400 protein-coding genes, 8 tRNA genes, 18 pseudogenes and 1 riboswitch (1 of these 427 running past the window's edge) are annotated in these 458,811 nt (G+C 63.0%); of the genes and pseudogenes, 236 read left to right on the top strand and 190 right to left on the bottom strand.

What is annotated here, in order from left to right:
• On the bottom strand, positions 1–256 hold the start of the coding sequence (locus tag QFZ30_RS12465; protein ID WP_307076635.1) for a hypothetical protein. Its footprint begins 269 nt before the window's first position; 256 of the gene's 525 nt are visible here — the first part of the coding sequence; the start codon lies at positions 254–256; its stop codon lies beyond the left edge, outside the window.
• Positions 257–396: 140 nt separating this feature from the next.
• On the opposite strand from QFZ30_RS12465, the gene dinB reads away from it, so the two are divergent.
• From dinB to dnaE, 23 genes are all read left to right on the top strand, one after another.
• Positions 397–1,557 (top strand): DNA polymerase IV, encoded by a 1,161-nt coding sequence (dinB, locus tag QFZ30_RS12460; protein WP_373462840.1) that lies wholly within the window; start codon positions 397–399, stop codon positions 1,555–1,557.
• Between the two features lie 281 nt (positions 1,558–1,838).
• Positions 1,839–2,213 carry a DUF3040 domain-containing protein gene (locus QFZ30_RS12455; protein ID WP_307076632.1) on the top strand — a complete coding sequence of 125 codons (375 nt, stop codon included), beginning with the start codon at positions 1,839–1,841 and terminating at the stop codon, positions 2,211–2,213.
• Positions 2,214–2,625: 412 nt separating this feature from the next.
• The gene (mraZ, locus tag QFZ30_RS12450) at positions 2,626–3,054 is read left to right on the top strand and encodes a division/cell wall cluster transcriptional repressor MraZ (protein ID WP_306904637.1); all 429 of its coding nucleotides are present in this window, start codon (positions 2,626–2,628) and stop codon (positions 3,052–3,054) included.
• A 169-nt stretch (positions 3,055–3,223) separates the two neighbouring features.
• Positions 3,224–4,216, top strand: a complete 993-nt coding sequence (gene rsmH, locus QFZ30_RS12445; protein WP_307076629.1) for a 16S rRNA (cytosine(1402)-N(4))-methyltransferase RsmH — start codon at positions 3,224–3,226, stop codon at positions 4,214–4,216.
• The gene (locus QFZ30_RS12440) at positions 4,213–4,914 is read left to right on the top strand and encodes a hypothetical protein (protein ID WP_307076627.1); all 702 of its coding nucleotides are present in this window, start codon (positions 4,213–4,215) and stop codon (positions 4,912–4,914) included. Before rsmH ends, QFZ30_RS12440 begins: the two co-directional genes overlap by 4 nt.
• A 42-nt stretch (positions 4,915–4,956) precedes the next feature.
• Complete coding sequence (locus QFZ30_RS12435) at positions 4,957–6,759, top strand: peptidoglycan D,D-transpeptidase FtsI family protein (protein ID WP_307076625.1); 1,803 nt, start codon at positions 4,957–4,959, stop codon at positions 6,757–6,759.
• An 83-nt stretch (positions 6,760–6,842) separates the two neighbouring features.
• Positions 6,843–8,483 (top strand): UDP-N-acetylmuramoyl-L-alanyl-D-glutamate--2,6-diaminopimelate ligase, encoded by a 1,641-nt coding sequence (locus tag QFZ30_RS12430; RefSeq protein WP_307076623.1) that lies wholly within the window; start codon positions 6,843–6,845, stop codon positions 8,481–8,483.
• Between the two features lie 6 nt (positions 8,484–8,489).
• On the top strand, positions 8,490–9,956 hold the full coding sequence (locus tag QFZ30_RS12425) for a UDP-N-acetylmuramoyl-tripeptide--D-alanyl-D-alanine ligase (protein ID WP_307076621.1): 1,467 nt from the start codon (positions 8,490–8,492) through the stop codon (positions 9,954–9,956).
• A complete protein-coding gene (mraY, locus tag QFZ30_RS12420; protein WP_307076619.1) occupies positions 9,953–11,062 on the top strand; it encodes a phospho-N-acetylmuramoyl-pentapeptide-transferase in 1,110 nt (369 codons plus the stop codon). The genes QFZ30_RS12425 and mraY overlap by 4 nt, the downstream gene beginning before the upstream one ends.
• Positions 11,044–12,621, top strand: a complete 1,578-nt coding sequence (gene murD, locus QFZ30_RS12415; RefSeq protein ID WP_307076618.1) for a UDP-N-acetylmuramoyl-L-alanine--D-glutamate ligase — start codon at positions 11,044–11,046, stop codon at positions 12,619–12,621. The genes mraY and murD overlap by 19 nt, the downstream gene beginning before the upstream one ends.
• 2 nt (positions 12,622–12,623) lie before the next feature.
• The gene (ftsW, locus tag QFZ30_RS12410) at positions 12,624–13,967 is read left to right on the top strand and encodes a putative lipid II flippase FtsW (protein ID WP_307076616.1); all 1,344 of its coding nucleotides are present in this window, start codon (positions 12,624–12,626) and stop codon (positions 13,965–13,967) included.
• A 6-nt stretch (positions 13,968–13,973) separates the two neighbouring features.
• Positions 13,974–15,074 (top strand): undecaprenyldiphospho-muramoylpentapeptide beta-N-acetylglucosaminyltransferase, encoded by a 1,101-nt coding sequence (gene murG / locus QFZ30_RS12405; RefSeq protein ID WP_307076614.1) that lies wholly within the window; start codon positions 13,974–13,976, stop codon positions 15,072–15,074.
• Positions 15,071–16,447: a UDP-N-acetylmuramate--L-alanine ligase gene (gene murC, locus QFZ30_RS12400; protein ID WP_307076612.1), complete on the top strand. Its 1,377-nt coding sequence runs from the start codon at positions 15,071–15,073 to the stop codon at positions 16,445–16,447. The genes murG and murC overlap by 4 nt, the downstream gene beginning before the upstream one ends.
• Positions 16,440–17,423, top strand: coding sequence for a cell division protein FtsQ/DivIB (locus QFZ30_RS12395; RefSeq protein ID WP_307076611.1), 984 nt, complete (start codon positions 16,440–16,442; stop codon positions 17,421–17,423). Before murC ends, QFZ30_RS12395 begins: the two co-directional genes overlap by 8 nt.
• A gap of 189 nt (positions 17,424–17,612) precedes the next feature.
• The gene (gene ftsZ, locus QFZ30_RS12390) at positions 17,613–18,854 is read left to right on the top strand and encodes a cell division protein FtsZ (protein ID WP_307076609.1); all 1,242 of its coding nucleotides are present in this window, start codon (positions 17,613–17,615) and stop codon (positions 18,852–18,854) included.
• Positions 18,855–18,862: 8 nt separating this feature from the next.
• The gene (locus QFZ30_RS12385) at positions 18,863–19,552 is read left to right on the top strand and encodes a polyphenol oxidase family protein (RefSeq protein WP_307076608.1); all 690 of its coding nucleotides are present in this window, start codon (positions 18,863–18,865) and stop codon (positions 19,550–19,552) included.
• Complete coding sequence (locus QFZ30_RS12380; protein ID WP_307076606.1) at positions 19,545–20,285, top strand: YggS family pyridoxal phosphate-dependent enzyme; 741 nt, start codon at positions 19,545–19,547, stop codon at positions 20,283–20,285. The genes QFZ30_RS12385 and QFZ30_RS12380 overlap by 8 nt, the downstream gene beginning before the upstream one ends.
• Before the next feature lie 86 nt (positions 20,286–20,371).
• Complete coding sequence (locus QFZ30_RS12375) at positions 20,372–20,902, top strand: cell division protein SepF (RefSeq protein ID WP_307076604.1); 531 nt, start codon at positions 20,372–20,374, stop codon at positions 20,900–20,902.
• 121 nt (positions 20,903–21,023) lie between these two features.
• Positions 21,024–21,311 carry a YggT family protein gene (locus QFZ30_RS12370; protein WP_307076602.1) on the top strand — a complete coding sequence of 96 codons (288 nt, stop codon included), beginning with the start codon at positions 21,024–21,026 and terminating at the stop codon, positions 21,309–21,311.
• A 177-nt stretch (positions 21,312–21,488) separates the two neighbouring features.
• On the top strand, positions 21,489–22,184 hold the full coding sequence (locus QFZ30_RS12365; RefSeq protein ID WP_307076600.1) for a DivIVA domain-containing protein: 696 nt from the start codon (positions 21,489–21,491) through the stop codon (positions 22,182–22,184).
• A gap of 90 nt (positions 22,185–22,274) precedes the next feature.
• Positions 22,275–22,847 (top strand): signal peptidase II, encoded by a 573-nt coding sequence (gene lspA / locus QFZ30_RS12360; RefSeq protein WP_307076598.1) that lies wholly within the window; start codon positions 22,275–22,277, stop codon positions 22,845–22,847.
• The gene (locus QFZ30_RS12355; protein WP_307076596.1) at positions 22,840–23,766 is read left to right on the top strand and encodes an RluA family pseudouridine synthase; all 927 of its coding nucleotides are present in this window, start codon (positions 22,840–22,842) and stop codon (positions 23,764–23,766) included. Before lspA ends, QFZ30_RS12355 begins: the two co-directional genes overlap by 8 nt.
• 35 nt (positions 23,767–23,801) lie before the next feature.
• The gene (gene dnaE, locus QFZ30_RS12350; protein ID WP_307076594.1) at positions 23,802–27,359 is read left to right on the top strand and encodes a DNA polymerase III subunit alpha; all 3,558 of its coding nucleotides are present in this window, start codon (positions 23,802–23,804) and stop codon (positions 27,357–27,359) included.
• Positions 27,360–27,395: 36 nt separating this feature from the next.
• Here the strand turns inward: dnaE and QFZ30_RS12345 are convergent, their stop codons facing one another.
• Positions 27,396–27,896, bottom strand: a complete 501-nt coding sequence (locus tag QFZ30_RS12345; protein WP_307076592.1) for a flavin reductase family protein — start codon at positions 27,894–27,896, stop codon at positions 27,396–27,398.
• Between the two features lie 138 nt (positions 27,897–28,034).
• Here QFZ30_RS12345 and QFZ30_RS12340 point away from each other — a divergent pair, with 138 nt between their 5' ends.
• The 3 genes from QFZ30_RS12340 to nrdR all read left to right on the top strand — a co-directional run bounded on the left by QFZ30_RS12340 (position 28,035) and on the right by nrdR (position 30,636).
• Complete coding sequence (locus QFZ30_RS12340; protein ID WP_307076590.1) at positions 28,035–28,583, top strand: hypothetical protein; 549 nt, start codon at positions 28,035–28,037, stop codon at positions 28,581–28,583.
• 9 nt (positions 28,584–28,592) lie between these two features.
• Positions 28,593–29,969 carry a histidinol dehydrogenase gene (gene hisD, locus QFZ30_RS12335; RefSeq protein WP_307076589.1) on the top strand — a complete coding sequence of 459 codons (1,377 nt, stop codon included), beginning with the start codon at positions 28,593–28,595 and terminating at the stop codon, positions 29,967–29,969.
• Positions 29,970–30,129: 160 nt separating this feature from the next.
• The gene (gene nrdR / locus QFZ30_RS12330) at positions 30,130–30,636 is read left to right on the top strand and encodes a transcriptional regulator NrdR (protein ID WP_307076585.1); all 507 of its coding nucleotides are present in this window, start codon (positions 30,130–30,132) and stop codon (positions 30,634–30,636) included.
• 128 nt (positions 30,637–30,764) lie between these two features.
• Here the strand turns inward: nrdR and ppgK are convergent, their stop codons facing one another.
• Together ppgK and map are read right to left on the bottom strand one after the other, a co-directional pair.
• Positions 30,765–31,568, bottom strand: coding sequence for a polyphosphate--glucose phosphotransferase (gene ppgK, locus QFZ30_RS12325; RefSeq protein WP_307076583.1), 804 nt, complete (start codon positions 31,566–31,568; stop codon positions 30,765–30,767).
• A 71-nt stretch (positions 31,569–31,639) separates the two neighbouring features.
• Positions 31,640–32,518, bottom strand: coding sequence for a type I methionyl aminopeptidase (gene map, locus QFZ30_RS12320; protein WP_307076581.1), 879 nt, complete (start codon positions 32,516–32,518; stop codon positions 31,640–31,642).
• Between the two features lie 134 nt (positions 32,519–32,652).
• Between map and QFZ30_RS12315 the strand changes: the two genes are divergently transcribed.
• Positions 32,653–32,820 carry an SPOR domain-containing protein gene (locus QFZ30_RS12315; RefSeq protein WP_307076579.1) on the top strand — a complete coding sequence of 56 codons (168 nt, stop codon included), beginning with the start codon at positions 32,653–32,655 and terminating at the stop codon, positions 32,818–32,820.
• Between the two features lie 67 nt (positions 32,821–32,887).
• Here the strand turns inward: QFZ30_RS12315 and panB are convergent, their stop codons facing one another.
• Positions 32,888–33,793, bottom strand: coding sequence for a 3-methyl-2-oxobutanoate hydroxymethyltransferase (gene panB, locus QFZ30_RS12310; RefSeq protein ID WP_307076577.1), 906 nt, complete (start codon positions 33,791–33,793; stop codon positions 32,888–32,890).
• A 266-nt stretch (positions 33,794–34,059) separates the two neighbouring features.
• Between panB and glnA (QFZ30_RS12305) the strand changes: the two genes are divergently transcribed.
• From glnA (QFZ30_RS12305) to QFZ30_RS12285, 5 genes are all read left to right on the top strand, one after another.
• The gene (gene glnA / locus QFZ30_RS12305) at positions 34,060–35,400 is read left to right on the top strand and encodes a type I glutamate--ammonia ligase (RefSeq protein ID WP_307076575.1); all 1,341 of its coding nucleotides are present in this window, start codon (positions 34,060–34,062) and stop codon (positions 35,398–35,400) included.
• Between the two features lie 9 nt (positions 35,401–35,409).
• Positions 35,410–38,421 (top strand): bifunctional [glutamine synthetase] adenylyltransferase/[glutamine synthetase]-adenylyl-L-tyrosine phosphorylase, encoded by a 3,012-nt coding sequence (locus tag QFZ30_RS12300; protein ID WP_307076573.1) that lies wholly within the window; start codon positions 35,410–35,412, stop codon positions 38,419–38,421.
• Positions 38,422–38,488: 67 nt separating this feature from the next.
• Entirely contained in the window at positions 38,489–38,932 is a 444-nt protein-coding gene (locus QFZ30_RS12295; RefSeq protein WP_307076571.1) for a VOC family protein, read from the top strand.
• Positions 38,933–38,937: 5 nt separating this feature from the next.
• Entirely contained in the window at positions 38,938–39,459 is a 522-nt protein-coding gene (locus QFZ30_RS12290) for a GNAT family N-acetyltransferase (RefSeq protein WP_307076570.1), read from the top strand.
• Between the two features lie 558 nt (positions 39,460–40,017).
• Complete coding sequence (locus QFZ30_RS12285; protein WP_307076568.1) at positions 40,018–40,650, top strand: DUF3800 domain-containing protein; 633 nt, start codon at positions 40,018–40,020, stop codon at positions 40,648–40,650.
• Between the two features lie 107 nt (positions 40,651–40,757).
• Here the strand turns inward: QFZ30_RS12285 and QFZ30_RS12280 are convergent, their stop codons facing one another.
• Both QFZ30_RS12280 and QFZ30_RS12275 read right to left on the bottom strand, forming a co-directional pair.
• A complete protein-coding gene (locus QFZ30_RS12280; protein WP_307076566.1) occupies positions 40,758–41,231 on the bottom strand; it encodes a hypothetical protein in 474 nt (157 codons plus the stop codon).
• 128 nt (positions 41,232–41,359) lie between these two features.
• On the bottom strand, positions 41,360–41,872 hold the full coding sequence (locus QFZ30_RS12275) for a helix-turn-helix domain-containing protein (protein WP_307076564.1): 513 nt from the start codon (positions 41,870–41,872) through the stop codon (positions 41,360–41,362).
• A gap of 52 nt (positions 41,873–41,924) precedes the next feature.
• On the opposite strand from QFZ30_RS12275, the gene QFZ30_RS12270 reads away from it, so the two are divergent.
• A complete protein-coding gene (locus QFZ30_RS12270) occupies positions 41,925–42,161 on the top strand; it encodes a helix-turn-helix domain-containing protein (RefSeq protein ID WP_307076562.1) in 237 nt (78 codons plus the stop codon).
• A 165-nt stretch (positions 42,162–42,326) separates the two neighbouring features.
• Positions 42,327–42,836 carry a hypothetical protein gene (locus QFZ30_RS12265; protein WP_307076559.1) on the top strand — a complete coding sequence of 170 codons (510 nt, stop codon included), beginning with the start codon at positions 42,327–42,329 and terminating at the stop codon, positions 42,834–42,836.
• Positions 42,837–42,938: 102 nt separating this feature from the next.
• Here QFZ30_RS12265 and QFZ30_RS12260 read toward each other — a convergent pair whose 3' ends face one another.
• Positions 42,939–43,130, bottom strand: a complete 192-nt coding sequence (locus tag QFZ30_RS12260) for a hypothetical protein (protein WP_307076557.1) — start codon at positions 43,128–43,130, stop codon at positions 42,939–42,941.
• Between the two features lie 53 nt (positions 43,131–43,183).
• On the opposite strand from QFZ30_RS12260, the gene QFZ30_RS12255 reads away from it, so the two are divergent.
• A complete protein-coding gene (locus QFZ30_RS12255; protein WP_307076555.1) occupies positions 43,184–43,429 on the top strand; it encodes a helix-turn-helix domain-containing protein in 246 nt (81 codons plus the stop codon).
• Positions 43,430–43,437: 8 nt separating this feature from the next.
• Here QFZ30_RS12255 and QFZ30_RS12250 read toward each other — a convergent pair whose 3' ends face one another.
• Positions 43,438–43,629: a hypothetical protein gene (locus QFZ30_RS12250; protein ID WP_307076553.1), complete on the bottom strand. Its 192-nt coding sequence runs from the start codon at positions 43,627–43,629 to the stop codon at positions 43,438–43,440.
• A 252-nt stretch (positions 43,630–43,881) separates the two neighbouring features.
• On the opposite strand from QFZ30_RS12250, the gene QFZ30_RS12245 reads away from it, so the two are divergent.
• Entirely contained in the window at positions 43,882–44,991 is a 1,110-nt protein-coding gene (locus QFZ30_RS12245) for a hypothetical protein (RefSeq protein ID WP_307076551.1), read from the top strand.
• Between the two features lie 97 nt (positions 44,992–45,088).
• On the opposite strand, the gene QFZ30_RS12240 is transcribed toward QFZ30_RS12245, so the two are convergent.
• Positions 45,089–45,307 (bottom strand): hypothetical protein, encoded by a 219-nt coding sequence (locus tag QFZ30_RS12240; RefSeq protein WP_307076549.1) that lies wholly within the window; start codon positions 45,305–45,307, stop codon positions 45,089–45,091.
• Positions 45,308–45,395: 88 nt separating this feature from the next.
• Here QFZ30_RS12240 and QFZ30_RS12235 point away from each other — a divergent pair, with 88 nt between their 5' ends.
• From QFZ30_RS12235 to QFZ30_RS12225, 3 genes are all read left to right on the top strand, one after another.
• Entirely contained in the window at positions 45,396–45,602 is a 207-nt protein-coding gene (locus QFZ30_RS12235) for a hypothetical protein (RefSeq protein ID WP_307076547.1), read from the top strand.
• Between the two features lie 72 nt (positions 45,603–45,674).
• The gene (locus tag QFZ30_RS12230) at positions 45,675–45,800 is read left to right on the top strand and encodes a hypothetical protein (protein ID WP_307076545.1); all 126 of its coding nucleotides are present in this window, start codon (positions 45,675–45,677) and stop codon (positions 45,798–45,800) included.
• Between the two features lie 4 nt (positions 45,801–45,804).
• Complete coding sequence (locus tag QFZ30_RS12225) at positions 45,805–46,047, top strand: helix-turn-helix domain-containing protein (RefSeq protein WP_307076543.1); 243 nt, start codon at positions 45,805–45,807, stop codon at positions 46,045–46,047.
• On the opposite strand, the gene QFZ30_RS12220 is transcribed toward QFZ30_RS12225, so the two are convergent.
• From QFZ30_RS12220 to QFZ30_RS12165, 12 genes are all read right to left on the bottom strand, one after another.
• Positions 46,044–47,060, bottom strand: a complete 1,017-nt coding sequence (locus tag QFZ30_RS12220; RefSeq protein ID WP_307076541.1) for an ATP-dependent DNA ligase — start codon at positions 47,058–47,060, stop codon at positions 46,044–46,046. The two genes, QFZ30_RS12225 and QFZ30_RS12220, sit on opposite strands and share 4 nt — an antisense overlap.
• 1,128 nt (positions 47,061–48,188) lie before the next feature.
• On the bottom strand, positions 48,189–48,389 hold the full coding sequence (locus tag QFZ30_RS12215; RefSeq protein WP_307076539.1) for a phage holin: 201 nt from the start codon (positions 48,387–48,389) through the stop codon (positions 48,189–48,191).
• Positions 48,386–48,697 carry a hypothetical protein gene (locus QFZ30_RS12210; protein ID WP_307076537.1) on the bottom strand — a complete coding sequence of 104 codons (312 nt, stop codon included), beginning with the start codon at positions 48,695–48,697 and terminating at the stop codon, positions 48,386–48,388. Before QFZ30_RS12210 ends, QFZ30_RS12215 begins: the two co-directional genes overlap by 4 nt.
• Positions 48,698–48,708: 11 nt before the next feature.
• Positions 48,709–49,350, bottom strand: a complete 642-nt coding sequence (locus QFZ30_RS12205) for an N-acetylmuramoyl-L-alanine amidase (RefSeq protein ID WP_307076535.1) — start codon at positions 49,348–49,350, stop codon at positions 48,709–48,711.
• Between the two features lie 7 nt (positions 49,351–49,357).
• A complete protein-coding gene (locus QFZ30_RS12200) occupies positions 49,358–49,735 on the bottom strand; it encodes a hypothetical protein (protein WP_307076533.1) in 378 nt (125 codons plus the stop codon).
• Entirely contained in the window at positions 49,728–50,243 is a 516-nt protein-coding gene (locus QFZ30_RS12195) for a hypothetical protein (protein ID WP_307076531.1), read from the bottom strand. The genes QFZ30_RS12200 and QFZ30_RS12195 overlap by 8 nt, the downstream gene beginning before the upstream one ends.
• A gap of 14 nt (positions 50,244–50,257) precedes the next feature.
• Entirely contained in the window at positions 50,258–51,139 is an 882-nt protein-coding gene (locus QFZ30_RS12190) for a hypothetical protein (protein WP_307076529.1), read from the bottom strand.
• Positions 51,140–52,495: a hypothetical protein gene (locus QFZ30_RS12185; RefSeq protein WP_307076527.1), complete on the bottom strand. Its 1,356-nt coding sequence runs from the start codon at positions 52,493–52,495 to the stop codon at positions 51,140–51,142.
• An 18-nt stretch (positions 52,496–52,513) separates the two neighbouring features.
• A complete protein-coding gene (locus QFZ30_RS12180; protein ID WP_307076526.1) occupies positions 52,514–54,697 on the bottom strand; it encodes an SGNH/GDSL hydrolase family protein in 2,184 nt (727 codons plus the stop codon).
• On the bottom strand, positions 54,694–56,847 hold the full coding sequence (locus tag QFZ30_RS12175) for a hypothetical protein (protein WP_307076524.1): 2,154 nt from the start codon (positions 56,845–56,847) through the stop codon (positions 54,694–54,696). Before QFZ30_RS12175 ends, QFZ30_RS12180 begins: the two co-directional genes overlap by 4 nt.
• A gap of 111 nt (positions 56,848–56,958) precedes the next feature.
• Positions 56,959–57,774 carry a hypothetical protein gene (locus QFZ30_RS12170; protein ID WP_307076522.1) on the bottom strand — a complete coding sequence of 272 codons (816 nt, stop codon included), beginning with the start codon at positions 57,772–57,774 and terminating at the stop codon, positions 56,959–56,961.
• A 14-nt stretch (positions 57,775–57,788) separates the two neighbouring features.
• A complete protein-coding gene (locus QFZ30_RS12165) occupies positions 57,789–60,926 on the bottom strand; it encodes a phage tail tape measure protein (protein ID WP_307076521.1) in 3,138 nt (1,045 codons plus the stop codon).
• A 48-nt stretch (positions 60,927–60,974) separates the two neighbouring features.
• Here QFZ30_RS12165 and QFZ30_RS12160 point away from each other — a divergent pair, with 48 nt between their 5' ends.
• A complete protein-coding gene (locus tag QFZ30_RS12160; protein ID WP_307076519.1) occupies positions 60,975–61,160 on the top strand; it encodes a hypothetical protein in 186 nt (61 codons plus the stop codon).
• Between the two features lie 287 nt (positions 61,161–61,447).
• On the opposite strand, the gene QFZ30_RS12155 is transcribed toward QFZ30_RS12160, so the two are convergent.
• From QFZ30_RS12155 to QFZ30_RS12035, 25 genes are all read right to left on the bottom strand, one after another.
• Positions 61,448–61,966, bottom strand: a complete 519-nt coding sequence (locus QFZ30_RS12155) for a hypothetical protein (protein ID WP_307076517.1) — start codon at positions 61,964–61,966, stop codon at positions 61,448–61,450.
• A gap of 84 nt (positions 61,967–62,050) precedes the next feature.
• Positions 62,051–62,572: a phage tail tube protein gene (locus tag QFZ30_RS12150; protein WP_307076515.1), complete on the bottom strand. Its 522-nt coding sequence runs from the start codon at positions 62,570–62,572 to the stop codon at positions 62,051–62,053.
• A gap of 2 nt (positions 62,573–62,574) precedes the next feature.
• Positions 62,575–62,718, bottom strand: a complete 144-nt coding sequence (locus QFZ30_RS12145; protein ID WP_307076513.1) for a hypothetical protein — start codon at positions 62,716–62,718, stop codon at positions 62,575–62,577.
• 54 nt (positions 62,719–62,772) lie between these two features.
• Complete coding sequence (locus QFZ30_RS12140) at positions 62,773–63,186, bottom strand: hypothetical protein (RefSeq protein WP_307076511.1); 414 nt, start codon at positions 63,184–63,186, stop codon at positions 62,773–62,775.
• A complete protein-coding gene (locus QFZ30_RS12135) occupies positions 63,183–63,572 on the bottom strand; it encodes a hypothetical protein (protein ID WP_307076509.1) in 390 nt (129 codons plus the stop codon). The genes QFZ30_RS12140 and QFZ30_RS12135 overlap by 4 nt, the downstream gene beginning before the upstream one ends.
• A complete protein-coding gene (locus QFZ30_RS12130; RefSeq protein WP_307076507.1) occupies positions 63,569–63,964 on the bottom strand; it encodes a DUF6093 family protein in 396 nt (131 codons plus the stop codon). The genes QFZ30_RS12135 and QFZ30_RS12130 overlap by 4 nt, the downstream gene beginning before the upstream one ends.
• Positions 63,961–64,344 carry a Gp19/Gp15/Gp42 family protein gene (locus tag QFZ30_RS12125; protein WP_307076505.1) on the bottom strand — a complete coding sequence of 128 codons (384 nt, stop codon included), beginning with the start codon at positions 64,342–64,344 and terminating at the stop codon, positions 63,961–63,963. Before QFZ30_RS12125 ends, QFZ30_RS12130 begins: the two co-directional genes overlap by 4 nt.
• A gap of 171 nt (positions 64,345–64,515) precedes the next feature.
• Positions 64,516–65,421 carry a phage major capsid protein gene (locus tag QFZ30_RS12120; RefSeq protein ID WP_307076503.1) on the bottom strand — a complete coding sequence of 302 codons (906 nt, stop codon included), beginning with the start codon at positions 65,419–65,421 and terminating at the stop codon, positions 64,516–64,518.
• Positions 65,422–65,438: 17 nt separating this feature from the next.
• Complete coding sequence (locus QFZ30_RS12115; RefSeq protein ID WP_307076501.1) at positions 65,439–65,927, bottom strand: hypothetical protein; 489 nt, start codon at positions 65,925–65,927, stop codon at positions 65,439–65,441.
• A 67-nt stretch (positions 65,928–65,994) separates the two neighbouring features.
• The gene (locus QFZ30_RS12110; protein WP_307076499.1) at positions 65,995–67,206 is read right to left on the bottom strand and encodes a hypothetical protein; all 1,212 of its coding nucleotides are present in this window, start codon (positions 67,204–67,206) and stop codon (positions 65,995–65,997) included.
• Positions 67,206–68,546, bottom strand: coding sequence for a phage portal protein (locus QFZ30_RS12105; RefSeq protein WP_307076497.1), 1,341 nt, complete (start codon positions 68,544–68,546; stop codon positions 67,206–67,208). The genes QFZ30_RS12110 and QFZ30_RS12105 overlap by 1 nt, the downstream gene beginning before the upstream one ends.
• Positions 68,547–68,556: 10 nt before the next feature.
• Complete coding sequence (locus tag QFZ30_RS12100) at positions 68,557–69,180, bottom strand: terminase TerL endonuclease subunit (protein WP_307076496.1); 624 nt, start codon at positions 69,178–69,180, stop codon at positions 68,557–68,559.
• A complete protein-coding gene (locus tag QFZ30_RS12095) occupies positions 69,140–70,201 on the bottom strand; it encodes a terminase (protein WP_307076494.1) in 1,062 nt (353 codons plus the stop codon). Before QFZ30_RS12095 ends, QFZ30_RS12100 begins: the two co-directional genes overlap by 41 nt.
• Positions 70,191–70,616, bottom strand: a complete 426-nt coding sequence (locus tag QFZ30_RS12090; protein ID WP_307076492.1) for a hypothetical protein — start codon at positions 70,614–70,616, stop codon at positions 70,191–70,193. Before QFZ30_RS12090 ends, QFZ30_RS12095 begins: the two co-directional genes overlap by 11 nt.
• Before the next feature lie 496 nt (positions 70,617–71,112).
• Complete coding sequence (locus QFZ30_RS12085) at positions 71,113–71,328, bottom strand: hypothetical protein (protein WP_307076490.1); 216 nt, start codon at positions 71,326–71,328, stop codon at positions 71,113–71,115.
• A gap of 170 nt (positions 71,329–71,498) precedes the next feature.
• Positions 71,499–71,720 (bottom strand): hypothetical protein, encoded by a 222-nt coding sequence (locus QFZ30_RS12080; protein ID WP_307076488.1) that lies wholly within the window; start codon positions 71,718–71,720, stop codon positions 71,499–71,501.
• 336 nt (positions 71,721–72,056) lie between these two features.
• A tRNA-Trp gene (locus tag QFZ30_RS12075) sits at positions 72,057–72,125 on the bottom strand.
• 779 nt (positions 72,126–72,904) lie between these two features.
• A complete protein-coding gene (locus QFZ30_RS12070; RefSeq protein WP_307076486.1) occupies positions 72,905–73,300 on the bottom strand; it encodes a hypothetical protein in 396 nt (131 codons plus the stop codon).
• Positions 73,297–73,905, bottom strand: coding sequence for a DUF7341 domain-containing protein (locus QFZ30_RS12065; RefSeq protein ID WP_307076484.1), 609 nt, complete (start codon positions 73,903–73,905; stop codon positions 73,297–73,299). The genes QFZ30_RS12070 and QFZ30_RS12065 overlap by 4 nt, the downstream gene beginning before the upstream one ends.
• Positions 73,906–73,960: 55 nt before the next feature.
• A complete protein-coding gene (locus QFZ30_RS12060) occupies positions 73,961–75,262 on the bottom strand; it encodes a replicative DNA helicase (protein ID WP_307076482.1) in 1,302 nt (433 codons plus the stop codon).
• Positions 75,259–76,260, bottom strand: a complete 1,002-nt coding sequence (locus tag QFZ30_RS12055) for a hypothetical protein (RefSeq protein WP_307076481.1) — start codon at positions 76,258–76,260, stop codon at positions 75,259–75,261. The genes QFZ30_RS12060 and QFZ30_RS12055 overlap by 4 nt, the downstream gene beginning before the upstream one ends.
• 58 nt (positions 76,261–76,318) lie before the next feature.
• Positions 76,319–76,726 (bottom strand): hypothetical protein, encoded by a 408-nt coding sequence (locus tag QFZ30_RS12050; protein WP_307076479.1) that lies wholly within the window; start codon positions 76,724–76,726, stop codon positions 76,319–76,321.
• Positions 76,726–77,076 carry a hypothetical protein gene (locus QFZ30_RS12045; protein WP_307076477.1) on the bottom strand — a complete coding sequence of 117 codons (351 nt, stop codon included), beginning with the start codon at positions 77,074–77,076 and terminating at the stop codon, positions 76,726–76,728. Before QFZ30_RS12045 ends, QFZ30_RS12050 begins: the two co-directional genes overlap by 1 nt.
• Before the next feature lie 10 nt (positions 77,077–77,086).
• Complete coding sequence (locus tag QFZ30_RS12040) at positions 77,087–77,215, bottom strand: hypothetical protein (RefSeq protein ID WP_307076476.1); 129 nt, start codon at positions 77,213–77,215, stop codon at positions 77,087–77,089.
• Positions 77,212–77,409: a helix-turn-helix transcriptional regulator gene (locus QFZ30_RS12035; protein ID WP_307076474.1), complete on the bottom strand. Its 198-nt coding sequence runs from the start codon at positions 77,407–77,409 to the stop codon at positions 77,212–77,214. Before QFZ30_RS12035 ends, QFZ30_RS12040 begins: the two co-directional genes overlap by 4 nt.
• A gap of 103 nt (positions 77,410–77,512) precedes the next feature.
• Here QFZ30_RS12035 and QFZ30_RS12030 point away from each other — a divergent pair, with 103 nt between their 5' ends.
• Together QFZ30_RS12030 and QFZ30_RS12025 are read left to right on the top strand one after the other, a co-directional pair.
• Positions 77,513–78,040, top strand: a complete 528-nt coding sequence (locus QFZ30_RS12030; RefSeq protein ID WP_307076472.1) for a helix-turn-helix domain-containing protein — start codon at positions 77,513–77,515, stop codon at positions 78,038–78,040.
• Between the two features lie 166 nt (positions 78,041–78,206).
• Entirely contained in the window at positions 78,207–79,085 is an 879-nt protein-coding gene (locus QFZ30_RS12025; protein ID WP_307076470.1) for a tyrosine-type recombinase/integrase, read from the top strand.
• A 119-nt stretch (positions 79,086–79,204) separates the two neighbouring features.
• Here QFZ30_RS12025 and glnA (QFZ30_RS12020) read toward each other — a convergent pair whose 3' ends face one another.
• Positions 79,205–80,629, bottom strand: a complete 1,425-nt coding sequence (glnA, locus tag QFZ30_RS12020; RefSeq protein ID WP_307076468.1) for a type I glutamate--ammonia ligase — start codon at positions 80,627–80,629, stop codon at positions 79,205–79,207.
• Positions 80,630–80,891: 262 nt separating this feature from the next.
• On the opposite strand from glnA (QFZ30_RS12020), the gene QFZ30_RS12015 reads away from it, so the two are divergent.
• Complete coding sequence (locus QFZ30_RS12015) at positions 80,892–81,329, top strand: RDD family protein (protein ID WP_307076466.1); 438 nt, start codon at positions 80,892–80,894, stop codon at positions 81,327–81,329.
• Positions 81,330–81,365: 36 nt separating this feature from the next.
• Here the strand turns inward: QFZ30_RS12015 and QFZ30_RS12010 are convergent, their stop codons facing one another.
• The 4 genes from QFZ30_RS12010 to lipB form a co-directional block, all read right to left on the bottom strand.
• Positions 81,366–81,716, bottom strand: coding sequence for a DUF3817 domain-containing protein (locus QFZ30_RS12010; protein WP_307080226.1), 351 nt, complete (start codon positions 81,714–81,716; stop codon positions 81,366–81,368).
• A gap of 129 nt (positions 81,717–81,845) precedes the next feature.
• Positions 81,846–82,598 carry a DUF4191 domain-containing protein gene (locus QFZ30_RS12005; RefSeq protein ID WP_307076464.1) on the bottom strand — a complete coding sequence of 251 codons (753 nt, stop codon included), beginning with the start codon at positions 82,596–82,598 and terminating at the stop codon, positions 81,846–81,848.
• A gap of 87 nt (positions 82,599–82,685) precedes the next feature.
• Complete coding sequence (lipA, locus tag QFZ30_RS12000; RefSeq protein WP_307076462.1) at positions 82,686–83,693, bottom strand: lipoyl synthase; 1,008 nt, start codon at positions 83,691–83,693, stop codon at positions 82,686–82,688.
• On the bottom strand, positions 83,690–84,358 hold the full coding sequence (lipB, locus tag QFZ30_RS11995; RefSeq protein WP_307076459.1) for a lipoyl(octanoyl) transferase LipB: 669 nt from the start codon (positions 84,356–84,358) through the stop codon (positions 83,690–83,692). Before lipB ends, lipA begins: the two co-directional genes overlap by 4 nt.
• A gap of 132 nt (positions 84,359–84,490) precedes the next feature.
• Here lipB and QFZ30_RS11990 point away from each other — a divergent pair, with 132 nt between their 5' ends.
• Entirely contained in the window at positions 84,491–86,191 is a 1,701-nt protein-coding gene (locus QFZ30_RS11990; RefSeq protein ID WP_307076457.1) for a serine/threonine protein kinase, read from the top strand.
• 26 nt (positions 86,192–86,217) lie between these two features.
• Here the strand turns inward: QFZ30_RS11990 and QFZ30_RS11985 are convergent, their stop codons facing one another.
• Positions 86,218–87,111 (bottom strand): TIGR01777 family oxidoreductase, encoded by an 894-nt coding sequence (locus tag QFZ30_RS11985; protein WP_307076455.1) that lies wholly within the window; start codon positions 87,109–87,111, stop codon positions 86,218–86,220.
• A gap of 73 nt (positions 87,112–87,184) precedes the next feature.
• Here QFZ30_RS11985 and QFZ30_RS11980 point away from each other — a divergent pair, with 73 nt between their 5' ends.
• Entirely contained in the window at positions 87,185–90,676 is a 3,492-nt protein-coding gene (locus tag QFZ30_RS11980) for a S41 family peptidase (RefSeq protein ID WP_307076453.1), read from the top strand.
• A 114-nt stretch (positions 90,677–90,790) separates the two neighbouring features.
• On the opposite strand, the gene QFZ30_RS11975 is transcribed toward QFZ30_RS11980, so the two are convergent.
• The 5 genes from QFZ30_RS11975 to QFZ30_RS11955 form a co-directional block, all read right to left on the bottom strand.
• Positions 90,791–91,219, bottom strand: coding sequence for an OsmC family protein (locus tag QFZ30_RS11975; RefSeq protein ID WP_307076451.1), 429 nt, complete (start codon positions 91,217–91,219; stop codon positions 90,791–90,793).
• A 200-nt stretch (positions 91,220–91,419) separates the two neighbouring features.
• Positions 91,420–91,770 (bottom strand): hypothetical protein, encoded by a 351-nt coding sequence (locus QFZ30_RS11970; protein WP_307076450.1) that lies wholly within the window; start codon positions 91,768–91,770, stop codon positions 91,420–91,422.
• 184 nt (positions 91,771–91,954) lie between these two features.
• Positions 91,955–93,727: a 2-oxoglutarate dehydrogenase, E2 component, dihydrolipoamide succinyltransferase gene (gene sucB / locus QFZ30_RS11965; RefSeq protein WP_307076449.1), complete on the bottom strand. Its 1,773-nt coding sequence runs from the start codon at positions 93,725–93,727 to the stop codon at positions 91,955–91,957.
• A gap of 127 nt (positions 93,728–93,854) precedes the next feature.
• Positions 93,855–95,237 carry a dihydrolipoyl dehydrogenase gene (gene lpdA / locus QFZ30_RS11960; protein ID WP_307076446.1) on the bottom strand — a complete coding sequence of 461 codons (1,383 nt, stop codon included), beginning with the start codon at positions 95,235–95,237 and terminating at the stop codon, positions 93,855–93,857.
• A gap of 250 nt (positions 95,238–95,487) precedes the next feature.
• Positions 95,488–97,014: a leucyl aminopeptidase gene (locus QFZ30_RS11955; protein WP_307076444.1), complete on the bottom strand. Its 1,527-nt coding sequence runs from the start codon at positions 97,012–97,014 to the stop codon at positions 95,488–95,490.
• Positions 97,015–97,272: 258 nt separating this feature from the next.
• Between QFZ30_RS11955 and QFZ30_RS11950 the strand changes: the two genes are divergently transcribed.
• The 4 genes from QFZ30_RS11950 to QFZ30_RS11935 all read left to right on the top strand — a co-directional run bounded on the left by QFZ30_RS11950 (position 97,273) and on the right by QFZ30_RS11935 (position 102,593).
• On the top strand, positions 97,273–98,211 hold the full coding sequence (locus QFZ30_RS11950; RefSeq protein WP_307076443.1) for a proteasome assembly chaperone family protein: 939 nt from the start codon (positions 97,273–97,275) through the stop codon (positions 98,209–98,211).
• 72 nt (positions 98,212–98,283) lie between these two features.
• Complete coding sequence (locus QFZ30_RS11945; protein WP_307076441.1) at positions 98,284–99,636, top strand: MFS transporter; 1,353 nt, start codon at positions 98,284–98,286, stop codon at positions 99,634–99,636.
• Positions 99,637–99,719: 83 nt separating this feature from the next.
• Positions 99,720–100,925 (top strand): DUF4192 family protein, encoded by a 1,206-nt coding sequence (locus tag QFZ30_RS11940; protein ID WP_307076439.1) that lies wholly within the window; start codon positions 99,720–99,722, stop codon positions 100,923–100,925.
• A 345-nt stretch (positions 100,926–101,270) separates the two neighbouring features.
• Positions 101,271–102,593: an RNA polymerase sigma factor gene (locus QFZ30_RS11935; protein ID WP_307076437.1), complete on the top strand. Its 1,323-nt coding sequence runs from the start codon at positions 101,271–101,273 to the stop codon at positions 102,591–102,593.
• A 195-nt stretch (positions 102,594–102,788) separates the two neighbouring features.
• Here QFZ30_RS11935 and QFZ30_RS11930 read toward each other — a convergent pair whose 3' ends face one another.
• On the bottom strand, positions 102,789–103,010 hold the full coding sequence (locus QFZ30_RS11930; RefSeq protein WP_307076435.1) for a DUF7455 domain-containing protein: 222 nt from the start codon (positions 103,008–103,010) through the stop codon (positions 102,789–102,791).
• A 257-nt stretch (positions 103,011–103,267) separates the two neighbouring features.
• On the opposite strand from QFZ30_RS11930, the gene QFZ30_RS11925 reads away from it, so the two are divergent.
• Positions 103,268–105,376, top strand: coding sequence for a DNA gyrase/topoisomerase IV subunit B (locus tag QFZ30_RS11925; RefSeq protein ID WP_307076433.1), 2,109 nt, complete (start codon positions 103,268–103,270; stop codon positions 105,374–105,376).
• A 20-nt stretch (positions 105,377–105,396) separates the two neighbouring features.
• Here QFZ30_RS11925 and QFZ30_RS11920 read toward each other — a convergent pair whose 3' ends face one another.
• The gene (locus QFZ30_RS11920) at positions 105,397–106,404 is read right to left on the bottom strand and encodes a M56 family metallopeptidase (protein ID WP_307076430.1); all 1,008 of its coding nucleotides are present in this window, start codon (positions 106,402–106,404) and stop codon (positions 105,397–105,399) included.
• 6 nt (positions 106,405–106,410) lie between these two features.
• Positions 106,411–106,797, bottom strand: a complete 387-nt coding sequence (locus QFZ30_RS11915; RefSeq protein ID WP_307076429.1) for a BlaI/MecI/CopY family transcriptional regulator — start codon at positions 106,795–106,797, stop codon at positions 106,411–106,413.
• Positions 106,798–107,061: 264 nt separating this feature from the next.
• Here QFZ30_RS11915 and QFZ30_RS11910 point away from each other — a divergent pair, with 264 nt between their 5' ends.
• The 3 genes from QFZ30_RS11910 to cydD are packed head-to-tail and all read left to right on the top strand — an operon-like array spanning position 107,062 to position 113,238.
• Positions 107,062–108,651 carry a cytochrome ubiquinol oxidase subunit I gene (locus QFZ30_RS11910; protein ID WP_307080223.1) on the top strand — a complete coding sequence of 530 codons (1,590 nt, stop codon included), beginning with the start codon at positions 107,062–107,064 and terminating at the stop codon, positions 108,649–108,651.
• A 21-nt stretch (positions 108,652–108,672) separates the two neighbouring features.
• The gene (gene cydB, locus QFZ30_RS11905) at positions 108,673–109,722 is read left to right on the top strand and encodes a cytochrome d ubiquinol oxidase subunit II (RefSeq protein WP_307076427.1); all 1,050 of its coding nucleotides are present in this window, start codon (positions 108,673–108,675) and stop codon (positions 109,720–109,722) included.
• A gap of 6 nt (positions 109,723–109,728) precedes the next feature.
• Positions 109,729–113,238 carry a thiol reductant ABC exporter subunit CydD gene (gene cydD, locus QFZ30_RS11900; protein ID WP_307076425.1) on the top strand — a complete coding sequence of 1,170 codons (3,510 nt, stop codon included), beginning with the start codon at positions 109,729–109,731 and terminating at the stop codon, positions 113,236–113,238.
• 3 nt (positions 113,239–113,241) lie between these two features.
• Here the strand turns inward: cydD and QFZ30_RS11895 are convergent, their stop codons facing one another.
• On the bottom strand, positions 113,242–113,760 hold the full coding sequence (locus QFZ30_RS11895; RefSeq protein ID WP_307076423.1) for a DinB family protein: 519 nt from the start codon (positions 113,758–113,760) through the stop codon (positions 113,242–113,244).
• Positions 113,761–113,769: 9 nt separating this feature from the next.
• Positions 113,770–116,280, bottom strand: coding sequence for a DNA gyrase/topoisomerase IV subunit A (locus QFZ30_RS11890; protein ID WP_307076421.1), 2,511 nt, complete (start codon positions 116,278–116,280; stop codon positions 113,770–113,772).
• A 66-nt stretch (positions 116,281–116,346) separates the two neighbouring features.
• Here QFZ30_RS11890 and QFZ30_RS11885 point away from each other — a divergent pair, with 66 nt between their 5' ends.
• The 4 genes from QFZ30_RS11885 to QFZ30_RS11870 all read left to right on the top strand — a co-directional run bounded on the left by QFZ30_RS11885 (position 116,347) and on the right by QFZ30_RS11870 (position 121,769).
• On the top strand, positions 116,347–119,031 hold the full coding sequence (locus QFZ30_RS11885; protein ID WP_307076419.1) for a bifunctional acetate--CoA ligase family protein/GNAT family N-acetyltransferase: 2,685 nt from the start codon (positions 116,347–116,349) through the stop codon (positions 119,029–119,031).
• 42 nt (positions 119,032–119,073) lie between these two features.
• A complete protein-coding gene (locus tag QFZ30_RS11880; RefSeq protein WP_307076417.1) occupies positions 119,074–119,820 on the top strand; it encodes a DUF5998 family protein in 747 nt (248 codons plus the stop codon).
• Positions 119,821–119,887: 67 nt separating this feature from the next.
• Entirely contained in the window at positions 119,888–121,057 is a 1,170-nt protein-coding gene (locus QFZ30_RS11875) for an alkaline phosphatase family protein (protein WP_307076416.1), read from the top strand.
• The gene (locus QFZ30_RS11870; RefSeq protein WP_307076413.1) at positions 121,050–121,769 is read left to right on the top strand and encodes a thymidine kinase; all 720 of its coding nucleotides are present in this window, start codon (positions 121,050–121,052) and stop codon (positions 121,767–121,769) included. The genes QFZ30_RS11875 and QFZ30_RS11870 overlap by 8 nt, the downstream gene beginning before the upstream one ends.
• A gap of 4 nt (positions 121,770–121,773) precedes the next feature.
• On the opposite strand, the gene sepH is transcribed toward QFZ30_RS11870, so the two are convergent.
• Positions 121,774–123,150 carry a septation protein SepH gene (gene sepH, locus QFZ30_RS11865; RefSeq protein ID WP_307076410.1) on the bottom strand — a complete coding sequence of 459 codons (1,377 nt, stop codon included), beginning with the start codon at positions 123,148–123,150 and terminating at the stop codon, positions 121,774–121,776.
• A gap of 283 nt (positions 123,151–123,433) precedes the next feature.
• Between sepH and QFZ30_RS11860 the strand changes: the two genes are divergently transcribed.
• Positions 123,434–123,733, top strand: coding sequence for a DUF4193 domain-containing protein (locus QFZ30_RS11860; protein ID WP_307076407.1), 300 nt, complete (start codon positions 123,434–123,436; stop codon positions 123,731–123,733).
• A 48-nt stretch (positions 123,734–123,781) separates the two neighbouring features.
• Here the strand turns inward: QFZ30_RS11860 and QFZ30_RS11855 are convergent, their stop codons facing one another.
• Complete coding sequence (locus tag QFZ30_RS11855) at positions 123,782–124,270, bottom strand: DUF3093 domain-containing protein (protein WP_307076405.1); 489 nt, start codon at positions 124,268–124,270, stop codon at positions 123,782–123,784.
• Between the two features lie 112 nt (positions 124,271–124,382).
• Between QFZ30_RS11855 and dut the strand changes: the two genes are divergently transcribed.
• From dut to QFZ30_RS11835, 4 genes are all read left to right on the top strand, one after another.
• Positions 124,383–124,949: a dUTP diphosphatase gene (gene dut, locus QFZ30_RS11850; RefSeq protein ID WP_307076404.1), complete on the top strand. Its 567-nt coding sequence runs from the start codon at positions 124,383–124,385 to the stop codon at positions 124,947–124,949.
• Positions 124,950–125,062: 113 nt separating this feature from the next.
• Complete coding sequence (locus QFZ30_RS11845; protein WP_307076402.1) at positions 125,063–125,794, top strand: DUF3710 domain-containing protein; 732 nt, start codon at positions 125,063–125,065, stop codon at positions 125,792–125,794.
• Complete coding sequence (locus QFZ30_RS11840) at positions 125,787–126,140, top strand: hypothetical protein (RefSeq protein WP_307076400.1); 354 nt, start codon at positions 125,787–125,789, stop codon at positions 126,138–126,140. The genes QFZ30_RS11845 and QFZ30_RS11840 overlap by 8 nt, the downstream gene beginning before the upstream one ends.
• A complete protein-coding gene (locus tag QFZ30_RS11835; protein WP_307076398.1) occupies positions 126,137–126,892 on the top strand; it encodes a DUF3159 domain-containing protein in 756 nt (251 codons plus the stop codon). Before QFZ30_RS11840 ends, QFZ30_RS11835 begins: the two co-directional genes overlap by 4 nt.
• Here QFZ30_RS11835 and QFZ30_RS11830 read toward each other — a convergent pair.
• Both QFZ30_RS11830 and QFZ30_RS11825 read right to left on the bottom strand, forming a co-directional pair.
• Positions 126,859–127,641, bottom strand: a complete 783-nt coding sequence (locus QFZ30_RS11830; RefSeq protein WP_307076396.1) for a potassium channel family protein — start codon at positions 127,639–127,641, stop codon at positions 126,859–126,861. The genes QFZ30_RS11835 and QFZ30_RS11830 overlap by 34 nt on opposite strands.
• A complete protein-coding gene (locus QFZ30_RS11825) occupies positions 127,641–128,312 on the bottom strand; it encodes a potassium channel family protein (RefSeq protein WP_307076394.1) in 672 nt (223 codons plus the stop codon). The genes QFZ30_RS11830 and QFZ30_RS11825 overlap by 1 nt, the downstream gene beginning before the upstream one ends.
• Before the next feature lie 141 nt (positions 128,313–128,453).
• Between QFZ30_RS11825 and QFZ30_RS11820 the strand changes: the two genes are divergently transcribed.
• The 11 genes from QFZ30_RS11820 (at position 128,454) to QFZ30_RS11770 (ending at position 143,420) form a co-directional block, all read left to right on the top strand.
• Complete coding sequence (locus QFZ30_RS11820) at positions 128,454–130,400, top strand: APC family permease (RefSeq protein ID WP_307080221.1); 1,947 nt, start codon at positions 128,454–128,456, stop codon at positions 130,398–130,400.
• Positions 130,397–131,782, top strand: coding sequence for a class I SAM-dependent RNA methyltransferase (locus QFZ30_RS11815; protein WP_307076392.1), 1,386 nt, complete (start codon positions 130,397–130,399; stop codon positions 131,780–131,782). The genes QFZ30_RS11820 and QFZ30_RS11815 overlap by 4 nt, the downstream gene beginning before the upstream one ends.
• 164 nt (positions 131,783–131,946) lie before the next feature.
• Entirely contained in the window at positions 131,947–134,757 is a 2,811-nt protein-coding gene (gene acnA / locus QFZ30_RS11810; protein ID WP_307076390.1) for an aconitate hydratase AcnA, read from the top strand.
• A 129-nt stretch (positions 134,758–134,886) separates the two neighbouring features.
• Positions 134,887–136,860, top strand: coding sequence for a 1-deoxy-D-xylulose-5-phosphate synthase (dxs, locus tag QFZ30_RS11805; protein ID WP_307076388.1), 1,974 nt, complete (start codon positions 134,887–134,889; stop codon positions 136,858–136,860).
• Positions 136,857–137,474, top strand: coding sequence for a DUF402 domain-containing protein (locus tag QFZ30_RS11800; RefSeq protein ID WP_307076386.1), 618 nt, complete (start codon positions 136,857–136,859; stop codon positions 137,472–137,474). Before dxs ends, QFZ30_RS11800 begins: the two co-directional genes overlap by 4 nt.
• Positions 137,471–138,031: a hypothetical protein gene (locus QFZ30_RS11795; protein ID WP_307076384.1), complete on the top strand. Its 561-nt coding sequence runs from the start codon at positions 137,471–137,473 to the stop codon at positions 138,029–138,031. The genes QFZ30_RS11800 and QFZ30_RS11795 overlap by 4 nt, the downstream gene beginning before the upstream one ends.
• 43 nt (positions 138,032–138,074) lie before the next feature.
• Positions 138,075–139,052 (top strand): aldo/keto reductase, encoded by a 978-nt coding sequence (locus QFZ30_RS11790; RefSeq protein WP_307076382.1) that lies wholly within the window; start codon positions 138,075–138,077, stop codon positions 139,050–139,052.
• A 12-nt stretch (positions 139,053–139,064) separates the two neighbouring features.
• Positions 139,065–140,120, top strand: coding sequence for a nucleoside hydrolase (locus QFZ30_RS11785; protein ID WP_307076379.1), 1,056 nt, complete (start codon positions 139,065–139,067; stop codon positions 140,118–140,120).
• A gap of 124 nt (positions 140,121–140,244) precedes the next feature.
• Positions 140,245–141,054, top strand: coding sequence for an ECF transporter S component (locus QFZ30_RS11780; protein WP_307076377.1), 810 nt, complete (start codon positions 140,245–140,247; stop codon positions 141,052–141,054).
• Complete coding sequence (locus QFZ30_RS11775) at positions 141,011–141,808, top strand: energy-coupling factor transporter transmembrane component T family protein (RefSeq protein WP_307076374.1); 798 nt, start codon at positions 141,011–141,013, stop codon at positions 141,806–141,808. Before QFZ30_RS11780 ends, QFZ30_RS11775 begins: the two co-directional genes overlap by 44 nt.
• Positions 141,798–143,420 carry an ABC transporter ATP-binding protein gene (locus QFZ30_RS11770; protein ID WP_307076373.1) on the top strand — a complete coding sequence of 541 codons (1,623 nt, stop codon included), beginning with the start codon at positions 141,798–141,800 and terminating at the stop codon, positions 143,418–143,420. Before QFZ30_RS11775 ends, QFZ30_RS11770 begins: the two co-directional genes overlap by 11 nt.
• A 98-nt stretch (positions 143,421–143,518) precedes the next feature.
• Here QFZ30_RS11770 and QFZ30_RS11765 read toward each other — a convergent pair whose 3' ends face one another.
• From QFZ30_RS11765 to QFZ30_RS11725, 9 genes are all read right to left on the bottom strand, one after another.
• The gene (locus QFZ30_RS11765; protein ID WP_307076371.1) at positions 143,519–145,705 is read right to left on the bottom strand and encodes a 3-hydroxyacyl-CoA dehydrogenase NAD-binding domain-containing protein; all 2,187 of its coding nucleotides are present in this window, start codon (positions 145,703–145,705) and stop codon (positions 143,519–143,521) included.
• Positions 145,702–146,976 (bottom strand): thiolase family protein, encoded by a 1,275-nt coding sequence (locus QFZ30_RS11760; protein ID WP_307076369.1) that lies wholly within the window; start codon positions 146,974–146,976, stop codon positions 145,702–145,704. The genes QFZ30_RS11765 and QFZ30_RS11760 overlap by 4 nt, the downstream gene beginning before the upstream one ends.
• A gap of 200 nt (positions 146,977–147,176) precedes the next feature.
• Complete coding sequence (locus QFZ30_RS11755; RefSeq protein ID WP_307076367.1) at positions 147,177–148,508, bottom strand: HRDC domain-containing protein; 1,332 nt, start codon at positions 148,506–148,508, stop codon at positions 147,177–147,179.
• A gap of 26 nt (positions 148,509–148,534) precedes the next feature.
• Entirely contained in the window at positions 148,535–149,185 is a 651-nt protein-coding gene (locus tag QFZ30_RS11750; protein ID WP_307076365.1) for a DUF3000 domain-containing protein, read from the bottom strand.
• A 61-nt stretch (positions 149,186–149,246) separates the two neighbouring features.
• Positions 149,247–150,365, bottom strand: a complete 1,119-nt coding sequence (locus QFZ30_RS11745; protein WP_307080219.1) for a threonine aldolase family protein — start codon at positions 150,363–150,365, stop codon at positions 149,247–149,249.
• A 30-nt stretch (positions 150,366–150,395) separates the two neighbouring features.
• Positions 150,396–151,145 carry an SDR family oxidoreductase gene (locus QFZ30_RS11740; protein WP_307076363.1) on the bottom strand — a complete coding sequence of 250 codons (750 nt, stop codon included), beginning with the start codon at positions 151,143–151,145 and terminating at the stop codon, positions 150,396–150,398.
• Between the two features lie 32 nt (positions 151,146–151,177).
• Positions 151,178–152,545, bottom strand: a complete 1,368-nt coding sequence (locus QFZ30_RS11735) for a DUF6421 family protein (protein WP_307076361.1) — start codon at positions 152,543–152,545, stop codon at positions 151,178–151,180.
• A 153-nt stretch (positions 152,546–152,698) separates the two neighbouring features.
• Positions 152,699–153,202, bottom strand: a complete 504-nt coding sequence (msrB, locus tag QFZ30_RS11730) for a peptide-methionine (R)-S-oxide reductase MsrB (RefSeq protein WP_307076359.1) — start codon at positions 153,200–153,202, stop codon at positions 152,699–152,701.
• A gap of 14 nt (positions 153,203–153,216) precedes the next feature.
• Complete coding sequence (locus QFZ30_RS11725) at positions 153,217–153,708, bottom strand: hypothetical protein (RefSeq protein WP_307076357.1); 492 nt, start codon at positions 153,706–153,708, stop codon at positions 153,217–153,219.
• A gap of 219 nt (positions 153,709–153,927) precedes the next feature.
• Here QFZ30_RS11725 and QFZ30_RS11720 point away from each other — a divergent pair, with 219 nt between their 5' ends.
• Positions 153,928–155,160: an alpha/beta hydrolase family protein gene (locus QFZ30_RS11720; protein ID WP_307080216.1), complete on the top strand. Its 1,233-nt coding sequence runs from the start codon at positions 153,928–153,930 to the stop codon at positions 155,158–155,160.
• Here the strand turns inward: QFZ30_RS11720 and ybaK are convergent.
• The 3 genes from ybaK to QFZ30_RS11705 all read right to left on the bottom strand — a co-directional run bounded on the left by ybaK (position 155,157) and on the right by QFZ30_RS11705 (position 157,134).
• The gene (gene ybaK / locus QFZ30_RS11715; RefSeq protein WP_307076355.1) at positions 155,157–155,654 is read right to left on the bottom strand and encodes a Cys-tRNA(Pro) deacylase; all 498 of its coding nucleotides are present in this window, start codon (positions 155,652–155,654) and stop codon (positions 155,157–155,159) included. The two genes, QFZ30_RS11720 and ybaK, sit on opposite strands and share 4 nt — an antisense overlap.
• A gap of 21 nt (positions 155,655–155,675) precedes the next feature.
• The gene (locus QFZ30_RS11710) at positions 155,676–156,122 is read right to left on the bottom strand and encodes a SufE family protein (protein ID WP_307076354.1); all 447 of its coding nucleotides are present in this window, start codon (positions 156,120–156,122) and stop codon (positions 155,676–155,678) included.
• 94 nt (positions 156,123–156,216) lie between these two features.
• Positions 156,217–157,134 carry a sulfurtransferase gene (locus tag QFZ30_RS11705; protein ID WP_307076352.1) on the bottom strand — a complete coding sequence of 306 codons (918 nt, stop codon included), beginning with the start codon at positions 157,132–157,134 and terminating at the stop codon, positions 156,217–156,219.
• 218 nt (positions 157,135–157,352) lie between these two features.
• On the opposite strand from QFZ30_RS11705, the gene zapE reads away from it, so the two are divergent.
• Complete coding sequence (gene zapE, locus QFZ30_RS11700; protein WP_307076350.1) at positions 157,353–158,390, top strand: cell division protein ZapE; 1,038 nt, start codon at positions 157,353–157,355, stop codon at positions 158,388–158,390.
• Positions 158,391–158,513: 123 nt separating this feature from the next.
• On the opposite strand, the gene QFZ30_RS11695 is transcribed toward zapE, so the two are convergent.
• The 6 genes from QFZ30_RS11695 to QFZ30_RS11670 all read right to left on the bottom strand — a co-directional run bounded on the left by QFZ30_RS11695 (position 158,514) and on the right by QFZ30_RS11670 (position 159,498).
• Positions 158,514–158,771: an antitoxin gene (locus QFZ30_RS11695; RefSeq protein ID WP_307076348.1), complete on the bottom strand. Its 258-nt coding sequence runs from the start codon at positions 158,769–158,771 to the stop codon at positions 158,514–158,516.
• Positions 158,772–158,931: 160 nt separating this feature from the next.
• Positions 158,932–159,003: transfer RNA gene (locus QFZ30_RS11690), tRNA-Val, on the bottom strand.
• A 60-nt stretch (positions 159,004–159,063) separates the two neighbouring features.
• Positions 159,064–159,136: transfer RNA gene (locus QFZ30_RS11685), tRNA-Gly, on the bottom strand.
• A 56-nt stretch (positions 159,137–159,192) separates the two neighbouring features.
• Positions 159,193–159,267 (bottom strand) — tRNA-Val (locus QFZ30_RS11680).
• Positions 159,268–159,307: 40 nt separating this feature from the next.
• A tRNA-Cys gene (locus QFZ30_RS11675) sits at positions 159,308–159,378 on the bottom strand.
• Positions 159,379–159,425: 47 nt separating this feature from the next.
• Positions 159,426–159,498 (bottom strand) — tRNA-Gly (locus QFZ30_RS11670).
• 229 nt (positions 159,499–159,727) lie between these two features.
• Here QFZ30_RS11670 and QFZ30_RS11665 point away from each other — a divergent pair.
• From QFZ30_RS11665 to hisF, 14 genes are all read left to right on the top strand, one after another.
• Positions 159,728–159,799 (top strand) — tRNA-Val (locus tag QFZ30_RS11665).
• 93 nt (positions 159,800–159,892) lie between these two features.
• Complete coding sequence (locus QFZ30_RS11660) at positions 159,893–160,753, top strand: cytochrome (protein WP_307076346.1); 861 nt, start codon at positions 159,893–159,895, stop codon at positions 160,751–160,753.
• A gap of 78 nt (positions 160,754–160,831) precedes the next feature.
• Positions 160,832–161,431 (top strand): peptide deformylase, encoded by a 600-nt coding sequence (gene def, locus QFZ30_RS11655; RefSeq protein WP_307076344.1) that lies wholly within the window; start codon positions 160,832–160,834, stop codon positions 161,429–161,431.
• Complete coding sequence (fmt, locus tag QFZ30_RS11650; protein WP_307076342.1) at positions 161,428–162,348, top strand: methionyl-tRNA formyltransferase; 921 nt, start codon at positions 161,428–161,430, stop codon at positions 162,346–162,348. Before def ends, fmt begins: the two co-directional genes overlap by 4 nt.
• A complete protein-coding gene (locus QFZ30_RS11645) occupies positions 162,345–163,919 on the top strand; it encodes an RsmB/NOP family class I SAM-dependent RNA methyltransferase (RefSeq protein WP_307076341.1) in 1,575 nt (524 codons plus the stop codon). Before fmt ends, QFZ30_RS11645 begins: the two co-directional genes overlap by 4 nt.
• Positions 163,920–164,013: 94 nt before the next feature.
• Complete coding sequence (gene rpe, locus QFZ30_RS11640; RefSeq protein WP_307080214.1) at positions 164,014–164,694, top strand: ribulose-phosphate 3-epimerase; 681 nt, start codon at positions 164,014–164,016, stop codon at positions 164,692–164,694.
• Positions 164,695–164,734: 40 nt separating this feature from the next.
• Positions 164,735–164,889: riboswitch (FMN riboswitch) on the top strand.
• Positions 164,890–165,184: 295 nt separating this feature from the next.
• On the top strand, positions 165,185–166,252 hold the full coding sequence (gene ribD / locus QFZ30_RS11635) for a bifunctional diaminohydroxyphosphoribosylaminopyrimidine deaminase/5-amino-6-(5-phosphoribosylamino)uracil reductase RibD (protein ID WP_307080213.1): 1,068 nt from the start codon (positions 165,185–165,187) through the stop codon (positions 166,250–166,252).
• Positions 166,252–166,962 carry a riboflavin synthase gene (locus QFZ30_RS11630; protein WP_307076339.1) on the top strand — a complete coding sequence of 237 codons (711 nt, stop codon included), beginning with the start codon at positions 166,252–166,254 and terminating at the stop codon, positions 166,960–166,962. Before ribD ends, QFZ30_RS11630 begins: the two co-directional genes overlap by 1 nt.
• Positions 166,959–167,672 carry a 3,4-dihydroxy-2-butanone-4-phosphate synthase gene (ribB, locus tag QFZ30_RS11625; protein WP_307076337.1) on the top strand — a complete coding sequence of 238 codons (714 nt, stop codon included), beginning with the start codon at positions 166,959–166,961 and terminating at the stop codon, positions 167,670–167,672. Before QFZ30_RS11630 ends, ribB begins: the two co-directional genes overlap by 4 nt.
• A complete protein-coding gene (ribA, locus tag QFZ30_RS11620) occupies positions 167,669–168,427 on the top strand; it encodes a GTP cyclohydrolase II (protein ID WP_307076335.1) in 759 nt (252 codons plus the stop codon). The genes ribB and ribA overlap by 4 nt, the downstream gene beginning before the upstream one ends.
• 18 nt (positions 168,428–168,445) lie before the next feature.
• A complete protein-coding gene (ribH, locus tag QFZ30_RS11615; protein ID WP_307076333.1) occupies positions 168,446–168,931 on the top strand; it encodes a 6,7-dimethyl-8-ribityllumazine synthase in 486 nt (161 codons plus the stop codon).
• 95 nt (positions 168,932–169,026) lie between these two features.
• Positions 169,027–169,290: a phosphoribosyl-ATP diphosphatase gene (locus tag QFZ30_RS11610; RefSeq protein WP_028270786.1), complete on the top strand. Its 264-nt coding sequence runs from the start codon at positions 169,027–169,029 to the stop codon at positions 169,288–169,290.
• Positions 169,291–169,383: 93 nt separating this feature from the next.
• Positions 169,384–170,244 (top strand): ATP phosphoribosyltransferase, encoded by an 861-nt coding sequence (gene hisG, locus QFZ30_RS11605; RefSeq protein WP_307076331.1) that lies wholly within the window; start codon positions 169,384–169,386, stop codon positions 170,242–170,244.
• 72 nt (positions 170,245–170,316) lie between these two features.
• A complete protein-coding gene (hisF, locus tag QFZ30_RS11600; RefSeq protein ID WP_307076329.1) occupies positions 170,317–171,093 on the top strand; it encodes an imidazole glycerol phosphate synthase subunit HisF in 777 nt (258 codons plus the stop codon).
• Between the two features lie 120 nt (positions 171,094–171,213).
• On the opposite strand, the gene QFZ30_RS11595 is transcribed toward hisF, so the two are convergent.
• A complete protein-coding gene (locus tag QFZ30_RS11595; RefSeq protein ID WP_307080211.1) occupies positions 171,214–171,858 on the bottom strand; it encodes a TIGR03085 family metal-binding protein in 645 nt (214 codons plus the stop codon).
• Between the two features lie 112 nt (positions 171,859–171,970).
• Between QFZ30_RS11595 and hisI the strand changes: the two genes are divergently transcribed.
• The 11 genes from hisI to pyk all read left to right on the top strand — a co-directional run bounded on the left by hisI (position 171,971) and on the right by pyk (position 187,261).
• Positions 171,971–172,423: a phosphoribosyl-AMP cyclohydrolase gene (hisI, locus tag QFZ30_RS11590; RefSeq protein WP_307076327.1), complete on the top strand. Its 453-nt coding sequence runs from the start codon at positions 171,971–171,973 to the stop codon at positions 172,421–172,423.
• A 132-nt stretch (positions 172,424–172,555) separates the two neighbouring features.
• Positions 172,556–174,121 (top strand): anthranilate synthase component I, encoded by a 1,566-nt coding sequence (locus QFZ30_RS11585; RefSeq protein ID WP_307076325.1) that lies wholly within the window; start codon positions 172,556–172,558, stop codon positions 174,119–174,121.
• Positions 174,121–174,762, top strand: a complete 642-nt coding sequence (locus tag QFZ30_RS11580; RefSeq protein ID WP_307076323.1) for a Trp biosynthesis-associated membrane protein — start codon at positions 174,121–174,123, stop codon at positions 174,760–174,762. The genes QFZ30_RS11585 and QFZ30_RS11580 overlap by 1 nt, the downstream gene beginning before the upstream one ends.
• Positions 174,763–174,873: 111 nt before the next feature.
• The gene (locus QFZ30_RS11575; RefSeq protein ID WP_307076321.1) at positions 174,874–175,161 is read left to right on the top strand and encodes an HGxxPAAW family protein; all 288 of its coding nucleotides are present in this window, start codon (positions 174,874–174,876) and stop codon (positions 175,159–175,161) included.
• Positions 175,161–175,982, top strand: coding sequence for an indole-3-glycerol phosphate synthase TrpC (gene trpC / locus QFZ30_RS11570; RefSeq protein ID WP_307076319.1), 822 nt, complete (start codon positions 175,161–175,163; stop codon positions 175,980–175,982). Before QFZ30_RS11575 ends, trpC begins: the two co-directional genes overlap by 1 nt.
• A gap of 84 nt (positions 175,983–176,066) precedes the next feature.
• Positions 176,067–177,404, top strand: coding sequence for a tryptophan synthase subunit beta (trpB, locus tag QFZ30_RS11565; RefSeq protein ID WP_307076316.1), 1,338 nt, complete (start codon positions 176,067–176,069; stop codon positions 177,402–177,404).
• Positions 177,405–177,415: 11 nt separating this feature from the next.
• The gene (trpA, locus tag QFZ30_RS11560; protein WP_307080209.1) at positions 177,416–178,210 is read left to right on the top strand and encodes a tryptophan synthase subunit alpha; all 795 of its coding nucleotides are present in this window, start codon (positions 177,416–177,418) and stop codon (positions 178,208–178,210) included.
• Positions 178,211–178,214: 4 nt separating this feature from the next.
• The gene (gene lgt, locus QFZ30_RS11555) at positions 178,215–179,357 is read left to right on the top strand and encodes a prolipoprotein diacylglyceryl transferase (protein ID WP_307076313.1); all 1,143 of its coding nucleotides are present in this window, start codon (positions 178,215–178,217) and stop codon (positions 179,355–179,357) included.
• 263 nt (positions 179,358–179,620) lie between these two features.
• On the top strand, positions 179,621–184,237 hold the full coding sequence (gene gltB, locus QFZ30_RS11550; RefSeq protein ID WP_307076312.1) for a glutamate synthase large subunit: 4,617 nt from the start codon (positions 179,621–179,623) through the stop codon (positions 184,235–184,237).
• Complete coding sequence (locus tag QFZ30_RS11545) at positions 184,230–185,687, top strand: glutamate synthase subunit beta (protein WP_307076310.1); 1,458 nt, start codon at positions 184,230–184,232, stop codon at positions 185,685–185,687. Before gltB ends, QFZ30_RS11545 begins: the two co-directional genes overlap by 8 nt.
• Positions 185,688–185,770: 83 nt before the next feature.
• On the top strand, positions 185,771–187,261 hold the full coding sequence (pyk, locus tag QFZ30_RS11540; protein WP_307076307.1) for a pyruvate kinase: 1,491 nt from the start codon (positions 185,771–185,773) through the stop codon (positions 187,259–187,261).
• A 71-nt stretch (positions 187,262–187,332) separates the two neighbouring features.
• Here pyk and QFZ30_RS11535 read toward each other — a convergent pair whose 3' ends face one another.
• The gene (locus QFZ30_RS11535) at positions 187,333–187,938 is read right to left on the bottom strand and encodes an ANTAR domain-containing response regulator (RefSeq protein WP_267278698.1); all 606 of its coding nucleotides are present in this window, start codon (positions 187,936–187,938) and stop codon (positions 187,333–187,335) included.
• Positions 187,939–188,143: 205 nt separating this feature from the next.
• Between QFZ30_RS11535 and QFZ30_RS11530 the strand changes: the two genes are divergently transcribed.
• The 6 genes from QFZ30_RS11530 to QFZ30_RS11505 all read left to right on the top strand — a co-directional run bounded on the left by QFZ30_RS11530 (position 188,144) and on the right by QFZ30_RS11505 (position 193,183).
• Positions 188,144–188,225 (top strand) — tRNA-Leu (locus tag QFZ30_RS11530).
• 86 nt (positions 188,226–188,311) lie between these two features.
• Positions 188,312–189,442 (top strand): tyrosine-type recombinase/integrase, encoded by a 1,131-nt coding sequence (locus QFZ30_RS11525; protein ID WP_307076304.1) that lies wholly within the window; start codon positions 188,312–188,314, stop codon positions 189,440–189,442.
• Positions 189,443–190,277: 835 nt separating this feature from the next.
• The gene (locus tag QFZ30_RS11520) at positions 190,278–190,490 is read left to right on the top strand and encodes a hypothetical protein (RefSeq protein ID WP_307076302.1); all 213 of its coding nucleotides are present in this window, start codon (positions 190,278–190,280) and stop codon (positions 190,488–190,490) included.
• Positions 190,491–190,585: 95 nt separating this feature from the next.
• Complete coding sequence (locus QFZ30_RS11515; protein ID WP_307076300.1) at positions 190,586–191,518, top strand: hypothetical protein; 933 nt, start codon at positions 190,586–190,588, stop codon at positions 191,516–191,518.
• On the top strand, positions 191,515–191,976 hold the full coding sequence (locus QFZ30_RS11510; RefSeq protein ID WP_307076299.1) for a hypothetical protein: 462 nt from the start codon (positions 191,515–191,517) through the stop codon (positions 191,974–191,976). The genes QFZ30_RS11515 and QFZ30_RS11510 overlap by 4 nt, the downstream gene beginning before the upstream one ends.
• Positions 191,977–191,995: 19 nt before the next feature.
• Positions 191,996–193,183: an alpha/beta hydrolase family protein gene (locus tag QFZ30_RS11505; protein WP_307076297.1), complete on the top strand. Its 1,188-nt coding sequence runs from the start codon at positions 191,996–191,998 to the stop codon at positions 193,181–193,183.
• On the opposite strand, the gene QFZ30_RS22045 is transcribed toward QFZ30_RS11505, so the two are convergent.
• Positions 193,160–193,486 (bottom strand): winged helix-turn-helix domain-containing protein, encoded by a 327-nt coding sequence (locus QFZ30_RS22045; protein WP_373462893.1) that lies wholly within the window; start codon positions 193,484–193,486, stop codon positions 193,160–193,162. The two genes, QFZ30_RS11505 and QFZ30_RS22045, sit on opposite strands and share 24 nt — an antisense overlap.
• Positions 193,487–193,704: 218 nt before the next feature.
• Here QFZ30_RS22045 and QFZ30_RS11500 point away from each other — a divergent pair, with 218 nt between their 5' ends.
• Positions 193,705–194,211 carry a hypothetical protein gene (locus tag QFZ30_RS11500; RefSeq protein WP_307076296.1) on the top strand — a complete coding sequence of 169 codons (507 nt, stop codon included), beginning with the start codon at positions 193,705–193,707 and terminating at the stop codon, positions 194,209–194,211.
• On the opposite strand, the gene QFZ30_RS11495 is transcribed toward QFZ30_RS11500, so the two are convergent.
• Positions 194,165–194,488 carry an ArsR/SmtB family transcription factor gene (locus tag QFZ30_RS11495; RefSeq protein WP_307076294.1) on the bottom strand — a complete coding sequence of 108 codons (324 nt, stop codon included), beginning with the start codon at positions 194,486–194,488 and terminating at the stop codon, positions 194,165–194,167. The genes QFZ30_RS11500 and QFZ30_RS11495 overlap by 47 nt on opposite strands.
• 97 nt (positions 194,489–194,585) lie before the next feature.
• Here QFZ30_RS11495 and QFZ30_RS11490 point away from each other — a divergent pair, with 97 nt between their 5' ends.
• Positions 194,586–195,584, top strand: a complete 999-nt coding sequence (locus tag QFZ30_RS11490) for a sigma factor (protein WP_307076291.1) — start codon at positions 194,586–194,588, stop codon at positions 195,582–195,584.
• A 787-nt stretch (positions 195,585–196,371) separates the two neighbouring features.
• Positions 196,372–197,502 carry a C40 family peptidase gene (locus tag QFZ30_RS11485; protein WP_307076289.1) on the top strand — a complete coding sequence of 377 codons (1,131 nt, stop codon included), beginning with the start codon at positions 196,372–196,374 and terminating at the stop codon, positions 197,500–197,502.
• A gap of 905 nt (positions 197,503–198,407) precedes the next feature.
• On the opposite strand, the gene QFZ30_RS11480 is transcribed toward QFZ30_RS11485, so the two are convergent.
• The 3 genes and pseudogenes from QFZ30_RS11480 to QFZ30_RS11475 form a co-directional block, all read right to left on the bottom strand.
• On the bottom strand, positions 198,408–198,539 hold the full coding sequence (locus QFZ30_RS11480; protein ID WP_307076287.1) for a hypothetical protein: 132 nt from the start codon (positions 198,537–198,539) through the stop codon (positions 198,408–198,410).
• 105 nt (positions 198,540–198,644) lie between these two features.
• Positions 198,645–198,803 (bottom strand): annotated as a pseudogene (locus QFZ30_RS22040) (3'-5' exonuclease); the annotation flags it as partial.
• Positions 198,804–198,966: 163 nt separating this feature from the next.
• Positions 198,967–199,491 (bottom strand): MarR family winged helix-turn-helix transcriptional regulator, encoded by a 525-nt coding sequence (locus tag QFZ30_RS11475; protein ID WP_307076285.1) that lies wholly within the window; start codon positions 199,489–199,491, stop codon positions 198,967–198,969.
• 114 nt (positions 199,492–199,605) lie between these two features.
• On the opposite strand from QFZ30_RS11475, the gene QFZ30_RS11470 reads away from it, so the two are divergent.
• Entirely contained in the window at positions 199,606–200,397 is a 792-nt protein-coding gene (locus QFZ30_RS11470; protein WP_307076284.1) for an SDR family NAD(P)-dependent oxidoreductase, read from the top strand.
• A gap of 228 nt (positions 200,398–200,625) precedes the next feature.
• Positions 200,626–200,832, top strand: a pseudogene (locus QFZ30_RS22035) (helicase associated domain-containing protein); the annotation flags it as partial.
• 616 nt (positions 200,833–201,448) lie between these two features.
• On the opposite strand, the gene QFZ30_RS11465 reads toward QFZ30_RS22035, so the two are convergent.
• The 3 genes from QFZ30_RS11465 to QFZ30_RS11455 all read right to left on the bottom strand — a co-directional run bounded on the left by QFZ30_RS11465 (position 201,449) and on the right by QFZ30_RS11455 (position 203,264).
• On the bottom strand, positions 201,449–201,907 hold the full coding sequence (locus tag QFZ30_RS11465) for a MarR family winged helix-turn-helix transcriptional regulator (protein WP_307076282.1): 459 nt from the start codon (positions 201,905–201,907) through the stop codon (positions 201,449–201,451).
• Positions 201,908–202,250: 343 nt separating this feature from the next.
• Complete coding sequence (locus tag QFZ30_RS11460; protein ID WP_307076280.1) at positions 202,251–202,880, bottom strand: isochorismatase family protein; 630 nt, start codon at positions 202,878–202,880, stop codon at positions 202,251–202,253.
• Between the two features lie 147 nt (positions 202,881–203,027).
• Positions 203,028–203,264, bottom strand: a complete 237-nt coding sequence (locus QFZ30_RS11455; protein WP_307076277.1) for a hypothetical protein — start codon at positions 203,262–203,264, stop codon at positions 203,028–203,030.
• Positions 203,265–203,581: 317 nt separating this feature from the next.
• Between QFZ30_RS11455 and QFZ30_RS11450 the strand changes: the two genes are divergently transcribed.
• The 5 genes from QFZ30_RS11450 (at position 203,582) to QFZ30_RS11430 (ending at position 208,189) form a co-directional block, all read left to right on the top strand.
• Positions 203,582–204,040, top strand: a complete 459-nt coding sequence (locus QFZ30_RS11450) for an alpha/beta hydrolase fold domain-containing protein (protein WP_307080207.1) — start codon at positions 203,582–203,584, stop codon at positions 204,038–204,040.
• 429 nt (positions 204,041–204,469) lie between these two features.
• Entirely contained in the window at positions 204,470–205,303 is an 834-nt protein-coding gene (locus QFZ30_RS11445) for an alpha/beta fold hydrolase (protein WP_307076275.1), read from the top strand.
• A gap of 101 nt (positions 205,304–205,404) precedes the next feature.
• Entirely contained in the window at positions 205,405–205,848 is a 444-nt protein-coding gene (locus tag QFZ30_RS11440; protein WP_307076273.1) for a MarR family winged helix-turn-helix transcriptional regulator, read from the top strand.
• Between the two features lie 354 nt (positions 205,849–206,202).
• Positions 206,203–207,123, top strand: a complete 921-nt coding sequence (locus QFZ30_RS11435) for an NADP-dependent oxidoreductase (protein WP_307076272.1) — start codon at positions 206,203–206,205, stop codon at positions 207,121–207,123.
• Between the two features lie 109 nt (positions 207,124–207,232).
• Positions 207,233–208,189: an alpha/beta hydrolase gene (locus tag QFZ30_RS11430; protein ID WP_307076271.1), complete on the top strand. Its 957-nt coding sequence runs from the start codon at positions 207,233–207,235 to the stop codon at positions 208,187–208,189.
• Here QFZ30_RS11430 and QFZ30_RS22030 read toward each other — a convergent pair.
• Together QFZ30_RS22030 and QFZ30_RS11425 are read right to left on the bottom strand one after the other, a co-directional pair.
• Positions 208,179–208,592, bottom strand: coding sequence for a COG4315 family predicted lipoprotein (locus QFZ30_RS22030; protein WP_373462892.1), 414 nt, complete (start codon positions 208,590–208,592; stop codon positions 208,179–208,181). The two genes, QFZ30_RS11430 and QFZ30_RS22030, sit on opposite strands and share 11 nt — an antisense overlap.
• 570 nt (positions 208,593–209,162) lie before the next feature.
• Complete coding sequence (locus QFZ30_RS11425) at positions 209,163–209,312, bottom strand: hypothetical protein (RefSeq protein ID WP_307076269.1); 150 nt, start codon at positions 209,310–209,312, stop codon at positions 209,163–209,165.
• Between the two features lie 616 nt (positions 209,313–209,928).
• On the opposite strand from QFZ30_RS11425, the pseudogene QFZ30_RS22025 reads away from it, so the two are divergent.
• Positions 209,929–210,660 (top strand): annotated as a pseudogene (locus tag QFZ30_RS22025) (amidase family protein).
• Between the two features lie 119 nt (positions 210,661–210,779).
• On the opposite strand, the gene QFZ30_RS11420 reads toward QFZ30_RS22025, so the two are convergent.
• Positions 210,780–211,520: an SDR family NAD(P)-dependent oxidoreductase gene (locus QFZ30_RS11420; protein ID WP_307076267.1), complete on the bottom strand. Its 741-nt coding sequence runs from the start codon at positions 211,518–211,520 to the stop codon at positions 210,780–210,782.
• Positions 211,521–211,830: 310 nt separating this feature from the next.
• Positions 211,831–212,853 carry a CE1758 family FMN-dependent luciferase-like monooxygenase gene (locus QFZ30_RS11415; protein WP_307080205.1) on the bottom strand — a complete coding sequence of 341 codons (1,023 nt, stop codon included), beginning with the start codon at positions 212,851–212,853 and terminating at the stop codon, positions 211,831–211,833.
• A gap of 208 nt (positions 212,854–213,061) precedes the next feature.
• Here QFZ30_RS11415 and QFZ30_RS11410 point away from each other — a divergent pair, with 208 nt between their 5' ends.
• The 3 genes and pseudogenes from QFZ30_RS11410 to QFZ30_RS22020 form a co-directional block, all read left to right on the top strand.
• Complete coding sequence (locus QFZ30_RS11410; protein WP_307076266.1) at positions 213,062–213,685, top strand: FMN reductase; 624 nt, start codon at positions 213,062–213,064, stop codon at positions 213,683–213,685.
• Positions 213,686–213,765: 80 nt separating this feature from the next.
• On the top strand, positions 213,766–215,580 hold the full coding sequence (locus QFZ30_RS11405) for an MFS transporter (protein WP_307076264.1): 1,815 nt from the start codon (positions 213,766–213,768) through the stop codon (positions 215,578–215,580).
• Positions 215,463–215,744, top strand: a pseudogene (locus QFZ30_RS22020) (hypothetical protein); the annotation flags it as partial. The gene QFZ30_RS11405 and the pseudogene QFZ30_RS22020, both read left to right, overlap by 118 nt.
• A 280-nt stretch (positions 215,745–216,024) precedes the next feature.
• Here the strand turns inward: QFZ30_RS22020 and QFZ30_RS11400 are convergent.
• Entirely contained in the window at positions 216,025–216,588 is a 564-nt protein-coding gene (locus tag QFZ30_RS11400) for a TetR/AcrR family transcriptional regulator (protein WP_307076262.1), read from the bottom strand.
• 87 nt (positions 216,589–216,675) lie between these two features.
• Between QFZ30_RS11400 and QFZ30_RS11395 the strand changes: the two genes are divergently transcribed.
• From QFZ30_RS11395 to QFZ30_RS11385, 3 genes are read left to right on the top strand one after another with little or no spacing between them, the layout of a single operon-like run.
• Entirely contained in the window at positions 216,676–217,896 is a 1,221-nt protein-coding gene (locus tag QFZ30_RS11395) for an MFS transporter (protein WP_307076260.1), read from the top strand.
• On the top strand, positions 217,893–218,114 hold the full coding sequence (locus tag QFZ30_RS11390) for a hypothetical protein (RefSeq protein WP_307076258.1): 222 nt from the start codon (positions 217,893–217,895) through the stop codon (positions 218,112–218,114). The genes QFZ30_RS11395 and QFZ30_RS11390 overlap by 4 nt, the downstream gene beginning before the upstream one ends.
• Complete coding sequence (locus QFZ30_RS11385; protein ID WP_307076256.1) at positions 218,111–219,493, top strand: amidase; 1,383 nt, start codon at positions 218,111–218,113, stop codon at positions 219,491–219,493. Before QFZ30_RS11390 ends, QFZ30_RS11385 begins: the two co-directional genes overlap by 4 nt.
• 716 nt (positions 219,494–220,209) lie before the next feature.
• Here QFZ30_RS11385 and QFZ30_RS11380 read toward each other — a convergent pair.
• From QFZ30_RS11380 to QFZ30_RS11360, 5 genes are read right to left on the bottom strand one after another with little or no spacing between them, the layout of a single operon-like run.
• Positions 220,210–222,603: a bifunctional salicylyl-CoA 5-hydroxylase/oxidoreductase gene (locus tag QFZ30_RS11380; protein ID WP_307076254.1), complete on the bottom strand. Its 2,394-nt coding sequence runs from the start codon at positions 222,601–222,603 to the stop codon at positions 220,210–220,212.
• Between the two features lie 12 nt (positions 222,604–222,615).
• Positions 222,616–224,274, bottom strand: a complete 1,659-nt coding sequence (locus tag QFZ30_RS11375) for an AMP-binding protein (protein WP_307076252.1) — start codon at positions 224,272–224,274, stop codon at positions 222,616–222,618.
• 44 nt (positions 224,275–224,318) lie between these two features.
• Positions 224,319–225,224 (bottom strand): acyl-CoA thioesterase, encoded by a 906-nt coding sequence (locus QFZ30_RS11370; RefSeq protein WP_307076250.1) that lies wholly within the window; start codon positions 225,222–225,224, stop codon positions 224,319–224,321.
• Positions 225,225–225,229: 5 nt separating this feature from the next.
• A complete protein-coding gene (locus QFZ30_RS11365; protein WP_307076248.1) occupies positions 225,230–225,712 on the bottom strand; it encodes a cupin domain-containing protein in 483 nt (160 codons plus the stop codon).
• Positions 225,713–225,723: 11 nt separating this feature from the next.
• Positions 225,724–226,617, bottom strand: coding sequence for a fumarylacetoacetate hydrolase family protein (locus QFZ30_RS11360; RefSeq protein WP_307076245.1), 894 nt, complete (start codon positions 226,615–226,617; stop codon positions 225,724–225,726).
• Positions 226,618–226,753: 136 nt separating this feature from the next.
• On the opposite strand from QFZ30_RS11360, the gene QFZ30_RS11355 reads away from it, so the two are divergent.
• Complete coding sequence (locus QFZ30_RS11355; protein ID WP_307076243.1) at positions 226,754–227,152, top strand: RidA family protein; 399 nt, start codon at positions 226,754–226,756, stop codon at positions 227,150–227,152.
• 125 nt (positions 227,153–227,277) lie between these two features.
• On the opposite strand, the gene QFZ30_RS11350 is transcribed toward QFZ30_RS11355, so the two are convergent.
• On the bottom strand, positions 227,278–227,718 hold the full coding sequence (locus QFZ30_RS11350; protein ID WP_307076240.1) for an acyl-CoA thioesterase: 441 nt from the start codon (positions 227,716–227,718) through the stop codon (positions 227,278–227,280).
• 237 nt (positions 227,719–227,955) lie between these two features.
• On the opposite strand from QFZ30_RS11350, the gene QFZ30_RS11345 reads away from it, so the two are divergent.
• From QFZ30_RS11345 to QFZ30_RS11330, 4 genes are all read left to right on the top strand, one after another.
• The gene (locus tag QFZ30_RS11345) at positions 227,956–228,096 is read left to right on the top strand and encodes a hypothetical protein (protein ID WP_307076238.1); all 141 of its coding nucleotides are present in this window, start codon (positions 227,956–227,958) and stop codon (positions 228,094–228,096) included.
• A gap of 131 nt (positions 228,097–228,227) precedes the next feature.
• Positions 228,228–229,052 carry a PaaX family transcriptional regulator gene (locus tag QFZ30_RS11340; RefSeq protein WP_307076236.1) on the top strand — a complete coding sequence of 275 codons (825 nt, stop codon included), beginning with the start codon at positions 228,228–228,230 and terminating at the stop codon, positions 229,050–229,052.
• A 486-nt stretch (positions 229,053–229,538) separates the two neighbouring features.
• The gene (locus QFZ30_RS11335; protein ID WP_307076235.1) at positions 229,539–230,315 is read left to right on the top strand and encodes a cyclase family protein; all 777 of its coding nucleotides are present in this window, start codon (positions 229,539–229,541) and stop codon (positions 230,313–230,315) included.
• Positions 230,312–231,988 carry a thiamine pyrophosphate-binding protein gene (locus tag QFZ30_RS11330; protein ID WP_307076233.1) on the top strand — a complete coding sequence of 559 codons (1,677 nt, stop codon included), beginning with the start codon at positions 230,312–230,314 and terminating at the stop codon, positions 231,986–231,988. The genes QFZ30_RS11335 and QFZ30_RS11330 overlap by 4 nt, the downstream gene beginning before the upstream one ends.
• A gap of 89 nt (positions 231,989–232,077) precedes the next feature.
• On the opposite strand, the gene QFZ30_RS11325 is transcribed toward QFZ30_RS11330, so the two are convergent.
• From QFZ30_RS11325 to QFZ30_RS11305, 5 genes are all read right to left on the bottom strand, one after another.
• A complete protein-coding gene (locus QFZ30_RS11325) occupies positions 232,078–236,805 on the bottom strand; it encodes an NAD-glutamate dehydrogenase (RefSeq protein ID WP_307076232.1) in 4,728 nt (1,575 codons plus the stop codon).
• A gap of 172 nt (positions 236,806–236,977) precedes the next feature.
• Positions 236,978–238,555, bottom strand: coding sequence for a phytoene desaturase family protein (locus tag QFZ30_RS11320; RefSeq protein ID WP_307076230.1), 1,578 nt, complete (start codon positions 238,553–238,555; stop codon positions 236,978–236,980).
• A 16-nt stretch (positions 238,556–238,571) separates the two neighbouring features.
• A complete protein-coding gene (locus QFZ30_RS11315; RefSeq protein ID WP_307076228.1) occupies positions 238,572–240,320 on the bottom strand; it encodes a flavin reductase in 1,749 nt (582 codons plus the stop codon).
• Between the two features lie 59 nt (positions 240,321–240,379).
• A complete protein-coding gene (locus QFZ30_RS11310; protein WP_307076226.1) occupies positions 240,380–241,621 on the bottom strand; it encodes a styrene monooxygenase/indole monooxygenase family protein in 1,242 nt (413 codons plus the stop codon).
• 23 nt (positions 241,622–241,644) lie between these two features.
• Positions 241,645–242,433 carry an SDR family oxidoreductase gene (locus QFZ30_RS11305; RefSeq protein WP_307076224.1) on the bottom strand — a complete coding sequence of 263 codons (789 nt, stop codon included), beginning with the start codon at positions 242,431–242,433 and terminating at the stop codon, positions 241,645–241,647.
• Between the two features lie 166 nt (positions 242,434–242,599).
• Here QFZ30_RS11305 and QFZ30_RS11300 point away from each other — a divergent pair, with 166 nt between their 5' ends.
• The 7 genes from QFZ30_RS11300 (at position 242,600) to QFZ30_RS11280 (ending at position 249,976) form a co-directional block, all read left to right on the top strand.
• On the top strand, positions 242,600–243,580 hold the full coding sequence (locus QFZ30_RS11300; protein ID WP_307076222.1) for an AraC family transcriptional regulator: 981 nt from the start codon (positions 242,600–242,602) through the stop codon (positions 243,578–243,580).
• A 376-nt stretch (positions 243,581–243,956) separates the two neighbouring features.
• Positions 243,957–245,186, top strand: a complete 1,230-nt coding sequence (locus tag QFZ30_RS11295) for an MFS transporter (RefSeq protein WP_307076220.1) — start codon at positions 243,957–243,959, stop codon at positions 245,184–245,186.
• Positions 245,187–246,536: 1,350 nt separating this feature from the next.
• Positions 246,537–246,821: a DDE-type integrase/transposase/recombinase gene (locus QFZ30_RS11290; RefSeq protein WP_307076218.1), complete on the top strand. Its 285-nt coding sequence runs from the start codon at positions 246,537–246,539 to the stop codon at positions 246,819–246,821.
• Between the two features lie 51 nt (positions 246,822–246,872).
• The gene (locus tag QFZ30_RS22015; protein ID WP_373462891.1) at positions 246,873–247,082 is read left to right on the top strand and encodes an integrase core domain-containing protein; all 210 of its coding nucleotides are present in this window, start codon (positions 246,873–246,875) and stop codon (positions 247,080–247,082) included.
• 253 nt (positions 247,083–247,335) lie between these two features.
• The gene (locus QFZ30_RS11285; protein WP_307076217.1) at positions 247,336–248,580 is read left to right on the top strand and encodes a cytochrome P450; all 1,245 of its coding nucleotides are present in this window, start codon (positions 247,336–247,338) and stop codon (positions 248,578–248,580) included.
• Between the two features lie 2 nt (positions 248,581–248,582).
• Positions 248,583–248,786 carry a ferredoxin gene (locus QFZ30_RS22010; protein WP_373462839.1) on the top strand — a complete coding sequence of 68 codons (204 nt, stop codon included), beginning with the start codon at positions 248,583–248,585 and terminating at the stop codon, positions 248,784–248,786.
• Positions 248,783–249,976: an NAD(P)/FAD-dependent oxidoreductase gene (locus QFZ30_RS11280; protein ID WP_307076215.1), complete on the top strand. Its 1,194-nt coding sequence runs from the start codon at positions 248,783–248,785 to the stop codon at positions 249,974–249,976. Before QFZ30_RS22010 ends, QFZ30_RS11280 begins: the two co-directional genes overlap by 4 nt.
• Before the next feature lie 47 nt (positions 249,977–250,023).
• On the opposite strand, the pseudogene QFZ30_RS11275 reads toward QFZ30_RS11280, so the two are convergent.
• Positions 250,024–250,352: pseudogene (locus tag QFZ30_RS11275) on the bottom strand (recombinase family protein); the annotation flags it as partial.
• 35 nt (positions 250,353–250,387) lie between these two features.
• Here QFZ30_RS11275 and QFZ30_RS11270 point away from each other — a divergent pair.
• A complete protein-coding gene (locus QFZ30_RS11270; protein ID WP_307080203.1) occupies positions 250,388–251,065 on the top strand; it encodes a toll/interleukin-1 receptor domain-containing protein in 678 nt (225 codons plus the stop codon).
• 316 nt (positions 251,066–251,381) lie between these two features.
• Here the strand turns inward: QFZ30_RS11270 and QFZ30_RS11265 are convergent, their stop codons facing one another.
• The 10 genes and pseudogenes from QFZ30_RS11265 to QFZ30_RS11220 all read right to left on the bottom strand — a co-directional run bounded on the left by QFZ30_RS11265 (position 251,382) and on the right by QFZ30_RS11220 (position 260,248).
• A complete protein-coding gene (locus QFZ30_RS11265; protein ID WP_307076213.1) occupies positions 251,382–251,822 on the bottom strand; it encodes a hypothetical protein in 441 nt (146 codons plus the stop codon).
• 466 nt (positions 251,823–252,288) lie between these two features.
• Positions 252,289–252,482: pseudogene (locus QFZ30_RS11260) on the bottom strand (helix-turn-helix domain-containing protein); the annotation flags it as partial.
• A gap of 560 nt (positions 252,483–253,042) precedes the next feature.
• Entirely contained in the window at positions 253,043–254,065 is a 1,023-nt protein-coding gene (gene dmpG / locus QFZ30_RS11255; protein ID WP_307076211.1) for a 4-hydroxy-2-oxovalerate aldolase, read from the bottom strand.
• Positions 254,066–254,076: 11 nt separating this feature from the next.
• Positions 254,077–255,015: an acetaldehyde dehydrogenase (acetylating) gene (locus tag QFZ30_RS11250; protein WP_307076209.1), complete on the bottom strand. Its 939-nt coding sequence runs from the start codon at positions 255,013–255,015 to the stop codon at positions 254,077–254,079.
• An 11-nt stretch (positions 255,016–255,026) separates the two neighbouring features.
• Entirely contained in the window at positions 255,027–255,833 is an 807-nt protein-coding gene (locus QFZ30_RS11245; RefSeq protein ID WP_306904411.1) for a 2-keto-4-pentenoate hydratase, read from the bottom strand.
• A gap of 124 nt (positions 255,834–255,957) precedes the next feature.
• Positions 255,958–257,025, bottom strand: coding sequence for an amidohydrolase family protein (locus tag QFZ30_RS11240; protein WP_307080201.1), 1,068 nt, complete (start codon positions 257,023–257,025; stop codon positions 255,958–255,960).
• Positions 257,026–257,027: 2 nt separating this feature from the next.
• Positions 257,028–257,555, bottom strand: coding sequence for a 3-hydroxyanthranilate 3,4-dioxygenase (locus QFZ30_RS11235; protein WP_307076207.1), 528 nt, complete (start codon positions 257,553–257,555; stop codon positions 257,028–257,030).
• Positions 257,552–257,989 (bottom strand): RidA family protein, encoded by a 438-nt coding sequence (locus tag QFZ30_RS11230; RefSeq protein WP_307076205.1) that lies wholly within the window; start codon positions 257,987–257,989, stop codon positions 257,552–257,554. Before QFZ30_RS11230 ends, QFZ30_RS11235 begins: the two co-directional genes overlap by 4 nt.
• Complete coding sequence (locus QFZ30_RS11225) at positions 257,982–258,773, bottom strand: 2-keto-4-pentenoate hydratase (RefSeq protein WP_307076203.1); 792 nt, start codon at positions 258,771–258,773, stop codon at positions 257,982–257,984. Before QFZ30_RS11225 ends, QFZ30_RS11230 begins: the two co-directional genes overlap by 8 nt.
• The gene (locus QFZ30_RS11220; RefSeq protein ID WP_307076201.1) at positions 258,770–260,248 is read right to left on the bottom strand and encodes a 2-hydroxymuconic semialdehyde dehydrogenase; all 1,479 of its coding nucleotides are present in this window, start codon (positions 260,246–260,248) and stop codon (positions 258,770–258,772) included. Before QFZ30_RS11220 ends, QFZ30_RS11225 begins: the two co-directional genes overlap by 4 nt.
• Before the next feature lie 143 nt (positions 260,249–260,391).
• On the opposite strand from QFZ30_RS11220, the gene QFZ30_RS11215 reads away from it, so the two are divergent.
• The 7 genes from QFZ30_RS11215 (at position 260,392) to QFZ30_RS11185 (ending at position 267,420) form a co-directional block, all read left to right on the top strand.
• On the top strand, positions 260,392–261,486 hold the full coding sequence (locus tag QFZ30_RS11215; RefSeq protein WP_307076199.1) for a LysR substrate-binding domain-containing protein: 1,095 nt from the start codon (positions 260,392–260,394) through the stop codon (positions 261,484–261,486).
• A 164-nt stretch (positions 261,487–261,650) separates the two neighbouring features.
• Positions 261,651–262,193 (top strand): GNAT family N-acetyltransferase, encoded by a 543-nt coding sequence (locus QFZ30_RS11210; RefSeq protein WP_307076197.1) that lies wholly within the window; start codon positions 261,651–261,653, stop codon positions 262,191–262,193.
• A 510-nt stretch (positions 262,194–262,703) separates the two neighbouring features.
• A complete protein-coding gene (locus QFZ30_RS11205) occupies positions 262,704–263,246 on the top strand; it encodes an NADPH-dependent FMN reductase (RefSeq protein ID WP_307076195.1) in 543 nt (180 codons plus the stop codon).
• A gap of 33 nt (positions 263,247–263,279) precedes the next feature.
• The gene (locus QFZ30_RS11200; RefSeq protein ID WP_306904431.1) at positions 263,280–263,813 is read left to right on the top strand and encodes a flavin reductase family protein; all 534 of its coding nucleotides are present in this window, start codon (positions 263,280–263,282) and stop codon (positions 263,811–263,813) included.
• A 136-nt stretch (positions 263,814–263,949) separates the two neighbouring features.
• A complete protein-coding gene (locus QFZ30_RS11195; protein ID WP_307076193.1) occupies positions 263,950–265,089 on the top strand; it encodes an LLM class flavin-dependent oxidoreductase in 1,140 nt (379 codons plus the stop codon).
• Between the two features lie 43 nt (positions 265,090–265,132).
• Positions 265,133–265,990, top strand: coding sequence for an AraC family transcriptional regulator (locus tag QFZ30_RS11190; RefSeq protein WP_307076191.1), 858 nt, complete (start codon positions 265,133–265,135; stop codon positions 265,988–265,990).
• Positions 265,991–266,013: 23 nt separating this feature from the next.
• Entirely contained in the window at positions 266,014–267,420 is a 1,407-nt protein-coding gene (locus tag QFZ30_RS11185; RefSeq protein WP_307076189.1) for an amidohydrolase family protein, read from the top strand.
• Here the strand turns inward: QFZ30_RS11185 and QFZ30_RS11180 are convergent.
• A pseudogene (locus tag QFZ30_RS11180) lies at positions 267,417–267,794 on the bottom strand (integrase core domain-containing protein); the annotation flags it as partial. The gene QFZ30_RS11185 and the pseudogene QFZ30_RS11180 overlap by 4 nt on opposite strands.
• A 313-nt stretch (positions 267,795–268,107) precedes the next feature.
• Here QFZ30_RS11180 and QFZ30_RS11175 point away from each other — a divergent pair.
• On the top strand, positions 268,108–269,685 hold the full coding sequence (locus QFZ30_RS11175) for a phytoene desaturase family protein (RefSeq protein ID WP_307076187.1): 1,578 nt from the start codon (positions 268,108–268,110) through the stop codon (positions 269,683–269,685).
• 52 nt (positions 269,686–269,737) lie between these two features.
• A complete protein-coding gene (locus tag QFZ30_RS11170) occupies positions 269,738–270,220 on the top strand; it encodes a VOC family protein (RefSeq protein WP_307076185.1) in 483 nt (160 codons plus the stop codon).
• Positions 270,221–270,520: 300 nt separating this feature from the next.
• Here the strand turns inward: QFZ30_RS11170 and QFZ30_RS11165 are convergent.
• Positions 270,521–271,018 (bottom strand): annotated as a pseudogene (locus QFZ30_RS11165) (transposase); the annotation flags it as partial.
• A gap of 68 nt (positions 271,019–271,086) precedes the next feature.
• Between QFZ30_RS11165 and QFZ30_RS11160 the strand changes: the two are divergent.
• Positions 271,087–272,236, top strand: a pseudogene (locus QFZ30_RS11160) (IS3 family transposase).
• Positions 272,237–272,334: 98 nt separating this feature from the next.
• Positions 272,335–272,688, top strand: a complete 354-nt coding sequence (locus QFZ30_RS11155; protein WP_307076183.1) for a hypothetical protein — start codon at positions 272,335–272,337, stop codon at positions 272,686–272,688.
• Positions 272,689–273,026: 338 nt separating this feature from the next.
• On the opposite strand, the gene QFZ30_RS11150 is transcribed toward QFZ30_RS11155, so the two are convergent.
• On the bottom strand, positions 273,027–274,379 hold the full coding sequence (locus QFZ30_RS11150; protein WP_307076181.1) for a purine-cytosine permease family protein: 1,353 nt from the start codon (positions 274,377–274,379) through the stop codon (positions 273,027–273,029).
• Between the two features lie 661 nt (positions 274,380–275,040).
• Between QFZ30_RS11150 and QFZ30_RS11145 the strand changes: the two genes are divergently transcribed.
• The 10 genes and pseudogenes from QFZ30_RS11145 (at position 275,041) to QFZ30_RS11105 (ending at position 286,011) form a co-directional block, all read left to right on the top strand.
• Positions 275,041–276,273, top strand: coding sequence for a saccharopine dehydrogenase family protein (locus tag QFZ30_RS11145; RefSeq protein ID WP_307076179.1), 1,233 nt, complete (start codon positions 275,041–275,043; stop codon positions 276,271–276,273).
• Between the two features lie 936 nt (positions 276,274–277,209).
• On the top strand, positions 277,210–277,497 hold the full coding sequence (locus QFZ30_RS11140; protein ID WP_267278722.1) for a hypothetical protein: 288 nt from the start codon (positions 277,210–277,212) through the stop codon (positions 277,495–277,497).
• A gap of 12 nt (positions 277,498–277,509) precedes the next feature.
• A complete protein-coding gene (locus QFZ30_RS11135) occupies positions 277,510–278,928 on the top strand; it encodes a type IV secretion system protein (protein WP_307076177.1) in 1,419 nt (472 codons plus the stop codon).
• On the top strand, positions 278,921–280,432 hold the full coding sequence (locus QFZ30_RS11130) for an SCO6880 family protein (RefSeq protein WP_307076175.1): 1,512 nt from the start codon (positions 278,921–278,923) through the stop codon (positions 280,430–280,432). Before QFZ30_RS11135 ends, QFZ30_RS11130 begins: the two co-directional genes overlap by 8 nt.
• 239 nt (positions 280,433–280,671) lie before the next feature.
• On the top strand, positions 280,672–281,886 hold the full coding sequence (locus QFZ30_RS11125; protein ID WP_307076174.1) for an ATP-binding protein: 1,215 nt from the start codon (positions 280,672–280,674) through the stop codon (positions 281,884–281,886).
• A gap of 9 nt (positions 281,887–281,895) precedes the next feature.
• Positions 281,896–283,704: a type IV secretory system conjugative DNA transfer family protein gene (locus tag QFZ30_RS11120; RefSeq protein WP_307076172.1), complete on the top strand. Its 1,809-nt coding sequence runs from the start codon at positions 281,896–281,898 to the stop codon at positions 283,702–283,704.
• 124 nt (positions 283,705–283,828) lie between these two features.
• Positions 283,829–284,200, top strand: coding sequence for a hypothetical protein (locus QFZ30_RS11115; protein WP_307076170.1), 372 nt, complete (start codon positions 283,829–283,831; stop codon positions 284,198–284,200).
• Positions 284,201–284,288: 88 nt separating this feature from the next.
• Positions 284,289–284,630 (top strand): annotated as a pseudogene (locus QFZ30_RS22005) (ArdC family protein); the annotation flags it as partial.
• Positions 284,631–284,966: 336 nt separating this feature from the next.
• Entirely contained in the window at positions 284,967–285,440 is a 474-nt protein-coding gene (locus tag QFZ30_RS11110; protein ID WP_307076168.1) for an ImmA/IrrE family metallo-endopeptidase, read from the top strand.
• Between the two features lie 58 nt (positions 285,441–285,498).
• On the top strand, positions 285,499–286,011 hold the full coding sequence (locus QFZ30_RS11105; RefSeq protein ID WP_307076166.1) for a single-stranded DNA-binding protein: 513 nt from the start codon (positions 285,499–285,501) through the stop codon (positions 286,009–286,011).
• A 158-nt stretch (positions 286,012–286,169) separates the two neighbouring features.
• Here the strand turns inward: QFZ30_RS11105 and QFZ30_RS11100 are convergent, their stop codons facing one another.
• From QFZ30_RS11100 to QFZ30_RS11085, 4 genes are all read right to left on the bottom strand, one after another.
• Positions 286,170–286,772 (bottom strand): P-loop ATPase, Sll1717 family, encoded by a 603-nt coding sequence (locus QFZ30_RS11100; protein WP_307076164.1) that lies wholly within the window; start codon positions 286,770–286,772, stop codon positions 286,170–286,172.
• A 129-nt stretch (positions 286,773–286,901) separates the two neighbouring features.
• Positions 286,902–287,570, bottom strand: coding sequence for a hypothetical protein (locus tag QFZ30_RS11095; RefSeq protein ID WP_307076162.1), 669 nt, complete (start codon positions 287,568–287,570; stop codon positions 286,902–286,904).
• A gap of 1,288 nt (positions 287,571–288,858) precedes the next feature.
• Positions 288,859–292,434 (bottom strand): MobF family relaxase, encoded by a 3,576-nt coding sequence (gene mobF, locus QFZ30_RS11090; protein ID WP_307076160.1) that lies wholly within the window; start codon positions 292,432–292,434, stop codon positions 288,859–288,861.
• Between the two features lie 835 nt (positions 292,435–293,269).
• Positions 293,270–294,304, bottom strand: a complete 1,035-nt coding sequence (locus QFZ30_RS11085; RefSeq protein WP_307076158.1) for a DUF4192 domain-containing protein — start codon at positions 294,302–294,304, stop codon at positions 293,270–293,272.
• Here QFZ30_RS11085 and QFZ30_RS11080 point away from each other — a divergent pair.
• From QFZ30_RS11080 to QFZ30_RS11065, 4 genes are all read left to right on the top strand, one after another.
• Positions 294,303–294,665 carry a hypothetical protein gene (locus QFZ30_RS11080; RefSeq protein WP_307076156.1) on the top strand — a complete coding sequence of 121 codons (363 nt, stop codon included), beginning with the start codon at positions 294,303–294,305 and terminating at the stop codon, positions 294,663–294,665. The genes QFZ30_RS11085 and QFZ30_RS11080 overlap by 2 nt on opposite strands.
• Positions 294,666–295,499: 834 nt before the next feature.
• Positions 295,500–296,444, top strand: coding sequence for a TIGR02391 family protein (locus QFZ30_RS11075; RefSeq protein ID WP_307076154.1), 945 nt, complete (start codon positions 295,500–295,502; stop codon positions 296,442–296,444).
• 6 nt (positions 296,445–296,450) lie between these two features.
• The gene (locus QFZ30_RS11070; RefSeq protein ID WP_307076152.1) at positions 296,451–297,722 is read left to right on the top strand and encodes a hypothetical protein; all 1,272 of its coding nucleotides are present in this window, start codon (positions 296,451–296,453) and stop codon (positions 297,720–297,722) included.
• 449 nt (positions 297,723–298,171) lie between these two features.
• Positions 298,172–298,423, top strand: coding sequence for a helix-turn-helix domain-containing protein (locus QFZ30_RS11065; protein ID WP_307076150.1), 252 nt, complete (start codon positions 298,172–298,174; stop codon positions 298,421–298,423).
• A gap of 338 nt (positions 298,424–298,761) precedes the next feature.
• Here QFZ30_RS11065 and QFZ30_RS11060 read toward each other — a convergent pair whose 3' ends face one another.
• Complete coding sequence (locus QFZ30_RS11060) at positions 298,762–299,589, bottom strand: aldo/keto reductase (protein ID WP_307076148.1); 828 nt, start codon at positions 299,587–299,589, stop codon at positions 298,762–298,764.
• Positions 299,590–299,631: 42 nt separating this feature from the next.
• Positions 299,632–300,852: an MFS transporter gene (locus QFZ30_RS11055; protein WP_307076146.1), complete on the bottom strand. Its 1,221-nt coding sequence runs from the start codon at positions 300,850–300,852 to the stop codon at positions 299,632–299,634.
• Positions 300,853–301,011: 159 nt separating this feature from the next.
• Here QFZ30_RS11055 and QFZ30_RS11050 point away from each other — a divergent pair, with 159 nt between their 5' ends.
• Complete coding sequence (locus QFZ30_RS11050) at positions 301,012–301,458, top strand: MarR family winged helix-turn-helix transcriptional regulator (RefSeq protein ID WP_307076144.1); 447 nt, start codon at positions 301,012–301,014, stop codon at positions 301,456–301,458.
• Positions 301,459–302,456: 998 nt separating this feature from the next.
• Here QFZ30_RS11050 and pntB read toward each other — a convergent pair.
• The 5 genes from pntB to QFZ30_RS11025 all read right to left on the bottom strand — a co-directional run bounded on the left by pntB (position 302,457) and on the right by QFZ30_RS11025 (position 310,890).
• On the bottom strand, positions 302,457–303,932 hold the full coding sequence (pntB, locus tag QFZ30_RS11045; protein WP_373462838.1) for a Re/Si-specific NAD(P)(+) transhydrogenase subunit beta: 1,476 nt from the start codon (positions 303,930–303,932) through the stop codon (positions 302,457–302,459).
• Complete coding sequence (locus tag QFZ30_RS11040) at positions 303,929–305,491, bottom strand: Re/Si-specific NAD(P)(+) transhydrogenase subunit alpha (RefSeq protein ID WP_307076142.1); 1,563 nt, start codon at positions 305,489–305,491, stop codon at positions 303,929–303,931. Before QFZ30_RS11040 ends, pntB begins: the two co-directional genes overlap by 4 nt.
• A gap of 472 nt (positions 305,492–305,963) precedes the next feature.
• Positions 305,964–307,346: an aldehyde dehydrogenase family protein gene (locus tag QFZ30_RS11035; RefSeq protein WP_307076140.1), complete on the bottom strand. Its 1,383-nt coding sequence runs from the start codon at positions 307,344–307,346 to the stop codon at positions 305,964–305,966.
• Positions 307,347–307,387: 41 nt separating this feature from the next.
• Positions 307,388–308,701: a dihydrolipoamide acetyltransferase family protein gene (locus tag QFZ30_RS11030; protein ID WP_307076138.1), complete on the bottom strand. Its 1,314-nt coding sequence runs from the start codon at positions 308,699–308,701 to the stop codon at positions 307,388–307,390.
• Positions 308,701–310,890 (bottom strand): alpha-ketoacid dehydrogenase subunit alpha/beta, encoded by a 2,190-nt coding sequence (locus tag QFZ30_RS11025; protein ID WP_307080196.1) that lies wholly within the window; start codon positions 310,888–310,890, stop codon positions 308,701–308,703. The genes QFZ30_RS11030 and QFZ30_RS11025 overlap by 1 nt, the downstream gene beginning before the upstream one ends.
• Before the next feature lie 170 nt (positions 310,891–311,060).
• Between QFZ30_RS11025 and QFZ30_RS11020 the strand changes: the two genes are divergently transcribed.
• The 8 genes from QFZ30_RS11020 to QFZ30_RS10985 all read left to right on the top strand — a co-directional run bounded on the left by QFZ30_RS11020 (position 311,061) and on the right by QFZ30_RS10985 (position 321,130).
• Positions 311,061–311,603: a VOC family protein gene (locus tag QFZ30_RS11020; RefSeq protein ID WP_307076136.1), complete on the top strand. Its 543-nt coding sequence runs from the start codon at positions 311,061–311,063 to the stop codon at positions 311,601–311,603.
• A gap of 8 nt (positions 311,604–311,611) precedes the next feature.
• On the top strand, positions 311,612–312,280 hold the full coding sequence (locus QFZ30_RS11015) for a GntR family transcriptional regulator (protein WP_307076134.1): 669 nt from the start codon (positions 311,612–311,614) through the stop codon (positions 312,278–312,280).
• Between the two features lie 1,746 nt (positions 312,281–314,026).
• Positions 314,027–315,238, top strand: coding sequence for an amino acid ABC transporter substrate-binding protein (locus tag QFZ30_RS11010; protein ID WP_307076132.1), 1,212 nt, complete (start codon positions 314,027–314,029; stop codon positions 315,236–315,238).
• Between the two features lie 18 nt (positions 315,239–315,256).
• Positions 315,257–316,138, top strand: a complete 882-nt coding sequence (locus tag QFZ30_RS11005) for a branched-chain amino acid ABC transporter permease (RefSeq protein WP_307076130.1) — start codon at positions 315,257–315,259, stop codon at positions 316,136–316,138.
• Complete coding sequence (locus QFZ30_RS11000) at positions 316,135–318,078, top strand: branched-chain amino acid ABC transporter ATP-binding protein/permease (protein WP_307076129.1); 1,944 nt, start codon at positions 316,135–316,137, stop codon at positions 318,076–318,078. The genes QFZ30_RS11005 and QFZ30_RS11000 overlap by 4 nt, the downstream gene beginning before the upstream one ends.
• Positions 318,075–318,809: an ABC transporter ATP-binding protein gene (locus QFZ30_RS10995; RefSeq protein WP_307076127.1), complete on the top strand. Its 735-nt coding sequence runs from the start codon at positions 318,075–318,077 to the stop codon at positions 318,807–318,809. Before QFZ30_RS11000 ends, QFZ30_RS10995 begins: the two co-directional genes overlap by 4 nt.
• A gap of 78 nt (positions 318,810–318,887) precedes the next feature.
• Entirely contained in the window at positions 318,888–319,823 is a 936-nt protein-coding gene (locus QFZ30_RS10990) for an NAD(P)-dependent oxidoreductase (RefSeq protein WP_307076125.1), read from the top strand.
• Complete coding sequence (locus QFZ30_RS10985; RefSeq protein WP_307076123.1) at positions 319,820–321,130, top strand: M24 family metallopeptidase; 1,311 nt, start codon at positions 319,820–319,822, stop codon at positions 321,128–321,130. The genes QFZ30_RS10990 and QFZ30_RS10985 overlap by 4 nt, the downstream gene beginning before the upstream one ends.
• A gap of 223 nt (positions 321,131–321,353) precedes the next feature.
• Here the strand turns inward: QFZ30_RS10985 and QFZ30_RS10980 are convergent, their stop codons facing one another.
• From QFZ30_RS10980 to QFZ30_RS10950, 7 genes and pseudogenes are all read right to left on the bottom strand, one after another.
• Positions 321,354–322,388 (bottom strand): LacI family DNA-binding transcriptional regulator, encoded by a 1,035-nt coding sequence (locus QFZ30_RS10980; protein WP_307076121.1) that lies wholly within the window; start codon positions 322,386–322,388, stop codon positions 321,354–321,356.
• 295 nt (positions 322,389–322,683) lie between these two features.
• Positions 322,684–323,053: pseudogene (locus QFZ30_RS10975) on the bottom strand (ROK family protein); the annotation flags it as partial.
• A gap of 196 nt (positions 323,054–323,249) precedes the next feature.
• The gene (locus QFZ30_RS10970) at positions 323,250–323,639 is read right to left on the bottom strand and encodes a DUF3307 domain-containing protein (protein WP_307076119.1); all 390 of its coding nucleotides are present in this window, start codon (positions 323,637–323,639) and stop codon (positions 323,250–323,252) included.
• Between the two features lie 181 nt (positions 323,640–323,820).
• Positions 323,821–325,305, bottom strand: a complete 1,485-nt coding sequence (locus QFZ30_RS10965) for an amino acid permease (protein WP_307076117.1) — start codon at positions 325,303–325,305, stop codon at positions 323,821–323,823.
• A gap of 288 nt (positions 325,306–325,593) precedes the next feature.
• A complete protein-coding gene (locus QFZ30_RS10960) occupies positions 325,594–327,156 on the bottom strand; it encodes an MFS transporter (RefSeq protein WP_307076114.1) in 1,563 nt (520 codons plus the stop codon).
• Positions 327,157–327,195: 39 nt separating this feature from the next.
• On the bottom strand, positions 327,196–327,837 hold the full coding sequence (locus QFZ30_RS10955; protein ID WP_307076112.1) for an alpha/beta hydrolase: 642 nt from the start codon (positions 327,835–327,837) through the stop codon (positions 327,196–327,198).
• A 6-nt stretch (positions 327,838–327,843) separates the two neighbouring features.
• Positions 327,844–328,815 carry a ring-cleaving dioxygenase gene (locus QFZ30_RS10950; protein ID WP_307076109.1) on the bottom strand — a complete coding sequence of 324 codons (972 nt, stop codon included), beginning with the start codon at positions 328,813–328,815 and terminating at the stop codon, positions 327,844–327,846.
• Positions 328,816–329,030: 215 nt separating this feature from the next.
• Between QFZ30_RS10950 and QFZ30_RS10945 the strand changes: the two genes are divergently transcribed.
• A complete protein-coding gene (locus QFZ30_RS10945) occupies positions 329,031–329,498 on the top strand; it encodes a MarR family winged helix-turn-helix transcriptional regulator (protein ID WP_307076107.1) in 468 nt (155 codons plus the stop codon).
• 152 nt (positions 329,499–329,650) lie between these two features.
• On the opposite strand, the gene QFZ30_RS10940 is transcribed toward QFZ30_RS10945, so the two are convergent.
• The 4 genes from QFZ30_RS10940 to QFZ30_RS10925 form a co-directional block, all read right to left on the bottom strand.
• The gene (locus QFZ30_RS10940) at positions 329,651–330,334 is read right to left on the bottom strand and encodes a YoaK family protein (RefSeq protein WP_307076105.1); all 684 of its coding nucleotides are present in this window, start codon (positions 330,332–330,334) and stop codon (positions 329,651–329,653) included.
• A 115-nt stretch (positions 330,335–330,449) separates the two neighbouring features.
• A complete protein-coding gene (locus QFZ30_RS10935) occupies positions 330,450–330,974 on the bottom strand; it encodes a DoxX family protein (protein WP_307076103.1) in 525 nt (174 codons plus the stop codon).
• Between the two features lie 47 nt (positions 330,975–331,021).
• Positions 331,022–331,690, bottom strand: a complete 669-nt coding sequence (locus QFZ30_RS10930; RefSeq protein ID WP_307076101.1) for a hydrolase — start codon at positions 331,688–331,690, stop codon at positions 331,022–331,024.
• 94 nt (positions 331,691–331,784) lie between these two features.
• Complete coding sequence (locus QFZ30_RS10925) at positions 331,785–333,677, bottom strand: amidohydrolase (protein ID WP_307076099.1); 1,893 nt, start codon at positions 333,675–333,677, stop codon at positions 331,785–331,787.
• Between the two features lie 257 nt (positions 333,678–333,934).
• Between QFZ30_RS10925 and QFZ30_RS10920 the strand changes: the two genes are divergently transcribed.
• Entirely contained in the window at positions 333,935–334,480 is a 546-nt protein-coding gene (locus QFZ30_RS10920; protein WP_307076097.1) for a YceI family protein, read from the top strand.
• 238 nt (positions 334,481–334,718) lie between these two features.
• On the opposite strand, the gene QFZ30_RS10915 is transcribed toward QFZ30_RS10920, so the two are convergent.
• The 6 genes from QFZ30_RS10915 to QFZ30_RS10890 all read right to left on the bottom strand — a co-directional run bounded on the left by QFZ30_RS10915 (position 334,719) and on the right by QFZ30_RS10890 (position 342,245).
• Positions 334,719–335,804, bottom strand: a complete 1,086-nt coding sequence (locus tag QFZ30_RS10915) for a maleylacetate reductase (protein WP_307076096.1) — start codon at positions 335,802–335,804, stop codon at positions 334,719–334,721.
• A gap of 840 nt (positions 335,805–336,644) precedes the next feature.
• A complete protein-coding gene (locus tag QFZ30_RS10910) occupies positions 336,645–337,121 on the bottom strand; it encodes a nuclear transport factor 2 family protein (protein ID WP_307076094.1) in 477 nt (158 codons plus the stop codon).
• Between the two features lie 269 nt (positions 337,122–337,390).
• Positions 337,391–338,311 carry a dioxygenase family protein gene (locus QFZ30_RS10905; protein ID WP_307076092.1) on the bottom strand — a complete coding sequence of 307 codons (921 nt, stop codon included), beginning with the start codon at positions 338,309–338,311 and terminating at the stop codon, positions 337,391–337,393.
• A 10-nt stretch (positions 338,312–338,321) separates the two neighbouring features.
• Complete coding sequence (locus tag QFZ30_RS10900; RefSeq protein WP_307076090.1) at positions 338,322–339,398, bottom strand: maleylacetate reductase; 1,077 nt, start codon at positions 339,396–339,398, stop codon at positions 338,322–338,324.
• 2 nt (positions 339,399–339,400) lie between these two features.
• A complete protein-coding gene (locus QFZ30_RS10895; RefSeq protein WP_307076088.1) occupies positions 339,401–341,050 on the bottom strand; it encodes an FAD-dependent oxidoreductase in 1,650 nt (549 codons plus the stop codon).
• 232 nt (positions 341,051–341,282) lie between these two features.
• On the bottom strand, positions 341,283–342,245 hold the full coding sequence (locus QFZ30_RS10890; protein ID WP_307076086.1) for an AraC family transcriptional regulator: 963 nt from the start codon (positions 342,243–342,245) through the stop codon (positions 341,283–341,285).
• A 299-nt stretch (positions 342,246–342,544) separates the two neighbouring features.
• Here QFZ30_RS10890 and QFZ30_RS10885 point away from each other — a divergent pair, with 299 nt between their 5' ends.
• From QFZ30_RS10885 to QFZ30_RS10865, 5 genes and pseudogenes are all read left to right on the top strand, one after another.
• The gene (locus QFZ30_RS10885) at positions 342,545–342,835 is read left to right on the top strand and encodes a hypothetical protein (RefSeq protein WP_307076084.1); all 291 of its coding nucleotides are present in this window, start codon (positions 342,545–342,547) and stop codon (positions 342,833–342,835) included.
• Positions 342,836–343,049: 214 nt separating this feature from the next.
• On the top strand, positions 343,050–344,213 hold the full coding sequence (locus tag QFZ30_RS10880) for an LLM class flavin-dependent oxidoreductase (protein ID WP_307076082.1): 1,164 nt from the start codon (positions 343,050–343,052) through the stop codon (positions 344,211–344,213).
• On the top strand, positions 344,213–344,677 hold the full coding sequence (locus QFZ30_RS10875; RefSeq protein WP_307076081.1) for a MarR family winged helix-turn-helix transcriptional regulator: 465 nt from the start codon (positions 344,213–344,215) through the stop codon (positions 344,675–344,677). The genes QFZ30_RS10880 and QFZ30_RS10875 overlap by 1 nt, the downstream gene beginning before the upstream one ends.
• A 415-nt stretch (positions 344,678–345,092) precedes the next feature.
• On the top strand, positions 345,093–345,443 hold the full coding sequence (locus QFZ30_RS10870; protein WP_307076079.1) for a GNAT family N-acetyltransferase: 351 nt from the start codon (positions 345,093–345,095) through the stop codon (positions 345,441–345,443).
• Positions 345,444–345,580: 137 nt separating this feature from the next.
• A pseudogene (locus tag QFZ30_RS10865) lies at positions 345,581–345,934 on the top strand (DUF1622 domain-containing protein); the annotation flags it as partial.
• A 255-nt stretch (positions 345,935–346,189) separates the two neighbouring features.
• Here the strand turns inward: QFZ30_RS10865 and QFZ30_RS10860 are convergent.
• The gene (locus tag QFZ30_RS10860; protein ID WP_307076077.1) at positions 346,190–347,023 is read right to left on the bottom strand and encodes an alpha/beta fold hydrolase; all 834 of its coding nucleotides are present in this window, start codon (positions 347,021–347,023) and stop codon (positions 346,190–346,192) included.
• Between the two features lie 130 nt (positions 347,024–347,153).
• Between QFZ30_RS10860 and QFZ30_RS10855 the strand changes: the two genes are divergently transcribed.
• Positions 347,154–347,540: a Gfo/Idh/MocA family protein gene (locus tag QFZ30_RS10855; protein ID WP_307076075.1), complete on the top strand. Its 387-nt coding sequence runs from the start codon at positions 347,154–347,156 to the stop codon at positions 347,538–347,540.
• A complete protein-coding gene (locus tag QFZ30_RS10850; protein WP_307076073.1) occupies positions 347,513–348,070 on the top strand; it encodes a Gfo/Idh/MocA family protein in 558 nt (185 codons plus the stop codon). Before QFZ30_RS10855 ends, QFZ30_RS10850 begins: the two co-directional genes overlap by 28 nt.
• 267 nt (positions 348,071–348,337) lie before the next feature.
• On the opposite strand, the gene QFZ30_RS10845 is transcribed toward QFZ30_RS10850, so the two are convergent.
• From QFZ30_RS10845 to QFZ30_RS10835, 3 genes are read right to left on the bottom strand one after another with little or no spacing between them, the layout of a single operon-like run.
• Entirely contained in the window at positions 348,338–349,126 is a 789-nt protein-coding gene (locus tag QFZ30_RS10845; protein WP_307076072.1) for an SDR family oxidoreductase, read from the bottom strand.
• Positions 349,123–350,136 (bottom strand): inositol 2-dehydrogenase, encoded by a 1,014-nt coding sequence (iolG, locus tag QFZ30_RS10840; RefSeq protein WP_307076069.1) that lies wholly within the window; start codon positions 350,134–350,136, stop codon positions 349,123–349,125. Before iolG ends, QFZ30_RS10845 begins: the two co-directional genes overlap by 4 nt.
• A 16-nt stretch (positions 350,137–350,152) precedes the next feature.
• Positions 350,153–351,355: a phytanoyl-CoA dioxygenase family protein gene (locus QFZ30_RS10835; RefSeq protein ID WP_307076067.1), complete on the bottom strand. Its 1,203-nt coding sequence runs from the start codon at positions 351,353–351,355 to the stop codon at positions 350,153–350,155.
• Positions 351,356–351,611: 256 nt separating this feature from the next.
• On the opposite strand from QFZ30_RS10835, the gene QFZ30_RS10830 reads away from it, so the two are divergent.
• From QFZ30_RS10830 to QFZ30_RS10820, 3 genes are all read left to right on the top strand, one after another.
• On the top strand, positions 351,612–352,637 hold the full coding sequence (locus QFZ30_RS10830) for a LacI family DNA-binding transcriptional regulator (protein WP_307076065.1): 1,026 nt from the start codon (positions 351,612–351,614) through the stop codon (positions 352,635–352,637).
• 595 nt (positions 352,638–353,232) lie between these two features.
• The gene (locus QFZ30_RS10825) at positions 353,233–353,679 is read left to right on the top strand and encodes a hypothetical protein (RefSeq protein ID WP_307076063.1); all 447 of its coding nucleotides are present in this window, start codon (positions 353,233–353,235) and stop codon (positions 353,677–353,679) included.
• Between the two features lie 178 nt (positions 353,680–353,857).
• Positions 353,858–354,682 (top strand): DDE-type integrase/transposase/recombinase, encoded by an 825-nt coding sequence (locus QFZ30_RS10820; protein WP_307076061.1) that lies wholly within the window; start codon positions 353,858–353,860, stop codon positions 354,680–354,682.
• A gap of 1,328 nt (positions 354,683–356,010) precedes the next feature.
• Here the strand turns inward: QFZ30_RS10820 and QFZ30_RS10810 are convergent.
• A complete protein-coding gene (locus QFZ30_RS10810) occupies positions 356,011–356,880 on the bottom strand; it encodes a ThuA domain-containing protein (RefSeq protein ID WP_307076059.1) in 870 nt (289 codons plus the stop codon).
• A 118-nt stretch (positions 356,881–356,998) separates the two neighbouring features.
• On the opposite strand from QFZ30_RS10810, the gene QFZ30_RS10805 reads away from it, so the two are divergent.
• Entirely contained in the window at positions 356,999–358,291 is a 1,293-nt protein-coding gene (locus QFZ30_RS10805) for a C-glycoside deglycosidase beta subunit domain-containing protein (RefSeq protein WP_307076057.1), read from the top strand.
• 30 nt (positions 358,292–358,321) lie between these two features.
• Positions 358,322–359,800 carry a sugar phosphate isomerase/epimerase family protein gene (locus QFZ30_RS10800; protein WP_307076055.1) on the top strand — a complete coding sequence of 493 codons (1,479 nt, stop codon included), beginning with the start codon at positions 358,322–358,324 and terminating at the stop codon, positions 359,798–359,800.
• A gap of 61 nt (positions 359,801–359,861) precedes the next feature.
• On the opposite strand, the gene QFZ30_RS10795 is transcribed toward QFZ30_RS10800, so the two are convergent.
• Entirely contained in the window at positions 359,862–360,806 is a 945-nt protein-coding gene (locus tag QFZ30_RS10795; RefSeq protein WP_307076053.1) for a LysR family transcriptional regulator, read from the bottom strand.
• A gap of 232 nt (positions 360,807–361,038) precedes the next feature.
• Here QFZ30_RS10795 and QFZ30_RS10790 point away from each other — a divergent pair, with 232 nt between their 5' ends.
• The 13 genes from QFZ30_RS10790 to QFZ30_RS10730 all read left to right on the top strand — a co-directional run bounded on the left by QFZ30_RS10790 (position 361,039) and on the right by QFZ30_RS10730 (position 372,917).
• Positions 361,039–362,331 carry an ABC transporter substrate-binding protein gene (locus QFZ30_RS10790; RefSeq protein ID WP_307076051.1) on the top strand — a complete coding sequence of 431 codons (1,293 nt, stop codon included), beginning with the start codon at positions 361,039–361,041 and terminating at the stop codon, positions 362,329–362,331.
• Positions 362,332–362,384: 53 nt separating this feature from the next.
• The gene (locus tag QFZ30_RS10785; protein ID WP_307076049.1) at positions 362,385–363,344 is read left to right on the top strand and encodes a carbohydrate ABC transporter permease; all 960 of its coding nucleotides are present in this window, start codon (positions 362,385–362,387) and stop codon (positions 363,342–363,344) included.
• 3 nt (positions 363,345–363,347) lie between these two features.
• Entirely contained in the window at positions 363,348–364,184 is an 837-nt protein-coding gene (locus QFZ30_RS10780) for a carbohydrate ABC transporter permease (protein ID WP_307076046.1), read from the top strand.
• A gap of 3 nt (positions 364,185–364,187) precedes the next feature.
• On the top strand, positions 364,188–364,562 hold the full coding sequence (locus QFZ30_RS10775) for a nuclear transport factor 2 family protein (protein ID WP_307076044.1): 375 nt from the start codon (positions 364,188–364,190) through the stop codon (positions 364,560–364,562).
• Positions 364,563–364,589: 27 nt separating this feature from the next.
• Positions 364,590–365,363 (top strand): TIM barrel protein, encoded by a 774-nt coding sequence (locus QFZ30_RS10770; RefSeq protein WP_307076042.1) that lies wholly within the window; start codon positions 364,590–364,592, stop codon positions 365,361–365,363.
• Positions 365,360–366,919 (top strand): GMC oxidoreductase, encoded by a 1,560-nt coding sequence (locus tag QFZ30_RS10765; RefSeq protein ID WP_307076040.1) that lies wholly within the window; start codon positions 365,360–365,362, stop codon positions 366,917–366,919. The genes QFZ30_RS10770 and QFZ30_RS10765 overlap by 4 nt, the downstream gene beginning before the upstream one ends.
• 70 nt (positions 366,920–366,989) lie before the next feature.
• Complete coding sequence (locus QFZ30_RS10760) at positions 366,990–367,385, top strand: C-glycoside deglycosidase beta subunit domain-containing protein (RefSeq protein WP_307076038.1); 396 nt, start codon at positions 366,990–366,992, stop codon at positions 367,383–367,385.
• Positions 367,382–368,485 (top strand): sugar phosphate isomerase/epimerase family protein, encoded by a 1,104-nt coding sequence (locus QFZ30_RS10755; RefSeq protein WP_307076036.1) that lies wholly within the window; start codon positions 367,382–367,384, stop codon positions 368,483–368,485. The genes QFZ30_RS10760 and QFZ30_RS10755 overlap by 4 nt, the downstream gene beginning before the upstream one ends.
• 18 nt (positions 368,486–368,503) lie before the next feature.
• Positions 368,504–369,529 (top strand): sugar phosphate isomerase/epimerase family protein, encoded by a 1,026-nt coding sequence (locus tag QFZ30_RS10750; RefSeq protein ID WP_307076034.1) that lies wholly within the window; start codon positions 368,504–368,506, stop codon positions 369,527–369,529.
• Positions 369,530–369,540: 11 nt separating this feature from the next.
• Positions 369,541–370,311 (top strand): nuclear transport factor 2 family protein, encoded by a 771-nt coding sequence (locus QFZ30_RS10745; RefSeq protein WP_307076032.1) that lies wholly within the window; start codon positions 369,541–369,543, stop codon positions 370,309–370,311.
• A gap of 8 nt (positions 370,312–370,319) precedes the next feature.
• Positions 370,320–370,718 carry a C-glycoside deglycosidase beta subunit domain-containing protein gene (locus QFZ30_RS10740; RefSeq protein WP_307076031.1) on the top strand — a complete coding sequence of 133 codons (399 nt, stop codon included), beginning with the start codon at positions 370,320–370,322 and terminating at the stop codon, positions 370,716–370,718.
• A complete protein-coding gene (locus tag QFZ30_RS10735; RefSeq protein ID WP_307076028.1) occupies positions 370,715–371,899 on the top strand; it encodes a Gfo/Idh/MocA family protein in 1,185 nt (394 codons plus the stop codon). The genes QFZ30_RS10740 and QFZ30_RS10735 overlap by 4 nt, the downstream gene beginning before the upstream one ends.
• Positions 371,900–371,912: 13 nt before the next feature.
• A complete protein-coding gene (locus QFZ30_RS10730; protein ID WP_307076026.1) occupies positions 371,913–372,917 on the top strand; it encodes a sugar phosphate isomerase/epimerase family protein in 1,005 nt (334 codons plus the stop codon).
• Between the two features lie 81 nt (positions 372,918–372,998).
• Here QFZ30_RS10730 and QFZ30_RS10725 read toward each other — a convergent pair whose 3' ends face one another.
• On the bottom strand, positions 372,999–374,012 hold the full coding sequence (locus tag QFZ30_RS10725; protein ID WP_307076023.1) for a restriction endonuclease subunit R: 1,014 nt from the start codon (positions 374,010–374,012) through the stop codon (positions 372,999–373,001).
• 67 nt (positions 374,013–374,079) lie between these two features.
• Here QFZ30_RS10725 and QFZ30_RS10720 point away from each other — a divergent pair, with 67 nt between their 5' ends.
• Complete coding sequence (locus QFZ30_RS10720; protein ID WP_307076022.1) at positions 374,080–374,496, top strand: C-glycoside deglycosidase beta subunit domain-containing protein; 417 nt, start codon at positions 374,080–374,082, stop codon at positions 374,494–374,496.
• A 58-nt stretch (positions 374,497–374,554) separates the two neighbouring features.
• Here the strand turns inward: QFZ30_RS10720 and QFZ30_RS10715 are convergent, their stop codons facing one another.
• Positions 374,555–374,689, bottom strand: a complete 135-nt coding sequence (locus QFZ30_RS10715; RefSeq protein ID WP_307076020.1) for a hypothetical protein — start codon at positions 374,687–374,689, stop codon at positions 374,555–374,557.
• A 3-nt stretch (positions 374,690–374,692) separates the two neighbouring features.
• The gene (locus QFZ30_RS10710; RefSeq protein ID WP_307076018.1) at positions 374,693–375,955 is read right to left on the bottom strand and encodes an ROK family protein; all 1,263 of its coding nucleotides are present in this window, start codon (positions 375,953–375,955) and stop codon (positions 374,693–374,695) included.
• 107 nt (positions 375,956–376,062) lie between these two features.
• On the opposite strand from QFZ30_RS10710, the gene QFZ30_RS10705 reads away from it, so the two are divergent.
• From QFZ30_RS10705 to QFZ30_RS10685, 5 genes are all read left to right on the top strand, one after another.
• Positions 376,063–377,103, top strand: coding sequence for a Gfo/Idh/MocA family protein (locus tag QFZ30_RS10705; protein WP_307076016.1), 1,041 nt, complete (start codon positions 376,063–376,065; stop codon positions 377,101–377,103).
• Entirely contained in the window at positions 377,100–377,894 is a 795-nt protein-coding gene (locus QFZ30_RS10700) for a hypothetical protein (protein ID WP_307076015.1), read from the top strand. The genes QFZ30_RS10705 and QFZ30_RS10700 overlap by 4 nt, the downstream gene beginning before the upstream one ends.
• Before the next feature lie 181 nt (positions 377,895–378,075).
• Positions 378,076–379,557: an MFS transporter gene (locus QFZ30_RS10695; protein WP_307076012.1), complete on the top strand. Its 1,482-nt coding sequence runs from the start codon at positions 378,076–378,078 to the stop codon at positions 379,555–379,557.
• Between the two features lie 16 nt (positions 379,558–379,573).
• On the top strand, positions 379,574–381,142 hold the full coding sequence (locus QFZ30_RS10690) for a GMC oxidoreductase (RefSeq protein WP_307076011.1): 1,569 nt from the start codon (positions 379,574–379,576) through the stop codon (positions 381,140–381,142).
• An 83-nt stretch (positions 381,143–381,225) separates the two neighbouring features.
• Positions 381,226–382,188, top strand: coding sequence for a LysR family transcriptional regulator (locus QFZ30_RS10685; protein ID WP_307076009.1), 963 nt, complete (start codon positions 381,226–381,228; stop codon positions 382,186–382,188).
• A gap of 53 nt (positions 382,189–382,241) precedes the next feature.
• Here the strand turns inward: QFZ30_RS10685 and QFZ30_RS10680 are convergent, their stop codons facing one another.
• From QFZ30_RS10680 to QFZ30_RS10640, 9 genes are all read right to left on the bottom strand, one after another.
• Complete coding sequence (locus tag QFZ30_RS10680; protein ID WP_307076006.1) at positions 382,242–383,018, bottom strand: SDR family NAD(P)-dependent oxidoreductase; 777 nt, start codon at positions 383,016–383,018, stop codon at positions 382,242–382,244.
• Positions 383,019–384,017, bottom strand: coding sequence for a fumarylacetoacetate hydrolase family protein (locus QFZ30_RS10675; RefSeq protein ID WP_307076004.1), 999 nt, complete (start codon positions 384,015–384,017; stop codon positions 383,019–383,021). It lies immediately after the preceding gene.
• Between the two features lie 12 nt (positions 384,018–384,029).
• Positions 384,030–385,100, bottom strand: coding sequence for an amidohydrolase family protein (locus tag QFZ30_RS10670; RefSeq protein WP_307076002.1), 1,071 nt, complete (start codon positions 385,098–385,100; stop codon positions 384,030–384,032).
• Positions 385,097–386,221 (bottom strand): FAD-dependent monooxygenase, encoded by a 1,125-nt coding sequence (locus tag QFZ30_RS10665; protein ID WP_307076000.1) that lies wholly within the window; start codon positions 386,219–386,221, stop codon positions 385,097–385,099. The genes QFZ30_RS10670 and QFZ30_RS10665 overlap by 4 nt, the downstream gene beginning before the upstream one ends.
• A 65-nt stretch (positions 386,222–386,286) precedes the next feature.
• Positions 386,287–387,228 carry a cyclase family protein gene (locus QFZ30_RS10660; RefSeq protein WP_307080194.1) on the bottom strand — a complete coding sequence of 314 codons (942 nt, stop codon included), beginning with the start codon at positions 387,226–387,228 and terminating at the stop codon, positions 386,287–386,289.
• A gap of 95 nt (positions 387,229–387,323) precedes the next feature.
• Positions 387,324–388,286, bottom strand: coding sequence for a fumarylacetoacetate hydrolase family protein (locus QFZ30_RS10655; RefSeq protein ID WP_307075998.1), 963 nt, complete (start codon positions 388,284–388,286; stop codon positions 387,324–387,326).
• 3 nt (positions 388,287–388,289) lie between these two features.
• A complete protein-coding gene (locus tag QFZ30_RS10650; RefSeq protein ID WP_307075996.1) occupies positions 388,290–389,309 on the bottom strand; it encodes a VOC family protein in 1,020 nt (339 codons plus the stop codon).
• A gap of 2,245 nt (positions 389,310–391,554) precedes the next feature.
• Positions 391,555–392,700 carry a hypothetical protein gene (locus QFZ30_RS10645; RefSeq protein ID WP_307075994.1) on the bottom strand — a complete coding sequence of 382 codons (1,146 nt, stop codon included), beginning with the start codon at positions 392,698–392,700 and terminating at the stop codon, positions 391,555–391,557.
• 392 nt (positions 392,701–393,092) lie between these two features.
• Positions 393,093–394,175, bottom strand: coding sequence for a protein kinase domain-containing protein (locus QFZ30_RS10640; protein WP_307075992.1), 1,083 nt, complete (start codon positions 394,173–394,175; stop codon positions 393,093–393,095).
• Between the two features lie 512 nt (positions 394,176–394,687).
• Between QFZ30_RS10640 and QFZ30_RS22000 the strand changes: the two genes are divergently transcribed.
• The 3 genes from QFZ30_RS22000 (at position 394,688) to QFZ30_RS10630 (ending at position 396,272) form a co-directional block, all read left to right on the top strand.
• Positions 394,688–394,960 carry a colicin E3/pyocin S6 family cytotoxin gene (locus tag QFZ30_RS22000; RefSeq protein ID WP_373462837.1) on the top strand — a complete coding sequence of 91 codons (273 nt, stop codon included), beginning with the start codon at positions 394,688–394,690 and terminating at the stop codon, positions 394,958–394,960.
• The gene (locus QFZ30_RS10635) at positions 394,953–395,276 is read left to right on the top strand and encodes a hypothetical protein (RefSeq protein ID WP_307075990.1); all 324 of its coding nucleotides are present in this window, start codon (positions 394,953–394,955) and stop codon (positions 395,274–395,276) included. The genes QFZ30_RS22000 and QFZ30_RS10635 overlap by 8 nt, the downstream gene beginning before the upstream one ends.
• Positions 395,277–395,405: 129 nt before the next feature.
• The gene (locus QFZ30_RS10630; protein WP_307075988.1) at positions 395,406–396,272 is read left to right on the top strand and encodes an ImmA/IrrE family metallo-endopeptidase; all 867 of its coding nucleotides are present in this window, start codon (positions 395,406–395,408) and stop codon (positions 396,270–396,272) included.
• A gap of 736 nt (positions 396,273–397,008) precedes the next feature.
• Here QFZ30_RS10630 and QFZ30_RS10625 read toward each other — a convergent pair.
• Both QFZ30_RS10625 and QFZ30_RS10620 read right to left on the bottom strand, forming a co-directional pair.
• Positions 397,009–397,419 carry a hypothetical protein gene (locus QFZ30_RS10625; RefSeq protein ID WP_307075986.1) on the bottom strand — a complete coding sequence of 137 codons (411 nt, stop codon included), beginning with the start codon at positions 397,417–397,419 and terminating at the stop codon, positions 397,009–397,011.
• A gap of 67 nt (positions 397,420–397,486) precedes the next feature.
• Positions 397,487–398,806: a TIR domain-containing protein gene (locus tag QFZ30_RS10620; RefSeq protein ID WP_307075984.1), complete on the bottom strand. Its 1,320-nt coding sequence runs from the start codon at positions 398,804–398,806 to the stop codon at positions 397,487–397,489.
• A 394-nt stretch (positions 398,807–399,200) separates the two neighbouring features.
• Here QFZ30_RS10620 and QFZ30_RS10615 point away from each other — a divergent pair, with 394 nt between their 5' ends.
• The 6 genes from QFZ30_RS10615 (at position 399,201) to QFZ30_RS10590 (ending at position 405,633) form a co-directional block, all read left to right on the top strand.
• Positions 399,201–400,934, top strand: coding sequence for an L-aspartate oxidase (locus QFZ30_RS10615; protein ID WP_307075982.1), 1,734 nt, complete (start codon positions 399,201–399,203; stop codon positions 400,932–400,934).
• Positions 400,935–401,195: 261 nt separating this feature from the next.
• On the top strand, positions 401,196–402,092 hold the full coding sequence (locus tag QFZ30_RS10610) for an RNA polymerase sigma-70 factor (protein ID WP_307075981.1): 897 nt from the start codon (positions 401,196–401,198) through the stop codon (positions 402,090–402,092).
• Between the two features lie 43 nt (positions 402,093–402,135).
• Positions 402,136–403,131, top strand: a complete 996-nt coding sequence (locus tag QFZ30_RS10605) for a low temperature requirement protein A (protein ID WP_307075979.1) — start codon at positions 402,136–402,138, stop codon at positions 403,129–403,131.
• A gap of 107 nt (positions 403,132–403,238) precedes the next feature.
• Entirely contained in the window at positions 403,239–403,997 is a 759-nt protein-coding gene (locus QFZ30_RS10600) for an SDR family oxidoreductase (RefSeq protein ID WP_307075977.1), read from the top strand.
• 351 nt (positions 403,998–404,348) lie between these two features.
• Complete coding sequence (locus QFZ30_RS10595) at positions 404,349–405,092, top strand: SDR family oxidoreductase (RefSeq protein ID WP_307075975.1); 744 nt, start codon at positions 404,349–404,351, stop codon at positions 405,090–405,092.
• A gap of 97 nt (positions 405,093–405,189) precedes the next feature.
• Entirely contained in the window at positions 405,190–405,633 is a 444-nt protein-coding gene (locus QFZ30_RS10590; RefSeq protein ID WP_307075973.1) for a carboxymuconolactone decarboxylase family protein, read from the top strand.
• A gap of 616 nt (positions 405,634–406,249) precedes the next feature.
• Here QFZ30_RS10590 and QFZ30_RS10585 read toward each other — a convergent pair.
• On the bottom strand, positions 406,250–409,057 hold the full coding sequence (locus QFZ30_RS10585; protein ID WP_307075971.1) for a beta-glucosidase: 2,808 nt from the start codon (positions 409,055–409,057) through the stop codon (positions 406,250–406,252).
• A 284-nt stretch (positions 409,058–409,341) separates the two neighbouring features.
• Between QFZ30_RS10585 and QFZ30_RS10580 the strand changes: the two genes are divergently transcribed.
• Genes QFZ30_RS10580 through QFZ30_RS10570 form a run of 3 tightly spaced genes read left to right on the top strand, consistent with a single transcriptional unit; the run spans position 409,342 to position 412,986 of the window.
• Positions 409,342–411,018 (top strand): extracellular solute-binding protein, encoded by a 1,677-nt coding sequence (locus QFZ30_RS10580; protein ID WP_307075968.1) that lies wholly within the window; start codon positions 409,342–409,344, stop codon positions 411,016–411,018.
• Positions 411,019–411,028: 10 nt separating this feature from the next.
• A complete protein-coding gene (locus QFZ30_RS10575; RefSeq protein ID WP_307075966.1) occupies positions 411,029–412,051 on the top strand; it encodes an ABC transporter permease in 1,023 nt (340 codons plus the stop codon).
• Positions 412,048–412,986: a carbohydrate ABC transporter permease gene (locus QFZ30_RS10570; protein ID WP_307075964.1), complete on the top strand. Its 939-nt coding sequence runs from the start codon at positions 412,048–412,050 to the stop codon at positions 412,984–412,986. The genes QFZ30_RS10575 and QFZ30_RS10570 overlap by 4 nt, the downstream gene beginning before the upstream one ends.
• Before the next feature lie 26 nt (positions 412,987–413,012).
• Here the strand turns inward: QFZ30_RS10570 and QFZ30_RS10565 are convergent, their stop codons facing one another.
• Positions 413,013–414,014, bottom strand: coding sequence for a LacI family DNA-binding transcriptional regulator (locus tag QFZ30_RS10565; RefSeq protein ID WP_307075962.1), 1,002 nt, complete (start codon positions 414,012–414,014; stop codon positions 413,013–413,015).
• Positions 414,015–414,169: 155 nt separating this feature from the next.
• On the opposite strand from QFZ30_RS10565, the gene QFZ30_RS10560 reads away from it, so the two are divergent.
• The 4 genes and pseudogenes from QFZ30_RS10560 to QFZ30_RS10545 form a co-directional block, all read left to right on the top strand.
• On the top strand, positions 414,170–416,230 hold the full coding sequence (locus tag QFZ30_RS10560; protein ID WP_307075959.1) for a beta-galactosidase: 2,061 nt from the start codon (positions 414,170–414,172) through the stop codon (positions 416,228–416,230).
• Positions 416,231–416,239: 9 nt separating this feature from the next.
• The gene (gene yicI, locus QFZ30_RS10555) at positions 416,240–418,459 is read left to right on the top strand and encodes an alpha-xylosidase (protein ID WP_307075957.1); all 2,220 of its coding nucleotides are present in this window, start codon (positions 416,240–416,242) and stop codon (positions 418,457–418,459) included.
• Between the two features lie 495 nt (positions 418,460–418,954).
• Positions 418,955–420,556 carry an alpha-N-arabinofuranosidase gene (locus QFZ30_RS10550; protein ID WP_307075955.1) on the top strand — a complete coding sequence of 534 codons (1,602 nt, stop codon included), beginning with the start codon at positions 418,955–418,957 and terminating at the stop codon, positions 420,554–420,556.
• Positions 420,557–420,667: 111 nt separating this feature from the next.
• A pseudogene (locus QFZ30_RS10545) lies at positions 420,668–420,805 on the top strand (acetylxylan esterase); the annotation flags it as partial.
• A 95-nt stretch (positions 420,806–420,900) separates the two neighbouring features.
• Here the strand turns inward: QFZ30_RS10545 and QFZ30_RS10540 are convergent.
• Entirely contained in the window at positions 420,901–421,206 is a 306-nt protein-coding gene (locus QFZ30_RS10540; RefSeq protein WP_307080432.1) for a hypothetical protein, read from the bottom strand.
• Positions 421,207–421,859: 653 nt separating this feature from the next.
• Between QFZ30_RS10540 and QFZ30_RS21995 the strand changes: the two genes are divergently transcribed.
• Positions 421,860–422,129 carry a GNAT family N-acetyltransferase gene (locus QFZ30_RS21995; RefSeq protein ID WP_373462836.1) on the top strand — a complete coding sequence of 90 codons (270 nt, stop codon included), beginning with the start codon at positions 421,860–421,862 and terminating at the stop codon, positions 422,127–422,129.
• A gap of 419 nt (positions 422,130–422,548) precedes the next feature.
• Here QFZ30_RS21995 and QFZ30_RS10535 read toward each other — a convergent pair whose 3' ends face one another.
• A complete protein-coding gene (locus QFZ30_RS10535) occupies positions 422,549–423,418 on the bottom strand; it encodes a helix-turn-helix domain-containing protein (protein WP_307075953.1) in 870 nt (289 codons plus the stop codon).
• Positions 423,419–423,508: 90 nt separating this feature from the next.
• On the opposite strand from QFZ30_RS10535, the gene melA reads away from it, so the two are divergent.
• Together melA and QFZ30_RS10525 are read left to right on the top strand one after the other, a co-directional pair.
• A complete protein-coding gene (gene melA, locus QFZ30_RS10530; RefSeq protein WP_307075951.1) occupies positions 423,509–424,885 on the top strand; it encodes an alpha-galactosidase in 1,377 nt (458 codons plus the stop codon).
• A 275-nt stretch (positions 424,886–425,160) separates the two neighbouring features.
• Complete coding sequence (locus QFZ30_RS10525) at positions 425,161–426,963, top strand: cellulase family glycosylhydrolase (RefSeq protein WP_307075949.1); 1,803 nt, start codon at positions 425,161–425,163, stop codon at positions 426,961–426,963.
• 427 nt (positions 426,964–427,390) lie between these two features.
• Here the strand turns inward: QFZ30_RS10525 and QFZ30_RS10520 are convergent.
• Positions 427,391–427,803: pseudogene (locus QFZ30_RS10520) on the bottom strand (nucleoside deaminase); the annotation flags it as partial.
• A complete protein-coding gene (locus QFZ30_RS10515; RefSeq protein WP_307075947.1) occupies positions 427,761–429,179 on the bottom strand; it encodes a cation:dicarboxylate symporter family transporter in 1,419 nt (472 codons plus the stop codon). The pseudogene QFZ30_RS10520 and the gene QFZ30_RS10515, both read right to left, overlap by 43 nt.
• Positions 429,180–429,354: 175 nt before the next feature.
• Between QFZ30_RS10515 and QFZ30_RS10510 the strand changes: the two genes are divergently transcribed.
• Positions 429,355–429,708 (top strand): hypothetical protein, encoded by a 354-nt coding sequence (locus QFZ30_RS10510; protein WP_307075945.1) that lies wholly within the window; start codon positions 429,355–429,357, stop codon positions 429,706–429,708.
• 1,099 nt (positions 429,709–430,807) lie between these two features.
• Here the strand turns inward: QFZ30_RS10510 and QFZ30_RS10505 are convergent.
• From QFZ30_RS10505 to QFZ30_RS10495, 3 genes and pseudogenes are all read right to left on the bottom strand, one after another.
• The gene (locus QFZ30_RS10505) at positions 430,808–432,271 is read right to left on the bottom strand and encodes a protein adenylyltransferase SelO (protein ID WP_307075943.1); all 1,464 of its coding nucleotides are present in this window, start codon (positions 432,269–432,271) and stop codon (positions 430,808–430,810) included.
• Positions 432,272–432,482: 211 nt separating this feature from the next.
• Positions 432,483–432,641 (bottom strand): annotated as a pseudogene (locus tag QFZ30_RS22120) (IS256 family transposase); the annotation flags it as partial.
• A gap of 232 nt (positions 432,642–432,873) precedes the next feature.
• Positions 432,874–433,344 carry a hypothetical protein gene (locus QFZ30_RS10495; protein ID WP_307075941.1) on the bottom strand — a complete coding sequence of 157 codons (471 nt, stop codon included), beginning with the start codon at positions 433,342–433,344 and terminating at the stop codon, positions 432,874–432,876.
• Positions 433,345–433,807: 463 nt separating this feature from the next.
• Between QFZ30_RS10495 and QFZ30_RS10490 the strand changes: the two genes are divergently transcribed.
• Positions 433,808–434,389 carry a carboxymuconolactone decarboxylase family protein gene (locus tag QFZ30_RS10490; protein ID WP_307075939.1) on the top strand — a complete coding sequence of 194 codons (582 nt, stop codon included), beginning with the start codon at positions 433,808–433,810 and terminating at the stop codon, positions 434,387–434,389.
• Between the two features lie 5 nt (positions 434,390–434,394).
• Positions 434,395–435,294: an RNA polymerase sigma-70 factor gene (locus tag QFZ30_RS10485; RefSeq protein WP_307075937.1), complete on the top strand. Its 900-nt coding sequence runs from the start codon at positions 434,395–434,397 to the stop codon at positions 435,292–435,294.
• Between the two features lie 794 nt (positions 435,295–436,088).
• Here the strand turns inward: QFZ30_RS10485 and QFZ30_RS10480 are convergent.
• The 3 genes and pseudogenes from QFZ30_RS10480 to QFZ30_RS10470 form a co-directional block, all read right to left on the bottom strand.
• Positions 436,089–436,433, bottom strand: a complete 345-nt coding sequence (locus tag QFZ30_RS10480; protein WP_307075935.1) for a hypothetical protein — start codon at positions 436,431–436,433, stop codon at positions 436,089–436,091.
• A gap of 698 nt (positions 436,434–437,131) precedes the next feature.
• Positions 437,132–438,648 (bottom strand): annotated as a pseudogene (locus QFZ30_RS10475) (amino acid permease).
• Between the two features lie 320 nt (positions 438,649–438,968).
• Positions 438,969–440,201 (bottom strand): aminotransferase-like domain-containing protein, encoded by a 1,233-nt coding sequence (locus tag QFZ30_RS10470; RefSeq protein ID WP_307075933.1) that lies wholly within the window; start codon positions 440,199–440,201, stop codon positions 438,969–438,971.
• Between the two features lie 208 nt (positions 440,202–440,409).
• Between QFZ30_RS10470 and QFZ30_RS10465 the strand changes: the two genes are divergently transcribed.
• From QFZ30_RS10465 to QFZ30_RS10440, 6 genes and pseudogenes are all read left to right on the top strand, one after another.
• Complete coding sequence (locus QFZ30_RS10465; protein WP_307075931.1) at positions 440,410–441,318, top strand: LysR family transcriptional regulator; 909 nt, start codon at positions 440,410–440,412, stop codon at positions 441,316–441,318.
• Between the two features lie 119 nt (positions 441,319–441,437).
• Positions 441,438–443,090, top strand: coding sequence for a thiamine pyrophosphate-binding protein (locus tag QFZ30_RS10460; protein ID WP_307075929.1), 1,653 nt, complete (start codon positions 441,438–441,440; stop codon positions 443,088–443,090).
• A gap of 43 nt (positions 443,091–443,133) precedes the next feature.
• Positions 443,134–444,576: an aldehyde dehydrogenase family protein gene (locus QFZ30_RS10455; RefSeq protein WP_307075927.1), complete on the top strand. Its 1,443-nt coding sequence runs from the start codon at positions 443,134–443,136 to the stop codon at positions 444,574–444,576.
• A 12-nt stretch (positions 444,577–444,588) separates the two neighbouring features.
• Positions 444,589–446,361: an amidohydrolase gene (locus tag QFZ30_RS10450; protein ID WP_307075925.1), complete on the top strand. Its 1,773-nt coding sequence runs from the start codon at positions 444,589–444,591 to the stop codon at positions 446,359–446,361.
• A 53-nt stretch (positions 446,362–446,414) separates the two neighbouring features.
• A pseudogene (locus QFZ30_RS10445) lies at positions 446,415–446,924 on the top strand (alpha/beta fold hydrolase); the annotation flags it as partial.
• 870 nt (positions 446,925–447,794) lie between these two features.
• Positions 447,795–448,040, top strand: a pseudogene (locus QFZ30_RS10440) (SulP family inorganic anion transporter); the annotation flags it as partial.
• 25 nt (positions 448,041–448,065) lie between these two features.
• Here QFZ30_RS10440 and QFZ30_RS10435 read toward each other — a convergent pair.
• On the bottom strand, positions 448,066–448,848 hold the full coding sequence (locus tag QFZ30_RS10435; protein ID WP_307075923.1) for a hypothetical protein: 783 nt from the start codon (positions 448,846–448,848) through the stop codon (positions 448,066–448,068).
• Between the two features lie 1,638 nt (positions 448,849–450,486).
• Here QFZ30_RS10435 and QFZ30_RS10430 point away from each other — a divergent pair.
• Positions 450,487–450,933, top strand: a complete 447-nt coding sequence (locus QFZ30_RS10430; protein WP_307075922.1) for an IS30 family transposase — start codon at positions 450,487–450,489, stop codon at positions 450,931–450,933.
• Positions 450,934–451,230: 297 nt separating this feature from the next.
• Entirely contained in the window at positions 451,231–452,058 is an 828-nt protein-coding gene (locus QFZ30_RS10425; protein ID WP_307075920.1) for a hypothetical protein, read from the top strand.
• Between the two features lie 884 nt (positions 452,059–452,942).
• On the opposite strand, the gene QFZ30_RS10420 is transcribed toward QFZ30_RS10425, so the two are convergent.
• Positions 452,943–453,107, bottom strand: a complete 165-nt coding sequence (locus tag QFZ30_RS10420; RefSeq protein WP_307075919.1) for a hypothetical protein — start codon at positions 453,105–453,107, stop codon at positions 452,943–452,945.
• Positions 453,104–453,394 (bottom strand): hypothetical protein, encoded by a 291-nt coding sequence (locus QFZ30_RS10415; protein WP_307075916.1) that lies wholly within the window; start codon positions 453,392–453,394, stop codon positions 453,104–453,106. Before QFZ30_RS10415 ends, QFZ30_RS10420 begins: the two co-directional genes overlap by 4 nt.
• A gap of 714 nt (positions 453,395–454,108) precedes the next feature.
• Between QFZ30_RS10415 and QFZ30_RS10410 the strand changes: the two genes are divergently transcribed.
• Positions 454,109–454,708 carry a CE1759 family FMN reductase gene (locus tag QFZ30_RS10410; RefSeq protein WP_307075914.1) on the top strand — a complete coding sequence of 200 codons (600 nt, stop codon included), beginning with the start codon at positions 454,109–454,111 and terminating at the stop codon, positions 454,706–454,708.
• A 61-nt stretch (positions 454,709–454,769) separates the two neighbouring features.
• Here the strand turns inward: QFZ30_RS10410 and QFZ30_RS10405 are convergent, their stop codons facing one another.
• Positions 454,770–455,453: a TetR/AcrR family transcriptional regulator gene (locus QFZ30_RS10405; RefSeq protein ID WP_307075912.1), complete on the bottom strand. Its 684-nt coding sequence runs from the start codon at positions 455,451–455,453 to the stop codon at positions 454,770–454,772.
• 130 nt (positions 455,454–455,583) lie between these two features.
• Between QFZ30_RS10405 and QFZ30_RS10400 the strand changes: the two genes are divergently transcribed.
• Both QFZ30_RS10400 and QFZ30_RS10395 read left to right on the top strand, forming a co-directional pair.
• Complete coding sequence (locus QFZ30_RS10400; RefSeq protein WP_307075910.1) at positions 455,584–456,627, top strand: Atu2307/SP_0267 family LLM class monooxygenase; 1,044 nt, start codon at positions 455,584–455,586, stop codon at positions 456,625–456,627.
• 161 nt (positions 456,628–456,788) lie between these two features.
• Entirely contained in the window at positions 456,789–457,133 is a 345-nt protein-coding gene (locus QFZ30_RS10395; protein WP_307075908.1) for a DoxX family protein, read from the top strand.
• A gap of 358 nt (positions 457,134–457,491) precedes the next feature.
• Here QFZ30_RS10395 and QFZ30_RS10390 read toward each other — a convergent pair whose 3' ends face one another.
• Entirely contained in the window at positions 457,492–458,688 is a 1,197-nt protein-coding gene (locus QFZ30_RS10390) for an IS110 family transposase (protein WP_307075906.1), read from the bottom strand.
• Positions 458,689–458,811 lie beyond the last annotated feature (123 nt).

The following is a 458,811-nucleotide window of genomic DNA, read 5'->3' as shown; positions in this document are numbered from 1 at the left end:
CCACGGTGGCGCCGGGCATGAGCGGCAGGAGCTTTTGCGGGAAACCGGCGACGAGGGCCCCCACCGTAGCCGAGGTCCCCGGCGAAGCGGACGGACTGGCAGACACGGTGGCAGTGGACTGGCTGGTTGCTTGCGAGGACGTACCTGCGGACGACGTGGTCTCTCCAGGGGCCGCGGAACTGCACGCGGCGAGTACCAGCATGGTGCCGGCCGCAAGGGCGGCCAGACCTGCTGGCTTAAGATTTATGACCGTCACAGGGACATTCCTCCTGGTGTTGATGCCGGATTCAGCCTCCAGTTTAGTCAGTACCAGCGGATAGGATTGAAGTCGTGGGGCCTGAGCGGAACAATCAGCAAACCGAAGCGGGTCTTCGGGAGCTCAGGCGCAGCTCCATCATGCACGTGGATATGGACGCGTTCTTTGTATCCGTAGAGCTGCGCACCCGGCCGGAGCTCCGTGGCAAGCCGGTGATCGTTGGCTACCCGGCCGACCGTTCGGTGGTGCTCTCGGCGTCGTATGAGGCCCGTGCCTTCGGAGTGAAATCCGCCATGCCCATGGTGGTAGCGGCGCGCATGTGCCCCAAGGCGGTCATCATTGAACCGAGGCACAAGCTGTACTACGAGGTCTCCGCCCAGCTGATGGCGATCTTTGAATCCATCACGGAGCTCGTGGAGCCCCTCAGCGTTGACGAAGCCTTCCTTGACGTCGGCGGCGCGATCCGGCGGTTGGGTACTCCCCGCGAAATCGGGGAACTGATCCGACGCCGCGTGGCCAGCGAGCTGGGCATCACAGCTTCCGTAGGCATTGCTGCAAGCAAATTCGTGGCCAAGATTGCATCCACGCGCTGCAAGCCGGACGGGCTGCTGTTGATCGGACCCGAAGAGACCGTACTCTATCTTCACAGCCTTCCCGTGGGCGCGCTGTGGGGAGTCGGGGCCAAAACCGCGGACGTCCTCGCCCGGATGGGCATCAGGACCGTCGCTGACGTAGCGGCCACTCCGCTGGCTTCCCTGAAGAAGGTGTTGGGTGCAACCGGCGAGCACGTCTACCGGCTGTCATGGGGGATCGACCCGCGTCCGGTGACTCCCATCCGGCTGGAAAAGAGCATCGGGGCTGAGGAGACCTTTGCCGTGGATACCGCCGACGACGCCATCCTTCACCGCGAACTGCTGCGCCTCTCACACCGGACGGCGGAGCGGTTGCGCAGCTCGGGGATGGTGGCCAGGACCGTGGCGTTGAAGCTGCGCTACGCCGATTTCTCCACCATCACCCGTAGCCGGACGGTGCACACACCGGTGGACAGTGCCCAGCTGATCTATGCGGTGGCGGTTCAGCTCCTCGAGTCGCTCGGAGCCAGGACCATGACGGTGCGACTGGTTGGTATCCGTGCTGAGCAACTGGAAGATGCCGACCAGACATCCCTTCAGCTGAGCCTTGATCGAAGGGACGACAACTGGCGGGCGGCCGAGCAGGCGCTGGACCGGGTCAGCCGGAAATTCGGAAACAAATCCATCCTTCCGGCGCGGCTGCTGGATTCCGGAAAAGAGTCAGGATAGGCCTTGGAGACGGCCGCAAGATGGCCTCAAGATGGCCACAGGACTGCCGCAGGAAAGTCGTTGCCGTCTTTCAGAACGGCCCCCGACAAACTATCCTTATAGGTACATAGTTTTCAGATACTGCCGGACCTCTTGGACGTGCTGCCGCTCCCGCGACCACATGCCGTGGCTTCCCATCCCGCCACCGTTGGCGGACGGGAACCTCAACGGTATGCCGGTCGTTATCGGAGCAGAAGCACTGGCCGCGAAGCCCGGACGTTGGCCTACTTAAGGAGGTCGTGATGCCCCTCTCGGAGCACGAACAGAAGTTGCTTGAGCAGTTGGAGAAGCAGCTGCACGAGGACGATCCAAAGTTCGCGAATTCCATGGGTTCGGACCCAAGCCGCTCGTGGTCCACGCGCCATGTCGTGATCGGCGTCCTCGGCGCCCTCGCAGGGATCTTCCTTCTACTGGTCGGCGTCACGATCCAGAACATCTTTGTTGGCGTTCTGGGGTTCGTGGTCATGGGAGGCGGCGTCTATTTCGCCACGATGCGCAACACTGGGGCCGGCAAGCAGCGTTCCGCCGGCAGCGCAGGAAAGTCGGGCAAACCACGGAGTTCGTTCATGAGCAGCCTGGAAGAGCGTTGGGACGAACGGCGCCGCGGCGAATCCTGAGCCGGTGCAGTAAGCAATCCGGCAATCCCTCCACTTTCCTCCAGCCGGTCCATTAGCTTCAGCAGGAGGACCGCAGCAGAAGACCCGCCACGGCGGGTCTTCTGCTTTTAACCCCGAAATCCTGCCATTCACCCCGAATCCTGCGGCGTCCGGCCCCGGCGGTGGCAGCCCTGCAGGGATGGCAGGCTCCCGCCGTCGGGCGCTGGGAGGCGGGGGGCGCAGTAGAGCCGGACCCCTCCACTCTCCACCACCCGCAGATTCCGCGGGGATTCGGCGCTGGATTCCTCCAAATGGCGGAGAAACGGGCAATCTTGCGTTGACTGTGGGGGAAAGTGGAGTAATGTGGAGGACATAAGAGGGTAGTGCAACACAGGGGATGTGCAGTTCCTGAAGGCAGACGGGTGGTGGGCCAGTGTTTCTGGGCACCCACTCGCCGCGTCTGGATGAAAAGGGCCGGATCATCCTCCCCGCAAAGTTCCGTGAGGAACTTGCCAGCGGTCTGGTTCTCACAAGGGGCCAGGAGCGTTGCATCTATGTCTTCAGTGAGCAGGAATTTGCACGGGTCCACGAGCAAATGCGGGAGGCGCCTATTTCCTCCAAGCAAGCGCGGGACTACATCCGTGTCTTTCTCTCTGGAGCCTCGGATGAGGTACCTGACAAGCAGGGGCGCGTGACCATTCCGCCAGCGCTCCGGGAGTACGCAGGCCTCGGCAGGGAACTGGCCGTCATCGGCGCAGGAACCCGCGCTGAGATCTGGGACGCCCAGGCCTGGAACGAGTACCTGGCAGAGAAGGAGACCGCTTTCTCTGAAACCGACGACGCCATTCCGGGGATCCTCTGATCACCGGAACAGGACGGCGGACCGCTTCTTGAACGAGATCTCCAGCCGCCCATCGGACGGCCAACCTGGCTCACTTCCCCGGAGCCAGGCGGGCATAACGGTAGGCGCGGATGGGGATCTGGCCCAAGAAGCAACAACCAAAGCACTCACGGCAAGAAAGGACGAAGGCATGAACGACCACCCGAAGCCGACGTCCGAACGCCACGTGCCGGTCCTCAGGGACCGGTGCATCAATTTGTTGGCCCCCGGCTTTGAAGCCGCACGCCTGAGGGGTGAATCCCCGGTGGCAATCGACGCAACGCTTGGCATGGGGGGCCACTCCGAGGCCATGCTGCAGCGTTTCCCCGACCTGCACCTGATCGGAATCGACCGCGACGAAGAGGCCCTGGCCCTGGCCGGGGAACGGCTCGCCCCCTTCGCCTCGCGCACCGACCTGGTCCACGCTGTCTATGACGAGATCGGCGATGTCCTCGATGACCTGGGCTTCGCTGAGGTCCACGGCATCCTGATGGACCTGGGCGTTTCATCGCTCCAGCTGGATGAACGCGAACGTGGCTTTGCCTACTCCTTTGACGCCCCCCTGGACATGCGGATGGATACCAGCCGTGGCCAGACTGCAGCGGATGTGGTGAACAACTACAGCGAAGACGAACTGGTCAGGATTATCCGGAAGTGGGGCGAGGAGAAGTTTGCCGGCCGGATTGCCAACAGGATTGTGGCGGCCCGCGCCGTGAAGCCTTTTGCCACCACAGGTGAACTCGTGGAACAGATCCGCTCGGTGGTTCCGGCGGCGGCCGCAAAGTCCGGAGGCCACCCCGCGAAGCGGACCTTCCAGGCACTCCGGATCGAGGTCAACGAGGAACTTGATGTGCTGGAGAGGGCTGTGCCCGCTGCCGTGGGGGCCACTGCCCTGGGCGGGCGCATCGTGGTCATGTCATACCACTCGCTGGAAGACAAGATCGTCAAGAGCGTGTTCCAGGCGGGCTCCAAGTCGTCGGCTCCACTCGGATTCCCCGTTGAACTTGAGGAACACAAGGCCGAACTCAAGACCCTGACAAAGGGCACTGAGGTGCCCACCGCCGTCGAGATCGCTGAAAACCCGCGCGCCGCCTCAGCAAGGCTTCGTGCCGTGGAACGCATCAGAGCCAGGAGAGCAGCATGAGCACCGCCGCCGCCAAAAACTTTCCCGTCGTCTCCGGCAGCGCTGCCCCGGCGATCAGAACTGTCCCGGCCGGCGCCCCCGGTGACGGCCGTAAGGTCCGCACCCCGCTCTCCGTGGTGCGCTCCACGCCCAGGAAGCGGCGCGCCCCGTTTGTCGTCCTGTGCTTTGCCTTGCTGGCCATAGCCCTGGTGACGGTGCTGGTCCTGAACATTTCGGTCTCCACCGCCCAATACCAGCTCGTGGAACTGCGGGGCAAGCAGAGCACGCTGACCAAGCAGAACCAGGATCTGACACAGCAGGTGCAGAATTTCGAAGCTCCACAGAATCTGGCTGCGAAGGCCACAGACTTGGGAATGGTAGCGTCCACGGTCAAGGGCCAGATCGACCTTTCGACCCTCACCGTCACAGGCAAGGCGACCCCGGCCGTGAAGGGTGGTGCTGCCGGTGCCGTTATCCCGGCGCCGGCAATTGCCGGAGTGTTGACTGTGGTTCCGCCGGCAAGCACGGGCGAACCGCTGGTCAGCCGTAAGCCGGTCAGCGACGAGCCAGTTGCATCCCCGGCGGAACCACCAGCTGCGGCAGCCCCCGCGGAAGCTCCGGCGGCTGCACCTGTACCAGCACCAGCACCGGTGCCGTCTGTGGATCTTCACGGCGGTTCCGTCCCGGCTCCCGAGCAGAAGGCGCCGGGCAGCAACTGACAGGCTTTGAAGGGCAACTACGGCGAGCAGCAAGGAATCACGGTGGCGCAGAGGACCGGTAAGGCAACAACCGTAAAGGTGCCTAACGCCACAAAGCGCCTGCGCCTGGGCCTGGGGATAATGCTGTCACTTCTTTTGGTGGTCGGCGGCAAGCTTTTCCTGGTCCAGGGCCTGGACGTCGGCGGGATGGCTGAAGCTGCGCTTACTCTCCGCATGAAAGAGACGGTTCTCCCGGCGGAACGCGGAAGCATTCTGGACGACAGGGGTACCGTTCTGGCGAACAGCGTGATCCGCTACAACGTGGTGGTGGACCAGAAGGTCAACACCAAAACCGAGAAGTTCCCGCGCCTGGAAACGGTGGACGGGAAAGAGAAAATTGTTGAAATCAGCCGGGATCAGGGCATCAGCGAACTCGCCTCTGCCCTGGGAATGGCCACTGGCGACGTCAGGAAGGCCGTCACCGGCGACCAGCGGTACCACATCGTGGCCAAGGACCTTAAGCCGGACGATGAGGACCGCGTCTCGAAGCTACTGGTCCCCGGCGTCGTCACCGAAGGCGTGAGCAAGCGCGTCTATCCCAACGGTTCGGTCGCAGGCGGGATCATCGGTTTCCTCCAGGACGGCGCCACGGGCCAGGCCGGCATTGAGCAAACCCAGGATGGTGTCCTGAAGGGAACCGACGGCAAGAGGCTTTTCGAGACCGGAGCTGATGGCCTGAGGATTCCTGTCGGCGTGGATGAGTTGACGCCGCCGCAGGACGGCAAGGACGTCAAACTGACCATCGACTCGGACCTCCAGTATTTCGCGCAGCAGGCCATCCAGAGCCAGTCGGACAAGCTGGGAGCGGAATGGGGCACCATCATTGTGATGGATGCCAAGACAGGCAACCTCATCGCGATGGCCGACACCAACGCCCCGGATCCGAACGATCCGGGGCGGGTGGCTGCCAAGGACCGGGGGGTGCGCTCAGTCACGGCAGCCTACGAGCCCGGGTCGGTAGAGAAAATGATCACTGCCGCTGCGCTGATCGAGGAGGGAAAGTCCAGCCCGCTGGATACTTTTACGCTTCCGCCGTCCTACACCGTTGATGGCCAGACCTTCACTGATTCCTTTGCCCATGGGACCGAAGAACGGACCCTCGCAGGAATCCTCGGCTGGTCCATGAATACCGGCACCGTCAAGGCCGGCCAGCGCCTCACCAAGGACGAGAGGCACGACTGGCTGCAGAAGTTCGGGATCGGCGAAGCCCCGGACATCGGGCTTCCGGCCACGGCCTCTGGCATCCTGACTCCTGCCGACCAGTGGGACGCGCGGCAGGAGTACACCGTGCTGTTCGGGCAGGGCGTGTCGCAGTCCACGCTCCAGACGGTGCGGGCCTACCAGACCATCGCCAACAACGGCGTGATGCTCCAGCCGCGCCTGATCGACGCCTACATCGGAGCAGACGGAACCGAGGAAAAGGTGGAGCCTCAGCCCTCCCGGCAGGTTGTGTCAGACAGCACGGCGCAGCAGGTCCAGGACATCCTGGAAAGCGCGGTGACCGAGGGCCAGATCAAGGACGCTGCCATTGACGGCTACCGGGTGGGTGCCAAGACAGGAACCTCGGAATCGCCCTGCGACGACGGCAAGTCTGGCTTCTGCGGCTACACGGCCTCAATTGTCGGCATGGCGCCGATGGATGATCCTCGGTTTATTGTGGAGGTAATACTGCAGCGGCCCAAGGGCAGCATCTATGGCATCACACAGGGTCCGGTCTTCCGCTCGGTCATGAGCCAGGCACTGCGGACGTACAACGTCCAACCGTCAACCGGCGAACCTGCCAGGCTGCCGCAGTTCGCCAAGTAGCAGCAGGCCGAGCAGCGCCCACCAGCGCCCGCAAGGAAGCATTTCCGTGCGGGCATGATCCACTAGAAGCTTCGGAGATCCCCTTGTCAGAGCACAATGTACCCGGCAGCAAGACTGCCCCGGCCGGGGGATCCGCCACGGGCCGTTTCAGGCCGACGGCAGTTGCCGCGGTCCGTCTGGCCGACATTGGCGAATCGGTGGGGGTAGTGGTCCCGGGACCTTCCGCCGCCGTCAGCGTCACCGGGATCTCCCTGAACTCACGAACCGTGGAACCCGGCGACCTCTATGCGGCCCTGCCCGGCGCTGCACGCCACGGGGCGGACTTCGTGCCGCAGGCAATCGCCGCCGGGGCAGTGGCGGTTCTGACGGACGACGCCGGGGCACGCCTGCTGGCACTGTCGGCGGATGCTTCCGTCCCGGTGCTGGTGGTGGACGCCCCGCGCAACGTGGTGGGGCCGCTCTCCGCCATGATCTACCGGAGCCAGCCTGCCGCAGGTGGTACGCCCCGGCTGTTCGGCGTGACCGGCACGAACGGTAAGACCACCACCACCTACTTCACCAATGCCCTGCTGCGTGCCCTGGGCATGAAGACCGGGCTGATCGGAACTATCGAAATCTTGGCAGGCGGCGAACCCATTCCCAGCCTGCTGACCACGCCAGAATCCACAGACCTCCACGGACTGCTCGCGCTGATGCGGGAAAGAGGGCTGGACGCCGCTTCAATGGAGGTCTCCTCGCACGCCGTTTCCTTCCAACGCGTGGACGGTGTGGTCTTTGACGTTGCCGGCTTCACCAACCTCACCCAGGACCACCTGGACCTGCACGGAACCATGGACGACTACTTCAGCACCAAGGCTGAGCTTTTCACGCCGCGCAGGGCCCGGGCCGCGGTAGTGACAGTCGACGACGACTGGGGCCGCAGGCTTGCCTCCACGGCGGAGGTTCCGGTCACCACCCTCGCAACGGACCCCTCCGGGGGCCCAGCCGACTGGACGGTCAGTGAGACCACTGCGCGCGGACTGGGAACGGACTTCACCCTTCTGGGACCAGACGGGGCGTCGTTGCGAGTCCACACCGGACTGCCAGGCAGCTTCAACGTGGCAAATGCAGCGCTGGCGGCCGTTATGGTCATCACCAGTGGAGTGGACACCGCCGCGGTGCAGACAGCCCTGGATGACCATGATCCGTTCACGGTGGCGGTCCCGGGACGCATGCAGCTGGTCGCCGAGGTGCCGGCGGCCGTGGTGGACTTTGCCCACAACACGGATGCCTTGGCTCGCGCCCTGGAGGCAGTACGGCCGCCGATCCCGGGGTCCAGGCTGATTGTGGTGTTCGGTGCCACCGGACAGCGGGATCAGGGCAAGCGCCCGGCCATGGGGGCGGTTGCGGCGCGGCTCGCCGACACGGTCATTGTCACCGATGACGATCCCCACGACGAGGACCCAGCGGCCATCAGGGCAGACGTCCTGTCCGGCGCCCGGGTGGCAAAGGCGCAGGACTCGCTGGGCTGCAGCATCCTAGAGGTCTTTCCCCGCGATGCCGCCATCCGTCAGGCCGTTGATCTGGCCGGACCCCGGGACACGATTCTGGTCGCTGGCCGGGGGCATGAGGTCTGGCAGGAAGTCAAAGGTGTCAACGTTGCCCTCGATGACAGGGTGGAACTCCGGGACGCTTTGACAGCCAAGGGATTCACCGTTCTCCAAGACGACCGGATAGAGTCCTAGACCGAGATGATTGCATTTACTGCGGCGGAAATCGCCGAAATCACAAACGGCCATCTGGATGCCGATGCCGGGATCACACCCCTTACGGTGGTCACGGATTCGCGGGAGGCCACCACCGGGTCGCTTTATGTCGCGAAACCGGGGGAGCACGCGGACGGCCACGACTTCATCGGCGCCGCCTTCAGCAGGGGTGCATCGCTGGTCCTTGCAGAGCGTGCCGTGGCCGGCCCGGACGGCGTCAACTATCCCGCCGTGCTGGTCAAGGACGCCGTGCTGGCCCTGGGTGCCCTGGCTGCCGAGGCCGTACGGCGGATCCGTGCTGCCCGGCATGCTGCAGGCGAAGCCCTGACGGTGATAGGAATCACCGGGTCGGCAGGGAAGACGACCACCAAGGACCTGCTGGCAGGGATCCTCGCGCCGCATGGAACCACCGTTGCACCCCAGGGTTCATACAACGGCGAAATCGGCGTGCCGCTCACCGTGTTCCGGGCCGATACGGATACACGTTTCCTTGTGATCGAGATGGGCGCCACCGGCATCGGACATATCCGGTACCTGGCCGACATGGTGAAGCCGGACATCGGTGTTGTCCTCGGCGTCGGAACGGCCCACGCGGGCGAGTTTGGCGGAGTCGACAACATCGCACGGGCCAAGGGTGAACTGGTGGAGGCACTCCCGGCAACCGGGACAGCGATCCTAAATCTCGACGACGACCGCGTGGCCGCCATGCGCTCACGCACCAGCGCCGCTGTCCTGGGCTTCACAGCCGCCGGACACGCCGACGGTGCCGTGCAGGCGGATGCCCCGGACACAAACCCCGTGGGGAATCCTGAGTTCGACCTCATCCTCCCCAGCGGCGAACCGGATCTGCATGTCAGCAGCCAGCTGATCGGTGCCCACCACATGGGCAACCTGCTGGCCGCTGCTGCGGCCGCTTTTGCCGCGGGTATTCCCGGCAGGGACATCGCGGCCTCGCTCAGCACGCAGGCAGCAGCCAGCCGCTGGCGCATGGAACGGACGGAGCGTCCCGACGGCGTCACGGTCATCAACGACGCCTACAACGCCAACCCCGAGTCCATGCGCGCTGCCCTCCGCACCCTCGCGGACCTGGGCCGCGGCCGCCGCACATGGGCTGTCTTGGGAGCCATGCTGGAGTTGGGGACCGACTCCATCCGTGAACACACAGCGGTGGGCACGCAGGTTGTACGCCTGAATATCTCCCGGTTGGTGGTGGTGGGGCGCGAAGCACGTGCCCTCTATGTTTCCGCTGTCCAGGAAGGCTCCTGGGGAGACGAATGCGTTTTTGCAGAAACGCCTGATGAGGCGTACGAACTCCTGAACGCCGAACTTGAACCCGGCGACCTGGTGCTGTTCAAGTCCTCCAACAGCGTGGGACTGCGGCATTTGGGCGATCGGATAGCATTACCCCCACAAACCCCGGTACCTGCCAAAGAAGGGAGCGAGCTGCTGTGATTGCACTTCTGATCGGCGCAGGACTTGCCCTGTTGTGCGCCCTGGTGGGAACCCCGCTGTTTATCCGGTTGCTCGTCCGCAGGAGCTACGGGCAGTTCATCCGGGACGATGGACCCACCTCGCACCACACCAAGCGCGGCACGCCCACCATGGGCGGAACCGTGGTGGTGGCAGCGGTCCTGGTGAGCTACGGCCTGACCCACCTGATTATGTGGATGATGAACCCCAATTCCGCGGGTCCATCCGTCTCCGCCCTTATCCTGCTGTTCCTCATGGTCGGCATGGGACTGGTGGGTTTCCTGGATGACTTCATCAAGATCTCCCGCCAGCGGAGCCTGGGCCTGAACGTGAAGGCCAAGCTCATTGGCCAAGGGGCGGTGGGCGTCATCTTTGCCGTGCTGGCCCTTAATTTTCCCGATAACGACGGACTCACGCCCGCCTCCACCAAGATATCCCTGGTCCGGGACGTGCCGTGGCTGGACCTGGCGTTCGCCGGGACTGTGGTGGGTGCCATTTTGTTTGTCCTGTGGTCCAACCTGATCGTTACCGCGGCTACCAACGGAGTGAACCTCACCGATGGCCTTGACGGGCTGGCCGCAGGCGCCTCCATCATGGTGTTCGGGGCTTACACCCTGATGGGCATCTGGCAAAGCAACCAGGCCTGTGGATCACCCAGGCAGGCCGGCAGCGGCTGCTATTCGGTCCGCGATCCCCTCGACCTTGCCCTGCTCGCAGCCATCATGAGTGCCGCCCTGGTGGGCTTCCTCTGGTGGAACACGTCGCCCGCCAAAATCTTCATGGGCGACACTGGCTCCCTCGCGATCGGGGGTGCCATCGCCGGCTTCGCCATCCTGTCCAGGACCGAACTGCTCCTTGGCGCCATTGGCGGCCTCTTTGTGCTGATCACCCTGTCCGTGCTCATCCAGGTCGGATACTTCAAGGCCACCGGCGGTAAACGCTTCTTCAAAATGGCACCGCTGCAGCACCACTTCGAGCTCAAAGGCTGGGCCGAGGTCACCGTGGTGGTCCGGTTCTGGATCCTGGGCGGGCTCTGCGTGGCCGTCGGACTGGGTGTCTTCTACGCTGAATGGGTTGTGCTGCTGTGATTGTTTCCGCCCGCCTCAAGGGCCTCACCAGTTGGGATTCCGACTGGGCGGGGCTGCGCGTCGTCGTAACCGGCATCGGGGTTTCCGGCTTCGCCGCTGCGGACACCCTGATAGAACTCGGTGCCCGCGTCGTGGTGGTTGACGCCGCCACGAGTGAAACAGCCAAAGCCCAGGCCGACACGTTGAAGATCGTTGGTGCCGCAGACGTCCTCCTGGGGGAGCACGCCGTGAGCAGGGTCCCCAAGGTTGATGGCGCCGTGCCCGAACTGATCGTCACTTCGCCGGGCTGGCGCCCTGACCAGGCCTTGCTGGCGGCTGCCTCGCGTGCGCACATTCCGGTGTGGGGGGACGTCGAACTGGCGTGGCGTGTCCGGGAGCGGTCAGGCCGAAAGACAGCGGACTGGCTGACCATCACAGGGACCAACGGCAAAACCACCACGGTTGGCCTCACCGAAGCGATGCTCCAGGCCGCGGGCCTGAAGGCTATCGCCGTCGGAAATGTGGGAACGCCCATCCTGGATGCCCTCCGCGACCCCGTGGAGTACGACGTTTTTGCCGTTGAGCTTTCCAGCTTCCAGCTGCACTGGTCCGAGTCGCTCTCGCCGGTGGCAAGTGTCTGCCTCAACGTGGCCGAAGACCACGTGGACTGGCATGGTTCCTACACGTCCTACCTGGCTGACAAGGCAAAGGTTTATGCGCGGACACAAAAGGCGTGCATTTTCAACGCCGAGCAGATAGAGACTGAGCGGATGGTGGAAAATGCCGACGTCGTGGAGGGCTGCCGCGCTGTGGGCTTCACCACCGTCACCCCGGCCATCAGCATGCTGGGTGTCGTGGAAGGACTCCTCGTTGACCGCGCCTTCATTGCGGAGCGCAAGGACAGCGCAGCGGAGCTCGCCTCTATGGCAGACCTGGGTCCTCTTGCTCCGCGCCACATGGTGGCCAACGCCCTGGCCGCCGCCGCCCTGGTACGGGCATACGGCGTGGACGCCAACGCCGTGCGCCAAGGCATCCAGGACTACGTCCCCGGAAACCACCGCATCCAGCCCGTTGCCCGACGCAACGGCGTGCTCTGGGTCAATGATTCCAAGGCCACCAACCCACACGCCGCGGCTGCTTCATTGGCCACCTTTGAGAACGTGGTCTGGATCGCGGGCGGCCTCTCCAAGGGTGTCAGCTATGACGAACTGGTCCGGGACCATGCGGCCAGACTCAAGGCAGTGGTGCTGATCGGCAGTGAGACGGGGCCGCTGGCCGAGGCCCTGCGGCGACACGCGCCGGATGTACTCGTGATCCCTCCAGCGGCGGGCGACACTGAAAATATGCAGACTGCCGTAACGGGCGGAGCCATCGCAGGCAGCTCTCCGGATTCCGGTGAGGCCGTGATGTCCCGGGCCGTTGCGTCAGCGGCACAACTGGCCTCCTCAGGCGACACTGTGCTCATGGCTCCGGCAGCTGCTTCCATGGATCAGTTCTCTTCCTACGCTCACCGTGGCGATGCCTTCATCGAAGCTGTCCGCGAGCTGGTGGAAGGACAGGCCCAGACCGGCGAGGAGTAACAATGGTCAGCACGCCCACCCGGCCGTCGGCTTCCCAGCCGCGCACCGGGAAATCAGCTTCCTCCCGTCCGGCCAGGCCTTCAGCTGCAAAATCTACGCTGCCCGTGCGGATCCGGAGCTGGTATCGCGGTTTCTGGTCAGCTCTGGAAGGGAACGGCACCTCCCGGAACGGCTCCACCTACTACCTCATCCTGGGCTCCACGCTCGCCCTCACCGTTATCGGCATCATGATGGTCCTCTCGGCCTCCAGCGTGGAATCCATCGCCGCCGGGAAGTCACCATACGGGGATGCCCTGAAGCAGGGGATGTTCGCTGCCATCGGAATCTTCACCATGTTTGTCCTCTCGCGCATCAACGTGGTCTGGCTCAAAAGACTCGCGTGGCCGGTGTTGGGCATTGCGCTGGTACTCCTGGTCCTGGTCCAGGTCATCGGTGACGAAGTCAACGGAAACAAGAACTGGATCGATTTAGGCGGCATCACCTTCCAGCCGTCTGAGGCGTCCAAGCTGGCGCTGGCGCTCTGGATGGCCACCGTCCTTGCCGTTAAGGGGAAGCTGCTCCGCCGCTGGCAACACGTCCTCATACCTGCCGTGCCATTGGCTGGCGCCGTGATCGGACTGGTGCTGCTCGGCAATGACCTGGGCACAGCCATGATCATCATGATGATCACGGCCGCAGCACTCTTTTTTGCGGGTGTGCCGCTGTACCTTTTCGGGTTCGCCGCTGTGTTCGCCGGAGCCGGCATCGCAGCAATGGCCATCACCAGTTCAAACCGGGTGTGCCGGATCACCTCCTGGTGGACGGGCCAGTCCTGCGCGGACGGCATCGATGCCAATTATCAAGCCACCAACGGGTTGTATGGGCTCGCCTCCGGCGGCTGGTTCGGAGTGGGCCTTGGCCAGAGCAGGCAGAAATACAGCTGGATCCCGGAAGCCCACAACGACTTCATCTTCGCCATCATCGGGGAGGAACTGGGCCTCGTAGGCACCGTCGTCGTCCTTATTCTTTTCGCCGTCCTGGGTGCGGCCATCTACCGCGTTGTCGTGGCGCAGGAGGCCCTGTTCCACCGAGTCCTGGCCGGCACCATCATGGTGTGGCTGCTGGGGCAGGCCACCGTCAACATGTCCGTCGTGACCGGCCTGATGCCAGTCATCGGCGTGCCCTTGCCCTTCATCTCCTACGGTGGCTCGGCACTCCTGATGTCGCTGTGCGCCATCGGCGTGGTTTTGTCGCTCGCCCGGGAGCAGATGGCCCCAGCCATCCGGCCCAAGCGGATGCTGAAGTTCGGCACCCGGCGGGCCGGAGGATCCTCTGGGCGCAAAAAAACCGCAAGAAAGAGTACCTAACACCAGATGACTTCCAAGAACCTCTCCATAGTCCTGGCGGGCGGCGGAACCGCCGGCCACATCAGCCCGCTCCTGGCCATTGCGGCTGCGGTCCGCGCTGCCGCTCCGGAGGCCAGGCTGCTTGCCGTGGGCACGCCGTCCGGCATGGAGACCCGGCTGGTTCCTGCTGCCGGAGTGGAGCTTGCCACCATCGACCGCGTGCCATTTCCGCGGAGACCGTCCGTGGACCTGTTGCGGTTGCCCGCCCGGCTCGCCGGTGCAGTGCGCCAGGCCGGCAACATCCTGGACGCCGCCGCCGCTGACGTGCTGGTGGGCGTTGGAGGCTACGTTTGTACGCCGATGTACCTGGCCGCCCGGCGGCGTCGGATCCCCATCGTGATTCATGAAGCCAACACCAGGGCCGGCTTGGCCAACCGGGTGGGATCCCTGCTGACCCGGCACGTCGCCGTGGCTTTCGATACCACCCGGCTGCGTCATGCCCGGCACGTGGGAATGCCCATGCGCACTGAAATCTCCGGCCTGGACAGGACTGCCGCACGTGCCTCCGCACGCGAAGCCCTGGGCCTGGATCCCGCCAAGCCCACACTGATCGTCACCGGCGGATCGTCCGGCGCCCAGAGCATCAACCGCACGGTGGAAGCCGCTGTCGGGGACCTGGCAGCGGCCGGAATCCAGACGCTCCACATCACGGGCCGCGGCAAAACGGTCCTGGGCCCCGACGGCGAACCGCTCGCTGCCGCGGGTTACCGCCAGCTTGAGTATGTGGACGGCATGGAACTGGTCTACGCCGCCGCCGACGTCCTGCTCGCGAGATCCGGCGCCGCCACGGTCTGCGAAGTTGCCGCCGTGGGATTGCCTGCCGTTTTTGTCCCGCTGCCTATCGGTAACGGCGAACAGGCCCTGAATGCCGCCGGGTTGGTGGACGCGGGCGGCGCACTCCTCGTCCCGGACAGCGGCTTTACGCCGGAATGGGTCCGCACCGAACTCATCCCGCTGCTCAGCGACCACGCCCGGCTGGCCATCATGGCAGCCAACTCACACCGTCTTGGAATCAGAAACGCCGATCAGCGCATGGCTGGTCTTGTCTTGGAAGCGGTATCCCCATGACCCCCGCCAACGTCCACAGCCAGGCGTCCCTTGGCCGCGTCCACTTCATCGGAATCGGCGGTGTGGGCATGTCCGCGGTGGCCCGGATCATGGTTGCCCGCGGCGTCCCCGTCAGCGGATCCGACGCCAAGGACCTTCCGGTGATGGCAGATCTGGCAGCAGCCGGTGCGACTGTCGCTGTGGGGTACAGCGCGGCGAACCTTGGCGATGCCCAGACCATCGTGGCAGGCTCCGCGATCAGGGCGGACAACCCCGAACTGGTTGCCGCACGCGCGGCAGGACTGCCGGTACTGCACCGTTCAGAGGCCCTGGCGGCCACCATGGGGGACGACCTTGTGGTGACAGTGGCAGGCACACACGGCAAGTCGACCACCACGTCCATGATCGCCGTCCTGCTGCGGGGTGCAGGCCTTGACCCCTCCTTCGCCATCGGCGCCAACGTGCCGGCCCTGGGAGTCAATGCGGCCCATGGAACGTCCGGTGTGTTTGTCGCCGAAGCGGACGAATCGGACGGGTCCTTCCTGAACTACCGGCCGCGGGTGGCCGTGGTGACCAATGTGGAGCCGGACCATCTGGACCATTACGGCACCGCGGAAGCAGTGTATGAATCCTTTGACCGGTTCGCCGGACTGCTACCGTCCGACGGCGTACTGATCGCCTGTGCGGACGACGCCGGCGCCCTCGCCCTGGCGGACCGCACACTGGCGCGGGGCAATGCGCGCGTGGTCCTGTACGGCACGTCCGACCGGTCAGACCTGCTTCTGCACGACGGCGGTCCGGGGGACGTTGCGGTCTCCTCACCGACAGGACGGTTCGCCCTTGAGCTCCAGGTTCCGGGGCGCCACAACGCCCTGAACGCCGCGGCTGCCTTCGCCGTCGCCCTTGAACTGGGGGTTGATGCCCCGGCCGCTGCACAGGCTCTGGCGCACTTCTCCGGGGCATCGAGGCGTTTTGAACTGAAGGGCGAGGTGCGCGGCGTGCGCGTCTTCGACGACTACGCCCACCATCCCACGGAGGTCCGTGCCGCCCTGGCCGCTGCCCGCTCCGTTGCCGGGGACCACAAAGTCCACGTCCTTTTCCAGCCGCACCTCTTCTCCCGCACCAGGGAATTTGCCCGGGAGTTTGCCGAAGCGCTGAACCTGGCAGACACAGCGCTGGTGCTGGACATCTATCCAGCCCGCGAAGATCCCATTCCCGGCGTCAGCAGCCAGCTGATCGCGGAGCACCTGGAAGCGGGCGGGCGACTGGTGGAAAGCGGCGAGGCAGTGGCTGAAGTTGTGGGCGCCGCGGGCGCCGGCGATGTTGTACTGACCGTCGGGGCCGGCGATGTTACTGCCTTCGGGCCGCGGATCGTGGAGGCCCTGGGTGGCTAGTCCCCGCCGCCCCACATACACCTCCCCGGGCCGTGGCCGGCCCGGGCGGGGCGGGCTCCACAGCGGGTCCGTCCACGGCGGGCCAGGACGCGAATCGGCACCGGCGAAGGAACCGGACGTCATCTCTGCATCCAAGAGTGCCCCCGAACCGGCACCGCCGCCCGGGCGGAATACAGGCCGGAAAAAGGCGAAGAACGGGGATCCAGCCTCCGGCGGAGCGCGGACCGGGGAGCGGGGTCCCGCCGCCACCGGCGGCAATGTGCTGGCCTTCCCGGAGCCCCGTGGCCGGCGGCTCAAACGAAACATCATCATCGTGGCGTGCACGGTGACGGCCGTTGTTGCGGGGCTCCTGGCCGGGGCTGTATATTCGCCGCTTCTTGCCGTTGGCACGATATCGGTTTCGGGAACCAGGCTCCTTAGCACCGACCAGGTGCAGACCGCGCTCGAACCACTGCGGGGCAGGCCCCTTCCCCAGGTCAGCGATGAGGAAGTGAGCCGGCTCCTGGAACCGCTGATCCAAATCAAGTCAGTGTCCACCGAAGCGCGGCCGCCGTCTGAGCTGGTGGTGGAGGTGCAGGAACGCGTTCCGGTTGCCCTGGTCAAGCAGGGGGAGCAGTACCAGCTGGTGGACGTGGACGGCGTGCAGCTGGCTGCTACGGCGGATCCGGAGTCGGTCTCGCTCCCTGTGATCGACGGCGGAGCGGGAGCGATCGGCAAGGACCTTTTCCAGGCCACAGCGGCGGTCCTTGGCGCACTTCCTCCCGAAGTCCTGGCAAAGCTTTCCAATGCGTCCGCCCAGTCGGTGGACGCAGTGGAACTCAAGCTGGTTGACGGCCAGACGATCATCTGGGGCAACGCGGGGGAGAAGGAGCTGAAGGCCAAGGTGCTTGAAGCGCTCCTGAAGGCCCCGTCAGATCCGAAAAACCCCGTGAAGGTTTACGACGTCAGCGTGCCCCGGCACCCCGTGACGCGCTGAATCACCTTATTTTCCCGGTATTCCTACGACACGCGGTGCCGGTTATTGAATGTCTGAACCATAGGAAATAGCGTCACAGACATGAGTTACTTGACATAACTATAACCTTCAACTCGAAGGTTAAGGTTCAAAGCTTCAAGCCCGACTCCATCAGTTTTCGCAATAAGACACGAACAAGGGACACGTAACGTGGCAGCTCCGCAGAATTACTTGGCCGTCATCAAGGTCGTCGGCATCGGCGGCGGTGGCGTGAACGCAGTCAACCGCATGATCGAGGTCGGCCTCCGAGGTGTTGAATTCATCGCCATCAATACCGACGCCCAGGCCCTGCTGATGAGTGATGCCGATGTCAAGCTCGACGTCGGCCGTGAGCTGACCCGCGGACTCGGTGCGGGCGCCAACCCGGAGGTGGGAAAGCAGGCAGCCGAGGACCACGCCGACGAGATCGAAGAGGTCATCCGTGGCGCAGACATGGTCTTCGTGACCGCTGGCGAAGGCGGTGGCACGGGCACCGGCGGCGCCCCAGTCGTGGCCCGCATTGCCCGCTCCCTGGGTGCGCTGACCATCGGTGTGGTCACCCGGCCGTTCACCTTTGAGGGCCGCCGCCGCGCCGGCTCGGCCGAGGCGGGCATCGACGCCCTCCGCGACGAGGTGGACACCCTGATCGTGATCCCGAACGACCGTCTCCTGTCCATCAGCGACCGCAACGTCTCCGTCCTGGACGCCTTCCGTTCCGCTGACCAGGTCCTCCTGTCCGGTGTCCAGGGCATCACGGACCTCATCACCACCCCGGGCCTGATCAACCTTGACTTCGCGGACGTCAAGTCCGTGATGCAGGGCGCCGGTTCAGCCCTCATGGGCATCGGTTCGGCACGCGGAGAGGACCGCGCGGTGAAGGCAGCAGAGCTGGCCATCGCCTCACCGCTGCTGGAAGCCTCCATCGATGGCGCCCATGGTGTGCTGCTGTCCATCCAGGGCGGTTCTGACCTTGGCCTGTTCGAGATCAACGAGGCGGCCCGCCTGGTCCAGGAAGTTGCCCACCCCGAAGCAAACATCATCTTCGGCGCCGTCATTGACGACGCCCTCGGAGATGAGGCCCGGGTGACGGTCATCGCTGCCGGGTTCGATGACGTCAAGGCCACCTCGCCGTCCATGGACCAGTCCCAGCCCCAGGTGGCGCCCCAGCGGCCTGCCGCCCCGTCGGCTGCTCCCGCACCTGCCCAGGCACCCTCGGGAGGCGGCAGCCACCAGATGAACGTGCAGCCAGTCCACGCCGGAGTCGGCGCGTCCGGACTCAGCAACTGGGGCCAGCAGCGCCCGTCGGCGGTTCCAGCGGACTCAGGCTTCGACGTCGACCTGCCCTCGGTGGTGGAGCCCGACCTGTCCGGCCACCAGTCTGATGACCTGGATGTCCCCGACTTCCTGAAGTAGGCCGCGGATTGTTCGTTTGGCGGGCGGAAGTCCTCCCCGGAGTGTCTGTGGCGTTCACCGACGTCCGCGCCGGAAACCTGGCACTGCATGTGGGGGACAACCCCTCTGATGTGATGAGCCGCCGGGACGGGCTGGAGCGCGCAACGGGCATCGCCCCCGGCTCGCTCCGGTTCATGGAACAGGTACACGGCACCTCCGTTGCCCTGATGGAGGCCGACAGCCCCGCGCCCGTGGCGGACGCCATGGTCTCGCACGGCCTGCCGCTGGCTGTCATGGTGGCAGACTGCATCCCGGTAGTGCTGGTGGGCCAGGCTCCCGGCGGTCCGGTCCTGGCCGCCGTGCATGCCGGGCGCCCCGGGATAGCTCGGGGCATCATCCCTGCAGCAGTGGAGCGGATGCGCGCCCAGGGTGCCTCCGGGATCCTGGCATGGCTCGGCCCGTCAATCTGCGGCGCCTGCTATGAAGTCCCGAACGGACTGCGCGACGAAGTGGCAGCGGAGGTCCCCGCAAGCTGGTCATCAACGTCCTGGGGGACCCCCGGACTGGACCTCCCGGCAGGGGCGCGGAGCCAACTGGAGAGGGCCGACGTCGTTGTTGAGTATGCCGGGCCGTGCACCCTCGAGAACGAGGAACTTTTTTCCTACCGCCGGAACAATCGCACCGGCCGGTTCGCCGGACTGGTGTGGACACATGGATGAGGGCAGGGCAGTGGAGGACGCCGCAAGGGTGGCAGTGCTGTCAGAGCGCCTCGCTGCGGTCCGGCGCCGCATCGGATCCGCCGCCGAGGCTGCGGGCCGGACGGGGGATCTGCCCACCCTGATCGTGGTCACCAAATTCCATCCGGCGGAGGATATCCGCCGCCTGGCCGCGTTAGGCGTCAGGGATGTCGGCGAGAACCGGGACCAGGAGGCTGCCCGGAAGTCCACCGAGCTGGCGGAGCTTGGGCTCAAGTGGCATTTTGTTGGCCAGCTTCAAAGCAAGAAGGCCAAGTCAGTGGTCCGCTACGCCCACGCCGTCCATTCCGTGGACCGCCTGCAGCTGGTGGATGGCTTGGAGCGGGCGGTTGCCGCAGAGCAGGACAAGACCGGCCGCGGCCCGATTGACTGCTTCATCCAGGTCAGCCTCGACGACGACGCCGGCGCCCACCGCGGCGGTGCGGCACCTGCCGATGTACCCGTCTTGGCCGCACGGCTGGCTTCAGCTGACGGGCTGGTGCTGGCAGGTGTAATGGCCGTAGCCCCTTTGGGGGGCAGGCCGGCGGAATCCTTCGAAAAGCTGGCAGCCATTTCCTCCCGGCTCACGGCCGACCACCCCTCTGCCACAGCCATTTCGGCGGGCATGAGCCAGGACCTCGAGGTGGCTATCCGGTTTGGGGCGACACACCTGCGAATCGGTTCGGATATTCTCGGATCGCGTCCTACGGTGGGGTAGCGTCAAAGTATTGGAATGAATGGCGGGGATTCCAGTGCTGTCAAGTCAAAGCGTGGCCCGCCTACGGACACGATTAGGAGTCGACCATGGCCGGCGCTCTGCGCAAGACAATGATCTATCTTGGGCTCGCCGATGGCGATGAACACTACGAGTCCGAGCACCACACCACACGTAAGGACGAGGACGATTCAATGGAAGTTGACCGCGAGGAACGCCGCGCACCGGCACCCGTCCGCGATGTCAGCCGTGACACGTCGCATGCCCCTGAAGAGGAATACCGCGCACCAGTGACCCCCATCAAGCGTGCGGCATCAGGCCGCGAAGAAACCACAAGACTCCGCCAGATCACCACGATCCACCCGCGGTCCTACAATGACGCCAAACTTATCGGCGAAAGCTTCCGGGACGGCATACCCGTGATCATGAACGTCACGGACATGGGTGAGGCGGACGCCAAGCGCCTGGTGGATTTCTCGGCAGGGCTTGTTTTCGGCCTCCGGGGCAGCATCGAGCGCGTCACGAACAAGGTCTTCCTCCTGTCACCGTCGTACATTGAGGTCATCGGTGATGACAAGAAGGTCAGCGAGACCCAAGCCAGCTTCTTCAACCAAAGTTAGCCACTAAGCTTACAGCTGATGCCAGGCAGGTACACCTGTCTGGCATCTGTGCTGAAATAGACAAGAAACGTCGGCAGGACACAGCAGTATCCAGAATGGACAAGGAGATATGAGTTAAGTCATGGGAATTGTTTTTGGACTTGTCTATATCGCCCTTTTACTGTTCCTCGTGACGCTGGTCATCCGCCTGGTCTTTGACTGGGTCCAGATGTTTGCCAGGGAATGGCGCCCGCGGGGAGCTGCCCTGGTGGCAGCGCATGCGGTGTACTCGGTCACCGATCCGCCGCTCAAGGTACTGCGGCGGCTGATCCCGCCTTTGAGGCTGGGTGGCATCACCCTGGACATCGGGTTCCTGCTGCTGTTCATCGCCGTCAGTGTGGCGATGGGGATTACCAGGAGTTTCGCGTAAATTTTTCGATTAGACCTAGCAGCGCAGGCACAGATCCGGAAGGAACTGATACCTGCAACGCGAAGAAATCTCTGTTTGACACCACAGTGTTGAATTAGAGGAACCTGACCATATTTAGGTACCGTAGTTTTGACGGCCGGAAGGCCTACTGACTAACTAGACCAACGAGGTGACCAGATGGCTTTGACGCCAGAAGACGTTGTCAACAAGCGCTTTCAGCCGACCAAGTTCCGCGAAGGCTACGACCAGGACGAAGTAGATGACTTCCTGGACGAAATCGTCGTCGAACTCCGGCGCCTGAACCAAGAGAACGACGAGCTCCGCAAGAAGCTCGCCGAGGCCGGTTCCGGCGTGCCCGCCAGTTCTTCGGCGGCGGCACCGGTGGTCGAGAAGGTTCCCGCGCCCGTCAAGGCCGAGAAGGACGACTCCCGTGCCAAGGCCGAGGCTGAGGCAAAGGCGGCCGAGGCCAGCAAGAAGAAGGAATCGGAGCAGGCCGTCCCGGTGGCAACCGTTCCCGCTGCTGCTCCCGCGCAGGCTGGCAGCAACGCCTCTGCCGAATCCGCTGCCGGCTTGCTTGCGATGGCCCAGCAGATGCACGACCGTCACGTCGCCGAGGGCCAGTCGCAGAAGGACAAGATCATCGCCGAGGCCCAGATCGAAGCCAGCAGCCTGGTCAACGATGCCCAGGAGAAGTCGCGCAAGATCCTGGGTGCCCTGGAGCAGCAGCGTTCCGTCCTGGAGCGCAAGGTAGAGCAGCTTCGCGGCTTCGAGCGCGACTACCGCTCACGCCTGAAGGCCTACATCGAAGGCCAGTTGCGCGACCTTGATGCCCGCGGTTCAGTGGCTGCGCCGGAAGTCGGCGAAGCCAGCTAGTCCGTCAAGCACGTATTCTGAAAGCCGGTGGCTGGGGATTCCTCGGCCGCCGGCTTTTGAGATTTACATCGGTTTCCGAATGAAAGCACCATGACTGACGAACTTGCCGCTGACGCTGCACGCCCTGTTCCATCAACGCCACGGCCACGCCGGGCAGTTCTGCTGTCCCTCTTTGCGGGTTTTGCCGTGTTCGCCTACCTGCTGGACCAGCTGACCAAACTCTGGGTCACATCCAGCATGGTGGAAGGGGAGCGCATCCCGGTTCTGCCGCCCTTCCTGCACTGGTACTTCATCCGGAATTCCGGCGCCGCATTCTCGATCGGGGAAAACGTGACCTGGGTATTCTCGATCATCATGGTGGGCGTCTCCATTGCCATCCTGCTCCAGGTGCGCAAGCTTGGCTCTGCCTGGTGGTCGCTGGCCCTCGGCCTGCTCCTGGGCGGGGCATTGGGAAACCTGACGGACAGGCTGTTCCGTGAGCCGTCCTTTGGCATGGGCCACGTGGTGGACTTCATCCAGTTGCCCAACTTCGCAATCTTTAACATCGCCGATTCCGCAGTGGTATCAGCGGTGGCCATCATTTGCATTCTGACGCTGCGGGGAATTTCCCTTGACGGATCACGGCACGTCGCTGCCCACCGGGAAAAGGCCGGCGATGCCTGAGCGCGTTGTGGTGGCCGATGAACTCGGCGGAGTGCGGGCGGATGCGGGACTGGCCAAACTCATGGGTATCTCCCGCTCCCTGGCAGCGACGCTTATTGCCGAGGGCAACGTGGTCAGCCGGGGAAAATCAGTGGGCAAGTCCGCACGGCTGGTGGCCGGCGACGTCCTGGACGTCACGGTGCCGGTACGGCGTGACCCGCTCGAAGTGGTGGAGGAAGTTGTGGAAGGCCTGAAGATCCTGCTGGACGATGACGACTTTGTTGCTGTCGACAAACCGGTGGGCGTCGCCGCACATCCGTCGCCGGGCTGGGTGGGGCCCACAGTGGTGGGTGGCCTGGCGGGGGCCGGATACCGTATCTCGACCTCCGGCTCGCCTGAACGGGCAGGTATCGTGCACAGGCTCGATGTCGGCACGTCCGGCGTCATGGTGGTGGCCAAGACCGAGCGCGCCTACACGGCCCTGAAGCGGGCCTTCAAGGAGCGCACCGTGGACAAGGTTTACCACGCCGTGGTCCAAGGCCTTCCGGATCCCCTGGAAGGCACCATCGATGCCCCCATCGGGCGGCATCCGGGACATGACTGGCGTTTTGCCGTGATCGAGGACGGCCGGCCGTCCATCACGCACTACGAGGTCCTTGAGGCTTTCGGCAAGGCCACGCTCGTGGAGGTCCACCTGGAGACGGGACGCACACACCAGATCCGCGTGCATTTCGCAGCCCTGCGGCACCCGTGCGCCGGGGACCTGACTTACGGTGCGGACCCGCGGCTTGCGGCAACCCTGGGCCTGACGCGGCAATGGCTGCATGCCCGCCAGCTCGGCTTCGACCACCCCGCCACAGGGGAGCGCGTGACCGTCACCAGCGAGTACCCCCAGGATCTGGCCTATGCCTTGGAAGTCCTCGAGTCGGGCCAGGCGTAGCGGCTCAGGATTCTGCCAGCGCATAGAATAGTGCGGTGACTTCCAGCAATGATTCGTTCGTCCACCTTCACAACCACACCGAATACTCCATGCTGGATGGTGCCGCCAGGCTTGGTGAGCTCTTCGACGAGACCGAACGCCTGGGCATGCCGGCCCTCGCCACCACTGACCACGGGTACCTGTTCGGAGCCTTCGACTTCTGGAAACGCGCCACGGACCAGGGCATCAAACCGATCATCGGCGTCGAAGCCTACGTCACACCCGGCACCGCCCGGACGGACAAGAGCCGTGTCCGTTGGGGCGAGGAACACCAGCGCAAAGACGACATCTCCGGCGGTGGTTCTTACACGCACATGACGCTGCTGAGCTACAACAACGCCGGCATGCGCAATCTCTTCCGGGCCTCGTCCATCGCGTCCCTGGACGCCGTGTTCGGCAAGTGGCCGCGGCTCGACCGCGAGCTCCTGAACACGTATTCGGAAGGCCTCATCGCCACCACTGGCTGCCCCTCCGGGGAAGTCCAGACCCGTCTGCGGCTCGGCCAATACCGTGAGGCCCTGGAAGCCGCCTCGGAATTCCGCGACATTTTCGGGGCGGAGAACTACTTCTGCGAACTGATGGACCACGGCCTCGACATCGAACGCCGGGTCACCGGGGACTTGCTGCGGCTCGCGAAGGAACTCAAACTGCCCCTGGTGGCGACGAATGATCTTCACTACACGCACGAGCACGACGCCAAGGCCCACGAGGCACTGCTGGCCATCCAATCAGGTTCCACCCTGCTGGAGCCCACGTATGACAACGGCGGATCCCGGTTCGCGTTCTCCGGCAGCGGCTATTACCTCAAGTCGCCCCAGGAGATGCGGGAGCTGTTCAGGGACCACCCTGAGGCGTGCGACAACACGCTGCTGATCGCCGAGCGCTGCGAAGTCTCGTTCAATACAGGGGCCAACTACATGCCGCGGTTCCCCTGCCCGCCGGGTGAGGACGAAACGTCCTGGCTGGTCAAGGAAGTGGCCGCCGGACTGGACTTCCGGTACCCGGGTGGTGTCCCGGACAAGGTCCGCACGCAGGCGGACTACGAGCTGGAAGTCATCACCTCCATGGGGTTCCCGGGGTACTTCCTGGTGGTGGCCGACTTCATCAACTGGGCGAAGAACAACGGCATCCGCGTTGGACCGGGCCGTGGCTCCGGTGCCGGCTCCATGGTGGCCTACGCCATGCGCATCACCGACCTTGATCCGCTGCACCATGGACTGATCTTCGAGCGCTTCCTTAACCCGGACCGCGTCTCCATGCCTGACTTCGACGTCGACTTCGATGACCGGCGCCGCTCCGAGGTCATCGACTACGTCACTCGCAAATACGGTGACGAGCGCGTAGCCATGATCGTCACCTACGGCACCATCAAGACCAAGCAGGCGCTCAAGGACTCTTCCCGTGTGCTGGGCTATCCGTTCAGCATGGGCGAGCAGCTGACCAAGGCGCTGCCTCCGGCAGTAATGGCCAAGGACATTCCGTTGGCCGACATCCAGAACAAGGACTCCAAGCGGTACAGCGAGGCCGGCGACTTCCGCCAGCTCATCGGAACGGACCCGGAAGCAGCCAAGGTCTTCGAGACGGCCCTGGGTATCGAAGGACTGAAGCGCCAGTGGGGCGTGCACGCCGCCGGCGTCATCATGTCATCGGACCCCATCATCGATGTCATCCCCATCATGCGGCGCATCCAGGACGGCCAGGTGATCACGCAGTTCGATTACCCCACCTGCGAGGGCCTGGGCCTGATCAAGATGGACTTCCTGGGCCTGCGGAACCTCACGATCATTTCCGACGCCCTGGAGAACATCAAGCTCAACCGCGGCCACGACCTGGACCTGGACAGCCTGGCCCTTGATGACGCCCCGTCCTACGAGTTGCTGGCCCGGGGCGACACCCTGGGCGTGTTCCAGCTCGACGGCGGGCCGATGCGTTCCCTGCTCAAGTTGATGAAGCCTGACAACTTCGAAGACATTTCCGCCGTCCTGGCCCTCTACCGTCCCGGCCCCATGGGCGCCAACGCGCACAACGACTACGCCCTGCGCAAGAACGGGATCCAGGAAGTCATTCCGATCCACCCGGAGCTCAAGGAACCGCTCGCCGAAATCCTCGGCGGGACTTATGGCCTGATCGTGTACCAGGAACAGGTCATGGCCGTAGCGCAGAAGCTTGCCGGATATTCCCTCGGCCAGGCCGACATCCTCCGCCGCGCTATGGGCAAGAAGAAGAAATCAGAGCTGGACAAGCAGTTCGCCGGATTCTCGCAGGGCATGCAGGACAACGGCTACTCCATGGAGGCCGTGAAGACCCTCTGGGACATCCTGCTGCCATTCTCGGACTACGCCTTCAACAAGGCACACTCGGCAGCTTACGGTGTGATTTCGTATTGGACCGCTTACCTGAAGGCCCACTACGCGCCGGAGTACATGGCAGCATTGCTGACGTCCGTGGGCGACGACAAGGACAAGTCCGCGATCTACCTCAACGAGTGCCGCCGCATGGGCATCACGGTGCTCCCGCCGGACGTCAACGAGTCCTCGCTGAACTTTACGCCGGTGGGAAACGATATCCGCTTCGGCATGGGTGCCATCCGGAACGTCGGTTCCAACGTGGTCCAGGCAATGGTGGCTGCCCGGGAGAGTGAGGGGGCCTACACCTCGTTCAAGGACTTCCTCATGAAAGTCCCGGCAGTGGTCTGCAACAAGCGGACCATCGAATCCCTGATCAAAGCCGGGGCATTCGACTCGCTCAATCACCACCGCCGCGCCCTGGTGATGATCCACGAAGAGGCCATCGACTCGGTCATCACCCTCAAACGCAACGAGGCCATCGGCCAGTTCGACCTCTTCGCGGGGTTTGAGGAGGCCGAGTCCGAGGCGTCACTGACCATCGAGATCCCGGAACTTCCCGAGTGGGAGAAGAAGGACAAGCTGTCCTTCGAACGTGACATGCTGGGTCTCTACGTCTCCGACCATCCGCTGCAGGGCCTGGAGGGGGTGCTGAGCCAGCACGCGGACCAGTCCATCACGTCGGTGATTGCCGAGGACGGCCCGCACGACGGCGCCATCATCACCATCTCCGGAATGATCACCTCGCTGAGCCGCCGCATCGCCAAGGCCAGCGGCAACGCTTACGCCCGTGCCGAAATCGAAGACCTGGGCGGCTCCATGGAGGTCATGTTCTTCGGCCAGGTGTATGGCCCCATCGCCTCGGTGCTGGCCGAGGACCTGATCGTTGTGGTCAAAGGCAGGCTGCAGCGGCGCGACGACGGCGCGGTCACCCTGAACTGCATGGAACTGTCCGTCCCGGACCTCAGCGACAACATGAACGGTCCCGTGGTCATCACCATGCAGACCCATAAGGCCACCGAAGCGGTGGTGACCGAGCTGGGCGATGTCCTGCGGACCCACCGCGGCACCTCCGAGGTCCGCCTGCAGCTGCAGGGCGACACCCGGATGGAGGTCATGGGGCTGCCCGTCCACCTAAGGGTCAATCCCAGCCCGTCACTGTTCGGAGACCTCAAGGTGCTCCTCGGCCCGACCTGCCTGGATAGCTAGCCGGCAGACCTGCCGGCTAGCGGAGTTCGGCGGCTGCTAAATTTCGTAGTCCAGCGGCGCGGGCTGGCTGTAGCCGCCGGCGTGGTAAAGCAGCGGTGAACCGTCCTCTCCCACCTGTCCGTCCACCACCTCAACAACCACCACGGCGTTGTTCTCGAACGAGAGGCGCATTTGGATCTTGCCGATCAGCCAGCCGGCCACATCCTTCAGGACGGGAACGTCGTGCGGGCCAAGCTCCCAGTGGTCCCCACCGAAGCGGTCCTTTGTCTTGGCGAAACGATCGGCGAGCTCCTGGTTATCCAGGCCCAGCATGTGCAAGCCGATATGCGTGGTGTTGGCCACCGCCGGCCACGAACTGGAGCTGCGCGCCATATTAAACGTGAAGCGTGGCGGCTGGGCTGAAAGGGACGCCACGGATGTCGCGGTAAAGCCGTAGGGCTCGCCCTGGTAGTTCACGGTAATGATGGCGACGCCCGCTGCGTGGCGCCGGAACATTTCCTTGAATGTACGCTCGAATGGGGCGGGGTCTGCGGTCACGGTTAACGAACTCCCTGGTGTTTCTGAATGAGACTGGACTCTGCCTTCAAGAGTATGGGGCCGTTGCCGCACCGGGGAATCCTTTTACCCGCCACGTCCTTTGGTTGAGAGGCTTGAACATTTGTTAAGGTTTGTTTCATGACACAACGTACCCACCGGCGATCCGTCCCGCTGCCGTGGAGGTGGTTTGCTGCTGCGGCGGCAGCCGGAGTTCCCGTGGGGTTGCTGTGGTGGCTGCTGGCTCCCGGCGGCCTTAACCTCATCACACGCGACCCATCGCTCGGGAGTGGGGCGAACCCCGAGGTCTGGCTGCCGCGGGACCTGACCCTCGCCGGCCTCTTTGTCTTTGCCGGCTGTGTGGTGGCCGTATTCCTCATGGACAAACCCCGCAGTTCCCCCCAACTGGTCCTGGCCCTTGGCCTTGCCGGCGGTCTTGCAGGGGCCGTTATAGCGTGGCAGGCGGGCGTCTTCGCGGGCCAGGTATGGGGCGCCCCCGCGGATACTTCCGCCAACGCGAGCGTTGCCTTTTCGTTGCGATCCATGGCCGTGGTCCTGGTTTGGCCGGCAGCCACCGCCGTCTCCGTTTTTGCCATCAGCCTGCTCAACGAGCTGAGGCGGGCGCCGGACGGGACAGGCAGCCACAGTGGCGGCGCCCCGTTATCCGGAACCGCAGCGCCGGACGCGTAAAATGAGCCGGTGACCATTTCTCCTGAGTTTCCTGCCACCCCTCCCGCCGCGGCCGTCAGCTTCCGAACAGTTGATCTCCGGGGAAGGGGCCTGACACTCGCCGGATTGCGCGCCGCTGTTCCCCGGGCACAGCACCGGACGGTGGCAGATGCCGAGCAGACAGTCCTGGACATCATCGCTGACGTCCGCCAGCGCGGCTTTGCGGCCCTCAGCGACCTTGCGCAGCGGTTCGACGGCGTCGACCAGGAGCACCCGCTCGTACCGGCCGAAGCTTTGGCCCGCGCGCTGGATGAGCTGGATCCGGCCGTCCGTAGGGCGCTTGAAGAGTCCATCAGCCGAGCACGGCGTTTCGCTGACGGGCAGCGTCCCCGGAATATCGACGTCGAACTTGGCGACGGTGCCCTGGTGAGCCAGAACTGGGTGCCTGTTGCGCGGGTCGGACTTTACGTCCCCGGCGGCCTGGCCGTCTACCCGTCGTCGGTGATCATGAACGTGGTTCCCGCGCTGGCTGCGGGAGTGGAGTCCATCGCCCTCGCGTCGCCCCCACAGAAGGATTTCGGCGGCCTGCCGCACCCAACCATCCTGGCGGCGGCCGCCCTGCTGGGCATCGACGAAGTGTACGCAATCGGCGGTGCCCAGGCCGTCGCTGCCTTCGCGTATGGGGTGGACGCCACGGACGCAGGCCGGGCGCTGGAGCCCGTCGACGTGGTCACAGGGCCCGGAAACATTTTTGTGGCAACGGCGAAGCGCCTGGTCAAGGGTGTTGTAGGAATCGATTCCGAGGCCGGCACCACGGAAATCGCCATCCTGGCGGACTCCTCCGCGCAGCCTGCCTTGGTGGCCGCGGACCTGATCAGCCAAGCCGAACACGATCCCAAGGCCGCTTCCGTGCTGGTCACGGATTCCGAGGAGCTTGCCGCGGCTGTGCGGCGGGAACTGGACCGGCAGGCGGCAGCCACCAAGCACTCACAGCGTGTTTATGAGGCACTGTCCGGTCCCCAGTCGGGCGTTGTCCTGGTGGAGGACCTGGAGCAGGGCATCGCGGCATGTGACGCGTACGCGGCTGAACACCTGGAAATCATGACCGTGGACGCGGCCGCCGTGGCTGCCCGGATACGGAACGCCGGCGCCATCTTCGTGGGCGACTACAGTCCCGTCAGCCTGGGGGACTATTGCGCGGGATCCAACCACGTGCTGCCCACCAGCGGAACGGCGGCGTTTTCGTCGGGCCTGAATGTCACCACCTTCCTGCGCGCCATCCAGGTGATCAACTACAGCAGGACCGCACTGCAGGAGGTCAGCGGGCACATCGTCAGCCTGTCCGGCGCTGAGGACCTTCCGGCCCACGGCGAAGCCGTGACGGTTCGGTTCGAGCAGGCCCGCTGACTGCACCGGCATTATCGCTTTCAGGCACTACATGTGGTAATTACAAGCTTGTGATTACGCTACATGTAGTCGTAGACTGGTAGCTGAAGATCGGTCCACATGGCCCGCCCTGGGAACGGGCAGGGCCAACCGGCTTGGGAGAAAGCGAGAGAGGGACGCCATGTACTGTCCGTTCTGCCGCAATCCGGACTCCCGGGTAGTGGACAGCCGCATGGCTGACGATGGCTCCGCCATCAGGCGCCGCAGGCAGTGCCCTGAGTGCGGCCGCAGGTTTACCACTGTCGAAACCACCAGCCTCTCCGTGATCAAGCGCTCGGGCGTCGGCGAGCCCTTCAGCCGGAGCAAGGTCATCAACGGCGTACGGAAAGCGTGCCAGGGACGCCCTGTCAGTGAGGACGATCTTGCCCTTCTGGCGCAGGAAGTCGAGGAGCAGATCCGGGCCTCGGGTGCCGCCGAAATTGACGCCCACGAGGTAGGCCTGGCCATCCTGGGTCCTTTACAGAAGCTCGACCAGGTAGCCTACCTCCGCTTCGCCAGCGTCTATCAGGCTTTCGAATCACTCGACGACTTCGAGACGGCCATTTCACTTCTCCGCCATGAGTCGGAAGAGGGAACCAAGGACGTTGCCGAAAAAAGCTCGAAGAGCTCGGAGAAGAGCCCCCTCTAGTCTCCGGTGGTGGCAGCGGAGGGGAAGCCGCAGCCACCACCGGCACCAGGCTATTGCGCGCCGGTGCCACGGCTGGCGCCGGTGACGATCATGACACCGGCGGCGCCACCGGTACGAACATCCAACGGTTACTTGGTGAGCTTGTGCTTGATGGCGATTTCGATGGCCGCACCAACAATGCCTGCTTCATTCTTCAGCTTGGCCGGAACGATGGGCGTGCGGAGCTTCAGGTTCGGCAGGTACTCGTCGGCCCGCTTGGAGATGCCGCCGCCCACGATGAACAGCTCGGGGGAGAAGAGGAACTCCACGTGGGAGAAGTAGCGCTGCAGCAGCACGCTGTATTCGTCCCAGCTCAGGCCGTCCCGCTCACGCGCCACCGCCGAGGCCTTGCTTTCGGCGTCAAAGCCGTCGATTTCAAGGTGGCCGAGCTCCGCGTTGGGAACAAGCCTGCCGTCGAAGATGAAGGCAGAGCCTATCCCCGTACCGAGCGTGATCACCAGGACAGTTCCGTCCACTCCCGCACCGGCGCCGTAGCGGGCCTCCGCGAGTCCGGCGGCGTCGGCGTCGTTAATGACCTCCACCGGCCGGCCCAGCCGCAGGGTGAGGAGGGCATCGATGTCGGTGTTGAGCCAGCTCTTGTCCACGTTGGCCGCCGAGTGGACCACCCCGTGCTGGATGATGCCGGGGAACGTGACGCCAACGGGCGAACCGGCCTCCGGAGCCTCCGGGCGGGCGGAGAGCTCCGCCACTACTTTCGCCACCACTTCCGCAACGGCCTCCGGAGTGGCTGGCTGCGGGGTGGGCACGCGGAACCGTTCACCCAGGAGCTTGCCCTTTTTCAGGTCGACAATGCCGCCCTTGATTCCCGTGCCGCCGATGTCGATGCCGATCAGCGGGGCGTTCTTGTGCGACTTCTCGTCCTTCTTGGCCAATGTGGTTCCGTTCGTGGCAGTGGGCGGGCAGGGGTAGGTCGGCCGGACGGCTGACCGCGTTCAGGGCTTGATCAGGGCAGGGTCAGGATCTCGGCGCCGGTCTCGGTCACCAGCAGCGTATGTTCGAACTGGGCAGACCGCTTGCGGTCGCGGGTGACAACTGTCCAGTCGTCAGGCCACATGTCCCATTCCACGGTGCCGAGGGTCAGCATGGGCTCAATGGTGAAGACCATGCCTGCCTCGATCACCGTGTTGTAGGCCGGGGCCGCATCGTAGTGCGGGATGATCAGGCCGGTATGGAAGGCTTCGCCGACGCCGTGGCCGGTGAAGTCCCGCACCACACCGTAGCCGAACCGTTTGGCATAGGACTGGATGGCGCGGCCGATGACGTTGATTTCACGGCCCGGCGCCACAGCCTTGATGGCCCGGTTAAGCGACTCCTGCGTGCGTTCCACCAGCAGGCGCGATTCCTCGTCGACGTCGCCTGCCAGGAACGTGTAGTTGGTGTCGCCATGCACACCGTTGATGAAGGCGGTGATGTCGATATTGAGGATGTCGCCGTCCTGGACCACGGTGGTATCAGGTATGCCGTGGCAGATGACTTCATTCAAGGAGGAACAGAGGGACTTCGGGAATCCCCGGTAACCGAGAGTGGACGGGTACGCCTTGTGGTCCAGGAGGAATTCGTGGCCTACCTTATCCAGCTGGTCGGTGGTGACGCCTGGTTTGATGTGCTTCCCCACCTCAACGATGGCCTGGGCCGCGATCTTGCTGGCGATTCGGATCTTTTCGATGGTTTCGGCGGACTTGACCTCGGAGCCGGTGAACTTGGCCGGGCCGGGCTTGCCTACGTACTCGGGACGCGGGATGGATGCCGGAACGGGGCGCTGCGGGCTGACGGTTCCCTGGGTGAGGGTGCCGGTGGGTGCAGTCGAGGCTAGGGAAGGCATAGATTGATCATATAAGGCACCGCAGAACGCCATGTAACTGGGGGCCGCAACCGGGTCCGCGTAGGGGTTTACGTTACGTGGACCACGCAGCGGCGCCCCGCAGCCGGAACCTACCGTCGGAACGAGGAACAACGATGACTGAGTACTGGTACAACGTGAACACCCACGAAGTGGAAGAGGACGCCCTCTCGGACTGGAGCCAGCTGATAGGCCCGTACAAGACACGGGAAGAGGCCGAGCACGCCCTGGAGAAGGTGCGGGCCCGCAACGAAGCCTGGGAAAAGGGCGACGACGACGAGTGAAGCCGGTGCTGCTGGCGCCGTCGGCGGTCGAATCCTCCGCCTGCCTCCAGGAGCTGGAGGCACGGAACTAGAAGGAGTGCTCCGGTCCGGGGAACTGGCCTGACCGGACGTCGTCGCCGTAGGCCCTCGCAGCATCGTTGAGCGTGGTGCGGAGGTCCGCGTACTGCTTGACGAACTTCGCCATCCGGCCGCCCCGCAGGCCGGCCATGTCCTGCCAGACCAGCACCTGCCCGGTGGTGGCGTTGCCCGCGCCGATGCCGACGGTGGGAACACTGACGGCCGCATCAACGGCAGCGGCGGTGTCCGCGGGAACCATTTCCATCAACACGCAGAACGCCCCGGCCTCGGCCAGCGCCACGGCGTCGTCGATCAGCCGCTGCGCATCATCGCCGCGGCCCTGCACCCGGTAACCGCCGAGTACGTGCTCGCTCTGCGGGGTGAAGCCGATGTGTGCCATGACGGGAATGCCGGCCTGGACCATGGCCCGGACCGTCTCGGCGTAGAACTTGCCGCCTTCGATCTTGACGGCATGCACCAGCCCCTCTTTGAGGAAGCGGACACCGGTGGCGACTCCCTGCTGCGCTGACACCTCGTAGCTGCCGAAGGGCAGGTCGGCCACCACCAGGGCGCGTTTGGTGGATCGCGCCACAGCCCGGCACAGCGGGAGGAGTTCATCCACCGTGACCGGCAGGCTGGTTTCGTTGGCAAAAACGTTGTTGGACGCTGAATCACCCACCAGAAGCACCTCAATGCCTGCCTGGTCAAAGATCTCCGCGGTGTACTGCTCATACGCGGTCAGCATCGCAAAACGCGTACCGTCCAGCTTGGCCTGCTGGAGGTGGTGGATGCGGACCCTGGGTGCCGGCTTGGCGGCGGATTCCGACGGCGCCGGCTGCACCTGCGCAGATCCGTTTCCGTAGGGTGCGGGTACTTCAGCGGACGCGCGTGAGTCAGAGCTATTGCTTGAGGCCATGGCAAGAGCGTAATGCGGTACTCGCCGTCCTAGCTACCGCCGACCGGCGCCCTACGGGTGATTCCCGTCATATTCCGGGACCGGCACGGTGCCGTTCCGGCACCGGCGTTCAGCCTTGTGGGCGCTGTTCCGGTATTAACGCTATGTTACGAGGAGCGCCGGCTCCCGCATCGGCGCCGATTGCTTAGTAAGGTGATTGTGAACTGCTTCCGGCTTCCCCCTCTGCGGACCCGGAGTGTGAACGTTTGACCGGAGAAGAGGCCATCATGGACCGCCAGCAAGAGTTTGTCCTGCGCACAATCGAAGAGCGCGACGTACGGTTCGTACGTTTGTGGTTCACCGACGTCGTGGGTTCGCTCAAGTCGGTGGCACTTGCCCCGGCCGAGGTCGAGGGTGCCTTCGAGGAAGGCCTGGGCTTTGACGGGTCCTCTATTGAAGGACTGGCCCGGGTCTTCGAATCCGACATGCTGGCCCAGCCGGACCCCTCAACCTTCCAGATCCTGCCATGGCGAGGTGAGACGGAGCAGACCTCCCGGATGTTCTGCGACATCCTGACCCCTGACGGCGAACCGTCCGCGGCCGACCCCCGGAACGTCCTCAAGCGCAATTTGGCCAAGGCCGCCGACATGGGCTTCACGTGCTACACGCATCCGGAAATCGAATTCTACCTGCTCAAGTCCCAGGAACCGGGCCCTGACGGCTCGCCGATTCCCGTGGACGAGGGCGGCTACTTTGACCATGTGCCCGGCGGCGTAGCGCAGGACTTCCGCCGCACTGCGGTGACCATGCTGGAGTCCGTGGGCATTTCGGTGGAGTTCAGCCACCATGAAGCAGGTCCGGGCCAGAACGAGATCGACCTCCGCTATGCGGATGCCCTGCAGACCGCGGACAACATCATGACGTTCCGCACAGTCATCAAGGAAGTCGCCCTGCAGCAAGGCACCTATGCAACCTTTATGCCCAAGCCCTTTACGGCTCACCCGGGCTCCGGCATGCACACGCACTTCTCGCTGTTCGAGGGCGACACCAACGCGTTCTATGAGGCAGGCACGGAGTTCCAGCTGTCCAAGACGGCCCGGCAGTTCATCGCCGGCATCCTCAAGCACGCTCCTGAGTTCACGGCTGTGACCAACCAGTTCGTTAATTCCTACAAGCGGCTCTGGGGCGGCGGGGAAGCACCTAGCTACCTGAGCTGGGGTCACAACAACCGGTCGGCGTTGGTCCGCGTACCGCTGTACAAGCCCGGCAAGGGCCAGTCAGCGCGCATCGAATACCGTGGCATCGATTCCGCTGCCAACCCGTACCTCGCCTACGCAGTGCTGCTGGGTGCAGGCCTGAAGGGGATCGAAGAGGGTTACGAGCTGCCGGCAGCTGCCGAGGACGACGTCTGGTCATTGAGCTCCGCCGAACGCCGCGCCATGGGACACGACCCCCTGCCGGCAAGCCTCCACGATGCCATCCGCTCGATGGAGGAATCCGAGCTCTTGCCGCAAATCCTCGGGGAACAGGTCTTCGAGCACTTCCTGCGCAACAAGCGCGCCGAATGGCAGGACTACCGGCTCCAGGTGACGCCCTACGAACTGCAGCGCAACCTCGGCATCCTCTAGGCGGCGGGCGTGAGCCTCGCCCGGCGCCTCATCTCTGCCGGCTTCAGCGACCTTGAGAAGGGCGAGCGGTTTTTGGCTGCCCGTGAGCTGGACGGCCTGGACCAGGATAGGCTGTTCGCTGGCCTGCAGATGGCGGCTAACCCGGACACTGCCCTCCAATCACTTGTGCGGCTGATCGAAAAGCATCCGGCTCTGCGGGAGCTGGCAGCAGCGGATCCTGAGACCAGCGAGCCGCTCTACCGTGTGCTGGGTGCGTCCGAGGCGCTGGGGGAGTTCCTGATCCGGCACCCGGAGCACCTCGATGCCTTCGACGTCAGGCCGAGTCCGGAACCACTTCAGGCGGATCCGGAACAGCTCCGGGCTGCACTCCTGAAATCCGTCCGGGCCGATCCCAGGTCAGCCAGGCCGGTTGCCGGGCTATCCGGAAGCGAAGCCTATGCGGCGCTGCGGACGGCGTACCGGCGCGGAGTGGTGGACCTTGCGGTCAAGGACCTGTGCGCCGCTGATCCGCTGGACTTCATGCCGGCCGTCGGGGCCGAACTGGCAGACCTGGCCGGCGCTGCCATCGAGGCAGCCCTCGCGGTTTCACGTGCAGAGGCTGGTGAGCAGTTCGGTGCGGCAGATGTGGCGGACGTGGGCCTGGCGGTCATCGGGATGGGCAAATGCGGAGCGCGCGAACTCAACTATATTTCCGACGTCGACGTCATTTACGTGATCGAGACCGATGAGCTGGACGACGCGCGTGCCAGTACCATCGGCACGGCGCTGGCCAGCGGAATCTCCCGGGCTATCTCGTCCATTGCACGGGAACCCGGGCTGTGGGAAGTGGACGCCAACCTGCGGCCGGAAGGCAAATCGGGCCCGCTGGTGCGCACGCTCCCCTCCCATGAAAGCTACTATGCGCGCTGGGCCGAGACTTGGGAGTTCCAGGCGCTGCTGAAGGCGCGGACCATCGCCGGGGACACCGGGCTCGGCCAGCGCTACGAGAAGGCGGTGTCGCCGCTGATCTGGAACTCCGCCGGCAGGGAAGGGTTCGTCGAATCGGTACAGGCGATGCGCCGGCGGGTCACCGAACATATCCCGGTGGCCGAGGAACAACGGCAGATCAAACTCGGCCGCGGGGGACTCCGTGATGTTGAGTTCACCGTCCAGCTGCTCCAGCTCGTGCATGGGAAATCCGACGAATCGCTTCGCTGCCGGGATACCACCTCGGCCATCGCCGCGCTGTCGGCACGAGGCTATATCGGCCGGTCCGATGCTGCTGGATTTGACCATGCCTACCGCTACCTGCGGCTGCTGGAGCACCGGATCCAGCTGTTCCAGCTCCGCCGGACGCACCTCATGCCCGTCAACGAACCAGCCTTGCGCGCCCTCGCCAAGGCCGTACTGGGACCGTTCTCCAACGAGCGCCCCCACCCCGACGCTCTGCTGGCCGCCTGGCACAAGACCAAGCGGTCCGTGCGCGAACTGCACGAACGCATTTTCTACCGGCCGCTGCTGAACACCGCGGCCAAACTCAGCACCGAGGACGCAAGGCTGACACCGGAAGCCGCCCAGGGCCGCCTGGCCGCGCTCGGCTACGGCGACCCGCAAGGCGCCATGCGCCACATCGAGGCGCTCACCGCCGGTGTCAGCAGGCGGGCTGCCCTGCAGCGGCAACTGCTGCCCATTTTGCTTGACTGGCTCGCCGAGGGCGTTGATCCCGACGCCGGCCTGCTCGCCTTCCGTCGGGTCAGCGAGACCCTCGGCACAACACACTGGTACCTCGGCATGCTCCGGGACTCCAAGGCGGCAGCCGAGCGGCTCTGCCACGTCCTGGCCAACTCGCGGTTGATCTCGGATCTCCTGGAAGTTTCGCCGGAATCGGTGGCGTGGCTGGGACATGACAAGGAACTTGCCCCGCTGAGCTTCGAGGCGCAGTGGCAGGAGATCACCGCCAAGATGTCGCGCCACGCGGATCCGGAGAGTGCCATGCGGCTCATCCGCCTCATCCGCAGGAGGGAGATCCTGAGGATTGCCATCGCGGATTCGGCCGGACTGCTGGGCCAGGACAAGGTGGGTGCCGCGCTGGCAGACACTGACAGGGCGGCCGTGCTGGGCGCCCTCCGTGTGGCCGAGGGCATCGTCTCGGCCAAGGGACCGCTGAAAACTGCCGTGCTGGTGGTGGCCATGGGCCGCCAGGGCGGTCGTGAGATCGGGTATGGCTCGGACGCCGACGTGATGTACGTCCACCGGGCGCTGCCGGGTTACACCGAGGAGGAGGCACAGGCACAGGCATCCCGGATCGTGGCCAAGGTGTCCAACCTGCTCACCCAGCCGCTCAAGCCTGCCATCATGGCCGAGCGCGTCCTCCAGGTTGATGCCGACCTGCGGCCGGAAGGGAAGAGCGGGGCGATGGTCCGCTCCCTGGATTCCTTCGCGGAGTACTATCGCCGCTGGTCCCTCATCTGGGAAGCGCAGGCGCTGCTGCGGGCGCGGCCGATGGCCGGCGACGATGAGCTCGCCCGGGACTTCACAGAGCTCATCGACCCGATCCGCTACCCGGAGTCGATTTCGGAGCAGGACGTACGCGAAATCCGGCGGGTCAAGGCACGGGTGGAAGCTGAGCGGCTGCCCCGCGGAGCCGATCCCGCCCGCCACTTGAAGCTGGGCCGTGGGGGACTGAGCGACGTCGAGTGGCTGGTGCAGCTGCTCCAGCTCCAGAATGCAGGCAAGCACCCTGCGCTGCGGACCACGTCAACCGTGGAGGCGCTTGACGCAGCGGCCTCGCTGGACCTCATCGCCAAGGACGATGCCCAGCTGCTTGCAGACGCCTGGCGGCTGGCCAGCAGGATCAGGTCAGCCAATGTCATCTGGAGCGGCAAGGCTTCGGACCTGCTGCCGTCCTCCCGGCGGGACCTTGAAGCTGTTGCGCGCTGGTGCGGCTACGAACCGGGCAACGCTGCCGCGCTGGAAGAGGACTACCTCCGGCTCAGCCGGCGTGCCCGCGCCGTTTTTGAGAAGGTCTTCTACGGTCACTAGCCTCTTGCGGTGGCAGTCCATTCGGGGGCTGCTGACAGCTGCTGCCGCCCGATGCTAGGTTGAGCCCATGGCTACGCAAATCTACCTGAACCTTCCCGTCAAAGACCTCAAGAGGTCCGTCGACTTTTTCACCGCGCTCGGCTTCTCCTTCAACCCCGACTACACCGATGAGAACGCCACCTGCATGATCATCAACGAGAACGCCTTTGTCATGCTCCTCGTTGAGGGCTTCTTCAAAACCTTCACGTCCAAGGACGTTGCAGATGCGGCCGGCTCCACGGAGGCCATCATGGCCTTTTCGGTTGACAGCAGGGAAGCCGTGGACGAAACAGTCGGGAAGGCCCTGGCCGCCGGGGGTACACCGTCCCAGGAAGTCCAGGACTACGGCTTTATGTACAACCACAGCTTCCAGGACCCGGACGGCCACCTCTGGGAGGTCATGTGGATGGATCCTGCAGGTCCGCCCGCCGACAGCACCGCTACCGGCGAGAGCAAGAGCGCGCAGCCCTGAGCGGCGTGCTTGAATCTGTCTGGCTGATTTCCCTTCAGGACCTTGATGATGATGCACGCGCCATCCACCTGGGAGCTGTCGCGGGCCTTGAACTCGCCCCGGGACAACACGATTTTGTGGGCGACCCATTGCGCATGGTGCTGGCGGGCCTGGCCGAGGATTCACGCCGGCCCTATGTCATCGAGGCGGACGGGGATGCCGTCGGTGTCCTGACACTGCAGGCAGGTGCGGCGCGGCTGGCAGGCTGGCCCGACGACGACTCGGCGTGGCTGCTGAGGGGCTTCCTCATCGACAGACGGCAGCAGGGCCGGGGCCTGGGTCCGCTCGCAGCCGCCGCCGCTGTGGAAGCTGCTGCGAAACTCACGGCGAGGCAGGGAAGCGGTGAGGCCGGCGTCGTCCTTTCAGTCAACGAGCGGAATTCGGCAGGACTTTCCGCCTACCGCAGCGCCGGGTTTGTGGACCACGGACCATACCTGGGTGGTAGTTCCGGGCCGCAGCGGACGATGTACCGGAGCTTTGCAGGATAACTGCGAGGAATCCGTTGTCAAAAGGGCATTGCCTGGCGCTCCACATTGACCGATCATGTGGATTGGCAGTGTTCTTCAAACCTTGTTGGGGCAAGGCTTGATCAGTCTTCGTCTCGGGGGGCACTTGTCAGGGGGCTGGTTCCTGGTCTCAGCACGTCTGGAGCCAGCCTCCACCTTTTGGTCACAGCAGAGCCGGACGCAAAAGGGTCCGCAGTGGCTGCCGTTGCTGGCAGCCGCTGCGGACCCTTTGTGGACTAAAGCAGGTTCAGCCCGGGGTGATGCTAGACGCCGTAGTAGAGCTCGAACTAAACAACGCTGATTGGCAGTTGCTGGACGGCCTTGGGATCCGCTAGAGTTCGGGGTTTTCATGGTTGGTTGTTATGGCCCGAAATGGGCCTCTTGCGGACCTCTTGCGGACTTTCTGCGGACTGTAGCGTTAGGTGAGGTGGCTCCGCAGCGGAGGAAGACAGGAACGATTGGTTCTTTGTCATCCTGCTGATGCTAGTGAGCCCGCGCCCGACATCGGAAATTGTCCACCACGTCAGGCAGACTTGTTGGGTGCATATCTTCATAGATGATTCGGGCGACGGCGGATTCAAGTTCGATTCCGGATCAAGCAGCCACCTGATTATGGCTGCCTGCGTATTCCGCGACCCCCTGGAGATCGAGCGACTCAGCGCCAGCATGAAGAACTGCGCGGCCCACAACGGCATCCGTACGGAGTTCAAATACGCGAAGACCAAGGATCGAGCTAAGGACTGCTTCTTCGATTGCACGGCTGACATCAGATACCACATACGGGCGATCAGCATCGATAAGGCCCGGATCTACAGCGGCAAGCTGCGGGGAAGTCCAAGTGCTCTCAAGAGCTACGCCATACGACAGCTGCTGTCTAAGGGGTTCGGCACTATCCACGATGCGAAAGTCATCATCGACGGACAGGACACGAAAGCATTCGGCATCGACGACCACGCCTATTTGATGGACATGGCAAACCGCGGCCGGCCAGGTACTCTCACGAAGGTGGCATGGGCGGACTCGAGACAGAACGTCGGGATTCAGCTAGCCGACATGGTGGCCGGGGCCATCAACAGAGGTGTGAGGACACATAAGCCTGCCGACCCGGGTCACCTGCAGTTGCTCCGACCACGGACTTATCAGCCGAATGGAACGCTCTGGCACTTTAAATAAAAAGGCGACCCGTCGTCCTATCTTCGGGTAGAAGCACGCACACCATACGGAGACTATTCGGACGACGGGTCTCGGTGATTCAATTCTTGCATACCGCTATACACACATCAACCCGAGTTATCCACAGATTGCCCACAGCTTATCCACAATGCGGGGCGGCTGACTGCATCGTCAAATACCACGGAAGGCCGTGATGAATCGCCCGCGGGCTGCACGTAGTCTTCTCGGCTGACATCGCTCCAGATGTGCCCCTCAAGTTTGTTGATCAAGTCCAAGGCTGTCTTCCGAATTTCTTCCGGGCAGTGCAACTCGACTTCCGTCAGGTGAGCCCTGGCGGCCGCATCAGAGGGATTGTACCCATTATCAATGGGCATGACTCCATGTTGCTCCTCGTATGCTAGCGCGCCGGCAAGCTCGCTTTCGATGCTTGCTAGGAGTTCTTGGCAGCGCTTCCTGTTCTCGGAACGGGCCGCCGCCCTGTCCCCGAGTTTGAGCTTCACACGTTCAGAAACTACGTTCATACCTCCGGTGGCCAGGATGCCTGCTACCACTCCGCCGATGGCCCATATTTGTTCAGTCATTGCGCCATTGTGCCTTACGCCCCGGTAACCAATGACTGTGGGGGCCCGCTAGGCTTCGTGGGATGAACGACTCGGAAGTTTTCTGGCAGGCTGTTGCCGCCTCAGTCGGGCAGCACACCATGCTGAATTTACGCGAAGGGGTCCGCCTCGGGTTCGGCCACCCACTCGTCGCCTTTGTCCCGGTATTCGCGAATCCACTCCACTAGGCGCCTGACATCATCCTCGTGAAGCATGATGCGCTTTCCCACTCGCGAGTAGATACCGGAGGCGCGGCAGTAGCCACGGAGCGTGGACTTGCTGACGCCCACCTCGGGTGCGACTTCTTCCGGGGTCCGGAACAATGCTTTGACCTGCGGAGTGGCTGCGAGTTCCCGGGGTGGCCCGGGGAACGGCCGGGGGTTATCGTCTGGGAAGTCGCTAAGAGGCTGGAGTCCGCCTCTTGGTTCGGTGGGGAGTGACCGCAGCCAGTTAAGAAGTTCCTCGGCGAGGATGACCGGCTTGGTGTTTGCGTAACGGGCGATAAGGTCGTGCCGCCGTATGGCGATGCGAAGCGTGCTCGTGCTGTAGCCGGTTGCTCCCGCCGCCTCTTCAAGGCTGTAAGCGAGCTTGGACTTTTCGATGGGCGTCGGATCCACATTCATTCCGCCCGATACTAGGCCAAGGAGTGTGAGCACTGGTACGTATGCTCGACGGATGGACGATGCACCAATGCTGACAACTGCAGATCTTGCCGCGAGGCTCAATGTCTCCACCGAGATGGTCTACCGTATGTGCCGGACCCATCGGTGGCCGCACGCCAGGATCGGGCGACTTTACCGCTTCACGGAAGAGCACTACCAAGCCATAATCGCAACTCCAGAGCCTCCCGCACCCTGGACCAAGGAACGGAGGGACAACATCGCAAGGATGCTCCGGAAGCTCAGTGAATGACGATAGGGCACGCCTTCAGTGCGCACCCCCTGCTAGAAGTTCCATCTCGTACGGGGAATTTGCTATCGGCGCCAGGATGTCATCCAGCATCTTGCCTACCGCTTCTGCATCTATCTTCACCACGACCCAGACAGTACTGTCTGGGTACGACAACTTGGGGGAATCATGCAAAATGCCATTGGCGCGGTCGCGCTTGCAGCTATCCTGCTGACCGGGTGCAGCAGTGCGGGAACGCAGCCAGTCTCGGCCTCATCCCCGGCGCCATCTCCGGCGGCGACTACTAGCCAGACCCCCAGTACGCCAGCAGCCAGCAAGGCTGACTACGCAAAAGTTGCGCTCAAAGTCCAGACGGGCGTTGATGAGTACGTCAGTGACTGGAAAAAGAACACCTGCTCGAGCGGCTCGGTCGCTCAAGGTGATCCATTGTGCTTCACCATCGCCATGAGGGCAGAATCTGTGGCCAACATCGTAGGCATAAGCCTGAAGGGCGCGCAGCAGCCCAAGTCGCCAAGCTATCTCGGCACGCCCCCAGATGACCTGACAAAGATTCTCGGAACAACGGTGACCGCTTCGGACGAGGCAGTGAGCGCTGCGAAGGAATGGCGTGCTGCCAACTGCCCGACCGAGTACGCCTGCCAGAATAAGACGCGTGATGTTGGATATGGCGATGACTGACCTGAAGTCCGAGCTAGAGGCGTGGCAGCTGTATCTGAAGTAGTAACGGCCGAACCAAAAGTCCCTGGCCGCGCTTCCCGAAGTCCGTCGGCTGGAGCGGTGTCAGCGCTTGGGGGCCTCGGTGGGGAGGGATTCAAGCCATTCCTGCAATTCGGTGACCAGGATTACCGGCTTCGAGTTTGCATACCGGGCGGTCATGTCGCTATTGCGGAGTGCCCGCCGGATCGTGTCCGTGCTGTAGCCGGATGCCTCTGCGGCCTCGTCTATGGTGTACGCCAGCTTCTGAATAGTCATTCCGTCGACCGTAGACTGCCGGCTTGAAGCAGCATCCTCGGTAAGCTCAGCCCATGGATGACTCTCCTCTTCTTACGGCCGCGGATCTTGCTGCCGAGCTCCATGTGAACGTCGAAACCGTCTACAAGATGTGCAAATCCGGAAAATGGCCACACAGCCGGATCGGCCGGCTCTACCGCTTCACTGAAGATCATTACCAGGCCATCATCGGACCTACGGCGGCTCCCGATCGAAGGCGACGCACGCAGCGTGAGAACATTGCCCGACTGCTCCGGTCAACCTCTCAGGACTCGCTGTGAATTGCGGGTTATCTGGTGGGCGGTTCTGCGGGAAGGTCGTTTAGCCACTCATCAAGGTCTGCGTGTCGGATAACACCCTTGGTATTGGCGTAACGGGCGAGAAGGTTTCCGTCATAGACGGCCTGCTTCAATGTGCGGACTGAGTAGCCGCTCTGCTCCGCGGCTTCTTCGAATGTGTAGGCGAGTTTCTGTATCGTCATGCGGCTGATGCTATCGCTCTGAGCGTGACGGGCGCCATGATCGAGATTGTCTCGAGTCGGGCTCTCGGCTCCCTACCAACGGGATCGAAGATTAAGATCGGCTACTCCAGCTCGGGAGTATGATTCGATTTGAATCCAAGCGGTCCGACTGTAAGTCAGCAGCTTTTACTTGCCCTGCCGCTTAGTGGAAACTCTTGGGGGATAGCTATGGCCGCTAGACAAGTAAGCCGACCGCTGCGTTTTGTAGCGTCCATGTTCCTGCTATTGCTGTTTCTGGTGGGCGGCCACGTCATGCCCGCTCAGGCTACTACGGACACGACCGGCCCGGTGGTGGTCAGCTCGGCAATTACACCGACGACCGCGGATGTCTCTACTGGTGCCGGAGTCTTCACGATCAATCTGGAACTAACCGATGAAACAGGCGTTGACGCGCCATTGCTCCGGCTGATTCACTACCCCTCAGGCCAATACCAACTCCAACGACTGGCGCTCAGTACGGGCACGATCCAGCAGGGAGTGTGGGCGGGCACTATATCTGTCCCTCACGGCGCGGCCGCCGGCGATTGGACGCTTGAGACCGTGGGCCTAGCAGACACCCTTGGCAACAAGACGGGCGGGTTTGTAAAAATCGAGACCGTCGCCGTAGTGTCGCCTGCAGCGGACGGAGTAGGCCCGGTACTCCTCAGCAGTTATCTTTCACCTACCTCATTGGACGTCAGCGCCGGTCCGGCAACAGTAAACGTGAGCCTGCGAATCACAGATGACACGGGGGTTGCGGCGCCGCTTCTTCGGTTGATCCACTACCAGTCAGGCCAATACCAACTGCAGCGGCTTGTCCTTGGCTCGGGGACGATTCAGAGTGGCGTCTGGAAGGGATCCATAACCCTGCCGAAAGGGGCGGCAGCGGGAAAATGGGCACTTGAGACCGTGGGCCTAGAAGACACCCTTGGCAACAAGACGGGGGAATTCGTCCAGTTTCGGACTGTCGGAGTTATCTCCGCCGCCTCCGACAGCACGGGGCCGGCCATTCTCAGCAGCTACCTCTCACCCACCACTTTGAACGTGGCGGCAGCCGCTGCCACCGTTAACGTGAGCGTCCGCATCACCGACGACACCGGCGTGGATGCACCCCTACTGCGGCTGATTCACTATCCTTCGGGTCAGTACCGGCTCCAGCGACTTACACTCGGCTCGGGCACCATCCAAGGTGGCGTCTGGAAGGGTTCCATAACACTGCCCCAGGGCGCGGCCGCCGGTAAATGGTCCCTTGAAACCGTCGGTCTGGCCGACACTCTCGGGAACAAAACAGGCGAGTTTGTGCAGTTCAGGTCGGTCAGCGTGGTGTCGGCTGTCGCCGGGTGACGAGCGCTAATGACTACCTGCCCAACGGGGCATGTCGATTTAGTGGATGCACTGCCCGTGTCCTAATCGAGTTGCTCCCCGGCCCACTCATCCTCGGTCACATTGTGGACCTGCTCGGACTTGTCCCAGCGGCAGTGATACTCGCCGCAGCGGACCCACTCGTGGAGGACGTGGGTGTGCGTGCGACGGCGCGGCCGTAGACGACACGGACCTTCACCAGCGGCCGGGGGTCGAGCATGGTCACACGGCCGCCGGGTGCGCGTGCCAGGGCGCCACGGATGGCGCCGCCACGGCGCATAGACTCCAGATCCTCCACACCACCAATGGTAGTAACAATCGTGTTGGCGATGGTTGATCATCTGAAGATGACCCAAAATCTGCCTGTTATCTGACAGCCTCAGCGCATGACAAAACACTATCGCTCCATCATCAACATCACCGGCCTTGACGACATCGACATCGCCAGGTCCTTCGCACTTGGCGGGGTGCAGGACCTCGCAGAACAGGACGGCATCATCCTCAGTGAAGACGACGTCATAGGCCGGACCACCCTCGGCAGGTACGAGAAGGAAGGAAAGACCTACCTCCAAGCCATCCTCACCACCGACTAGCACCAACATGACGAAAAGCGCCCGCCCACCGAAGTGGACGGGCGCTAAGGTGGAGCGGTGAAACTCATCGGTATGATCCGCTCCAAAGAAACAAAGACCATCGAGGTCGAAGTAAGCTCCCTCAACGAGGGCCGGGCCCAGCTCGACGCCATGATTCCCGAAGGCTGGGAACTGCAGCACATCAGGACCGAGAAGTAGCCCCGTGACAGACGAGGTGCGACGCCGCTTCCTGACGGTGGAGCAGGTCGCCGAGGAACTCAACGTCGGGCTTCCCCTCGTCCGCAGCCTACTGAAGACAGGCGAGCTCCGAGGGATACAGGTCGGCGGCAGGGGCCTGTGGAGGATTGCGACGACGGATCTTGAGGACTACATCAGCCAGGCGTACCGCAGCACGGCCGAGAAGATCGCGGCCGGCGAAATACCCGATGAGGATCCAGAGTCCTAGGCCGACTTAGCAAGGTTTGGTGGTAGTTCGACCTTGTGAGGCTCCAGTTCGGGACGGGCCCTGATGTACCTAAGTGAGTTGCGGAAGGCATTGCCTGACCATGCCACGTCCGCTGAGACCTCCACCACCATAGGCTGAACCAAGGTCAGTGCGACAGGCCCCTTTTCCTTGCTGAATCTGTCCAGCATCCCTTGGCTGATTTCCTCCGGCCACGGATGAGCGCCAGCCGGCGGCATCAGGTAGCGGGCCAACTCACGGCCAACCTTCGCCGACAGGACAGAAGACCGCCCAACGATCCGCAGCTTCCCACCAACGGGGAGTCCAGCGATGATAACGGTCGGCTGACTCCGGCTGCCGATCACCGCGCCGCACACGACGTCGAGAACGTCGCGGTGCTTGACCTTGAGCCATTGCCGCTGGCCACCTTCATACGTCTGCACCGCGCCCTTGATGACGAGGCCCTCGATTCCTGCAGCCGGCATCTCATCAAACCAGGTCATGGCAAGATCGCGGTCCATTGTGGCAGGGGAGAGTGACAGCGGAGTCCGCCAACCCTCGGCCAGCGCCTCGAGCAGCTCGCGCCTACCAACAAGCGGCACCCCGCGGGTGTCGTGTCCGGCTGATGCCAACAGGTCGAAAGCAGCGAATGCTGCTGGCCAGTCCCTGGAGAGGGCAGTGAGCTTCGCTTTCGAGGTGGTCATGCGCTGCTGCAGCGCCTCAAAGTCCAAACGATCCTTGGACCAGATGACAGCTTCGCCGTCCACTACAAACCCGGGAGGGATCTGCTCGACCGCGGCAGCCACCAGATCCGGGAAGTAGCGAGACAGGTTCTTGCCCTGCCGCGACCACAAGGACACTTCGCCCTTCCCAACAAACACGGCCAGACGAAAGCCGTCCCACTTGGGTTCGTAGAGACAGCCGCCAGGTAACGCTCCGGCCGCCGGGATCTGGTCCACCGCCCTTGCCAGCGCCAGAGACAACGGAGGCCACAAGCCCTTCGGCAGACCATCCATGCTGGAAGTCTAAGTCCAGACGTACGGAAAAGGCCTCCGCCCTCAATGGGAACGTCAGGGGCACATGGGGGAAGTTAGCCACCGACGGCGTCGGCACGCCTCATCCCCTCCAACACGTCAACCCACCATGTCTAAGGTCTACCGAGCGGGCTGATTGAACATGACTTTGTGTGTCGAGGTTACAGTGTTTGTACAGGAACGCAGCGGGTAGCTCTCAGCCAGCAGGGGTACACCTTAGACATGGTTTACGAGGAACACAGGTGCCAGTGCTGCGGGGAGCTGACTGAGACATTATTTTGTGACGACTGCGAACGACATGAGGATGACGTGCTGATTGACGCGGGGGTGGCTTTCGCAGAAGCTGCACGGTAGCACTGACGCGAGAAAGAGTCCGCACGACTTGCCAGAAACAGAAGACCCCACCAGATACCGCGTACACGGAAAGAACTTCATCCGGCGCAGGCGCATGATCCACCCGAAGGATCGGATGTATGTCCCGCTGGTTCCGGGGTACATGACCTGGACTGTCGGCTTGCTCCTGTTTGCTTTGGTCGCAGTGATCACAATCGTCCTCACGTGGTGGGATCCGAGTCCCCTTTACGAGGTTGTTGGTAGTAGCAAGTGAGTTGACCATCTGAGTCGAGTGACGTTCCGGTTTTGTAGAGCTGGCGCAGAGGTCAAGCACAGTTTGAGCGGTTAAGACAGTTGTATGGCCTATCAAGAGCACCGCTGCCAGTGTTGCGGGGAGATTGCGGATACGGCTTTCTGCGAGGACTGCAAGGAGCACATGAAAGCCGACGCGGAAGCTTCTGCAGCCGAGGACGTGCCGGAATCAACTACCGGCCCAAACATGGATAGGTAGTTTCATGTGACCCGCACGTTGGCGTTGGTACCAATCTGTACCGCCTCCGCGGTTTTGACAGCTCAGGCACTCGACCGAAGGTGGAACTACTCGACGCATTTCAGGCGGCGCGTCATGACCGGCTTTCACGGTTATCTTCGGCTCGGTTCCAGACTACCCAAACCCTGGCTGTGATGACCGCGGGGCAACGCGCCGGAGGGATCTCTTGGGCACTCGAACGAACGAAAGGCCCCACCCTGGTGGGGCGCTTTCGTGGGTGTTACGTCTTACGCTTCGTGCTTGCCCTTGGTGGGTGTGTTCGCCAGCGCAAGCCCGTTGGACAGGCCCAGGAGCGCGCCGCCGAGTGCGAGCCATACGCCGAGCTGTTCGACGTTCACGAGGCCGTACACGAGGCCCACAGCGCCAACTGCGACGAGTACGCCGTAGATGTAGGCGCGGGCGGCTGGGCTGGTGATGATGTGGTTCACTTGTCGCCTCCCGCCGTAAGGGTGATCTGGAACTTGCCGATAGCTTCCTTGATCGCTTCCGTGATTAGTTCGGGAGTGATCGCCGGGTTCGCAGTGGAGGCGGACAGTGCCGCCGTCAATGCCGTGATCTGCGCGTTCTGCTCAGCCACGCGCCGCTCTACGCCGTTGATGATCGTCAGCAGTGGGAACTTGTCGCCCCATGCGTTGGGGAAGGTGATCTCACTGAACATGTGGCGGGTGGCGAACTCGCGGCCCTCCGGAGTGTTGTGCCAGTGGATCCCGTCAAGCTTTTCCTGGTTAGTCGGCATTGCGATGCTCCTTACGGGAGGGGGATGGAGAGGTCGATGAAGAACTGCTCGTCAGGGGTGTGGGCGGGCGCGGTGACAGTTCCCTGTGGCGTGACGCCGCCACCGAGAGCCTGCGCCGTGTAGCGGAAGAAGAGGGCCCAGTCGAACTGTGTTCCGGGGTCTGACCGGGATATGCCGGAGTCGCCGTGTGCGCAGAAGCCGGGCACACGGGCCCTTGCCTGCGCGCCGCTGATCCGGATTAGCGGGACCGTGATGCCCTTGCCTGCCATGTGCCGGACGAACTCTGCTGCGGCTATGGCCATGTTGCGGTAGATCCGGTCGCGGCGTTCGTTCGGGATGCTGTGCCATTTACCGGCCTGCACTGCTGCACTGATGCCCACGGCCCAGTTGTTCGTCTCGGAGTCCTGCCACGCCTCGTACTCGAACGGGACCATGTCAATGATCGAATCCGAGTCAACGAGCCGATGGTAGGAGCCGTAGTCGGCGCGGTTGGCGATGAAGCGGGCGCACGTCTCGGCGGACTGGTCATCGCCATCCAGGTCCATCGCGCACTCAGCCGTGTGGATGATGCACGTCCCGGACAGTCTCGCGCCACCCCTGCGCGGGTACGTGTACTGCGGGGTGCCGGGGTTGTAGTTGAGTAGGTAGCTCATGGTCGCCTCACTTCTGTAGCGTCTCGGGCCACTTGATCGGCACGCCGCCGAGATCGTGGACCTGTCCGCGGAGTCCATAGATGTATTCGCGGTAACCGCTGAAGGTCTCTTCCACACTGGCCTTGAACGTTTCGAACTCGGAGCGCAGGGTGCCGATGTCCCTCTTGTTTGCCTCGCGCTCGGTGTCGCGTTCCCGAACGGCCCTGTCCCGTTCCTCCTGCACGTCCTGCAAGAGGGTGCTTTGGTGGGTGAAGATCTGACCGGAGCCTGTCAGGTTGTTCGCTTCCGCCTGTGACTTGCGGTTCCATTTGGCGGCGAGGATGCCACCGGCAGAGCCGAGGACCAGTGCGATTGCGGGCATCCAGTCCCGCAGAAAATCAGTCATCAGATGTCGCTTCCCCCGGTGCCACGATGATTTCCGGGTGCGACTTTCCATGGTTGAGCATCCGTGCGATCCCCGCCGCGCTCAACGCCATGCCCGCCAAGATCGCGGCGAACAGGAAAGCTGTGTTGTCGTTGCCGTTCGGGAGGACCGGGACGCGGCCGAAGTAGTCAATGTAGGACAGCGCCCAGATGGAGAGCATGGCGGTCAGCATCCCCAGCGCCCGTGAATGGTCCACCCTAAACGCCGCCGCTATCAGCATGAACCCGGCAATGAACCACAGCACACCCCAGAGCGGCAGGGGCATGATCCGGATGACGAGATCCAGCCCCGGACTAGGCGCAGTCTTCAAGACGCCGATGTAGGCGAACCCGAAGCACAGGCAGATGATGCCCTTGCCGAGCATGATGGTTCCGCGGGGCCCGTACACTTTCGGGAGCATGTCCATGGCGTTGCGCCTAACCTTGCACATCCACTTGGGGCGCAGATACTTCTTCACACGGCTAAACATGGCGTGCGCGTCCTTTAGTAGTCGGCATTGAGGACCACCAAGCTTTCCGTGGTCACGTACCCCGCGCTGGTGGCGGGTGGCTGCGCGGCGGGTGCGCCGCTGATGCGGATCCGGCAGCCGGTCACGCTCGCGTCGAACAGCGCATATGTGGGTGCGGCGACCGTGAGGCTGTTGCCGGTGCTGATTTCCTTCAGCGTCACCGACGTTGCCGATGTGGCAATGACGGGAACGGCTCGCATGGTGGCCGGGAATGTGACCGCCATGTTTTGTGTGGCCGAACCCAGCACAACGGGTGTGCCGACGCGGACTGTGTGGACGTACCTGTTCAGGAGTAGCCGTTCGACTTGGCGGCCCCGGAGTTCCAGTGAGGGCGGGGCCGCGAGGTCGTCGGGCCAGTCCACCTGAATGAATGCGATCTGGAACGCGCCCAGTGTGAGCGGTTCCAGTGTCACTTCCAGGTACTCGGTTGATGGGTCGTCTACCGTTTCCGCGTAGGTGGCGGTCACGGCGGTTGTGGAACCCAGTGTCGTCACGATGCGGGACGTTGCTCCGATGCCATAGCGAAGGGTGCCGCCATCGGGGCCGTACAGCACGACGGTTACGCGGGCTGGCTGCCGGGAGAACCTGTCGCCGCCTTCGATCCGCTGCGTCAGCTTCGCACTGTTCCCGGCGCCCAGCGTGGTGACGTTCAGGGTCAGCCCGGACTTGCCCCTCAGCCACTTGTCCTGGCCGATGTCAGCCGGGAGTGTGGTGGGCTGACCTGTGGCCGCAGCAGCCCCGCCAAGTTCCAGCTTCCAGCGCGGCACGACGTAGCCCGTTGTGGACCGTGCCGCCGTGCCAAAGTCGGTAAAGAAGAAGTCCGGGTTTATCAGGTGGTTAGTAAATCCGGGCAGCATCTAGACCTCCACGGCTTGGATTGATTCGAGGATGCCGATACCGGCGCCCGCGATGGGGATGGTCCCCTGGGTCGCGTAGTTATACGCGGACGCGGTTGACCAGATGGTGTTGAGGTTTTCGTCCAGCAGCGCGGCGCGGTCGCTGACAATGTCCGTGATCTCGCGGGCCTTCGCATAATCGGCGGGGAAGAACACTCGCTTGAAGGCCAGGAGAGTTCCCGCCCCTTGAGCGTCGTAGTAGGAGCCGTAGTGACGGTCCCCAGTGTCCCCGAGTGTGGTACCGGTCAGGCGGAAGTACCCGGCGAAGCACCGGTCGGCGTCGAACGCAGCACCAAAGGAGGTCGTCGGGGTGTCATGCGGCAAGCCCTTATAGAGGACATAAGCGGCCTTCAGTGCTTCGATGTCGTAGCCAAGATGCCATAGCGCGTCAATGCCATACTCAACCCGGTCCGTGTCCACGGTTCCGGTCCCGACCATATCCCCGGATCTGTGGAATGCGTGGTCGGCGTACTCATGGCTCGTCCCGAAAGGCCAAACGGTCGATACCCTAGTGCTCGGCGTGGATTCGACCGCAAAGTAGTCGTACCCCTGAAGGACGCCGTAGGCCATGAAGTCGCGGGCCTGGGTTGCCACTGTCTCGTAAGCGGTGACGCCCGTCTCTTCGTAGAGCTCATGGAGATATTGGGCGGCGATCAGGTTCCAAGTGGTTGATGTCGTAGTGATGATGTCTGTCCCGTCTACCCGGTCGCAGAACCCGTACCAGGTGGTGCCGCCGACTGTGCGGGTGATCGGGTTGACGCCGTACTTGGGGAACCAGTGCGCGTTAGGGTCCGCGAGGCGCAGGAGGAAGTCCCCCGCAGCCACGGCGGATGTCAGGTACTTTGAATCCTTGGTGGCCTTGTAGGCCGCTAGCATTCCGCGGGCCGCCGTCGCGGTCCCAAACGGGGAGGCGCGAGAGTCCGTGGGGGCGAGCCGGAACCCGCCGCTGATGAGCTTGTTCGGGTCATCCCACTGAAGCGCCAATAGGTTGTCCGCGAACACGCGCACGCCCTCCATCGCGTGCCGGGGACGTGACGGCATGGTGGTTGCGTACAGTGCGAGGAATTTGAGTGCCTTGCCTGCTGCGGTGGAGTTGATCGGCTCACCATCGGCGGACTGGTACTGACCAGCCCAGTCCCCGTTCGGGTACTGGGTTCCATTGAGGGGTTTCCGGAGTTGCAGTGATCGGCGCAACCCGTTGCGAAGGCGTTCCCCGCGCTCGTCCGTGACGCAGCCCGTGAGGTAGGTGTAAACGTCCTCCAACACATTCTGCTCGGAGGTGTTCGCTTTCTGCTCGACATAATCTTCGATGGGCATGGTGCCTCCTAGAGTGCGTTACGCTGCGGTGCCAGGCAGGGTGGTGGGCCAGGCTTCGCTGGTATGGAATGTGACGGAGCCTTCGAAGGCGGTGTTGATGGGCATTGAGAGGACTCGTATGGAGCCAGCAAACGGGGACACGACACGGGTTGCGTTGGTGTCCAGCGTGGAAAGGACCCCGGCGCGGATGCTCGGCGCGTCGGGCCGGAACCCTACCGGGGCGGAGTAGATCGTGACGATTCCGCCTGTGGTGGTGCTGAGTCCTTGCACGTTCACCATGACCTGGCTGCCGAGGCGCCGGATCCAGATGTTGGTGGCGGTGACCCCGGCAGGAAGGGACGCCTTCACGTCCCGCCAGCCCGTATCCCCAAAGATCAGAACGCCGGCAGCGGTGGCCCGCGTCCCAACTGTTGTGTCGATGGTGACTTTCGCCGTTTCCAACACGACGATCCGCCCGTCCTGCGTTGAGGCGTCCCAGTTTGCCGCAGAGTAGGAAGCCCCGGACGTGAACGCCACCTTCGCGGAAACGATGTCACCGTTAGGGGCTATGACCCGCTGCCCCAGGGTGTAGGCGGTGGTCGCCTTCCATGCAGGGATGAACGTCGCGTCGGCGTAGGCTTTGGCTTCGGCAAGTGCAGCGCTGTCCGCCGCAGCCCACGCCGCACGGCTACTGCCCCGGATGAGTACCTCAGCGGTTTTGGCCTGTCCAAGGCTGTTCAGGTGGACACCGTCGCCGGAGTCGTAGAGCGCGTCCAACGAGCCGTTAGCGCCCGTCACAACCGACGCGACATCATAGGTGGCAAGTGCTCCGTTAGGCAGCGTGTCGAGCCATGTGTTATATGCCAGGCGCTTCGTCTTGATGTCCGCCGCCTCCGCGGCACGCGGTGCGATGTTGACATAGAAAATCTGGTCCGCTACCTGTGAGCGGATGACCTTCGCCACGTCCGTGTTGCGGGTCTGGAGATCCGCAAGGGTCGCCGTGCTGTAGACATCGTTGGAGCCGACGTTGAAGTAAAGCCGGTCCATCCTGCCGTAGACACGAGCCTTGCCCCACTTCCAATCCGACGAGTCATCCCATGAAGTCATGGCCGACCCGGAGTGCGCCAGCAGGACGGGGATGGCACCTTCGGCGTAGGCGTGACGCCAGCCGAACGCATCCCACACCGGGTGAGTGGTGCCTACACCCGCCGCAGTTGAAGATCCGAGGTAGCCGTAGACAGGGGTGTCCTCCGGGGTCAGCAGAGTCAGGTAGACATCCAGCGGCATCGTCGCAGACCACGTCATGGGCGAGGCGTCCGTGTAGGAAGCCGCACCGGGGACAACGCCGATATAGGCGCCGCCGTTGCCCACATGCGTTTCCTGGCCCTCCGGGGTGGTGTACCCGTAAGAGATCAGGTACTCGGTATGCGCCTCAATCTGGATATTCTTCGTGCCGATTGCCCAGCGGTAGGAGCCGTCCGTCAGTGTCGTGCGGGCCGGAAGCCCGAGGTCGGTGGGGGTCTCCGCGAAGTCGTTGGTATAGACACCTGCGGCGTCCTTCGCCCGCTTGCCAAAGTAGACGCCGACGAACGTAATGTCGCCCGCGTAGTTCGTCGATGTCTGGTCGTTGTAGTTGCGGAAGTACAGGCGGAAGCCGTCAGCGCCTGCCGCGATCTTGAACGGAGCCCGGACATGGCGGGCCGGTGCAACCTCCTTGAGTCCGCTATTACCGGGCAAGGAAACCTGGTAGAGAACCGTCTTCGTGTCGTGGTCGGTGCGCCGGAACTCGCCCCATGACGCGCCGCCGGATTCCGTGCCGCGTGAGAACACGCGGGGCTCAACGTCCGTACCCGAGACGCGCTGGATCGTGGAGTTGCCCACATCTAGAACTTCTACGGCGCCGTATGGGCTGATAGGTGAGCCTATTGCTGCTGCCACCGTCGAGTTCAGGAACTCATAAAGACCAGGGGTGGTTAGGTCGTTCAGATGCACGTCACCATCGAGGACTCCCCGGTACCATTTGGCAGCAGCCTCGGCGGCCTCCGCAGCGGCGTCGGCGTGGTCCTTGGCCGCGCCCTCAGCCCTGACACCCTCCGCAGTAATGGCACTGTTCGCCGCCGTGGAAATGGCGTTGAGATCCTGCCGCAGACCGTCGTCAGTCGCCGCGATCTTGTCCGTCGTCTCCAGGATCGGCAGGCTGTGCGGGGTGGTAAAGGTCGTCATGGTGTGGCCCCTTCCAGCGGGTCAGAATTGAACGTCGAATAAGTGGCCGTGTCCGGGAACAGGAGCCGCCACTGCTCATAGGTGAGGGTGTCCGCGTGGGCCGCCTCGAACTCGCCGTAGGTGGTGAACGTCGTGGCAGCGGTGATGATGCGGACCCCCAAGGACTGCATATAGGGTCCGTCCGCGCCGTTCTTCACGGACACGATCAACGCGGTCAAGGTGATGCCGAGGAGCTCCGGGGAGCTGATCGTGATGACATCGCCCAGTTGCCGGCGCGGGTCATATCCCACCCGCATCCCGGTAATTACCGGGGCGGGTTCGTTCACTTCGGCGGCAAGGGAGTCAATAATCCGTTGCACAAAGATTGTGTCCGCTTCCTTAGACACCCACGGCCCGCAATCATGCGCGAGGACGGGCGCATAAGCTGGCCCGGCAATGGCCGCGTCGAGCGTCTGCTTAGCCCAATCCGTTTTCCCGAACCAGCGGAGAAGCGGGAATGCTTCCTTGAACCAGCGCGGCCAGATCGTGGTGGACGTGGACGGGTAGCGGAGTTCCAGCTTCTTCCCAGTAGGGAGCGCCCCGGCAGTGTGCACCAGCTTGTAGGTGTTGACGTTGATCTGCTCAAAGGTCGAGGTCAGGTAGGAGGAGCCTGCCTCTTCGGTGGTTTCGCCAGCCAGTACCGCGCCCGTCACTGAACCGTGGCCGCTGTTCGACGGGGCCGACGCGCCCGGCTCGCCCAGGATTAGATAGTCCTGCGACAGGCCTACCCAGTCCGTGCCGGATGGTGGGCTGATGAACTCAGACTTGACCTGCCCGGATTCCAGCGTCTCCGTGTTCCCCTGATAGCCAAGTATGTTGTCCCAGCGCGAACAGCTGATTGTGGGGAGGTCATAGGAGCCCTCCACCTTGGACCGCACACCCAGCAGGGATGATGACCACGACAGGGAACGGAGATCGTCCACATCCGTCAGGGTTTGCACGCTGGCCTGCGCCTTGAGCCCCACCGAGGGAGCCCACTGAAACACGCCAGCCTCATCAATCCACATGCCCGTCAGCGTGGCCTTGCTGATCTGCTCCAAAACGTCGCGGCAGGTCGTCGGCTCGATTGTCGGCCCGGCATCCATCAACCCAAGGTGAGAAAGGTTCTCCATCCGGTAGCGGGCGGTCGGGGTGTAGTTGGTGTAGAGGTTTTCCGTGGATGTGGATGTATGCACGGCATGGAAGCCGGCGGCCCGTGAGTCCACGTCCGCGCTGATCGTGATACGCTCCATCACCGCCGCCGTGGGATCCGCAACCGAGCCTGTAGCCGTAGCTGCCGTATTGGTCCGCAGCGTCCACACGCCAGCCTTCACCAGCAAGGACACCCGAGTAGCAGCGCCCATCACGAGGGAACAAATCTGCACGCCATTCAGCCTGGCGATGGCCGTCCGCGAACCAGCGACGGCCAACTCCACATAATCCGTCGCACCGTAGTACGCCTTCATTGTGGTATTGCCGCTATGGTCCGCGCCCACCGTCATAGAGAACCGGACAGGCTCCGTCATGGGGTACGCGAGATGCGGGGAATATGTGTTCAGCACATCCGCCATCGAGACGCCAGAAGGGCCGTTGTAGGTGGAGCACCACGGCGTGGCCCCGGCGTCCGGGCCGCCAAGGACGCCAGCCGTCATAACCCCAACCTCGGGCCACATCGACGACTGCGCCGGGACGGACACGATGGTCCGGTTCTCCGCGGGCGGCGTGGCATAGAAGCCAGCCGCCCGCAACGCAGCGTCAGCGTAGTACAGGTGCTTGAGTCCCACAGCCCGGTAGTCCGCTGCTGCCCTAACCCTTGGCGGCATGATCCGCATCAACGGCTCATGAGAGAAGCGGGCATTCAACTTGTCATAGTCATCAATGATGGACGACTGCGGCAGACCGAACACGTCACCCGAAGTTTCGTCAACCGCGCCCGTGAACTGCTGCCAGTACGTGACGCCGTCGCCAGCCCAAATCTCCACCCGGTCACCAGTCTTCGGCAACCAGCCAGACGACTCATTCCACGGATTCACGGCCGTAGTCGACACGTCCGGGGCTTCATTCCACACGACACTGCCGGTTGCCTGCTTGATCCCGGACACCGCCGCTACCTGCTCGGGAAGATCGCCCACAAGGTCACGATCAACCGACCAGGACTTATGGTCCCGGACAACGCCGTTCACCAGTATGTAAGACGTAAACGCCGAGACATCCGAACTAACCAAGGAACCCGGCAGCATACGTTACCCCACTTCGGTGATTGTGAATGATGCGTCTGCGTACCGCCCGTAACCGGGCGTGCGGAGAGCTAGGACAACCTGCCGGTCAAGCCCGGAAACAACCGCCTTGAGGCAGCCCTGACCGTCAGACCAGTCGAACAGAGTGTCAGTCCACGTCATTGCCGGGCGTGCGGCCTGCGCCGTATTGATCGCCTGGACGTGGGCCTGTACCGCATTGGCTGGCGGGGTTGCCGTGACGGTGCAGCGCGTGGCCACACCAGCGACACCCTGCGCGGTTCCGGTACTGAAGGAGATGAACGCCCCGGCAGCGTCAACCCACCGGATCCGCACCGCAGCGTTGACACCTACCAGATAGGCGGACACCGTCACGGGCTGGCCGGGCAGGGCTGGAACCAGATCATTCCCGAAATAGAACGGCGTGGCCGGGGTGGCGTTCGTGAACGACCGCCCCGCCCAACCGTCCGCGCCCAGATTTAGCGGGCCCGTAGCAGTGACGCCGCCCGTGTAGAGCGTTGACGGATCACAAGACGCCTGAGCGGGGGTCAGGAGGTTCGTGACCGGGGCATCCGCGGACACCCAGATAAACGGGCCATAACCCCACTCACCGCCCGCAAAAGCAGCCAACGCCCCAACATCCCGAGGTGTCGCCGTAACCACGCCCACGGACCACTGACGACGCCGCAACGGCCGCGACACCTGAGCCTTCACCTTCCCGCCGAGAGTCCGCTCAAACGTGAACGGATCGTCAGCCGGGATCGACTGAGACGCCGGGCACTTCAACTCGATAAGCCGTCCGGGCGTGCCAAGATAAACGCTCACGGCGCCCTCGCTCTCTAGTTGCGGTTCATGTTGCGTTGCACTTCATTGACCGCCTGCGCGAACTCACGAGACCCGAGCTTTAGGACGCTCTGAACAGTGATATGCATGTCTGCCTTCGTGGCGTAGGCCTGCGCGGCGTGATCCCGGCCAGCGCGACCGCCACCCACATAGCCAGGCAGTTTCGGGAATGTGCCTGCGTTGATTGCGGCCAGTTCGCGGTTGTAGCGGTTGGACGAGGGGCCGTTGATGATCCACTCGTCTTTGTCCACGCGGGCTAGTGGGACACCGGCCGATGAGATCCCAAGGAACCCGTCAGTAGTGTCAGTGCCCGGCCCGTTAGATGGGAGTTTCCCGCCGCCCGAATAGCCGCGGACGCGTCCGCCAGTCGCGTGGTTGGACGGATCCAATGCCGCCATGCCAGGGTCATTCGCGTAACCACCGCCCCGCACCTGAGTCTCCAGGATGCGGATCTTGTGCTCGACCGTCGTTATGTTGACATGAACATTCTTGGGGATGTTATTGATCGCCCCGGTGGTCTGTTCCGCCATGCGCTTGGCTTCGTCAGCCATCCACGTGTTGATGTCAACGTTGTCTGGAACACCCAGCACATGACGTGCCAGATTGATGGCGTCATCACCGACGATGCCCATACCAGCCGCGGCGGTAAGTAGGGACTGATACGTGGTCCCTAGGTTCGCCTGCAACTCACCCTGCCCGACGCCGTCCTTGGCTTTAGCCTCAATCTCCGCCATACCCGTATTGGTGATGGTCTGGAACTGAGAGTTGAGTATTCGGCCGGCCTCAGTAGTTAGGTCAAAGTCGGTCTTAGCTGCATTGAGCGCCCCGCCAAGGTTGTACTGCTCAGCAGCCAGGGCCTTAGCCGCCTCAGCACCCATGCCTTCGGCAATGAGTTGATCCTCAATCGCCTTCGTGGCAGCCTCGACAGCACCCTTCGTGCCATCAATAGCCGCCTGATGGGCAGCGGTCGCTTCCCGTGCGCTCATCGTGATCAGCCCAGCAGCGAACAGCGCCTCGGTGAACTTGGCAAGATCGGCAACCGTGCCGTCAGCAGCCACGCCGATGTCCTCTAGAGCCTTCTCAACCTCCGCCGCCTGCTCCGCCGCAACTTCAGACGCTTTACCGGCGCCTTCAATCGAAGTGGCCGCACCGTCCGTAGCCTCGGTGCCTTTCAGCATGGCCTCGGTCAACGCCTCCTGAGAAACCTGCGTCTCACCATTCGCGGTCATGCTGGAAAGGATGGCGTCCTTGTATGCAGGGAAAAGCTCAATGAGCTCGCCTATGGGCTTCTTCTGCTTCTCGGCAGCCTCGGCCGCGACGCGAAAACCTGCCGCCGCGTCTTTCATATTCCCACTGGTCGCCATGGACGCAATCGCTTTATCCAGATTGCCGATAGCATCCTTAGCGACATTGATTCCAGACGTGGCGCCATTTCCAGACACGCTCGACCAGAAGTCGTTCATGTTGTCGTTGACCTGCGGGTTGAAGACTCGCTTCATTGCAGATTCAAGATCATTGACTGCGGTAAAGCTTGAGTTGCCAGGCTTAGTGACGCCATTGAATGCGGCATCAAGGGCGTCACGGGCCTTATCGCCATTAGTGGCAATGCCTGACAGTGCGTTGTTGAAATCTTCGACACTTGTCTTTGACCGGTCATTGTCGGTAGCGGTAGCCGCAAGAGTTGCAGCCGTCGCCAGCGCTGCATAGGCAGCCGCCGCAACACCAGCCACCGCCCCCGCCTTACCAACAGCGCTACGTGCCCTACTGCCGGCTGGTGCGAGCTTGTCAAACGCCTGCACCGAATCGAGGATCTTAGGCGTCAAGGTCAGGAACGCGCCGGCACCCAGTGCCGCAATGCCGACGACACCGCCAAGCACTGTCAGGACGCCCTTGACGGGCCCCGGGAGGTTGCCGAACGCCTGCGCCAGACCCGCAACAGACTCCGCCACGCCAGCAATGATCGGAAGCAGGACAGCGCCCGCATCTATCGCGGCATCCTTGATGTTATTCCAAGCAATTTTAACCTTGGACTCGGTCGTCTCGTACCGCTTCGCCGCCTCCGCAGCGAGCGCGGAGTTTGACTGCCAAGCAGAATCGCCTAGCTGCAGCGAATCAGCCAGCAGGTCGCCGGCGCCGGCGAGGCGAAGGATCACGCCTGTTTCTTCAGTGCCCTTGATCCCAAGGTCAGACATCGTCTGGATGACATCTCCGCCAGATGCCTTGACTCGGCCAAGGCCCTTGACCATCGAATCGACAGCGCGGACAGGGTCGGTCTCAAAGGCGGTAGCGAACTCCTTGGACGAAACCCCGGCAACCTTCGCCAGGTTGTCCAGACCTTCGCCACCCTCCTTCACGTCGCCATACATGCGCTGCATGACGCGGGAGATAACGCCGCCGCCAAGCTGCGCCTCGATACCCACTGAAGCCATAGCGTTCGACAGAGCCAGCACGTCAGACTCAGACGCGCCAACCAGCTTCGCCGCGCCAGCAATCCGCTTAGCCATGTCCAGGATCTCGGCCTCAGTGGACGCGCCTGCGTTACCAAGAGCCACGAGGGTGGCGCCGAAGCGCTCCACACCCTTAGACCCGTCGCGCTCCATAGTGCCCATGACGTTGGAAATCTGGGCGATGGACGTTGCGGCTTCTTCAGCGGTTAGGTTAGTCGTCTCGCCAAGGTCAACCATCGTCTTTGTGAAGCCGACGACATCTTCACGCTTCACGCCAAGCTGACCCGCGGCCTCAGCCACGCCTGCGATCTCCTCATGCGTGGCCGGGAGCGTCTTCGCCAGCCCGCGGAGGGATGCCTCAAGCTCGTTCATCTGTGCCGGTGACCCGTCAACCGTCTTAGTAACACCGGCCCAGGCAGATTCCCAATCCATCGCGGCCTTGCCAGCGAGCCCGAGCCCGGTAACTCCTGCGGCCCCAAATCCCAGTAGTGCCGCGCCTGAGAGTTCCCACGCCTCGCGGTTCTTGTTCGCTGACTGGACCATCTTGCCGAGATAGGTGTCCGCAGCCTTCGCAGAATCCTCTGCGCCCTTCTTGACCTTCTGAGTGGAAGCTGCCGCTTCCTCCATCGCCCGCTTGAATCCCTGGATCTCGGCGCTGAACGTCACTTTCACACGGCGATCAGCCACGGGAACCTCCACTGTTTAATTTTTCTGGGATGCCGTATGCTCACGGGCATGACACTGAAGCGCATTGCACTTATCGGGATACCGCTAGGCCTTCTGCTGGTGGTCATTGGTGCCGTTGGCTACGTGAACCAGAGCAGCGCCTACCTTCTGTTCTGGGTGGGCCTAATTGCCCTCGCTCTCGGTGTCGGGTCAGCCTTCGCTGCCGCGTGGCGCAAACGTCCTGCGGGTGACTAACTCCTCGTCAATCTCCTTGGCGTAGAACCGCTGCCCCGGTTCGGGCTTGAACTTCTCTTGCCCGGTGTGTTCCTCAACCGCAGCAGACGCGTAGCACGTGATGTCCGCAACTTCGTATAGGCCCGCGTTTGCTTCGTTGCGGCACTCAAACTTTGGCCGTCCACATGCACACATGCCCTCGACATACAGGGTGTACGCGAACTCAAGCAGCCGGTCCTTGAACTCGGACAGTGTGCCAAGATACGCGGACGGCGGGCGCTGGAAACGCTCAGCCGTTTTGAGGGCTGCTAGGACTCGCCACCATCGTCCCGTGTAGAGGGCTTCGGCAAAAAATCGGCGCTCACGGTGGGGAGTTCCGTGGATGCTTGGTGATATGCGGAGAGGATGAGGCCGAACTGTGCCGGGCCTAACTTCTTTTCCAGTCGCTTGACCTGATCGACGGTGACCTTGGGCGCGGTGATCGCATCGGACAGGACGATATACGCCAAGCCACTGGCGCCGGCGTCCGTGTTCGCCTTAGCAAACTCTCGTTTCTCTTCGTCGCCATGGCCGCTAACCCGGATCGTCAAGGCTGAGTCATGGAACTGCTGCGCGATCTTCTGATACTCGGCCCGAAGCTTACCGACGCCACCGCCCATGCTCGGGCCGTCCACGTCCTCAGTCTCGTCAGCGTTATTGATCTGCTCGCCCAGACGGTCAAGGTCAGCGATCAGGCCCGCCTTCTGGTAAACGGTCACGGCGCGCTGGGGACGTTCCGCGTCATCCAGCCAGGCGTCAAAGTCGAAATCTTGAGGGGTCTCAGTCATTGGATAGGCTCCATTTCTAGGGGTTAGGCTCGGGAAGTTGAGGATGGCGGCGCGGAGCCTAACACGCGCCGCCATCCGGTCTAACTAGGCGCCGGCTGCAACCGCAATGAAGGGGTAGCCAGTCTGCACTTCGGTCGGGATCCGGTACTTGATGAAGCCAGTTCCGTCCGTGCGCTGCGGGGTGTCCGTGGTGAACTCGGCGGCGAGGTAGATTTCATCGGTGGCAACCCAAGGAGTAGTCGCTTCCTTGTCCATCTGTCGGGCGATGGCGTAGAGGGTTGCGCCCTTGACCTTCAGAGCGGCCCAGCCAGTTTCCGCCGCGGTATCAAAGCCGCCGGCAGTGGCGAACTTCCGCCAGAGCGTGAAAGCGAGCTGGTAGTTTGACGCGCCGATAGCGTTTGCGTTTCCGCTCGCACCCAGTGCTTTCTCAGCAACCTTGTCAGAATCGACGGCGGCGAACGTGAAGTCGCTGGACAGGACATCCAATGACAGGTCAAGCCCGGCGTTCGCCTCCGTCACCGTCACCGTCTTGGTCGCCCAACCTACGGGCTTCGTGGTCATGATAGTGAACTTGGTCTTGCCGTCAGCAAGGACTTTTGCAGCCATGGTTAGGCCTCCTTTTTAGTGTCGGCCTTCGCCGGGGTGGATGATTTCGCGGGCTCAACCAACTTGAACTCGCCGGGGAAGTCTTCGAGGTAGGACTCAGGGACGGTCTGAATCTCACCGTTCTTGTTTTTGACATCGACAAACATGGCGCCTCCAGGGCATGAAAAAAGCGCCCTCGTCAGGCGCGTTGATGGGATGGGTTAGAGCTTGTGTGAGATGAGGGAGAACTCGTCAACCGCGTAGATCGGATGCCCGCCGCCGGTCAGTGTCACGTCCGTGTCCGTCTGCACATCCATGAGGACCGCCTGACGAAGCGGACTTGCGCGCCAGCCCGTAATCGTGGGCGTCTTGCGGCTCAGTGCTGCGCGGGCATTCCTTGCAATGATCAGCAGCGAGTCACCATTCAGACCGACATAGGTAGCCCGGATCCGCAGCGACAGCAAGTCGGGAACATCCCGCAACGAGTCGCCGTCAGGACCACCCGAGGACTCCTCGCCAAGATCGCCCCACAACACCACGTAGGGGTAGACGGGATCAGCCGGAACGGACCACATGTGAACCCGGACAGTGCCCGGCAGGAGGGCTTTGACCGCGTCGTAGTGTTCCTTGATCACAGCAGCCCCTCCGTCGCCTTGAACGCGTACTCGTAGAAGTTGGGGGCCTCTTCAAGCATCGCGTCTTCAGGGTTACGGACAGTGCCACCGCCGGGCTTCGATGTACCGAAATACGCGATGCCGGCGAGCGATGCAGAGCCGCCGCCACTGGGGCCGATCTCAGCCTCAATCACGCCGTCACCGCCGAAGATGTGTTCCTTGATGTCGTATGAAATCACTGCCGCCAACTGCTTGAAGTGCCGTGAGCTCCGCGCATCTTTCCGCATGATGTTCTTGGTGTTCAGCGCAGACTTGGCGACAACTCCGCGCATCTTCGGAACCATCAACGCAGGGATGGCACGGAAGGCCCGAGCCAGTCCGTCGAGTTCGGAAGTGTCCGCGCTCATGACGTAATCTCCTTGACGGGGATCCGGTACGCGGTGTCGTAGGTGTCCGGCGTGAACCCATCCACCCGATAGACCTTGCCGACCGTGAACGAATTCAGCAGTGACGTGAGGATTTCAACCTCGTGCCCGTCCAGGATCTCGGCAGCGTTCGCCGGGATGTGAACCTGCCTGGAGACGACGGTGAACGTCGCGCCGCCAGCCTCGGGGGATGACACTGCCGAGTCCTTCGACTGGACCTTGCACTTGCCCTCGTAGACCGTTGTGCGGGGCGTGGTTACGTTACCCGTGTCAGGGTCGGTTACTGGGGTGCCGACTGAGGTTATGCGGCACGTGTCCACCATTAGGGCCTCGGCTTCACGGCGGCCAGCAAGGACCGCGTCAGCCGCGCTCATGGCGCCCCGTAAGGCGTGATGGTGAACGCGTCACCGGATGAGCCGGGGAGCAGCAAGCTCCACTCCTCATCCGTCAGGCCCAAGAGCCCGGCGCTATTGGACGAGTCCGCAGTCTTGGTCGTCGAGTAGTCGTCAATCGCTACCGTCGTAGTCCGCAAACCTTCAGGGTTGTGAAGTTTGCGGATCACAGCGGCGGCGATGACGCGCAGGACCGTCGCGGCAGTTGGGCGACCTGCCACGATCAGGTCAAGCAGGTTCGGGATCCGCTCGTCGATCTCAGACTCAAGGTCATTAATCCACGCGCCAACCTGAGCCGCCTCACTTGCGGTGAGGGTGCGGCCATAGCGGACCTCAACGTCACTTACGGTTGCGTAAGCCATGACCGCGCCCCTTACTTACGTCGCCGGGTAGTTGCAGGCTTCTCCGGGGTCGCCTTGACCGGCTCGACCTTTGCGTCAGCATCGGTCCAGCCTTGGGAGAGGTAGGACGCTGCAAGGTCACCCTCACAGCGCACCACCGTCCCCGCTACCGGGTGGATCAGCCGGGACAACTTACGGGGTAGCGTTCGTGTACTCGACGAATGCGGCCGTGTCGTTGACGAGCCAGCCGTATTCTGCTTCAGCCAGGATGGCAACGAGGTTGTTCTCGAACAGTGAAACGAGTTCGCCGTTGATCGTGACGGTTGCCTCAGTGGAGACCTTGTAGGAGATGCCACCTACGGCGCCCCATGCGGTCTGTGACCAGTCGCCACCGAAGCCGATGACGGAGCCGGTAGCGTTGTAGACGCCCTCACCGATGAACGCCGAGCGGCCCAGAAGGCGGCCCTGACGGAACGGTGCAGCGTTGTCCACGAGCGGCGAGTCGATGTAGATCGGGCGTCCGCCAGCGTCAACAGCGCCGTTCAGGAGCGGCTCGAAGCGGTCGTCAAGGGCGAAGCCGGAAAGGCGCTTGCCGTCGTCAACCAGAAGCTTCAGACCGGCGTTGATGTCACCGTGGATGCCACCGGCAGCCTGGAGGGTGGTGCCCAGCTCGATGGTCTTCGTGGTCTGGGCCACGAAGGTCGAGAATGGGGTTGCGGTGCCGTGAAGTGCGGCGGCATCGAACGCGGTTGCGAACGCGTCGCCGACCTGGTTGCGGACGATGTTCATGTAGTTGCCCGGGTTGGCACGAACCACTTCAGCAGAAACCACCGAGATGACGGCGAGCTTCTTAGGGTCCATGTTCTTCAGTGCCAGCGCACCCTTAGAGGCGGGCTTCTGCGCACCTTCAGCGACCCAGCCGGCGGTCAGTTTGCCGGTAACGACGGGGATGGACTGGCCGGCAGCGCCAAGCTGGATCTGCGGGGCGAGCTGCTGGACAGCGGATGAGCGTGCGGCGCGTTCAAAGATCGCGGCGGACTGCTCACGGTTGAGGAAGCCGGAAAAGTCCGACGTGGTTGTTGCGGCGGTGATCGCCATGACGTGCTCCTAAAAAGTTAGTTGATGCCGAGTTTCGACTTGAGATCCGCAAGCAGCGGATCTCCGTTCAGCGCGTGATCCGGAACCTTCGCACCCTGGGAGGGGTCTGGCTTCGGGGTGCCGGGAGTGTTCAACCGGGCCATCAGAAGGTCAGCCTTCGCGGCTACTGCTTCCTCTGTGTCACCAGTCAGGAACTCGATGAGATCCGCGGGTACGCCCTTATGGAGGGCTACCGATGCGCGGATGTTCTCTTTGCGGAGCGCTGCAAGTTCGGCGGCGGATTCCTCGGCGGCCTGCTTGGTGCGCTCCAGTTCGGAGAGGTTGGCATCCTCGAAGCCCTTGAGCTTCGCGGACAATTCGGCGAGGTTGCGTTCGGCTACCTTGCGAGCTTCGCGCTCTGCCTGGATTGCCTTCTTGCCACCGTCCCCGAGTTCCTGGGATTCGACCACTGGAGATTCGGCGGGTGCCTCGGCCTCAGCGGCTGGTGTGGTTGTGTCTTCCGACATGGTTTGTCCTCCGTCGCGGTGGAAAAACCCCCGAGCGTCGCGCATGGGGGGAGAATTGGGGCTCGGCCTAGTAGCCGAGGATGTGTTTGCGGTATTCGCGTTCGACGCGTGCCGCAACTTCGGGCGTGACCTTCGCGGCCTTCGCATTTGTGAATGGGTTGCGGCCATTGCGTACTGCATCCCAGTTCGCTTGCGCGTCATAGATGCGGCGCTCAGCGGCGGTCATAGTCGCCCGGCTAAGCGGATCGCGGACGCCAGTGCGGCGGGCTTCCTCGACGGCGTTACGGACGCCTACGCGAGTTCCGCCGCGGCCTAGTGCGCCGAAGCCCTCAGCCTGTCCGCGGAGGACGCCTGTGGGGTTCTGGCCGCCGGGAAGGATGTATCCGTACCGCTCAAGCTCCGCGAGCGTGTCAGCGCGACTCAGACCCTTGCCGTAGATGGCTTCCGGGGTGAGTCTTGGACCGTTGCGGCCGAAATTCCCGTGACGAGTGGTGCCTTCGGTAGTGACCAGCCCGCCCGGCTTGACGCCGCGGTTCGCGTTGACCACCTGGAAGATGTCGGAACCGTCCCGGATGGCTTGCGCTTCCGCCTTGCCGTAGGTGCGGTCCTGCTCGGCAGCAGACAGGCCCTTGAAGTACTCGTAAGGGTCGTGGATCAGGCCCTCAGTCTCAGCGGCAGCAGTTGCCGTGGTCTGGACGTGGACGCAATCGCACTTGGGGTGGCGGTTGAAGCCGTTGTTCCAGCGGTAGAAACGGCCAGCGAGGATCGAGCAGCGCGAGCATGACGGCGGGTTGAGCATCCGCACGTAGCCGACATTCTTACGCGTCGCCGTATCGACGCCAGCGGCAGCGCGGCCCGAATCGGCAACCGTCGTCTGCGTCACCATCTCCAGGAACCTGCCGCCCTTACGGACTGCGGTGGGTACGTCCATGCCGCCGGCAATCAGGCCCTTCGTGTGAGGGACTGCCGTGTAGAGCAAGCCTTGGAGTGAGCGCCCATCGGACGCGAACCCGGCGAACGCCTCGGGGTTCACGAAGTGCTGCGGGGCCTCATAGAGACCCTGCGCCGCAAGCGTGGCCGCGCCATAAGACGCGCCCTGCACCGCGCCAGACTCCTGCACCAGCGAGACAGCGCCGACCAACCCTGGGAGCATTGACTGCCAGGATCCCGAGAGATCGCCAGAGTCAACACCAGCCCATGCGCGACGTGCCGCCAGCACTGCCACGGCCCGCAATCGCTGCATCCGCTTGTAGTGCTCGACGGTCGGCGCGGGAATCATTAGACCACCTCTTCAACGTCCTTTTCCAAGGAAGTCAGCGCTAGCCGGGACTGATTCACGAAGTAGTCGCGCTCACGAGCCTTACGGGCCTCGGACCACTGCAACTCATCCCAGACGCCTTCGCGTGAGATGACACCATTGCCAGCCGCGTACAGCTTCGACAGGGCATCAGCCTTCTGTGAGAATGTCGGGGTGCCGGCGTCGAACCATTCAGTTTTGATCTGGTTGGCAGCGGGCCAGACGCCAGTGCGGAGCCGCTCAGCAATGCCCTGAACCCAAGCCCAGCCATCGCCAAGCCCAGCCGCTTTGCCTTCGACGTTCATAATCAGGCGGGTTTCATCGGCGCGGATCGCACCCTCAGCCGCCGGGTTCACCGAAGTCTGACCAAAGTAGCGAGTAGGGAGGCCGGTAACCGAAGATGCGTCGTTGGCAAGGTGGTTGACCGTGCCCCAGAAGTTATCCAGGCTCGCGCCGTCGAACTGTCCGACCTTGGCGTCCTTGTTCCCATTGGCCCAGATCGCGCCCATATAGGACTCCCAGACGGGAATCGGCTTGCCTGTACCGTCCACGAAATCGCCCTTGGACATGCCCACAACCCACCGCTTAGGAATAGCGATGGACTCGGCGGCGACCTGCATGTTTGTCAGGGCCCGCGCTGCTGCGTCAACCAGCGGGATAACGTCCCGCATCTCCGACACGCCATCCCATTTACCGGCGCGACGGCGGTTGATGAACATCACGATAGGCACGCGGCCCAAGTTATGGTTGTCGCGGTCATACTCATCCCATTTGCCGGCGGACTTCGCCAGCCAGACGGTGGAGTTGGGCTGGTAGAGGGTCGCTAGGTTCGGCTCCGGGTCGTTCTCGGTGCCGCCGTAGAGCCTCAGCGCGGCTTCGATGCGGCGGGTACGCGGGTCAACCCTGACGGTCAGTTCGCGGGGCGATTCCACGCTAATCAGCGGGTGCGCTGCGTCGTCGGCGTTGGAGCCGACACACACGAATCCACGGCCGTAAATCAGCGTGTCCTTATGCAGTAGGCCCGACTCTGAATCGAGGTTGTTTGCATCCCAGTGCTCGCGGAGGATCTTCGACGCGCTCACGTCGCCGGGAAGGACGAACTCCTTGAGGCGAAGGCGCTGCTCGACGGAGTCAACCGTTACGCGGTTCCAGTTCAGGACCGTTTCAAAGCGGCGCAGCTCGGGCGGAACGGCGATGCCAAGGTGCTCAAGGCGCTGCGTGCCCTCGTAGTACTTGTCGTTCAGGTCATCCTTGGGGCTGAGTTCATCAGACTGCCGGCGCAACACCTCAACAAGTCCCAGCTCTTCGTTGGAGACGGCCATCTATTGCCCCCTAACGGAACACGAACATGCGGTTATCGGTCTCGATGCCATCCCAGCCGGATTCGCGGGCGTCCGCGGCGGCAGTGTAGGCGAGGATCTTCGCCATGACAGCGTCGATCTTCTGATGATTGGCGGGCTTACCTAGGACGTACTGCTGATTGAACTTGCCGAGCTTCTTCGCGTTCGCAGCGTGAGTGGTTGCAATCGGGCAGCCATCATGACGGAGACGCTTCTGCGCGAGGTCGATCTCGAAACGCTTGATCTCGGGGTACATGCGGGAGACCTTGTTGGTCGGCCACTCGAAGACGTGATTGTCGCCGTACTTGACGGACCACTCGCCAATTTCCGAATACCAGTCGTGAGGGTCGCAATAGAACCGCTCCACCTTGTACCGCTGGAAGAGTTCATCGACGGCGACGTGGACCTGATCGCGTGGGATGGATCCGTTTTCCTCCGCTGGATTCCAGACAGTCGGCCGCGAATCCGGGCCATAGCGCGGTGTGAAGCTGAAGCCGTCGATAGTCTCGGCCTGAATTGCGGTCCAGTCGTCATTCTCGGAACCGTCGAAGCCAAGGCAGATCGGCGTTCCGGGCTCAGGATTCGGCAGCCACAACATTTCCGGCATAAGCGGCATCCCACAAACCATCCTTCAGCCAGGAACCAAGGCCATGCACGATCCGGTTGCCGTAGAACCGCTCAGCCTGCGCAGGGTCCGTCTCCATCAGCTCCGCAGCCTCAGCCTCGATAGCATCCAGATCGACCCAAGGTGAGCCCTCGTAGACGTACCTATGGATGCGACGGCGGTGCTCTTTGTTCTTGTAGGACAGATCAGCCGGCGGCTTGCGATAGAAGCGGTAGATGTCAGTCGATTTAGACTCGGAAGTCTGTTGTGCTGTGGAGTTCTCGGACGGATCCCAAGGGTTCGTCCACTCAATCGAGCGGCCACCCATACCGGCGAGACCGCGGCGCATCGTCTGAGCCACACGGACCATCTTGTTTTGCACCGTGTAGATGCCGGACTCGTCAAAGTTCGCAAAGTTGATCGGGTTACCCAAGCGCGACATGGCCGACGACGTGACAGCTTCGATCTTGCCGTTATTTGGCAACCGAACGAACTGCTCACCCGTCTTCATGATCGAATCCAGGGCACCACCGCGGACCATTGCCTGCAACGGCCGGTAGACGTTGTCCACCTGCTCCTCAGAGGTCGCCACAAGCTGAATCAGCGACGTATTCCGGGGGATTCCCATCGCGTCGCCGGGCTCATACTCGAAAGAGAAATCACAGTCGCAACCGTGCGCATGGCAAGAATAGACCTCGCCGCCCTCAGCCCAACCGCCAAAAACGACAGGGCCCGCAGCTTCAAGCAACGTCACGGCAGCCGCAAGAGGCCCCTTACCCGTCTTCTGCGGCGCAACCACCTGGGAGCGGCGGTATTGGAACGCAGGAGCCAGCACGGGACGCTCAGGAACCCACCTAGCCGCACGCTTCACCCGGTAATGATTGGCGATGATCTGCAATTGCCAGTCGGATGGGATGAACGGGGCGCCCTTATCGAAACCATCGGGAACCGAGCAGTGAGATTCGATCCAGTCAGCACCGAGGAAGCCTAGAGTCTGCCCTGCCGGAAAGTTGATGCTGAAATCATTCGTCATTCCCCACAACCTTTAGCCGGGCACGAGACGAGGACTTCCGCTTCGCCGCCGGCTCAGCTTTGGTAGCATCGCCAGCCGGCAACTGCCAACGGAGACGATTCAAGCCCGCCGTAGACAGGCCCAAGAGTTCCTGGTGCTGCTTGACCAGTGTGCGGACGGCGGAAGATGCGTCGGGAGCCTCAGCCTCGGCAAGATAGCGGGCATAGAGCGCGACCTCATCCTCAAGCCCGAGCCGCAACCACTCGGAGGCCTGCGGGCGAGTCCAGAGACGGGCCCAGATGGTCATCTCCCGGTCGCCGTTCTCCAGGTTCTCGGACAAGGGCCACTCGGGCGCCTTGCCATCGAACGAAACAAGCAACGTCCAGGATGCGGAATCGCCGGTACGTTCACGGCGCAAAGCATTCGGATCAGCCACACGGCCGGCATTCCCACGAGCACCACCAGAGGTCATTGGGATCACCGCCGATCAGCAGTTGAGAACGGTTTTCAAAAGGGTTTTGATTCTGGAAAACTACCGAGCGACCTCACCGGCGGTCTGGATTCCCAGGGGCCTTGGGTGCCCCCGGGTGGGGGTCTAGGGCCTCGTGAGGTCGCCTTGGGCATGTGCCTTACGACCACCTGCGGAGTCGTTACAGAGGGCGTGAGACGGACCTAAGTAGGAGCCTCGATCGTCGTCATCATGGTCTAGGTGCCACGCTGTGTTGGGTGCGATGACTAGGCCACATCGTGAGCAGTTGACCTTGCCTTGTTGTACCTCAAGGTTGAGGCGTGCTCGTGTTCGTTGGTGTGCTGAGCCATAGCCTCGCGCTGTGCTGGTGCCACGCTCTGCCTCGTACTCTGCGTTGTGCTTGGTGCAGTACCTACCATCCGCAGTGTGAGGACAGCCAGGCTTAGGGCATATGCGCTTGGCTCTAGGCATCGAGGGTGACCGTCTCATACGTGATATGGAACGGGCCTACATACTTGTCCTCGAAGGCGTTCGCACAATGGCCGCACAGGTAGAGCGTGCCGAGGTTGGGGAAGAGCACCTTAGCCTTAGCCTGCGCACTCGGATGCCGATCGCACTGGAACCCATCCATGCTTACCCGCTTCCACTCGCCGGCACAGAATACGACATGCGCATCCATGCCGAACCTCCTGGTGTTGAAGGGTTTGATCTACTTTGTGAACCCGCTTTGTGCGTTGACGCAACTGGTCCGGGAGTACGTTTCGATCAAGTGGGCTATGCGAGAGTTGCACTCGCCTTTATGACGTGCCGTTAGACGGTCGCCTGAACACTACGTAGCCCCGACGCCGGCTACCCGACGACTGGGATATAGAGCGTATGCTTCACAGCCCCGGACGCGGGTTCGATTATCTTCCTGCCGTCCCCATCCACTGCAAATACAACGGCGTAGATGCCGTCTGCTGTGAGGGTTAGCTTTCGGATCGAGCCAGGGTCGATGCCAGTTGCTGAGATGAGGCTCAGATAAGCTTCCCGTGAAATTGATTCCGGGATGCCGTTGATTGACATAGTCACTTGAACTTCCATCTCTCGCAGGCATCCAACATTTAGCCCGCGCTGGGTGAGCTTGCGAGATGCACCCCTGCGCAGGAGTTTTATAGGTTCAGGCCCCAACCTTTCAATCTCGCCGAAGATTGAAAGGTTGGGTTCTATGTGGACTGGAGTGGAGTTGAACCACTCAAACCGACCCGTGTACTCCGCGTCCGAAGGGGGGTGCTCTGCCTTTGAGCTACAGCCCGCGTGGTACCGGCGGGCGACGAACCCGCGCCCACTGTTCCAAAGCGGGATCCATCAGCAGTACCTCCCCGCCACCGAAGGATTGGGCGGGGCTATGGAATTGTGGGTGATGCGCAGAGTGTGCAGGAATCGAACCTGCGCTTTCGGTTTTGGAGACCGACGTGATACCACTTCACTAACTCCCATTGCCCGCTGCGTCCGGCCTCCAGGCATACCGTCTTGACCAGCCTCAGCCAGGGCCGCCCGGACCTGCCGCGCCTGGGTCCCACTCATCAAGCGCCGGCATGAACCACCAACCTGCACACATGGGAAGAGCCCCGCCCGGTATCCGGTCGAGGCTCTGACTGTGGCTGGGTGCGAAACACCAGCTCACCCCATAATTTAGATCCTTAAGTCAAGCATGTGTGGGACGTCGGCGTGTCCGGGCGTGGCGGCTTCGCCACCTCGCCAGGGTCTGGCACAAAGCTAGGCGAACCCCCCAGGGTGAGCAGGGGACTCGGTAGGAGCATCGCGCATCGTGACCAAGCTATAGGCCTGCGCAAGTTTCCCGAGCTGGTCCAACGTCGTGTTCGGCACCTTAGCCGCAATTGCGTCGAGAAGTGCCTTCCTCGCAGTGCTATCAGCCTCACGGACATCTTCTGAAATCGCCATTTGCTAACCCCAATCTGTTTAGTCCGCCACGGTGCAGCGGTTCCACACCTGACTCTAGCCAAGCCACGCCACACTTTCAGACTTCATTACTGCCTCGTTTTCATGCAACGGATGTGACGGTTACTTACTCGCCCCGCGTTTTCGGTTGTGGGCCGGGGGTTTTCGCCGTCAGGCTATTGGCCGCTTAGGTTGGGCCCGGATACGACAGAAGCCCCGGAGGCGCGGACTCCGGGGCTTCATGTGGTTTTGGTGACAGCTATGCGCTGTGCCTCAAGTGTATTAAAAATCGGAGCTAGTTACAAGCGCTTAACTCAGTTGCGCTGCTTGCGCTTTCGGAGCCACCGCCCGGGGCTCCATCGGTCGCCGGAGTTGTAGGCTGGACCGCCACCTGGGCGCATGAGTACCTTGCGTGTCGGGTTGCGTGACTCGGCGATGCAGTAAGCGCATGCTTTGTCCTCCTCGGGCTTGAATGTGTTGGGCATGATGATCTTCACTTTGGCGCCGCAGAGGGCTGCACGATAGTTGTAGGTGTCCTCGATGAAGTATGGCTCCCGGATCCCCAGTTCCGTCCTCAGTGGCCTAACTGCGTGGATGGGGCCAGGATCGTCGGGAACCTGCGGTGCGCGGGCGCCGGCCGACCTGTCGAAGGGCATCGCCCACTTGGTGAGTCCGGCTTTGTAGATGGGCTGGGGAGTAGCCGCGGTCATGCCGCCACCTTCCAGAGCTCGAGGGCCAGTGTGTGCAGTTCCGCGCCGACCCATGTGGCTCCACACGCGCCGCAACGCGCTTCGGATCCGCTGGCTGTGAGGGCGGTATTGCGGACGTATTCATCCTCGTCCCATGTCCATGCGTGCGAGACGCCGCATCCCTCGGCCGGGCACGATCCAGAGATGTCGATTCGACGTACTGGGTTGATGAGCTGGTCGATGGCGGCAGCCCAAGCCGTGGCTCGGTGCAGGCACTTCTGGGTTTCATTGCCGCTCGTGTCTGCCTGCGTCCACGCCGCCCACTTCTGGAGTTTGGACTCCGGGGACGTTGCGGGTTCATCTTTGCCGGTGATGGCGATGTGCATGGTTGCGAGGGTTTCCCGGATTTCATCCCAAAGCACGACGGCGCCCAGAGCCACTGGGCTCCGAGGCCCCGAGGATGCACCGGTCGACGGCCGGCTGCTGGAGGTGATTTCCTGCCGCAGCTGCGTGAAGAGCGCCATCTCTGTGGGATAGCTGGTTTTGCCCGTGTCGCAGTCGGTGTGGCTGGTCCGGTGGTCGCGGGTGAGGCGGTGGACTGTGGCGTTGAGCTGCTGCTCTGTCATGAAAATCTCCTGAGTGAGGTTCCGGATTGCGTTAGGGGCGGTGTGGGTGGTGCGATCATGCGACGCCGTACCTGAAGTCGCCTGGTTCGGAAGCCATGGAGTTCACTGATGCGAAGTGTGGCCGCCAGGCGAGGCGGATCTTTCCGGTTTCGCCGTGCCGGTTCTTCTCGATGATGAACTCGATCTCACCTTCCATCTCTTCGTCGTTTCGGTGGAGGAGGATGATGTTGTCGGCGTGCGCTTCGATGCCTCCGGACTCCCGGAGGTCCGACATGGTGGGGCGAGGGTCTGTCCGCTGGGTGGAGCCACGATTCACCTGCGCGAGCGCCAATACGTGCGTGTCGAACTCCTTCGCGAGGTGCTTGCAGTCCTCTGCGATCCGGGCGACCTGCCGTTCCCGCTGCTCCCGGGTATCGGCCGGGGCAACGAGCTGCAGGTAGTCAATGATCACGAGGGGCACCGGTCCTCGGCGCTTCCATGTTCGGACTGTCGCCCGGATCTGCGCCATGGTGATGCGGGATGCTTCCTCGATGTAGACGGGCCACTCGGTTGCTTTCGTGGTCAGATTGGCAATCTTCGCCCATTCGGGGTCGCCGAGGTTGAATGAGTTGATCTTGTGAATGTCGATGCCTTCCGAAGCGGCGGTCATGCGCCCGACCACTTCGTGTTCTTTCATTTCGAGGCTGAAGAATCCGGCCCCGTACTTGGCCGCGGCGACCGCGGCACAGCCGGCCACTAGGGTCTTCCCTACCGCGGGCCGGGCGCCCAGGATTGTGAGTTGCCCAGGGTGCCAGCCGCCGTTGAACCAGTAGTCCAGCTCGGACCAGCCCGTCGGGTATGAGCGGCCCTTGGGCGATGACCATAGATTTACGGCGTCTTCCAGCGCAGCCGAGAAGGTGCGGACCTTGATCCCGGTGGCCTCGTTAGCCGTGCTGTCCAGGATGGCCCTGGCCTCGTCGAGTACCGCTTCGGATGCGTCCCACTCCGCCGTCCCGGACAGCTGCTGGAGCCGGAGCCCGACGTCGGCCATTCTGCGGAGCCGCGATGTGCCCTTCACGATCCCGGCGTAGTGGGCCGTGGCGGAGCGAACGGGGGCTACTTCTATGCACTGGTGCAGGTAGACCGGGTCGAGGCCCTGTATCGGGTGGCTGGTGAGCTTCTGTGCCAACGCCAGTGGTGAGAGCGGGCGCCCCGCCCGGGACTCGGTCAGGATCAGATCCCAGAGCTGTTCATGCTGGGGCCGGTAGAACTCATCCCCGCGGAGGCTGATCTCGTCCAAGGCTCGCGAGTCCAGCATGACTGCCCCGATCACCGCCCGCTCGGCTTCCACGTCCTGCCGTGGCATGCGATCGCTCATGATGGCAGCCCAAGTTTGCCCTTGGCCTCAGCAAGGCGCTCCGCGTGGTGAGCCGCCCGCTGCGCTTTCTTCCACGCAATCTCCTCGGCGATGTCCAGACCTTCCGGTGGAGTGCCGGGGGACCATACGTCGCGACCGAGGACCGCGTCAACGTCGATGTCGCCGTTGAACCCAGCCCCAGGTGTCTTGACACCGACTCCGGCCTTTGCCTTGAGCTGATCGAACTTCTCTCGCAGCTTGGACATCGACAGGATGTTGGCCCGCCAGAACTCGTCACAGGTCGCCCACTGGATCATCCAGGCAACCTGCTTGACGTCGTAGCCGTCCAGGTCGAGCAGGAGCCGAGCCGCATCACGGTTCCTTTTGTTCCTCGATGGTTTCTTGGAGCCGTTTGCCTTCAGGCATGAATCGAGGAGATCAAGAAGCTCTTCAACATCGGGTCGCGGGATTTCGTCAGAAATCTCCGACGAAGAAGTTTCTTCTTTAGAAGAAGTAGCAGTAGCAGTAGCTGTTCGCATAGGAACCGTATTCAAATCCTTTGCCAAGGGCTTTCCCATAGCGCTTCCAAGGGCCATGCAATCCGCTTGGCTAAATTCCTTCATATCCCTTGCCTTAGCTTTGAGAATTGTCTGGACTTTCGGGTGGTCCCAAAGTGCCAAATTGGGCTGCTCGGAGTGGAGCTTCTGGATCTCGAAAGCGAAGAACTCTTTGATCTCGGTCGAGGCAATGCCGGCGAAAGCGTTCGCCATCGTGACGTGAAGGCGGGGGTGCTTGACCACTCCGTCATGCCGTGCGAACGATCGGACCAGGACCTCCTCCGTAGCGTCGTCGACGTAGATGAAGGAAGCCGCAGCCAACTCCTCAGCGTCCGCTATGACGTCCTGCGCCGTCCGCCCAGACGTCGGTGCAGCGAGCCTTCCGGGACGCCAGTCAGCGACCCCGGCGTAGTTCAGTGTCGGGTGGGTCAGGATCAGTTGGTAGAGGTGCTGGGCGCCCATCGTGAGTGCGCGCCAGTCACCGTCTGCCCAGAGGTCGACTCGGATGTTTGCGCGGTCCCTAGCCAACAGGTGACCCCTGTGCCGTCAGGTACTGGTCCAGTGTTAGTTCGGAGCGTCGGTACAGGCGGTAGTCGTTCGGGGACCAATCGCCCGCGGATATCAGTCGGCGAAGCTGACGGTAGACGTCGGCTGTCGAGCCGTTGAACCATTCCGCCTCGTTCGCCTCAAGCGTCCCGCATCGCATAAGCCGGACCGATTCGACTTCGAGGATGTGTTCCTTAATGTCGCCGGGGTACGCCGGGCGCTTGAATGGCTTGGAGTGGAAGGCCAGCACTGCGGCCAAGGCATCGGCCTCGGTGTGCTCGCCGAGGATCTCGAACCATGCGTCAGCCAGTGCGGCGGAAAAAGTGCGCCCTTCCAACAGCTCGAGCTTTTCGAGTACGGGTCCCAGTTCAGAGCGCTGCATTACTCGGTACCTCCGGGCAGGGCTTGGGCTGCGGTGATGAGGTCGGCGGCGAGCTGGAGGGCTTCGGGCGGCGTCAGCACTGTATAGTCCGGTGGCTCGTGATCCGCGGCCCACAGTTCGATCGAATGTGTGTTACTGGTCGCGTTCCAAGCAGGCGTGATGATCCATCCGCGGTTCATGGTCTCGCGGCCGATCCACTTGTCATCGGAGTGGGGCGCCAAGGTGTAGCCAGCGGGCGGCATCGGGATGGGGCCCAACATTTCCAGGAACTCCGGGAGCTTCATGCCCAACTTCTCGGCCATATCGCCGGCTTCTCGAACTGTGCGGGGTGTCTTGATACTGTGGTTCACAGGAAATCTCCTACTTGGTGGTTTCTTTGGCGGTCTGGACTGACTTCTTGGCGGAGGTGTCCAGGCCGTTGTTCTTTTTGTGCGGGTTCGTCGCCGCTACCTTTGCAGCCGGGTCGGGCTCCTTGTGACGCGTGGTCACTGGGATGCCTCATCGTCGAATGCGGCGTTGATATAGTTCTCCACATCGGACGCCTTGAAGAGCCTTCTCCCGCCGATTTTTGCCGATCGCGGCGCTGTGCCGACATGGATCATCCAGCGCAGTTGAGCCTCAGACTTCCGCAGCCGTTCGGCCGTTTCCCCCAGCGTGAGCAGCGTTGCAATAAGTAGTGCCATCAATTCCCCTTGAGAAGAGTAGAGACCTTGTTCCTGACAAGAACAATCATGTGGGCCGTAGGTCATGGTTGTCAAGCGTAGGAGGAGTACGTACTCTGTTCTTGTGAAGAACATCGAAAAGAGATTGGGCGCGGTCGTTAAGTCACTTCGACAAGCGGCGGGGATGACCCAAGAGAAGCTGGCTCAACTGATGACCGCCGAAGGTCATCCGACCCGGCAAAACACCGTGGCGAAGCTTGAGGGTGGATTGCGGCCGACACCGGTGGCTGAGTTCGGTGCGCTAGCCAGGATCTTCAACTTGACCGTCCCTGAGTTTGCGGACGCCGTCTTTGCGGGTGAAAACAATGAGGCATCGAAAAGGGCGATGACCGATGAGCTGCGCGGACTTTACGCAAGCATGGACGAGCTGCGGACGAACCTTGGGTATCTCCAGGACATGATGTCGGAGGTTAGGAACGCGCTGATGGAGCGCGAGATGCGGGCCGCCCTATTGGAAGCGCATCTAGGCACGACAGAAGTGGACGGAAAAAAGTACGAGCCCCCACGTGCGGCGGAACTGGATGGCTTCGTCAAGGCGATGCTTGCCTCATCGAGAGGTGCGATTGATGGCAAGCATTCAGAAGAGGCCTGATGGCCGGTGGCGGGCCCGGTACCGCGACGACGCGGGCAAGGAGCACGCCAGGCACTTCGCTCGGCAGAAGGAAGCTAAGGCGTGGCTCGATGAGGTAACGGCTTCCGTGGTGGCTGGCACCTACGTGGATCCTAAGACCGCGCTCACCACGGTTCAGGAGTGGTCCGTGATCTGGCTGAAGGGCTACGAGAATAACCGGCCGTCAACTGTTCGCCAGGCGAAGACTCATCTAGTGCGGATCAATGCGGCCTTTGGGAGTCGTGCGTTGAAAAGCGTTCGGCCGTCAGAGGTCAAGGCGTGGACGGCGAAGCTCAGTGATGAGGGCTTGGCTGATTCCACCATTTACGCGCTTCATTCACGGATGGGTCAGCTCTTCAGCGATGCCGTGCATGACGGACTCCTTCCCAAGTCGCCGCTGAGCCGCCGAACGGCGCCCAAAGCGGGGGAGCAGCGGCCCTACGTTGCCACCACAAAACAAGTCTGGGCATTGCATGACGCTATGCCGGACGGTCTACAGCCGGCAGTGTTGCTGGCGGCGTTTGCTGGCCTGCGTGTTGCTGAGGCAGTGGCGCTGAGAGTTTCGGACGTGGATTTCATGCGCGGGATTGTCGCGCCGGCCATCCAGTATCCGGGCGTGGAACTGAAGACCAAGGAGTCCAGGACGCCGATTCCGATTCCTCAGAATCTATGCCTTGAGCTGTCGGTAAATCACACACGCTGGGGGAGCGAAACGCTGGTCACTAACGCATGGGGCCGATCCATATCTCCTCACCGGCTGGAACACTATTTCAGGGAAGCGCGGGCAACGGTCAAGGATCTTCCAGAGGGGTTCCGGTTCCATGACCTGCGGCATTATTTCGCCTCACTTCTGATTGCCCAGGGCCTAGACGTGAAAGTTGTCCAGAAGAGCCTCAGGCACTCGTCAGCGAAGACGACTCTCGACACGTACGGGCATATGTGGCCGGATAAGGAAGAATCAGCGCGGGCTGCTGTGTCTCAAGTGCTGGGGGAGCGGCTGAGCTTGCGGACTGAGCGGCTCGGCTGATCGAAGCCAGAGACAACAAAAGACCGGCCCTAGGTGGTGAAACCTGGGGCCGGTCTTTTCTGTAACCGGATTCTTGCGGACTGTCTGCGGACTAAGCCCGATTCAGCCGCGTGATCTAGCTAGACGCCGTAGTAGAGCTCGAACTCGTAGGGGTTCGGACGCAGGGACAGCGGACGGATCTCGTTCTCGTACTTGTACTCGATCCAGGTGTCGATCAGGTCCTGGGTGAACACGCCGCCAGCCTGCAGGAACTCGTTGTCCTCTTCCAGGGCGGTCAGCGCTTCCTCCAGGCTGCCCGGAGCCTTGGGAATGTCCTTGGCTTCTTCGGCCGGGAGCTCGTAGAGGTCCTTGTCGATCGGAGCCGGGGGCTCGATGCGGTTGCGGATGCCGTCGATGCCGGCCATCAGCTGGGCAGCAAACGCCAGGTACGGGTTGGACGAGGGGTCCGGAGCGCGGAACTCGATGCGCTTGGCCTTGGGGTTGGTGCCCGTGATGGGGATACGGATACCGGCGGAGCGGTTGCCCTGCGAGTAGACCATGTTGACCGGAGCTTCGAAGCCCTTGACCAGGCGGCGGTAGGAGTTCACCGTCGGGTTGGTGAAGGCCAGGACGGCGGAGGAGTGCTTGAGCAGGCCGCCGATGTACCAGCGGGCGGTGTCGGACAGGCCGGCGTAGCCCTTTTCGTCGTAGAACAGCGGCTCGCCGCCGTTCCACAGCGACTGGTGGCAGTGCATGCCCGAACCGTTGTCGGCGAAGATGGGCTTCGGCATGAAAGTCACGGACTTGCCCCAGGCGTCGGCAGTGTTCTTGACGACGTACTTGAACTTCTGCAGGTCATCAGCGGCGTGGGTCAGCGTGGTGAACTTGTAGTTGATTTCAGCCTGGCCGGCGGAGCCTACTTCGTGGTGGCTGCGCTCAACCTCAAGGCCGGCCTCGTCCAGGGCGACACACATGGCGTCGCGCAGGTCGGCCTGCTTGTCCGTGGGGGAAACCGGGAAGTAACCGCCCTTGACGGGGGTCTTGTAGCCCAGGTTTCCGCCTTCTTCTTCACGTCCTGTGTTCCAGTGTGCTTCTTCGGAGTCGATCTTGTAGAAGCTGCCCTGCGGGGAGGACTGGTACTGGACGTTGTCGAAGACGAAGAACTCGGCCTCAGGAGCGAAGAACGCGGTGTCCGCGATGCCGGTGGAGGCGAGGTATGCCTCGGCCTTCTCGGCCACACCACGGGGGTCGCGGTGGTACGGGTCCCCTGTGCGGGGGTTCACGATGGAGAAGTTCAGCGCGAGGGTCTTCTCCATGCGGAAGGTGTCCAGGAATGCGGTGGTGACATCCGGGATCAGCTGCATGTCGGATTCGGCAATGCCCTGGAAGCCGCGGATGGAGGATCCGTCGAAAAGTTGGCCGTTGACGAAGAAGTCCGCGTCAACGCTCTTGGCGGGCACGTTGAAGTGCTGCTGGACGCCCGGGAGGTCGGTGAAGCGGATATCGACGAATTTAATATCTTCGTCCTTGATGAACTTGAGGACTTCGTCCGCAGTCTTGAACATCTATGCTCCTTACGCATATGTAAATATCTGGCTGGAGAGCCATCTGATCCAGCGCAATCCGAAGGGCAGGGGAACGCAGTTTCCCTGCTCGGCGGTATTGCTTGAAACTGCTACCAGCCTATGGACGCGGCATTTCCCGTCCGTGTCCACATTGTTTCGGGCAGGTTACAGGATGCCCTGATATGGCAACGCTATCGGGTGTCCATAGTGTGGTCTAACGGGTTCCACAGTGTGAACGTTGGTGAGTCGCTAAGCTTGGACAGTGGTAGATCGCAAAGACATTGGCTCCTGGCTCACCGGACCGGATACCTCGGGTATCTCCAAATACCCGGGGGAGCGGCTGGGCCTGCCCGAGGCGGGGCCGGGCTCGATAGCCAGGGCAGGACGGCGCATTGTTGCCATCGTGATCGACTGGGGCATCGCCCTGCTGATCAGCAATTTCGCCTTTGCCGGGGACTCATGGGGCACCCTGGCCATATTCGCCGTTGAGCAGATCCTGCTGGTGGGGACGCTCGGGTACAGCATCGGACACCGCATCGCGGGCATCCACGTGGTGAAGCTTGGCGGCGGGACGGCAGGACCGCTGGCTGGTCTGGTGCGGGCCCTGCTGCTGTGCCTGGTGATCCCGGCGGTCATTTTCGATCCGGACCAGCGTGGCCTTCATGACAGGGCAATGGACACAGTCCTCATCCGGAGGTAGCCCGCCTGCCGGCGGAACCGGCATTCCGGAGACGCGCTAGACGCCAGCCGTTTCCAGGTCCTTGGCCGGATGAGCGCTCCCTGCGTCCAGGTAACGGCGTTTTCCGGCCCAGCGTTCAAAAACCAGTGTCGCGAATGGGAACACAGCCGACAACCCTGCGAACAGCGCCACGGCAAAGGGCCAGCGCTGGAGCCGCCACAAGGCCAGGGCCGCGATGGCGTAGCCCACGAACAGCGCCCCGTGCACCGGGCCGGCAATCTGCACGCCGAGCTCGCCGGTCCTGGCAATCCACTTGAAGTACATGCCTACAAGCAGCGAGGCCCAGCTGAATGCCTCGGCCACGGCCAGAATGCGGAAGGCGCGGACCACAACAGTCTTCGGGGGCATCTTCACGTGGTTCTCCGATCTTAAGCTGTGTTGCATGGCTAAATATGGCCTTGTCACGGCTGGGTCCTGCCCAGACGAAAACCGCCCCGGTACCCGGCGGGAGCCGGAACCGGGGCGGTCCCACTGGTCTTAGCGTCCGCGGTTGGGACGCGCTTTGTACGGGTCGATGCCCTTGGGGATGGGGAGGCGGGTGCCGAGCGAGGAGATCCGTTTCGAAACTGCGCTCACCTCAAGCTTGGTGAGCTCCTTGTTCAGCTTTCCCATCTTTTTGGCGACCTGGCTGATGGGGACCTGGCCCTCGCCGCGGCCGCTCTCGATCACGTGGATCGTGACGTTGGGGAGAATGCGGGCAAGGCGCTTGCGTTCGGCCTCAACCAAGGGCTTGACCCGGTGGGTGGGGCCCTCGCTGACGAGGACGACGCCGGGACGTCCGATGGCGCGGAACACGGCGTCCTGGGTGCGCGGGTTCACCGCCACTGGCTGGTCCTCGGTGATCCATCCGCGTTTGAGCGTGCCCAGGGCCGCGCCCGAGGCACCCGGCTGGTTCTCGATCTGGGCAAATGCCGCCCGTTCTGCCCGCCGGGAAAGGATCAGCGTGGCACCGAGCAGGCCCAGCGGGATGCCGATGAGCAGAGCAGTGATCCAGTTCTCAAGCAGGAAACCCACCAGGAGGCTGACCGCCACAACACCCAGGAACACCAGCAGCATCAGCCACGGGACCATCGGATCGTGGCGGCGGGTCATATTGAAGACTTCGCCGATCTGCTTTAGCCGGCTGGGCTTCTTGACCTTTGCTTCTTTTGGCTTGCGCGAGAAAAGGCCACGCTTCGGGGCGTCAGCGGCCGCAGGAGTGGTGTTGCTGGAATCAGGGGAATTCGCCATAGTTCCTTAATTCTACGTGATTTATGCCTGAGGGCCGGACGCCGGAGATCGTCCGGTGCCGGCCCTCGGGCACAACAAATGTGTCGGTCAGGAATGCGCTGCGAGCAGCGAGCTGGCTTCCTGGCGCGTGCTGCCTGAGCTCTCGATGTGGGCGAGCTGGGCAGGAATCTCCCAGCCCTTCTTCCGCATCGCAGTGGCCCACAAGCGGCCCGCACGGTAGGAGGAACGCACGAGCGGTCCGCTCATGACACCCAGGAAGCCGATCTCGGCGGCTTCCTCCTGAAGGTCCACAAATTCCTGCGGCTTCACCCAGCGGTCAACCGGGAGGTGGCGTTCGGAGGGGCGGAGGTATTGCGTGATGGTGATCAGGTCGCAGCCTGCGTCATACAGGTCGCGCAGCGCCTCGGAGATTTCTTCCCGCGTCTCGCCCATGCCCAGGATCAGGTTGGACTTGGTGACCATGCCCAGCTTCCGGCCCTGAGTGATCACGTCCAGGGAACGGTCGTACCGGAAAGCCGGACGGATCCGCTTGAAAATGCGCGGCACGGTCTCCACATTGTGGGCGAAGACCTCCGGCTTGGAGTCGCAGATGGCTTCGATGTGCTCGGGCTTGCCGGAGAAGTCGGGGATGAGGAGTTCGACGCCGGTGCCCGGGTTGAGCTCGTGGATCTTGCGGACCGTCTCGGCGTAGAGCCAGACACCCTCGTCCGCCAGGTCGTCACGGGCTACACCGGTCACCGTGGCGTAGCGCAACTGCATCGCCTGGACCGAACGGGCCACCTTGGTGGGTTCGAACATGTCCACCGGCGATGGCTTGCCGGTATCGATCTGGCAGAAGTCACAGCGCCGTGTGCACTCGGAGCCGCCGATCAGGAACGTGGCTTCCTTGTCCTCCCAGCATTCGAAGATGTTGGGGCAGCCGGCCTCCTCACACACAGTGTGGAGGCCTTCCTTCTTGACCAGGTTCTTCAGCTGGACAAATTCAGGACCCATCTGGACCTTGGCCTTGATCCAGTCCGGTTTACGCTCCACCGGGGTGGCCGCGTTGCGCTGCTCGATGCGCAGCATTTTCCGGCCTTCTGGTGCCAGTGTCACAGTAGAGCTCCTTCGGGGCTTAAAACGAGTGCTTCTTCGTGCTTGCGGAATTCTTCCACGAGCCGGTCCGCGATATCGCCCGGGGCGATGTTCTTGCCGGCTTCGATGGACATCGTGGTGACGCCGGCGTCGGTGATGCCGCAGGCGATAATCTGGGCATAAGGTGCCAGATCATTGTTGCAGTTGATGGCGATCCCGTGCATTGTGACCCCGTCCAGGACGCGGATGCCAATTGCGGCGATCTTCCGGTCCGGGCCCTTGCTGTCAGCTTTGATCCACACTCCGGCGCGTCCCTTGATGCGCTCCGCGTTGATGCCATAGTCAGCAATAACGGCGATCATGGTAGCTTCAAGCCGCTCAACGTAGTCGCGGATGCCCGCACGGTTCTTCAGCTTAAGGATCGGATAGGCGATCAGCTGACCGGGGCCGTGCCAGGTCAGCTTGCCGCCCCGGTCCACTGCCACCACGGGCGTCCCGTCCAACGGGCGCTCGTGCTCTTCTGTCAGCTTGCCGGCCGTGTAAACGGGCGCGTGTTCCAGAAGCAGGACCGTACTCGGAGCCTCGCCGGCGACGACATTGTCATGGAGTTCGCGCTGGATATCCCAGCCACGCGTATATTCGACGAAATCCGGGGCAAGACCCAGCTGTGAAAACTCAAGAGTCATGGCATCCAGCTTAGACCCCGGCCAGCGCTGCTCCTGATTAAGTGTCCAACCTCTCACCCGCCCTGATTCCTGGCCGGATGTCGCCTGTGGATAACTTCTGCGGACACTGCCGGATTCCGCTAGACATGAGTCATGGACGATTTCACTGCCCCGCAACTGCCCGGCTTTACCGTCGGACGCGAGCTGGGCCGCGGCGGGAGTTCGACGGTCTGGCTCGTCACCGAAGAACGGACAGGCCGGGACTTTGCGCTGAAATGCCTTCTGACTGGGCCGCCGCAGGACGGTCAGCCCACAGATGTCTCCGGCGAGGAGGCCATCCGCCGGGAAGTCCGGATTCTTTCGGTGCTGGACCACCAGCACCTCATCAAGGCACACGACGCCGTTCGCTTCGAGGACAGCTCAGCTGGCACAGGCGGCGGGCTGGGCCTGCTGGTGGACTATGCGCCCGGGGGTTCCCTGGAGCAGTTGGTCACCAGCCGTGGCAAGCTCAGCATCGGGGAGACGGTGACTGTGCTGACCCCCATCGCCCAGGTGCTTGGCTATCTGCACGGCAAAGGCTTCACCCACTCCGACGTCTCTCCCGGGAATGTGCTTTTCACCGGCCATGGCAAGCCAATGCTCTCGGACGTCGGCATTGCAAGGATGGTGGGGGATGCATCAACAGTGCCCGATCTCGGGACGGCCGCGTTTATGGATCCGACGCCCGTGGACGCGGTGCGCGCCGGACTCCAACCGGAGCGCGATGTCTATTCCGTTGCAGCGCTCGGGTGGTACTGCCTGACCGGGGAACCGCCCAGGCGGACCGTTGACAGGCTGCCCCTGTCCCTTCTGCTGCCCGAGGTTCCAGGCGAACTTGCCGCCGCGTTGGAGTCTGGCCTCAACGAGGACCGGCGCCTGAGGCCAACCGCCGTTGAACTGGCGACGGCGGTTTACCGCAGCGCCTCCCCGCTGCCGGTCGACCTGGCAGCATCGGTTCATGCCACGGTCATTCCTGAACTGCTCACGCGGCGCCGCCTCCCTGAGCGCTCCGGCGGTGCTGTCCGGAACAGCCTCCTGGCTGTGCGGCGGCGGATATCAACGTCACGATGGTCAGTGGCGCTCGGCGCGCACCAGGTCCTGCCCTTTCCCGATGGAGAGGAGACCCGCGCTAAGGGAGCAGGCAATCACGAACCTGATACCGACTCCGTGCACGGGAAGCATTCCCGGCGAGGAGCGCGGGCACCCGGCCCAAGACCTCGTAGCGGGCGTGCATTGGGGATCATCCGGTTGGCTGCGGCGGCCGCTACCGTTGTGGCCGCTGCCATTTGGGCCGCTGGTGCGTTTGGTCCTGCAGGGCTCTGGTCAGGCCCGGCGGCAGGGCAGGAGCCTTCATCCATCAGCTCAGAGGTGGCCGCTGCGGATTCGACTGACACCGGAATCCCGGTCCACGTCAGCGCCCAGCTGGGTTCAGCCGACCCCGTCGAAGCTGTGCAGGGGCTCGCCTGGATCCGGTCCCTGGCGTTCAGCTCAGGGCGGCTGGAACTCCTGGACCAGGTTAATGCCCCAGGCTCGGCAGCCTTTGCTGCGGATGAACAAATCAGGGGGCGGCTCCAGGAATCCGGACACGTCCTCGCCGGCTTCACCAGCACACTGTCCAACGTGCAGATCCAGCCGGGGAGTTCCGCCGGCCGGGCGGTCGTAGGGGTCACCTCGGCCACGTCGTCCTACGAGGAACAGGACCCCTCCGGGGCACTTGTGGCTGCGGGGGCGGCCGGAGAAGGGCAGGAGCTTCGGCTGGTGCTGGTCCCGGTGGACGGTCGGTGGCGCATCATGGACATCCTGCCGGGCCCATGAACTGCCCGGAACACCGGAACGCAAGGCTACTTCTTCGCGGCCACCCACGCCGCAGCCTGCGCGAGTGACGGATGTTGCCAATGGAAGCCGGCGTCAGAAAGCAGGGCGGGTTCCATGCGCTGGCTCGGCAGCAGCAGTTCGTCGGCGAGCCTTCCCATCACAAGGCGCAGCACCGGTGATGGCACCCGGAGAACGGCCGGACGGTGCAGTGCAGAAGCAAGCGCCGCCACCAGGGAGTCAACGTCTGCGCTTTCCGGAGCACACACGTTAGCAGGTCCCCGCAGCCGGGAGCTGATCAGGAAACTAAAGGCAGCAGAGGCGTCCGGGAGGGTGATCCACGGCCAGTACTGCCTGCCGTGGCCGAGCGGTCCGCCCACCCCGAGTCGCAGCAGCGGGAGCAGCCTGCCCAACGCGCCGCCCGACCGGCTCAGGACAATTCCCGTGCGCGGAGTCAACACACGTACACCGGCGGGTGCCTCGTGTGCTGCGGCTTCCCACTCAAGGCACAGCCGGGGAAGGACGCCGGTCCCGGGCGGGGCGCTTTCGGGAAGGACGGCAGCGCCGGAGTCGCCGTAGTAGCCGGAGGCCGACTGGCTGACGAATGTCCGCGGCGGATTCTCGAGCTTCTTCATCGCATCGGTCAGGGTCCGGGTAGCATCCACTCGGGAAGTGAACAGCTCATCGATCCGGCGGCGGGTCCAGTAACGGTCCCCGATGCCTGCCCCGGAGAGGTTGACCACGGCGTCGGAACCTGAGAGGGCCTGTGGATCCAGCCGTCCTGCTGCGGGATCCCAGCGGATTTCCGAAGCCGAGGCGGGCGCACGGCGGACGAGGGCAACCACATCGTGGCCGGCGCTGCGCAGCGTTGCGGACAGGTGGGTCCCGATCAGCCCGGAGGCGCCGGCGATGACGATTCGCATGATCCATCTCACCATGCCCGGGACGGCGGCGGCACCTCCCGCCAGCCTCCCGTGAGTTGACTATGATCGTACGATGACCTCTTCGAGTTACTTCCGATTCCCGCATGTACACGGCGATCTGGTCACTTTCGTGGCCGAGGACGACGTCTGGATCGCGCCGCTCAGCGGCGGCCGGGCGTGGCGTGTTTCCTCGCTTCAGCTCCCCGCGCGCAACCCGCGCTTCACCCCCGACGGCAAGCGCCTCGTCTGGACGGTCGTCCAGGGGACGGCGCCGGAGGTGGTGACGGCGGAGGTCGACGGCGGCGGGTACCGGCAGCTCACGTACTTTGGCCACAGCAGCACCCGGGTCAAGGGCTTCACCGCAAGTGGTGATGTGGTGGTGACGAGCGCGTTCCGCCAGTCTGAAAGCCGGCACACGTCCGCCTACAGCGTTCCGGTTGACGGCGGGTGGGCTGAAGAGCTCCCCTTCGGCCCGGTGGAATCTGTAGCGTTCGGACCGGAAATCGGCGACGAGCGCCCAGTGGTGCTTGGCAGCGTGCTTTCCCGCGAACCTGCCTGGTGGAAGCGTTACCGCGGCGGCACTGCGGGCAAGCTCTGGATTGACACCGACGGAAACGGTGAGTTTGAGCGCCTTGCTCCGGATTTGGACGGAAACCTCACCGACCCCATGTGGGTGGGTGGACGGATCGCTTTCCTGTCCGACCACGAAGGGTATGGAAATCTTTATTCCGTGCTGCCGGGCGGCGGCGAGCTGCGCCGGCACACCGACCACGAGGACTTCTACGTCCGGCATGCCGCCACAGACGGTCAACGGGTCATCTTCGAATCCGCGGGCGAGCTCTGGCTCCTCCACGACCTGGCCTCGGACGCCGTGCGGCTGGATATCTCGCTGGGCTCAGCCTCCCAGTCCCGGCGGCCCGCCCTCCTGAAGACCTCAAAGCACCTCGGCGCGGTGGTGCCCGATGCCAGCGGCTCTGCCAGCGCCGTGGAGGCCCACGGAACTATCCATTGGATCAGGCACAAGGACGGCCCGTCCCGCATCGTGGAGGCCACACCGGGCGTCCGGGCTCGGCTTCCCAGGCCGCTCGACGGCGGGCGCCTGGCCTACATTGCCGATCACGACGGCGTGGAGGCCCTCTACATCAGGGAGATCGCGGGGCAGCTTCCCCACGTCGGCGCCCCTGCTGACGTGCCGGCTTCCGTGACAGTTTCCCACCAAGACCCCTCGGAAGGATCGGACGTACAGCTGCCCCGGCCGGTTCCGGCGGCGGGATCCGCCGCGCTGGCCACTGCCGACGTCGTTATTCCTGTTCCTGACGACTCCCGGGCAGACGTTGCCCCGGACTCCGCAGAGTCCCCTTCAGAGGAGCAGGCGTCCGCCGCAACGACCCGCATCGCCTTCCCGAGGCCGTCGCGTACCAGCGCAATGGAAGCGAGCCCAAACGGCCGGTGGCTGGCCCTGGGTACATCCTTCGGCGACGTCTACATCGCGGACTCCACCACCGGTGAGCTTTCACTGCTGACAAGCATCGGCGAAGGCACCATCGCTGAACTGTGCTGGTCCCCGGACTCCCAGTGGCTGGCCTGGTCCGAACCAGTGACTTCCTTCGGCTCACGGTCCAGGCTCCGGCTCGTCAGCGTCACGAACCGGGATGGAGGGGTGGTTGAGGTCACCGACGGCCGCTTCTGTGACAAATCACCGAGCTTCACGCCGGACGGGAAGTTCCTGGCCTTCCTGTCGAACCGCAGCTTCGATCCGGTCTACGACGGACATTCGTTCGATCTGTCCTTTCCCAGCCCGATCAAGCCCTATCTGGTGGCACTGGCCGCTGACACGCCGTCGCCGTTCGGTCCGGCTGTTGCCCTTGACGAAGCGGAAAACGATAGCGGAAGCGATAACGGGTCCGCGGCAGATCGCTCGGCCGGCAGGACGGCGGCAGCGACAACAGTGGACGGGGAAGGGCTTGCCCACCGCGTCATCGGCGTCCCCGTTCCGCAAGGCAACTACACCTCGCTGAAGTCCACGGAGGGCGCGCTGCTATGGCTGGACTGGGCACTTTCGGGCGTCACCGGCGACGGCAAGGCCAGCCAGGATGACAAGGATGCCCGTCCCAGCCTGGTCCGGTTTGACCTGGCGCGGCGGAAAACATCAACCCTGGTGGAAGCACTGGACAGCTACCGGCTGTCGGGCGACGGCAAGAAAGTGGTGCTGATCGACGACAAGCAGGTCAGTGTTGTACCTTCCGGCGCCAAGGCGGACGAAGACTCCGGACAGCTGGTCAAGGTGGATCTGGGCCGGATCAGGGTAATGATGGACCCGCTCAGTGTCTGGGGCCAAGCCTTTGACGAAGCCTGGCGCCTGCAGCGGGACTTCTTCTGGGCAGAGGACATGGCGGGCCAGGACTGGGACTCCATCCATAAGCGGTACCGGCCCCTCGTGGACCGCCTGGGTTCCCATGATGACCTGGTGGACCTGCTGTGGGAGCTCCACGGCGAGCTCGGCACGTCACACGCCTACGTCAAGCCGGCAGCAGTCACGGAAAACGGCAGCAACGGGCAGGGCCGGCTGGGTGCGGACCTGGCGTACACCCCCGCCGGCTGGGAGATCACCCGCATCCTCGCCGGCGAATCCTCGGATCCGCTGGCAACATCACCGCTGACGCGTCCCGGCGCCGGAGCGAAGGCCGGCGACGTCCTGTTGGCTGTCGATGGGGTGCAGCTTTCCGAAACCGTGACTCCGGCGATGCAGCTGGTGGGCGCGGCGGGCTGTGCCGTGGAGCTCACGCTGCGCAACGGGCCCGGCCACGGGACAGCGGCAGGGGAGCAGCGGCGCATTGCCGTCATTCCCGTGAAGGATGAAGAGCGCCTGCGTTACCAGGAATGGGTTGCCTCCAACCGGCGGACTGTCCGTGAGGCGTCCGGAGGGAGCTTCGGGTACCTGCACATCCCCGACATGATGGCCAACGGCTGGGCACAGCTGCACCGGGACCTCGACACCGAGACTGCCCTCGACGGACTGATTGTGGACGTCCGGCGGAACCGCGGTGGACACACGTCCCAACTCGTGGCGGAGCTCATCGGCCGCAAGGTGACCGGCTGGAGCATGCCGCGCGGGGAACGCCCCCGGACCTACCCGCACCACGCCCCGCGCGGTCCCGTGATCATCCTCGCCGATGAGTTTGCCGGATCCGACGGCGACATCATCACCCAGGTGTCAAAGCTGCGGGGGATCGGGCCTGTGATCGGCACCCGCACCTGGGGCGGCGTGGTGGGCATCGATAACCGGTTCTCGCTCGCCGACGGCACGGGCGTGACCCAGCCCAGGTATGCCAACTGGTTCAGCGGCGGCGTGGGGTGGAGCGTCGAAAACTATGGTGTGGACCCGGATATCGAGGTGACTTACCCTCCACACGCCTACGCCGCAGGCAGGGATCCCCAGCTGGAATACGGGATCGGCGCGCTCAAGGAAATGATCCAGGAGCTGCCCACCGACAGGCCGCCGGCCCGTGAGGGCTACCGGCGTCTGCGGCCCGATCCGCTTCCGGCCCGCCGGCACGGCGACTGACCATAAGGAGAGAAGGCCCCGCCTGCTCCCGGAGAATCCGGGAGCAGGCGGGGCCTTCTCATGTGCCGCGGGCCTTCTTACTTGCTGCAGCGCCTGCGGTGTTGCTTCCCGGGGTCAGGACTCCAGGGTGGCGTCCAGTGTGATGTCGATGCTCGCCAGGGCTCCGGAGACGGGGCAGCCAACCTTGGCTTCCCCGGCAATCTTCTGGAATTCCTCTTCGGAAATGCCGGGAATGCGGGCGCTCACGGTCAGGTGGCTGCCGGTAATGCCGGTGCCTGGCTTGAACGTAACGTCAGCCTTGGTGTTCACTTCCTCGGGGGCATGCCCGGCCTGGGCGAGCATGTTGCTGAAGGCCATGGAGAAGCAGCTGGCGTGTGCTGCGGCGATCAGCTCTTCCGGGCTGGTCTTGCCCTCGGCAGCTTCGGTGCGTGCCTTCCAGGTGACGTCGAATGTGCCGAGGCCTGAGCTGTCCAGTGTGGTCTTGCCGGAACCTTCCATGAGGTCGCCGTTCCATACTGTGTGTGCGGTGCGTGTTGCTGCCATGTCCACTCCTCAATGTTGCTTCAAAGGTTGATTCAAACCGGGGCAGACTGTTGCCTGGTCCCGTCCGTTTCCAATCCTAGGGAGTCGGCCCGACGCATGCACGGGATGTCCGCTCTCAGTGGATTGTGACCGGGTAGGAACGCCGACGGCGCCGCTCCGGGAGGGGAACGGCGCCGTCGTATTGCCCGGTGTTGCAGCGATCAGTTCCAGAGCGTGGCGATTGCCACGTTGAGGAGGGCGAGCCCGCCGACGCTGTGTGCGAGGCCCTTGCTGATGGGTTCGCCCTTCTTGTACTTGCGGCTGCCGATGAAGGCCAGCACACCTACGGCCAGGGCGATGGCGAACTTGATCCCCAGCTTGACGTAGTTGGCGTCCATATCCAGGGCAGGGATCAGGCCCATCATGACAACGCCCGTGAGGAGTTGGAGGGCTGCGCCGTCGAACTGCCGGGGGTGGACGGTGGGCTTCTTCATGTTGCCGATCCAGATGCCCACGATCATGGCGGCGCCGACGATGTGAAGGAAGACCATGACGTTATAGACGATGTTCATGGCACCAGTGTAGCCAGACCTTCTACGCCATGTAGTAAGGCAAGCCGCGACTCCCCGTGTGTCGCTGTGTCACGAGTTTTTGTCCAAGAGTTGGGTGTGCGGCTCCCTTTAAAGTACGACGGCGGTGCTGGCTTTCCGGAGGTTTCCCACCGGTGCCTGCACCGCCGTCGTTCGTTGGAGACTGTTACAGCCCCAGGTCAGCTTCGAAGGCGCCTTCCTCAAGGCGGGCCTTCAGCGTCTGCAGGAAGCGTCCTGCATCGGCGCCGTCCACCAGGCGGTGGTCGTACGTCAGGGACAGGTACATCATCGAGCGGATGGCCAAGGAATCATCACCGTTCTCGTCGGCGACAACCACTGCGCGCTTGACGATGGAGCCGGTGCCCAGAATTCCCACCTGCGGCTGGTTGATGATCGGGGTGTCGAACAATGCGCCGACGGATCCGATGTTGGTGATGCTGAACGTTCCGCCGGACAGTTCATCCGGACCGATCTTGCCGTCGCGGGTGCGGCCGGCAACGTCCGCGATCTTCCCGGCCAGGCCAGCCAGGTTGAGGTTACCGGCATCGGAAACGACCGGAACCAGGAGACCCTTGTCCGTGTCCACGGCGATCGCCAGGTGCTCGGCGTTGTGGTACGTGATCTCCTGCTTGTCTTCGTCGTAGGCGGCGTTGAGCTTCGGGTGCTGCTTGAGTGCCTCGGCGACGGCCTTGGCAATGAAAGGCAGGAAGGTGAGCTTGACACCGTTCTGGGCCTGGAACGAGTTCTTGGCCTTGAGGCGCAGCTTGGCGATTTTGGTCATATCGACCTCGTGCACCTGCGTCAGCTGGGTGGAGACCTCAAGCGACTCGCGCATGCGGCGGGCGATGACCTGGCGGATACGCGGTGCCTTCTGCACGGTGCCGCGCAGGGAGGAAGCGGCCGGACCGGCGGCTGGTGCCGGGGCTGCCGCTGCGGCAGGAGCCGCCGCAGCTGCCGCTGCCGGGGCAGCGTTAGCTTCTGCTGCGGCCAGAACGTCCTGCTTGCGGATACGGCCACCGACGCCGGTGCCGGTCAGGGAGGAGATGTCCACACCCTGCTGATTGGCCAGCTTGCGGACCAGCGGGGTGACGTAGCCGGATTCGCCGCCATTTGCCGGCTGTGCAGCAGCTGCAGGCTCTGCAGCGGGCTGTGCTGCTGCGGGCGCGGGGGCTTCTGCCTTGGGGGCCTCAGCCTTGGGAGCTTCGGCGGGGGCCGGAGCGGCTGCCGGTGCTTCGGTCTTCTGCTCGGCTGCGGGGGCGGGCTGGGCGGGTGCGGGCTCGGCCGCAGGGGCAGCGGCACCGGAACCAATGACAGCGAGAACAGAGCCAACCTCGGCCGTTTCGTCCTCGTTGACGCGGATTTCCTGGAGCGTTCCGGCCACAGGAGAGGGGATCTCGGTGTCTACCTTGTCGGTGGATACCTCAAGCAGCGGCTCATCCACTTCAACGCTGTCGCCCACGGCCTTGAGCCAGCGGGTGACAGTGCCTTCGGTGACGCTTTCGCCGAGAGCCGGCAGGGTGACATCGTGGCTTTCGCCGCCGGACGCTGCAGGTGCCGGTGCGGCCTCTGCCTGCGGTCCGGACTCTTCCTGCGGGGCGGGGGCTTCAGCGGCGGGGGCCTCCTCGGCAGGAGCCTCTGCTGCCGGAGCGGCGGGGGCTTCTTCGGCCGGCGCTGCTGCTTCAGGAGCTGAACCGCCGCCGGAGCCGTCGCCGATGCGGACCAGGGGAGCGCCAACTTCGGCGGTCTCGTCTTCGGCAACGAGGATTTCCTCGATGACGCCGGCTATCGGAGAGGGGATTTCGGTGTCTACTTTGTCGGTGGAAACCTCGAGCAGCGGTTCGTCCACCTCTACCCGGTCACCTACCTGCTTGAGCCAGCGGGTGACGGTTCCTTCGGTGACGCTCTCACCGAGGGCGGGCAAGTTAACGGATTCAGACATGTCGTCCCCGTTCTCCTTATTGATCTTTAGTGCGGATGATTGCTGCCTTGTTTGAGCTTAGTGCACCCGGCAGATCGTGCCGGGTGCACCAAACTCTGATGTCTTGCGGTGCTGCTGGGGGCGGTAATTAGCCGTGGAGCGGCTTGCCCGCGAGTGCCAGGTGGGCTTCGCCCATGGCCTCGTTCTGCGTGGGGTGCGCGTGGACCAGCTGGGCCACGTCCTCCGGGTAGGCTTCCCAGTTCACAATGAGCTGTGCCTCACCGATCTGCTCGCCCATACGGGAACCGATCATGTGGACGCCCACGACGGGGCCGTCCTTCTGGCGGACCAGCTTGACCAAGCCGCCAGTGCCCAGGATGGAGCTCTTGCCGTTGCCGGCGAGGTTGTATTCCTGGATCTGGACCTGGTCGTCGCCGAACTTTTCCTTGGCGGCTTTCTCGGTGTAGCCCACGGTTGCGATTTCAGGCTCGCAGTACGTGACCTTGGGGATGTTGACGTCCTCGACGATGACGGGCTTGAGGCCGGCGATCTCTTCGGCAACAAAAATGCCCTGCTGGTAGCCGCGGTGCGCCAGCTGCACGCCCGGAACGATGTCGCCCACGGCGTAGACGTTGCCCACGCCGGTGTGCAGGCGCTCGTTGGTGATGACGAAGCCGCGGTCGATGGTGACACCGGCCTCTTCGTAGCCGAGGTTGGCGGTGACGGGACCGCGGCCCACGGCGACGAGGAGGAGTTCGGCGTCGAACGTCTGCCCGTCCACCAGGGTGACCTTGACTCCGGTGTCGTTCTGCTCGACGCCCTGGAAGAAGATGCCGGTGGAGAACTTGATGCCGCGCTTCTTGAAGGCGCGCTCGAGGTTCTTCACGATTGCCGTGTCCTCGTTGGGAACCAGGGACGGCAGGCCCTCGATGATGGTGACGTCCACGCCGAAGGACTTCCACACCGAAGCGAATTCGACGCCGATGACCCCGCCGCCGAGCACGATGGCGCTCTTGGGGATGTAGTCCATGGTGAGGGCCTCGTCGGAGGTGATGACGCGTCCGCCGATTTCCAGGCCCGGAAGGGAGCGGGAGTAGGAGCCGGTGGCGAGGACGATGTTCTTGCCCTTGTAGGCGGTGCCGTTTACCACAACGGTGTCGGTGCCCTGGAGCTTGCCTTCACCTTCAATGACGGTGATGCCCTTGGATTTGATGAGGCCCTGGAGGCCCTTGAACTTACCTGCGACGATGCCGTCTTTGTAGGCGTTGACGGCGTTGATGTCGATGCCGTCCAGTGTGACGTTCACGCCATACTTGGCGGAGTCACGGGCATGGTCGGCCAGCTCGGCCGAGTGGAGCAGTGCTTTGGTGGGGATACAGCCGTTGTGGAGGCAGGTGCCACCGAGCTTGCCCTTCTCCACGAGGCCCACGGTGAAGCCAAGCTGAACGGCCCGCAGGGCGGTAGCGTATCCGCCGCTGCCGCCACCGAGTACCAGGATGTCGAATTCTTGCGCAGTTGCCTGATCGGCCACTTAAACGCTCCCTCGCGTGAACGATGACGCGAGCGTACGCATCATCTGGTCTTGGAACTTGTACTGCCGAGATTATGCCAGCAGGCAGGTTCTCTTTCATTTGTGACTACCGTGGTTCACCTTAGCGAACCACTTATCTATGCTCCACCTTGCAACCATGATTGTGGAGCGCTTGTGTCCAGTGTCACGCGGCTTTGTGTCCAAGGGATCATTGGTGTGTCACAAAGCCGCATGCCACTCGACAAACAGGTCAGGCGGCAGCGGCCAGGATGTCTTCCACATAGGCAACCAGCGTGCGCACGGTGCAGCCCGTGCCCTGTTTGTGGGTATAGCCATAGGGGCTTCCGTTGTTGAATGACGGGCCGGCGATGTCGATGTGGGCCCAAGGAATCGGTTCTCCGTCCTTGCCCTTGCCCACAAACTCGCGCAGGAAGACAGCGGCGGTCATCATGCCGCCGTGGCGTTCTCCAATGTTGGCCAGATCCGCCACCTGGGAGTCGAGGCTCGGCCGCAGTTCCTCCGGCAGCGGCATGGGCCAGACCAGCTCGCCGGCCCGGTCCGCAGCGGCCTTGAGCGGGCCCGTGACACTGTCCGCTCCCATCACGCCGGCGGTCCGGTTACCGAGGGCAATGAGCTGCGCTCCGGTGAGGGTGGCGACGTCGATGATGGCGTCCGGGTATTCCTGGCTCGCCGCCACGATGCCGTCGGCCATGACCAGCCGTCCTTCGGCGTCGGTGTTCAGGACCTCAACGGTCTTGCCGCCGAACATCGTGAGGACATCTGCGGGCCTGGAAGCGGCACCGGAGGGCATGTTTTCAGCGATGCAGAGCCAGGCGGTCGCCTTGACCGGCAGGCCAAGGCCTGCGAGCGCCAGCACGGTGTTAAGTACGACGGCGGCCCCCGCCATGTCGCTCTTCATGTCACCCATGCCGAGGGCCGGCTTGATGGAGATGCCGCCGGTGTCGAAGGTGATGCCCTTGCCCACCAAGGCAATCTTCGCCGTCGCCTTCGCGGGGGAGTACTCCACTTTGACGAGGCGCGGCTGGCGGGTGGACCCCTTGCCCACGCCCATGATGCCGCCGAAGCCTTCCTTCTCGAGGCGCTTTTCGTCCCACACCGTCACCTTGACAGGCAGGCCCTTGGACAGCTCCTTGGCGGCTTCGGCGAATGTTTCCGGGTAGAGGTGGCTTGGCGGCTGGTTGACCAGCGACCGCGTTGCGTTCACGGCTTTGCCGAGCAGGCCCGCGCGGGTCAGGACGGAACGGACTTCCTTGTCCCCGGCAACATCCGTATAGATGACGGCATTGGCGACAGGGTCCTTCAGGCCGTCCTTGGAAGAGCGGTGCTCCGTGAAGGCGTAGGATCCCAGGGCCGCGCCTTCGGCGACGGCCGCGACGTCGGCGATTCCCGCCGTCGGAAGCGCAATGACAACGGTGGAGAGGCCGGCAAGCTGGCGGACCGCGGAACCGGCCGCGCGGCGGAGCGCCTCTTCGGAAAGCGGACGGCCTGCACCCACCTTGCCCACGCCCACCAGGACCAGCACGCCGGCCCCAGTTTCCGGGAGGCCGGGGAGCCGCACGATCTGGTCCGCGGCTCCCGTGACCCCAAGAACCTTCAGGGAATCGGCCAGGGCCTCCGCGGACTTCGCCGTCAGCGGGTTGTCGAGGAGGACAGGACCGTCCGGTCCCTGTCCCACGCCGATGACCACGGCGTCACTGGGAACCTTCTTCAGGTCCCGCGCGAGGGTACTAAGGTTGATTTCAGTATTCTTGACCACGGAGTCAGTCCTCAATTCTCGAAAGATTGTTCAGGCAGGAATGCATGTTTGGCGCTCTGCCATGGATACCCGGCTGCCATCGGCATGGGACAGCGGCCCGGTGTGTGCGAAGCCCGTCTCAGGCCAGTTCCGATCGTAGCCGGTATGTGCCGTGGCGTCGGAATCTCCTGAGACCTGCGACACATCATCCGGCGGAATGCCCCGGTGCCCCCCGGTGTTGTAAGAGGTAACCACCCGAACCCACGAAAGGAACGTGCCGTGCTTGAACGGATTTCCGGCTCGCTGCTGGATCCCGATGCGCTCTATGCGAGCAACATCGAGCTGTTCCACAGCCCGGCGCTCCGCGGCCTGAACCTGGTGATGGGGTTCACCGGGTTTGCGGACGCCGGCCATGTGGTCAAACAGATCAATACGGAGCTGCTGGACACCCTCGACGCCGAGCCGGTGGCGGTGTTCGACGCCGACCAGCTGATCGACTACCGGTCCCGGAGGCCCCACGTCTCCTTTGTCGAGGACCATCTGCAGGACTACCAGGCGCCGAAGCTGGCACTGTACCGGCTGACAGACGGTCTGGGCAGTCCCTTCCTCCTGCTGGCGGGCTTTGAACCGGACCTTCAGTGGGAACGGTTTGCCCGGGCCGTCGTGGGCATCGTGGAAAAGCTGGACGTAAACCTGGTGACCTGGATCCATTCCATCCCCATGCCTGTACCGCACACCCGCCCCGTAGGCGTTACCGTGCATGGCAACCGGCCCGAGCTGATCGAGGGGATCTCCGTCTGGAAGCCGACCGTCGAGGTTCCGGCGGCAGTAGGCCACATCCTGGAGCTGCGGCTGATGGAAGCCGGGCGCAACGTCGCGGGCTACGTGATCCACGTTCCGCACTACCTCGCAGAAGCGGAGTACCCCACCGCGGCAGTGGCCGGCCTCGAATACCTGGGCGCGGCCACCTCACTGATGCTGCCCGCCGACAGGCTCCGGGAAGCAGGCAGGGAAGTGGGCCGCCAGATCGCCGAGCAGATTGACGCCTCCACAGATGTGCAGCAGGTGGTGTCCCGCCTCGAGTCGCGCTATGACGAGAAGGCTGAAGGCACCGTCCGCCGGTCCCTCCTTGCGGATGAAAACGACCAACTGCCGAACGGGGATGTGCTGGGGGCAGCCGTCGAGGCCTACCTTGCCAGGGAGAACCCTGCCCAGTAGCCCGCCGCCGTCTGCTGTCCGCCGTGGCGGCCGGCTTCCGGTGCCGCTGCCCGGCCCGGGCATAATAAGGGAGTGACTGCACCCCGAGCCTGGCTGATCTGGACCATCGGAATTTTTGCCTATCTGGTGGCCGTATCGCAGCGCACCTCCTTCGGTGTGGTAGGGATTGAAGCCACTGAACGGTTCCATGCCGGTGCGTCAGCGATCTCCTTCTTCACGGTGCTGCAGCTCCTGGTTTACGCCGGGCTGCAGATCCCGGTGGGCCTCCTGGTGGACCGCTTCGGCTCAAGGGCCATGATTGCCGGCGGTGCTGTCCTGATGGGGCTTGGCCAGCTCCAGCTGGCCTTTGCGGACAGCATTCCCGGTGGCGTTGCCGGGCGCGTGCTCGTGGGTGCCGGAGATGCCATGACATTCATCTCGGTGATCCGCCTGATCCCGCTGTGGTTTGCCCCTGCCCGAGTGCCGCTGGTCACCCAGCTGACAGGCATGTCCGGCCAGCTGGGGCAGCTTTTCAGCGTGGTTCCCTTCGCCTTTGTCCTTCATTCCTCCGGTTGGACCCCGGCGTTCCTGATGCTGGCCGGCATGTCGGGACTCGCCCTCGTACTGGTCCTGGTGCTCCTGCAGGACGTCCCGCCCGGCACGCCCCGGCCGCAGGCACACCAGGGTCTTCGTGCCACCGGCGCATCGCTCGCGAGGGCCTGGCGCCAGCCGGGCACCAGGCTGGGACTCTGGAGCCACTTCACCATCCAGTTCAGTGGCACCGTGTTTGCCATGACCTGGGGCTACCCGTTCCTGATTTCCGCCCAGGGCCTTGACGCTGGAACCGTGGCGGGCCTGATGGCGCTGTACGTGGCCGCGGCCATGGCCGTAGGCCCGTTCATCGGCCGGTTTGTGTCTCGGCACCCGCTCCGCAGGTCCACCATGGTCCTGCTCATTGCCGCCGCCACCGCCGCCGCCTGGGCCGCAGTCCTGCTCACGCCGGGCCGTTCCCCGCTGTGGCTCCTGGCCGGCCTGGTGGTGGTGCTGGCCATCGGGGGGCCCGGGTCAATGATCGGCTTCGACTTCGCGCGTACGTTCAATCCCGCGCACAGGATCGGCACGGCAACCGGGATCGTCAACGTGGGCGGATTTATCGCTGCCCTCGTGGCGATTTTCCTGATCGGGCTGGTCCTGGACATCCTGCACGCGAGCGGGTTCTCCAACGGAGCCCTGTACGGCCTGGAACCGTTCCGCATCGCTCTCAGCGTCCACTTCCTGCTGCTCGGGTTCGGCGTGGCCGCCATGCTCGTCTGCCGGCGGAAAGTGCGGCGGCAGATGGCCGCGCAGGGTATCCATGTCCCGCCGCTCCTCCGTACCCTTGCCGAGCAGAGGCGGGCGAGCCTGGCGCAGCGCCGCCAGGGGTCCCGGCCCCCCGCGGACGACTGACACCTTCCCTCCACAGCCCCTGGTTGTACACATGGCGGACGCGGGGCCTTCAGTTGAGCCGGAGGGGTGCCAAAGCTGGAGTCATGACACCTCCAGAGCATCTGACAGTCCAAGGCCCTGAAGACATCCTTGGGTTCATTCCACATTCCCTGGGGTATTGGCCGGCGGACAGTCTGGTGGCCATGACCCTGCAGGGCAGGCGGCTGGGCGCAACCCTCCGGCTGGACCTGCCCGGACCTGAGACGCTCGCGGATCCCCGGGACTACGCCCGCACCGTGCGCGATTACCTCCGGGCGGACCAGCACGCTGACGCTGCCCTCTTGGTGTTCTTCACCAATGACGGCTGGATGGATCTGCCCCAGACCTATACCGGGCTGCTGGCCGCACTGCAGGCCGCCCTGGGCACGTCGGGGATGCCGGTCCGCGACGCCTGGTACGTGGGGGATACGTACTGGCGTGACGCCTACTGCAGCGACCGCTCCTGCTGCCCGTTGCCGGGGCGGCCCGTCGAGGACATCCGGGACAGCAGGCTCAACGCTGAGATGGTGTTCCGCGGCAGCAGCGTGGGCCCGCCGCCGGACGGCGGTACCCAGCCTCAAGGCTCCATTTCAGTCGAGGACCGGGCCGCAATGCAGGCAGCGGAAGCTGCCTGGTCCGTCCAACTGGAGATCCGGCGGGGAAGCAGGGTGCAGTTCGATGCGCTCCTCGGGTTCTGGGAGGGGCTTCTGGGCTCCTGGACCGGTGATGCTTTGCCCGAAGACCAGCAGGCATTCCTTCGTGCCTCGCTCCGGGTCCCGGCGTGGCGGGACGCTGTCCTGGTGATGGCGGCAGCCGGCATGCGGACGGCGCAGTCCGGCGCCGAACAGTTCGGGATTTTCGACGCCGGGTGCCGGCTTGCGCCGGTTGGCCCGGGAGTACCGGAAACCTTGCCCGGGCCCGGTGCGGCCTCCGCTGGCGCCCCGGGCGTGCCCGGATACGGCGAGGTCCTCCTGGGTTTGGAGCCGGTCCTGCCTGACTGGCGCAGGCTGGACGGCCTGGACCGGATTTTGGAGCAGTTGTCGGCGTGCGGCGGCCAGGCCGGCGCCGCTGCCCTGACCGGACGGGGGTGGATTGCCTGGTGCCGTGGGCGGGGGTCGTATGCTGCGGCCTACCTCGGACAGGCATTGGAGGAGGAAGAGGGGTACCGGCTGGCGGAACTTATGCTCGAACTGGTGCGGCGGGGAACGCTGTGCGGATGGGCGGGGCGGAAGGAAGCCGCCTGGCAAAAGTTCGGACCGGAGGCCGCCTAGGGTCTGGACACCGGCCACAACGACGCCACACAGTGGCGGTCAAGGACCGGCGAAGGCGGCGGACCTCGTCCCCTGTGTGCTTCTCGTGCTGCAATCCCGCAGTGGGGTTCTTCCTTGAGGCCCTGTTTGGGAAAACCATGAGACAATAGATGCCGAGACCCGGTTGGGTCCGTGGATCAAGTGCATGTATTGACGCCCTTTACGGGAACATTACAGCCGCCCCGGCAGTTCTAGTTGTAGACTCTGCCGGCCGTGGTTGCACCTGATGTTCATCACGGACTTGACAGGGTCATAGTGGTGTTGCCCGTATGGTGATTCCACAGACCGCCGCTAGAAAGGTTTTCTGTGACCCCGTCTTCCGCGAAGAAGGAACCCGCCGCCCAGGACGACTTGTCCCCTGAGGAGAAGCAGGCTGCAACAAACGCCAAGCGAGCAGCCACCCGGGCAGCCAACAAGGCTGTCAAGGATGCCGCCGGTGATACCGATGTCGATGGCAAGCCTGAACCCAAGAGGCGCGGGCCCAAGCCCGGCGCCAAAGCCGCTGCCGAAGCCGCCGGAAAGTCCGCACGCGGAGACTCCGACGACGAGGATGACGTCGAAGAAGACCTTGACGACATCATCCTTGAAGGTGCGGAAGCCGGCGACGACGGCGAGATCAACGCCGCCAAGGCCGCGTCGGCAGCCACCGGCAAGGGATTTGTCTACTCGGACGCCGACGACGACGACGCCCCCGTCCAGCAGGTCATGTCCGCCGGAGCCACCGCCGACCCCGTCAAGGACTACCTGAAGCAGATCGGCAAGGTTGCGCTGCTCAACGCCGAGCAGGAAGTGGACCTCGCGCTCCGGATTGAAGCCGGCCTCTTCGCCGAAGAGAAGATCAACGCGGACGACGGCTCCATGGATCCGAAATTCAAGCGCGAGCTTGAATTCGTCATCCACGACGGCAAACGCGCCAAGAACCACCTGCTCGAAGCGAACCTTCGCCTGGTGGTCTCCCTGGCAAAGCGCTACACCGGCCGCGGCATGCTGTTCCTGGACCTCATCCAGGAAGGCAACCTGGGCCTCATCCGCGCCGTGGAGAAGTTTGACTACACCAAGGGCTTCAAGTTTTCCACTTACGCCACGTGGTGGATCCGCCAGGCCATCACCCGAGCCATGGCTGACCAGGCGCGCACCATCCGCATCCCGGTCCACATGGTTGAAGTGATCAACAAGCTGGCACGTGTACAGCGCCAGATGCTCCAGGACCTCGGCCGCGAACCCACGCCCGAAGAGCTGGCGCTGGAACTGGACATGACCCCGGAGAAGGTGGTGGAGGTCCAGAAGTACGGCCGCGAACCGATTTCACTCCACACCCCTCTTGGCGAGGACGGCGACTCCGAGTTCGGCGACCTCATCGAGGATTCCGAGGCCGTGGTTCCTGCCGACGCCGTCAGCTTCACGCTGCTCCAGGAGCAACTGCACTCCGTGCTGGACACGCTCTCTGAGCGCGAAGCCGGCGTGGTGGCCATGCGGTTCGGCCTCACCGACGGACAGCCTAAGACTTTAGACGAAATAGGCAAGGTCTACGGCGTCACGCGTGAACGCATCCGCCAGATCGAATCCAAGACAATGTCCAAGCTCCGCCACCCATCGCGGTCGCAGGTGCTGCGGGACTACCTGGACTAGGGACGGCACCAAGCAACGCGGTGGCCACTTCGGGCCCAGGATCCCGGATCCAACGGCACCAAGTGCCCCGCGTTGCTTTGTTCAGGCAGTTGCTTTGTTCGGGCAGTTGCTTTGTATCGGGCAGGAAAACCCGCATCGGATCAAAAAAAAATCAGGACCCCTCCAACGGAGGGGTCCTGATACGTTCCCGGTGGCCTAATCGACTGCTACCGGCGCCTTCTCATGAAGCCGGCCCGTCTCATCGTGCCAGTCGGAGCTCAAGGGCTTGAGCTTTGCCTCGACTGCACGGGCGTGGTGGCCGCAGAAGAGCAGCTCACCGCCGGAGGACTCAAGAACAACACGGACATATGCTTGTGCTCCGCAACGATCGCACCGGTCCAGTGCGTTGAGTGTGCGGTCCGCAACTGCTGTTGTCATTTCGGCCTCCTTAGTAGATCTGTCCCTCTATATAACCAGTATTCGTATCAAATACATCGCAAGGATGGCGCAAGTTCGCTGTCCGCGTATCTACAAGAATTGATCAAGGCCCCCGGACGGCATCACAGAAATATAACGGGTGGCCTCGCCCACAGCCGTTACGACGTGTGGCAGGCGGGTGTCCAATGGATGGCCGACTACCCTAGGAAGAGCGCCTCTAGCACCAGCCGTTCCGTCCCTGAAGGAGTTCACCACCCGTGGCACCAAGTTCTGATTACACCGCCCGGCACCTCTCTGTTCTGGAAGGCCTCGAGGCCGTCCGCAAGCGGCCTGGCATGTACATCGGCTCCACCGATTCCCGCGGCCTGATGCACTGCCTGTGGGAAATCATCGACAACTCTGTTGATGAAGCCCTGGCAGGCTTCGGCCACGACATCAAGATCATCCTGCACGCGGACAACTCGGTGGAGATCCACGACGACGGCCGTGGCATCCCAGTGGATGTGGAACCCAAGACGGGCCTCACCGGCGTGGAGGTGGTGTTCACGAAGCTCCACGCGGGCGGCAAGTTCGGCGGCGGATCGTACACGGCCTCCGGCGGGCTCCATGGCGTTGGCGCGTCCGTCGTGAACGCCCTGTCCGCCCGCCTGGACGTGGAAGTTGACCGCGGCAGCAAAACGTACAAAATGTCATTCCGCCGCGGGGAGCCGGGCCGGTTCAAGGATCCGGGGACAAAGCTGGACCCCTCGGCCACGTTTGCACCGTTCGTGGACGGCTCGGTGCTGGACGTGGTGGGCAAAGCCAAGCGGGGAGTTACCGGCACACGGATCCGCTACTGGGCCGACCGCCAGATTTTTACACTCGACGCCAAATTCTCCTACGACGAGCTGGCTGCACGGGCCAGGCAGACCTCCTTCCTGGTGCCGGGGCTCAAACTCACCGTCCGGGATGAGCGCCGGCTGGCCGGTACCCCCGGGGAAGCGGGACCGCACGAAGAGGTATTCCACCACGACGGCGGCATCTCAGAGTTCGTCGACTTCCTCGCCGCTGATCCCGGCGTCACGGATATCTGGCGGCTGCACGGTTCGGGCAAGTTCAAGGAGACCGTGCCCGTGCTGGACGAGCGCGGCCACAGCCAGCTGGCCGAGGTTGAGCGCGACTGCGAGGTGGACGTGGCGCTCCGCTGGGGCATCGGCTACGACAGCACAGTGCGCAGCTTTGTCAACATCATCTCCACGCCTAAAGGCGGAACCCACCAGTCAGGGTTCGAACAGGCCCTGGTCAAGACGTTCCGGAAGGCAGTGGAGAACAACGCCCGCAAGCTCAAAGCCGGCAACGACAAAATTGAGAAGGACGACATCTTCGCCGGCCTGACTGCTGTCCTGACGGTACGCCTGGCCGAGCCGCAGTTTGAGGGCCAAACGAAGGAAATCCTGGGCACGTCGGCGGTCCGGGCCATTGTGGCCAAGGTGGTGGAGCAAGAGATCAATGCGAAGCTCAACTCCGCCAACCGTAACGACAAAGCACAGTCCGCTTTGCTGCTCGAAAAAATTGTCAGCGAGATGAAGTCCCGCATATCGGCCCGTGTCCACAAGGAAACGCAGCGCCGCAAGAACGCCCTGGAGACCTCATCGATGCCCACCAAGCTGGCAGACTGCCGCACCGACGACGTCGCGAGGTCCGAGCTTTTCATCGTGGAGGGCGATTCCGCGCTCGGAACTGCCAAGCTGGCGCGGTCCTCGGACTTCCAGGCCCTGCTGCCCATCCGCGGCAAGATTCTCAACGTGCAGAAGGCATCCGTTGGGGACATGCTCTCCAACGTGGAGTGCGCGGCCCTGATCCAGGTGGTGGGGGCGGGTTCGGGGCGCAGCTTCGATCTTGCCGCGGCCCGGTACGGCAAGGTCATCCTGATGACGGACGCCGACGTCGACGGCGCCCACATCCGCACCCTGCTGCTGACCCTGTTCTTCCGGTACATGCGGCCCATGATCGAAGAAGGCCGGGTATTCGCCGCCGTCCCGCCGCTCCACCGGGTGGAAGTGATCAACGCGGGGCAGAAGGCCAACGAAATGATCTATACCTACTCGGAGGCGGAACTCCACGTGCTTCTGTCCAGTCTTGCCAAGGAGGGCAAGCGCTACAAGGAACCGATCCAGCGCTACAAGGGCCTCGGTGAGATGGACGCGGAACAGCTGGCAGAAACCACCATGGATCCCCGTCATCGCACGCTGCGCAAAGTGGGCATCGAGAACGCCAAGCAGGCCGAGGAGACTTTTGACCTGCTGATGGGTTCGGACGTGGCGCCGCGCAAGGACTTCATTATTGCGGGCGCGTCCAGCCTGGACAGGGAACGGATCGACGCCTGACCGGGAAGGTTCGGCCCGGTTCAGCCCAGCAGGCCCGGGACGATCAGCAGGGCCGTTGGCAGGGCCAGGAGCAGGACGCACCCGGCCAGCACCGTCCCGCGTGCCGAAGCGGGCAGCTGCGGACGGGGTGACAGCAGGCGGCTGACACGCGAGGCCGTAGTGCGTGCGGATTCCGAGCCGGTGACTCCGGCCGCTGCCTCCACCCCGGCCAGGGCAAGGTTGTCCTGCCCTGGTAGTAAGTCGGCAGCAGCTCCGGATCCCGCCGGACCGGAACCTTGCGAGCCGCTTGCCACTATGGCGATGGCCTTGATGAGCGTGGCCTTGCTTTCGGTTTTGAGGGCGACATCATCGGCCAGCATTTCGATGAGGGAGTTCACCGACTCCTGGGCCAGGCGGGTGGTCGGAAGCCAGGGCAGTGCCTGGCGCCATGCGGCGAAGGCCCAGAGCAGGAGATGATGGCGCTGGCTGAGATGGGCGTTCTCATGGATCAGGACAGCCCGCAGCTCGGCGGGCTCAAGGGCAGCCATGAGGCCATCCGACAATACGGTGACAGAACGCGCGCCGCCGGGAAGGCAGTAGGCCACCGGCGAGTCGTGGCTGATGACCACAGTTCCCGCCCCCTCCGCGGAAGGTGAAGCCAGCAGCGCCAGGAGTTCACGGTGCCGCCGCCGCTGCCGCTCGATCCTGTAGTAGGTGAGCAGCAGGGTGAACACCAGGTGGGCGGTCAGCAGCGCCGCCGCGGAGAGGGCAAAGAGGTGCCAGAAGCCGAGCGCGGTGGTGGGGGCATTGAACAGCACCATCCCGGCAAGCGCGCGCAGGCCGGCGATCAGATTGTCTCCGATGGGTTCCAGGCCGTACACGAGCATGGCGCCGATCATGGAGAGACCACCGGCAAGGGCAATGGCCTGCCACAGGAGCATCGCCGTGAACGGCGACCGGGCCGGCCACTGGGCACGCGAAAGGAAGATAGGCACCGGCCACGCCAGGACTATCGCAAGGACCGCCAGCAGATATGAGGTCCAGAACATGGTCCGCTAGAAGTGGCCAAGCAGTTTGCGCAGCGTTTCGGCTTCACTTTCCGTCACGGAGCCGATGAACCGTGCCAGCACGGCTTCACGGTCAGGGGCGGATCCCAGAACTTCATGCATCAGCTCGGCCGTATGGTCTTCCCGGCTGGAAACTGCCTGATAGCGGTGCGGCCGGGTGCCACGTTCCCGCTCCACCAGGCCCTTCTTCTCCAGCCGCGAGAGCACGGTCAGCACAGTGGTGACGGCCAGTTCCTTGCCTTCGTGGCCTGCTGCGCCCCCATGGGCCTCGGTGCTCTGCGCCAGCCGGTCGCGCAGGGTATTCGCCGTGGCTGCCTCCTGGCCCGCCCAGAGCAAGTCCATCACTGCCCGTTCCAGTTCACCAAGACTAGCCATTCGATACATCCTTAGATTCCCCGCACCGGCAGGCCTGCCGGCCGCGATGACTATACAAACGAACGCTACAACTACAGGAACAATTTACCCCGTTTCGGCGTCACTTTCTACGTCAGGTAGAACAATGGGCGCGCCGCAGCCTTGTGGAGGGCACTTCTTAGTGGAACTGTTGGTTTACAGTGCCCGTAGCATTGTTCTACACTCGGTAGAAGTCAGAGTTCTACGCATCGTAGAAAAGTGAACCCGCCAACAGTAGGGACTGCCTTGGACGCCTTGGAAATCGCACGCTGGCAATTCGGCATCACCACCGTCTACCACTTCATGATGGTTCCGCTCACCATTGGTCTTGGCTTGGTGGTGGCTGTGATCCAGACGGCCTGGCACCGCACCGGCAACCCTGAATACCTCCGGATGACCAAATTCTGGGGCAAGCTCTTCCTGATCAATTTCATCATGGGCGTGGCCACCGGCCTCGTCCAGGAATTCCAGTTCGGCATGGCCTGGAGCGAATACAGCCGGTTCGTAGGGGATGTATTCGGCGCACCGCTGGCACTCGAAGCCCTGCTGGCGTTCTTCGTCGAATCAACGTTCCTTGGCCTCTGGATCTTCGGCTGGAAGCAGCTGAAGCCCGGCATCCACCTGGCCTGCCTGTGGATCGCCGTGGTGGGCTCGGTGTTCTCCGCCTACTTCATCATTGTGGCCAACAGCTGGATGCAGCACCCCGTGGGAGTGGAGCTGGTCAACGGCCGGCCGGTGATGACGGACGCGTGGGCGGTCTTCACCAACAACACAGCACTGGTCGCTGTTCCCCACACGCTGTTCGGTGCGTTGGCAGTGGCCGGAGGCTTCCTGCTGGGCATCGCCTGGTACCACCTGTGGCGGAGGCGGCGCGACGGCGTCGATACCGTGGGTGCCGACGGCAAGGTGGTCCCCGGGGAAGCGGACATCCCCGGCCGTGACCGGACAGACCACAAAGTCTGGATCCGCTCCCTGCGCATCGGCGCCGTCGTCGCCATGATTTCCTTTGCCGGCACCGCCCTCACCGGCGACCTGCAGGGAAAGCTGATGTTTGAGCAGCAGCCCATGAAAATGGCGGCCGCTGAGGCCGCGTGCCACGACGGCACCGGCTTCTCGGTCCTGAGCGTCGGCAACCTGGGGTCGCGGAACTGCGATGACATCGTGGCGTTGATCGAGGTCCCAGGGATCCTGTCCTTCCTGGCAAAGGGCAACTTCACCACCGAGGTCAAGGGCGTCAACAGCCTCCTGGACCAGTACAAGGCCGACTACGGAACAAACCTGCCGGACAACCCGGTCTATGGAGAGCGTGCCGGCCAGGAGATCGAGTACGTGCCCGTCATGGAGGTCACGTACTGGGGATTCCGCATGATGATCGGGTTCGGCGGACTCGCGGCCCTCGCGGCTCTCATTGCCTTGTGGGTGACGCGGAACGGAACCGTTCCCGAGTCCCGCTGGCTGATGCGCCTGGCCGTCTTCGGCATCCTGGCGCCCTTCGGTGCCAACGCGGCAGGGTGGATTTTCACCGAAATGGGTCGGCAACCGTTTGTGGTGGCACCCAACCCGGACTTCAACGGCATAGACCAGGTGTTTATGTTCACCGCGGCCGCAGTGTCGCCGGGCGTCTCGGCCGGAGAGCTGCTGACGTCGCTGGTGGTCCTGACTTCCATCTATGCGGTGCTCCTGGTGGTTGAGGTGAAGCTCCTGGTCAAGTACATCCGCGGCGGCGTCGTTTCCGCCATGCCGGAACTGGCCCACGCGCCCGTCGATGAAAACGAGGACGCCACCCCCGGCCCGGACGGACCGGGCACCGGCGACGTCCTGGCGTTCGCCTACTAAGAAGACCAGAGGATACTCAGAATGGAACTGCTGCCCACCATTTGGTTCATTGTCATCGCGGTGCTGTGGACCGGATACCTCTTCCTGGAAGGCTTTGACCTCGGCGTCGGAATGCTGATGAAGCTCTTCGCCCGCGACAATACCGAGCGGAGGGTTCTCCTCAACACCATAGGACCGGTCTGGGACGGCAACGAGGTGTGGCTCATCACCGCCGGCGCTGCAACCTTTGCGGCCTTCCCGCTCTGGTACGCCTCCCTGTTTTCCGCCCTGTACCTCCCGCTGCTGGTGGTGCTCGTAGCCCTCATCTTCCGTGCGGTGGCGTTCGAATACCGCGGGAAGGTGGACAACGACAGCTGGCGCGCCCGCTGGGACTGGGCCATCGCCCTGGGCTCCTTCTTCGCGGCATTCGGCGTTGGCGCTGCCCTGGCGCTCACCACCACCGGGCTGCCGCTCAACTCCAACGGCGACCGCGAAGGTGGTCCGTTCGCCTGGTTCAGCGGCTATGCCGTGCTCGGCGGACTGGCCGTGGCAGGTTTCTCGCTGCTGCACGCCCTGGCCTTCCTGGCTCTGAAGACCGACGGCAACGTACGCCACCGCGCGCGCGGATGGTTCGTCCGGCTGCTTCCGTGGCTCCTTCTCCCCATGGCCGGCTGGGCTGTCAGCATCCAGTTCCTGGACGGCAAACCCTGGACCTGGGCAGCCGTCGCCGTGGCTGTTGTGGCTGCCGCGGCAGCCTGGTTCCTGGCCCATAAGGGAGCCGAAGGCAGGGCCTTCATGGCGCTGGGGGTTTTCCTGCTGCTCGGCAGTGCCTCCATTTTCGGGGCGGTGTTCCCGGTAGTGCTGCCCTCCACCGTCAACCCTGAGTTTAGCCTCACCATCTCCAACGCTTCCTCCTCGGACTACACGCTGGGACTCATGAGCATCGTGGCCGCCGTTGGCCTGCCGCTGGTGATCGCATACCAGGCGTGGACGTACTGGGTGTTCCGGAGACGCGTCAGCGCCGCCCACATCCCGGAGGCCCACAGCTTCCTGCCGGCCGTAGCCGCCAAGGCCTTCACCACGAAGGGCTGACCGGCCGTGCGCCCACCGTTCCCGGCCGGACCCGCCACCCGCTCAGCCATCTACTGGCTTGGCTTCCTGGCAGCGCTGAAGGCACTGTCCCTTGTCCTGATGGGGCAGGCCGTCGCCTCCATGCTGGCCGGACTGGCGACAGCGGACCCCGCCTGGCCGGACCAGCTTCCGTGGGGGCTGGCCGGTGTTGTCCTGAGATCGGCCACCGTGTGGGGACAGGGCATCGCGGCACGCCGCGCCGCCCTAGGGATCAAGGAGGAGCTCCGGTCCGAACTGCTTGAGCGCGCATTGCGGAACGGTGCGCGGGCCACTGGCCCGGCGGACGGCGGCCTCGCCGTACTGGCCACGCGAGGGTTGGACGCTCTGGACAGCTACTACACCCAGTTCATCCCCGCACTGGTGAATTGCGCCGCCATCCCGCTGTTGCTTGGCGCACGCATCCTCTTTGCGGACTGGGTCAGCGCCGTCGTGATCGTCCTGACGGTTCCGCTGGTGCCCCTGTTTATGGTGCTGATCGGACGGTACACGGAGCAGAACGTCCGCGAGGCACAGGCAACCCTGTCCCGGCTGTCCGCCCACATGCTGGAGCTGGCCAAAGGCCTGCCGGTCCTGGTGGGACTCGGCCGCGCCACGGCACAGCGCAAGGCACTGGAAGAGATCTCGGACGAGTACCGCGCCAAGACCATGGGGACGCTGCGCACCGCATTCCTGTCCGCCCTGGCGCTTGAACTCATCGCCACGATCTCCGTAGCGGTGGTGGCAGTGTTCATCGGCGTACGCCTGGTGCACGGCGACATGGCCCTCGAGGCTGGCCTCCTGGCCCTGATCCTGGCACCGGACTGCTATCTTCCCTTCCGTGAACTGGGCACCGCCCACCACGCAAGTGATGACGGCCGGGCCGCGCTCGCCGAGACCAAGGCGGTCACCGATGCACCTGAGCCCCGGCCGCTGCCCGCCAGCGCAGGGGACTCTGGCCCGCCAGTGACAGGTTCCGATCTCACCGTTGCCGGTCTCACCGTTACCTACACCGGAAGGTCCGCCTCCGCCGTCGGGCCCCTCAGCTTCACTGCACGCCACGGTGAAATCACCGCCCTCGACGGGTCCAGCGGGGCGGGCAAAAGTACCGTCCTCGGTGTGCTGGCCGGGACCATCGGCGACGGTGCCGGCACTTCCGTCACCGGGCGGATCTCCGGCCTCAACAGGGACACCGTCACGTGGGTCCCGCAGCACCCCGTCATGGTGTCGCAGACAGTCCTGGACGAAGTACTGCTTTACCTCACCGCTGGGACAGCTGATGCAGGGACGGCAGCCACAGAGGCGGCTGCCCCCGGCACGGTCGCGGAAACAGCAGCCGGGAACGACGCCGCGGCGCGGGATTGCCTGGCCGCGGCTGCTGCCGGCCATCTTGCTGGCAAACACCCGGCCGAATTGAGCCCCGGTGAGCTGCGCCGCGTCGCGCTGGCGAGGAGCCTGGCACGCATCAGGGCCGGGGCAACTGTACTCCTGCTTGACGAACCAACGGCCCACCTGGACCGGGAGTCCGCCGCCTTGGTGCAGGAGGCAATCCGCAATCTCCGTGGACACGTCACCGTCATCCTGGTGGCCCACGACAGACAGACCCGCGAACTGGCCCACCACCTCGTCGCTGTCTCTCCCCGGGGCCGCACGGAATCGCCGCCGTCGCACGGCGTACCGGCTGCCGCGGAAGCCAGCACCCCGGACCGGGAGCCGGTGCCGGCTTCAGCGGACGGCCCCGGCCTGCCGGTGCCGGAAGATCGGTCGCTTCCACCAGGAGGTCCAACGGCGGAGCGGCGGCCCGCCTTGACCGTCCGCCTCCTGGCCGGGCTGCTGGCACCGGTGGCCGGTCGGTTCTCCGGCGCCGCGGCGGTGGGGATCCTGGCATCCATGTTCGCCGTCGCGCTGTCCGGGCTGTCCGGCTGGCTCATCATCAGGGCCAGCGAGCAGCCGCCCATCCTTTATCTCCTAACTGCGATCGTCGGTGTGCGGTTCTTCGGGATCGGCCGCGCCGTCGTCCGCTATTGGGAACGGCTCCTGCTGCACGATGCAGTGTTCGCCGCGCTCACCAAGCTGCGCGGCCGGCTTTGGCAATCATTGAGCCGCAGGGCCCTCTCGCTCCGGCGTCTCCTGCAGGGCGGCAACGTCCTGGGAACGGTGATTGACGACGTCGATACCGTCCGTGACCTGTTGCCTCGGGTGGTCCTGCCTCCCCTGACTGCCGTCGCCGTCGCCGTATCCGCCCTACTGGCCACCGGGCTGCTTGTGCCTGCGGCCTTTCCGGCCGTTGCTGCCGCGGCGGCGGTGAGCCTGCTCGTGGCCCCGGCCTCTGCAATGTGGGGCGACAGGAAGTCGGCCAGCGCCGAGCAAAGCCTGCGTTCCGGCGTTCTCCGTCGCACGTCAGCGGCGCTTGACGCCCGGGCAGAGCTGCATGTGAACGGTGTGGCCCACGCAGTCCTCGCGGGGCTGCGCGAGGAGGACAACGCCGCAACCCGGGCATCCCAGCGTTCCGTGTGGGCCGAAGGACTAGGCCAGGCCATCACCACGGCAGCATGCGGAGCCGCGGCCCTGGCAACCGCGGTGCTGGCTGCGCCGCAGGTACTCGGCGGAACGCTGCCTCCCGCCACCGCCGCGGTTATTGTCCTGCTGCAGCTGGCGCTTGTGGAGCCGTACGCAGCCATGACGACGGCGGTACGCCAGTTTCCTGCGCTCCGTATGGTGATGCGGCGGATCGGGCAGTCAGGAGTCGTGGGCGACAGCAACCGGGTCCTGGGCGGTCTCGAGGATGACGGCCGGGACGTGGTTTTGGCGCGGGCCGGGGGTGCCGCCGGTGTTGAGCTTGAAAATGTTGAGGCCGCGTGGCCCGGAGGTGCCCCTGTCTTCTCAGGACTGTCGGCCAGCGCAGGCCCCGGCCGCTGGCTGGCCGTCACCGGTCCGTCCGGCGTGGGGAAGTCCACGCTGTTGTCTGTCCTGCTGGGCTTCCTTCCCGCCTCCGGCGGGAGTGTCCGGGTCACGGGCCCGGCCGCCTGGTGCCCGCAGGAAGCCCACCTGTTCGATTCCACGCTCCGGGGCAACCTCCTCCTGGGACGCCCTGTCCCCGGCGGGCGCGCGGATCCCGGCAGCGTTACAGCGGGTACCGTTGAGGCCGGGTTGGATGCTGCCCTTGCCGCCGTCGGACTCAGCGGCCTCGTGTCGCGCCTGCCCGCCGGGCTGGACACACGGATCGGACCGGGAGGCTCGTTCCTCAGCGGCGGCGAACGCCAACGGCTGGCTGTTGCCCGGACCCTCATGACCGGGGCCGAGGTGATCCTGCTGGACGAGCCTACCGCCCATCTGGACGCCGAGGCAGGACGGGCGATGCTGGCGGATCTCCGCGCCGGCCTGAAGGAACGCACGGTGGTTCTGGTGACCCACAATCCGGCCGATATCCATCCTGAGGACGTACGGCTGGAACTGTCGGCTGCAGCGTTCCGTGGGGAAGCTGCCCTGGCTGTGCGCTGAGGCTCAGCCGTCCACGTCGTGGAGGTGGTGGACTACGTCGTGCAGAAAGTACTGCGCGAGCGTCAGGACGGTGAACACGGACCCGTTGCTCCGCAAGCCCTTCCTGCCCCACTCAGCCTGGCGGACACCGGCAAAGGTTTCCGCAATCTGCTGGCCCTCCGCGGTCAGTTCGGCACTGACCACTGCGGGATCGGCATTGGCATAATCCTTGTCGAGGGCGGTCCGGTCCTGGTCCCAGTTCTCGAACCGGACGTTGTCGCCGTCGAGCATCAGGTTCAGGCGCTGGTCGAAAAGGCTGAAAACGTCGCGGACGTGGCAGGCGTACTCCAGCGCCGACCAGGTGTCCTCGTCCGGACGCTCCGCGACGTCCGGACGCCGGAGGACTGCCCGCCACCGTGGCAACATGCTCCGCACGCTCCCCGGAACTGTGGCCGGGGTGGCCGTGGAGGCGTCAAAGGAACACTCGGGGCAAGGCCGTGACAGGACCCAGGTCCAGTCCTTTTCATCAGGAATGATAGGCATGCCAGAAGTCTAGGCCGGATCCGGCCAGGCCATGGTGGGGCCGATCACATCTACGGGCTGGGACAGCGGAATTCCGGACCCGTCGCGCCTGCCGTGCTCCTGCGGCAGGGACCGGGCTACGCCGGCGGACGACGAAGCCTTGGCCGGCCCATGCCCTGCCCAGGCCAGCAGCAGCGTGTCTTCGCCTTTGAGGAACCTGTGGGCACGGACACCGGCTGTGGCGCGGCCCTTGACCGGGTACTCGGAGAACGCGGTGACCTTCGCCGCGCCCGGGGCAGTCCCCGGAAGGGCGCCGTCAGTGCCGGCGATGGTGACCACCACGGCGGCGTCGTCCTGCGCGGGAACCACACCGAAGAACAGGACCTGGTCATCCGGGGACAGCTTGATGCCCGCCATCCCCCCGGCGGTCCTGCCCTGCGGGCGGACCACAGCCGCATCGAACCGCAGCAGCTGGGCCTGCCGGGTCAGGAACACCAGGTCGGCGTCCTCCGAACCGGCCGGGGCCACGCCCACCACGGAATCCTTGTCCTTGAGCGCAATCACTTCCCAGTCCTCGCGGTTCAGGGGATAGTCAGGCTGCACACGCTTGATCACGCCCTGGGCGGTCCCGATGGCGAGTACCTCGTCCAGCGGGGCGAACGCGATCAGCGATTCGCCCTTCAGCAGCGTGATGAAGTCCTTGGCCTGTACACCGCCGGCAAGGTTCGGCAGCCCGGACATCGGGGGCAGTACCGGCATGTCCATCACCTGCATGCGCAGCATGCGCCCCTGGGACGTGACGGCGGCAATCTCGCCGCGCGCGGAGGTCTTGACCACGGACCGGAACACATCATGTTTGGAACGGGGACCAGACTCGGCCAGAGGCTCCTGGTTGGAGGTGCGCGCGATCTGGCCGGACGCGGTGAGGATGGCCCAACAGGGGTCGTCAGCAATCTCCAGCGCCAGCGGAGCGGCCTTTCCCCTGCCGCCCGGGGCCGCGGAGAGGTCAGCGGCCACGGTGGGGGAGACGGCCTCCGATTCGAGCAGCACCGTCCGCCGGGGTGTTCCGTATTTCTCGGCGATCTCGCCGAGTTCACTGGACACCAGTCCGCGCAGGCGCTCCTCGGACCCGAGGATGGCCTCGAGCTCGGCGATCTCGCGGCGCAGCTCATCCTGTTCCTTCTCCAGCTCGATCCGCGAGTACTTGGTCAGCTGACGGAGCCGCAGTTCCAGGATGTAGTTGGCCTGGATCTCGGAGAGGTCGTAGATGGACATCAGCCGGACCCGGGCCGCCGCGGCCTCGTCGGAGGAGCGGATGATCTGGATGACCTCGTCGATGTCCACGATGGCGATCAGCAGGCCCTCCACCAGGTGCAGGCGGTCCTTCTTCTTGCCCAGCCGGAACGCCGTGCGGCGGCGCACCACGTCCAGGCGGTGCCCCACATACACGGAAAGCAGCTCCACCAGCCCCAGAGTCTGTGGCTGCCCGTCCACCAGCGTCACATTGTTGATGCCGAACGAGTCTTCCATGGGCGAGTAACGGTAGAGCTGCTGGAGCACGGCGTTCGGATTGAATCCGTTCTTGAGCTCAATGACCAGCCGCAGGCCATGTTTGCGGTCTGTCAGGTCAACGATGTCGCTGATCCCCGTCAGCTTCTTGCCGTTGACGGCGTCCTTGATCTTCTCGATCACCTTTTCAGGCCCCACCATGTACGGCAGTTCAGTGACCACCAGGCCGGTGCGGCGGGCCGAAAGCTGCTCGATCTCCACCTTCGCCCGGGTCTTGAAGGAGCCGCGCCCGGTGGCGTAGGCATCGCGGATGCCGTCCAGCCCCACGATCCGTCCGCCCGTGGGCAGGTCCGGGCCGGGCACAAACCGCATGAGGTCATCCAGAGTTGCGTCCGGATGGGCAATCAGGTGGCGCGCGGCGGAGATGACCTCCACCAGGTTGTGCGGGGCCATGTTGGTTGCCATGCCGACGGCGATACCCGTGGCTCCGTTGACCAGCAGGTTGGGGAAGGCCGCCGGGAGGACTTCTGGCTGGGTCAGCTGGTTGTCATAGTTGGGGACAAAGTCCACCACATCTTCGTCGAGGTGGTCCGTGAGCGTCAGCGCGGCCGCCGCGAGCCGGGCCTCCGTATACCGGGGAGCCGCCGGGCCGTCGTCGAGCGATCCGAAGTTGCCGTGGCCGTCAATGAGCGGCAGCCGCAGCGAAAAGTCCTGGGCCATGCGCACCATGGCGTCGTAGATGGCCGTGTCTCCGTGCGGGTGGAGCTTTCCCATGACCTCGCCCACCACGCGCGCACTTTTGACGTGGCCACGGTCCGGGCGCAGGCCCATATCGCTCATCATGTAGAGGATGCGGCGCTGGACCGGCTTGAGCCCGTCCCTGGCGTCAGGCAGGGCCCTGGAGTAGATCACAGAATACGCGTACTCCAGGAAGGAGCCTTCCATCTCGGAAGTGACGTCGATATCCACGATGTTCTCGGTGTAATCCGGGCTGGAATCCACTGCGGGGGCTGGACTTTGGCGGCGTGCCATGGGGCTGGTAAATCCTTCTGGGGGTACTCAGGGTGTGCTGCGGGAGTTTTTGGCTAGGCTAAGCCTATGGTGGATCAGCCCGGGGACGGCATATATCCGGAACATTGGGAAGCCGATGTCGTCCTGCGGGACGGCGGGACCGCCCACTTGAGACCCATCCATCCTACCGATGCGGACGCCGTCCAGGCCTTCCACACAGGACAGTCCCAGAACTCAATCTACATGCGGTTCTTTGCGTTCAAAGCACGGCTCTCCAGCAAGGAACTCAAGCGCTTCACCGAAGTGGACTACAGGGACAGGGTGGCCTTCGTGATCACCATCGGCGGCGAAATCATGGGCATCGGCCGGTACGACCGGCTTGATGACCCCACCGAGGCCGAGGTCGCCTTCAACATCGCCGACGCACACCAGGGCAGGGGCATCGGATCAATCCTCCTGGAACATCTTGCCGCAGCCGCCCACGAAAACGGCATCCGCCGGTTCAGCGCCGAAGTACTGCCGGAAAACCGCAAGATGCTCATGGTGTTCTCCGACGCCGGCTACGACGTCAAACGGCATTTCGACGACGGCGTCGTCAGCCTGGAGTTTAAAATCGACCCCACCGAGAAATCGCGGGCCGTGATGGAATCGCGTGAGCACCGCGCCGAGGCGAGGAGCGTGCGCGACCTGCTGGCGCCGTCGTCGGTGGCTGTCATCGGTGCCAGCCGCAAATGGGGGACCGTGGGATACCAGCTGCTGGAGCACATCATCGAAGGGGGTTTTCCCGGCCCCGTCTACGCCATCAACCCGGAGGCCCTGGAGCTCGCCGGAATGCTGTCCTTCGCTAAGCTCTCCGATGTTCCGGACCCGGTCCAGCTGGCCGTCATCGCCGTCCCGTATGAGGAAGTCTCAAAAGTGGTGGACGACTGCGCCGCGGCGGGTGTCAAGGGGCTGGTGGTTGCCTCCGCCGGGTTCGCGGACGACGGCGAACGCGGCCTCGCCCGCCAGCGTGACCTCGTCCGGAAGGCCCGTGCGAACGGCATGCGGGTTATCGGGCCGGCCTCACTGGGAATCGTCAATACCCATCCGGAGGTGTCGTTGAACGCTTCAATGGCACCCGCGCTGGCACGGCGCGGAAGCCTGGGCCTGTTCAGCCAGTCAGCGGCCATCGGTGTTTCCCTCTACGCTGCATCAAGCCGGCGCAGGATGGGGCTCTCCACGTTTCTCTCCGCCGGCAACAGGGCCGATGTCTCCGGTAACGACATGATGCAGTTCTGGGAGGACGACCCAGACACCGCCGCGGTGGGACTGTACCTCGAGTCCATCGGTAATCCGCGCAAGTTTTCGCGCCTCGCCCGCCGGCTGGCCCGCACCAAGCCCGTGATAGTGGCCAAGTCCGAGACGATGGGCCTGCGGCTGCCGCCCGGCCACGCCGTCCGCACCACGCAGGCGCCTGCAGGCGCACTGGATGCCATGATGCGCCAATCCGGCGTGATCCGGGTGGAGACCATCGAGCAACTGATGGACGTGACGCAGATCGTGGCGGGCCAGCCGCTGCCAGCGGGACCGGGGCTGGCGATTTTCAGCAATTCCCTGGCGCTGGGCAAAGTGGTGGCGGACAGCGCTTCGGCGCATGGCCTGGGGGTGGAGCAGATAGTCACCGACGTGGATCTCGACGCCGGCCTGTCCCTTGCACTGCCTGCCCTCCGCCGCAGGCTCCAGGACACGCTCGCCTCGGACACCGTCCACGCTGTGGTGGCCGCGCTGCTGCCGGCCCGGGGCCTCACCGTGGAAAACATTGTGGAAGTCCTTGCCGAATGCTCGGCGTCCGCAGGCAAGCCGGTTGTCGCCGCATTCACCGGCATCCTGGACCCGTCCGTCTATGTGGAAGGGATGGTGGGGGACACGGGCCGGGCCGTCCCGTGTTTCTCCAATGCCGGTGCCGCAGTGGCCGCGCTCGCGGCCGTGGTGAGGTACTCCGAGTGGGTGGCACGGGACCAGGGCCATTTTGTGGAGCCCGACGGCTGTGACCCCGAAGGCGCACGGGTCCAGCTTGAGGCCCTGCTCCGCGACGTCACCGGTGAGCAGCTCAAACAGCTGGATCCGGGGGCTACGGCCTCGCTGCTGGGGCACTATGGCATCGAGGTCCTGCCGTCCGCCGCATTTGAATCCGCGGAACAGGCCGTTGAAGCGGCAGACAGTCTGGGCTGGCCCGTGGCACTGAAGACCACCGAACCGGCACTCCGCCACCGCCTTGACCTCGGAGGCGTACGCCTGGACATCCAGGACCCTGAATCACTGCGCCAGAACATCGAGCAGATGCGGCGGGCGCTGGCACCGTACGGTTCGCCATCGCTGGAGTTGCAGTCCATGGCACCCGTAGGCCAGGCCTGCACCTTCCGGGCCATCGAGGACCCGCTGCTCGGGCCGGTGATCTCCTTCGGGCTGGCAGGAGACGCCGTCAACCTCCTGGACGACTGGGCCCACCGGGTGCCCCCGCTGTCCGCCGCAGATGTGAAGGACTTCATCCGGGGTCCACGGGCGGCCCGCAAGCTCTTTGGCTACCAGGGCCTGCCCGCCGTGGATGTTGCGGCGCTGGAGGAGCTCGCCGCCAGGCTCGCGTGGATGAAGGACAACCACCCGGAGATAGCGCTGGTGGACTTCAACCCCGTGCTGTGCGGCAGCCGGGGTGCGTCCATCCTCGCCGCTGACATCAGGATCGGGAACCCTGCCCAACGAACTGACAGTGCCCGTCGGGCCATGCTGGGCTAGCCGCAGTTAGCAAGTCCCCGGCCGATCTGTGAAAATGGGGGGATGAGCTCACAGCCTCCCACGTCGACGCCTCAAACGCCCGGCAATGACAACCAGGCAGCCCACCACTCCAGCTCACACAGCCACAGCGCCCAGGGCCAAAGCCTGGAAGGGGCGCTCCAGCAGGCAGGCTTCTACCCCCGCCTTGTGGCTGACGTTGTTGACGATGCCCTGGACGGCCGCGACTGCGTTGCCCACCTGGTCCACCTGGAAACGCACTTTGACCGGGCCGAAGTCCGCCGTCACATTACGGTGCTGGTACTCACCGCCGACATGTTGGTGATCACCCACGTGGACGACCAGCAACTGGACGAGGCCGGCGAACAAATCGTTGCCCAGATCTCCACCGAGTCCGTCCCCGTGGCCCAGATCCGCTCCGTAGTACTCAGCTACATGTATGCCCAGCCGCAGAACTACAAGCCCTCCGATCCCGCGCGTGAGCTGACGCTCGCCATTGCGTGGTCCGGAGGCCAAAGGCTGGACATGGGGCCCGCCAGCTGTGGCGATCCGCAGTGCGAGGCGGACCACGGCTACAGCGGCACCATCGCCCAGGAGGACATCGTCCTGCGGATCAGTGCCGAAGCTGACGGCCTCCAGGCAGTACAGGACGCCAAACTTTTCGCCCGTGCGCTTCGTGCCGTGAACACCGGGTCCACCGCGCCTGTGCCGCACGGCGCCCAGACGCTTCAGCCGCGCCCCCGGACCGGCGTGTTCGGAACCCGGCTGAGCCGCGGACACCAGCAGCGCTGAGATGCCGGACCAAGGTAAAACACCAGTCCCTACAGCACTTTCGGAAGGGAACCGCCTGACACTGAACATGCCGCCGGCGCCTGCCTTCGGCCAGCGGTCCATCGCCGAGGTGCTGACCAGCGCCGCCGCAAGCCTCGGCCTGGAGGGTTTCAGCAACAGCCTGGGTCTTCCCTCCGCTTCGCGGGTCTGCGTGGTCCTGGCAGACGGCCTGGGCCGCAGCCTGCTGAAGCAGAAAACGGCCCACACCCCGTTCCTGAGGTCCGTTATGCAGGCCGGGCAGGGAGACATCCCTGTGTGGCTGGACTCCACGTTCCCGTCCACCACGGCATCCGCGCTGGCCAGTTTCGGCACAGGGCTGTCGCCGGGCCAGCACGGCATGGTGGGCTACGACGTGCTGGACCCGGACCAGGACAAAGTGGTCAACATGCTGGGCAACTGGGACGCCGCCGTGGATCCGCTGGCATGGCAGCCATTTCCCACCGTGTTCGAACGGGCCGCCGCAGCGGTGGACGTGACCACCATCAGCCTTCCGCAGTTCAGCACCTCACCCATGACCCAGGCGGCGCTCCGCGGTGGCCGCTTCATCTCCGCCACAACACCGCACGCCCGCACCGCGGCCGCCGCCGAAGCCATGGCCGCCGCCGGGCCCTCACTGATGTATTTCTACGTCAGCGAGCTGGACAAAGCCGGCCACCGCTACGGCTGCCAGTCGGAGCACTGGGAATACCAGCTGGAGGAACTCGACGCCACCGTCAAGCGGCTCAACACCTCCCTTCCCGCTGGCACCACTGTGCTGCTCACGGCGGACCACGGCATGCTTGACGTTCCGGAGCAGCAAAGGATTGACTACGCCGCGGAGCCTGCGCTGATCGAGGGCGTGCGGCACACGGCCGGGGAGCCCCGAATGGTTCACCTCTACCTCGAGGATGGGGTGGATGCTTCCGGCAGGGAACGCCTGTTGGACGCCTGGCGTGCCCGCTTCGGTGAGAGGATCTGGGCCTTCACCAGGGACGACGCCGTCGCCGCCGGGCTCTTCGGACCATTGCGCCCCGCCGTCGGGCCCAGGATCGGCGACGTCATGATCGCCGCGAAGGACGAACTCGCCCTGTACGACACGCGCCGCGTGCGTCCCGCCGCCATGGAAGTGGTCGGTCAGCACGGCTCACTGACCAAGGCGGAACGCGAGGTCCCTTTGCTGTGCTTCACGGCACAAGGCAGGACGGCCCGCCGTGGCTGAGCTGGTGTTTTTCTCCGGAACCATGGACTGCGGAAAATCCACGCTTGCCCTGCAGATGGACCACAACCACCGCGCCCGGGGGCGGGGCGGAGTGCGGTTCACCCGCAACGACCGCGCGGGCGGCTCCAGGATCTCCAGCCGGCTTGGCCTGGAAACGGATGCGGTGGAGGTAGCGGACAGCACGGATTTCTGGGACGAAGTGGTCAGCCGGCGGACCAAGGGGCAGCGGGTGGACTTTTTGATCTGTGATGAAGCGCAGTTCTACTCGCCCGTGCAGGTGGAGCAACTGGCCAGGGTGGTGGACGAGGTCGACGTCGACGTTTTCGCGTTCGGCATCACCGCAGACTTCCGCACCCGGCTTTTTCCCGGCTCCCAGCGCCTGATTGAACTGGCTGACCGCGTGCAGGTGCTCCAGGTCGAAGCCTTGTGCTGGTGCGGACGCCGGGCCACCCAGAACGCCCGCACCGTGGACGGGGTGATGGTCATGGAAGGCGCCCAGGTGGTGGTGGGCGACGTAGACATGGCCGGCGATCCCGCGGCCGCCGGAGGCGAAGGACACGTGCCGGCGGTGGGCTATGAAACCCTCTGCCGACGGCACTACATGCGACGGGTCACCGCCCACGGCGCCCACATCATGGCCCAGCAGGATGAGCTCCTGCCTTTTGAGGTGGATGCTTGCCTGTGGCGGGGCTCCCGAGGGGCCCCCGGCTAAGCCTTCAGTCGCCCCTGGTTCCGAACACGATCTCATCCCAGCTGGGAATGCTTGAGCGCTTCGGTTTGGAAGGCTGCCGTTCCGGCAGATCTGTGTCCCGTTCGTGGCGCTGGCCGGAAACAGGATCCTCAATCCCGGCAGGTGGGGGTGTGCGCCGATGGCTTCCGCCGCCGAGAAGTTCGTCCAGGCCGACGCTCGGTGCATCATGCCCGGCCCCCATGGCGGGGTCACTTTCCCTTGACGGGGAACTGTCCCTGTGCGGGGCGGCAGGCCCCGACGGGCGAAGGGGGGACGCCACAATGGTGACCTCCCGCGTATCGGTACTGACGCCGTCGTGCAGTTTCAGCACGTCATCATCGGGTTCCCGGTGCGGCGGGATCAGGCTCAGCCGGGACAGCATGGAAGGCCTGCCCTCGCGCTTGCGGGTGAGCGGCTCAACCTGGGCGGCAGCGGGATCCTGCTCGGATCCCGCGGGTGCCGCCTCCCGATGTTCCTGTTCCTGCGTGACTTCTGACGGCCTTGGATGCGCTGCCGGCACGCCGTGCGTCAGGAGCAGGGCGAGGGCGTCGTCCGCGTCCTCGTCAACGCCCAGGCGCTGGCCGCGGCGTGACCGCAGCATGTCCAGCAGACCGTCGGATTCCTTGCCGGGCTGGAGGCTACTGTGGGGTCCGGCTGAACTGCGGGCTGCTGCCGCGTCTGCGTCAGTTTCAAAATCGAATGGCCGGTCTGATACTGCCGTCAGCCGGCGCGCCGGGACGGGTCCGTCCAGCGGCTCCAGCTCGCTGAGCTGCTGTGCCCAGCGGTTGGCGTTCTGCAGCGACTTGCGTGCCGGGCTGAACGTCCACAGGGCCGGCGGCTCCTCGCCGATGCCGGACGTGCCGTCCTTCTTCGCCTCGAAACGCGCTGCCACTGTCCAGCTGCCGTCAGGGCGCCGCCAGGAATCCCATTCCACGGAGGAGGGTTCAATGCCGTGGGCCGAAAGCCGATGGGCCACCATGTCACTCAGCGAGGCCGGGTTGTCGCCAAAGACCGAACGGTAGGCGTCATGGCCAGGTGAGGGCGACGCCACCTCGATCTTGCGCGCCTGCTGGGCCACGTACTCGCGTTCGGCGAGGACCGGACCTTCGTAGCGCTCCACCTTGGCAAGGGGCAGCCCGGAAAGCTCCGCCACGTCCGCCGCGGTGGCACCGCTGCGGATCCTCGCCTGGATGTCCCGGGGGGACATGGCGATGGGAGCGGCCGCGGATGCGCCCTTTGCCGAAGACCGGCTGGCCGCCCGCAGTGCTTCATCGATCGGCAGCCGGAACATCTCGCCGCCGGCACCGCTCAACAGGAGATGCTCCCCGTCGTCGTGTACGCCTACAAGCCGTAGATCCTGCATACAAATCCTCCACCCTGGCATTACTATCAATCGAAACTCTGCCACCCGGCGGCACCCTTTTGGGTTAGGAGGAAGGGCGCGCCGCGATATTCCGGGACTTTCGGGCCTCATTGTGGACGCTTGCCGCTTTCGGGAGCCGTGACGGGGATGGGCAGCTTCGAACTCTGGATTTTGCCTGTGGCTTGCGGAATGATGTGCCCAACGCGGGGCACAAACGCGAGGTGTCCGGCGTTATCAAGGGTGATACAACCTGAGAGCGGATAGGGAACGAGGTTAAGGCGAAATGGCCACCGATTACGATGCGCCGCGAAAGTCCGAAGAAGACCTCAACGAGGATTCGCTGGAGGAGTTGAAGACCCGGAGGTCGGAAAAACCCACTGCGGTGGTGGAGGAGGACGAGAGCGAACTTGCCGCCGGCTACGAACTCCCCGGCGCGGACCTCTCCGGCGAGGAACTCCTCGTCCAGGTTGTCCCGGCGCAGGCTGATGAGTTCACCTGCGCTTCATGCTTCCTGGTCAGGCACCGTTCGCAGATAGCACGGGAAAAGGACGGCCGGCTTTACTGCAAGGAGTGCGAAGGATGACCAGGAAAGGTTGAACCGGCTGCTGGCTCGTCAGCCTGGCAGTTGGCCTCAGCTTGGAGTCAATGCCGCTGCGAGTTCCTCGGGCCGCCGGGAAGATGTCAGCCAATACGGCGTCCGGTCCGACGGATCCGTGATCTCGATCCTGACCACAGGGTCGATCCATCCCCGGATGCAGAGGTAGGCGAGCCCGTTCAGCCGCGTCCCGCGTTCTGCAGTTGCGTCCTTGGTCCGAAACGCCTGGACCTCGCCGATGAACCTGCGTCCGATGGTGGCACGGCCCACGGTGAGGGAATGCTCAGTGACCGTGATGGTGGGGGATGAGAGCACCAGCAGCGTGGCCATGATGGCGAACATCACTCCCGCCGCCGTATAGCCAGCGGCCATGCTGATCGGTGCAAACATCAGAATGCCGGCACCGGCGATCCCCGCTGCGATGACCCAGACCCACACCGTGGGCCACAGCCTCTCCCGGAAAACTACCGGCGTACCGGTAGAGGGAGTGTTGGGAACAGGCACAGTGGAGCTTGATTCGGGCATGCCTCCAGCTTTCCACCTTTGGGTGGCTATTTCATCTTGGGCCAGTTCATCTTGGGCCCGGCGGCAGGGGAATCTAGGCCGAATTTGTTGGCGGGCGTTAGAGTGAGTGACTGTGACTGACGAACTTGCCACTGTGGAAACTGCTCCTGACGAGACGCTGCCGGGCAGCACGGGTGCCGCCGCGCCTGGCGCGGCCCCCGGTAGGAAAACGGAGTATGGTGCGCCCACCCTGCAGGTACAGCTGAAAATGCTGGATGCCGGCCTGGAGGCGCCGTCGTATGCCCATCCGGGCGACGCCGGTGCGGACCTGCGGGCACGGGAAGATGTTGTGTTGCAGCCCGGGCAGCGGAAACTGGTCCCAACAGGTGTATCCATTGCCCTTCCGGACGGTTACGTTGCCCTGATCCACCCGCGCTCAGGGCTTGCCACCAAGCACGGGCTGACCATCGTTAATGCACCCGGCACCGTGGACGCAGGATATCGCGGTGAAATTTCAGTGACCTTGCTGAATACGGACTCACAGCACGCCATTGAGCTGCGACGCGGCGATAGAATTGCACAGATGGTGATCCAGCGCGTGGAGTACGCGCAGTTCGTCACCGTCAACGAATTGAGCGGGTCGGTGCGTGGTGCGGGCGGATTCGGCTCCACCGGCGGATTCGCCCCGCCGAACTCCTGACGCCCACGCCCCGGGCGGAGGCAGGCAGCAGCACACAATGCGGGTGGTATCGAAGACTTACGGCGGGACCTCCGGGCCGGCCAGGCACATTCACAACTAAGGAGACGACCCCCATGGTTTTTGGGCTCGGCAGGAAAGCCAAGAAGGACCAAGCAGCCGAACCGGATGATTCCCAGGTCTCAACGGAGCCGGAGGGTTCCGCCGACGAGGCCGCCGATGCGGCCCACAGCGCGGGGCAACGGGCCTCGGGGCCTTTCGACGTCTCAGAAATCTCCAGCCGCGACGGTTACGTGGATCTTGGCGCGCTTCTGGTCACCCCAAGCGAGGGTCTCCAGCTGAGGCTTGAGGTGGAGGAAGCCACCCAGCGTGTGGTGGCCGTGACGATGGATCTGAACGGCTCAAGCCTGCAGCTCCAGGCTTTCGCTGCTCCTAAATCCGAGGGCCTCTGGGACGAGATCCGGGAGCAGATCGGCCAGTCAGTGGGCAGCCAGGGCGGCCAGGTAGAAGAGGTACAAGGCGCTTTCGGGCCCGAGCTGATCGCCAAGCTCCCTGCAGGGGCAGCGGATGGAAGCCAGGGATACCGGGTGGCCCGCTTCATCGGCGTGGACGGCCCGCGCTGGTTCCTGCGCGGTGTCCTGGGCGGCGCTGCCGCGATGGACCGGGAAGCAGCTGCCCAGCTGGAGGCACTTTTCCGCCAGATCGTCGTGATCCGCGGTGACAGCCCCATGCCGCCGCGCGACCTGCTGCAGCTTCGCCTGCCCAAGGACGCCACCGTCACGCCACCCCCGGGAACGCCTGCGTTCCAGGAGCCCGAACGTGGCCCGGAGATCACACAGATTGGCTGATTCACCTCAGAGCGCTGCCCCGTCAGGGCGTTTCGGAGTGCCTGTCAGCGGCATCCCGGAAAAGGGACGGGTGGTGTGTCACGGGCACATTGAATCGGTCACCTACATGCCTGCCGACCAGACAGTCGCCTTTACCGCAATCGTTTCGGATTCCGAGGGCGCGCGGCCCGGCTCCCGTCCGGCGCCCGGGAGACGGCTGCGGGTGATCTGGCTGGGCCGGCACCGCGTGCCTGGCATCGACGCCGGGACCGAGGTCCGGCTTGAAGGCATGATCACGCAGAGCCAGGGCTTGCCCACCATGTTCAATCCACGCTACGAAATACTGTCCAGCCAGGAGAACGAATGACGTCGTCCCAGCAGCCCGAGCCGTCCTCGGGGCCACCCCGGCCCGAGCCGGAGCCTTCCGCTATGGCAGGGCTCGCGGAGGGCTACGCAGCCAAAGCCGGACTCCATCGCACGCACGACGGCCGGATCGATGTGCTCCGGAGCGCCGGCGGCATCCAGGGCATCGCCGAAAGCATTCTCCCGGGCCTGGTCTTCCTGATCGCTTTCACGATCACGCGGGACCTCACACCGTCGTTGGTGGCGGCCCTGGCCTCGGCTGCCGTCTTCACCGTCGTGCGCCTGGTGCAGCGGCGGCCGCTGACGCAGGCCCTTGCCGGGGTTGTGGGCGTCGGCATCTCCGCCTGGCTGGCAAACACCACTGGAAAGGCCGAGGATTTCTATCTTCCCGGCTTCATCACCAACGGTGCCTACATCCTTGCAATGGTCATCTCGATCTTCATCAAATGGCCTATCGCCGGTCTGCTGTTCGGCTTCATCCGCAATGAAGGTCTCGAATGGCGCAAGGATGCCGCCCGCGTGAAGGCGTACCGCCTGGGCACGTGGATCATCGTTGCGGTCCTGGTGCTGCGGCTTGTGGTCCAGGTTCCGCTGTACCTGATGGGGGAAGAGGGGCTGGCAGGGCTGGCCACCACCCGCCTCATCATGGGTGCCCCGCTCTACATCCTGGGTGTCTGGATTGCCTGGCTGGTCACCAGGCCGGTTCCCGCCACGAACGGAACTCAGCCCTCGAACCCGTCGCCCTCCGCTACCTGAGCGTCGACGGGCTGGACGGCGCCGGGATGCGTCACTTGATCCTGCTGCCGGGCACCGTCCGTCGGCTCCGCTGACTCCACAGATTCCGCTGACTCCGGCGAGAGCAGGGCTCGGAGCTCGTCCTCGGCCGCAATGGTCGTGACGAAGAACAGCTCGTCCCCGCCGTCGATCACGTCGTCCCGGCTGGGTGTAATGGGGGCATGGTCCCGCAGGATGGCCACAAGCGTGGAGTCCTCGGGCCAACGGATCTCGCCCACGGTCAGGCCGATGGAATGGGAATCGTGCGGGACGGTGAACTCCACCAGCGAGGACACCCCCGTCTGCAGCGTGAGCAGGCGGACCAGGTCACCGATCTCCACAGCCTCTTCCACCAGGGCGGTCATCAGCTGCGGTGTGTTGACTGCAACGTCCACACCCCAGGAATCGTTGAACATCCAGTCGTTCTTGGGATTGTTGACCCGCCCCACGGTGCGGCCCACGCCAAATTCGGTCTTGGCCAGGAGAGAGACCACCAGGTTCACCTTATCGTCGCCGGTGGCCGAGACCACGACGTCGGCGTCTTCCACCTTGGCCCCCTGAAGGGTGCTGAGCTCGCAGGCGTCGCCCACAAGCCAGTGTGCTCCGCGCAGTCCGCTGCGGCCGATGACCTCGGGTTTGAGGTCGATCAGCAGGATTTCGTGTTTGTGCGCCAGCAGTTCCCTGGCAATGGAGGACCCGACGCTGCCGGCACCCACGATAACGACTTTCACTACGACTCCTTGGCAGGTGCTTTGGCCAGGATCTGGGCGATCTGGGAACTCCGGTCCACCTGCAGCATCGCATGCACAGTGTCGCCGTCCTGGTAGGCGGTTCCGGGTTCTGGAAGCAGTCCTTCGCCGAACCGCGTGAGGTATGCCACCCGGACATCGGCGGCCTTTTCGATCTCGCTGACCCGGTGGCCGATCCAGCCGGCGTCGAGATCAAGTTCGGCGAGCACCAGGCGGCCGGACGGTTCCCGGAAATCGCCGGCGAGGTGCTGCTCAGGAAGGATACGGCGCAGGACCTGGTCCGCGCTCCACCGCACTGCGGCAACGGTGGGGATGCCCAGCCGCTGGTAGATCTCCGCCCGGCCAGGATCGTAGATCCGGGCCACCACGTGGGGGACATGGAAGGTTTCCCTGGCCACCCGGGTGGCCAGGATGTTGGAGTTGTCACCGCTGGAAACGGCGGCGAAGGCATAGGCCTCTGCGACGCCCGCCTGCTTGAGGGTGTCCCGGTCAAAGCCGACGCCGGTGACCTTGCGGCCGGTAAAACCCTGCCGCAGCCGGCGGAAAGCGCGGTCGTCCTGGTCGATGATGGCCACGGAATGGCCGGCGTCCTCAAGCGTATGTGCCAGCGTCGCCCCCACCCTGCCACATCCCATGATCACGAAATGCGCCACCCGTATCTCCTCAACTTCCATAGCCTGTTTGCTGCTGCTAGAACTCTACCGGCACGGCACGTGTGACAGCCGCCCGGAGGCCGTCATGACATAGAACGCGAATCAGACTAGCTTTGTGGGGTGCTGACAATAGTGAAACGGGTGCTGGTGGGCAGGCCCTTCAGGAATGACAGGCTTTCCCATACGTTGCTTCCCAAACGGATTGCGTTGCCGGTTTTCGCGTCCGACGCCCTGTCGTCCGTAGCGTACGCGCCGGATGAAATCCTGCTTACCCTTGCACTGGCGGGGGTAAGCGCTGTGGCGTTTTCACCGTGGGTAGGCCTCGCCGTGATGGTGGTCCTGCTGACGGTGGTGGCGTCCTACCGGCAGAACGTGCACGCCTACCCGTCCGGCGGCGGCGACTACGAAATCGCCAACGACAACCTCGGCAAGTTCGCCGGACTCACGGTAGCGTCGGCGCTGCTGGTGGACTACGTCCTGACCGTGGCAGTGTCGATGTCCTCGGCGGCCACCTACCTCACCACCGCCGTGCCCTCGCTTCACGGGCAGCAGGCGCTCATCGCCACGATCGGCGTCGTCATCCTTGCACTAGTAAACCTCCGCGGCATCAAGGAGGCCGGCAGCCTGTTCGCCGTCCCCACCTACATCTTTATGGCCTCGATCCTGGGCATGACAGCGGTGGGTGTTTTCCAGGCCGCCACGGGGCAGTTGGGCGAAGCGCCGTCCGCGGCGTTCACGATCGTCCCGGCTCCGGGCTTCGACGAAGGACTGGTTGGCCTTGCAGGAGCCTTCCTCCTGCTGCGGGCGTTCTCCTCGGGCGCCGCGGCCCTCACCGGCGTCGAGGCCATCAGCAACGGCGTCCCCAACTTTAAGGTCCCCAAGAGCAAAAACGCAGCCACCACTCTGCTTTTGCTGGGCGTCATCGGGGCATCGATGCTGGCGGGAATCATCTACCTTGCCAACGCCACCAAGGTCCACATTGTGCTGGACCCTGCCACGGAATTCCTCCTGAACGGCCTGCCGCTGCCGGAGGGCTACATCCAGAGTCCGGCCATCAGCCAGATCGCCCAGACCATCTTCGGGCCGGGTTCCATTCCCTTCTTCATCGTGGTGGCGGCCACCGGGGTAATCCTCGTATTCGCGTCCAACACGGCCTTCAACGGTTTTCCTGTGCTCGGCTCCATCCTGGCCCAGGACGGCTACCTTCCCCGTCAGTTGCGCACCAGGGGAGACCGCCTGGCGTTCAGCAACGGAGTGCTGGCCCTGGCAGCCGGAGCCCTGGTGCTGATCATCGCCTTCAACGCCGATGTCACCAAACTGATCCAGCTCTACATTGTGGGTGTTTTCATCTCGTTCACCCTCAGCCAGTTGGGAATGATCAGGCACTGGGGGAGGCAGCTCAAACTCGCCAAGGACAAAACCGCCCGACGGCGGATGGTCAAGTCCCGCACCATCAACAGCATCGGCTTCGGCATGACGGCATTGGTCCTGGTGATTGTCCTGGTCACCAAGTTCGAGCAGGGGGCCTGGATTGCCCTCCTTGCCATGCTCGTGCTGTTCCTGATCATGTGGAGCATCCGGGCGCATTACGACAATGTGGCCAAGGAACTCGCCGTGGACGAGGATTCCTCCCCACGGGCACTTCCCTCCCGGGTCCACGCGGTGCTTCTGGTCTCCCATGTGCGCAAGCCGGTTCTGCGGGCTTTGGCGTACGCTCGGGCATCGCGGCCCTCGCGGCTGGACGCCGTCACGGTGGACATCAACGCCGAGGAAACCGCGCATACGGTGGCTGACTGGGAAAAGCTCGACATCCCCGTACCGTTGACCGTGCTCGCGAGCCCGTACCGGGAGACCGTCACGCCCATCATGGAATACGTGAAAAACATGCGGCGTGATTCACCCCGCGACCTTATTGTGGTCTACATCCCCGAGTACGTCGTGGGCAAATGGTGGGAGCAACTGGTCCACAACCAGACAGCCCTGCGCATCAAGACCCGGCTGCACTTCGAACCTGGCGTGATGGTGGCCAGTGTCCCGTGGCAGCTGAAATCGTCCGAAGAAGCCAAGAACCTGCAGGATATCCAATGAGTCCCAAGATCCAGACGCCGGACAGCCATGCCAAGGAGACCGCAACAGAGCTCGTGCTGGACATCGGCCCGGTGGCCCACGGCGGCCACTGCGTGGCACGGCACGAGGGCAGGGTGATCTTTGTCCGCCACGGCATCCCCGGCGAGACGGTCCGGGTCAGGTTGACGGACGCGGAGGAATCCGCCAAGTTCTGGCGCGCCGACGTGGTTGACGTGCTTGACGCGTCGCCGGACCGCGTGGGCCACTTCTGGCACGTTGCGGACTCCCGGCGGGCCTGGGCCCACGGGCATCCCCCGGTGGGCGGGGCCGAATTCGGCCACATCTCGCTGCCCCGCCAGCGTGCCCTTAAAACGGCGGTGCTGGCGGAACAGCTCAAGCGGCTCGCCGCCGTCGAACATTTCCCCGGGACGGTGGAGGCGGTGGGCGACGGCCAGGCGGATGCGGACTTAAACCACGACGCCGGCGCCGGGCTTGGGTGGCGGACCCGGGCTGGTTTTTCGGTCACCACGGGCGGAAAACTGGGCATGCACGCGCACCGCTCCGACCACGTCATTCCCGTCCGGGAGATGCCGCTCGCGGTGGACGGCATCAACCGGCTCCGCCTGTGGGACATCGACCTGCAGGGGATCGACCGGGTGGAGGTGGCGGCACCGGCCAACGGCTCCCGCCCCCTGGTGCTGCTCGCCCCCGCCGCGGACACCAAGGCCAAACGGCTCAGCGCAATCGTTGCCCAGCTCCCGGACGACGTTTCCGTGGCCACCTTCGACCCGCTCAAGGACGAGGTCCGGCAGCTGAGGGGCCGGACCTGGGTCCAGGAGTCGGCCGCGGGACACGACTACCGGATCACAGGCGCCGGCTTCTGGCAGATCCACCGCGACGCGCCCGGAGCGCTTGTGGGGGCGGTCACAGAATTCCTTCATGACGGAGGCTTCCTGGAGCCGGGATCCGTGGTGGCCGATCTTTACGCGGGCGCCGGGCTTTTCACGGCGCCGCTGGCGGACGCAGTGGGGGAGACGGGCTCCGTCCTCTCCGTTGAAGGGGCCCCGGGAACCAGCCGGGATGCGCGCAAGAACCTGCACGGCGCACCGCAGGTGGAGATCGTGCAGGGGCGGGTTGAGCGTGTCCTGCGCCAGAAACCGCGGAATTTTGATGCCCTGGTTCTGGATCCGCCACGTGCCGGTGCGGGAAAGTCGGTTGTCAGCCAGCTGATCGCCGCCGGACCGCGGGCCATCGCGTATGTGTCGTGCGACCCGGCGTCATTCGCCCGTGATGTGGCTTACTTCCAGCAGGGCGGTTGGTCCCTGACCGGTCTGCGGGCGTTCGATCTGTATCCGCACACCCATCACCTGGAGACTGTGGCATTACTGACGCCCCGCCGCTGATACCACCACTATTTGCACTACTATGGCCCTAGTAATCACACGTCGCGCTCCGTAATCACGGCTGACAACCTGCATTTTTCCGGGCCTGCACTAATTAGGCCTGCCTAACTAGCAAGCGGTCTACCGCGCGACAAAGATGAAACTGTTGCGAGAGGAGTCCTGCGATGAGCACTGTGGACAGCTTCGGTTCAAAAGGCAAACTTAATGTAGCCGGAACCGAATACGAAATTTTCCGGTTGAACTCCGTTGAAGGTGCAGAAAACCTTCCGTTCAGCCTCAAGGTATTGCTAGAAAACCTGTTGAGGACCGAGGACGGCGCGAACATCACTGCCGATCACGTCCGCGCCTTGGCAGGCTGGGACCCAAATGCCCAGCCCGATACAGAAATCCAGTTCACCCCTGCACGCGTGATCATGCAGGACTTCACCGGCGTACCCTGCGTTGTTGACCTGGCGACGATGCGTGAGGCAGTCAAGGAACTGGGCGGCGACCCCAAGCGGGTCAACCCGCTGGCACCCGCGGAAATGGTCATCGACCACTCCGTGCAGATCGACGCTTTCGGTAACTCCGGCGCGCTGGAGCGCAACATGGAGATCGAATACCAGCGCAACGGCGAGCGTTACCAGTTCCTTCGCTGGGGCCAGACGGCGTTTGATGACTTCAAGGTTGTTCCCCCGGGAACCGGCATCGTGCACCAGGTCAACATCGAGTACCTGGCCCGCACCGTGATGACCCGCGAGGTGGACGGTGCGCTCCGCGCCTACCCCGACACCTGCGTCGGCACCGACTCGCACACCACCATGGTCAACGGACTTGGTGTCCTGGGCTGGGGCGTCGGCGGCATTGAAGCCGAAGCAGCCATGCTGGGACAGCCTGTGTCCATGCTCATCCCCCGTGTTGTGGGCTTCAAGCTGACCGGATCCATCCCGGCCGGCGCCACCGCAACCGACGTGGTGCTCACCATCACTGAGCAGCTCCGCAAGCACGGTGTGGTGGGCAAGTTCGTCGAATTCTACGGCGAGGGCGTTGCGGCAGTGCCGCTGGCAAACCGCGCCACCATCGGCAACATGAGCCCGGAATTCGGCTCCACCGCCGCAATGTTCCCGATCGACGACGTCACATTGGACTACCTGCGGCTCACCGGCCGCTCGGACCAGAACGTTGCCCTCGTGGAGTCCTACGCCAAGGAACAGGGCCTCTGGCATGATCCGTCGCGTGAGATCAAGTTCTCCGAGTACCTCGAGCTGGACCTGTCCACGGTTGTTCCCTCCATCTCAGGCCCGAAGCGTCCCCAGGACCGCATCGAGCTCACTGATGCCAAGGAACAGTTCCGCAAGGACATCCACAACTACGTCGCCATCGAAGACGGCAGCGTGGACGAGTCCCTGGACGAATCCTTCCCGGCCTCCGATGCTCCGTCGTTCACGCACGCCGACTCGCACACCACCGAGACAAGCCGCGTCGTGTCCGCCGCGAACGGCGCGTCGGGACGCCCATCAACCCCGGTGCACATCAAGACCGAAGACGGCCGCGAGTTCGAGCTGGACCACGGAGCGGTTTCCATCGCCTCGATCACATCCTGCACCAACACGTCCAACCCGTCCGTGATGCTGGCCGCCGCACTGCTGGCCCGCAACGCCGTGGACAAGGGCCTGGCGTCCAAGCCGTGGGTCAAGACCTCCGTGGCTCCGGGCTCCAAAGTGGTCACCGACTACTACGAGAAGTCAGGCCTGACCCCCTACCTGGAGAAGCTCGGCTTCTACATCGTGGGCTACGGCTGCGCCACCTGCATCGGCAACTCCGGCCCGCTCGACGCCGAAATTTCCGAGGCCATCCAGGCCAACGACCTCTCCGTCACCGCCGTGCTCTCCGGTAACCGCAACTTCGAAGGCCGCATCAACCCGGACGTGAAGATGAACTACCTGGCCTCCCCGCCGCTGGTCATCGCCTACGCCCTGGCCGGATCTATGGACTTCGACTTCGACACGGACTCGCTCGGGCAGGACCAGGCCGGCAATGACGTCTTCCTGAAGGACATCTGGCCCAACCCGGTCGAGGTCCAGCAGGTCATTGATACCTCGATCGACAAGGACATGTTCGCCCGCGGCTACGAGGGCGTCTTCGACGGCGATGACCGCTGGAAGGCCCTCGATACCCCGGCCGGTGACACCTTCGCCTGGGATCCCAAATCCACGTACGTCCGGAAGCCCCCGTACTTCGACGGCATGAAGGCCCAGCCTGAGCCGGTATCGGACATCGCCGGCGCACGCGTGCTGCTGAAGCTGGGCGATTCGGTCACCACCGACCACATCTCCCCGGCCGGTTCCTTCAAGTCGGACACCCCGGCCGGCCAGTACCTCCTGGCCAACGGTGTGGAACGCAAGGACTTCAACTCCTACGGCTCACGCCGTGGCAACCACGAAGTCATGATCCGTGGCACGTTCGCCAATATCCGCATCAAGAACCAGATCCTGGACGGCGTTGAGGGTGGCTTCACCCGCGACTTCACCCAGGCCGGCGGCCCGCAGGCCTACGTCTACGACGCCGCCCAGAACTACCAGGCAGCCGGCACACCGCTGGTGGTCCTGGCGGGCAAAGAATACGGATCCGGATCATCGCGTGACTGGGCAGCGAAGGGCACCGCGCTCCTGGGCGTAAAGGCTGTCATCGCCGAAAGCTACGAGCGCATCCACCGCTCCAACCTGATCGGCATGGGCGTCCTGCCCCTGCAGTACCCGGCCGGAGAATCCGCAGCGACCCTGGGCCTCACCGGAACCGAGGTCTTCTCAGTGGAAGGCGTCACCGGGCTGAACGAAGGCATCACGCCCAAGACCCTCAAGGTCACCGCCGCCGGTGAAGACGGCTCCGTCAAGTCGTTCGACGCCGTGCTCCGCATCGACACTCCGGGCGAAGCGGACTACTACCGCAACGGTGGCATCCTGCAGTACGTTCTGCGCCAGATCTCCGCAAACTAGCGGGGTTTTTGAACCCAGGCACCACCCTCCGAAGCCCCGGCCGGTCCCCGACCAGCCGGGGCTTCGGCTTTGCATTTCAGCCGAGGCGTTAGAGTTAAAAGGCACGTCTACCACCCGAAGGAGGGGTCATTGGGAATCTTGGACACCATCCGGAATCCGCAGGACCTGAACGAGTTGTCCCAAACGCAGCTGGAGCAACTGGCCGCTGAGATCAGGGGTTTCCTGGTCACCAACGTCTCGCAGACGGGTGGACACCTCGGCCCCAACCTCGGCGTCGTGGAACTCACCATGGCCGTACACCGCATTTTCGACTCGCCCCGGGACAGCATCGTCTTCGACACCGGCCACCAGTCATATGTGCACAAACTCCTCACCGGCCGCCAGGACTTCAGCACGCTGCGCCAGCAGGGCGGCATGTCCGGTTACCCGTCCCGCTCCGAGTCCGAGCACGACATCCTGGAAAGCTCACACGCCTCGTCGTCCCTGTCCTGGGCCGACGGCATCTCCCGTGCGCGGCAGCTCACCGGCGAGGGCGACCGGTACGTCATTGCCGTGGTGGGCGACGGCGCACTGACCGGAGGCATGGCCTGGGAGGCCATCAACAACATCGCCGCGGACAAGCACCGACGCGTAGTGATTGTGGTCAACGACAACGGCCGGTCGTACGCGCCGACGGTCGGCGGCTTTGCGGACTATCTGGCCTCGCTGCGTCCCACCATCGACTCTTTCCGCGCGGCCCCCGCCTACGAAGGCACCCTGGACTGGTGGAAGAGGAGGCTCCAGAACGGCGGCCCGATAGGCCAGTTCACGTATAAGAGCCTGCACGCCATGAAGAAGGGCATCAAGGACTGGTGGGCTCCGCAGGGAATGTTTGAAGACCTCGGCATGAAGTACATCGGCCCGGTGGACGGACACAACCTCCAGGCCATGGAGCACGCGCTGTCCACGGCCAGGAACTACGCCGGCCCGGTCATTGTGCATGCCATGACGGAGAAGGGCCACGGGTACGCACCGGCGCGTGCCCATGAAGCTGACCAGTTCCACGCAGTAGGCGTCATCGACCCCGAGACCGGAGAACCAACGGGCGCAGCCGGTGCCCAGTCATGGACCTCTGTCTTCGCTGAGGAAATCGCACAGATTGCCGACGAACGCGAAGACATCGTTGGCATCACCGGAGCAATGCTGATCCCTGTGGGGTTGCACAAATTCGCAGCGAAACACCCGGACCGCGTCATCGACGTCGGCATCGCGGAGCAGCACGCGCTGACCTCCGCTGCCGGAATGGCATTCGGCGGGCTACACCCGGTCGTCGCTGTATACGCCACCTTCCTCAACCGCGCCTTCGACCAGCTCTTGATGGATGTTGCCCTGCACAAGGCAGGTGTCACCATCGTCCTGGACCGGGCGGGTGTGACGGGACCGGACGGCGCAAGCCACCACGGCATGTGGGACATGTCCATGGTCCAGATCGTGCCGGGACTCCACCTCGCCGCACCGCGGGACGCCTCACGCCTGCGCGAAGAACTCCGCGAGGCAGTGGCCATCAACGATGCTCCCAGCGTGGTCCGGTACTCGAAAGGGACCGTGGGAACGGAAGTGGACGCGATCGAACGGCTGAGCGACGGCGTGGACGTGCTGGCCCGCAGGCCCTCGGGTTCCACCGAGAACGATGTCCTGATCGTAAGCGTGGGCGCCATGTCCGAACTCGCCCTGGATGTTGCCAACAGGCTCGGTGCCCAGGGCATCAGCAGCACGGTGGTGGATCCGCGCTGGGTACTGCCTGTGCGCCGTTCCATCATCGCCCTGGCATCCCATCACCGGCTGGTCATCTGCATCGAGGACGGCGTCCGCGCCGGCGGTGTGGGTTCACGGATCAGGCAGGAAATGCGGGCGGCCGGGGTGGACACCGCCCTGAACGAGGTTGGCCTGCCGGCGGAGTTCCTCGACCACGGCACCCGCAGCCAGGTGCTGGAGCGTGTCGGGCTCACTGCCCAGCAGGTAACACACGACGTCGTCGCCCAGGTTCTGGGAACCAAGGTCCCCTTTGCGCGTCCCCTGCCGGGTCAGGAACACCCCACCACCGGCAGTCTGCCGATTCTGTGAGGGAAGAAGACGCACTCAAATATCCGGGCGCTTTGGGCGACGCTGCCACAGTAAAGCACATCAGCACCACCAGGGTTCCCTCCGGCTTGGAACCCGGCCAGCTGGTGGTGGCACGGAACAGGAAGTGGAACGGAAAAGCCCATTGGGTGGTACCGGGACGCTACGTGGGCGAAGACCGGCACGGCTGGTGGATCTTCCAGGGCACCAACGAGTTCTGCTCGCGGCCCGGAGCCGCCTTCTACACGGAGTCCGATGCCGTGCTGCTGATACCGCGCACCGGGGACTGGGTGGCCACTTTCTACGACGACGCCAACCCCAACCGTGTCCGGGTGTACGTGGACCTGGCCGTTGCCCACGAGTGGACTGAGATCCGGCCCGCGGTCACCGAGTTCCACGTGATCGACATGGATTTGGACGTCATCCGCACCTCGGACCGTGGGGTCTTCATCGACGACCAGGACGAGTTCGCAGAGCACAGGCTCGCCATGAATTACCCGGCCCGCCTGGTGGAATCCATCCAGGCAGCCGCGGACCAGCTCTATCAGGCCGTCAAGGCACAGCAGGCTCCATTCGACGGCACGGACGTTGAATGGTTCACGAAGGGACGGGCATGAGCGGAATTATCAGGGTCTACAAACGTGACGACGAGGGAGTGCTTCACTTCCGCGAGGGTTGGTTCGACGAGGACTACAGCCAGTTCGTGATGAACTACGGTGTGGTGGGCCACCAAAGCAAGACCGAAGAGACAGATGTCGCCGACGCGGAGGCAGCGGAAGGCCTCATGGACGCTTTTGCTGTCCAGTGCGCGGAGGACGGTTTTGCCGAGATCCCCGACGAAGAGCAGTTTTGGGTTGTGGCCCAGTTTGCCCTCAAGACCAAGGACGGCACCGACCGGGACCGCTACCTGGAGGAAAAGGCGAAGGACGCACTCATCAGCCATCTCGCGTGGCGTGGCCTTGGCACCGTGGAGCGCTCGGAGTTCAGCGACTACAAGCTGAACATCTTCTGCCTGTGCCCTGAGGTGAACAAGGCAGTGAACGCGATCAAGGTCTGCAGCCGAGGCGAGGACCTGGATTTCACCAAGCTCAGCATCGGTGCCGCCCCCTACGCCGAACCAGGCGACTTCAAGCTCAAGCACTCCGCGAAACCGGCCAACAGCTTCAGCCTCTGACGGGCCGGAAGAGCAGGCGTTTCAGCCGTTATAGGGTGATTCCATGACTGAATACCGACGCTTGGGCAACTCCGGACTGACCGTTTCCGTTGTGGGGCTCGGATGCAACAACCTGGGCCGCGCCAATACGGCGACGGAGACGCAGGAGGGGACCGACGCCGTCGTCCATGCCGCCCTTGACGCCGGCGTGACGCTTTTCGACGTCGCCGACACCTACGGGCGCGAGCCCGGCCTCAGCGAAACCATGCTCGGCAAGGCCCTTACCGGCCGGCGTGACGACGCCGTGGTGGCCACCAAGTTCGGGATGGACATGCGCGGCGCCAACGGTCCGGACTTCGGAGCCCGGGGCTCCCGCCGGTATATCATCCGGGCGGCAGAGGCGTCGCTGCGCCGGCTGGGAACGGACTGGATCGACCTCTACCAGTTCCACACGCCTGATCCGCTGACTCCCATCGACGAGACGCTGTCCGCACTGGACCATCTGGTGACCAGCGGGAAGGTCCGCTACATCGGGCACTCGAACCGTGCCGGTTGGCAGATTGCCGAGGCCGAATTTGTGGCCCGGGCCAGCGGACTGACGCGTTTCATCTCCACCCAGAACCACTACAGCCTGCTGGACCGGCGCGCCGAACTGGAGGTCACCCCGGCGGCAGAAGCCTACGGCCTGGGGGTGCTGCCCTATTTCCCGCTGGCCAACGGGCTCCTGACCGGAAAGTACTCGGCGGACACCGCCCCCCGGGGATCCAGGCTCAGCCACACCCGGACCCACTTGGTTCATGATGCGGACTGGGACCAGCTGGGGCGCTTCGGTGCCTTCGCTGCCGATCGTGGCCTCACGGAGATCCAGGTGGCCTTTTCCTGGCTGGCTGCCCAGCCCTCGGTCGGCAGCGTTATCGCCGGAGCCACCAGGCCGGAGCAGGTCCGCCAGAATGCAGGGGCGGTGGCCTGGGTGCCAGGGCGCGAGGAGTTGGCGGAACTGGATGAGATCTTTCCCGCTGTCCCCAAAGTGGCACTCTTCTAGCCGGAGGCGCTGATGACCAGTCTCCTCCTGGACGTGGATACGGGGATCGATGATGCCCTGGCGTTGGCCTACCTGGCGTCCCTTCCGGACATAGAGTTCGTGGCCGTTACGGCGTCGGCCGGCAACGCGGACGTCCATCAGGTGGCGCGCAACACCCTGGCCATGCTGGAGCTGTGCGGGCGACACAATGTGAAGGTGGCCGTCGGGTCGGAGGTCCCGCTGGAGATCCCGCTGGTGACCACCCCGGAGACCCACGGTCCGCAGGGCCTGGGGCATGCGGTGTTGCCCCCGCCGTCCGGGTCGGTTTCCGGGGAGGACGCCGCAGACCTTTGGGTGGAAGCTGCCCGCGCCCGGCCGGGGGAGCTGACCGCCCTGATTACGGCGCCGCTGACGAACTTTGCCCTCGCCATCCGGAAGGAACCCCGGCTGCCTGAGCTCCTGGACAAGGTGGTCATCATGGGTGGCAGCTTCTACCACCAGGGGAACACCACACCCCTGGCGGAGTGGAACACCCACGTTGATCCGCACGCCGCGAAGGAAGTCTATGAGGCGTACCGCGGGCTGCTTGTGGAGCGCCTGCCCATTGTCTGTTCCCTCGACACCACGGAGCGGATCGAGCTCCGGCCGGAGCACGTACAGCGGCTGGCGCAGGCGGCAGGCTGTGCCGTGGAGGAGCTTGTGCTGCCGGACCAGCCTGAAGGCCTGCGAAGCACCTCCGACAACCCGCTGATCCGCCACCTGTCCGACGCCCTCCGGTTCTACTTCGAATTCCACCGGCTCTATGACCAGGGCTATGCGGCCCACGTCCACGACTTCTTCGCCGCAGGCGTTGCGGCCGGCACCCTCGAATACTCCACCCGGCTGGCCACCGTCGATGTGGAGACCGCATCGCCGCTGCTGATGGGAACCACGGTGGCCGACTACCGCAACCTGTGGGGCCAGCCGCCCAACGCCCGGATCGTCTCGGACAACAACCCCGCGGCAGCGTTCGATGAACTGGTGAATTCCCTCGGAGGACTGGCCCGCCGGCTGGCCGCCGGGGATGTCCGGAAGTCCGGCAGCCGCTAAACTGGTGTGCGGTCCGGGGAGCGGCAACGCTGGCCGGTCCGCTGCCGAGGTGACATAGGCAGCTGAATACACAGCCTTGGAGACCGTCCGGGCTGCAGAGCCTGAACCCGTCAAAGGAAACACCATGTCATCCTCGTCCCTGACGCTGCCCGAAGCCGGTCAGGCCGCCACTCGAAATCGCCGCATCCTGGAGATCTTGGGCGCCGCCGCCATTGCAGGAACCTACATCTACCTGGTCCTGAACCAGCCAGCAGACATCGCCTCGGGACCCGGCAGTGCATCGGCCCTCATCGCCCTGTCCGGCTTCCTTGCCGGCGCCATCCTCCTGGTAGTTGCCGTCCTGCCCACCCTCCCCACCACCACTGTGGTCCTGATCCCCGTGGCTTTGGTCCTGAACATCGTGATGGGCCAGTTTGTGGGAAGCACCCTGGTGCCGTTCTACCTTGATGCGATCGGTACCGTGCTCATCGCCGTCCTGGCGGGCCCTGCCGCGGGTGCAGCCACCGGTGCCCTGAGCAGCATCGTCTGGTCCTTCTTCAACCCCACCGTCCTGCCTTTTGCCGCCGGTGCTGCGCTGATCGGATTCCTGGCGGGCCTCGCCGCACGCCACGGGTTCTTCCGCAGGTTCTACCTTGCTCCGGTTGCCGGCTTCATTACCGGCGTGCTGGCGGGCGTGGTCTCAGCACCGGTGGCTGCCTTTGTGTTCGGCGGCACGTCAGGCCTGGCAACGGGTGCGATTGTCAGCGCATTCCGCGCCATGGGCGATTCGCTCCTGGCCGCCATCACCAAGCAGGCACTGATTTCGGATCCCATGGACAAAGCAATCGTCTTCACCCTGGTGGCACTGCTGGTGTACGCGCTGCCCCGCAGGCTCACCCTCCAGTTCCCCTTTGTGCGGCGCTTCCGGGTCCTGGCCGGAAGCCGGGATTCCTAGACCGGGCCGGATCAGCCCGCTGACCGGGCTCACCGCGGTCGTCGCGGCCATTGTGGTGACGACGGCGGTGGGCCACTGGTCGCTTTCGCTGGCGGTCCTGCTGGCGGCGGCCGTGGCCACGGCCGCCGCCAGGACGGCCCGCCGCGTCTGGTCCGCAGCAGCCCTGATACTCCTGCCGTTTGCCGCTTCCCTGCTGCTGACCCACGGCCTGTTCTTCCCGGAAGGGCACACCGTCCTGTGGGCGTGGGGACCTGCGAGGCTGACCGTCGAAGGCCTGGGCTTCGCCGGTGCCATGCTACTCAGGGGCGCCGTCCTGGTGGTCCTCCTTCTGGCCCTTTCCTTCAGCATCCGTCCGGCCGACGTGATGGCGCTGTCCGCCAAATACGAGGTCCCGGCCCAGCTGGCCTTTGTCCTCTGCTCCACACTCACCATTGCGCCGGACATCAGCAGGCGGGCCCAGCGGATCCGGGAGGCACAGCAGCTGCGGGGCCTTCATACCGGAACCTCTCTTCCCGCCCGGGCGGCTTCCTTCCGGGCGCTGGCAGTGCCCCTGCTGCTCTCAGTCATGAATGATGCCGGCCAACGGGCCGCCGCACTGGAAGTGCGTGGTTTTGGCGGCCCCGCAGCCCGCACCAGCCTGCGCGAGGTTCCGGATTCCCGGCTCCAGGCAGTTTTCCGGTGGACCGTTGCAGCCGGGCTGCCGGTCTTCCTGGTCCTGTGGTTCGGCCCAGGATGGGGCGGCAGTGCGCCTTAACCTTGAATTCTTTAGCTACCCGGACAGCGTCCGGCCTGTCCTTGCCGGTATCGAGTTGACGGTCCGTCCGGGCGCGTCCGTAGTTGTGGCCGGCGGCTCGGGCAGCGGCAAGACAACTTTGGGGCTGATCCTGGCCGGCGTGCTCCCCGGCCAGCACCGTGGCGCCATGTCCGGCGCCATCGCGCTGGACGGCATGTCGGTTTCGTACCCCGCCGCCCAGGCTGCGCGGATCAACCATCAGTCCTGGAGCAGCCTGCTGGGCTACGCCGGCCAGGATGCGACCACGCAGTTGTCCACCGTCGCACCCACAGTGGCTGAAGAAATTGCGTTCCCGTTGGAAAATGCTGGCATGCCGCGGGAACAGATGCAGGTCCGCGTCCGGGAGACGGCTGCTGCCTTGGGCATGACGCCGCTGCTGGAGGAGGACCCGGCCCTGTTGTCCGGCGGCCAGCAGAAGCTGCTGGTCATGGCGGCTGCCATCGCGGCGCGGCCCCGGTTCCTGGTCCTCGACGAGCCGTCCGCCGGCCTGGACCTGGCAGCCCGTACTGCCGTGGCAGCTGCCATCGCGGCACTGAGGGCTGGGGGAATGGGGATCCTCGTGTTAACGCAGGACCTTGGTGCCGGTGGAGTGGAGCCTGGGCACGTAGTACTGCTTGATGACGGGAGGGCGGTCTTCGACGGAACGCTGGATCAGGCGATGAGGGCCGCGTCCGACCTTGCCTTGCCGGTCTTTGGCGCGCGCGGCGTAAAACCGGCGCCGGTGTCCTTGGGCGCATTGCCGGTGCCACCATTGCCGGCAATGCCAGTGCCCGCGACGCCACTGCCGGCGACACAGTCCGCCGGGACACCGATCCTGGAGGCCTCGGGGCTGCGCTTCAGCTACGGGTGGAGGAGGCCGCGGCCGTGGCGGCCAACCGCTCCGGCTGCGCCCACGATTGACGCCGTCAGCCTCGCCGTGGCCCCCGGGGAAACCGTGGCGGTGACCGGAGCCAACGGGTCCGGCAAATCCACTTTGCTGAGGCTGCTGACCGGGCTGTCCTGGCCGCAGTCCGGGAACGTGGCAATCGACGGCGCTCCAGCCGGTTCCCGGGGACCGGGCCGCCGGGCCGACGTTGTTGGTGCCTTGCTCCAGCACCCACGGGAGCAGCTTTTCGAGCGCACCGTGCGCAGGGAGGCAGCGGCCGGACTATCCGGCTCCCGTGGCCAGGATGAGCGGGAGGTGCTGGTGGACACGGCATTGGGCCGTTGCGGCCTTTCCGACGCCGGCGAGCTCCATCCGTACGAGCTTTCCGCTGCGGGACAGCGGCTGACAGCTTTGGCCGCCCTGCTGGTCCAGGCGCCGCGGCTCGTTGCCCTCGACGAACCGACGGTCTCCCTGGACCGCACCGGCCTGGAGCTGCTGGCGGCTGCTGTCGGGGCGGAAGCGGAGCGGGGTGCGGCAGTGGTGATGGTCACCCACGACCTCGACTTCGCGTACCGCACATGCAGCAGGTTGCTGGTGCTTTCCGAAGGGAGGCTGGTGGCAGACGGGCCGTTCAGCGACGTACTGGAGTCGCACTTCAGCAGGGGAGAAGCCTACGGCGTTGCGGCACCCGTGACGTGGCGCGCCTGACCCCCAGCTCCGCTACCTACTTGAGTTAACGGACGACGGCGAAAGGTCACGTTCCGATTAGTCAGGTGACCTCTCGACGTCGTACTTCAGCTGGGCCCCTACGAAGCGGCGTTTCCGACGCTGTGCCGGGACACGCCCGATGCGACCCCAGCCGGCAGGAACCGCTTGCCGTTGACACGCTCGGACGCCCCTACCCGGTCAAGGTAGGGTGTGATGCCGCCCAGGAACATCGGCCAGCCCGCACCGAGGATCATGCACAGGTCGATGTCCTCGGGCCCGGCAACCACGCCTTCGTCCAGCATCAGCCCGATTTCCTGGGCCAGGGCATCCTGTGTGCGGCGCAGCACCTCCTCGGCCGTGGACGGTGACGTGCCGAAGGACATCAGCGACAACGTGGATTCCGGGATCTCCTGGGAACCGTCGGCGGACGGGACCCACAGTGACTTCACGCCGTTATCGATCAGTTTCTGCAGGTTGGCGGAGACGCTGAAGCGGTCGCCGAAGGCGGCGTGCAAGGATTCGTGGACGTGCTGCGCCACGGGAAGACCCACCATGGCGCCGAGCGTGAAGGGCGTCATGGGCAGGCCCATGGGCCGCAGCGCATTGTCTGCCACCTCGGCGGGCGTGCCCTCATCGAAGGCTGCCGTGACTTCACCCATGAGCCGCAGGAGGATCCGGTTGACTACAAAGGCGGCGGCGTCCTTGACCAGCACACCGGTCTTCTTCAGGCCCTTGGCGAGCTCAAAGGCCGTGGCCAGCACGGCGTCGTCGGTCTTGGGGGCGCGGACGATCTCCAGCAGCGGCATGACTGCCACCGGGTTGAAGAAGTGGAAGCCCACGAGGCGTTCCGGGTGCTCGAGGTCCTCGGCCATGGCCGTGACGGAAAGCGATGACGTATTGGTGGCCAGGATGCACTCGGGCGACACGATGGCCTCAACCTCTGCGAACACCTGTTTCTTGACGTTCAGCTCCTCAAACACTGCCTCGATCACAAAGTCGGCGTCCGCGAAGGGCGCCTTCGACACCGAACCTGTCACCAGTGCCTTCGTGCGGTTGGCGGCGTCCTGGCTGATCCGTTTCTTGCCGAGCAGCTTGTCTACTTCCGAATGGACGTAGGCAACTCCCTTATCAACCCGCGCCTGGTCGATGTCCGTCATGACCACCGGCACCTTGAGCTGGCGGGCAAACAGGAGGGCCAGCTGGCTTGCCATGAGCCCCGCGCCCACCACACCCACTTTGGTGACCGGACGGGCCAGTTTCCGGTCCGGAGCGCCGGCGGGTCGCTTGGACCGCTTCTGCACGAGGTCCAGGAAGGCATAGACGGTGGCGCGGAATTCATCCGTTTGCATCAGTCCGGCGAGGGTCTCGCATTCGAGTTCGGCGGATTCCGCCTGCGTCATGGTGCGGTTCGCTTCGAGGATGTCCAGGACCTTGGCAGGTGCCGGCGACGCGTTGGACGTCTTGGCTTCCACAAAGGCGCGGCCGGCTGCCACGGCGGCCGTCCAGCGCTTAGCCGTGTCGGGGAGGGAAGGATCGACGGCGCTGGCCCGCTCCGGGACGGCCTCACCGGAGATGACGTTCGCAGCCCAGAGAAGGGACTGCTCCACGAAGTCTGCAGGCTCGAACATGGCGTCGGCGATGCCCAGCTTGAACGCCTGCGGACCGGTAATCGTCCTGTTGTTGCTGAGCGGGTTCTCAATCATGACCTGGACGGCGTTCTCGGGGCCGATCAGGCGCGGCAGGATGTAGACCCCGCCCCAGCCGGGAACCAGGCCGATGAATGCCTCAGGTAGTGCCAGCGCGCCAGCGCCGGTGGACACCGTGCGGTAAGTGGACTGCAGGGCGATCTCGAGGCCGCCGCCCAGGGCCACGCCGTTGATGAAGGCGAAACTGGGCACCCCCAGATTGGCCAGCGTGGCGTACACATCGTGGCCGAGCTGGGCCATCCAAAGCCCGTGCTCACGGTTGTCCAGGGACTTGACCGCGGAAAGGTCCGCCCCGGCCACCAAATAGTACGGCTTGCCGGTGACGCCGACGCCCACGATCTCGCCGCGCTCGGCGCGTTCCCGCAGCCCCTCCAGGACAGTGCCAAGTTCTATCAGGGTGTTGGGACCCAGGGTGGTGGGCTTGGAGTGATCCAGGCCGTTGTCCAGGGTGATCAGGGCGAAGGTGCCGGGGCTGGCCTTGCCTGGTGCGGCCGGCAGCTCGATGTCCTGAACGTAGGAGTGGGTCACCGTCTCGTCGGGGAAGAGTTCTGCGAGCTTGGTGAAATCTGCGGCGCTCATGCTGCGGCTCCTTCTGTAACGGATTCAGGACCTGATTCGGCGGCTGTGTTGTAGTCGGGGTGGTGTGGGTTTTCCCAGATGACGGTGGCTCCCATGCCCAATCCGACGCACATAGTGGTGATTCCGTACCGTACGGTGGGATCTTCCTCGAACTGCCGGGCCAGCTGGTTCATCAGCCGCACGCCCGAGGAGGCCAGCGGGTGGCCCACGGCGATGGCACCGCCGTACCGGTTGACGCGGGGATCGTGGTCAGAGATCCCGAAGTGGTCCAGGAAGCTGAGTACCTGCACGGCAAAGGCTTCGTTGATTTCGAACAGGCCGATGTCCTCGATGCCCAGGCCCGCGTTCTTCAGGGCCTTTTCGGTGGCGGGTACCGGGCCGATCCCCATAACCTCGGGTTCAACCCCTGCATAGGCGTAGCTGACCAGCCTCATCTTGACCGGCAGCCCCAGCTCGGCGGCGGCGTCGGATGATGCCAGCAGGGCCGCCGTCGCGCCGTCGTTCAAACCGGCAGCGTTGCCGGCGGTGACTCGGCCGTGGGCGCGGAAGGGGGTGCGAAGGGCAGCCAGGTCCGCCATGGTGGTGCCCGGACGGGGCGGCTCATCTACACTGTTCAGAGCCCATCCCTGCTCCGGCTTGAGGGTGGCCACCGGCACCAGGTCCGGCTGGATCTGGCCCTTGCCGTAGGCTGCCGCCAGTTTGTCCTGCGAAGCGACGGCGTACGCGTCAGTGCGCTCTTTGGTGATGGCGGGAAAGCGGTCGTGCAGATTCTCGGCGGTGTTGCCCATGTTCAGCGCTGCGGGATCCACCAGGCGCTCCGACATGAAGCGAGGGTTGGGGTCGGCGCCGGAGCCCATGGGGTGGTTGCCCATGTGCTCCACACCGCCCGCGATCACAACATCGTAGGCGCCGAAGCCGATCCCGCTGGCCGTGGTGGTCACGGCCGTCATGGCGCCTGCGCACATGCGGTCGATGGCGAATCCCGGCACGGTGCGGGGGAGTCCGGCCAGCAGGGCCGCGCTGCGTCCGAGGGTGAGGCCCTGGTCGCCGGTCTGGGTAGTGGCAGCCACAGACACCTCGTCCACCCGTTCGGGCGGCAGGGACGGGTTGCGGCGCAGGAGATCGCGGATGCATTTGACCATCAGGTCGTCGGCCCGTGTTCCGGCGTAAATGCCCTTTTCGCCGGCGCGGCCGAAGGGCGTGCGGACGCCGTCGACAAAAACGACGTCGCGGACAGTGCGGGGATTTCCGCTGCTTCCGTGGTGGCTCACGTGTAACTCCTCATCGAGACGTTGGCGCCGGTCAGAGGCCAAGGGGCAGCAATGATCCGGACGGCAGTGGACACTATGTTACTCACCGGTAACATAGTGCGCAAGGTCTGATGTGAGCGGGCACGGTGCAGGCATCCCCTGTGTGAGAACGTCCCCTGCATGTGAACAGGACAGGATGACGTGCGTTCCGTACCGGCTCCTTACTCTGTGACTCCTGCCACAACCTTGGGCTCCTTGGGTGGGAGCGGCTGCGGGTTGAGGAATGCGTCCGTGATGAGAGGGGCGACGGCCCCGATCTGCCACTCGCGGGCCCCAAGGGTGCGAAGTTCCTCGGCCACCGCCGTTTCAGTGATCTCGGCGGGCGGGCGCCATGCAACGCGCCGCAGGTAATCCGGTGTCAGCAGGTTCTCCATGGGCAGGTTCAGCTGCTCCGCCTTCTCCTGCAGGAGCGGTCGGGCAGTGGACAGCCGCGCGGCGGCATCGGGGTCGCGGTCAGCCCAGACCCGGGGAGGAGGCGGGGCGTTGGTGGGCAGGTGCAGGGGAGGGAGGTCCTCAAGTTCCCTCGCCGTGGCGATGCAGCGGAGCCAACGGGGCGCTTCGCGCTGCGCTGCCCGTCCGTGGAAGCCCTTGGTCCCCAGCAGCTGGGGAACCGTGGAGGGCATGGCCTTGGCTGCGGCCACCAGCGCGGAATCCGGAATGAGCCGCCCCGGAGCAACGTCCCGTTTCTGCGCCAGCGAATCGCGTTCCAGCCACATTTCACGGACTGCGGCCAGCTGGCGGCGGTCCCTGATCTGGTGCAGGCCGGACGTCTTGCGCCACGGGTCAACCCGGGGCGGGGCCACTCCCGCGGCCAGGATGGCGGCAAACTCCTGCTCCGCGAACTCCAGCTTGCCGTCCGCCTGGAGCAGCTCAATAAGTTCCTCGCGCAGTTCCGTCAGGACCTCCACGTCCAGTGCGGCGTAGCGCAGCCATGGCTCGGGCAGGGGCCTGGTGGACCAGTCGGCGGCTGAGTGTTCCTTGGCCAGGCCGAAGCCCAGCAGTTGCTCGATGACGGCGGCCAGGCCGACGCGGGGAAGGCCGGCCAGTCTGGCGGCCAGCTCGGTGTCAAACAATCTGTCCGGCCACATGCCCAGCTCGGACAGGCAGGGCAGGTCCTGGCTGGCCGCGTGCAGGATCCATTCGACGCCTTGGAGGGCCTCGTTGATGATGTCCAGGTTGTCGAAGGGCTCCGGATCGATCAGCCAGGTTCCGGAGCCTTCGCGGCGGATCTGGACCAGGAAGGCCCGCTGGCCGTAGCGGAAGCCCGAGGCCCGTTCTGCATCAACCCCCGCGGGCCCGGTTCCGGCCGCGATGGCGGCGGCGCACCGCTCCAGCCCCGACTGCGTTTCGATGACAAGGGGCACGCCTTCGCGGGGTGTGTCAAGGTCAATGACTTCGGGGATCGGGCGGTCGAAGCCTTCCACCGTGATGTGGGGGGTGCTATCAGCAGCCGGAGCGCCGGCTGTGGTGTTTTCCGGAATTTGAGGGGTCATGGTGCCTTCAGTTTACCGACAACGTTTTAGTTTCGGCGCCGGCGCGGGAGGGCGGACACACCGTCCGGAAGCGGTGGGAGCCCGGCAAAGGTGCACACCATGTCGGACCACGCTTCAAGGTGCGCCGTCACATCCGACGATGCCGGAGTCCAGGAGGCGCGGAGCTCAATATCTATCGAGCCCGGCCGGCCCGACAGGGTTCCAAAACTCTCCGAGAGAACACGCGTGGCCGTGCCTCCGGCCGCCCGGTAGGGGGCCTTGTGGTTCTCGAGGGCCTCTACCAGCCAGGTCCATGCCACCGTGCCCAGCATCTCGTCGTTGCCCATTTCCGGCTCCAGCTGTGCCCGGATGTAGGTCACGATGCGGAACTCGCCATCCCAGACGGCGGAGCCGTCGGGATCGTGAAGGAGGATGAAACGGCCCGTGGCCAGCTCGGTTTCGCCGTCATCGTCTGTCCCGGACGCGGCCGCCAGGGCCATGGCTGCCGGTCCGTGGACAGGAGTGGTCCCGCCGGCGGCGCCAAGCGCCATCACCTCGGCACCGAGCGCCACGGCGTAGGGTGCGAGCCGTGCCGGGGCCGGAATTTCTGCCAGGCGCACTTCACTGCGGCAATGGGCTTTCCTGAGGGTCCCCAAGGCGTGGAGAAACTCCGGGGGAACCTGGGCGAGTGCGTTCACCTTCGCAGGTTACGCAACCGCGGGCGGCAGGCAGTGCAGGCTCGCCGTCGGCCGCACTATGCTATGTCCCAGCTTTGCCTGCGTTGTAGACAGCCAGTTCCTGGCGGATCGCTGCCACAAAGGCATCAATATCATCCTCGCTAGTGTCGAAGGAGCACATCCAGCGGACTTCCCGCGCCATTTCATTCCAGTCGTAGAAGCGGAAGGATTCCCGCAGCCTGCCCGCCACGCCCTCGGGCAGGACGGCAAACACCCCGTTGGATTCGGTCTTCTGAGTTGGCTCCACGCCGTCGATGGTGTCCACCGCGGCCCTGAGGCGGGCTGCCATCGCATTGGCGTGGGACGCCGACCGGAGCCACAGGTCGCCTTCCAGCAGCGCGATGAACTGCGCTGACAGAAACCGCATCTTGGAGGCAAGCTGCATGTTCATCTTGCGCAGGTAGACCAGGCCGTGGGCCGCTTCGGGGTTCAAAGCCACCACAACCTCGCCGAAAAGCAGCCCGTTCTTTGTGCCGCCGAAGGACAGGATGTCCACGCCGGCGTCGCGCGTGAAAGCCCGCAGTGGCACCTCCAGGTGTGCGGCGGCGTTGGCCAGCCGGGCGCCGTCCATGTGGAGTTTCATGCCCTTGGCGTGGGCATGCTCCGCAATGGCCCGGACCTCTTGGGGGGTATAGCACGTGCCGAGTTCCGTGGTCTGGGTAATGGACACGGCCAGCGGCTGCGCGCGGTGCTCATCGCCCCACCCCCACGCCTCGCGGTCAATGAGCTCCGGCGTCAGCTTGCCATCGGAGGTAGGCACGTGCAGGAGCTTGATGCCGCCAATCCGTTCCGGAGCACCGTTCTCATCCATGTTGATGTGGGCAGTGGAGGCACAGACCACAGCTCCCCAGCGCGGAAGCAGTGATTGGAGGGACAGGACGTTGGCGCCCGTGCCGTTGAACACCGGGAAGCATTCGATGCCGGATCCGAAGTGGTCAGCCATCAGTTCCTGCAGCCGCGCCGTGTAGTCGTCCTCGCCGTACGAGACCTGGTGGCCCTCATTGGCCGCAGCCAGGGCAGCCAGGACTTCCGGGTGGACGCCGGAGTAGTTGTCCGAAGCGAAACCGCGGACGGCCGCGTCATGCAGCCGGCTGGCGGCGGGATTTTCACGCCATGTTGCTGTGTCTGCTGTGGTTGTCATTGCTTTGCTCACACTTTCAGTCTATGTACGTCAGGGGGCCAGCAGCAGGCGCCGGCCGTTCAGCTCGCCGGCCGGACTGCTGAACAGTCCGACGACGGCGGATGCCAGGTCTTCGACGTCGGTGGCGCCGGGAAAAGTCCGTTCCGGGTACTTCCTCCGCATGCTCTCATCCACCAGTGCCTTCACCACCAGGACGACGGCGGCGCAGCGCACGGGGGCTGGGTCCCCGGCTGAATCTGTGCTTGCGGCACCAGCCGCGTCCCGGCTGAAACCTTCGGCCAGGGCCATGGTCCACGCCTCGGCGGCTGCTTTGGCCGCTACATAGCTGGCGGTCGCCGCGGTGGGTGTGCCCACCGCAGTGGACGACACCATGGCGAACCGGCCGCAATGGGAGGCGGCCAGATCCGCGTAGAAGACGCGGGAGACATTCCGGAGCGTGGTGACCGCTGTGCGCTCCAGGAACTCCCAGTCGGCGTCGGTCTGGTCCTCGATGCCGTTCGCCCCGCGCCAGCCGCCCACCAGATGGATTACCGCATCGATGGTTCCCGCGGTTTCCGAAAGGGTTTTCCGGAGAGCCTGGACGTCGGCCAGATCGGCCAGGTCGCATACCAGGGGAGTGACGCCGCCGCCGGTCCGCGCTGCTGCTTCCTCGATCCGCGCCCTGTCAGACCCCACAGTGAAGACCCGGAAGCCCGCCTGCCGGAGCGCGCCCGCCACGGCAACTCCGGACGCTCCGCTGCCCCCGGTGACCAGGACGTTCAGGGCTTGTGCATCGTTCACGGCACTGGGCTGGTTCACGGGACGGGACTGGTTCACAGGACGGAACCGCCGGTGATCCCGGCCGTAGAATCGATGACCGGACGCATTTTCTTCTCCAATGCCTCGTAGAACATGGACAGCGGGAATTCGTCGTCCAGGACTTGGTCCGTCAGGCCCCGCGGGGGGCCGGCGAGGGGCAGTGCCTCGGGCCCCCTGGCCCATACCGACGCAGGGTGGGGCGTGACCGTCCCGGAAATCAGCTGGTACGCGGCAAGCCAATGGGCCGTCTTGGGCCGGTCGATGGATCGCCAGTACAGCTCGTCAATCCTGGCACCCAGCGCAATGACAGCCTCCGCCACATGCTCCCAGTCGATGCTGAGCCGGCTGTCTGTCCAGTGCAGGACACGGTGCTGGTGCAGCCAGGCGAAGAGCAACTGACCGCCCAGCCCGTCATAGTTCCGAACCCGGCTGCCGGTGATCGCGAAGCGGAAAATCCGGTCGAAGATGATGGCGTACTGCACCAGCTTCGCGTGGCGTCGGGCCTCCGGCTCGGCGTCCTCGTCCTTTTCAATCCGGACGGACTCCCGGAAGGCCGTGAGGTCGCAGCGGAGTTCCTCCAATGAATAAAGGAAGAACGGCATGCGCTGCTTGATCATAAACGGGTCAAAGGGGAGATCGCCGCGCATGTGGGTCCGGTCATGGATCAGGTCCCACATCACAAACGTGGCCTCCGTCAGCTCCTGGTCCTCCAGCAGCTCCGCGGCGCCGGCCGGCAGTTCAAGCGATGTGATGTCCGCTGCCGCCCGCAGGACCCGGCGGAAGCGGGCCGCCTCCCGGTCCGCAAAGATCGCCCCCCATGTGAACGTGGGCGTCTGCCGCACCCCCACGGTTTCAGGGAACAGCACTGCCGAGTTGGTGTTGTATCCGGGCGTGAAATCGAGGAAGCGGATGGGCACAAATAGCCTGTTGGAGTAGTCTCCAGCTTCCAGTCCGGCGATGAAATCAGGCCAGATCACCTCGATAAGCACAGCCTCCACAAGCCTGCTGCTGCTGCCGTTCTGCGTGTACATGGGGAAGATGACAACATGCTGGAGCCCGTCCTGACGCTGCTGCTGGGGCTGGAACGCCAGGAGTGAGGACAGGAAATCCGGCACGCCGAAGCCGGCCTCGGCCCACGCCTCAAAGTCGCGTGTCACGGCAGCCAGGTATGCCTCATCGTGCGGGAACAGCGGGGCAAGCGCCCCGATGGATTCAATGATGCCGGCGATGTGGGTCCGGGCAGCGGGGTGCTCGGCCGCAACGGGGATGGAGCCGTCCTGGACCTGGAGTGCCTGGAGTTCGGTGGCGGCAGCCTTGAGTCGGTTCCAATCGGGATTGTCCGCGGAGATCCTGGTGGGGGCGCTGATCACGGTCTCGGTCATCGTAGACTGCCTTTCTGGTTGCTTGGGCATCTACGGCGAGCGTAGCAAGCAGTCAGAGTTCCTAACCCAAAATACGGCTGAGCATAAGCAATTCTCCGCCTCGGACTGGATAATCGGACGTCCAGCTCCAGCCGTGCGGTTCCTGGCACGGAATCAGGATTCCGTGTTGCCGGAATCTTCCTCCGCGTCACTGCGGGGAACGAGTTTCAGAGAGACGGAATTGATGCAGAAGCGCTGGTCAGTGGGGGTTCCGTAGCCTTCGCCTTCGAAGACGTGGCCCAGATGCGAATCACAATTGGCACAACGGACCTCCACCCGCTCCATCCCTAAAGTGCGGTCGTGGATATAGCGGACGGCGCCTTCCGCGAGCGGTGCCCAGAAGGACGGCCAGCCGCAGTGGGAGTCGAATTTTTCGTTGCTCGTGAAGAGTTCCGCCCCGCAGGCCCGGCAGTGGTATGCGCCAGCCGTATGGGTGTCCCAATACTCGCCGGTGTAGGGGCGCTCGGTCCCGGCTTCGCGGAGTACGTGGTACTCCTCCGGTGTGAGTTCCTGCCGCCAATCGGCATCCGATTTCTGGGGGGCAGCTGGCCCGGTGCCCGTGCCCGGGATGGAATCTGTGGCCTTGTTGCCAAAAATATTGTTTCCGAAGATGCTCATAGTCTAATCAACGCTCAGGAGTCGCCGATAAATCCCGAACCGGCGTAGAGGTGGAGGACCGGGAGGCCAAGCTGGTCCTGTGCTTTGTTCGCCCAGTCCGTGTGGAAAGTGTCCGCTACCGCGTGCGGGCGGGTGATCACCACAGCCTGGGCTGCGCCGAGCTCCTTGACTTTGGCCACCAGCCCGTTGACAGCACCGCCCTCAACCACCTGACCGGTGACTCCGCTGCCCAGCCCTTCAAGGGCGGCGAGCGAGACGGCCAGCGTCTCAGCCGCCTCCGCCCGTTCAGCAGCGGGATCCGGGACCCGGGAAGTCAGTTCACGGAACGCCTTGGCAACCTCCAGCATGGAAAGATGCTCCAGGAAATCCACCAGCAGGTGCCGCTCGGTGTTCGCCGGAACCAGCAGCACAAGGCCGGTATCCGCGCCGTCCACCAGCCGCTCTATGTTCACGCGGTCGTCCGCGCCCAGGGGTTCTTCGGTCAGGATGACGATTGGATCGTTCATGGGATCAGCCTAGTCCTGTGCATGGGCGTTCGCATTCATTTGTGTCGGTGCGGCCGCTGGGGGCGGGCCCTGCGTACGGGCCTGGCAGCAGCGGGATTCCGGGGTGGCATGGCGCCGGAATATGGCCACGCCGCCCGCGCCGGTAAGAATAGTTCCATGGCACCTTCTTCGCGCACCCCAACGCTGCCGGCCAAAGTTTCGCCGCAGGCCGACTCCCGGATGTCGCTGCGGGCCAAGTGGACGCTCGGCGGGGTCATCGCCGGGGGAGCCCTGGCCGGCTTGATGGCCACCGGATCCTCGGCCCTGGCTCTCTATTTCGCCAGGCGGGTGATCACCCCCGCCCGGCAGCGATTAGCCAACCAGGAAGTCCTGGCTGTGATCCGCGAAGGCCAGGGCCAGCAGGTGATCCTGGCGGCTAACGAGGACACCACCGTGGACGGCGTATACGGTCTGTTTTTCGACGACGGAAAAGGGCACGCCCGCATCGGCCGGATCGTCTCCTATTCGCCGGCTGAACGTACGGTTCTGCGGGAAGTGGAGGCCGTCTACAGCGGCGACCTCAACACGGCCCGCCGTGGATGGTGGAGCGGTGCAATCCATCCGGATCCTGCCGCCGTCGGCCTGCCTGCCGAGGACGTCCTGATAGAGGTCGACGGCGGCCAGGCGCCTGCGTGGCTGGTCCGGGCTGGCGGGGAGTCCAGCACGTGGGCCGTGATGGTCCACGGCCGTGGGGCCACCCGGCAGGAGGCACTGAGGGCTGTTCGCCCGGCCCTGGAGCTCGGGCTGCCCAGCCTGCTGGTTTCCTACCGCAACGACGGCCTGGCGCCGTCCGCGGACGACGGCCGCTACGGCCTGGGATCCACGGAATGGCGTGACGTGGAAGCCGCCATCGAATATGCCATGGCCAATGGTGCCGAGGAGATAGTCCTGTTCGGCTGGTCCATGGGAGGTGCCATCTGCTTGCAGACGGCGGACCTTTCGCGGCACCGCCGCGTGATCCGGGCCATGGTCCTGGATGCCCCCGTGATCAACTGGGTCAACGTCCTGGCCCATCATGCGGAGATCAACAGGATCCCGTCCCTGGTTGGCAGGTACGGGCAACTGATGCTCGCACACCCGCTGGGCCGGAGGCTCACCGGCCTGTCTGCACCGGTGGACCTGAAAGCCATGGACTGGGTCTCGCGCGCCGTGGAGCTTCGGACCCCCACCCTCATCATCCACAGCGTTGATGACGAATACGTACCCTACGGTCCGTCGGCCATCCTCGCCGAACGAAATCCGGAAATGGTCACGTTCGAAACCTTCAACCACGCGAGGCACACCAAGGAGTGGAACGTGGATCCGGGACGTTGGGAAGGTCTCGTCAAGGCGTGGCTCCGGCAGCAGCTGGCGCCACGCACCAACCCAGGCCAGGCGGCGGAGGAGCCGCATGATCGTCCGATTCCGGGTTAGCTTCTGCCCGTGCCGATCGGGGCAGTGATGGCACCCGTCAGGCGGATGAGTTCCGCCGGTGCCATTTCGATGTCCAGCCCGCGCTTTCCCCCTGAAACCAGCATGGTCTCCAGGGCGAGGGCGCTGTGGTCGATCACGGTGGGCGAGGACTGCCGCTGGCCGAGCGGAGAGATCCCGCCCAGGACGTAGCCCGTGCGGCGTTCAGCTGCGGCCGGATCCGCCATGGTGGCTTTCTTGGCGCCCATGGCGGAAGCGAACGCTTTCAGGTCAAGATTTCCGCTCACAGGCACCACACCTACCGCCAGCCGTCCTTCCACCTCGACCATTAGGGTTTTGAAAACCCTCACCGGATCAATCCCCAGGGCTTCGGCTGCCTCAGCGCCGTAGCTGGCGGCGGACGGATCATGCGAATACGGGTGCAGCACAAAGGGAACGCCGGCCGCGGTCAATACCGCGGTGGCCGGCGTCCCCTGTGAAAAGCCTTTGCGTCCCAACCGGAAAGGTGCGGTTCAGGATCAGGAGCGCAGCCGGGACGTGGCGGCAACCTTGCGCTTGATGCGCCCCAGCATCGCCGTCATGCCGCGCATCCGCAGCGGAGTGATGGCGCGGGTGAGACCCAGCAGCTCCGGCATGTCGTCGGGCACGGCTAGGATTTCATCCGCAGTCAGTCCGTCGAGTCCCTCATGGAGCACCCCGGCGAAACCCCGCGTGGTGGGGGCTTCCGGCGGCGCCTTGAAGTACAGCCGGACGGCGTCGTTCTCTTCCGTCTCAATGGTCAGGAACAGCGGCGACTGGCATTCCACCACCTGCTCCAGGAGCTCGGGGTGGTTCTTGAGCCGGTCAGGAAGTTCGGGCAGCTCGCGGGAGAACTCAAGCAGCAGTTGCAGCCGTTCCGGCTCCGTCAGGGCCTGGAAGTCGTCCACGATTTCCGCCAGCGCGGCGGGCAGGGCATAAGTAGTCATCAGTTCAAGCTTACGCAATTTCTGCCCGCCGCCCGCGCTGGATTGTCACAAATGACCGTCACAATGGACCGTCATGTCGGGACGCGCCGGAGTTTCAGACAGCTGCGGGGACGGAGCCCCGGTCCGCGCCTTTGACGATGGGCACGCGGACAGCGTTGCCCCACTCGGTCCAGGAACCGTCGTAATTGCGGACCGTGTCAAAGCCCAGCAGGTACTTGAGGGCAAACCAGGTGTGACTGGAACGCTCGCCAATGCGGCAGTAGGCCACAACGTCATCGCCTTCGGCGAGGCCCGCTTCACCGAGGTAGAGGGCCTCCAGTTCCTCGCGCGTGCGGTATGTTCCGTCCGCAGCAGCGGCGCGGGCCCAGGGAATGGACGCCGCCGTGGGGATATGGCCGCCGCGGAGGGCGCCTTCCTCGGGGTAGGCGGGCATGTGGGTGCGCTGCCCCGTGTATTCCTCGGGGGACCGGACGTCAATGAGCGGCTTGCCCAAGTGCGCCAGCACGTCGTCCTTAAATGCCCGGATGGGCGCGTCGTCGCGTTCAACCACCGGATAGTCTCCGGCTGCCGGAGTGGAGGTGTCTGTGGTCAGTTCCCGGCCTTCGGCGATCCACTTATCGCGGCCGCCGTCGAGCAGGCGGACATCCTCGTGCCCGAACAGAGTGAAGACCCAGAGGGCGTAGGCAGCCCACCAGTTGGACTTGTCGCCGTAGATGACCACAGTGCTGTCGCGTGAAATGCCCTTGGAAGCGGCCAGGGCCGCGAATGCCTGGCCGTCCACGTAGTCGCGGGTAACCTCATCGTTCAGGTCTGTGTGCCAGTCGATCTTTACGGAGCCCGGGATATGGCCGGTCTCGTAGAGCAGGACGTCTTCGTCGGATTCGACCACCACAAGCTTTCCGTCTGCAACGGCACCACTTTCAAGTGCGGCGGCGAGCCACTCTGTGGAAACAAGACGCTCCGGGCGGGCATAGGCGGCGAACTTCTCGTTCTGTTCAACTGGGTAGGACACGGTGATGGCCTTTCACTGAAACGTACGGTGGACCTGCAGAAGGACGTTGGAAACTTGCTCCCACACTATCCACGGCCGGCAGCAATGTCCGCCTCCTGTTAACAGAGCGAAATATGGCCTTGGTCACGTTGGGCCGCAGACCGGCGACAAGCCGAGGGGAGCCCAGCCGTGTTGGCGGTATTCTTTCTGGGGACAACCCACCAGCAGAACGGACCACCTTGGTACAGATCGAACAGCTTGCCGCCCGCACTCCGGCAGTTTCGGTGGATGAGCTCCTCAAGGGCTTCTTTCCCTCGCCGAGGTTCGGCAAGGTCTCATTTGCCAGCTACCGGCCGGATCCGAAACAGCCCAGCCAGGCAGGCGCGGTCAGGTCGTTGGAGGGTTTTGCCGGCGGAGTCGGTGCCGGTGACGGCGCCGGACTGTTCAAGAGGCTCTTTGCCAAGAAGGACGTATCCCGGGCAGGCATCTACCTTGACGGCGGATTTGGCGTCGGCAAGACCCACCTGCTGGCCTCGCTGTGGCATGCTGCCCCTGGACCCAAGGCCTTTGGCACGTTTGTGGAGTACACCAACCTGGTGGGAGCGCTGTCCTTCCGTAAGACCGTGGAGGCGCTGAGCCACTACAAACTCGTCTGCATCGACGAATTCGAGCTGGACGACCCGGGCGACACGGTGCTGATGTCCAGGCTCATGCGGGAACTGGCGGACGCCGGAGTCAAGCTCGCGGCAACGTCCAACACGCTTCCCGGTTCGCTGGGAGACGGCCGGTTTGCCGCCGTCGACTTCCAACGTGAAATCCAGGTGCTGGCGGACCAGTTCGACGTCATCCGGATCGACGGCGAGGACTTCCGCCACCGCGGACTGCCCGCCGCTCCGGCCCCGCTGAGGAACAGTCAGCTGGCAGCCCAGATGAAAGCCGAATTCGACGGTAAGACCGTGGCGCAGGACGAATTCAGCACGTTGATCGGCCACCTGGCAGGTGTGCATCCGAGCCGCTACCGGCAACTGATCGACGGCATCGACGGCGTCGTGTGGCGCAACGTTGAAACCATCACCGAACAGGCCGTGGCGCTGCGCTTTGTGGTGCTCGCTGACCGGCTGTACGACAAGGACGTTCCCATCCTGGCCAGCGGTGTTCCCTTCGACCAGCTTTTCACCGACGAAATGATGCATGGCGGGTACACCAAGAAGTATTACCGCGCCGTCTCCCGGCTCACTGCGCTTGCACGCGAGGGCCAGAACCACGAGCCGTCGTAGCCGCTGCCTGAACGCCGGTTAGCTTCCTGAACGCCGCTTTAAATGCCAAAGGTGCAGGTGCCGCCTCGCGGCGGGACCTGCACCCCCTTGACGTGCTAGGGCAAAGCCCTGGCCGAATCCTTCTTACGGAGCCTTGTCAACCGGCGGAACCGGGTTGGCCGGCGGAACCTGCTCGCTGGCGGGTGCCTGGCCTGGTGTTCCGTCGTTCTTGTCAACAAGTTTGGAAGCGCCGTCCTGGACTTTGTTCACATGACCTGCGTACTTGCCGCCGGTCTTTGAGTCGACGAAATCGCCGGCTTTTGTGATGCCGTCCTTGATGGTCCGCTCGTTTCCGCGAATGAGACCCTGAGCCTTGCCCTTAAGATCGTCAATCAGTCCCACGAGCACCTCCCTTCAATTGCGGAGCCAGTTCGCTCCTCCGCAACCGATCCTAGCCCTGTCACAGGAACGTGCCAAGGCGCTTTGACAAAATCTGTCAACATCGTGGGTTCAATCCGTACAGTCCGGGCAACAAAAAAGCAGCTCGTCAGAGCTGCTGCTGTGGGCGATACTGGGATCGAACCAGTGACCTCTTCCGTGTCAGGGAAGCGCGCTACCGCTGCGCCAATCGCCCGGAACCGGAAGTCCGGCCATGTCCATGGTGTACAAAACGGGTTCTCATGGGGGAGAGGAGAGCGGACGACGAGATTCGAACTCGCGACATCCACCTTGGCAAGGTGGTGCTCTACCAGCTGAGCTACGTCCGCATATGAGTGCGTTCCGACCTGCGCCGAACGTACTGCATGAAGCAAGTTTCCTTGCCTGGTGGGCGATACTGGGATCGAACCAGTGACCTCTTCCGTGTCAGGGAAGCGCGCTACCGCTGCGCCAATCGCCCATTGCTGCCCGGCCCGAACCGGTAACCATGGTTTTCACCGAGGTGGGTACGGGATTCGAACCCGTGTAAACGGCTTTGCAGGCCGCTGCCTCGCCTCTCGGCCAACCCACCGTGTAAGCGTCGGATCCGAAGAACCGTTGCCATGACAATGTCCTGCGAGCGGACGACGAGATTCGAACTCGCGACATCCACCTTGGCAAGGTGGTGCTCTACCAGCTGAGCTACGTCCGCATTTGGAGCGTTTATTCCGTGCCGTTTCGGGCATTTCCTCGCGTTCCAACGAGTAAGAACTCTATAGGAGGTTCAGGGATTCTCCAAATCGCGTTCCGGCCCTCCGTGGGAAACGCCCCCGGATCCCTGCAATCTAGGCATATTTTTGAATTACAGGCGTGTAATTCAGGCTGGATCCAGGCAGGATTTCCTAAAGGGCAGCAGGGTCGGCTAGCATTCAAATGCATCGGGGCGATTGGCGCAGTGGTAGCGCGCTTCGTTCACACCGAAGAGGTCACTGGTTCGAACCCAGTATCGCCCACCGAGGAATCTGGTCCGTTTCCGCTTTTCCGAGCGGGAGCGGACCTTTTTTGTGCCAGGCCATCCTGTCAGCCCCTTGTGAAAGAGTCTTTGTATGACTGATCCACTTCTTGCCCACGCCACGGAATACGGCCGCATGTATGCGCGGTCCACCTCCGAGCAGTTCTCCGTTCCCTCCATCACCACCGTGATAGGCCATCAGCCGCACGGACTGGATGGCTGGTTCGGATACATGGGGGCCAGCAGCCTGGCGAAGGATCCGCTGCTCGCCGACTGCCTGGGCAGTCCGACGAAGATCCGGCAGGCTGTCAACCGGGCTGCGAAGGCCGCCGAGACGTACCGCGATGAAGCCGCCAAGCGGGGTGACCGCGTCCACAGTTACTGCGAGCAGGTTGCGCTCCGCGCCCTGGGCCGTCCGCATGCCATGAAGGAGACGCGTGAGGCGCTGGCCGCCAACGGCGAGGAAGCTTTTGCCGTGCGGTTCGACGAATGGTGGGAGCTGTTCAGGGTTGAACCGATAGCTCCGGAAATCACAGTCTGGAACAAGTCAGTTGGCTACGCCGGGACCTTGGACCTGGTGGCGCGCATCAACGGCCGGATCTGCCTCATCGACTACAAGACCAAGGGCACCACGCGTGAGGGCACCGTCAAACCCCTCGACGACAAGGTGGTCATGCAGTTGGTGGCTGGCATGAAGGCGGAAGAAAGCCTGGTGGATGCCGTCGCGGGCGAATGGGAACCCTGGAAATACGGGGAGAGCCCCGTCCTGCTGGCTGTGGCCATCGGTGAGACGGAAGTCCGCCCCGTCCGGGCCAATCCGGACGTCCTCAAACACCACTGGTGGAAATTCTGCGCGCTGCGGCGGGTCTGGGAGCTTTCAGCCGACACGTTCAGTGCGGGTACGGCACTTCTTCCTGTTGCGCCGCCGCCGTCCGCGCAGGTCCGCACCGCCTAGCCACAGTCCTTGCACCGGAGTCTCTGCACCTAAACTGGATTGGTTCCCATTACCGCCCACCGTGAGGAAAGACAGCACATGGCCATTCTGAATATCCGCATCATCGGTGATCCCGTGCTCCGCACAGTGGCCGATCCCGTGACGGAATTCGGGCCGGAGCTGGCCAAACTCGTCGCAGACATGATGGAAACGATGGAGGATGTGGACGGTGCTGGGCTGGCCGCCCCACAGATCGGGGTCAGCCAGCGGGTTTTCACCTACCGCGTTGGCGGGGTGGAGGGTCACATCATCAACCCTGTCCTGGAAAACAGCGAGGACTACCAGCCCGACCAGATTGAGGGCTGCCTTTCCATCCCGGGGCTTGGTTTCCCGGTCCGCCGCTTCCGCACCACCCGCGCAACGGGGGTTGATCTGAACGGCCAGCCGGTTTCCTTGGACGCCGAGGGACTGCTGGCACGCTGCTTTCAGCACGAGACGGACCACCTGGACGGCATCCTCTACACCGACAGGCTGGAGGGCGAGGACAGGAAGACAGCCCTGCGCTCCATCCGCAACGCCAACTATGACGCCGTCACGGAACGTACGACGGCGAACCGCGCCAAATCAGTCGGGTCCAGTTTTGGCGGGACGAGCTTTGGCAAAGCAGCCGGTAACACCTCAGGCGGCGCCGCCACATGAGGGTACTTTTTGCCGGTACGCCTGCAGTTGCAGTTCCCTCGCTGGATGCCCTCGTTGAGGCCGGATTCGACGTTGTTGCCGTCCTGACCCGGCCGGACGCGCCGATCGGACGCAAGCGGGTGCTTACGCCGTCGCCCGTTGCCGCCCGGGCTGCCGAGCTGGGCATTGAGGTGGTCCACGCTTCCCGTGTAGATGACGCCGTGACGGCGAAGATCGCCGCAGTCAGTCCGGACGTGGCGGCCATCGTGGCCTATGGCGGACTGGTTCCCCGAGCCGCTCTTGATGTTCCGAGGCACGGCTGGATAAACCTGCACTTTTCGCTGCTTCCTGCCTGGCGCGGGGCGGCTCCCGTGCAACGGGCCGTGATGGCCGGCGATGACATTACGGGGGCGGTCACATTCCTGCTGGAGGAAGGACTGGACAGCGGCCCTGTGTTCGGCACGCTGACGGAGCGTGTCGGCCCCGAAGACACCGCGGGAGTCCTGCTTGAACGGCTCTCCCACAGCGGGGCCGTCCTCCTCGCGCAGACGTTGTCGGCCGTGGAAGCCGGGAAGGCCGTTCCCGAGCCGCAGCAGGGAGAAGTCTCGCTTGCGCCCAAGCTGACCATCGACGACGGCCGGATCAAGTGGAACCAGCCCGCCCTTGCCATCGGGAGGCAAGCCCGTGGGGTCACTCCCGAGCCTGGCGCCTGGACCACCCTGGACGGGCAGCGCGTCAAGCTCGAACCAGTCCGGCTGAGGCCTGACGTCCCAGACCTGGCACCCGGATCTGTGCAGCAAAGCGGCAAGATCGTCCTGGTTGGCACAGGATCCCACGCGGTGGAGCTCACACGGATCCAGCCTTCGGGCAAAAAGATGATGGCCGCGGCTGACTGGGCGCGCGGCATGGCTTCACTTGAAAGCGTGGTGTTCGAATGAGCGAGTCCGGCGGGAATCCAGGCGGCCGAGGCAAAGGCGGCGGGCAACGCGGCGGGCGCGGTGCCGGAGGCCAGCGGGACGGCAGCCAGCGCAATGCGCAGGGCCGCGAACGGAACCGCGGCCCCCAGCGAAGCTTCACCGAGAACGCGCCCTCACAGCGCACCCGCCGGGCCGATCCGGCACGGCTGGTGGCCTTCGAAGTCCTGCGTGCTGTGGCTGCCGAGGACGCCTACGCAAACCTGGTGCTGCCCGCCCGGATCCGCCATCACGGCTTGGACAAACGCGACGCCGGCTTCGCCACGGAACTGAGCTATGGCGCCCTGCGCGGCCAAGGAACGTACGACGCGATTCTGGCGCGCTGCGTCGACAGGTCCCTGGACCAGCTTGATCCCGCCATCCTCGACGCCCTGCGGATCGGGACTCATCAGCTGCTGGCCATGCGTGTCCCTGCCCATGCGGCCCTGGACCAGACGGTCGGGCTGGCCCGCGCCGTGATCGGTGCCGGCCCATCTGCCCTCGTCAACGCCGTGCTCCGAAAGGTCACCGCGCACAGCCTTGACGAGTGGCTTGACCTGCTGGTCACCGGCGAAAGCGATGAGACCAGGATTGCCTCCATCCGCTATGCCCACCCGGAATGGATTGTCCGCGCCATGCGACAGTCGCTGGTGGCGCACGGACGCTCCGCAGCGGAAGTCAACGAACTGCTTGAAGCGGACAACGCCGCCCCGGTGGTCAACCTCGTGGCATTGCCCGGCCTTGGCAGCTTGGATGAGGCCTTGGAAAACGGTGCCACGCCCGGTGACCTCGTCGAAGGTTCGGCACTCTCAAGCGGCGGAGACCTCGGCCGGCTGGCATCCGTACGCGACGGCAGCATCAGGGTCCAGGACGTGGGCTCGCAGCTGGTGGCCCGGGCCATGGCAGCTGTGGACCTGGGCCCGCGGCCGGCGGCAGCTCCGGGAAACAGACCTGCGGCCGAGACCTGGCTGGATCTGTGCGCCGGGCCAGGCGGCAAGGCGGCCCTGCTGGGTGCACTGGCCAACGCCCGGGGCGCAACCCTGCTCGCCAACGAACCCGCCCCGCACCGGGCCAAGCTTGTCAGCCAGGCCCTGTCCGCGGTGCCGAAGCACGTCTGGGGCGTCCGGACCGGCGACGGCCGCGAGGTGGGCACGGAACAGCCGGAGGCCTTCGACCGGGTCCTGGTGGATGTGCCGTGCAGCGGACTTGGAGCGCTCCGGCGCCGCCCGGAGTCCCGCTGGCGCCGCACCCCCAAGGACCTGGCAGACCTGGGACCGCTTCAGCGCGACCTGCTCAAGTCAGCCCTCGACGCTGTACGGCCCGGAGGAGTGGTGGCCTACGTGACCTGCTCGCCACACCCGGCGGAGACGACTGCAGTGGTGACTGACGCCCTTCGCAAGCGCCAGGACCTTGAGCTGCTGGATGCCGGCGCGGCGCTGGACAGCGTGAGCCTCACGGGAAACTTGGGCGCAGGCCACGGGTCCACCGCCCAGCTCTGGCCCCACGTCCACAGCACGGATGCGATGTTCCTCGCCCTCATCCGGAAGAAAGCCTGAATCCGAAGCCTGAATCAGCAGCCTGAACCCGCGCGGAAAACAGGCTTCCGGATCGAACAGACACATTCCAGCAGACCCAGTGAAAGGTTCCCCCGTGACGCAGTGCTGCATCAACCCCAGCATCCTCTCTGCCGACTTCGTCAACCTCGAAGCCGAATTGCAGCGCATCAGCAATGCTGACGCCGTGCACGTGGACGTGATGGACAACCATTTCGTTCCCAACCTCACCATCGGGCTGCCCGTTGTCCAACGGATCCAGGCCGTCAGTCCCGTGCCGCTGGATGCGCACCTGATGATCGACGACGCTGACCGCTGGGCGCCAGGCTTCGCCGACGCGGGGCTCGCGTCAGTGACCTTCCATGCCGAGGCGTCCATTGCGCCCATCAAGCTGGCGCGTGAGCTGCGGGCCCGCGGCTCGAAGGCGGGGATGGCGCTGAGGCCGGGCACCCCGGTGGAGCCCTACCTTGACATGCTGTCCGAGCTGGACATGCTGCTGATCATGACGGTGGAGCCAGGTTTCGGCGGCCAGTCGTTCCTGGACCTCACATTGCCGAAAATCCGCCGGGCAAGGGCAGCCATTGACGGCTCCGGGGCCGGTGTTGCCATCCAGGTCGATGGCGGCATCACCGAGGAAACCATTGTCCGGGCTGCCGAGGCCGGAGCAAATGTCTTTGTTGCGGGCTCGGCCGTTTACGGCGCGGAGAACCCTGCTGAGGCGATCAGCCGGCTGCGCGAGGCCGGCAGCCAAAAGTTACGTTCGGGGTCGGCGGAATAGTCTGGAGCCCCTCGGGGTTATGGCAGAATAGCAACACACAATACGTGCTCCGGGGTCGGTGTAAGTCCGAACCGGCGGTGACAGTCCGCGACCCGCGAGCCGGTGCCTTCCCTCCCCAGGAAAGGACCCGGCGGACGGTTGAACCGGTGAAATTCCGGTACCGACAGTTAAAGTCTGGATGAGAGAAGCACGTACAGCTGTACCTGCGGTGTCTCCTGACGCCGCGGCCTTCTGCTGTCGTATACCCCCGGAGCCATCGCGGTTCGAGAGGGAAGGAACGACACACAGACATGAACCCTTTGCGATGGCTCTTTGATGCCAAGAATCCTGCTGGCCCGGAAGCTGTCTTTGCCTCGCGGGCGGCCACCCCGTGACGGCAGCATCCGGGCAGCGGGCCATGAACCTGCCTGTCGCCGAATTTCAGCCAACAGCCGAGAATCAGCCAGCCACCGGGATTGTGACCGCTTTCAGCGCAACCGAGACCGCCGCCATGGACGCGGCGCTCGAAGCAGCCCTGCGGGGGCCGCGCGGAGCGAACCCGCTGGTGGGCGCCGTCGTCGTTGATGCCAACGGCCGGCAGCTGGTGACCGGGTTCCACCGCGGCGCTGGCACCGCACATGCGGAGGCGGATGCGATCGCCCAGGCGGCTGCCGCCGGGATTGACCTCCGCGGTTCCACCATGGTGGTCACGCTGGAACCCTGCAACCATTGCGGCCGTACGGGCCCCTGCGCCCAAGCGATCATCAGTGCGGGCATCACTGACGTCATCTACGCCGTCGATGATCCGCACGATCCTGCGGCCGGCGGGGCGGCCACCCTTCGGGGAGCCGGTATCAGGGTACGGAGCGGGCTGGCCGCCGGCGAGGCCCTGGAGCTGAACCGCCACTGGTTCCAGGCGGTCGCGGCGAAGCGCCCGTTCGTCACCCTGCACATCGCCCAGACGCTGGACAGCCGCATCGCGGCGGAGGACGGGACCAGCCAATGGATTTCCTGCCCCGAATCGCTCGCCGACAACCACGGGCTGAGGGGCCGGATCGACGCCATCCTGGTGGGCACCCAGACCGTGCTGGTGGACAACCCGAGGCTGACCGCCCGCGATGCATCCGGAACCCCGGCAGGACACCAGCCGCTGCGGGCGGTGATGGGACTGCGGGACATTCCGGCGGACGCCGCCGTGCGGGGGGAAGACGGCCGGGTGCTCCATCTGCCCACGCGTGATCCCCGGGAAGCGCTCTCGCAGCTCTACACGGCCGGAATCCGGCACCTTATGGTGGAAGGCGGTTCCCGGATCCTCAGTGCTTTCCTGACGGCGGGACTCGTTGACGAGCTCATTGTGTATCTGGCTCCTACCTTGCTTGGTTCCGGAACACCTGCCCTGAACGGACTGGGAATCAGCACCCTCGCGGAGGCCCAGCAATGGGAATGGGACCAGGCCGACGGCGGGTCGGTACGGTCCCTGGGCCGTGACCTGAGGCTGCACCTGCGTCCGCAACACACTGAATCTTTGGAACCACAACCCCTCCGCGCCGGCGCGGAACCAGCCATGGGAGGCTACTGATGTTTACCGGAATTATTGCCGAGCAGGGACGGGTCCTGTCCGTTGAGAGGGACGGCGACACCAGCGCCACTGTCAGGCTGCACGCGCCAGGCACCACCGAGGGCCTGGCGCTGGGAGGGTCCATCGCCGTGAACGGCGTTTGCCTGACAGCCACAGAGATTGACGGCAAGGACTTCAGTGTCGATGTCATGGGTGAAACCCTGGTCCGCAGCACCATCGGTGAACTTGCCGCCGGCGATTCCGTCAACCTTGAGCGTTGCGTGCCGGCAGGTGGACGGCTGGACGGGCACGTGGTCCAGGGACACGTCGACGGCGTGGGCCGGCTCCTGGAGCGCGAAGCACTGGGCAACTGGGAACGGCTCCGCTTCGGAGTGCCGGACAACCTTGCCCGCTACATCGCCGAAAAGGGCTCCATAGCGATCGACGGCGTCTCGCTCACCGTGACTGCGGTCAGCCCGGCGTCGGACCCGGAGCCGTGGTTTGAAGTGGGGCTGATCCCCACAACCCTGGCTGAGACCGGCCTGGGCGCGAAATCGGCCGGCAGCAAGGTCAACCTCGAAGTGGATGTGCTCGCCAAATACACCGAACGCCTCCTCGCCTTCAGCACGGGTTCCGGCAGGGTGGCTTCCGGAAACGTGGCTTCCGGAAGCCCGGCTTCCGGCAGCGGCGACGGAGCCGGCACCGCCGCTGCCGCCGGGGCAGCACGATGAACGGCACGGCCCGGCTGGTGCCGGCGCTGGCCGATGCCCTAAGGCTTGATCCCATCGAAGACGCGGTCCGTGCCATGGCGGCGGGCAGGCCCGTGCTGGTGGTGGACAACGAGGACCGCGAAAACGAAGGCGACATCATCTTCGCAGCGCAGCATGCCACTCCGGCCCTGATGGGCTGGACCATCAGGTACTCCTCCGGCGTCATCTGCGTCCCGCTTTCCGGCGACCGCGCTGACGGCTTGGCGCTGCCGCCCATGGTGGCCGTCAACGAGGACGCCAAAGGCACGGCGTACACCGTCTCCTGCGATGCCGCCGTAGGGGTGAGCACCGGTATCTCTGCAACGGACCGGGCCTTGACCGCCCGCGTCCTGGCTGATCCGGGCGCGGGACCGGCGTCCGTGACGCGGCCCGGGCATATTTTTCCGCTCCGGGCCGTTAAGGGGGGAGTGCGTGAGCGCCCCGGCCACACCGAGGCCGCTGTGGACCTGTGCCGGCTGGCCGGCCTTGAACCCGTGGGCGTGATCGCCGAGGTTGTGTATGACGACGGTGAGATGATGCGGTTGGACGGGCTGCGGACTTTCGCCGCCGAACACGGTTGCCCCCTGATCTCGATCGAGGATCTGGTGGCCTACCTGGAAGCAGGGGCTGCGGCCACCGCGGAGAATGACACCCGGGCATTACGCCTGGGTGGAGAAGAGGAGAAACGATGACGTCAACCAGGGGTGCTGACGACAGTCACCAGAGCAGCTACAACCACGGGCCGTCCGGCAATGGCCATCACCATGGACAGGCCGGAAATGGCAAGGTCCCGCATCCCGTGAGCGGCGGTCCCATTGTCCAGCTGCCCACAGCGTTTGGTGATTTTGTGGCGCAGGCATGGACAGATCTGGTTACCGGCGCCGAGCACTTAGCCGTGAGCTCGCCCAACCCGCCCAAGGACGGCAAAGCCCCGCTGGTCCGGTTGCACTCGGAGTGCCTTACCGGCGATATCTTCGGCTCCTACCGCTGCGACTGCGGTGAACAGCTGGCCTACGCCCTGGAGATGATCCAGGAGTACGGCGGAACGCTGCTGTACCTGCGCGGGCAGGAGGGGCGGGGGATCGGACTGGCCAACAAGATCAAGGCCTACGCCCTCCAGGAGGCCGGCTTCGATACCGTTGAGGCCAACGAGCAGCTGGGGCTGCCGGTGGATGCCCGCTGCTACAACGCAGCCGCCCAGGTCCTCGCCGAGATGGGCCTGCATGAGGTCCGGCTGTTGAGCAACAACCCGGATAAGCAGAACAGGCTCGCGAAGGCCGGCGTGAAGGTGGTGGAGATGGTCCCCACTGAAGTGCCCTCCCGCGACCAGAACATCCGCTACCTGCAGACCAAAAAGGACCGCATGGAGCACCGGCTGACGCTGGACACCCACATCGCAACGGTGCCCGCCACCGGGGCTGACACCTTCGACTACCAACAAGACTGAACGGACCACGGATTACGCATGAGCGGACACGGCGCACCAGATATCGACCTCACCACCCTCAACCCGGCGGAAACGTCGCAACTCCGGCTGGCCATTGTGGCAGCCAGCTGGCACACCCAGATCATGGACGGCCTCCTGGACGGCGCCCTGCGGGCCGCCAAGGACGCCGGGATCAGCGAACCGACCGTCCTGCGCGTGCCCGGCAGCTTTGAGCTGCCGGTCGCTGCCGCGCGGCTGGCACCGCACTTCGACGCAGTGGTGGCCCTCGGCGTCGTGATCCGCGGTGGCACGCCGCACTTTGAGTATGTCTGCCAGGCCGCGACGTCGGGACTCACCGACGTGAGCGTGTCCACCGGAGTGCCGGTGGGCTTCGGCGTCCTGACCTGCGACACCGAGCAGCAGGGCCTGGACCGCGCCGGGCTGCCCGGATCCAGCGAGGACAAGGGCCATGAGGCCGTCACCGCGGCGCTGGCCACGGCAGTTGTGCTCAAGCAGTACCGCTAGCGAAATACGGGCGCGGTGTGTGTTCGCTCACACCGCGCCCGTCATGCAACGGGCGGACAGGCGCCCTCCGGCCCGCAGCAAGTAGGCTGGAGGGCGTGAAGAATTTCGAGACGCTGTTCGCTGAACTGAGTGAGAAGGCAGCCACCCGACCGGCAGGCTCCCGCACCGTCGCTGAATTGGAGTCCGGAGTCCATGGCATCGGCAAGAAAGTCGTGGAGGAAGCCGCCGAAGTATGGATGGCCGCGGAGTATGAATCCGACGAGGCAGCGGCCGAAGAGATCTCCCAGCTGCTCTACCACCTGCAGGTCCTGATGCTCGCCAAAGGCCTGACCCTGGAAGACGTCTACAAGCATCTGTAGCCACTGTGGCACGCACGCGGACGTCAGCTTCCGCCCGTGCCTTGCGTGGCCCGATTGCCTGACCAACAGACCTCCCAACCAAGAAAGACCCCCATGCTGCGAGTAGCCGTACCAAATAAAGGCTCCCTGTCCGAAGCCGCCTCCGAGATGCTGTCCGAAGCCGGCTACCGCCAGCGCCGGGACACCCGCGAGCTGGTCATGGTGGACCCCGATAATGACATCGAGTTCTTCTTCCTCCGCCCCCGCGACATCGCCGTCTACGTCGGCCAGGGAACGCTCGACGTCGGCATTACCGGCCGCGACCTCCTGCTGGACGCCGAAGTCGAGGCGGAGGAACTGCTGCCGCTGGGCTTCGCAGCTTCAACCTTCCGTTTCGCCGGACCGGTGGGCGATTTCTCCAAAGTCGAAGAACTGGAAGGCAAGCGCCTGGCCACCAGCTACGACGGCCTGCTCCGCGGCTACCTTGCCGGGCGCGGGATCCACGCCAAAGTGGTCCGCCTTGACGGCGCCGTCGAATCTTCCGTTCGCCTCGGCGTCGCGGACGCGATTGCCGACGTCGTGGAGACAGGCAGCACGCTCAAGGCCGCCGGGATGGAAATCTTCGGCGATCCCATTCTCAAGTCGGAAGCTGTCCTGATCCGGCGTACCGGGAAGGGCGGTGCTGCGAACGGCACGGTCAAAGAGATCGACGTGCTCATCCGCCGCCTGCAGGGCGTCCTGGTGGCACGCCAGTATGTCCTCATGGACTACGACATCCGCAAGGAGCTGGTGGAGCAGGCCGCCGCCCTGACTCCCGGCCTGGAATCACCCACCGTGTCGCCGCTGCGGGACTCCGACTGGGTGGCTGTCCGGTCCATGGTTCCCAAGAAGGAAACCAACCGGATCATGGACGAGCTCTACGACCTCGGTGCCCGCGCCATCCTGGTCAGCAGCATCCACGCCTGCCGCATCTGAGCAGCGCCGCCGATCAGGCCTGCCCCGTTAAGGCCGGGCAGCAGAATCCACCAGAGAATTCCAGGAGCACCCATGGCTGTAGCCGTACGCGTCATTCCCTGCCTCGATGTCGACGCCGGCCGGGTCGTTAAGGGCGTCAACTTCGAAGGCCTCCGCGACGCCGGGGACCCGGTGGAACTGGCGCACCGTTATGACAACGCCGGGGCCGACGAACTGACCTTCCTGGACGTCACAGCGTCGTCAGGCAACCGCGAAACCACTTTCGACGTCGTCCGCCGCACCGCCGAGGAAGTCTTCATCCCCCTGACGGTGGGCGGCGGGGTCCGCGGGGTGGCCGAGGTGGATAAGCTCCTCCGCTTCGGCGCGGACAAGGCCTCGATCAACACTGCCGCGGTTGCCCGGCCGGACGTCATCGATGAAATCACCCGGCACTTCGGCTCACAGGTGCTTGTCCTGTCCGTGGACGCCCGCCGCACCCGGGCGGGATCCGTCCCCACGCCGTCGGGCTTTGAGGTCACCACCCACGGCGGCCGCACCGGCACGGGCATCGACGCGATTGCCTGGGCCACGGAGGCGGCAGACCGTGGCGTGGGCGAGATCCTCCTGAACTCCATCGACGCCGACGGCACCAAGGACGGCTTTGACCTGGAGCTCATCCGGCTGGTCCGCGCCGCTGTGAAGGTCCCCATCATCGCGTCAGGCGGGGCGGGGGAGCCGGCGCACTTTCCGCCGGCAGTTGCCGCCGGCGCAGACGCGGTGCTCGCCGCTTCGATCTTCCACTGGGGCCCGGACGACATGATGTCCCAGGTCAAGCAGGCCATCCGGGACGCAGGCTTCGAAGTCCGCTGATCCGGACGCTGGGCCCACGCCGCAGGTTCCTCGGCCGTGGAGCCGCTCCGGGAGTCCCCAGCCCGAGCTTGCGAGGGCAGGGAGCCGGTGCGGACTTGCCAGGTGAGGGTGCGGGTGGGACTAGAGGCCGACTTCGGCTGACTGGAGAAGCGCGACGGCGTCCGGCTGGCCTTCGAACGTGACCAGGGCATGGCGGGTCCGGCCGTGGGCGTGCATCAGCAGCTCACCCGGCTCGCCGACGATCGCCACCGAGACCGGTGCGCGTTTGGCGACGTGCCGCGGGCCGGAGGGACGCACCAGGACGATGCCAAGATCCACTCCCCGGTACAGGATGGCGGCACGCTTGATGAGCTCGTCCCAGAGGGCATCCGAGTACGCCTCGTCGAGTGCCCGGGGCGCCCAGCGGTCCACCGCCCGGCGGATGTCCTCGGTGTGGACGAAGTATTCGATCAGGTTGGAGCTCTCGTCCAGGGCCTTGATGTTCATGGGTGACAGCGCTGGGGGGCCGCCGCGGAACGTGTTGACCAGGCCGGTGTAGTCCTCAGCCGTTTTCAGCTTCGCAGCGAGCTTGGCCGTGGCCTTGTCCGAGGCCTTGGACAGGCTCTTGATAATCAGGCCCAATCCCACTGCCGCCTTGCGCTCGCGCAGGTAAAGGTGCGCGGCAAGGTCCCTGGTGCGCCACCCTCTGCAGAGCGTGGGGGCATCAGGGCCGGCCGCCAACAGGGTTTCGGCCAGGACTTCTCGGGACGGTTCGACGAAATGCATCACTTGTGAAACTAGCATGACACCGGGGGAGTTGGGCAGCGGAACCGCCGCCGAAACCGTGCCCTTGTTCACACTCCATCAGGCGCCATGCAGAGGCACTAGACTTGGTCTGATGTCTGAGCAGCCCGCCCCCGCCCCAGCCCCCGGTTCCGCCGCGCCCGTAAGCGCTCCGGCAACGCCGTCAGCAAGCCCGCTCGCTAGCCCGCTTCCCGAGAGTGTCGCCGCCGCGCTGAAGCGGGACAACGCCGGACTGGTGGCCGCAGTGGTGCAGCAGTTCGACACGAACGAAGTGTTGATGCTCGGCTGGATGGATGACGAAGCCTTGCACAGGACGATGACCACCGGGCGAGTCACGTTCTACTCCCGCTCCCGTCAGGAGTATTGGCGCAAGGGGGACACCTCCGGCCACGTCCAGTGGGTCAAGTCCGTGGCGATGGACTGCGACGGCGACGCCCTCCTGGTGCGTGTCGACCAGATAGGTGCAGCGTGCCACACCGGCACCCGCACCTGCTTCGAGGGCAGGGGCCTGGAAGTGGCCACCGTCAGCGCCGGCGAGGCCGGCTGACGCGGGCCGGAAGTCAAAGCAGGGCCGACGTCGGGTCGGGACCCTGCACTTAGGGCATTCACATCATTGGCAGCACACGACGGGCGCCCAACAAGATTGGCGCCACACCAGAACAGGCGGAGAAGCATAGCCATGCAGGACCTTGGAATCATCAGCCCGGGCCTCGAGGAGTTCCGTGAACTCGCCGGCAGCAGCCGTGTCATCCCCGTCCGGCTCAAGGTATTGGCGGACGCGGAAACACCCATCGGCCTCTACCGGAAGCTGGCGCAGGGCCAACCCGGAACTTTCCTGATGGAGTCCGCGGCCGTGGGCGGGACCTGGTCCCGCTATTCCTTTATCGGTGCCAAATCCCGGGCCACGCTCACCACCAAGGACGGCAACGCCCACTGGCTGGGACAGCCGCCCGTGGGTGTCCCCGTCGACGGCAGCCCGGTTGATGCCATCCGGGACACCATCGAAGCGCTCCGCACGGACAGGTTTGACGGGCTGCCGCCGTTTACGTCGGGCCTGGTGGGTTTCCTTGGCTGGGAAACCGTCCGGCACTGGGAACGGCTGACCAGCCCGCCCGAGGATGACCTCCAGTTGCCGGAAATGGCCCTGAACCTGGTCACGGACATGGCTGTGCACGACAACGTCGACGGCACCGTGCTGTTGATCGCAAACGCCATCAACTTCGATGACAGTTCGGACCGCGTGGACGAGGCCTGGCATGACGCCGTGGCACGGGTCAAGGCCCTGCTCACCCGGATCAGCACCCCGGTGGCACAGCCCGTATCCGTCCTTGAGCCTGCTGCCCTGGACTTCGCTTCCAGCGTTCAGGAACGCTGGGATGAGCCTGCCTACCTTGCCGCACTGGACCGTGGCAAGGAAGCGATTGTTGACGGCGAAGTGTTCCAGGTGGTGATCTCGCGGCGCTTCGAAATGGAGTGCGGTGCCTCGCCCCTTGACGTCTACCGCGTCCTCCGCAACACCAACCCCAGCCCGTACATGTACATCTTCAGCCTTGAAGACGCCGACGGCCGGGAGTACTCCATCGTCGGTTCGTCCCCCGAAGCCTTGGTGACCGTCACGGGTGAGGAAGTCATCACGCACCCCATTGCCGGTTCGCGGCCCCGGGGAAAGACCGTGGAGGGAGACAAGGCCATGGCCGAGGAACTCCTGGCCGACCAGAAGGAACGCGCCGAGCACCTGATGCTGGTGGACCTTTCCCGGAACGATCTCTCCAAGGTCTGCGTGGCCGGAACAGTGGACGTCACGCAGTTCATGGAGGTGGAGCGCTTCAGCCACATCATGCACCTCGTGTCCACCGTCGTGGGCAGGCTCTCCCCGAAGGCCAAGGCCTACGACGTGCTGAAGGCCACCTTCCCCGCAGGAACCCTCTCCGGCGCGCCGAAGCCGCGAGCCCTCCGCCTCCTGGACGAGCTCGAGCCGCACCGCCGCGGCATCTACGGCGGCGTGGTGGGCTACCTGGACTTCGCGGGGGACATGGACATGGCCATCGCCATCCGCTCGGCGCTGCTGCGCGAAGGACGCGCCTACGTGCAGGCCGGCGGCGGCATCGTGGCTGATTCCGTGAACCCCACCGAAGCCCTGGAAACCGTGAACAAGGCGGCTGCTCCGCTCCGGGCCGTCCACACTGCCGGATCGCTCCACAACATTTCGGCCGAGTCCATTCCCGACGCCGGGACCGGGAACTGATGAGCAACGGCACTACCGTCAAGAGCAGCAGCCCGTCTGTTCCGCGCTGGGCCCGGAAGTCCACCCTGGTGCTGCTGGTCGCCGTACTGGCCCTCGCCGTATTCGGCACCACCACGCAGACCTGGATGACGGTCAGCCTCGATCCGGACCAGCTGGGCCAGGCAGCCAGTGAACAGAACGTCCTTCAGGTCCAGGGCAGCAAGGCCGCCACCACCGTGACTGCCCTGGCGCTGGTGGCGCTGGCCGGGGGACTGGCCGCATCCATCGCGGGACGGATCGCGCGGTGGATCGCCAGCGCCATCATCCTCCTGGCATCCGCGGGCATCGTCGCGGCGGCCGCAACAGTGCTGGCCGACCCCCTGGCCGCCGCGCAAGGCTCCATCGCCGCAGCCACCGGCATCACCGGAGGCAGCGCCCAGGTGGAGGTGACCGCCTTGCCTGCCTTCGCCGTCGTGGCCGGTATCCTGCTGGCACTCAGCGCCCTGCTGATTATCCCCGCGGGACGATACTGGAAGTCCCGGACCAAATATGACACAGCCAAAAATGACGCCGCTGTCCCGGGCGGCTCAGCGGCAGCAGCAGGACCGGTAGACGAGATCGACAGCTGGGACCGGCTTTCCCGCGGTGACGACCCCACCTGAGCCCGTACCTGATCACGTACCTTGTCAAAGGAGCGGCCGCGGCCTGCCGATAAGGAGGTCACGGCCAAAAAATGGCAGAATGTAAGCAGTATTCATCCTGAGGAGATTCACATGAGCAAAGCACCTGCGTCCGTTTCCAAGTCAGGCACACGGACTGTTGCCCCCGGCGCCGTTGACCACAGCCAGGAATTGGGCCACGGCAACAGCCCGGCAGCCTGGACCTGCGTGATCGTGATGCTGGTCGGCGCGCTCATTGCGTCCATCGCCTTTGTGATTGCCAGCACGCCGATCTTCATCGCCGGGGCAGTGGTCATGGTCCTGGGCCTGATCGCCGGCTACATCATGCGCAAGGCAGGCTACGGTGTCGAAGGCAGCAAGCTGAAGAACTCCGGCCACTGATGGCGACTGTTCTCGATGACATCAATGCCGGTGTCAGGGAGGATATGGAGGCCAGGAAGCGCCTCGTTTCGATCGCGGAACTGAAGGACCTGGCGATGGCCGCGGCCTCCGCCCGCGATGCCTGGGCGGCGCTCGGCGGCCCTTCGGCCCACCGGGACCAGCTTAAGGTCATCGCGGAAATCAAGCGTCGCAGCCCGTCCAAGGGAGATCTGGCCACCATCGTGGATCCGGCCTCCCTCGCGGAACAGTACGCCGACGGCGGTGCCGCTGTCATCAGCGTCCTCACCGAGCAGCGGCGCTTCAACGGGTCGCTGGCGGATCTGGACGCCGTCCGTGCCCGCGTTGACGTTCCCCTGCTCCGTAAGGACTTCACGCTTGATGAGTACCAGATCTGGGAGGCCCGCGCCCACGGTGCTGACCTGATCCTGCTCATCGTGGCCGCACTCACCGACTCCCAGCTTCAGGAATTCAGCGCGCTCAGCCATGAACTCGGCATGAACGTGCTGGTTGAGGCGCACACCGAAGAGGAAATCGAACGCGCGGTAGCCGCGAAAGCGCGGATTGTCGGCGTGAACGTGCGCAACCTGAAAACGCTCGACGTCGACCGCTCCGTTTTCGCCTCCCTTGCGGGGATGATTCCGCCCGAGGCACTGATCGTCGCCGAGTCCGGCGTGCGCGGCGTGGACGATGTGACGCACTACGCGGCCAGCGGCGCCAACGCCATCCTGGTGGGCGAGGCACTGGTGAGCGACTCCACCCCGCGCGAGCGGATCGCTGAGTTCACAGCGGCTGGTGCTGCCGCCATCGCTGCACGGATCTAATGACCCGAGCGTCCAGCCGCCGTCGTGAGCGCCTGGGCGCCGCCCGATATTTCTTATGAACAGTGGAACAGGATGGTGAGACCGATGGTCGACGCGCCAACAGCCGGCTCTGACGAGGGCACCGCGGACGCATTTCTTCAAGGAGACCGGTCCCTTCGCCACGCGCCGGGCCCGTATTTCGGCTCCTACGGCGGGCGCTGGATGCCCGAATCCCTCATCGCAGCCCTCGATGAGCTCGAAGACACTTTTGAAAAGGCCAAGGCTGACCCGGAATTCATCGCCCAGGTAGCGGACCTGAACAAGAACTACTCGGGCCGGCCGTCCCTGCTCACCGAGGCAAAGCGGTTCTCCGAGCATGCCGGCGGAGTGCGCATCTTCCTCAAGCGCGAAGACCTCAACCACACCGGCTCCCACAAGATCAACAATGTGCTGGGCCAGGCCTTGCTGGCCAAGCGCATGGGCAAGACCCGCATCATTGCCGAGACTGGTGCTGGCCAGCACGGCGTCGCCAGCGCAACGGCCGCCGCGCTGCTGGGCCTCGAGTGCGTGGTGTACATGGGCGCCGAGGATTGCCGCCGCCAGGCCCTGAACGTGGCCCGAATGGAACTCCTGGGCGCCAAGGTGATCCCGGTGACCAGCGGTTCCCAGACTCTCAAGGACGCCATCAACGAAGCCCTGCGTGACTGGGTGGCGAACGTTGACCATACTCACTACCTGCTGGGCACCGCCGCGGGAGCCCACCCGTTCCCGGCCTTGGTCCGCTATTTCCACGAAGTCATTGGTGAGGAGGCCCGCGCCCAGATTTTGGAACAGACCGGCCGCCTTCCCGACGCCGTCTGCGCCTGCATCGGCGGAGGCTCAAACGCCATCGGCATCTTCCACGGCTTCCTGGATGATCCGTCCGTGAAGATCTACGGCTTTGAGGCTGGCGGCGACGGCGTGGACACCGGCCGCCACGCGGCCACCATCACCCTGGGTAAGCCTGGCGTGCTCCACGGCGCGCGTTCCTACCTCATGCAGGATGATGACGGCCAGACCATTGAGTCCCATTCCATCTCGGCAGGCCTGGACTACCCGGGCGTCGGCCCGGAACATTCCTACCTCGCGGACATCGGGCGCGTCAGCTATGAGCCCATCACGGACAGCGAAGCCATGGAAGCCTTCCGGCTCCTGTGCCGTACAGAAGGCATCATTCCCGCCATCGAATCGGCCCATGCCCTTGCCGGCGCCATCAAGGTGGGCCGGCGCCTCGCCGCAGAAGCCGGCGCCGCAGGGGCCGCAGGCAACGCGGCAGACATGGTGGTACTGGTGAACCTGTCCGGCCGCGGGGACAAGGACGTGGCAACAGCCGCGGAATGGTTCGACCTGCTGGACAAGGATTCCGTAGAAGCCGAGATCGGCAAAGAGGGAGAACAGCTGTGAGCACCGCACAGATGACCAGCAAATCGGCAGCTGCCATTGACAAGGCACGTGCGGAAGGCCGGTCCGCCCTTATCGGCTACCTGCCCGCCGGCTACCCCAGCGTCGAGCAGACCATTGCAGCCGGAATCGCCCTGGCCGAAAACGGTGCGGACCTCATTGAGGTCGGCATCCCGTATTCGGACCCCGTGATGGACGGCCAGGTCATCCAGGCCGCAACCACCGAGGCTCTCGCCAACGGCTTCCACGTCCGCCAGGTTTTCGACGTCGTCGCCGGCATCACCAGCAAGACCGATGCCGCCGTCCTGGTCATGACCTACTGGAACCCCGTGCTCCGGATGGGTGTCGACGAGTTTTCCCGCCGCCTTGCCGAGGCCGGGGGAGCCGGGCTCATCACGCCGGACCTCATCCCCGACGAGGCGGCCGAATGGATGGCCGCCTCCGACAAATACGGGCTGGACCGGGTCTTCCTCGTGGCGCCTTCATCCACCCCTGAGCGCATGAAACGCACCGTCGACGCGAGCCGCGGCTTCGTTTACGCCGTGTCCATCATGGGCGTCACTGGTGCACGCGCCTCGGTCAGCAGCGCCGCCAAAAACGTTGTGGCCGCAGCGCACGCTGCCGGTGCCGAGCGGGTGTGCGTCGGGTTGGGCGTTTCCACCGCGGACCAGGTAAGCGAAATTGCCGCGTATGCCGAGGGCGTCATTGTGGGCACGGCGCTCGTTGCCGCCATCCGCGACGGCGGGGTCCCGGCAGTTGCCGACCTCACCAGGGAACTCAGCGCCGGACTCATCAGGGAAGAAGCCTAAGCAGATGCAGACCCTCCTTCACGCAGCCGCCCTGGTCCCCGCCAGTATTCCCAGCCCCGGCTGGTCCGGCTTCGACATCCCGCTGCCGTGGGGTTCGCTGCGGATCCATGCCTATGCCCTGTGCATCCTGGCCGGCATCATCGTGGGCCTCTGGCTCACGTCTGTCCGCTGGGCACGGCGCGGTGCGCCCGAAGGCAGCGTGTGGGACATTGTCATCTGGGCCATTCCGTTCGGCATCATCGGCGGCCGCCTCTACCACGTGGTGTCGTCCCCTGACCAATACTTCGGACCCGGTTTTGACGGAACGGGCGATCTCTGGCTCATCCCGCAGATCCAGCGCGGAGGCCTCGGAATCTGGGGAGCGGTGGTGCTGGGTGTCCTCGGCGCCTGGATCGGTTGCCGGCGTGCCGGCGTCAAACTCACCGCCTTCCTTGATGCTGCCGCACCCGGCCTGCTCCTGGCCCAGGCTGTGGGCCGCTGGGGAAACTACTTCAACCAGGAACTCTTCGGCGGACCCACCACGCTGCCCTGGGGCCTGCAGATCGATGCGGACAACGCCAACTTCCCCGCCGGCATGTCTGCGGACACGCTCTTCCACCCAACCTTCCTGTACGAGTCCCTGTGGAACATTGCAGGTGTGCTGATCCTGCTGGCGCTGGACCGGAGGTTCCATTTCCGGCGCAGCCGGCTGTTCTGGCTCTACGCCATGTATTACACGCTGGGCAGGGTCTGGATCGAAGCCATGCGCATCGATGACGCAGAACAGATCAACCTCTTTGGCATTACTGCCAGGCTGAACGTCTGGACCAGCATCTTCGTGTTCGTGACGGCGTTGGTCTTCTTCATCCTGCTGGGCATGAAGGGCCGGCCGGAGCCTGACAGCCCATACCTGGCGGGCCGGGAACCGGCTGAAGAGGACGAAACAGCTGAGGGAAAGCCGGTCCGGGATGCGGACCCTATTGTCTCAGATAGTGAATCGCGTGATAATCTCCCTGATAACCAAAGCGGTTCCGGCCACCCTTCCACCCCAACGGAAGACGTGCCGGCACCTCCGGCGGGCACAACGTCCGATCCGGAGTCGCCGGTGGCCGGAGTTTCAGGCCACAAAGCCACAGGATCCGCGCCGGAGGCTGGTACCAGCAAGTAAAACGCCAGCACGGCAGGGCAGCAGAGTCACCGCTCGGAGCGCCCACACACCACAGCGTCGTGGCATCAGGGCCCGCACCGGACCAGCATAGAGCTGCTGGCCGGTCAAGCCCGGGTCAGGGGCCTGCGTAACTGTTAGTTCAGCAGGCCGGGCTGGCCTACAATTTCCAGTAATTACACTTCGTTGTGCCCATCACAGAGGCGCTCTGAGTGGGGCCAACGGTGTCCCTTCCATACGCACGATCAGGAGGAAGGACGTCTCCCATGAGCCAAACTCTTCACACTCCCAGCTGGTCCGAACCGGACCAGCCAGTGGCCGCGATGTCGCCGTTCAAGCGCTTCGCGTCCCTGCCGGAGGCCCGTGGGCTGTACAACCCGGAGCAGGAGAAGGACGCCTGCGGTCTGGCGATCATCGCCACCCTCCGGGGGGAGCCCGGCTACGACATCGTGGATGCCGCCCTGACTGCTTTGCGCAACCTGGAGCACCGTGGCGCCGTGGGCGCCGATGAAGGAACCGGCGACGGCGCCGGCCTCCTGATGCAGATTCCAGATGAGTTCTTCCGGGCAGTCACACAGTTCGAACTTCCTGCTCCGGGCCAGTACGTTGCAGGCACCGCTTTCCTCCCGGCCGAGCAGCGCGAAGCCGATGCCGCCAAGGCGGGCATTGAAGGCCTGGCGGCTGACGAGGGCCTGGTTGTCCTCGGCTGGCGCGAAGTGCCCATCGTCGCGGACCTGGTCGGCGCCATGGCGCGGGCATGCATGCCGTACTTCTCCCAGCCGTTCCTTGCCTCAGCCACCGGTGAAGAACTGGACCGGAATGAGCTGGACTCCCGGGCCTGGCGCATCCGCAAGCGTGCGCAGAACAAGTTCGGCGTGTACTTCCCGTCGCTGTCCTCACGCACCATTGTCTACAAGGGCATGCTCACTACTGCCCAGCTGGAGCCGTTCTATCCGGACCTCTCGGACAAGCGGTTCAAGACCAAGCTGGCCATCGTCCACTCACGCTTCTCCACCAACACCTTCCCGTCCTGGCCGCTTGCCCAGCCGTTCCGGACCATTGCCCATAACGGTGAAATCAACACGGTCAAGGGCAACCGCAACTGGATGCGTGCCCGCCAGTCGCAGCTTGCCAACCCGCTGCTGGGCCAGTCCCCGGAAGAGCTCTACCCCATCTGCACTCCCGGTGCCTCAGACTCCGCCTCCTTTGACGAGGTGGCAGAGCTGCTGTGGCTCTCCGGCCGCCCCATCACGCACTCGATCATGATGATGATCCCCGAGGCCTGGGAAAACCACGCCACCATGGATCCGGCCCGGCGTGCCTTTTATGAGTACCACTCGCTGCTGATGGAGCCGTGGGACGGCCCTGCCGCCGTGTCCTTCACCGACGGCAACCTTGTGGGCGCCACCCTGGACCGCAACGGACTCCGGCCGGGACGTTACTGGATCACTGAGGACGGACTGATCGTCTTCGCCTCCGAAGTCGGCGTGATCGACGTCGAAGCCTCCAAGGTGGTCAAAAAGGGCCGCGTTTCTCCCGGCAAGATGTTCCTGGTGGACACCGACGCCGGCCGCATCATCGACGATGAAGAGGTCAAAGCCGAGGTCGCCGCAGCGAACCCCTGGGCCGAATGGGTCAAGGACAACCTGATCGACCTCAACGATCTTCCCGAGCGCGAACACGTGGTCCACACGGCGGCTTCGGTGAACATCCGCCAGCGTACTTTCGGTTACACCACCGAAGAGCTCAGGATCCTGCTGGGCCCGATGGCCCGCACGGGCGCCGAGCCGCTGGGTGCCATGGGCTCGGACACCCCGGTGGCTGTGCTGTCCAAGCGGCCCCGCCTGCTTTTCGACTACTTTGTGCAGTCCTTCGCGCAGGTGACCAACCCGCCGCTTGACGCCATCCGTGAAGAACTGGTCACCTCTCTGATGTGTGCCATCGGACCCAACGGCAACCTGCTGGATACCAAGCAGGTCCGCCAGCCGCAGGTCTCGCTGCCGTTCCCGGTGATCAACAACGACCAGTTGGCCAAGATCGCCAACATCGAGACGCCCGACGGCGACAGGGTGGCCATGAAGGTCCGCGGACTTTACCGCCCCGAAGGCGGCGAGAACGCGCTCCGCGCCCGGCTGACCGAGATCTGCGAGCAGGTCTCCGGCGCCATCAACCGCGGCGTCCAGTACGTCGTGCTCTCGGACCGTGACTCGAACGCACAGTGGGCGCCCATCCCGTCACTGCTGCTGGTCAGTGCAGTGCACCACCACCTGTTGCGCAGCGCCAACCGGACCAAGACCGCCTTGGTGGTCGAGGCCGGTGACGTCCGCGAGACGCACCACGTGGCCGTGCTCATCGGCTACGGAGCCTCCGCGGTGAACCCGTACCTGGCCATGGAATCGGTGGAGCAGCTCATCAGCAGCGGCGATGTCGTCGGCGTCACCCCGCAGGACGGGGTCTACAACTTGATCAAGGGCCTCGGCAAGGGCGTCCTGAAGATCATGTCCAAGATGGGCATCTCCACCGTGGCGTCCTACACCGGCGCGCAGACGTTCGAGGCCCTGGGCCTCGGGCAGGAACTGGTGGATGAATTCTTTGCTGGGACCCACTCGCAGCTTGGCGGCGTTGGCCTGGACGTCATTGCCGCTGAAGTTTCAGCGCGGCACCAGATGGCCTACCCCGAAGGGGGCATCGAGCTGCCTCACAGTCCGCTCATGGGCGGCGGCGAATACCAGTGGCGCCGCGACGGTGAGCCGCACCTCTTCAACCCGGAGACGGTGTTCCGCCTGCAGCATGCGACGCGTGAGCGCCGCTATGACATTTTCAAGTCCTACACCAGGGGCGTGGATGACCAGTCCGAGCACCTGATGACCCTGCGCGGGCTGCTCAAGTTCAAGACCGGCCAGCGTCCCGCGGTTCCGCTTGAGGAAGTGGAGCCCGTCTCCAGCATCGTCAAGCGGTTCTCCACTGGTGCCATGAGCTACGGCTCTATTTCCAAGGAGGCTCACGAGACCCTCGCGATCGCCATGAACCGGCTGGGCGGCAAGTCCAACACCGGTGAAGGCGGCGAGGACGTGGACCGCCTGCTGGATCCGGAACGTCGCTCTGCCGTGAAGCAGATCGCGTCCGGCCGGTTCGGTGTCACCAGCCTGTACCTGAGCAATGCTGACGACATCCAGATCAAGATGGCGCAGGGTGCCAAGCCCGGCGAAGGCGGCCAGCTGATGGCCCAGAAGGTCTACCCCTGGGTAGCCCGGACACGCCACTCGACCCCCGGCGTCGGCCTCATTTCGCCGCCCCCGCACCACGACATCTACTCCATCGAGGACCTGGCGCAGCTCATCTACGATGCGAAGCGCGCCAACCCCTCAGCCCGGGTGCACGTCAAGCTCGTCTCCGAAGTGGGGATCGGCACAGTTGCCGCCGGTGTCACTAAGGCGAAGGCCGACGTCGTACTGGTTTCCGGACACGACGGCGGAACCGGAGCCTCGCCGCTGAACTCACTCAAGCACGCGGGCGTGCCATGGGAGCTGGGGCTCGCAGAGACCCAGCAGACCCTCATGCTCAACGGCCTCCGCGACCGTGTGGTGGTGCAGGTGGACGGCCAGCTCAAGACCGGCCGTGACGTTGTGATTGCAGCACTGCTGGGCGGCGAAGAGTTCGGTTTCGCCACCGCTCCGCTGGTGGTATCCGGCTGCATCATGATGCGCGTCTGCCACCTGGACACGTGCCCCGTGGGCGTCGCGACGCAGAACCCCGAGCTGCGGGCGCGCTTCAACGGCAAGCCCGAGTTTGTGGTGAACTTCTTCGAGTTCCTCGCCGAGGAAGTCCGGGAGATCCTCGCGGAGCTTGGTTTCCGCAGCCTGGAGGAGGCAATCGGCCACGCCGAAATGCTGGACGCCCGCGAGGCGATCAACCATTGGAAGGCCGACGGCCTGGACCTTGATCCGATCCTGCACGGGCTTGAGTTCGATGACGACGCGCCGCTGCGCAACCTCACCTCGCAGAACCACGAGCTGGACAAGCACTTTGACCAGCGCCTGATCACCATGGCCACCGAAGCACTCACCGACCGCAGCCCGGTCAAGATCGCCGTGGACGTCATCAACACGGACCGTTCCGTGGGAACCATGCTGGGCCACGTTGTCACCAAGACGTTCAGCACTGACGTGCTGGCCACTGACACGATCGACATCACGCTGACGGGAACCGCCGGCCAGTCGCTGGGCGCTTTCCTGCCGGCCGGCATCACGCTGCGGCTGTACGGCGACTCCAACGACTACGTGGGCAAGGGCCTTTCCGGCGGACGGATCATTGTCCGGCCGGACCGCACCAACGTGTTCAAGGCGGAAACCAACGTCATCGCCGGTAACGTGATCGGCTACGGCGCCACGAGCGGCGAGATCTTCCTCCGCGGCCAGGTGGGCGAACGCTTCCTGGTCCGCAACTCCGGAGCCACCGCCGTTGTCGAAGGCATCGGCGACCACGGCTGCGAGTACATGACCGGCGGCCAGACGCTCATCATCGGCCGCACGGGACGCAACTTCGGTGCCGGCATGTCCGGCGGCACCGCCTACGTGCTGGATCTGCGGACCACCCGCCTGAACAAGCAGGCTCTGGAATCCGGCGAACTCCAGCTCCTTGAGCTTGACGCCGAAGACCGTGACATTGTCCACGGCCTCCTGGTCAAGCACCACGAGGAGACGGAATCATTGCTGGCCGCGCGGCTGTTGGAGAACTTCGACGACACCGCGGCCCGTATTACCAAAGTGCTGCCGCGCGACTACGCGGCTGTCCTGCAAACCCGGCTCGACGCCATCGAAGAGGGCCTTGACCCCGACGGCGAAGAAGTTTGGTCTCGAATCCTGGAGGTTACCGGTGGCTGATCCACGCGGATTTCTGAAAGTACGCCAGCGTGAAACCCAGCCACGGCGCCCCGTTCCCGTCCGCATCATGGACTGGAAGGAAGTCTACGAGGCCCAGGAAAAAGGTGTCCTGAAAAGCCAGGCCGGCCGCTGCATGGACTGCGGTGTGCCGTTCTGCCACCAGGGCTGCCCGCTGGGCAACCTGATTCCGGAATGGAACGACCTCACCTGGCGGAACAAGGGGGAGGAAGCGATCGAGCGGCTCCACGCCACCAACAACTTCCCCGAGTTCACCGGCCGGCTCTGCCCCGCGCCGTGTGAGGCCTCCTGCGTGCTGGGCATCAACCAGCCCGCCGTCACCATCAAGCAGGTTGAAGTCTCCATCATCGACGAAGCGTTCGAGAACGGCTGGGTCAACCCGCTGCCTCCCGCGCGCCTGACCGGTAAGACCGTTGCCGTCGTCGGCTCCGGTCCGGCAGGACTTGCCGTGGCCCAGCAGCTGACCCGCGTCGGCCACACGGTAGCCGTGTACGAGCGCGACGACAAGATCGGCGGCCTCCTCCGCTACGGCATCCCCGACTTCAAGATGGAAAAAGAGCAGGTGGACCGCCGGGTCGGGCAGATGAAGGCGGAAGGCACCCGTTTCCGCACCGGCGTTGCGGTGGGCACCGACGTGACCTGGGAACAGCTCCGCCGCCGTTACGACGCTGTTGTGGTGTGCACCGGCGCCACTGTTCCGCGCGACCTGCCCATCCCGGGCCGGGACCTTGACGGCGTCCACTTCGCCATGGATTACCTGGTGCCAGCCAACCGCGTGGTGGCGGGGGAGTCCGTGGAGGACCAGATCCATGCCAAGGGCAAGCATGTGATCATCCTCGGCGGCGGAGACACCGGCGCGGACTGCCTCGGCACTGCGCATCGCCATGGAGCAGCCTCGGTGACCACCCTGGCCATCGGCAAGCAGCCTCCTGTGGAACGTGCAGGGCACCAGCCCTGGCCCACGTTCCCCACCCTGTTCGAAGTTGCCAGCGCCCACGAGGAAGGCGGCGAACGCACCTACCTCGCCTCCACCGTGGAGTTTGTCGGCGAAAACGGCAAGCTGACCGGCGTCAAGGTTGCCGAAACGGAGTTCGTTGACGGCAAGCGGCTGCCCAAGGCCGGCACGGAGCGGATCATCCCCGCGGACTTGGTATTCCTGTCCCTGGGCTTCACGGGCGCCGAGCCTGCCGGCATCACCGAACAGGTCAGTGCCGAATTCGACGGTCGCGGAAACGTGTCCCGCGACGGCTACTACATGACGAACACCGAGGGCATCTTCGTGGCCGGCGACGCCGGCCGTGGCCAGTCGCTCATTGTGTGGGCCATCGCCGAGGGTCGCGCCTGCGCTGCCGCGGTGGACAAGTTCCTGATGGGCAGCACCATCCTGCCGGCTCCCGTGGCCCCGACCGATCGGGCAATCGCTGTTCTCTGACGCGGGCGGTTTTCTGCCGTGCGCCGCCCAGAGTTCACCTCCACAACAACTTAACCAATGCAGCAAACTACTAGGGTAGGTATATGAGACGCGCTAAAATTGTGGCCACATTCGGACCGGCAATTGCCAGCTTTGAAAACACCCTTGCGGTGTTGGAAGCCGGCGTGGATGTTGCCCGAATGAACATGAGCCACGGCGACTATTCCGTGCACGACAACACCTATGAGAACGTCCGCAAGGCTTCGGCCTCGCTGAACAAGCCCGTGGCGATCATGGCTGACCTCCAGGGCCCCAAGATCCGCCTGGGCCGCTTTGTCGACGGCCCACACGCCTTGGCCGTGGGCGACACTTTCACCATCACCACCGAAGACGTTCCGGGCACGCAGGACATCTGCTCCACCACGCTGAAGAGCCTCACCGAGGACGTCAACGTGGGGGATGCCCTGCTGATCGACGACGGCAAGGTTGCCCTGCGCGCCATCGAGGTTGATGACGTCAAGGTGGTTACCACGGTGACAGTGGGCGGCATGGTGTCCAACAACAAGGGCATCAACCTTCCCGGCGTGGCAGTCAACGTCCCGGCGCTGAGCGAAAAGGACGAGGACGATCTCCGCTGGGCCATGCGCCGCGGTGTTGACCTCGTTGCACTGTCGTTCGTCCGCGACGCTTCCGACATTGTCCGGGTGCACGAGATCATGGACGAAGAAGGCCGCCGCGTGCCGGTCATCGCCAAGATCGAAAAGCCGCAGGCAGTTGACCAGCTCCACGAGATTATCGACGCCTTCGACGCCATCATGGTGGCCCGTGGCGACCTCGGCGTGGAACTTCCGCTGGAGGAAGTGCCGATCGTCCAGAAGCGCGCCATCGAACTGGCACGCCGCTGGGCCAAGCCCGTCATCGTGGCCACCCAGGTCCTGGAGTCCATGATCGACAACCCGCGTCCCACCCGCGCGGAAGCCTCCGACTGCGCCAACGCCGTCCTCGACGGTGCCGACGCCGTCATGCTCTCCGGCGAGACCAGCGTGGGTAAGTACCCGATCGAAACCGTCAAGGTCATGGCCCGGATCATCGAATCCACCGAGGTCCACGGCCTGGAGCGCGTCCCGCCGCTGGGGACCAAGCCCAAGACCCGTGGCGGCGCCATCACCCGCGCGGCCGTCGAAATCGCCGACCAGCTGGATGCAAAGTACATTTGTACCTTCACCCAGTCCGGTGACTCGGCACGCCGCCTCTCCCGCCTGCGCCCCATCAAGCCGGTGTTTGCCTTCACCCCGGTGGAGCACGTCTGGAACCAACTGGCACTGACATGGGGTATCCAGCCGGTACTCGTGGCCATGGTGGGCCACACGGATGAGATGACCGCCCAGGTTGACCGCAGCCTGCTGGAAATGGAACTGGTGGAAGACGGTGACCTCGTGGTCATCGCTGCCGGTTCCCCTCCCGGAAAGGCCGGATCCACCAACTCGCTGAAGGTCCACAAGGTGGGCGACCTCGCCGATACCACGGGCCTTGGCGAAGCGGTCGGAAACAGGGAAAAGCTTGGTCCCTGGCCGGAAAAGAAAAAGAAGGCCTAGGCAGCTGAAAAGGGAGGGTCCCCGCCATGTGGCGGGGACCCTCCCTTTTGTGTTGTTTGTCTGGCGCTGCGTCAGTTGACCTGGTTGATGATGGTCTCGGCGACCTCGCGCATGCTGAGGCGGCGGTCCATGGAGGTCTTCTGGATCCAGCGGAAGGCTTCAGGTTCCGTGAGGCCCATCTTGGTGGTCAGCAGGCTCTTGGCACGCTCCACGAGCTTGCGGGTTGCGAACTGCTCTTGGAGGTCCGAGACTTCGCTTTCGAGCGCCTTGATTTCCTCGTGACGGGAGAGGGCGATCTCCAGTGCCGGAATGAGATCGGCCGGGGTGAAGGGCTTGACCACGTAGGCCATGGCCCCGGCGTCGCGTGCCCGCTCCACAAGCTCCTTCTGGCTGAACGCTGTCAGCAGGACCACGGGGGCGATACGGGCCTTGACGATCTTCTCGGCAGCGGAAATACCGTCCATGACCGGCATCTTGACGTCCATCAGGACTAGATCCGGCTTGAGTTCCTCGGCGAGCTGCACGGCCTTCTCGCCGTTGTCTGCCTCACCCACAACGTCGTAGCCTTCGCCGCGCAGGATCTCGATGATGTCGAGGCGGATGAGGGTTTCATCCTCGGCAACAATGACGCGGCGCGCCGGCTGGGAGGTGGATTTTGACTCCGTCGGTTCAGTCACGGGATCTCCTTGGGAAGGTACGGCGGGGACATCACTATCTTAGGTGTCACCGCGGCGGTACTTGATCTGCATGGTCGATTGCGGCGTCGGCGGCGCGATTCTGGAATTCAGCCTATCTGCATGTAGAGTAATTCCGCGTACGTGAAGCGATCGCGTTGCTCACAATCAGCTGTGGGCGTACCCTGTTTGCTTCCGTATCTTCCGCGCCCGAGTGGCGGAATTGGCAGACGCGCCGCACTCAAAATGCGGTATCGAAAGGTGTGTGGGTTCGAGTCCCACCTCGGGCACAGTGTTTCCGCAGGTCAGAGGCCCATTGGGTCTCTGACTGTGTACAAAACCCCCAAATGTGTGTACAGCGGCGTAGCCTTTTTACGTGGCCAGCATCAGTACGCGCATCAAAAAGGACGCTTCCAAGTCCTACATGGTCCGCTGGCGCGACCCGAAGAGCCACACAAACCAGGGCCTCACAGTCGCTACCGAAGCCGAAGCTGAAACGCTCAAACGACTCCTGGACGCAAACGGTCAGTCTTTCGAAATCGCCCAGCACGCCATACTCTCCAACCAGGCCCGGGTTCCCACAGTGGCCGAGGTTGTCCAGGAACATATTGATCTCCTGATCCGCCCCTCGAGCGGGACCGTCAGGACTTATCAGGTGATGCTGGACCGTCATATCCGGGACATTATCGGCCACATTCCTGTCGACAAGCTCGACTATCGACACCTGAACCATTGGGTGAAATCGATGATGGCGAAGGGCAAGGCCCCGAAGACGATCCACAACGTTCACGGCCTCATCTCCGCGGCGATGAATACTGCTGAAATGCTCCAGTACATCCCCAAGAATCCGTGCCGTGGCGTGCAGTTGCCGAGCATCGACAAAGCTGAGGATGAAGCCATGTTCCTCACCCATTCCGAGTTCAACATGATCCTGGAAGTGATGGGGGAGCGGTACAAGACCTTCACGAGCTTTCTGGTTATGACAGGAACCAGATTTGGGGAGGCTACAGCGCTGAAAGTGGCGGATGTCGACTTGCTCGCCAAGCCTCCAACCGTGAGGGTCAACAAGGCCTGGAAACGGGATGGCAAGTCCCAGTTCTACATTGGAGCCACCAAGACGGGTGCGGGAAAGCGAACCATCGGCCTCAACCCGGCGTTGGTCGATCTCCTCGTACCCCTGGTGGCGAGCCGAACCGGCGATGAGCTCCTCTTTACGACGCCCAAGGGGGAGCGGATCGTCCATAGGTTGTATTGGCACTTTTACTGGGTTCCGGCCGTGAAGGCAGCGCGAGCGCATGGACTGAGGAAGTCGCCCCGCATCCACGATTTGCGGCACACCCACGCGTCGTGGCTGATTCAAGATGGCGTAAACCTGTTCACGATCTCGCGGCGGCTTGGCCACACGTCGACCCGGACGACAGAGCAGGTATACGGGCACTTGATGCCCGAAGCCCTGCAGGCCGGGGCGGACGCCACGGAGCGCTCAATTTCGGGCTTTGTTCGCTGAGTGAATAGTGCTGCGCGGCACCGGCCCCTTCTGCTGCGAGTTAGTTGGCTGGAGCGAGTCGTACTCTCGCTCGGGTCCCGATGAGCCGCTCCTTCGACGCTGTCTTTGGAACGGCGGGAGCAACGTTCGGTGTATTGCCGGGGAGCACCTCACTCAGCCGGGCGATTTCCAGGATGTGCTCTGAAGTGAAGATGATTTTTCCTTTTCCCCAGCACGCATGGGGAAACCGCCCGCTGGCGGCGCCCTCCCGTAGCCAGGCTTCAGTGCACCGCATTAGGGCAGCTGCCTCGGCAGGTTCGAAAAACTCAAGATCCATCGGAACTCGCTAAACTCTCGACTGCTTTGGCCAGTTCATGATGTTTGGTGCGGCAGAGAACATGACCCGATGCCAGACCACGCACAACACCTCAGGAGGATCCCTGGTTAACCCTGCTCTGGACATGTCCAGAGCAGGGGAGTTCAATTGAGGTCTGGTGTCATCACTGTCGTTTGCGGCAGCGGCTCTCTTCGATGGACGCCGGTTTGAATTGGGGATGACACAGGCATATGGGGGATGCTCATGGAAGTTCGTTGGCACGCAGAAACAGTTCCGGCAGTACGCGCAGAAGATGCATTTAATGCGCTTCTACTGCCTGCACACCTAACGCTCGAGCGCCTTGTCGAAGTTGTAGAGGGGATCCGTAACCGGCGCATTGAGATTGAGGTTTCCCGGGCACTCAATGGAGGGTCTGTCTGCGGCCTATGGCTGTCGACAGACACGGCGGAGATCATCTTGCACGCCGCGACCCCATCAGCGCTTCATAGGCAACAATTCATACTTCACGAGCTAGGACACATGGTTCTCCGCCATGACGAGTTGGTTCTCCCCGACGATTACGCCGACGTCCTCTTTCCTGACCTGCCCCGTGAGCTGGTTTCGAGAGTGTTTGCACGAAGCAGCTTTTTGGACGACTTCGAGGCCGCGGCCGAAACTCTGGCAGACCTCTTCGCGGCCGCGATCCGGGACAGCACCGTCGAACCACGATCATTCGAAAGGATTTTCGGATGATCCAGATTATTGTTGCCTCCCTGATCTGGGCGCTCGTCCTATGTCTGCTGCCCGGAATCCGATGGCGCGCTGACCAAAGTGTCCTGGTGGCGGGCGTGACCATCGCAACCGCGCTCACGCTGAACATAGATCCCGTCTATATAGCCGGAGATGCGCTGCTCGGCCGTCGTAATGTCCTGGATTTGCTCGCAAACATCCTGATGGTCGTCGGCATATATTTCCTGTCCAGGGCAATCCTTCGTGCGGCCGATCCCGGCGAGCTCCCGGCACGGCAGGATCGCTTCGGTCTCGCTGCATTGGGCCTTGTGATTGTTGGGCTTACTGCGTGCTTCGCCAATGTGGCGGCTCCCTATTCCTCAACCAGTTTCATGAAGGACTTCGGCGACCAAGGGTCCGCCGCCGTCTATTCCGGTGTCCAATTTGGCTACATTGGAGTCGTCGTTTCCATTACCGGTTACACGTGTTTCAGATTCCTTGGCCATATGTCCAAGCCATACTTCCGTGTCGCCTTTGCCCTTATCGGTGTTGGCTGTTCATTGGCGGTAGTACTAGTTCTGGCTGTTCTGGGAATGGACATCCTCCATCTGCAGGGTGACCTGGAAGGGATGGCCGCCCTTTCCCTTGTTTACGATATTGCCTTGGTCGGAGCGATGGCCTTTCTGTGTGCAGGACTTGCACTGCCGCCCATGGCTCGCATGCTTTCCCGCATGAGGGAATCCAAGATGGAGGCCACCTTCATTCCTCGGCTTGCTGTGGTTTGGGAAAAGACTACGGATCCGAGACCAGAGGTCCGCCTTCTGTCCTCAGCCCAAATTGCGGATCGCCGTGAGTCAGTAAGATGGCGCCTCCACAGGATGCTGGTCGAAATCCAGGATGCCCTTCTGATCGATCCTGAGCTCTTGAGGCTGTTGGATGGTCAGGACCACCAGGTCCTAAACCTGGTGGAGCGATATCTGGCCGCACCTCCTTCAGGGAAGGAAAATCGAAGGGGTCCCCACACTGTCGGCCGGGGGGAGCACGCTCTATGACGGAACCAGAAGCCAACTCTTCGGAAACGCCGCAAGGAAGACTCGCTCGAAAGCTGAACCTCCTGCTTGACCTCTTCGAGGCGAAAGGGAAAGATCCCGTCACGTATCGAGAGATCAGCCATCACATGGCGCAGCGGGGAACGCCGTTGTCACGGTCGCGCTGGGCATACATGCGGAGCGGGGACAGTTCGCTGGCTACCGATGAGGCGCTCTTGCGGAATCTCGCTGAATTTTTCGGTGTCGACCCGGATTACCTGCTGGATGATTCAGGCGACGTTCCCCAACTCGTCGACGCCCAGTTTGAGTTGCTGCGTAGTTTGCGTGAAGCTCGTGTGCGGAACTTTGCCGCACGGCAGTTACAGGGAATTTCCCCTGAAACCCTCGTGCGGCTTCGTAAAGCAATCGATGAACGACTGGGAGGTGGCCAGCAGGGTGGCAAAGAAGACAGTCCTTCGTAGCCTTATTGGACTGACGACGGTGGCTACAGCAGGGAGCGCGGTAGTTTTTCTTGGCGCGGCGTATTTTGCCCGCCAGGTTGTCGTTCCAAAGACAAGCCGCGGTGAGGATCTTCCCATTCGGAGGGTCTTTCGAGACGCCGATGGCTCACTGCGCATCGACCTGCCTGCTTCACCGCAGACCAGGGCACCGGGGCGCTACAGCCTATGGTTCGCCAACGGTTCCGGGCATGCCTGCATTGGTCGGATCACGGGGATGAATGCCGAAGCCGGCACAGTCACACGCTCCGTGGAGCGGGTCGACTATGGTGACTTGGCGACTGCCAAGGCAGGAATCTGGAGCGGGTATGTGTTCTCGAAGCCGGATCAGCTTAACCTGCCATATTCAGAAGTTCAGATCCCGACTGAGCACGGCACCGCGCCTGCATGGAAGTTTGTGCCCGCCGATGCCTCGGTCGCTTCTAACGTATGGGCGATTCACATCCATGGCATGGGGGGAACCAGGGCAGGTGCTCTCCGCGGCGTCCCAGTTGCTGACCGACTGGGCTACACCTCATTGGTTGTCTCGTTCCGTAATGACCGGGAGGCGCCTGCATCGGCATATGCTCGGTACACTCTGGGCCAAACTGAGTGGCTCGACGTCGAGGCTGCAATGAAATTCGCGGTTGGCGAGGGCGCACAGGAGATATTTCTATTCGGCTGGTCCTTGGGCGGCTCCATTGCTCTACGGCTGGCAGATTTGTCCGCGTACTCCGGATATATCTCCGGCCTAGTACTCGATGCCCCTGTTTTTGACTGGACCAGGACGTTGACATCGAATGCCCGGGCGAGCAGGCTCCCCGGTCCGATGGCGGCTTTGGGGTTAAGCCTCATGCAGTCGTGGGCATTCAGGTGGGTCACCGGGCTTGAAGCGCCCCTCGATTTTCAGTCGTTGGATTGGGTGGCGCGGGCAAGCGAGCTCAAGAAGCCGATACTGGTGTTGCATGGAAAGGGGGATCGTTCAACACCGTTCGACTCGTCGGAACTCACTGCCAACCTTCGTCCGGACTTGATTCATCTGGTCCCATTCGAAGTTGAGGGGCATTCGCTGGAATGGAATGTTGATGCCCCTAAGTGGGAAGGAGCAGTGGCTGAGTGGATATTGCGCTTGGGCGAAGCGACAAGGGACTTCGATGAAATCGGAGAGCTAGCGGATGTGGCCGCGGAATAGGTTGTCGCCATAGATTTCGCCGATCGGATGTGAGGGTAGTGAATCCATCGGCATCAAGGAACCTGTCGCCACAACCTCGCCGGCAAAAATGGCTGCCAGGGCCTCGAGTTGTCCCCGAACTTGTTCTCGACGAGCTTGGAATCTGCTGGCTGATTCCCGTTCAACGAGCCCAGCCGATTCCAGCAGCGCTAAGTGGTAACGCATCGCTGAAGACGATGCTTGAAGTTCGGAGCTGATTTCGCCACACGTTGAGGGCCCGTTCCTAACGAGGAAGCGGAGGATTTTGCTTCGCGTTCGGTTCATCAAGATGTTCGACATGGGAACCACGGCTTGAGTAAGGATGAAGAGTTAGAGCTGCTGTAGACGGGTCTACAGCAGCAGACTACTCCTCCTGAGGCTGTGGGGGAAGCTTTCGGTCCAGTTTTCGAGGTTGATTGCCCCTCCGCAGGACTCGCGGAATACTGGGGGGCAAGACATGAGAGTGAATCTGACCGCGCCGTTCTAGCTGAAGGGACAGGCAAATGCTTGGTGACGAGGCAAGCCTTGATGGGGCATTGTCCCCTCAAGCCAGGCTTGCCCGTCGTCTAAATCTGATGCTCGACGTCGTCGTTGCCGAGCGTGGAAAACCAGTCACGTTCCGCGAAGTCCAGGCGGAGCTGGCGGCAAGGGGCGTCAAGCTCTCGCGCGCCCGCTGGTTTTACATGAAGGACGGCAGAGGGCGGTTGGTGAGTGATCCGGCTCTTCTCACCGCGCTTTGCGACATCTTCAACGTTGACGCCTCCTATCTCCAGATCGGCAATGATGCCGATCTGCCCGAACGCATCGATTCTCAGCTCGAGTTCGTCAAGTCTCTACGGGCGGCTCGAGTAAAGTCCTTCGCCGTTCGAACTCTGGGCGACGTCTCCCCGGAAACGCTGCGCGCCATCTCCGAATACCTCAATGAGGACATCCGCCTCCACCCCGGTGGCGAACAGGCCGCAGCTAGCCCTCCAGCAGATACTGAAGATGGGCTTCGAGCAACTTCTTGATGCGGGGAGCGTTCGCTGAATAACGGGGGGACCGGCCGTGCCGGCGGCCGGCTTCTACGTCCACGATGATGGCGCCCGCTTCTTCAAGGGCCAACAGATGCTTGGCCACACTGGGCTCCCCAGCACTTACGGAAGCAACGATATCCCCTCGCGTCGCGGGTCCGTGAGCCGAAAGGTACCGAAGGATCTCGTTCCGTGCCCGATTGCCAAAAGTGGCCACCGCAGCCTCAACGTCGGACGACCATGCGTCGTCCTGCGGCTGGGTGATACGTGGCATGGAACCATTGTTGCCGAACCTCTGTCAAAAAGTAAGAACTGCACCCTTGACGATACTTTAATTATCTTTGACAATATTTTTCATAGCCTATTCGTGAGTGGTTGAAAGCAACGCTGATGCCACATCAGAGGCGACGAGCATGTGTTCGCGCCGGAGGTATTGGAAACTGTCAGTCGAAGCGGTGAAGACCATGCGAGTCGAAACCAAGGCGAATCAAGCCGAATGGAACCAGTCCAAGTCGACTAGCGTCGACGTCTCCCTACTTAGTCCGCCTATATCTGAAGAAATCTCTGTTGGTGTCGACCAGATGATGGTTGCCGTCGAAGGGGTGCGGCGCTATGTCACTTCGCACTTGTCGCGAATTGGCCGGGCGTGCGACGTCGATGATGTTATGCAGGATATTCGTGTGGCCGTCTGGGATGGAGTCTCCCAAGGTCGTTATCGACCATTCCCGGGTGTTCGGTTTGCCGCCTGGGTTCAGGGTGTAGCAACCAATATCTGTTCTGCACATATCCGTCGGGAGCTGGCGCATCCAACACTTCCGCTGCTCCTCGACCCGGGGACTGCGGAGGATTCAGCCCCGTTCGATGCTTTGACGGTCCTTGCCAGGCACCGGCACGAGGACCGGAGCGCCGAAAAGGTTGTCGACCAAGAGTGGGCACAGACGCTGCTTGGCCTAACACGTGCATCTGTGTCTCCGGCAGTTTGGGGACTCGCGATGGACAGTCTTACAGGGCCGCGCAAGTTCGGACCGCCATCGCCCCAAGATCGGCGGCGCTGGAATGCGGTGACCGTGGTGCGCCAGACAGCAAAGACGATCGACCAAGCCATGGACGTCGATCCTGGAACCGTCCAGAATTTGCCGGACCTGTGCCGCTGTGCCGTTGAGTGCCTTCCTAGTCCGCTGCTGCGTGGAATCGCGGAATCAATTGTGCGTCCTGATGTCCGCGGACCAGAGCGATGCAAGGCCATAGCCATGCTGGCTGTCGAGCTCGGCGTCACAGAACGCTATGTCGCCGTTCAGATTGGCTCCGCCAGGCGGCTCTATCAGGCTGCATGGCGGACTCTTCGTGGAGCAACGAAGTCGGTCGGCTAAGTCATGCACTCAGCGCGCTCGTTCTCCATGAACAGGCGAGGGAGGTAAGAATGTCACTGTCACGAGAATCTGGGAGAAGTGGGCAAGGGCAAAGTCGCAGACGGCTCTTGTGGCTCTTTGCGGCGGTCCTTGCGGCCGCCATTGCTGTCCTACTTGTCCTGATGGGGTCTCCGCGACCTGCGTCAACGAATACGACGGCGGTCCCCACCACATCGCTTCAGGCGCCTTCCACCAGTCGTCCGACGGCATCAGCACCGCCTGTTTCAACGGGGTCAACGACGGCTCCGGCTGCCGAGGGAACGGGTGCGATTGGAGTTCCCCGCACCACGAATTATCAGGTGCTGGCAACAGCCGCGGCTCAGGCCATTTACAGCTGGGACACGCGAACGACTTCGTACTCGGACGTCTATACCCGCCTCCGAGGCTGGTGGGACGTCCTGCCGGACGGATCGAATCCCTTGGCTGTGTTGGCCCAGGAATTCGAGGCCACAGGTATCAACGCCGGAACCTTTGCTTCTTTGGCTGGGCAGGAAGCCTTCCGAACGGCGACGGCCGAATCCATGACCTGTGATGAGGAGCTGGCAGAGGTTCGAGAGCGCCCGGCACCCTGGTTGGGTCTCCACATCTGCACAGTCTCTCTGCGAGTGGTGGATCAGACCGCCAACAGTCGCAACGCTTACTCCGCACCCGTTAGTGTCATGGTCAATTGTCCGCCGGCAGCAACTGCTCCGCCTGATCGATGCTCGATGGTTGGCTTCTACGCGACCCCGAGCAGAATCGTGTACTGATGTCGTTCCCGGCGATGTTGATGGCCGTAGCCAAGCGGCGTGCCTTACTCCGCGCAGCGACCGCCGTCGCCATAGTAGTGGCACTGATGTTCGGTGTAGTGTTCTGCGCATTCGTTACCGTGCTGGTCGCTAATCGGTCGAGCGAGGCCTCCGTTTGCACGTCCATGGGTCCTGTGGGCGAGGAGCCTTCGAGCAGACGTGGTGGTGGGCTGGAAATCCACGTTGGCGGCCGGGAACCAGTCTGGCTCACTCCACGCCAGGTCACAGTAGCGAGCGGCTACATTTCGGTCGGGAAGCAACTTGGAATCCCAAGGGATGCCTGGATCATCGCGATCATGATGGCTCTTCAGGAATCGACTCTGAGGGTCCTCGCAAACTCGAATGTCCCGGCCTCGTTCCAGTTTCCGCACGATGGCGTCGGAAGCGATCATGACTCGATTGGGAGTGCTCAGCAGCGACCGGCTGCAGGCTGGGGGAGCGTTGAGCAGCTGATGGACCTCGGTTATAACGCACGTGCATTCTATGGGGGGCCGTCGGGGCCCAATCGTGGCAGCCCGCGGGGCTTGCTCGACGTTCCTGGTTGGCAATCGCTGGACAAAGGCCAAGCTGCTCAGGCCGTCCAAGTTTCGGCTTTTCCCGAGCTGTACTCGCGGTGGGAGTCTCAGGCAACCGCTTTAGTCAGCTCGCTCGAGGGTGCCAATGCGCCGGCTAAATGCGCGGATGCGGTGAAGGTTTCCGCGCCTTCCGTTGCACTCGAGAACCTGACCCAGATCCGCGAGGACATCTTGCGCTTCACGCAAGCCGGTGTGGGTGGAACGTACACCTGGGGTGGTGAAAAGTTCAAAGCGTGGGACTGCTCCGGATATGTCCAGTGGATCTACAGGCAGGCCGGAATCAACCTTCCACGCGTGGAACAGTGGAGGGTGGGGCAGCGGACCGAGAGCCCGCAGCCCGGCGACTTGGTTGTCCAAAATCCCCAAGGGCCGGACAACTGGGGGCACGTGGGCATCTATGCGGGCAACGGCATGATGTACAGTGCGCTGAATCCATCGGCAGGGACTTTGCTTCATCCCGTGGATTGGAACCCCGGCAGCGCGTATTTTGACTTGTTGGGTGGCCGATTGGCGTAGTCGACGATTTTCCGTGAGTCAATAAGGACCGTTTGAGGCCCTTCCGGTAATGGCAGCGACGCGAAACTCCCGAAGCATCACCTCGGTGATGGTGGGTCCGTCCTTTCAAAGGTCTGTTTTGCTAGTACATGCACCGGCCGGAGCGATTGCGCCGAAGGTCTTGAACTGCTTCCGTTCGACAAGGCAAGCTACTTGCGTCGGCCGCTCGGTAACCTCTTCCAGGAGGTTGTTCAGCTGCTCCTCCTTGGCCGTGTCCATTCTTCCAGCGCGGTAGTCAATGCCCTGCCCATGCAGCCACACACCCAACGTGCGTTCGTTGGGGTCGCCCGTCTTCAGGTGCCGCGGCCAGTCACCGGATCTGGTTTAGACCATCCAGTATTCCAGTTAGTGAACATGTGGTGATCGCAGTGGAGCGGGCTTGTTTGTGCTGGATTCGCAGACATATGTTGTGCTCGTTTACGAGCCACGTAATCCATCCATCACATAGACCCGGGCGGTATGCCCGTGTACTGAAGAGGGTGCCAGCAGGCTAACCCACTTCACCACGGTCTCTGGCAAGAAGATTTGCAATCTTATATGGGTCAAGAATCGGGCAAGTTCGCTCGTTTCCACAGGTCAAAGCCATTTCTGCTACCCATCTCCGGCAAATAGTTTGTGACCACCAATGTTCCATTTTGAGGTATTCGATGCGCCGATGAGAGTTCAATCGGCTGCAACCTTCTGCTGACCGGTATCGGGCCGCGGCCCTTGAGAGTCGAACCTTGGGGGAGAGGAGCCCACCGTGGACGCATAATCCAGTTCCACAAACCTGGGCGGCTGCTTCTGCCATGGCACTTTCTAAATGTCGGGATTCACCACGGTTCTACCAATGACCGAGTTGTTCCGACTACTCGGTGATGCGGGAATCAAAGGGGCTTCTTGAAGAAGGTCGCGGCGTCCTCATTGGCCAGCGCACGGTAGAACTCGCCTGCCCGACGGCTCACTAGCGAGATATAGGCATCGCCTTGCTCCCGCGCCCACGACTCGGCCCCAGTCATCAAGGCCTGCCCTACACTCTGTCGTCGCACCTGCTCGGCCACCATTACTTTTCGACCCAGGCAGCAGGGCCGTTGGCAAGAAAGGTGGATCGGCAAGTGGCCTGCTTAACGGACGAAGTCGGCCAGCGGCCCTGGGTCCAGGTGTTTACGCGCACGTGTGACAGCGACGTACGCCAGCCGCTTCTCCTCAGACAGTTGGTCCTTGTCGCCACCCAAGGTGACTCGTACGAGCTTGTCGCCGAAGTCGTCTGCGATGCGGACGTTGTCCCATTCGAGTTATTTGATGGAGCAGCACCCGAGGCCCGACTCTCCCTGGCAGCCGTGGCAGTACGGGACTCATGGATGATACGCACCCTCGGTCGCTGACCAACGAGAAAAACGGTCAAAGTCGGCGCCGACTGTTGACGCGGTTGCCCCATGGTTGCTTCTAAGAAGACGGTGCATGCGAGTGGGGATGGTCAACTTCTCGCGATGGTCGCCAAGCTTTTTGAGTCCTGATGGCCTGCTGAATGCGCGATGTGATGTCACGAAGCTGACGCAACTGAGCCGCCGTCAATGGGTCGAGGACCAATCTCCTGACGGTGTCCGCATGCACCGGAGTTGCCTCACCGAGCAGCTCAATACCGGTAGCGGTCAGCGTCGCTCGCATGGATCGCCCGTCCGCAGGGTCCTGCAACCGCTGAACCCAGCCGCGTTTCTGCAGGCGTGACACCGCCCGGGATAGTCGCGAAAGCGAGCTGTTGGCGAATCCAGCCAAGTCACTCATCCGCAGGGAGCGATTGGGGGCGTCAGCCAAGGCGAACAGGATGCCGTACTCGAAGTGCGTGAGATCGAAGTCTTGCACCAACGGCGTGTCGAGTGCGGGTGGCAACCACTCCAGAACCGTCGCCAATCCAGCCCAGGCCTTGAGGTCTTCTCCAGCGAGGACTGCCGGAGAACGGTCATCTGTCATATGACCAGCCTACGCCGAAGGATCACAGTGTCGCTGCCAGTTTATTTGACCAAGCAAGTTTTCCTACGTAGGATTTTTGTTTCCCAAGCAAGTAAAGGTGAGGTGTCACGACCAATGGACATGCAGCTAGCAACCCGACGAGCGTTTGTCAGTGGATCCACTCAGGGCATTGGTTACTCGATTGCCAGGGCCCTTCTCCAGGAGGGAACGGCAGTGGTGATCAACGGGCGCACCGAGAGCCGAGTCGAAGGTGCGATGGAGGCGCTGAGGTCCGAGGTGCCGGGAGCGCACGTTTCGGGCATCGCGGCTGACTTTGATCAGCCTTCGGAGGTGCAGCGCCTCCTGGGCACGCTCGATGACGTCGACATACTCGTGAACAATGTCGGACTGTTCGAGGTGAAACCCTTCGGGGAGATTTCCGATGACGACTGGACCCGCTACTTCGACGTCAATGTGATGAGTGGCGTGCGGCTCTCACGTGCCCTCCTGCCCAAGATGATCGACGCCGGCTGGGGTCGCGTCATCTTCGTCAGCAGCGAATCAGGCGTGAATATCCCTGCGGATATGACGCACTACGGTGTGACGAAAGCGGGAATGCTCGCGTTGGGCAATGGGCTGGCCAAACTCACCCGTGGCACCGGAGTCACGGTCAACACGATCCTTGGCGGACCAACCTATTCAGATGGTGTTGCTCAGACGATCGAACAGATCGCTGCAGAGCAGCAGCTCGCCCCCGAGAATCTCAAGGCAATGATCATTGGAGGCAACCAGACCTCACTTCTCGAACGGTTCCTGGACCCTGAGGAGATCGCACACTTGGCAGTCTTCCTCGCAAGTCCACTGTCATCGGCTACCAACGGAGCAGCGCTACGCGCCGACGGAGGCGTGCTCACCGCAATGCTGTGACCCGGACGCGACGGACCGCGCCTTCTCCACTTCAGTAGAACCCAACAAACCGCAGGAGTTCCATGTCCAACTACTTCCTCCGACGCAACTCACCCACCGCCTGGTGTCTCCTGCTCGCAATATCCGTGAGCAGTTGTGCCGGCAGTACCGATCCGAAGTCATCCGCTACCGGCACCGCCCGAGTGTTGAAGCGTCGAACATCACCGCTGCGGCGCCGCCGCGAAGCCGCTGACGGGACGCTCGCGCCTGGCCTACCTTCCGGGCCTGGCGGTACTTCCGAGCTGGCAGGGCACACCCCGCGCGGCCGCCCATGAGGCACGATGGCAGGAGCTACTCACAGCGCTGGCCGCCTACCCGGCCTCGGGGCAAGACTGGCCGCGCCACAAGGCCACCGTCACAGGCCAGGAGCATGAACTCGGCGTCTGGCTGCACACCCAGCGGTTCAAGCATCGCCGCGGCGAACTCGACCCCGCCAAAGCCGCGGCTTTGGACGCCGCAGCCCCGGAGTGGCGGACCGGACGAACGCGCGGCAGGACGGACCTACCACCGCCGGCGACGGCAAAGACGGCTGGGAAAACTCACGCCCGTCGAATATGAAACAATCAACCGGACCGCGCTCACAGCGGCCTAAGATCCCGAGTCAACAAAAGCCTGGGCAGTCCCCTTCGCCTCCCGCATTGGTGTGTCTGGCGCTGATTTCAAATTACGATCACTGCGGTGAGAAGCTTCCAAAATGAGTCGGCGTAGTGGGGAATCCCAGCTCGGAGATTCCGGAGAACGTCAACTCCGAATCGAATTTCGACAGCGTGTCACCGATCCTGACAAGGGCAAGCATCAACGCCTGCACAGAGTCAGCGCCTAAGCCGTAACCCCGTATTTCGCCGTCCTTCAACCCAGTTGGGACGGACGAGATAAATCGACAGCCACTTCCTTGTCATGCGGCCCTCGCAGTGCACGGGAAGCAATCACCGCGTCTGTATCAAAGGCATATTTCCCTGACAAACGCTCTACTCCGCCTATGCAGTTCGAGTTCCAAGTGCTCGTCGGACACCTATTCGAGGTTGGGAAGGATCTTGTCCGCGAGAGCAGTGAACTGGGCGCGTTCGTCTGTCGTCAATCCCTTCACCGTCCGGCGCTCAAGCTCAGCCCAGATTGCGAGGACGGGGCTCTTGAGAGCGCGTCCGGTGTCAGTGAGAAAAACCAATGTCACCCTTCCATCGGCGTGGGACTTCTCTCGTCTCACCAGTCCGGCGTTCTCCAGCCGTCGCACTGATTTAGCGATGGTGGAATGGTCGAATCGTTGGGTACGACCAAGGGACTTTTGGGACTGACCATCCGCATCCCACAATTGCATCAGGATTAGTTCTTGGCTGGGAAAGAGCCCAATGGTGGCTAGTTTGGAAGCTGCCAACGCGCGGTGGGAGCGCGCCAGGCTGAAGACGGCCCAACTCGCGGGGAAGTCGATTGCTGTGGAAAGGCTATCTTCCGCGGATCGCTCTAAAGATTTCATGTCTCACTCTCTGATAGCGTGGCCTTAAGAGTCAGAAAACCGCTCCCGGTCACGTCTTTCCGCGGTCCAAGCGAATCAACTGTACCAGCGAGGCATTCAGGCTGAACCCTGCTGGGTCGTGTCAAGCCCCACATGTCCACCCTATCGAGACATCCCCTGGCCGACATCTTCGACAGATGGGTCCCACTGCGATGACTCTGACGATCCGTAGCTGGAATATGAGGATCGCTGGCCCCCTCATCAGTGCGATGTAGCACGCACTGATGAGGGGCGGCACTTGTGACTTCCAGGTTAGCGACCATCCCCGACGGGGGCTGCAACCTGACAGGTTGGTCGCTTTGAATCAGAAAGCGTCGAGATTCGCTACGATCTCCTCGAAAGTGATCTGCGCGAGGGCACCCCCGCGGGCGGTGCTCCAGTCGACTCCGAGCTCAGCAATCAGGGCGCCGGTCGTCGTTGTCAATGCTCCGGCGCGTTCCCAGGTCCGAACGGCGACGTCTTCCGCCGTCTTGTTGATGGAGCCACCAGCGTCCTGAACGACCTTCACACTGAACCCCTCTTCCACCAGGCTGATCGCTGGCATGACGGTGCAGACGTCATTGGTGACTCCGGCGATGATCACGTTGCGGCGGCCGCCAGCAGCAGCGAGGGCTGCGGCACGGAAATCAGGGTCAGCCCACGCATTAGCGACGCCGCCGCGTCGAACACGCTGCTCGTGGGCCTCCGGCAGGATGTCCTTAAGGTCGGCGATGAGCGGACCCTGTGCCTGGTCCTCCTGGCTGGAGGTCAGCACGACCGGCATGTCGAGTGCCTTCGCAACTCGGGCAAGTGCGCGAGCGTTCTGCACGATTCCTCGCCGGGAGACATTACGTACGAAGTCGAGTGTGCCCTCCTGGTGGTCGATGAGCAGCATGAACGTCTCGTCGGGGTCGAGACGGACATGCTTGGTAGTGGAATCGTTCGTGGTGGTCATGGTCAAATCCTTACTCGATGCGTGTGTTGAGGACGGCGCCCTCGATCATATAAGTTGCCAACCACATAAAATATTCCCACCGCGCGTAAGAGGTTGTCCGTCCGTCGCACCCAAGTCGCAACCGATAGCAGGTCACGCGGTGGAGTGCTACGCGTGATGGTTGCCGTCGAAAAGTTGGGCGAGCCTTGTCAGTGGCGCGATCAGCCCAAGGTCTATGGCACCACTGCCATCTGCGCGTTCTCCCGCCGCTGGCAGGAGGGCATCGTAGGAACAACGCACGGCGTTTTCGTTTCCGCTGTCGATCGCAGAGAGACCGATAAGAAACCACGACACCTCGAACATCAAATCGTGAGGCGGATCAGGAAACGAGTCGAGAGCTGACATGACTTCCGCATGGCGCCCTGCCCGAACAAGGAGAAGCGGGCGCACCCACGTCTCGTACGGTCCAAAGAATTCGTCGGGGGTTCCGTTCCAGCCCGAAGAGCAGCCGTGAGCTTTGCCAGGCCGTGCAATCCGGTAGTGAATCCAGGCATCTCATCTCCTATCCCTGGTCGAGGCCCGCCTGTGAAGGTCCACCTGAACAACCGTTCAGCCACCGCGGGCCGGTGTGCTTCGGGAAGCGTCGATCGCGCCTCGAACGATCCAGCTAGCTCGGCGAGGGATAGGACGTACACGCGGCATGCGGTGAGGAAGGGGTCCCGCTGGCTGCGGGAGTGACCCTGCTAGCCCGCGACCGCCAGGGCCCGGCACTGATCGCTCAGATGCTGCTCAGCCCGATGCTCGATGACCGTGATGCGACGGTATCCAGCCACCAGTACACCCAAACGGGTTCATGGAGCCGTGAGAGCAACGACACGGGCTGGAACGCACTGCTCGGAGACCGCCGCGGCAGTTCCTCCGTCGACATCTACAGTGCGCCAGCACGCGCCACCGATCTGACCGGCCTGTCGCCTGCGTTCATCGACGTCGGCTCCGCCGAGGTGTTCCGCGATGAAGACGTCACCTACGCGACAGCACTGTGGGCCAGCGGCGTCCAGGCAGAACTGCGCGTCTGGGCCGGCGGATTCCACATCTTCGACGGCGCAGCACCCGAAGCACAACTATCACTGGTCGCCACCGCCGCACGCGACTCATGGATACACCGCACACTCACACCCTGACACCTTGGCACCGACCCCCACGAAAAGCGGAAGCCTGGGAGGAGCTGCGCCGCAGGAAAGCATTCACAGCCATCTGAAAATCTAACGCAAATCTATTGCTTTTAGTCCGCGCGGTGCCCTACGCTCATAAAAGCAAAGGCTTCGCTTTACCAAGTGGTCGTCAATGCCAGTCGTCCCGCTCGAAGTGCCACACCAGAATGACACCCATGCGAGGTCGACACCATCTCTACGGGCACGGCCTGGTGAGGGACTGCTCACGGGCATCCAATCCCTTCAAAGCTGATCCCACACCCAAACAGTCCCGCGTCATGAAGGGACTCTCCCCGAAGAACACACACCAAAACCCTGACGATCTCAGAATAAATTCTCGTATCGTTGGGGAACTCAAAGAGAACAACGTTCCACACTGAACAGACAAGGATCAGGACCATGGGTTTCATCAAGACCGGCACCGAGAACAGCACCGACATTGAGCTCTACTACGAGGACCACGGCACCGGCCAGCCCGTCGTCCTGATCCACGGCTACCCCTTGGACGGCAACTCCTGGGAGAAGCAGTCCAACGCCCTCCTGAACGCCGGCTACCGTGTTATCACCTACGACCGCCGCGGCTTCGGCCAGTCCAGCAAACCCACCACCGGCTACGACTACGACACCTACGCCGGCGACCTCAACACGGTTCTTGAAACCCTCGACTTGCACGACGTCGTCCTCGTCGGCTTCTCCATGGGCACCGGTGAGGTCGGCCGCTACATCGGCACCTACGGCGAGGCCCGCATCGCCAAGGCCGCCTTCCTGGCCTCCCTCGAACCCTTCCTGCTGCAGACCGAAGACAACCCGACCGGGGTCCCCGCTACCGTCTTCGACGGCATTCGCACCGCCGCCACCGAAGACCGCTACGCCTGGTTCAACGACTTCTACGACAACTTCTTCAACACCGACAACTTCCTCGGCAACCGCCTCAGCGAAGCAGCGCTGCGCAACGCCTGGAACGTGGCCTCGGGATCGTCCTGGTACGCATCCTTCGCCGTCGTCGACTCCTGGCTCACCGACTTCCGCTCCGACATCGACACGGTCACCGTTCCGGCCCTGATCGTCCACGGCACCGATGACCGCATCCTGCCCATCGACGCCACCGGCCGCGAATTCGCCAAGCGCCTGCCCTCCGCCGAATACGTCGAGATCGACGACGCACCCCACGGCATGCTCTGGACCCACGGCACCGAAATCAACGACATCCTCCTCCGCTTCCTCAACAAATAGGTCAGAGGAGCTGACAGCCCCCAGCGAACGGCGGGCGTTGCCTATCGGTCACGCCCGCTGTCCGGACTGGCGCGTTCCACCGCGCGCTGGCCGCCTCGGAATTGGCCGCTATCGGGCTGTATCCCAGCCAAGAGCTGATCCTCATGCAGCTGTGGGACGGAGGTGGTCAATCCCAGAAGGCCCTAGGCGAGACACAGAAGATTGATCACTCCACCATAACCAAATCAGTGCGACGGCTCGAAAGCGCCAGACTGGTGCGACGGAAGAAATCCGACGCCGATCGAAGAGTGACTTTGGTGTTCCTGACCGACGCCGGGCGCGCTCTCAGGAGTCCCGTCCTCGCCATCTGGGCTGCCTTGGAGGAGCGGACAAGGGGCGGGCTGACGACCCAGGAAGCCGAACAGTTCATTGCCCTCGCAGACAAGATCCTCCTTGACCTCGAGTCGCCATCCGGGGAGCGCCGTGAGTCCGACCTTGAAGGCTCATGCAGGTCGCTGTGTGGCGATGGTACGGGTCTGTTTATTGTGGGCGTACCGATGGTGTGACGGAAGGTAAACGATTGGCAGCGGTGAGGCAGTTGCCGTCAAAATCTGCAGCCCGACCCGGATGCCGGATTTTCTAACGGATTGGTACTGCGCGTACCGGATCACCAGCCTCAAAGATGGGGAAACACGAGGTTGTCGGTCTCACGAATCAGCACTTCGTAAGCGGGCGGATCTATAGTTTCGCGACCACCCGGAATAATGCGAGGCATCCTTAGGTTCAACCAGCATAGCGAGAAACGGGGTCGACCACATATATATGGTCGGCGGCGGTTCTCGTCTCGGGATGGCCCGGTCCCCGTGGACCTCCTACTCAGCCTCAGCTCTAACAAAATCTCCAGCAGCAGGAAGAAGCTCATGAAAGCACATATTCTCAATAGTTACGGCCGCGATTCTCTTTCCCTCGGTGAGGCCGGCGAACTCACAGTGATGACCGGGCAGGTAAAGGTCGCCGTCGAGGCAATTGGCATCAACCCGTTGGACTGGAAAATCAGCAATGGTTTCTTGTCCGACATGATCCCGATCCCACTCCCTGCGGTGATTGGAACCGACATCGCTGGAACCGTGGTGGAAATCGGGGACGGGGTACAGAACTTCTCGATCGGTGACAAAGTCGTCGGATTCGCCGACAGTGGCGCATTTGCGCAGTACGCCGTCACGCGCGCCGCCCGCATCACCGCGATCCCCGATGGACTGACCGCGAAGCAGGCAGTGACGTTGGCTACATCCGCGGAGACGTCACTGCGGGGATTGTCCCTGCTGACACTCGAACCGGCATCCACAGTTGTTGTAAATGGAGCTGCGGGCGCTGTGGGCAGCGCAGTAGTCCAGATTCTTGTCGCTGACGGTCACACGGTCATCGGGACAGCCAGTGCGGAGAATCACGAGTACGTACGGTCACTCGGCGCGACACCCGTAACCTACGGGGACGCCATGCTCGAGGAGATCACGGGCTTTGCCCCCCAAGGGATCGACGCCGCTTTCGATACCGCAGGACACGAATTCATCGCCCGCCTCTCAGCACTCGTCCCGGCATCCCGCATCGTCACCATCGTTGACTTCGCAGCAGCAGCACAAGGCGCCATCGTTGCCGGCGGAGATCCGACCGCCCTCACCGCCGAGACTATTCCTCCCGTGCTCGAACTAGCAGCCCAGGGCGGATTTCGGACCGAGATCGCGCAGTTGTTCGCTTTCGATCAGGTGCCTCAAGCCCTTGCACTGAGCCAGTCAGGGCACTTGCGCGGCAAGATCGTCGTCCTCGGAGCAAACCAAAACTAGCCCGAAGCCTAGTAGGACCATCTAGCCACCGCGTCACCTGCGTTATCCGCGTTACCTGTATTGACCCTGTCAGCCCTTGAATCCCATCGACCGTTTAGAAGGATGAATCATGACCACCACACCCGTTCGCCCCCCGTACGATCCTGAACTCGCTGAGTTACTGGACGCGAGCCCGTTGCCCACTACGGTCACAGCCGACATGATCGGCTTCCTCAGAGCCAACCCTTTCGGACCAACCCTCGATGACCTCTTGGCCGTCCGCCCCATCACCCATCAGGAACACACCATCACAGGCACAGGCGGTGAGCTCATCGCATCGGTGTTCACACCGGCGCAAAGGAACGAGTCAGCGCCGGCCATCTACTTCCTGCACGGTGGCGGGATGATCATCGGCAATCGCTTCACCGGCATCGGACACATCCTGGACTGGGCCGTCGAGCACGGAGCTGTTGTCGTGTCCCTTGAATACCGGCTCGCGCCCGAAACCCCTGCACCAGGCCCGGTAGAAGACGCCTACGCCGGACTGCTCTGGCTGGTCAACAACGCCGAAAGCCTTGGCGTGGATCCTGACCGTATTCTGATTGCCGGCACCTCCGCCGGTGCAGGCCTGGCTGCAGGAGTGACCCTGCTGGCCCGCGACCGCCAGGGCCCGGCACTGATCGCTCAGATGCTGCTCAGCCCGATGCTCGATGACCGTGATGCGACGGTATCCAGCCACCAGTACACCCAAACGGGTTCATGGAGCCGTGAGAGCAACGACACGGGCTGGAACGCACTGCTCGGAGACCGCCGCGGCAGTTCCTCCGTCGACATCTACAGTGCGCCAGCACGCGCCACCGATCTGACCGGCCTGCCGCCTGCGTTCATCGACGTCGGCTCCGCCGAGGTGTTCCGCGATGAAGACGTCACCTACGCGACAGCACTGTGGGCCAGCGGCGTCCAGGCAGAACTGCACGTCTGGGCCGGCGGATTCCACATCTTCGACGGCGCAGCACCCGAAGCACAACTATCACTGGCCGCCACCGCCGCACGCGACTCATGGATAGACCGCACACTCACACCCTGACACCTTGGCACCGACCCCCACATACGGAGAACCAGAACCGCTTGTCAGTACGTCGGGGCGCCGGAAGGTGCGGCCAGTTCGGTTGCTTTCTTGCCTGTTCCGTCGATGGCGAACCAGGTGCCGCCAACTCCTTGCCCCGGGATTCGCCGGGGGCTTTGTCCCCGGCGAAGTAGTAAACTTGCCAGCCACCGATCGTGACCTGGCAGGTCCCGTCGGCCCGTTCCACGTACCCGATAAGGCTGGCGTCGACGTTCTCCGTGTAGATTTTGGCGGCGGCTCCTACGAGAAGCGGAGGCCACTTCACGGCACAGTCTCCTACACGCGTGGTGGTCGAGGAATTCGCTGTCGGTGTCGATGCGGTATAGGGAAAAGCCTCCCGTGTGGTGACTGGTGACCGCGGCATCAGCCTGAGGAGTTGCGTCGAGCGGAAGGGCGTCGGCGGCATTGGACCGGTCACCGGCGGGTGCCAGAGGCGTCGGCGCTGGGCCGTCGAAGATCTCGACAGTATCTTGGGGCCTACAAGGGTCGGATCCGCTGGCGCGCTTTCGGGCTTCATTTCGGGTTGGTCGCCCTGCGGGGATGCTGAGGCGGCGGGTGCGGGAGCGGATTGGGAGGCAGCGGGGGCTTTGGCTGGTCTGTGGAGGCTGCTGTTGAACAGCCCACCAGGGCCAGGAACAGTAGGGTATAAGGGCCGAGGTGAGTGCAGTGCGGTGCCCGGCAGGACATTTACAAGCCCAAGCTGATGGAGTTGCTGAAGGGCCCGACGAGCTCGGACTACATCATGATGGAACATCGCTGGCAGCAATTGGGGCCCGTTGCGTGTAGCGTTCGGTGCCCAGTGACTAATGCGTCGCCGGCAATGAAAACGTTGCTCGCCTCAAAGTAGAATCCGATGTGCCCGTCCGTACGCCCGGGCAGCGGTACCACAAGCAGCGAGCCGGGCACCGCTACCCTTCGGCCTGGCGGCAGGGGGTCACTTTCCGGCTGGTTCGCTGCTGGGCTGAGAACCTGCGAGCGCGCTTTGGGGTGCCGCGGAGGCCTGCAGCGTGAAGACCTTGTCCACGAGATGCTCAGCGAACCCATCCAATGGTTTGTCCTGGTTGAACAGGATGCGATACATCATTGGAGCAACCAAATGGTCCATCAACAGGGGAGTCCTGAAACTCGTGTCGTCGAGCCGTGCGAGGAGTTGCTCCAGCTGAGATTCGGCCGAAGCCACACGCACCGGCATTAGACCCTGAATCGTCTCCAGCAAGGACGTCGCTGATGTATTGCCGACCCGATTCGGGATGCCATTTCCTCAAGGAACTGGGCTGCCCAACTACGCAGGTCCTCTCGTAGGTCGCCGGTCGACGGTGCGAGATCGTCGACGACCAACCTCTCAGTCGCAACATCGGAGAGCAGTCGGGGGAGGTCGCCCCACCGTCGATAGATCGTTGACGGTGTTACCCCCGCGTGGGCGGCAATCATCGGAATGGTGAGCTCCGCCCGTGGGGTCGACTCCAAAAGCTCGCTCACCGCCTGGTGCACCGCTTTTTGAATCCGCGTGCTACGCCCTCCGGGCGTGACCTTCGACAGCCATATCAAGATGCTACCGCAAATGTTTTGCTTTAGTGGCATCGGTCTCCTACGGTAGTAAAAGCAAAGACTTCGCTTTTACCTACAGGAGTTCCCATGTCAGTCGGACTCTTTCTGCCGCAGCACGGGCGATCGCTGCCCATGACTTATCCCCGGTGGACATGACCGAGTCCATCCTCGAACGCATCGAACTAACAGATGGGCGTATCAACGCCTTTGCAACCGTCGACAGGAACGCAGCTCTTGCCCAGGCGCGAGCCTCGGAGCGAAGGGTGCTGAGCGACGGGCAACCCCGGGCACTCGAGGGAGTCCAGCTCGGGATCAAAGACGTCATCGACGTCCAAGACCTCGAGTCAACCTCCAGCTCGAAAGTTCACAAGGGCCGTATTCCGCGTACCAGCGCACGCTGTCGACTCTCTCATCCGTGATGGGGCGGTCATCATCGGCAAGACGCATACACACGAGCTTGCCTACGGCCTCACGACGCCTCAACCAGAAACCCTCACCACACGAATCATGTGGCAGGCGGTTCTAGTGGAGGCTCAGCGGCCGCCCTCGCAGAATTCCAGGTGCCGGGAGCACTCGGCACCGATACCGGAGGGGCGATTCGGGTGCCAGCAGCACTCTGCGGCGTGGTCGGGCTCAAGCCGAGTACGGACTGGTATCGAGGAGCGGCGTCACGCCACTCTCGTGGTCCTTGGACCACGTCGGTCTTATGGCTCGTTCCGTTCTCGACGTCGGACTACCTGACTACCCTCGCCTGTCCGTTCCCGCTGGCAAAGACAGGCAAGGCCTCCCGCTGGGAGTGCAGCTGGGTAGGCAGGCTTTTTGACGAAGCGACGCTAGTCCAAGTAGCTGCCGTGTACGAGCACTCGCACTCCTTAACTGCGTAAGTGTCCGAGCTACCGGTCCCAAACAACTCACGGGAATCCGGTCGTTGTGGATAGGTGATTCCCCACGGCTCGTTGCCGAAGTCTCACAAGTCAGTCTCCAATGCAGGTTCACGGGCTGCTCAGTACATGTGTGCGCCGCCGTCTACGTTAAGGATTTGTCCGCTGATGAAGGCGGAATCATCAGAGGCGAGGAAGAACGTAGGCCCGACGAGATCTTCGGGAACCTCGTCGCGCTGGAGGGCGCGAGCATCGCGCTGCGCCTGAAGGATCGATTCCGGAAAGCTGCTGCGGACCGCCTGAGTGACGGTGAGTCCTGGGGTGATGACGTTGACGGTGATTCCATAGCCACCGATTTCCCTAGCCAGTGACCGGGAGAAGCCAATGACTCCTGCCTTCGCAGCGACATAGTGGGCTTGGCCGGCAACACCGTCGAACACTGATCCGGAGCCGTAGTTGATGATCCGCCCCGAGCCCTGCTCCTTCATGAGGGGCAGGATCGCCTGGGTGACAAGGAAGGTCCCGGTGAGATTGATCTCAAGGATCTGGCGCCATAAAGCGGAATTGATGTCCTCCACCATGGCGAAAGGAAAGTATCCAGCCGCATTGATCAGCACATCGACCCTCCCTGCGTTCGTTCGGGCGAACTCCGCCAGGCGGGCTACATCCTCGTCGGCGGAGACGTCGCCGGCAGTGGTGAAGAGTTTTGCATCGGCATCCCACCGCTCACGCCATTCCGACAGGACGTCTTCGCGGGCATCAGTGGCGATGACGGTGTCGCCATTGCTCAAAAACCGCTCAACAAGAACGGAGCCCACTCCGCCTGCGGCGCCGGTGATGAGTACTACTCGATTGGTATTCATGATTTTTCCTTGCGTTGACATCGATAATGTTGCCGGCCACGTATATAGCCGTTAATGTTGTTGTTCTATTCCTTGTGTTCGCGTACTCGTTGCCGACGTACTTGTTCTGAGAGCAGGCGTTCCGCCGCAGAGGTTCGCGGGTGAGCGCACTTCTTAGGTCGCATATAGCAGCGGGTTGAATTGCAAGGCCTGCGTGTTCTCCGCGCTCTCATCCCTACTGTCCGACGCGCTCCTGAAGGTGAGGTCTTGGCGCGCGGGCTGGAGGAGATAGGAGCCTGCTCCCGTAGTGCAGCCGATCGCTCGGGTATGACTAGGCTGGTGTGGACGCGAGTTCTTTCCGGAGGACAGGAACAACGTGTTCACCGAGCATGTCGATCTGCTCGAGTGCGGTCTTCAGGGGGACTCCCCCGACTTCGAGGGCGAACAGGATACGCTGCACGCCTCCTGTATAACTCCGGAAGGACAGGGTCTTCTCGATGACTTGCTGTGGGCTTCCGGCGATAGTGGGGGTTTGCGCCATATAGTCGGACAGTGCTGACCCGCCGGGAAACATCGGCGCATTGTCGAAGTAGGGCTGGAACTCACGGACAGCATCCTGTGAGTTCTTGCGGATGTATGCGTGTGCACCGATGCCGACGATGGCCTGGTCCGCCGTGCCGTGTCCGTAGTGCTCGAATCGGTCACGGTAGAGATCGATCATGCGCGCGGTGTGCTGCGGAGGGCCGAAGATGTGGTTCGCGAAATACCCGTCTCCATAGTAGGCGGCCTGTTCGGCGATTTCCGGGCTGCGCACCGAGCCGTGCCATACGAAGGGGGCTTTGCCACCCAGAGGCCGAGGAGTGGACTGGAAGTTCTGCAGCGGAGTGCGGAACTTCCCCTCCCATGTGATGCGCTCCTCGTCCCACAGCCGGCGTAGCAAGGCATAATTCTCGACCGCCAGGCTGATGCCGTCGCGGGTTTCCTTCCCGAACCACCCGTAGACCGGACCGCTGTTGCCGCGTCCGAGCATCAGGTCAAGGCGCCCATCCGACAGGTGTTGAAGCATCGCATAGTCTTCGGCGATTTTTACCGGGTCGTTCGTGGTGATCAGGGTTGTTGAGGTCGACAGGTTCAAGGTGCTCGTCTTTGCCGCGATGAAACTGAGGAGGGTCGTTGGTGAGGACGTGACGTAGGGAGGAATGTGGTGCTCACCGGTCGCGAACACGTCAAGGCCGGCCTGCTCGGCCCGAAGCGCCAGCTCAACGGTCCCCTTGATGCGTTCCTGTTCAGTAGGGGCCCGACCTGTTGCAGGGTCTGCGGTGCGGTCGCCGACACTGAAAATGCCTATTTGCATAATTTCTCCTATCAAGTTCATCCCTTCCTTCGACAGTGGTGGCTGCGCTTGGAGGGATTCCATTCCAAATTTGGTTGCCAGCCACGTAACTGATGGAGCCCTCAGGATATTCCCCTGCCCGGGACCGCACCTGCAGGGAATGAACCATCACGCGACACCGTTCAAGTACGTGGCCGACAACATAAATTAGTTAACAGATGGAGTAGTAATGACGACACGAAAGCTCATGGTAGTGACTGCAGGCTTGGGTGAGCCCTCCTCAAGCCGGATGCTCGCCGACCAGCTGTCTGAAGCGGCCAAGGCCCAACTCAGTTCACCAGATACTTCAGTTGACGTAGAAACGGTGGAGTTGCGCGATCACGCGCTAGATATCGCTAACAACTTCATCACAGGCTACCCCGCGCCGAAGCTCTCTTCCGTGGTTGATCGCCTTACCCAGGCAGATGCCCTGGTGGTGGTGAGCCCGGTGTTCTCCGGGTCCTACAGCGGATTGTTCAAGTCCTTCTTCGACCTCGTCGACAGCACGGCCCTCGCGCACATCCCTGTCCTCATGGGAGCAACAGGAGGAAGCCCACGTCACGCACTCATGCTCGAGCACGCAATGCGCCCCCTGTTCAGCTACCTCCGCGCCGTGGTCGTCCCTACGGCGATTTACGCGTCGCCCGAGGACTGGGGAACCGGTTCGAGTACGGAACAGAGCCTCGAACAGCGGGTACACCGCGCCGCACGAGAGCTGGGTACAGCAGTACGAGACTCCCCACGCAACGGGACAGATCCGACGAGAATCCGCCCGGATTTCGAAACGCTCCTCCACCCACCAACACATCACTGAACATTTCATGCGACACGACCGGCGATAGCTCCAAGAGCCCTCGTGCGTCAACGTTCGAAACCCCTACCAAAGGCATCACAATGACAACCTCCACCCCTTCGCATGTGCAGGGGCAGAAGGGCAGCACAACGACTGCGCAGCAGGTACTCCGAGCACTCATGGGCCTCTTCGCTGGCCTGTTCGCCGCCATCCTCAGTAGCACCATCGTGACCACCGCCCTTCCGACCATCATCACTGATCTCAACGGGTCCCAGACCGACTTCGCCTGGGTCATGACTGCGGCGCTGCTCGCCGGCGCAGTCACCACACCGATTTGGGGCAAACTCGCGGACCTTTTCGACAAAAAACTGCTTGTGCAACTGAGTATCGTCCTCTTCGTCGCCGGTTCGACCATCGCAGGGCTCGCACACAACATCTCGGTCCTCCTGACGGGACGGGCAATCCAAGGCATCGCGATGGGTGGCCTGACAGCCCTGTCAATGGCTGTCATTGGCGCCATGGTCGCACCTCGTGAGCGGGGAAGATACTCCGGCTATCTTGGCGCAGTCATCGCCGCAGCCACCGCCGGAGGGCCAGTACTCGGCGGACTCATCGTCGATTCACCACTGGGCTGGCGCTGGACCTTCTTCGTCGTCGTTCCTCTGGCTGCGGCCGCTCTTGTCCTGCTTCAAATGACGCTCAAGATCCCTTACAACCCGCGCCGCGTCAGCATCGACTGGCTGGGCGCAGTGCTCCTCACCGCTGGCGTCAGTACCTTCCTCATCTGGACCTCCTTCGCAGGCAAGGAGGACACCTTCGCCTGGGTGTCATGGCAGAGCGGCCTGATGGTCGCCGCCAGCGCCCTGCTCCTCGGTATCCTGTTTGTCGTCGAAACCAGGGCGGCCGAACCGATCATCCCGCTGAAGATCATCACCGAACGCACCACAGCACTCGCCATAGTTGCGTCTATCGCCGTGGGTGTCGCAATGTTGGCATCAGCAACGTACCTGGGCCAGTACTTCCAGGTCTCACGGGGAGCCACAGCGACCGAAGCCGGGCTGCTCATGCTCCCCATGATCTTCGGAAATCTGATGGGCTCGGTGTTCTCCGGCCAAATGATCACCCGCTTCGGCCGTTGGAAGAGATTCCTCGTGGCTGGTGCAATCCTGTTGGTCGTCGGTTCCGGACTCGCTGGCACCATCGACCACAGGACTGAGCTCTGGACCGTCGGCGTGTATCTCTTCCTCTTCGGCGCAGGTCTCGGCCTCCTGATGCAGAACCTCGTGCTCGCCGTCCAGAACACGGTGACCCTCAAGGATGTTGGTTCCGCCAGCGCTGCCATTGCCTTCTTCCGAACCATCGGCGGCGCAGTAGGTGTCGCAGTCCTCGGCTCGATCCTCGCGACCAGAACGGCACGCACCACTACGGAGGGCCTCCGGGATGCCCGGATTCCCGATGATTCCCTAACCTCCACCCCCGGCTCCTCCGACAGGGATCTCACGCCGGCTCTGAGCGAGATCGTCCGCTTCGCCTTCGGCAGCGGCACAGCACTGATCTTCCTCATCATCAGCGGCATCGCAACACTGGCACTAATCAGCATCCTTCTCATCAAAGAGCAAGCGCTTCGCGAAACCGTGGACATCAGCCCCACCCCAGCAGAACGTGTCAGTACTTCGGACTCGTTCAGTGCCCCATCAGCCGCGCACTTCTCAAAGGTACTGCCGCAGCCCCCGACCACCGCGGCACCCTGCACCAATTCCTGGGATACACCGACTACAGCGGCAACCACCGCCCCGACGAAGACCGCGGTTTCCTCGCCCACACCGTGGAAGCCAGGGGCGGGCGACTCGCCGACCTCCTCGGCGAGGGAGAGATCCACGTCAACAGCATCCGCCGCCAAGGCATCCACACCCTAGGCGAGGGACTCCAAGCCAGCGTTCCTTCCGATGCTACGCAAGGACCTGCGCAGCTTCGGGGTATCGGTGACCACATGGTTGCAGAGTTCCATGTTCGGCGCCAGCGAGTACGTGCTGGGCCAGCGAGGCAAAGTTCTACTGCTCGAACGCGTACGCGCTCGTGACTTTGAAGAGCCTCGTGCGGGAGGCTCAGCACCGGGCACAGCGCGTCGTAAATACCGCGATGATCGAGCTCTACTGAACATCGGCCGGACAATCCTGGACCGCCAGGTGAGCGAGCCCTGGGGGAGCAAAGTACCTTTTCCCGGAGGCTGTCGTCCAAGATCAGATGCCTACGCCCACCACTCGCGCGTCGACTGTCTCCACGAGCTGCCGCGCATCCAATGAAACTCCATAGTTCATTAGATATTCAATGAGTCTGCGGTTGAGCTCGTGCCGTGTCGGTCACCGAGGCGCGGCACCCGAGAGCAGGCGGGCGACCAGGCTGGTCGGGTAGCCCGTTGCGGGACGTTCGCTGGTGAAGAGGATGCGGTAGAGGATAGGTGCCACGACATGGTCGAGGACCTCGTCGACCTTGGGCGGGCCAAGATGTGGGAAGCGCTGGACGATTGTCGAGATTGCCTCTGCTGCGTAACGTGCACAGATGCCTGCATTGTCTCCTGTGGAATCCCCGGCCAGGACTTCGGCGATGTAGGAGCGGCCAGGGCCGGAGCCCATTTCTTCCAGGAACTGTTCAGACCAGGTGGTGAGGTCCCTTTCCAGGGATCCGGTTTCAACCGGAGGGTCAGCCTGACGAAAGCGGTCGGCGGCGACATCCGAGAGCAGGGCAGCGAGGTCCCCCCAACGCCGATAGATGGTTGTCGGGTTTACCCCGGCTCGTGTCGCAATGGCCGGAATGGTGAGCTCATCACGGCCCACGGCGGCGAGCAGTTCCTTCGTAGCGTCATGGACGGCTTGTTGGATGCGGGCGCTTCTCCCGCCAGGGCGGGTGCCAGTGATTGACGTCATTTAACAATCCTAACGCAAAAGACTTGCTTTTAGCCCCATCGGCCAATACCTTTGAGAAAGCAAACAATTTGCTTTTAGGAGGTTCACATGACCACAGAATGCCTTTCCAGTCCGAGCGCACTGGGGGCCTCGTTCCCTGCCCGGATGGGCCCACGGATTGCGTTTGCAGTAAATGCCGTGGTCTCGATCGCGTTCCTGGCCGCATCCAGCGCCCCTACTCCGCTGTATGCCATCTATCAGGAGCATCTGCATCTCACGCCGCTGATCGTTACAGTCGTTTTCGCGTCGTATGCGATCGCCCTGCTGATCGCCCTCCTGGTTGTGGGTTCGTTGTCGGACCACCTGGGCCGCCGCACTGTCATCCTTGGAGCCCTCGCCCTTGAGACGGTCGCCATGATAGTTTTCGCTGTTTCCAGCAACGCGGCAGAGTTAATCTCGGCCCGGGCGCTGCAGGGCCTCGCTACGGGGGCGGCGACTGCCGCTCTGGGCGCCGGACTCGCCGATCTGATACCCCGGCGCGCTCCTCTCGTCAACAGCGTGGCTCCGATTATCGGCATGGCGGTTGGCGCGCTTGGGTCGGCAGCCCTGACCACTGCCGTAGCCGTCCCGACGACCGACGTATTCATTGTCCTCATGATCTTGTTCGCCCTGCTGTTCGTTACTGCCTTGTTCCTGCCCGAGACGGTGGAACGGCGCCCCGGCGCCCTGGGGTCGCTCAAACTCAGCGCCGTTGTTCCACCAGCTGCCCGCAGGGCACTAGTCGTTGCGACTCCGATCCTGATAGCGGTATGGGCCATTGGCGGGTTCATCCTGTCGCTCGGTCCGAGCCTGGCGCGGGCGCAGACCGGCTCCACGTCACCCATGGTGGGCGGGTGGTTGGTCTTCGCGCTCACGTTCAGTGGAGCTATCGCCGTGTTTACCTTCCGCAGGACCCCGGCGGCCCGGGCCTTCATCATCGGGGCCGGCGCGCTCATCGCCGGTGTTGCGGTAACTCTGCTCGGAGTGGTTGTGAGCGCACCGGTCCTGCTGTTCCTTGGCATTGTGATCGCCGGAATAGGCTTTGGCACCGGCTTCCAAGGCGCCATGAGAACAGTACTGCCCCTCGCCCAGGCCGGGGAGCGAGCCGGCTTGCTGGCTACGGTCTACGTCATCAGCTACCTTGCAACGAGCCTTCCGGCCATTGCCGCAGGCCTGCTTTCCTCCCTGTGGGGAATCAAGCCGGCCGCCATCATTATCGGTAGCGCCGTGATCATCCTGGCGGCCATGGCACTTGGAGGCATCCTCCGTCACTCCAAGGCGGCATCATGACCGCGGCATTATCAGGACCGGGTATGGACACGAGCTACACCGAAGACGATGTCCGACGGCACACCCAACGCACAGCGCTAGGGGCGGCGTCGGAGCGACATGCCGCGATAGCGGCGACCATTACGCACATTAGCTCGGTCCTTGACCCCCTGCGGAGTCTGGACCTAGGCGACACTCCACCCACCCATTCACCCATCACCCCGGAGGCCCTGCCGTGAACACGTTCCCCCCACACTCCTCGGTCATGGACAGCGGCGTCCGCTCGATCGCTGACATCCAACAGGCCTTCGACGCCGGAGAACTTACGCCATCGACGCTTCTGGAAAGTGCAATCGAACATATTCACCATCATGAACCGGCCAGTACGGCGTTCGCTCAACTTGCCCTGGAGCAAGCCCGGGTTCAAGCGGCGGAAGCCACCCAGGAAATTGCCGACGGCCGCCGCCTTGGCCCTTTGCACGGGATCCCGCTTGGCATCAAAGACATGATTGACGTCGCAGGACTCGAAACGACGGCCAGCTCGCGCGTCAGGGCCGGACGCGTCGCTACCTCCGACGCCACCGTAACCTCTTCACTCCGGGCCGCTGGTGCAATCTTCGTGGGCAAAACCCACACCCATGAATTCGCCTACGGTCTGACGACGCCATCGACGCGGAACCCCCGCGACCTTGACCGCATTCCCGGTGGCTCAAGCGGCGGATCCGCGGCGGCCTTGGCCGGTGGCATGGTCTTCGGAGCACTCGGAACCGACACGGGCGGATCGATTCGGGTACCAGCTTCACTGACCGGCGTCATCGGGCTTAAGCCCACGTTTGGCCTCGTGCCCCGGACCGGTGTAATCCCGCTAGCCTGGTCCCTGGACCACGTCGGTCCGCTTGCCCATACAGTCAACGACGCCGCGCTCCTCCTTGAGGCGATGGCAGGATTTGATACCGAAGACCCCTCCAGTGTCCACCGGGCCCCCATCGATTACACTGCCCTCATCGGTCGCGATCTGACGGGAATCCGAGTTGGAGTTCCCCGCAATTTCTTCTTCGACCGGGTAGCCGACGACGTCGAGACGGCGACGCGCGCGGCCATCGACCGCCTGGCGGAACATGGTGCGGCACTCGTGCCCGTCGACGTTCCCTCCACCACACTCTTCCAACCGGTCCAGTGGGGCCTGATGGTCTCAGAAGCAAGCGCGTACCACGCGAACGAGCTCCGCTCCGTCGCGCATCTCTATGGCGACGACGTGCGCATCCTCCTGGAAGCCGGTGACCACATGCTCGCGACCGACTACATCAGAGCACTCAGGGCCCGGACCATCATCATCCGCGAGTGGAACACACTCTTCGAATCCATCGACATGCTCGCGACACCCAGCACACCCCAGACTGCCGCCCTGATCGGCCAGGAAAATTTCGAATGGACCGATGGCTCGACAGAGACCGTCTCCGATGCCTACGTCCGCCTGGCAGCCCCGGCCAACCTCACCGGCAGGCCAGCCATCTCCGTACCCGCAGGACTGGACCGGACAGGACTCCCGATCGGTTTCCAACTCATCGGCCGCCCCTTCGAGGAAGCGACTCTCTTCCGCGCAGCAAATGTCGTCTGAGCACCGCCCGGGAAAGCGAGAGTCTCCTAGGGGAGTCGAACCCCGGACCTGCTTCAAATGAAAGTGCAACAAAGCTCATCGTTCAACGCGGATCGGCACTCTCCCAGGACGCGGCCCGCCGCCGCGCGGTCTCCTCGGCGGGTGGTGGCGGTCGCTTCTAGCGTCAGGGTTGTCGTCGTCGTTGAACGCGTGCCCGGGACCCTATTTTGGGGCCTTTGCCCCTGCTCCCCGGTCAAAGACGCCGATATCCGACCTTTCGTCAGCCCGAGCTAGCGGAGAGGCGCTGTAGCGGTGGATCTTCCTCGAAGAGTTCGGCTAACGCGGCTTGTATACGTCGGAACGGCGTTCGATGCGGTGGACGTAAAGGATGTGGTCTTCCACGTCGAGGGTGAACAGCACGCGGTAGTCGCCGTGCCGTGCCGTCCCGTGCGCAGGCCAAGCCGTTCATCTGTGAAGGGTTTGCTCAATCGACGGGGATTGTCGGCCAGCGGGCTCGATAACCCGCAGGACGCACAAGGAAGAGCGCCCGGCCTCGGCCACAATTCCAATACGTCTGTTCTCTCTCGTCCATCCAACGTGGCGGGATTCCGCTGCCAGCAATAGCCAACGTCGGTCCAATTTCGCTGAGGACCTGCCGGCAAAACGCCGGCAGGTCCTGAGCCTCCGCACTTGGAAGCTCTTCACATACAGCCGTTCGCTTGTGGCAGCACGTGGTTCTATTGGGTCAGCATGGCCTCTTCAGCGGAGAGGCCGGGGGTCCAGCGCAGGTGCCCGTCCTGTGCGATGGAATCAGGTTCCTTGAGGAGGGACAACCGCGGGCGGACGGCATCGGTACGGCCGCTCGGAGGCTTGCGGCGACCGGCCCTGAACTGTGGAATCCACTCAGACCCAGGGCCTTGGTATTCCTGTTCAGCGGCCGCGTGTAGTGTCCACTGCGGGTCGTACAGGTGCGTGCGTCCGAGTGCCACGAGGTCCGCGCGTCCGGCCAGGAGGACGGAGTTGACATCGTCGTAGGTGGAGATTGCCCCCACGGCAATCACAGCGACTCCTGCCGGTACGGCGACCTCCTGCCGGATCCGGTCGGCGAAGGGGGTCTGATAGCTGCGGCCAAACGCCGGCTTCTCATCCTTGGAGATCTGACCCGTGGAGACATCGATGCCGGCTGCACCATGATCGACGAATGCCTGCGCGATGCCGATTGAATCGTCGGAGTTGTTGCCGCCCTCGATCCAGTCGGTCGCCGAGATCCGCACTGTAATCGGCTTGTCCGCAGGCCAGATAGCGCGGACTGCGTCGAAGACCTCAAGCGGGAAACGCAGCCTGTTCTCCAGACTGCCGCCGTATTCGTCGGTGCGCTGGTTGGAGATTGGCGAAAGGAAGGAGGACAGGAGGTATCCGTGGGCAGCGTGCACCTCGAGAAGGTCGAAGCCAGCTTCTGCTCCGCGGCGGGCAGCATCTACGAAGTCGGCTTTCACCCGGCCCATTCCGGTGGTGTCGATTTCGCGCGGAACCTGGTTGCCGGCCCCGTAGGGCAACGCAGACGGGCCGACGGGTTCCCAGTTCCCGGTTTCGAGGGGCTCGTCGATGCCTTCCCACATCAGGCGCGTGGATCCCTTGCGGCCGGAGTGTCCAATCTGCAAGCCGATCTTTGCCGTCGAACGTTCGTGGACAAAGTCGACGATGGACTTCCAGCTGTGCTGCTGATCGTCTGTATAGAGGCCAGAGCAGCCGGGCGTGATGCGTCCTTCGGGTGACACACAGACCATTTCGGTCATCACCAGTCCCGCGCCGCCAAGGGCTTTGGAGCCGAGGTGCACCAAATGGAAGTTCCCCGGAACGCCGTCGGTGGCGGAGTACATGTCCATGGGGGAGACGATGACGCGGTTCTTCAACTCGAGTCCGCCGATGCGGTATGGCTGGAACATTGCGGGCGCAACGTCAGGCAAGCCTTGGGAATCGGCGAAGTGTTTGTCTACAGCTCCGGCGAATTCCGGGTCGCGGAGGCGCAGGTTCTCCTGGGTGATCCGGCGCGAGCGGGTGAGCAGGTTGAACGCGAATTGCGTGGGTTCCTGTCCTTTGTATTGTCCGATCCGTTCGAACCATTCCAGCGAAGCCTGAGCGGCTCGTTGTGTGGATTCGACCACGGGACGGCGCTCGGTCTCGTAGGCGGCCAGCGCGGTTTCAAGGTCCTGGTGCTCATGGAGGCACGCGGCCAGTGCCAGGGAGTCTTCCATGGCGAGCTTGGTGCCGGAGCCGATGGAAAAGTGGGCGGTGTGGGCGGCGTCGCCAAGCAGCACGATATTCCCGTGGCGCCAGCTGCGGTTGCGGACCGTGGTGAAGTTCAGCCACTTGGAGTTGTTGGCCAGCACCTCGTGTCCAGCGAGTTCTTCGGCGAAGATGTCGCGGATTTTGCTGATTGCCTTCTCGTCGGACACGCCGGGGGCGAATACGTCGGTAGCGGTCTCGTCGAAGCCTGCTGCCTCCCACACATCGGGGGACATTTCGACGATGAAGGTGGAGCCTTCCTCAGAGTATGGGTATCCATGGATCTGCATGGTGCCGTATTCGGTGTCCTTGACGAAGAACTTGAACGCCTCGAAAACCTGGTCCGTGCCAAGCCACATGAACTTGTTGGGCCGGGGATCAAGGTTCGGGCCAAAAGACTCCGCATAGGTTGCGCGGATCTGCGAGTTGACGCCGTCGGAGGCGAGAACCAGGTCATAGCCGGCCTCGAGTTCGCCGATCGGCGGGGCGAGCGTGCTGAAACGTACGTCCACGCCCAGTTCAGCGCAGCGGCGCTGCAGCAGCTCAAGCAGTTCCGTGCGGCTCATGGCAGCGAATCCCTGGCCTCCGACGATGAGGGTCTCGTTGCGGAAGTGGATGTCGATGTCGGACCACCGGGCAAACCGCCGGCTCATGTACTCGGCAACCACCGGGTCGGCGTTGCCGATGCCACCCAGCGTCTCATCGGAGAACACGACGCCGAAACCGAAGGTGTCCGTGGCGGCGTTGCGTTCCCAGAGCGTGATGTCGTGGGAGGGGTCCAACTGCTTCATCAGTGCTGCGAAGTACAGGCCCCCGGGGCCGCCTCCGACGATTGCGATCTTCATGGTTTGCTCCTTCTACGGCTGGGTGGCGGCTGCGCCGGCCAGCTGGTCGTTTTCGTGTTCGAGGCGGTCGCGCAGCTTGAAGTGCTGCAGTTTGCCGCTGGGGTTGCGTGGGAGTTCATCGACGAACCGGACGTCCCGCGGGTACTTGTATGGGGCGATAGTGGCCTTGACGAAGTCCTGGATCTCCTTGCGCTTGGCGTCGTCTGCATTGACGCCGTCGCGCAGGACGATGAAGGCGCAGACGACGCTGCCTCGCTCCTCGTCGGCCCGTGCCACGACAGCGTTTTCAACGACGTCAGGGTGCTGGTCGATGGCTGCTTCCACTTCGGGGGCGCCGATGTTGTATCCGGAGGAGACGATCATGTTGTCCGAGCGTGATTGGTAGGTGAAGTACCCGTCCTCGTCCTGCACGAAAGTGTCCCCGGTAACGTTCCAGCCGTTAATGACGTATTTCGCCTGTCGGTCATCGTCCATGTACCGGCAGCCGGTGGGCCCTATGACCGCGAGCCTGCCGGGCTGGTTGGGCCCGGCCTCCATGCCTGAGTCGTCCAGGATCACTGCCCGGTAGCCGGGTACAGCCTTGCCTGTTGTGCCTGGGCGGATGTCGTCGCCGGCGGCTGAAATGAACACATGGAGCAGTTCGGTCGCGCCGATACCGTTCACCAGGCGGACCCCGGTGGCGTTGCGGACGGCTTCCCATGTTTCCTTGGGCAGGTGCTCACCTGCCGAGACGGCGATCCGGAGGCGGCTGAGTAGTTCGCCGCGGCCGGCTTTGAGGATCGCGCGGTAGGCCGTGGGCGCCGTGAAGAGGATGGTGGCACCGGCGGCGGCGGCGTTTTCCGCCAGTTCCACCGGGGCGGCACGCTCCGTCAGAAGGGAGGAGGCGCCGAAACGCAACGGGAAGATCACCAGACCGCCGAGCCCGAAGGTGAAGGCGATGGGAGGTGATCCCGCAAACACATCCCCGGACGTGGGCTGGAGGATGTGACGGGCGAAGGTGTCTGCCGTGGCGAGGATGTCACGGTGGAAGTGCATGGTGACTTTCGGTGCGCCGGTGGTGCCTGATGTGGGTCCCAGGAGCGCGACGTCGTCCGCGGAGGTCTCGACGTCGCTGAATTGACCGTCTTTCGCAGAACAGCGGGCGATAAAATCATCGACACCGTCCCCTCCATAGGACAGCACGCTGACGTCGGCGCTGGCTGCCGCGGACAGTTCGTCGACGAAGCGGTGATCCGAGATCGCCACGACCGGTTTGGTGAGCCCGATCAACGTGCTGATTTCGGGGGCGCGGAGCATCGGCATGGTGGTGACAACCACCGCGCCGGCCTTCAAGACTCCGAGCCAGGCAGCGACGAGCCACGGGTTGTTGGGCCCACGCAGCAGGACGCGGTTGCCCGGAACCACGCCGAAGTCCTCCGTGAGTACCTGCGCGGCCTGGTTCGCACGCTGCTGGAGCTCGCCATAGGTCCATGTGGTTCCGTCAGGTGCGTGCAGTGCGGGCCGGTCCGGCCCGTATGCGGTGACTCCGCCGTCGATCAGCACTGACGCAGCATTGAGCTTTTCCGGGTACTGGAGCTCAGGAAGGGTGAACTCGAGCGCAGGCCAAAGGCTGGCCGGCGGTAGGTGGTCCCTGGTAAAGGTGTCCACGTGGGCCGATGATGTGAATGTCATGGCCTCTCCTTTCAAAAGATGGTGATGTGAGTCCGGGAACCGGCTCAGGAAGAAGATCGGATCATGCCCTCTTGGGCCACGGTGGCAAGCAGGAACCCCTGCCGGTCAAAGAAACGGCCCAGGGCCAGGCCACGGTTGCGTTGGGCGGAGACGGCTTCCTGGACATAGAGCACCCATTCGTCGGCGCGTCCGTCACGGTGGAACCACATTGAATGGTCAAGGCTGGCGGTGCTGAGCCCGGGCGAGGACCAGTGCAGCCCGCGGACCCGCAGCAGCGTCTCCAGAATCGTGTAATCGCACACGTAGGCCAGGGCCGCCCGGTGCAGGTCAGCGGTGAGGCGGTCAGTGGCTGCATCGGGCAGCCGGTTGAAGGCCTTCACCCAGACGGCCTGGTGGGCCTGGGGGCCTCCCTCGACGTCCAGGTACACCGGACCGGGAACATGGCGCATGTCGAAACTGCGTCCCGTGGACCAATACTCGGCTGCGGGCCCGTCGACGCCCGCCAGCACCTCTGCGGCGCTTCGCAGCGCCTCGGGTGCGAGGTCTGCGGGGGAGCCTTGCTGGTAGTCGGGACCGTTTTCGGGGACTTGGAAGGACCCCATGGCCGTGAAAACGGTCTTGCCGTTCTGGTAGCCACGGACGCTGCGGGTCGAGTAGCCGCGGCCGTCCCGCAGCCGTTCCACCTCGTAGCGAACGGTTGCGCCGACGTCGACTGGCCGCATGAAGTAGCTGTGCATGGAGTGCAGTGTCCGGTCTGCCTCGACGGAGCGCATCATGGCAGCTGCAGACTGGGCCACCATGTCCCCGCCATAGGACTTGGGCCATGGCACGTACTGTGTGGTGGCTTCGTAGGCCTCGTCATTGACTTGCGCCGGGACGTGGGTGAGCTGGATGGCGCGGAGGAAGGTTTCCGAGGTGGGCACCGTGACGGTGGGCGTAACCGAGGGCATGGCGGCTAGACCCGGCGGTAGTCGGCGAGGGTCTCGTCGGCGACGTCTTCGAGGTTCACGACAATGTTCTCGGGGGTGCGGGTGGTGAGCCAGATGAGTTCTTCGGTGACTGACATGTTGGCCTCGACGTGCGGCATGAAGGGGGGGACGAAGACCCAGTCGCCGGCCTTCATGTCCTGGTACTCAGAGTAGTTTTCGCCGTAGTAGATGCGACCGGCCCCGCGCAGGACGTACCCTCCGGTTTCCGCCTCGCCGTGGTGGTGGGGCAGTGAACGGTATCCTGGCGTGTTCGATACCTGGCCGAACCAGATCTTCGTGGCGGGAGTGTGTTGGATGGAGACGCCCGAAACGCGGATGCAGTCACCGGACTGGGCGGTGTTGGTGTCTTCCTCACCTGCACGGGTGACGACCGGGACGACTTTGCCGTCCGCTCCGGCGTACATGGAGTTGTCGCCCTCGGTCAGGTACGCGGTGGTGGTATTGCTCATGGTGTTCACTCCTAGGTTGTTGCGGTTGAAGTAACCGGTGCGCTGTAGGTTGCACGGCCGTCGTTGTGATGGATGCGGATCCTGTTCTCCAGGCGTCCGATGCCTGCAATCTCGGTTGTGAGAAGATCGCCGTCCTGCAGGAAGCGTGGGGGGTTCATTCCCATTCCCACTCCGCCGGGCGTGCCGGTCAGGACCAGGTCCCCCGGCCGCAGAACCGTGAAGTGGGAGATGTAGGAGAGGAGCTTCGCGGGGCCGAACACCAGCGTCCCCGTGTTTCCGGCTTGCACCAGTTCACCGTTCACGTAACCGCGGACCTCGAAATCGCCTTCGACTTCATCGGCGGTAATCATGACCGGCCCAACGGGGGTGGTGGCGTCGAAGGCTTTGCCCTGAAACCACTGCAGGGTGCGGTTCTGCCAGTCACGCATCGAAACATCGTTCGCCACGGTGTAGCCGGCGATGGCCTGCAGGGCCTGTTCCTCATCTGCGCGGAATAAGGGGGAACCGACGACGACGGCCAGTTCGGCCTCCCAGTCAACCCGTTCACTGCCGACGACGTCGATCGTGTCACCTGCCCCGGTCAATGTGTCCGCGTACTTCGCGAAGAGGGTGGGATATTCCGGGAGTTCCCGGCCCATTTCCTGAATGTGATCGCTGTAGTTCAGACCGCAGCAAATCACCTTGCCCGCCGCCGGCAGCAGGGCTGCCAGCTCGGCGGCGGAAGCCGAAACGCTGTTGGCATCATGACGCTGTCCCGATACGACGGAACCCGCCGTCCGGCGCCATTGCGGGTCCGCGACCATGGTGCCCACGTCCGGGTATGGCAACGGCAGATAAGCAGTGTCGTCTGAGACAAGTACCGCCGCCGTGGTGTGCTTGCCCGCACGCAGTGTGGCCAGTTTCATCCGTCCAATTCCCTTCAATCAGATATGTCGACTTTTTTACGGTCGTCACATATGCTCAAGGTAGCACGATGCAGAGGATCTGAAAAGAGCTCTTTTCCCGAACGACGACAACCCCATATGCAGGAGGAACCACACCGTGACCAACAGGACAGTCAACCCCCAGTCGCTTTCCAAACCATCCGGGTATGCCCATGGCATCCTTGCCGGGAACACCGTGTATCTGGGAGGCCAGACGGCACTGGACAAGGACATGAATGTCGTGCCCGGCGGCATTGTTGAACAGTTCAGGCAGGCGTTTTCGAACGTTCTGACAACGCTGACGGAGGCTGGGGGACAGCCGCAGGACTTGGTCAGCGTCACGATCTATCTCACCGACGTCGACGACTACATGGCGAACGGCCGTGAAATCGGACGGATCTGGCGCGAGATGGCGGGCTCGGAGTATCCCGCGATGGCCGGCATTGGCGTTACCCGGCTGTGGCAGAAGGAAGCTCTCATCGAGATCCAGGGGATTGCGGTGATTGGAAACCGCTGATTCTGCGGGCGGTGGCTCTTCCGGCCCCGCAAACCGACACTGTGTCGGATTTGTGAACGGCCCCGGCGTGCATGCATGCCGGGGCCGTTCTCATGACGCGAAGCGCCTACCCGCTCCTATATGGTTCAGTTCCGCGTCGTGAGCTGAAGTGACTGTACGGCTTCCACCATGTGTGCCGGCCAGGGCTGGGCCGTCAAGGACCCTGAAGGGACGTGGGCCACGGTCACCGTGCCGAACGCCGCGATTCCGCCTTCGGATTCGAGATGGGGATGGCCGAACACTTCAAAGGCGTAGGTCATGGACGTGCGGCCAATTTTTTGGATGCCGACAGTTGCCGTGATGCGCTGGCCGAACCAGAGTTTTGCCCTGTAGCTGATTGCCTGGTGTACACGCGGTGCGCTCGGGAAATAATCAGGAAGGTTGAGGGCCCGGAAGAGCTCCGCTTCCGCGGACTCAACCCAGCGCATGACAGAGGAATTGTGCTGGTGGCCGGAGGCGTCGGTGTCTACCCATTCGACATTGCGATCGATGCTGGCATGCCGGCTTGGCCTCGTCCGGTCAGTCATGGGTCTCCCTTCAGCGCGTGATGATCCCACGTCACAACGCCCTATTGTATATCCCTGCGATGACGACCGTTCGCGAATCCGCGATGGTTGTGATTGGGAAGCCGCGAACGGCGCACGAATAAATTTCATGTCGTTCTCTTTACGCCCGTCACCAAAACTGCATATACTTATTTTCATGACGCATGCCTGACGGCGGCTATGACGCCGCGTTCTACATGCCCTTTCCAAGGAGTTCCGATGTCTGTTTCCGACTTTGACGAACGCAACGAAAAGACCCATGAAGCATCGACGAGTGCCATGAGTCAGGAGGAATTTGAGGAGGTTTTCGGCGGGTCTGTTCCGGTTTGTGCCCCGTGGGCCGGATTGATGTTCATCTAGCATCCTGCCTGCGGCCGCGTGTCAGGATGCAGGATGCACGGTCCTCAGGCCTGTAACCTTGGACTGTTAAGGCGATCCATTATCGGAGGTGTTGAATGTCTGGAGTCAATGTTGTCCCTGACATTTCACCCATGCCACGCCACCAGCATCTCATCGTGACCGTCTACGGACTTTATGCCCGCGCCCATGACGGCGCGTTTGCAGTATCAGAGCTGATACGACTCCTGAGCGATCTAGGAGTTGAGTCAGCCGGAGTGCGCTCGTCAGTCTCGCGGCTGAAGAAGCGTGGAGTTCTCGTCAGCCTCCGAAAGAACGGGTCGGCCGCCTACAGGCTGGCGCCAGGACTGGAGGATGTTTTCCGGGCGGGCGACGAACGCATTTTCTCCCCGCACCGCGCACGCAAGGGTGATGACTGGATCCTGACATCATTCTCCGTCCCTGAGTCGCAGCGGCATCTTCGCCACAAGCTCCGCACCATTCTGACGCGCATCGGTTGCGGCCAAGTTTCGCCGGGCTTATGGATAGCCCCCGGCAACCTGGCGGAGGAAGTAAGTCAACAGCTCGAACGCGCGTCCTTGATGGAATACGTGGACCTGTTTAAGGCAGCCCACCTGACCGAAGATCATATCCGGTCGAAGGTCGGGCAATGGTGGGACCTGCCCTCTCTTGACGCACTATATGCGGACTTCATCGACCGCCACGAACCTGTACTGCAGCGCTGGTCCGAATTGCCCCTGAGCGAACCTGAGTCACCGGAGTATCTCAAGCAGGCCTTCGCCGACTACGTCCCGATGGTGACCCAATGGCGCCGTTTGCCCTATATGGATCCCGGCCTGCCTGAAGAGTATCTTCCCGGTGACTGGAGCGGCCTGGCCGCCGAGGCACTCTTTGCCAAGCTGCACTCACTGCTTGGCCCGATCGCCCAGCGCTACGCACGGTCGGTCGTCGAAGACTAGACAGTCCGCCGGCGAGGACTATTCACTGCGTTGGGAGCGCATTCGACCAGGGCCCATTCGCTCGAGCCGATGCATCAAGTGCTGTCGTTTGTTCCACTGCTTCTGGTCCTTTGACGCGGCCGGAAGCAACCTGACCCGTCCCGGGACCATCATAAGCCGCTCTCTAGAGATAATTTTTTTATCGCAACGAAAACGCTACAAATTTTGGTGGAAAGTGGATAGACTCAAGACCACTCGCGAGAAGGACTGCCATGGTGGACGCACGGACGCACGACCAGGCTGGCTCCGCGGCCAAGGTAACTGGCGCTGTCACCCAAGTCATGTCCAAGACACCGGCGGCTACTCGCCGTCGGTGCGGGACGCTCATAAGGCGCTTCGTTTCTCTATACGCCACGGGATTCCCCATTTCGCGATCCGCGGCAACAACTGGCGCCGGACGGCCGGTGGGGGTCCATTTGAACTCAATACAAACCGCATAGGAGAACAATGTCTGTACTAGCCGGGCTCACAGCAGCCCTCACAGATGGTTCCGTAGAAGTCGTAGACCTGACGACTCCGCTCAGCAGCGATACGCCGATACTGAATCTTCCGCAGCCCCTGGCCAACACTGTCGGCCTCAGCCTTTCGCCCGTGAGTAACTTTGATGACGCCGGCCCGGCGTGGGCCTGGAACGATGTGACTGTTGGGGAGCATGCCGGCACCCACCTGGATGCGCCCGTGCACTGGATTTCGGGCAGAAACGGCAAATCCGTTGACCAGATAGAGCCCCACCGCCTCATCGGACCTCTGATCGTCATCGACAAGAGCGCCGATGTGGCCGAAAATCCGGACTTTCTGCTGGAGCCTGAGCACTTTGAGCAGTGGCAGGAAACGCACGGCCAGTTGCCCGACAATTGCTGGGTGATCTTCCGGACCGGCTGGTCCTCCAGGGGCGGGAATGCCGCCGACTTCGTCAATGCCGATGACGCCGGGCCGCACACTCCGGGGGTGTCCGTAGCGGGCGCCCAATGGATTGCAGCCAATACCAGCATCAGTGGGTTCGGCGTCGAAACGGTGGGCATCGATGCGGGCCAGGCGGCAACTTTCGACCCGATGTTCCCCGTCCACTCATTTCTCCTTGGGGCCGACAAGTACGGCCTGACATCACTTCGACAGGTGGACAGGCTTCCCACGGTGGGAGCTACCCTGGTGGTCGCCCCCTTGCCAATTGTCGGAGGCACCGGCAGCCCCACCCGCGTCTACGCCCTTGTGGAGGGATCATGAGCGAGAACGTAAAAGTGTCAACGCTGGTTGCCCAAACGCTGGCCAAATTGGGCGTGGGCCACGTCTTTGGCGTTGTTGGAAGCGGCAACTTTGATGTCACTAACATCCTCGTGCAGGCGGGTGTGCCGTACACAGCTGCCCGACATGAGGGGGGTGCCGCCACCATGGCCGATGCCTATTCTCGAATGTCCGGCAAAGTCGGGGTGGTCAGCACGCATCAGGGATGCGGCTTAAGCAATGCCATTACGGGCATCGGGGAAGCGGCGAAGAGCCGGACACCGATGATTGTCTTGACCGCGGACACACAAAGCGCTGCGGTCCGATCGAATTTCAAGATTGATCAGGACTCCCTTGCCCGAAGCATCGGGGCAGTGGCGGAACGGATTCACTCCGTCGACTCGGCCGTGGCCGATACCGTTCGGGCGTTCCGCACCGCAGTCAACGAACGCCGCACCGTCGTCCTCAGTCTCCCTCTTGACGTGCAGAGCGGTTTCGCGCCGGACACCCTCGATTCTGTCCGGCTGCAGGAACCAGCACGGTTGCGGCCTGATCCCGCAGCAGTGGAGCACCTCGTTCAAGTGCTCCAGCAGGCCGAACGACCCGTGTTTGTGGCCGGACGGGGAGGGCGTGGGGCCAAGGAAGCCCTTCTCGCCTTGGCCGAGCATGCCGGAGCTCTGGTGGCAACCTCCGCGGTGGCCAACGGGCTATTCAATGGCGAAACCTTTAACCTGGGCATTTCCGGGGGCTTCTCCTCACCAGTGACGGCTGAGCTCATCAGCGGGGCAGACCTGATTGTTGGGTGGGGCTGCACCCTGAACATGTGGACCATGCGGCATGGCCGCCTGATTTCCCCGGGCACGAAGGTGGTCCAGGTCGATGTCGAGGACGCTTCGCTGGGAGCCAATCGGCCAATATCGCTGGGCGTCCTGGGGGACTCTGCGCTCACCGCTATGGACGCGCTTGCCTTGTTGAAAGCCGCCCAGCCGGCTCCAGCGGAAAAGTATCGCACGGAGACCAATGCAGTGACGATCAAGCAGGGGTCGCGGTGGAGGGACGTCGACACGGCGGACCTGTCCACGTCGACACTGATCGATCCGCGCGTCCTCAGCCGGGAACTTGATTCGCTCCTGCCAACGAACCGTATTGTTTCCGTGGACTCAGGAAACTTCATGGGCTACCCGAGTCAGTACCTTGCCGTGCCAGACGAGTTCGGCTTCTGCTTCACGCAGGCGTTCCAAGCCATTGGGCTGGGTCTGTATACCGCCATCGGCGCTGCGATTGCCCAACCTGAACGTGTCCCCGTCCTGGGCGCCGGCGACGGCGGTTTCCTGATGGGGATCAGTGAATTGGAAACAGCCGTCCGCCTCAACCTGCCCCTGGTGTGCATCGTTTACAACGACGCCGCATACGGGGCCGAAGTGCACCATTTTGCTGAGCTTGACGACTCTCTGGATCTTCGCAGCGTGAAATTTCCGGAGACGGACATTGCTGCCATTGCCAGGGGATTCGGCGCGGATGGCATCACCGTGCGCACCCTTGACGATTTGGAGCCGGTAAAGGCGTGGGTCGCCAAGTTCCACGCTGGGTCTGAGAGCCGTCCGTTGGTCATCGATGCGAAGATCGCCTCCGACGGGGGATCATGGTGGCTGGCGGAAGCATTCCAAGGCCACTGATTCAGTCATGACTGAAGGGGACCGGATCCGGCCGTGACCGGGGCGCGGTCCCCTCCAGGCTCCCCGCCATCATGCGGAAGTGAACGCCGCTACGACCCAGCTGCCTTTCTTAGCGTCCCGACATACGTCGTCAGGGCTTCGAAGCTACTCGCCGGAGCAGACTCCAGCAGGCGTTCAGAGGCCAGGAGTCTGTCGCGGTGGCGTTCCTCCCATTCGGTAACTTGGTCGGCGACGGGCGAGCGTGAGCCCCTCGCAAGGACGGCGACCGTGAGTTCCGGGACAACGTTGGACAGGTCCTCCCGCAAGGACGCCCGGGCCATGGCTTGCCATTTAGTAGTGCTGGGCAGGCTGTCGATCCGGTTCAGCACCTCCTCTATCCGGAATCGATTGTGCACTGCAAAGTATGTTGGGGCGACGACGTCCAAGGGTTTGGCCGTTACCTGCTGCACCCGGGCAATGTCGAGCAGCGTCGAGGTCTCGTGGAGTTCGGCCCAGGCGACGGCAATACTCTCGGGAATTCCCCATTCACGCGTTTCATCCAGCAGGGACAGGACAGCCAGCTTGTCACTGCCGACGAGGAGCTCCGCCAGCCGGTGCCGCAGGGTCTCCACGACCGGCCGGTAGAGCTGCACGCAGTCCGCTATCGGGAGGTGATGGTCGTATTGGATGAACCAGCGCATGGCCATGTCCAGGACGCGCTGGATATCCAGGTGGATCCGGCTCCTCTTTTCGGCTGACAGTTCCGCGCCCAGACCGACGAGGCCGCTGGTCAGCTCACGAAGCCCGAACACCTCGTTGGCAATAACGAAGGCCCGGGCCGCCGCGGCCTCGTCGCAGGAGGTTTCTTCCATGAGCCTGAAAACGGCGGTGATGCCGCCGATATTGACAGTTTCGTTGGCGACAACCGTGGCGATGATGTCGTCCCGCAGGGGATGAAGATTGAGTTGCGCACCAAACCTCGCCACGACCGGGTCGGGGAAATAGCCGCGCAGCACCGATTCGAAGTAAGGATCCCTGATGAGGGTGTCGGAGCGGATGGCTCCCGCCAGGATGTTCTTGGAGTATGCCGCCAACACGGCCAGTTCGGGCGAGGTTAAACCTTTGCCCCGAGCCATCCGTTCCCCCAGTGTTTGCGAGTCCGGGAGGCCCTCCAGCAGTCGGTCCAGTTCCCCCTTGCCTTCGAGGAACTGCATCAGGCGCTCATAGCTCGGGAATGACGCCGGAGGGCACCTGCGTTCGGTCAAGAGCAGCGCGTTTTGGGCGGAATTGTCCCTGAGGACCAGGTCAGCCACTTCAGCAGTGAGCCCGTCCAGGAACTGTGCCCTCTCCGCAGCGGGGAGCCGTCCGGCCCTGATCTGTTGAGCCAGCAGGATCTTGATGTTTACTTCATGGTCGGAGCAGTCCACGCCGGCTGAGTTGTCGATGGCGTCTGTGTTAATCAGCACCCCGTTGAGGGCTGCTTCGACCCTGCCTGCCTGGGTGACGCCAAGGTTTCCGCCCTCGACGACCACCCGGGCCCGTACGTCGTTGCCGTTGATGCGGAAGGCATCGTTGGCCCGGTCGCCGGCGTTCGCATGGCTCTCTTCGGTGGCCTTGACGTAGGTTCCGATCCCGCCGTTATAGAGCAAATCAACGGGGGCCATCAAAATGGCCCGCAACAAGTCAGGCGGATGAATGGACTCCACCGACGGGTCGATACCGAGCGCTTCTGCCGCCGGGGGGCCGAGGGGAATGCGGCGGGCATCCCGCGGCCAGACACCCCCTCCGGGACTGATCAGCGAACGGTCATAGTCATCCCAGCTGGACCGCGGCAGACTAAAGAGCCGCTGGCGTTCGCCGAATGAGGCCGCAGCGTCTGGTTCCGGGTCCAGAAAGATGTGGCGATGGTCGAAGGCTGCGACTAATCGGAAGTGGCGTGACAACAGCATGGCGTTTCCGAAGACGTCGCCGCTCATGTCTCCAATGCCGGCCGCTGTGAAATCCGAAGCCTGCGGGTCGATGCCGATTTCGCTGAAGTGACTTCTTACGGATTCCCAGGCACCCCGGGCGGTGATTCCCATCCGTTTGTGGTCGTACCCCACCGAGCCGCCGGAGGCGAAGGCATCGCCGAGCCAGTAGTCGTAGCTTCCGGCCACGCCGTTCGCGATGTCGGAGAAGGCGGCGGTGCCCTTGTCAGCGGCTACGACAAGGTACGGGTCGTCGCCGTCATATCGCACCACGCGCGGCGGCGGGATGGTGGACTGGCCGCGTTCCTCAAAACGGATGTTGTCGGTGACATCGAGGAGTCCCCGGATGAAGATTCGGTAGCACTCCTGGCCCTCTGCCAGAAGCAGTTCCCGGCCAGCCAGCCCTGCGGCCGCCTTGGAGAAGAAGCCGCCCTTGGCCCCGTCAGGGACGATGACGGCGTTCTTGACGGCCTGCGCCTTGACCAGCCCCATGACTTCGGTCCGGAAATCTTCCTTTCGGTCGGACCAGCGGAGTCCGCCGCGGGCGGTCTTGCCGAAGCGAAGGTGAACCCCTTCGATCCGCGGGGAATACACCCACACTTCGTGCGTGGGACGGGGCTTGGGGAGCACTTCGATCCCGGACGGGTCGAACTTCGTGCTGATGTACTCCTTGTCCTGATAGAAGTTTGTCCGCACAGTGGCCCGGATCAGGGAAGCAAACGTCTCCAGAACAAAACCAGCGTCCAGTGTGGGCACGGCCGAAACGGCCTCCGTCACCGCGGCGTCGGCCTTTCGCACTCTCCATTCCCGGTCGGCGCCATACAGATCCGGGTCGAATTTGGCAGAGAACAGCGTAACGAGTTCCCTTGTCACCAAAGGATGCGCCAGCAGCGTGGAAGCCATGAAATCGAAGGAATGGGACGTCCCGAGCTGACGCCAATACTTGGCATAGCTGCGGAGCAGTGACACTATCCGCCATGGGAAGCCCTGGCGAAGAACCAGGCGGTCGAGCAGGTCGGACTCGGCCAGACCGGTGAGAGCGGCGCTGAAGGCATCCGGGACCAGAGCCAGAGCCTGGGGCCCGGAAGACTCCACTGGATAGCGAACCGAGAGATCGTACAGAAAGAATGTCCGGGACCCTGAATCAACAATTTCGTAGGGGCGCTCCTCAAGCACTTCCAGTCCGAGGTGCTCGAAGAAAGGAAGGATGTGGGTGAGGCTTTCCGGTTCGCGGAGGTACAGGCGCATCCGTCCGTGCCCCTCCGGGCGCCCCGGCTGCCGGGGGTCGACGTACAGCCGCGCGGCCGATTCGGGACCGCCGCCGTCGAGCTGTTCCAGCCGCGTGATGTCCGCCCGTGCGTCCTCAACGCTGTATTGGACCCGATACTCTGCAGGAAAAGCTTCACCCCAGCGTTTGGATAGCGTTTCCGCTTCCGGCCCCGGGTGGATTTCCCGGAGACCGTCGAGGACTCCTTCGGGCCAGGACCGTACAGCCCGGCTAACACGTCGTTCAAGGTCTGCCTCAGCAACAGACGGGATTTCACCGGGGGGAAGCCATACGGTAAAAAAGATTCGGGCCAGGGCCGACGACGTTACGCGCGCCTCGTGCTCGACGTCGACGGCGGCGAATACCTGGCGCAGGTCCTGTTCCACCCGGATGCGCACGGAGGTGTTGTAACGGTCCCGAGGCAAATAGACCAGAGCCGTCACGAACCGCCCATAGCTGTCGGCCCGCAAGAATACGCGGGAGCGCCTGCGCTCTTGCATACGCATGATTTGCAAAGTCTTTTGGCACAGGTCGCCGACGCCGATCTGGAACAGTTCATCGCGTGGATAGGTCTCCAGGATGGATATGAGGTGCCTTCCGGAGTAGCTGGTCCGAACCAAGCCGCTCTGCGCAATCACGGCCCGGATCTTGTCCGCGACAACCGGCATGTCATCAACGGGACCGTTGTAGACACTGGAGGTAAAGAGGCCCAGAAACCGGTGTTCACCGGTGACCTCGCCTGCGGTGTCGTACGTCTTGATCCCGATGTAGTCCAGATGGGCGTCCCGGTGGACAGTGGACTTCGAATTCGCCTTGGTCACGACAAAGGCCGGGGGTCGGCGGAGCGACTTCCTCGCAGTCTCTGTCAGCCGGCGCGGTCTGGAATCGCCGTGGCTGAGGATCCCCAGGCCGGTTCCCTCCACCGCCCTGAGATGGTCTTCCGACGGTCCACGAATCAGCTCGTATTCCCTGTATCCGATGAAGACGAAGTGGTTGCTGGTGAGCCACCGAAGGAGACTGCGCGCTATTTCAATGCCGTGTCCTGCCCGTTCCGCAGGGACATCAGGCAAGGCTTCGGCGACGTCGACGGCCTTGCGTCGCATCTTCTGCCGGTCCGACACGACCAGTCGAACTTCGGAGATCACCCGACGGATTCCGTCCAGCAGAGCTTCAGCATTCTCGGAGCGCAGCAAATCGCCAATCTCCACGGAGATCCAGGACTCAACCCGCGATTCCGCTTGCGGGGTGGCTGGATTGATTGCGGTGAGCCGGCCACTAGGATCCCGGACCACGGAAAAGGTCGGATGGACGACCAGATGTATGCCCAGGCCCCGTCGCGTTACCTCAGCGAGCACGGAATCCACCATGAACGGCGCATCATCGGTGACCACACCGAGAACCGTACTGTCCTTGTCCGGAATCAGCCCGACCCAGGCTTCAGCACCAGGGGTTCGGGTCAGGCCCGAGCGGAAGTGGGCAACAGCCCGGGATTCCAGCCGCCCGGTTTCGTAAGGTTCCCGGTCTTCACTCGGCACCTCATCGTAGTAGGCGGCAAGGAAATCCGCCGGCGGGACCGCCGTTCCCGAAAATTCAACCGTTGGCACGACAGGACCTAGGCGGCAGGAGCCGGGACGTCCGCTCACCGCCGGAGAGAATGACCCTATGGACTAGTTGCATGAGTACCTCAAGAGCATCCCGGTGGCATCTCAACAGTGCAACAGCGCACTGTTCATTCTTAGTATCACAGTACGCAGCCGGCAGCGTAGGGATAGTGGGTCAGATAAGCTTTTGCGCAATCATGTGACCGGATCCACCTGAGAGTCCAGGACCCGGGTGGGTGGAGGCGCCGATATGCCATAGCCCCTTGATGGCCGTCCTATGGTTGGCGGCCTGGGGGAATGGACGCCAGAGGAGGTTCTGAAAGAGTTCAGCCGAACCGCCGTAGGGATCGCCTTTGACCGCATTCACATTCTCGCGGAGCAGGTCGGTGGGAGCCAGGATGTCCCAAGCCAGCACAGACGTCCGGGTGCCGGGCGCGAATCGTTCCAGCTTCTCCAGGATGCGTTCCATGAAGTGCAATTTCAGATCCTCGGACCAGCCTGCCTCGACAGGCAGCAGGCCCGCGGCATCCCCGACAGGGGAAAAGGGAACCTCCTGCAGTTGAAGCCAGAGCGTCGCTTTGCCCTCCGGCGCCCTGGAAGGGTCCAGTACCGATTGCTGACCGACGACCACTGTTGGATCAGTCGGCAGGAGGCCCGCCTCTGCCTGAGCGCAGGCAATCCCTGTGCTGTCTGAACCGCTGCTCAGATGAACCAATGGGACGGAGTTCAGCCTCGTATCCAGCCATTCGACTGGTTTGTCCAGGGCAAGATGAATCTGCATGGCCCCGCGGCCGTTCTGGTACCGCTCAGCGGCGGCTACCGCCTGAGGCGGTGCTTCATCGAGCAGACTTCCGTACAAAGCCTGTGGGGATACGTTGGCCAAGACAGTCCCGGCGTTCACTGTCCCTTGGGATGTCTGAAGGCCCACGACTCTTCCGGCGTTGACGAGGATCTTCTCCACGTCGGTATCCAGCATGATGCGCACGCCGCTGTCCTTCAGCAGGGACTCGAACGCACTGACAATGTTCGAAGAGCCGCCCTTCACAACAGGAAGTCCGAAGGTGTGCATGCTCATGGCCATGACCGGCAGCATCACACCACCGGTGGCCTGGTCCGGGCCAAGGCCCGCGTGGAGCAGCCATGGGGACCAGAGCTGGTCGGTTTCCCAGCCTCGAAAACGGCTTCGGAGGTAGTTGCGACCGCTCATTACCGAGTCGCGCAGGAACGCCTCATTGTCTTTGATCTTCCCTCTGCGGAGGGCACTAAAAGCAATTTTTGCGACTTCCTTGAGTGAGCGGAGTTCCGCGCCGAATGCACCGAAAACAGTGTCTGCATTCCGACCCAAGTCCGCAAGCATCGCCTGATAGGCCTCATTGTCACCAGGTGTTTTCATCGTTGAAGCGGTGAGCTGCGGATCCCGGTTAGCAATGACCACACGGTGTTCACCTGTAACGGGATCCGCAGCCACGCTGGCTGTGACGGCGCTTTCCGAATTGCAGTACTCCAGACCACGTGCATGGAGTTCCTGACCGAGCACTTTGTACGCGGCTCCGGAAACAAAGAGGGGATGCCAGGACGAGAACGTGTCGTGAATGAAGCCCGGTAGGGTCCTTTCGGAGGAATGGATGAATCCGCCCAGACGGTCCCTGCGTTCGATGATGCATACTCGCTTGCCGACGAGGGCGAGTTCAGCCGCTGCGACCAATGAGTTGATGCCCGAGCCGATAATTGCGATTTCTTCCGGTGGTTCCATGTCTTGGTCAGTCCTGTCAGAAGTCCGGGTGGCTGGCAGTTGCGTGGTACTTGCCACGGTGGAAGACCAGTGGCGCCCCTCCCGTGCCCTCGTACTTCTCGACTTCGCCGATATAGATCACGTGGTCTCCTGCGTCATGGCGTGCGACGGTCCTGCATTGGAACGTGGCAACGGCACCCTTCAGGACAGGGACACCCGCAATACCCTCTACTACTTCCGCTCCCGCGAACTTGTCCTCGGAGGGCGTCGCGAACTGCCGTGACAGCACGTGTTGGTCGCTGGCCAGAACATTGATGGCGAAGTGGGTCGATTCCTCAAAGTCGATCAGGCTGGCTGCCCTTTTGCTGGGGCACCAGAGGACCAGAGGTGGTTCCATGGAAACGGACGTGAAGGAATTTGCTGTCATGCCGACTTTCCGTCCGTCCGGTGCACGTGTGGTGATGACGGTGACGCCTGTTGCGAACTGTCCGAGTGCCGCTCTGAAATCCCGGATGTCAAAGGCTGCAGAGTCTTCTTCCTTTTTGGCCTCTACGAATTCGGCGGCAGCGGCGGAGTCGAACCACCAGGGGAAGAACGTCCGCGGGTCGTCGAAGCCGTTGACGACGCTGGCGGCCAGGGCCGGGTGCTCCACGGCATCGCTGAAAATGGCCAGCTGGTGTTCCCGCCGGGGCTTGAGCATGTCGTTGGTCCAGGCCACGGCCCACTGTCCCCAGCCACGCCAGAATTCGTCGAATGTTCGTTCCATCCAGGCCTGGTCAAATGTCTCGTTTCCCCTGCGGAGTATGGAGTCCAGATAGTAGCGGGCGGCCATGGTCGCGTTATTCGATCCTTGCCCGGTCAGCGGGTCGTTCAGGACGACAGCGTCCCCGACACCAAATACGAGGCCGCCATTGGCCAGCTGACCCACCGCGGACCGGACCGTCGGCGTGATACGGCCCAGGAGGGTGGCGCCCTCGTCTGTCAGGCTGGCCCCCGCGAAGTTTTCGGATTCGTGGGGAAAGTATTCATTGAGAATCTCAAGGGAGCGCTCCAGCTGGTCCTGGGGGGTGGTGATGTCCGTCCAGCAGTCCATCGGGCCGCCGACTACCCCTTCAAAGACCATCATCTGGCAGGGGCCGGACACCGTGAGGCCCGGGAAAGTGAAGAACTCTCCCACGCCTGGCACCATCGACATGCGGATGCCGTCAGTGCTGTCCTGGGATGCTCCCGGGAGCTGGTTCCCTGCGGTTACATAATTCAGCGCGAGGACTCTCTGGGGCCGGTCAAACGGGGACTTTGATTTGTCCCGGGGAAAGACCTGGCCAAGCTCGCCTTTCCCCGTACTTACTACGACGAGCTCATAGTCGCGCGTAAGTTCTTCGAGCATCCGGGCCGAGACCTTCTCTATGCGGAAGTCCCCGCCCGCTGAGATAAACGTCTCAATCCAGGCGGCGCTCTTGATGCGCTGGTCGATGGAATGCGCCGGGGTGTCCAGCGATGCCTCCCACTCCGTTGGAGCTTCGGGTGATTCCACGGACACCCGCATACTGATGCGGTTGATTGCGGGGACCGGGCCGCTCTCGTAGATACCGGTAAGCGCAGGACTCAGCTGTTCCTCCGCCGCCAGGGCCGTGCCAAACATGCACTGACTGGACATAACCCTGCCGGTGCGGATCTGTGCGGCGGAGCGGTCGGAGAAAAGGGTGATCGCGTAGCCGCCACGCTGAAGCCCCAGAGCGAGCTGGGCGCCCGATTCACCGGCGCCGACAATTGCGATTTTACGCATTTCAAACTTCTTTCGTGGATGTATTGCCCCATGAGCTGTACGTGGCGGGGAGACGGCGGTTAGGAAGCATTCGTGGCACTGGCCCTGGCGAGATATGCAGCTGCCTTGTCCGGGTACATGAACCACTCCTGGAAGTCCGGCGGGTTGTTGAACCCGTTGGCAAAGCGGTGGGCGATCTCCGGGGACTGACCGGCTGCGCCCAGAACCTCGAGCATGTGCGGCTGCGGCGGCGCCAAGAGGCCGTTCGTCCATTGGGCAACGTGCTGGGCGTACTTCCAGTACCGTTCGAAGCTGGCCTGCATGAACGCCGCGTCGAAGGCGTCATCGCCCTGTTCGAGAATGCTCTGCAGGTATGAGGCTGCACACTTGCTGGCGTTGTTGGATCCCTGGCCGGTTATTGGGTCGTTGAGGACCACGACGTCGGCCAGCCCAAGAACGTTTCGGCCGCTGGGCAGAGTAGCAATGGGGTGGCGGACCGTGGGAGGGAACCGGCCCTGGAGGAAGCCGTTTTTGTCGGTTATTTCCACGTCGGTTGCGCGGGCGGCCTCCCACGGCAGGTATTTGGTGAGGATGTCCTTGGAGGTCTGCAAGTGCTCGTCCGCCGTGAGACCCTTCCAGCAGTCCATGGGACCGCCGGGGATGCCTTCGAAGACCATGATTTCGCAGGGCCCTGTCGTGGTCAGGGCGGGAAAGACGAAGTACTCGCCAACCCCCGGGATCACGTTGAAGGAAACAGCGGAAAATTCGGCCCTCGGTGCCAGCCCATTGACATACGTCAAGGCCAGGGCGCGCTGCGGGGCGTCATACGTGCTGCGCACGGCGTCCCGGGTGAAGAGCTGGGCGATCTCGCCCTTGCCGGCGGCAACGATGACAAGGTCGGAATTCTGGGTGTATCGCTCAAGGTCTTCGATGCCGGCGTCTTCGAAGATCAGTTCGCCTCCCCGAGCTACAAACTCCTCCATGAACTTCGGAAATTTGACGCGTTGGTCAATGGACTGCGCAGGGTTGTCCAGGCGGGAAGCCCAGCTGATGGCCTTTTCGCCGGGCAGTTCCGGGTGGGGGACAGTGAAGGAGATTCCCTCGACCTGTGGGGCGTAGGACCAGAAATCCAGCCCCAGCTGCCTTTCGTGCTCAAGGGAGTCGTGGAACATGCACTGGCTGGAAGAGACCTTGCCGTCGTGAATTTCTTCGGCCGTGCGGTTGGATACTGTCGTCACTTGGTAGCCGGCGTCAAGGAGCCCGATTCCCAACTGCAGACCTGACTGGCCCGCTCCGACGATGGTGATGTGGCGCTGTGTCATGATTTTTTGCCTTGTCTTTAGGGTTATTCGGCTGCGAGCAGGGGAATGGTTTCTTCGGCGCGTTCCGGGCCGAGCGCGGAGTAGCCACCGTCCACTGCCCAGTCTGCGCCCGTGACGAAGCTGGCCCGGTCACTGGCGAGGAAAGCAACGACGTCGCCGACCTCCTCGGGCCGGCCAGCCCTCTTGAGGGCGTGGAACGGGGCAGCCACCGCGTCCGTCTTATCAAGATTTCCGTGGCTGAGCGTGTCCATGATGTTGCTCCAGATCCAGCCTGGGCTGACCGAATTCACCCGGATACCGTCGGCAGCAAAGTCGACAGCCATGCTCCGGGTTATCTGGACGAGGGCCGCCTTGCTGGCCGGGTAAAGCCAACGTCCGGTCTGGGCGATGGAGCTGGAGATGGAGGTGAAATTGACGATGGCACCGTGATTGGACGCTTTGAGGTGTGCTCGGGCCGCCCTGCTTGCCATCACGGCGCTGACCAGGTTGACGTTGAGTGCCTGCAACCAGTCATCCCTGCCCGAATCGGCACCGTCGTCCGTGTAGGTACAAGCAAGATTAACCAGGATGTCCAGGCCACCGTGGTCGGACACGGTGCCGTCGATGAGCCTGGAGAGGGCCGCGTCATCAGTAATGTCGGTGTGCGTGAAGTAGATGCCATCTCCGAGTGACTTCAGCTTGGCTGCGCCGTCGGGGTCAATGTCAGCAACCACCACAGCGGCTCCCGCGTCCCGGAGCGCAGTAACAACGCCCTGTCCTATTTTGGTGACTCCGCCCGTGACGATAGCGGTCCTGCCTGCGAGTTCGGACATGTCCAAACCTTTCAACTACGGGTCCGTACTGGACGTCCCCTGTTGCGTTTCTATGACGTGCGTCATACTTGTACTGATAATGAATCTAGCCAGTTGCGTCGGTCATGTATAGACGGTATGCGCAGAGATCATCCAATAAACGAAACCCCCTCGGAAGGCAGGCGAAATGGACAGGATCCTCCCCCGCGATGTCCTGAGGGGAAGCCCGACAGTGACCACTTCGGACGTCGACGATGCTCACGCCAAGATTGCTGAACTGTTCTGCCGCCACCGCCTCATGCCCCAGACGCCGGGGCGATCCTTGGCGATGAAGCTGCGCTCGTTGCATCGCGGAGATGTCGGCATCGACTTTCTGGACTACGGAGCCGAAGTCCGGATCGATCCGGAGGGTCTGGAGAACTTCTTGCTTGTGCAGGTTCCTCTGGCTGGCCGCGCACGCATGAAGGTTGGCTCAAATATTGTGGAATCCAGTCCGAGAGTGGCCACCATCCCTCCGATGGACCGCCCGTTCTCGATGGTCTGGGATCTGGGTGCTCCACACTTGATCGTCTATGTGAGTCGCCCCGCGCTTGCCGCGGTGGCTGAAAAGCTCTATGCCCACGATGCCACCGACGATGTGGACCCGGGCTACTCAATGGACCTCGTCAGTGCTCCAGGGCGGGCATTCCTGAGATCCGTGATCGAGCTTCACGACGACATGATCACCGGAGCACCCCAGGCGTCCCACTATGTCCACCGGCTCCTTGTGGACACAATGCTGTCGCGGCTGCTCATGGCTACTGACAAGAGTCCGGCCACCGCTGGAATAGGGACTCCGGTTGTCGAACGGAGTTTGATCAGAAGGTTCCGGGAGCTGCTGGAACGTCACGCCTCCGAGGAGCTGGCTGTAACCGACTTGGCCGAGCATCTCGGGGTATCCATGCGAACCCTGCAAACTGCCTTGCGTTCCGAGTTTGGGGCCACGCCCTCAGAACTGCTGAGGAAAGCCCGGCTGAACCGTGCCCGGGAACTGCTCTTGGGAGCGGATCCAGGGGATGAGACTGTGATTGCGATCGCCGCGCGCTGCGGGTTTTCACATCCGGGGCGTTTCTCCTCTTCGTACCTGACCGCCTTTGGAGAGCTGCCCTCCGAAAGCCTGCGGCGGTAGCCGCCCGCACGGGGAACGGCGCTGGGCCGGCTGCGCCGTTCTGCACGCTGCGCCGCTCACAGTTCTATAGCGGGCTGCAGGGCAATCCCTGCCCCTCACTCAAGCCTGTATTGCGGCGGAAATGTCCACTGCCTGTGCCCGGCAGTCACGCTTATCCTCCGATTGCGGTTTCATGACGTCGGTCAAAAATCGTTTATAGCGGCTTCTTGACTATCGCAATGGAAGTGTGACACCGTTAGGTGCGCTGTGATCCCCGCCACAGCCCCACCCCGCATCCGGAACGAGAGGTATGCCCATGACGCAGTCATTGCCATCGGAAGTACGCACCACTGCCTTAACCGCTTGGAAGGGGCGCCCGGTCCTCCTCCTCTGCTTTATGACCATTGTTTTTGACGGCTACGACCTCGTAGTCTACGGATCCACAGTTCCGACCATACTCAAATACGAGGATTGGGGCCTCACCACGGCCCAGGCGGGGATGATAGGCAGCCTGGCGCTCGTCGGGATGCTCATCGGGACACTTTCGGTCGGGATCTTGACCGACCGGCTGGGCCGCAGACGGATCATGCTGGCAAGCATCGCTTGGTTCTCCGTCTGCATGCTGCTCACTGCCTTTGCCCCATCCGCCGAGGCGTTCGGGGCCCTGCGCTTCCTGACAGGGCTTGGGCTGGGTGGCGTGGTCCCCACCTGCATTGCCCTGACCGTCGAGTACGCCCGGAAGGAGCGGCGCCAAATCGCCAACGCCGTCATGTTCAGCGGGTACTCAGTCGGCGGTGTGGGGGCGTCCCTGCTGGCCATCAACCTGCTGCAGCACATCGACTTCCGCTGGATGTACGCAATTGGCGCCCTCCCGCTCGTGACACTCCTGCCGGCAGCATGGAAACTGATGCCCGAGTCCGTGGCCTACCTCGCCCGCAAAGGACGGATCGATGAAGCAAAGGCCACCGCAACACGCTTCGGCCTGATCTACACGGACATTGTTTCCACCGAGGACATGACGGCCGGCCCCACCGGCACCAACTCCAGCCTCAAGGCAATCTTCACCCGCAAATGGCTGGGCTCCACTATCCTTTTCGCACTGGCGAATTTTTGCGGGCTGCTTCTGGTCTACGGCCTCAACACATGGCTGCCGCAAATCATGCGGCAAGCCGGCTTCAACCTCGGCGACGCCTTGACGTTCCTTCTGGTACTTAATGCCGGAGCAATCGTTGGCTCCATCAGCGCCTCCGCATTGGCCGATCGGATAGGCATCAAACGCGTCGTTACCGGCTCATTTATCCTCGCGTTCGTGGCCATCCTGATGTTAAGCCTGCAGTTGCCCCTGGCCATCCTCCTGGTCATTGTTGCCTTCGCCGGGCTCGGCTCCGTTGGCACCCAGATCCTGGTCGGAGGCTACTGCGCCACGCACTACCCCCAGTCGCTTAGCGCCACGGCATTGAGCTGGTCACTGGGAGTAGGCAGAATCGGTGCCATCTGCGGCCCGCTCATCGGCGGCTTCATCGCCAGTCTGGCATTCGGCTGGCAGATGAACTTCTACATGTTTGCCGTGTTCGCCGTCATTGGCTCAATTGTCGTCTTCGCCGTGCCAAGACGGACAGAACCGTAAAAGAAGGCGGGCAGAGCTGCCGCCGGGGAGAATTTCCTGCCCATTATTGCACGGGCCAGACCACGTGAGTAGTGCCGGTGTTCCTTATAACTCAAGGAACACCGACATTACCTGTTGGGGGATGTTGGGTGGAATGAACTGTGCCCCCGAAGGGACCCATGCGGCAAACCAGGATCCTGGCAGGGCACTCGAGGCCCTCTCCCAGCTAACCCCGCACCGGGGGACAGGGCTCCAAACGTGGTTTGATCCCTCCCAGGGCGGTCCTGCATGAGGAAAACCGCGACTCCGACGTCCACAGCGCATCAGCAGGATTGTCGTGCGAAGCCCAGAGCGATGCCGCATCTAAAATCATGTCGAGGGTGGGCCCGGAAGGCGAAGTCGGTGGTGGCTGGTACTGAGAACCGTGGAGATCTTGGACGGTTTAATGGGACGGTTTCCGCGAGTTCTTGATAACGAGCCATGGGGGCCGCAGCAATGAGGTCCCACTCCCCGGTGACGGAGTAGACCTCAGCCATGCCCGGTATGGCCAATATAAAGCCCGCGGTCTTGGGCATGCGGGAGGCAGGGAAAGGCCCGCTCAGCGGAGCTTCCACAGATTGTGTCCAGCTCCAGGCCGCTGCCGACTGCCCAACGGACGATCGGGGGCGAGAGACGACTGGCCTGTCCGTGAACGCGAGCCCTGTGACGGGCGGCAAGCGATAGCGGCCGCGCGCTCACCTTCCACACTCGAGACATTGCTTGCGCGAGTTGGCGCCGTAACGCGGTCCAGGTCCGTCACCGAGCTAATGCGTAATGGCGGTCTTCGACAGGCGGCGTAGTCTTTGGACTGTCGCAGAGGGTGATTCCTGATATTTTTCGGTGTAGTAGGCGGCAAATCTCCCAAGGTGTGAGAACCCGGCGCCCGTGGCGGCCCCCGCAACGGTAATTCCCATTGAAATCCTGACGCCAAACTCTCAGCGTCGGCGGCAACTTGCACGTCCACGATTACTCTTTTTGGGTTGGACCCAGATACAGATCAGATGTCGCCGGTCGAGGCGACACGAGCGACTGTGTCGCAGCAGCCAGCCCTTGGGAGAACGCGAGAACGGAGAGTCAGCGGTAGCGTAGTGTTTCGCGATTGGACACGGCCGTTGTTAACCCGAACGCAACTGGATGCGAAGGTCATGCGGACTCATGCGGATTCGTACGGGATCTACGGGTCCAGGCCGCGCTGGCCCGGAACGGGACCGCCGTTGACCGGAAGACTGTAGCCTCCTCGATGCGACGGCACGGCCTGGAAGGCATCTCTCACCGGCGTTTCCGGCCCGTAACACCGATCAGTGAGGCACGGGTCCATTCCATCCCGGATCTGTGGCCAGGAAATGGGATACCGGGGCCCTCGACGCGGTATGGATCTCGGACGTCACCTACCTGCGCACAGATGAAGGCTGGGTGTATTTATGTGCTGTCCGGGACGCCTGCTCACTGCGGGTCATTGGGTGTGCGACGGACTCGGTCCAGACCAGCGCCCTGGTCGAACGGGCACTGCGCATGGCTTACATCCTGAGCGGCAGGGGCCCGGCCGGCGTCGTGTTCCACGCCGACCGCGGCACCCAGTACACCTCTGCCCGGCTCAACGATTTCTGCAAAAGCTAAATCCCTAACCGGACAATCCACGGCATCCCGGGCCATTAGCCGGATAATGCGCTGCAGGAATCCTTCTGGCCCACCCTGAAGACCGAGTTCTACGACCGACGCCGCTGGACCACCACGCACGCCGCGATCCGGACAACGGGCCGCGGGATCGAGGAGTTCTACAACCGGGCCCGGCTCCACTCAGCCCTCGGCAACACCACACCCGTGGAACACGAACGACTCCTCACCACGGATAAGCCTCATCCGGCACAAGCCGCCTGACCAACTGTCCCTGTCCACGATTTGCGGGTAACCCCAGGGGTAGCCCAAAGAAGTTGTCGTCGCAGGATAAGCGGCCCGCGAGGTAAATTCCCGACACGTCAAGGTATGCCCGCCGGGGCATGGACTTCCACTAAACAAGCATTGGCGCGACAGGAGGAGAGACGTTTACGCTGGCGAGATCAGCACGAGCTCCGTGGTTATTCCCGAACTGGAATGAACCGTCAGCGAGCCCGTCGCAAAAGAGAGGAAGCCCATGACACAGACCACCATGTGCCCTATAGCCCACGGATTCGATCCACTGGGGGAGGACTATCTCGCAGAGCCCTATGCGCAGCTCAACGACCTTCGCGTGGACGGGCCCGTCCACTATGCCCCCTCCATCGACTACTGGGTCGTCACTCGCTACGCGGACATCGCCAAGATTTTGGCGGATCCTAAAACGTTTTCGGCGACGATCGCCCAAGCCCCGCTTGTGCCTCTCACGGAAGAAGTGAAGGAAATACTGACGTCGGGCGTGCGCAACACCCCAGTCTTATCGAATCTGGACCCTCCTCATCACACCAGGGTGAGGCTCCACCTCGCAACGATGTTCACGCCGCGTCGGGTGCAAGCGATGTCCGACCGCATCGAGGCTCTCGCCTCAGAACTGGTGGAGGAATTTGCTAGCCGCGGACGCGCCGACCTCATCACTGAACTGACCTTCCCACTCCCCGCATTGACGATGTTCAGGCTCCTCGGTTTCCCAGATGAGGACTCGGAAGAACTCAAGTCGTGGTGCAACGACAAGCTCGAGGTCAACTGGGGCCGACCGGACGCACAATACCAGCGGCGCGCTGCAACCAACATGAGTAAGTTTTGGGACTATTGCGAACGCTTCGTGGCCCTCCGCAAAAACAATCTCAGCGACGACCTCACAAGTGACCTGCTACGCCAGCGCGAAAACGATTCCGAGGCACTCGACGATCAAGAGATCGCCAGCGTGATCTTCGCGCTCAGCTTTGCAGGGCATGAGACAACCACCAACCTGATGGGTAACGCCCTGAGGCAGCTCCTCTCTCGTCCCGAGCTGTGGAAAGAACTATGCGAGGAGCCAAGCCTCATCCCCGGGGCTGTGGAAGAGACCCTGCGATTTGACTCGTCCGTCATCGCCTGGCGGCGGCTCACCACGCGAGACGTGGCGATCGACGGTGTCGCGGTGCCGGCCGGATCTAAACTGATGCTTGCCTTCGGAGCGGCCAATCACGACCCTTCCATGTTTCCTGAACCGGAAAGGTTCGACATCCGTCGCGACAACGCTCGGCTGCAACTCTCCTTCGGCAAGGGCACCCACTTCTGTCTGGGTCAACATCTTGCACGGGTCGAGGCGCGTATCGTGATCGGCATGCTCACCCAACGATTCCCGAATATGAGGCTGGTCGAGGACCAGCACCTCACCTTCTCTGCGAACATATCCTTCAGAGGCCCGGAAAAACTTCTCGTTGAGTGGGAGGAGAGCTGAGCATGGTGATGAAGGTAGTCATCGAACGCGACCGCTGCACAAGTTGCAGCGACTGCGTCCTCTCCGTGCCGGAGGTGTTCGACCTAGATGACCGAGATGCAAAGGTCGTCCTATTGCAGGTCCACCCCAGCGAGGATCTAAGGCCAAACGTGGAACGCGCGGTAGACGACTGTCCGACTAACGTTATCCATTTGGTAGAAGAGTGAGTGCGAGGTCAGGTGCGCTCATCGTAGGGGCTTCGAGAGCGGGGCTATCTGCTGCGCGCGCCCTCCGAAAGGGCGGCTTTGACGGCAGGATTCGGGTGGTGGGGGCCGAGCGAAATTTGCCCTATGACCGGACTGCGGTTTCCAAAGGTTTGATGTCGGGGTCAGACACGATCGACGAAATAGGCCTCGCTTTTCCCGGTGAACTTGATGATCTAGATCTGATCTTGGGACATACAGCCGTCTCGCTTGACGTCGAGCGACGTCGTGTGACGCTAGACGACGGCACAGCGCTGGGATTCGAAGTGCTTTTTATCGCGACGGGCTCGGCCGCGGTGTGGCCGGCATCCATTCCGCACCTTCAAGGCGTTCATACCTTGCGCACAGCCGACGACAGCATGGCTCTATGCGCTGATCTTTCCGACGCGAAACGGGTTGTGGTGGTCGGCGGCGGCTTCATCGGCGCGGAGGTCGCGGCGGGTATTAAGTCTGCGGATGTCGACGTGACGATGATCGTGGCGGGAACTGTTCCCCTAGAACGTGCCCTGGGGCGGGAGTTCGGGGAGGAGTGGGCGGGGGTGCATCGCGAACATGGGATCGACGTGCGGTGCGGGGAGTACGTTGCCTCGCTCAGTGCGGAATTCGACCGTGTGTCGGCAGTTGTCCTGAGCGACGGAACCAGCATTGATGCCGACGTTGTTGTGCTGGGCATCGGGGCTCGCCCCGTCACGGACTGGCTTCACGGCAGCGGACTCACGCTTTCCGATGGTGTGGTCTGCGACGAGAACTTGATGGCGGCACCTGGCATCTACGCCATCGGAGACGTCGCGAAATGGCCCCATCCCAAGTTCGGCCAGCTGCTTCGGGTCGAGCACTGGACCAACGCCCATGAGCAGGGAACCGCAGCTGCCCGGCACTATCTTGGTGTCGGCGGACCCTTCGAAAATGTGCCCTATGTCTGGACCGACCAGTTTGGGTACCGCATACAGGTATATGGCAAGACGACCGCCGCCGATCTTATCCACAGGGTCCCATCCGCTAACCCAAGCGTCCCGCGCATCGTTCTCTACGGCAGCGGAAGTCGCTTAATGGCGGCCTTGGGCGTCGATGATCCACGGAGCCTACTCCCGCTCCGTCGCCTGATAGCACAGCCAGATAGCTGGGAACACGCGTTGTCGCTCGTAGGGAGCTAAGGGGACCTGTCCGGCACCGACGGGTGATCTCAGCGTTGCAAGCTGGTCAGTCCAAAGCCAGCCCGCTGCCGCTCCCTGATGAGGGAACGTTCGAATTCGGCAAACGCACCCATGACCGAGAGCATGAGGTTGGCCATGGGGGAGTCCTCGCCGGTGAAGACCAGGCCCTCTTTGACGAACTCCACACGCACACCTTTTAGGGTGAGGCGTTGGACCAAAGCGCGCAGGTCATCGAGGTTGCGCGCGAGCCGGTCCATGCTGTGCACAACCACGGTGTCCCCGTCGCGGGCGAACCGCAGCAGTTCTGTGAGCTGTGGCCTGGCGCGGCGCCTCAGCCGGAGGCGTTGTCCATGAAGACCCGGTCCGGACGCTGACCTCGTCACCGGAGCAAGCGGTCAGCAGCCCGTTCCTCTGAAGGTTTTCGCATCGCATCTTGCAGCTCACCGCGGCGCTGTGAGCACCTACGCCGCTGAGTTCCAGAAGTATGGCATCGAGCTGTTTGTGGCCCACGACTCCATCGAGCCAGACGCAGTCTGGGTGGACGAGATTGTGCAGAGTCTTCGTACAGCACATTGCGGAATCGTGTTCCTTCACGACGGGTTCAATGCCAGCGGATGGTGTGACCAGGAAGTTGGCTGGCTGCTAGGGCGGGGAATACCTGTGCCAGTGCTCAAGTTCGGAGCCACCGCACCATATGGGCCACTCGGCTTCAAGCAAGCCATCAATGTGGCGGGACGCTACCACGAGCCGGTGGTTGAAGAGACCCTGAATGTCCTCCGGAATAGTCCTGCGATTGCTCCCAATCTCATTGAGTCCCTCGTCGTCGGACTGGAGCGCTCACCAAACTTCCACACCACCGACCTGATTTGGATGCAGCTACAGGCCTACCGAGAGCTGACGACGGAGCAGACAGAGCGCGTACTGCAAGCTGCCGCCGGGAACAGCCAGGTTCGAAACGCCTCCTGCCCCGGCGATGCCATGGGGCGGACTTACCCTGTGATCCTTCAAGAGTTCGTGGAATCTCAGGCGAGCTACAGTGTTCCGGTGGCGGAAGCACGTCCTTGGGTGACGGCACAGCCGCCGTTTTAGGCGCTATGTGTTGCGCTGCCACAGCCGCGCTCCTTGCCCACAAGCGAATCATGGAAGATCCCCCCAACGACGAGGAGCTTACCCAGCTACTGCAACTCCCGTGCTTTGAACGCGGGTAACCGGCCTTACGTAAGTTGAACGGCCGCCGCGGCTACGGCTCAACGACGTCGCCGGCTGTCCGGTCTCACCATAGTTGTCAGTTTCATGACACCTTTCAGCCCACGGAATAGCAACATTTACCTCACCGTAGCTGTCAATGCGAACGGCTTCTCGCTCTTCATCAGTGCCTTGTTGTGCTTGACGGTTCTGCGGCCGCCTAGCCGATTTGTGGGTATCGCCCTTCGAGCGTGGTTGTGAGTTCCCAAGCGATCTGCCGGAGCGAGGCCGGCACGGGTGAGCCTGGCGAGGTGAGATCGACGTCTTGCGCATCGGTGTGGCGTGGCTCGGCGCTTCCCCACATGAGCTGAATCCTCTCTTTGTCCCCACCCGCGTAGATACCGAGAGCATTCAGACGGGTTAAGTCGTAGTAATCCTTGTCGACTCCGGGATCGACGTGTGCGCCTCCGTCTTGGTTTGCAGTCGCAAGGACAAGGTCACTCCGTGTGAATTTGCGTCCCATGGCATTGACGACAGTCTGCGTCCACCAGCGATCGAAGGACAGGTGCATGCCCGGGGCCCGGGGTGCCTTGCGTCGGTTGAGCAACTCGCGCACCTGCACCTGCACCTGCACCCGGAGATCGGGCTGGGCGTACGGCATGCCTTCGTCGAACTTCGGTCGTAAGAGTTCTTGAATGCCTCGTGGTCACCGATGATTTCCATATGGACGCCGGTGAGAGTGAAAGTCGATTCCATGGGTGCCGCCGCGACCTCTCCCGCAGAGTCGAGTAAGTAAAGCCGGTCGAGCAGGTCGGCTTGAGCGAGCAGGGCATGCGAAGTCCTGGACCGGTGGAACAAAACCCGCAAGACAACTGCAATCCTCTTGGCTTCTGAAGTCATCCCTCGTCGAATCCCTGGCATGAAGCGCGCAAGAAGCCGATCTGCTCTCGTAGTGCTTCCAGAGTCTCGTCGCCCGTCCGCTGTGTCCTCACGTAGCTCAGGATATTCGGATCTGCATGTGCGCGCGGAAATAGGCACGCAGTTGCCTTTGGCCCCGGTCGAGACGCACGGATTCGTACGGAACTGACAACTATGTTGAGACCGGACACCGGCCGCGGGGGAGCGGTTCACTCCTGCTTGGCGTGGCGCAGGTACTGGTAGAAAGTCTCCCTGCTGATCCCATAGTCGCGGGCAGGGACGGCTATCGGAATACCGCTGCCGACCCACTGGACCAGCACGGCCGCCCGTTCCGGCGTAAGGGTCTTTTTCCGCCCTTATAGGCGCCGCGCTGCTTGGCCAAGGCGATGCCTTCCCGCTTTTCGATGCTCCCCTTAAACGTGCCGTACGCCACCCGATTGGGTGGCGTACGGCGTGCTCCTGTGGGCAATTCCTGACTTTAATCGTCTCGGTTGCCCTGACCGGGAGGACTGGTTCTGGTTTGTGCCGGCAGCGGAGGCCGAGGCCCCCGTAGGTCTCGGAGTGCAGAACGAGCTCAGCACCGTTTGCTATGTGGAGGTGAGTGGTCCCAACGTCCCATACGGGCCCCGCTCCCGTTCCCTCCGTTGGCATCGGCGCGGACTGTGTACATGGAACCTGGTTCTTTAGTGATCCGTCCGTGGATAAAGATTTGTGTGAACGACGTAGCCCCTTGCCTTATCGATGAATTCGCGGGAAAAAGAAGCGTACGCGGCCAGCCAGAGCGCTGAGGCGTCCGGCATTGCTGCATCTATGAATCCTCGACGGTACAGCCGGTTCCTCAGTCTGACTTCCACCACTGTTCCTGGCAGGGATTGCCACTGATCTGTGGCATGGAACGGGGCCTCAAGGATCACTCTGTTTTGCACCGATCTACTCCCCTGGCCTCTGTCGACGCCGGCCGGACTACGCGACGCGTGCGCCGGCGGCGAGTTGGACGGCAACGTCGATGATCATATCTTCCTGTCCGCCGACGTATCCTGCTTTGCCGATTTCTTCCAGAATTTGCCAGGCGGGAACGTTGTAACGTTCGGCGGCGCGTTCGGCGTGGATGAGGAAGGAAGAATAGACCCCGGCGTAGCCCTGCATGATGGACGCCCGGTCCATGATGGGCATCCGGGTGATGATCGGCTTGACCACGTCTTCGGCTGCGGCCATCACGCCGTGGACGTCGACGCCGGTGCGGATGCCCAGGCGTTCGAACGCTGCGGCAAGGACCTCGGTGGGTGAGTTGCCCGCCCCGGCGCCGAGGGCGAGGAGGGTCCCGTCGATCTGCTTGGCACCTGCGCGGGCGGCGTAGACGGAGTTCGCGACGCCGAAGCTCATGTTCTGGTGCCCGTGGAAGCCAACCTGGGCGTCGGTGCCGAGCTCGGTCACGAGGGCGGCGACACGGTCGGAGACGTCCTCGAGGATCAGTGCCCCGGCGGAGTCCACAACGTACACACACTGGCAGCCTGCATCGGCCATGATGCGTGCCTGCTTGGCCAGGTTTTCGGGGCTGGTGCGGTGCGAGAGCATGAGGAACCCAACGGTTTCCATGCCGAGTTTGCGGGCGTGCTGGAAGTGCTGGATGGAGACGTCGGCTTCAGTGCAGTGGGTTGCAATCCGTGCCACCGATGCACCTGCCTCGTGGGCGGCGTTCAGGTCGTGAATGGTTCCAAGCCCTGGGAGCAGGAGCGCCGCTATCTTGGCGTTTTTCGCTTCGTCGACGGCCGCTCGGACCAGATCCAGCTCAGGCGTGAGGGAGAACCCGTAATTAAACGAGGACCCGCCCAGACCGTCACCGTGCGTTACTTCAATGATCTCGACTTTGGCGTCATCGAGCGCGCGGACGACGGAGCGCACGTGGTCTTCGGTGAATTTGTGGCTCATGGCGTGGGAGCCGTCGCGCAGCGTGGTGTCGGTCAGCCGGACACTCAAGTCAGTCATCCGTGTCATTGTTATGCTCCTACAGGTGTTGAAGAGATGGCGGCGTCCATACGTTCGGCCAGCAGGTCAGCTGTCCGTGTGGCGGCGGCGGTGATGATGTCCAGGTTCCCGGCGTATTCGGGCAGGTAATCGGCCGCGCCCTTGACCTGGACCCAGACACCGACACGGCCGTGACCGTTCCAGTCCTCGCGGGCGGGATCGAACTGGGGCTCAACCCGCAGGGAGTAGCCGGGGACGTAGTCCTGGATCTTTACGACCGCCTCGTCGATGGCGGCACGGATCCGGTCCTGCAGCTCGCCAGGCTCTGCGGCTGCGGCGGGGATGGCAGCGTAGATCGTGTTGCGCATGATCATGGGCGGTTCCACCGGGTTGATGATGATGATGGCCTTGCCGCGCTTGGCCCCGCCGACCACTTCGAGGGCCTTTGCGGTGGTCTCGGTGAACTCGTCGACATTGGCTCGGGTACCGGGCCCGGCAGATTTGGAGGCAATGGATGCGACAATTTCCGCGTACTCGACAGGAACCACGGATGAGACCGCCGCAACGATCGGGGTGGTGGCCTGCCCGGCGCAGGTGATCATGTTGACGTTCAGGACGTCTTCGAGGGCGTCCAGGTTCACCACCGGGCACAGGTACGCGCCGACGGCGGCAGGGGTCAGGTCGATCGCGTGGATGCCGGCGGCCTTGTACTTGGGAGCGTTGACCTCGTGGGCCTTCGCGGAGGTGCATTCGAACACGAAGTCGGGAAGTTCGTCCTGGGCCAGGAGCCAGTCCACGCCTTCGGCGGAGGTGGTGATGCCCAGCCGGGCGGCGCGGGCGAGCCCGTCGGAGGCGGGGTCCACGCCGATCATGTATTTGACTTCAAGGTTGCTGCTGCGGCGCATGATTTTGAACATCAGGTCGGTGCCGATGTTGCCTGAGCCGACGATGGCTGCTGTTTTCTTTGCCATGGTGGTTGTCCTTAGTCTGTGAAGTGAATGGTCAGTGAGCCAAGCGGACCGAAATCTGCGGTCGCCGTACTGTCCGTGACAACCGGCATGGCTGCGGTGAAGGAGCCGGGCAGGACCAGCTGGCCTGCTTCGAGCGCCACGCCCTGTTCGCCGAGGACGTTGGCGAGCCAGGCCAGCGGGGCCACGGGGTTGCCCATGACATCGGCCCCCGTGCCGGTGCCGGTAACCTCGCCGTCGATCACCAGCGAACAGGTGACGTCCTGAAGATCCGCGGGGTCAATATCCAGCGGAGTCGTTCCAACCGCGATCGCGCCGCAGGAGGCATTGTCGGCTACCGTGTCGACCAGTTTGATGTCCCAGTCCGTGATGCGTGAGTCAATGATCTCAATCGCCGGATATATAGCACCGATCGCGGCGGCGGCCTGTTCCAGGGTGATGCCTGGTCCCTGGAGGGACTCCTTGAGGACAAAGCCGAACTCCGGCTCAACCTTGGGTTGAATAAACGTGGACGCCGGGATCCGGGCGCCATCGTGATGCACCATGTCCTCGAAGAAGAACCCGAAGTCCGGCGAGTCCACGCCCAACTGACGCTGCATAGCCACCGAGGTAAGGCCCACTTTGCGCCCAGCCAGTACCCGTCCGTTGGCGAGGTGCTGTTCAAGCTGCGAGTTCTGGACGTCGTAGGAATCTGAGAGGGTCATTCCTTGGAGTCGGTCCCGCAGCGGGGCCACCGGCACCAGGGACACGGTGGCTGCCAGCAGCTCATCGGCGAGGCCGTCAAGGACCGCTTTGCGGGAGGAAGTTATTGAAGTATTCATTGGAGTGCCTGCCTTGTCTTGAGGTCCCGATTCACGCGGTTGGATTTTTCTGCGCCCGGTCGGAACTGCCTCAAACTCTCTCGCCCCCCGGGATCGGGAACGACGGAATGTGCGGGTGTGCGGGTCAGGAAGCGCGGAGGCTGCCCTCACTGCCGGCTTGGCTGACTGATTCCATTCCCAGGAAGCGCAGGGCGTTCCCTCCGAGCATGTTCGCCCGCTGTCCCTCGTCCAGGAACGACGCGGATCGGATGAGCCGGCCCGCTGGCTGCTCACCCAAGGGGTAGGGAAAGTCGCTGCCGAGCATTATCTGGCTGGAGCCCATCGTGTCCATCAGGAGCCGCAGGGAGGGTTCGTTGAAGACCACCGAATCCACACTGAAACGCGAGACGTAATGAGAGGGCGGGAACTGGGATTTGGCAATCAGGTCCCCGCGCCTGTGCCAGGCGTTGTCCATCCGGCCCAGCCAGTAAGGGAATGATCCGCCGCCATGGGCAAAGCAGAGCTGCAGGGATTCCGGCAGCTTGTCGAAGCCGCCGCCAAGAATGAGCGACAGAATTGACAGGTGCGTTTCGGCCGGCATTCCGACAAGCCATTGCGCCATCCAGCGGTCCAGCCGCGGTGAATTGGGCATGTCCCAAGGATGGACGAAGACCGGGACGTCCTTGTCGGCGCAATGCTGCAGGAAGGTGATGATTCCGGCGTCGTCCAGGTCCCGGTCACCGACATGGTTACCGATCTCGACGCCCTTATGTCCGTTGTCCATGCAGCGGTCCAGTTCGCGGCACGCCGCGTCGGTGTCTTGCAGGGGGACCTGACAGAACGGTACCAGGCGGCCTTGGCCTTCGGCGCCGATCTCCAGGGCCAGGTCATTGAATATTTGGCTGACTTTGACCGCTTCCTCCGGTTTTCTGCCGTAGGAAAAGAACACCGGCGTGGGTGACAGGACTTGGTAGTCCACGCCGTCGCTGTCCATTTGTTTCAGCCGCACCTGTGCCTGCCAGGCGTTGTCCTGGATAGGACGGAATTCTGTGTCCCCCATCATCATCATGGCTTCACGTTCGCCGTCGACGCGGAGCGAGGGCCATGGTCCGGCGGACCCGGTGTGCTCCTCCAGGTCCGGCCAGCCCTTCGGCACGTAGTGGGTGTGGATGTCCACGGTGGGGGTGCGCTCAAGAAGGGAGCTATCCTTCATGGTCACCCACGTCCAGGGTGGACGGCCCCGCAGTTGGGGCAGGTCCGGGAGGCATCATCGCTGTTGTAAAAATCCTCGAACACCGGGGGGAGGTCAGCCACGATATCCCGGACCTGAAGCTCTACCTCGTGGATCTTGTGGGAGCACTCCATGCAGTACCACTGGAACTTCTCCAGGGTGCCCTCTTCTCGGATGCGTTCGACGACGATGCCAATCGAACCGGCTTCGGGCCGCTGCGGGGAATGCGGGAGGTTTCCCTGCAAGAGCCAGGTCTCGCCTTCCTTGATGTCGATGCGACGGGGGCCCTCATCGGTCATGACGTTGACGTGCATGTTGCCCTTGACCTGGTAAAACCATTCCTCATACGGATCGACGTGGAAGTCGGTCCGCTGGTTGGGTCCGCCGACGACCTGGACAATGAAGTCTTTGGAGCCAGTCCACATGGCTTTGTTGTTGACAGGGGGCTTAAGGCTCGCTGAGTTCTCGTTGATCCATTGGTCAAAATTATGGATGGGTGCGATGTCGGTCATGACTGTTTCCTTATCTCTGGTGTGGCCGGGATTTTGGCGACTGCCTGGATTTCAATGAGGAGGTGGGGGTGCGGAAGTTGGTGGACAGCGACCGTTGTGCGGGATGGCCCTGTTTCGTCGAAGTACTGTGCGTAAATCTCGTTGTATCCGCCGAAGTCGTTCATGCTGACCAGGTAGGTGGTGATCTGCACGAGGTCCCCGAGGCCGGCACCCATTGAATTCACAATTGACTCGATGTTTTCAATGACTGCCCGGGTCTGGGCGCGGATGTCAAGGGATGTCACCCCGAGATGGTCCACTTCCACCCCGACGAACGTGTTATCCGGCAGGCGGCTGCTGGTGCCGGAAATGAACACTAACTCGCCGGCCTGCTTGTAGTGAGGGAATCGGCCGCGAGGGGTTGCCAGGTGCGGCAGAACCTTGGAGTCAGTCATTGTTTTCCGCCTCAACATTCAGGCTGACCGTTCCGAGGCCTTCGACATCTGCGCTGACGAGGGCGCCGGGCGTCAACGCGACGGCCGCGGTGGCTGCGCCGGCCAGGATCACTGATCCGGCAGGGATGGTAAAGCCGTATTTGGCCGACATGGCGAGTAGCCGGGGCAGCGTCAGCAGCGGGTCTCCGAGGATATCCGAGGTGGAACCTTCCGCGGCCGGTGTCCCGTCGAAGTTCAGCACGACGGCGCGGTTGGCAAGCTTGGGCGTCAGCGGCTGCCATGGCCCGATGACGTAGCGGCAAGCCGAAGTGTTGTCGGCGACAACGTCGGGGAGGCTGAAGCGGAAGTTTTGGTATCGGGAGTCGATGACCTCAAGTGCCGGAGCGACCGCTTCGACGGCGGCCAGGAACTGTTCCTCAGTGGACTCCGGACCGATGCTTGTGCTGAGTCGGAAGGCTATTTCCGGCTCGACGCGGGGGTGGACGAGGCCCTTCAGGGAGAGACTTCCGCCGTCCGAAATTTCCATGGCGTCGGTGAGGAATCCGACGATCAGTTCCGAAACGCCCATCTGGGCCATCTTGGCTTCGCTGGTGAATCCGAGTTTCCGGCCCGTGGTCCGTTCCCCCCGGTTTCGGCGCAATTCCAGGAGCTCGTTCTGGATCGAGTAGGCCTGGTCCAGGTCGAGGCTGTCGCCGAACTGTTCTATGGCCTGACCGGTGAGTTGGGCGCTGTCCAGGGACGCGGCAGCATGCTCCAGTTGTGCCTCATTAAGGGTGGTGCTCATATTGTTTCCTCCTCGGAAAGGTTGATGCAAACGTTGGTGGGGTCGGTGTAGAAATGCAGAGAGTTCGTGCCGCCTTCCCGGCCGATGCCGGAGAGGCCGGTACCGCCGAAAGGTGAGCGGAGATCCCGCATGTACCATGTATTCACCCACGAGATGCCGGTCTTCATGCGCCCGCCGACGCGGTGGCCGCGTTCGAGGCTACCGGTCCACACGGAGGCGGCGAGACCGTATTGGGTATCGTTTGCCAGACGCACCGCTTCGTCTTCGGTGTCGAACGGGATCAGACCGGCGACGGGACCAAATACTTCCTCCCGCATGGGCGAACTGTTGTGGGCCAGTCCGGTCCAGAGGGTTGGGAGAACCCACGAACCCTGTGCCAGGTCTGTTGGCATGTCCGGAATCCTGCCACCGACAATGGCCGTACCGCCTTCGACTTCAGCCTTCTCGAAGTAAGAAAGGACCTTGTCCCGGTGCTTTTGGGAGATGAGCGGACCGGTAGTGGTGCGCTTATCGAAGGGCTTGCCCAAGACCAGTGAGTTGGCATGCTCTGCCAGTCCCGCAACCACTTCGTCGAAAATCGGTAGTTGAATGTATACGCGCTCGGTGCACAAGCACACTTGCCCCGTGTTCGTGAAAATGGAACGGGTGAGTCCAGCGACGGCCCGCTCAATGTTTGCGTCCGCAAAGACCAGCGCTGCGTTCTTCCCGCCGAGTTCGAAGGAGACCGGACGGACTTTGGGGGCAGCTGCGCGCATGATGGTTGATCCAGTCGAGGATTCACCCGTAAAAGTGATGCCGTCAACACCGTCAGCCGTGGTCAGAAATTCGCCGGCCGAGCCCGCACCGAAACCGTGAACGACGTTGTACACGCCATCAGGCAGTCCGGCTTCCTTCATGATCTCCCCCAGCAGGGTGGCGGATGTTGGCGTTTCTTCGGACGGTTTGACGACCACGGCGTTGCCGCAGGCAATGGCCGGGGCGACCTTCCACGTCAGCAGGAGAAGCGGCAGATTCCATGGCACGATGACGGCAACGACCCCCAGAGGCTTGCGCAGTGCGTAGTTCAATGCGCGGCGCCCGTCCGGGAACTCTGTCAGGTACGAATCGACGCCCGCGCTGGCGATCATGTCGGCGAAGGCACGGAAATTCAACGAGGCCCGGGACACGTCAAGATCCCTGGCCAAGGCCTCAGGCTTGCCGGTATCACCGATTTCGGCAGCGAGGAGATCGTCGAAGCGCTCTTCGATCCGCTCGGCGATGCGTCGCATGACCGCGGCGCGCTGGTTTGCCGTGTACCGGCCCCACGGACCTTCGAGGGCTTTCTGCGCCGCGCCCACGGCGGAATCAACGATGCCGCGGTCCGCTTCCGACACCACGGAGAGGACGCTTCCGTCCACGGGATTGACGTTGTCGAATCCCGTGCCGCCTTCCAGAAATTCGCCGCCAACAAAATTGCGTATTAGCTGTGTAGTCATGCAGTCTGCTCCAATGTGGCCCCGATTGTCTTCGGTGTGTTCCAAACCACACCTTTCCTGAGTTCAATTGTCACCGTCATTGCCATGCTCGTCTAATAGATAATTCGTTGCTTCGCATAGCAATACAGGCATACGATTCCCGTATGGACCAAACCCTCATTGACGGCCGGATGAAGATCCGGCACCTTGTCCTCGCCCTGGCGATAGCAGAGCACGGCAGCATTGTCCGCGCTGCCCACCACCTTCACATCACTCAACCGGTCGTCACACGTGGTCTAAAGGAGCTTGAGCAACTTTTAGGAGTTGAATTGTTCGACCGAGGACCCAAAGGTGTAACGCCGACCGTCTTTGCCGTGGCCTTCCTGGAACATGCACGGGCCATACTCGCCCACCTCAGACAGGCATCGCAACATGTCTCCGAGCTTTCAAATGCGACCGCAGGGACGGTAACTGTGGCAACCCACCTGGCTGGGGCGAATCTGCTCCTTCCCCGGGCGATAGCGATGCTCAAGTCCAGCCACCCGGGAGTCTTGGTCGTTGTTCGGGAAGGGACTCCCGACAAGCTTGACGCCGACCTCATGTCAGGCGACGTTGACCTGATCGTCGGGCGTCAAGGACAGCTCAGCTTTGAAGCACCAGTGCGCCAAATAGACCTCCACGAAGAGCCCTTCCGGATCGTGGCCCGCCAAGATCATCCCGTACTGCTGACCGCGGATCCACAACTATCCGAGCTGCGTCAGTTCCCGTGGATACTCCCGTTAAAGCAGACCTCGCTTCGACGAGAGCTCGAGGAACTGTTCCGACAACAAGCAGTGGCGCTCCCCGAGGAGAGGATTGAATGTACTGCTCCCCTGACCGTCCGAACAATTATCGTCGAGACAGACTATCTGGCAGTCCTCCCTGAGACACTGGCCTTAGCTGAACCGGAGCTCGCCGTCGTCCCAACACCGTTGGCAGGCGTCAGCCAGAAGATCGTGGCAACTCTCGCCGCGGAATACTCTCCCAGCCCAAGCACAGCTCTGATGCTGCAGTGTCTCAAGGAAATCGGGGCTCACATGGGACGGACATCGACTCCAGAAAGCGTCCAGGACCTCCCAAGGAAGGCTGATAGTGGCATGTCCACGATTCAGCCGAAAGAACATTTCTCAAGTATTCATTCCGGTGGGATACTCGAACCGAGCGTCGAGAACGTGGAGGACGCCACAGAGATTTCCGGACGAACCCGGACTTGCAGATAGGCCGACTGCCTGACCGAACACTTTTTTCATGTGGCCGGCACCCTTCGAATGAGCCGGAGTGACTTTTCCACCTAAGCGTTACAGCGCTCCCCAAGAAAGGCCTTCAGATGGCAACTACTTTTCGCCGCTCGCAAGCCCACGACCGAGAAGCCATCCTGCATCTTATGGAGGAAGCACGCGGGGAGGGACTGACAAATGAAGAAAAATCACAGCAGGGCTTCGTTCAGGGCCCGATGGATCAGGACATTCTGGGGCGGCTCGAGAGCGGCCCGGGTATCTTCGTCGCCGAAGTCAACGGTGAGATGGCCGGATTTGCAATGTCAGCGGAAAAGCACCACATCGTCCATAACCCGCCAGCCATCAAGGCAATGACGGAAGCAGCGGCAACAGACCCACACCTAAATCAGTTCCTGTACGGGCCTACGGCCGTCGCCAGGGCATACCAAGGTCAAGGGATACTCACAGGACTCCTTGTAGCAATCAGCGCACATCTAAGCGCGAACTTCGACCAAGGCGTCGCATTTGTGGAGACAACAAATAGAAAGTCGCTCTCCGTACACCGGCACTACGGCATGACAGAACTTGCCTCCTTCGAAATCGCTGGCCGTGAGTACATACCTTTCGTTTTCAGCCCGAAGCTATTCCAAAGCCCCGAAAGAGCTGAACTCTTGGCCGCCGTGACGAACCTCAGTCCGCTTCGGAAATAACTACGTCGGCAGTTGAACTGGCTTCAGTGCCGGTTTGCTCCTGCCGGTCCGTAATCGCCTCACCTTCAACGTTGGATTCATCGGTGGATGGCGGCTACGGATGGAGTCAAGGATGGAGTTAGCGGGAGGGGGCCGGGGTGGACCTATAAATCTGTCCGGTGCCAGCCGGGGTGCTGCAGCGCCCGGAATTGGGATTCAGCTCCCCTCGTATAGGCAACGTAAGGGCGGTAATAGCGCCCCATTGACCATCGGCAGGAATGTGCTATATTTCTTGCAGGCATAGTGATCTGGAACACGAAGTGTTCTCCGGACATGTGATACTTGCGGGTCCTCCCGATGAGTGATGCCTATGCATGAACGCAGCGTAAGCCGTTGCGGGCCCACCGGGCCAAAATATCTCGGTGGTGTGTGAGACACGTTGGTGTTACACGCGTATGCCTCTCGGCTCGTACGTTAGCTTCGCTGTACCTCCGGCGTATCTCATTTTCCTGACAACACAGTTAGAGAGAAATGATGACGCTCAAGGTTTCTATCATTGTCGGCAATCCCAAGCCGCAGTCCCGCACGCTGAAGGTGGCGCAGACTCTTGTTGAGAAGCTGCTGGAGGCCGGCTCTTACGAGGTGGAAGTTGTTGACCTTGCGGAGCACGTCGAGGAAATTTTTGCATGGCCCAGCGAACGGATGGCGGCTCTGAATGCCAGTGTCGCTTCAAGTGATCTGGCAGTGTTCGCCTCCCCGACCTACAAGGCGACATATACCGGGCTCTTGAAGGCTTTCCTGGACCGCTACCCAGCAAGTGGACTGGCAGGGGTCACGGCAATCCCTGTGATGACCGGAGCAGACCAAACCCATTCCATGGGTCCTACGGTGAATCTGGCGCCTTTGCTCGTTGAGCTTGGAGCAACGGTTCCCGGGCGTGGCTTCTACTTCATCACCGGGCAGATGGATCACCTCGACGAGATTGTTCAGGCCGCGGCCGATACTTACGCCACGAACCTGAACCGCCTGGCGAAGGTGAGCAACTCCCTGCGCGTCGTCGCTTCCCTTACTTAACGTGTTGATCCCTCAGAACTAGGAGACACACCAATGCAAACAGTTCAAATCCCCTTGGACAGGGCCAGCGGCGTTGCAATCGAGCCCCGCTCATTCCGCAACACCCTCGGGCACTTCGCTTCGGGCATCACGATCATTGCGGGAGCTTCTGACGGTGAACCCATCGGATTCACCTGCCAGTCGTTCTACAGCGTTTCGACTGAACCGCCGCTGATTTCCTTCAGCGTAATGCTGAACTCCACCACCTATCCGAAGATCCGCGCAACAGGCAGGTTTTCCGTCAATGTTCTCTCCCACTCACAGCACGAGATTTCCAACCAGTTCGCCCGTAAAGGGACCGACAAGTGGGCAGGTATTGACTGGAAACCTACAGCAAAACGCAACCCTGTCATAGCGGGAACACTCATGTGGCTCGACTGTGAAATAACGGCGGAGTACGTCGCGGGGGACCACTACGTCGTCATCGGGCGCGTCCACGAAATGAGCACCCCCGAGTGGCACGCCGGCCAACCACTGCTCTACTTCAAAGGCCAATACCGCCACCTCCTCCAACTCGAAGCAGGATAGGGCCTCATCGGCCGCCCTTTTGCCTACGCAGCGCCCCTTGTCACAGGTTTGTGAAAGCACAGGCGGGGGGGCGCTGCGTAGGCTCTCAATATTCCAACCGGAGCCGATGAATCGGCCCCCGCTCACCAGGAGAACCATGACGTACACCTCAACCGCTTCCTCATCCGTTCCGACCGTCCAGCCCACAGAAAACCGGCTCAAACTCGGAGTTTTTGCCATAAACGGGGGTGCGGCCTTTACAAATCACCCGGACAGGTTCGTACCCACTTGGGAGAATAACCTGAGAATCGCCCAGCAAGCGGACCGTCTCGGCATCGAGAAACTCGTCTCAGCGTCCAGGTGGAAACCCTTCCACAAAGACGGACACTACTCAGGAGATCTTTTCGAGACCTTTACCTGGGCGGCGGCAGTTGCCGCCGTAACGGAGCATATCGAAGTGGTCAGCACGGTACATCTGGCAACGGTCCACCCGATCATCGCGGCAAAGTCTGCTGCAACGGTGGATCTGATCTCGGGCGGCCGCTTCGGCATGAATCTGGTCTGCGGCTGGTACCGGGCCGAAATGGAAATGTTCGGCACCGCCATGCCGGGCCACGATGACCGCTATTCCCTCGCCGATGAATGGGTCGAAATCTTCAACCGCTTGTGGTCTGATCCGCGCAGCTTCGATTATGATGGCACGTTTTATCAGCTCAAAGGAGCCATCGCCCAGCCCCACGCACCTTTCCCCAGGCCGACTCTGTTGAATGCAGGGGGGTCTGAACGGGGTCGTGCCTTCGCGGCGAAAAATTGTGACATCGCGTTTGTCGTCCCGCAGGACCCCCGGCCGGAAGCCATTAGGCGCCAGGTGGAGGAATACCGCCGGCAGGCGCGGGACATCCATGGAAAGGAGATCGAAGTCTGGATGTCATGCTACGTGGTGCAGCGTGACACCCGTGAGCAGGCCGATGCCTATGTCCAGGATTACGTGGTGAATCAGGGCGACGCCGAAGGAGTGGATTCGTTCATGGCAAACAACGTCGGCAACGCCGAGACCTGGCCGCCAGAAGTAGTGCAGCATGTGCGTTTCGCTGTGGCTGCCGGCTACGGCGGCTATCCTCTCGTGGGTTCAGCTGAGGACATTGCTGAAAAGCTCTCTGCTCTTTCGGATGCAGGCGTAGACGGGTTCCTCATGTCCTGGCTGGACTACGAGGGCGGTCTGACTGCCTTCAGCCAGTCGGTGTTACCGCAATTGGAACAGGCCGGGCTCCGGGCTCCCGGCCGCCAGCAGTTTTGAACCCCAGTCCTGTTGCCGGGCACGTAGAATGGCGCGTCCGCCGTTGAACATCGACGCTTTCGCCGAGTGGGCCCCCGAATCAGGAGCGCGTCGGGGGGTGCCGCCACTTGCGGCGGCACCCTGGCAGGCTGTACATGACTCGGGGTACGTCCTGTATTACCCCCAGGGTTTCTCGAGGGCTGAAGTTACCCTGCATCACCACCTGATCGGCATAGAATTCCTGCCCAATCTCGTCACACTGGACTTGGGTGGACATAAGATCAACACAGTTGTCCCGGCTGATTCGTTTTACTTCGTTCCTGCAGGCGCCGCAGTCAGCATTGAGAAGGCGTATGCGTGCGAGTACCTGTTGCTGACAATAGACCCTGCCATGGTGGGCGGGTTTGAGGACGTCATGCGGGAGCGCTTGAACGACCAAGCTTTTGCCACTGCCGCCCAGGGAATCCGCCGTAATCTGCTCCAGGGCACGGTGACAAAGGACGAAGTCAGTGGGCTCATTACCACGGCCCTTAGGGCCTTGCACCACGCACCCGCGCCGCTGCCAAAGACGCATCCAGATGCACGGCTGGGGCAGTCCCTGCGGCTCGTTGGCGAACGCTTCATGGAGAAGCTTTCAGTCGAAGAACTAGCCCGCGCAGCAGGAAACCTTAGTCCGGTGCACTTCGCTCACCTCTTCTCCGCAGCCTTCGGGATCTCCGCTCACCAGTACCTCATGCAATACCGCGTCCATCAGGCGCGCCGCCTGCTTGGCGAAACCGGCAGTAGGATCGCGGATATTGCCTATGAAGCAGGTTTCTGCAGTCAGGCACACATGACCGAGGTATTCCGACGCCGCCTCGGAGTGTCACCCGCGCTCATTCGGCAGACTCCTGTCTGCACCCAAAAAACGTCCCTTTGGTGAACCACACAATTGAACGGAGTGACATGACATCGGACATGCGACAAAAGGTCGACCTGCTGATCACGGCCGGCTGCATAGTAACGGTCGATGCCGAACGAAGGATCCTCTTCGACGGCGCCATTGCAGTCGAGGGAAGCAATATCGTCGCAGTAGGACCGCGTGCTGAGCTCGTGGACATCTTCGCGCCGGTACGGCACATCGACGAACCCGAAGGGCTTGTTGTGCCAGGATTCATCGATGCTCATACGCATCCCATAGACTCCCTGATCCCTGGAATGTGCGACGACACCCCCCAGTTTGTGCGGCTCAGTCAACGGGTCATTCCCTACGAAGACCAACTCGACGACGAAGACGCCTTCCTGGCCGCCAAAGCCTCTTTCATCGAGATGATCCGCCACGGAACAACAACATTCGTCGACGGCGCAGGACCGCAACCCGACGCGATAGCACGTGCAGCCATTGACACAGGTATACGAGGAGTCATCACCCGCAAGCTGACAGACGTCGCCGGCCCGTTCGGGGGACGCGTAGAGGGGCTCGAAGACGCCATCGCAGGCGCAGAGGAGACCGTGGCGAAATATCGCGGCGGCCCTGACTCTCTGATCCGGGCTGCATACAACATCGACATGCCCATAGTTGCGAGTGATGCCCTGCTCAGTCGGGTTGCCGAGGCCTCCGCAGCCCGCGGTGTCGGTGTTGTCTCCCACCTCATAGGCCGCCAGTCACTAGAAACGACCAACAACCGGAATTCTGACATCCACCGCTTGCAAAAGGCAAACCTGCTCGGACCCGACCTCCTGTTGGCACACATCGGCTGGATACCCAACGGGGACATCGAACTGCTGGCCGCCACAGACACCCAGGTTGCCCACTGTCCAGGATCGAGCTTCGTAGGCGGAAACGGTTGGGTCTCCCATGGCGTCATCCCCGACTTGGTTGCCGCCGGAGCCAACGTGGCTCTCGGAACAGACGCATCAATCATCAGCCGTTCCCTGGACATGGTCAGGACAATGTACTTGGCGGCGTGCGCCCATAAGGACGCCCGCCAAGACCCGCTGATCATGAACCCATTTCACGTCTTCGAAATGGCCACCATAGGAGGTGCCCGCGCCGCCCGATGGAGTGACCGAATCGGCTCACTCGAGGTTGGGAAGGCCGCCGATCTTGCGATTTTCGACATGTCCGGTCCCGAATGGTGGCCTGACCCGCTCGGCAACGCGGTGCCTAACCTCGTTTACGGAGGGTCGGGACGGGACGCGCGCACAGTTGTCATCAACGGGATAGTAGCCATGGAAGACCGGCAATTTCCGCAGGAAGATCTGCAAACCCTCGCCAAAGCAGTGGACGACGCATCCCGCCGGGCACTTACCAGGCTCGGCGGACGTCGAGTCACGTGGCCCCCGTCGCCAGCCCCACGGCCAGAAGGCTAGGTGTATTGACCTGAGAGGTTAGTGACGCGGCTGGCCGGTGGCTGACCTTTGAGTGAGGTGTGGCCTCGGTGATGATTGTAGTGATGGAGCCAGTCGGTGAAAGCGGCAACACGCTCGCTTTCTGATGCGTAGGGTTTGGCGTAGGCCCATTCATCGAGCATGGTGCGGTTGTAGCGCTCGTAGGAGCGGTAGCAGGACCCGTTGTCCGTCAACACACGTTTGACCACGACTCCGCAGGATTCGAAGTAGGCGTTGGCGCGTGCCCAGAACCCGGCAGGGGTTTCCTTTTTCTCATCGGTCAGGATCTCGGTGTAGGCCAGCCGGGAGTGGTCATCGACGGCGTTGTGCAGGAAGGCGTAGCCCGACCGCCGGTTCGGCGCCGCTGACACGAGGGTGACGTGGTGGGGGGCCCGGATCGAAATCCAAGGCATCACGATCATTCCGGAGAGCATTTCCTCGCCCTGACTGATTTTCGTTCCTCCTTGCCGCGGCGATGCAAGTAAATATAGATTATCGGTAACGATCGTCACTGAAGTGTCGTATGAAGTCAGGCAGGGATTCTGTTCAATCACTGATTACTTCCATCGAGAAAGACAACAGGTGATTCGAGACTGTGGGTCGCGAAAGCTCACGGGCCAGCAGCTGACCAGTGGAGAGCGCACTGGGTTTAGGAAGGAAACGGACAGCATGCGATCACGCGAGGAAATTGCGATAATTGGTTCCGGAGTCAATTCGCTGGTGGCGGCCGCAGAGCTGGCCCTCGCGGGAAGGCAGGTCTGCCTCATCGAGCGCTCGGATCGGCTCGGCGGATTCATCCATTCTTCCGAACGAACTATTCCGGGTTACATCCATGACACTTTCTCATCTTGGCACCCCCTCTTCGTTGCCGGTGAAGCTTATAAGCGACTCGGGCAGGAACTGCATGCCCGTGGGTTGGAGTACTGCAACGCGGATGGTGCTCTGACTGCTAGCGCAGGTATTGATCCGGAAACTGGAAACCACCGTGTTGCCGTGGCTTACAGGGACCCCAAAACTACGGCCGCAGGTTTGAGTTCGACGGAGGACGAAGGCGCCTACCTGAAGATGCTGGATGATCTCGCGAAGAATGCCAGTACCGTTTTTGGGGCCTTCGGGGCGGAGCTGCGATCGGTCAGGGAAGTTTCTGGTATCGCTTTTGGTGCTCTAAAGAGGGGAAAATTGCGGGGAAACGAGAGTTTCCTTCGTGATTCCCTAATGAGTGGGCGGAACTACATCCGAAGTCGATTCGACGGATGGGAAGCGGATCAGCTGTGGTCGCCTTGGCTACTTCACGCCGGCCTTAACCCCGGCAGTGCCACCGGCGGGGTCATGTTGCCGGTCATGGCCCTCACTATGCACAGCTTCGGACTGCCGGTGGTAAAGGGCGGAGCATCGAACTTCGTGGCTGCCTTCGAAACGTTGCTCCGAGACAAAGGTGTACGCATTCTGTTGGGCGCGGATGTTGAAAAAATCAACGTCGAGGCGGGCAGGGTCTCTGGTTTATCGACATCGGATGAAACAATTGCCTCGCGTACAGTGCTAGCCAACGTTTCCCCGCAGGCTCTGTATGGAAAGTTACTTGCCGATGCAGATCCCTCCCTCGTAGTGGCTTCAAAGAAGTATCAAAACGGCCGAGGGGCCATGCAGATTCACCTTGCCCTGAACAAACCAGTCGAATGGCTGGATTCGAGGCTGAACTCCGTCCCATTGATTCATTTGAGCAACGGTTCAGACAGCACAGGGATTGCCTGCGCTCAGGCAGAGGCGGGCCTCCTGCCGGCCGGTCCAACGGTGGTCGTCGGTCAGCAATCGGTACTGGACCCTTCCAGAGCGCCGGAGGGCAAAGCGACGCTCTGGCTGCAACTGCAGGAAGTTCCCTTCACCCCTGTCGGAGATGCTGGTGGCACGCTTTCAGTACGTGAAGGATGGTCCGAGGAACTGAAGGTCGGGTTCATGGAACGGGTTCTGGCCAGGCTCGAAGAGTTTGCACCTGGGACCCGAGAAACTGTCTTGGCCTGGGACATCCTTTCGCCCGTCGACCTGGCGCAAGCGAATCCTAATGCGGTCGAAGGCGACCCCTATGGCGGATCAGCCGAACTTTTTCAGAATCTCCTGTGGCGTCCATTTCCCGAGGCGGCTGGCCACCAGACCTCAATCAAAGGGCTATGGCACATCGGCGCATCCACGCATCCGGGCCCTGGGCTTTCCGGCGGTTCGGGACACTTGGTGGCAGAGAAACTGATCTAGTCCGCCAACCCATTAGTCAAAGCAGGAACTGCAAAACCCTAGGAGAGTCTAGATGTTTCAAAACCCCACCTTTTCACATGCTGGTGTCACCGTTCCCGATATCAATGCAGCCATTGAGTGGTATCAAAAAACGTTTGGTATGCGGCTACTTGCCGGACCCATCGAAGTTCTCGAAGATGACACCGATTTGGGAAGGGCAGCAGCCGCAATCTATGGAGTCGGGTTCAGTAAATTCTCCTTCGCTCATCTCGTCTGGGAAGACGGTGGTGGCCTCGAACTTTTTCATTTCACTTCCCCGGAAACCTCAAAACGCACCGACAATTTTGAGTTCTGGAAGACTGGCATCTACCACCTGGCAATCACTTCGATGGACATCAAAACTACGATCGACAGGATAGTTGAGGGGGGCGGACGACAAAGGTCAGAAATCACAGTCATCAACCCTGATCACGGCTACGCGGTTGTCTACTGCGAAGACCCGTGGGGAACAGTAATAGAGCTCTGTTCCCACTCCTACGCGCAAATGTGGGCATAAATTCACTAGGAGGGGGGCCAGCAGTCGCTGTTGTGGCTGGGAGATTTAGGATATAGGTTCTGAGGCGGACAAACGCGGGGACGGGCTCCCACCGAAGTTGGCCGACCGGCAGTCGCGGCTAACGAAGATAGACGCGGCCCCTCAAACAGCTCGAAGACAACGCAGCAGCCAAAGCACGCAAAGAGGCCGAGCAGAAGACCCGGGACCCCGGGCATAACTCTCCCCGGGAAGGATCCTCACCCAGGCCACCGGTCGGGAGCGGATGGGCAGCAAACGGAAAACGAAGAAGGGCCCGCCCGTCTATACCCGCACCAAGTCCATCATCGAACCGGTCTCTTCATGTTCCAAAAAGAAAGAAAGCCGGACTCCCCGCCCCGTCAGGAGGGCGGCCTTCCAGCGGTTTGACCAGCGTTGCCGGCCTGTCCCAGTGGGGGTCAAGGCTCATGAGCTCCAAATAGACGCATTTGAGCGCCGCCTGCTCGGTCGGAAAGCGGCCCCCGGATGCGCGCGTTGACGCTCTCGATCGCGTTGGTGGAGCAGATGATGGTGCGGATCTCCCGGTCGAACTGCAGGAAGGGCACGAACTCGGCCCCACGCATTCGTCCATAGCCGGGTAGCGGAACGAGTTGCAGCATAATGCACGATGCAGGTCTGGACGACCCGCCCGGGCCATACGGCGGCGACGGCCTCGGGCAGGCCCTTGAGCCCGTCACAGACCACGATCAGGCAGTTCTGGGTGCCCCGGTTCTTGATCTCCGAGACCACCCGCAGCCAGTACTTCGCATCTGGTTGGGTCCCAAGGTAGAAGTCCAGTGTTCGTGTGAGTTTCGTGTCCGAAAATGGACACAGGAGGAAATTCACGAATCATGGCACGCAGACACACCCCCGAGCAGGTCATCGCAAAGGTCCGGCAGGGCCAGAAAATGCTCAATGACGGCCGCCCGATGGTCGAGGTCATCAAGGAGCTCCAGGTCACCGAAGCGACCTGGTACCGGTGGCTGAATCAGTACGGATCCGAGAAGAACGCCGAGGCGTCCAATCGGACCAAGGAGCTGGAAAAGGAAAACGCCCGGCTCAAGCGTCTGCTGGCAGAGAAGGAACTGGCCATCGACATCCTGAACGAGGTCGCGAAGGGAAAATTCTGAGCCCCGAACCCCGCGGCCGTGCCGTGCGCATGGCGGTGGAGAAATTCGGGGCATCCGAACGATTTGCCTGCAAGGTCATTGGGCAGAATCGGTCTGCGTTCCGCAAGAAGAAGCCCGACATGGGTTTCGAGGAAGCACGGCTTCGTGCGGCCCTGCGCGCAGTCGCCGGCAAGCATCCGGCATGGGGTTGGCGGAAGGCCCGCTAGCACACCTGCTTTCCCAGCCGGAGTGGGATGGTGTGGCGCTGAACAGGAAGCGGATCCGACGGCTCTGGCGCGACGAAGGTCTGGTCTGTAAACCCAGTGCGCGGAAGAAGCGCCGGACCGGGCCCGGAGCTGGGGAGCAGAAGCGCCTCACAGCCGAGTACCCGATGCATGTGGTCAGCTTCGACTTCCAATCGGATGTGACCTCCTGCGGGCGGCACATCAGGTTTTTCAACGTCATCGACGAATACACCCGCACCGCGCTGGCCATCATTCCGCGCCGGTCATTCAAAGCCTCGGACGTGGTCGCGGTGCTGGAGGACATCATCGCCGAAACCGGCACCGCACCGACCTACGTCAGGTGTGACAACGGCCCGGAATTCACCGCCGCCGCCCTGATCGAGTGGTGCAACACCGCCGGCGTCGACACAGCGTTCATCGATCCGGGATCACCCTGGCAGAACGGCTTCATCGAATCCTTCAACGCCCAATTCAGAAGGGAACAACTCTCCGGAGAAATCATGGACACCATGGCCGAGGCCAGCTATTTGGCCGAGGAATGGAAAGCTATCTACAATCATGAACGGCCCCACGGATCCCTGGACGGCATGACGCCGAAACGCTACTGGGAAACCTGGAAGCAAGAAAACAAATTAGCTATCGCATAGACGCTGGAGTGCTAACAGGGGCCCGAACATCCTAACTCACTGGAGTGACACCGTCTAATTCACAGTCCCCTTCGGGTCTCGGGCTTCTTCCAAAACCAATGGTCAGCGATCTGTTCGGTCGGGTGACCTTGGAAGTGACGGTGTGGTCGAATTCGCTCGAGGAGTTGTCCTTGACGGATGATGAGGCTTCGCTGCTGATGCGGATGAGTTCCGCGGCCGCGCAACAGCGACCGGTTCCGCTGGACGAGCAGGTTATCGCCAAGCACGGCATCGGCGGGTTATGGTGCGACTCACGACGAAACCGCCAGTGGTCGTCCGTTGCCATCGCAGCCGTGACGATTGTGGTGGGCTGCCGCAAGAGCGGCCGATGGCCTACTCGGGCGGTTGAGCAATCATTCCCTTTAGTTCGGGACTTTCGGGGAGGATCGTCCCACGGTGATCGGCTCGGTTGATGGTCGAGTCCCCAAACTGTCCAGGCAACCCTGCACCAATATGGGTAAGTAATGCCCTCAACGACCTGGCGGTGACCACGCCATCGGGTGGCCCCGCCAAGTCGTTGAATCTCGGAAGCAGCGGCCTGATCGGCGACTACTGATCGTCACATAAAACAGATGTCCGCCGTCACCGCCAAAGGGTTCCTAGCAATGGGCCCTGATGTCTTTGCTCGCGCTCCCAGGCTGAATTGCGATGCTGCGGCTGGGTCGTGGACAGCAATCCGGTCGGACATCAAGCTAATGGGTCTGGGACTGTTCCGCCCACGCTGACTGTGACGGATCTTGTGAGAGAGCAGCTAGGCTGACTCTGTTTGAGGGGTCGTGACCAAAATCGGCGCCTGATCCGGTGCCTTGAAAACAAATATCCGGAGAACGGGATATAGCACAATCACGATAACCAAGCTCACGAGGAAGCCCAGCGGCGTGACTCCTGTCTCGGACAGAACGGAGCCGACGACGGTAGCGAAGATCACCGAGAGAACCCCGGCCCAGTTCACGGGCTCGGCTTCAGTCCCTGTGGCTGGCCTGCATTTTCTGACGATGAAGTAGTCGGCAATGATTACTCCGGCAAGCGCTGTGGTCGATACACCGAGGATGCCAAGGAAACTGCCTAGCAGTCCCAGGATGTTTCCGGCGATCATCAGCAATGCCACGACGTTACCGGCTATAACTGCGCTGAGCCGGCTGGGGCTCTTCCCAGTCAGGCCTTCCACAAGATTGACCAGCGACAGGGATCCTGAGTAGGTGTTGAGCACCTGTGCTTTGACCTGTGCGACATACATAAGGATGAACCCAACGACGCCGAAAATGATGATGAAGTAAGCGCCCGTATTGTGGGCAATCATCCACGACACTTTTTCCGCTATCGAATCTCCTACCTGGCTGTCCGCGGCAGCAGGGTTACGGGTCAGGAAGTCCGTTACTGAAGCAGCACTGGCGTGGACGATGACTGCACCGAGGATAACCACGATGATGTCAATCATGATCGCCCCCCCTACGGCCAGGATCCCGACGTCGCGCGTTGACCTTGCATATCGGGCGTAGTCAGCATCAACCAAGGCAAGAGCTCCGGCGCTCCCGGCCAGCATGGAGACAACGAGTCCGAAGTTCTTCATTTCGTCCCCTACACCACCAATGGGCCCGGAAGCAAGGATGGCACCCAGGGAGAGCGGCGAGTTCGCCAGAGCCACTGTTGCCATGGTGACAGTTAGCACTACGAACGCTATCAAAAGGATTATGGAGGTCCGCTGCACTACCTTCATTCCGTAGATCGTGAGAAGAATCCAGATCGCAGTGAGAATGCCATAAATGATGATTGCGTTCAGCAGGTTTGGTGTCCACCCAAACATGAAGAGGGTTCCGTAGTACAGAAGGGCGTTTTCCAAGGCCAGGAATCCAAGAATCATGAAAGCGAAAATGAGGGAAGCCAAAACCGAACCCCGACGTCCGAGCCCGTAGTAGCGTGCAGTCACAGTACTTGAGGTGCCGGAAACGTAGGCAACGTGGCCAACTAGCCACCCCAGTGCCCCGCCAAATACGGCCACGAGAACGCCGGCTAGAATGCCCCACCACACGCCGGCGATCATGGTAACAGCAGCGCCGATAGCCACCTGGACAAGTGTCGAGGCAATCCCGGCGGTATTGGTCATCAACCCCCACCCGGACTTTCTTTCCGACAGGGGGACGGGGGTGAGAGCGTGATCCTCGACCTTTGCTGTGAAGGACTGACCGCCGGAGCCAGATTGGTGCAGTGTCATGTGGGGCCTCTCTTTTAGGGTGGAACACCAGTCGGCGTCTATGCGGCAAGCTACCAGAATTTACCTTGCATGTCACGGATTTTTTACGATCGAAAATTTTAATGCATGTTCTTTGTTGAGCGCCGCTTCACTCTGCATGGTTACTGTGTTGAAGGGTTCGAGTATTGGTGACTTCGGCAATCCTGCGCTTCCCCGGTTGCTGTGCGCGCCTGAGGCAGCTTGTGCCATCGTGGACGTTCTGGACGCGATTTGCGTCAGTTGCGTGATTCTCCTGCCCTAATGACAGCCCGAATCGAACGCCGATAATAGACCTTTCGTCAGCCGGCCTCGGTGGGGCAAACGCGTGTCAATTCAGGTTATCCACGGCTTGAGCAGGGAGCCGTCGGGGTAGCTCCCTGGCAGCAGTAGCGGTGGATAACCTACGAGAAATGTCCCCGGCTGTGGACGGGCGGACCGGACTTCCCGTTCGAACGTAGATCAGTTCCGGTTGTTCCGAGGATCAAAGTATGGAGCCGTGTGTCAGCTTTAGTTGCCGCTGTGAAAGGCTGCAGTTATGGACAACTCTTCTCGGGAAAATGACCTCGTTCTCTACGGAGCGACGGGTTTCGTTGGCCGACTGGTCGCCGTCTACGTCGCTGAGCATGCACCGGCCGGGATGCGAGTCGGACTCGCGGGCCGGTCCAGATCCAGACTCGAGGCGGTTCGGTCGCAGTTGCCGGTCGCGGCGCACGGATGGTCCCTCATCGAAGCCGACTCGGAGGACGCGGACTCAATCGCCGCCCTGACCGCGGGCACACGGGTGCTCTTCACTACCGTCGGTCCATACGCGAAACACGGATTACCTGTCGTCGACGCCTGCGCACGGGCCGGTACCCACTACGCCGACCTCGCTGGTGAGGTGTCCTTCATCCGGGAGGCGATCGATCGCTGCGACGCTCTGGCCAGGACGAGCGGGGCCAAGATCGTGCACTCCTGCGGCTACGACTCCGTGCCGGCCGACCTCGCTGTACTGTTGCTTCATCAGGCGGCAGAAGCCGATGGCGCTGGCGGTTTGGTCGAGGTCCAACTCGTTGCTACGGCCAAGGCTGGCATCAGCGGAGGCGCGCTCGAATCGATGCGCGGGCAGCTGGACGCGATGCGATCGAGCACCGCCCTGAGGTCATTAGCCGCGGACCCCTATGCTCTGAGCCCCGACCGCACACGGGAGCCGACGACGCAACAGCCTCTTGACGCCGGTCCTGTGAGACGTTCCGATGACGGCACCTGGACCGCGCCTTTCATCATGGCCCCGTTTAACACTCGGATAGTGCGCCGCAGCAACGCATTGCAGGGCTGGGCCTACGGCCGCTCCCTTCAGTACGGCGAGGTGATGGGGGTGGCCCGCGGACCGGCAGGAGCGGTCATCGCCAGGGCAATGGCACTCGGGCTCCGGGCATTCATGGGCGCGATGGCGTTCCCGCCGACCCGGGGGGTGCTCGACCGCTGTCTGCCGGCACCGGGTGCGGGTCCGAGCACCAGCACGCAGCGCGTGGGCTGGTTCCACTCCCAGGTGACCGCCCGCACCGAGGACGGGCACCGATACCAGGCGATTGCTGCTGGCCGCGGTGATCCCGGCTATGCCGCCACCGCCGTGATGGCAGGGGAGACTGCACTTGCTCTTGCCCTCGACGGTGACCGGCTGCCGACCGCGAAAGGGTCGCTGACACCGGCCACTGCACTCGGCAACGTGCTCATGCAGCGACTCCGTGCGGCTGGCCACACCTACCAGGTGACCAAACTCGCCTGACCCAACGGTCCTGCAGGTCAACTGATAACGGGGCAATCATTGACTGGACCAGTCCGACTAGCGGTCCAATGAGATTTCCCCGACGGAGTATGCCAGGTCATCTAATGATCACGACCAGCGATGCGTCCCAAATCGCCTTTTAACGGGCGGGGTCACGGTCTTGTTGACGGCGGCCTCAGCCTGAAACGGGTGATGGTGACCGAGCTCGAGCCCGCGTCCCACGCGATGATCATCCATGTACCCGATTACTCGTATGTCAAACGGACGGTGGTGGTCGAGCGAGGACGATGCGACCAGGGCACATGCCTACCCACCTCGTTCCTGAACGTTCGTCAATCAAGCTCCTCTCAGTTGGTCTCTCGCAAGGTCGCTATCGTCCTCCGGTCAAGCTCGGCACGGTCGACTTGATCGCCGTGCCAAGAGCCCATTGAATGCGGGAGACCTTGCCTGAACAGGGGAAACACGGGCCCGACCGACCCACCCCCTGTTCTAACATTCACCGGGGATACTGCTGGCACTGTCCTGAGCATCCCGGTAGGAGATGGCGTCCTGCACGTGGTGGACCCTTCCGGCCCAAACGGACTCTTGGTGAGTTCGTTCCGGCGGTTGGCTCGTGCGGTTTCCGTTGACTGGAGTGCCTGGTTGGGTTTGGTCTGGAGGTATTCGTGGGACATCGCTGCTCGCTTCGCCGGCGTAGCGCTCCAGACAGGTAGCCACTCGTGCCGGGACGACCACGATCGGCGCGTAGACGCCATGAATGTACGCTGGGCGGGCGCGGTATGTGAGCCATTAGCAGACAGGCCTTCGTCAATCATCCGACTGTTCCATTTCCCCGTCGCTTTGCGGCGAGCCGTCATGTCGCTACGCCCAGCCTGCTCCATGAAGTCGTGAGCTCAAACTGCTCATTCCACTGGAAAACGACGGATGGAGCACCAGATGTTTCTGGCAGCGGTGGATCCTGGGATCACACCAAACGCGAATTTCCCTTTTCTTGAATCCCTAAAGCAGATCGGCGGAGGGATCCTGGTCGGCGCATTCATTGTGATTGCGATCGTGGCGATCATCGGGGCCGCGATGCTCTTGGCCGGCAAGCTGAGTCAATCGTCGCGCCTCGCCTCAGGCGGTGGATCTATCTTGCTTTGGACAGGCCCGGTGGCCGCGATCCTGGGCGGCATCAACGGCTACATCCTCTGGTCCCAGAGTGCGTTCCCGCTCGGGTTCTAGGTCCAGTCGATTATGCCAGTTCAATGTGACCTCAATGGCTGGTGGCCGCCCGGATGCGGACTCGTCTCGCAGGCCAACGATGGTGTTCAGGGCGCTATCACCTCCCTCTTCGCGAACATTCTTCAGAATATTGCGTCATGGATGTGGGCCTTCATCACAGGCGCTTTCAGTGCATCGGAGATCGACGATTCGCAGTGGAGCTCCATCCGAGGCCTGACAAACTGGTGGGTCATTGTGATGATGACGCCCTTGGTCGTCGCGATGATCCTCCAACTACTTTCGGGTCTGATTAGCCAACAACCGCGACGCATGGTCAGGGCGCTGGTTGGCGGCGCAGCTGCAATACCCATGGTGGCCGGGGCCGTTTACCTGGTTCGTCAGCTCACTAAGGTCAGCGACTCCGCGTCGACTGCACTTCTGGACTCGATGGGAACGGATCCCTATGTGGTCTTCATGCTGCTCTTTGGCTTCGAGCGTGCACCAGTCGGCTCCGACAGGGAGTGGAATGTCTTCTCGCTGGCTCCAGGCACAGCGGGGGGCGCCGCTGGAGGGGTGATTGTCACTGCGATGGCCGTCATCGTTGTATGGATTTTGGCATTTATTCTCATGTGCTCGATGATCTTCCGATCGTTCGCACTCATTGTGCTTGCCGCCGTCGCGCCAGTCGCTTTAATGCTTATGCCGTGGGACAAGACGAAGACATGGGCAAGGCGCTGGTGTGAGATTGTCGTTGCCCTGTTGCTCGCGAAACCGCTCGCTGCGACCGTGCTGGCAGTGGCAATCAAGCTCTTTGCGGATTCGACGTCGTTCGCCGGACTCGCTGCCGGCACTGTCGGAATGGTCCTGGCTTGTGGCGCGCCGCTGATGGCCTTGAGGCTCGTCAGCTTTGCAGGCGGCGAGTTGGCTGCAGCGGCGCAAACTGCTGGTGGCGGGCACGTTCTATCGCGGAGCAGTAGCGTTGCCGCCCGCCAGATAAGCCGCCAGACAGGCGGCCGGCTTACCCTCGCCTCGATGATTGGGCGCTCCTCAATGAGTCGGCCGATCCAATCGAGCCGGGGACAGTTCCCAACGCGAACGCTGCCGGCCGGTATGCCAAGGTCGGTGTCTTCGCACGTTCCGACGCCGTCGCTAGGGTCTGGCGGACTCGCTCCCACTTTCGACGACACGGGTCCAAGTTCCGGGATGCTCTCTCCACAGTCATGGGAGGCCCCTGGTTCCGGGCGTGAAGCCGCTGGTAGCCACGCCCGGTCCGCATCAAGATTAGCCACAGCGGTGAGCCCAAGGAACGCCGCTGTTGATACCGAGCGGCCCGAGCTATCTCATGTTCCCGACCGCGGGAATCCGGTACTGAACATGCCGGCGACGCCACCGCCTCCAGTCCACCCCCAACCAGTAGCCGAACCTCCATCAGGTGGTAAATCCGATGTCTGAAAGTTCACGGACTCTCGAAGCAGTCAAGTTTCCCCGTTACGAACGTCGCGGTCTGTTCATGGGACTCAAGTGGTACCAATTGCTGCTGCTCGCGGCCGGGGTTTTTACGGGGAGTGTGGCCTCTGCCACCGGTGGACCTAGCGGCCTGTTCACCTCCGGACCCATGTGGCTGTCGCTGATGCTGCTCGGTCTCCTGCAGTATTCGCGGATCCCTTATCCGATCTGGGCCACCCAGATCATCCTGTTTTTCTACCGCTCTGCAATCAGGCAGACCCGCTTCCTGGCACGGCCCGAAACCGCACTTCTCGCTGGGCGGCTCGTACTTCCTGGCGGCCTCGGGAATCTGGAATTCCGTCGTGCGGCTAAAGGCGAGTGCTTCATTGTGGATCCCAAGGGCAGGGAAGCGATAGCGGTGCTGCGCTGCACCACAAGGTCTTTCGCCCTGCTCGACGCCGATGACAAGGCGTGGGCCGTACAGGCCTGGTCGCGCGTGCAGGCTGGAATGGCCCAGCGGTCAAGCATCGCGAGGATCGCCGTGCAGGACTACACCGTTCCCTACCCTTCAACGGCCCTCCGTGACTTCTATGACCGCAGCGTGCCGCGGAAGTCCGACGCCGTCCGTGCGCTGACATGGGGTGAACAGGCTTATGAGGACCTGATGGCAGCCGCCGGTTCTACAATGAGCCACGACCTTCTGGTGGCAGTTGTCGTGGACACGGCAAAGGCCCGACGCCGGATCAAAGAGTCGGGTGGCGGCATGGCCGGTCTCGAGCGCGTGCTCCGACTAGAGGTCGAGGCCATGGGCACCGCCTTGGGAACGCACAGCGTAAAGGTCGAGGAGTGGCTGCGTGAGGACGGCATCCTCGATGTCGTTCACGGCGCATTCGATCCAGCAGCAGTTGCAAGACCGCACAGGGACCCAAGGGCAGAACTCCCGGCAGCCCCCGCAGACCGCGAACCCGATGTCGATCCCGAGCCGCCAGCTTTGGCTGCGGGGCCAATGGCGGTCGAGGAACACTGGACGTATGTGCGCACCGACTCAGGATTTCATCAGACGTTCTGGATCGCTGAGTGGCCGCGGCAAAAAGTGTTCCCCGGATTCCTCCATCCGCTGATCTATGTGGGCGAGTTCCGCCACACCGTAACGCAAGTGATCCGAACCGTTTCCACTGTGGAGGCTCTGAGGGACATTCGTTCCGCCCAGGAGGCTCATGAAACTCGACGACGGATCAACACTCGCTTCGACAGACCATTCACCCGCGAGCAAAAGGCCGAGGAAGAAGAAGTGGCCCAAAGGGAGGAGGAGATCGTGGCCGGACACGGTGACGTCCGCCCCGCTGCCTACGTGACCATTTCGGCCGCCACGCTCGACGATCTGGCCCGCAACAGGCAGGAACTGGAATCAGCGGCAGCAGGAGCTTTCGTTGAGCTGCGCCTGCTGGCCGGACAGCAATGGGCGGCCTACGTCGCGGGCGCACTGCCCTTCGGAAGAGGTTTACGATGACTCGAACCCAAGAAACCGTTCGCTACACGCCGTCAGGTAATCGCCAGGAGCGGATGGAACGACGCCGGCAGGAGAGCCTCGCCAACCGTCTACCGCGCGCGTCAGTTCTGCGTCGACTCATTGACCTGGCCGGCGAACGGCTGGACACGCCTCAGCTAGGAAGTGACTGGGGGAGCCGAGAGCCAAATTCATTGCGCGGGCCGCATCGCCTGCGGCCGGCACCACACCGCGCTTCGACCATGACGTTTGCCGCCGCTTACCCCTTCATCACCGAATCAGGCCTGGGCCACCAAGGCACATATATCGGCACTGACGTTTTCGGCTCCGGCGCCTTCTCTTACGATCCGTGGATTCTCTACGACAAAGGCGTCATCAGTGGCCCCTCAATTGTTGTCATCGGGACTGTAGGCACAGGTAAGTCCATGTGCGGAAAGTCGCTCGTGGCCCGGTCGATCACGCTAGGCCGTAAGGCTGCCGTCGCATCTGACCCCAAAGGCGAATGGGTCGCCGTGGCCAAAGCAGTTGGCGGCAAAGTCATCTCGGTGGGACCAGGACGCTCCGCACGGGTCAATCCTCTCGATGCCGGACCCAGATCTAGCGCTTTGACGGAACCACAGTGGCAGGCTGTGGTGCGTCAACGACGAAGGCATCTGCTGGTTGCCTTAGTTTCCCTGATGCGGCAGGGCACGCCGTTGCGACCAGTCGAGCACACCGCCTTGGACATGGCGCTGATGGAGACTGTCGCCCAGAATTCGAATCCCACGCTGCCCATGGTCCTGGACCACCTCTTGAACCCGTCGAAGGAGACGATAGGGCTTGTCGGCAAAGACGGCGGCCTGGCTGTCAGCCACTCATTACGGCGCACCGTGTCCGGCGACTTGGAGGGCATGTTCGACGCTCCCTCGACCGTAGCCTTCGATGCTGACGCCCCAATGATGGTGATGGATACGTCGGCCCTGATAGGTGCTTCCGAACAGGCGCTATCCCTCGCAGCGGCGTGCGGCGCCACTTGGCTGGAGGCGGCGATCACCAACCCCGACGGCGGCAAGCGGCTCGTGGTCTACGACGAAGGTTGGCGAATGCTGGCCGACCCTTACATGCTCGCCAAAATGAGCGAGCAATGGCGACTCGCACGCACTTACGGAATCGCGAACCTGCTCATCATGCACAAGGTGGCTGACCTCAACGAGATTGGCGACAGCACTAGCGGGCATCGGCAAAAGGCCCTTGGCTTGCTTACCGAGGCAGACACCCGGATCATCTACCGGCAAAAACATGACGCCATGCGCCTGACCAAAGAAGCCCTGGGACTAACCGAGGCTGAATGTGAGCATGTGGAGAACCTTCCCAAGGGCGTTGGACTTTGGAAGGTCGGTAACCGTTCCTTCATCGTCGCGAACCGGGTCACCACTGACGAGCTGGAGGTCTTCGGCACTGACGACCGGATGATTTGAGTGGGAACCATGACACGCGGGGGGACTAGCGGCCCACTGGTGACCGCCGGTCTCGTGGCTATGGCCGGCTACTTTTGCCTATGCCTTCTCGTTCAGGCGTCAGCCACCATAGTGGTGACTTGGCGCTGCGGCGCGGGGAAGCCCTCGCCCTTCAGTCCGGCAGCCGCCGTCGGGCTTGTTATGGACCGGATCGACTGGGTGTTGCTGCAGGCCCCCACCTGCAGCGTCGGCAGTGGCGATGTGTGGTGGGTAGTAGGCCCGGTTCTCCTCCTTGTCGCTGGGCTCGCGGTCGGTTCCATCCTGGGCTGGCGAAGATGGAAGCAATCCGGAGCATGGCTTCGCCAGGACATCTTGAAGCGAGACGGAATCGCCGGACGTGCCGAGATCCTTCACGATTTCGGTGCCAGAGCGGTCAGACGACGCGGAAAGTTCACCCGGCCTGGACTTAGCAAACCCAAAATCGAGGACGTGTCATGGACGCTTGGGCGATCGCATGGCGTCACGGTCCACGTGTCGACTGAAGAGTCCATGGTGATTCAGGGCGCTCCCCGTTCCGGCAAGGGTCTATATGTGGTCATCAACGCCATACTCGACGCACCGGGCGCCGTAGTGACGACGTCCACTCGCGCCGACAACCTGGTGGTGACGATGCGGGCGCGAGCCACCGGCGGAAGACCCGTGACGGTATTCGACCCGCAGGGGATGTCAGGCCTGCCTTCCACGCTCCGGTGGTCGCCGGTGCGCGGATGTGAGGATCCCGACATCGCCACCCGACGGGCGCTGGTGATCACAGCTGACACAGAGATGAAGGGCGAGAATGCGGCGTGGCAAAAGCGCTCGCTGATCGTTCTGCAGTGTCTGCTGCATGCTGCGGCCCTGTCTGGGGAGGGCGTACGTGCGTTCCGCCGGTGGTCCTCGAGCCCCGTGTTGGCCCGGGAAGCGCTGGAAGTGCTGAGTCGTCCTGGGGCGGCGTTGGGATGGCAGGCCGATCTCATGGGGATCCTTGAGGACGACCCCAGGAACACGTCCAATTCGTGGATCGGTGTATCGGCCGCCGTAGCGCCGCTGTCGTCGCCTAAAGTGCTGGCTGCTTTGGATCCTCAGGAAGCGTCCGAGGAGTTTGATCCCAAGGCGTTTATCCGTGAGCGCGGCACCCTCTATTTGATCGGCACTCGGGCTGGAGCCGCCGCCGCGGGTCCGTACCTTTCCGCGCTCATCGACGACATCGACAACGCGGCCCGCGAGGTGGCCTTCGTGTCGCCCGGCGGCCGGCTGGATCCGCCCCTGTCGCTCATCCTCGACGAGATCGCCAACCTGGCCCCATGGCCTGGCCTGCCCGTCGCTCTTTCCGATGGAGGCGGGATAGGAATCTCCACGCTGGTGGTGCTGCAGTCGCTTTCGCAAGCACGTACCGGCTGGTCGATTGAGGAGGCAGCCACCATTTGGGACTCGGCCATTATCAAGGTCATTTTCGGAGGGGGTTCCGATGAACGTGACCTTCGTTCCCTGGCCGGCCTGCTGGGGGAGAGAAGCCTCATCTTGAATACCCGTTCCTGGTCTTCCCAAGGCCGGCAGGACGGCGAGCAGATCAGGGAGAGTCCTGTCATTCGGCTCGATGAGATCCGTCGGCTGCCTGTTGGCACGGCACTCATGCTGGGCAGGCGTACACGGCCGATACTCCTGGACCTCAGGGAATGGCACAAGCGCAAGGACGCAGCCGAGCTCGGGCGGTCAAAGATGGAAGTCGAACGAACGTTGGCAGATGGCCACAGGCTGCGCCAGAAGGCAACTGAGGGAACAGATGATGAGCAGTTATGAGGATGGCGAACGCTTTGAAATCCCATCAGTTGGAGGGGACGACGACGAGCTAACCGCGCAACTATTCCGCTCGGCATTCCGTCCCCCCGGGGGTACGTCTGGCGTGACATACAGATGGCGGGACATGGACGCCCAGCAGTCTGAAAGCGCCTGGCGTGCCTTGGCAGTGTGGGTGAGGTGGTTCGTCGCCACGTACCAGCTCACGACGTCGGTGGTTCCCGATTGCTGGTGGCGTCACCCTGAGATTGTGGCTGAGCTGTATGCCCTCCAGAGGGCTGAGCTCGCCTCTTACGCAGCAGACGACTCCGGGTTCGGACCGCTGGCCCTCCACGAGCGGCTGCCTCACGCCGTCGAGCGTCTCAGAACGCACTGCCGGGCGGCTGGTTGCGTTGGTCTTCAGGCGCACAAAGAACCACCGCGACGGATTCTCTCGACGGATGATCCTGCCCTTCTGGAGTGGCAGGCGGAACCGCATCAGCTGGGGGCTGATTTCTGAAGTCATGCTGTGGGCGCCCCTTAGGACATGAATAGGTATCCGCCGATTGGTGGAGCTTAGAAGCGTGGAGGTGGCTGTCGTGGCTCCGATGTCTGAGGACGTACATGGCACTTTTCTGCTGGGTTCTACCCCAGGGATGGAGGAACTCGGCAAGACGCGGATGACCCCCGAGGAGCGTATTGCTGCACTGACTGAAGGGCTTCATGCCCACCTCGAGCAAGCTGTGGAGTCACCGTCCCAGTGGCAGGTGCTCTTGGACGCTTCGGCAACTCTGTGGCGGTACTCGGGCGGGAACGTTGCCTTGCTCATGATGCAGATGGCCCAGCGTGGTACGGAGGAGCCCAGCCTCGTTGCTGGGTACAGGGAGTGGGACCGGCACGGCCGGCGAGTCTTGAAGGGTGAGCACGCGTTGTGGGTGATCGCGCCTCGAACAGCTCGTGTGCAAGAGGTGGTCATGCCCGACGGTGCCCGGCAGCGTATTCCAGTTGGAGATAGTTGGCCGCGGGGCGGTGCTGATGGTGGGAAGAAGACAATCATCACCGGCTGGCGTGGGCAGGCGGTTTTTGATGTCTCACAAACGCAGGGCAGGCCGCTCCTGGTGCCCCGCGGTGGAACAGAGAGTGCAGTTAGTGCTCCGGAGTTGTGGGAGTCACTCGCCAACGTGGCTCGACGGCATGGTTTCGAATTGCATCTCTCTGACGCTCAGCACGGTCTCGCCAGTGGTTTCACTGACTTCTCGCAGCATCGGATCGAGGTGGGAGCTTGGATGAACACCGAAGACCGGGTTGCAGTACTGGCACACGAGTTGGGGCATGTGATGCTTCACGGCCCTGAAGACGAGACGGGCAAACAGTACGGCAGCAGCGCAGACCACCGCGGACTTGCTGAAATCGAAGCCGAATCCGTCGCGTACACCGTTCTGCGGGCCCACGGAATTGACCGCGGGGACCAATCGGCGCTGTACCTGTCGGGATGGGCAGAAACCGTGATTCAAGTTCAGCGGGCAGCGTTCGAACAGGACATGTACAGCCGACACCCCACGTCCCGCGTGGATGTAGCCAAGTCAGTCCTCGGGCGGGTCACTGCTGCGACGAAGGGGATCCTGGAACTGACGCATCCGCCAGGATTCGGGGGGAAGATTGCCGGCCCTGAAGCGGACCTTCGGGCCACTCCGGCGGCGACGTACGCCGGTGCCGGCCCCGGGGTGAAGCCTGATGGGCCTGTGATGGCTGGCCCATAGCCATAATCGCAACACTGATGAGCGGGAGAGACCCGCTCAACACAGAAAGGAAAGAAGAATGAGCACGAAAATCCCAGTAAGCATCACGGGTAACCTCGTCGCCGATCCTGAGCTCACCATTGGAGAAAGCGGCGTTGCTCATGCCAAGCTGCGCGTCGCGGTGAACCAGCGAGTCCAGGGAGCAGACGGCACCTGGCAAGACGGCGAACCAGTCTTCCACAACGTTTCGGCCTTCCGGGCGCTCGCAGAGAATGTTGCCAATTCATTGAAGAAGGGTGACCCCGTCAACGTGGCGGGCGAGCTTGAGTTCCGTGCGTACGAGAAAGACGGAGAACGGCGCGAAGCACGCCGGATTATTGCGGATACCATCGGGCCCGACCTTCGATTCGGAACCGTGATCTATCAGCGATCATCACGCACAACAGATGCACGTCCGGATGCCCAAGTCGACGCCGGCCCTCAGACGCCCGTGGTCGGCGCCACTTCTGCCCCTGCCTACAACGTGTCGACGAAGGGCCCGGTTGTGGTGCCCCCTTTTGTCGCGACAACGGGGAATGAGATGAGCTGGTGAACACTCAGCAGTCTCAATGGGGGAGACCCACCGCGTCCACGGGGTGGGTCTGCACCATGCATTGAGTCAATTTTCAGCGGCTCAGGAGGCGGAATGCCTGTCACACGCTGTTATCGAAGTGGCCACGTCAGGTTGCTTGCTGCACGTCGTCTTTCGCGTCAACTGCCAAGAAGTTTTAAAAGCTGGATGAACCTTAAGCCTCTGGTCATCCCCGGATGGCTGGAGAAAGGCAACCTCACGCTTCGTTGGAAGTCACTTCCGACCTCTGGAAAATGGAACACTCCAGGCTTAATCTCAATGCCCAAGAATGACATCGAGATCAGCTTGTCGAGGATAGGGCGTATACGGTGCTCGACAACGCCTGCTGAACCTATGGCCAGTTGGGCGTCCTTAACCCTGAGGACGTGGTTGCAACCCAGGAAACCGAATAGAGCATCTTCCATCTCCGGGATGGTGACACCATTTTCAACTAGCAATGCTTCGTAGGCGTACCTTGAATACGTCTCCTCGGCCGACAGGAAGTCTCCTTCCAGAACCCTTTCGTTTCGTCGATCAATGGCGCGGCCGACGGCGGCATTGTAGAAATAGACGATATCTCGAGGCCGGGGAAGCACAGTTCGTGACAGGTATTCCTTCGTTGGGAGTCCTGACACCTCGGAGTAGAAGAACGTTTCCCACACCCAGGATGATGGCTCCGGAATGGAGGCAGTAGCGCGGCTAAACGGCCGCTGTTGACCCGCGCCCCGGCCCAGAGCTTTCATGTCAAAAACCTACTACGAAGCGGCCGAAGTTTCTGGCGCATTAAATCTACGAACTCGCTGACCAGCAGTTCGGCCTCGCCCAAGGTATGACCGCGCTGTTCCTAAGAAACCTGCGCCCAAAGCAACTACTCAGTCAGGGCGCACCTGAAATCGGCGGTCGAAAGCCAGCATTAGTATGATGCCCAGAGTCGTCACTAAAGCGGCCCCTATCAACAGTAGAAGGACAACCTCCAGGAGAAACCCCGAACCTTCAGTCAACCGTGTCGGGATGGTGCTGTAATAAGCAAAAGCTGCTAAGAAGGGCCCGTACGGAACAGCGGAGCGGCAAATTACGGCGATCAACAAAGGAACGTTAGAGAGTTTAACGGACAGGAAGCGTTCGTTACGGTAGGATTCCCAGCTCAGAAGCGGCGAGCCTTCTTTCGGCGGCACTCTGCCGGCCTTCTTTTCTGCGATCGCCGAATGCTGTCGGATTTCAGGAACAAGCCGCTCGCTGATGTACACCGCCAATAGACGGATATTGAGTTGCTGATGTGCTTCGTTGACAGGGAGCCACAGGAGTGTCAATGCGAACAGCAGGCAGACGGCGGGTAGATACGCTTGCAGCTCCAACGGAACTGAGCTCGCCCACGTTGAAGCGGCTGCGAGAGCTCCAACCGTGCCAACAAAGACGGCAAAAAGAGCGAGGTAACTGCTGCTTTCCTGATTGAGGCGATGATGTATTTCTTCTTGCCGACTCTTCAGGTCTGACAAAAGAATCTCCAACTTGGAGTCCTGCAACGGCTGCCGACCAAACATGACGCCAGCATAGCCGGGAAACGCAAACAGCGCCCTTGAGTGTCATCTACGTCTATATTTCTAGGCCAAGCACTTGTCTTTCCCTCGCCCGAATGTGAGGGGTTTTCCGTGGCTCAGGGCTCACGGAACTCACGTTGCGAGCATCCGTCTTGGAAAGGTCTTCTGTCATCCTCGGACGTTGGGAGCGAACACAGGGCTTGAGCACCGGCCTGGCAACGCATGCGGGGCGCCTGGGTGAGCCTGTCACTGAGGAAAAGAGAACTTGTTGGTGCGTTGCAGCTCGAGCAATCCCAGCTCCGGCAGAGAGGCTATGCTTCTGTTGGTCTCAGGCTCAGTGCCACGATCAGGTCGATGACGTAAGGGGTTGTTTGTGCCCACGGGACCAGTGATGAGGATCGGCGGCCATCCCAAACGCTTGTCAATTTGACGTGGTACCGATCGACAATTCGTTCCTCCGCGAACCGGAACCCCGGCATGTAGCGGTGGCGTCCTCTGGGATTCCCTCCCCCTGACCGGGGAGTTGTAGATGATGCTTGCCCTGTCCTAGACGCTAGATTTTCCGGAATACTTCACCTTGTCACCGTAAGCCGGGGTAATCGTCCTGCTCCATGAGAGGCCAGGCGGCCACCTCGTCCAGTGCGTGTGTAAGCGAGTATTCGCCACCGTTTGGTCCTGCATGTCTCGGACACTAATTCCGAAAGCTACGCGGACGGTCAGCCCGATGTGGAAACTTCCCAAGTTTCCTGATCGGGTCTGCGCGCGGAGCCCATGCATGCGTGTCAGAGCTCCTGATGTAGTACATTTGCGGCCACGGCAAACCTGGCTGGACCTGGGCCGGGTCCGGCGAAATCAACAGAACGGATCCGGGCCAGATCGGATCCGGCAAAGCTTCGATCCATGCATGTTGAACGTGATCGAAACGGTCCCAGTTGATAGTGATCCAGGATCCAGTGGGTTCCAGAGCGTCGACACTGAGAACCGTGATTTCAGTGGTCGTCCCATGGTTTCGCCTGGCGTCGTCGAAGTCGTGCCACTTTTGTTCGGCGGCCGCCATCCAAGCGCGGCGGCGGCGAAGCCGAGCGAGCCACACGGCCCCCAGGGCAACCGCCGACAGGGCGGCAAGCGCACCAACCATCAGGACCGCGTCAACGGGCACACGGGTGCTCAAGGTTGTCAGGAAGTAGCCGGCGGCAATCAAGACCGTCGCAGTGGCCAATATCAGCGCGGGTGTCGCCAACCTGGGCTTGAGGACTGGGTTCGAGGTCATGGGTTCCTTTCGCTGCCCAGTTTAGAGCTGCCATCCGACATTGATGAGACTTGGCTCGCACTGACTCGGCGTCTTCATCCATGCCCCTGGCTGCTGAGATCCGGCTGAAGCGAGGGGGGCGGCCTGAGACATTTGACGCTCGATGCTCGCCCGCTGCGCTTGCTGTTCCCATTCGTAGTCCGGCGCCACTGGTCCGAGCGCAAGCGGAGAGTCTTCGACCCCCCACGTATCTCGGAAGATAGCGACTTCGCGAACAAGACGTCTAGCTTCTTCGGGCTCTGTCTCCTGTCCGAGGGACTGTAGAAGGTCTCGCTTCCATTCGGTCTCATGAAGCAATGCGGCTTCCGCGACATCGTCTGCCCGACGCTGCATTCGTTCTGCCACTTGGCGAATCATGTCTCTCAGATCGGAGCGGCTCGGGTGAAGAACCTCAGGAATCGTTGTGAATCCATCTGAAGGCAAGCGAGAGAGAAGTCCCCGAAGTCGGGAGTGAAGGACAGACGCAAGATCTCTAGCCGACAAGCTTGATTCCAACGTTTCGAGCACAACTCGCTGGGCGCTTGGACGGCTGATTGGAGAGCAGCGGCGCCAGGCTGCAACAGTCGCACCCCACGAGGGAGATTGCAGGATCTCCTTGATCCGCTCGGGCGCACCGGACTGAAGGAACTCAGCCAGGTGCTCACCGGCCGCGATCTGGGCAAGGTAGTCGTACTCGGCGCCAAGCCGCTGCAAGCTATCGGCTTTGGAATGTTCGGCCTCGCGGACCTCATGGGCAGTGCGCTCAGCACCTTCTGCAGCGAGGACCTCACCCAAGATCTCGCGCCACGACGGTTGCACCGACGGGTCCAAAGGATCGTGATCGAGGGGATCGTTCTGGCTGACGTATGCGTGATTACCGATGCGCCCCCGGGTCATGGCCACATACAGGAGTTCACGGGTGAGCCGCCCCTGTGTGACGACCGTGTGGCCGGTGTCCACCGTGAGGCCCTGGGAACGGTGTGCCGTTGTGGCATACCCCAACTCAACCGCGGACTGAACATAGTCGCGATACAAGGTAACAACCCCTCCTGTATCCCTGCGGACAGCCACGAGGGAGCCGTCGCGCTTGGCGACGCGTCCGACGTCGAACATGGTTCCGTTGCGAATGAAGTCACCGTTGCTGTCCCAGACGGTGCGGTCGTTGTGGCGGACGATGATCGTGTCACCCCGGCCGGCACGCAGCCCGTCGCTGAGCAGGACAGTCTGCTCCGCGTCCACGACACCCTGGATCACCAGATCGGCCTGGGCACGTTCGTTGAGGATGCCGACTGTGTCATTGTCTGCTGCTATGAGGATGGACGAGTTTCCGGATTGGATATCGGATTGCCAGTTCACATAGGCCTGATCGACCATATTGACATAGGAACCGTGCCGGATGCGTCCCTGCTGATCGTAGACGGCGATGGCAGCGGAATCGCCTGAGCGAAGCTTTAGCGACGCCTCTCGTTCCCACCTCTGCTCAAACCGCCAAATCGTACTCAGCCTCGCCGCTTTTCCTTGCCGGTCCAGCCAGCCAAGGATGCCGCCCGCGTCGATGGCATCCAGCTGGGCAGGGTCGCCCACTAGGAGGATCTTGGCCCCGGCGTCTCGTGCCTGAGATACCAATGCGGAGAGCTGAATCGTGGACACCATTGAGGCTTCATCGACGACGACAAGCTGGTTCGCATGAAAACGCCACCTGTTCTGTTCCGCTGCCAACCGAGCTGTTTCTTGAGCCAGACGCGTTCGTCGGAAGCTAAGGGGATTCGCCTCGGCGTCGAGGCGGCGCTCCATCTCGAAAAAACGCGACGCTCGATAACTGGCCCCTTGACCCACGGATTCATAGAGCCACTTGGCGACGTTTTCCGTGTCCATGGTCAGTTCCCGTCCGAGAACCTCGGCGCTCGCCGCCGCCGGAGCTAATCCGACGACGCTGCCTGCACCAAACTCTGATTCCCACGCGGCCTTTACAGCCCCGAGGGTGGTGGTTTTGCCCGTGCCGGCCGGCCCCACGACGGCGTCGAGCCGGTTCCCGCTCAGCAGAACCTCGGCAGCCGCGGAGCGCTGGTCCGCGTGCAGTTCAAAGAGGCCGTGATGCCTGTAGTTGGCGAGCGCGTCCATGGTGACGGTGGCGCGCACGGCAGGGCCGCCGTCGTCGTTCCTTGCTTGCATAATGACGTCCTCAGCGGCGAGGGTTTTGGCGTCGGTGTAAAGTCGTGCGCCATGAAAATCAAAGACGCTCTGCTTACCGAGGCGCAGGTCAGGCGCCGCGTCCGCGTCGACGCGGTATCGGCACTCATTGAGGGGGACGGACTGCATCCCAGCGGCCGTAGCAATGGCATCGATCAGGCTGTTGCGGTCCCCGGGAGTTTGGCAGCGGACTGCGGCGCAAACCCGTTCGGCCTCGGCCAGTAGATTCCAACGGTTCCAGGTGGAGCGTTTGGCCGCCACACGATCCTTGGTAATGGAGGCAACGGCTTCCACCCAGTCCGCGGTGAAGTCACTGCTGCGAAATGGTGAGGTTTGCGAGCGTCGTACCGTCTCGAGGAGAATGCGGCCAGGCTCGAAGCCCCTCGCGATGGCGCGTGCCTGCCACTGTCGAGAGAGCACGCGAAGCGGGGCGACTGCCTCAGCTTTAGGCGCTCGCGTTGAGAGCGTCGCCTGCTGCCTCAGCTTCACTGTTGTAGTAGCGCTTGGACGTTTACCATGTTCCTCGGTCCAAGCGGCCACGAGACGGTCGGTTTCCAGGTCGATGAGCCGGGAGCGGTTGGAGAATTCTCGGATCAGTTCGTCGTCGACGCCGATGAGCTGTTGGGTTGGGTTGTGTGTGTTGGCTGCCGGTTTCCGGATCTCCGCGTCGGTCCCGAGGTTCCGGTGCAGGGCATCGAAGAGGAGTCCGTTGTAGTGCTCGCTGGCCGCGACGGCCGCTTTGTAGAGGGTCCGGGAGTCCAAGGTGACCCAAGCGCCGTCGGTGATGCGCTGAACGCGGTTGGCGATGACTAAGTGGGTGTGCAGTTGTGGGTCTCCGGCCCGCGATTCCCAGTGGTCAAACGCAGCAGCGATGGCGCCCTTCGTGCCGATGCGGGCGATACCGTTACGCCCCGCTCGCGTGTGGATGACGTTCTCCTCGAGCCAACGAAGGGTGGCTGCAACGGCTTCGTGGTGCGTTTGCAGGATCTGGTCCTGCATGGTGCGGGGGCTAAGGGCCCAGAGGACCGAAACTGACTTTGGGGCGCTGAAGGTCAGGTCGAATCCGACAACGGCGTGGCGCTTGGTTGTTTGGCCTTGGCTGGATTGAACGATGGTGGGTTGACCATGTGGCTGGCCTAAGGGGACGCCGGTGTCCGGGTGGACGGCGTGGTCGAAAAGCGCTTTGGCATCGGTCTCCGTGACGACGTCTCCGGTGGCGCGGTTAATGCCGCTGAGGCCTGAACCAAGCCACCTGCCTTGGGGCGTCCCCGCCTTCATGTAGTAAGTCGTGGCGTCCGGGGGAGTGACGGTGACGTCGTCCATCATCGTTGTCTTGAAGAGGTACTTCAGGCCCGTCTGAGCGGAGAGCCGGGCGATGGACATGGTCATCGCCCTCTTGCCTCCGCTCGGCGCTTGTTTGAGATCCAACCTCGACGGCGGAGAATTTCTATCGTCTTGGTGTCCAGTGGCACCTGCTTTGCTTGGGTGACAGCTACCACCCTTGCTGCGACGTGGGCTAGATCCTGGACATTAGTTCGCTGTGCCCTCTTAAGGCGGGCGAGTTCCCCTTGGAGGACGCTTATGCGCGCCTGTTGCTCTGCGTTGTCAGCTTCAAGGCGGTCCAGGTCCAAGGATTGGGACCGCAATTGTGTCTGAAGTGCATCCATGGCTAGTTGGCAGCGTTTGGTTGTCGCATTGGTTTGTCGACTGCTCGCGCGTGGTTCGATGGCGGGTTGGGGAGTGCGCTGAGCTTCTTGGCGCCTTGGGGACTCTGCTGGTGAGGATTCATTGGCGCCAACGACCACTCCCTTGTTCCGTTTCCGCCGTCGTCGGTCCCGCTGTCTGTCGGCGCAGCGCGTGCAGCAAAACCGCTGCGTTTTGCGGGACGCTTCGAAGCCGACGCGGCATTCCTGGCAAATCTTCCTCTTCACGTTCATTCATCAACTCGGCGTCTGACTGCAACATGACTTGGCCTGAGTCGGTGCACACGGCGGCGGCCTTGGATGCCAGAGGTGTGAAGGCGCTGATGAGACTTTCACTGGGGGCCGGGCAAGTGAACCGGCGCGCTTTCTGGGCGCCTGTGACCGTGTGCGCGGACCGTATGAGAATTCGGGGGACTGGCTTCATGGGCAAAGGCCGCTGAAGGTGCCCGGACACGGAGGCAAAGAAGAACCGCCGACGGCGAGTCGACGGTTCTGTGAAATGTGGCGCTGAAAGCCTGCGGTTAGGAGGCTTCGAGCCCTCGCGGTCCGAACGCCTTGTCCCTGTCAGCGCTCCACGGCGCAAGCATTCCATGTGCGACCATTTGGTCGCTGAGCCGGGCCAGCCTATAGGCGGGGTCTGCCTCGAGGGCGAGCTGCAGGAATTGATGGGCCTTGCTGCCTCGGCCTTCCCACCAGTTGATGTATCCGACGGCGGTCAACAAAGCTGCTGAGTGTTGGGTGCTGCTGTGCGTATAGGCGTGTATGAGCAATTGCTGCGCCCATTCAACCCTGGACCATTGTGGTTTGCCCTGGGTCTGGGCAAGGAGAACCTGGACCATCGGTTCGTCGATTCCTGGGATGTCCGCCATGAGTCGATCGCGGATCGCGGCGAACTGGAAGTTGGCGATCAGACTGACGGTCTCCTCGTCAGTGGGATAAGTCTTCCCGTGCAGCATGGACGCCCAGAGGCTGCGGGCCTGGTCCAACGCTTCGGGGCTAGGGAGGCCTCGAATTTCTTCCATCCGGTCCAGGACTGCGTCGGTCGTCAAGGTTTCTTTGGTTGAGGCAGGGAGCGTGATGCCGCGAGGCTCGATTTGGCTCCCGCGGTACACGAATTCGGCGTTGATTTCGCTGGACTGGGTTGCGGCCAGGGGGATGGACGGGCTGCTCAAGTAGTTGCCGTCGTATGGCAAGCACGCGTCGTCTCCGACAAGTAATCCGTCCCGGATGGAGATACCTTGTTGGGCCAGCGCGCCAGTCAGGGCAGCGACGGTGCGAGCATGCGGTTTCTCCGCACCAGACTCCAAAGGTTTTGACGTATACACAGCAAAAAGGACCGTTGACGCATTCGCATCATTCGTGATGTAGCCGGCGACTGTTTGGGCGTAAGTGAAGAGTCCGCCGTCGGTCTTGGGCAGATCCACTCGTAGTGTGGCCCCGACGATATTCTTCTTGTCGAGCGTGATGCAGACCAGACTCTCCTTGGGCCAGAAGCCGAGAGTATGTCCAACGAAACTGAGGACATCGGCGGGGGTTTTGATGGTGAGTGCTTCCATGTTCCTTCTCCCTTTGAACGCAGTGCGGGCGCTACGCCCGGCCGCGGGATGGTTAGGGCATCCTGAAAAGGAGATCGACGGACAGGAGATGCCATCAAGAAATTCGGTAATCAAGCAAACGGCGCCAGCGTGCTCAGCCATTGAGGCTGGGATCGTGCGCCGGACCGGCCCAACGATGATGGATTTTCAGAATGACAAAAGCAAGATTGCTTCCCGTCAATTCATGGAGATACTGGAATTTCGCAACATGATTCAATCCGTCCCCGGCATTGAAGTTCTTTGCCTCTTTTCCATGTCGAAGCTGGGTGCGGTTCCCCCACGTGTGGGGGCTTTTCAAACGCCGATAACGGACCTTCCGTAAATCTTTGGGGAACTACCGCAGGGCTCTCTGCCCGCCGATGCCCTTATCCGATACCGCCTGATCAGGTGCAGGCAATAAGCAGCCCGTCGGCATGTGGCCGCAGCCCTTGCGGGCTCGACCGCGCTGGAACATACCAGGCGGCGACGAGGAATGCGTGATCAGATCCCGCCCCGGCGGCGTCCACCAGCGGTCGAGGCCCTCTTCGGGCTGATGGCGGGCCGGAGGGCTTGCGGACGGCGAGAGATTTTAACGAAAACTGCGACGGTCTCTTAAGGCGTTGATCAGCCGATCCTGCCTACGGTTCGTGCCCTCAATCTGCACAGGTGAGACTCGGCCCCCAGCGAGCATCAGGGTCGTCAAGTGCAGTCGGAGCTGGTTGCGCCACACGGTGTAGGTCATGCCGAGCTCGTCGCGGGTCAGCCGGGAGAGGGCGTGCTCGCTCGCGCCGACCCGGCGGCCGAGCTCGGCCAGCTGGGGGAGGGGTGCGAGGATCCATTCCAGGTCGGCCAGATTCAGCGCGACATTGCGGAGCCGGCAACTCCATCGCAGTGCCGGAGATCGCCAACACATGAGCATGTGGTGGCGAGGGCGATATTGGCGTGCTGGCACCGATCTGAAGCTCGCTTTTCGCTCGTTTACGAGCACATCACCAGACTGATGCACACACTCCGCCGGGGGTATGCCCTTAAGTGACTATGTGTGAGAGCGGTGCCGGAAACTCGACCTCCACGAACAACACGTGCTCCAGTGCGGCACGCACAGCCACCAGTTCGTGAGAGTCGGCGCAATTCCGGCAGACTTGTGGCAGGTGACCGATCCACGACAATAGACGACTTGGGCGCGAACGCCACGACTGAATCAGGGGGAGACATGGACGTCCGGACGAACAGCGAGTACTTAGAATTCCTGGCGAAGCGCCTCGACGAGTTCTCGAGGACGTTCGAGGAGTTCATGACGCACCATGTCGAGAACTCCGGCTTCGGGGCTATGGCCGTGGGGATCGCTCCAGCTGTCCTGCCGAAGGACAGCGCTGACAAGGCACGCGTCCAAGTTCTCACTGATGAGCTGAACCGTCTCGCCGGCGCGCTCATGGATCTCAGCAGCGTCACGAACGTCCGACTCGTAGTCCAGGGAGTCGGGGTGCTCGACCCCTTCGTGAACTGGCAGCGGATGCTCGAGCCGAAGCCTCTGCTCGACGCTCCTGTCCTCCGAGGCCTCTGCCTCCAGGGCGCAGGTCGGCTGGAAGGTCTCCAGGCGAAGGCCGAGGCGCTCTCGTCGCCGACGATCGAGCCCTCGCTCTTGCACCCTTTGGTGTGGGCTGCGGCCCAACGTCTCTGGAACGACGGTCACCTGCGGCCAGCAGTTGCGGCCTCCGCGGAAGCCGTCAGCGGCCAAATGAAGCAGCTCACCGATCGGAACAACGCGAGCGACACTTCTCTGTGGCAGCAGGCGTTCGCTATCGCCGACCCTCAGGAGGGTAAGCCCCGCCTGCGCTGGCCCGGCGACTCGGGTGACCAGGACGTCAAGACCATGCAGGCTGGACTGCTGAGCTTCGCCCCGGGGGTGAACATGGTGATCCGGAACCCGGCGACGCACGTTGCAGAGGACTTCACCGAGCAAGACGGCATCGAACAACTAGCGACGCTGAGCGTTCTCGCCAAGTTCGTGGACCGGTGTGTGGTTGTGTCAGTCGATGGCGCGACCGCCTCTGAGGCCGAGCAGGTGTCACCACAGCCTGCAGTCGAACCCAGCCAGGTTATGACCAGGGAAAACGGCTAGATCGGCATGGCTGCAAAAGACGACCTCTCCACGTCTGCGCGCGAGTTGCTGAAGAAGGTGAAGCGGCGCTACATGGAGTCGCGGGACTTCAACGGGCTGCATGTCAGCACCACCCGAAACTCAGGCGACGAGATCGAGACAGCGATAGAACTGGTAGTTGCCGGCCTGATCGAAGTCGTGGGCCCGAGCGACTACATGAACATCCACATCCGTCCCTGGCCTTCGCGAAGGACCGTCGCCCAGCAGATCGAAGAGCTTCGTGGGCTCTCCGACGACGACTACGGGGTCTGCCTCTACCCCAAGGCGAGGGCGCTGAAGCGGTTGAAGCTGCCCAAGAAATTCGAAGATGCCCCGTTCGCCAGGGCCATGGCGCGTGGCCGGTCTACATTGGAGCTCGCTTTCTTCAGCCCGGATGTGCTCGAGGGCTACCGCAACGACGCCCGCTTCAGGTTCGGCATGAGCGACTTCGGCATCAACTTCTGGCTGTCCGACGAGGCATACGACAACAAGGACGAACCGAAGAAGGACAAAGTCGGACTTATGCACCTCGGCTTCGCCTACGACATGCGCCAATACGACCCAGAGGTCGCGGATGCCCCAATCGTCCGACGCGTCGCGGCCTTCTACGGCGACTTGGACGACTTGACACCTGAGCACCAGCAGCGCTGGGCGAGTTTCCAGGTTGACCTGGAAGGGATCGACCCTCATCCCGTCTGGTACGGCTCACAGATGGGCCACTGGCCAGAAGGCATGGGACCGTTCGCCCGGCTCGCCCAGGAGCTCAAAGCCATCAGCGATCTGTTCGAGAACGTGTGGGGCGCGCGTCTCTTCCGTTCGCACGAGCTGCCTGAGGACTTCGGGTGGATCCTCCGGGCCGACCAGCGGGAGTGGGACCACTTCATTCACTCGTTCGACAAGCTCCTGTCGGACAACATCGACGGCGCTGCACTCGACAAGGCCAAGGTTCCGCACGTGAACGAGAGAGGGGACCGTCTGGGCACCCTCGGTCGGCTTGAGCTGTTCATGACGATGAACCATGTGAAGGCGGATGCTGTGAAGTGGGCGCTGAAACCCCTACGCGCGATCCGCGCGGCGCGCCAGAAGCCCGCCCACGCCCTGCGCACCAACGTGACGGACCACACCTTCATCCGCAAGCAGCGGGACCTTCTGCACGACGTCGATGAAGTCCTGATCAACATTCGCCAGTGGCTATCGAGCCACCCGCAGAACCGAGACTGGAAAGAGCCTTGGCCCGATGCCAAGGACTACCCGCTCTGATGGCGATGGGGGACCACGGTGGCCGGTATCTGCCGGTAAACGACTGTCTCTGGAAGAGGATCCCCCAAGTGCGCATCGTTGAGAGACGTGGGGGAATGGTGCCGTTCAGCATAGCCGAGCAAGGAACCATCAGTTGGAACTGAGCAACATACGACGCTGTTCACGGCTGCGTTTTTCGCGTTGGTGGCCCGGCGCGATCCCTTACAGCGCCGGCAGGGCACCCATGAACGTCCCCTGTCGCCGTCGATGAGCTCTTCCTCGTTCGCGAACCTGCATGTCAGCGGTGGCCGACCTGCCTTCAAACACGGGCGGCGTTCATCGCGCGGATGCAGCACCTGCACGAACCTGGCTCCGAGCTGCTGCCAAGGCTCGCCGTGGGCGAGCAGGTTAGCCACATACTGCAGTTTCTGCCTCCGGAACCGGGACGCATGGACACATACGATGGATCCATGCCCGAAGAGAACAAGCCATCTCCGCGTTTCCTGACCATTGATCAGGTAGCGACGGAACTGAACATCGGCCAACCCCTGGTACGCGGCCTGCTGAAGAGCGGCGAACTGCGTGGCTTTCAGTTGGGCGGAAGGAACATCTGGCGGATCGGGACCGATGATCTGCAGGATTACATCGACGACGCATACAGGAAAACGGCAGAACGAATTGCGGCTGGCGACCTTGATGAGACGCCGACCGAAGAAGTCTGATGGCTGAATGCTCGCCGAGCTGTCTTTGGCTCGTTGAACTGGCGCAGTGCCTGGAAGGGCCGGGAACTGGCAGAATCGGCGCATACTCATAGCGCCGACGTTTCTACCACATACCATGCGGTCCGTGTGGGCTCCAGCCGTCGAGAAACGGCACAAGGTCTTCATCGCGATAGTCTGCCAGGACGGGAACCTCGATGGGGCGGAGCAGGGGATTCTTGGCGTCGATGTAGTCGCGGGCCCAGGTGCCGAGTATCCTCCGGACATGCGTGCGCCGTAACGGGGTGGCCCGCCAGGAGTGTCCCGGTTCCTTGGAAATGGGACACCCGGCGGTCTTGCGTCTACCCGTTGAATTCGGCCGGGTGAGGGCCGGTGCGGCCGTCCTTCTCGAGGCTGTCTATGGTTGCCAGCTCGTCTGCGGATAGGTTGAAGTCGAAGAGGTCCAGGTTCTGGCGGATTCGTTCGGGTGTGACCGATTTGGGGATGACTATGCGTCCCTGCTGAAGGTGCCAGCGGAGGATTACCTGGGCGGGTGACACTTCGTGGTCTGTGGCGATTCCGGTGACGGTCGGATCATCGAGGAGGGCGCCCTGCGCGAGCGGGCTCCAGGCCTCGGTGGCGATGCCGTTGGCGGTGTTGAAGGCCCTGACATCATGCTGCTGCAGGGCAGGGTGGAGTTCCACTTGGTTCACGACCGGCACGGTTCCCCCTAGTTCAATGATCTTTTCGAGGTGGTCGGGCTGGAAGTTGGAGACGCCGATTGCCCTTATGCGTCCGTCTAAGAGCAGCTTCTCAAGTGCCCGCCAGGCCTCGAGGTAGAGGTTGGTGCCCGGGGCTGGCCAGTGGATGAGGTAGAGATCCAGGTAGTCGAGGCCGAGGTTGTTCAGGCTGGTCTCGTACGCTGCCAGGGTGGCGTCGTATCCGAGGTCATCAATCCAGAGTTTGGATGTGATGAACAGTTCGTTGCGGGCGATCCCTGATTCTGCCAGCGCGCGGCCGGTGCCGGCCTCGTTGCCGTAGATGGCGGCGGTGTCGATGCTCCGGTAGCCGGCGGCGAGAGCAGTGCTGACCGCGGCGCTGGTGTCGTCGTCGGACACTTGGAACACGCCGAAGCCGAGTTGCGGCATCTGGACGCCGTTATTGAGAGTGACGGTGGGGATGGTGGTCATGATGTCTCCTGAAGTTGGCTTGAGTGAAGGGAAGGGCTGTGGTTAGCGGACGGCGGGCTCTGGGGCGGTCTGTTCGGTTCCCGTGGCCGGAACCTGGGCGTGCTTGAGGGTTTTGATCCGTTTGGCGCCTGCTGCGGCGAGGGCCATGACTGCGAGTCCTAGGAGGGTGGTGCCGGCTCCGGCCCAGATGGGTGAGGTGTAGCCTAGGCCGGCGGTGATGGTGATTCCGCCGAGCCAGGCGCCGAGCGCGTTTCCTACGTTGAAGGCGCCGATGTTGGCGCCGGAGGCCAGGGTGGGGGCGTTGTCGGCGTATTTCATGACGCGCATCTGCAGGCCGGGGACGGTGGCGAAGCCGAAGCCGCCTAGCAGCACCATGGAGGCGATGGTCATCGGCTGGCTGTCGGCTGTCAAGGCGAAGACGACTAGCACGACGACGAGGCCTGCGAGAACGGCCAGCAGGGTGCGGTCCACGTTTTTGTCCGCGGCCTTTCCTCCGAGCGTGTTACCGATGAAGAGACCGACTCCGAAGAGGATCAGCAGCCACGGCACGGTGCCGGCAGAGAAGCCGCTGACCTCGGTGAGTGTGAACGCGATGTACGTGAAGGCGCCGAACATCCCGCCGTAGCCGAGTACGGTAACCAGGATGGAAAGCCATACCTGCCCTGAGCGGAAGGCGCGCAGCTCGCTTCGGAGACCACCAGGGGCTGCATCTCCTGAACCCGTTTTTGGTACGAGCGTGAGGATGCCGACCAGCGCCAGAAGGCCGATTCCTGTGATGGCCCAAAAAGTGGAGCGCCAGCCGGCCGCCTGGCCCAGCATCGTTCCGAAGGGAACACCCAGCACGTTTGCGGCTGTTAGCCCCGTGAACATGATGGCGATCGCGCCGGCCTTCTTGGTGGGGGCTACCATGTTGGCGGCCACTACCGTTCCGATGCCGAAGAAGGCGCCGTGGGATAGAGCGGCGATGATGCGGCCGGCCATCATGCTCCAGTAGTCCGGTGCCAGCGCCGAGACGAGGTTGCCGACGATGAAGAGCACCATCAGAACGGCCAGCACGGGCTTGCGCTCGAAGCGGGTCATGGCTGCGGTCAGGAGCAAGGCCCCGACCACGACAGCGAGGGCATAGCCGGAGATCAGCCAGCCCGCGGTGGCCTCGCTGACCTGGAAGTCAGCGGCAACTTCGGGCAGCAAGCCCATGATCACAAACTCGGTGAGTCCGATCCCGAACCCGCCAAGGGCGAGTGCTATCAGGCCAACAGGCATGGAATGCTCCTTATAAACTGTACACAGGGCGTGTATTCGGCGTAAGCTTGTAGTTGCAGACGCGGTATTTATTCTTGCACAAGCAGGTACAGCGCGCAAGCAACTACTTTGCGCCGGCCGCCTTCCGTGGCGGAGCAGGCTGATTGAAGGAGCAAGAATATGGGTATCAAGGACGACGCCGTGGAGGTCCGCGCGCAGGGCTGGCGCACACTTGCGGCTCTGCACGGGTTGATCGAGGCGGAGCTGGAACACGCCCTGCATGCCGCGGCGCAGCTATCCGTGGTGGAGCACACCGTGCTGGACGCGCTCAGCCGCCAGGACGGCTGGCACATGCGGATGCAGCAATTGGCCCGCGCGACCGCCCTCAGTGCGAGCGCCACAACGCGGCTGGTTAACCGGCTCGAGGACCGCGGCCTGCTAATCCGGATTCTGTGCGCCGATGACCGCCGCGGAATCTACACCGAACTCACCGCGGACGGCGTTAAGTTGTTGGAGCAGGCCCGCCCCGCATATGACGCCGCTTTGGAACGCGCCCTGACCCAAGCCCAGGGCATTCCCGAGCTGGCCCCGCTGGTAAATGCACTCCCTAGCCTAAACGCCGCCTGACCCCTGGAACATCCAGGACGCAAGACCGATGTCTTCCACGCTCCCCGAAGCGACTCGTGTTTGTTTTGGCGGCCCACCGCATCCACGCTGCCCTGGCTTTCCTGTCCGGTTTAGTGGGGTGGGCGGTAGCATGAGCGGATTGAGGTGATCTTGGGGAGATTTTAATTCACGCGCCGTTTGCCTGGTTGTTGAGGACGATCCGGATACCCGTGGGTTGTTGTCTGATCCTCTCCCGTGCCGCTTTCGAGGTGCATTCTGAAGCGACCGGTGCCGGTGCGTTCAGCGCATCCCGGGCACTGGACCTGGCCCTGATCACCCTCGCTGTGGGCCTTCCTGACATGAATGGACTCGACGTCGCTAGACGCATCCGCAAATCCTCTACTGCCAGGATCGTGATGATTTCGGGCCTGGTCTCTAGTGCTGAGAAGCGAATGACGTCGACACCCAATCGTTCTTGTGAGTGTCATAAAGGAAGGCGAAAACCGGCCAGCTCCTAAGGGAGGGGGAGTGGCGCTGGCCGGTTTCGGGAGTGGATCGTTGCTGTTAGAAACCTAGGTAGACGTGTTCGAGGTGTGGGGCACGTGAAGGGCAGGTTAATCCAAAGATCGGGGACATCTGGCATTTCCATGGGGCTCCGGCGCTGGTGTTGAGTTTGGGCCGGTTCGTCCTGGAGCATCAGTACTTAAGATGTTGCTCCAACAGCTCATGCCTGCAGTGGAGTAAGAACTCATGCCTGTGATGAAGACCAATCCAGGGGGATGCAGTAAGTTCGTCGATGTTGAAGGCCTCTCGCGGTGCTCGTGTTTCTTCTGCGCCGGGGTTCCGATCCGGTACGCCGGATCGGAACACCTCTTGAACACGGCTATTGGGAGGAACTCGGCCTCTGGGCATGGTCTCTTCTCTCTTCTTCATCGCTAAACGGGTCTGGCTGTGGAACCCGAACCAGTGCCCGCGGGGCCTTGTGGTGGACCAGCAAAGGGCCCCGGGGGTGTCCTCTGTTAGAAGGCGCGGAGGATGTCTTCGACGCGTTGTTTGGCGTCGCCGAAGAGCATTTGGGAGTTGTCGCGGAAGAACAGGGGGTTTTGGACGCCGGCGTAGCCGGCGGCCATGGATCGTTTGAAGACGATGACGTTGTCGGCTTCCCAGACGCGGAGTACTGGCATGCCGGCGATGGGGCTGGACGGGTCTTCGGCGGCGGAGGGGTTGACGGTGTCGTTGGCGCCGATGACGAGGACTACCGAAGTGTCGCCGAGGTCTTCGTTGATTTCGTCCATTTCGAGGACGATGTCGTAGGGGACTTTGGCTTCGGCGAGGAGCACGTTCATGTGCCCGGGCAGGCGGCCGGCGACGGGGTGGATGCCGAACCTGACGTCCACGCCGCGTTCGCGGAGCTGATGGGCGAGCTCGGCGACGGGGTACTGCGCCCGGGCCACGGCCATGCCGTAACCGGGGGTGATGACGACACTGGAGGCGTTGGTGAGCATGTCCGCGGTTGCCTGGGCAGTGATTTCGCGGTGCTCACCGTACTCTGCGTTGGCAGCGCTGGGGGCGGCGATGCCAAAGCCGCCGGCGATGACAGAGATGAAGGACCGGTTCATGGCTTTGCACATGATGTAGGACAGGTAAGCGCCGGAAGAGCCGACCAGGGCGCCGGTGATGATCAGCAGATCGTTGTTGAGCAGGAAGCCCGCGGCTGCGGCGGCCCAGCCGGAGTAGCTGTTGAGCATGGACACAACGACGGGCATGTCGCCCCCGCCGATGGAGGCAACCAGATGCCAGCCCAACCCGAGGGCCAGAACGGTGACGACAACCAGGAGCCAGAGCTGGGAGTCGTTGACGTACCAGACGGTCAGGGCGATGAACGCGGCGAGTGCGCCAAGGTTGATCGCGTTTTTGCCAGGCAGCATCAGCGGTGAGGACTTCATCCGGGCCGAGAGTTTCAGGAACGCCACGATCGAGCCAGTGAAGGTGACTGCGCCGATGAACACGCCGATAAACACCTCGGCGTGGTGGATTGCCGTCAGGTCCGCAGACAACCCGGGGGCTTCGAGGTGCCCGTTCCAACCGACCAAGACCGCGGCGAGACCCACGAAGCTGTGCAGCAGCGCGATCAGCTCGGGCATCCCGGTCATTTCCACGACCCGTGCGCGCCAGAGTCCGATGGCCCCGCCAACCAGCACCGCCGCCAGGAGCAGGACCAAACCTGTCAGGCTTTGGCCGGTGTCCGAAGCTTCCTGAAGGGTCAGCCAGACTGTTGCGGCGAGGGCGATGACCATCCCGGCGATGCCGTAGACGACCCCGGCACGGGCTTTCTCGTGTTTGCTCAGCCCGGCGAGGCTAAGGATAAACAGCAGGGCCGCGACGATATAGGCGGCGCCGGCGATGGAGTCGGCGGTCAACGGACCGGAGACGGTGTCAGACACGGTAAGGCTCCTCGATATAATTTCTGCTGCTGGTTCGGTGGCGGCGCTCATGAACGTGCCTTCCCGGCCGAGAACATCGCAAGCATCCGCCGGGTGACACCGAAGCCGCCGAAGATGTTGATGCTGGCGAGCAGCACGGCGACGGCGGCGAGGACCTGCATGACGACGTTGTCCGAGGTGAACTGCAGCACGGCGCCGACCACGATGATTCCGGAGATCGCGTTGGTCACGGACATCAGCGGGGTGTGCAGGGCGTGATGGACTTTCCCGATGACGTAGAACCCGACCACGATCGAGAGCATCAGGACTGTGAAGTGCTGCGGCAGCGGCGCCGGAGCCACCGCATTGATCCCGAACAGCACCGCGATCCCCGCTGCGAAGAGCCCTGCCTTACCGGCAGGGCTGATCCCGGTCTTCTTCGCTGCCGTACCGGCAGCGGATGCCCCGGCACCTGTGGCTTGGGTCTGGGCCGCCGGGGCGGCGGAGACCTGAACGGGGGGCGGCGGCCAGGTCTTCTCACCCTCCCGGACAACGGCCACGGAGCGCTGGACCACGTCGTCGAAATCGATGGTCAGGACTCCGTCTTTGTCCGGGGTCAGGAGCTTGAGCAGGTTCACCAGGTTGGTCCCGTACAGCTGGGACGCCTGGGCCGGTAGCCGGCCAGGAAGGTCTGTGTAACCCAGGATCACCACACCGTTGTCCGTGACCACCCGTTCCCCGGCGATGGAGCCTTCCACGTTCCCGCCCTGCCCGGCGGCCATGTCAACGATCACGCTGCCCGGCTTCATACCGGCTACATCTTCGGCCGTGAGCAGCTTCGGCGCAGGACGCCCCGGGATCAGGGCCGTGGTGATAATGATGTCCACATCGGCGGCCTGTTCGGAGTAGATCTCCGCCGCGCGACGGTTGTATGCCTTGGACGTGGCCTTGGCGTACCCGTCGGAGGACTTCATCTCCTCCTCGACCTCAACCTTGAGATATGTCCCGCCGATGGACTTCACCTGATCAGCGACCTCAGGCCGTGGGTCCGTCGCGCGCACGATCGCACCGAGACTGCTCGCTGCCCCGATCGCTGCCAGACCCGCGACCCCGGCTCCGGCGACCAGCACTTTCGCCGGCGGAACTTTGCCCGCCGCGGTCACCTGCCCGGTGAAAAACCGGCCGAATTCGTGTGCTGCCTCAATCACAGCCCGGTACCCGGCGATGTTCGCCATGGAACTGAGCACGTCCATCGACTGCGCCCGAGAGATCCGCGGCACCGCATCCAACGCCAGCGCCGTGATCGGCCGTGCCGCCAGTGCCTCCACCAGCTCCGGCCGCAGACCCGGGCTCAGCATTCCGATCAGCGTCGCCCCGTCGGCCAGGCGGCCGATCTCTTCCACCGTGGGCGGATTGATTCTCAGCACTACTTCACTGCCCCAAGCCTCGTCGGCGCCCACAATCGCCGCCCCTGCCTGGATGTAGGAGTCGTCAGGGAAGGACGATGACTCCCCAGCGCCCTTCTCGACCACGACGTCGTAGCCCAGCTCCACCAGTTGTCTGACCGTGACGGGAGTCCCCGCCACTCTTGTTTCAACGCCTAATTCGGCTACGATCCCGATACAGGTCATGTTGTGTTTCCCTCTCTCATTTCATTCAATGCCGTGGTTTGCCGGCGCCAGGTATCCAGACGCGTTGGTACTGATCCACAGGAACAGGCCATCGGGTGGCGGTGCTGGCGGCGGATGCATTAGCACCATCGCTGTGCTCACAAAAAAGGAGGCGTCCCGAAGCCTGAGGGAGTTCGCAGTTCATGGCGGCTAGTGGCTCGGTGGCATCCGTGGTCATCGTGAAGACGTTTCCCAATCTCCTGTACCTCGTGCCATCTACGACCGATCTCCTACGGAGGGCCTCGCTAACATTCCGTCCGCTGGTCCCGGATCTGTCGTCCCTCGCCCCCCAATAAGCGAGAGTCAATCGTCGCGGCGGCACTTCACCCCAACAGATGCAGCGAACCGAACAACGCGCAGCCGAGTTCCTTTCCGTGAGGCTGAGCATCGGCGCCTATGCAGTGAGCAAGCCGGTGCCGCACTCTGCTCTGGGTCATGCCACCCAGACGGTCTTTAGGTTGCAGAATTCCCGGATGCCTTCCATGGACAGCTCCCGTCCGTAGCCGGATCGCTTGATGCCGCCAAAAGGCAGCTCTGGGTAGGAGATGGTCATTCCGTTAACGAACACGGCACCTGCTTGGAGTTCACGGACCGCACGGTCAATCTCGTCGGTGTCGGTGCTCCAGAACGCAGAGCCCAGACCGAACTCGAGGCCGTTGGCGATCTTCAGGGCCTCATTGAGATCTGCTGCCTGGTAGAGGGAGGCTACCGGTCCGAATGCTTCCTCCGACCAAAGTCGCATCTCGGGGGTCAGACCTGTCACAGCCGTCGGTGTGAAGTACCAGCCGCTCGCTCGCTCGTTGTCGGAATCGGCGGCAATGATGTTTGCCCCCTTGGCGCGAGCGTCCTCGACGAGCTCGATGATTTCTCGGCGGCCGGATTCCGTCGCGAGGGGCCCGATCTCGGTGGCTGGATCGCTGGGGTCGCCGATGACGAGCGAGGACATCCGCTCGGTGAACTTGCGGGTGAACTCGTCGTAGATGTCCGCTTGCACGATGAAGCGCTTTGCGTTGATGCACGCCTGCCCATTGTTGGTCATCCGGGCCTTGATGGCCGTCTCGACAGCAGCATCGATGTCTGCAGACGGCATGACGATGAACGGGTCGGAGCCTCCCAGCTCCAGCACAACCTTCTTCAGCGCGTCCCCTGCTGTGGCTGCGATGGAACGTCCGGCTCCCTCGGATCCCGTCAGAGTAACCGCCGTGACGCGCGGGTCCCGAACGACATCCGCGACCCTGCGAGAGCTGATGAGAAGGCTCGAGAACGAGCCTTCAGGGAACCCTGCCCGGGTGAAGAGCCCACCGATGTAGACCGCTGACTGTGGGACGTTCGACGCATGCTTCAGGACGCCTGCGTTGCCGGCCATCAGGGCAGGTGCGGCGAATCGGACGACCTGCCATAACGGGTAGTTCCACGGCATCACGGCAAGGATGACGCCGAGGGGGTCGAACCGTGTGCCCGCTGAGGAAGCATTCACGGCACCGGGGTTCTCCAAGGTCCTACCGGTGAGGAACTGCTCGGCGTTATCGGCGTAGAAGCGCATCGCGTGCGCCGACTTCGCCACCTCCGCCCGGGACTGGGCGATGGGCTTGCCCATCTCTTTCGTGATGAGCATCGAGACCGTTTCGATTTCGGATTCCAAGAGGTCCGCGGCGGTCCGCATCCATGCAGCCCGTGCATTCCAGCCGGCGGCGGACAGCAGTGGCACGGCAGCAGCAGCCATCGCGAGCTTGTGCTCCACGACGGCGGCGTTGTCCTCTTCGAAAGCCGCGAGTTCGGCGCCGTTGGCCGGATCGATACTACGGATGGTTCCCATAAGGGGTCCTTTCTGAGTCATTAGGGGTGCGACGCTGCGCGTCAGATCAGGATTGAGAGGGGGTTCTCGATGCGGCGCTGGAAGGCGGCAAGCCACTGGGCGCCAACGGCACCATCCAGAACGCGGTGGTCAGCGGAGAGCGTCACGCTCATGATCGTCCCTACGGCCAGCTCGCCGTCCGGGCCCACGACAGCAGCCGGGTGCGCTGCGCCGATGGCCAGGATCCCGGACTGAGGCGGATTGAGGATAGCGGTGAACTCCGTGGTTCCGTACATGCCGAGGTTCGACACCGAGAAGCTGCCTCCCTCGAGCTCGTGCTGCCGGAGACGGCCGGAACGGCCTCGCTCAGCGAGGTCGGCGATTGCGGCGCTGACCTCCGACAGAGGCATACGCTCAACGCTCCGGAGCACTGGAGTGGTAAGTCCCCCGTCGGTCGCCACTGCAACCGAGATGTCGACGGACGAATACCGGCGGATTGCCTCCCCTATCCAGATCGCATTCGCCTCGGGAACATCAACAAGGGCCCCTGCGACCGCTTTGATGACGAAGTCGTTGATGGAGACCTTCCTCGTTCCCGTCTCGTTGACCTGACGGCGCAGAGCCAAGAGGGCATCAGTCCTGCAATGAGCCGTGAGGTAGAAGTGTGGAACAGTCGATTTGCTTTCCGTGAGCCGTCGCGCGATGGCCTTGCGCATCCGGTCGAGTGGAACATCCTCGAATGCGGCCGACACCGGCCCGGGGGCGGTAAGTGGAGCCTTCGGCCTGGGCTCGGGGGGAGGCTCGATGGCAGCACTCGGCTGCGTCTTCTCGTCTGGTTCTGCGAGATGGCGATCGAGGTCGCGGCGGACGATGCGCCCGCCGGGACCCGTTCCGGGCACCGAAGCCAAGTCGACCCCGTGCTGTCGCGCGAGGCGACGCACGAGAGGGCTCATGAACCGTCGCCCGGAGTCGCCGACGCCCGGGAGAGCATGTGCGACGCGCCCGTTGGGCGGGAGGCCCTCAGCTCCGGAGGCCGGCTGCCCAGTCGGTTCGGACGTCTGCGGCGCGGATTTCGGTGTCACGGCAGCAGATAGACCTGCCCCCGCAAGTGCCGCCTCGATGGCGTCCTCGGCCTCGCCCTCGCCGAGGAGCACGGCAATGGGATCGCCGACTGAGACGTTGTCGCCCTCCGGCACGAGGATCCTGCCGACAGCTCCGGCGAACTCGGCTGTCAGCTCCACAGTCGCCTTCTCCGTCTCAATCTCCGCGATCGGCTGGTCGACGACGAGCATGGAGCCTTGCGAGACTAGCCAGGTTTGGATGGAAGCTTCGGAAGCGCCCGCGAGCACTTCCGGCATACGCAGAATCTCAGCCATCACCGCGCCCCGAATCCCTCGCGTACAGCCTCGAGGCCGGCGACGATTTCTTCCGTCCGGGCGATGGCAGCCCGTTCGAGGACGCGCGAGATACTGGGCGACGCTTCTTCGCCGGTGACTCGTGCCACCGGCTGGTCCAGCCAGTCGAAGTAGCGCCGCTGGATCTCGTCGGCCAGCCACCCGCCGTACGCCGTTCCCCGAGCGCCTTCCTCGACGATGAGCACTGCGTTGGTCTTCTTGATGCTCGCGCCGATCGTATCCCAGTCGATGGACGCACGGTCGAGCCACCGAAGATCGATGAGCTCGGCGTCGACGCCTGTCTGTTCGATGGCTTTGAGGCTGTGCCTGACCATCGAAAGGTAGCTGATCACTGTGAGCTCCGATCCGCTGCGCCTGATTGCGGCGCGCCCCGGCGGGATGATGTAGTCGAGGTCCTCCGCCGGCACGTGGTCTTTGACTGCGTAGAGGTCGACATGTTCGATCACGAGGACGGGGTCCTGCAGGGCAAGGGCGGCGTTCATCAGCCCGATGTAGTCTGCCGCCGTGGAGGGGGCGACGATGCGCCAGCCGGGGCTGGTGGAGAAGATTCCCGCTGGATCCATCAGGTGCTGCGATCCGTAGCCGGAGCCCATGGCGACCTTGGTGCGCAGCACCAGCGGTACGGGGTTATCGCCGCCGAACATGTGGCGGGCCTTGCCGATCTGGTTGAATACTTGGTCGGCGGCTACCCACATGAAGTCCGGGTACATGAACTCGACGACTGGCCGGAAGCGGCCATCGAGGGCCATGCCGCCGGCGAGTCCGACGAAGGCGTTCTCGCTGATCGGCGTGCCCAGGATGCGGCCGTCGCCAAATTTCTTGGCCAGGCCCTTCGTGGCCCCGTTGGTGCCACCGTTTAGACGGTGGACGTCCTCACCCATGACCACGATCCGGGAATCCTGCTCCATGCGCTGGTTCATTACCTCGGCGACGGCATCAATGAATTTGACGTCGCGGCGGGGGCCTTCCGTCGTAGCTGGGTCCATCACGCGGAGCTGGTCGAGCTCGCTCGCGTCGCCACGGATCCCGACGTTCACGAACCCGACATCCGGCCAGAGTTCAGGACGAATGCGGCGCTTGCCGCGGCGTTCCGGGTCGCTTTCCAGAAGCTGGTCGACGGCCTGCTTCATGGCCTCTTGGACTCGGCTGCGAAGGGCGTCGACGCGCTCTTCGTCCAGCTGCCCGCGCTCGATCATCTTACGCGCCACCATGTCCAGGGGGTCGCGTGCCAGCCAGGCAGCCTCTTCTTCCTTCGTTCGGTAGCCGAAGGCGCTTCCGGGGTAAGCGCCGTTCTGATGGAAGAAGCGGTAGACCTCGACCTCGATCACGGTGGGGCCTTCGCCGGAGCGCATTCGCTCAGCAGCCTCTTCCATGGCCAAGTACACCGCGAGTGGGTCCATGCCGTCGACGCGCCATGATGGGATGCCGAAGCCTTGGCCGCGAACGGAGAATCGGGGGTCCGCTGTGATCTCGTTGGCTCTGGTCGAGACGGCGTACAGGTTGTTCTCGATGAAGAAGCACACCGGGAGCTTCCATGCGGCCGCGAGGTTCATTGATTCGAGCACGGAGCCGATCTGGGCGGCACCGTCGCCGAAGTAGTTGATGGTCAGGTCCGTTGTCTGGCTGTTCTTCTGGGACCAGGCATTCCCGGCTGCCATCGGGGCCCCGCCGCCTACGATCGCGTTGGTGCCCAAGGCCCCCGCTTCGAACCACTGCAGGTGCATTGATCCGCCGCGGCCGCGGCAGTAGCCCTGGGCAAGTCCGAGAATCTCGGCGAGCGTGCGCTGAAGGACCGTCTGTATCGCGGGGGTCACCGGGTCGGCGGGATCGAGCTTGCCGCCTCCAACGTGCGTGAGCGCCTTCGCGAGGAACTGGTGGTGGCCCCGATGGGAGCCATTTACACCGTCACTGGAACGCAGGCCGACGATCGAGCCGACCGCGCCACCTTCCTGGCCGATGCTCGAGTGGGCGGGGCCGTGCACGAGGCCCTCCCCTGCAAGCTCCAGAACCGATTCCTCAAAAGCCCGGATCAGGTGGAGTTCGCTGAGCATCGTGCCCAGCAACACCGGATCCGCGGCATCCCAGTCGGCATCCGTCGTCGAGAGCTCGACCCAGTCGCACCCCGTCTGCAGTTGTTTCCTATTTGGCATCATCGCCACCTTTGTCCTAGCCCGGCGGAAGGTTCCGCTGAAGTCCTGACAAGGAGATTAGCCCAGGATTTTATACAATACAAGGCATCTTCCGAGACAGGCTGGCATTATCTCGCCGTAAGTTGGTTTATTGGATACAATCGGGGTCTAGCTGGATGAGGGAGATGAAGATGGAAGCAGCAAAGCGACCGGGCATCCCGGGGATGCGCGGAACCGATCACATTGGCTTTACAGTCCCGGACCTCGAGGAGGCTCACAGCTTCCTCGTCGATGTGCTGGGCTGTGATGAGGTTTACACGCTCGGGGCAAAGCAGTCCGACGAAGACTGGATGAGCACTCATCTAGGTGTTCACCCGCGCACGGTCATCCGCGAGATCCGGTTCTACCGGCTTGGGCATGGATCCAATTTCGAGGTCTTCCTGTACGAATCGGCGGACGGCCAAGACGGGCAGCCCCGCAACAGCGACATCGGCGGCCATCACATCGCCTTCTACGTCGATGACCTTGACGTTGCCGTAACATATCTGCGCGCGCGGGGGATTGACGTCATGGGGGAACCGACGGCGAGCAAGCAGGCGGCTGCCGGGCAGCGTTGGGTATACTTCCGCAGTCCATGGGGCATGCAGTTCGAGCTTGTAAGCTTCCCGGAAGGTAAAGAATATGAGAAGAGCCGCGGGCCTCGGCTGTGGCACCCGGCCCATCCGGCGGAGTGAGGACAAGAATGACTACAACGGAGCTGGCTGCCCATGGGGCGACGGGTGCCCGGATCGCGGCGACGCTCCGCGACGCCATCCTTGCCGGTGACTACACTCCGGGCGAGCGGATCAGACAGGACGAGCTGGCAGAACAGCATGGAGCGAGCCGCCTGCCGGTCCGCGACGCGTTGAGGATCCTCGAGGCCGAAGGATTGGTCACGCTTGTGGTCAATGCTGGCGCCCGGGTCTCCCGTATCAGCCTGTCGGAATGCCAGGAGATGTATCGGATGAGGGAACGGCTCGAGCCCCTGTTGTTCGGTTTGAACATCCCGCTCCTCGCTGACGAGCAGATCGACCACCTCGCGCGTCAAGCGGATGCCATGGAGGCCACGACGGACGTCGAGCGCTTCTTGCAGCTGGACCGTGAATTCCACCTCAGCTGCCTCGAAGCCGCGCAGACGACCGTTCTCGGTGACACCGTGCGTAGCCTGTGGAACCGGACGCAGCATTACCGTCGGGCCGCTACCCGGCTCTTCTACAGCACCGGCGACCGGAGTCTGCACTACGACCACCAGCTGCTCGTCGGGGCGATGCGACGGCGCGACGTCGAAGAGGCCGAATGGGTGCTCGCGGGCCATATTCGCCGCAGCAGGCTGGGGTTGGCAAGCCATCCCGAGGTCTTCCGGGACAGCTGAGGCGGAGGCATCACTTCCGCACCGCATGACCGTCGCCATCACCGACCACACCAGCCCGGCGAGGTCCGAGGATGCATGCATCTGGTCGAAGATCTCCTATCTTATGGATGAGGCCGGCAAACCGGCGGAATACTCCATGTCCGCCGCGCGGATCAGAGAGATCCTTCAGGCCAAGTGTGACGCTAGGGCCGGCAGATCGTACGTTCGGCTTGGATAGTCGCACCCTGGCCAATGTACGCGGTGCCCCGTGCACGCCACAGCAGTGAGGATCTCCACGACGGCCTGAGCGTCGACTCCGCCGCTCGATTACCGTTCACCGGCTCGGCAAGCGCCTGGAGGGTGTGGATGAGGTTGTAGTTTGACCCCGGTCTTCTTCACGAGATTCTCATGCTCGGGATGCTGCTGATCCGCCATGCCCTGTTGCCCAGCACGCTAAGAACTCGTCGCCTTTTTCAATACTTCAGTCGGTACCGCGACGATGTTCAGTTGGCCGCTGGCCGTGAGGTACGGCGGCCGAGCACCAGCGCGGCCGGGTCAATGACACCGGGGTGCGCGTCGCTCGAGGGCAGTTACGTCTTAGATGCGACCACCATGCCGAGGACAACGATCTGATCCGCGTGGACGCTGACTTGAGCGCCTCCACGATGTCCGCGGTGGACGTCGACGATCTCCGCGATCTGATTCGCAGCGTGATCTGATCCTGACCGGGAGTTCGAATCTAAGACCGACCAGCAGGCCCTTGGACTGCTTCACGGTATCCTCCATGGGGCCTGCCGAAGGAGCGGCATCGCCCCACAGGCCCAAGCATGCCGGGTGGGTGTGGTCGTGCTTCAGCCGCGGCGAGTCAACCAGGCGGCCGCGCCGTCGACCCAAGTGAGTCACAGATAAAGACCCGGAAAGGGACGTCCTGCAGGATCAACCAAGGCTCGCCGCTGGCCGGGAGCGCGATGCTGAACGTTCCTGCTCGCGTCCCCAGTGCGTTGATTCATGACGCGCACTCAAGATTCTTGAGCTTGTCCTGTTTTCGCGAGGGCGATGGCCTGCTGCCCCGTGTAGCGAGCGAGTTGTAACTCCCTGATGGGTTTTCAGGTCAGAAACGACGTGGGTGACCTACCAAAGGCACTCCCTCCTCGTAGCAGTGAGCCTGGTTTTCTCAGAAAATAGCGCCTTCAAAATTGAAGTGTTCGCGCGAGGTACAGGTGCAAGGACCTCCGGAAAGGGTCGTATCAGAACATCGTCCCGGTTGCGGCGATATTCCGATCATTCCGCCTAACCAGTGCCACTGTCCGTCACGGTATTGCTGATGTCCGCATTCTGGGCATGAGCCCGGCATCTCTGGCGGCTTCTTACCCGAATTGCTGTTTCCGTGCATTCTAGGGATTCCTCTGGCAGGAGAAATCGGGCGCGAAAGATGGAGCGGGCCGATTTCAAAGTGGACGCTTTGCTTAGGCAAAGGACGCCGGACATGGCGTGAAGTCACTGGCAATTGCAGCCTTGTGTGCCTTCTGTCGACAGGAGGCCACACCCAAAACTGTAATGCCTTCAGCGTTTTTCGTCTGCTGTCCTTCGAGGATCAGCGACTTCGCCGCCCGGCCCCGCGTCCGCCGGGGCACGTCAAGGCCGTTCAGTTTTTGCTTGTTGACTATGACCCACATCACCACCTAAGCTGGCGTGCAATCGGTCGCACGATTTTCGACATTATTGCCTGATAAATCGTGCCCCAGTCTGACAAAGGAGTTGGAAATCGTGAGCATAAAAAGGAACTTTTTGACCGTGGCCAGTGCGGGTGCACTCCTCGTGACGCTAGCCGGGTGTCAGGTGCCAGCCGCAGGGCCAGAGGTCCCGATTCGAATCGGTGCCTCGCTGCCGCTGACGGGTGAGTTCAGCCAGGGCGGCGCGGATACCCAACGCGGGTACGAGGTCTGGGCCGCGCTACAGAATGAGCGCGGCGGGATCCTTGGCCGGAAGGTTGAGATGATCTACAAGGACGACGCGACCAATCAGAACACGGTGGTGTCCAACTACAACCAGCTGCTTTCCAATGAGAACGTGGACCTGCTGCTGGGCACCCAGTCTTCGCTGCTGAATATTCCGGCCTCGACAGTCGCCGAACGTGCTGGGATGCTCTTCATCTGTGCCTCCTGTGCCTCACCGGAGATGTTCAACCGCGGGTTCGAGTTCAGCTTCTTCTCGCAGCAGGCCCTGGCCTCCGAGCAGGGGGCGGCCTTCGCTGACTGGATCATTGGCCTCCCCGAGGGGGAGCGCCCGCAGACGGTGGCCTATCCTTCGTTGGACGATCCCTTCGCCACCCCGGCCGTGGAGGGCGTCAGGAAGAAGCTTGAGGCTGCGGGAATTGAAACGGCCTACGCTGACACGTACCCGGCGGCAACCAAGAACTTCGACGCGATTGTCACGGCTATCCGGGACTCCGGAGCAGAGGCGGTCGTCCAGGGGGCGCAGTTCGAGGACGGTGTGAACTTCGTCCGCGCTCTCAACCGGGCGAACTTCCATCCGGAGATCCTCTACCAGAGCTCTTCGCCGACCTACGGCCAGCAATACGTGGACGGCGTTGGCGTGGAAAACACCGGGGGCGTGCTCTTCTCCTCCAGCTACCACGTCGACGCCGATACCCAAGGCAATAAGGAGTTCGTGGCCAAGTACCGCGAGATCCACGGCGAATACCCGCCGGAGGACGCAGCCGACGGGTACGCGGCCGGCCAGGTGCTGGCCTCGGCCGTTGAGGGCGTCGGTAGCACCGGTGACCAGAAGGCGTTGGCCGACTGGCTGCGGGGCAACAAGGTGGAGACCGTGCTCGGAACGCTGGCATGGAACAAAGACGGTAGCCCCCGGGGCGAGTTCCTCCTCGGGCAGTGGCAAAACGGCGTCAGCGAAGTCGTGCTTCCCGCTGAGGCCGCTACTACCGACCGGATTACTCGCTGGCGCGGCGGGGAATACTAAGACCGAGAGACACTAGAAATGATAACCCTCCTCCAACTCCTCATAACCGGCCTCCTGGTCGGTGCGGTGTACGCGCTCATGTCATCGGGGCTCACCCTGATTTTCGGCGTGATGCGTGTCGTCAACCTGGCCCACGGTGCCTTCGCGGTGCTGGCGGCCTACCTCACCTACACGGTCTGGTCCTTGACCGGCCTGGACCCGCTGCTATCAGTCCCCATCATCGTCGCGGTGATGTTTGGCGTCGGCTGGCTCAGCTACAACCTCGTGGTGCGGCACGTGCGTGGAAGTCACATCTCCATGACTGTGCTGGTGACGTTCGGCATCGCCCTCACCATTGAGGGCATCGCCGGATTCGTCTGGGGCAACCAGTCCAGAACGGTGCGCACCGGCTACACGGACACCTCGGTCCAGATCGGACCGTTTTTCCTGCCCACAGCAACACTGCTCGCCGCGGCAATCGCGGTGGTCCTGCTGGGCGCCCTGTTCCTTATCCTCAACCAGACCTGGATGGGCCGGGCAGTCCGCGCATCTGCTGTCAACGAGAGTGGGGCACTGCTTGTCGGCGTCAGCGTCAAGTCCATCTCTGCCAGCGCCTTCGCGCTAGGCATCGCCACACTCGGTGCGGGCGGCGCCATCATCGCCGTGATGTATCCCTTCATCCCCGGAACCCACTACCAGTGGATCGCCCGATTGCTGGCGATCGTGGTCCTGGGCGGCCTCGGGAGCCTGATGGGCGCAGTCATCGGAGCGTTGTCGATTGGTGTGGCGGAACAACTCGCCACCCAGTATGTCGGCGCCTCGTGGGTTGAGATCGTGCCCTTCCTCATCATCATCATCATCCTGATAGTGCGCCCTCAGGGCATTCTCGGGCAGAAACTCAGGGAGGACGCCACGGTATGAACACGACCAAAACGCATGCAAAGCCGAGCACACCCAGGTCCGCGACGGTGCCAGACGCCGGTGAGATCCCGGTGTGGGCCAGGACGGAGACTATCCGGCGCATAGTCACGGTCCTGCTGGGGATCGCAGCGGTTGTCATCGCACTGTTCCCCGTCATTCCGAACCGCTCGGCACAATCGACAGTGATCATCGCCCTGGTGGTGGCCATCGGCGCTGTCGGACTGAACATCATCACCGGCTACACCGGGTACCTTTCCATCGGCCACTTCGCCTTCATCGGCGTCGGGGCATACTTCGTGGCGATTTTGGCTAAGGTCGTTCCCGGGGTGCCGCCATTGGTCTGGGTCCCGGTCGCGGGACTGGTCACGGCCCTGTTGGCCGTACTCCTGGGCCTGGTGACCTACCGCTCTCGTGGGCCGTCGTTCGTGATCATCTCGATCGCGCTGCTGTTTCTGATGCGGTTCGTCGCGACCGAATGGAAGGCCGTCACCAACGGCACGTCGGGTATTACCATGCCGATGTACTCTTGGCCGCGCGAGTGGGGCAACTGGCCCATCCACCTCTCCCTGGTGGTCCTGCTCGGCCTGTCTCTGGCCCTTTCGTGGTGGATTCGTCGCACGAAGTTCGGCCTGGGTCTCATCGCTATCCGTGAGGACGAGGGCAAGGCCGGCACGGTGGGCGTGAATTCTCCGGTCTACAAGCTGCTCGCCTTTGCCGCCAGCGCCCTGCTCGTCGGCATGGCCGGCGGTGTGTACGGATACTTCATGGGATTCGTGGACCCTGTGAACATGTTCTCGATCCTGCTCAGCGTCCAGTTGGTGCTCGCCGTAATCCTCGGCGGCCGCGGGACACTGTTCGGCCCGGTTCTCGGCGCGTTCATCGTGGTTCCGCTTGACATCTTCGCCAACAACACCGGTGGAGGAGGCAACACGCGACTGGTGATGTTCGGGCTCTTGCTGATTTTCCTAGTGGTGCTGCTGCCCAAGGGCATGCTTCCCTCCCTGTCGCATCAGTTGGAACGGATCCGGACTCGCGGCACCGCCGGCCTGTCCGGCGCCCGTCTCGGTGCCGCGGACGAGTTGTCGGTCCGTGACCGTCCCAAGGCGCCAGACCCGTCCGAGCTGGCGGCACGGCTTAAGACCGCGCCTCCCATCCTCGAGGTGGAAGGCCTATCCAAGTCCTTTGGTGGGAACCAGGCCGTCAACGACTGCACATTCACCGTCCCCGAAGGGTCCATCACCGGACTCATCGGTCCGAACGGCTCCGGCAAGACGACGGTCTTTAACCTCATTTCCGGGACCCTGCTGCCGGACGCCGGCACCGTGCGGATTGGGGGGACCGATATCAGCCGGATGGCCTCCTGGGGCCGAGCGCATCGCGGCCTCGGCCGAACCTTCCAGAGCACCAGGCTCTTCAAGGAAATGTCGGTGCTGGAAAACATCGCGGCGCCCCTCGGATCATTCTCAATCCCGCAGATGGGTCTGGACGCCGTCAGCGGCAGGGAGGCAGAACGGGCCCGGGAACTGCTGGACTTCGTGGGCTTGTCCCGCTACGAGCAGGCCAAAGCGGGATCATTGTCCTACGGTCAGCAGAAGCTCGTCGAGCTGGCCCAGGTCCTGGTCCTGGATCCGAAGCTCATTCTCCTGGACGAGCCCGCCGGCGGCATCAACCCGACGCTCATCGAGCGGATGGGGGACCTCATCCGTGACCTCAACGCCCAGGGCAAAACCTTCCTGCTGGTCGAGCACAACATGCCGTTCGTCCTGGGGCTCTGCAACCCGGTTCGCGTCCTTGCCCAAGGCCACGTGATCGCCACGGGATCCCCGGACGAGATCCAGAAGGACGACGCCGTCATCGACGCCTATCTGGGCGATGACTACCTGCTCGACATCGACAACTCGGCCACCAGACGGATTGCCGTCGAAGGGAGTGCATCATGATCAAGCTCGAAGGCGTAGTCGCCGGCTATGGTGGTGGAAACGTCCTGCAAGGTGTGGACTTCGAAATCGGCCGCGGAGAGCTCGGCTGCATCGTGGGTCCCAACGGGGCCGGCAAGTCCACTGTCCTGCGGGCGGTCAGCGGCCTCATCCATCCCGGTGAGGGACGAATTCTCCTTGATGGAGAGGACATTTCCCACCTGACACCGCAGCAGATCCTGGCCAAGGGCGTGGCCCAAGTCCCGCAGACCAACGGCCTCTTTCCCAACATGACAGTCAAGGAGAACATCCTCCTCGGCGCTTACGTGATCCGTCATGATCGGCAGCTCGTGAAGCAGCGGCTGGCTGAGGTACTGGACGCATTCCCCCTGGTCAAAGGTCGGCTCTCGACCCGGTGCGGACTGCTGTCCGGCGGCCAGCGCCGCATGGTCGAATTCGCCCGCTCGCTGATGCTCAACCCCAAGCTCGTACTCCTCGACGAGCCTTCCCTGGGTCTGGACCCAAAGTCCCTTGGCGTAATCGACGAGTCCGTGGCCATGATGCGTCAACGTGGCACGGCCATCCTCATGGTCGAGCAAAACGTCCGCTTCGGGATGCGCATGGCCAGCAGAGGAATCGTCATGGAGTCCGGTCGGGTCCTGCTTGAGGGGCCAGCCAAAGAAATCAGCGAGAACCCGGAGATGGTCGCACTTTATTTCGGCGGCGTCATCCAAGGGAGCGGCACTGCTGCCTGACACCCAGATCCCGGCCGGGCTCCCGGCCGCAACAGAACCACCACCAACAGAAAAACACAGACGAAAAGGACTATCCCAATGAACACCCAACCCACTATCGGCTGGATCGGCACCGGACGCATGGGCTCGCAGCTGGTGCTGCGCCTGCTCGAGGCAGGATTCGACGTCACGGTCTACAACCGCACCGCCTCCAAAGCACAACCCCTGGTCGACGCCGGCGCACGCCAAGTCGAGCGACCGGTGGACCTGGCCGACCGGGATATCGTCTTCAGCATGGTTTCCGCGCCCCGGGACCTGGAACAGGTGATGACCGGCGAGGGTGGTCTACTGACCGATCCGGACCATGCCCCACGCCTGATAGCGGACTCCTCCACGGTGTCCATTGACGCCTCTGAGAAGCTGCGCGCCGCCGCCGCGGAACGCGGCACCGAACTGCTGGCCACCCCGGTGAGCGGCAACCCGGCGGTCATCGCCGCCGGCAAACTCTCCGTTGCGGTCTCAGGACCACAGGCCGCCTATGAGGAAGCCCTGCCGGTACTCGAGCACTTCGGTCAAAAGGTCACCTACGTCGGTGAAGGCGAATTGGCCCGCCTGGTAAAGATTGCCCACAACATCTTCCTGGGAGTCGTCACCCAGTCAATGGCCGAGATCACCGTGCTGGCCGAGAAGGGCGGGGTGCGTCGACAAGACCTCCTCGACTTCCTCAACGACTCCGTGATGGGCTCCGTCTTCACCCGCTACAAGACCCCGGCCCTGGTCAACCTCGATTTCACGCCGACCTTCACCCAGGTTCTGCTGCAGAAGGACTTCGACCTCGGGCTGGCCGCCAGTCACGAGCTCGGTGTCCCGATGCCCGTGGCCTCGATGACCCGCAACATCGTTGCGCAGGAGGTCGGCAATGGGAACACCGAGGACGATTTCGCCACCCTGATCCGTACCGTGGCCGCCGGTGCCGGCCTCAAGCTGATCCCGGAGGACGCGTCCGTCTCCAACGGACTCGAGCCTCAGCGATGACCCACCACAACCACGGCTCGGTCGACGCCGCCCGGTTCGAGCGTCCGTCGCAGCGCCCCCCCGAGGTCAGACCGCTCGGGGCACCAGGCCAGATGGGGGTCGACTACGAACACCGCGTCGACTTCGACCGGTTGCGCTCGTACCGGCTTGGCCGGGCTCAGGAGGCTCTCGAAGCCAGTGAATGCGGCGCGTTTCTGCTCTTCGACTTCTATAACATCCGGTACACCACGCAGACCTGGATCGGTGGTGCGCTCGGGGACAAGATGATCCGATACGCGCTGCTGATGCGGGGTAAAGATCCCATCCTCTGGGACTTCGGTTCTGCTGTGCGGCATCACCAGCTCTACTCTGACTGGATGCCGACGGAGAACCACCGACCCGGCTTCCTCGGATTCCGCGGTGCCGTTGCTCCTGAAGGCGGTGCAGACCTGATGGTCACAGCCGTTAAAGAGATTGTGTCGTTGCTGAAGGAGAGCGGGCTGGCGCACATGCCGGTCGGGTTGGACGTCGTCGAACCACCGTTCCTGTTCGAGATGCAACGGCAAGGCCTTACTGTCAGTGATGCCCAGCAGTCCATGCTGGACGCCCGTGTGATCAAAAACCGGGACGAGATCATGCTTCTGAACCAGGCGGCCGCGATGGTCGACGGTGTCTACCAAGACATCACCGAGGCGCTGCGCCCCGGCGTCAGGGAGAACGAGATCGTCGCCCTCGCGAGCAAGCGGCTATACGAGTACGGGTCGGACCAGGTCGAGGCCATCAACGCGATCTCCGGGGAGCGGTGCAACCCCCACCCGCATAACTTCACTGACCGCATCATCCGCCCCGGAGACCAGGCCTTCTTCGACATCATCCACTCATTCAATGGCTACCGGACCTGTTACTACCGCACGTTCGGGGTCGGGTGGGCCACCTCGGCGCAACGCGATGCCTATGTCACCGCTCGAGAGTGGATGGACCGCGCCCTCGACGCCATCCGCCCGGGTGTGGGGTCGGACGAGGTCGCGGCCGTGCTGCCCAAGGCCCAGGAATTTGGGTTCGACAACGAGCTGGCTGCCTTCGGCCTCCAGTTCGCGCACGGTCTGGGCCTGGGATTGCACGAACGGCCGATCATCTCCCGCCTAAATTCAATGAAGGACCCGGTGGAGATCCGGCCCGGCATGGTCTTCGCCATGGAGACCTACTGCCCCGGCTCCGACGGCATTTCAGCAGCACGAATCGAGGAGGAGGTCGTGGTTACCGACTACGGCATCGAGGTCCTCACGAAGTTCCCTGCCCAGGAGCTCTTCGTGGCCGGACAGTATTAATTCCGCATAGCCATTAATTCCGCATAGCCGAGAACGGGCGAGGAGCGGGGTCTGACGTGTTGCAGGCCCCGCTTCTGCCGTCCGGCACGATCATGGCACCCAAAGAGGGCGCGGGCCTTTGAACGGGCTGCCCGTACACGGTAGAAGACAATGGCGCGGAGCGTCCAGCCCCAGTTGCGTCGCAGCCTGGCACGGTCCGCGACGAGCATCCGTGCACCACGAATCAACCCCGCGGGGGTGCGGTGGATCCCCGGACCATGAGCGTTACGGGGAACGTCAACTCCATCGCCCCGCTCCCCTCACCGTGTAACTGTTGGACAAGTAGCCGGGCACTTTCAACACCGAGTTGGCGCAGGGGCACCCGGACCGTAGTCAGCGGCGGGGAGAACTCGTCGGCGAACGGCATGTCATTGAACCCGACGATTGACATATCCTCCGGGCAATGCAGACCCCGGACACGCAAGGAACGCAGGGCCCCGAGAGCCATGAGGTCGTTGCCCGTTACCACGGCTGTCGGCCGTGACTGCGCTTCCGTGGAGGCGTCGAGAAGTGCGTCCATGATTTCTTGCCCTCCCTCAGCGGTTAGTGGTCCGCAATAGCTTGCAGTGACGGTCACCTCTGGATGCTGCCGGCTCCACTCGTCGAAGGCCGCGCGGCGCCCTTCCGTGGTAGATAGCCCCTCAGGACCGTGAAGATGGGCGATGCGGACGTGCCCGAGGGTTGCCAAGTGGTCGAGGGCTGCCCTCATTCCACCGGTGTCGTCACCGTGTACTAACGGGAAGGGACTCGACGCGGCCGCGCGGTTGACGAGCACGGCCCGGACTCCTTGCTCATGCAGGCGATGGAACGATTCCCCGTCGTCCAAGTGCGCCGTGGCTAGGATGAGCCCATCGACCCGCCGCTGTCGCAGGGACGCAAGGGCGGCCTCATAGGCGTTCTGGCCCCCTTGGATGTCCGTCACCAGTGCCGTGTAGCCGGCCGGACGGAGGATCGAGTCTATCCCGCTGATGATCGGCGGGAAGATCGGGTTGAGGATGTCCGGGATTACCACGCCCACGGACATGGACTCATTGGTCCGCAGGCCTCGGGCCACGGCGTTCGGCACGTATCCGAGCTTGCGGGCCGCCTGCTGCACGCGACGGGTGGTTTCCGGACTCAGCTTGACCTGTGTCTGTGGGTTCAAAGCGCGGGAGACCGTTGATCTATGGACTCCGGCGACGCGGGCGACGTCGTCGATAGTGGCCGACAAACGGCTCACCCCTCTCCCGTGGCATGGTGCGGATCGGCCTTCCGACTTACCGATTCGTGACGCCGCTTAACAGCATAATAGGCCACCTTTGGCACCAGAGTCGTCAGCGCCATGCGCTTCAGGGTTTTCAGACGGTCTTGTCGTTGGCCGTGGGCGGAGCTCCCCGCCGAATCCGGAGCCTGACGAAGGACCACGACTGATCGAGCCAGTAACGGCATGAACCTAGATTGGCTGGAAAGCCCGCCGAGAGGGCGCTTTCGCCGGGATTAACGAGAGAGTGGGCTCCCTGCAGGGAGAACGACGGTCAGTCAAAGGAATGGCCCTGCCGAAGGGCAGCGTCCGTGTTGACTGCTGCGCCGATCATCCCTGCTGTGTTCCGCAGTTCGGCCGGGACCAGCGGGGTGTTGAGCTGAAGTAGTGGGAGGAAGTCTTGGCTACGCGCTGAGATCCTCCCCGACAATGATCAGATCGGGTGATCAAAGGAACACCAAATGGGAAAAGTACCGTTGGAGTCTTGCTGAGTATTCGCGCCAGTCGAGACCGTCTCTTTCCCGGGCCGCTGCTGATGCTCGGGTCTCAGCATCAACCCCGTCAAGCTCAAGATGACCAAACTCGGTGTTTGGGACCAGCTGGCCGTTGACCACGAGTGCGGAACTAATGCCCGTGCCCAGGGTCTGAAATAACCGGCTCCGTTTGCGCCTTATGACCCTGCCTTCCTGGACATTCCCGCCGTGAACCGGGCGTTGGCTGAGCAGTGCATCGTATATTTTCAGTGGGATAGTTTTGGTGAGTTCCTCGGCGTCGTCGGGGCACCTGTTGCAGTGTTGGGGCAGCCTGACCTGGCGTAGATGTGCTTGGCTCTTGGAATGGCTACATCCAGAGGATGGCTGCTGTGTTGATCAGTAAGTGGATGGTGTTGTCGGTGATGATCATGAGCCAGACGGCTAGCCATGCTGGTGTCTCTGATGGGTATCCGGTGGCCTTGGCGTCAGCCCAGCGTGGGCGTGAGCGCTTGGGTCCGAGCTGGTTCTTCAGCCATGCGACGTGGCGTGCGAGGCGGAACCTGTCGATGATGATGTGCGTCCCGCCTATGACGACGAGCGCCAGGGGTGACTGGGTGATCAGTGCGTACGGCAGCGTGTAGGTCACGCCGTGGACGATGGCAGGCAGCCAGTGCTTGGTCTTCTCTGTCGCCATCCAGTGTGACTGGATGACGTAGTCGCCTACGAGGTGGGCCAGGACTATCCAGAGTGCGAGCATGATCCTGCTTCCTTCGTCGGTCCTTGGCTACTCGACTGGTTCTCTACTGTCGAGTGAGTGGTGTGATGAGCCATCCGATGTAGCCATTATGGCGTTGGAACTGCCCGGCTTTTGTTGACTCGGGGTCTGAAGCATCCGGCCACGGACGCGTGAGCTATGCCTCAGGGGCTCCGCGAATACCTCACCTCGCACCCCAAACGACGTCCTCCTCAAGCAACGCATCGGCACTCTGGATTTCCTCGGCCAACGGGTCATAGCGTTCGCCGGTACCCTTTGTGCGCCTGTCGACGTAGAAGTAGGCACCTAGCACCAGGGCAAAGAACGGCAGACCAGCCACCCAGGCCCACCTCAGGCTGTCGATGAAGAGGGTCGAAACCAGAACTGCTCCCACAAACAGCATGGCCAGAGCTGTGGTGATCGGAGCCCCACTGAGCCGGGCCGGAGACGCTGGAAGATTGTGTCGGGTCCGGAGGACCCGGAAGCGCATGTGCGTGACGAGGATCAGAATCCATACCACCAGTGCGCCAAAGACGGCCACGCCGAACAGTGCCAGATCTGCGGTGTCAGCGGCGACCAGCGAGATGACCGCTGCAATCAACAGCCCGATGGAACTGATCAGCAGCGCACGGAGGGGAGCGCCACCCTTTGTCAGCTTTCCCGTCCACGTGGGTGCGTAATTGTGCGCAGCCAGTGAGTGCAGCATGCGCGATGTCACGTACAGGTTGGCATTGGCTGCCGAAAGCGCCGCCGTCAGCGCCACGAAGTTCATGATGCCCGCAGCTGCAGGGACCCCGGCTGCTGAGAAGACCATGACGAAAGGGCTGGCCGTGATGTCGCTGCCGACCTGGGCAGTCTGCGTCCACGGAACAACAGCCAGAACGATGGTGATGGAGAGGATGTAGAAGAGGCAGAGCCGGAAGGCCATGGACTTGGTAGCACGAACTACGTCGCGAACAGGGTTCTCCGACTCCGCAGCAGTCACGGAGACTACCTCGGTGCCGAGGAAGCTGAAGATCACGAACACCATCGCCAGAAGGAGACCCTGAATGCCGTGGGGCATGAATCCTCCGTTGGAAACCAGGTTATGCATCCCTGTCGGCGGCTGGCTCGGCAATCCGAAGAAGATGAGAGCAAGCCCCAAGAGGATGAAGGCAACAATTGCACTGACCTTGATCATCGAGAACCAGTACTCAACCTTGCCGAAGGTCTTAACGGCTCCGGCGTTCACGGCAAGGATGGCCGCTGAGAAGACTATGGTAGTCAGCCACAGCGGAATCTCGGGCCACCAAAAACGGACATAAATACCTGCGGCGACAACTTCGCCGCCAACGGCGATGGAGAGCACGGCCCAATAGGTCCAGCGGACTACGAAGCCCGCCCAGCGTCCAATATAGGCATGGGCAAGCACACCAAAGGCGCCGGCCGTGGGATGCACCACCGTCATTTCGGCAAGGGCCCATGCAACTACGAGGGTCACAAGCCCGCTGACGATGTAGGCAATGATGGTGGCAGGACCTGCCTGGGAAATGGCCAGTCCGGAACCAAGAAACAAACCGGTTCCGATCGCCCCGCCTAACCCCATCATGCTTAGTTGGCGACCGCTGAGTTGGCGATGCAATCCGTGCGTATCGGCCCGTAACGCGGCCGATTGTTCGGGTTTGGTCATCAGTGGTTACCTCTAGTTTCCAGAGTTAATAGTCCGCCGCAAATGCAGCTGACCTGTGGGACATTGCAAAAGCCCCTGTTTATTGAGATTTGTCTGCCACCGCTATCGGCAGAGACGAGGCCCGGATGACGGGCGTGGGCGTTTACGCTCTTTCCGGTTGGAACCGGATGAACCCGTCGGCTGTCTCTTCGAGGGCTTGCTAGCTGTCTGTGATGGCGTTTGGTCCGGTGTTCAGTGCTCGTGGGGGCATGTACCGGCGTGTGGGTCTGGAACGGACCTCTGGGTCTTCTAGGCCGGCAGATACCAGTTTTGGGTGGGTTCCTCCAGGCAGGTTTCGCGTGCCCGGTCGAAATGGCGGCGGTCTTCCCCGGTGATCCGTTCTTCTTCCTGGCGTTGGTATTCACGCCAGGTGGGCAGGGTGTAGATTTCGGCGAATGATCCTGGTTGCCCGAGTTGGCGGGTAAGTTTCCAGTCTGTTGCCCCGGTCCTCCGGAGTGTTAGTTCCACTTGCTCCATGGCTGCGGTGAACTGCTCCAGGAGGTCTGGGTCAGGACGGTAGGTGATGATCACGGTGACCGGGCCGGTGCCAGGGTCAATGGCACCTGTCTGGGTTGGTGTATGTTCGCCGGGGCCGGAGACCGTACGGTCGAGTTGACCGGTTCCGGGGAGCAGGGGCCAGATGAAGATGCTGGCCGCGGTGGCTAGGAGCAGGATTGCACTGACGGCCAGAGCCAGTTCGTAGCCGAAGAGGGTTGCGATAGAGCCCCAGGCCAGCGCCCCGAGAGCTTGCGTGCCTGCCATTACCAGCAGGTATGTGGACATTCCGCGGGCCCGTACCCAGGCTGGGAGGGTCAACTGCGTGACGGCGCCGAAGGTTGAGAGATTGCCTATCCATGCTGCTCCGGCCACGACCATGAGTGCTGCCACAGGCAGCGGCGGCATGAACGCCGCGGCGGCGGTTCCCGCGCCGAACAGGAGAGCGGAGCCTGCCAGGATGGTGTCGTTCGTGATCCGGTTCCGGACCCGGGGCAGGACAACAACGCCAAGAAGTGCACCGGCGCCGAGCGCTCCGAGCAGCAGCCCGTAGCCTGCCGAGCCGATGTCGAGGTGCCCGTTTGCGGCGATGGGAAGCAACGCCCACAGGGCGCTGGCCGGTGTTGTAAACAATGCTGTGCGGAGCAGAATGCGCCGGATCCGGGGTGCGGAGCGGATGTAGCGTATCCCCGCGGCCAGTGCTTCGTGGACGCGCTCCCGATCCGCGAGGTCCCTCCGCGGGGTTCGCCAGCTGTAGACCGCTGCCGCGGCTCCAAGGAAGGAAAGGGCGTTGAGTCCGAAAACAAAGGCCGGGCCAGCCACCGCGACGAGGACACCGGCTGCGGCCGGCCCAACGGCACGTGCCGCGTTCACCGTGACTCCGCCCAATGCAGAGGCTGCCTGAATTTCGGCCCGCGGTACCAGATCCGGTTGGATGGCCTGCCATGCGGGGGAGCTCAGCGCAACGCCAGCCCCGATAAGGAAGGTGTAAACCAGGAGCGAGGCGGGCTCGAGGAGCCCGGACGCAGCGCTGAGTGTCAGGGCCGCCGCAGCCAGAGCCGCGAAGATGTTCGTGCCAATGATCAGCCTCCGACGGTCGAAGGAATCGGCCAGCACCCCGGCCATGAGCGACAGCAGCAGGGCGGGTGCCAAGTTCGCTGTCTGGACCAGCGCGATGACTGTGGGACTGGCGCCGGACTCCACCAGGTACCACTGCGCGCCGACCGTTTGCATCCAGGAACCGACGTTGGAACCAAGTTGTGCCATCCACAGGATGAAGAACGTGCGCCGCCGAAGCGGCGCCCAGGGTGATTCCACGCGATGTCCTTTCACGTCTCCGGTTGGGCCAGCGTCCTCTTACTGTACGAGGACCGTTGCGAGCCACTCTTTTGCGGCGTCCAGGTCCGTGTGCGCGATGCCGTGCCCTCCGGGGCGAAGCACCTGCTCGGCCTCGGCACCGTTTTGGCGCAGGGCGGCCATGAGCGTGTTGACGCTGGTGAGCGGGGCCATGGAGTCGGCCTCGCCGTTCAGGATCAACAGCCTGCTGCCGACCAGGTCAGCGGCGCCTTCCCGGTCGCCGAAGGGGTACATGCCGGAGAAGGCGATGACCCGGTCCAGGGTCTTGGGGTGGAGGATGGCTGTGGCCAGGCCGATGTTGGCGCCGTTGGAAAACCCGACTGCTATTACGGGCCTGTTGCCGAGGTTGTAGTGCTCCCGCGCCGCGTCCAGGAAGGCGGCCAGGTCCGCGGCGCGGGCGATCACGTCGTCCACGTCGAAATTGCCTTCGCCGTGCCGGCGGAACCAGCGGAGCATGCCGTGTTCCTGAACTTGCCCCCGGGGTGCGAGGACTCCGGCGTCGGGGTGGAGTTCCGCGGCGAGTGCGGCGATCTCGTGTTCGTTCCCGCCGGTGCCGTGAAGCATCAGCAGCACCGGGGAGCCTGCCTCACCGGGGCTGAAGACGTGCGGCCAGCTCGTGACGGGGGTGGTTGCGGCGTTCATCAGGGCCTACCGTCCTGCCAGTGCGGGGTTGTTTTCGGCCGGTAGCTGGATCCGGGCCACCGAGTGTTCGATCGCCTCGCGGGAGGGCTCGAGCCATGGCGGCAGTTTCAGGGAGCGGCCGAGTTCCAGCAGCGGTTCGTCCACGTCGAAACCGGGGGTGTCGGTGGCGATTTCGAACAGCACGCCGCCGGGTTCGCGGAAGTAGATGGACGTGAAGTACTGGCGGTCCAGGATCTCCGTGACGTGGAAACCGCGTCCGGCCAGTTCTTGGCGCCATATCTCCTGGGTGGCGACGTCAGGGACGCGGAAGGCGATGTGGTGGACGGTGCCGCCGGCGGTGAGGCCAGGCCGGGCCTTGGGGTCCGCGATAACGTCGACGATGTTTCCCGCGCCGCCGTTGCCGGCGGCAAGGCGGGTGCGGTTACCGGAGGTCCCGACCAGGTGCAGGCCGAGGTCCTCGGTCAGCACGGCCACAGTCTTGTCCGGGTTGGCGACGGTGAGCACCGAGGAGTGCTGGCCGCGCACGGCGTACTCGGCAGGCACGGAGGCCGAATCCCAGGGGTTCCGGGGATCGATCGTGGAGGAGGCGACCAGGTCCAGCTGCAGCCCGTCCGGGTCGCGCAGGGAGAGGCGCTCCTCCTCAGCCGAGGCTCGGGTGATGCTGGATTCGACGCCCAGGGCCTTGAAGTGGTTCTGCCACCAGCCCAGGGTTCCCTCCGGGACGGAGAAGGCGGTGGAGGTGGACTGCCCTGTACCGATCCGGCCCGGTGCGATGCCCCGCCACGGGAAGAATGTCATGAGCGAGCCCGGCTGGCCGGCCTCGTCGCCGTAGTACAGGTGGTACGTGGAAGGGTCATCGAAGTTGACCGTCTTCTTCACCAGGCGCAGGCCCAGGCCCTTTACGTAGAAATCGATATTGGCCTGCGGCTCGCCGGCAATGGCTGTGACGTGGTGCAGGCCTGAAGTATTCGCGGTCATGTTGACCCTCCATGGTTTTTGGACTGACCCGGTCAGGAAGCCCTGGCCGGTGATGTTCATGCAAACGCATCTTTCTAGAATATTATTTCCTAGGAAACTATTTACGTCAACAAGTCCGCTCGTCCCGCAAAATTCCGGAGATTCCTTACTGGTAAACAATCTGCTAGTAAGTAGATGCTGAGGCGTGTACCATAGGGCTTGGAAGGGACTACCTGATGACCCAGCAAATATCTGCAGCAGCCAGCCGCGACCTCGATGCCGTATCGCAGTGGGGGCTTGTCATCGAGGGTTTCCAAAACACGAATAAGAAGCTGCACAAGGCGGTGGCGGCCGCGTTCTCCCTGGATCCCGCCGAAGCCGAGACGCTGCTGCGGCTGACGCGAGCCCCGGGCCACCGGATGCCAATGGCGGCGCTGGCCCGCGAGGCGGCCTTCAGCACCGGCGGTGTCACCAAAATTGCGGACCGGCTGGCAAAACGAAACCTCGCCGCGCGCAACCCTTGCGCTGACGACCGCAGGGTGATCTACCTGGAGCTGACCGACGCAGGGGCCGAGCAGGCGGAGGAGCTTCGTTGCCTCGTCACAGACATCGTCCAGAAAACCTATATCGACGTTCTCGGCGCGGACAGGGCGGTCTTGGTCGCTGAAGCGATGGCAGAACTGCGCGAGGCCAACGCGGCGTAACAGTCGGAAACTCTGAACGGGTAGGAATCTGCCCTGGGAAACGGCGGCTCATCTGCCAGCCTATCGGCGCTGGGCATCGGGTCGGTCCCGGCACCCGGTTCTGCCGGCCGGAGCGCCGACGGGTTTGATTTGGCTTAGGCGGGCTGCCCCCTTTAGCCGCCTCCGCCGGCGGTCGCGCCCAGCGCGGCAGAGCGGGTACGTGCTATAAGGATTGCGGCAATCCCCACGAACAGGGCGGCAGCGGCAATAGTCCAGGTCAGCCCGGCCCAGAAGAGCAGCAGTGTCCCGCCAAGAGCGCCCACGAGCAGCAGGACCACAGAGTAGATTCGAATGCCGGCCTGATCGTTCTTTCCGCGGGCCAGGTCGGACGCCAACGCAGTCAGGGTGAGGGTGAGCACCGTGGTCCTCATGTCAGTGACACCCGACTTCAGCGAGATCGCGTTCTGCAGCCCCATGGCTGCGCCCAGCACCGCGAGCACGACCCAGTCTGGCCACCCGTCCAATCCATCGGCACCAGTGAGCCATGCAGCCAATGCCGCGGCGACAAGAACAGCGGACTCAACACCCAGAGCTTGTCCCGCTCTTCGGGACTCGAACTTGCCCTTGACGACCAGTCCGGCGACGAATGCGCCGACCAGGAATCCGGCCAGGGCAAACAGAGCCGCAATGAAGGAGTATCCGGGGGCGCCGCCCAGGGAGAAACCGAGGAAGACGATGTTGCCGGTCATGTTGGCCGCAAAGACGCCCATGCCCAGAACGCTTGCTGCGTCCACGAGGCCGGTGGCGATGGTGAGCGCACTGAGCGAGAGGAAGATCCCTCGAGGGGGAGAACTCATGAGAGCTCCTTGGATGTGAGTGGACTGCGTGGGGTGGTACTGCGAGGCGGTGGCGGCGCGCTATGCGGCGAGTCGCCTCGGGCCGTCCACGAAGCCGGGAGGATTCCGTGGCCGATCAGGCCTGCCCCTGATGTGTGTCAGGGGCAGATGGGGTGCCGCGGTGGAGCACCAACCGCATGAGGAGTCCAGCGAGGACGCCGACGGTCAGTGCCGCGGTTCCGGCCCACAGCGGGGGGTTGTCGATGCCCACGAATGCGTCGATGGAGTAGGCGCCGGGGCCGGTGAAGCCAAGGGCTGCGGCGACGGTAATCAGGACCAGTGGGAATTCGTACCCGTCGTGCTGGACCCAGAGCCCGTTGCCGGTTTTGACGGTTACGGCGACCGTCATGACCCCGATGGCGGCCATAGCCGCGAGCGGGGTCAGGGCGCCCAGGGCGAGGAGGAGACCGGATCCGATCTGGCCGAGGCCGGCGGCCAGCGCCGTGAAGGCGCCGCCGCGGAAGCCGTCGGCCTTGAATTCGTCGATGCCGCCCTGCAGTCCCTTCCCGCCGAGACGGAAAGAGACTTTCTGCACGCCGTGGCCGGCGATCAGCAGCCCGATGACCACCCGCAGCAGCAGGATGCCCACATCGTCATTCACGGTCCGGTCCCTTCACTCATTCCATAACGTCAGGACATTCGGGGTGGTCAGCCGGCATTTCCGCCGATGAAGTCCCCGGCGTAGTACATACCCAGGCCATAGGCGCCGCCGTGGGCCTTGACGATCTCGGACACTGGTACGTAGGTCTCGCCCCGTGCCCAGTCGCGCTGGAGCTCGAGCAGGACCTGGACCCAGGTGACCGGAACTGCTCCTGCGGCGGCCATGCGCTGGATGGCGAAGTCGTGGGCCTCGGCGCTGACGCCGCCGGAGGCGTCGGCGACTACGTAGACCTCGTAGCCCTGGGCGAGTGCGGAGAGGGCGGGCAGGACCAGGCAGACTTCGGTCCAGAGGCCGGACAGGACGATCTTGGTCCGGCCGGTGGCCTTGATCGCGTCGACCACAGCCGGGTCCTCCCACGCGTTCATGCTGGTGCGGTCGATGATGTCGGCACCCGGGAACACCTCGGCGAGGGAAGGCAGGAGGTTGCCGGAGAAGGTCTGCGCGGCGACGGTCGTCAATACGGTGGGGACGTTGAAGGCCTTGGCAGTCTTGCCCAGTCCGACGGTGGCGTTGATGATAGCGCCGCGGTCGCCTGTGCTGCCGACGCCGAAGAACATCTGGGGCTGGTGGTCCACGAAGAGGAACACACTGTTATCGGGGGTGATGAGGTTCTCGCTCGGGACTGCCTGGACGTTGTCGAAGTTTACTGTTGCCATGGTCTTGTTTCCTTCACTTTTTTGTTGGGGTTTTCTTAGTGCTGTACGGAAGATGTCGTACAGACGTATCTGTTTCATCGGGTTCTATTGGTGGCTAGTGGGCGTGGGTTTCGAAGGCGTTGTCGGCGATGACCGCCGGTGCCCCGTCGCGGGCTGAACGCCACTGCCGCTGCTGTTCCGCTTCGGCGGCGGCCTGGGCGAGCAGTTCAGCTTGGCGGCCGCCGGTGCTCGAGGGCTTTGCGGTTGCTTGGTAGCCGCCGTAGTGGGCTACCGGGCTCCAGAGCGGGCTGATGGCCGGGATTTCCTCGTCCTGGCCCTCGTAGTCGCCGGCCGCGTAGACGATGCGCCCGCCGACGATGGTGGCCAGTGCCTCGATGTGCGGAATGTCCTGCTCCTCGACGGCGAAGAAGTCATCCGAGAGGATGCTCAGGTCACCGTAGAAGCCTTCGCGCAGGATGCCTTTGATGTTTTCTTCGCCGGTGAGTTTCGCTCCGGCGACCGTGTACATCTGCAACGCCTGTTCCCGGCTGACCCTGTTCTCCGGAGGGTAGATGAGGGTGTTGCCGATGGTGCGCCCGGACACCAGCCAATGCAGTGCGACCCAGGGGTTGTAGGAGGAGACGCGGGTCGCGTCCGTTCCTGCGCCGACCACCAGCCCGCGGTCGAGCATCTTGCGGATCGGTGGGGCCTGGGTGGCAGCGCCGGCGCCGTAGCGCTGGATGAAGGCTTCGCCCTGGAAGGACATGCGGTTCTGGACCGACAGTGACCCGCCCAGTGCTGCGACCCTGTCCATACTGGAGCTGCTGATCGTTTCGGCGTGGTCGAAGATCCACCGGTTCCCGCCCGGGAACAGGCCATCGGCGGCGAGCTTTTCGAACACGGCCAGGTCGCGCTCGATGGTTTCGTTGTAGGTTGCATGGAGCCGGAAGCCCCAGCCGTTTTCCATCAGCAGGCGGACGGCCTTTTCGAACTCGACTTCGTAGTCTGCGGCGAGTTCCGGGCGTGGCTCCGTGAAGTTCTCGAAGTCCCCGGCGGCCCAGGTAAGGTTTTCGCCGGCGCCGTTGAGCCGCAGGTATTCGTCCCCGTCTCCGGGTTTGACGGTCTCCACCCAGCGCTTGAGGTCATCGAGTTCCTGGCCGGCGACCTGGGGAAATAAGTGGTAGGCAATCCGGAGGGACAGACCGCCCTCGTTGGCCAGATCCATGACGGTCCGGTAGTTGTCCGGGAAGTTCTGGAATCCGCCGGCGGCATCAATGGCCGAGGTCAGGCCGAACCTGTTCAGTTCGCGCAGATACTGGCGCGTGGAGTTCTTCCGTTCGTCTTCGGGCAGCAGCGGTGCCTTGGCCAGGGTTGAGTACAGGACCAGGGCACTGGGTGCGGCCAAGAGCAGACCGGTTGGTTCCCCGTCACGGCCATGGACAATCTGCCCGCCTTTGAAATCGGGGGTGTCCTTGGTGTAGCCGGCGGCCCTGACAGCTGCGCGGTTCATCAGCGCCGACTGATACAGGTTGAGGATGAAGACCGGGGTATCGGGGGCGGCTTCGTTGAGTTCCCCCAGGGTGGGCAGCCGCTTTTCTGCAAACTGCTCCTTGGTGAAACCGCCTACGACCCTGACCCACTGGCCCTTGGGAGTACGGTCGGCCTGCTCCCGGAGCATCTGCATGGCGAGCTTGAGGGTCGGCACGCCGTCCCAGCGCAGTTCCATCACGTAGTTCAGCCCGCCCCGGATAACGTGCAGGTGCGAGTCGTTGAGTCCCGGGATTACCCGGCGGTTCTGGGCATCGACCATCTTTGTGGCTGATCCGGTGACCCTGGCTATGTCCGCATCGTCGCCCACTACCAGTACCTTGCCGTCTTTGATGGCCACCGCCGAGGCGTGCGGCCGGGCAGGGTCACCGGTGAAGACTTTGGCATTTCGAACGATGATGTCTGCGGTCTGGCCCGCATCATTGCGGGGAACGATCCCGCCTACAGGCATTGTGGGCATGTCGGCCCACCTCCATTCCAATTTAGCGATGACGCTCGTTGGGCCCTTTTTGGTCCATTTCCTCCTGGCTCCCCGGCCCTGTGGTTCGGAGCCCGTGGAGGGACTGACATGAACATACCTTCTTAGAAAAATATTTCCAAGGAGATTATTTCGCGTAAAGAATCTTCTTAGTTGACAACCACCTCCCAGGGCAGGCATGGTTACATGCATACGCATGCAACTTGAAAGCTTGCAGCAACCGGACACAGGAGATGGATATGACCACGATTGAGCTCACACCCGGCACTTGGACACTTGACCAGGCGCACACAGAGGTAGGTTTCTCCGTCCGCCACGCCGGCATCAGCAAGGTACGCGGCGCCTTCACCGAGGCGAACGCGACGCTCGTCGTCGGTGCGACGCCGGACACCTCAACCGTCGAGGCAACGGTCCAGACCGCATCCTTCGATTCCAACGACAACAACCGCGATGCCCACGTCAAGGGCCCGGACTTCTTCAACGTTGAGCAGTACCCGCATATGACCTTCAAGGCGACCGAAGTCCAGGGAACCGCGGAGAACTTCCGGCTGAGCGGCGACCTGACCATCAAGGAAACCTCCAAGCCGGTGACCTTCGACGTAGAGTTCGGCGGCGTGGCCGTTGACCCCTTCGGCGCCACCCGCGCCGGGTTCTCCGCCACCGCCCAGATCTCCCGGAAGGCCTTCGGCATCACCTGGAACGCCGCACTTGAAGCCGGCGGAGTCCTCGTCGGCGACAAGGTCACCATCACCATCGATTCGGCATTCGTGCTCTCAGCCAGCTGACACCAGCACTGCTCCGTTGCCACCCCCCGGCAACGACAAACAAGGGCGCGGGAACCCGATATTGGGTTCCCGCGCCCTTGCGCACCTGCCGGCCGCGCCGTTGAGATCCAGGCGCGGCGAGGAAAGGAAACCGGAGCGTACGCTGGTGAACGAAGAGGTAAAGGGAACGCTGAGCCGGTATCCGGCCGCCTTCCAGACGGTTCCATCCGTCCCGTGCCGTACTGATGCTGGGCGCTTATCATGGTTGTGACTCCGTCCAGTCGGCATCGGGGGCGGTTCCGGCGTAGGCGGCCGTGAGCAGCACGGTGAGGTTATCTTCCGTGACGGGGCGGGGGTTGGATTCGGGGATGACGGGCAGGATGAGCTGGACGGCCTCCGTGATGTTGCCCTCAACAAATCCGTAGTCCTTAAGGGCCTGCGGAGCATCCAAGGTCTCCCGCAGCGCGTTCAATCCTGCAGTGGACGTATCCGCCCCGAAGGCCGCCGCGATCCGCCGGGCGGCGTCGCCCGCAGCTGGAGCGTTGAAGGCAAGGACATAGGGGAGTACGGTGGCGTGGGTTTGAGCGTGAGGCAAGTTCCACCGGCCGCCTAGGACATGGCAGATCTTATGGTGCATGCCGGACCCGGCAGAGGCGAAGGCGACTGCGGAGAGGTAGGCCCCATACAGCGCCAGTTCTCGGCCCCGCAGATCGTCGGAGTTGGTGCGGATCGCCGGAAGGCCACCGTTAAGCGCTCGGATGCCTTCTCCGGCCAGTGCCTGGTTGATGGGATCCGCTCGCGGCGCCCACATCGAATCTATGCAATGCGCCAAGGCATTCAGTCCCGAAGCAATGCTCAGCTCCGCCGGCAGGGACAGCGTCAGCTCAGCGTCGTAGACCACGGTCACGGGCAACACCTGGTCATCGACGCCCGTTATCTTCCGGGATGCTTCCGTTAGGCCCCAGACATTTGTCGCCTCAGACCCTGCGTACGTAGTGGGCACCGCGATAATGGGCAGCCCGGTCGTCATGGCAATGGCCTTGGCCATGCCGATGGTTGATCCCCCGCCCACGCAGACCAGCAGGTCGATGCCGTTATCTGTGGCTGCCTTCCGGGCTTTCTCCGCTTTATCGATGGGCACGTGCGGGGCAACGTCGTCATACGGCAAGGCCGTGCTGATGCCTGCGGTGACCCTTTCGGCCTCGGGCCGTTCTCGGGCGGAGGCGATCACCATGACGTTCCGGGCGCTCAGGCGGTCGACCTCGCCGGCAAGGTGCTCCGCTGCCTTCCCGGACCCGAACAGCACTCTCTGGCCCAGTGTTGTGTGCTGAAAGGTCAGTCCCATCAGTTGCTTCTGTCCAGGGTGGCGGTGAGTGCGTCCATCAGGGACGCTCAGGGTCTGCAGGCAACCCGCTCCGGCCGCCAGCTGATGTGCTTATCGGGCCGGACAAGAACGGCGACGTCCTCCTCAATGCCCCGAAGTTTCGACCGAGGTCATGCGTTGAGTATTTTTTGGCAGTGTTTCCCGCCCAGACGTCAGGCGGGAAGAACCCAGGGTAGGTGGAAGGCTCGTAGTTCGGCTCGGTTTCCGTTGGCGGAGCCGGCTTGACCGGTCCGGTCCCGCTCACGGCACAAAACACAGCGCCGCAGCCGGCGACCGAGCCTGCCCCGACCCGTGCAATTAGAACGTCAGTGTCCACGTCTGCAGACATGGGAACTTCGGTCGCAGCGACTCTGTCGTCGAAAAACACTATTGCTTTCCTCCAGAAAGGCCCTTGGGCCACAGAAGTCGTTTCAGTATTTCCCCAGTTACCTGGCGGATGGGCGGGACTGTAGAGGGCGGAAAATAGGCAAATTCCCGGGAAGTTGAAACGAAGGCTCCCCGGCTAATTTGCTTGTCGTTGCGTTGAGGCTGCTTCCGGTGGTCCTGAAGCGGGCTGATACCGCGCTCATTGTAGCCGTGGGAGAAGTGTGATTGCGAGGGAAATCTGCATTCAGCGGCCAGCAGGACCAGCAGCAGGTGGCCTGAGTAGGGATGAACCGGCCACGCCGACGCCTTAGCGGGTGAACAGCCGAGAAAGCTGCGGGGGCGGCGATCGGAGAGAACTTTCTCCACTCGACAAGACGATGCCTGGCAGATCTCCGTAGATCCAGACGGTATGACCGGTGCCTGCGGTCCTTGCCCTCATTCACCAGTCCGCTCTGGATGGAGCCAAGGGTAGCGCAGGGTGTCTTTACCGGCATAGTCCGGGTCCAGGTAGATGAAGACGCGCGTGATGTGCCAGTCCCGAATCTCAAAGACGTCGCACCAGCGACCCGCACCAGTGTCTGGAACACCGGCACGCCAGGGTCCATCCCGATGCACTCCGAAGCTTGTGCCCTCGGCCACAATTGTGTCCGAACCGGAAAAGATCCAATTAAAAGTGGAATAGTCGTGCGTGATGCTTCTGATGGTGGCGCCCACGTCACCAAAAAGCTTTCCAATTTCTTCCCTGCCGTTCGCGATGCCCCATTTGGGGATGTAGACCTGAGCGTCGGTACTGAAGAGGTCCAGGATGCTTCCGCCGTCGGAGGTCACACCGCCGTGGTCAAAGGCTTTCAGATACTCGAGCGCGACAGACTTGCGCTGTTCATCGGTCATGCTTTGCTTTGACAGGGTCATCGTTTTCTCCTCAGAGGTAGTTCTCTTGCATAAATCTGTCTCGTTTCGGCTCGTTCCAGCCTCTGCGCCGGGTTCGCGGTAGGTGACGCTGCGGTCCGTCGGTGAGGGGCCCGCGCCGGCAAAGTCATGACCATCCCAAACCTTTATTTATGGGCGCACTTGGGCGCTATCTACGGGCACTCTTGGGCGCGTTTTGATGGAGCCCGATGTGGCGGGCTTGTTCGGTGGCGCTGGTGAGGGGCTGCCTGTTTCTTGGCCCCTGCGGTTTCTCAGTGGCCGCTGTCTGCTTCGGTGGGGGCGAGTACGATGTCGAAGCGGCTGCGGGCCCAGGTTTTCCCGTCCAGGTCGCGGCCGTCGGGGGTGGGGGTGCGGGGGGCCTGCTGCTCGAAGTACTTGATGAGGGAGTCCTTGACACCGAAAACGGTGTCGTACTTGAGGAGTTCGTCACCGGCGACGAAGATGTGCGTTACCAGGGCCCGCTTACCGGGCGCGGTGACCATGAAGTGCAGGTGCGACGCGCGCATCGGAGAGCGGCCGGTGGCCTCCAGCAGTTTACCGACGGGCCCGTCGTGCGGGATCGCGTACGGCGTCGGGGCCAGACCCCAGAAGCTGTAGTGTCCCTGATCATCGGAGAACAGATGCGCCCGGCCGGCGACCCGGTTGTCGCCGTACTGGACGTCATAGAAGCCGTCCTCGTCTGCCTCCCAGACCTCGATGCGGGCCCCGGGCACCGGCTCGCCTTCGGTGTCGGTGACGGTTCCCTCGAGCCAGCAGGGCTGTCCGGGGGCGCCGCCGGCGATGTCCCCGCCGTTGGGTATCTCCGGGGCGTCCTCGGCGAAGAAGGGGCCGAAAACCGTGGCCTCGGTGGCATTCTTGTACGCCTGGTTGTTGACGTTGATCGTCTGCATGGAGGCCCCGAGCACGTCCGAGAGCATGATGAACTCCTGGCGCTTCTCGTCGGTGATGTGCCCGGCCTCGGTCAGGAACGCGATCGCGGCGTTCCATTCGTCCTCTGTCAGGCGCACTTCGCGGATGAACGCGTGCAAATGCCTTACAAGGGCCTGCATCAGGTGCTGCAGCCGCGGGTCGGTGCAGTTCTCGAAGGAATGCAGAACATTCTGGGTGAGGGTCTCTTCAACGGCGATCTGTTCGGCGCCAGTGGTCACCGGGGTTCCGGAAGTGTCAGTCATGAGGGTGTCCTTAGAGGTCGGTGAGGGTCTTGGGGTCTTCGCCAACTGTGGCGGTGATCAGCAGCCTGGTCAGGTTCTCTGCGGTGACCTTCCGGGGGTTGGAGGCCGGGATGGTCGGCAGGGCGATCCGGACCGCTTCGGGGATGTTCCCCTCCGTGAAGCCGTAATCGGCCAGAGCCTTCGGTGCGTCGAGGATGTCGCGGAGCCGGTTCAGGCCGGTCAGCGCGTCTTCGGCGCCGAACGCGGCGGCGGCCCGGGCTGCCGCCTCCGGCGCGGCGGGGGCGTTGAAGGCCAGCACGTAAGAGAGCACGGTGGCATGGGTCTGGGCGTGGGGCAGGTTGAAGGTCCCGCCGAGCACGTGGCAGATCTTGTGGTGCATCCCGGATCCGGCGCTGGCGAACGCGACCGCGGACAGGTAGGCCCCGTACAGGGCCTGCTCCCGGCCCTGAAGGTCCTGTGGGTCGGCCTTGATCAGCGGCAAGCCCTGGTTCAGGGCGCGGATGCCCTCGGCGGCCAGCGCGGCGTTGATCGGGTCTGCCCTCGGTGCCCAGAGCGAGTCGATGCAGTGGGCCATCCCGTTCAGCCCTGAGGCCACGGACATCTCCACGGGCAGGGACAGGGTCAGGCCAGCATCGTAGACCACGCTCACAGGCAGGACGCTGTCGTCCACTCCGGTGGTCTTCCGGGCGGCGTCGGTCAGCCCCCACACGTTGGTCGCCTCGGAGCCCGCGTAGGTAGTCGGCACCGCCACGATTTGTATTCCCGAGGTCAAGGCCACCGCCTTGGCCAGACCCGTGGTCGAGCCCCCGCCCACGCACACCAGCAGGTCGATTTCGTGCTCGGCCGCCGCGGCCCGGGCCTTTTCCGCGACCTCGACCGGGACGTGCATTACGACCTGGTCCCAGCGCAGCACCGGGGAAATCCCGGCACAGACCACATCCGCAATCGTCGCCTCGAACTCGGAAGCGATCACCATCACCTTCTGCGCCCCGAGCCGCTCCACCTCCGCGGCCAGGTTTTCGGCGGCCTTTCCGGTCCCGAACAGCACCCGCTGGCCCAGTGCGACATGTTCAAAAACCAAAGACATCTTCACTCGCTCCTGTTCAGGATGGCGGCTGCTGCGGTGCGCAGCTCGGTTTCGGGGTCGGCCGGCATGGTGTGGTAGCGCCAGCCGATGTGCTTGTCCGGGCGGACCAGGAGGGCGCCGTCTTCGGCCACCTCGCGCAGCTTTGCCCAGTCGAAGTACAGATCGGTGATTTCCTGGCCGGGGCCGATGACCACCGTGTTGATGGTGATGCCGAGCTGGTCGCCGACCTTCTGTGCCGCCGTCGTCCAGTCCCCGCCGGTGATTCCGGTGAAAAGGGTGAACTGGCCGTATGGGGCCAGGTCGTGGGTGGAGTACTTGTGCCTGTTGTCGCCGACCCAGGCATGCGGCAGCCGGCCGCCGGGCTGCGTGGTCGGCTGGTAGTACAGCTCCTGGTCCCGGCCCGGTTTCGGCCTCGCGGTGCCGTCCCCGACGACGGCGGTGGAGACATAATGCTGACCGAGCTCCACTCCGTGGGCGTTGAATTCGTAGTTTTTCAGGTCCATGGCCTCCTGCACGGCGGCGCGCTTAGCGGCGCCCTCCGGTGTCGCGTCTTTGCGGGACTCGATCAGCGCGAGCATGTCCTCCGCGGTTTCGGCTGTGTCGATGCCCAGGGCCTCGAACAGTTTGCCGAATTCCCGGGCGGACCTATTGGCCCGGGTGACGATCTGCTCGGCCACCGGGGCACGTTCGGCCGAGTAGGTCTCCAGCAGTTCCTGGCCGGCTTGCCCCTTGAGCACGGCGTTGAGTTTCCAGGCCAGGTTGTAGGAGTCCTGGATGGAAGTGTTGGAGCCCAGCCCGTTGCTTGGCGGATGTTTGTGTATGGCATCGCCCGCGCAGAACACCCTCCCGGCCTGCAACCGGGTGGCGTACTGCTCGTTGTTGCCCCAGAGGGAGATGCCGGTGATCTCCACGTTCAGGTCGGGTACGCCGATCAGGTTGCGCACGATCTGACGGGCGTCGTCCTCGGAGACCTGGGGGGTGCCTTCGTTGATGTCGAAGCCCCAGACGATCAGCCATTCGTTCCATGGCCGGACCATGCGGACCAGTCCGGCGCCGATGCCGCCGATGTTGGAGCCTGGCTGAATCACCCAGTACTTGGCACGGATGGTGTATTCGTGCCCGGTGAGCCGGTTCAGTACCCGCACGCTCACACCGTCGTCGTCCTGGCTGTGCGAGAGGTACTCGGTGGAAAACTGCGTCTGCGTGCCGCGCATGGTGGCGTTCCTGACCAGGATCGGTTCCAGGTAGGTCTGCGGGATATCGCAGTTCAGCGAAGGCGAGGCCAGCTCATAGTCGGCGTGGCGGGCCGGATGGTTGCCCCAGGTGAGGATACGGCCGATTTCTTCGCCGGCGATCGAGGTACAGAAGACGGTGTCCCCGATCATATGGTGCGGGGTCGCGTCAGCCAGTACCTGATCCTCGATGCCCACGTCCCGAAAGATCTCCATCGTCCGCTGGTTAGTGATGTGGGCCCGCGGAGTGTTCGCGGTCCAGCGGTATTTGGTGATCATGATGTTCGGCACGCCCAGCGAGGACAGGAACAGCGCGGCTGAGGAACCGGCCGGGCCGGAGCCAACGATGAGGACATCCGTCTCGACGACGGCGGAATCCGGGGTTTCGGTCTCGGAGACCCCGTCATTGAAAATCACCATTGCATGTGCTCCACTTCAACAGCCGGTCTTATTCCGGACGACTGCTATTGAGTGTCCCGGTTCACAACCGCTTCTGAGTGGAGTGGCGGCGATCACGGCGGAAACAGGCAAAAACTCGGCGGATCAGGATAAAACTCCACGTCGCGCATCCCTTCAGGACCGGCGGCGCTATGCACAGCGAGAAACAGCCGGGTTCGTCACTGACGGAAGGACCGGCGCAAAGCAAGGGTCATCAGGCGCCGACGGTACGGCGGTCCTGCAGCGGGGAGATGCCGAATTTCTCCTTGTAGCTGCGGGAGAAGTGCGTTGGCGAGGCAAAGCCCTGCTGCAGCGCCAAGGTTCCCAGTGGCATCCGTGCGGCTTCGGGGGAGTGTAACTGCTGTCGGACCGCCTTCAGCCTTGCATCCAGGATGGCGCCCGGTACGCTGGTGCCTGCCTCGGCCAGGATGCGCGAGAGCTGACGCTCGGAAATGCCGACGGCGGCGGCAACTCGCCCGGCCGACAGCCGCGGATCTGCACACTGGGCTGCGATGAAGGCCTGCGCAGCGGCCAAGTGTCCGGCCGGTCCCGCGCCGGCGCCGAGGATGACCGCGAGCAGTTCCAGCGCCGTTTTCTCTAGATCGTCCCAATCTGTGGCCCGTCCGGACAACGCCGCACCCAGGGAGGAGGCCAAGGCTCCGGCGTGCACAGGGCCGGCCTGGGGGCCGCGGAAGCCGAAGATCTTCGGGCGAATCAGCCCGGACTGGCCGGTGAATTCGCTCAGGGTAGCGCGGGGGATCTTCAGGGCCAGTTCCTTCAGCCCGTGCGAGAATCCGCGCATGAAAGGCTGGTCCGCGTCGTAGAGGATTGCCTCGCCGGGCCTGAGGATTTCGCAGCCGTCCCGGTGGTAGAAGAAGCCCTCGCCCTCCAGCGTGAAGTAGGCGACGACGGCCTCGGCCGGGTGCGCGGCGATCTCCCGGACTGAGCGTTCCACTACGTGTGGATTGCCCCAGACCTGGGCCAACTGCAGCTGGGGCAGGTTCAGGTTTAGCTCGGTGGCTTCGAGCGCGCCGCCTGTCAGCGTTCGGGCTTGCAGCCCGACCAGGGCGCGGGCATTGTGCTCTTCCCACAGTGCGATCCGCCGCGCGTCAGGCAACCCCGCGGTGGAGAACCGGGTCAAACCGTGCGGGCGCGCACCTGGTGTGGGCTGCATCATAGTCCAAAGTCTACGTCTTCCGGGAACCGCCAGGAGACACTTCGGTACCGGCGAGAGTGGCAGCCGGGACCAGAGCATGATTGCGCACAGCGGTCGGACCGGCTGTGCGGCCCACTGATCTGGACCCCGCTGCCGGCAATGTCCGCCAAGTAGAGCGGCGTCAGGCTGATCCCCTGGGGAGGGCATGCTTACGCGTACGGCATGCCGTGTCCCATCAGGGTCACGGTTAGCCCCGGTAAGCAACACATTACTAATGTTACGAAACCCCTTCCAGGGTCGTTGCGCGTAATATCGCTGCCATGGACAACACAGGGACTTTGTTCGGCTGGGCTTTCGGCGATGCCAACCGAGAATACGACGGCAAGTATGTTGAGGAGCTTCAGCGCAAGGCTTTGGACAATGCCCGGCAGACAGCGGAAGCCAAGGGACTGACGGTCAAGGCCGGTTCCGAAGTCTTCACCATCCTGAACGCCCACGAAACCCTGGTTGAGCTGGACACCGCCCCGGATAGCCTGATGGTCCGCGCCACATTGCATGTTGAAGGTCCAGGAGCCGGCAAGCTGCATGCCGAAGGTCCCATGAACGGCTAGCTAGATGGCTGGAAAGGTTGACCGTTGATGGGGTGTGCACCAGTGCCTCCATCCCCAAGCAGTCCGCCCCGTAGCGCGTCCTGGCTGCCCTCCCCACCCAACCGGGAATAACCTGCCGCACTGAACGTTACACCCATTGATAGATGCAAATGCATGTAAATGGGATACAGTTAAAGCAAGCCCCGAAACAATTTCGGACAACGGAAGGCACATCATGCAGATCGGCGTATTCAGCGTCAGCGACATCACCGCTGACCCCACCACCGGCCGCACCCCCACCGAAAATGAGCGCATCAAAGCCTCAGTGGCGATCGCCAAAAAGGTCGAGGAAATCGGCATGGATGTCTACGCCATCGGCGAGCACCACAACCGGCCGTTCTTCTCCTCGTCTCCCACCACCACACTCGCGTACATCGCCGCCCAGACGGAACGCATCACCCTGTCCACGGCCACCACGCTGATCACCACGAACGACCCCGTGAAAATCGCCGAGGACTTCGCCATGCTGCAGCACCTGGCCGACGGACGGGTGGATCTGGTGCTCGGCCGTGGAAACACCGCTCCTGTTTATCCGTGGTTCGGTAAAAACATGGAGGATGGGATAGAGCTCGCGATCGAGAACTACAGCCTGTTGCGGAAGCTCTGGGACGAGGACACCGTCAACTGGTCGGGCAAGCACCGCACGCCGCTGCAGAACTTCACGTCGACACCGCGCCCGCTCGACGGCGTCGCCCCCTTCGTGTGGCACGGCTCCATCCGCACTCCGCAGATTGCCGAAGTCGCGGCCTATTACGGTGACGGGTTCTTCGCGAACAACATCTTCTGGCCCAAGGAGCACTACCAGGAGCTGATCAGCCTCTACCGTGAGCGCTACGAGCACTATGGACACGGCAAGGCGGACCAGGCGATCGTGGGCCTTGGCGGTCAGTTCTTTATGCGGAAGAACTCACAGGACGCCGTCAAGGAATTCCGCCCCTACTTCGACAACGCGCCCGTCTACGGCCACGGCCCGTCGCTGGAGGACTTCACCTCCCAGACTCCGCTGACGGTGGGCAGCCCGCAGGAAGTCATCGAAAAGACCCTGACCTTCCGTGAGTACTTCGGGGACTACCAGCGCCAGCTCTTCCTGATCGACCACGCAGGGCTGCCCCTGAAGACGGTGCTGGAACAGCTTGACCTGTTCGGCGAAGAGGTGCTTCCGGTGCTGCGAAAGGAGTATGCGGCCCTCAAACCGGCCCATGTTCCGGATCCGCCCACCCATGCAGGGCGGGTGGCCGCCCGATTGGCGGCCCAGGACGAGGCCGCGCGCGCCGAAGCCGGCCAAGCCGCAGCATCCCCTGCCTCGTCCGCCCCGACGTCTTCGGTGGCGGACGCGTGATGCCCGCGCGAACCGCCCCGGAGTCGTCGCCGGTGCGACTGGCTGCCGAGACGTGGGAATCGCTGTTCCGGGCTCAAGTTGCCGTGATGCGGCGGCTGCAGTCCGGACCGGCGTTCCGGGACCTGCCTGTCAATGAGTACGACGTCCTGTTCACGCTGTCCCGCTGCCCCACGGGGTGGGCGCGGCTGAACGAGCTCAATGACAACGTGCTGCTGAGCCAGTCCAGCCTCAGCAGGCTGGTTGAGCGGCTGGAAAAGCGCGGCCTGGTGGAACGGATGCCGGCCCCCGACGACCGCCGCGGCGTCCTGGTGAAACTCACCGACGAAGGGGCACAGCTGCAAAAGCAGATCGGCCGCGAACATGTTCGGGAAATCGTCCACCTGGTCGCTCCGGCGCTGACGGCTGCAGAACAGCGCGAGCTGCTGAGGCTCACTGAAAAGCTGCGCACGTCACTGCCTCGCTAGCGTGCTGAGGCATCGACCAGACGGCTGACGGGTCCTCCACCGCTCGCTAAATGGCGGTGCCTCGGTCAGCAACCAGCACATGCTGCCCGTGACCTGGCGGGAAGAGTTTGCCCTGCGGCAGGTCCTCTCCGCACGGATCGATGAACGCGGCCACCTCTTGGCCGCCGAACCCCCGGTCTGGTCCCAGAAACAGGGACCAGAACCGGACGCCCGACGCCGCCCAGCAGAGACGGGACACCGCTGGGCAGATAGAGTTGTTCCGCGGCTGTTACAACGTTTTCGAGACTATGGCAGCACCAGTACCAGAGCGGTTCAGAGAAGAAGACACTGGCCGGCAGCTCCACGAACAAGCCGTGACTGCCAGCAAGCGAGGCTATCACCCGGCCACCGGCTGAAACGATCTCAAGGAGACCCTATGGAACCGGAGCAAACCTTCACCGTCCGGCATGCCCCCGATAGCCACTGCTACGAGCTCCTCGACGGGCAAACCGCTATCGGCAAGACCGAGTACGTGCCTGCCAGCAGCCCGGCCGACCAGGAACGGATTTTCTACCACACCGAAGTCAGCGACGCCTACGCAGGCAAGGGCCTCGCCGCGGTCCTGGCCAAGCACGCTCTGGACGACACCATCGCCGCCGGGCTGACCATCATCCCCGTCTGCCCCTACATCAGGAGCTACATACGCCGGCATGCCGACTACCAGCGGCACGCCGCACCGATCCGGCCTGAGCACCTGGCCGCCGTCGACCGCGTCTACACGCCATAAGGACAAGTGCGCCCGCGGTACGGGCACAAATGACCCGTAGTCCGATGCGGCACAATTCAAAAGTGAAATCGACGGGTCATTAAGGCCGCCCGTATTGGATCCCGGTACGAAATCAGAACTGGAACAGGAAAGGCAGAATGGAATTCCAGCAGATCATCGAGGCAGCGGTCCGGTTCATGGATTTCGCTGGCGTGGCCGTAATGGTAGTTGGCGCGGTCGTCTCAATTCCGATGGCCATGCGCGGGTACCACCCGAGGCGGCCCCACCCCGGGGCAGACAACAAATCCGTCTACCGCTCCTACCGTCAACTCCTGGGACGTTCCATTCTGTTGGGCCTGGAACTACTCGTGGCAGCCGACATCATCCGGACCGTAGCGATCACCCCAACATTTGAAGGTGTCGGCGTGCTGGCAATCATTGTCCTCGTCCGTACCTTCCTGAGTTTCTCGCTCGAACTCGAAATCACCGGAAGATGGCCCTGGCAGAAAGAGTACCTGTCAGAAGACGGGGCGCCAGGCAGACGCCAGAAGCCAGAATCGGCAGCGTTGTATCACGACGGCTCCAAGGCCTCTCCGGGAAAAGCTAGGGGACCGGCAGGCGAATGACACGGCAAAACACCAAGCAGTAGTCACAGGGAATCCGCTCCGCGGCGCATTAAATGTCACCGCGGAGCAGACATCCAACAAAGATGGACGGCTTCATTGAGGTGGCATGCCTGCTTTATGGGATGCCAACCGGCGGGTTACCTAGCCGGCGAGGAAGCGCAGCAGCGCCTGATTGACTTCCTCCGCGTGAGTCCACAGCAGCCCGTGGGGCGCGCCGTCGATTTCAACATACTCAGCCGACGGAAGTGCCTTGTAGAAGAGGCGCCCTGTCGCATCGATCGGGAGGATGTTGTCCGCAGTTCCGTGCAGGATGAGCGACGGGACATCGATCTTGGCAATGTCTTCCCGGAAATCGGTAGTCCAGGTTGGCACTGCGGCGCTGGAGGCGTACCAGGAAGCGCCGGCGGCCACGTTCCAGCTGTTGCGCAGGGCCTCCTCCGACAGCCTTGTGCCCAAGGTCTGATCAGTGTTGTAGAAATTCTTGTAGAAGTCGCTGAAATAGGCGTAACGGTCCGTGGTGACAGCGGCGAGGATACCGTCGAATACCTCCTGTGGTACTCCGTCCGGATTGTCATCAGTCTTGAGCAGGAACGGTTCAAGAGATGCCAGGAACGCGGCCTTGGAGATGCGGCCGGATCCGTAGGTGCCCAGATAGCGCCCAACTTCGCCGGTTCCCATGGAGAAACCGACGAGGACAGCGTCGCGGAGATCAAGAGTCTCGAGAACCACGTTCAGGTCAGCTGCGAACGTGTCGTAGTCATACCCTGTGGTGGGTTGGCTTGAGCGGCCAAAGCCGCGCCGGTCGTAGGTAATGACCCGATAGCCTTCCTTGAGCAGGGCGGCGCTCTGCTTTTCCCATGAATGGCCGTCGAGAGGGTAGCCGTGGATGAGGACAACCGGCTGACCGGTGCCATGGTCCTCATAGTAGACCTCGATGTTTGTGCTGTTTTCGGTTCCAACGGTAATGAATGCCATGCTGTGGATTCCTCTCGAATCTGCTGAGAACGAGCGTTCCCTGATTGCCGGACTTACTGTGGACGACTGCAGGACAACTGTAGGGACGAAACGTTTTCCACGCTAGTGAATTTTCAGACGAAGTTATGGTATGGCGGCAACGGGGAAGGCGCTTGCCGCCAAGTCAGGTTCGGGTCCGTTGATGAGGATGCCATGCGGGGTTCCGGCGTCATACACGTCGCATGAAGAGCTCCTCGCCGACCCGAACATCGAAGCCGTTTACCTGCCGTTTCCTAATAGTCTGCATGCAGATTGGATCATCGCAGCGGCGAATGCCGGCAAAGACATCCTCTGCGAGAAGCCTCTGGTGTGCAGACTGCAGGACTATCAACGGGTAGTGGAAGCCTGTGAACGGAACGAAGTAACTCTCATGGAGGCGTTCATGTACCGCTTCCACCCTCAGCAGTCCGCGAGCTCCTTAATGCGGGCCGGATCGGGGACATCATCTCCATGCACGCGCGTTTCCACTTCGTCATGAACCGCGCTCCCGGCGAGGTCAGGCTCCAGCCAGGTCTGGAAGGTGGTGCAGTCAATGATGTCGGCTGCTACGCCATCGACATCATGAACATGGTCATGGGTAGTCTTCCGAGCAGCGTCTACGCCAAAGGAACAAGCCCCTCGGACCCAGTTGAAACCACGGTGGCGGCCATCCTGGACTACGACGGAGTCCTGGGGACCCTGGACTGCGGATTTGACGGGCCTCGTACCAACACCTTCCAGATCATTGGAACAGAAGGACAGATCACGCTCGACACGGCCTTCGACCCCGACCCCGGGGATTCCGCGCGGGTGAGAGTCTCGCTGCGGAACGGCCATACGGAGGATTTCGACATCACCGAAGACCATTTCAAGGCCGAAATTGAACGGTTCAGTGTCCGGGCACGCAGTTCCGGGTCAGAGTTCGTAGACAGGGAACTAACCGAGCAGAACCTTGCTGTGCGCCTCGCCGTCCACGAATCGCTCGCTGCCGGCCTGCCCTGCAAGGTCAGAGCCAGCGAAGGTGGCTGAACACCATCTATGCCGAAAGCAGTTCACGAGGATCGCGACACGTCGCAACGGCCAATAACTCTGCGGAAAACCCGCAGCTCTAAGTTCGAGCTTGGCGACCGGTCCTTCCTGGCTCCCGCCTCGGTTTCCCAGGCAGCCGGCAGCAGCCCTTAACACAAACGGACGACGGCGGTCGCTCCCGCCGTCGTCCGTTTGTGCGGCGACCAAAACGCCTTCTGGCGCCGACTAGGGCTCACCCGACTCGTCGCCCGGGACCCGAAGCCCAGCTCAATCCGCGCCGCCAACCACATTCTGGTCCCAGTCGATGACGGAACCGGTCACTATGCCGCTGCGGGCAGAGAGCAGGAACACGACAAACTCGGCGATCTCATCGACCTGGCCGAGCTTGCCCATCGGGACGGAGGCGTTGGCTTTTTCGAGCCAGTCGTCGCCGGCGCCGTGGAACCGTCGCTGAATGAGGTCTTCGCCCTCCGTTGCCGTCCAGCCGATGTTGACGCCGTTGATTCTGATCCTGTCCCACCGGTGGGCGTAGGCCGCATTCCGGGTCAGTCCGGCGAGCCCGGCCTTGGACGCGACGTATGGCGCCAGGTAGGGCTGGCCTCCGTGTGAGGACATGGTGATGATGTTGACGATGTTCCCCGGAGCTTCACGTTCCTTGAAGTGCTTGATGGCCTCGGACATGATGAAGAACGGCGCCTTGAGGTTGACGGCAATATGTTCATCGAACAGTTCAGGGGTTGTGTCGGTCATGCTGCCTCGGGTTGTCAGGCCCGCAGCATTGACCACCGCATCTAGACGGCCGAAGTGCTCAATGGCCCTGGTGACGGTGCTGCTTGCCTGCTGCGTGTCTCCGAGGTCTGCCTGCAGGAATACCGCAGGCACGCCGAGTCCGGTGAGGTCCTCGGCGATTTTCCCGCCGGCCTCCGCGGAGCGTCCGGTGACGGCGATGCCCGCGGCTCCCTCGGCTGCGGCCTGCCGGGCAATGCCGGCGCCCAGGCCCTGGGTGCCCCCGCTGATTAATACGACGGTGTCCTTGAGCAGCCCTGATGCTGTCATGTCTGCAATGCTCCTTTAACGGTGATGGTCCTGCCGGTCGCTGCCGATTCCGCCGCCGCATCGGCCAGGACCATCGCGGCCATGCCGTCGTCGAATCCGGGCGAACAAGGGCTGCCGGTGTGCACGGCCTCGACAAAATAGTCGAGTTCGCGCCGGTACGCCACGGCGTAGCGCTCCAAAAAGAACGGCTCGTACGGGTCTGCCGCCTCCACAGTGCGACTTCCAAAGCTGCGCACGGTAGTGGGTGAAATGTTGTCAGCCCGCAGCATCCCCCCGCTTCCAAAGGCTTCAAGCCTCTGGTCATACCCGTAGGCGCTGTGCCGGGAGTTCGTGATGCTGACTAGTTCCCCGTTCCGTCCACGGAGGGTCACGACGGCGGAGTCGAAGTCTCCAGCCTCGGCGATGTAGTCGCTGAAGACGTTCGCGCCGTGCGCGGTGACCTCCACAATGTCCCGAATGAAGAACCGGGCCATGTCCAGGTCGTGGATGGTCATATCCCGGAAAATTCCTCCGGATGCTGCGATATATGCCGCAGGGGCCGGCGCCGGGTCCCTGCTGACGATGGACAGATGCTCGAGCCGACCGATCTCTCCCGCCGTTATGCGCTGATGAATCGCTGCGAAGGCGGGATCAAACCGCCGGTTGAAGCCCATCATTAGCGGAATGCTGGCCGCGGCCAGCGTCTCCCGGCAGCTTCGTACCCGCTCGATGTCGAGATCGATCGGTTTTTCACACAGCACAGCGATGCCTCTCGCGGCCGCCGCCTCAATCAGCTGGACGTGTGTTGGGGTCGGCGAACAGATTACGACGGCGTCCAGTGACGCGTCGGTGAAGACATCGGCAGTGGAGCCGGTAGGGCGGGCCCCGTACTGTGTGGCGACTTCTTCCGCGCTCTCGGTCATCGGATCGGCAACCCAGGTCAGGTTGATCCCCGGATGGGCCGCGATGTTGGCAGCGTGCACCCGGCCGATCCGGCCGGACCCGCACAGGGCGACGTTCAGCTTCTTCATGGCAATCCCTGCGGTCTCACAGGCCATCCGTGAGGCGGCGCCGGGCGGCGGCCTCCAGATCACGCAGCAGGGCATCAGGTTCGGCGTCTTCCTGGAGGCTCCGCCAGACCAGCTCAGCCTGCGATTCAGGGGCGATGCCTCCCACCGGCTGGTCGCAGTCAAGATTAGTGGGGAAGCCGTAGCCTTCGGCTGATGCGGCGATGACGTTGCGCAGGAACCTGTCGCTGGTGCCATCCGCCTTGAGCTGCCGCAGCGTCGGGTACAGGGCAGCGGACATGGCCGTGCGGTCCACCGATTCCATGGCCCGGCCGAATGCGGAGGAAACCTGCAGCAGGTTTGCCATGCGGCGGATATCGGCGGACTTGTTGTGGCCGGCACCGTGGAACAGTGCGGGATTGAAGAATGCGGCATCGCCTTGCTCAAGCGGCAGCTGCACGTAGTTCTCCTCGAAGTAGCGGGTGAACTCGGGACGGTGGAAGGCGAGATAACCGGCGTCGTACTTGTGGGAGTGCGGCAGGTACAGGGTGGGCCCCGACTCCACCGGCATGTCGCAGTGAGCAACGGCGCCCTGCAGCGTCAGCGCAGGGGAGAGCAGGTGGATGTGGGCCGGATACCGGGCGGCCTGCTCGCTGGACATAAAGCCGAGGTGGTAGTCGCGGTGGGCGGTCTGCGCCGCACCGCCGGGGTTCACGACGTTGACCTGTGAGGTGACCTGGTAGTTGGGGCCGAGCCAGGCCTCGGAAATGAGGGCCAGAATGTCGTTGGAGTAGTACTCGGCGAACACCTGCGGGTCGCGCACGGCCAGCTTGTCCAGCGCGCCCCAGATGCGGTCGTTTGCGCCCGGTTTGGCAAAGTGGTCTCCGGCGGCGGCGCCGGAAGCCTTCTGCTCGGCGATGATGCTGTTGAACGCCGCGGTGGCGCGGTCCACGATGGCGGTGTCGGCGAAGGCGCCCTTGAAAACGACGATGCCCGGCCCGGCAGTCAGGGCACGGATCAGTTCAGCCTGAACGTCAGCGCGCTCTTCGGGAGACTCCAAATAGCTGTGCAGGCGCTTGCCGTAAATGAGCACGTTCTGCTCGACGGCGTCAGCGTACGCGTAGTCCTCCAGCTTCGTCTTTTCGCCGACGACGGCAACGAAATCCTCGAGCCGGCAGCTGTCATGGCCGAACCACTGTGGAGCGTGGGTTCCGGGTGCGTGTGACGATGCGGTCGTGGTCATGGTGTTTCCTCCTTGAAACAGTGATGCGGCTTGAAACAGTGTTCGCATGAGCGCCGGTGCGGTTTCCAGCTTCTTTCATCCGATGAGTCCAGCGCAACGCTGAAATCCCTCAAGAATCCATCATGGCCAAATTCGGACTCCGAGCTTCTTACGCAGGAGGCTCGGATCTCTTGCCAGCATGCGGGAACCAGTGCGAGAGTCTTGGTAGCCCCGAAAGGCCTCAGGAAAACATCATTGATCGATCGCAAGGACTCCGATGGCGCACCCGTACTCGGTTAGGGAAATCGCCCGCCAGGCAGGGGTCAGTGACGCGACCGTGGACCGCGTCCTTCACAATCGTCCGGGCGTGCGGCAAAGCACCGCCGGCCAGGTACGCCAGGCCATCAGGGATATGGAGGCCCAGCGGCTCCAACTGGAGCTGACGGGGCGGCGGTTCATGATCGACGTCGTTGCTGACGCCCCCATGAGGTTCACCACCTCGGTGAAAGACGCACTGGAATCGGTGCTGCCGCTGCTGCGGCCTGCAGTGTTCAGGGCTCGGTTCCACCTGCACGAGCAGTGGAACGCGGAGGAATGTGCGGCCGAGCTGGACAGGATCGGCAAACGGGGCAGCCACGGCGTCATCCTCAAGGCTCCGGACGTGCCGGTGGTTAGAGCTGCCGTGAGCCGGCTTGCCGAGGGCGGGATCCCCATCGTCACTCTGGTCACCGACCTCCCCGCCAGCAGCAGGGTGGCTTATGTAGGCATGGACAACCGGTCCGCGGGGGCGACGGCGGCTTACCTGATCCACCAGTGGTTGGGGATGAGCCCGGGAGCGGTTGCGGTCACGGTGAGCAACGACTTCTTCCGCGGGGAGGAGGAACGGGAGATGGGTTTCCGTTCAGCCATGCGTTCCGTGGATCCCGGGCGGGCGGTCCTGTATCTGCCCGCCAGCGATGGACTGGATCAGACGACGCTAAGGCTGATGGGCGAAGCCCTGGACGCTCACCCCGACGTCAGCGCCGTCTACTCTATCGGCGGCGGCAACGCCGGCATCATTCAAGCATTCGAAGCGGCGGGACGGAAACCGCATGTGTTCATCGGCCACGACCTGGCCCCCGACAATATCGCCCTGCTGCGCTCAGGCACCATGTCCGCCCTGCTCCATCACGATCTCAAGCAGGACATCCAGCGCTGCTGTCGAATCATCATGCACGCACACGGCGCCCTACCGGAGGCCGACGCCGGCCACGCCTCCCAAATCGAAGTCATCACGCCCTTCAACATTCCCCACGGAATCTGAGCCCGCCGTTCAGCCGCGATTTGCAGGAGGCGTCGCAGAGACACCGGTCAGGTGCAGGGCGGTGCATGGCGGGTAAAGAGGGCTAGCAACGGCATACGGCCCCGGTTTCCTGACGGACGTTTCCGCTCAGAGAGACGGAGGAGTGTCGTACTAAGCTCAACCTGACGTTTGTTGCCCTATTTCTTTTCTTGTCGGCCCGCCTTCTGTCATCGGCTTTGAACGCTTCCCATTTGAACGCCGATAACCGCCGTTCCGTCGGTCTGGCCTCAGCCAGCTCTTCCTGGTTCGCCTGTGCGCGGTCGCCATTTCTGGGATGTCGTAGTCGTAGCGGACAAACGGCCATGCGGAGTGCGAGAGGACAACGTGGGGGATTGGTGCTGGATCAAGTAATCGGTGAACTCCAGCTGATCCGGGCGCCGGAGTCGGCGAATGGGGCAGCGAAACGGGCAAAGAAGGGTGTGCACATTGTGCACACTCTGGGCTTCGGACTGGGCCGTACATCGGCCGGACTGGGCCGGATTCCCTGTGTGTCAGGCTGTTGTGTGACAGGTTCCCTGTTGCTGGAGTCGGTGCTCAGAGCGGGGAAAGGTCCATCATGGATTTCGTTATGCCTGTCCGTGTTTCGAACCGGAAGCACTTCACTACTGACCAGAAGCACGCGATTCTGGATGAGTACGACAAATGCCTCGAGTGGGGCTCTAAAGCCGCATTTATCAGGGCTGCGGGCATCACCGAGGGCACCATGAACCGTTGGTGCCGCGAGCGGGAGTCCGGGGAGTTGAGGTCCAGATCCGACAATCTAGAGGAGGATCAGCGATTGAACGCGGGCGATAAGCAGTTGCTCAAACGGGTTTTGAAGGAAAACGAAATCCTCAAGGCCAAGCTGGCGCGGTCCGAGGCTGCCGTGGACATTTTGGGAAAAGCTTCCGCGCTCTTGGACGCGATGGCCAAGAGCGCGGCGGCGACGGATCCAAAAGTGGAGGATCCGGAGCCGGGCCGGCCGGAGTGGCTGACGCCAAAACCTGGAAAGACATCGCCCTGACCTTTGCCGGGAAACTGATCACGGCCGGCTGGTCCGCGGTGAAGGCCTGTGCCTTGGTGGGTGTTCACCGCACCGCCTGGTACCGGCGTCTGAGCCCGTCTACGCCGCCGGGGATCATTGTGCCCCATCCCACCGCGCCTACCCGAACCGGATCACCGATGCCGAAGCCGACGCCTTCATGGTGCTGCTGAACTCCCAGGAATACGCCAACCTATCCGTCACTCAGGCCTACTACCGGATGCTCGACGCGGGGCACTGTTTCTTCTCCATCGCCGCCGCCCACCGCATCGTGGCCCGGAACGGGCAGAACGGCGACCGCCGCGAACAGCGCACGGGAACCGGCCCCAAACGAGCCAAACCCATCCTGCACGCGACCGCCCCGAACCAGCTCTGGACCTGGGACATCACGATGCTCCACGGCCCGGGCAAACACACCTACCGGCTCTACACGATTCTGGACGTGTTCTCCCGCAAAGTCGTCGGGCACCGCGTTGAACACACCGAAACGGCCGCCCTCGCCGCCGCACTGATCAAAGGCGCGGTCACCGAAAACCGACAGCACCCTGCCGTACTCCACGCCGACAACGGCGCACCCATGCGGGCCGGCAGCACCCTCCAGCTTGCCCAGTCCCTGGGCATCACACTGTCCTACTCCCGTCCGCGGGTCTCCGACGACAACCCCTACTCAGAATCCCTGTTCAAGACAGTGAAATACGACCTGGACTTTCCCCGCCGATTCCAGGACCTCCAGCACGCCCGCGAATACATGGCGGCATTCTTCGCTGACTACAACGCCAACCACTGCCACAGCGGCCTGAACTACTACACGCCCGACACCGTCCACGAAGGACGAGTCGACCAGGCACGCCGGCGGCGCCAGACAACACTCAACGCCTGCCACGCCCGACATCCTCACCGATACAGAAACAAACCCACCGCACCAGCCGCCCCGGCCAACGCCGGCATCAACTACACAACCAACCAGCTGTCACAAACAGCTTGATATATACCGGATTCGGTATGTTTTCGCGGGTTCCCAGTGTTTTCAGGGGCTGGCACCCGGTTCGAGTCCCACCTCGGGCACAGCATTCCCCCTCGTCAGAGGGGGTTTTTGCTTTAACGTGTGTACAAAGCTTGCGGTGGCGTCCCTCTGACGCTGGTGCGCGGGCTCTGGCCTGGCCGCCGCGGTGGCCTATTCAGGTATGTGGGTGACGGGTTCAAGTCCCTGGCTAGTGGGCCCTCCGCCTGCTGTGGGTGGGGTTATGTGTTTCCTCGTTCCGGTTCTGTCGGCTTGGTCGTGGGTGGCCAACACCTGTTCATGGTTCAGGGTTGCGTGTGCGACATGACGTCGCCAACTTTGGACGGGATTTTTTCGAAGGACTCCTTTTAGACGTCCAGAGGGAGCCGCGAGTGCTCGGTTTGTCCTGTCAATCTAGGTGTGGACATTGTCCACACTTATGTCTGTTTTATAGGAGCGCCCGGTGGGTCCTCACCGTGAAGACCAAGTGTTCCTTGACGATCTCCACCTGGACTCCCTTTTGTGTCAGGGGTTGGATCAGTGAACGCAGCTCATTCAGGTTGTGAGGGAGCCGGTCAATGCTGTGGACACTGCAGTTACCCCTACGGAAGCTGTCAGGACGAAATCCAAGACTTTCCAAAGGTATGTCTAGAAGCCGAACTTCAGATCCTATTCGGACAGCCGGCCCGGTGGTGCCTGACGTCAGGTTGGGGTGTGCTCCAAAACCGGCATGGAGTAATGGCAACTAGCGCGTGTCCGCACGTGGAGCAGTCACCAGATGCTGACCGCCAGAACGGCTTGGCCGGGATGGATGAGTGAGAATTTGCACGAGGGAGTCGCGGCCCGAACTCGTTGTTCTCAACCGAATGCGCGTCCACCTGAGACGAGCCAGAAGGCAGGCGCCGCCCCGTCGAGGGCATCCAAAAGTTTATCCACCATCGACGCCTGATTCGGCAACATGGCCAATCCGAAGTACGGGGTCCTCGAACCTATACCTGAAGAAAAGTTCGTCGACCGCCCCAAGTTCAGGCCCGAAGCACTCCACCAGACAGGCCATGATCGGTACGCCGAACGAGGCCATTGAACGCTCCGTCACCGTGAGGTCTTGCACTGGACGAGGTAGCCTCTGGTTCGGCGCTTGCCTTGCCTGCGAGGAAAGAAGCGGTCCCTCGAACATTTGGTGCCGGCCTTCAAGGAACAGCGTGCCTCCGTATCAGGCTGGCGTAGCACGCAAAAGCACCACACCCGTGCCACGCTGGTGGCCGGTCGCTTCATCCTTTCGTGCGGCGATAGAGGCTCCCGCCGTAACGGCGTTACCCCTCGCGGTTGTAGTACGGCCACGGAAGGAACCGTCGCTCGCCCCGGCGGTCCGGTCCTTCGAGCGTGACTTTACCTGTCGCAGCCCACTCCACGCCGCGGGGGAACATCCGGATGAACTCGATTCGCCGGAAAGTATCGATGTCGTGGCCGATGGTAATCGTGAAGCTGCGACCGTTGCCGTAATTGTTGATCCACGCAAGGGGCTGCAGCGTGTTTATGCCGGGAAGGCCCTCGAGGCCCTCCGCAGGAATGGCCACCGGATAATGGGACATGGGCCACATCGGCGCCTTCTCGTACGACTCCAAGTCGTCAAACATTGAGAGAAGCACCTCCGCACCTTCATACAGCTGTACGCCAGTCAGGATGTCGTCACCGGTCACCGTCCAGGTATCGCCGATGCCCTCCGTGATGGGGTGGCGCGGCTGTGCGGTATGCAGCAGGGCCTCACCCCATGGACGCGGGCGCAGCCCCGTGGGCACGCTGAGCTTCGCACCCCGCATGATGTTGTACTCCTCGGGGTAACCCCAGTCGTCCTCCTGCACGGCTGAGCCATGGAACCAGACGATCCCCTTCCCGCCGTCGTGAACAAACTTCAGCAGGGCCGCGTCGGTTTCCGCGCCGAAACCGACCGCTTTTTCGTGATATCCGTCGCGGCCCTCGAACACGACGATGACCACGTCGTATTTGTCGATAACGTTCGCCCCGAGCCCCCGCGGGTCCTCGGCGACGCGGACGCGGAAATGGCCCGTGTCCTCAAGCACGGTGGTGAGCCATTGGTTGTGCGCCCGAAAACTGCGGAACTCGTTGTCGTGCTCCCGGGTCATGTGCCCGGAGAGGATGAGGGCGTTCAACATGTCGGCCATGGCATTGATGCCTCGATTCTATTAGTCGTCCCAACTTATGGGGAAAGCTTACATACTTATGTATGAAATAGACATAATGCTGATACGATCAGTGTGCACCTACAGAGAGTGAGCAACGATGCTTCTCGAAAGAGACCTCATCCAGTCCGTCGGCTTCCGCAACGTCACCGAGGGTGGGCGCGTGACCGGCTTCCAGTTCCGGGTCCGGATGCCTTCCTACCGCGGCATGGCCGCGTCCCTCATCGACGGCATTGCGGTCCGCGTTGGCAACATCGTCGACGTCGGCCCTGATATTCCGCTGTGGACCTTCGGCGGGCGGACTTACACCCTGGCGCAGCTTTGGGAAAGCGAGGGCGTGCGCTGGCCCCTTGAGGAAGCGGCGGTAATCACAGTGCCGTTCGACGGCGGCCTGCAGCAAGGCGTCCACGAGCTCACCATCGAGCTGCGGCTGCGCATGTCCTACATTCCCGTCGAGCACCAGCCCACGATCCACCGCGTCAGCCGTACGGTGACTCTGGCGCCGGAGGGCGGTGACGGAACCTTCCGCTACGGCGTTTCCCTCTACAGCTACATGGGCGACTACGGCACCGTGATGGACCTGGAGACCTCGCTGGCGTCCCTCGCCGATGTGGGCGCCACCGGCGTAGAGATCCTCGGCGAGGGCCACATCCCCAACTATCCGGAACCCACCCCGGCGTGGGTGGACAATTGGTTCGGCCTGCTCGAGAAATACTCGTTGGAGCCCACGAACTACGGATCATGGATCGACACCCGGCTGCACCCGGGACGGAGCATGACCGCCGCCGAGGGTGCAGAGGCTCTGCAGCGCGACCTGCGGCTTGCCCACCGGCTGGGCTTCGGCTTCGTGCGGCCCAAGATCGGCGTGGTCTCCAGTGACCTCGTTCCGGATCCGATCTGGACCGAGTCCGTTGAGCGCTCCCTGGATCTGGCCCACGAACTGGGGATCATCATCTGCCCCGAGATCCATTCGCCCACACCCATCAAGCACCCCGTCGTGGACGACTACATCGGCCTCATCGAACGGACCGGAACCAAGAACTTCGGTCTGCTCATCGATACGGGCATCTTCCAGGACCGGCCCATCCCCCTGCGTGAAGGGGAGACCCGCGAAACCCGGCCCGCCTTCCTGGACGGCATCGGCGTCGATCCGGCCAATTTCGCAGACATCGCCCAGTATGTTGTGTTCATCCAGGCGAAGTTCCATGACATCAACGACCAGCTGGAAGACCAGCAGATCCCTTGGCGGCCCGTGCTCCAAAGCCTCAAGGACGCCGGCTACACCGGCTACCTCTCCAGCGAATACGAAGGCGAACGTACGCCGTGGCGTGCCATCGAGCAGGTACGGCGCCAGCACGCCCTGATCCGCCGCATCACCTCCGAACTTCCCTGACCATCCCATCTCCCAGCAAAGAGAACAACCATGCCAAACGGACTTATTGACGAATCAAGCCTCCGCCCCCATCCGGAGGGCCTCGCGCTGGCCCTGACGATTCCTTGGTACCGCAGCTTGTGGCTCTCCTCGGTTTCCAGCCTGCAGCTGACCGTCGACGGCCAGGACATTCCCGCCGGGGACCTGTCCCTGGAACTGGGTGGTGTCCGCTATGCGCTTCCCGACCTGCCGGCGCAAAGCGAGACACTCTGGTACCTGCAGGAACATCCCCTGCTCATCGCCAAGAGGGTAAGCCCGGTTTCCCTGGGCGAACAGCACACCATCCAGGTAATGGGGGAGCTTCGACTGCCGTACATGCAGATCGCACCGGGCCAGCACGGCGGTCCCGGCATGTACGTCCCCAACTTCGTGGACCAAACGCTGGAGCTGACCGTCACGGACAGGGCCTCTGCTGCCCCGGAACTGACGAGGGCGGTCACGCCGCCTCCGCCGAAGTCCGAGGACGATCCGTTCTCGCTCGGGCTTACCCTGTACTCAGCCAGTGCCGAGTTCCGGGCCGGCTGGTACGACTTCGACGGCCTGCTGAACCGGGTGGCGGAGCTGGGCATCGGCCCCGGCATCGAGATCGTGGCCTCCCAGGTACTGCCGACCTATCCGGACGTAACTGATGACTTCGCCCGTTCCTGGCAGGAGGCCTTCGACAAACACGGCTTCACCGCAAGCTCCTTTGGCGCCAACCTGGACATGGGCCGGCGCCGGGACCGTGACATGACGCCGGACGAAGAATACGAGTTCACCGAGACGCTCTTCCACGGCGCGAAGAAGCTGGGGTTCCCGCTTGTCCGCATCCAGAGCGCCAAGCCCGAACTGCTGCGCCGGCTCCTGCCGCTGGCCGAAGACCTCGAACTCAAGCTTGCCTACGAGATCCACGCGCCGCTGGGACCCAACTCCCCGGAGATCATGAAGGTCCGCGACGTCTACGCCGATCTCGACTCTCCGATGTTGGGCTTCGTAGCGGATTTTTCCTCCACCATGCACAGCATGTCACCCACCCTCCTGCGCGCTGTCCGCCGGGCCGGACTCGACGACGACGCCGTGCAAAGGCTGCAAGCCATCTGGGCCACCGAGGCCCCGATGCGGGCGCGGCAGGAGGACTTCATTGACTACCTGCGCGGACGCGGCTTTGATCCTGCCCGCCTCGGTTCCTTCGCCCACCTCGCCTTCAACATGCACGGCCATGTCAGTCCGAAGGAGTGGTCTGACATCATGCCGCAGATCATGCACGTCCACGCGAAGTTCTACGACATCGATGAGCAGGGCAATGAGCCCGCGATCGACTACCCGGAATTGGTCCGCGTGTTCGTGGAAGGCGGCTACCGCGGCTACTGGTCCAGCGAGTGGGAGGGCCACGCCTTCGCTGAGCTCGGGGAGGTGGACCCGCTGCTGCTGGTCCGCAAGCAGCACGACCTCATTCGCAAGAGCATGCGGACGGCGCTCACATCAGCCTGACGCTGCAAACAAATCCCCATGCGTCGATGCCCGTCCTTATGCAGGCCGGGCATCGGGGCATTTAAGGGGTTTCCGGAACCGCGGCGGCTGCGACGATGTCAGCCGCGTCCTTGAAAAGGCCCCGCATCCACTCATGCTCGGAATCGCGGTTGTGTACCGGATGCCACCACAGGGCATTAACCAGCGGCGTGGCATCGAACGGGAGCGGCAGGATCCGCACCCCGCCCACACGCAGCGCGAACGGAACCAGCGCTGCCTGGATGAGCGCGATCCGGTTGGTCCCCACCACAAAATGCGGCAAGGACTGGAAACTTTCAACCACCACATCCACCCGCGGCTCAACGCCCAGCTGCATGATTTGGCGTTCCGCGGACGTTGACGCTGAGCGCGTCTGATACGTCATGACCCACGGGAGTTCGGCGATGTTCTCCATGGTGATCTTCTCGCCGACGGCCTCGTTGGAGGAAGAGACGACGGCGACCCACCCGTCCCGCCACAGGTCCAGGTAGGGGAGTCCGGACAGGAAGCCGTGGGGGATCACCATGCCGTCCACTGAACGAAGGCGGTTGGCTGCATCTTCCACAACCATCGGATTGTGGAGCATAAACCGGAACCGGACACCCGGGGCGCGTTCAGCCGCAAGCTCGGAAACTACCCGGCCAATGGTGGTGAACCCGTAGTCAGAGCCGTAGATGGAGAACTCACGCTCGGATTCGGTGGGCTCCCACGTTGCCTGGCTCTCAAAGACACGGCGGGCGGCTTCCAGTGCCGTGGTGGTGTGTTCCGCCAGCCGCAGGGCGAATGGCGTGAGCTCGTAGGCGTTTCCGCGGCGGGCCAGGAGGGGATCCCCGAAGTGGGACCGGAGGCGCGCAAGCGAGGCGCTCAGCGCCGGCTGGCTCAGATGGAGGCGCTCGGCCGCCCTCGTTACGCTCCGCTCAGTGATGAGGGCATCCAGCGATATCAGCAGGTTAAGGTCGAGCCGGGAAAGCAGGACATGATTCGTCACGGCGCGGCGTTCCTTCAACGGTGAACTTGTCAGATCAGTGTATCAGCGGCATCAATGCATTTAGTGGGGTGCATCACAACCCCGGATGTAGGAAGCTTTCGCGGACCCCCGCGAAACTTATGTCTGGCATCGGCAATACTTATGTGCTTTTTCTGCACATCTCCGGCATACTGATGAGTGACCGGGGTCACGGCTCCCGGATATTTCGACAACGAAGTCAGAAAGGCTGGACATGTCACAGCACAGTCGCTATTCGGGCCTAAGGGTCGGCGCCCTCGCCGTCCCCACGATCGCAGCCCTCATCCTTAGCGGTTGCTCGGCCTCCACCGGCAGCAACTCCTCCTCCGGAGGCTCGCAGGAGTTCTCCCTGTCATTTGCCACTTCCAACACCATCGAGAGCCCCTTTCAGGTCTTGGGTGAGAAGTACATGGAAGCGAACCCGAACGTGAAGATCACGTTCAACCCGCAGCCCAACGACTCTTACGACCAGACCCTGCGGACGCAGCTTCAGGCCGGAAACGCCTCCGACGTCGTCGTGACGTCGCCCGGTTCGGGCACCGGGCGCAGCATTCTGCCGCTCATTCAGGCAGGCTTCCTGGAGCCACTGGACGATGCCGCCAAGGAACTGGTTCCCGAGGGCAGTGAAGCACTCTTCGGCACTGACGGAAAAGTCTACGGCCAGGCACCTGAGATCACCGTGGTTGGCCTGGTTGCCAATGAATCAGCTGCCAAGGCAGCCGGCATGTCTGATTTCCCGGCGGACTTCGCCTCCCTCGAGGACCAGTGCAAAAAACTGGAATCATCCGGCAAGTCGTTCATAGCCCTGGCCGGCTCCGCAGCTCCGAACACCGGCCTCATGGCGATGTCCCTTGCAGCGTCCCGCGTCTACGCGGAGGACCCGAAGTGGAACGAAAAGCGGGCCGCCAAGGAGACCACCTTCGCCGGCTCGGACGGCTGGAAGGCATCGCTGGAGGCTGTCACCAAACTCAAGGATGCGGGCTGCTTCCAGAAGGGCGCTGCAGGCGCCGGGTTCGACGCCATCACCAAGGGCCTTGCCGGCGGAACATCGGTTGCGGGCTTTATCCCCGGCCCCAGCTGGAAGCAGCTGAAGACCGCAGCTGCAGACTCGGACTTCAATGTGCGGGCGCTCCCGGCAGAGGCGAGCTCCGAAAGTTTCGTCTACGCCAGTGCCAACTACGCATTCTCCATCAACGCGGCGTCCAAGAACAAGGATGCCGCCAAGGCGTTCCTCGACTGGGCGGCCCAGCCTGAGCAGACCAAGGCCTTCGCGGAAATCGATGGCGCCCTGCCGGTCACCGGCCTCGACAGCTACGACTTCAACGCCGGCGCCTACAAGAACGTCGGCGATCTCATCAAGGACGGAAAGTACGGCCCGCTGCCAAACAGCCAGTGGCCCAACTCCGCCGTGTACGACGCCCTCGCCACCGGCGTCCAGGGCCTGATCACCGGGCAGAAAACTGCCGATCAGGTACTCCAGGCCATGGATACAGCCTGGGGACAGTAACAGCTTCAGATCACCACAGTTCCAACAACTCAAAGGGACAAGCAAGGATTACCATGACTGCGACGATGCAACCGAAAAGCGAAGCAGCAAAAGCACCCCTGCGAGGCAGACGTGCTCCGGGGGCGGGCGAAAAACCCCGTCCCCGCAGCACCGGCCTGCAGTTGGGACATTGGTGGTGGGCGCTGCCCGGGATTGTCCTGGTCATCGCCATCCACTACGTGGCAACAGGTATCGGCGGTTTCTTCGCATTCACCAACTGGACAGGCATCGGCTCGTTCAAAATTGTGGGCTGGCAAAACTTCGAAGCCATCTTCAAGGACCCCACCAAGCTCGGCGCCCTGACTAACACGCTGTTCCTGGCCTTTGGTTCGGTCTTCCTCGGCAATGTCGGCGGGCTCATTATCGCCCTCGGCCTCAACCGGATGCTGAAGACACGGTACATTCTCCGCACCCTCTTCTTTATGCCCGTGGTGCTCAGCCCCCTGGCCACTGCCTACGTCTGGAAGTACATCTTTGACTTTGACGGGCCCATCAACGTCTTCCTCACCTCAATAGGCGCCGGAGACCTCGCCAAACCCTGGCTCGCCGACCCGCAGTGGGCCATCTGGACGGTGCTCGTAGTCCTCGTCTGGGGGTCCACCGGCTTTGCCATGGTGATTTTCATGGCGGGACTTGCCGGCGTCCCGGTGGAAGTCGAGGAGGCGGCCGCCATCGACGGTGCGAACCTCTGGCAGCGCTTCCGCTACGTCACGTTGCCAGCCATCCGCCCCGCCATCGCCATCGCCACAACGCTGGGAATCGTCCAGGGGCTCCGGGTCTTCGACCCGATTATGGCCCTGACCAACGGAGGACCCGCTGGCGCAACCGAAACCCTGGCCACTCAGGTCTACAAACAGGCATTTGCGCTCGGCAACTTCGGCGGCGGCGCCGCCCTGGCCCTGGTGCTCGCCGCCATCATCCTGTTCTTCGCCGTAATCCAGCAGCGGCTGACACGGCAGAACCCGGAGGACTAAACAATGTTCCGCTACACCAAACTCACCCTGCTCCGCGAAATTGGCCTTTGGGTCCTCGCGCTGACCTTCCTCGCCCCGTTCTACTTCCTAGTGACGACCGCCCTGAAGCCGGACAGCGAAATGTACACCACCTCGCCCCTTGCGCTCCCGAAGAACCCGGACTTCAGCAACTTCGTGGCCGTCCTGACAGCCACAGGAAACTCCAACGTTGTTCTGGGCCTGGTGAACAGCATCATCATTACGGCGGGGAGTATCGTCGGGCTCATCGCGCTCGGGTCAATCACTGGATACGTGATCTCCCGCAGCACCCGCCGCTGGAGCAAGGGCGCGTACTATCTCTTCCTGATCGCCATCATCCTCCCCGGCCAGCTCGGCGCCGTACCCCTATACATGGGCGCACGTGCCATGGGTCTCACAGGATCCGCATGGGGCCTGATCGTCCTGTACACCGGCATGCTCCTGCCGCTGTCGATCTTCCTCTACTCCAACTTTTTCCGGGGACTTGGCACGGATTACGAGGAGGCAGCCACCATTGACGGTGCCAGCAGGTCCCAGATTTTTGGGAAGGTGGTGCTGCCCATGATGGCTCCCGCCACCGGAACGGTCACCATTTTCGCCGGGCTCATCGTGTGGAACGACTTCTTCACCTCGCTGATCTTCCTGGGCGGCTCGGCCAACCAGACGCTGCCGGTGGCCATGTACTACTACATCGGTTCACTGGTTTCGGAGTGGAATTCGATCTTTGCGATCGTGATCGTGTCCATGGTTCCCATCCTGGCGCTGTTCCTGTTCGCGCAGAAGCGCTTTATTCAGGGCTTCTCCGGCGGCCTGAAGGGCTGACCCGTGACGGTTGACAACCGCGAAGCGTTCGAGCGCTTCGTGGAGATGTTCTACACCCAAAAACGGGTGCGCGAAGCCTTCGACTTCCTGGTGGCTGACGACTACAGGCAGCACAACCCGACCATTCCCGACGGTCCGGAGGCGGCTATCCGGATGCTGACGCCAAAGTTCGACCGATCGCCTGAGTCCAGGTTTGACGTGCAGCGCATCCTGGTGGACGGCAACCTCGCAATGGTGCACGTCAAGGCATCAGGTCCCGGCCGCCCGGACGCCGCCGTCGCAGATATCTACCGCTTCAAAGACGGACGGATTGTTGAGCACTGGGACGTCCTCCAGCCGGTCCCGGAGCATCCCGTCCACGACCACCCCATGTTTTAGTTCCCTTTTCAACTTCCAGGAGACACTATGTTCCAACTTTCACCTAACATTGACCTTTTGTTCGGCGAAGCAGGCGAAAGCGCTGCGGACCGGGTCCGCGCAGCAGCCGCCGCCGGCTTCGACGCCGTCGAAATGTGGGGCCCCACCGGCAAGGACATCCCCGCCCTCAAGGACGCACTCGAGGAAACCGGTGTCCAGCTCACGTCCCAGCTCGCGGAACCGCGCATGCAGTTCATGATCCCGCCGAAGGACCACGCGCCCTTCTACACGGGCCTCGACGCCGGCGTCGAGGTAGCGCAGCAGCTCGGCTGCCCCCGGATCGTGGTGGGCAGCGGCACCGGCTTCGGTGGCCGCAAACGCCAGGACCAGCTGGACGAACTGATCGAGATCTTCACCCGCGGCGTCGCACACATCGAGGGCTCCGGCATCACCCTTGTCCTGGAGCCGGTGAATATCAGAGTGGACCACCCGGGGGCGCTCCTGGACCGGACGTCAGAGGCCGTTTACGTGGCCAAGGGCGTCAACTCGCCCAACTTCGGCGTCCTCTACGACCTTTACCACTCCTCCGTCGAGGGCGAGAACGTGGCCGCCGAGCTGGCCAACGCCGGCGACCTCATCAAGTACGTTCAGATCGCTGATGCGCCCGGTCGCGGCGAACCCGGTTCGGGATCCATCGACTGGCACGCACGGCTCGCAGACCTGCAGAACAGCGGCTACGCCGGCCCGATCGGCCTCGAGTACTACCCCACCATCGACTCGGCCAAGTCTGTCCAGTGGATCCAGGAACTGGTGGCGCGGTGAGCCCAAACAGGTACCCCGCCCGCGTCGACGTCGCCATCGTTGGCAGCGGACCCACGGCCTCGGCGTACGCACGGATCCTCAGCGAGGAAGCACCCGGCGCCACCATCTCTATGTTCGAAGTGGGCCCCACCGTGAGCAATCCGCCCGGGGCGCACGTCAGGAACATCGGGGATCCTGAACGCCGCAGCCTCGCGCAGCGCGCTTCCGAAGGCCCGGGGGCGGTCGTCGAAACGGTGAACTCTCCCGGCGCCGTCAAGAGCGGAGAACGCCGAGCCCGGGCCGGCACGTACCTGCTGCCGGAGGGCTATGCCTTTCCGGGAGAAGACGGGATGCCCGTCGCGGCCATGTCCAGCAATGTGGGCGGCATGGCCGCGCACTGGACTGCGGCCTGCCCGCGCCCGGGCGGCAAGGAGCGTATTCCGTTCCTGCCGGACCTGGAACGGCTTCTCGACGAGGCCGGCCGCCTGCTGGGTGTCACCACGCACGCCTTCGACGGCGCACCTTTCTCGGACCTCGTCATCAAGCGCCTGTCGGCCGCAGCGGACGAGGGCCGCGACCCTGCGTTCCGGGTCCAGCCGATGCCGCTGGCTGTACACCGGCGGGAGGACGGCGGCCTCATCTGGTCAGGCTCCGACGTCGTGATAGGTGACGTCACCCGGGAAAACCCGCAGTTCGAACTCTTTGATGAGTCGCTGGCGACGCGTGTGCTGGTGGAGGACGGCATTGCTGCCGGCATCGAAGTCCAGGACCGCCGTAACGGCGAGACCCATCGCGTGGCTGCCCGTTATGTTGTGGTGGGTGGAGACGCGCTGCGCACGCCGCAGCTGCTGTGGGCCTCCGGCATCAGGCCGGACGCGCTGGGCCGCTACCTCAATGACCAGGCGCAGGTGGTCTTCGCGAGCAGGCTTCGCGATGTAGAGCCTGCAAATGCGCCGGCAGCCGCCGACGGTGCGCTCAGCGAGCAGAGCGGGGTGGCGTGGGTTCCCTACACTGACGAGACGCCCTTCCATGGCCAGATCATGCAGCTGGACGCCTCACCGGTTCCCGTGGCCGACGATGACCCCATTATGCCCGGCTCGATCGTCGGGCTGGGGCTGTTCTGCGCCAAGGACCTTCAGCGCGAGGACCGGGTGGCATTCGACGACGACGCCCGCGACTCCTACGGAATGCCCGCCATGCGCATCCACTACCGCCTCACGGATCGGGACAAGGAAGGCCTGGAGCGCGCGAAGAAGGAAATCGTCCGCCTAGGCAAGGCGGTAGGCGAACCACTCGACGAGCGTCCGTTCGTTATGCCGCCCGGAGCATCGCTGCACTACCAGGGGACAACGCGGATGGGCGAAACGGACGACGGCGAAAGCGTCTGCTCCCCCGACAGCCAGGTCTGGCAGGTTCCCGGCCTCTTCGTGGCCGGCAACGGCGTCATCCCCACCCCTACGGCGTGCAACCCCACGCTGACGGCAGTCGCACTTGCCGTACGCGGGGCACGGAAAATCACAGAAGAACTCATCAGGGCTTTACTTATGTCTGAATCAGACAATAGAATGAGCAAATAATGAAGAAGTGGTACGATGCCAGCACTTCGTTCAATCGCAGGCAAGGCATGCCGCAGACAAGGAGGTCTCGATGATCGCCGACCGCATTATCGAGCAAGGAACACTCACCACCCGGGACGGCCGCACCGCCGTCGAAGTCCGCATCCCCTGGTACCGCGCCCTTCCGGGTTCGTGCATCGCTGGAGCGGCGCTGACGGTGGACGGCGTCGCCGCCCCCGAGGACTCGCTGCGCTGGACCATGAACAACCGCACGTTCAGCTTTGAGGAACTCGTGGACGAGACCGGCGAGTGGTGGTTCCCGCTGGATTCGGCTGTCCTTTCCGGCCAGCTTCCCGTCCAGGATGACCAGGCCGAGCACGAGGTCCGGGTGGACCTGAAGCTCTACATCCCCTACATCATCACCGACCACGGCGTGCTGCACATCGAAGAGCACGACACCAAGACCATGAAGGTGGCACAGCGATGACCAGCCTCGGCACGCCGATCCAGGGCGTCACCCTTTACAGCTTCACGCGGGCCTTCCACGCCCGGCAGTACGACCTCGACGGCCTGATCCGCAAACTGGCTTCGGAGGGCTTCGGTCCGGGGCTCGAGGTCATTGGATTCTCCAGCCTCCGGGGCTTCCCGGACCGCATCGACGACAACTTTGTTGGCCGGTTCCGTGACCTGGTGGCCGAGGTGGACCTCGTTCCCACCTCCCTTGCAGTCAACGTTGACACCGGAATCCACCGCGACCGGCTCATGAATCACGACGAGCTGGTCGAATACATGCGCAAGCAGATCGAGGTGGCCGCCCGGCTGGGCTTCCCGATCGCACGCGTGCAGATCTCCTTGACACCCGACGCCATGGAAAGCCTGCTGCCCGTGGCCGAGAAGTACGGCGTTACCCTGGCACTGGAGGTCCACGCGGACCAGCACGGCGCGCACGAGCGCGTGCTGGCCCTGCGCGACCGCTACGAGAAGCTCGATTCCCCACTGCTTGGCTTCACCGCCGACTGGGGAGCCACCGTCGCTGGCTTTGCCCCCTCCCTGCTGGAGGCCTACCGCCGGCGCGGCGCTTCCGAGGACCTGCTCCGCCAGGTGGTTGACCTGTGGAACGGCTTCTATGCCGAAGGACCTCCCAACACCCAGAAGGTCCATGGTGAGCGCTTCGGTGCCTTCATTGGCCTGGCCGCCCGCAACGGCAGGCCGGACCTCGGCATCGACTTTGGTATCAACGGAACGGGGCTCTTCGGGCCTGCACCGCTGGACACCTGGCTGGAAATCATGCCATGGGTGCGCCACGTGCACGGCAAGTTCTTCGGCATCGACGAAAACGGCGAAGAGCCATCGGTGCCGGTGCGTGACCTGGTCCGGCAACTGGTGGAGAACGGCTACAACGGCGCCATCTCCAGCGAATACGAAGGCTGGCACTGGAACAACTGGCAGGACCCCTTCGACATCATCCGCGGCGAGCAGGCCGTCCAGCGTTCAGCTGCGGCAAACGCCGGTTCCGCCATGATCACGGACGCAACAGACGCCCGCCGCATCCTCAACAGCCACCTCGCCCAGCCCGTCCGCGGCTGAACCGAAAAGGAACACGACATGTCAGAAGGCATCGCAGGCTCGGGCATCGAGCTTGGCATTACCCTCTATTCACTCACCTCCGAGTTCGCCGCCGGACTCTACACGCCCGAGACCCTGATCAAGGCCGTCGCCGATGAAGGGCTCGGCCCCGGGGTCGAGTTCAACATCGCCCAGATGCTGCGCACCTACCCCGACGTCGACGACGACTTCGTCCGCTTGTGGCGGGACAGCATGGACCGTTATGGCCTGACCCCCAGCGCCGTGGGCACCAACCTGGACATGGGCCGGCGTAAGGACCGAGACATGACGCCCGACGAGGAGTACGATTTCTTCGCCAGGCAGCTCAAGACCGCCAACAAGCTGGGCTTCAATAAGATCGTCATCCGGTCCGCCGGCAAGGAACTGCTGGGGCGCCTTCTTCCCTTGGCAGAGAAGTACGACCAGAAGCTTGGCTACGAAATCCACGCCCCGCAGGGCCCCAACGATCCCAAGATCCTGCAGATCCGCGAAATGTACGCGGAACTGGGCAGCGACCGGCTCGGTTTCACGGCCGACTTCAGTTCCACCATGCACAGCCTCTCGCCCACGCTCTTCCGCACCCTGACCCAGATGGGCCTGCCCGAGGAGCACTTCGCCGTGATGCAGGAAATCTGGCGCAAGCCGCTGCCAATGCAGGAACGCAACCAGGAGTTCGAGGACTACCTGAACGCCAATAACTTTGATCCTGCACGCCTGGGCCCGTTCACCCGGCTGGCGTTCAACATGCACGGCCTGGTTCCGCCGGAGGAATGGCTGGACATCATGCCGCAGATCTTCCACGTGCACGCCAAGTTCTACGACATCGACGAGCACGGCAACGAGCCCGCGATGGACATTCCGCGCATCGTGCGGCAATTCGTCGAGGGCGGCTACAAGGGCTTCCTGTCCAGCGAGTGGGAGGGGCACGCGTTCGCTGACCTTGGCGAGTCCGATCCGATCGACCTGGTCAAGAAGCAGCACACCCTGATGCGCCGCGCCGTCGAGGAATCCGTCGTTCCAGCCTAAGGAGAACGCTCATGACTGCCACCAATACCGAGCTCACCACTGAGGTTGAGGAGCTGCGCCGTGAACTCGGCGAGGCACTCCGCCTGGCCCGCCGGGCCAACGACAGGGGTGACATCGAGAATCTGTTCAACCGCTACATGTATCTGCACAACGCCTTCGAGGACGAACAGATCATCCCGCTGTGGGTGAAGCCGGGCACGCCTGGCGTCCGTGCGAGGTACACCAACGCCGGGCAGTATACGGATTACGACAGTGTCGTCCGCTACCACCAGGGGCGTCCGTCCCCTGTGGGAAAGCTGATCCTGCACTACACCACGACGCCGGTGATCGAGGTGGCCGCCGATGGCAAGACCGCCAAGGGCGTCTGGATCATCACGGGCAACGAGTCCGGACTCACGGACCCGGAAGTGGCCAAGGAAAGTCCCGACTACATGTACTCACCCGGCGAAGTACAGGGCAAGAAAGTCTGGGCCCACTGGGTCTGGTGCAAGTATGCGGTGGACTTCCTACGGCAGGACGGTGAGTGGAAGATCTGGAAATTCCGGTGCTACGAGCTCCTCCGGGCGCCGTTCGAGGAAAACTGGATCAGCTTTGCGGAAAAGAACCAGCACGCCTTTGCCCTGGACCTCATGTACTTCGGCGACGACGGCAAGCCGGTCTTTATGCCGCCCGCCGATGAACCCGTGCCCACGGAGTACCACCCCTACAGCCCGTCAACACGGCAGACGCTGGATCCCGCCCCTCCTGTTCCCCACGACACCTTCGTCGACACGTTCAAGTAAGGAAAGCCATGGCAACTCACAACTCCCTGTTCAAGGACACCGACGTCCGCAGGCACCCAGAGGGCATTGCCGTGACGGTGCAACTGCCCTGGTACCGCAGTCTTTGGCTGTCCGCCGTTGACGACGTCGCCGCAACAGTCAACGGGGTGGAGATCCCCAAGGAATCCCTTCGCTTCGAGCTGCAGGGCAAGTCCTACTCCATTGCCGAGCTTCCCGAGCAATGGGAAACGCTGTGGTTCGTCGCGGACCGGCCCGATGTGATCATCCCGCTGGACCGCGTCCCGGACGAGGGCGAGGAGATCGACGTCGAAGTTGTCCTCACCCTCCGCCTGCTGTACATGCAGATCGCGCCCATGCGCTACGTCGGCAACCGGGTGGCAGTTGAGCGCAAGGTAGTGCTCGCATGACCCTGCGCGTGGCAATGATCGGATACGGCTTTATGGGTGCTGCCCACTCCCAGGGATGGCGCACGGCCCCGCGGGTGTTCGATCTGCCGGCGGAGCCCGAAATGACGGTCGTTGTCGGCCGGAACGCCGAAGCCGTGGCCGAAGCCGCCCAGAAGTGGGGCTGGGCCGAGTCAGCCACAGACTGGCGCGAGGTGATCGCCCGTGACGATATCGACGTCGTCGACATCGTCACCCCGGGTGACTCCCACGCCGAGATCGCGATCGCGGCACTTGAAGCGGGGAAGCACGTTCTGTGTGAAAAACCGCTGGCCAACACGGTCGCCGAGGCTGAAGCCATGGCCGAAGCGGCCGAGCGGGCAGCAGCAAAGGGAATCCGGACGATGGTGGGTTTCACCTACCGCCGGGTTCCGGCCGTCACCTTCCTCCGCAACCTCATCGCCGAGGGCGCCGTGGGGACCATCAACCAGGTGCGCGCCTCGTACCGGCAGGACTGGCTCGTCGATCCGGACATGCCGCTGGCCTGGCGCCTGCAAAAGGAACACGCCGGGTCCGGCGCGCTGGGGGACATTGGCGCCCACGCCATCGACCTCGCCCAGTTCGTGACCGGGCTGAACCTGGCGAAGGTGTCCGGCGTCATCGACACCATCGTGAAGGAACGCCCCCTTCTGGATTCTGGTTCCGGTCTTTCCGGCACTGCCGGCGTAGGCAAGGGCCAGGTCACCGTGGACGATATCGCCATCTTCACGGGCCGCTTCGAATCGGGCGCCCTGGCGTCGTTTGAGGCTTCGCGCTTTGCTACCGGACGCAAGAATGCGCTGCAGATTGAGGTCTCGGGCGACAAGGGTGCCCTGGCGTTCGACCTTGAGGACCTCAACAGCGTCCAGTTCTACGACCGCACTGCACCCGCGGACCGCCAGGGGTTCCGGAAGATCCTGGTCACTGAAGCGGAACACCCCTACGTTTCGGCGTGGTGGCCCGCCGGCCACATGCTCGGCTACGAGCATGGGTTCTCCCACCAGGTCAAGGACCTCGTGGAGGGTATCGTGGGCGGCACTGAACCGCATTCGACCTTCGCTGAGGGGCTCAGGGTGCAGCGTGTGCTCGACGCCGTCGAGCGCAGCTCCGATAATGACTCTGCCTGGACCAGCGTCGGAGCAGACGCTGCCGTTCAGGCCCGCTAAGGAGGGGAAGAACATGGCACGACCAATAACGCTGTTCACCGGCCAGTGGGCTGACCTGCCGTTCGAGGAGGTGGCCCGGCTCGCCGGCGAGTGGGGCTATGACGGGCTGGAAATCGCCTGCTGGGGTGACCACCTGGATCCCTGGCGCTGGGACGACACGGCCTATGTGCAGGGAAAACTGGACATCCTTGAACGCCACGGCCTCAAGGTGTGGACCATCGCCAACCACCTCAAGGGCCAGGCGGTCTGCGACGACCCGATCGACGAACGGCACCGCGGCATCCTGCCGAACATCGTGTGGGGCGACGGGGATCCGGAAGGGGTGCGCCGCCGTGCCGCCGAGGAAATGAAGAACACCGCGCGGCTCGCCGCGAAGCTGGGCGTGAAGACGGTGACCGGCTTTACGGGCTCGTCCATCTGGAAATACGTGGCAATGTTCCCGCCTGCCTCTGAAAAGATGGTCGACGCCGGTTACCAGGATTTTGCGGACAGGTGGAATCCCATCCTTGACGTCTTTGACGAGGTCGGGGTCCGGTTCGCGCACGAGGTGCACCCGTCCGAGATCGCCTACGACTACTGGACCACGCAGCGCGCACTCGAGGCGATCGGGCACCGCGAGGCCTTTGGGCTGAACTGGGATCCGAGCCATATGGTGTGGCAGGACATCGACCCCGTGGGATTCCTCTGGGATTTCAAGGACCGGATCTACCATGTGCACTGCAAGGATACGAAGAAGCGCCTGTCCAACGGCCGCAACGGCCGGTTGTCCTCGCACCTGGCCTGGGCTGATCCGCGCCGCGGGTGGGACTTCATCTCCACCGGGCACGGTGACGTGCCGTGGGAGGATGCGTTCCGGATGCTGAATTCCATCGACTACAGCGGCCCGCTCTCCGTGGAGTGGGAGGACGCTGGCATGGACCGGCTGGCCGGGGCGCCCGAGGCACTCGGATTCGTCCGCAGGCTGTCCAGCTATGAGCCCTCCGCCGCCGCATTCGACGCGGCATTCAGCACGAAGTAGGAAACCACAAAGAAAAGCTGCCGGCCCCGGTAACTCGGGGCCGGCCGCTTTGCTTTGCCAGCGGTTCCACAGTGCATGGCGTCAGTCGGCAGCTCCGTCCCCCAAGGCACCGGCAGCCAGCGCGGAGGCAGCGAGATCAAGGTGCCGGCGCGTAATGTCGGTGGGGTCATCCTGGAGCCACTCGTGGCCGCCCCATTCACTGGTCAGGGTGCCGGCAAAGCCGGTGCTGCCCAGGAGTCCCCCCAGGTCGCGGAGCGGCTGCGACACACGTCCGTCGGTGTCATCCAGGTCCCAGAATTTAAGGTGGAAACCGCCAACCAGGGGAAGGATGCTCCGAAGGTCTGAGACGTCGCTGCGGCCGAAGCGGATGACCAGGTTCATGAAGAGCGTGTGGACACGGGGCGGCACGTTGCCGGACTGCAGCAGGGCCTTCACGGCGTCCAGCGTGGCAGGGTTCCGCCATTCGTCCGCCAGCCGGGTCACCAGCTCGCCGGGGACGCCGCCGCGGCGGAGTTCCTCGAGGTAGCTGGCAGGCAGGGAGGGCATGAGCATGCTGATGTCCACGAGCACCCGGACATGATCGTCCGCCAGCCCCGCGATCGTGTTCAGCGCAGGGGCCATGGCGGGGCTCTCGGGAACCTGCTGTCCTTGGATCTCCTCGTACAGCACCAGGTCCAATTCGTGCAGCAGGGGCTGTACCAGGCCGAGCAGCTCGGCACCGGCCTGGCCGATCGGCAACCGGACACCGGCAGCCCCGACCCGCCGGGCCGCCTGGAGTTGGGGAACCAGGAAGTCCAGCCGCTGCTGGGTGGATCGCCGCTGGGTCGCTGAGAGGAAGTCGTCCAGGCTCGCACCGACGATGCTGACGTTCCCCTTTGCCTTGTCCATGGCATCGCGGAACTCGTCCACTTCGCCGCCTTGGGGGGCCGGGAAGGACCGCCACAGCAGTCCGGGCTCGAGTTCGATCGTATCGGCCACCCCATCAGCGACTATGCCAGTCACGATATCCAGGGCGGGGCGGTGTGCTGCGGTGACTTCAGGAGTCCAGTTGAAGGCGCTCGCGCAGAGGGTCCAGGCGTCAGGAATTCCGGTCATGGGCACCTTTTCAAATAGGCGTGTTAATGACAAACTTATGTCACTTTTAGGATAAAGGATGGAAGTCATGTTGCAAACAGCTCTGCGGGAAGATGCGCTCACCAATACTCCAGATGGCTTTGAGCTGCGGATCGGGCTGCCATGGATCCGCTCCATGCCGCTGTCCAGCGTCTCTGGCCTCGCCGTGGAAGTCGATGGCGTTGGGCTCGGTCGGGAGGATTTTGAGGTGAACCTCGGGATGCGGGAGGTGCCGGCGGATGCGCTCCCGGAAGAGTCCGGCTGGTGGTTCGTCCAGGACCGCCTCGTCGTGGCTGGCCGGCGCGGGCTTGGCCCGGGCGTGCATGCCGTCTCGGTCGACTTTCAGCTCCTGGTGCCCTACCTGCAGGGCCGGCCGGGCTCGCCGCTGATCCTGCCGTTCCATCTGGAGGCCTGGCTGGAACTGGACCGGTCTGCTGTTCAGGGGGTCTCCCGGGACGTTGCCTGACGTTTCAGGGCAACGTGCCGAGGTCCCGGCGTCGCAGCCTATTTCCGGGCGTCGCCGCCTATTTCTGGGATGCGGGTTCGCCCGCGGCAACCCAGTCGTTGAACATCTCCCGGACCATCGGCTCAAGGGTGGTGGGCCACCAGTCGCCGCCCTCCACCACTTCGCCGAGGTCGGCCGGCGGCGCAATGGTCACACTTTAGGCGGGAACTGCTGCCCTTTCCGGTGAGGGCCGGCCGTCCGCAAACCAGCGCGGGAAGGTGATATCGAACAGCTGCTCGCGGGCCAGTTCAGCTCCACCGCGCAGCGGTTCGCGCGGGTCATTGACGGAGAGGGTGATGGTGAGGTCGCGGGTGGCGAGTGGCAGCGACAGTTCATAGACGCGCTGGCGCACCTCGGCCAGGAAGACTTCACCGGCGGAACCCATGGCGCCGCCAATGACAATGACCCCGGGATTGAACATGTTCACCAGGGCTGAGATGGTCTCGCCCGCCACACGCGCCGACTTCTGGACCAGCGTGATGGCCAGCGCGTCGCCGGCTTGCGCGGCCAGGGTGATGTCCTCCATGCTCAATGTCCCCTTATTGGCCCGCGTGGCCAACGAGCTGCTGGCGCCGCCGTTGATGGCCTCCTCGGCGTCCCGGACGAGGGCCCAACCGCCTGCCACCGCTTCCAGGCAGCCGATCTTGCCGCAGCGGCACTGGGCATCGGAGTCCGAAACGCGGACGTGGCCGATGTCACCGGCGGAGCCATTGGCGCCACGGTGGATCCTGCCCTGGGACAGGAGGCCAGCGCCAATTCCCGAACCGATCTTGCAGTAGATGAGGTCCGCAAGGGAGTCGCGACGGCGGGCCCGTTCACCGAGGGCAAGCAGGTTGACGTCGTTATCCACCCAGACGGGCGCGTTGAAGCGCTCCTCAAAGGGTGTGCGAACATCGAACCCGTTCCACCCAGGCATGATCGGAGGCGCTACGGGCTGTCCCGAGGCGAAGTCGACCGGCCCGGGAAGACCAACCACTACGCCCCAGACGGGGACGTCGGGGTGATTCTTGAGCATGTCGTCGACGAGGGCCATCACCATGTCGAGGGTTTTCACCGGACCCTGGGCGATATCCCAGGGGCGATGGGCATGACCCTGGATGTCGCCGTCAAGTGCGGTGAAGCCGACGTGCACGTGGGCGGCTCCCAGTGCACAGATGATGATCCGTCCCTGTTCGGCCCTAAAGCGGAGCGTCCGCGGTGCACGTCCACCGGAGGAGGCGCCGAACTCGCCGTCGCCGAGGAAGCCGATCTCGATGGCCTGGTCCACACGCTGACTGACAACACCGCGGCCCAGGCCGGTCACCTTGCCGATTTCAGGGCGGGTGCTCGCCTCACCGGTGCGCACCAGGTTGACGATCCTGAGGAGGCTCGTCACTTCATCCGTCTGGGCTCCGAAGCGGAGTGTGGACTCTGTCGTCATAGTTAACAATTCTCACATAAACTCATCGACTAACGCGTTGTTCGGCGCGACTATAGCCAAAACAGCCCATACTTATGAATAATAGGGACATAAGATGGGAGGTCACGATGCCTTGGAACGTAGGAATTCTTGGAGCCGGGCCGGGCGTGGCCGCGCTTCATCTTCCGGTGCTTGGACGCTTGGGGGAGCTGTACAGGGTGACCCACATTGCCGACGCGGGAAGCGGGCGCGCCCGAGCCCTGGCAGAGCGGCTTGGCGCCCGGTGGTCTGAAGGGGAGGCGGACCTGCTTGCGGACGCGGCGGTGGAGGTGGTGGCGGTGTGCAGCCCGCCCGCTGAACATGCCCGCCAGATCCTGGCGGCAGTGGCTGCCGGCAACCGCGCCATCTTCTGCGAGAAACCGCTGGCCACCAGCAGGGAGGAAGCTGAGGAAGTTATCTCTGCCTGCCGGGAGGCCGGCGCCATCCTCTTGGTGGGAACCAACCACCTGTTTGATGGAGCATGGGGGCGCGCAAAACATCACCTTGTCGCCCTCGAAGGACGGGTGCAGGCCATCTCAGTGACGCTGGCGCTTCCGCCGAACGACAGGTACCACCGGCTGGTTGCCGAGGGCGGTCCTTTCCAGTCGGCCCGGCGGGGACGTCCTGACCTCGCCAGTCCTACAGTCGCCGCCGACGTCCTGAGGCGGCTGCTGACCGGTCTCGCGATCCATGATCTTCCTGCCGTTAGGGACATAGCGCCGGGCATCGACGAAGTGGTTTACGCGCGGATCGCTCCGCCGGTCGGCTACCTGGTGGGCTACCGGGCAGGCGACGTACTGGTCCAGTTGGCACTCACCATGCTTGCGCAGGGGCCGGAGGCCCTCTGGCGTTTGAGCATCGCCACCTCCCACGACCGTATCGAGGTCAACTTTCCCCCCGCCTTCGTGCATGCCGGAAGCGCGGCCACCCGCGTGCGGAGCGTGGACGGACTGTGGACAGAATATCCGCGGGATCCCGAAGACGGCTATGTGGCGGAGTGGCGCCTGCTTGCGTCACTCCTTGAGGGAGCGGCTCCGGTGGAGTACGACGAGACGCTGGCGGACGCGCACTATGCAATCGACCTCGCCGACGCAGCAGCCGCGAAAATCCTCGAAGGAGTGCCGCAATGAGCCGGGTGGGACGCGGTTACACTGTCCACACCGCGCTGCCCGCCTACGTGGCCGCTGTTGCCGAACTTCCCGTCAGCGCTGCGCTGACTGATGACGTAAGGGGCGCGGTGGCGGTAGTTCCGGGATCCGGCAACTGGTGGCAGGGGATGATGGCAGCCCGCGCGGGTGGAGCCTCAGCGGTGGTGCTTGCCGACCCGACAGTGCTTCCGGAGAACGCCTTTGTATCCCACCTCTGGCCCGGTGACATTCCGGTGATCGTCGAACGTCCCCGCCTGCGCCCTGACGTCGTTGCCGATGCGGTTGCGGCAAGACGAGGCAGTCCCGCCCGCATCATCACGGTCGAGTGCACTGCCCCCGCTGCAGGCCTTGATGCGGTCATTCGGGACGGTTTTGGCTGGGCGCGGTCCCTCGCCCAGGGGCCACTGAGGTTTCAGGTGGGCATTGCCACGGCGCGGGGGAGGATGGCACTCCTGGATTGCGGGTCCCTGGACGGTGGAGCACTTGCAGCCACCCTTGTGGGGACAGCAGCGGGCGGCCTTCACGCCGGAGGCATGCTCCAAGTGCTGGCTCTCGGCGAGGTGAGAACGGAGCTCACCGTTGACCAGCCAGCCGGGCTGGCGCGCCTGGAGGCGTCCACCGAAGAGGGCGCATTGAGGGCGCCGGAACGGTATGAGTCGTCAGCCCGCGTGGCGCTCCGCCGGGCAGTTGAGGCCTGCTCGGAGGGTCCGGTACCTGACCTGAGTGAGCTGCTTGAGGACATGGCCCTCACCTGGGCGCTGCTCGACGCTTAATCAGGACGAGCTGTCGAATTCAGGCGTTCTTCTGTTGCTTTCTGACTAAAGTTGAGGTAGCGTGAGTAGTGGCGCCGGGGTTCCTGCCGGACCCGTTCTCCGTCGTGATGGTGCGCCGGAGGCACAACACGTCGCGTCGACGGCCCGATCGTTCGGGTAGATCACTATGCCACTTTCGCCTTTGAGACTCCGTCTCCTTGTTATCTCCCTGCTCACGGTCTCCTTCCTCGGTGCCCTGGACCACACAGTGGTATCCACGTCGCTGGCCACTATCGCCGGTCAGCTGGGCGCGCTGACCCTGATGAGCTGGGTTGTTGTGGGATACACCCTCGCAAGCACCGTGCTGCTGCCGGTCCTTGGCAAACTCGGTGATGTACTGGGAGCCCGGCGGATCTTCATCGGTTCGCTGGTGATGTTCCTCGCCGCTTCCCTGGCCTGCGGTTTCGCGACGGACATGACGTGGCTCATTGCCGCGCGCGTCCTGCAGGGGATGAGCTCCGCCGGCCTGCAGCTGATGTCCCAGACCATCATTGCCCGCGTCACCACCCAGCGTGAACGTCCCCACTACATGGCCATCATCGGCGCAGCTTTCCCCATCGCCATCCTGGTGGGCCCGGTCCTCGGTGGCGCCATCACTGATTACTGGGGATGGCAGTGGGTCTTCTGGATCAATATCCCAGTGGGCGCGGCCGCCCTGGCCCTCGCGCTGATTGCCGTTCCGCACCTGGAACCAGGCCCTGCCCCCCGCCACTTTGACGTTGCCGGGGCCGCAGTTTTCACCACCGCCCTGGTGGCACTCGTGCTCGCCGTCACCTGGGCTGCGGAACGCAGCGCAGGCCCCCCCACCGCTGCTGCGCTCGCGGTCAGCATCGTGGGCTTTGTGGCGTTCTTCTTTATCGAGCGCCGCGCACCCGAGCCCATTGTGCCGCTCCACTTCTTCGCCAACCGGACCATTGCGGCGGGCACTGCGCTCTCGGCGATTATCGGCGTCGGCCTCTTCTCCATCACCGCGTACCTCCCCACCTACTTCCAGATGGCCTACCAGACCACGGCCACCGTTTCCGGGCTCGTTCCCATCGCCACCGTGTTTGGCATGCTGGTCAGCAACCTGCTCACCGGATGGCTGGCGAGCCGAACGGGCCGGTACCGGATCTTCCCGATCCTGGGGACCTCGCTGGGTGCCGCCGGGCTGTTCGTCATGGCCGGGCTGCCCGCCGGGCTTCCGCTGTGGGTGCCCATGATTGTGATGGGTGTGGTGGGAATGGGCACTGGTGCTTTCATGAGCCTCATCGTGGCAGTAGTCCAGGGAGCCGCTCCGGCAAGCCAGACAGGCACCATCACCGCAACCATCAACCTGGTGCGGCAGGTGGGGTCAACAGTGGCGACGGCCATCATCGGGGGAGTCATCGGCTTCGGTGTGGCGGCCCTCCTGCCGGCGGGCCTTGATGCCTCAACGCTGACCCCACAGTTGGTCCACGGGGCTGCACCGGCAGTCCAGGCCGGCGTGGCGCAGATCTACAGCTCAGTCTTCACCCCCATCTTCATCGCCCTGGCGGCCACCTACGCGGTGGGAATTGTCGCAGCTGTCCTGCTTCCGCATGGACGCCTTTCCGACGAACCCGTTCCCGCTGCCCACTCAACTTCCGAATCCCTTTCGGCCTGATTTCAAAGGAGACATTATGTCCAATCCCACCATCGCCATCGTTGGCAGCGGGCCCATCGGCTCCACCTACGCCCGGCTGCTCGTGGAGCGGGTCGCCAACGCGCACGTGGTGATGTTTGAGGCCGGGCCGCAGCTCACCGAAGTTCCCGGTGAGAGCGTCCGGAACATCCCCGACCCGGCCGAAAAGGCCCGTGCCCGGGAAATGTCCCAGGGGCCGCAGGCTGGCGCGCACCGGGAATCCCTCGGCATTCCGGCCGGAACCGTTACTGAAGGCATGTTCACCGCACGCCAGGGCACGCACCTGCTGGATTTCGGCGGCACCGGCTCCGCTCACGCCTCCTCGTTCCCGGCAGCGGCTGCGGCCACCAACGTCGGAGGCCAGGGTGCGCACTGGACCTGCGCGACGCCGTCGCCCGCTTTCAGCGAGAAGATCCCCTTCATCGGGGACGGTGAATGGGACGGGTTGATTGAGGATGCAAAGCAGCTGCTGCACGTCCACAGCGCGGCGTTCGCCGATGCCAAAGTCGGCGAGGCCATTCGGTCCCTCCTCGATGAAGAGTTCGGGGCGGAGCTGCCGGAAGGCTATGGGGTGGGCACCCTGCCCGTTGCCGGGGATCCGCAGCCTGACGGGTCCGTGCGCTGGGCGGGTGCCGACGTCGTCCTCGGCCCGCTCATCGACAAGGAGAACCCGCTCTCGAAGCGGTTCGAACTCCGCGACCTCACCCTGGTCCGCCGGGTGGAACTGGACGGACACCGGGTTACTGGGGTCACCGTCCAGGACCTCCGCACGGGCGAGACATCTTTTGTTGCAGCTGACCTGGTTGTGGTTGCCGCCGATGCCTTCCGCTCCCCGCAGCTCCTCTGGGCATCCGGAGTGCGGCCCAAAGCCCTCGGCCACTACCTGACAGAGCACCCTGTGGTGATCTCCACGGTGGCGTTGGATGCCGAAAAGATGGGGCGGTACGCCACCGAGGAGGACCTCAAGGCTGAACTGGCTCGGCGTGCGCTGAATCCGGCAGATCCGGTGGCTGCGGTGAACCGCATCCCGTTTTCCGAGCCGGAGCACCCGTTCTCTGTCCAGGTCATGTATTCCGAGACCACGCCGTTCCCGATGGAGCCGGGAACGCCTAACTCACAGAACCGCTGGGGATACGTCAACATGGGCTACGGCATGCGCAAACATCCCCGCTACGAGGATGCCGTCACCTTCAACGACAACGAGCCTGATTACCGGGGATTCCCCAACATGACCATTGAGTATTCGCTCACCGAGCGGGAAAACGTTGAGATCGCCCAGGCTACCGAACGGCTGCGCCGTGCGGGGAAGGCCCTTGGCGCCTTCGTAGCCGAGCCCAGGCTCATGCCGAACGGTTCGAGCCTGCACTACCAGGGGACCATGCGGATGGGCGAAACTGACGACGGCACTTCGGTGGCTGATCCATGGTCCCGCGTGTGGGGCTACGACAACCTGGTAGTGGGCGGAAACGCCCTCATCCCGACGGCGACGGCGATGAATCCCACGCTGATGAGCGTGGCCATTGCGGTCCGCGGCGCCCGGAAGGCGGCAGAGGAGCTCGCTTCCTGATGTGCCTGGCTTTCTGCCCGGAGGGCGCCCAGGCGTTGGCTTCTCCCGGCAGCGTTCACCGGTCGGGCGGATAACCTGTGGGTATGAAGAACCTGGACTTGAACCTGCTGCCCCAGCTTCAGGTCCTGCTGGAACTGCGGAATATCTCCCGGGCGGCCGAGCGGCTCCAGCTCAGCCAGCCCGCCACCAGTGCAGCAATGGCCAGGCTCCGGCGCCACTTCGACGACGAACTCCTGGTGCGGAACGGCCGTACCTATGACCTCACACCCTTTGCGCAGTCGCTGGTCCCGCTGGTTGACGAAGCAATGCTTCACATCCAGCGGGCCACGCGCGTGCGGTCAGGTTTCGATGCCGCCACGAGCGAGCGGGAGTTCATCATCGCTGCCTCGGACTACGCAGCAGCCCTGATCGTGGGTCCGCTGCGCGGCATCCTGCGGAACGAGGCCCCAAACGTGTCAGTGGACTTCGTCCCCACCGCCGGTTCCGGAATCCAGGGCCAGATGGCCGACTATTCGAAGATCGACCTGCTCGTGGGGCCCACCGGATACCACATGCAGGGCGCCAGCAAACAGGTTTTCAGGGACAGCTTCGTGGCCATAGCCGACGCCGGAAATCCCCTGCTCCAGCAGCGCCGGCTTACCCTGGCGGACCTGACCACGGTGCCCCACGCCGTCGGCTATTTCGGTGAAGGAATCAGCACCCCGGCGGACAAACTGTTCGAGTCCCGCGGCCTGCAGCGCCGAGTGGCAGCGGTGGTGGCGGGTTTCCTGTCCCTGCCGCTCCTGGTCGAAGGGACCGACCTGGTGGCGCTGGTTCCGCGGATGCTGGCGGCACGGGCCCAGCGCGGGGCGGACATCGCTGTGCTGGAGTTCTCCGAAGGGACCGAAGCTTCCCTGGTGGAGGCCATGTACTGGCACCCGTCGCAGGCGGAGGACCCCGCCAGCGTCTGGCTTCGTTCCGTGGTCCAGCGCTCCTGCGCCCGGCTCCACGAACTCTTCCCCGCTACCGCCCACCCGGTGGCTATCCACGCGGCGGATACCACCTAGAGCAAACGCGCGGTGAGGTGGCCAACTGCGACCTAGTTGGGAATTGGGGGGTGTCAGCGCAAGGCGTCCGAGACCGACTTGGCGCCGCCATGGCCCGACTGGCCGCCGTCCACAGGAATCTCGGCGCCCGTCACGAAGGCAGACAGCGGGCTGAGGAGGAACAGCACGACGCCGGCCACCTCCTCCACGCTTCCGGTGCGGCCCTGCGGGGTCTCGGCCAGCGTGGCCTCCCGGAACTCTGGCTTGGCGCTGGCCGTCATGGGCGCCTCAATGAAGCCGGGGTGGACGGTGTTGACCCGGATTCCACGCGGCCCAAGCTCCATGGCAGCCACTTGGGACAGCCCGCGCAGCGCCCACTTGCTCGCGGTGTACGCCACGGGGTAGTGCGCGGTCAGGCCCGCTACGGAGCCCACGTTCACAATGGACGCACCGCTTTTCATGAGGGGCGTCAGGGCCTGGATGCCCAGCAGGGCTCCGGCGACGTTCACCTCATAAACGCGTTGCACGTCGGCCACTGTCACGTCCAGGAGCCGGCTGCGCTGGGTGATACCGGCATTGTTGACCAGCCCGTCCACCTGCCACCCCTCGGCATGGACCCAGTCCGCCAGACCAGTCCAACCAGAGGCATCAGCGACATCAAGCTGCCGGTACACCAACGCCCCGGCCGACGCCGAAGCCAAAGCGCCCAGCCCAGCTGGCATATCCGCCGCCAAGTCGGTGGCGACCACCCGCGCACCCGCCTCCACCAGCATGCTCGCCTCGGCGGCACCCTGCCCCTGGCCGGCCCCAGTGACCACCACGGTCCGCCCGTCGAGCTGGAACGAGACCACCTACGCGCCGGACGGAGCCGCAGCAGCAACCCGGCTACGCGGCCGCGGCCGGGCAGGCACCCGGGTCACGGCGTCACGCCGGGTACCCACCGTATTCTCGATGGTCCCGATTCCCTCCACGGTCATGCGCACCACGTCGCCGGTTTTCAGCGGCGGGGGAGTCTTTGAGCCGTTGCGCCCCCACAGTTCTGCAAGGCAGCCGCTGCCGCAGGTCCCGGAGCCCAGGACGTCGCCGGGCCGCACAACGGAGTCCTGCGAGGCGTAGGCAACCAGTTCGGCGAACGGCCAGCCCATGTTGGACAGCAGGTCCTGGCCGATGCGCTGCCCATTTACCTCGACGGCCATCGAGATGGGCAGGAACCCCTCGGCGTCGTGCCGGTCCTCGAATTCGTCCGCCGTCACGATCCAAGGGCCCAGCGTGTTGGCGAAGTCCTTGCCCTTGCAGGGGCCCAGGCTGACCTTCATCTCGCGGCGCTGCAGGTCCCGCGCGGACCAGTCATTAAGCACGGTGTAGCCGAAAATGTGGCGGTGTGCTTCCCCGGCGGTCAGGTTGCAGCCGTCACTCCCCGGAACGCGCCCGACGACGGCGGCCACCTCGGTCTCAAAGTCCAGGTCCTCGCAGCCCGCAGGAATCCCAATCACCTCGCCGGTGCCGGTCACCGTATGCGGATTGGTGAAATAGAAGGTGGGCGCCTCGTACCACTCCGGCACCACACCGGCCACGCCGTCGATGCTTTTCCGCACGCCTTCGACGTGTTCCTCGAACGCCACGAAGTCCCGGATGGTACCGGGCACCAGCGGGGCGAGCAGCCGTACGTCCGCCAGCGGAACGGCAGGGACCGAGCCGATGGTTTCCCGGGCAATGCTCAGGGTTTCATCGAGTCCAGCCTCCAGCAGCGCCTGGACGCTGCGGCCGGCGGGCAGTGCGTAACAACTATCGCCGTCCACGAAGCCGGACTGCGTCCCGCCGTCGTGATTCCAGCGTGCAATCTTGACCATGGCGAAAGTTCCTTAAGCTGTGCGGCGGGCGGGGATGGAAGCGGGCGTGATGCCCAGCGCGGCGGCGTTTCCCGCCAGCACGCCGGCCTCGGCCAGCTCTGATAAGCCGGCGTCACGCACGTCCCTTACGGGATTATCGGAGCCCATGTCGAACGGGTAGTCCGAGCCGAGCAACACCTGTTCCGGGCCGGCGGCGGCGACGAGTGCCTTCAGTTCGGCAGCGCTGTGGACCAGTGAGTCGAAGTAGAGCCTTTTCAGGTATGACGACGGCGGTGCGGCGCAGCCATGTGCTTCGGGCCGGACCTTCCACGCGTGGTCCGAGCGGCCCAAACTGGTGGGTAAATAGCCGCCGCCGTGCGCGGCCAGGACCTTCAGATCCGGGTGCCGGTCGAGTACTCCGCTGAAGATCAGGTGGGACAGTGCCACCGCGTTTTCGGCAGGCTGGGACACAGTGTTGGCGAGGTAGAAGCGGTCCAGCCGCTCGTCCAGCGAGCAGCCGAACGGGTGCAGGAACACGAGGGCGCCCAGCTCCCCGGCCCGGCTCCAGAACGGTTCCAGCCGCGGGTCGGAGAGCTCGACGGTGCTGCGTTCCGGATCGTCCGGGGTGGCGGCAAACGAACCGATTTCGACGCCGAGCAGGCCGCACTCCAGCACCGCGTGTTCCAGCGCCTCCACCATCAGTGAGGGGTGATGCAGCGGGACCAGGCCCAGGCCGTTGAGCCTCTCCGGCGCCCGGTCAACGAACTCCCGCACTGCCTGGTTTGCGGCCTTCGCCAGCTGCAGTGCCAGCTCTTCTCCTGCGAAGTAGTAGAAGTGCGACGGCGACGGGGAGACCAGCTGCACGTCCACACCCTGGGCATCCATGTCCGCGAGCCGGCGGTCCAGATCCGTCAGCTGCGGCCAGCGCTCCTTGATCATCCGGCCCGAGGCAGTCATGGATTCTGGGCCGTTACGCCGGACTTCTAGGGCCTGCTGCGCGCCGAAGCCCGCGGGATCCGCTTCGGCCACCAGCTGCTGTAAGGCCGGAAGGAGGATGTGGGCGTGAACGTCCACAATGGTTTTTTCATCTACAGGGGTGCTCATGCGGGCTGCTTCAGCATCGTGGACAGCGAGTTCATGAGGCCCGGCACATCGGCGTCACGGACGCCGTCGAGCATCCACTGGCCCAGCTGGACCGAGGACTGCACCACGGTGCGTGCCCGATCCAGGCGCCGGTCACTGAACTCCTTCCAGAGCGTCTCGGTGACGTGGTCGGCGTTGATCAGCAGCTCAGCCAGGACGGCGGCGTCCTCCACGGCCATCGCAGCGCCTTGCGCGACCGTGGGCGGGCAGCTGTGCGCGGCGTCGCCGATGATGACGGTCCGGCCCCTGTTCCACGGTCCGTCCACGATGTGGCTCGTGAACCTCGTGTAGTTGATGTTTGCTGTGTGATCGAGGTTTTCGCGGATTTCGTTCCATGGGCCGCCGTAAGCCGCGGCGAGTTCAGCCATGATACGGGGGCCGTCCTCGTGCCGGCGCTCCTGGGCCTTTTCCACGAGGAAGGCGTAGATGGTGTCCGGGCCGGTGGGGGTGTAGCCGGCAATAAAGCAGGGCCCGCCGTAGGTGAGGTCGGTGCGGACTACCTCCTCCGGCCGTTCCACGAACGCACGCCAGATCCCCATGCCGGTGCCGACGGGTTCCACGTCGATGCCGATGGCCTTGCGGATAGCGGAGTGCAGGCCGTCGGCACCGATGAGGAGGTCGTAGCTGGCGGAGGCGCCGTCGGCGGTGCTGACGGTGACGCTGCCGCCGTCGTCCGTTATCCCGGTGACCGTCTTTCCGTAAGTGATCACCGCGCCTGCTTGCAGTGCGCGCTCGCGGAGGATTGCCGTGAGGTCGGGGCGGTACATGCCCAGGGTGGCGGGCAGGTCCTCGCCGCCGGTCCGGATGTCCTCGAGGACCGCGATGACGGTCCCGGCGGGATCCGGGGCGCGCAGGCCGAGGGTGCCGAATGCGTAGCCCTTCGCCTCGATCTGCTCCCAGACGCCTAGCTGCTTGAAAACGCGCAGGGCGTTCCCCTGCAGGGTGATTCCTGAACCAACCCGCTGCGGTTCGTCGGCCTTTTCCAGGATTTCGACGCGGACCCCGGCGTCTGCCAGGAGGATGGCAGCGGTCAGTCCCGCGGCTCCCGCTCCGACGATTCCGACATTCTGTACTGCTGCCATCGCTGACTCCTTTGTATTGACGGCGTTACTGCTGCTGGTTTTGTGGTGCTGGTTTAACTGAAAAGCTACCGGAGCGCGATCGGGTTGACGGGCGATCCGACAGCACCGGTGATGGGAAGCGGGGCGGCCGTGAGCAGGAAGTCGTACCTGCCGTCCGCTGCGCACGCTTCGGCCAGGCCGTCCGGATCCCACATCTCACCCAGGAACAGCCCGAGGTTGGGGATGGCGATCTGGTGCAGGGGCTGGAAGGCGCCGTCGAACTCGTTCGGACGGACCTCAAAACCCCACGTATCGGTGGCGATCCCGGCGATCTCGCTCCGGTGCAGCCACGGCGCGGTGCTGAAAGACAGCCCGGGTGCCGAACCGCCGGCGTAGTCACCCCAGCCGTCACGGCGGACCCTCGTGTGCTGACCCGTGCGGATCACCACGACGTCCCCCCGGCCCACCCTTGAGCTGGCGCCCTGCCGTTCGATGGTGCGCTGGAGGTGCTCCGGGGTGATGGCGAAACCGTCCGGCAGTTCGCCGTCGTTCCGTCCAAGTTCCGGCCCGAGCGCACGCCCGACGTCCAGCAGGACGCCGCGGGTGACGATCTTGGCTGCGGCGGTTTCGATGCCGGTCACCAGGTCGCCTTCGGAGGTGACCACGTCACCGGCGGCCCTGCCGTTCCAGGCCTTGCCCTGGTCGAAGATGTGGCCGAGGCCGTCCCACTGGGTGGAGCATTGCAGCGGCATGGCAATCACGTCGTCGGCGCCGCCGAAGCCGTGCGGGAAGCCCTGGTTGCCGCGTTCGGCGTCCACGCCGGTGTCGGTCATGGTGTGGACGGGGTTGGTGCGGCGGCGCCAGCCCTTCTGCGGGCCGTTGGTGTCAAACGGCTGGGACAGCGAGAACGCCTCGCCGGTCTTGACGAGTGCCGCGGCTTCGACCCGTTTGGCGGCGTCGATGAAGTTCAGGGTTCCCAGGACGTCGTCCTCGCCCCAGCGGCCCCAGTTGTTGTGGGCTTTGGCCATGGCGCGGATGCTGCCGAGCGGGTCCTCACGCCGGATTACCGGGGAATCGGCTGATTCCCCGGTGACAGTGTTGCTCAGAGGAGCGGTGTTCGCCGTCACGGTTTGCTGCCTTCAGGGTGGACTTCGTCCTTGCAGTGGATGAGCTGGGTTCCGAGGCTGGTGATCGTGCCTTCCATGACGTCGCCGTCCTGGAGCAGCCGGCCCCAGTGCTGGCCGTTGCCGGCGGGGCTGCCGGTGAGGACCAGGTCGCCGGGCCGCAGCGGCATGATCTGGGAGGCTTCGCTGACCAGCTTGGCGACGCCGAAGATCATGTCCTGCGTGGATTCGTCCTGCATGGCCTTGCCGTTGAGCTTCAGCGTCACCTGGACGTCCTGCGGGTCGCCGAAGAATTTGGCGGGCACCAGCAGGGGTCCGGTGGGCAGGAAGCCGGGGGCGTTCTTGGCGCGGTACCAGTCCGAGCCGATGGCGGGCATGTCCTTGCGGAAGACGTACTCACGGGTGGTGATGTCGTTGACCATGGTGTAGCCGAAGACGTAGTCCAGTGCTTCCTCGGGGGTAACCCGGAAGGCTGTCCTGCCGATGACTGCCGCGAGTTCCAGCTCCCAGTCGTGGGACTTGGAGTAGGCAGGCAGGGTGAGGTCGTCCGTGGCGGAGGCGATCGCCGTCGGGAGCCCGATGAAGAAGTACGGCGTGCCCTGGCCTGCCCGCTCATCCATCATGGCCGCGGTCTTGGCGCGAACCTCTTGTTCGTCCTGGCCCGGCTCGCGGTGCGCCGCGGCGAGGTCGATGACGTGCTTGCGGTAGTTCGCGCCCGTCTGCAGGACCTGGACCGGCTCCACCGGAGCGAGGACCTCGACTTCAGCAAGCGCCAGGCCGGTATCCCCGCCTGCCGAGGCGGCCACGGCGTCCAGCTCGGTTTCGGCGGTGCCCCAGTGCTCGATCAGGGAGTTGATGTCCCCGTCCTGCGGCAGGATACGGTCGCCTACCAGCAGGCCGACGCGGGCTTTGTTGTCGCCGGCCTCCTGGAACCGGATGAGTGCATAGGTTGCTTCGGCCATGTCTTAGCCCCGGCCCTGCTGGGCGTAGGGGTTCAGGAGGGCTTCCTTCATTGCGGGGGAGGCGCCTTCCTCCGTGGCCGTGAAGCCTTCAGCCGGCGGGAAGGACTCGGTCATGGAGTGCGGCATTGCGCCGTTCTTGTAGAAGTTGTTTGAACCCTCGGACGGCTTCCAGGTGTTGGCTTCCCAGTCCGGGACGTAATTGCGGTAGCCGCCGGAGTTCAGCTCCACCCGGAGACCGGACGGGTCGCGGAAGTAGAGGAAGTTCTGCTCACCGATGCCATGGATGGAGGGGCCGTATTCCATCGGGGTGCCGTTTTCCATCAACACGTCCGCGGTGCGGAGCAGGTCCTCGTGCGAATCGACCCAGAAGGCGATGTGGTTGACGCGGCCGGTCCGCTTAGAGGTGTCCAGGACCACGCCGAGGTCGTGGGACTTCTCGTTGGTCGTCAGGACGGAGAACACGGTGATGGGGGCCTCATCAAGGTCGGTGAACGCCATGACGCGGAAGCCCAGGGCCTCGTTGTACCACTTGGCGAAACCGCGGACATCGGACGATGCCACGGTGACGTGGTCCAGGAAGCGCGGTGCGGCGGCGTGGCTGCTGCGGCGCTCCGGACGGTCCGGGTAGGTGGACTCGAAGCCGGGTTCGGCAACGTACTTTTCCACGTCGAAGAAGAGGCGCATGGGGTGGCCGTAGGGGCCGGTGAACTCGTAGGCCTTGCCATAGCCGTGGCCGCCCACGGTCCAGGCGCCCTGGACGCCGGCTGCTTCGACGCGCTGGGCCGCGGCTTCAAGGGCGGTTTGGGAGTTGGTGCGCCACGCCATCCGGCCCAGGGACGCTTCCGGTCCTTCGGTGATGACCAGGCTGTAGCGGTAGTAGTCGCCCCAGCAGCGCAAGTAGACGTCGCCGTCCACCCGGTCAATGATGCGCATGCCGAACTTTTCCTCATAGAACCGTGCCGAGGCTTCGACGTCCGGGCTGGTGATCTCGAGGTGGGCAAGATGGGAGAGGGGAGTTTCCACGTTGAAGTCCTTCGGTTACTGGCTGCGGTACTGGTTGTTGCAGGTCCTGTAACTACTGTGAAGGAGCTCATGTATTTGGGGAAGACGAGCTTTCTTATACAAAGTATTTGTCTAGTTGATAATCATTTCGGTCCTCATATGCGCCCCTGTTCCCGCTGTTGCGCTGGCTTTGGGAGAAACGAAGGAATCCGGGAAGTTACTTTTGGAGGCATCTCTGACACCAAGGACTATTGCTCGATCAGCGCGACGAAAAACGGACTGCCGCCACTCTCTGCACCCAAATCCATGGAAACATACTTAGACGCAGGAAACGCATCGCGGACACGCTCCAGGAGCAACCATTTCGAGCCTACTTAGGTAGTCCTCGCCATAAGGCCTGCTTGACGTCTAATTGGTCCGGTCCCTTCGTCCAGGGGAGTTCTCGCACCTGCTTCAACTCCCGATGTTCAAGAGACGAAACGTGCGTTTCATCCGCTGAGGGCGTGGATCACATCCCTAGGCGTCTTTTTAAGTCGATCTGATAGCGAAGCCACCGCTGGGTCAGCGTCCGGAGTGCAACTTGGGGAACCGGCCGGAGCCGAGAAATTTTCGGAAGGAGGTAAGCCACGCAGGAGTGCCGAAGAACGCGTCGCGCCTGGCCGGCGCGTAGCGCCGCCCTGGTTGCGCATGGGACCTGACCAGCGACGATGGACGATCAGAATGATGACAGCCACGCTGTCTACAGCCATTTATGGCCTCTAGGAAAGGCATTGCTGGGCGCATTTGGGGCGCCATAGGGTAGGGGTACTTCAGCACATATACGCCGTTATCGGCTCAGAGGAGGACCGTGTCAGGCCGGTCTAAATCGAGATCGATGGATCGGATAACGGTAACGGAAGGTCTCGGCGTAGTGCGAAGTCAAAGTGTCGGACCTCCGGAGTAGCGTGCCGATTGGCAGCGAATGAGAGCCGCCAATATCGATTGGGGATAAGACGCGGCAAGAACATAGTGTGAGGGTCGTTTTCCGCTGCAGCTCTGGCCATGAGCATGAGCTCTGTGTCGATGTTCAGCGAGGCGTGCCGCCCGAGCTGCGGTGCCTGCCCTCGCAGCCACACGGTTACGGCGCGGGCAATGGCACAGGTTGTGCCATTCCGGCCGATCTTCACGAGCGCGTACAACGGGAACTTCGCGACGCATTTCCGGAGAGCAAGAGACGCGGGCCCGTCCAAATTCGAGAATAATGCAGCCAACTGCCGGCGCTAGAGCGCCTTGGGCTCCTCGTTGTCTGAAAGGAGGGGGGTAACCGCCGTGAGGGAACTGGGTTCACACACTTGCTGCAACCTAATGGGTTCAGGGCGATTCGCGCGAAATGCCGGGAACACAGCGACTGCCGCGCTCCCGGGTAGGGGAGCGCGGCAGCCGCCATTTGTAGCTCAGAATCTGTCGGAATGGGGTGTGTACAATGTGCACACTTTTGCCGTCGGACTGGGCCGTACATCGGCCGGATTGGCTCGGATTCGGTATGTTTTCTGGAGTTCCCTGTATTTGCAGGGGCTGGAATGCGGTTCGAGTCCCACCTCGGGCACAGTGTTTCCGCAGGTCAGAAGCCTTTTTGAGGTTTAGTGTGTACAAAACTTGACAAGGGAGGAGCAGTCGGGTGTAGGGGCCATCGCGTTGTCGGTGGCAGCTTCATCGAGGCTCCAGTCTTGACGGCGGTCTTCGTAGCCCTCGTGCCGGTTATCGCATGAACCTTTATGAAGGCAGCGGGCAGGGGCCGCCGTTGGGCCAGCAGCAAAGTATTCGATGCGCGGGAACTGGGGGCGGCAAGCGCCACGTTCCTGTAGCAACGGCCCGCAAGTCTCAGGAATTAGTGACCTCAGGGCTGACAGCGGTCGGCTAAAAGATCAGGGCGGGCAGAACACTGAAAGCAGGACGGTAGCCGAACACGGCCTAACGGAGCGGCCAGGAATCTTTCGCCGCACCAGTGACGATTAGCTGCGCCAACACAACCCAAGTGGGACGTCGCTGCCAAAGCAGCGAGGGCACTCGGCCAAATGCTGTCTTTTCGACCAGTGCTGACAGCGTTTCCGGGACGATCCCTCCTCAAGGTGGTCCCTGTCTGTAGTTTTTGGCACCACCGACACCGTGCCGTGTGTGGGGACGCAATGACGGACAACGTGCAGCGCCCTAAGACCAGTGACGACGACGTGCCGTTTGCCAAGCAGCCAGCACTACCGTACTTGAGCGAGATCCATTGCGACTGGTGCTATGGCCGTTGACGGAAATCAGTGGACAACAAAGTCGACCGGTGATGACTGGCCTGGTCCCCATTTGTTGAAAATGATTCCGAGAGCCTGGCCAGGACCACGCCCGCATCGGAGTTCGGGAACAGATCTGCGAGCCTAGCGGCCGTATTGATAATTTCAGTGGCATTTGGCGTTTTGGCTCGGACTTCTTCTCTGGCCCAGTAGCTCGCTGCTAGGGCAGCCTTGTCCGGTAGTCCGAGATCGAGGCATGACCGGACGGCTTGACTGTAACCGTTGCGCCCCTCCTCCACTAAGCCGCCCCTGAATGCCACCAAGCCGCGGGTCGCTGAGTAGACGGCTGTTTCCTGCGCATCTTGGGGAAACGGACAATTAGCTAAGATGGCCTGGGCCTCGTCATGCTTGTCTTGGTTGGCCAGGGCGAAGGCCAGGTTATTGGCAATCGTCGCGTCATGAGGATTGGCAAGCCTGCCAGTTCGCGCAGCCTGTTCAGCGATGTCGTAGCGTTCTGCGCCAACCGCTGCTACATATGAGAGGAAGGTTGCCGGTTCCACCGCGAACGGTTGGTCGTTCTGCCATTTGAGTCCGGAGTCCATTGCGGCGGACCAGTCTTTCTGCCACCTTGCTTCAAGGGCCTCTGCTTCAAATCTCCGTTCTGGCTCCTTAACGGGTCTTACAATGAAGCCTCCTCTCTGGGATTCGAAAGCTATCTGCGCAGCAGCATTCTCCGTTGGTTGCGAGCTAGCTTGATTAAGAAACTTGCGTGCCCTCTTGTCGCGACCACCGTTGAACTCTGTATGCGCGACAGTACAGGCGAGCTCACTGATTGCCCACGGGGAAAATTTTCCTGAGGACAGGACAAGAAGGGCTTCCTTTATGGAAGACGGAGCGGTCCCAGCAGCTTCGTCACTCGCGATCTCAGCCGCGAGGATCCATGGATCAGCTGAGCCTTTCGCATTCTTCAAAGTGTTTTGCGCAGCTTCTGGGTCTTCGATATGTATGAAGAAACGAACGGCCGACCTCAGAACGAATCGGTTGACGGGGGCCAGAGCTAACGCCGTCACTATGGATCTTCTGGCTTTGTCCGGTTGACCTAGGAGTGTCTGCGCCAGGGCGAGATCAACCCACTTCGTAGGATTGCGGGGCATGCGTCGGAGCTCTTCTCTGATATCTCCAACGGTCGCTTTGCGAGAGTCAGCCCGGAACCAGGTTTCGTCGCCTGCGACGGGAAGTTGGTCCAAACGTCGTCTAACTTGGGCCGCTGTTGCAGCCAGCAAGGGACTTGCTTTGGCGGACTCTATGAACTCAATGACTGGGCGGAAGGGCGCAGGGTCGTCGAGGCTGAACGCTAGGCCAAGCGCGTCAGCCGCCCTATGCAGGGTCGGGGCCATGTTGAAAGCGTGTAAAGCCTCCATATCTGGGAGGTGCTGAGACGGCTGACTCGGTACTGAGGTGGAGGCAAGTTCACCAAGAGAAGCAGAGACCCTGAAAGGGCGCCAGCGTGGCAGGAGATTCCGCTCTTCCATTCCTTGAGATGCCGTCATGCTGCCGTGGCTCCTGCGTAGCGGAGTTCGGCTTTGTGAGCCAGGAGATCCAATTGAGACACAATGCGGTTCAGAGCATAAGGCTGATTGGCTTTGCGGCTCGCTCGGTGCCCGCGTTGTTCCAAATCTGGGTCCGTAAGGCACGAAATCAATTTGATCAATTCGTTCTTCATGTCGTCTGTGACCGAATATCGGAAGCTGTTTCCAAGTTCATCCAACGCCGTCGCATGCGCAGCCTGGACGTACGGGAGGGCGTCCATATATGAGCCATGCCAGTTCCGTGGTGAATGGCTCGGGTCAAGGAAGGTGTGCAGGAGCGCGTTCATTGTTACGTCGCTGAGCACGAAGGTCAGGAGACTGCCGAGTTGATAGATGTCGCATGCAAGTCGACGTTGCTCAAAGGAAGTGGGTATATCACCAAAGCACTGCTCGGGAGGGGCATATGAAGGATCCCCCGCGATGTTGTACCCATCGTGAATCGCTGCCCTTTGTTGGTCTGTCGCTCGGCCGAGATCGCCGATCTTGGCAGCACGACCAACATCTAGGAGAGGGTTGAAGACCAATAGGTTGCTGGGCTTGATGTCCTGATGTGCCACCTGAATCGAATGGAGCTGGGCGATTCCGCTCGCGGCGTTGTGGACCATCCTCAGCCGAACAGCCAGTTCCAGATCTCCAACGTCGTCAAGGAGGCCCCTGATATCGCCGTCTGCTCGTTCGAAGATGATGAAGCTGATGGGGAAAGTCTGTGCAGGCGGTGCAGGAAGACTGTTGTGATGGTAGGCCAATACCACCCGCGATAGGCGACGCGAAGTGCACTTTTGGACGAGCTCTCGCTCGAAGTTGTAGGCCTCTGTAATCTCCTGCATGAAGCGTGTTGGGTCCGGGCTGCGGAAGATTCCTCCGTAGTTGATGACCTTCACAAACCCCTTCCTGCCGTCGACATTGCCAGCTAGATAGCCAAGGGAGAAGTTGCCCCCGGTCGCGCCGATCGCTTTGGGAAGCGCCGCGGTTATGGTCCACCCCTCGCCAAGGTCTAGACCAACTAGTGGGTCAACTGGTGCCGATAGGCTCGATGTCATGCTGCTTCCCCCATCATTTAGGCGCCGGTGCTGGCATGACGCCGAAGAATCCTAATTCTAGGGGACGCACTCCGATATCCTGGCGGCGTGACTCCCGAGGCCACGCCGTTCGATTCACCTCGGCCTGTTGCCATCCACCGTCAACCGGGGAACCGAACTTAGGGTCAACATGAAAAGACGCCAGCCCCTAGGCCATTGAATCCTGGCCATAAGCTTGTCTAAGACGGTGCCTTAGGACATGTGGCTGTCGTCTCCGATCGATCACGCGGGCGATTCAGGCAGGCGCATCGGCTAGCATTCAACCCTGCCTTACTGGACATCCGTCGGTGAACGGTGCGCCGATTGAAAGGGGAGTTCCCCTTGATGCGAAAGAAAAAGTCTGATTGAGGTCAAGGCGTTGGGCGCACTCGAAAGGTCCCAGATTCAGGTCGTGCTACCTCATAGCCGTTCCGGTTTTTTACCTAGTGAGTGTGTCGCGCAGCGCGCGGGACTACACTGGTGTAGTTATTAGGATGTATAAGACTCATATCTGGCGTGGGGGACTCCGTTTTACTATGTCACCTGTACCTAGACCTGAGAACGGCTTTCTAGAGTCGCAAGTTAGGCTCTCCCGACGCGGAGGTGCCCGATGGCGCAACGAAGACGGTTCTCGCCTCTGGGAATGGGATGCATTGCATGGTCATATTGAGGGTTATACAAGGCGTGGCCACCATATCGGCGTCTTTGACGCTGTGACCGGTGAACGCATTGGACCAGCTGTGGCAGGAAGGAAGATCGATGTCTAACAGTCCTAAGACGTTTGTGTCGGCTTGTCTTTCCGGAACCGCGCTTCTGGACGACGTTGACGAATGGGTGGAGACGTGGCACGAATCCCCGAATGACGTTAGCCTTGACGACTATCTCGGCTTTAGTGCCGAAGAGGGCGCACTGTGGGCAGAGCGCCCCGAATCGCTGCGCTTCATCGTTGCTGCGCACAGGTATGGAAAGCCAGTAGAAACGATCCTGCAGAGTCGGGACGACTTTGCCTTGGCCGCTCGGGCTAGCGACTCTGCAGAAGCGATGGCCGTGCTCGCCTGGCTTCGCCAGACAAATCGGCTCTGAATAGCGTTGCCGATACCAGCACCGGCGACCGCCGCTAGGCGTCTGGCGTCTACGATCGTTCAACGTTTTGATCTAACCCCGCCAGTTGACGTCGAGTCTTTGCTGCGCTCTAGGGCTGAGCTAATGAGAGTGGACTGGCCAATTGAGCGCGTCGATGCAGTGCTTACTGGATTGACCGGTGATCCTCGCAAAATCGCTGTCTACATTCGAGCAACGGATAACCTCCTGCGCGAGCGCTTTACCATGGCTCACGAGCTGGGCCATCTTTTGCTTCCGTGGCATCTTCCTAGTGCCAACTGCGAGGTGGGAGAGGGGGCCTTGGATCTACCAACCTTCTCTCTAGAAGAGGAAGCGGATGTTTTCGCTTCGTGTCTGCTCGTGCCGGACGCCTGGCTGCTACACCAAGTTGATCGCTCTGGAGACGACATGTCTCAGCTGCTGCGCGAGCTCAACGCAGCCGAGGTCACGACAGCTGCTGCCCTTCAAGCACTGCGCCGCTATCTACTCGCAGGCTGGGTCTTCGTGAGTTACGGGGAGCGGCAGCGTATTATGCCCACGCGGGGTACGCGATTGCCCAACGTGCCGGCTGACAAACTTGTAGAAGTCTTGGCATCTGAGTGCTTCGCCCATGGTGAGGCCTCGCTCAATGGATTCCCTGTCTATTGGTATCAGATGGTTGAACCCTTGGCGTTACCTGAAAAAAACATCGACGACCCGAGGTCCGACCACCAGATCCTCATGGACGCTATTGCCATGGTTGAACCGGATTTGCAACGTCGCAACTCTATTGGAATGTCGGCCAATGGCAAGGTCGGTGGCGCTCTTAGAGAAGCTGCAGGTCGGCCAGCCATCGAAACCTTTCAGGCTGTCAGACATCGATGTGAGCAGTGGGAACATTCTACGTTGCTGGCGCAGCCAGACTTTCTACTTTGGCTCGCTGAACGGTCGAGAGCAGTCGAAACCGGGATGACAAAGCGTCGACGGTCCAAAAGCTAATCCCAGGACCTGGCAAGCCGGAAACTTGGTACGGCTGCCCGACCTGAACGGAGGCAGCCGCCGAGAATCCCCTTGGCGAAGCATGGCACTAGGAGACGTGGGATTGCTTGCCTCTGCCTTGCGTTAACCGGCATGCGCAGTGAAGCCCATCCTGAGTTGGGCATGACGGCGGTCGTAAAGTCGTGGCGGTACCCCTGTGATCCACAGCGCAACCGTCAGCGTCCGGGTAGTGCGTTTGTTGCCGTCAATGAGCGATGAGGGCTTCGATCTAGTGGGGGGAGAAGCGGCTGGCACTGTTGAACTGCGGGACTCTGCTTCATTGATTTCCCGGCACATGGTCCTCCGTTAGGTCCGACTAGGAAGCCAAAACGCGGGTGTGCACAATGTGCACACCGTGGGCGTCGGACTGGGTCGTATATCGGCCGGACTGGACCGGATTGGGGAGGTTTCCGGGAGTTCCCAGTGTTTGCAAGGGCTGGAATGCAGTTCGAGTCCCACCTCGGGCACGTGTTTTCCCTGTTCAGGGGCTTGCGAGCCTCTGAGTGTGCACCAAATGTGTTGTAGGGGCCCCCCGGGGGCCTTTTTTGTTGGTGGCCGTTGCTGTGGCCGGCGTGCTCCTTGCCTACTTGGCCTACTTGGTCGATGCTTTTGGTGTGTTGTCTCTTCATTGTCGTTCACGGTGAGGGCGACATGACCGGTGCCGGCTGTGAAAGTCTTCTCTACTTTGCAATCGCCTTCATGGCGTGGTCAGGATCTGGTCTCGTCGCTGGATGCTGTCCCGGAGCGTCCTGGCTTGCTCGAGGGCCTCGCCCGGGTTCATCCTGTGAATTGTCTTCACGCGGTCATCGACGGCGTCTGCGGCTTTGGTTTCTTTTGCCGAGGTGGGCAGGGTGACTCGGTTTGATGGTGCGATGGTGTTGCCGCGGTAGATGAATTCGGCATTGATCTGGCTGGACTGGGTTGCTGCCAAGGGCAGTGTCGGGCCGTCCAGGGGGTCGCCGTCGTACTGTGAAACGGTATTGTCTCCGACGAATAACCCGTCACGGATGGACATTCCGCGCTCGGCCAAAGCGCCGGTCAGTGCTGCGAAGGTTGCCGCGTGGGGTTTAGGCTGCCCTGGTTCCTGTGGCTCGGAGGGTGGCGTCACCCTCGGCAACGGCAAGCGTGCTTCACCCAGGCGCCGCCATTCACCGTCCGGCGCTTTTCAGGGCCGATCAGGCGCTCCTGACGGACTTCCATTGCTTCAGCCGCTCGGCAATGAGCTCCGCGCGCCTTTGATCGTCGCGACCGTCCATAATGCCCATGTCGTCCGGGTCGGCGCGCCACCAGACACCAGCTGTCCGCGCATTCACATGCGGATCTGTATCAGCGCGAGTCGTGAAGTACCCGGATGCGCGGTCATCGGCTTCCAGCCGAATCTCGCCTACTCCCTCAAGCTGCGGCGCGTTGGGATCCAACGGCCGCTCGCCCTTCCAATAGAAGAACACGCCTGTGGACCCTTCCTTCTCCTTCACCGCCTCGCTCCAGTATCTTGCTGACAGACTTCCATCCTCTCGCCACGCGCGGCCCGTCAGTTCCAGCGCGCCGTTGCGATCACGCGAAATCTTCAGGAGGCTCACGGCATCAGGCTCCTTTGCGGTGCGCTCCGTCAAGGAGAAGTGCCACCACGCGCCCTCGATGCGCGTAAGGCGACCCTCGTTCTCGATCGCCTTGCGGATTTTCTGGTTGATGGTTCTCATTTCGGACGCTGTCATTGAGCCGGCGTAGCGGATGCAGGTGAGGCCGAGGAGATCGCTCGGAAGCTTCGCCCCGCTTGCATGGAGAATAAAGGTTCGGCGCATACCGAGCACGCCGCCGAAAAGGCCGGCCTCGAACACAACGTTATCCCGCGGAGAAGCCTGACCCGACTGAGGCTCGGAAGACGCTGACAGGCTCACCGTCGTCCAGTCGTCCTGTGCAAAGACAAACGCCGCGAAATCGACCTCTTGGGTGAGCTCTAGGAGGCGTTCCAGTGTCGACGTTCCCGGATTGAAGGATGTCATCCAGGGTTCGACACGCGCGACGTCACTCAGACCGCGAGTGAGTGCCTGAAGCAATTTCTCCTGCTTCCCTGATGAGCCCAAGAACATTCGAGGCTTATCCATCGGTTCCTCCAAGAAATCCGCCAGCGCAACATCTATGCCCGACACGCATCGCGATTGATTGATCGCATCACCGCCGATTCTGTCAAACGGTCTTGCACCATTCTGGCACGAAGCCCGGATAGAGGGTGATGGCCGAATTTCATCGGAGCAATGTCCTAACCACCAGAGCGGCCCGATGCCTGGATGAGTCAGCACGAAGCTTTCCTCAACGAAGAGCCGATTATGAGAACGTTCATTACGGATGACAGCGCTGACATTTTTTAGCAGGACTGGGGGACTGACGGCGGTGGCAAGAACCTCGCCGTGTAGTTGCCCCGATTCCCGGACGAGCTCGACGGCTTTGGGGTGTCCACTGCGTGCCAAATTGACCGCGTCACGGCTTGTTTCCACCTCGAGTCCTTGCTCGCGGACGACGCGCGAGGGCACTGCCGCTGGCCGAAGCAACGCCTGATCTGCGAAAGCATGGCAAAACGCCTATGGACGGGTTCTCGCATCTGTTTGAACTCGTCCTACTTCACGGCCGATATCGAGCCATATGTCGGCCGCAGATCCCGTCGGTGGCAGTTGATATGCCCATCGCCTGCTGGAGACTCTACTTGCTGCATCGTCATCAACTTCTCAGAACGAGCTGTCGTTTCTTCTGTCACAAGTTTGAGGGCTGTCCGGTCTTAATTGGTGACGAGATCGGAGGACAAGCTGCGCCGATGGAATCCAAGATGACATACCGGCGCCCGCGCCTCAAGGAATCTTAACTTCAGGTATCTCGAGTGAATGGAATGTAGTGATGAAGTCTCAAGAACTGCACGTGTCGACGTCCGTGCTCGTCATTGGCACCGGGGGCGCCGGCCTCCGCGCCGCCATAGAGTTGGCCGAGCGGGGGGTCGATGTGCTCGCTGTCGGCAAAAGGCCCAGAAGCGACGCCCACACCTCGCTCGCAGCGGGAGGCATCAACGCCGCTCTCGGCACAATGGATGCCGATGACAGTTGGCAGCAGCACGCCGCCGACACAATCCTCGAAAGTTACCATCTCGCGAACCCCGAAATCGTCGAGATCGTCACCAAAGGGTCTGCCCAGGGCATCAGCGACCTGGAACGCTACGGCATGCCGTTCGCCCGCGAGGAAGACGGCCGGATCAGCCAGCGATTCTTCGGTGCTCATACGTTCCGCAGAACCGCTTTCAGCGGCGACTACACGGGGCTTGAAATTCAGCGCACGCTTGTTAATCGCGCCGCCCAGCTCGACATTCCGATATTGGACGATGTTTACATGACGCGCATTCTCGTCACCGACGGTCGGGTCTTCGGTGCCTACGGCTTCCGGCTCTCGGACGGGACGCGCTATCTGATCCATGCAGACGCCGTGGTGCTCGCCGCCGGCGGACACACCCGCATCTGGCGGCGCACGTCCAGTCGGCGTGACGAGAACACCGGTGATTCCTTCCGCCTGGCAGTGCTCGCAGGCGGCCGCATCCGCGATCCGGAGCTGGTCCAGTTCCATCCCTCAGGCATTCTTGAGCCGGAGAACGCTGCAGGAACGCTCATCTCGGAAGCCGCACGCGGAGAGGGCGGCATCCTCACCAACGCCCTCGGTGAACGATTCATGGCGAAATACGATGCAGAGCGCATGGAGCTCTCGACCCGCGATCGGGTCGCGCTGGCCTGTTACACCGAGATTCAGGAGGGCCGCGGCACGCCCAATGGCGGCGTGTGGCTGGACGTGTCGCACCTGCCGCGGGAGACCATCATGCGTCGCCTGCCGCGTGTGTACCAGACCATGCTCGAATTGCAGATGCTCGATATCACGACGACGCCGATAGAAATCGCACCGACCGCGCATTACTCCATGGGCGGCGTCTGGGTCCGTCCCGACGATCACAGCACTGATGTCGCGGGTCTCTACGCAATCGGGGAGGCGTCAAGCGGTCTTCATGGCGCTAACCGTTTGGGAGGAAACTCGCTGATCGAGCTGCTGGTCTTCGGAAGGATCGTAGGCAATGCCGCCGCCGAGTACTCGGAGTCCCTCACCGCACACGTGCGCTCGGCGGACGCGGTGGATGAGGCTAGAAAAGAGATAGATGATCTGCTCTACGCCAACGGGCACGAAAACGTCCGCGTATTGCAGCGTGCCATCCGTGACACCATGACCGAGCATGCGGGTGTCGTGCGGAACGAACAAGGTCTTACGCAGGGCCTCGCCGAACTCGACGTGATTGAAGCCCGCATCACAGAGGTGGGTGTGCATCCCGACATCGCCGGATATCAGGATCTTGCACACGCCTTCGATCTGAAGGCCTCCGCTCTTGCGGCGCGCGCGACGCTCGAAGCTGCCCGTGAACGCCGTGAAACACGCGGCTGTCATAACCGCAGCGACTATCCGGATCTTGATCCAACCTTGCAGGTGAACCTCGTCTGGTCTCCTGCTCGTGGCATCGAGCACGAAGGCATCGCGCCTGTATCGCACGAGATTGCGACGCTCATGCGTCGACCGGTCACAACCGCGGACAAACTCGTCGAGTGAATGAGGGTCCGATGCGTCCGATAGGACCTCCGCGTCACAAATCAATGGTTTGTCGCTACCCTCAGTCGAAGACCCACTTACGTTCCACCCCGGTGGCGACGCGGCCGGGCCGGACGTCAACCAAGAAAACAACCTGCAGAGCAAGGGAACAGTTAAGAATTGGCATACCAACTTACGGCCAGAATGCCCGGCGTCGCATGCCAAACTCGGCCCACACTTCCATGGCCAGGGTCCAGCCCTTGGAGCAGTAATATTGGGCGCATGAGTGCCGATGCCGGGTCAGCCGCCGATTTAGAGACTGCGTCGACGATATTCGCGGAGGTCCGTTCTCGGTTGTTCGGGATTGCCTACCGGATGCTCGGCAGTGTCAGCGAGGCGGAGGACATCGTCCAGGAGACGTGGGTTCGATGGCAGACATGCGATCGCAGCCTGGTTCGGAATGCGCCGGCGTTCCTGGCGACCACCGCCACCCGTCTTGCCATCAATGTCGGGCAGTCGGCACGTGTCCGTCGTGAGACGTATGTCGGTCCGTGGCTGCCGGAGCCTGTGGACACGAGCGCCGATCCTGAACTGGGCGCCGTCAATGGTGAAGCGCTCGAGTTTGCCGTGTTGCTGATACTGGAAAAGTTGTCGCCGACCGAGCGGGCCGCGTATGTTCTGCGGCAAGCGTTCGACTACCCGTATGAGCAGATAGCGGAGATCATCCAACAGACAGAAGCGAATGCCCGCCAGTTGGTCAGCAGGGCGCGCAAGCGCCTTGCTGAGGAGAAACGCGCAGCGGTGAGCGTAGGGGAACAACAGCGTCTGTTGGAAGCGTTCCTGACTGCTGCGCGAACCGGGAACGTGGCCGCGCTGGAGGAATTGTTCGCCGCGGACGTCGTCAGCTACTCCGACGGCGGCGGCAAGGTTCGGGCTTCCAAGTTCCCTGTTGTCGGACGGGAACGGGTCGCGAAGTACTACAGGGCGTTCGCGGCGCGATTCTGGGATGGTGTCGATACCGAGCCCTTCATGGCTAACGGCCGGCCCTCGGCACGGCTGGCACAGGACGGGGTGGTGTTTGCGGTGGTGACTCTCACCGCTTCTGCCGATGGTATTGATCGGCTGTTGTGGACGATGAATCCGGACAAGCTCTCCGCCGTGACGAGGGTTGGCGGCTGACCTTTGGACTTTAATCCTGAGCTGATCATGTGGCGCACCGCTAATGTCTGAGATCAGCCCGGCCCAGCATGGTCCGCGAGTGCGTATGAGAGCCCGTGCGTCGGACGAACCGCACCGCCATGCAAGCCAGCTGGAACTGCTGTTCGATCTCACTTTCGTGGTCGCTGTCGCCAGCCTTACAGCGCAACTGGCGCACGGGATCGCTGAAGATCATTTAGCAGAGTCGATCCTGCCGTTTCTGCAGGTGTTCTTCGCGATCTGGTGGGCGTGGATGAACTTCACCTGGTTTGCGTCCGCGTTCGACACGGACGATGCGTTTTACCGGCTGATGACGATGCTGCAGATGGGAGGCGTGCTGCTGCTGGGTGCAGGCGTGCCCGCGGCATTCAACGACGGTGGCTATCTGGCGGTCACCCTTGGTTTTATTGTGATGCGCGTCGGTTTGATTGCCCAATGGCTACGGGCTGCGATTGAGGATCCGGCCAGCCGCCGGACGGCGTTACGATACGCGGTCGGGTTTGCCGTCCTTCAACTGGGGTGGGTCCTTCGGTTGGTGTTGCAGCAGGCGGGGTTGTTGCCGGGGCAGCTGCAGATCGTCGCGTTCGTGATGCTCGCTATTTTGGAGCTTACCGTTCCGTTGTGGGCCGAACGCACAGGTCGCAGCAGCTGGCATCCGCATCATATTGCCGAGCGATATGGACTGTTCGCAATCATTCTGCTCGGCGAAAGCGTGCTGGCCGCATCGAATGGCGTGGCCGCTGCATTGAGATCCGGCGGCGTGAGCGCATACCTGATTGCTGTCTCGGCGGCCGGCCTCGCGCTGTTGTTCTCCCTGTGGTGGCTGTACTTCCTACACCCGGCGGGTGAGGCCTTGTCGGCAAATCGTGACAATTCGTACCAATGGGGATTTTGGCACTACGCCATCTTTGCGGCGTTAGCGGCCCTCGGCGCAGGCCTCGAGGTTGCCATCACTTTTCAGCTGTTCCGAAAGTTGGCCCAGACAAGCTCACGGGAGTTACGAAATTTGGTGCTGAACTAGCGTGCAATCTTCCAAAGGCTGTCACAGATTGATTTGGTACCCGGTCATAGCTGGTGGACGGAATGTCACTACATTCCGCTAAGCCAATTATCGAAGGGAAGATCATCATGAAGATCGTGGTTATCGGCGGCACTGGCCTGATCGGCAAGCAGGTTGTGGAGATCCTAAGCAGTCAGGGCCATGAGGCGAAAGGGGCGTCCCCTTCCACCGGGGTGGATTCGGTGACCGGCCAGGGATTGGATGAGGCGATGGCGGGGGCGGACGTAGTTGTCGACCTGACGAACACTGCCGAGTTCGATGAGAAGGTAGTCGTTCCCTTCTTCTCCACTTCATCCCGCAATCTTCTCGCCGCCGAGAAAAGGGCAGGCGTGCGGCATCATGTGGCCCTTTCCGTTGTTGGTACCGACCGTATCGGGGCCGTCGGCTACTTTGCCGGAAAGACTGCGCAGGAGAAGGCTGTTAGAGAAGGCGGAGTGCCGTACACCATTCTGCGGGCTACTCAGTTCTTTGAGTTCATCCCGATGATCGCTGACGCCGGAACACGCGACGGGTCGGTTTATGTGACAAGTCACCTGATGCAGCCGTTGGCTGCTGCAGACGTTGCTCGCATTGTGGCGGAGGCGGCGGTCTCGCCTGCGATTGACGGCGTCCTTGAGATGGCGGGCCCTGAGCGCGCAGGACTTAATGAATTCGTGTCCCGGGTTCTCGCGGCCCGCAATGATTCCCGCCCAGTGGTCATTGACACCGAAGTCGGCTACTTCGGTATACCGATCGAAGAGACGAGCATCGTTCCCGTCGGTGAAACCCGCATCGGGGACATCACCCTCAAGGAGTGGCTGAAGTTGACGTCACAGCACGGCCTGTAGCTGCGTCTCCGCGACTATAGGAGATTTCGCCAGCAGCGTTTCTCCCGCTTGACGGATGCTACCCAGCTCCGGACGCCATAGCCAGGACATCGGCTAGCTCGGCCGCAGCATGACTGCAGGCTGGAATTCACCGCGTTGAACCCGGACCGTCTCTCCGGGCGTTACAAGGGTTGGCACCTGACCTATGGGGGTGCCGTTGTGAGCCTGTCAACGGCACCCCACTATGACGCAGTACCCGGAGGCGGATGAAGCAATCTTCCTCAGGCTGTCACAGATTGTGTTGGTACACGGTCATAGCTGGTGGGACGGATGTCACTGCATCCCTCTACGGCACTTATCGGAAGGAAGATCATGAAGATCGTAGTTATCGGCGGCACTGGCCTGATCGGCTCGAAACTGGTCAGCAAGCTCGGCGAACACGGACACGAAGCACTGGCCGCTTCCTCTGACTCGGGTGTGAACACCCTCACCGGCGAAGGCCTCGGGGACGTGCTGCAGGGAGCCGACACTGTAGTCGACGTGTCGAACTCGCCCTCATTTGAAGATGCAGCTGTGCTGAACTTCTTCACTACCTCCACCCGCAACCAGCTCGCCGCGGAGAAGGTGGCCGGCGTCGGCCACCACGTCGCACTGTCGGTGGTCGGCACCGAGCGTTTGGCCGAGAGCGGCTACTTCCGGGCGAAAATCGCCCAGGAGAAGCTCATCAAGGAATCAGGTGTCCCGTACTCCATTGTCCATGCGACGCAGTTTTTCGAGTTCGTCAAGAGCATCGCACAGGCCGCGACCGACGGAAACACCGTTCGTCTGTCACCCGCGCTGATTCAGCCCATGGCCGCTGAGGACGTGGCCACCGCTGTTGCACGCACCGCCGTGGGAACTCCACTGAACGCCACCGTTGAGGTCGCCGGTCCCGAGCAGTTCGGTCTCGACGAGCTCATCCGCAAAGGCCTCAGCTTCCATGGCGACCCCCGCGAGGTCGTCACCGACCCAACCGCGCGCTACTTCAACGCCATGCTCCAGGACGGCGAACTGCTTCCCGGCAGCGAAGCGACCATTTATGACACCCGCTTCGAAGAATGGTTGAACCAGCAGTAGCCGGACAGCGCGGGGTGCCCTTCACAGAGGACGTTGAAGGGCACCCCGCTCCCGAGCTTTTTCGATAGAAGGCAATACTTTCTGAAAGCAGACCGCCATGGGCAATCACATTCGCTTGAACCAGGCCGTACCAGCGGCATACAAGACCTTGCTGCTCCTTAACGACGAATCCTCTGCCGCGGCCGGTGTAGCAGGCCTGGAACCCCTCCTCATCGAGCTCGTCAAGATTCGCTGCTCCCAAATCAACGGCTGCGCGTTCTGCTTGAGGATGCACATCCGCGACGCCATCTCCCACGGCGAAACCCAGGACCGCCTCGCCGTCCTGCCCGCCTGGCGGGATACCCAGTACTTCACCCCAGAAGAGCGACATGCCCTTGCCATCGCAGAGAGCACAACCCTGATCTCCGACCGGCTGAGCCTGCCCCAAGACGAAGTGGCAGCACTCAACGACGACCAGATAGCCGCTGTGGAATGGGTGGCGATCACAATCAACGCGTTCAACCGGGTGGCAATCTCCAGCAACTACGATGTCCGCAACTGAACTGGGGCATCCAGCGGTACGCTCGGGGAGTCGTCAGTGAACCAATCCAATTCATGGTGGGGAACGTGGATCATGAAGTCACGGGCCGAAGGCCAACCTTATAGTGGCGCTTCCGCGTCAGCAGGAGCGCCGCTGGCAGTGTTCACGGCCAGGAAAGGCGTCGAACCAATGATCACTTGACGGGCACGTGGGCCAGGTGGGCAGACAAAACGGTAATGGGACTGGTCGAATCAGGCTCCTATCAAGTCATGTCCGCCTGGCTCAACGCGCTTATAGCGGAACTTGAACCGGCGGACAGATCACAGGGAAGACAGCACCCGCAGGCACGTCAGTTTTCAAGTGAGTCACACCGGTTCAAGACCAATTCCAGTATTACCGTTTGCAAGGGCTGGAATGCGGTCGAGTCCCAACTCGGGCACAGTGTTTCCGCACGTCAGGGACCGATTGGGTTACTACCTACGACCTTTTCGGCTTGGACGACACCGACGGGCACTTCCGATGGTGCGCCGAACAGCTCTGCCGCAACCGTGTTCAGCGGCCAAGCGTCCTGATCACAACCACTCGTTGAGCGCCGCGATCAGGACGGTGGCTTTTGATCGGAAAGATTTTGCTCGTTCTACTCGCCCAGCTGCAGTGCGCTCAGAGTCACCGGCCCCTCAAGGACAATCCGCACGGCCTCGAAATCAGCGCTGCGGCTGGCAACCTCCAGCCGCAGTTCACCGTTGAACCCGGGCTTTATCGCTGCATCGGCGCAGTCCTGCCAGGTCCCGCCCCGGCCCGGGAGCTGCACCGCAATCCTTCCAGCGCCCGTAGCTGAGAGCCGGAGCGACGCCCACTCAGGGGCGCTGCCCTGCCAGCCCCGGTAGACCGCCGTCGCCCTCTCCTGCGGGGAAGCCGGTGCGACGGCGGTGCCTGCCATCGGGGTTTCCGGCACGAGTGCAAGGTTGGAGTAGTCATCAAACAGTTCCGCCCGGATCCAGGCGCCCCGGGCGCGCGGGCCGCTGCCTTCGCTGGCGACCGTCATTTCAACGCCGAGGGGAAGGTCGTTTGCCGAGGGGCCCACCATCAGCTCGTACGTGCCGGGCTCCACCAGCATCCTGCCGGCGGTGACGCTGTACGTGGCCAGCCGGTCCACGGGTACGGGTATCCGTACGGTGCGGTGTTCGCCTGGTTCGAGCTGAACCCGCCGGTGCGCCACGAGCAGGCGCCTCGGGAAGTCGTAGCGGTGGCCGGGGGAGGCCGCGTACACCTGCACCAGTTCGTGTGCAGTGCGGCCTCCCGTATTGCGCAGGACCACATCCAGGCCATCGTCAGCCCGTACCGCAGATTCGTAGCTGACTGTGCTGTAGCCCAGGCCGTGCCCCAGCGGGAACAGCGGCTCTGCGTCGCTGTAGAGGTAGGTGGCGCGGGACGCGATGAGGTCGTAGTCCAGGATGTCCGGAAGGTCCGAATCGCGCGACCACCAGGTCTGCGGCAGGCGTCCGCTCGGTTCGGCATCTCCACTGAGGACATCAGCCAGCCCGTTGCCCATCTCCTGGCCTGCGTGCGAGGTCCACACAATCGCGGGCGTGTCTGCCAGGGCGCCCAGGGAGTACGGGTACGAGGAGACGATCACCAGGACCGTCCGGGGATTGGCCTCACGCACCAGCCGGATAAGCTCCTGCTCCTCCTGCGGAAGTGCCAGCGTGGTCCGGTCGATCGTCTCCCTGCCTCCCATATGGGGATCGTTTCCCACAACCACGACGGCGACATCCGCTGCGGAGGCTGCCTCGCTGGCGGCCTGCTGGCCGGAGCGCACGGTCCGCAGGGTAAAGCGGTCCGCCGTTTCTTCGGTCCCGGCAGACAGGGCGGCGCTTCCGGTGTGCGCCTCAATCCGTACCCACTTCCCCGTGCCGATGTGCTGGATGGACACGGATCCGTCCGGGCTGGGATGGAGACGGAAGGTCTCCTGCACCACCCAGCCACCCACCCGGTCAGCAGACGCGGTCAGGTAGTAGCCGGTGGCCGCCACGAACTTCTCGGTGACGGGGAACTGCAGCGTGCATTCACCGCCGCCCCAGTCCTTGAGTAGGAACGTTTCCGCCGGCCCGGGGGCCGCGGCACTGGCAGAGAGCGCGGTTTCGGGGCCGCCGGCGCCGAGGTACGTGCCGGTCCGGACACATCGGAGCGACACCGTATCCAAGCCTGGCTCCGTCACCACGTTGCCGTAACGCTTGGAGATGCCATCGACAATGCTGACCTCATCCTGCAGGGTGCCGCTGTACCAGTCGCTCAGGACCGTGGAGCCGAGGGCACCTATCACCGCGATCTTCCCTGGCTCTGCCTCCAACGGGAGGAGGGGTCCGGCTGCTCCCTCCTTGCCAAGACCGGCTTCGTTCCGCAGCAGCACCACAGACTTCCGCGCTGCTTCCCGGGCCAGTTCCACATGCGCGCCGTCTCCCACCATTTCGGAGCCGACAGAGCCATACGGGCCGCCGTCTGGCTCGAACTCGCCGGTCCGCTCCCGTAAGGTGAGCAGCCGGAGCACCGAAAGGTCGATGACCGCTTCATTGATCAGCCCGCGTTCCAGGGCATCGTGGAGATGCCTAAGAGACGGCTCCGGGTTGTCGCCGTCCTCGGTGAAGTTATCCACCCCAGCGCGGAGGGCGGCCGCGTAGGCGGACGGGCCGTCGTCGAAATACTTCTCGGCGGTGTACAGCGCGGACGGTGCGCCGGCGTCGGTGACAATGGTGATGTCCTCGCCGTTCCGCCACTGCCGCAGCTCGCCGGCCACCAGGTCCGAGACGTGCGCGGGCCGGCCGTTGACCAGGTTGTAGGACAGCATCACCGCGCCCGCTACGCCGTCCTCGATGGGACCGCGATAGGCAGGCAGTTCGTACTCATGAAGCACACGCTGCCGCAACTGGCTGCTTGTGACGTTGCGGTCAGTCTCGTTGTTGTACGCCAAGAAGTGTTTCAGCGTGGGCACGGTCAGCCAGAAACGTTCGTGGTCGCCCTTCAATCCCGCGCAGTATGCGGAGGCAAGGAAGGCCGTAAGGTGCGGGTCCTCGGAGAACCCTTCTTCATTGCGCCCCCACAGCGGGTGGCGAAGGGGATTGACCACAGGTGCCCAAACGTTGACGCTCACGCTCGGATCCTCCGCTTTCTTGCCCCTGACTTCCATGCCGACGGCGGTGCCTACCCGGTGGATCAGATCAGCGTCCCAGCTGGCAGCCAGGCCCACGGGCTGCGGGAAAACAGTGGCCGATCCGAGCCCGGCCACGCCGTGGGCCGCCTCAGTACCGGTGTGGAACCGAGCCAGACCGAGGGCTTCCACGGCAGGGGCATGCTGGTGGAGCAACGCGATCTTCTGCTCCAGTGTGAGGCGGGCCAGCAAGGCCTCAAGAGTGGCAGCGGTGGTGGCGTCAGTTGTGATTGGCATCATTGGGGGCCGTTCCTTGGAGCGCGATTTGTTTAAACGCTTGCGTAGAGAGTGACTGGCAAACATTGTGGCATTTCGCGCTGTGAGCTGCAACACAAGAAAGCCTTGCGGTCTGATTTGCCATGATCTAGGCTGTTGGCAATCGAAACGCTTCGATAGTTTCTCTAGTCCAACTTCGACAAATCCTTGGCCTGGCTGCCCTGACGCAAGGCTGCGCAGGGCAGCTGCAGACCCGGCAATCAGGCCTGCGTCAGGGCAACAGATGTCCACACAAAGGAGTGCAAATCATGCTTGGAAACAATGCCTCACCGGAACGCGGCCCGTCCCTGAAGGAGCTGGGCCGCGCCGGGGTAGGCCGCAGGTCCTTCCTGGGTCTTGTGGGTAGTGCCGTGGCCTTTGCCGCCCTCCCTGCGCTGACCGCATGCAGCAGCGGCGGCGCGGCCCCGCAGGCCACCAGTTCCGCGGGGATGTCCGACGCCACGTCCAAGATCGTGCCCAGTTACATCCCGCTCGACATCGTCAAACCGGACATCCCGAGTGTGAATGGTACCGCGCCCGGCTTCACCAGCATCCCCTCATCCTTGGTCAAATCAGTGCAGGGTGTTCCGGGTAAAGGCGGAAGCTATACGGTCATGACCCCGGCATGGTGGGCAATCCCGCAGGCGGATAACAGCTACTACCGGGCTGTGAACGAACGACTAGGCGCAAAGCTCAATTTCCAGGTCAGTGACGGAAATACCTACGCAGACAAGATCCAGACGGTGCTGGCCTCACCCAAGGATGTGCCGGACTGGGTGGTCATCCCGTCCTGGAACCTTCCGCCGCGGTTCGGACAGGCAGTCAAGGGCCTCTTCACTGACCTTTCCGAGTACCTTGCCGGTGACAAGATCAAGAAGTACCCCAACCTCGCGAATATCCCCACCTCTGCCTGGAAGTACAGCTGTTTCGAAGGCGGGCTGTACGGGCTGCCGTTCCCGTCCGAGCAGGTCGGGAACGCCTTCTTCTACCGTAAGGACCTGTTCGATGAAATGGGCCTGGAACAGCCAAAGTCCGCCGATGAATACATCGCAGTGGCCAAGGAAATCACTGACCCGGCCAAGAACCGCTGGGGTTCTGAAGATGTGTGGACCGGCGCGCAGCTCATGCACGGTGTGGACAGCTGGAAACTGGTGGACGGCAAGCTCCTGAGCAGGTTTGAGACAGACGAATACCGGGCTGCCCTGGAATGGGGGGCAAAACTTTTCGCCTCAGGCGCTGTCCACCCGGATGCCGTGGCCGGCAACACCCAGAAGATGGGGCAGCGTTTTGGGTCCGGCGCGTCGCTGATGACCAACGACGGTGTTGGTGGCTGGCATGGAGCCCTGGGCCTGAATCTGCCCAGCAACCCGAAGTTCCAGATGCAGCCCATGGACTTCTTTGCCCCCGACGGCGGCAAGCCCACGTTGTTCCGCGGCTCACCCGCCGCCATCTTCAGTTTCATCAAGAAGACCGATGATGCTTCGAAGGTTGAGGAAATGCTGGCCCTGGCCAACTTTGCGGCCGCTCCCTTCGGCACGGAGGAGAACATGCTGATCGTCAACGGCGTTGAAGGCATCCATTACACGCTCGACGCACAGAACGTTCCGCAGGCCACGGCCAAGGGCACGGCGGAAGTCACCAGCACGTATGCGTTCCTGGTGAACTCCGCTGTGGTGAACAACCAGGTCCAGTACCCCGGCTACGTGAAGGCCAAGACGGACTGGGAAATCCGCCAGGCCCCGTACGTGGTTGACCCCCTCTTCTACGGCCTGCAGATCCAGGAGCCCAGCAAATTCGGCTCCCTGAAGAAACCGTTCGATGACCTTTCCAAGGACATCCTCCGCGGTCGCAAGAGCATGTCGGACCTTGATGCAGCCGTCGCCACCTGGAAGAAAAACGGCGGAGATGAACTGCGTGAGTTCTACGCAGGATTCCTGAATGCCTAGGACGCCGGCCATGACCACCTCCGAATCCACCCTGACCGCTCCGGCCGTTCCGGCACGAGGCGGCTATCGCCCGGGCCAACCGGACGGCGCCCGCCAAGAGGGCATCCCCGCAATCCGCAAGAGAGCGGGCCTGCGCACCAGGCTGCGGCGGGACAAATCCCTGGTGCTGATGACCTTGCCAGCCATCGCCCTGCTCCTGGTCTTCGCCTATATCCCGATGATCGGCAACATTGTGGCGTTCCAGGACTACTCACCCTTCGTGGGCATCCCTGACAGCCCGTTTGTAGGGTTCGACAACTTCGCTCGCGTCCTGGGAGACCAGGCCTTCTGGCTCGCCGTGACGAACACCCTGGTGATTACGGCCTTCCAGTTGATCTTCTTTTTCCCCATCCCCATTATGCTGGCGCTGCTGCTCAACTCCTTGCTGTCCCCGGCACTGCGTTCCACCATCCAGGCCATCGTCTACCTGCCGCACTTCTTTTCCTGGGTGCTGGTGGTGTCTGTCTTCCAGCAGGTGCTCGGTGGGGCAGGCCTCCTGAGTCAAAGCCTGCGGGCCCAGGGCTGGCAGGCCGTGGACATCATGACCAACCCGGACACTTTCCTGTTCCTGATTACCTCGCAGGCAATCTGGAAGGACGCCGGCTGGGGAATCATCGTGTTCCTGGCCGCCCTCAGCGCAATCGATCAGGAGCAGTACGAGGCAGCGGCCGTCGACGGAGCGAACCGCTGGCACCGGATCTGGCACGTGACGCTTCCCGGGCTGCGCAGCGTCGTCATCCTGCTGCTGATCCTTCGCCTGGGTGATGCCCTGTCCGTGGGCTTCGAACAGCTGATCCTGCAACGCGACGCCGTGGGCGCGCAAGCATCCGAGGTCCTGGACACCTTTGTGTACTACACGGGCATTCGTAACGGCGATTGGGGCTATGCCGCGGCGGCCGGCCTGATCAAGGGCGTGGTATCGCTTGCACTCATTCTGGGTGCCAACAAGCTGGCCCACAAATTCGGAGAGAGCGGGGTGTACTCAAAGTCATGAGCACAATCACCAAACCGGCAGCAACAGGTGCAGCGGCATTGCGCCGCAAGAAGTCGTCCAGGCCAGCGTGGGAGGAGGAGCCGGGCCCGGCGGCGAAGATCGGTAAAGCGGCCGTGCTCACCCTTGCGGTCCTCGCCGTCCTCGGGCCGTTATACTCAATCGTCCTCACCAGCCTCTCCTCCCAAGGCACCATCATCGCAGCCGGCGGAATGGTGGTTGTGCCCGGGGAAATCAGTCTGGATGCCTACCGCCAGATCCTGAGCGGCGGCGTGGTCACCAGGGCGGTGCTGGTGAGCGTGGGCGTCACCGTCGTGGGGACCCTGCTCAGCGTGGTGGTCTCGGTGCTCTGCGCGTACGGCTTGTCACGGCCGGGCTCCTTTGCCCATACGCCGCTCCTGTTCATCCTGCTGCTGACCATGTTCTTCAGCGCCGGTATGATTCCGGCCTTCCTCCTGGTCTCCGGCCTCGGCCTGATCAACACTTACTGGGCCCTGATCCTGCCCAGTGCCATATCTGTGTTCAACATCATCATCCTGCGCGGCTTCTTTATGGGGATAGACCGCGGGATCCTGGACAGCGCACGGATCGACGGGGCAAGCGAATGGCGGATCCTGAGCCAGATTGTGCTCCCGATGTCCAAGGCAGTGACAGCTGTTATTTCCCTGTTCTACGGGGTGGGCTATTGGAACGCGTTCTTCAATGCGGTGCTCTACATCAACGACAGCGCCATGAACCCGCTCCAGGTGGTGCTGCGCTCCTATGTCCTGCAGGGCGTGATGATCCCGGGCCAGATTGCCGTGGGGCAGGGTGCAGCACCGTCCCTGGCCCTGCAGATGGCAGTGCTCGTGGTGGCCGTGGTGCCCATCCTCATGGTCTACCCCCTGGTGCAAAAGCACTTCACCAAGGGAGTCATGATCGGTGCGGTGAAGGGGTGACCTTCAACAGCGCCGCCCAGGCCCTCCTAGCTGCGGACCGCAGAGGTTTCGCGCTGCACCAGGGAAGGCACAATGAGCCGGATCTCCACAGGCTTGTCCGAGTTGAGCCGATCCATGACCATTTCGACGGCGGCGCGTCCAATGTCGTGGGCCGGTATGGAAACTGCCGTCCATGGTTGGGCGGAGGCCATGGCCGCGTCTTCGGGAGCGATGGCAACAACCGAGATGTCCTTCGGGATCTGCAGCCCGTGCAGGGCGAGGGCTTCTCGCAGCAGGGGGAGCAGTCCTTCGTTGTGAACCACCAGGGCCGTAGGCGGCTCGTGATCCGAAAGCATGGCGTCCAGGGCGCCGGCGAGGGCGCCGGACGTGGGTTCGCAGGCCCTCAGGGCAGCGTTGATGCCGGCAGCCTGGCAGGCATCCTCAAAGCCTTTGCGTGCACGGTCGGCATAAGTGGCGTGACGCTCAAGGGAGGCCTGCGGGGAACCGATGAAGCCAATGCTCCTGTGGCCGAGTTCGGTCAGGTGCCGCACGGCAGTGCGGGAGGCGGCTGCAAAATCGAAATCCACGCAGCTCAGGCCCTGCGGATCGTCCGGGAAGCCGATCAGGACAGCAGGCTTCCGGAGCTTCGCAAGCTGGGGGATCCGGGTATCGCGCGCTTCGATATCCATCATGAGCAGCCCGTCCACAATGGACTGGGAAGTCACCCGGTGGATGCCATCGGCGTCGTCCTGGGTCAGGAGCAGAACGTCCTGGTTGTAATCCCGGGCAGTAGTCACAACGCCAGCCACGAATTGCATGATCACGCTGACGTTCACGTCCGCCCGCAGGGGGACCATCAAGCCAAGCACGTTGGACCTGCTGGAGGCAAGGGACCTCGCGCCGGAGTGGGGGCTATAGTCCAGCTCCTTGATGGCGGCCAGGACCTGTTCCCGAGTTTCCTCGGAGATGGTCCGTTTGCCGCTCAGCACGTAGGACACAGTGCTGGTGGACACCCCGGCAGCCTTGGCGACATCATTCATGGTGGCCATCGGCCACTCCCTTCCTCTGCGCGTGGAACACCATCATAGCCACAAAGATTGTACGAAACGGCCCATCCTTTCGATTGTATTCGACTGGATCATCCCAACCATTCCGGCCTAGGGCACCCACAACTGTCAAACCCTGATTGAAGCGATTCGATACCATGATCAACTTTGGCCCTTCTCCCATCTCCACGCCTAAGCGCGGCCTGGACTCCCTGACGGAGACACTGGGACTCATCCACGGCGCTGACTACAACCCCGAACAGTGGCCGGTGGAAAGCTGGCCGGAGGATATCCGGCTGATGCAGCAGGCCGGCATCAACCTTGCCACGGTCGGGGTGTTCAGCTGGGCAACGCTCGAACCCACGGAAGGTGCCCGCAACTTCGACTGGCTGGACCACATCCTGGACCTGTTACACAACGGTGGCATCAAGGTCTGCCTGGCCACCCCCACGGCATCGCCGCCGCCCTGGTTGGGGCACGATTACCCGTCGACGCTTCCAGTGGACGCGGACGGCCGCACCCTCTGGTACGGCTCGCGCAACCAATTCAGCCCGTCATCCGCCAGATACCGCCGAGCCGCGGCAGCCATCACGGAATCGTTGGCCCAAAGGTACACCGACCACCCGGCAGTTGCCATGTGGCACGTGGGCAACGAGCTGGGGCAGATCAGTTACGACGACGAAAGCGCGCTGGCATTCCGCGCCTGGCTGATGCGGCGTTACGGATCGATGGAGGAGCTGAACCGCGCCTGGGGAACCACCTTCTGGAGCCAGCGATATGGCAGCTGGGACGAGATCATGCCGCCGCGACGCGCGCCTTATCTGATCAATCCCAGCCAAACCCTGGACTTCCAGCGATTCACTTCTGATCAGCTGCTGTCCCTCTACCGCGGGGAACGGGACATCATCCGCCGCTACGATCCCACCAGCCTTATCACCACCAACCTGATGGGGTTCTTCCGCGGCGCCGACTACTTCTCCTTCGCCAAGGAAACGGATGTAGTGGCCAACGACTGGTATACCGACCCGTCCGATCCGGAGTCCCACCGGCTGGGCTCGCTGACCCACGACCTGTGCCGGGGGCTCTCCGGCGGCGAACCGTGGCTGCTCATCGAGTCCGCAACCTCGGCGGTGAACTGGCGCGAACACAACGTGGCCAAGGAACCGGGGGAACTGCGGGTGGATGCCTTGTCTGCCATAGCGCGTGGTGCCGACGGCGTCTGCTATTTCCAGTTCCGCCAGTCCAGCTTCGGCGCTGAACGCTTCCACTCGGCTGTAGTACCCCTGGCCGGTGAACACACACGGGTGTTCCGTGAAGTTGCGGAGCTCGGCCATGACCTGCAGTCCCTGCGCCAGCTGGCCGGTACACCTTCCAGGGCGAAGATCGCGGTCCTTTTTGACTGGGACAGCTGGTGGGCCGCCGAATCACCCGACACCCCCACCAGCCGGCTGGAAGTGGTGAAGCAGATCCAGGCCTACTACGCGCCGCTCCTCCGCAGGGGGCTCGCCGTTGAAGTGGTCCATCCATCCGCGGACCTGGGCAGGTTCGAGCTGGTCCTGGCGCCGAGCCTGTTCATACTCGGGCAGCAGAACGCCGAAGCCCTTGGCACGTTTGTGCAGCGTGGCGGACACGTGGTGGTGGGCCCGTTCAGTGCTGTGGCGGACGAAAACGGACATCTCGTTCCCGGACGCTTCCCGGGAGTGCTGGCGGAAATTCTTGGGGTGGACGGCGAAGAGTGGTTGCCGCTCGCGTCCCCCGTAGGCGTTGAGTTTGGCAGCGCGGTACCCGCAGAACAGGCTGAAGCATCCTGGTACGCCAGTATCTGGGCGGAGGACCTGGCAATCCGGGAGGAAACCGCGGAGGCCGTGGCGCTCTTTCGTGAGGGACGCCTGAAAGGCAAGCCCGCCGTCGTACGTAACCGCAAAGGCGAAGGAAGTGCCTGGTACGTCGGCGCGGACCTTCCCGCCGAGGCGCTGGACCTGGTTCTTGGTGCAGCCCTGAACTCAGCTGGCATCGCCTCCCCGCTGGTTGCACCGCTTCCGGAACCGGTGGAAGCGACCAGCCGCGGCGGCCACCTGTTCCTGCTCAACCATTCGAACCTGCCGCAGGCGGTCCAGCTCGGCTGGGCGTCTGTGGACCTGCTCACCGGCGCTGAGCACAGCCAGCACCTGACCTTGCCGGCTTTCGGGGCTCTCGTACTCAAAGAACTAGGGAAATAGAGGAACAGCATGAAATTCACGGACGGCTACTGGCTCTACCGTAAAGGCCTGTCCGCGCTGCATCCGCGGGATGTTTCAGATGTGGAAGCTTCGCAGGACAAGCTGATGGTCTATGCGCCCACGAGGAGGATCGCGGACCGCGGCGATGCACTGAACTGCCCCCAGCTGACCATCACCTTCGAATCACCGCTTCCGGATGTCATCGGCGTGACCATTGAACACTTCCAGGGCGGCGTGGACAGTGGCCCGCACTTCGAGCTGAAGGAAGGCACAGCGGACGTAAGCATTGGGAACGACGGCGGCACGTCCACCTTCACCACCGGCGGCCTCACCGCCCGCATCAACACAGCCGGCGACTGGAACGTTGACTTCCTGGGGGACGGCCGGCTGCTGACCAGCTCTGTGCCCCGCAGCATCGGCCTGATCACAGACCAGGACGGGAAGCACTTTATCCACGAACAGCTGACGCTCGGGGTTGGCACTAACGTCTACGGCCTGGGCGAACGGTTCGGACCGCTGGTCAAGAACGGACAGTCGATCGACATCTGGAATGAGGACGGCGGCACGTCCAGCGAGCTCGCCTACAAGAACGTGCCGTTCTTCATCACCAACGCCGGATACGGCGTTTTCGTGAACCACCCGGAGCGGGTGTCCTTCGAAATCGGCTCCGAAGTGGTATCCCGGACGCAGTTCAGCGTTGAGGGGCAAAAGCTCCAGTATTTTGTGATCCACGGACCGACCCCCAAAGAGATTCTGCGCCGCTACACCGAGCTGACCGGGAGGCCCTCGCGTATTCCTGCCTGGTCCTACGGGCTGTGGCTCTCCACGTCCTTCACCACTGACTACGACGAGAAGACGGTGATGTCCTTCATTGACGGGATGGCCGAGCGCAAGCTTCCGCTGTCCGTATTCCACTTCGACTGCCACTGGATGCGTGCCTTCCACTGGAGCGACTTCACCTGGGACCCTGCCACATTCCCGGACCCCGAAGGCATGCTCCGCAGGCTCCACGAGCGGGGGCTCAAAGTGTGCGTATGGATCAACCCCTACATCGCGCAGCGCTCGCACCTGTTCCGTGAAGGCGCCGAGCTTGGGTACCTGGTGAAAAAGGCGGATGGCTCGGTCTGGCAATGGGATATGTGGCAGGCCGGCATGGGGTTGGTGGACTTCACCAACCCGGACGCCGTCACGTGGTACCAGGACAAGCTGCGCACCCTGCTGAACCAGGGAGTGGATTCCTTCAAAACGGACTTCGGGGAGCGCATCCCCACCGATGTGGCCTGGCATGACGGCTCTGATCCGGAGCGGATGCACAACTACTACGCGCAGCTCTACAACCGGACGGTTTTTGACCTGCTCAACAAAGAGCTGGGCGAAGGCCAGGCTGTGCTGTTCGCCCGCTCGGCTACGGCAGGAGGGCAGCAGATGCCCGTCCACTGGGGCGGGGACTGCGAGTCTACCTTCACGGCAATGTCCGAATCCCTCCGCGGCGGCCTGTCCCTGGCATCCTCGGGATTCGCCTTTTGGAGCCATGACATCGGAGGGTTCGAGGGAACTCCGGCACCGGAACTCTTCAAGCGCTGGATCGCGTTCGGGCTGTTGTCCTCGCATTCCCGGCTCCACGGCTCCAACTCCTACCGTGTGCCGTGGCTGGTGGACGACGAATCCAGCGACGTCCTGCGCCACTTCACCGAGCTCAAGATGAGGCTGATGCCGTACCTGCTCTCCACAGCCGAGGACGCCCACCAGACAGGGTCCCCGCTGATGCGGCCTATGTTCCTGGAGTTCCCGGACGATCCCGCCTGCGCCCACCTTGACCGGCAGTACATGCTGGGGTCCGAGCTGCTGGTGGCGCCGGTCATGGGCAGTGGCGGCTCGGTGGACTTCTACCTGCCGGAGGGAACCTGGACACATCTGGAAAGCGGCGAGCAGCTGTCTGGACCCCGCTGGCACCGCAAGGCGCTCTCGGTGATGGAGGCTGCAGTGTACGTCCGCCAGGGTGCAGTCCTGCCGTTCGGAACTGTCAGCGACAGGCCGGAATATGACTGGGCCAACGAGCTGGAATTCAAGGCCTTTGCCGCAGTCGACGGCCATCGCAGGACCGTCACCGTGCCGAAGTCCGACGGCGGTTTTGCCCGGTTTGAGGTGACGGTGGAAGGCGGCCGGGCGGTCGCCACATCAGCAGGCAGTCCATCCATGAACGTTCAAGCGCAAGGGAATTTGTCATGAAGGAGTTTGTCCAAGAGACCATCAGGTGGGGAATCCTCGGCCCGGGAAACATTGCCAGGCGATTCGCAAAGCAACTTCCGTCCAGTCAGACCGGAAAGCTCGTAGCGATCGGCAGTTCTGACCGGACCCGCCTAAATGAGGCATCGTGGCTGGATCTGCGCAACGGCCAGAACAGCTTTTAGCAGCCGTCCGGACCGCCGCGCTGGCACAGCAAGGCTTTCTCGGCGACGGAGTGCTCCGTGTAGGTCCGTCAGGGTGCAGTCCTGCCGCTCGGCCCTGGTGCCCGGGCCAGAGGAGCGAGTCGTCTCAGCCAGTCCATCCCCTGGTCCTCCTCGGCGAAAACGACTGGATGGTCGGCACGGCGCTCACTCCTCTGACCGAGCGGATCAAAGACCGTTCCCCCCGCCCCGGGCTCGAGCCCGGGGCCCCCTTCCGGTTCATCGTCCGGGAATCAAACTAGCTGAATCTACTCATAGACTTTGGAGAATCTTGACCATGGCATCTTCGCCCCGCCTCATCGTCAATCTGGACATCGCAGGTCCCACCATCAGCCGCCACGTCTACGGTCATTTCGCTGAACATCTGGGCCGTTGCATCTACGGCGGTTTCTGGGTGGGGGAGGAGAGCGAGATCCCCAACACCCGGGGCATCCGCAATGACGTTGTGGAAGCTCTGCGCGAGCTGCGCATCCCGAATCTGCGCTGGCCGGGCGGCTGCTTCGCCGACGAATACCACTGGCCTGACGGCGTCGGCCCTCGTGAGCAGCGCCCGCGTATGGTCAATTCCCACTGGGGCGATGTTGTGGAGGACAACTCCTTCGGTACTCATGAGTTCATGGACCTCTGCGAGATGCTCGGCGCGGACGCCTACGTCAACGGCAATGTCGGCTCGGGGACCGTCCGGGAGATGAGTGAGTGGATGGAGTACCTCACCCGTGCGGACGATTCCCCCATGGCCGCTCTACGCCGGGCGAATGGCCAGGACGAGCCTTGGAAGGTTCCGTTCTTCGGCATCGGCAACGAGCCTTGGGGGTGCGGCGGTCATATGCGTGCCGATGCCTATGCCGATCTGGCCCGCCAGTACAGCACCTATGTGCGGAATCACAACGGCAGCGAGGTATACCGGATCGCTGCCGGTGCCAACGACGAAGACGTAGCCTGGACCAAAGCCCTCATGGAGGCACTGCCTGACAAAGGCAACTCCAGCCGCAAGAGTTCGCCTTACCAAGGCATCTCCCTGCACCACTACACGATGTCCGGTCACTGGGATGCCAAGGGTTCGGCAACCGCGTTCAGCAAGGAGGAGTACTGGAAGACCATCAAGTCCGCCCAGCACATCGAGACCCTCCTGTCCATGCACTCCACCATGATGGATGTCTATGACCCGCACAAGGCCGTGGGCCTGGTCTTGGACGAATGGGGCACCTGGTGGGATGTGGAGCCCGGCACCCATCCCGGCTTCCTGTACCAGCAGAACACCGTCCGCGACGCCCTGGTGGCGGCCATCCACTTCGACTCCTTCCACCGGCACGCGGACCGCCTGGTCATGGCGAACATCGCCCAAACTGTCAACGTCCTGCAGGCCATGCTCCTCACCGATCCGGAGAGCGGCGCCCTGGTCAAGACCCCCACCTTCCACGTCTTCGCCATGAACGCAGGGCACCAGGATGCCGCGGTGCTGCACACGCACCTGGACCTTGACACTCCGCACGAGCTGGACGGGGACCGGCTCCCCACCTTCACAGCTTCCGCCAGCACCAAGGACGGTCAGGTGCTCATCTCCGTGGCCAATCTGGAGCTGGAGGGCGAGAGCGAGGTGGTCCTGGACCTGCGCGGCGGCCGGTTGGAGCAGGTGGAGGCACTGGTGCTCGGCGGCGACAGCGTCGCCGCGTTCAACGTTCCCGAGCACCCCTACGCCGTCGCGCCCCGTCCTCTCGCGGTGAAAGAGCGTGACGACCAATTGGTGCTCCGCCTGCCGGCGCACTCCTTTGCGACCATTTGCGGCACGCTGGCCGGGCAGGCTCCCGAGGTCGCCGCCGCTGCCGCCGCGGTGCTCACCGCTCCCACCACGGGCAGCAAACCCTGCCTCAGCTGCTGAGCGGCTTCGTTCGACGGCGCAGCCTGCCCTCGTGACGCAGAGGATCACCACCAGTTCCAGCAACCCCAACAACCAACAACCCTCAAGAAACCGACAGGACCGGACAGCAGCATGCCTCTTTCTGACCTTCCCCTCGAGCAGCTCCGCGCGCACACCTCAACAGTGACGCCCCCGGATGACTTCCACTCTTTCTGGGATGCCACCCTCGAGGAGGCGCGAATGTTTCCCCTCGATGCCATCTTTGAGCCTGCGGAGCAGTATTCCCGGAACATGTCATCCAGGCCCACCACGCCTTCATTGAACGTCGCTGGCAAACCCGACCCGGCCATGAAGCCAGGGCCGCATCAGACACTGAGTGGGCGGAATTCGAACAACACTTCCTCCTGCGCAGGGTCGCCCTTGATACCTGCCACCGCCCCTACGCAACCCCCTGTGTTCACGAACACGTCTGCATCAAATGCCGCTTCCTGCAGATGGACCATGCACAACCCGGGCGCCTGGAGGACGTGACCAACAACGCCGAGGAACGACTCGCCGAAGCACGCCAACACAAATGGCTCGGCGAAGTCAGCGCGCTGGAAGAAAGCCTCGTGCACCTTCGACGGCGACGGGAAGAAGGAGCGCGACTCCGCGAAACAGTCGAGGACCAAGATCGGTGCTGAAGCGGGTCGCAACGGGTCCTGAGCATGTTTCCCCTGCTGAGACTGAGATGCCTACCCTCGATGATTGCCGCAGGCGGCGGGCCGCATTTCTGCAGTGTGAACTCGGGTTAGTGTCGTTCCCGCATGAACACCCGGTCCCGCCAGGCCGGCGTTTGAGCCAACCCGGACCCGATTCTTGGACGGGGCAGGCGAGGAGACTCCGCCGAGCTCGGACCTGACGCTGGACGTCAGCGGAGGCTCGGATTCATCCTGCGCATACTTTTGTCCTACCGGAGATTGATAGTCGTTTCAGGGTAGTAAGGCTGACCTGGGCGATCCTGACGACAGACCCATAGTGTGTCCACAGTGAATGTCGGCAAATGCCCGAGCCGATCAACCGCTGCACGCAGCTTGTTGAAGTCGATCGAGCGGCCTTGTTCGAGGGTCAGATGGGGAGTCCATCCGTCGAGCTCGAAGTAACGTGCTGCATCTCCCGGAGCTGGGTTGATGCTCTGCAGGAGCACGTCGTGAAATCGTAGATACGCGGAGAATCAACCTCAAGGTACGCGACCGTATCACCGAAGGACGCAAGTGAACCTAGCTGTACCTTCACTTCGCCGAAGTGCACCCGGGATTGCCGCAGCCGACTCATCCACTCGGGCTTGTCCTCCCCATTGTCAGGCCCCTCGCTTGACGAGGCCGACGAGGCGCGACAGTTGCACCTCCTTTACGCATATGCCGCGTTCCATGGCTCGGGGGTTGGTACGGCCCTACTCAATGCGGTCATCGACCGGAGTGCGCCTGCTGCCCTTTGGGTCGCCGACCCTAATCCGCGCGCACAAGCCTGCTACCAAAAACATGGATTTGTCACCGATGGAGCGGTGAGAACCGAAGACAACTTGCGGTCGGTTCGAATGGTCCGAGCCACCTAAGCAACAAACGCTCAATAAAGGATTCATTAACCGGAATGACGTGTGCCGGTCTATTTAAGTGGTGGCATTTTGGCGACGCTAAATGTCGCCCCTGATTCCCGTAAGCCGCCGAATCCTTAACGGGCGGTGCCTTCTATGCTTCCCCGGTGTGAGTGGAGTCGGACGGAGCTACGTGAAAATCGACGACGTCGACGAAGGCGTCGGCCGGCGTAGCCGGGTAGTGCCGTCGAAGGCCTTCGAGGTAGCCCTCGACAGTTCCACCGTTCGAAAGGCGGAGTCGTGCGGGAGTTAGGTCATTGTCACACTGTGGCGAAGGGTTCCTCTCGGGCACCGCCCGACCGGAACTCACTACCCTTCCTCTGAAGTGGTTGCTTATCACGCGGCTGGCCCTTGATTTAGGTTCCCAACCAGTGCTCAGGTCAAGGTATTGATCTTAGCCGCCTGTATGTACCTGGTGAGGATCCGCACAGGCGGGTGAAGTGGTCGTAGAAACTGCTTTGCGAACCGAATCCAGCCGCGTGGGCGATCGCGAGTGTTGTCATTGATGTCGTGATGAGCAGTCGCTGGGCCTCAGCAACCCGGCAACGAGTGAGATAGTTTCCTAGCGTCGTGCCGACCATGTCACGAAACAGTGTCATTGCATAGTTTGGGCTTAGATGCGCGGAGGAGGCAATGTCCGACATCGAGATGTTCTGTCGGAAATGGGTGGTCATGAACTGCGCCATCGTAGTAATGCGCATCATGCAGTCACCTGTCGCGGCAGGAAGGGTTTGATTTTCGTCTGCATCAGAGCTTGACTGCAAATGGTGTTGCAGCGCTCGTCTTGTCACGGCATGCGCCTCAAGGAGCGCAATCGTCTCGCCCTCGCAGCTTTCCAAGTCACTTGTCCAGGACTTGAACATTGATTCTAAGTTGCGCTCGACAGCGGCTGCTGGAACAACGATCAGTTGATTCATGAGGAGTTCGTTGAGATTTCGGTTGGGAAGCCCCCAGCTCAACACCTTGGGAAGTGGAATGTGCAGCCACCAGATGTCGCTCGGCGTCGCATCTTTAGCAATGAGTCGATGAGGCGTAGCCGCCCAGAACAACGCAATTTGGCCGCTTTCAATTCTGACCCGGGAGCCGCCGAACAGATACTCCAAGGCGCCGTCCAGAACGAAATTAAGTTCAAGGTCGTCGTGCCGGTGCGCTCTCGGCATCGAAGGCACCTCGCCTCGCCATACCGAGAGCCGGGATGCAGTTATTTCGACGGAGTCAGGGGATTCTGGCAGCAGGGTTTCGACGGGCATGGCCCTAAACATACATGCCATCGTAGTATCCCGGAACATTCGCCGTTTGGAACGGAAGTGAGATTCTAGGATGCAGCCTAGCTTGGATGGATGACAACATCCTGTTCCCAAAAAATTACAATCATCGGTGCCGGGGGGTTCGTGTTTCCGTTTCGCCTCATAGGTGATCTGTTGAGTTTTCCGGCCCTCCGTTCCAGCACCCTGTGTTTGATGGACCTTGACCCGGAGCGGCTATCGCGCACTGCTGATGCTGCCCGATCCCTTATAGCCCACCATGGTTTCGATACCAAGATTGTCGAGACCATCGACCGCCGCGAGGCCCTCCGCGATGCTGACTTCGTCATCATTACCTTCCAAGTCGGCGGTATCGATTCCTACAGGCACGACGTTGAGATCCCGCGGAAATACGGTGTGGACCAGGCGGTCGGGGATACTGTCGGTCCGGGAGGTGTGTTCCGATTCCTCCGTTCCGTCAACTCCTATGACGCCATCGCAGCGGATGCTCTGGAATTGTGTCCCAATGCGCAGTTCATCAACTACGCCAACCCGATGGCCATGGCGACAGGGTTCCTCAACGCAAAAGGACTTAAGGCCGTCGGGCTCTGCCACAGTGTCCAGGGGACGACGCGGATGCTGGCCCGGACCCTCGATGTTCCCTACGACGATGTGAGTTTTGTCTGCGCCGGCATCAACCATCAAGCCTGGATTCTCAGTTTCCGCCGCGGCGAAGAAGACCTCTATCCAGGCCTGCGTGCGATCATGCAAAGCCGCCACGTCCGAGGCCAGGGGGCAGACAGCCTCGCAAAGGACGACGGTGATCACAGCGAGCCCGCTGAAGCTGCCAGCAACTACGAGGGGGGCAACGAACAAGTACGCACGACGATTATGGACGCCTTCGGGTTCTTCCAGACCGAGTCCAGTCATCACGCGTCCGAGTACCTGCCGTACTTCCGAAAGTCGCCGGACCTTACTCTGGAATACATTCCGCAACGCTGGGACTACTTCGAAATCTGTTCCAGCCATGATGAGCAGGGCGACATCGACGTACAGCTCTCAATATTGAAAGCGAACCTCGCTACCTCGGTCGAGTACGGCGCGAGCATCATCAACTCGATGGTGACGGGAACACCGAGCGTTGTTTACGGCAATGTACCGAACGACGGATTGATCGGGAATCTTCCGGAATCCGCTTGCGTTGAGGTGCCTTGTTTGGTGGACGGGAATGGGGTGCAACCCACTGCGGTCGGCGACCTGCCGGCTCAGCTCGCAGCCGTCAACAGAACCAATATCGGCGTACAGGATCTCGCCCTCAGAGCTGCGCTAACCGGTGTGCGTGAACACGTGTACCACGCGGTGATGCTCGACCCGTTGACGAGCGCCCTGCTCACACTCGATCAGATCCGCGCCATGACTGACGAGCTCCTTGAGGCGCATTCCGGACTTCTGCCAGCAGCACTGCGCTTGTAATCACTCGCTTGTAATCACTACACGCCGAGTATTCGGCGCGATCAATATCGCCCTGCTCCTGGTCTTCGCCTATATCCCGGTGATCGGCAACATTGGGGCGTTCCAGGACTACTCACCCTTCGTGGGCACCACAAAGGTTTGTTAGCGTTCACACTTGTCGCTGGGAGCAATCGCTCCCATGCAGCAACGGTTATTTGGCGTCCTCTGCCGGCAACCCGTATGTCCCGGAGGACCGTTTTTGTTCAAGAAATCTCTAATGTCAAGGAGAGTCCCACGTGAAATTGCACCCCCCTCGAAGAACCCGCCTGCGGCTGGTCGCCGTCATGGGCGCCGTGCTCGCGCTGCTGGCGACCTGTTTCCTGGGCGCGGTCAGCGCCCAAGCGGCCCAAGGCTGCGAGGTTGATTACAAGGGCACCGGCAACGGCCGCCTCTGCAAGCCGACCACCTCGGTCACTGCCATGGAGCAGGTCGCGGCCATGCAGCCGGGCTGGAACGTCGGCAACGCCCTGGACGCGCTGGGCGGTGAGACCGCCTGGGGCAACCCGCTGATCACCGAGGAACTCCTCCAGACCATCAAGGCCAACGGCTACAAGTCGATCCGCCTCCCGGTGAGCTGGGACCAGTACACCGGCCCGGCACCGGACTACACGATCGACCCGGCCTGGCTGGACCGCGTCGAGCAGGTCGTCGACTGGGCGATCGCGAACGACCTCCAAGTGATGGTCAACATGCACGACCAGATGTGGACCAAGGCGCTGCCGGACGACCGTGAGAACGTGCTGGCGAAGTTCGACTCGATGTGGACCCAGATCGCCGAGCGGTTCAAGAACCACCCGTCCGAGCTGTCGTTCGAGAGCATCAACGAACCGCAGTTCCCCACTGACGAGGCCAACAAGGACGCCCACACCGCCACGCTCAACGTCGCCTTCTACGAGGCCGTCCGCGCCACCGGCGGGAACAACGGAGACCGGCTCCTGGTGCTGCCGACGTGGGTCACCAACTCCGAGCAGCCGCACGTGGACGCGCTCAAGGCCACCATCGACTCCCTCGACGACGACATGATCGCCGCCACGGTCCACTTCTACGGGTTCTGGCCCTTCAGCGTCAACGTCGCCGGGGTCACCACCTACGACGAGGCGACCCAGCAGGACCTCGAGAACACCTTCCAGCGTGTGAACGACACCTTCGTCGACAACGAGATCCCGGTCATCGTCGGGGAGTGGGGCGTCCTCGGCTACGACTACACGCGCCCCGGCGTCCCCCAGTCCCAGCAGTACGGCGAGCTCCTGAAGCTCTTCGAAGGCATCATGTACCAGGCCCGGGAACAGCACTTGACGTTGATGCTGTGGGACGCCGGCTCGTACCTCAACCGCCACACTCTCGAATGGCGCGACCCGCACCTGCACTCGTACATGGACTCGGGCCTGACGACGCGTTCGGGCACCGCCTCGTTCGACTCGATCTACCTCGAGAAGGCCGGGACCATCGCGGACGAGTCGCTCACCCTCAACCGCAACGGCCTCGAGTTCGAGGGCCTGTGGCACGGCGACACCGCACTGGCCGAAGGCGCTGACTACACCGTCGAGGGCGACACGCTGACCCTCACCGCCGCCGCACTCACCCGCCTTGCCGGCGACCGCGAGTACGGAGTGAACAGCACGATCGAGGCGCGCTTCTCGGACGGTGTGCCGTGGCAGATCCACGTCATCACCTACGACACGGCGCAGATCGCCGACCTCACCGGGACCACGGACCCCGTACCTTGGTCCCAGTGGTGGGCCTGCAACTCCTCGTGCTTCGCGATCCCGACCGAGTTCAACGGCGACGAGCTTTCCACGATGGAGGCCAAGTACGCCGACGGCACCAACGCCGGACCCCACACGTGGACCGCCTTCAAGGAGTTCTGGGCGACCTACCGGCCCGACTACGATGCGGGCACGATCAGCCTCACCCCTGACTTCTTCAACGAGGTCAGGGACGACGAGCCCGTCACCCTCATCTTCCACTTCTGGGGCGGCGGCACGATCGACTACACGATCACCAAGTCCGGCACGACCGTGACCGGAACCTCCGCCTAGGCGGCAATCTGCAAGGCGGCGTGGGGACCTGGGTGCCCACGCCGCTTCAGCTCTTTGGAACCCGGAAGCATGGGCACTGGACAAAGGCCTGACATTACCCTCCCTGAGCAAGCTCACTGACGCGGGAAACTAGCCAGTCTATTCGCTCTTCTCAAGCCACTCCCCTAATAATAGTGAACTACCGATAATGGGGATTCCGTCAACTAGATAGCGAACAGGGGAGTGGCCGCCAAGGCGAGATAAAATCCTGCGTTCGGCTGCATCTCGCTTCGCACCTGTACCGGCCACTACTGGGAAGACATGGAGACATCCAGACCTGTCCATAGCCGGTGAGTTACTCCCGCAAACGGCCCGGCCACGGCGCGCTCCGGTGCAACCCCTGACGGATCTCGCCGCAGACCTTGGTCCAGGTGGCACGCCCTTAGTCCTACTCGACGATGTCCTCTGCGATGTCCTCCGCCCACAAGTCCGGGTTGTTTTCCTGGAATGTGCGCATCATGTCCACGCAACGCTGGTCATCCAGGACCACCACCTCAACGCCACGTGATCGCAAAAGCTCGAACTCGCCGTCGAACGTGCGCGCTTCACCCACCACGACCCGGGGGATCTTGAACTGGATGATGGTTCCGGTGCACATGGCACACGGGGCGAGGGTGGTGTAGAGCGTGGTGTCCCGGTAACTCTTCTGCCGGCCGGCCGCACGAAGTGCGGACATTTCCCCGTGCGCGATGGGTCCCCGTTTTGGACTTGTTCGTTGTGTCCACTCGCGATGACCACCGTCACGCGCGACCGTTCTTTCATCGTTCCTCCTTGCGCGGCGCCGCCGCACCGGCAGCCTCCCGTTCGTGCTCCTCGTGTTCCCGGACGCCTTCCGGAGGACCCTCATAGCCATGGTCTTCGTCCATCGTGACTTCGTCGAACGGGAAGGCACCGGACAGGACCTGCTCCACCTGGTCTTTGTCAATTTCCCGGGTCCAGGTGCCGATCAGCACCGTGGCCACGGCGTTGCCGGTGAAATTGGTCAGCGCCCGGGCCTCGGACATAAACCGGTCGATCCCCACGATCAGGCCCACACCCTCCACCAGGTCCGGCCGGTGCGACTGCAGACCGCCGGCCAGGGTGGCCAGTCCAGCCCCGGTGACCCCAGCGGCGCCCTTGGAGGCGATGATCATGAACACCAGCAGCGAAATCTGCTCACCGATGGACAACGGCGTGCCCAGAGCTTCCGCGACGAACAACGCGGCCATGGTCAGGTAAATGGCCGTGCCGTCCAGGTTGAAGGAATACCCCGTCGGCACCGTGATACCGACCACCGGCTTCGCGATACCCAGGTGCTCCATCTTGGCGATCAGCCGCGGCAGCGCCACCTCGGAGGATGAAGTGGAGAAAATGAGCAGATATTCACGGGCCAGATACCTCATCAACCGGAAGATACTGACCCCGGTGACGAACTTCAACAGAGTCCCCAGCACCACAACGATGAAGACAATGCAGGTGATGTAGAAGGCGAGCATGAGGGTCGCCAAGCTGATAATCGCCTGGATGCCAGTCTGCCCGACGACAGCGGCGATGGCGCCGAAAGCACCGATGGGCGCCAGCCACATGATCATCGCCAGGATCCGGAACACGAGCGTCTGGACCGAACCAATCGCTTTGAGAATCGGCACACCCGACCGGCCCATCCGCTGAAGGGCGAAACCGACCAGCAGTGCCACAAACAGGGTCTGCAAGATGCTGCCGGAGGTCAGCGAGGACAGCAGCGTGGTCGGGATGATGCCCAAGATAAACTCGGTGGTTCCCGCGGCCTCCCCGCCTCCGGCTTCGAAGGTACCGCCCTGGAGGTTGAGCCCTTCACCCGGCTGAACGAGGTTGCCGACAATGAGCCCGATGGCCAGTGCGAACGTGGACATTAGCATAAAGTAGCCGAGCGCCAGACCGCCGACTTTGCCCACCGTGGCTGCCTTGGCGATCGACCCAACGCCCAGCACGATGGTGCAGAAGATGATCGGGGCGATCATCATCTTGATCAGTGCAATGAAACCGTCGCCCAACGGCTTCAGCGCCTGTGCAAAGCCCGGCGCCACCAGACCGAGCACAGCGCCCAGCACGACGGCTGCGATCACCGACACATAGAGAACATGGGTCCTGTCCTTCTTCTTCCTCGCCTCCGGGGGAGATGCTGCACTGCCCGCAGGGACCTGCGCCGAGGATGACATCGAAAGCCTCCTTAAGATGCGGTGAACTACTCGATGTCTACTAATGTCCCACTGTGTAAACGGGATCGCTAGTGCGCGTGAGATAGTCCCCGGCCTCTCCCTCCGCTACAACCTCATCACGCCCTGATCACGCCGACCGCACGGCAACGCGCACCGGCCGGCGCGGAACGGGGCGGTGCCCAACCGGCGGGGATACGACATTGTGGTGGAGGCATCCAGCAGGACCTCAGGCGTCCGACGGGCCATCCGTGCCACGGCCCCCGGGGGAGTCTGCACGGCAGTGGGCTACTACGTGGCCACCAATACCGGCGTCCCCCTGATGCACATGTACGCAAACGACATCACGCTGCACCTGGGCGTCTCCCACCCCCGGGCAGTGCTCCCCGAACTTTTGGACTGGATCAACGCCAACAATTTCCCGGCCGAAACGGTCACCAGCAGCCTGGTGTCTTTTGATGATGCGCCGCACGCCTACGCGGAGCGGACCACCAAGCTGGTCCTTCACAGGCCGGCGGTCACAGCTTCCTGATCACGGCTTGCTGCCGACGCCCTTCGGCACAAAACAAAGCTGCCGCGCCCCTTGGTTGGGGAGCGCGGCAGTCGCTCTGTGCTGCTCAGAATGACTCAGAAACGCAGTGTGCACATTGTGCACACTGTTGGCTTCGTACTGGGCCGTACATCGGCCGGACTGGCTCGGTTTGCCTATGTTTTCTGGAGTTCCCAGTGTTTTCAAGGGTTGGAATGCGGTTCGAGTCCCACCTCGGGCACAGTGGATCCCCTCGTCAGAGGGGTTTTTGCTTTGACGTGTGTACAAAGCTTGTGGTGGCGTCCTCTGACGCTAGGTTCGCGGGTTGTGGCCTGGCCGCCGCGGGGCCTGTTTAGGTGTGTGGGTGGGGGTTCAAGTCCCTGGCTAGTGGGCCTTCCGCCTGCTCTCTACTGGGGCTATGCGTTCCTTTCTTGGTTGTGGCGGCCTGGTTGGCCACTTACCTGTTCATGGTCCTTGACTGTCTTGATGACATGACTTGGGGCAACTTTTTCTAAGCTTGTTCCTGACTAACTGCTCCGAGTCGTCTAGGTGCGTGGGTCGATAAGGACATTTGTCGGGCCAAAGGTGGTGTGGACATTGTCCACACTTAAGTCTGTTTTTTAACACCTGATCACGGTTGGCATGCTCCTCTCTCCTAGCCCTACACGCATTCATTGGCGGCACGTGGGCTGAACGACATGACTACCGCCGAGCAAAGTTCTGACGGCGGGCTGTTGCTTCGTCCCGGAACCTGTGAAACGACTCGTTGGCATGGGCGTGCGTTCGGCGCGGGTCAATCGGGAGCTGGCAGACTGAGATTCGACGGTCTTGTCTGCTGCAAGGCAGTGCCGCATATACGTGTTTGGCCAGAGGTGTGAGGGTTCGGGGAGGCTGTTCCGAGGTCGGGGACCGCCACTTACGGCGGCTGCGAATGGTCCTGCACATGTAGGCTGACCGTTGCTTCGAAGGTCATTTCCGAACGCTGGAAATGAGAGGGACTTTTGGAACAACTTTTGTGGCGCTCTAGTTACGCGGATCTAACAGTGTCGGTGTCATTTTCCGAAGTCGTCACGGAATGTCCGAAGTCGGTTAGCTGTTAGGGTCAGGTTCCGCAGAAGGTGCGGTATGCGCCGAAGTCTTCCGGGGCGCCAGCGGTGTATTGCTCAAGACCAGTACGCTCGTCGTAGGGAGCAGCCACAGCGTCCAGAAGTCTTTTGAGCGGATCAAGATCGCCCTCAGTGGCCGCAGCGAGGGCTTCTTCCACGAGGTGGTTGCGGGGAATGTAAGCAGGGTTGACCCGGTCCATAGCGTCGGCGTCGGGTTTTAAGGCGAGCCAGCGTTCCGTCCAGGCGTCAAACGCTGCCAGGTCCAGGACCATTCTCCGCGCCGATTCCGCATGCCCGCGGGCCGCTTTGGCGAGGTTCCGGAAGAATGAGGTGTAGTCGACGGGACTTTCCTGGAGGAGAGGCAGTAGCTCGTCGACGAGAGTCGACGCCGCGTCGTCGTCGCTGTTGTTATGCAGGCCAAGCTTGGCCTTCATGCCTGCCGACCAGGCGGCACTGTACTGCCCGCGGAACGTTTCGAGTGATTCAACTGCAAGCGCCACCGCCTGCTCCTGGTCCTCGTGGATGAGCGGCAGGAGCGTTTCGGCGAGCCGGGACAGGTTCCACTCAGCCACTAGCGGCTGGTTGCGGTAGGCGTAGCGGCCACCCTCGTCGATGGAACTGTAGACGGCGGCCGGGTTGAATGCATCCAGGAAGGCACACGGACCGTAGTCGATGGTCTCGCCCGAGATCGTCATGTTGTCTGTGTTCATCACGCCGTGGACGAAACCCACCAGCATCCACTGGGCCATCAGCGAAGCCTGGGCGGCGATCACCGCCTGGAGCAGTGCAAGATAGGGGTTCCCGGTTTCAGCGGCAGAGGGATGGTGACGGATGATTGCATGATCTGCGAGTCGGCGCAGGAGGCCGATGTTGCCGGTGGCCCTTGCGTATTGGAAGCTGCCCACGCGGAGATGGCTGCTGGCCACGCGGGTGAGCACGGCTCCCGGCAGGACAGTCTCACGCTGTACGGGGCGCCCCGTTGCCACAACGGCGAGGGATCGTGTGGTGGGGATTCCCAACGCGTGCATCGCCTCGCTCACGATATACTCCCGCAGCATCGGACCGACGACGGCGAGACCGTCACCACCGCGGGCGAATGGTGTGCGACCGGAGCCTTTCAGGTGGAGGTCGCGAAGCTGGCCGTCCGTGTGCGCGACCTCACCGAGCAGGAGGGCACGCCCGTCACCCAGACGAGGGGCGTACCAGCCGAACTGGTGACCGGCGTAGGCCTGCGCCACCGGTGTGGCACCGTCGGGGACCCTGTTTCCAATCAGCATCAGAAGCCCCTCAGGACTCCGGAGGAAGGCAGGGTCCAGGTCCAGCTCAGCTGCCAGCGGCTCGTTGAGTACAAGCAGTCGCGGGTCAGGAACTTCCTCCGCCCGCCACGGAATAGCCATCTCGGCAAACTCGCGGGCGAAGCGACCGTCCAAGGTAACGGTGGATTCAGCTGCGGCAGTCATCTATTAAGGATAGCGGCGACGCCGTGACCGTCAGGGTTTCGTCCAGCCAAGTCGGAGACATAGGGAAAGGTGCAGGACCCTGGCGCCTTCAATCACATGTGAGACAAGGGCTGGTATTGCCTTGACTCAATGGTAGTTGGAACCGCCCATTTAGAGGTTCCCTGAGGTTATGTTGGCGTTTGCTGGTTGGTGGACCGGTCGAGACGGGGAGCTCGTCCATCTCCGCTTCCAGAGCGGTCTCCAGGGCATTTTTCGTCAACCGGTTCAACAGCCCGTCCGGGCCGGCAAGGTCGACGCCCTGTTCCCTGGCCTGGGCCAGGAGCTGCTGCGCTAACTCTTGCTGATCCACTTCAGTCGCCAGCGGCACCATGGTTCCGCTCATGATCAGTCCTCCCCGCCAGGCATCGCCCGGCATGTGAGGCCAATCCCGGATCCACCGCTATTCAGACACCCCCGTTCCGGACACGGCTACGGGAAGAGCGTTGTGGAATTACTTCCGGGACAGAAGTGTTACGCGGGAACCTTCAGGTTCTGCCATTTTCAGAAGCCGTCTGCGCAGATGTCAGAAGTCGCCTACACCGATTCCTGACCACATTTCTCACTCAGAGCCTCGATGGTGCCGACTCCCGCTCCCGCGCAGTTCGAGCGGACGTGCCGAGGGCGGCACCGATAACCTCCCAGGAGTCTCCGTTCGCGCGGGCTGCGCTGACGGCGGCGTCGAGCTCGGCCTGGGCCTTCGCGGCGGCCGTCCGGGCAGCGGTGATCCGGCGGAAGTCCGCGGCGTCCCTATCAACGTGAGGCGCCGGGCTCAGGCGAAGGAGCGTACCATCCACCCGCAGCGGCGCGGCTAGGTGCTCGACGTGCAGGACGTAACCTTCATCGGGCTCGCGCTGTACGTAGACGGTGAGGACGGCCTTTCCCTCGCTGTCATCAAAGTCCACTTTCCCGTAGCTCTCACGCGGGCCAAGAGGCCATGGCCGCGGCTCCAACCGCTCTCCAGCTTCGTACGGTGTCGGCCCGTAGACGGGCTTCCCAACCCGGAAGCCGGGGGCTTGCGCTTCGGGAGGGGTCATACTGACCGTTCTCCTTCAAGTTGTCTTGCCACTGCACCCAGATGCGTAGAGGCCACAGCAAGGGCTCCGAGATGGGCGATACTGCTTCATATTCGATTCCCCCATCCACTTGATCACTTGATGTTCGCAGCGGCATGCGGGCAGCGCTCTAGTACAAATACCAGTACAAGTCACTGCGGGTTGAAGCGCACGAGTACCCGGTACTCGATTCTCCCCGCCAAGAGGTAAACGACCATGCAACTGAACTAACGCAAGAAGGGAGACGGTTTGCACCGTCTCCCTTCTTATTTTCATTGGTCCTATCACGCAGGGCCGTTCTTGGCCCGTTCAGGCCCCACGGCTGCCCCTGCGCGGCTCTTCTTGGCCCTAGCCGCGCTCTTCGTTTCGCGGCGTCGCTGTCACAGATCTGGCGCGGGCGGTGTCTTCATGTCGTAGGACCCAGAACCGACCCGCAGGAGGAGTCATGACCACCAGGATCCCGGCCGCAGAAATCACCGGTTTCTACGGCGCACTCATCAAGAAGTTCAGCACGAAGATGTTCGGCAAAGTCCCGGAATCGCTGGGCGTAATGTGGCACAACCAGCCCGTTCTCAAGGCATCCATGGGCTTCGGACAGAAACTGCAGAAGTGGAACAGCTGCGATGAGTCGCTGAAGTCCTACGCTCACATGGCCGTAGCCTCCCTCATCGGGTGCTCGTGGTGCCTGGACTTCAACTACTTCATGGCGCACAACCACGGCCTCGACCTGGACAAGGCTCAGCAGATCCCGCGCTGGCGCGACTCCGGGGTCTTCACGCCCCTGGAGCGGGATGTCCTGGAATATGCCGAGGCCATGAGCACGACTCCCGTAATCGTCACGGACGAGCTCGCTGCCCGGCTGCTCGAGCAGCTCGGCGCACCGGCCCTGGTTGAGCTGACCAGCGTCATCGGCTACGCCAACCTCACAACCCGCGGCAACGTCGCGCTGGGCATCGAGTCCGAAGGATTCGCGGATGCCTGCGGCCTGAAGCCGCTCGCGGTACCAAGCGGGCGCGGAGTAGCCTGACCGACATGGGCAACTCCGGGACCACCGACAAATTGGACCTCTTCGTCGCCCACCGCAGCCTGCTCTTCACCGTCGCCTACGAGATGATCGGCTCCGCCGCCGATGCCGAGGACGTGGTGCAGGAGACCTGGCTGCGGTGGTCGGACCTGGGCGCAGGGGCCCGCGCAGAGGTGCGTGACCCGCGGGCCTACCTCGTTCGTATCGTCACCCGCCAGGCGCTCAACCGCCTCCGCGCGCTGTCACGACGACGGGAGGATTACGTCGGGGAATGGCTGCCCGAGCCCCTGCTCACCGTGCCGGATGTCGCCGAGGACGTGGAACTGGCCGAAAGCGTCTCGATCGCCATGCTCACGGTTCTCGAATCGCTCACCCCTGTGGAGCGGGCGGTCTTCGTACTGCGGGAGGTTTTCGACGTGCCCTACGAGGAGATTGCCGAGGCCGTGGGCAAGTCAGCGGCCGCCGTGCGCCAGATCGTCAGCCGTGCGCGCTCTCATGTGGCCGCCCGGCGCCCCCGCATGCGCGTGCACCGCAGCGAGCAGCAGGAAGTCGTCGAACGGTTCCTGGCGGCGGTCACCACCGGGGATGTGCAGGGCTTGATGGACGTACTGGCGCCTGACGTCGTACTCATCGCCGACGGCGGCGGCGTCGCCCAGGCAGTTCGGGTGCCGGTGTACGGCGCGAAGAAGGTGACAAATCTGCTGCGGTCCTTCCCGCAGGCCGCGCTCAACCCGAAAATTGCTCTGCTCTGGCTCAACGGCGCCCTCGGCATCCGGATCGACGACGAAGCAGGCGGTCCGTCACTCATCAGCCTGGTGGTGGAGGACGGCAGGATCGCACGGATCTTCGCCATGCGGAACCCGGACAAACTCGGCCACTTGGAGGAGGAGACCAGGCTGGCACGTTAGCCGCTCAGACCCTCCAGAGCGACTCGGTGCCAGGCGTAACGCGCTCCAGGGCATTATGGTGTCTTGGAGCTGTGGTCCGACTTGATGAGGAAGGGATCGCCTACTTCGGTTTCGAACGCGGTCCCTAGGAACGCCCGGTAATCCATCGACCGATTCGTCGCCTTCAACTGGTCACTGGGTGGCCCGGACTGCAGGCTGTCAAAAAAGCCGCTTCCCAGCCTCTTTCGAATGCCGATAATGGACGTTTCGTTCGGTCTGGCCTCAGCCAGCTCTTCCTGGTTTGCCTTTGAGCGGTCGCCATTCTGGGATGTCGTTGTCGTAGCGGACAGGCCGCCATGCGAAGTGCGAGAGGACAACGTGGGGGACTGGTGCTGGATCAAGCAATCCGTGTAGTCCAGCCCGTCCGGGCGCCCGAGTCGGCGAATGGGGCAGCGAAATGGGCAAAAGAAGGGTGTGCACATTGTGCACACTTTTCGCTTCGGACTGGGCCGTACATCGGCCGGACTGGCTCGGATTGGCTATGTTTTCGGAAGTTCCCAGTGTTTGCAGGGGTTGGAATGCGGTTCGAGTCCCACCTCGGGCACGTGTTTTCCCTCTTCAGGGGCTTGTGGGCCTCTGAGTGTGCACAAATTGTTCATTGATGGGTCCCTCCGGGGGGCCCATTTTTTGTTGGTGGCCGTTTTATGGTCGGTGGCTCCTTTCTACTGAAGACTCGACGGCTCGGCTCTTCGTTACTTCTTCATTGTGGTTTACGGAGTGGGCGACATGACCGGTTCCGGCTGTGAAAGACTTCTCTACTTTGCAGTCGCATTTCCGTTGGCCTCCATGGCGTGGTCAGGATCTGATCGCGTCCAGCATGCCTCCCAGAGCGTCTTGGCTTGTTCGAGGGCCTCGCCCGTGTTCATCTTGTGTAGTGCTTTCACGCGGTCATCGACGGCGTCCGCTGTGCGGTCTTCTTTCGTCGAGGGCGGCAGGGTGATGCGGTTTGTCGGTGGGATGGTGCTGCCGCGGTAGACGAATTCGGTGCTGATCTGGCTGGACTGGGTCGCTTTCAGCGGGAGTGTGAGACCGTCCTGGGGGTCGCCGTTGTATGGGTAGACGGTGTTGTCTCCGGCGAGGTGCCCGTCGCGGATGGTCATTTGCGACGGAGGAGCACTGACCGAAACTTTGGATCGAGCCCGGCGCGTGGCGCCCTGGTTGCGCGAAGGACCTGCCCAGCGATGATGGGGATCAGAATGACAAACAGCGAAGTTGCTTCCGACAGTTCATGAAGGCGGGGGAGTGGGGCGGGTGTGCGACCGCCGAGTCCCGAGACTCGTCATCCTGCTCGTAAAGCGACCCGCAGCGTAGCCGGTACGAAGAAATGGAGAGTTCCGTTGATGACCAGCCGCCACCCTAGCCCAATCTGTTGAGGACCTCTTGGGCGCCGTTCTTGCCGGTCGTAATGCGCCTGGTTTCTCGAAGGGTGTCCGGACTAACAGATCCCCTGATGTGCCCACCGCTACGCTTCAGATTGCGGCGACCGCCGGTGAGTGGGTGCCCGACCTTTGTGCGGTCCTGCGCTTGCGGGTCGTGATGACTACCTCTTGGGAACTGGAACGGAAACTACGGACTTGTGTTGATTGCGAGGTAGATTCAGACCTGCAAAGCGGGGCACCCTTGGACACTGCGGGCTCCGGCAAGGAACCCGCAGTGTCGTAATGAGGAGGGAAGGAAGAAACGGGCAGCCAGGGAACGCCAAGGATGCCGTGCCTGGACACTACAGCTACAGCGACTACTCTCTCCCGGTAGCATCTGGAACACTCTAAGAGAAAAGGCTCGGGTTGCTGGGTTGCCGCTAGCTGATTTTCTGACCGTTCAGCGGGCGGTTGGCGATCACGGGCGAGCTGCCGGTGAAGCCGTCACGGGTTGCGGCGATTTCGTGGATCCGCTTACGGCTCATGTACCAGCCGACCACTAAGAGGGCGCAGGCGATGGCAGTGACCAGCATGGTGAGTGGGGAGTCGATGAACTCCATCACCAGCACGCCAGCAAGGAACAGCAGCGAGAGGTAGCCGGTATACGGGGCGCCGAACATCCGGAAGGACGGACGATTCAGCCAGCCCTTATCCGCCCACCGTTTCAGCTGCAACTGGCACAAGACGATAGTTGCCCAGGTGACGATGGTGCCCGTGGCAGCGACGCTGAGGACGATCTCGAAGGCATCGGCCGGGACCAAGTAGTTCAATGGGACCCCGAGCAGCGACACGCCAGCCGTCAGGAGTATGCCGCCGTAGGGGACGCCTGCGCGGTTCATGCGCTGGGCGAACTTCGGCGCGGAACCGGCCACGGACATGGAGCGCAGGATGCGGCCGGTGGCGTACAACCCGGCGTTCAGGGAAGACAGTGCCGCGGTGAGTACTACGAGGTTCATGACCACATCCATCCCTTGGACTCCGATGGATCCGAAGAATGTCACGAAAGGGCTGACGCCCTTGACGTAGGAGGTGTAGGGCAGCAGCAGGGCCAGCAGGACGACGGATCCGACGTAGAACACGGCGATGCGGAAGACCACAGAGTTGATGGCCTTGGGCATGATCTTTTCGGGGTTCTCGGTCTCCCCCGCAGCAGTGCCCACGAGTTCGATTGCTCCGTACGCGAACAGCACGCCCGCCATCAACAAGACCAGGGGCAGCAGGCCGTTGGGGAAGATGCCGCCGTTGTCCGTGATGAGGCTGAAGCCCACCTCCTGGCCGGATACCGGCGTGCCGAAGACGACGAAGAAGACGCCGACCACAAGGAATGACACCAAGGCGACCACCTTGATAAGCGCGAACCAGAACTCCATCTCGCCGAACACCTTGACCGAGACCATATTCATGCCTACGACCACCACGAGGGCGATCAGCGCCCAAGCCCACTGTGGCACCGCCTCGATCCAGGCGACGTACTTGCCAAAGAAGTTCATGTAGAGGGCTACTGCGGTGATATCCACGATCGTGGTGGTAGCCCAGGTGACCCAGTAGAACCAGCCGGAGACGAATGCGGCTTTCTCGCCGAAGAACTCACGGGCGTAAGAAACGAAGGAGCCCGACGATGGGCGGTGCAGCACTAGCTCCCCGAGCGCGCGAAGAATCAGGAAGGCAAAGAAGCCGCACACGGCGTACGCGATGGCAAGGGAGGGTCCGGCTGCGTTGAGGCGGCCGCCGGCACCCAGGAACAGTCCGGTGCCGATGGCGCCGCCGATCGCGATCATCTGGATCTGACGCGGCTTCAGGCTCTTGTGGTAGCCCTGGTCCTCCGCGTGTGAAGGAGCTTATTAGTGGCGTGCGCCTGCGGCGGGACCGTGTGGTCCGTGAGGGGTGCGTTGGTCATGGGAATCCTTTTGGGGTGTCGGAGGCGTAGCCGATATGCGTAGTTGGGGGCTGTGACGATGCCGATCGGCTGCTCTATGGTGAAGCGCAGCATTCCGATCTTCGCGGTGATGCCCCGGATGCGGTGGCCGTGAGGGTGCGGCACGCGACTTCCAGGTAGAAGGTGCTCTCGTGAAGCTGTCGGCAATGATCAGTTCGACGGCGTTCAGCTGAGCTGGCCCGTTTCCGCCACCATGGTGATGGTGGCATCGATATCTATGACCTCATGGGCCACCTGGCTGACACCTCCGGGATCACCGGATTGATCATGCCTGGCATGAGTTATTTGGATGAGGCCAGTGCCTCTGTGAAGAGCTCGCCGAGGATCGCCGCGCCCTTCCGGATTTCGTCGATGGACGGAAGGCAAAAGCTCAGTCGCAGTTCCGAGCGGCCCGTACCGTTCGTATAAAAGGCCGTCCCAGGGACGTAGACGATGCCGCGTTCGATCGCCTCGTAGACAAGTTCCTCGGTATCAATGCCGTCGGGGACCTTGACCCAGAGGTAGAAACCTCCAGTCGGCTTATTCCAGGACGTCCCTGCCGGCATGACTGTTTCGAGGGTTTCGACGAGGGCTTGGAACTTCGCCTTGTAGATTCCGCGGTAGACGTCGAGGGTTTCCTTCCATGCGGGGTCGTCGAGATAGGCTGACATGAGGAGCTGGTTGAAGACGGCCGGATTCAAGGCGGCTGTTTCAGCGATGTTGATGAGGTGCTCGTGGATCGAAGCCGGAGCCATGACCCATCCCAGGCGCAGCCCAGGGGCAAACATCTTCGAGAACGACCCAAAGTAGAAGGTGATGTCAGGGAAATCGGGTTGAAGTGCCGGCATTATCTGTCCGTCGAAGCCAAGAAGGCCGTAGGGGTTGTCTTCAAAGAGCAACATTCCGTTGTTCCGGCAGATGTGCCCGACCTCCAGCCGGCGCTGGCTGGAGAGGTTCACGCCTCCGGGGTTCTGGAAATTGGGGATGGTGTAGAGCACCTTGGGGGTCCTGCCGGCAGCCCGGGTTTCGGCAATGAGCCTTTCGAGTTCTGCCGGTATCAACCCCTCGCTGTCGCTCGGGACGTGGACGATTTCGGCTTCGTGGCTCGTGAAGACTGCCATGCCGCCGGCGTAGGACGGGCCCTCGGCGAAAACTACGTCGCCGGGATTGATCGTTGCGTGAGCTGCCATGTTGAGGGCCTGCTGTGATCCCGCCGTCACGATGACCTGATCGGGATGAGCTGTGATGCCCTCAAGAGCCATGATGTCAACGACGTGCCGGCGCAGCTGCGGGATTCCAGCGCTCGACCCATACTGAAGGGCAACCGAGCCTTGGTCTGCGATGGCCCGCCGCGCGTCCTCGGCCAACCTGCCGAACGGCAGTGCTCCGAGGAAGGGAGCTCCGTTGGCAAAGGAGATGATGCCAGAACGCTGCGACGCACGAAAGATCTTTCGGACCGCAGAGGGCAGACCAGCTTTGGCCCGGTCTGACAGCGCGATGTCGAACGGAGTCTGAACGGCTGGCGATTGCGCCATGAAAGCGGTTCCTTTCACAAGTGGGGACGACGGATTGCGTGCGGATGTTCCCTCTACTATCGGACCTTCCAGAGATGCTGTCTAAGACCGAGAATCACTAACATCCATGCCGTTTGGGCATGGTTCCCGCTCGTTGTTGCCTGTGTTCCCATCCTTCTGACGGAATTGAGACCATGCCGCGGAGAGGCTGATGCCACATCATTGAGGCATGAACTTTCAACGTCTTCAGTACTTTCTGGCAGTGGTTGATGCCGGAACCGTGACTGCTGCTGCCGAAACGCTGCACGTCGCCCAGCCGGCCCTGAGCCGACAGATCAAAACCCTGGAACGCGAGCTGCGCCTTGAACTCTTCGAGGCCCAGGGCAACCGCCTTGCCCTCACGTCAGCAGGGCGGGCCCTGGTGCCGGTAGCGCGCCGGCTCATGGTTGAGACGCGCGGATTCGAGGAAGCGGCCACGGCTCTACGGACAGGGCGTGTGGAGGAACTCGTCGCCGCGACGACCAGTACGACACTGCGTCGCATCCTCGCGCCGTTCATCGCCACGACGGGGCCGGATGACCCGAAGATCATTCCGCGCGATGTCAGCCATTTCGACATGAGTGATTCGTTGCGGCGTGGCAGTGACTTCGCGATCTCGCCGGCGGCGCGCGACGGGGCATTGCGGCACGTTCCACTGGGGAGGGTGGCCGTCAGGGCGTTCGTATCAGCGGACCACCAGTGGGCACGGGCAGGCGTGACGGAGCTGCCGATTACGGGATTCGCGGGGTCGACTGCAATTCTGGCGTCGCACCACAGCGTCAGCCGTTACGTCCTGGACGACGTGCTCGGCCGGGCTGATATGACGTTCCCAGAGGTGACCGAGTGCGACGACGGGCAAACCGTGGTTGCACTGGCTGCTGCCGGCCGGGGGGTCGGCTTCGTGACCGAGGGCTCCCTGTATGGTGCGCATCCGATTGTAGTTCTGCACGACCCAAGATCGGACGGCAAATTGGAACCGCTGGCACTGCCGCTGCACGTGGCCTGGATCCCCGGCCACTACGCCGAAGAGGTCATCCAGCGGATGGCGCACAGAATCCGCGGCTTTCTCAGGGCCGAGGGCATTACCCTCGACGAATGACGCTGAGCAAGTCAATGCCCGTTTGGCATTGACTTGGTGCCAACTATGCATTGGACAGCATGGAGTGGTGTTCCTAATACTGATATCGACCCCACAACCTTCGGATCAGGAGACCCTCTTTGAACCACAAACTGCGTCACGCAGGCCAGGCCATCGTCGATTCGCTTGCCGTCCACGGCGTAAAGCGCGTCTTCGCGGTCCCGGGCGAAAGCTACCTCGCGGTCCTCGACGGGCTGCACGGCACGTCCATCGAGACCGTCGTCGCCCGCCATGAAGGTGGCGCGGCGTACATGGCGGAGGCCCACGGCAAGTTCACCGGGGAGCCCGGTGTCGCCATGGTCACGCGCGGTCCAGGGGCAGCGAACGCGTCTGTTGCCATCCACAGCGCATGGCAGGACGGTACCCCTATGGTTCTCTTTGTCGGTCTGATACCGGTTGCTGACCGCATGCGCGAATCCTTCCAGGAGTTCGATCCGAGTGCTTGGTTCGGGACACAAGCCAAGCGTGTCTTCGTCCTCGACGAGCCCGGACGCGCTTCCGAAATAGTCGCGGAGGCGTTCTTCGCAGCGAAGTCCGGCCGGCCCGGGCCGGTGATAGTTGGACTTCCCGAAGACGTCATCACCAAGGAGTTCGAAGGCAAGATAGCCACACCTATCCCAGTCGCCGAAGGCGCAGTTTCACCGCGCGAACTCCACCAGCTCCAAACGGCCCTCGCCGCCGCCGAGAAACCGCTCATCTACGTGGGCGGGCAACGATGGACCCAGGATTCGGCCGCTGCGATCACGAGCTTCGCCGCGCGCAACGGCATCCCGGTCGCGCAGGATTGGCACGCGTCCGACAGGGTACCCTTCACATCGCGGGTCAACATCGGAACACTCGGCTTCGGCCGCGGTGCGACGGCAGCCGAAATGTTCGACGAAGCCGATGTCCTGCTTGCCATTGGCGCCCTCCCGACAGATGTGCCCACCGACGGATTCACCCTCCGCCAGCGGCCGGACGCCGTCAACTACCTCGTGAGTATCGACACGACGCTCCGTGGGCGCTCCGGAGCAGTCACTGCTCATTTACTCGCCTCACCGGTCGCGTTCGCTGAGGCCGTCGAAGGCCTCGACCTGGGCAGGACGAAGGAGTGGGACATGTGGCGCGCCAGGGGTTATGAGGCCCATTTGGCTCTGTCTGCCATTGGTGACTACGTGGACCTGACCGCCACAGCCGACGGCACAGCACACATGAGCGTGGTCATCAACGAGCTCATACAACGCCTGCCGGATGACGCCGTGTGCACGCTGGGTGCAGGCAATCACACCATTTGGGCGCAACGCTTCTTCCCCACGAACGTCTTCCCGTCCCAGCTCGCCACACGAAACGGCTCAATGGGGTACTCCATCCCGTCCGCCGTCGCGGCGGGTCTGGAAAGCCCCGAGCGACTTATCGTCGCGGTGTGCGGCGACGGCGAGTTCCTCATGAACGGCCAGGAACTTGCAACAGCAGGCCAATACGGCGTCCCGGTGCTGGCCATCGTCATGGACAACAGCCAATACGCCACAATCCGCGACCATCAGGAGAGTCACTTCCCGGGCCGCGTCTCCGGAACCCAGCTGTCCAATCCCGATTTCGCCGCGCTCATGCGCGCCTTCGACGGCCACGCCGAAACGGTGACGTCGGACGCCGAGGCCGCCGGCGCCGTCGAACGTGCCCTCAAGGCTGTGATGGGGCAGCGCAGGTCCGCGCTGATCCACGTCATCACAGACCAGAAAATCAGCCTGCCCTAAACACAACACTCCTGCGAAAGCGCCCTTTCCCTCCAAAAATCCGATGACCCGACCTCCACCGACTGACCGGAGCCCCAACGTGATTACGCTCAAGAACATCATCAACGGCCAGACCGTTGCCTCCCCGGCAAGCCTCCCCTTCTTCGACCCCAGCACCGGACTCCAGATCGGCACCGCCCCTGTCAGCGACGCAGTCGCCGTCGACGCCGCCTTCCAAGCCGCGCAGCAGGCATTCAAGGGCTACAAGCGCACGACGCCGGGCGAACGCCAGGCGCTGCTGCTGCAGCTCGCAGACCTCATCGAAACGAACGCGGACCGACTGCTGGAGGCCGAGGTCGCGTGCACGGGCAAGCCCCGTGCCGCGACCCGTGAATTGGAGATCCTGCGCGGCGCGGACCAGCTGCGTTTCTTCGCCGGTGCCTGCCGGGTGGTGTCAGGGACGGCCTCCATGGAGTACATCCAGGGTTTCACCTCCACCATCCGTCGTGAGCCGCTGGGAGTAGTCGCCCAGATCACCCCGTGGAACTACCCCTTCATGATGGCGATCTGGAAGATCGGGCCCGCCCTGGCCGCCGGCAACACCCTGGTCCTCAAGCCTGCGGACACCACGCCGTGGTCCACGGTGCTCCTGGGCGAACTCGCCCAGGAAGTGTTCCCGGCCGGCGTCGTGAACATCGTCTGTGGCGGCCGTGATGCCGGTGCCGCCATGGTGGACCACGAGATCCCGGAAATGGTCTCGATCACCGGCTCCACCCGTGCCGGTGCACAGGTCATGTCTGCCGCGGCCAAAACTCTCAAGGACGTCCACCTGGAGCTTGGCGGCAAGGCACCCGCGATCGTCTTCGCCGACGTTGACATCGTCCGGACCGCGCGGGAAATCGCTCTGAGCGCCTTCTTCAACGCCGGCCAGGACTGCACCGCCGTCACCCGCGTGCTGGTGGAGCAGCCCATCCATGCCGAGTTCGCGGCCGCGCTGGGGGCCGCGGCGGCCGCGCTCACCGTGGGCGGTGACGATGCGGACCTCGGCCCGCTGAACAGTGCCGCCCAACTCGAGCGGGTGGAGGGCTTTATTTCCCGGCTCCCGGCCAACGCCACGGTGCTGTCCGGCGGCAAGCGCACCGGCACCGGATACCACTTCCAGCCTACGGTGATCGACGGCGTCTTCCAGAGCGACGAGGTGGTGTGCGAGGAGATCTTCGGTCCGGTGGTCACGGTTCAACCGTTCGCCACGGAGGAGGAGGCCATAGAGCTGGCCAACGACACCAAGTACGCACTGGCCTCCAGCGTCTGGTCCGACAACCACGGTGTGGTCACACGGGTGTCCAACGAGCTCGACTTCGGTTCCGTGTGGATCAACTGCCACCAGGTGATCCCTGCTGAGGCCCCTCACGGTGGCTTCAAGCACTCCGGCACCGGCAAGGACCTGTCCGTCTTCGGGCTTGAGGACTACACCCGCATCAAGTCCGTCACCACCTCCCACCGCTAACCCAGGAACCCCATGAAACTCGATCTTCTGCTGCGCAACGCGGACATCATCACCATGGATGACCGTCGACCGCACGCCACCTCGCTGGGAATCTGGCAGGGCCGCATCGTCGGCCTCGATAACGAACTGGACGGACTGGACGCGGCCCAGGTCATGGACCTTGACGGCGCCACCGTCACACCCGGGTTCATCGACGCCCACTGCCACACCACATGGTTCGGGCTGGGCCTGGGCGAGGTGGACGTCTCCGCCGCCCGCGGCCTCGACGAGCTCTACGCCATGCTCGAAACGGACATGGCAACGGTTGGCACAACCGATGCGGAGAAGCCCGCTGGTCAGGACACTAAGTGGCTAATGGCCACGGGCTTCAGCCAGCAGAACCACGACGGCCAGTTCCCGGATATTGTGGCGCTGGACCGGATCACGGGCGAGCGGCCGCTGTTCATGCGGCACAACTCCGGCCATATGGCCGTGGTGAACACCGCCGCGCTGCGGCTGGCAGGTGCGCTGTCGCCGTCGTTCCCGGATCCCGACGGCGGCGTGATAGTCCGCGACTCCAACGGGCGGCCCACCGGACTCGTTCAGGAGACAGCACAAGAATTGGTCCAGCAACTCATCCTGCCTTATTCAATCGCCGACATCGAAGACGCCCTTGATCGCGCCACGCGCCTTTATGCCTCCGAGGGAATCACCAGCTTCACCGAGGCCGGTGTAGGAGGCGGCTGGATCGGGCACAGCCCCTCAGAACTAGCCGCCTACCAGCGGGCCGCCGCAAACGGGCGGCTGCACGCCCGCGCCCAAGTGATGCCGGTCCTGGATGTGCTGCACGCCCTGAACGGGCACGGCTCGGACAGTTCCGCGGCCGCGCCCAAGGGACTTGACCTGGGGATCAGCACAGGTTTCGGGAACGACTACCTGTCCTTGGGACCCACCAAGGTCTTCCTGGATGGCTCGCTGCTCGGGGAGACCGCGGCTGTGAGCCACGAGTTCTGTAGCCACGGCCAAAAGGACAACACGGGGAACGTCGGGTACTTCCAGGCCGAGCCCGCGCAGTTGAGGGAGCGGATCGAGGCGGCCTACGCCGCAGGCTGGTCCATAGCTGCCCACGCCATCGGGGACCGTGCGATCGACCTGGCCATCGACATCATCGCCGACTGCCAGGCTACCTACGGCCCAAGGACCGTCCCGAACCGGATCGAACACGCCTCCATGACCAGGCCGGACCAGTTGGCCCGTTTGGCGACAGCAGACATCGCGGTCACCCCACAGGCAAGCTTCTTCCGTGAAGGAGGCGACGGCATGAGAACCTCTCTCGGACACGACCGCTTGCCCTGGGCTTACCGGGCCGCAAGCTTCCTCGAAGCGGGAGTTACCCTGGCCGGAAGCTCGGATCGACCCGTGGCGGACGGGAATGTCCTGCGCGGCATGCAGGCATTTGTGGACCGCCGCACCGATTCCGGGGCAGTGTTCGGCAACCCTGACGAACGGCTGACCCCGCGCCAGGCGCTCGACATATATACAACCGGCGCAGCTGCCACCACCGGAACTATGAATATCAAAGGCTCCCTGACGCCGGGAAAACTGGCCGACTTCACGGTGCTGTCCGCTTCTCCCCTGGATGCTCCGGACATAGGGGCACTCGAAGTGCTGGCCACCGCCGTCGGAGGAGGCTTCACCTATCAGGCCACCGCCGCAGAGTTTCAACACGCTGCACTGACGCGGCGGAGTTCATCGGGCGGCCATCGCCTCATGGTCACCACTGAGGATGGCCTACCGGTCAGATAACGGTGAGCAAGGGCAAAGATAAAGATCCTCACATGACGATTGCCGTCGCCCGCAGCACCCTGAATCCGGACCGCTCCAACGCGGTGCTCATCCAGCACGCCCTGACCGGCAACACGCATGTGACAAGGGGAGCCAGCGATGAAGGAGGCTGGTGCGACCAGCTGGCTGGCCCCGGCGCCCCTGTGGACACGGACCGGTATTTCGTTGTTTCCATCAATATTGTGGGCCGCTGCTATGGCCCCACGGGACCGTCCACGCCCGCCCCGGACGGGCAGCCGTGGTGTTCCAGATTCCCCCTTGTAACCCTCCGCGACACCACCGCGGCCCAAGCCCGGCTGGCTGATGCCCTGGGCATCGGCAGCTGGTATGCGGTGCTGGGCGGTTCAATGGGCGGGGCCCGCGCTCTGGAATGGGCCGTCAGCTATCCGGAGCGGGTACGCCGCTGCGGCGTAATTTCCATCGGCGCCAGCAGCACCGCCGAACAGATTGCCTTCGCCAGACGCAGACACTGGCCATCCGGCAGGGACGTGAATTTCAAGGGCGGGGACTACTATGGCGGGCCCGAGTCGAAATCTCGTTGGAGGCGAGTGCGGGGATGACTGCATCGCATCTCGTGAACCGGCAACCCAGGGTTCGTTGGGTGACCCCCGGGATCAAGCACCGGGGCCCCCGCGCGCCTCGTGACAGCAGCGACCGTTTCCGAGGAGCTGGATGCCCGCGGAATCAATTCTTGACCTGGTCATGTGAGTGTCTGCCGACATGCGATAGGTGAAGAGTTGTCACCGCCAAGAAGTTCTTCATGTTGGGTTGCTGTCCCGGCGAGTGCCTGCTCACTCCGAAATAGGCAGGGCGATCTCGTGTGTAGTTCCAGCTCAAAGGAAATCCGCGTTCCCTCAGTGGGGACGCGGTTGTCGTTTGTAGTACTCAGGAGCGAGTTTGGGGGTGTGCACATTGTGCACACTTTAGGTCTCGGACTGGGTCGTACTGCGGTCGGATCGGGCCGGATTCCGCATGTTTCCGCGAGAGCCCAGTGTTTGCAAGGGCTGGAATGCAGTTCGAGTCCCACCTCGGGCACAGTGTTTTACCTGGTCAGAGGCTTTTCGGCTTCTGACTGTTGACAGATGTTGACATTTTGCCGCCTCTGACGCTCGCCGGGGTCTGTGCCTGGAGCGCGGTGACCCATTCGGTTATGTGGGTGGCGGGTTCAGACCCTTGGCTGGTGGGCCCTCCGCCTGCGGGGATCTGGGGTAATTGGGTCTCCTTTCTAACCCCTTCGATGGCCGTGGTTGGCCTTCACCTATTCATGTCCCAGCGTTGTGGCGATGACATGACTAGAGGGAAACTTCTTCAAGTTTTTCTTCCTCGGTTCGCGTCTGTCTGTCGACGCGAGCGGGAGGGCTCGGGGCCGAATGCCCGTCCAAAGGGGTGTGGACGGCGTGCACTACTTCGTCGCGGCCGTGATCCTGGCCGGAGTCTTCCAAATCATTCTCGGCGTGTCCGGGGTCGCGAAGCTCATGCGCTTCATTCCCCGCTCGGTGATGGTGGGCTTCGTCAACGCCCTGGCCATCCTGATCCTCATGTCCCAGGTCCCCGAACTGATCAATGTTCCGTGTCTGGTCTACCCCCTCGTGGCCCTGGCTCTGATGATCGCCTTCGGACTGCCGAAGATGCCCAAGGCCACTGATTGAGGTTTTAGACTGCTCCTCAGTCGGATCCTCCGCCCAATACGTCGACGTGCACGTGGTCGAGATGACGCAGGATCTCGTTGCGGGGCTCAGGTGCGTCGTAGTCCTGCCATTGCCCTCGGGAGCCGTGCACGCTCCAGAACCGGTCGTCGAAGATGACGTACTGGATGTTCAGGTCTGCGGCGTGAGCGACGAGCCAGTGAGCCAGGATCCACCCGTTACGCCGGTTCTCCTCGGTCACCGGGCGGAAGAAGATGTCGATTGCCCGGCCGTCGTAGTGCGTCGAGTCCGCTCCGTGCCCCTGATCTACGCCACCCGAGGCGAACCCGCCCAGGGTTTGGTCACCGAACACCTCGGTCATCGCCTCGCGCAACTGCTCGGCGCGGGGTGTCAGGCCGGTTACACCCAACTGTTGTTCCTGCAGGTCACTGGCGGCCGAGCCTCGGCAGGTCAGACTGGGACCAGCGTCTTCGGGTGGCCCATTGGCCAGCCACTGCAACACCGCGGCATCGATGCCGGAGGTGTCCGGGGCTTCCACCCCGCGGGCCAGGAGCGCCACCGCAGTGGTGGCCAGCTGCGCTTCATCGCGGTCGAGTCCAACCTCTCCTTCCGAGGTTTCCACGACGCACTCCGGGCGCCACAGCAGCGAGCCGTCCTCAGTGCGCAAACTACTGAGCAAGCCGGGCGCGAGGAGCACCAGAGCTGACGCGAGCACCCCGAGCAGCAAAAGGCCTAAGAGCAGCCGCAGCGGGCGGCGCCGGCCGCCATCCGTCTCGTCGTTGGTGATCACGGCAGCCAACATGTACGCCGCATGGGGAACCCATACGTGCCAGTACCGGCCAACTCACGGAGCAGTGCTGATCCGAAGACGTCGGCGCCGACCACGGCGATACTGCTCACGATGACGTACCCCTTCGTTCGGTAGCAGTGAGCCAGTCACAGCAGGAGAGGGGACTGCTGACGGTTCAGTAGACAGCTGGGGACAGTTCCCATGCCGCTGGTGCTGCTCTGTTTATTGTTTCAAACTCGGCGACTTTCCGTAGTCCGAGGACGCGTTGACGGCGTCTACGCGGAACGGCGTCGATACAGGTCACGCTAGCGCTTCTGACTTCAGTTCTAGTTAACATCGTTTGGAGCCGTCTTTGCCGGCTTTCCTGACCCTCATAGCTGCCTTCGCCCTCTGGCCGTCTGGCCGCCCCGCGTTCGCTCATGCAAGTTCCCGTCCCTTAGCCCATGAGGGCTGAAGGCAGGGAGGGAATTCGAGAACACAAATGTGTTGTGAACTAATGCGACCAGAACGGGCTGGCTGGAAGCCGTTCCGGCAGGCTCACGGCACAGAACAAGAACTGCGGCATCTCCTTCCCTTTTGGAGATCTTGACGGGGTTCTCCATGCTCGCTCGGTCATCCTTGCGCCAAATTCCAGCGAGGAACGCAGCAAAGCCATTGAACAGCTCCTCGCAAACGTTGCGCAAGACGGAACGCCGGAAAACCGTCACTTCCACGACACCAAAGGCAATAGGATTCTGCTGGCAGGCGTCGCGGTTGCCTTGGTCGCAAGCGGGCCGCCGTAGCGCTGCAAATGCCGGTCACAGATAAGAGTTCTGTTGATTGTTTCGCCCGTGCCGAGCTTCACGGCAACCAGTTCCCCGGCGGCACAGGTGTCCTGGGGGAAGGCACGAGGGTGGGCGAGCCGTCGACGCAACGCAACCCTATCCCTATCGAGGACGCGCTGGCAGTCTGTCGGGCCATGTGGGCGCAACACGGGCTCGACCCCAATAGCCCGAACGGCAGAGCACATCCAAGTCTGCATGATCCGAGTTCCTCCTACCCGATTCCGGACCCACTGACAGTATGTGTTCTCAATGACGGCCGCGCCGCAGTCATCCCGGGTGACGAAAACGTCTGTGCGTCTCTTGGCCTCTCGCTCAAAGCTGACACGCCCCCGGACACTGATCGTCAACGGCATCTGGGAACAAGCCCTCGCACTCCGCATTCGGCTCGTTCCATGAACCAAACATCGATGAGCGCGGTGAGCTTCTGCTGATGTTCTAGAGGGGCCAACAACGCTCCTGCTCCTTAGCACCCAAGGAATCCTAGTTGGTCAGCGGATCTATGTCGGTCATTTATCACGTGAGGGCATGGAGAAATCCGTTGTGCTGTCCCTTGGCCACGCCTGCATGCCAAGACCTTCATTGTTGGCAGCCGCGGTTTTCTTGGTTCTGCGAACCTGACCGGTGCAGGGCTGGGCAGCTCGAAAGCGGGCAATCTTGAACTTGGGGTTGAACTCAGAACCACCCAAATAGAAGATGTCCGGCAAGTCATCAACCCATGGCCGAGCCACGATGTTGGGGTGAACGACCTTGAGAAGCTGCTCGCGCTTGCGCGGAATCTGACCAAGACTTCGTCGCCCGCCTCGGCCGACGCTGCTAAAGCCTCCTGGTGGTCGACGAAGCAACAGCTACCGGCTCAAAAAACACCAACCCGCCGCCAGTGCGGCACAATAGAACCACCACCACGTGGCCCATTTTCAATTTGGATAACATGCGTGACCAGCTCCTTGAGGCCCTGGGGGTCATGCCGGCCACGCTGCGGAGGACCTTGACGTGGGACCGGGGCTCCGAGATGGCCAAGCACGCCGAGGTCACCGCGGCGCTGGGAACTCTCGTGTACTTCTGTGATCCGGCCAGCCCCTGGCAACGTGCTTCGAACGAGAATGCCAACGGCCTGCTCCGCCAATACTTTCGTAAGGGCGCGGACCTCAGCACGGTAGAACAGGCCGAAGTCCGCTTCGCCGCTGATGAGATCAACGGACGGCCGCGAGCCGTCCTCGACTGGGATAGTGCAACCGCGCGGTTTGCTTCCCTCCAAACCGTTGCTGCGCTTTGAACGAACGCAGTTTCCGCTGCCACCTGAAGCACTGGTCAGCTGCCCACAGATGGGGACAATTCTCGAACGTTATCCACCGCTACGGCGGCCAGGGAGCTACCTGGAAGGCTCCCCAATTCAGCCGTGGATAACCCGAATTGACCCCAGGTATGGACAGATGAGGAGTTAGTTTGGAGTCACGGCTGGATCTACCGTCTTTCCTAACGCTGGTTCGTCTTCAATGAGCGAAAGCCCCCTTAAAGCAGAGTATGGGTCATGCCTCTAGCCCCGGGTGGTGCCCGGGTGGATACTTAGGGCATGGATGGCCCGCTGGGGTCGGCCGAGGGCGGGGAAGCTCGCGAGTTGGAGCGCCTGCGGCGACGCGCGTACGGACGGGATGGCGACATCGCGGGGGATGTGGCGGCTCAGGCTCGGCTTACCGAACTGGAGGCCGCCCAACACAGACAGCCGACTCCCGTCATCGATCCCGCCCCGGTCCCGAAACGCGTCCCGGTCGCTGAGCCGGTCGAAGGGCCGCGCTCGACTTCGACATCGGTCCCGCAGGCTGTCGACGGAGCCCCCGCGGCACCGTGGTGGCGCCGCCGCCGCTGGTTGATGATCCTCGGCGGCGCCACCGCTGCCCTCGCCCTGATCACGGTTCACGTCGCATGGCTGTTCCAGCTGCCTGCTGATGAGCCCACTGAAATTGCGCTGCGCGTCCCAGATGCGCAGCACCGTGGGGAAGACCTAGACTTGCCCGCGCCCGTACCGGACTTCGTGCTCGCATTGAAGTCGGTCGGTGCGGACACCGATGAGCCTCAAGACAACCTCGGCACTCTCGACGCGATGGGTCTCAGTGCCAATGAGCTGCGGCAATACGAGAACTTCAGCGATCTCCGTGTCTGGAGCGGAGAGTCTCGCTACGGCATGGTCTGTCTGCTCGTGGCCTCACATGCGATTCGCGAGAGGAACGGCGCCGAAGGCTGTTCCCCCAAAGGCCTCGATACCGTCGCGGAGGTGGTGTGGTTCCAGGCCCACGGTCTCACCCGATTCGTGCTCAACGGCGACCACGTCGAGGTCTACGTGTTCCACAGGGCCGCCGACCCGTCAGACCCGTCAAAGGGCGGCGTCCCATTTCCCAATTGAGGCCGGAACAGCCTGACCGCGCAGGAAGTGAACCGCGGTATACCCGCTTAACCGAATGAGTGAACATCGGCTGCTGCTCAGCTAGGCCGACGCACCCTGAGCTGCCCCACTGGCTGCAACTCGGAGTCTGTTACCTTCGAAATTCGAAGCTGTTGTGACGTTTGTTGGAAACCGCCCAGCCTGAGCTGCGCGGAGGGCTCCACCTGCCCACAGTGGGCACAACCCGATCAGGGGTCTGGCTTCCGCTGCGCTCTACCCAGGCCAGGCTCGAAATGTCCTCAGCGGACTGTCTTGGTTCAAGGAAGTGAGACACCAGCATTATTGTTGGGAGACGCCTGGAGATGCCTGGAGATGCCTGGAGATGCCTGGAGATGCCTGGAGATGCCCGGAGATGCCCGCCCGATCGCGTCGGCCGGTGTCACTTCCTCCGCGGAACTGATCGCGGCCTACTTCCGGCAGCACGGAACGCTGCCAAAGATATCGGCCTCACCCGTTGGTGAAGAAGGTCAGAAGGTCAGCTGTATCGACGCTTGGCCAGGATCCGCTTACTCAAGCGGAAAGGGAAACTGGAACAGGCCGTCGCCTCAATACTCGACGAGGATTGTCCCGGATGGACAGATGGTTATGGCTTTAGCAGTGACAGGATTTGGCAGTGACAGGATTTGGCAGGATCGCCGGGACGCGCTGATCGCATGGATGGACGCCCAGGGAAGGCCGCCCCATTATGCTTCCGGCGATTCAGCCGAACGGGCACTGGCAAGCTGGGTTGCCACGTATCGCCGGCACGCACTCCATGGGCGGCACCTTGAGCGGATCAAGGAACTCGACGAGAGAGTTCCAGGTTGGAGCCAGTCGGTTGTATGGGTGCCGAAAGCGTAGAGCTGCTAGAACATCTGAAAAAAGCGCACCTTCAGCCTGGTCCATGAGTCCAGCACACGCGTGGTCGCCGTCGGCCAGAGGACATCGGCGACTTTCAGGGGCATGAACCCCGGCTTGCTGCGCAGCGCCTGCATGACCTCAGGGGTCAGCTTCTTGTGAAGTCTGCTCACGAGTATTTGTCCTTTCCGATGTGATAGAGGAAGCCGCGCCAACGCTCGAGCATTGACGGGCCCTTATAGATCGGGCGGCGGCCTCTGGCGGCCCTTTTGACTACTTTGGCCGTCAGACGGGGAAAGTATTTCACTGGGATCGGCTGGCCTTCGCGTGGACTTCCCTGGCCGAAGACCGCGACGGGCCGCTCATTGGGCGCCTTCATCCACCCCAGGCCGTGCTTGTAGATATCCATGTTGAGCTCGTTGCAGAGATCCCACTCAGCCCGGGGCAGCGTGCGCTCCATCAACGCTATCCCCTGCAGATATCCGTCGTCGTTCAGCGCGTAGTGTTCCTCGATGAAGACCCTGAGGCTGTATCCGCCGTCCGGGTGGGCTGTGGTGGCCTGTCGTAGTTATACGCCATAGGGCGCCGTCTTCCGGCACGTTCCAGCAGACAGTGGTTCAGTCATTGATCCCCCAATGGTCGAGTCTCCATTCTGACTGATCGCACAGGTCTCTTGGGCGACTGCATGCTCGCAGGGCTCGCACCCCTTCGGGCGTCCGCTGGCGCGGCCGGCTGTTGGGTCCAGACCGCGCCGTCGCAGAGCTCCGGGGCACCCTGGCCCTGTTTGTCTACGACGATGCTCCTATAGGTGTCAAATTGAACCTGGCAGTTGATTTAGGCCAGCTGCATCGTTGGTGGGGGCCTTCCCCATGTGAACCCCTTGGCCCCGCTAACCGGACGAGCTGAGGCCGGGATCCCCACACGCAGGGTTCGGAGCCAGCTTCGGTGCAGCGGCGCCTCCCCGCTGGCGCACTGAGGAGAATAGGGGCCGTGCCAGGGAAGAGGTTCCTGACGTTATCGGTGAGGGCCGCGAGAAGCGTTGCCCGCACGTCTGCATACCGACGACTTGCGTCAGCTTTGTGCGCGGGCACTTCGAATCGGGAATACGGAGACGGGTATACGCATTGGATCAATCGGAGACAGCTCTCCATAACCTACAGATGGGAGATTGATTGTGGAGTCGGGCGAATTCAAGCTGGTGGTCCTGGCTGCCGGCGTCAGTACGCCGTCGTCGAGCCGGTTACTGGCTGACCTGCTCGCTGAAGCGGCGGTGGTTGGCCTTGCTACGTCCGGTATTCCGGTTGAACCAGTGGTGATTGAACTGCGTGATCTCTTTGCTGACATCGCAGCGGCCTACAGTGGAGCGGTCACTTCCCGTCTGCGGGAAGCATTCGACAGGGTCAGTGCCGCGGATGCCTTGGTTGTGGTGAGCCCAGTGTTCGCCAGCTCCTACAGCGGCATGTTCAAGGCGTTTCTGGATCTGCTGGATCCGACGGCGATCGTCGACACTCCAACTATTATCGGAGCCACGGGCGGCAGTCTCCGTCATTCCCTGGTGCTGGAGCACGCCATGCGGCCCTTGTTTTCCTACTTGCGAGCAGTTGTGGTTCCGACGTCAATCTTCGCCACTGCCATGGATTGGGCAGCCGAAGAAACCACCCATGCCCTGCGCGAGCGTGCGCAACGGGCCGCTCAAGAACTCACGCAAACAGTCCGCTCAAGTGGTGTTCCGCTACTTATGTCGCCACCGTACGGGCAGCAACAGGCGGCCTAACTCGGAATCGGTCAAACCGATCGGGCCTGGGGCGCTACCGCGCATATCGGGTGTCGGCGCCTCAGGCCTCGCTGACTTTGTCCGCCTTTCGTTCCGTACGCCGAGCGTCTCGAAGCCGTGGACGCATCATCGTCCGGGCGACCTGGCTGGGTTTCATCGGCGGTTCAGTCAGCGGTGTAGCCCTGTCCGGCCGGATGCCGTCAAGGAACAGTTCGACATTGCGCCGCCACGCACTGGGCGCGACGTCCCTCGTCACCTCTGCGATACGACTGTTGGCGAGCATGACGAAAACGAGATCCTCTGCCCTGAAATCCGACCGGACCGCCCCCGCATCGCGCGCCTCGCGGACCAGTTCTTCAACGCGCACCTGGATCCGCCTGCGAAGCGCCAGAAGCGTTTCTGACTCATCGAGCCTGGTCGTCATGAGATTGAGGTAGCCCCGGCTGTCAGCCTCGAGTGCGCAACTGGCCATGATGTAACCCGAGAGGCCCTTCCATTTGTCCGGGTTCCTCAGGGCCTCCTCGGCAAGGTGTAACTGCTCATTGAGGGGTTCAACCAGAACCACGCCCCATAAGTCCGACCGGCTAGGAAAGTGCCTATAGAGGGTTCCGGCGCCAACTCCGGCCGACGCCGCGATAGCGTCCAGCGACGCATTGAGGCCCTCCGCCGCGAATGCGAGCCGCGCTGCTTCGATGAGCGCTTCCCTGTTGCGGAGACTGTCCCGACGCGGCGCACGAGCCCGCACGGACTTGCTCCCTCGATCCTCGCTCGGCATGGCACAACCCCTCATCTTCGTCCCCGGGAATACGGAGATGGATCTACGCATTACACTTACCGGAGACCACTCTCCACAACACTAGAAATGGGAGATTACCATGGAGTTGGGCGTGTATTCCTTCGCAGAGGCCATCGCAGACCCGAATACCGGGCGCCGGATTAATCCTCAGGAACGCCTGAAAGACCTCGTCGAGGAAATTGAGCTGGCCGATCAGGTCGGCCTCGACGTGTACGGGCTCGGGGAGCATCATCGTGAAGACTTTGCTGCTGCGAGTCCGGCTGTTGTTCTTGCGGCTGCCGCCGCACGAACCGAGAAGATCCGGCTGACCAGTGCCGTGACCGTGCTCAGCTCGTCAGATCCGGTGCGGGTGCACCAGGACTTCGCGACGCTCGACCTGCTCTCCGGCGGACGTGCGGAAATCATGGCGGGCCGCGGCTCCTTCACGGAGTCGTTCCCGTTGTTCGGATACGACCTGTCGGACTACGACACTCTCTTCGAAGAGAAGCTGGACCTTCTGCTGAAGATCCGCGCTGAAGAGAGGGTGACCTGGTCGGGTCGCCACCGTGCCTCTCTGTCGGACCAAGGTGTTTACCCCCGCCCGGCACAGGATCAGCTGCCCCTATGGGTAGGGGTCGGTGGATCACCGTCGTCCGCCATCCGTGCCGGCAAGCTTGGACTGCCCCTGTCTCTGGGCATCATCGCCGGCGACGTCCGGCGCTTCGCTCCTCTGGTGGACCTGTACAGGGCAACCGCCCTCGAGGCCGGCCACCCGGAGAGCGCCCTGAAGGTCAGCATCAACGCCCACGGGCATGTCGCTGACAGCAAAGAGCAGGCCATCGACCTGAGCTACCCCTACTTCCAGTCCGCGATGAGCACCTTCCTCAATGCGCCCTTCTCGGCCCTGCCGACGAAGCAGCACTACGGTAAGGACACCTCTCTGCAGGGAGCCCTCGTCGCAGGGTCCCCCGAGGACGTCGCCGAGAAGATCCTGTTCCAGCAGAGCGTCTTCGGCAACGAACGCTTCCTCATGCAGATCAGCGTCGGAACCATGCCGCACAAAGAGGTCATGCGATCCATCGAACTCCTCGGCACCCGTGTAGCCCCGATCGTTCGCGCCGACTCGCTCGCCTCCGCAGCCTGATACCCGCGAACCCGCTTCACGGCCGCTAACTCGGCCGTGAAGCCGGCCTCGCTCCTGTCAGGGCACCTCACCGAATACGGCGACTCCCGTGCGCCTTCATCACCACGGAAAACCATCCACTCATATCCACTCATCATCGTCAGAACGGGATACCCCCACTCATGTTTATAGCAGCATCCATCCTCAGCCTCCTTTTCTCGGCCCTGCTCGTGTTCTCCGCCGTCGGAAAGCTTCGCAAAGACCCTAAACAGATGGCCGTCCTGGAGCTTGTGAAAGCAACCAAAGCGGCGCCACTGCTCGCCACCCTTGAAATCGCCGCAGCAGCCGGTCTGCTCGTCGGTGTCGCCTGGTGGCCCATCGGAATCGCAGCTGGAATTGGTGCAGTTCTTTACTTCGCTGGGGCGATCGTTACACACTTGCGCGTCGGGGATCGCGCCGTGACCAGTGCTGCCGTCCTGCTCGGAGTCAGCGTCGCCGTGGTCGTTCTCAGGGCCCTGGCGCTCTGAGTCCACGGTCATAGCGTCACTGCACGGCACATACCCCTCCTCGTCCCGATCAGCGGGAAGAGGAGGGGTTTGTCCTATCTGGAGGGCGTGACCCCACATCCTCTTTTCGGATGCCGCGCATCATCTTCAGCGCACCGGTCTCGCGAGACTTAGGAGGGGAAGGGCAGGCTCGCAGGGCTCGCCCTGGCTTCCGCTGCGCTCCAACCAGTTAGGCCGGGGCGCGCAAGCTCGCTGAGGAGTGTGGAGCTGCTTGGCCGTTGGAGCTCGAACAGGCCACCAAACAACTATGGCACCGTGAATTGCAAATGGCTTGGTAACCCCTGATTCTCTGAAATCCGGATATTGGCTGTTTGCTCGGTCAGCCACTGGCGGTACTTCCTGGCGAGGGCGTCGTTTCGGAGGAGGCCCCGTTCCAGGAGGGAAATCTTGGAGGGCATTGGCCAAGTTCCCGGGCTGCGGTTGTGATGGTACAACCGAGTGCGGTGCGCATCTGGCGCAGATCGGTGTTGTCTGGTGCTGGCTGGGGGTTGGTGATCTGGCGGTAGATTTCCCGGCCTGCGTAGCGTTTGAGGCAGCGCATGATTTCCCGTTTGCTCTTGCCCTCCGCAGTGCGTTTGGCCACGTAGTCCTTGGTCCGTTGGCACGAGGCCATGCGGACCAGGACGACCTGATACAGGGCATGGTTGGCGTTGCGGTCACCGCCTCTGCTGAGCCGGTGACGGATGGTTTTGCCCGAGGATGCGGGTATAGGTGCGACCCCGACGAGGGCAGCGAACTGGGCCTCATTTCCAAGGCGGTCCGGGTTGTCTCCGACGGTGACCAGGAGCTGGCTGGCTACTTCGGTTCCGACACCTGGCAGGTCACAGAGCATCGGTGCATAGGTGTCGAGGATTTCTCGAAGCGCGGCGTCCGCGGTGGCGATTTCTGCCGCCAGGGAGTGGCATCGGGTGGCCAGGGCTTTCAACGTCAGCAGGCATACGTACTCGGGGTCAGCAATATGGCCGGTCGGCCTGGTGCGCTGCAGGGCCGTCATCATCGCCGCCGTACCCAAACTCCGGTATTTCGCCCGGAGTTTGTCCGGAGCCGTTACGAGGAGGCCTTTGATCTGGTTGATGGCTGCGGTGCGGGCCTTTAGGGCCGAGGTGCGCCCGGCACGCAGTATTCGCAGGCATTCAACGGGTCCGTCCTTGGCGTTCGGGACCGATTTGGTTCGGCCGTCGAGTACGGATTGGGCGGCCTGGTAGGCGTCCAACGGATCGGACTTGCCCTTCAGCCGGCGCGCGGCACGGTTCGGACGGTTCACCTCGAGTACACACAAACCTTCACCGCGCAGGATTCGGGAGATCTCGGCTCCATAGGAGCCTGTCCCTTCGACCCCTACGGCGGAGACTGTGCCATGGCTGGTGATGAAGTCCACGATCTTCCGGTATCCGGATCCCACGGCCAGGAATTCCTTGTCCGCGAGGGGTTTGCCATGTTCGTTGATGACAGCCACGTGGTGCGTATCGGCATGCGTGTCGATGCCGGCGATGACGTTGGTTGGTTCAGTTGCCAAGATGGAAGCGGCCCCCAGTCGAGTTCAATGGCTGATGAGTCGGGGGCAGGCCAGGTGGGCAGACAAAACGGTAATGGGATTAGTCGTATCAGGCTCCTATGAAGTCATGTCCGCCTGGCACAT

Source organism: Arthrobacter pascens, assembly GCF_030815585.1.
Taxonomy (GTDB): domain Bacteria; phylum Actinomycetota; class Actinomycetes; order Actinomycetales; family Micrococcaceae; genus Arthrobacter; species Arthrobacter pascens_A.
The sequence above is the reverse complement of the archived record's forward strand: the minus strand, read 5'-3'. Positions and strand labels throughout refer to the sequence as shown.

What these genes read in the sequence shown, in the direction of transcription:
- murD (WP_307076618.1), top strand. Translation starts at nt 11,044, where the DNA reads ATGGGTTGTGCTGCTGTGATTGTTTCCGCCCGCCTCAAGGGCCTCACC.
- QFZ30_RS11630 (WP_307076339.1), top strand. Translation starts at nt 166,252, where the DNA reads ATGTTTACCGGAATTATTGCCGAGCAGGGACGGGTCCTGTCCGTTGAG.
- QFZ30_RS11500 (WP_307076296.1), top strand. Translation starts at nt 193,705, where the DNA reads ATGCTTGGTGACGAGGCAAGCCTTGATGGGGCATTGTCCCCTCAAGCC.
- QFZ30_RS12190 (WP_307076529.1), bottom strand. Translation starts at nt 51,139, where the DNA reads ATGCTGCCCGGATTTACTAACCACCTGATAAACCCGGACTTCTTCTTT.
- rsmH (WP_307076629.1), top strand. Translation starts at nt 3,224, where the DNA reads ATGAACGACCACCCGAAGCCGACGTCCGAACGCCACGTGCCGGTCCTC.
- QFZ30_RS12150 (WP_307076515.1), bottom strand. Translation starts at nt 62,572, where the DNA reads ATGGCTGCAAAAGTCCTTGCTGACGGCAAGACCAAGTTCACTATCATG.
- QFZ30_RS12220 (WP_307076541.1), bottom strand. Translation starts at nt 47,060, where the DNA reads ATGGATGGTCTGCCGAAGGGCTTGTGGCCTCCGTTGTCTCTGGCGCTG.
- QFZ30_RS11780 (WP_307076377.1), top strand. Translation starts at nt 140,245, where the DNA reads ATGTCATCCTCGTCCCTGACGCTGCCCGAAGCCGGTCAGGCCGCCACT.
- QFZ30_RS10915 (WP_307076096.1), bottom strand. Translation starts at nt 335,804, where the DNA reads ATGGGACTGACCTTTCAGCACACAACACTGGGCCAGAGAGTGCTGTTC.
- QFZ30_RS10940 (WP_307076105.1), bottom strand. Translation starts at nt 330,334, where the DNA reads ATGAGTTCTCCCCCTCGAGGGATCTTCCTCTCGCTCAGTGCGCTCACC.
- QFZ30_RS11755 (WP_307076367.1), bottom strand. Translation starts at nt 148,508, where the DNA reads ATGACCCCTCAAATTCCGGAAAACACCACAGCCGGCGCTCCGGCTGCT.
- QFZ30_RS11265 (WP_307076213.1), bottom strand. Translation starts at nt 251,822, where the DNA reads ATGCCGTACGCCCAGCCCGATCTCCGGGTGCAGGTGCAGGTGCAGGTG.
- QFZ30_RS10800 (WP_307076055.1), top strand. Translation starts at nt 358,322, where the DNA reads ATGCCAAACGGACTTATTGACGAATCAAGCCTCCGCCCCCATCCGGAG.
- QFZ30_RS10655 (WP_307075998.1), bottom strand. Translation starts at nt 388,286, where the DNA reads ATGGCCGAAGCAACCTATGCACTCATCCGGTTCCAGGAGGCCGGCGAC.
- QFZ30_RS11375 (WP_307076252.1), bottom strand. Translation starts at nt 224,274, where the DNA reads ATGACATTCACATCATCGGCCCACGTGGACACCTTTACCAGGGACCAC.
- QFZ30_RS22010 (WP_373462839.1), top strand. Translation starts at nt 248,583, where the DNA reads ATGGTGATGAAGGTAGTCATCGAACGCGACCGCTGCACAAGTTGCAGC.
- ribB (WP_307076337.1), top strand. Translation starts at nt 166,959, where the DNA reads ATGAACGGCACGGCCCGGCTGGTGCCGGCGCTGGCCGATGCCCTAAGG.
- QFZ30_RS11595 (WP_307080211.1), bottom strand. Translation starts at nt 171,858, where the DNA reads ATGCATTTCGTCGAACCGTCCCGAGAAGTCCTGGCCGAAACCCTGTTG.
- QFZ30_RS10670 (WP_307076002.1), bottom strand. Translation starts at nt 385,100, where the DNA reads ATGAGCACCCCTGTAGATGAAAAAACCATTGTGGACGTTCACGCCCAC.
- QFZ30_RS11065 (WP_307076150.1), top strand. Translation starts at nt 298,172, where the DNA reads ATGCCCGAAGAGAACAAGCCATCTCCGCGTTTCCTGACCATTGATCAG.
- QFZ30_RS11235 (WP_307076207.1), bottom strand. Translation starts at nt 257,555, where the DNA reads ATGACCGACATCGCACCCATCCATAATTTTGACCAATGGATCAACGAG.
- QFZ30_RS10910 (WP_307076094.1), bottom strand. Translation starts at nt 337,121, where the DNA reads ATGACCCTGTCAAAGCAAAGCATGACCGATGAACAGCGCAAGTCTGTC.
- QFZ30_RS11875 (WP_307076416.1), top strand. Translation starts at nt 119,888, where the DNA reads ATGCCGCCGGCGCCTGCCTTCGGCCAGCGGTCCATCGCCGAGGTGCTG.
- lipB (WP_307076459.1), bottom strand. Translation starts at nt 84,358, where the DNA reads ATGACTCTTGAGTTTTCACAGCTGGGTCTTGCCCCGGATTTCGTCGAA.
- QFZ30_RS10770 (WP_307076042.1), top strand. Translation starts at nt 364,590, where the DNA reads ATGTTCCAACTTTCACCTAACATTGACCTTTTGTTCGGCGAAGCAGGC.
- QFZ30_RS10720 (WP_307076022.1), top strand. Translation starts at nt 374,080, where the DNA reads ATGTTGCAAACAGCTCTGCGGGAAGATGCGCTCACCAATACTCCAGAT.
- QFZ30_RS10825 (WP_307076063.1), top strand. Translation starts at nt 353,233, where the DNA reads ATGGATTTCGTTATGCCTGTCCGTGTTTCGAACCGGAAGCACTTCACT.
- trpC (WP_307076319.1), top strand. Translation starts at nt 175,161, where the DNA reads ATGGCGACTGTTCTCGATGACATCAATGCCGGTGTCAGGGAGGATATG.
- QFZ30_RS11310 (WP_307076226.1), bottom strand. Translation starts at nt 241,621, where the DNA reads ATGACACAGCGCCACATCACCATCGTCGGAGCGGGCCAGTCAGGTCTG.
- QFZ30_RS10615 (WP_307075982.1), top strand. Translation starts at nt 399,201, where the DNA reads ATGAAGTCTCAAGAACTGCACGTGTCGACGTCCGTGCTCGTCATTGGC.
- QFZ30_RS10740 (WP_307076031.1), top strand. Translation starts at nt 370,320, where the DNA reads ATGGCAACTCACAACTCCCTGTTCAAGGACACCGACGTCCGCAGGCAC.
- QFZ30_RS11485 (WP_307076289.1), top strand. Translation starts at nt 196,372, where the DNA reads ATGTCGTTCCCGGCGATGTTGATGGCCGTAGCCAAGCGGCGTGCCTTA.
- QFZ30_RS10635 (WP_307075990.1), top strand. Translation starts at nt 394,953, where the DNA reads ATGTCTAACAGTCCTAAGACGTTTGTGTCGGCTTGTCTTTCCGGAACC.
- QFZ30_RS11410 (WP_307076266.1), top strand. Translation starts at nt 213,062, where the DNA reads ATGACGACACGAAAGCTCATGGTAGTGACTGCAGGCTTGGGTGAGCCC.
- QFZ30_RS11195 (WP_307076193.1), top strand. Translation starts at nt 263,950, where the DNA reads ATGACGTACACCTCAACCGCTTCCTCATCCGTTCCGACCGTCCAGCCC.
- QFZ30_RS12105 (WP_307076497.1), bottom strand. Translation starts at nt 68,546, where the DNA reads ATGGCCGTCTCCAACGAAGAGCTGGGACTTGTTGAGGTGTTGCGCCGG.
- QFZ30_RS11220 (WP_307076201.1), bottom strand. Translation starts at nt 260,248, where the DNA reads ATGACTACACAGCTAATACGCAATTTTGTTGGCGGCGAATTTCTGGAA.
- QFZ30_RS11025 (WP_307080196.1), bottom strand. Translation starts at nt 310,890, where the DNA reads ATGCCAAATAGGAAACAACTGCAGACGGGGTGCGACTGGGTCGAGCTC.
- QFZ30_RS10895 (WP_307076088.1), bottom strand. Translation starts at nt 341,050, where the DNA reads ATGGTGATTTTCAATGACGGGGTCTCCGAGACCGAAACCCCGGATTCC.
- QFZ30_RS11210 (WP_307076197.1), top strand. Translation starts at nt 261,651, where the DNA reads ATGGAGGAAGCACGCGGGGAGGGACTGACAAATGAAGAAAAATCACAG.
- QFZ30_RS12230 (WP_307076545.1), top strand. Translation starts at nt 45,675, where the DNA reads ATGATCCGCTCCAAAGAAACAAAGACCATCGAGGTCGAAGTAAGCTCC.
- QFZ30_RS10845 (WP_307076072.1), bottom strand. Translation starts at nt 349,126, where the DNA reads ATGACAGCATCAGGGCTGCTCAAGGACACCGTCGTATTAATCAGCGGG.
- QFZ30_RS11395 (WP_307076260.1), top strand. Translation starts at nt 216,676, where the DNA reads ATGACCACAGAATGCCTTTCCAGTCCGAGCGCACTGGGGGCCTCGTTC.
- QFZ30_RS11320 (WP_307076230.1), bottom strand. Translation starts at nt 238,555, where the DNA reads ATGGAACCACCGGAAGAAATCGCAATTATCGGCTCGGGCATCAACTCA.
- QFZ30_RS10930 (WP_307076101.1), bottom strand. Translation starts at nt 331,690, where the DNA reads ATGGCAACAGTAAACTTCGACAACGTCCAGGCAGTCCCGAGCGAGAAC.
- QFZ30_RS12155 (WP_307076517.1), bottom strand. Translation starts at nt 61,966, where the DNA reads ATGACTGAGACCCCTCAAGATTTCGACTTTGACGCCTGGCTGGATGAC.
- QFZ30_RS11150 (WP_307076181.1), bottom strand. Translation starts at nt 274,379, where the DNA reads ATGACCAATACCGCCGGGATTGCCTCGACACTTGTCCAGGTGGCTATC.
- QFZ30_RS11205 (WP_307076195.1), top strand. Translation starts at nt 262,704, where the DNA reads ATGATGACGCTCAAGGTTTCTATCATTGTCGGCAATCCCAAGCCGCAG.
- QFZ30_RS11480 (WP_307076287.1), bottom strand. Translation starts at nt 198,539, where the DNA reads ATGACTGGGGCCGAGTCGTGGGCGCGGGAGCAAGGCGATGCCTATATC.
- QFZ30_RS11860 (WP_307076407.1), top strand. Translation starts at nt 123,434, where the DNA reads ATGGCCACCGATTACGATGCGCCGCGAAAGTCCGAAGAAGACCTCAAC.
- QFZ30_RS10725 (WP_307076023.1), bottom strand. Translation starts at nt 374,012, where the DNA reads ATGACCGGAATTCCTGACGCCTGGACCCTCTGCGCGAGCGCCTTCAAC.
- QFZ30_RS11465 (WP_307076282.1), bottom strand. Translation starts at nt 201,907, where the DNA reads ATGAAATCTTTAGAGCGATCCGCGGAAGATAGCCTTTCCACAGCAATC.
- cydB (WP_307076427.1), top strand. Translation starts at nt 108,673, where the DNA reads ATGGAACTGCTGCCCACCATTTGGTTCATTGTCATCGCGGTGCTGTGG.
- QFZ30_RS11725 (WP_307076357.1), bottom strand. Translation starts at nt 153,708, where the DNA reads ATGAACGATCCAATCGTCATCCTGACCGAAGAACCCCTGGGCGCGGAC.
- QFZ30_RS22030 (WP_373462892.1), bottom strand. Translation starts at nt 208,592, where the DNA reads ATGCCGCGGTCACCAGTCACCACACGGGAGGCTTTTCCCTATACCGCA.
- QFZ30_RS10450 (WP_307075925.1), top strand. Translation starts at nt 444,589, where the DNA reads ATGAAACTCGATCTTCTGCTGCGCAACGCGGACATCATCACCATGGAT.
- QFZ30_RS11225 (WP_307076203.1), bottom strand. Translation starts at nt 258,773, where the DNA reads ATGAGCACCACCCTTAATGAGGCACAACTGGAGCATGCTGCCGCGTCC.
- QFZ30_RS11100 (WP_307076164.1), bottom strand. Translation starts at nt 286,772, where the DNA reads ATGAAAGCTCTGGGCCGGGGCGCGGGTCAACAGCGGCCGTTTAGCCGC.
- QFZ30_RS12130 (WP_307076507.1), bottom strand. Translation starts at nt 63,964, where the DNA reads ATGAGCGCGGCTGACGCGGTCCTTGCTGGCCGCCGTGAAGCCGAGGCC.
- QFZ30_RS11125 (WP_307076174.1), top strand. Translation starts at nt 280,672, where the DNA reads ATGACGTTTGCCGCCGCTTACCCCTTCATCACCGAATCAGGCCTGGGC.
- QFZ30_RS10455 (WP_307075927.1), top strand. Translation starts at nt 443,134, where the DNA reads ATGACCCGACCTCCACCGACTGACCGGAGCCCCAACGTGATTACGCTC.
- glnA (WP_307076575.1), top strand. Translation starts at nt 34,060, where the DNA reads ATGGACCGCCAGCAAGAGTTTGTCCTGCGCACAATCGAAGAGCGCGAC.
- sepH (WP_307076410.1), bottom strand. Translation starts at nt 123,150, where the DNA reads ATGCAGGATCTACGGCTTGTAGGCGTACACGACGACGGGGAGCATCTC.
- QFZ30_RS10395 (WP_307075908.1), top strand. Translation starts at nt 456,789, where the DNA reads ATGTTTATAGCAGCATCCATCCTCAGCCTCCTTTTCTCGGCCCTGCTC.
- trpA (WP_307080209.1), top strand. Translation starts at nt 177,416, where the DNA reads ATGACCAGCAAATCGGCAGCTGCCATTGACAAGGCACGTGCGGAAGGC.
- QFZ30_RS11285 (WP_307076217.1), top strand. Translation starts at nt 247,336, where the DNA reads ATGACACAGACCACCATGTGCCCTATAGCCCACGGATTCGATCCACTG.
- QFZ30_RS10480 (WP_307075935.1), bottom strand. Translation starts at nt 436,433, where the DNA reads ATGACCATCCGCGACGGGCACCTCGCCGGAGACAACACCGTCTACCCA.
- QFZ30_RS11105 (WP_307076166.1), top strand. Translation starts at nt 285,499, where the DNA reads ATGAGCACGAAAATCCCAGTAAGCATCACGGGTAACCTCGTCGCCGAT.
- QFZ30_RS11230 (WP_307076205.1), bottom strand. Translation starts at nt 257,989, where the DNA reads ATGACTGACTCCAAGGTTCTGCCGCACCTGGCAACCCCTCGCGGCCGA.
- QFZ30_RS12135 (WP_307076509.1), bottom strand. Translation starts at nt 63,572, where the DNA reads ATGAGCGCGGACACTTCCGAACTCGACGGACTGGCTCGGGCCTTCCGT.
- QFZ30_RS10875 (WP_307076081.1), top strand. Translation starts at nt 344,213, where the DNA reads ATGCCCGCGCGAACCGCCCCGGAGTCGTCGCCGGTGCGACTGGCTGCC.
- QFZ30_RS12055 (WP_307076481.1), bottom strand. Translation starts at nt 76,260, where the DNA reads ATGGGCGCCCAGCACCTCTACCAACTGATCCTGACCCACCCGACACTG.
- QFZ30_RS11080 (WP_307076156.1), top strand. Translation starts at nt 294,303, where the DNA reads ATGTTCCTTCTCCCTTTGAACGCAGTGCGGGCGCTACGCCCGGCCGCG.
- QFZ30_RS11030 (WP_307076138.1), bottom strand. Translation starts at nt 308,701, where the DNA reads ATGGCTGAGATTCTGCGTATGCCGGAAGTGCTCGCGGGCGCTTCCGAA.
- QFZ30_RS11115 (WP_307076170.1), top strand. Translation starts at nt 283,829, where the DNA reads ATGGACGCCCAGCAGTCTGAAAGCGCCTGGCGTGCCTTGGCAGTGTGG.
- QFZ30_RS11015 (WP_307076134.1), top strand. Translation starts at nt 311,612, where the DNA reads ATGACTACAACGGAGCTGGCTGCCCATGGGGCGACGGGTGCCCGGATC.
- QFZ30_RS10835 (WP_307076067.1), bottom strand. Translation starts at nt 351,355, where the DNA reads ATGACCACGACCGCATCGTCACACGCACCCGGAACCCACGCTCCACAG.
- QFZ30_RS12160 (WP_307076519.1), top strand. Translation starts at nt 60,975, where the DNA reads ATGACACTGAAGCGCATTGCACTTATCGGGATACCGCTAGGCCTTCTG.
- QFZ30_RS11060 (WP_307076148.1), bottom strand. Translation starts at nt 299,589, where the DNA reads ATGACCACCATCCCCACCGTCACTCTCAATAACGGCGTCCAGATGCCG.
- QFZ30_RS10700 (WP_307076015.1), top strand. Translation starts at nt 377,100, where the DNA reads ATGAGCCGGGTGGGACGCGGTTACACTGTCCACACCGCGCTGCCCGCC.
- pntB (WP_373462838.1), bottom strand. Translation starts at nt 303,932, where the DNA reads ATGAGCGCCGCCACCGAACCAGCAGCAGAAATTATATCGAGGAGCCTT.
- QFZ30_RS12365 (WP_307076600.1), top strand. Translation starts at nt 21,489, where the DNA reads ATGGCTTTGACGCCAGAAGACGTTGTCAACAAGCGCTTTCAGCCGACC.
- QFZ30_RS11370 (WP_307076250.1), bottom strand. Translation starts at nt 225,224, where the DNA reads ATGCCCTCGGTTACGCCCACCGTCACGGTGCCCACCTCGGAAACCTTC.
- QFZ30_RS11975 (WP_307076451.1), bottom strand. Translation starts at nt 91,219, where the DNA reads ATGGCAGCAACACGCACCGCACACACAGTATGGAACGGCGACCTCATG.
- QFZ30_RS12180 (WP_307076526.1), bottom strand. Translation starts at nt 54,697, where the DNA reads ATGACGACCTTTACCACCCCGCACAGCCTGCCGATCCTGGAGACGACG.
- QFZ30_RS11495 (WP_307076294.1), bottom strand. Translation starts at nt 194,488, where the DNA reads ATGCCACGTATCACCCAGCCGCAGGACGACGCATGGTCGTCCGACGTT.
- ftsW (WP_307076616.1), top strand. Translation starts at nt 12,624, where the DNA reads ATGGTCAGCACGCCCACCCGGCCGTCGGCTTCCCAGCCGCGCACCGGG.
- QFZ30_RS11390 (WP_307076258.1), top strand. Translation starts at nt 217,893, where the DNA reads ATGACCGCGGCATTATCAGGACCGGGTATGGACACGAGCTACACCGAA.
- QFZ30_RS12005 (WP_307076464.1), bottom strand. Translation starts at nt 82,598, where the DNA reads ATGGCGAATTCCCCTGATTCCAGCAACACCACTCCTGCGGCCGCTGAC.
- QFZ30_RS11745 (WP_307080219.1), bottom strand. Translation starts at nt 150,365, where the DNA reads ATGACAACCACAGCAGACACAGCAACATGGCGTGAAAATCCCGCCGCC.
- QFZ30_RS11415 (WP_307080205.1), bottom strand. Translation starts at nt 212,853, where the DNA reads ATGCAAATAGGCATTTTCAGTGTCGGCGACCGCACCGCAGACCCTGCA.
- QFZ30_RS11135 (WP_307076177.1), top strand. Translation starts at nt 277,510, where the DNA reads ATGCCAGTTCAATGTGACCTCAATGGCTGGTGGCCGCCCGGATGCGGA.
- QFZ30_RS11980 (WP_307076453.1), top strand. Translation starts at nt 87,185, where the DNA reads ATGACCTCTTCGAGTTACTTCCGATTCCCGCATGTACACGGCGATCTG.
- mobF (WP_307076160.1), bottom strand. Translation starts at nt 292,434, where the DNA reads ATGACCATGTCCATCGCCCGGCTCTCCGCTCAGACGGGCCTGAAGTAC.
- def (WP_307076344.1), top strand. Translation starts at nt 160,832, where the DNA reads ATGGCCATTCTGAATATCCGCATCATCGGTGATCCCGTGCTCCGCACA.
- QFZ30_RS12110 (WP_307076499.1), bottom strand. Translation starts at nt 67,206, where the DNA reads ATGATTCCCGCGCCGACCGTCGAGCACTACAAGCGGATGCAGCGATTG.
- trpB (WP_307076316.1), top strand. Translation starts at nt 176,067, where the DNA reads ATGGTCGACGCGCCAACAGCCGGCTCTGACGAGGGCACCGCGGACGCA.
- QFZ30_RS11340 (WP_307076236.1), top strand. Translation starts at nt 228,228, where the DNA reads ATGCCACGCCACCAGCATCTCATCGTGACCGTCTACGGACTTTATGCC.
- QFZ30_RS10745 (WP_307076032.1), top strand. Translation starts at nt 369,541, where the DNA reads ATGACTGCCACCAATACCGAGCTCACCACTGAGGTTGAGGAGCTGCGC.
- QFZ30_RS10595 (WP_307075975.1), top strand. Translation starts at nt 404,349, where the DNA reads ATGAAGATCGTAGTTATCGGCGGCACTGGCCTGATCGGCTCGAAACTG.
- murG (WP_307076614.1), top strand. Translation starts at nt 13,974, where the DNA reads ATGACTTCCAAGAACCTCTCCATAGTCCTGGCGGGCGGCGGAACCGCC.
- QFZ30_RS12440 (WP_307076627.1), top strand. Translation starts at nt 4,213, where the DNA reads ATGAGCACCGCCGCCGCCAAAAACTTTCCCGTCGTCTCCGGCAGCGCT.
- fmt (WP_307076342.1), top strand. Translation starts at nt 161,428, where the DNA reads ATGAGGGTACTTTTTGCCGGTACGCCTGCAGTTGCAGTTCCCTCGCTG.
- QFZ30_RS10965 (WP_307076117.1), bottom strand. Translation starts at nt 325,305, where the DNA reads ATGACCAAACCCGAACAATCGGCCGCGTTACGGGCCGATACGCACGGA.
- QFZ30_RS11335 (WP_307076235.1), top strand. Translation starts at nt 229,539, where the DNA reads ATGTCTGTACTAGCCGGGCTCACAGCAGCCCTCACAGATGGTTCCGTA.
- QFZ30_RS10900 (WP_307076090.1), bottom strand. Translation starts at nt 339,398, where the DNA reads ATGTCTTTGGTTTTTGAACATGTCGCACTGGGCCAGCGGGTGCTGTTC.
- QFZ30_RS12095 (WP_307076494.1), bottom strand. Translation starts at nt 70,201, where the DNA reads ATGACGAATGATTTCAGCATCAACTTTCCGGCAGGGCAGACTCTAGGC.
- QFZ30_RS11815 (WP_307076392.1), top strand. Translation starts at nt 130,397, where the DNA reads ATGAGTCCCAAGATCCAGACGCCGGACAGCCATGCCAAGGAGACCGCA.
- QFZ30_RS12375 (WP_307076604.1), top strand. Translation starts at nt 20,372, where the DNA reads ATGGCCGGCGCTCTGCGCAAGACAATGATCTATCTTGGGCTCGCCGAT.
- QFZ30_RS11930 (WP_307076435.1), bottom strand. Translation starts at nt 103,010, where the DNA reads ATGACAACAGCAGTTGCGGACCGCACACTCAACGCACTGGACCGGTGC.
- QFZ30_RS11050 (WP_307076144.1), top strand. Translation starts at nt 301,012, where the DNA reads ATGGGTATCAAGGACGACGCCGTGGAGGTCCGCGCGCAGGGCTGGCGC.
- QFZ30_RS11645 (WP_307076341.1), top strand. Translation starts at nt 162,345, where the DNA reads ATGAGCGAGTCCGGCGGGAATCCAGGCGGCCGAGGCAAAGGCGGCGGG.
- QFZ30_RS11055 (WP_307076146.1), bottom strand. Translation starts at nt 300,852, where the DNA reads ATGCCTGTTGGCCTGATAGCACTCGCCCTTGGCGGGTTCGGGATCGGA.
- QFZ30_RS11455 (WP_307076277.1), bottom strand. Translation starts at nt 203,264, where the DNA reads ATGTCAGCTCTCGACTCGTTTCCTGATCCGCCTCACGATTTGATGTTC.
- QFZ30_RS10755 (WP_307076036.1), top strand. Translation starts at nt 367,382, where the DNA reads ATGACCAGCCTCGGCACGCCGATCCAGGGCGTCACCCTTTACAGCTTC.
- QFZ30_RS12250 (WP_307076553.1), bottom strand. Translation starts at nt 43,629, where the DNA reads ATGACGATACAGAAACTCGCCTACACATTCGAAGAAGCCGCGGAGCAG.
- murC (WP_307076612.1), top strand. Translation starts at nt 15,071, where the DNA reads ATGACCCCCGCCAACGTCCACAGCCAGGCGTCCCTTGGCCGCGTCCAC.
- QFZ30_RS10785 (WP_307076049.1), top strand. Translation starts at nt 362,385, where the DNA reads ATGACTGCGACGATGCAACCGAAAAGCGAAGCAGCAAAAGCACCCCTG.
- iolG (WP_307076069.1), bottom strand. Translation starts at nt 350,136, where the DNA reads ATGAAGAAGCTGAACGTCGCCCTGTGCGGGTCCGGCCGGATCGGCCGG.
- QFZ30_RS12185 (WP_307076527.1), bottom strand. Translation starts at nt 52,495, where the DNA reads ATGCCCATCGAAGATTATGTCGAGCAGAAAGCGAACACCTCCGAGCAG.
- QFZ30_RS12355 (WP_307076596.1), top strand. Translation starts at nt 22,840, where the DNA reads ATGCCTGAGCGCGTTGTGGTGGCCGATGAACTCGGCGGAGTGCGGGCG.
- QFZ30_RS10685 (WP_307076009.1), top strand. Translation starts at nt 381,226, where the DNA reads ATGAAGAACCTGGACTTGAACCTGCTGCCCCAGCTTCAGGTCCTGCTG.
- QFZ30_RS12205 (WP_307076535.1), bottom strand. Translation starts at nt 49,350, where the DNA reads ATGAGCTACCTACTCAACTACAACCCCGGCACCCCGCAGTACACGTAC.
- QFZ30_RS11580 (WP_307076323.1), top strand. Translation starts at nt 174,121, where the DNA reads ATGAGCAACGGCACTACCGTCAAGAGCAGCAGCCCGTCTGTTCCGCGC.
- QFZ30_RS10495 (WP_307075941.1), bottom strand. Translation starts at nt 433,344, where the DNA reads ATGACCCCTCCCGAAGCGCAAGCCCCCGGCTTCCGGGTTGGGAAGCCC.
- QFZ30_RS10830 (WP_307076065.1), top strand. Translation starts at nt 351,612, where the DNA reads ATGGCGCACCCGTACTCGGTTAGGGAAATCGCCCGCCAGGCAGGGGTC.
- QFZ30_RS12280 (WP_307076566.1), bottom strand. Translation starts at nt 41,231, where the DNA reads ATGACTGAACAAATATGGGCCATCGGCGGAGTGGTAGCAGGCATCCTG.
- QFZ30_RS11880 (WP_307076417.1), top strand. Translation starts at nt 119,074, where the DNA reads ATGAGCTCACAGCCTCCCACGTCGACGCCTCAAACGCCCGGCAATGAC.
- pyk (WP_307076307.1), top strand. Translation starts at nt 185,771, where the DNA reads ATGAGACGCGCTAAAATTGTGGCCACATTCGGACCGGCAATTGCCAGC.
- QFZ30_RS10675 (WP_307076004.1), bottom strand. Translation starts at nt 384,017, where the DNA reads ATGGTCAAGATTGCACGCTGGAATCACGACGGCGGGACGCAGTCCGGC.
- QFZ30_RS10400 (WP_307075910.1), top strand. Translation starts at nt 455,584, where the DNA reads ATGGAGTTGGGCGTGTATTCCTTCGCAGAGGCCATCGCAGACCCGAAT.
- QFZ30_RS12370 (WP_307076602.1), top strand. Translation starts at nt 21,024, where the DNA reads ATGGGAATTGTTTTTGGACTTGTCTATATCGCCCTTTTACTGTTCCTC.
- QFZ30_RS12010 (WP_307080226.1), bottom strand. Translation starts at nt 81,716, where the DNA reads ATGCCCCCGAAGACTGTTGTGGTCCGCGCCTTCCGCATTCTGGCCGTG.
- hisG (WP_307076331.1), top strand. Translation starts at nt 169,384, where the DNA reads ATGCTGCGAGTAGCCGTACCAAATAAAGGCTCCCTGTCCGAAGCCGCC.
- QFZ30_RS12060 (WP_307076482.1), bottom strand. Translation starts at nt 75,262, where the DNA reads ATGAGCGATCGCATGCCACGGCAGGACGTGGAAGCCGAGCGGGCGGTG.
- QFZ30_RS11315 (WP_307076228.1), bottom strand. Translation starts at nt 240,320, where the DNA reads ATGCGTAAAATCGCAATTGTCGGCGCCGGTGAATCGGGCGCCCAGCTC.
- QFZ30_RS10890 (WP_307076086.1), bottom strand. Translation starts at nt 342,245, where the DNA reads ATGATGCAGCCCACACCAGGTGCGCGCCCGCACGGTTTGACCCGGTTC.
- QFZ30_RS10645 (WP_307075994.1), bottom strand. Translation starts at nt 392,700, where the DNA reads ATGCCCCGCAATCCTACGAAGTGGGTTGATCTCGCCCTGGCGCAGACA.
- QFZ30_RS11070 (WP_307076152.1), top strand. Translation starts at nt 296,451, where the DNA reads ATGGCTGCAAAAGACGACCTCTCCACGTCTGCGCGCGAGTTGCTGAAG.
- QFZ30_RS10505 (WP_307075943.1), bottom strand. Translation starts at nt 432,271, where the DNA reads ATGACTGCCGCAGCTGAATCCACCGTTACCTTGGACGGTCGCTTCGCC.
- QFZ30_RS11300 (WP_307076222.1), top strand. Translation starts at nt 242,600, where the DNA reads ATGGACAGGATCCTCCCCCGCGATGTCCTGAGGGGAAGCCCGACAGTG.
- QFZ30_RS12145 (WP_307076513.1), bottom strand. Translation starts at nt 62,718, where the DNA reads ATGTTTGTCGATGTCAAAAACAAGAACGGTGAGATTCAGACCGTCCCT.
- QFZ30_RS11855 (WP_307076405.1), bottom strand. Translation starts at nt 124,270, where the DNA reads ATGCCCGAATCAAGCTCCACTGTGCCTGTTCCCAACACTCCCTCTACC.
- QFZ30_RS10810 (WP_307076059.1), bottom strand. Translation starts at nt 356,880, where the DNA reads ATGGCCGACATGTTGAACGCCCTCATCCTCTCCGGGCACATGACCCGG.
- QFZ30_RS12270 (WP_307076562.1), top strand. Translation starts at nt 41,925, where the DNA reads ATGGACGATGCACCAATGCTGACAACTGCAGATCTTGCCGCGAGGCTC.
- dmpG (WP_307076211.1), bottom strand. Translation starts at nt 254,065, where the DNA reads ATGACTGACTTGAGTGTCCGGCTGACCGACACCACGCTGCGCGACGGC.
- QFZ30_RS11005 (WP_307076130.1), top strand. Translation starts at nt 315,257, where the DNA reads ATGATAACCCTCCTCCAACTCCTCATAACCGGCCTCCTGGTCGGTGCG.
- QFZ30_RS10760 (WP_307076038.1), top strand. Translation starts at nt 366,990, where the DNA reads ATGATCGCCGACCGCATTATCGAGCAAGGAACACTCACCACCCGGGAC.
- QFZ30_RS11170 (WP_307076185.1), top strand. Translation starts at nt 269,738, where the DNA reads ATGTTTCAAAACCCCACCTTTTCACATGCTGGTGTCACCGTTCCCGAT.
- QFZ30_RS11305 (WP_307076224.1), bottom strand. Translation starts at nt 242,433, where the DNA reads ATGTCCGAACTCGCAGGCAGGACCGCTATCGTCACGGGCGGAGTCACC.
- QFZ30_RS10780 (WP_307076046.1), top strand. Translation starts at nt 363,348, where the DNA reads ATGTTCCGCTACACCAAACTCACCCTGCTCCGCGAAATTGGCCTTTGG.
- QFZ30_RS10990 (WP_307076125.1), top strand. Translation starts at nt 318,888, where the DNA reads ATGAACACCCAACCCACTATCGGCTGGATCGGCACCGGACGCATGGGC.
- dinB (WP_373462840.1), top strand. Translation starts at nt 397, where the DNA reads ATGCACGTGGATATGGACGCGTTCTTTGTATCCGTAGAGCTGCGCACC.
- QFZ30_RS10605 (WP_307075979.1), top strand. Translation starts at nt 402,136, where the DNA reads ATGTCTGAGATCAGCCCGGCCCAGCATGGTCCGCGAGTGCGTATGAGA.
- QFZ30_RS10640 (WP_307075992.1), bottom strand. Translation starts at nt 394,175, where the DNA reads ATGACATCGAGCCTATCGGCACCAGTTGACCCACTAGTTGGTCTAGAC.
- QFZ30_RS11915 (WP_307076429.1), bottom strand. Translation starts at nt 106,797, where the DNA reads ATGGCTAGTCTTGGTGAACTGGAACGGGCAGTGATGGACTTGCTCTGG.
- QFZ30_RS10985 (WP_307076123.1), top strand. Translation starts at nt 319,820, where the DNA reads ATGACCCACCACAACCACGGCTCGGTCGACGCCGCCCGGTTCGAGCGT.
- QFZ30_RS10955 (WP_307076112.1), bottom strand. Translation starts at nt 327,837, where the DNA reads ATGAACGCCGCAACCACCCCCGTCACGAGCTGGCCGCACGTCTTCAGC.
- QFZ30_RS11120 (WP_307076172.1), top strand. Translation starts at nt 281,896, where the DNA reads ATGACACGCGGGGGGACTAGCGGCCCACTGGTGACCGCCGGTCTCGTG.
- lgt (WP_307076313.1), top strand. Translation starts at nt 178,215, where the DNA reads ATGCAGACCCTCCTTCACGCAGCCGCCCTGGTCCCCGCCAGTATTCCC.
- QFZ30_RS11130 (WP_307076175.1), top strand. Translation starts at nt 278,921, where the DNA reads ATGTCTGAAAGTTCACGGACTCTCGAAGCAGTCAAGTTTCCCCGTTAC.
- QFZ30_RS11435 (WP_307076272.1), top strand. Translation starts at nt 206,203, where the DNA reads ATGAAAGCACATATTCTCAATAGTTACGGCCGCGATTCTCTTTCCCTC.
- QFZ30_RS22000 (WP_373462837.1), top strand. Translation starts at nt 394,688, where the DNA reads ATGTATAAGACTCATATCTGGCGTGGGGGACTCCGTTTTACTATGTCA.
- QFZ30_RS10855 (WP_307076075.1), top strand. Translation starts at nt 347,154, where the DNA reads ATGGCGGCAACGGGGAAGGCGCTTGCCGCCAAGTCAGGTTCGGGTCCG.
- QFZ30_RS12425 (WP_307076621.1), top strand. Translation starts at nt 8,490, where the DNA reads ATGATTGCATTTACTGCGGCGGAAATCGCCGAAATCACAAACGGCCAT.
- QFZ30_RS11140 (WP_267278722.1), top strand. Translation starts at nt 277,210, where the DNA reads ATGTTTCTGGCAGCGGTGGATCCTGGGATCACACCAAACGCGAATTTC.
- QFZ30_RS11970 (WP_307076450.1), bottom strand. Translation starts at nt 91,770, where the DNA reads ATGAACATCGTCTATAACGTCATGGTCTTCCTTCACATCGTCGGCGCC.
- QFZ30_RS12065 (WP_307076484.1), bottom strand. Translation starts at nt 73,905, where the DNA reads ATGACAGAGCAGCAGCTCAACGCCACAGTCCACCGCCTCACCCGCGAC.
- QFZ30_RS11240 (WP_307080201.1), bottom strand. Translation starts at nt 257,025, where the DNA reads ATGAAGGATAGCTCCCTTCTTGAGCGCACCCCCACCGTGGACATCCAC.
- QFZ30_RS11250 (WP_307076209.1), bottom strand. Translation starts at nt 255,015, where the DNA reads ATGGCAAAGAAAACAGCAGCCATCGTCGGCTCAGGCAACATCGGCACC.
- acnA (WP_307076390.1), top strand. Translation starts at nt 131,947, where the DNA reads ATGAGCACTGTGGACAGCTTCGGTTCAAAAGGCAAACTTAATGTAGCC.
- QFZ30_RS11295 (WP_307076220.1), top strand. Translation starts at nt 243,957, where the DNA reads ATGACCATTGTTTTTGACGGCTACGACCTCGTAGTCTACGGATCCACA.
- nrdR (WP_307076585.1), top strand. Translation starts at nt 30,130, where the DNA reads ATGTACTGTCCGTTCTGCCGCAATCCGGACTCCCGGGTAGTGGACAGC.
- QFZ30_RS11920 (WP_307076430.1), bottom strand. Translation starts at nt 106,404, where the DNA reads ATGTTCTGGACCTCATATCTGCTGGCGGTCCTTGCGATAGTCCTGGCG.
- QFZ30_RS11400 (WP_307076262.1), bottom strand. Translation starts at nt 216,588, where the DNA reads ATGACGTCAATCACTGGCACCCGCCCTGGCGGGAGAAGCGCCCGCATC.
- QFZ30_RS11430 (WP_307076271.1), top strand. Translation starts at nt 207,233, where the DNA reads ATGACCACCACACCCGTTCGCCCCCCGTACGATCCTGAACTCGCTGAG.
- QFZ30_RS12100 (WP_307076496.1), bottom strand. Translation starts at nt 69,180, where the DNA reads ATGCCGCTTATGCCGGAAATGTTGTGGCTGCCGAATCCTGAGCCCGGA.
- sucB (WP_307076449.1), bottom strand. Translation starts at nt 93,727, where the DNA reads ATGTCTGAATCCGTTAACTTGCCCGCCCTCGGTGAGAGCGTCACCGAA.
- QFZ30_RS11095 (WP_307076162.1), bottom strand. Translation starts at nt 287,570, where the DNA reads ATGTTTGGTCGGCAGCCGTTGCAGGACTCCAAGTTGGAGATTCTTTTG.
- hisI (WP_307076327.1), top strand. Translation starts at nt 171,971, where the DNA reads ATGTCTGAGCAGCCCGCCCCCGCCCCAGCCCCCGGTTCCGCCGCGCCC.
- QFZ30_RS10905 (WP_307076092.1), bottom strand. Translation starts at nt 338,311, where the DNA reads ATGACTGACACTTCCGGAACCCCGGTGACCACTGGCGCCGAACAGATC.
- QFZ30_RS11175 (WP_307076187.1), top strand. Translation starts at nt 268,108, where the DNA reads ATGCGATCACGCGAGGAAATTGCGATAATTGGTTCCGGAGTCAATTCG.
- QFZ30_RS10610 (WP_307075981.1), top strand. Translation starts at nt 401,196, where the DNA reads ATGAGTGCCGATGCCGGGTCAGCCGCCGATTTAGAGACTGCGTCGACG.
- QFZ30_RS11020 (WP_307076136.1), top strand. Translation starts at nt 311,061, where the DNA reads ATGGAAGCAGCAAAGCGACCGGGCATCCCGGGGATGCGCGGAACCGAT.
- QFZ30_RS12050 (WP_307076479.1), bottom strand. Translation starts at nt 76,726, where the DNA reads ATGCAGCGCTCTGAACTGGGACCCGTACTCGAAAAGCTCGAGCTGTTG.
- QFZ30_RS12210 (WP_307076537.1), bottom strand. Translation starts at nt 48,697, where the DNA reads ATGCCGACTAACCAGGAAAAGCTTGACGGGATCCACTGGCACAACACT.
- QFZ30_RS12115 (WP_307076501.1), bottom strand. Translation starts at nt 65,927, where the DNA reads ATGTCGGAAGACACAACCACACCAGCCGCTGAGGCCGAGGCACCCGCC.
- QFZ30_RS10730 (WP_307076026.1), top strand. Translation starts at nt 371,913, where the DNA reads ATGGCACGACCAATAACGCTGTTCACCGGCCAGTGGGCTGACCTGCCG.
- QFZ30_RS10920 (WP_307076097.1), top strand. Translation starts at nt 333,935, where the DNA reads ATGACCACGATTGAGCTCACACCCGGCACTTGGACACTTGACCAGGCG.
- QFZ30_RS11990 (WP_307076457.1), top strand. Translation starts at nt 84,491, where the DNA reads ATGGACGATTTCACTGCCCCGCAACTGCCCGGCTTTACCGTCGGACGC.
- QFZ30_RS10705 (WP_307076016.1), top strand. Translation starts at nt 376,063, where the DNA reads ATGCCTTGGAACGTAGGAATTCTTGGAGCCGGGCCGGGCGTGGCCGCG.
- QFZ30_RS11330 (WP_307076233.1), top strand. Translation starts at nt 230,312, where the DNA reads ATGAGCGAGAACGTAAAAGTGTCAACGCTGGTTGCCCAAACGCTGGCC.
- QFZ30_RS10565 (WP_307075962.1), bottom strand. Translation starts at nt 414,014, where the DNA reads ATGGCCACCATGAATGATGTCGCCAAGGCTGCCGGGGTGTCCACCAGC.
- QFZ30_RS11425 (WP_307076269.1), bottom strand. Translation starts at nt 209,312, where the DNA reads ATGATGTATCGCATCCTGTTCAACCAGGACAAACCATTGGATGGGTTC.
- gltB (WP_307076312.1), top strand. Translation starts at nt 179,621, where the DNA reads ATGAGCCAAACTCTTCACACTCCCAGCTGGTCCGAACCGGACCAGCCA.
- QFZ30_RS10970 (WP_307076119.1), bottom strand. Translation starts at nt 323,639, where the DNA reads ATGCTCGCACTCTGGATAGTCCTGGCCCACCTCGTAGGCGACTACGTC.
- QFZ30_RS11405 (WP_307076264.1), top strand. Translation starts at nt 213,766, where the DNA reads ATGACAACCTCCACCCCTTCGCATGTGCAGGGGCAGAAGGGCAGCACA.
- QFZ30_RS10885 (WP_307076084.1), top strand. Translation starts at nt 342,545, where the DNA reads ATGGACAACACAGGGACTTTGTTCGGCTGGGCTTTCGGCGATGCCAAC.
- QFZ30_RS11845 (WP_307076402.1), top strand. Translation starts at nt 125,063, where the DNA reads ATGGTTTTTGGGCTCGGCAGGAAAGCCAAGAAGGACCAAGCAGCCGAA.
- QFZ30_RS11710 (WP_307076354.1), bottom strand. Translation starts at nt 156,122, where the DNA reads ATGACTACTTATGCCCTGCCCGCCGCGCTGGCGGAAATCGTGGACGAC.
- ribA (WP_307076335.1), top strand. Translation starts at nt 167,669, where the DNA reads ATGACGTCAACCAGGGGTGCTGACGACAGTCACCAGAGCAGCTACAAC.
- QFZ30_RS10465 (WP_307075931.1), top strand. Translation starts at nt 440,410, where the DNA reads ATGAACTTTCAACGTCTTCAGTACTTTCTGGCAGTGGTTGATGCCGGA.
- QFZ30_RS10870 (WP_307076079.1), top strand. Translation starts at nt 345,093, where the DNA reads ATGGAACCGGAGCAAACCTTCACCGTCCGGCATGCCCCCGATAGCCAC.
- QFZ30_RS11460 (WP_307076280.1), bottom strand. Translation starts at nt 202,880, where the DNA reads ATGACCACCACGAACGATTCCACTACCAAGCATGTCCGTCTCGACCCC.
- QFZ30_RS10485 (WP_307075937.1), top strand. Translation starts at nt 434,395, where the DNA reads ATGGGCAACTCCGGGACCACCGACAAATTGGACCTCTTCGTCGCCCAC.
- QFZ30_RS12455 (WP_307076632.1), top strand. Translation starts at nt 1,839, where the DNA reads ATGCCCCTCTCGGAGCACGAACAGAAGTTGCTTGAGCAGTTGGAGAAG.
- QFZ30_RS11795 (WP_307076384.1), top strand. Translation starts at nt 137,471, where the DNA reads ATGAGCGGAATTATCAGGGTCTACAAACGTGACGACGAGGGAGTGCTT.
- ribH (WP_307076333.1), top strand. Translation starts at nt 168,446, where the DNA reads ATGAGCGGACACGGCGCACCAGATATCGACCTCACCACCCTCAACCCG.
- QFZ30_RS10600 (WP_307075977.1), top strand. Translation starts at nt 403,239, where the DNA reads ATGAAGATCGTGGTTATCGGCGGCACTGGCCTGATCGGCAAGCAGGTT.
- lspA (WP_307076598.1), top strand. Translation starts at nt 22,275, where the DNA reads ATGACTGACGAACTTGCCGCTGACGCTGCACGCCCTGTTCCATCAACG.
- QFZ30_RS11380 (WP_307076254.1), bottom strand. Translation starts at nt 222,603, where the DNA reads ATGAAGATCGCAATCGTCGGAGGCGGCCCCGGGGGCCTGTACTTCGCA.
- QFZ30_RS11575 (WP_307076321.1), top strand. Translation starts at nt 174,874, where the DNA reads ATGAGCAAAGCACCTGCGTCCGTTTCCAAGTCAGGCACACGGACTGTT.
- msrB (WP_307076359.1), bottom strand. Translation starts at nt 153,202, where the DNA reads ATGAGCATCTTCGGAAACAATATTTTTGGCAACAAGGCCACAGATTCC.
- QFZ30_RS12235 (WP_307076547.1), top strand. Translation starts at nt 45,396, where the DNA reads ATGACAAAACACTATCGCTCCATCATCAACATCACCGGCCTTGACGAC.
- QFZ30_RS10570 (WP_307075964.1), top strand. Translation starts at nt 412,048, where the DNA reads ATGAGCACAATCACCAAACCGGCAGCAACAGGTGCAGCGGCATTGCGC.
- QFZ30_RS10585 (WP_307075971.1), bottom strand. Translation starts at nt 409,057, where the DNA reads ATGATGCCAATCACAACTGACGCCACCACCGCTGCCACTCTTGAGGCC.
- QFZ30_RS10710 (WP_307076018.1), bottom strand. Translation starts at nt 375,955, where the DNA reads ATGACGACAGAGTCCACACTCCGCTTCGGAGCCCAGACGGATGAAGTG.
- QFZ30_RS11520 (WP_307076302.1), top strand. Translation starts at nt 190,278, where the DNA reads ATGGTTCTCCGCCATGACGAGTTGGTTCTCCCCGACGATTACGCCGAC.
- QFZ30_RS10560 (WP_307075959.1), top strand. Translation starts at nt 414,170, where the DNA reads ATGATCAACTTTGGCCCTTCTCCCATCTCCACGCCTAAGCGCGGCCTG.
- glnA (WP_307076468.1), bottom strand. Translation starts at nt 80,629, where the DNA reads ATGTTCAAGACTGCGGACGAAGTCCTCAAGTTCATCAAGGACGAAGAT.
- QFZ30_RS11940 (WP_307076439.1), top strand. Translation starts at nt 99,720, where the DNA reads ATGACACCTCCAGAGCATCTGACAGTCCAAGGCCCTGAAGACATCCTT.
- QFZ30_RS12200 (WP_307076533.1), bottom strand. Translation starts at nt 49,735, where the DNA reads ATGACTGATTTTCTGCGGGACTGGATGCCCGCAATCGCACTGGTCCTC.
- QFZ30_RS10805 (WP_307076057.1), top strand. Translation starts at nt 356,999, where the DNA reads ATGCTTCTCGAAAGAGACCTCATCCAGTCCGTCGGCTTCCGCAACGTC.
- QFZ30_RS10470 (WP_307075933.1), bottom strand. Translation starts at nt 440,201, where the DNA reads ATGGCGCAATCGCCAGCCGTTCAGACTCCGTTCGACATCGCGCTGTCA.
- QFZ30_RS10750 (WP_307076034.1), top strand. Translation starts at nt 368,504, where the DNA reads ATGTCAGAAGGCATCGCAGGCTCGGGCATCGAGCTTGGCATTACCCTC.
- QFZ30_RS10660 (WP_307080194.1), bottom strand. Translation starts at nt 387,228, where the DNA reads ATGGCCAAAGCCCACAACAACTGGGGCCGCTGGGGCGAGGACGACGTC.
- QFZ30_RS11510 (WP_307076299.1), top strand. Translation starts at nt 191,515, where the DNA reads ATGACGGAACCAGAAGCCAACTCTTCGGAAACGCCGCAAGGAAGACTC.
- QFZ30_RS10950 (WP_307076109.1), bottom strand. Translation starts at nt 328,815, where the DNA reads ATGACCGCGAATACTTCAGGCCTGCACCACGTCACAGCCATTGCCGGC.
- QFZ30_RS10820 (WP_307076061.1), top strand. Translation starts at nt 353,858, where the DNA reads ATGGTGCTGCTGAACTCCCAGGAATACGCCAACCTATCCGTCACTCAG.
- QFZ30_RS10535 (WP_307075953.1), bottom strand. Translation starts at nt 423,418, where the DNA reads ATGCCCGTCGAAACCCTGCTGCCAGAATCCCCTGACTCCGTCGAAATA.
- QFZ30_RS11470 (WP_307076284.1), top strand. Translation starts at nt 199,606, where the DNA reads ATGGACATGCAGCTAGCAACCCGACGAGCGTTTGTCAGTGGATCCACT.
- QFZ30_RS12260 (WP_307076557.1), bottom strand. Translation starts at nt 43,130, where the DNA reads ATGACTATTCAGAAGCTGGCGTACACCATAGACGAGGCCGCAGAGGCA.
- QFZ30_RS11420 (WP_307076267.1), bottom strand. Translation starts at nt 211,520, where the DNA reads ATGAATACCAATCGAGTAGTACTCATCACCGGCGCCGCAGGCGGAGTG.
- QFZ30_RS10590 (WP_307075973.1), top strand. Translation starts at nt 405,190, where the DNA reads ATGGGCAATCACATTCGCTTGAACCAGGCCGTACCAGCGGCATACAAG.
- QFZ30_RS11110 (WP_307076168.1), top strand. Translation starts at nt 284,967, where the DNA reads ATGAACACCGAAGACCGGGTTGCAGTACTGGCACACGAGTTGGGGCAT.
- QFZ30_RS11985 (WP_307076455.1), bottom strand. Translation starts at nt 87,111, where the DNA reads ATGCGAATCGTCATCGCCGGCGCCTCCGGGCTGATCGGGACCCACCTG.
- QFZ30_RS11585 (WP_307076325.1), top strand. Translation starts at nt 172,556, where the DNA reads ATGCAGGACCTTGGAATCATCAGCCCGGGCCTCGAGGAGTTCCGTGAA.
- QFZ30_RS10575 (WP_307075966.1), top strand. Translation starts at nt 411,029, where the DNA reads ATGACCACCTCCGAATCCACCCTGACCGCTCCGGCCGTTCCGGCACGA.
- QFZ30_RS11835 (WP_307076398.1), top strand. Translation starts at nt 126,137, where the DNA reads ATGACGTCGTCCCAGCAGCCCGAGCCGTCCTCGGGGCCACCCCGGCCC.
- QFZ30_RS11155 (WP_307076183.1), top strand. Translation starts at nt 272,335, where the DNA reads ATGGTCAGCGATCTGTTCGGTCGGGTGACCTTGGAAGTGACGGTGTGG.
- QFZ30_RS12295 (WP_307076571.1), top strand. Translation starts at nt 38,489, where the DNA reads ATGGCTACGCAAATCTACCTGAACCTTCCCGTCAAAGACCTCAAGAGG.
- QFZ30_RS11895 (WP_307076423.1), bottom strand. Translation starts at nt 113,760, where the DNA reads ATGCCTATCATTCCTGATGAAAAGGACTGGACCTGGGTCCTGTCACGG.
- QFZ30_RS12315 (WP_307076579.1), top strand. Translation starts at nt 32,653, where the DNA reads ATGACTGAGTACTGGTACAACGTGAACACCCACGAAGTGGAAGAGGAC.
- QFZ30_RS10690 (WP_307076011.1), top strand. Translation starts at nt 379,574, where the DNA reads ATGTCCAATCCCACCATCGCCATCGTTGGCAGCGGGCCCATCGGCTCC.
- QFZ30_RS12085 (WP_307076490.1), bottom strand. Translation starts at nt 71,328, where the DNA reads ATGGATGCGCATGTCGTATTCTGTGCCGGCGAGTGGAAGCGGGTAAGC.
- QFZ30_RS12275 (WP_307076564.1), bottom strand. Translation starts at nt 41,872, where the DNA reads ATGAATGTGGATCCGACGCCCATCGAAAAGTCCAAGCTCGCTTACAGC.
- QFZ30_RS10580 (WP_307075968.1), top strand. Translation starts at nt 409,342, where the DNA reads ATGCTTGGAAACAATGCCTCACCGGAACGCGGCCCGTCCCTGAAGGAG.
- QFZ30_RS11660 (WP_307076346.1), top strand. Translation starts at nt 159,893, where the DNA reads ATGACTGATCCACTTCTTGCCCACGCCACGGAATACGGCCGCATGTAT.
- panB (WP_307076577.1), bottom strand. Translation starts at nt 33,793, where the DNA reads ATGGCCTCAAGCAATAGCTCTGACTCACGCGCGTCCGCTGAAGTACCC.
- QFZ30_RS11085 (WP_307076158.1), bottom strand. Translation starts at nt 294,304, where the DNA reads ATGGAAGCACTCACCATCAAAACCCCCGCCGATGTCCTCAGTTTCGTT.
- QFZ30_RS11885 (WP_307076419.1), top strand. Translation starts at nt 116,347, where the DNA reads ATGGTGGATCAGCCCGGGGACGGCATATATCCGGAACATTGGGAAGCC.
- ribD (WP_307080213.1), top strand. Translation starts at nt 165,185, where the DNA reads ATGGACGCGGCGCTCGAAGCAGCCCTGCGGGGGCCGCGCGGAGCGAAC.
- QFZ30_RS11790 (WP_307076382.1), top strand. Translation starts at nt 138,075, where the DNA reads ATGACTGAATACCGACGCTTGGGCAACTCCGGACTGACCGTTTCCGTT.
- QFZ30_RS11215 (WP_307076199.1), top strand. Translation starts at nt 260,392, where the DNA reads ATGGACCAAACCCTCATTGACGGCCGGATGAAGATCCGGCACCTTGTC.
- QFZ30_RS12255 (WP_307076555.1), top strand. Translation starts at nt 43,184, where the DNA reads ATGGATGACTCTCCTCTTCTTACGGCCGCGGATCTTGCTGCCGAGCTC.
- QFZ30_RS11350 (WP_307076240.1), bottom strand. Translation starts at nt 227,718, where the DNA reads ATGACTGACCGGACGAGGCCAAGCCGGCATGCCAGCATCGATCGCAAT.
- QFZ30_RS10550 (WP_307075955.1), top strand. Translation starts at nt 418,955, where the DNA reads ATGGCATCTTCGCCCCGCCTCATCGTCAATCTGGACATCGCAGGTCCC.
- QFZ30_RS12125 (WP_307076505.1), bottom strand. Translation starts at nt 64,344, where the DNA reads ATGGCTTACGCAACCGTAAGTGACGTTGAGGTCCGCTATGGCCGCACC.
- QFZ30_RS10735 (WP_307076028.1), top strand. Translation starts at nt 370,715, where the DNA reads ATGACCCTGCGCGTGGCAATGATCGGATACGGCTTTATGGGTGCTGCC.
- QFZ30_RS11785 (WP_307076379.1), top strand. Translation starts at nt 139,065, where the DNA reads ATGACCAGTCTCCTCCTGGACGTGGATACGGGGATCGATGATGCCCTG.
- QFZ30_RS11040 (WP_307076142.1), bottom strand. Translation starts at nt 305,491, where the DNA reads ATGACCTGTATCGGGATCGTAGCCGAATTAGGCGTTGAAACAAGAGTG.
- yicI (WP_307075957.1), top strand. Translation starts at nt 416,240, where the DNA reads ATGAAATTCACGGACGGCTACTGGCTCTACCGTAAAGGCCTGTCCGCG.
- QFZ30_RS10945 (WP_307076107.1), top strand. Translation starts at nt 329,031, where the DNA reads ATGACCCAGCAAATATCTGCAGCAGCCAGCCGCGACCTCGATGCCGTA.
- QFZ30_RS11735 (WP_307076361.1), bottom strand. Translation starts at nt 152,545, where the DNA reads ATGACCGAGACCGTGATCAGCGCCCCCACCAGGATCTCCGCGGACAAT.
- QFZ30_RS22045 (WP_373462893.1), bottom strand. Translation starts at nt 193,486, where the DNA reads ATGAACCGAACGCGAAGCAAAATCCTCCGCTTCCTCGTTAGGAACGGG.
- QFZ30_RS10995 (WP_307076127.1), top strand. Translation starts at nt 318,075, where the DNA reads ATGATCAAGCTCGAAGGCGTAGTCGCCGGCTATGGTGGTGGAAACGTC.
- QFZ30_RS11245 (WP_306904411.1), bottom strand. Translation starts at nt 255,833, where the DNA reads ATGAATACTTCAATAACTTCCTCCCGCAAAGCGGTCCTTGACGGCCTC.
- QFZ30_RS11765 (WP_307076371.1), bottom strand. Translation starts at nt 145,705, where the DNA reads ATGAGCGCCGCAGATTTCACCAAGCTCGCAGAACTCTTCCCCGACGAG.
- hisF (WP_307076329.1), top strand. Translation starts at nt 170,317, where the DNA reads ATGGCTGTAGCCGTACGCGTCATTCCCTGCCTCGATGTCGACGCCGGC.
- QFZ30_RS10515 (WP_307075947.1), bottom strand. Translation starts at nt 429,179, where the DNA reads ATGTCATCCTCGGCGCAGGTCCCTGCGGGCAGTGCAGCATCTCCCCCG.
- QFZ30_RS10860 (WP_307076077.1), bottom strand. Translation starts at nt 347,023, where the DNA reads ATGGCATTCATTACCGTTGGAACCGAAAACAGCACAAACATCGAGGTC.
- QFZ30_RS12120 (WP_307076503.1), bottom strand. Translation starts at nt 65,421, where the DNA reads ATGGCGATCACCGCCGCAACAACCACGTCGGACTTTTCCGGCTTCCTC.
- QFZ30_RS12265 (WP_307076559.1), top strand. Translation starts at nt 42,327, where the DNA reads ATGCAAAATGCCATTGGCGCGGTCGCGCTTGCAGCTATCCTGCTGACC.
- QFZ30_RS10425 (WP_307075920.1), top strand. Translation starts at nt 451,231, where the DNA reads ATGGATGGCCCGCTGGGGTCGGCCGAGGGCGGGGAAGCTCGCGAGTTG.
- QFZ30_RS11145 (WP_307076179.1), top strand. Translation starts at nt 275,041, where the DNA reads ATGGACAACTCTTCTCGGGAAAATGACCTCGTTCTCTACGGAGCGACG.
- QFZ30_RS10435 (WP_307075923.1), bottom strand. Translation starts at nt 448,848, where the DNA reads ATGTTGGCTGCCGTGATCACCAACGACGAGACGGATGGCGGCCGGCGC.
- QFZ30_RS11000 (WP_307076129.1), top strand. Translation starts at nt 316,135, where the DNA reads ATGAACACGACCAAAACGCATGCAAAGCCGAGCACACCCAGGTCCGCG.
- QFZ30_RS11720 (WP_307080216.1), top strand. Translation starts at nt 153,928, where the DNA reads ATGTCGCTGCGGGCCAAGTGGACGCTCGGCGGGGTCATCGCCGGGGGA.
- QFZ30_RS12340 (WP_307076590.1), top strand. Translation starts at nt 28,035, where the DNA reads ATGACACAACGTACCCACCGGCGATCCGTCCCGCTGCCGTGGAGGTGG.
- QFZ30_RS12245 (WP_307076551.1), top strand. Translation starts at nt 43,882, where the DNA reads ATGTTCCTGCTATTGCTGTTTCTGGTGGGCGGCCACGTCATGCCCGCT.
- QFZ30_RS11200 (WP_306904431.1), top strand. Translation starts at nt 263,280, where the DNA reads ATGCAAACAGTTCAAATCCCCTTGGACAGGGCCAGCGGCGTTGCAATC.
- QFZ30_RS10415 (WP_307075916.1), bottom strand. Translation starts at nt 453,394, where the DNA reads ATGGAGCGCACGCTGCCCCGGGCTGAGTGGGATCTCTGCAACGAGCTC.
- QFZ30_RS11345 (WP_307076238.1), top strand. Translation starts at nt 227,956, where the DNA reads ATGTCTGTTTCCGACTTTGACGAACGCAACGAAAAGACCCATGAAGCA.
- melA (WP_307075951.1), top strand. Translation starts at nt 423,509, where the DNA reads ATGACAACATCCTGTTCCCAAAAAATTACAATCATCGGTGCCGGGGGG.
- QFZ30_RS12195 (WP_307076531.1), bottom strand. Translation starts at nt 50,243, where the DNA reads ATGTTTAGCCGTGTGAAGAAGTATCTGCGCCCCAAGTGGATGTGCAAG.
- QFZ30_RS10790 (WP_307076051.1), top strand. Translation starts at nt 361,039, where the DNA reads ATGTCACAGCACAGTCGCTATTCGGGCCTAAGGGTCGGCGCCCTCGCC.
- QFZ30_RS11445 (WP_307076275.1), top strand. Translation starts at nt 204,470, where the DNA reads ATGGGTTTCATCAAGACCGGCACCGAGAACAGCACCGACATTGAGCTC.
- map (WP_307076581.1), bottom strand. Translation starts at nt 32,518, where the DNA reads ATGCCTTCCCTAGCCTCGACTGCACCCACCGGCACCCTCACCCAGGGA.
- QFZ30_RS11890 (WP_307076421.1), bottom strand. Translation starts at nt 116,280, where the DNA reads ATGGCACGCCGCCAAAGTCCAGCCCCCGCAGTGGATTCCAGCCCGGAT.
- QFZ30_RS10850 (WP_307076073.1), top strand. Translation starts at nt 347,513, where the DNA reads ATGCACGCGCGTTTCCACTTCGTCATGAACCGCGCTCCCGGCGAGGTC.
- QFZ30_RS11475 (WP_307076285.1), bottom strand. Translation starts at nt 199,491, where the DNA reads ATGACAGATGACCGTTCTCCGGCAGTCCTCGCTGGAGAAGACCTCAAG.
- QFZ30_RS12035 (WP_307076474.1), bottom strand. Translation starts at nt 77,409, where the DNA reads ATGGCACTACTTATTGCAACGCTGCTCACGCTGGGGGAAACGGCCGAA.
- QFZ30_RS10665 (WP_307076000.1), bottom strand. Translation starts at nt 386,221, where the DNA reads ATGGCAGCAGTACAGAATGTCGGAATCGTCGGAGCGGGAGCCGCGGGA.
- QFZ30_RS11185 (WP_307076189.1), top strand. Translation starts at nt 266,014, where the DNA reads ATGACATCGGACATGCGACAAAAGGTCGACCTGCTGATCACGGCCGGC.
- QFZ30_RS11035 (WP_307076140.1), bottom strand. Translation starts at nt 307,346, where the DNA reads ATGGGAACCATCCGTAGTATCGATCCGGCCAACGGCGCCGAACTCGCG.
- QFZ30_RS10490 (WP_307075939.1), top strand. Translation starts at nt 433,808, where the DNA reads ATGACCACCAGGATCCCGGCCGCAGAAATCACCGGTTTCTACGGCGCA.
- QFZ30_RS12070 (WP_307076486.1), bottom strand. Translation starts at nt 73,300, where the DNA reads ATGACCGCGGCTACTCCCCAGCCCATCTACAAAGCCGGACTCACCAAG.
- QFZ30_RS12380 (WP_307076606.1), top strand. Translation starts at nt 19,545, where the DNA reads ATGGATGAGGGCAGGGCAGTGGAGGACGCCGCAAGGGTGGCAGTGCTG.
- QFZ30_RS10880 (WP_307076082.1), top strand. Translation starts at nt 343,050, where the DNA reads ATGCAGATCGGCGTATTCAGCGTCAGCGACATCACCGCTGACCCCACC.
- QFZ30_RS11360 (WP_307076245.1), bottom strand. Translation starts at nt 226,617, where the DNA reads ATGAAACTGGCCACACTGCGTGCGGGCAAGCACACCACGGCGGCGGTA.
- QFZ30_RS10925 (WP_307076099.1), bottom strand. Translation starts at nt 333,677, where the DNA reads ATGCCCACAATGCCTGTAGGCGGGATCGTTCCCCGCAATGATGCGGGC.
- QFZ30_RS11365 (WP_307076248.1), bottom strand. Translation starts at nt 225,712, where the DNA reads ATGAGCAATACCACCACCGCGTACCTGACCGAGGGCGACAACTCCATG.